Annotated in this window: 401 protein-coding genes, 5 tRNA genes, 1 pseudogene and 1 riboswitch; of the genes and pseudogenes, 204 read left to right on the top strand and 203 right to left on the bottom strand. The window is 65.6% G+C overall.

The genetic code is table 11. The features are described 5' to 3' along the window. Positions 1-154: 154 nt before the first annotated feature. From ACI1V7_RS02035 to ACI1V7_RS02015, 5 genes are all read right to left on the bottom strand, one after another. Positions 155-1,306, bottom strand: coding sequence for a serine hydrolase domain-containing protein (locus ACI1V7_RS02035; RefSeq protein ID WP_404530113.1), 1,152 nt, complete (start codon positions 1,304-1,306; stop codon positions 155-157). Beyond that, the gene (locus tag ACI1V7_RS02030) at positions 1,303-1,779 is read right to left on the bottom strand and encodes a CYTH domain-containing protein (protein WP_404530112.1); all 477 of its coding nucleotides are present in this window, start codon (positions 1,777-1,779) and stop codon (positions 1,303-1,305) included. Before ACI1V7_RS02030 ends, ACI1V7_RS02035 begins: the two co-directional genes overlap by 4 nt. An 11-nt stretch (positions 1,780-1,790) precedes the next feature. Continuing rightward, positions 1,791-2,915: a M14 family metallopeptidase gene (locus tag ACI1V7_RS02025; protein ID WP_404530111.1), complete on the bottom strand. Its 1,125-nt coding sequence runs from the start codon at positions 2,913-2,915 to the stop codon at positions 1,791-1,793. 95 nt (positions 2,916-3,010) lie between these two features. Further along, positions 3,011-3,412 carry a hypothetical protein gene (locus tag ACI1V7_RS02020; protein ID WP_404530110.1) on the bottom strand — a complete coding sequence of 134 codons (402 nt, stop codon included), beginning with the start codon at positions 3,410-3,412 and terminating at the stop codon, positions 3,011-3,013. 151 nt (positions 3,413-3,563) lie between these two features. Next, a complete protein-coding gene (locus ACI1V7_RS02015) occupies positions 3,564-3,806 on the bottom strand; it encodes a KGG domain-containing protein (RefSeq protein ID WP_404530109.1) in 243 nt (80 codons plus the stop codon). Between the two features lie 351 nt (positions 3,807-4,157). Here ACI1V7_RS02015 and ACI1V7_RS02010 point away from each other — a divergent pair, with 351 nt between their 5' ends. The 8 genes from ACI1V7_RS02010 to ACI1V7_RS01975 all read left to right on the top strand — a co-directional run bounded on the left by ACI1V7_RS02010 (position 4,158) and on the right by ACI1V7_RS01975 (position 12,803). Then, complete coding sequence (locus tag ACI1V7_RS02010) at positions 4,158-5,141, top strand: hypothetical protein (protein ID WP_404530108.1); 984 nt, start codon at positions 4,158-4,160, stop codon at positions 5,139-5,141. 235 nt (positions 5,142-5,376) lie between these two features. Beyond that, positions 5,377-6,381, top strand: a complete 1,005-nt coding sequence (locus ACI1V7_RS02005; RefSeq protein WP_404530107.1) for a glycosyltransferase family 4 protein — start codon at positions 5,377-5,379, stop codon at positions 6,379-6,381. Positions 6,382-6,388: 7 nt separating this feature from the next. Beyond that, positions 6,389-7,783 (top strand): glycosyltransferase, encoded by a 1,395-nt coding sequence (locus ACI1V7_RS02000; RefSeq protein WP_404530106.1) that lies wholly within the window; start codon positions 6,389-6,391, stop codon positions 7,781-7,783. Beyond that, positions 7,780-8,607: an SDR family oxidoreductase gene (locus tag ACI1V7_RS01995; protein WP_404530105.1), complete on the top strand. Its 828-nt coding sequence runs from the start codon at positions 7,780-7,782 to the stop codon at positions 8,605-8,607. Before ACI1V7_RS02000 ends, ACI1V7_RS01995 begins: the two co-directional genes overlap by 4 nt. An 85-nt stretch (positions 8,608-8,692) precedes the next feature. Further along, a complete protein-coding gene (locus ACI1V7_RS01990; RefSeq protein ID WP_404530104.1) occupies positions 8,693-9,256 on the top strand; it encodes a D-glycero-alpha-D-manno-heptose-1,7-bisphosphate 7-phosphatase in 564 nt (187 codons plus the stop codon). Then, positions 9,253-10,407 (top strand): glycosyltransferase family 9 protein, encoded by a 1,155-nt coding sequence (locus ACI1V7_RS01985; RefSeq protein WP_404530103.1) that lies wholly within the window; start codon positions 9,253-9,255, stop codon positions 10,405-10,407. Before ACI1V7_RS01990 ends, ACI1V7_RS01985 begins: the two co-directional genes overlap by 4 nt. Before the next feature lie 183 nt (positions 10,408-10,590). Continuing rightward, positions 10,591-11,643 (top strand): bifunctional UDP-4-keto-pentose/UDP-xylose synthase, encoded by a 1,053-nt coding sequence (locus ACI1V7_RS01980; protein ID WP_404530102.1) that lies wholly within the window; start codon positions 10,591-10,593, stop codon positions 11,641-11,643. Positions 11,644-11,972: 329 nt separating this feature from the next. Next, positions 11,973-12,803, top strand: coding sequence for an alpha/beta fold hydrolase (locus ACI1V7_RS01975; RefSeq protein ID WP_404531526.1), 831 nt, complete (start codon positions 11,973-11,975; stop codon positions 12,801-12,803). 55 nt (positions 12,804-12,858) lie between these two features. Here ACI1V7_RS01975 and ACI1V7_RS01970 read toward each other — a convergent pair whose 3' ends face one another. Beyond that, a complete protein-coding gene (locus ACI1V7_RS01970; protein ID WP_404530101.1) occupies positions 12,859-13,218 on the bottom strand; it encodes a hypothetical protein in 360 nt (119 codons plus the stop codon). A gap of 233 nt (positions 13,219-13,451) precedes the next feature. Here ACI1V7_RS01970 and ACI1V7_RS01965 point away from each other — a divergent pair, with 233 nt between their 5' ends. Both ACI1V7_RS01965 and ACI1V7_RS01960 read left to right on the top strand, forming a co-directional pair. After that, positions 13,452-14,165: a VOC family protein gene (locus ACI1V7_RS01965; protein ID WP_404530100.1), complete on the top strand. Its 714-nt coding sequence runs from the start codon at positions 13,452-13,454 to the stop codon at positions 14,163-14,165. Positions 14,166-14,242: 77 nt separating this feature from the next. Then, a complete protein-coding gene (locus ACI1V7_RS01960) occupies positions 14,243-14,782 on the top strand; it encodes a hypothetical protein (RefSeq protein ID WP_404530099.1) in 540 nt (179 codons plus the stop codon). 64 nt (positions 14,783-14,846) lie between these two features. On the opposite strand, the gene ACI1V7_RS01955 is transcribed toward ACI1V7_RS01960, so the two are convergent. Together ACI1V7_RS01955 and ACI1V7_RS01950 are read right to left on the bottom strand one after the other, a co-directional pair. Beyond that, positions 14,847-14,923 (bottom strand) — tRNA-Pro (locus ACI1V7_RS01955). A 70-nt stretch (positions 14,924-14,993) separates the two neighbouring features. Then, on the bottom strand, positions 14,994-16,889 hold the full coding sequence (locus ACI1V7_RS01950) for an MFS transporter (protein ID WP_404530098.1): 1,896 nt from the start codon (positions 16,887-16,889) through the stop codon (positions 14,994-14,996). A gap of 287 nt (positions 16,890-17,176) precedes the next feature. Between ACI1V7_RS01950 and ACI1V7_RS01945 the strand changes: the two genes are divergently transcribed. After that, positions 17,177-17,374, top strand: a complete 198-nt coding sequence (locus ACI1V7_RS01945) for a hypothetical protein (protein ID WP_404530097.1) — start codon at positions 17,177-17,179, stop codon at positions 17,372-17,374. Between the two features lie 51 nt (positions 17,375-17,425). Here ACI1V7_RS01945 and ACI1V7_RS01940 read toward each other — a convergent pair whose 3' ends face one another. Continuing rightward, positions 17,426-18,745 (bottom strand): homoserine dehydrogenase, encoded by a 1,320-nt coding sequence (locus ACI1V7_RS01940; RefSeq protein ID WP_404530096.1) that lies wholly within the window; start codon positions 18,743-18,745, stop codon positions 17,426-17,428. 17 nt (positions 18,746-18,762) lie between these two features. Next, positions 18,763-19,989: a pyridoxal phosphate-dependent aminotransferase gene (locus tag ACI1V7_RS01935; protein ID WP_290412102.1), complete on the bottom strand. Its 1,227-nt coding sequence runs from the start codon at positions 19,987-19,989 to the stop codon at positions 18,763-18,765. A gap of 208 nt (positions 19,990-20,197) precedes the next feature. Between ACI1V7_RS01935 and ACI1V7_RS01930 the strand changes: the two genes are divergently transcribed. The 10 genes from ACI1V7_RS01930 (at position 20,198) to ACI1V7_RS01885 (ending at position 29,889) form a co-directional block, all read left to right on the top strand. Beyond that, positions 20,198-20,587, top strand: coding sequence for an Mth938-like domain-containing protein (locus ACI1V7_RS01930; protein ID WP_404530095.1), 390 nt, complete (start codon positions 20,198-20,200; stop codon positions 20,585-20,587). Continuing rightward, positions 20,584-22,251, top strand: coding sequence for a glycosyltransferase family 39 protein (locus tag ACI1V7_RS01925; RefSeq protein WP_404530094.1), 1,668 nt, complete (start codon positions 20,584-20,586; stop codon positions 22,249-22,251). Before ACI1V7_RS01930 ends, ACI1V7_RS01925 begins: the two co-directional genes overlap by 4 nt. Before the next feature lie 10 nt (positions 22,252-22,261). Next, the gene (locus ACI1V7_RS01920; protein ID WP_404530093.1) at positions 22,262-22,636 is read left to right on the top strand and encodes a DMT family transporter; all 375 of its coding nucleotides are present in this window, start codon (positions 22,262-22,264) and stop codon (positions 22,634-22,636) included. Between the two features lie 66 nt (positions 22,637-22,702). Further along, positions 22,703-23,857, top strand: coding sequence for a DegT/DnrJ/EryC1/StrS family aminotransferase (locus ACI1V7_RS01915; protein WP_404530092.1), 1,155 nt, complete (start codon positions 22,703-22,705; stop codon positions 23,855-23,857). An 11-nt stretch (positions 23,858-23,868) separates the two neighbouring features. After that, positions 23,869-24,852: a glycosyltransferase gene (locus tag ACI1V7_RS01910; RefSeq protein ID WP_404531525.1), complete on the top strand. Its 984-nt coding sequence runs from the start codon at positions 23,869-23,871 to the stop codon at positions 24,850-24,852. A 123-nt stretch (positions 24,853-24,975) separates the two neighbouring features. Beyond that, positions 24,976-25,893 (top strand): formyltransferase, encoded by a 918-nt coding sequence (locus ACI1V7_RS01905; RefSeq protein ID WP_404530091.1) that lies wholly within the window; start codon positions 24,976-24,978, stop codon positions 25,891-25,893. Between the two features lie 3 nt (positions 25,894-25,896). After that, positions 25,897-26,835: a polysaccharide deacetylase family protein gene (locus tag ACI1V7_RS01900; RefSeq protein ID WP_404530090.1), complete on the top strand. Its 939-nt coding sequence runs from the start codon at positions 25,897-25,899 to the stop codon at positions 26,833-26,835. Between the two features lie 29 nt (positions 26,836-26,864). Continuing rightward, positions 26,865-27,383: a peroxiredoxin gene (locus tag ACI1V7_RS01895; protein ID WP_404530089.1), complete on the top strand. Its 519-nt coding sequence runs from the start codon at positions 26,865-26,867 to the stop codon at positions 27,381-27,383. A 248-nt stretch (positions 27,384-27,631) separates the two neighbouring features. Further along, complete coding sequence (locus ACI1V7_RS01890; protein WP_404530088.1) at positions 27,632-29,452, top strand: PhoH family protein; 1,821 nt, start codon at positions 27,632-27,634, stop codon at positions 29,450-29,452. Between the two features lie 197 nt (positions 29,453-29,649). Continuing rightward, on the top strand, positions 29,650-29,889 hold the full coding sequence (locus ACI1V7_RS01885; protein WP_404530087.1) for a hypothetical protein: 240 nt from the start codon (positions 29,650-29,652) through the stop codon (positions 29,887-29,889). Between the two features lie 73 nt (positions 29,890-29,962). On the opposite strand, the gene ACI1V7_RS01880 is transcribed toward ACI1V7_RS01885, so the two are convergent. The 7 genes from ACI1V7_RS01880 to rpsF form a co-directional block, all read right to left on the bottom strand. Beyond that, on the bottom strand, positions 29,963-30,973 hold the full coding sequence (locus ACI1V7_RS01880; RefSeq protein WP_404530086.1) for an inorganic phosphate transporter: 1,011 nt from the start codon (positions 30,971-30,973) through the stop codon (positions 29,963-29,965). 21 nt (positions 30,974-30,994) lie between these two features. Next, complete coding sequence (locus ACI1V7_RS01875) at positions 30,995-31,621, bottom strand: DUF47 domain-containing protein (protein WP_290412090.1); 627 nt, start codon at positions 31,619-31,621, stop codon at positions 30,995-30,997. Positions 31,622-31,747: 126 nt separating this feature from the next. After that, complete coding sequence (locus ACI1V7_RS01870; RefSeq protein WP_404530085.1) at positions 31,748-33,133, bottom strand: replicative DNA helicase; 1,386 nt, start codon at positions 33,131-33,133, stop codon at positions 31,748-31,750. 127 nt (positions 33,134-33,260) lie between these two features. Beyond that, positions 33,261-33,713: a 50S ribosomal protein L9 gene (rplI, locus tag ACI1V7_RS01865; RefSeq protein ID WP_404530084.1), complete on the bottom strand. Its 453-nt coding sequence runs from the start codon at positions 33,711-33,713 to the stop codon at positions 33,261-33,263. Positions 33,714-33,749: 36 nt separating this feature from the next. Further along, positions 33,750-34,040: a 30S ribosomal protein S18 gene (gene rpsR, locus ACI1V7_RS01860; protein WP_036249492.1), complete on the bottom strand. Its 291-nt coding sequence runs from the start codon at positions 34,038-34,040 to the stop codon at positions 33,750-33,752. 34 nt (positions 34,041-34,074) lie between these two features. Continuing rightward, on the bottom strand, positions 34,075-34,365 hold the full coding sequence (gene priB, locus ACI1V7_RS01855; protein ID WP_290412087.1) for a primosomal replication protein N: 291 nt from the start codon (positions 34,363-34,365) through the stop codon (positions 34,075-34,077). Positions 34,366-34,389: 24 nt separating this feature from the next. Beyond that, complete coding sequence (rpsF, locus tag ACI1V7_RS01850; protein ID WP_036232978.1) at positions 34,390-34,773, bottom strand: 30S ribosomal protein S6; 384 nt, start codon at positions 34,771-34,773, stop codon at positions 34,390-34,392. Between the two features lie 304 nt (positions 34,774-35,077). Between rpsF and lexA the strand changes: the two genes are divergently transcribed. Then, on the top strand, positions 35,078-35,743 hold the full coding sequence (gene lexA / locus ACI1V7_RS01845; RefSeq protein ID WP_404530083.1) for a transcriptional repressor LexA: 666 nt from the start codon (positions 35,078-35,080) through the stop codon (positions 35,741-35,743). Between the two features lie 163 nt (positions 35,744-35,906). On the opposite strand, the gene ACI1V7_RS01840 is transcribed toward lexA, so the two are convergent. From ACI1V7_RS01840 to ACI1V7_RS01740, 21 genes are all read right to left on the bottom strand, one after another. After that, positions 35,907-36,626, bottom strand: coding sequence for a tetratricopeptide repeat protein (locus ACI1V7_RS01840; RefSeq protein WP_404530082.1), 720 nt, complete (start codon positions 36,624-36,626; stop codon positions 35,907-35,909). Positions 36,627-36,764: 138 nt separating this feature from the next. Continuing rightward, a complete protein-coding gene (locus ACI1V7_RS01835) occupies positions 36,765-38,003 on the bottom strand; it encodes a cystathionine gamma-synthase family protein (RefSeq protein WP_404530081.1) in 1,239 nt (412 codons plus the stop codon). A 47-nt stretch (positions 38,004-38,050) separates the two neighbouring features. Then, on the bottom strand, positions 38,051-39,574 hold the full coding sequence (gene purF / locus ACI1V7_RS01830) for an amidophosphoribosyltransferase (RefSeq protein ID WP_404530080.1): 1,524 nt from the start codon (positions 39,572-39,574) through the stop codon (positions 38,051-38,053). Between the two features lie 53 nt (positions 39,575-39,627). Continuing rightward, positions 39,628-40,116 carry a CvpA family protein gene (locus ACI1V7_RS01825; RefSeq protein ID WP_290412082.1) on the bottom strand — a complete coding sequence of 163 codons (489 nt, stop codon included), beginning with the start codon at positions 40,114-40,116 and terminating at the stop codon, positions 39,628-39,630. Positions 40,117-40,152: 36 nt separating this feature from the next. Then, entirely contained in the window at positions 40,153-41,172 is a 1,020-nt protein-coding gene (locus ACI1V7_RS01820) for an SPOR domain-containing protein (RefSeq protein ID WP_404530079.1), read from the bottom strand. A gap of 11 nt (positions 41,173-41,183) precedes the next feature. After that, positions 41,184-42,482 carry a bifunctional tetrahydrofolate synthase/dihydrofolate synthase gene (gene folC, locus ACI1V7_RS01815; protein ID WP_404530078.1) on the bottom strand — a complete coding sequence of 433 codons (1,299 nt, stop codon included), beginning with the start codon at positions 42,480-42,482 and terminating at the stop codon, positions 41,184-41,186. A gap of 99 nt (positions 42,483-42,581) precedes the next feature. Beyond that, positions 42,582-43,454: an acetyl-CoA carboxylase, carboxyltransferase subunit beta gene (gene accD, locus ACI1V7_RS01810; protein ID WP_290412079.1), complete on the bottom strand. Its 873-nt coding sequence runs from the start codon at positions 43,452-43,454 to the stop codon at positions 42,582-42,584. 137 nt (positions 43,455-43,591) lie between these two features. Further along, positions 43,592-43,993 (bottom strand): ASCH domain-containing protein, encoded by a 402-nt coding sequence (locus ACI1V7_RS01805; RefSeq protein ID WP_404530077.1) that lies wholly within the window; start codon positions 43,991-43,993, stop codon positions 43,592-43,594. Positions 43,994-44,359: 366 nt separating this feature from the next. Then, a complete protein-coding gene (locus ACI1V7_RS01800; RefSeq protein WP_404530076.1) occupies positions 44,360-44,638 on the bottom strand; it encodes a hypothetical protein in 279 nt (92 codons plus the stop codon). Between the two features lie 100 nt (positions 44,639-44,738). Beyond that, complete coding sequence (gene trpA / locus ACI1V7_RS01795; protein WP_404530075.1) at positions 44,739-45,539, bottom strand: tryptophan synthase subunit alpha; 801 nt, start codon at positions 45,537-45,539, stop codon at positions 44,739-44,741. 40 nt (positions 45,540-45,579) lie between these two features. Next, positions 45,580-46,836 (bottom strand): tryptophan synthase subunit beta, encoded by a 1,257-nt coding sequence (trpB, locus tag ACI1V7_RS01790; protein ID WP_404530074.1) that lies wholly within the window; start codon positions 46,834-46,836, stop codon positions 45,580-45,582. Beyond that, positions 46,808-47,512, bottom strand: coding sequence for a phosphoribosylanthranilate isomerase (locus tag ACI1V7_RS01785; RefSeq protein WP_404530073.1), 705 nt, complete (start codon positions 47,510-47,512; stop codon positions 46,808-46,810). Before ACI1V7_RS01785 ends, trpB begins: the two co-directional genes overlap by 29 nt. 125 nt (positions 47,513-47,637) lie before the next feature. Continuing rightward, positions 47,638-48,438: a tRNA pseudouridine(38-40) synthase TruA gene (gene truA / locus ACI1V7_RS01780; RefSeq protein WP_404530072.1), complete on the bottom strand. Its 801-nt coding sequence runs from the start codon at positions 48,436-48,438 to the stop codon at positions 47,638-47,640. Positions 48,439-48,448: 10 nt separating this feature from the next. Next, positions 48,449-51,439, bottom strand: a complete 2,991-nt coding sequence (locus ACI1V7_RS01775; RefSeq protein ID WP_404530071.1) for a FimV/HubP family polar landmark protein — start codon at positions 51,437-51,439, stop codon at positions 48,449-48,451. 279 nt (positions 51,440-51,718) lie between these two features. Further along, positions 51,719-52,840 carry an aspartate-semialdehyde dehydrogenase gene (gene asd, locus ACI1V7_RS01770; protein WP_404530070.1) on the bottom strand — a complete coding sequence of 374 codons (1,122 nt, stop codon included), beginning with the start codon at positions 52,838-52,840 and terminating at the stop codon, positions 51,719-51,721. An 81-nt stretch (positions 52,841-52,921) separates the two neighbouring features. Further along, on the bottom strand, positions 52,922-53,995 hold the full coding sequence (leuB, locus tag ACI1V7_RS01765; RefSeq protein ID WP_404530069.1) for a 3-isopropylmalate dehydrogenase: 1,074 nt from the start codon (positions 53,993-53,995) through the stop codon (positions 52,922-52,924). Positions 53,996-54,007: 12 nt separating this feature from the next. Further along, positions 54,008-54,655, bottom strand: coding sequence for a 3-isopropylmalate dehydratase small subunit (gene leuD / locus ACI1V7_RS01760; protein WP_404530068.1), 648 nt, complete (start codon positions 54,653-54,655; stop codon positions 54,008-54,010). 102 nt (positions 54,656-54,757) lie between these two features. Further along, complete coding sequence (locus tag ACI1V7_RS01755; protein WP_290412069.1) at positions 54,758-54,880, bottom strand: lipoprotein; 123 nt, start codon at positions 54,878-54,880, stop codon at positions 54,758-54,760. Positions 54,881-54,906: 26 nt separating this feature from the next. Next, positions 54,907-56,307 (bottom strand): 3-isopropylmalate dehydratase large subunit, encoded by a 1,401-nt coding sequence (leuC, locus tag ACI1V7_RS01750; protein WP_404530067.1) that lies wholly within the window; start codon positions 56,305-56,307, stop codon positions 54,907-54,909. A gap of 239 nt (positions 56,308-56,546) precedes the next feature. After that, positions 56,547-58,433, bottom strand: coding sequence for a chemotaxis protein CheA (locus ACI1V7_RS01745; RefSeq protein WP_404530066.1), 1,887 nt, complete (start codon positions 58,431-58,433; stop codon positions 56,547-56,549). Beyond that, positions 58,433-59,305, bottom strand: coding sequence for a protein phosphatase CheZ (locus ACI1V7_RS01740; RefSeq protein WP_404530065.1), 873 nt, complete (start codon positions 59,303-59,305; stop codon positions 58,433-58,435). The genes ACI1V7_RS01745 and ACI1V7_RS01740 overlap by 1 nt, the downstream gene beginning before the upstream one ends. A 423-nt stretch (positions 59,306-59,728) precedes the next feature. Between ACI1V7_RS01740 and ACI1V7_RS01735 the strand changes: the two genes are divergently transcribed. From ACI1V7_RS01735 to ACI1V7_RS01725, 3 genes are all read left to right on the top strand, one after another. Then, complete coding sequence (locus ACI1V7_RS01735; RefSeq protein WP_404530064.1) at positions 59,729-60,193, top strand: universal stress protein; 465 nt, start codon at positions 59,729-59,731, stop codon at positions 60,191-60,193. A 104-nt stretch (positions 60,194-60,297) separates the two neighbouring features. Then, the gene (locus ACI1V7_RS01730) at positions 60,298-60,942 is read left to right on the top strand and encodes a response regulator (protein ID WP_404530063.1); all 645 of its coding nucleotides are present in this window, start codon (positions 60,298-60,300) and stop codon (positions 60,940-60,942) included. A 401-nt stretch (positions 60,943-61,343) separates the two neighbouring features. Continuing rightward, positions 61,344-62,135, top strand: a complete 792-nt coding sequence (locus ACI1V7_RS01725) for a Crp/Fnr family transcriptional regulator (protein WP_404531524.1) — start codon at positions 61,344-61,346, stop codon at positions 62,133-62,135. A gap of 207 nt (positions 62,136-62,342) precedes the next feature. Here ACI1V7_RS01725 and ACI1V7_RS01720 read toward each other — a convergent pair whose 3' ends face one another. The 6 genes from ACI1V7_RS01720 to ACI1V7_RS01695 form a co-directional block, all read right to left on the bottom strand. Further along, a complete protein-coding gene (locus ACI1V7_RS01720) occupies positions 62,343-63,491 on the bottom strand; it encodes a glycine zipper 2TM domain-containing protein (protein ID WP_404530062.1) in 1,149 nt (382 codons plus the stop codon). Between the two features lie 82 nt (positions 63,492-63,573). Further along, the gene (gene pdeM, locus ACI1V7_RS01715; RefSeq protein ID WP_404530061.1) at positions 63,574-64,242 is read right to left on the bottom strand and encodes a ligase-associated DNA damage response endonuclease PdeM; all 669 of its coding nucleotides are present in this window, start codon (positions 64,240-64,242) and stop codon (positions 63,574-63,576) included. Positions 64,243-64,244: 2 nt separating this feature from the next. After that, positions 64,245-66,737 (bottom strand): ligase-associated DNA damage response DEXH box helicase, encoded by a 2,493-nt coding sequence (locus ACI1V7_RS01710; RefSeq protein WP_404530060.1) that lies wholly within the window; start codon positions 66,735-66,737, stop codon positions 64,245-64,247. Continuing rightward, on the bottom strand, positions 66,734-68,389 hold the full coding sequence (locus ACI1V7_RS01705) for an ATP-dependent DNA ligase (protein WP_404530059.1): 1,656 nt from the start codon (positions 68,387-68,389) through the stop codon (positions 66,734-66,736). The genes ACI1V7_RS01710 and ACI1V7_RS01705 overlap by 4 nt, the downstream gene beginning before the upstream one ends. Then, positions 68,382-69,452 (bottom strand): ligase-associated DNA damage response exonuclease, encoded by a 1,071-nt coding sequence (locus ACI1V7_RS01700; RefSeq protein WP_404530058.1) that lies wholly within the window; start codon positions 69,450-69,452, stop codon positions 68,382-68,384. Before ACI1V7_RS01700 ends, ACI1V7_RS01705 begins: the two co-directional genes overlap by 8 nt. Next, positions 69,449-71,197 (bottom strand): RecQ family ATP-dependent DNA helicase, encoded by a 1,749-nt coding sequence (locus tag ACI1V7_RS01695; RefSeq protein WP_404530057.1) that lies wholly within the window; start codon positions 71,195-71,197, stop codon positions 69,449-69,451. The genes ACI1V7_RS01700 and ACI1V7_RS01695 overlap by 4 nt, the downstream gene beginning before the upstream one ends. A 506-nt stretch (positions 71,198-71,703) precedes the next feature. Between ACI1V7_RS01695 and ACI1V7_RS01690 the strand changes: the two genes are divergently transcribed. Beyond that, positions 71,704-72,165 carry a response regulator gene (locus ACI1V7_RS01690; protein WP_404530056.1) on the top strand — a complete coding sequence of 154 codons (462 nt, stop codon included), beginning with the start codon at positions 71,704-71,706 and terminating at the stop codon, positions 72,163-72,165. Positions 72,166-72,260: 95 nt separating this feature from the next. On the opposite strand, the gene ahpF is transcribed toward ACI1V7_RS01690, so the two are convergent. The 12 genes from ahpF to ACI1V7_RS01630 form a co-directional block, all read right to left on the bottom strand. Then, on the bottom strand, positions 72,261-73,838 hold the full coding sequence (ahpF, locus tag ACI1V7_RS01685; protein ID WP_404531523.1) for an alkyl hydroperoxide reductase subunit F: 1,578 nt from the start codon (positions 73,836-73,838) through the stop codon (positions 72,261-72,263). Positions 73,839-74,090: 252 nt separating this feature from the next. Beyond that, complete coding sequence (ahpC, locus tag ACI1V7_RS01680; protein ID WP_290412057.1) at positions 74,091-74,654, bottom strand: alkyl hydroperoxide reductase subunit C; 564 nt, start codon at positions 74,652-74,654, stop codon at positions 74,091-74,093. A 250-nt stretch (positions 74,655-74,904) separates the two neighbouring features. Continuing rightward, positions 74,905-76,119, bottom strand: a complete 1,215-nt coding sequence (locus tag ACI1V7_RS01675; RefSeq protein WP_404530055.1) for a hybrid sensor histidine kinase/response regulator — start codon at positions 76,117-76,119, stop codon at positions 74,905-74,907. After that, the gene (locus ACI1V7_RS01670; RefSeq protein WP_404531522.1) at positions 76,116-76,754 is read right to left on the bottom strand and encodes a chemotaxis protein CheB; all 639 of its coding nucleotides are present in this window, start codon (positions 76,752-76,754) and stop codon (positions 76,116-76,118) included. Before ACI1V7_RS01670 ends, ACI1V7_RS01675 begins: the two co-directional genes overlap by 4 nt. Then, positions 76,754-77,545 carry a CheR family methyltransferase gene (locus ACI1V7_RS01665; protein WP_404531521.1) on the bottom strand — a complete coding sequence of 264 codons (792 nt, stop codon included), beginning with the start codon at positions 77,543-77,545 and terminating at the stop codon, positions 76,754-76,756. The genes ACI1V7_RS01670 and ACI1V7_RS01665 overlap by 1 nt, the downstream gene beginning before the upstream one ends. Before the next feature lie 40 nt (positions 77,546-77,585). Further along, positions 77,586-81,047 (bottom strand): response regulator, encoded by a 3,462-nt coding sequence (locus tag ACI1V7_RS01660; RefSeq protein ID WP_404530054.1) that lies wholly within the window; start codon positions 81,045-81,047, stop codon positions 77,586-77,588. Positions 81,048-81,160: 113 nt separating this feature from the next. After that, complete coding sequence (locus ACI1V7_RS01655) at positions 81,161-83,758, bottom strand: excinuclease ABC subunit UvrA (protein WP_404530053.1); 2,598 nt, start codon at positions 83,756-83,758, stop codon at positions 81,161-81,163. A gap of 86 nt (positions 83,759-83,844) precedes the next feature. After that, entirely contained in the window at positions 83,845-84,930 is a 1,086-nt protein-coding gene (locus tag ACI1V7_RS01650) for an SDR family oxidoreductase (protein ID WP_404530052.1), read from the bottom strand. Positions 84,931-85,027: 97 nt separating this feature from the next. After that, the gene (locus ACI1V7_RS01645) at positions 85,028-86,290 is read right to left on the bottom strand and encodes a glycosyltransferase (RefSeq protein WP_404530051.1); all 1,263 of its coding nucleotides are present in this window, start codon (positions 86,288-86,290) and stop codon (positions 85,028-85,030) included. A gap of 29 nt (positions 86,291-86,319) precedes the next feature. Further along, positions 86,320-87,033 (bottom strand): hypothetical protein, encoded by a 714-nt coding sequence (locus ACI1V7_RS01640; protein ID WP_404530050.1) that lies wholly within the window; start codon positions 87,031-87,033, stop codon positions 86,320-86,322. A gap of 102 nt (positions 87,034-87,135) precedes the next feature. Next, positions 87,136-87,615, bottom strand: coding sequence for a cyanophycin metabolism-associated DUF1854 family protein (locus ACI1V7_RS01635; protein ID WP_404531520.1), 480 nt, complete (start codon positions 87,613-87,615; stop codon positions 87,136-87,138). Next, the gene (locus tag ACI1V7_RS01630; RefSeq protein ID WP_404530049.1) at positions 87,615-89,897 is read right to left on the bottom strand and encodes a cyanophycin metabolism-associated ABC transporter; all 2,283 of its coding nucleotides are present in this window, start codon (positions 89,895-89,897) and stop codon (positions 87,615-87,617) included. The genes ACI1V7_RS01635 and ACI1V7_RS01630 overlap by 1 nt, the downstream gene beginning before the upstream one ends. A gap of 331 nt (positions 89,898-90,228) precedes the next feature. Here ACI1V7_RS01630 and ACI1V7_RS01625 point away from each other — a divergent pair, with 331 nt between their 5' ends. After that, complete coding sequence (locus tag ACI1V7_RS01625; RefSeq protein ID WP_404530048.1) at positions 90,229-92,406, top strand: cyanophycin synthetase; 2,178 nt, start codon at positions 90,229-90,231, stop codon at positions 92,404-92,406. Positions 92,407-92,451: 45 nt separating this feature from the next. Continuing rightward, complete coding sequence (gene cphA / locus ACI1V7_RS01620; protein ID WP_404530047.1) at positions 92,452-95,022, top strand: cyanophycin synthetase; 2,571 nt, start codon at positions 92,452-92,454, stop codon at positions 95,020-95,022. 139 nt (positions 95,023-95,161) lie between these two features. On the opposite strand, the gene ACI1V7_RS01615 is transcribed toward cphA, so the two are convergent. Next, on the bottom strand, positions 95,162-95,887 hold the full coding sequence (locus ACI1V7_RS01615) for a PEP-CTERM sorting domain-containing protein (RefSeq protein WP_404530046.1): 726 nt from the start codon (positions 95,885-95,887) through the stop codon (positions 95,162-95,164). 201 nt (positions 95,888-96,088) lie between these two features. Here ACI1V7_RS01615 and ACI1V7_RS01610 point away from each other — a divergent pair, with 201 nt between their 5' ends. From ACI1V7_RS01610 to ACI1V7_RS01595, 4 genes are all read left to right on the top strand, one after another. Then, positions 96,089-96,502: a hypothetical protein gene (locus ACI1V7_RS01610; protein WP_404530045.1), complete on the top strand. Its 414-nt coding sequence runs from the start codon at positions 96,089-96,091 to the stop codon at positions 96,500-96,502. A gap of 73 nt (positions 96,503-96,575) precedes the next feature. Then, positions 96,576-96,779 carry a hypothetical protein gene (locus tag ACI1V7_RS01605; protein ID WP_404530044.1) on the top strand — a complete coding sequence of 68 codons (204 nt, stop codon included), beginning with the start codon at positions 96,576-96,578 and terminating at the stop codon, positions 96,777-96,779. Positions 96,780-96,900: 121 nt separating this feature from the next. Continuing rightward, positions 96,901-99,594 (top strand): DNA mismatch repair protein MutS, encoded by a 2,694-nt coding sequence (mutS, locus tag ACI1V7_RS01600; RefSeq protein WP_404530043.1) that lies wholly within the window; start codon positions 96,901-96,903, stop codon positions 99,592-99,594. After that, on the top strand, positions 99,594-100,607 hold the full coding sequence (locus ACI1V7_RS01595) for a hypothetical protein (protein ID WP_404530042.1): 1,014 nt from the start codon (positions 99,594-99,596) through the stop codon (positions 100,605-100,607). Before mutS ends, ACI1V7_RS01595 begins: the two co-directional genes overlap by 1 nt. A 54-nt stretch (positions 100,608-100,661) precedes the next feature. Here ACI1V7_RS01595 and ACI1V7_RS01590 read toward each other — a convergent pair whose 3' ends face one another. Next, a complete protein-coding gene (locus ACI1V7_RS01590) occupies positions 100,662-101,207 on the bottom strand; it encodes an FKBP-type peptidyl-prolyl cis-trans isomerase (protein WP_404530041.1) in 546 nt (181 codons plus the stop codon). An 80-nt stretch (positions 101,208-101,287) separates the two neighbouring features. Here ACI1V7_RS01590 and ACI1V7_RS01585 point away from each other — a divergent pair, with 80 nt between their 5' ends. The 3 genes from ACI1V7_RS01585 to ACI1V7_RS01575 all read left to right on the top strand — a co-directional run bounded on the left by ACI1V7_RS01585 (position 101,288) and on the right by ACI1V7_RS01575 (position 103,462). Next, positions 101,288-102,409 carry a ribosomal protein uL16 3-hydroxylase gene (locus tag ACI1V7_RS01585; RefSeq protein ID WP_404530040.1) on the top strand — a complete coding sequence of 374 codons (1,122 nt, stop codon included), beginning with the start codon at positions 101,288-101,290 and terminating at the stop codon, positions 102,407-102,409. A 16-nt stretch (positions 102,410-102,425) separates the two neighbouring features. Further along, on the top strand, positions 102,426-102,905 hold the full coding sequence (locus ACI1V7_RS01580) for a DUF7931 domain-containing protein (protein ID WP_404530039.1): 480 nt from the start codon (positions 102,426-102,428) through the stop codon (positions 102,903-102,905). A gap of 275 nt (positions 102,906-103,180) precedes the next feature. After that, positions 103,181-103,462 carry a hypothetical protein gene (locus tag ACI1V7_RS01575; RefSeq protein ID WP_404530038.1) on the top strand — a complete coding sequence of 94 codons (282 nt, stop codon included), beginning with the start codon at positions 103,181-103,183 and terminating at the stop codon, positions 103,460-103,462. Positions 103,463-103,656: 194 nt separating this feature from the next. On the opposite strand, the gene bamC is transcribed toward ACI1V7_RS01575, so the two are convergent. From bamC to ACI1V7_RS01535, 8 genes are all read right to left on the bottom strand, one after another. Continuing rightward, a complete protein-coding gene (gene bamC / locus ACI1V7_RS01570; RefSeq protein ID WP_404530037.1) occupies positions 103,657-104,757 on the bottom strand; it encodes an NlpB/DapX family lipoprotein in 1,101 nt (366 codons plus the stop codon). 62 nt (positions 104,758-104,819) lie between these two features. Beyond that, positions 104,820-105,713, bottom strand: coding sequence for a 4-hydroxy-tetrahydrodipicolinate synthase (dapA, locus tag ACI1V7_RS01565; RefSeq protein WP_404530036.1), 894 nt, complete (start codon positions 105,711-105,713; stop codon positions 104,820-104,822). Positions 105,714-105,776: 63 nt separating this feature from the next. Next, entirely contained in the window at positions 105,777-106,346 is a 570-nt protein-coding gene (locus ACI1V7_RS01560; RefSeq protein WP_404530035.1) for a class I SAM-dependent methyltransferase, read from the bottom strand. 28 nt (positions 106,347-106,374) lie between these two features. Further along, on the bottom strand, positions 106,375-107,034 hold the full coding sequence (locus ACI1V7_RS01555; protein ID WP_404530034.1) for a site-2 protease family protein: 660 nt from the start codon (positions 107,032-107,034) through the stop codon (positions 106,375-106,377). A 214-nt stretch (positions 107,035-107,248) separates the two neighbouring features. After that, on the bottom strand, positions 107,249-107,872 hold the full coding sequence (locus tag ACI1V7_RS01550) for an L-threonylcarbamoyladenylate synthase (RefSeq protein ID WP_404530033.1): 624 nt from the start codon (positions 107,870-107,872) through the stop codon (positions 107,249-107,251). A gap of 15 nt (positions 107,873-107,887) precedes the next feature. Beyond that, positions 107,888-108,787, bottom strand: coding sequence for a protease HtpX (gene htpX, locus ACI1V7_RS01545; protein WP_404530032.1), 900 nt, complete (start codon positions 108,785-108,787; stop codon positions 107,888-107,890). Positions 108,788-108,945: 158 nt separating this feature from the next. After that, positions 108,946-109,779, bottom strand: a complete 834-nt coding sequence (locus ACI1V7_RS01540) for a 3',5'-nucleoside bisphosphate phosphatase (protein ID WP_404530031.1) — start codon at positions 109,777-109,779, stop codon at positions 108,946-108,948. 129 nt (positions 109,780-109,908) lie between these two features. Continuing rightward, the gene (locus ACI1V7_RS01535) at positions 109,909-110,790 is read right to left on the bottom strand and encodes an alpha/beta fold hydrolase (protein WP_404530030.1); all 882 of its coding nucleotides are present in this window, start codon (positions 110,788-110,790) and stop codon (positions 109,909-109,911) included. 167 nt (positions 110,791-110,957) lie between these two features. Here ACI1V7_RS01535 and ACI1V7_RS01530 point away from each other — a divergent pair, with 167 nt between their 5' ends. The 4 genes from ACI1V7_RS01530 (at position 110,958) to ACI1V7_RS01515 (ending at position 114,179) form a co-directional block, all read left to right on the top strand. After that, positions 110,958-111,482, top strand: coding sequence for a gamma carbonic anhydrase family protein (locus ACI1V7_RS01530; RefSeq protein ID WP_404530029.1), 525 nt, complete (start codon positions 110,958-110,960; stop codon positions 111,480-111,482). Positions 111,483-111,486: 4 nt separating this feature from the next. Beyond that, positions 111,487-112,443 carry an Hsp33 family molecular chaperone HslO gene (gene hslO / locus ACI1V7_RS01525; protein ID WP_404530028.1) on the top strand — a complete coding sequence of 319 codons (957 nt, stop codon included), beginning with the start codon at positions 111,487-111,489 and terminating at the stop codon, positions 112,441-112,443. 244 nt (positions 112,444-112,687) lie between these two features. Beyond that, entirely contained in the window at positions 112,688-113,173 is a 486-nt protein-coding gene (locus ACI1V7_RS01520; RefSeq protein ID WP_404530027.1) for a Dps family protein, read from the top strand. A gap of 235 nt (positions 113,174-113,408) precedes the next feature. Continuing rightward, positions 113,409-114,179 (top strand): DUF3108 domain-containing protein, encoded by a 771-nt coding sequence (locus ACI1V7_RS01515; RefSeq protein WP_404530026.1) that lies wholly within the window; start codon positions 113,409-113,411, stop codon positions 114,177-114,179. A gap of 8 nt (positions 114,180-114,187) precedes the next feature. Here ACI1V7_RS01515 and ACI1V7_RS01510 read toward each other — a convergent pair whose 3' ends face one another. After that, positions 114,188-115,855 carry a response regulator gene (locus ACI1V7_RS01510; RefSeq protein ID WP_404530025.1) on the bottom strand — a complete coding sequence of 556 codons (1,668 nt, stop codon included), beginning with the start codon at positions 115,853-115,855 and terminating at the stop codon, positions 114,188-114,190. Further along, on the bottom strand, positions 115,845-117,314 hold the full coding sequence (locus ACI1V7_RS01505; RefSeq protein ID WP_404530024.1) for an ATPase domain-containing protein: 1,470 nt from the start codon (positions 117,312-117,314) through the stop codon (positions 115,845-115,847). The genes ACI1V7_RS01510 and ACI1V7_RS01505 overlap by 11 nt, the downstream gene beginning before the upstream one ends. Positions 117,315-117,637: 323 nt before the next feature. On the opposite strand from ACI1V7_RS01505, the gene ACI1V7_RS01500 reads away from it, so the two are divergent. Beyond that, positions 117,638-118,066 carry a PAAR domain-containing protein gene (locus ACI1V7_RS01500; RefSeq protein WP_404530023.1) on the top strand — a complete coding sequence of 143 codons (429 nt, stop codon included), beginning with the start codon at positions 117,638-117,640 and terminating at the stop codon, positions 118,064-118,066. 48 nt (positions 118,067-118,114) lie between these two features. On the opposite strand, the gene ACI1V7_RS01495 is transcribed toward ACI1V7_RS01500, so the two are convergent. The 5 genes from ACI1V7_RS01495 to pyrG all read right to left on the bottom strand — a co-directional run bounded on the left by ACI1V7_RS01495 (position 118,115) and on the right by pyrG (position 122,825). Next, positions 118,115-118,396, bottom strand: a complete 282-nt coding sequence (locus tag ACI1V7_RS01495) for a hypothetical protein (protein WP_404530022.1) — start codon at positions 118,394-118,396, stop codon at positions 118,115-118,117. Positions 118,397-118,412: 16 nt separating this feature from the next. Further along, positions 118,413-118,772 carry a cell division protein FtsB gene (gene ftsB / locus ACI1V7_RS01490; RefSeq protein ID WP_404530021.1) on the bottom strand — a complete coding sequence of 120 codons (360 nt, stop codon included), beginning with the start codon at positions 118,770-118,772 and terminating at the stop codon, positions 118,413-118,415. Positions 118,773-118,849: 77 nt separating this feature from the next. After that, on the bottom strand, positions 118,850-120,136 hold the full coding sequence (gene eno, locus ACI1V7_RS01485; protein WP_404530020.1) for a phosphopyruvate hydratase: 1,287 nt from the start codon (positions 120,134-120,136) through the stop codon (positions 118,850-118,852). 161 nt (positions 120,137-120,297) lie between these two features. Continuing rightward, on the bottom strand, positions 120,298-121,149 hold the full coding sequence (gene kdsA, locus ACI1V7_RS01480; protein WP_290412019.1) for a 3-deoxy-8-phosphooctulonate synthase: 852 nt from the start codon (positions 121,147-121,149) through the stop codon (positions 120,298-120,300). Beyond that, on the bottom strand, positions 121,146-122,825 hold the full coding sequence (gene pyrG, locus ACI1V7_RS01475; protein ID WP_404530019.1) for a CTP synthase: 1,680 nt from the start codon (positions 122,823-122,825) through the stop codon (positions 121,146-121,148). The genes kdsA and pyrG overlap by 4 nt, the downstream gene beginning before the upstream one ends. A gap of 315 nt (positions 122,826-123,140) precedes the next feature. Here pyrG and ACI1V7_RS01470 point away from each other — a divergent pair, with 315 nt between their 5' ends. From ACI1V7_RS01470 to ACI1V7_RS01450, 5 genes are all read left to right on the top strand, one after another. Beyond that, positions 123,141-124,859 carry a methyl-accepting chemotaxis protein gene (locus ACI1V7_RS01470; protein ID WP_404530018.1) on the top strand — a complete coding sequence of 573 codons (1,719 nt, stop codon included), beginning with the start codon at positions 123,141-123,143 and terminating at the stop codon, positions 124,857-124,859. Between the two features lie 171 nt (positions 124,860-125,030). After that, positions 125,031-126,617, top strand: coding sequence for a methyl-accepting chemotaxis protein (locus tag ACI1V7_RS01465; RefSeq protein ID WP_404530017.1), 1,587 nt, complete (start codon positions 125,031-125,033; stop codon positions 126,615-126,617). Between the two features lie 268 nt (positions 126,618-126,885). Continuing rightward, positions 126,886-128,628 carry a methyl-accepting chemotaxis protein gene (locus ACI1V7_RS01460; protein ID WP_404530016.1) on the top strand — a complete coding sequence of 581 codons (1,743 nt, stop codon included), beginning with the start codon at positions 126,886-126,888 and terminating at the stop codon, positions 128,626-128,628. Positions 128,629-128,855: 227 nt separating this feature from the next. After that, a complete protein-coding gene (locus ACI1V7_RS01455) occupies positions 128,856-130,436 on the top strand; it encodes a methyl-accepting chemotaxis protein (protein WP_404530015.1) in 1,581 nt (526 codons plus the stop codon). 168 nt (positions 130,437-130,604) lie between these two features. Beyond that, positions 130,605-131,009: a PRC-barrel domain-containing protein gene (locus ACI1V7_RS01450; protein ID WP_404530014.1), complete on the top strand. Its 405-nt coding sequence runs from the start codon at positions 130,605-130,607 to the stop codon at positions 131,007-131,009. An 18-nt stretch (positions 131,010-131,027) separates the two neighbouring features. Here the strand turns inward: ACI1V7_RS01450 and ACI1V7_RS01445 are convergent, their stop codons facing one another. Both ACI1V7_RS01445 and ACI1V7_RS01440 read right to left on the bottom strand, forming a co-directional pair. Further along, complete coding sequence (locus tag ACI1V7_RS01445; RefSeq protein WP_404530013.1) at positions 131,028-132,353, bottom strand: amidohydrolase; 1,326 nt, start codon at positions 132,351-132,353, stop codon at positions 131,028-131,030. Positions 132,354-132,755: 402 nt separating this feature from the next. Continuing rightward, positions 132,756-135,932, bottom strand: coding sequence for an error-prone DNA polymerase (locus tag ACI1V7_RS01440; protein WP_404530012.1), 3,177 nt, complete (start codon positions 135,930-135,932; stop codon positions 132,756-132,758). Between the two features lie 94 nt (positions 135,933-136,026). Between ACI1V7_RS01440 and ACI1V7_RS01435 the strand changes: the two genes are divergently transcribed. From ACI1V7_RS01435 to ACI1V7_RS01395, 9 genes are all read left to right on the top strand, one after another. Beyond that, positions 136,027-136,818 (top strand): PhzF family phenazine biosynthesis protein, encoded by a 792-nt coding sequence (locus ACI1V7_RS01435; protein ID WP_404530011.1) that lies wholly within the window; start codon positions 136,027-136,029, stop codon positions 136,816-136,818. Between the two features lie 14 nt (positions 136,819-136,832). Further along, complete coding sequence (locus tag ACI1V7_RS01430) at positions 136,833-137,087, top strand: antitoxin Xre/MbcA/ParS toxin-binding domain-containing protein (RefSeq protein WP_404530010.1); 255 nt, start codon at positions 136,833-136,835, stop codon at positions 137,085-137,087. A gap of 186 nt (positions 137,088-137,273) precedes the next feature. After that, positions 137,274-138,605, top strand: coding sequence for a flagellar filament capping protein FliD (gene fliD / locus ACI1V7_RS01425; protein WP_404530009.1), 1,332 nt, complete (start codon positions 137,274-137,276; stop codon positions 138,603-138,605). 370 nt (positions 138,606-138,975) lie between these two features. Next, positions 138,976-139,575, top strand: coding sequence for a DJ-1/PfpI family protein (locus ACI1V7_RS01420; protein ID WP_404530008.1), 600 nt, complete (start codon positions 138,976-138,978; stop codon positions 139,573-139,575). A 135-nt stretch (positions 139,576-139,710) separates the two neighbouring features. Next, positions 139,711-140,787 carry an AI-2E family transporter gene (locus ACI1V7_RS01415; RefSeq protein ID WP_404530007.1) on the top strand — a complete coding sequence of 359 codons (1,077 nt, stop codon included), beginning with the start codon at positions 139,711-139,713 and terminating at the stop codon, positions 140,785-140,787. A gap of 148 nt (positions 140,788-140,935) precedes the next feature. Then, positions 140,936-143,335 carry a TonB-dependent receptor plug domain-containing protein gene (locus ACI1V7_RS01410; protein ID WP_404530006.1) on the top strand — a complete coding sequence of 800 codons (2,400 nt, stop codon included), beginning with the start codon at positions 140,936-140,938 and terminating at the stop codon, positions 143,333-143,335. 376 nt (positions 143,336-143,711) lie between these two features. Further along, the gene (locus ACI1V7_RS01405; protein ID WP_404530005.1) at positions 143,712-144,665 is read left to right on the top strand and encodes a glycosyltransferase family 2 protein; all 954 of its coding nucleotides are present in this window, start codon (positions 143,712-143,714) and stop codon (positions 144,663-144,665) included. Next, on the top strand, positions 144,658-145,086 hold the full coding sequence (locus ACI1V7_RS01400; RefSeq protein WP_404530004.1) for a GtrA family protein: 429 nt from the start codon (positions 144,658-144,660) through the stop codon (positions 145,084-145,086). The genes ACI1V7_RS01405 and ACI1V7_RS01400 overlap by 8 nt, the downstream gene beginning before the upstream one ends. Beyond that, positions 145,058-146,623 carry a glycosyltransferase family 39 protein gene (locus tag ACI1V7_RS01395; RefSeq protein WP_404530003.1) on the top strand — a complete coding sequence of 522 codons (1,566 nt, stop codon included), beginning with the start codon at positions 145,058-145,060 and terminating at the stop codon, positions 146,621-146,623. Before ACI1V7_RS01400 ends, ACI1V7_RS01395 begins: the two co-directional genes overlap by 29 nt. 106 nt (positions 146,624-146,729) lie before the next feature. Here ACI1V7_RS01395 and ACI1V7_RS01390 read toward each other — a convergent pair whose 3' ends face one another. The 4 genes from ACI1V7_RS01390 to ACI1V7_RS01375 form a co-directional block, all read right to left on the bottom strand. Beyond that, positions 146,730-148,049 carry an ATP-binding protein gene (locus tag ACI1V7_RS01390; protein WP_404531519.1) on the bottom strand — a complete coding sequence of 440 codons (1,320 nt, stop codon included), beginning with the start codon at positions 148,047-148,049 and terminating at the stop codon, positions 146,730-146,732. 13 nt (positions 148,050-148,062) lie between these two features. Continuing rightward, entirely contained in the window at positions 148,063-148,725 is a 663-nt protein-coding gene (locus ACI1V7_RS01385; protein WP_404530002.1) for a response regulator, read from the bottom strand. Between the two features lie 49 nt (positions 148,726-148,774). Beyond that, on the bottom strand, positions 148,775-150,307 hold the full coding sequence (locus ACI1V7_RS01380; protein WP_404530001.1) for a Do family serine endopeptidase: 1,533 nt from the start codon (positions 150,305-150,307) through the stop codon (positions 148,775-148,777). 253 nt (positions 150,308-150,560) lie between these two features. Beyond that, positions 150,561-151,034 carry an Hsp20 family protein gene (locus tag ACI1V7_RS01375; protein ID WP_404530000.1) on the bottom strand — a complete coding sequence of 158 codons (474 nt, stop codon included), beginning with the start codon at positions 151,032-151,034 and terminating at the stop codon, positions 150,561-150,563. Between the two features lie 237 nt (positions 151,035-151,271). On the opposite strand from ACI1V7_RS01375, the gene ACI1V7_RS01370 reads away from it, so the two are divergent. Beyond that, positions 151,272-153,191: a M61 family metallopeptidase gene (locus tag ACI1V7_RS01370; protein ID WP_404529999.1), complete on the top strand. Its 1,920-nt coding sequence runs from the start codon at positions 151,272-151,274 to the stop codon at positions 153,189-153,191. 123 nt (positions 153,192-153,314) lie between these two features. Here the strand turns inward: ACI1V7_RS01370 and ACI1V7_RS01365 are convergent, their stop codons facing one another. After that, positions 153,315-153,983 carry a CatA-like O-acetyltransferase gene (locus tag ACI1V7_RS01365; protein WP_404529998.1) on the bottom strand — a complete coding sequence of 223 codons (669 nt, stop codon included), beginning with the start codon at positions 153,981-153,983 and terminating at the stop codon, positions 153,315-153,317. A 104-nt stretch (positions 153,984-154,087) separates the two neighbouring features. On the opposite strand from ACI1V7_RS01365, the gene ACI1V7_RS01360 reads away from it, so the two are divergent. Continuing rightward, positions 154,088-154,576 (top strand): GNAT family N-acetyltransferase, encoded by a 489-nt coding sequence (locus ACI1V7_RS01360; protein ID WP_404529997.1) that lies wholly within the window; start codon positions 154,088-154,090, stop codon positions 154,574-154,576. On the opposite strand, the gene ACI1V7_RS01355 is transcribed toward ACI1V7_RS01360, so the two are convergent. From ACI1V7_RS01355 to imuA, 3 genes are all read right to left on the bottom strand, one after another. Beyond that, positions 154,564-155,322 carry an alpha/beta hydrolase family protein gene (locus tag ACI1V7_RS01355; RefSeq protein WP_404529996.1) on the bottom strand — a complete coding sequence of 253 codons (759 nt, stop codon included), beginning with the start codon at positions 155,320-155,322 and terminating at the stop codon, positions 154,564-154,566. The two genes, ACI1V7_RS01360 and ACI1V7_RS01355, sit on opposite strands and share 13 nt — an antisense overlap. Positions 155,323-155,621: 299 nt before the next feature. Then, positions 155,622-157,097 (bottom strand): Y-family DNA polymerase, encoded by a 1,476-nt coding sequence (locus tag ACI1V7_RS01350; protein ID WP_404529995.1) that lies wholly within the window; start codon positions 157,095-157,097, stop codon positions 155,622-155,624. Then, positions 157,027-157,758, bottom strand: coding sequence for a translesion DNA synthesis-associated protein ImuA (gene imuA / locus ACI1V7_RS01345; protein ID WP_404529994.1), 732 nt, complete (start codon positions 157,756-157,758; stop codon positions 157,027-157,029). Before imuA ends, ACI1V7_RS01350 begins: the two co-directional genes overlap by 71 nt. 182 nt (positions 157,759-157,940) lie before the next feature. On the opposite strand from imuA, the gene ACI1V7_RS01340 reads away from it, so the two are divergent. Then, on the top strand, positions 157,941-158,900 hold the full coding sequence (locus ACI1V7_RS01340; RefSeq protein ID WP_404529993.1) for a bifunctional helix-turn-helix transcriptional regulator/GNAT family N-acetyltransferase: 960 nt from the start codon (positions 157,941-157,943) through the stop codon (positions 158,898-158,900). On the opposite strand, the gene ACI1V7_RS01335 is transcribed toward ACI1V7_RS01340, so the two are convergent. Beyond that, positions 158,876-159,784 (bottom strand): LysR family transcriptional regulator, encoded by a 909-nt coding sequence (locus tag ACI1V7_RS01335; RefSeq protein ID WP_404529992.1) that lies wholly within the window; start codon positions 159,782-159,784, stop codon positions 158,876-158,878. The genes ACI1V7_RS01340 and ACI1V7_RS01335 overlap by 25 nt on opposite strands. An 85-nt stretch (positions 159,785-159,869) precedes the next feature. On the opposite strand from ACI1V7_RS01335, the gene ACI1V7_RS01330 reads away from it, so the two are divergent. The 7 genes from ACI1V7_RS01330 (at position 159,870) to yghU (ending at position 168,865) form a co-directional block, all read left to right on the top strand. Further along, complete coding sequence (locus ACI1V7_RS01330) at positions 159,870-160,649, top strand: NAD(P)H-dependent oxidoreductase (protein WP_404529991.1); 780 nt, start codon at positions 159,870-159,872, stop codon at positions 160,647-160,649. 94 nt (positions 160,650-160,743) lie between these two features. After that, entirely contained in the window at positions 160,744-161,997 is a 1,254-nt protein-coding gene (locus ACI1V7_RS01325) for a putative Na+/H+ antiporter (protein WP_404529990.1), read from the top strand. A 24-nt stretch (positions 161,998-162,021) separates the two neighbouring features. Further along, entirely contained in the window at positions 162,022-162,456 is a 435-nt protein-coding gene (hepT, locus tag ACI1V7_RS01320) for a type VII toxin-antitoxin system HepT family RNase toxin (protein WP_404529989.1), read from the top strand. A gap of 213 nt (positions 162,457-162,669) precedes the next feature. Beyond that, entirely contained in the window at positions 162,670-163,251 is a 582-nt protein-coding gene (locus ACI1V7_RS01315; RefSeq protein WP_404529988.1) for a DUF2760 domain-containing protein, read from the top strand. Further along, entirely contained in the window at positions 163,248-165,104 is a 1,857-nt protein-coding gene (locus ACI1V7_RS01310) for an Hsp70 family protein (protein ID WP_404529987.1), read from the top strand. Before ACI1V7_RS01315 ends, ACI1V7_RS01310 begins: the two co-directional genes overlap by 4 nt. Next, the gene (locus ACI1V7_RS01305) at positions 165,101-167,911 is read left to right on the top strand and encodes an Hsp70 family protein (protein ID WP_404529986.1); all 2,811 of its coding nucleotides are present in this window, start codon (positions 165,101-165,103) and stop codon (positions 167,909-167,911) included. The genes ACI1V7_RS01310 and ACI1V7_RS01305 overlap by 4 nt, the downstream gene beginning before the upstream one ends. A gap of 99 nt (positions 167,912-168,010) precedes the next feature. Continuing rightward, positions 168,011-168,865 carry a glutathione-dependent disulfide-bond oxidoreductase gene (gene yghU, locus ACI1V7_RS01300; RefSeq protein ID WP_404529985.1) on the top strand — a complete coding sequence of 285 codons (855 nt, stop codon included), beginning with the start codon at positions 168,011-168,013 and terminating at the stop codon, positions 168,863-168,865. A 47-nt stretch (positions 168,866-168,912) separates the two neighbouring features. On the opposite strand, the gene ACI1V7_RS01295 is transcribed toward yghU, so the two are convergent. Continuing rightward, the gene (locus ACI1V7_RS01295) at positions 168,913-169,284 is read right to left on the bottom strand and encodes a lysozyme inhibitor LprI family protein (protein ID WP_404529984.1); all 372 of its coding nucleotides are present in this window, start codon (positions 169,282-169,284) and stop codon (positions 168,913-168,915) included. 249 nt (positions 169,285-169,533) lie between these two features. Between ACI1V7_RS01295 and ACI1V7_RS01290 the strand changes: the two genes are divergently transcribed. Both ACI1V7_RS01290 and ACI1V7_RS01285 read left to right on the top strand, forming a co-directional pair. Further along, positions 169,534-170,550 carry an SDR family oxidoreductase gene (locus ACI1V7_RS01290; RefSeq protein ID WP_404529983.1) on the top strand — a complete coding sequence of 339 codons (1,017 nt, stop codon included), beginning with the start codon at positions 169,534-169,536 and terminating at the stop codon, positions 170,548-170,550. Between the two features lie 322 nt (positions 170,551-170,872). Next, positions 170,873-171,505 carry a PRC-barrel domain-containing protein gene (locus tag ACI1V7_RS01285; protein WP_404529982.1) on the top strand — a complete coding sequence of 211 codons (633 nt, stop codon included), beginning with the start codon at positions 170,873-170,875 and terminating at the stop codon, positions 171,503-171,505. A 13-nt stretch (positions 171,506-171,518) separates the two neighbouring features. Here the strand turns inward: ACI1V7_RS01285 and ACI1V7_RS01280 are convergent, their stop codons facing one another. Together ACI1V7_RS01280 and ACI1V7_RS01275 are read right to left on the bottom strand one after the other, a co-directional pair. After that, positions 171,519-172,187: a hypothetical protein gene (locus ACI1V7_RS01280; RefSeq protein ID WP_404529981.1), complete on the bottom strand. Its 669-nt coding sequence runs from the start codon at positions 172,185-172,187 to the stop codon at positions 171,519-171,521. A 105-nt stretch (positions 172,188-172,292) separates the two neighbouring features. Further along, entirely contained in the window at positions 172,293-172,730 is a 438-nt protein-coding gene (locus ACI1V7_RS01275) for an FKBP-type peptidyl-prolyl cis-trans isomerase (protein WP_404529980.1), read from the bottom strand. Between the two features lie 171 nt (positions 172,731-172,901). On the opposite strand from ACI1V7_RS01275, the gene ACI1V7_RS01270 reads away from it, so the two are divergent. Together ACI1V7_RS01270 and ACI1V7_RS01265 are read left to right on the top strand one after the other, a co-directional pair. Continuing rightward, positions 172,902-173,318 (top strand): secondary thiamine-phosphate synthase enzyme YjbQ, encoded by a 417-nt coding sequence (locus tag ACI1V7_RS01270; protein WP_404529979.1) that lies wholly within the window; start codon positions 172,902-172,904, stop codon positions 173,316-173,318. Positions 173,319-173,323: 5 nt separating this feature from the next. Continuing rightward, positions 173,324-174,130: a PA3715 family protein gene (locus ACI1V7_RS01265; RefSeq protein ID WP_404529978.1), complete on the top strand. Its 807-nt coding sequence runs from the start codon at positions 173,324-173,326 to the stop codon at positions 174,128-174,130. Positions 174,131-174,158: 28 nt separating this feature from the next. On the opposite strand, the gene hrpA is transcribed toward ACI1V7_RS01265, so the two are convergent. Further along, positions 174,159-178,385 carry an ATP-dependent RNA helicase HrpA gene (hrpA, locus tag ACI1V7_RS01260; RefSeq protein WP_404529977.1) on the bottom strand — a complete coding sequence of 1,409 codons (4,227 nt, stop codon included), beginning with the start codon at positions 178,383-178,385 and terminating at the stop codon, positions 174,159-174,161. A 55-nt stretch (positions 178,386-178,440) separates the two neighbouring features. On the opposite strand from hrpA, the gene argA reads away from it, so the two are divergent. The 3 genes from argA (at position 178,441) to ACI1V7_RS01245 (ending at position 186,336) form a co-directional block, all read left to right on the top strand. Then, a complete protein-coding gene (argA, locus tag ACI1V7_RS01255) occupies positions 178,441-179,754 on the top strand; it encodes an amino-acid N-acetyltransferase (protein WP_404529976.1) in 1,314 nt (437 codons plus the stop codon). Positions 179,755-179,926: 172 nt separating this feature from the next. After that, the gene (locus ACI1V7_RS01250; protein ID WP_290411970.1) at positions 179,927-180,199 is read left to right on the top strand and encodes an oxidative damage protection protein; all 273 of its coding nucleotides are present in this window, start codon (positions 179,927-179,929) and stop codon (positions 180,197-180,199) included. 212 nt (positions 180,200-180,411) lie between these two features. Beyond that, positions 180,412-186,336, top strand: a complete 5,925-nt coding sequence (locus ACI1V7_RS01245) for an Ig-like domain-containing protein (RefSeq protein WP_404529975.1) — start codon at positions 180,412-180,414, stop codon at positions 186,334-186,336. A 6-nt stretch (positions 186,337-186,342) separates the two neighbouring features. Here ACI1V7_RS01245 and ACI1V7_RS01240 read toward each other — a convergent pair whose 3' ends face one another. Further along, positions 186,343-186,666, bottom strand: coding sequence for a hypothetical protein (locus ACI1V7_RS01240; RefSeq protein ID WP_404529974.1), 324 nt, complete (start codon positions 186,664-186,666; stop codon positions 186,343-186,345). Between the two features lie 11 nt (positions 186,667-186,677). After that, a complete protein-coding gene (gene rpiA / locus ACI1V7_RS01235) occupies positions 186,678-187,355 on the bottom strand; it encodes a ribose-5-phosphate isomerase RpiA (protein WP_404529973.1) in 678 nt (225 codons plus the stop codon). A gap of 129 nt (positions 187,356-187,484) precedes the next feature. Between rpiA and ACI1V7_RS01230 the strand changes: the two genes are divergently transcribed. Together ACI1V7_RS01230 and ACI1V7_RS01225 are read left to right on the top strand one after the other, a co-directional pair. Continuing rightward, entirely contained in the window at positions 187,485-189,053 is a 1,569-nt protein-coding gene (locus ACI1V7_RS01230) for a dienelactone hydrolase family protein (protein WP_404529972.1), read from the top strand. A 167-nt stretch (positions 189,054-189,220) separates the two neighbouring features. Next, positions 189,221-190,219, top strand: a complete 999-nt coding sequence (locus ACI1V7_RS01225) for an aldo/keto reductase (RefSeq protein WP_404529971.1) — start codon at positions 189,221-189,223, stop codon at positions 190,217-190,219. A 22-nt stretch (positions 190,220-190,241) separates the two neighbouring features. On the opposite strand, the gene ACI1V7_RS01220 is transcribed toward ACI1V7_RS01225, so the two are convergent. Continuing rightward, positions 190,242-191,036, bottom strand: a complete 795-nt coding sequence (locus ACI1V7_RS01220) for an SDR family NAD(P)-dependent oxidoreductase (RefSeq protein ID WP_404529970.1) — start codon at positions 191,034-191,036, stop codon at positions 190,242-190,244. A gap of 99 nt (positions 191,037-191,135) precedes the next feature. On the opposite strand from ACI1V7_RS01220, the gene ACI1V7_RS01215 reads away from it, so the two are divergent. Together ACI1V7_RS01215 and ACI1V7_RS01210 are read left to right on the top strand one after the other, a co-directional pair. Then, on the top strand, positions 191,136-192,041 hold the full coding sequence (locus ACI1V7_RS01215; RefSeq protein ID WP_404531518.1) for a LysR family transcriptional regulator: 906 nt from the start codon (positions 191,136-191,138) through the stop codon (positions 192,039-192,041). A gap of 89 nt (positions 192,042-192,130) precedes the next feature. Further along, positions 192,131-193,228 carry a glycoside hydrolase family 43 protein gene (locus ACI1V7_RS01210; RefSeq protein WP_404529969.1) on the top strand — a complete coding sequence of 366 codons (1,098 nt, stop codon included), beginning with the start codon at positions 192,131-192,133 and terminating at the stop codon, positions 193,226-193,228. Between the two features lie 16 nt (positions 193,229-193,244). On the opposite strand, the gene ACI1V7_RS01205 is transcribed toward ACI1V7_RS01210, so the two are convergent. The 8 genes from ACI1V7_RS01205 to edd all read right to left on the bottom strand — a co-directional run bounded on the left by ACI1V7_RS01205 (position 193,245) and on the right by edd (position 204,983). Beyond that, positions 193,245-193,904: a response regulator transcription factor gene (locus ACI1V7_RS01205; protein ID WP_404529968.1), complete on the bottom strand. Its 660-nt coding sequence runs from the start codon at positions 193,902-193,904 to the stop codon at positions 193,245-193,247. Positions 193,905-194,008: 104 nt separating this feature from the next. After that, a complete protein-coding gene (locus ACI1V7_RS01200; RefSeq protein ID WP_404529967.1) occupies positions 194,009-195,274 on the bottom strand; it encodes an MFS transporter in 1,266 nt (421 codons plus the stop codon). Beyond that, entirely contained in the window at positions 195,271-198,093 is a 2,823-nt protein-coding gene (locus ACI1V7_RS01195; protein WP_404529966.1) for an ATP-binding protein, read from the bottom strand. Before ACI1V7_RS01195 ends, ACI1V7_RS01200 begins: the two co-directional genes overlap by 4 nt. A 172-nt stretch (positions 198,094-198,265) precedes the next feature. Beyond that, the gene (locus tag ACI1V7_RS01190; protein ID WP_404529965.1) at positions 198,266-199,312 is read right to left on the bottom strand and encodes an SDR family oxidoreductase; all 1,047 of its coding nucleotides are present in this window, start codon (positions 199,310-199,312) and stop codon (positions 198,266-198,268) included. 103 nt (positions 199,313-199,415) lie between these two features. Beyond that, positions 199,416-201,482, bottom strand: coding sequence for a TonB-dependent receptor (locus ACI1V7_RS01185; protein ID WP_404529964.1), 2,067 nt, complete (start codon positions 201,480-201,482; stop codon positions 199,416-199,418). An 83-nt stretch (positions 201,483-201,565) separates the two neighbouring features. After that, a riboswitch (cobalamin riboswitch) is annotated at positions 201,566-201,792 on the bottom strand. Positions 201,793-201,856: 64 nt separating this feature from the next. Beyond that, positions 201,857-202,405 (bottom strand): Rhs element Vgr protein, encoded by a 549-nt coding sequence (locus ACI1V7_RS01180; protein WP_404529963.1) that lies wholly within the window; start codon positions 202,403-202,405, stop codon positions 201,857-201,859. Between the two features lie 15 nt (positions 202,406-202,420). Continuing rightward, positions 202,421-203,059 (bottom strand): bifunctional 4-hydroxy-2-oxoglutarate aldolase/2-dehydro-3-deoxy-phosphogluconate aldolase, encoded by a 639-nt coding sequence (gene eda / locus ACI1V7_RS01175; protein WP_404529962.1) that lies wholly within the window; start codon positions 203,057-203,059, stop codon positions 202,421-202,423. A gap of 7 nt (positions 203,060-203,066) precedes the next feature. Next, positions 203,067-204,983, bottom strand: coding sequence for a phosphogluconate dehydratase (gene edd, locus ACI1V7_RS01170; RefSeq protein WP_404529961.1), 1,917 nt, complete (start codon positions 204,981-204,983; stop codon positions 203,067-203,069). Positions 204,984-205,209: 226 nt separating this feature from the next. Between edd and pgi the strand changes: the two genes are divergently transcribed. The 4 genes from pgi to ACI1V7_RS01150 all read left to right on the top strand — a co-directional run bounded on the left by pgi (position 205,210) and on the right by ACI1V7_RS01150 (position 210,413). Further along, on the top strand, positions 205,210-206,856 hold the full coding sequence (gene pgi, locus ACI1V7_RS01165; RefSeq protein WP_404529960.1) for a glucose-6-phosphate isomerase: 1,647 nt from the start codon (positions 205,210-205,212) through the stop codon (positions 206,854-206,856). Between the two features lie 34 nt (positions 206,857-206,890). Then, positions 206,891-207,787 carry an SMP-30/gluconolactonase/LRE family protein gene (locus ACI1V7_RS01160; protein ID WP_404529959.1) on the top strand — a complete coding sequence of 299 codons (897 nt, stop codon included), beginning with the start codon at positions 206,891-206,893 and terminating at the stop codon, positions 207,785-207,787. Between the two features lie 190 nt (positions 207,788-207,977). Continuing rightward, positions 207,978-209,447 carry a glucose-6-phosphate dehydrogenase gene (zwf, locus tag ACI1V7_RS01155; protein WP_404529958.1) on the top strand — a complete coding sequence of 490 codons (1,470 nt, stop codon included), beginning with the start codon at positions 207,978-207,980 and terminating at the stop codon, positions 209,445-209,447. A gap of 111 nt (positions 209,448-209,558) precedes the next feature. Beyond that, positions 209,559-210,413 (top strand): SIS domain-containing protein, encoded by an 855-nt coding sequence (locus ACI1V7_RS01150; RefSeq protein WP_314543431.1) that lies wholly within the window; start codon positions 209,559-209,561, stop codon positions 210,411-210,413. A gap of 109 nt (positions 210,414-210,522) precedes the next feature. Here the strand turns inward: ACI1V7_RS01150 and ACI1V7_RS01145 are convergent, their stop codons facing one another. Beyond that, entirely contained in the window at positions 210,523-211,692 is a 1,170-nt protein-coding gene (locus ACI1V7_RS01145; protein ID WP_404529957.1) for an epoxide hydrolase family protein, read from the bottom strand. Positions 211,693-211,763: 71 nt separating this feature from the next. Further along, positions 211,764-212,129, bottom strand: coding sequence for a GFA family protein (locus tag ACI1V7_RS01140; protein ID WP_404529956.1), 366 nt, complete (start codon positions 212,127-212,129; stop codon positions 211,764-211,766). 124 nt (positions 212,130-212,253) lie between these two features. Between ACI1V7_RS01140 and ACI1V7_RS01135 the strand changes: the two genes are divergently transcribed. Next, a complete protein-coding gene (locus ACI1V7_RS01135) occupies positions 212,254-212,751 on the top strand; it encodes a GAF domain-containing protein (protein ID WP_404529955.1) in 498 nt (165 codons plus the stop codon). Between the two features lie 157 nt (positions 212,752-212,908). Continuing rightward, positions 212,909-213,838: a transaldolase gene (tal, locus tag ACI1V7_RS01130; protein WP_404529954.1), complete on the top strand. Its 930-nt coding sequence runs from the start codon at positions 212,909-212,911 to the stop codon at positions 213,836-213,838. A gap of 129 nt (positions 213,839-213,967) precedes the next feature. Here the strand turns inward: tal and ACI1V7_RS01125 are convergent, their stop codons facing one another. Both ACI1V7_RS01125 and ACI1V7_RS01120 read right to left on the bottom strand, forming a co-directional pair. After that, a complete protein-coding gene (locus ACI1V7_RS01125) occupies positions 213,968-214,252 on the bottom strand; it encodes a TetR family transcriptional regulator C-terminal domain-containing protein (RefSeq protein ID WP_404529953.1) in 285 nt (94 codons plus the stop codon). Positions 214,253-214,264: 12 nt separating this feature from the next. Beyond that, positions 214,265-214,618 carry a TetR family transcriptional regulator gene (locus tag ACI1V7_RS01120; RefSeq protein ID WP_404529952.1) on the bottom strand — a complete coding sequence of 118 codons (354 nt, stop codon included), beginning with the start codon at positions 214,616-214,618 and terminating at the stop codon, positions 214,265-214,267. A gap of 156 nt (positions 214,619-214,774) precedes the next feature. Between ACI1V7_RS01120 and ACI1V7_RS01115 the strand changes: the two genes are divergently transcribed. From ACI1V7_RS01115 to ACI1V7_RS01100, 4 genes are all read left to right on the top strand, one after another. Next, the gene (locus ACI1V7_RS01115) at positions 214,775-216,091 is read left to right on the top strand and encodes an efflux RND transporter periplasmic adaptor subunit (protein WP_404529951.1); all 1,317 of its coding nucleotides are present in this window, start codon (positions 214,775-214,777) and stop codon (positions 216,089-216,091) included. 23 nt (positions 216,092-216,114) lie between these two features. Then, positions 216,115-219,270: an efflux RND transporter permease subunit gene (locus ACI1V7_RS01110; RefSeq protein WP_404529950.1), complete on the top strand. Its 3,156-nt coding sequence runs from the start codon at positions 216,115-216,117 to the stop codon at positions 219,268-219,270. 8 nt (positions 219,271-219,278) lie between these two features. Further along, positions 219,279-220,703 (top strand): efflux transporter outer membrane subunit, encoded by a 1,425-nt coding sequence (locus ACI1V7_RS01105; RefSeq protein ID WP_404529949.1) that lies wholly within the window; start codon positions 219,279-219,281, stop codon positions 220,701-220,703. A gap of 175 nt (positions 220,704-220,878) precedes the next feature. Next, the gene (locus tag ACI1V7_RS01100) at positions 220,879-221,874 is read left to right on the top strand and encodes a zinc-binding metallopeptidase family protein (RefSeq protein ID WP_404529948.1); all 996 of its coding nucleotides are present in this window, start codon (positions 220,879-220,881) and stop codon (positions 221,872-221,874) included. Between the two features lie 18 nt (positions 221,875-221,892). Here the strand turns inward: ACI1V7_RS01100 and ACI1V7_RS01095 are convergent, their stop codons facing one another. After that, positions 221,893-222,672 carry a DUF1349 domain-containing protein gene (locus tag ACI1V7_RS01095; protein ID WP_404529947.1) on the bottom strand — a complete coding sequence of 260 codons (780 nt, stop codon included), beginning with the start codon at positions 222,670-222,672 and terminating at the stop codon, positions 221,893-221,895. Positions 222,673-222,778: 106 nt separating this feature from the next. Here ACI1V7_RS01095 and ACI1V7_RS01090 point away from each other — a divergent pair, with 106 nt between their 5' ends. Then, positions 222,779-223,057: a hypothetical protein gene (locus ACI1V7_RS01090; RefSeq protein ID WP_404529946.1), complete on the top strand. Its 279-nt coding sequence runs from the start codon at positions 222,779-222,781 to the stop codon at positions 223,055-223,057. On the opposite strand, the gene ACI1V7_RS01085 is transcribed toward ACI1V7_RS01090, so the two are convergent. Both ACI1V7_RS01085 and ACI1V7_RS01080 read right to left on the bottom strand, forming a co-directional pair. After that, positions 223,038-223,490, bottom strand: a complete 453-nt coding sequence (locus ACI1V7_RS01085) for a VOC family protein (protein ID WP_404529945.1) — start codon at positions 223,488-223,490, stop codon at positions 223,038-223,040. The two genes, ACI1V7_RS01090 and ACI1V7_RS01085, sit on opposite strands and share 20 nt — an antisense overlap. A 256-nt stretch (positions 223,491-223,746) precedes the next feature. Further along, the gene (locus ACI1V7_RS01080) at positions 223,747-224,415 is read right to left on the bottom strand and encodes a glutathione S-transferase family protein (protein ID WP_404529944.1); all 669 of its coding nucleotides are present in this window, start codon (positions 224,413-224,415) and stop codon (positions 223,747-223,749) included. Between the two features lie 309 nt (positions 224,416-224,724). Between ACI1V7_RS01080 and ACI1V7_RS01075 the strand changes: the two genes are divergently transcribed. Both ACI1V7_RS01075 and ACI1V7_RS01070 read left to right on the top strand, forming a co-directional pair. Further along, positions 224,725-225,645 (top strand): LysR family transcriptional regulator, encoded by a 921-nt coding sequence (locus ACI1V7_RS01075; RefSeq protein WP_404529943.1) that lies wholly within the window; start codon positions 224,725-224,727, stop codon positions 225,643-225,645. 69 nt (positions 225,646-225,714) lie between these two features. Further along, positions 225,715-226,146, top strand: coding sequence for a GNAT family N-acetyltransferase (locus tag ACI1V7_RS01070; RefSeq protein ID WP_404529942.1), 432 nt, complete (start codon positions 225,715-225,717; stop codon positions 226,144-226,146). Positions 226,147-226,661: 515 nt separating this feature from the next. Here ACI1V7_RS01070 and hemW read toward each other — a convergent pair. Together hemW and rdgB are read right to left on the bottom strand one after the other, a co-directional pair. Continuing rightward, on the bottom strand, positions 226,662-227,900 hold the full coding sequence (gene hemW / locus ACI1V7_RS01065) for a radical SAM family heme chaperone HemW (RefSeq protein ID WP_404529941.1): 1,239 nt from the start codon (positions 227,898-227,900) through the stop codon (positions 226,662-226,664). Further along, positions 227,897-228,481, bottom strand: coding sequence for an RdgB/HAM1 family non-canonical purine NTP pyrophosphatase (gene rdgB / locus ACI1V7_RS01060; RefSeq protein ID WP_404529940.1), 585 nt, complete (start codon positions 228,479-228,481; stop codon positions 227,897-227,899). Before rdgB ends, hemW begins: the two co-directional genes overlap by 4 nt. A 292-nt stretch (positions 228,482-228,773) precedes the next feature. Between rdgB and ACI1V7_RS01055 the strand changes: the two genes are divergently transcribed. Then, complete coding sequence (locus ACI1V7_RS01055; protein ID WP_404529939.1) at positions 228,774-229,031, top strand: hypothetical protein; 258 nt, start codon at positions 228,774-228,776, stop codon at positions 229,029-229,031. A gap of 224 nt (positions 229,032-229,255) precedes the next feature. Continuing rightward, positions 229,256-229,882, top strand: coding sequence for a hypothetical protein (locus tag ACI1V7_RS01050; protein ID WP_404529938.1), 627 nt, complete (start codon positions 229,256-229,258; stop codon positions 229,880-229,882). A gap of 110 nt (positions 229,883-229,992) precedes the next feature. On the opposite strand, the gene ACI1V7_RS01045 is transcribed toward ACI1V7_RS01050, so the two are convergent. Next, a complete protein-coding gene (locus ACI1V7_RS01045; protein WP_404529937.1) occupies positions 229,993-231,000 on the bottom strand; it encodes an NADP-dependent oxidoreductase in 1,008 nt (335 codons plus the stop codon). A 185-nt stretch (positions 231,001-231,185) separates the two neighbouring features. Between ACI1V7_RS01045 and ACI1V7_RS01040 the strand changes: the two genes are divergently transcribed. Next, positions 231,186-231,773, top strand: a complete 588-nt coding sequence (locus tag ACI1V7_RS01040; RefSeq protein ID WP_404529936.1) for a TetR/AcrR family transcriptional regulator — start codon at positions 231,186-231,188, stop codon at positions 231,771-231,773. Between the two features lie 240 nt (positions 231,774-232,013). Here the strand turns inward: ACI1V7_RS01040 and ACI1V7_RS01035 are convergent, their stop codons facing one another. Further along, positions 232,014-232,439, bottom strand: a complete 426-nt coding sequence (locus tag ACI1V7_RS01035) for a PACE efflux transporter (protein ID WP_404529935.1) — start codon at positions 232,437-232,439, stop codon at positions 232,014-232,016. A gap of 126 nt (positions 232,440-232,565) precedes the next feature. On the opposite strand from ACI1V7_RS01035, the gene ACI1V7_RS01030 reads away from it, so the two are divergent. Next, positions 232,566-233,489, top strand: a complete 924-nt coding sequence (locus ACI1V7_RS01030) for a LysR family transcriptional regulator (RefSeq protein ID WP_404529934.1) — start codon at positions 232,566-232,568, stop codon at positions 233,487-233,489. Then, complete coding sequence (locus ACI1V7_RS01025) at positions 233,486-233,779, top strand: barstar family protein (RefSeq protein WP_404529933.1); 294 nt, start codon at positions 233,486-233,488, stop codon at positions 233,777-233,779. Before ACI1V7_RS01030 ends, ACI1V7_RS01025 begins: the two co-directional genes overlap by 4 nt. Before the next feature lie 3 nt (positions 233,780-233,782). Here ACI1V7_RS01025 and ACI1V7_RS01020 read toward each other — a convergent pair whose 3' ends face one another. The 3 genes from ACI1V7_RS01020 to ACI1V7_RS01010 are packed head-to-tail and all read right to left on the bottom strand — an operon-like array spanning position 233,783 to position 237,126. After that, on the bottom strand, positions 233,783-235,156 hold the full coding sequence (locus ACI1V7_RS01020; RefSeq protein WP_404529932.1) for a sensor histidine kinase: 1,374 nt from the start codon (positions 235,154-235,156) through the stop codon (positions 233,783-233,785). Beyond that, positions 235,156-235,866 carry a response regulator transcription factor gene (locus tag ACI1V7_RS01015; RefSeq protein WP_404529931.1) on the bottom strand — a complete coding sequence of 237 codons (711 nt, stop codon included), beginning with the start codon at positions 235,864-235,866 and terminating at the stop codon, positions 235,156-235,158. Before ACI1V7_RS01015 ends, ACI1V7_RS01020 begins: the two co-directional genes overlap by 1 nt. Positions 235,867-235,917: 51 nt before the next feature. Further along, positions 235,918-237,126, bottom strand: a complete 1,209-nt coding sequence (locus ACI1V7_RS01010; protein ID WP_404529930.1) for an aminotransferase class I/II-fold pyridoxal phosphate-dependent enzyme — start codon at positions 237,124-237,126, stop codon at positions 235,918-235,920. A 532-nt stretch (positions 237,127-237,658) separates the two neighbouring features. Here ACI1V7_RS01010 and ACI1V7_RS01005 point away from each other — a divergent pair. Both ACI1V7_RS01005 and ACI1V7_RS01000 read left to right on the top strand, forming a co-directional pair. After that, the gene (locus ACI1V7_RS01005; protein ID WP_404529929.1) at positions 237,659-239,365 is read left to right on the top strand and encodes an ABC transporter permease; all 1,707 of its coding nucleotides are present in this window, start codon (positions 237,659-237,661) and stop codon (positions 239,363-239,365) included. Between the two features lie 28 nt (positions 239,366-239,393). Then, entirely contained in the window at positions 239,394-240,683 is a 1,290-nt protein-coding gene (locus ACI1V7_RS01000; RefSeq protein ID WP_404529928.1) for an ABC transporter ATP-binding protein, read from the top strand. Between the two features lie 111 nt (positions 240,684-240,794). Here ACI1V7_RS01000 and rph read toward each other — a convergent pair whose 3' ends face one another. The 3 genes from rph to ACI1V7_RS00985 are packed head-to-tail and all read right to left on the bottom strand — an operon-like array spanning position 240,795 to position 243,533. Continuing rightward, a complete protein-coding gene (gene rph / locus ACI1V7_RS00995; RefSeq protein ID WP_404529927.1) occupies positions 240,795-241,529 on the bottom strand; it encodes a ribonuclease PH in 735 nt (244 codons plus the stop codon). Between the two features lie 32 nt (positions 241,530-241,561). After that, positions 241,562-242,494 carry a PP2C family protein-serine/threonine phosphatase gene (locus ACI1V7_RS00990; RefSeq protein ID WP_404529926.1) on the bottom strand — a complete coding sequence of 311 codons (933 nt, stop codon included), beginning with the start codon at positions 242,492-242,494 and terminating at the stop codon, positions 241,562-241,564. Positions 242,495-242,510: 16 nt separating this feature from the next. Further along, positions 242,511-243,533, bottom strand: a complete 1,023-nt coding sequence (locus tag ACI1V7_RS00985) for a serine/threonine protein kinase (protein WP_404529925.1) — start codon at positions 243,531-243,533, stop codon at positions 242,511-242,513. 177 nt (positions 243,534-243,710) lie between these two features. On the opposite strand from ACI1V7_RS00985, the gene ACI1V7_RS00980 reads away from it, so the two are divergent. From ACI1V7_RS00980 to ACI1V7_RS00965, 4 genes are all read left to right on the top strand, one after another. Continuing rightward, on the top strand, positions 243,711-244,598 hold the full coding sequence (locus ACI1V7_RS00980) for a YicC/YloC family endoribonuclease (protein WP_404529924.1): 888 nt from the start codon (positions 243,711-243,713) through the stop codon (positions 244,596-244,598). A 123-nt stretch (positions 244,599-244,721) separates the two neighbouring features. Then, a complete protein-coding gene (gene gmk, locus ACI1V7_RS00975) occupies positions 244,722-245,369 on the top strand; it encodes a guanylate kinase (RefSeq protein ID WP_404529923.1) in 648 nt (215 codons plus the stop codon). 65 nt (positions 245,370-245,434) lie between these two features. Continuing rightward, complete coding sequence (gene rpoZ / locus ACI1V7_RS00970) at positions 245,435-245,638, top strand: DNA-directed RNA polymerase subunit omega (protein ID WP_005665923.1); 204 nt, start codon at positions 245,435-245,437, stop codon at positions 245,636-245,638. A gap of 239 nt (positions 245,639-245,877) precedes the next feature. Continuing rightward, complete coding sequence (locus tag ACI1V7_RS00965; RefSeq protein ID WP_404529922.1) at positions 245,878-248,124, top strand: RelA/SpoT family protein; 2,247 nt, start codon at positions 245,878-245,880, stop codon at positions 248,122-248,124. 71 nt (positions 248,125-248,195) lie between these two features. On the opposite strand, the gene ACI1V7_RS00960 is transcribed toward ACI1V7_RS00965, so the two are convergent. Together ACI1V7_RS00960 and greB are read right to left on the bottom strand one after the other, a co-directional pair. After that, on the bottom strand, positions 248,196-248,789 hold the full coding sequence (locus tag ACI1V7_RS00960; protein ID WP_404529921.1) for a biliverdin-producing heme oxygenase: 594 nt from the start codon (positions 248,787-248,789) through the stop codon (positions 248,196-248,198). Beyond that, positions 248,789-249,358, bottom strand: coding sequence for a transcription elongation factor GreB (gene greB / locus ACI1V7_RS00955; RefSeq protein WP_404529920.1), 570 nt, complete (start codon positions 249,356-249,358; stop codon positions 248,789-248,791). The genes ACI1V7_RS00960 and greB overlap by 1 nt, the downstream gene beginning before the upstream one ends. 85 nt (positions 249,359-249,443) lie before the next feature. Between greB and ACI1V7_RS00950 the strand changes: the two genes are divergently transcribed. From ACI1V7_RS00950 to ACI1V7_RS00890, 13 genes are all read left to right on the top strand, one after another. Continuing rightward, positions 249,444-250,064, top strand: coding sequence for a hypothetical protein (locus ACI1V7_RS00950; protein ID WP_404529919.1), 621 nt, complete (start codon positions 249,444-249,446; stop codon positions 250,062-250,064). Positions 250,065-250,091: 27 nt separating this feature from the next. Continuing rightward, positions 250,092-251,582: a sensor histidine kinase gene (locus ACI1V7_RS00945; protein ID WP_404529918.1), complete on the top strand. Its 1,491-nt coding sequence runs from the start codon at positions 250,092-250,094 to the stop codon at positions 251,580-251,582. Further along, positions 251,579-252,226 carry a response regulator gene (locus ACI1V7_RS00940; protein ID WP_404529917.1) on the top strand — a complete coding sequence of 216 codons (648 nt, stop codon included), beginning with the start codon at positions 251,579-251,581 and terminating at the stop codon, positions 252,224-252,226. The genes ACI1V7_RS00945 and ACI1V7_RS00940 overlap by 4 nt, the downstream gene beginning before the upstream one ends. 125 nt (positions 252,227-252,351) lie before the next feature. Further along, on the top strand, positions 252,352-253,959 hold the full coding sequence (locus tag ACI1V7_RS00935; RefSeq protein ID WP_404529916.1) for a GGDEF domain-containing protein: 1,608 nt from the start codon (positions 252,352-252,354) through the stop codon (positions 253,957-253,959). 88 nt (positions 253,960-254,047) lie between these two features. Continuing rightward, entirely contained in the window at positions 254,048-255,283 is a 1,236-nt protein-coding gene (gene fliB / locus ACI1V7_RS00930) for a flagellin lysine-N-methylase (protein ID WP_404529915.1), read from the top strand. Between the two features lie 247 nt (positions 255,284-255,530). Beyond that, on the top strand, positions 255,531-256,997 hold the full coding sequence (locus tag ACI1V7_RS00925; RefSeq protein ID WP_404529914.1) for a flagellin N-terminal helical domain-containing protein: 1,467 nt from the start codon (positions 255,531-255,533) through the stop codon (positions 256,995-256,997). Between the two features lie 88 nt (positions 256,998-257,085). Further along, positions 257,086-257,436, top strand: coding sequence for a flagellar protein FlaG (locus ACI1V7_RS00920; protein ID WP_404529913.1), 351 nt, complete (start codon positions 257,086-257,088; stop codon positions 257,434-257,436). A 173-nt stretch (positions 257,437-257,609) separates the two neighbouring features. Beyond that, entirely contained in the window at positions 257,610-260,255 is a 2,646-nt protein-coding gene (gene fliD / locus ACI1V7_RS00915) for a flagellar filament capping protein FliD (RefSeq protein WP_404529912.1), read from the top strand. A 23-nt stretch (positions 260,256-260,278) separates the two neighbouring features. Beyond that, a complete protein-coding gene (gene fliS, locus ACI1V7_RS00910) occupies positions 260,279-260,731 on the top strand; it encodes a flagellar export chaperone FliS (RefSeq protein WP_404529911.1) in 453 nt (150 codons plus the stop codon). A 12-nt stretch (positions 260,732-260,743) separates the two neighbouring features. Continuing rightward, on the top strand, positions 260,744-261,073 hold the full coding sequence (locus ACI1V7_RS00905; RefSeq protein WP_404529910.1) for a flagellar protein FliT: 330 nt from the start codon (positions 260,744-260,746) through the stop codon (positions 261,071-261,073). A gap of 17 nt (positions 261,074-261,090) precedes the next feature. Continuing rightward, a complete protein-coding gene (fliK, locus tag ACI1V7_RS00900) occupies positions 261,091-262,254 on the top strand; it encodes a flagellar hook-length control protein FliK (protein WP_404529909.1) in 1,164 nt (387 codons plus the stop codon). After that, positions 262,241-262,609 carry an EscU/YscU/HrcU family type III secretion system export apparatus switch protein gene (locus tag ACI1V7_RS00895; protein ID WP_404529908.1) on the top strand — a complete coding sequence of 123 codons (369 nt, stop codon included), beginning with the start codon at positions 262,241-262,243 and terminating at the stop codon, positions 262,607-262,609. Before fliK ends, ACI1V7_RS00895 begins: the two co-directional genes overlap by 14 nt. Further along, complete coding sequence (locus tag ACI1V7_RS00890) at positions 262,593-263,351, top strand: flagellar brake protein (protein WP_404529907.1); 759 nt, start codon at positions 262,593-262,595, stop codon at positions 263,349-263,351. The genes ACI1V7_RS00895 and ACI1V7_RS00890 overlap by 17 nt, the downstream gene beginning before the upstream one ends. Positions 263,352-263,447: 96 nt before the next feature. On the opposite strand, the gene ACI1V7_RS00885 is transcribed toward ACI1V7_RS00890, so the two are convergent. The 4 genes from ACI1V7_RS00885 to fliE all read right to left on the bottom strand — a co-directional run bounded on the left by ACI1V7_RS00885 (position 263,448) and on the right by fliE (position 267,560). Beyond that, positions 263,448-264,095, bottom strand: a complete 648-nt coding sequence (locus ACI1V7_RS00885; protein ID WP_404529906.1) for a PqiC family protein — start codon at positions 264,093-264,095, stop codon at positions 263,448-263,450. Next, positions 264,092-265,720, bottom strand: a complete 1,629-nt coding sequence (locus ACI1V7_RS00880; protein WP_404529905.1) for a PqiB family protein — start codon at positions 265,718-265,720, stop codon at positions 264,092-264,094. Before ACI1V7_RS00880 ends, ACI1V7_RS00885 begins: the two co-directional genes overlap by 4 nt. Further along, complete coding sequence (locus tag ACI1V7_RS00875) at positions 265,713-266,984, bottom strand: paraquat-inducible protein A (RefSeq protein WP_404529904.1); 1,272 nt, start codon at positions 266,982-266,984, stop codon at positions 265,713-265,715. Before ACI1V7_RS00875 ends, ACI1V7_RS00880 begins: the two co-directional genes overlap by 8 nt. Positions 266,985-267,146: 162 nt before the next feature. Next, entirely contained in the window at positions 267,147-267,560 is a 414-nt protein-coding gene (gene fliE / locus ACI1V7_RS00870) for a flagellar hook-basal body complex protein FliE (protein WP_404529903.1), read from the bottom strand. Positions 267,561-267,757: 197 nt separating this feature from the next. On the opposite strand from fliE, the gene fliF reads away from it, so the two are divergent. From fliF to fliR, 13 genes are all read left to right on the top strand, one after another. Beyond that, a complete protein-coding gene (gene fliF / locus ACI1V7_RS00865) occupies positions 267,758-269,446 on the top strand; it encodes a flagellar basal-body MS-ring/collar protein FliF (protein ID WP_404529902.1) in 1,689 nt (562 codons plus the stop codon). Further along, complete coding sequence (fliG, locus tag ACI1V7_RS00860) at positions 269,443-270,444, top strand: flagellar motor switch protein FliG (RefSeq protein WP_404529901.1); 1,002 nt, start codon at positions 269,443-269,445, stop codon at positions 270,442-270,444. The genes fliF and fliG overlap by 4 nt, the downstream gene beginning before the upstream one ends. Continuing rightward, a complete protein-coding gene (fliH, locus tag ACI1V7_RS00855) occupies positions 270,444-271,172 on the top strand; it encodes a flagellar assembly protein FliH (RefSeq protein ID WP_404529900.1) in 729 nt (242 codons plus the stop codon). Before fliG ends, fliH begins: the two co-directional genes overlap by 1 nt. Positions 271,173-271,330: 158 nt before the next feature. Further along, positions 271,331-272,647 (top strand): flagellar protein export ATPase FliI, encoded by a 1,317-nt coding sequence (gene fliI / locus ACI1V7_RS00850; RefSeq protein ID WP_404531517.1) that lies wholly within the window; start codon positions 271,331-271,333, stop codon positions 272,645-272,647. A 37-nt stretch (positions 272,648-272,684) separates the two neighbouring features. Next, a complete protein-coding gene (gene fliJ, locus ACI1V7_RS00845; protein WP_404529899.1) occupies positions 272,685-273,128 on the top strand; it encodes a flagellar export protein FliJ in 444 nt (147 codons plus the stop codon). Positions 273,129-273,195: 67 nt separating this feature from the next. After that, positions 273,196-274,575 carry a flagellar hook-length control protein FliK gene (locus ACI1V7_RS00840; protein WP_404529898.1) on the top strand — a complete coding sequence of 460 codons (1,380 nt, stop codon included), beginning with the start codon at positions 273,196-273,198 and terminating at the stop codon, positions 274,573-274,575. Positions 274,576-274,777: 202 nt separating this feature from the next. Continuing rightward, positions 274,778-275,323 (top strand): flagellar basal body-associated protein FliL, encoded by a 546-nt coding sequence (gene fliL, locus ACI1V7_RS00835; RefSeq protein WP_404529897.1) that lies wholly within the window; start codon positions 274,778-274,780, stop codon positions 275,321-275,323. A gap of 23 nt (positions 275,324-275,346) precedes the next feature. Next, positions 275,347-276,381, top strand: a complete 1,035-nt coding sequence (gene fliM, locus ACI1V7_RS00830; protein ID WP_290411895.1) for a flagellar motor switch protein FliM — start codon at positions 275,347-275,349, stop codon at positions 276,379-276,381. Between the two features lie 2 nt (positions 276,382-276,383). Then, a complete protein-coding gene (gene fliN / locus ACI1V7_RS00825) occupies positions 276,384-276,812 on the top strand; it encodes a flagellar motor switch protein FliN (protein ID WP_290411894.1) in 429 nt (142 codons plus the stop codon). After that, a complete protein-coding gene (gene fliO, locus ACI1V7_RS00820) occupies positions 276,809-277,600 on the top strand; it encodes a flagellar biosynthetic protein FliO (protein WP_404529896.1) in 792 nt (263 codons plus the stop codon). Before fliN ends, fliO begins: the two co-directional genes overlap by 4 nt. A gap of 20 nt (positions 277,601-277,620) precedes the next feature. Then, a complete protein-coding gene (gene fliP / locus ACI1V7_RS00815; protein WP_404529895.1) occupies positions 277,621-278,373 on the top strand; it encodes a flagellar type III secretion system pore protein FliP in 753 nt (250 codons plus the stop codon). A gap of 9 nt (positions 278,374-278,382) precedes the next feature. Next, entirely contained in the window at positions 278,383-278,652 is a 270-nt protein-coding gene (gene fliQ / locus ACI1V7_RS00810) for a flagellar biosynthesis protein FliQ (RefSeq protein ID WP_404529894.1), read from the top strand. Positions 278,653-278,659: 7 nt separating this feature from the next. Beyond that, positions 278,660-279,487 (top strand): flagellar biosynthetic protein FliR, encoded by an 828-nt coding sequence (gene fliR / locus ACI1V7_RS00805; RefSeq protein ID WP_404529893.1) that lies wholly within the window; start codon positions 278,660-278,662, stop codon positions 279,485-279,487. A 50-nt stretch (positions 279,488-279,537) separates the two neighbouring features. Here fliR and flgL read toward each other — a convergent pair whose 3' ends face one another. The 11 genes from flgL to flgB all read right to left on the bottom strand — a co-directional run bounded on the left by flgL (position 279,538) and on the right by flgB (position 290,603). Next, entirely contained in the window at positions 279,538-280,767 is a 1,230-nt protein-coding gene (gene flgL / locus ACI1V7_RS00800; RefSeq protein WP_404529892.1) for a flagellar hook-associated protein FlgL, read from the bottom strand. 29 nt (positions 280,768-280,796) lie between these two features. Then, positions 280,797-282,755, bottom strand: a complete 1,959-nt coding sequence (gene flgK / locus ACI1V7_RS00795) for a flagellar hook-associated protein FlgK (RefSeq protein ID WP_404529891.1) — start codon at positions 282,753-282,755, stop codon at positions 280,797-280,799. A 98-nt stretch (positions 282,756-282,853) separates the two neighbouring features. After that, positions 282,854-283,825, bottom strand: coding sequence for a flagellar assembly peptidoglycan hydrolase FlgJ (gene flgJ, locus ACI1V7_RS00790; RefSeq protein WP_404529890.1), 972 nt, complete (start codon positions 283,823-283,825; stop codon positions 282,854-282,856). A 25-nt stretch (positions 283,826-283,850) separates the two neighbouring features. Beyond that, positions 283,851-284,963 (bottom strand): flagellar basal body P-ring protein FlgI, encoded by a 1,113-nt coding sequence (locus ACI1V7_RS00785; RefSeq protein ID WP_404529889.1) that lies wholly within the window; start codon positions 284,961-284,963, stop codon positions 283,851-283,853. A gap of 13 nt (positions 284,964-284,976) precedes the next feature. Then, positions 284,977-285,681, bottom strand: a complete 705-nt coding sequence (locus ACI1V7_RS00780) for a flagellar basal body L-ring protein FlgH (RefSeq protein ID WP_404529888.1) — start codon at positions 285,679-285,681, stop codon at positions 284,977-284,979. After that, positions 285,681-286,463: a flagellar basal-body rod protein FlgG gene (gene flgG / locus ACI1V7_RS00775; RefSeq protein ID WP_290411886.1), complete on the bottom strand. Its 783-nt coding sequence runs from the start codon at positions 286,461-286,463 to the stop codon at positions 285,681-285,683. The genes ACI1V7_RS00780 and flgG overlap by 1 nt, the downstream gene beginning before the upstream one ends. Positions 286,464-286,527: 64 nt before the next feature. Next, the gene (flgF, locus tag ACI1V7_RS00770) at positions 286,528-287,268 is read right to left on the bottom strand and encodes a flagellar basal-body rod protein FlgF (protein WP_404529887.1); all 741 of its coding nucleotides are present in this window, start codon (positions 287,266-287,268) and stop codon (positions 286,528-286,530) included. A 159-nt stretch (positions 287,269-287,427) separates the two neighbouring features. Beyond that, complete coding sequence (locus ACI1V7_RS00765; RefSeq protein WP_404529886.1) at positions 287,428-288,954, bottom strand: flagellar hook protein FlgE; 1,527 nt, start codon at positions 288,952-288,954, stop codon at positions 287,428-287,430. Between the two features lie 59 nt (positions 288,955-289,013). Continuing rightward, positions 289,014-289,730 carry a flagellar hook assembly protein FlgD gene (locus ACI1V7_RS00760; RefSeq protein ID WP_404529885.1) on the bottom strand — a complete coding sequence of 239 codons (717 nt, stop codon included), beginning with the start codon at positions 289,728-289,730 and terminating at the stop codon, positions 289,014-289,016. A 34-nt stretch (positions 289,731-289,764) separates the two neighbouring features. Then, positions 289,765-290,175, bottom strand: coding sequence for a flagellar basal body rod protein FlgC (gene flgC / locus ACI1V7_RS00755; protein WP_290411882.1), 411 nt, complete (start codon positions 290,173-290,175; stop codon positions 289,765-289,767). Between the two features lie 2 nt (positions 290,176-290,177). Continuing rightward, the gene (flgB, locus tag ACI1V7_RS00750) at positions 290,178-290,603 is read right to left on the bottom strand and encodes a flagellar basal body rod protein FlgB (RefSeq protein WP_404529884.1); all 426 of its coding nucleotides are present in this window, start codon (positions 290,601-290,603) and stop codon (positions 290,178-290,180) included. 157 nt (positions 290,604-290,760) lie between these two features. Here flgB and flgA point away from each other — a divergent pair, with 157 nt between their 5' ends. From flgA to ACI1V7_RS00735, 3 genes are all read left to right on the top strand, one after another. Beyond that, positions 290,761-291,480 carry a flagellar basal body P-ring formation chaperone FlgA gene (gene flgA, locus ACI1V7_RS00745; protein ID WP_404529883.1) on the top strand — a complete coding sequence of 240 codons (720 nt, stop codon included), beginning with the start codon at positions 290,761-290,763 and terminating at the stop codon, positions 291,478-291,480. A 125-nt stretch (positions 291,481-291,605) separates the two neighbouring features. Further along, a complete protein-coding gene (gene flgM, locus ACI1V7_RS00740) occupies positions 291,606-291,917 on the top strand; it encodes a flagellar biosynthesis anti-sigma factor FlgM (protein ID WP_404529882.1) in 312 nt (103 codons plus the stop codon). Positions 291,918-291,924: 7 nt separating this feature from the next. Continuing rightward, entirely contained in the window at positions 291,925-292,395 is a 471-nt protein-coding gene (locus ACI1V7_RS00735; RefSeq protein ID WP_404529881.1) for a flagella synthesis protein FlgN, read from the top strand. Between the two features lie 97 nt (positions 292,396-292,492). On the opposite strand, the gene ACI1V7_RS00730 is transcribed toward ACI1V7_RS00735, so the two are convergent. Continuing rightward, positions 292,493-294,988, bottom strand: a complete 2,496-nt coding sequence (locus ACI1V7_RS00730; RefSeq protein WP_404529880.1) for a putative bifunctional diguanylate cyclase/phosphodiesterase — start codon at positions 294,986-294,988, stop codon at positions 292,493-292,495. An 8-nt stretch (positions 294,989-294,996) separates the two neighbouring features. Beyond that, positions 294,997-297,177, bottom strand: a complete 2,181-nt coding sequence (locus tag ACI1V7_RS00725; protein WP_404529879.1) for a putative bifunctional diguanylate cyclase/phosphodiesterase — start codon at positions 297,175-297,177, stop codon at positions 294,997-294,999. Between the two features lie 290 nt (positions 297,178-297,467). Here ACI1V7_RS00725 and ACI1V7_RS00720 point away from each other — a divergent pair, with 290 nt between their 5' ends. After that, entirely contained in the window at positions 297,468-298,532 is a 1,065-nt protein-coding gene (locus ACI1V7_RS00720; protein ID WP_404529878.1) for a M35 family metalloendopeptidase, read from the top strand. Positions 298,533-298,646: 114 nt separating this feature from the next. Here the strand turns inward: ACI1V7_RS00720 and ACI1V7_RS00715 are convergent, their stop codons facing one another. The 8 genes from ACI1V7_RS00715 to flhB all read right to left on the bottom strand — a co-directional run bounded on the left by ACI1V7_RS00715 (position 298,647) and on the right by flhB (position 307,570). Beyond that, on the bottom strand, positions 298,647-299,138 hold the full coding sequence (locus ACI1V7_RS00715; protein ID WP_404529877.1) for a hypothetical protein: 492 nt from the start codon (positions 299,136-299,138) through the stop codon (positions 298,647-298,649). A gap of 110 nt (positions 299,139-299,248) precedes the next feature. Then, complete coding sequence (gene motD, locus ACI1V7_RS00710) at positions 299,249-299,989, bottom strand: flagellar motor protein MotD (protein WP_404529876.1); 741 nt, start codon at positions 299,987-299,989, stop codon at positions 299,249-299,251. 10 nt (positions 299,990-299,999) lie between these two features. Next, a complete protein-coding gene (locus tag ACI1V7_RS00705) occupies positions 300,000-300,743 on the bottom strand; it encodes a flagellar motor protein (protein WP_404529875.1) in 744 nt (247 codons plus the stop codon). Continuing rightward, entirely contained in the window at positions 300,734-301,456 is a 723-nt protein-coding gene (locus tag ACI1V7_RS00700; protein WP_404529874.1) for an RNA polymerase sigma factor FliA, read from the bottom strand. The genes ACI1V7_RS00705 and ACI1V7_RS00700 overlap by 10 nt, the downstream gene beginning before the upstream one ends. A 31-nt stretch (positions 301,457-301,487) precedes the next feature. Further along, the gene (locus ACI1V7_RS00695; RefSeq protein WP_404531516.1) at positions 301,488-302,294 is read right to left on the bottom strand and encodes a MinD/ParA family ATP-binding protein; all 807 of its coding nucleotides are present in this window, start codon (positions 302,292-302,294) and stop codon (positions 301,488-301,490) included. Continuing rightward, positions 302,287-303,735, bottom strand: a complete 1,449-nt coding sequence (gene flhF, locus ACI1V7_RS00690) for a flagellar biosynthesis GTPase FlhF (protein WP_404529873.1) — start codon at positions 303,733-303,735, stop codon at positions 302,287-302,289. The genes ACI1V7_RS00695 and flhF overlap by 8 nt, the downstream gene beginning before the upstream one ends. A 344-nt stretch (positions 303,736-304,079) precedes the next feature. Continuing rightward, positions 304,080-306,218, bottom strand: coding sequence for a flagellar biosynthesis protein FlhA (flhA, locus tag ACI1V7_RS00685; RefSeq protein WP_404529872.1), 2,139 nt, complete (start codon positions 306,216-306,218; stop codon positions 304,080-304,082). Positions 306,219-306,391: 173 nt separating this feature from the next. Beyond that, complete coding sequence (gene flhB, locus ACI1V7_RS00680; protein ID WP_404529871.1) at positions 306,392-307,570, bottom strand: flagellar biosynthesis protein FlhB; 1,179 nt, start codon at positions 307,568-307,570, stop codon at positions 306,392-306,394. Between the two features lie 245 nt (positions 307,571-307,815). Between flhB and ACI1V7_RS00675 the strand changes: the two genes are divergently transcribed. Then, on the top strand, positions 307,816-308,238 hold the full coding sequence (locus ACI1V7_RS00675) for a hypothetical protein (protein ID WP_404529870.1): 423 nt from the start codon (positions 307,816-307,818) through the stop codon (positions 308,236-308,238). A gap of 8 nt (positions 308,239-308,246) precedes the next feature. On the opposite strand, the gene ACI1V7_RS00670 is transcribed toward ACI1V7_RS00675, so the two are convergent. From ACI1V7_RS00670 to rfbB, 5 genes are all read right to left on the bottom strand, one after another. Then, entirely contained in the window at positions 308,247-309,884 is a 1,638-nt protein-coding gene (locus tag ACI1V7_RS00670) for a methyl-accepting chemotaxis protein (protein WP_404529869.1), read from the bottom strand. Between the two features lie 365 nt (positions 309,885-310,249). Then, the gene (gene rfbC / locus ACI1V7_RS00665; RefSeq protein WP_404529868.1) at positions 310,250-310,804 is read right to left on the bottom strand and encodes a dTDP-4-dehydrorhamnose 3,5-epimerase; all 555 of its coding nucleotides are present in this window, start codon (positions 310,802-310,804) and stop codon (positions 310,250-310,252) included. 11 nt (positions 310,805-310,815) lie between these two features. Then, the gene (rfbA, locus tag ACI1V7_RS00660; RefSeq protein ID WP_404529867.1) at positions 310,816-311,694 is read right to left on the bottom strand and encodes a glucose-1-phosphate thymidylyltransferase RfbA; all 879 of its coding nucleotides are present in this window, start codon (positions 311,692-311,694) and stop codon (positions 310,816-310,818) included. A gap of 17 nt (positions 311,695-311,711) precedes the next feature. After that, positions 311,712-312,599: a dTDP-4-dehydrorhamnose reductase gene (gene rfbD, locus ACI1V7_RS00655; protein WP_404529866.1), complete on the bottom strand. Its 888-nt coding sequence runs from the start codon at positions 312,597-312,599 to the stop codon at positions 311,712-311,714. Further along, a complete protein-coding gene (gene rfbB / locus ACI1V7_RS00650) occupies positions 312,600-313,658 on the bottom strand; it encodes a dTDP-glucose 4,6-dehydratase (RefSeq protein WP_404529865.1) in 1,059 nt (352 codons plus the stop codon). Positions 313,659-313,796: 138 nt separating this feature from the next. On the opposite strand from rfbB, the gene ACI1V7_RS00645 reads away from it, so the two are divergent. Further along, positions 313,797-314,963, top strand: coding sequence for a hypothetical protein (locus ACI1V7_RS00645; RefSeq protein WP_404529864.1), 1,167 nt, complete (start codon positions 313,797-313,799; stop codon positions 314,961-314,963). A 15-nt stretch (positions 314,964-314,978) separates the two neighbouring features. On the opposite strand, the gene ACI1V7_RS00640 is transcribed toward ACI1V7_RS00645, so the two are convergent. The 3 genes from ACI1V7_RS00640 to ACI1V7_RS00630 form a co-directional block, all read right to left on the bottom strand. Then, positions 314,979-315,965 carry a fumarylacetoacetate hydrolase family protein gene (locus ACI1V7_RS00640; RefSeq protein ID WP_404529863.1) on the bottom strand — a complete coding sequence of 329 codons (987 nt, stop codon included), beginning with the start codon at positions 315,963-315,965 and terminating at the stop codon, positions 314,979-314,981. A gap of 49 nt (positions 315,966-316,014) precedes the next feature. Beyond that, the gene (locus ACI1V7_RS00635; RefSeq protein ID WP_404529862.1) at positions 316,015-317,157 is read right to left on the bottom strand and encodes a phospholipase A; all 1,143 of its coding nucleotides are present in this window, start codon (positions 317,155-317,157) and stop codon (positions 316,015-316,017) included. 425 nt (positions 317,158-317,582) lie between these two features. Further along, complete coding sequence (locus tag ACI1V7_RS00630) at positions 317,583-318,299, bottom strand: pseudouridine synthase (RefSeq protein WP_404529861.1); 717 nt, start codon at positions 318,297-318,299, stop codon at positions 317,583-317,585. Between the two features lie 242 nt (positions 318,300-318,541). On the opposite strand from ACI1V7_RS00630, the gene ACI1V7_RS00625 reads away from it, so the two are divergent. Further along, positions 318,542-318,859 (top strand): hypothetical protein, encoded by a 318-nt coding sequence (locus ACI1V7_RS00625; protein WP_404529860.1) that lies wholly within the window; start codon positions 318,542-318,544, stop codon positions 318,857-318,859. Between the two features lie 229 nt (positions 318,860-319,088). Here the strand turns inward: ACI1V7_RS00625 and ACI1V7_RS00620 are convergent, their stop codons facing one another. From ACI1V7_RS00620 to ACI1V7_RS00605, 4 genes are read right to left on the bottom strand one after another with little or no spacing between them, the layout of a single operon-like run. Then, the gene (locus tag ACI1V7_RS00620; RefSeq protein WP_404529859.1) at positions 319,089-320,093 is read right to left on the bottom strand and encodes a S49 family peptidase; all 1,005 of its coding nucleotides are present in this window, start codon (positions 320,091-320,093) and stop codon (positions 319,089-319,091) included. 16 nt (positions 320,094-320,109) lie between these two features. After that, positions 320,110-320,499 (bottom strand): Rieske (2Fe-2S) protein, encoded by a 390-nt coding sequence (locus tag ACI1V7_RS00615; RefSeq protein ID WP_404529858.1) that lies wholly within the window; start codon positions 320,497-320,499, stop codon positions 320,110-320,112. Continuing rightward, complete coding sequence (locus ACI1V7_RS00610; RefSeq protein ID WP_404531515.1) at positions 320,496-321,155, bottom strand: HAD-IIIA family hydrolase; 660 nt, start codon at positions 321,153-321,155, stop codon at positions 320,496-320,498. Before ACI1V7_RS00610 ends, ACI1V7_RS00615 begins: the two co-directional genes overlap by 4 nt. 48 nt (positions 321,156-321,203) lie before the next feature. Next, entirely contained in the window at positions 321,204-322,244 is a 1,041-nt protein-coding gene (locus tag ACI1V7_RS00605) for an RluA family pseudouridine synthase (protein ID WP_404529857.1), read from the bottom strand. Positions 322,245-323,153: 909 nt separating this feature from the next. On the opposite strand from ACI1V7_RS00605, the gene ACI1V7_RS00600 reads away from it, so the two are divergent. Continuing rightward, on the top strand, positions 323,154-326,339 hold the full coding sequence (locus tag ACI1V7_RS00600; RefSeq protein ID WP_404529856.1) for an Rne/Rng family ribonuclease: 3,186 nt from the start codon (positions 323,154-323,156) through the stop codon (positions 326,337-326,339). 75 nt (positions 326,340-326,414) lie between these two features. Here ACI1V7_RS00600 and ACI1V7_RS00595 read toward each other — a convergent pair whose 3' ends face one another. Both ACI1V7_RS00595 and ACI1V7_RS00590 read right to left on the bottom strand, forming a co-directional pair. Beyond that, on the bottom strand, positions 326,415-327,314 hold the full coding sequence (locus tag ACI1V7_RS00595; protein ID WP_404529855.1) for an NAD(P)/FAD-dependent oxidoreductase: 900 nt from the start codon (positions 327,312-327,314) through the stop codon (positions 326,415-326,417). 100 nt (positions 327,315-327,414) lie between these two features. Then, the gene (locus ACI1V7_RS00590; RefSeq protein WP_404529854.1) at positions 327,415-327,867 is read right to left on the bottom strand and encodes an Rrf2 family transcriptional regulator; all 453 of its coding nucleotides are present in this window, start codon (positions 327,865-327,867) and stop codon (positions 327,415-327,417) included. 117 nt (positions 327,868-327,984) lie between these two features. Between ACI1V7_RS00590 and ACI1V7_RS00585 the strand changes: the two genes are divergently transcribed. The 4 genes from ACI1V7_RS00585 (at position 327,985) to ACI1V7_RS00570 (ending at position 332,792) form a co-directional block, all read left to right on the top strand. After that, positions 327,985-329,013 carry a patatin-like phospholipase family protein gene (locus ACI1V7_RS00585; RefSeq protein ID WP_404529853.1) on the top strand — a complete coding sequence of 343 codons (1,029 nt, stop codon included), beginning with the start codon at positions 327,985-327,987 and terminating at the stop codon, positions 329,011-329,013. Between the two features lie 113 nt (positions 329,014-329,126). After that, on the top strand, positions 329,127-330,242 hold the full coding sequence (gene moaA / locus ACI1V7_RS00580; RefSeq protein WP_404529852.1) for a GTP 3',8-cyclase MoaA: 1,116 nt from the start codon (positions 329,127-329,129) through the stop codon (positions 330,240-330,242). A gap of 104 nt (positions 330,243-330,346) precedes the next feature. Then, positions 330,347-332,215: a molybdopterin molybdotransferase MoeA gene (gene moeA, locus ACI1V7_RS00575; protein WP_404529851.1), complete on the top strand. Its 1,869-nt coding sequence runs from the start codon at positions 330,347-330,349 to the stop codon at positions 332,213-332,215. 46 nt (positions 332,216-332,261) lie between these two features. Next, positions 332,262-332,792, top strand: a complete 531-nt coding sequence (locus ACI1V7_RS00570) for an REP-associated tyrosine transposase (protein WP_404529850.1) — start codon at positions 332,262-332,264, stop codon at positions 332,790-332,792. Between the two features lie 96 nt (positions 332,793-332,888). Here the strand turns inward: ACI1V7_RS00570 and ACI1V7_RS00565 are convergent, their stop codons facing one another. The 4 genes from ACI1V7_RS00565 to ACI1V7_RS00550 form a co-directional block, all read right to left on the bottom strand. Further along, positions 332,889-334,223 (bottom strand): DNA recombination protein RmuC, encoded by a 1,335-nt coding sequence (locus tag ACI1V7_RS00565; protein ID WP_404529849.1) that lies wholly within the window; start codon positions 334,221-334,223, stop codon positions 332,889-332,891. A gap of 60 nt (positions 334,224-334,283) precedes the next feature. Beyond that, positions 334,284-334,655, bottom strand: coding sequence for a group II truncated hemoglobin (locus ACI1V7_RS00560; RefSeq protein ID WP_404529848.1), 372 nt, complete (start codon positions 334,653-334,655; stop codon positions 334,284-334,286). Between the two features lie 195 nt (positions 334,656-334,850). Next, positions 334,851-337,382: an ABC transporter permease gene (locus tag ACI1V7_RS00555; RefSeq protein ID WP_404529847.1), complete on the bottom strand. Its 2,532-nt coding sequence runs from the start codon at positions 337,380-337,382 to the stop codon at positions 334,851-334,853. 25 nt (positions 337,383-337,407) lie between these two features. Beyond that, positions 337,408-338,382 (bottom strand): adenosine deaminase, encoded by a 975-nt coding sequence (locus ACI1V7_RS00550; protein ID WP_404531514.1) that lies wholly within the window; start codon positions 338,380-338,382, stop codon positions 337,408-337,410. On the opposite strand from ACI1V7_RS00550, the gene ACI1V7_RS00545 reads away from it, so the two are divergent. From ACI1V7_RS00545 to coaBC, 13 genes are all read left to right on the top strand, one after another. Beyond that, positions 338,311-338,463, top strand: coding sequence for a hypothetical protein (locus ACI1V7_RS00545; RefSeq protein WP_404531574.1), 153 nt, complete (start codon positions 338,311-338,313; stop codon positions 338,461-338,463). The two genes, ACI1V7_RS00550 and ACI1V7_RS00545, sit on opposite strands and share 72 nt — an antisense overlap. A gap of 571 nt (positions 338,464-339,034) precedes the next feature. Beyond that, the gene (locus ACI1V7_RS00540; protein WP_290411841.1) at positions 339,035-340,957 is read left to right on the top strand and encodes a PrkA family serine protein kinase; all 1,923 of its coding nucleotides are present in this window, start codon (positions 339,035-339,037) and stop codon (positions 340,955-340,957) included. Positions 340,958-341,097: 140 nt separating this feature from the next. Beyond that, a complete protein-coding gene (locus ACI1V7_RS00535) occupies positions 341,098-342,369 on the top strand; it encodes a YeaH/YhbH family protein (protein WP_404529846.1) in 1,272 nt (423 codons plus the stop codon). Positions 342,370-342,403: 34 nt separating this feature from the next. After that, the gene (locus ACI1V7_RS00530) at positions 342,404-343,930 is read left to right on the top strand and encodes a SpoVR family protein (protein ID WP_404529845.1); all 1,527 of its coding nucleotides are present in this window, start codon (positions 342,404-342,406) and stop codon (positions 343,928-343,930) included. A gap of 558 nt (positions 343,931-344,488) precedes the next feature. Further along, positions 344,489-345,151: an energy transducer TonB gene (locus ACI1V7_RS00525; protein ID WP_404529844.1), complete on the top strand. Its 663-nt coding sequence runs from the start codon at positions 344,489-344,491 to the stop codon at positions 345,149-345,151. 84 nt (positions 345,152-345,235) lie between these two features. After that, a complete protein-coding gene (locus ACI1V7_RS00520; protein ID WP_404529843.1) occupies positions 345,236-346,171 on the top strand; it encodes a MotA/TolQ/ExbB proton channel family protein in 936 nt (311 codons plus the stop codon). A 3-nt stretch (positions 346,172-346,174) separates the two neighbouring features. Then, positions 346,175-346,603, top strand: coding sequence for an ExbD/TolR family protein (locus ACI1V7_RS00515; protein WP_404529842.1), 429 nt, complete (start codon positions 346,175-346,177; stop codon positions 346,601-346,603). A gap of 83 nt (positions 346,604-346,686) precedes the next feature. Beyond that, on the top strand, positions 346,687-347,118 hold the full coding sequence (locus tag ACI1V7_RS00510; protein WP_290411835.1) for an ExbD/TolR family protein: 432 nt from the start codon (positions 346,687-346,689) through the stop codon (positions 347,116-347,118). Between the two features lie 69 nt (positions 347,119-347,187). Continuing rightward, complete coding sequence (locus ACI1V7_RS00505; RefSeq protein ID WP_404529841.1) at positions 347,188-348,420, top strand: tetratricopeptide repeat protein; 1,233 nt, start codon at positions 347,188-347,190, stop codon at positions 348,418-348,420. A gap of 191 nt (positions 348,421-348,611) precedes the next feature. Then, on the top strand, positions 348,612-349,583 hold the full coding sequence (locus ACI1V7_RS00500; RefSeq protein WP_404529840.1) for a bifunctional riboflavin kinase/FAD synthetase: 972 nt from the start codon (positions 348,612-348,614) through the stop codon (positions 349,581-349,583). Positions 349,584-349,664: 81 nt separating this feature from the next. Then, positions 349,665-352,553, top strand: coding sequence for an isoleucine--tRNA ligase (gene ileS, locus ACI1V7_RS00495; RefSeq protein WP_404529839.1), 2,889 nt, complete (start codon positions 349,665-349,667; stop codon positions 352,551-352,553). Between the two features lie 66 nt (positions 352,554-352,619). After that, the gene (lspA, locus tag ACI1V7_RS00490; RefSeq protein WP_404529838.1) at positions 352,620-353,135 is read left to right on the top strand and encodes a signal peptidase II; all 516 of its coding nucleotides are present in this window, start codon (positions 352,620-352,622) and stop codon (positions 353,133-353,135) included. 56 nt (positions 353,136-353,191) lie between these two features. Then, on the top strand, positions 353,192-354,412 hold the full coding sequence (coaBC, locus tag ACI1V7_RS00485) for a bifunctional phosphopantothenoylcysteine decarboxylase/phosphopantothenate--cysteine ligase CoaBC (RefSeq protein WP_404531513.1): 1,221 nt from the start codon (positions 353,192-353,194) through the stop codon (positions 354,410-354,412). 43 nt (positions 354,413-354,455) lie between these two features. Here the strand turns inward: coaBC and ACI1V7_RS00480 are convergent, their stop codons facing one another. Beyond that, positions 354,456-355,637 (bottom strand): glycosyltransferase family 2 protein, encoded by a 1,182-nt coding sequence (locus ACI1V7_RS00480; protein ID WP_404529837.1) that lies wholly within the window; start codon positions 355,635-355,637, stop codon positions 354,456-354,458. A gap of 3 nt (positions 355,638-355,640) precedes the next feature. Continuing rightward, positions 355,641-356,870, bottom strand: coding sequence for a glycosyltransferase (locus ACI1V7_RS00475; RefSeq protein WP_425593024.1), 1,230 nt, complete (start codon positions 356,868-356,870; stop codon positions 355,641-355,643). A 382-nt stretch (positions 356,871-357,252) separates the two neighbouring features. Between ACI1V7_RS00475 and ACI1V7_RS00470 the strand changes: the two genes are divergently transcribed. After that, positions 357,253-358,809: a hypothetical protein gene (locus ACI1V7_RS00470; RefSeq protein WP_404529835.1), complete on the top strand. Its 1,557-nt coding sequence runs from the start codon at positions 357,253-357,255 to the stop codon at positions 358,807-358,809. Positions 358,810-359,026: 217 nt separating this feature from the next. Here the strand turns inward: ACI1V7_RS00470 and ACI1V7_RS00465 are convergent, their stop codons facing one another. Then, positions 359,027-360,211, bottom strand: coding sequence for a WecB/TagA/CpsF family glycosyltransferase (locus tag ACI1V7_RS00465; RefSeq protein ID WP_404529834.1), 1,185 nt, complete (start codon positions 360,209-360,211; stop codon positions 359,027-359,029). A gap of 516 nt (positions 360,212-360,727) precedes the next feature. Here ACI1V7_RS00465 and ACI1V7_RS00460 point away from each other — a divergent pair. The 11 genes from ACI1V7_RS00460 to ACI1V7_RS00410 all read left to right on the top strand — a co-directional run bounded on the left by ACI1V7_RS00460 (position 360,728) and on the right by ACI1V7_RS00410 (position 376,372). Beyond that, entirely contained in the window at positions 360,728-362,134 is a 1,407-nt protein-coding gene (locus ACI1V7_RS00460) for an undecaprenyl-phosphate glucose phosphotransferase (protein WP_404529833.1), read from the top strand. A gap of 117 nt (positions 362,135-362,251) precedes the next feature. After that, positions 362,252-365,092, top strand: coding sequence for a N,N-dimethylformamidase beta subunit family domain-containing protein (locus tag ACI1V7_RS00455; protein ID WP_404529832.1), 2,841 nt, complete (start codon positions 362,252-362,254; stop codon positions 365,090-365,092). Positions 365,093-365,239: 147 nt separating this feature from the next. Continuing rightward, positions 365,240-366,370, top strand: a complete 1,131-nt coding sequence (locus ACI1V7_RS00450) for a polysaccharide biosynthesis/export family protein (RefSeq protein ID WP_404529831.1) — start codon at positions 365,240-365,242, stop codon at positions 366,368-366,370. Positions 366,371-366,434: 64 nt separating this feature from the next. Further along, positions 366,435-367,859 carry a chain length determinant protein EpsF gene (gene epsF / locus ACI1V7_RS00445; RefSeq protein WP_404529830.1) on the top strand — a complete coding sequence of 475 codons (1,425 nt, stop codon included), beginning with the start codon at positions 366,435-366,437 and terminating at the stop codon, positions 367,857-367,859. A 7-nt stretch (positions 367,860-367,866) separates the two neighbouring features. Continuing rightward, a complete protein-coding gene (locus ACI1V7_RS00440) occupies positions 367,867-368,766 on the top strand; it encodes a chain length determinant protein tyrosine kinase EpsG (RefSeq protein WP_404529829.1) in 900 nt (299 codons plus the stop codon). Positions 368,767-368,807: 41 nt separating this feature from the next. Next, the gene (locus ACI1V7_RS00435; protein ID WP_404529828.1) at positions 368,808-369,785 is read left to right on the top strand and encodes a glycosyltransferase family 2 protein; all 978 of its coding nucleotides are present in this window, start codon (positions 368,808-368,810) and stop codon (positions 369,783-369,785) included. 24 nt (positions 369,786-369,809) lie between these two features. Then, a complete protein-coding gene (locus ACI1V7_RS00430; RefSeq protein ID WP_404529827.1) occupies positions 369,810-371,279 on the top strand; it encodes a lipopolysaccharide biosynthesis protein in 1,470 nt (489 codons plus the stop codon). A 45-nt stretch (positions 371,280-371,324) separates the two neighbouring features. Beyond that, positions 371,325-372,296 carry a glycosyltransferase family 2 protein gene (locus ACI1V7_RS00425; protein ID WP_404529826.1) on the top strand — a complete coding sequence of 324 codons (972 nt, stop codon included), beginning with the start codon at positions 371,325-371,327 and terminating at the stop codon, positions 372,294-372,296. A gap of 43 nt (positions 372,297-372,339) precedes the next feature. Next, positions 372,340-373,422 (top strand): glycosyltransferase family 2 protein, encoded by a 1,083-nt coding sequence (locus ACI1V7_RS00420; protein WP_404529825.1) that lies wholly within the window; start codon positions 372,340-372,342, stop codon positions 373,420-373,422. 15 nt (positions 373,423-373,437) lie between these two features. Further along, on the top strand, positions 373,438-374,874 hold the full coding sequence (locus tag ACI1V7_RS00415) for an O-antigen ligase family protein (RefSeq protein WP_404529824.1): 1,437 nt from the start codon (positions 373,438-373,440) through the stop codon (positions 374,872-374,874). 55 nt (positions 374,875-374,929) lie between these two features. After that, positions 374,930-376,372, top strand: a complete 1,443-nt coding sequence (locus ACI1V7_RS00410) for an Atrophin-1 multi-domain protein (RefSeq protein WP_404529823.1) — start codon at positions 374,930-374,932, stop codon at positions 376,370-376,372. Between the two features lie 106 nt (positions 376,373-376,478). Here ACI1V7_RS00410 and ACI1V7_RS00405 read toward each other — a convergent pair whose 3' ends face one another. Continuing rightward, positions 376,479-378,134 carry a hypothetical protein gene (locus tag ACI1V7_RS00405; RefSeq protein WP_404529822.1) on the bottom strand — a complete coding sequence of 552 codons (1,656 nt, stop codon included), beginning with the start codon at positions 378,132-378,134 and terminating at the stop codon, positions 376,479-376,481. Positions 378,135-378,502: 368 nt separating this feature from the next. On the opposite strand from ACI1V7_RS00405, the gene dut reads away from it, so the two are divergent. The 4 genes from dut (at position 378,503) to ACI1V7_RS00385 (ending at position 382,037) form a co-directional block, all read left to right on the top strand. Further along, positions 378,503-378,964: a dUTP diphosphatase gene (dut, locus tag ACI1V7_RS00400; RefSeq protein WP_404529821.1), complete on the top strand. Its 462-nt coding sequence runs from the start codon at positions 378,503-378,505 to the stop codon at positions 378,962-378,964. Between the two features lie 19 nt (positions 378,965-378,983). Then, the gene (locus tag ACI1V7_RS00395; protein ID WP_404529820.1) at positions 378,984-380,066 is read left to right on the top strand and encodes a M48 family metalloprotease; all 1,083 of its coding nucleotides are present in this window, start codon (positions 378,984-378,986) and stop codon (positions 380,064-380,066) included. 175 nt (positions 380,067-380,241) lie between these two features. Next, positions 380,242-381,150, top strand: a complete 909-nt coding sequence (locus tag ACI1V7_RS00390; RefSeq protein WP_404529819.1) for a DMT family transporter — start codon at positions 380,242-380,244, stop codon at positions 381,148-381,150. Then, entirely contained in the window at positions 381,141-382,037 is an 897-nt protein-coding gene (locus ACI1V7_RS00385) for a DNA-3-methyladenine glycosylase family protein (protein ID WP_404529818.1), read from the top strand. Before ACI1V7_RS00390 ends, ACI1V7_RS00385 begins: the two co-directional genes overlap by 10 nt. 95 nt (positions 382,038-382,132) lie before the next feature. On the opposite strand, the gene ACI1V7_RS00380 is transcribed toward ACI1V7_RS00385, so the two are convergent. Then, positions 382,133-382,555, bottom strand: a complete 423-nt coding sequence (locus tag ACI1V7_RS00380; protein WP_404529817.1) for a T6SS immunity protein Tdi1 domain-containing protein — start codon at positions 382,553-382,555, stop codon at positions 382,133-382,135. Positions 382,556-382,721: 166 nt separating this feature from the next. Beyond that, positions 382,722-382,798 (bottom strand) — tRNA-Met (locus ACI1V7_RS00375). A gap of 184 nt (positions 382,799-382,982) precedes the next feature. Between ACI1V7_RS00375 and ACI1V7_RS00370 the strand changes: the two genes are divergently transcribed. The 5 genes from ACI1V7_RS00370 (at position 382,983) to ACI1V7_RS00350 (ending at position 387,408) form a co-directional block, all read left to right on the top strand. Continuing rightward, on the top strand, positions 382,983-383,570 hold the full coding sequence (locus tag ACI1V7_RS00370) for an NUDIX hydrolase (protein WP_404529816.1): 588 nt from the start codon (positions 382,983-382,985) through the stop codon (positions 383,568-383,570). Positions 383,571-383,592: 22 nt separating this feature from the next. Continuing rightward, positions 383,593-384,315: a leucyl/phenylalanyl-tRNA--protein transferase gene (gene aat, locus ACI1V7_RS00365; RefSeq protein ID WP_404529815.1), complete on the top strand. Its 723-nt coding sequence runs from the start codon at positions 383,593-383,595 to the stop codon at positions 384,313-384,315. Positions 384,316-384,373: 58 nt separating this feature from the next. Beyond that, positions 384,374-385,102, top strand: coding sequence for an arginyltransferase (locus ACI1V7_RS00360; protein WP_404529814.1), 729 nt, complete (start codon positions 384,374-384,376; stop codon positions 385,100-385,102). A 103-nt stretch (positions 385,103-385,205) separates the two neighbouring features. Next, a complete protein-coding gene (locus ACI1V7_RS00355) occupies positions 385,206-386,243 on the top strand; it encodes a quinone-dependent dihydroorotate dehydrogenase (protein WP_404529813.1) in 1,038 nt (345 codons plus the stop codon). A gap of 118 nt (positions 386,244-386,361) precedes the next feature. Further along, on the top strand, positions 386,362-387,408 hold the full coding sequence (locus ACI1V7_RS00350) for an aldo/keto reductase (protein ID WP_404529812.1): 1,047 nt from the start codon (positions 386,362-386,364) through the stop codon (positions 387,406-387,408). 93 nt (positions 387,409-387,501) lie between these two features. Here the strand turns inward: ACI1V7_RS00350 and ACI1V7_RS00345 are convergent, their stop codons facing one another. The 7 genes from ACI1V7_RS00345 to ACI1V7_RS00315 all read right to left on the bottom strand — a co-directional run bounded on the left by ACI1V7_RS00345 (position 387,502) and on the right by ACI1V7_RS00315 (position 393,397). Continuing rightward, the gene (locus ACI1V7_RS00345; protein ID WP_404529811.1) at positions 387,502-388,434 is read right to left on the bottom strand and encodes a CysB family HTH-type transcriptional regulator; all 933 of its coding nucleotides are present in this window, start codon (positions 388,432-388,434) and stop codon (positions 387,502-387,504) included. Beyond that, positions 388,431-389,504 carry a sulfate/molybdate ABC transporter ATP-binding protein gene (locus ACI1V7_RS00340; protein WP_404529810.1) on the bottom strand — a complete coding sequence of 358 codons (1,074 nt, stop codon included), beginning with the start codon at positions 389,502-389,504 and terminating at the stop codon, positions 388,431-388,433. The genes ACI1V7_RS00345 and ACI1V7_RS00340 overlap by 4 nt, the downstream gene beginning before the upstream one ends. Before the next feature lie 2 nt (positions 389,505-389,506). Then, positions 389,507-390,406, bottom strand: coding sequence for a sulfate ABC transporter permease subunit CysW (cysW, locus tag ACI1V7_RS00335; protein ID WP_404529809.1), 900 nt, complete (start codon positions 390,404-390,406; stop codon positions 389,507-389,509). After that, positions 390,407-391,252, bottom strand: a complete 846-nt coding sequence (gene cysT / locus ACI1V7_RS00330) for a sulfate ABC transporter permease subunit CysT (protein ID WP_404529808.1) — start codon at positions 391,250-391,252, stop codon at positions 390,407-390,409. It lies immediately after the preceding gene. 184 nt (positions 391,253-391,436) lie between these two features. Next, positions 391,437-392,210 (bottom strand): sulfite exporter TauE/SafE family protein, encoded by a 774-nt coding sequence (locus ACI1V7_RS00325; RefSeq protein ID WP_404529807.1) that lies wholly within the window; start codon positions 392,208-392,210, stop codon positions 391,437-391,439. A 140-nt stretch (positions 392,211-392,350) separates the two neighbouring features. Next, positions 392,351-392,989, bottom strand: coding sequence for a peroxiredoxin (locus tag ACI1V7_RS00320; RefSeq protein WP_404529806.1), 639 nt, complete (start codon positions 392,987-392,989; stop codon positions 392,351-392,353). 21 nt (positions 392,990-393,010) lie between these two features. Further along, positions 393,011-393,397 carry a diacylglycerol kinase gene (locus ACI1V7_RS00315; RefSeq protein ID WP_404529805.1) on the bottom strand — a complete coding sequence of 129 codons (387 nt, stop codon included), beginning with the start codon at positions 393,395-393,397 and terminating at the stop codon, positions 393,011-393,013. A 139-nt stretch (positions 393,398-393,536) separates the two neighbouring features. Between ACI1V7_RS00315 and ACI1V7_RS00310 the strand changes: the two genes are divergently transcribed. Further along, the gene (locus ACI1V7_RS00310) at positions 393,537-394,322 is read left to right on the top strand and encodes an IclR family transcriptional regulator (RefSeq protein ID WP_404529804.1); all 786 of its coding nucleotides are present in this window, start codon (positions 393,537-393,539) and stop codon (positions 394,320-394,322) included. Between the two features lie 83 nt (positions 394,323-394,405). Here the strand turns inward: ACI1V7_RS00310 and pbpG are convergent, their stop codons facing one another. After that, positions 394,406-395,503: a D-alanyl-D-alanine endopeptidase gene (pbpG, locus tag ACI1V7_RS00305; RefSeq protein ID WP_404529803.1), complete on the bottom strand. Its 1,098-nt coding sequence runs from the start codon at positions 395,501-395,503 to the stop codon at positions 394,406-394,408. Between the two features lie 511 nt (positions 395,504-396,014). Between pbpG and ACI1V7_RS00300 the strand changes: the two genes are divergently transcribed. Further along, complete coding sequence (locus ACI1V7_RS00300; RefSeq protein WP_404529802.1) at positions 396,015-397,715, top strand: GMC oxidoreductase; 1,701 nt, start codon at positions 396,015-396,017, stop codon at positions 397,713-397,715. Positions 397,716-397,748: 33 nt separating this feature from the next. On the opposite strand, the gene ACI1V7_RS00295 is transcribed toward ACI1V7_RS00300, so the two are convergent. The 3 genes from ACI1V7_RS00295 to ACI1V7_RS00285 are packed head-to-tail and all read right to left on the bottom strand — an operon-like array spanning position 397,749 to position 399,724. Next, positions 397,749-398,456: a nitroreductase gene (locus ACI1V7_RS00295; protein WP_404529801.1), complete on the bottom strand. Its 708-nt coding sequence runs from the start codon at positions 398,454-398,456 to the stop codon at positions 397,749-397,751. 44 nt (positions 398,457-398,500) lie between these two features. Then, a complete protein-coding gene (locus tag ACI1V7_RS00290) occupies positions 398,501-399,439 on the bottom strand; it encodes a DMT family transporter (RefSeq protein ID WP_404529800.1) in 939 nt (312 codons plus the stop codon). Between the two features lie 48 nt (positions 399,440-399,487). Then, complete coding sequence (locus ACI1V7_RS00285) at positions 399,488-399,724, bottom strand: hypothetical protein (protein ID WP_404529799.1); 237 nt, start codon at positions 399,722-399,724, stop codon at positions 399,488-399,490. A gap of 62 nt (positions 399,725-399,786) precedes the next feature. Here ACI1V7_RS00285 and ACI1V7_RS00280 point away from each other — a divergent pair, with 62 nt between their 5' ends. Further along, positions 399,787-400,353, top strand: a complete 567-nt coding sequence (locus ACI1V7_RS00280) for a phasin family protein (protein WP_404529798.1) — start codon at positions 399,787-399,789, stop codon at positions 400,351-400,353. Between the two features lie 111 nt (positions 400,354-400,464). Here ACI1V7_RS00280 and ACI1V7_RS00275 read toward each other — a convergent pair whose 3' ends face one another. The 7 genes from ACI1V7_RS00275 to ACI1V7_RS00245 all read right to left on the bottom strand — a co-directional run bounded on the left by ACI1V7_RS00275 (position 400,465) and on the right by ACI1V7_RS00245 (position 406,992). Further along, positions 400,465-401,187: an ABC transporter ATP-binding protein gene (locus ACI1V7_RS00275; RefSeq protein ID WP_404529797.1), complete on the bottom strand. Its 723-nt coding sequence runs from the start codon at positions 401,185-401,187 to the stop codon at positions 400,465-400,467. Next, the gene (locus ACI1V7_RS00270) at positions 401,187-401,954 is read right to left on the bottom strand and encodes an ABC transporter ATP-binding protein (RefSeq protein WP_404529796.1); all 768 of its coding nucleotides are present in this window, start codon (positions 401,952-401,954) and stop codon (positions 401,187-401,189) included. Before ACI1V7_RS00270 ends, ACI1V7_RS00275 begins: the two co-directional genes overlap by 1 nt. After that, a complete protein-coding gene (locus ACI1V7_RS00265; protein ID WP_404529795.1) occupies positions 401,951-403,171 on the bottom strand; it encodes an ABC transporter permease subunit in 1,221 nt (406 codons plus the stop codon). Before ACI1V7_RS00265 ends, ACI1V7_RS00270 begins: the two co-directional genes overlap by 4 nt. A gap of 12 nt (positions 403,172-403,183) precedes the next feature. Next, positions 403,184-404,113: a branched-chain amino acid ABC transporter permease gene (locus ACI1V7_RS00260; RefSeq protein WP_404529794.1), complete on the bottom strand. Its 930-nt coding sequence runs from the start codon at positions 404,111-404,113 to the stop codon at positions 403,184-403,186. 380 nt (positions 404,114-404,493) lie between these two features. Further along, positions 404,494-405,438 (bottom strand): 4-hydroxy-3-methylbut-2-enyl diphosphate reductase, encoded by a 945-nt coding sequence (gene ispH, locus ACI1V7_RS00255; protein ID WP_290414862.1) that lies wholly within the window; start codon positions 405,436-405,438, stop codon positions 404,494-404,496. A 7-nt stretch (positions 405,439-405,445) separates the two neighbouring features. Then, positions 405,446-405,904 carry an FKBP-type peptidyl-prolyl cis-trans isomerase gene (locus ACI1V7_RS00250; protein ID WP_404529793.1) on the bottom strand — a complete coding sequence of 153 codons (459 nt, stop codon included), beginning with the start codon at positions 405,902-405,904 and terminating at the stop codon, positions 405,446-405,448. A 131-nt stretch (positions 405,905-406,035) separates the two neighbouring features. Next, the gene (locus ACI1V7_RS00245) at positions 406,036-406,992 is read right to left on the bottom strand and encodes an AraC family transcriptional regulator (RefSeq protein WP_404529792.1); all 957 of its coding nucleotides are present in this window, start codon (positions 406,990-406,992) and stop codon (positions 406,036-406,038) included. 99 nt (positions 406,993-407,091) lie between these two features. Between ACI1V7_RS00245 and ACI1V7_RS00240 the strand changes: the two genes are divergently transcribed. The 4 genes from ACI1V7_RS00240 to radC all read left to right on the top strand — a co-directional run bounded on the left by ACI1V7_RS00240 (position 407,092) and on the right by radC (position 411,042). Then, positions 407,092-407,838, top strand: coding sequence for an SDR family oxidoreductase (locus ACI1V7_RS00240; protein ID WP_404529791.1), 747 nt, complete (start codon positions 407,092-407,094; stop codon positions 407,836-407,838). Between the two features lie 27 nt (positions 407,839-407,865). Then, entirely contained in the window at positions 407,866-408,627 is a 762-nt protein-coding gene (locus tag ACI1V7_RS00235) for a helix-turn-helix domain-containing protein (protein WP_404529790.1), read from the top strand. A 180-nt stretch (positions 408,628-408,807) separates the two neighbouring features. After that, positions 408,808-410,301, top strand: a complete 1,494-nt coding sequence (locus ACI1V7_RS00230; RefSeq protein ID WP_404529789.1) for an FAD-dependent oxidoreductase — start codon at positions 408,808-408,810, stop codon at positions 410,299-410,301. Between the two features lie 66 nt (positions 410,302-410,367). After that, positions 410,368-411,042, top strand: a complete 675-nt coding sequence (gene radC / locus ACI1V7_RS00225; RefSeq protein ID WP_404529788.1) for a RadC family protein — start codon at positions 410,368-410,370, stop codon at positions 411,040-411,042. Here the strand turns inward: radC and ACI1V7_RS00220 are convergent. Then, positions 411,037-412,743 (bottom strand): ATP-binding protein, encoded by a 1,707-nt coding sequence (locus tag ACI1V7_RS00220; RefSeq protein WP_404529787.1) that lies wholly within the window; start codon positions 412,741-412,743, stop codon positions 411,037-411,039. The genes radC and ACI1V7_RS00220 overlap by 6 nt on opposite strands. Then, the gene (locus ACI1V7_RS00215; protein ID WP_404529786.1) at positions 412,730-414,259 is read right to left on the bottom strand and encodes an ATPase domain-containing protein; all 1,530 of its coding nucleotides are present in this window, start codon (positions 414,257-414,259) and stop codon (positions 412,730-412,732) included. Before ACI1V7_RS00215 ends, ACI1V7_RS00220 begins: the two co-directional genes overlap by 14 nt. 336 nt (positions 414,260-414,595) lie before the next feature. On the opposite strand from ACI1V7_RS00215, the gene rpmB reads away from it, so the two are divergent. Together rpmB and rpmG are read left to right on the top strand one after the other, a co-directional pair. Then, positions 414,596-414,832: a 50S ribosomal protein L28 gene (gene rpmB / locus ACI1V7_RS00210; RefSeq protein ID WP_025511730.1), complete on the top strand. Its 237-nt coding sequence runs from the start codon at positions 414,596-414,598 to the stop codon at positions 414,830-414,832. Between the two features lie 13 nt (positions 414,833-414,845). Continuing rightward, on the top strand, positions 414,846-415,013 hold the full coding sequence (rpmG, locus tag ACI1V7_RS00205; RefSeq protein WP_078034102.1) for a 50S ribosomal protein L33: 168 nt from the start codon (positions 414,846-414,848) through the stop codon (positions 415,011-415,013). 198 nt (positions 415,014-415,211) lie between these two features. Here the strand turns inward: rpmG and ACI1V7_RS00200 are convergent, their stop codons facing one another. From ACI1V7_RS00200 to ACI1V7_RS00180, 5 genes are all read right to left on the bottom strand, one after another. After that, positions 415,212-416,423, bottom strand: coding sequence for a DesA family fatty acid desaturase (locus ACI1V7_RS00200; protein WP_404529785.1), 1,212 nt, complete (start codon positions 416,421-416,423; stop codon positions 415,212-415,214). Between the two features lie 133 nt (positions 416,424-416,556). Next, positions 416,557-417,906 carry a mechanosensitive ion channel family protein gene (locus tag ACI1V7_RS00195; protein ID WP_404529784.1) on the bottom strand — a complete coding sequence of 450 codons (1,350 nt, stop codon included), beginning with the start codon at positions 417,904-417,906 and terminating at the stop codon, positions 416,557-416,559. A 9-nt stretch (positions 417,907-417,915) separates the two neighbouring features. Further along, positions 417,916-419,211 (bottom strand): RsmB/NOP family class I SAM-dependent RNA methyltransferase, encoded by a 1,296-nt coding sequence (locus ACI1V7_RS00190; protein ID WP_404529783.1) that lies wholly within the window; start codon positions 419,209-419,211, stop codon positions 417,916-417,918. A 16-nt stretch (positions 419,212-419,227) separates the two neighbouring features. Next, positions 419,228-419,845, bottom strand: a complete 618-nt coding sequence (gene purN, locus ACI1V7_RS00185; protein ID WP_404529782.1) for a phosphoribosylglycinamide formyltransferase — start codon at positions 419,843-419,845, stop codon at positions 419,228-419,230. Between the two features lie 164 nt (positions 419,846-420,009). Continuing rightward, the gene (locus ACI1V7_RS00180; RefSeq protein WP_404529781.1) at positions 420,010-420,459 is read right to left on the bottom strand and encodes a barstar family protein; all 450 of its coding nucleotides are present in this window, start codon (positions 420,457-420,459) and stop codon (positions 420,010-420,012) included. Positions 420,460-420,845: 386 nt separating this feature from the next. Between ACI1V7_RS00180 and ACI1V7_RS00175 the strand changes: the two genes are divergently transcribed. The 4 genes from ACI1V7_RS00175 (at position 420,846) to ACI1V7_RS00160 (ending at position 424,219) form a co-directional block, all read left to right on the top strand. Next, a complete protein-coding gene (locus tag ACI1V7_RS00175; protein WP_404529780.1) occupies positions 420,846-421,367 on the top strand; it encodes a glycine zipper 2TM domain-containing protein in 522 nt (173 codons plus the stop codon). Between the two features lie 119 nt (positions 421,368-421,486). Then, the gene (locus tag ACI1V7_RS00170) at positions 421,487-422,275 is read left to right on the top strand and encodes a spermine/spermidine synthase domain-containing protein (protein ID WP_404529779.1); all 789 of its coding nucleotides are present in this window, start codon (positions 421,487-421,489) and stop codon (positions 422,273-422,275) included. Between the two features lie 11 nt (positions 422,276-422,286). Then, entirely contained in the window at positions 422,287-424,077 is a 1,791-nt protein-coding gene (gene tfpB, locus ACI1V7_RS00165) for a type IV pilus assembly ATPase TfpB (protein WP_404529778.1), read from the top strand. Positions 424,078-424,143: 66 nt separating this feature from the next. Then, positions 424,144-424,219: transfer RNA gene (locus tag ACI1V7_RS00160), tRNA-Lys, on the top strand. A 192-nt stretch (positions 424,220-424,411) separates the two neighbouring features. Here the strand turns inward: ACI1V7_RS00160 and ACI1V7_RS00155 are convergent. After that, positions 424,412-425,038: a BglII/BstYI family type II restriction endonuclease gene (locus tag ACI1V7_RS00155; protein WP_404529777.1), complete on the bottom strand. Its 627-nt coding sequence runs from the start codon at positions 425,036-425,038 to the stop codon at positions 424,412-424,414. Positions 425,039-425,132: 94 nt separating this feature from the next. Between ACI1V7_RS00155 and ACI1V7_RS00150 the strand changes: the two genes are divergently transcribed. The 3 genes from ACI1V7_RS00150 to ACI1V7_RS00140 all read left to right on the top strand — a co-directional run bounded on the left by ACI1V7_RS00150 (position 425,133) and on the right by ACI1V7_RS00140 (position 429,329). Further along, positions 425,133-426,413 carry a DNA adenine methylase gene (locus tag ACI1V7_RS00150; protein WP_404529776.1) on the top strand — a complete coding sequence of 427 codons (1,281 nt, stop codon included), beginning with the start codon at positions 425,133-425,135 and terminating at the stop codon, positions 426,411-426,413. 344 nt (positions 426,414-426,757) lie between these two features. Continuing rightward, positions 426,758-428,530, top strand: a complete 1,773-nt coding sequence (locus ACI1V7_RS00145) for an anti-phage dCTP deaminase (protein WP_404529775.1) — start codon at positions 426,758-426,760, stop codon at positions 428,528-428,530. A 295-nt stretch (positions 428,531-428,825) separates the two neighbouring features. Then, positions 428,826-429,329, top strand: coding sequence for a DUF6998 domain-containing protein (locus ACI1V7_RS00140; protein WP_404529774.1), 504 nt, complete (start codon positions 428,826-428,828; stop codon positions 429,327-429,329). Positions 429,330-429,612: 283 nt separating this feature from the next. Here ACI1V7_RS00140 and ACI1V7_RS00135 read toward each other — a convergent pair whose 3' ends face one another. After that, positions 429,613-430,413, bottom strand: coding sequence for a hypothetical protein (locus ACI1V7_RS00135; RefSeq protein WP_404529773.1), 801 nt, complete (start codon positions 430,411-430,413; stop codon positions 429,613-429,615). Positions 430,414-431,078: 665 nt separating this feature from the next. Between ACI1V7_RS00135 and ACI1V7_RS00130 the strand changes: the two genes are divergently transcribed. Next, positions 431,079-432,266, top strand: coding sequence for a site-specific integrase (locus ACI1V7_RS00130; RefSeq protein WP_404529772.1), 1,188 nt, complete (start codon positions 431,079-431,081; stop codon positions 432,264-432,266). A gap of 56 nt (positions 432,267-432,322) precedes the next feature. On the opposite strand, the gene ACI1V7_RS00125 is transcribed toward ACI1V7_RS00130, so the two are convergent. The 3 genes from ACI1V7_RS00125 to ACI1V7_RS00115 all read right to left on the bottom strand — a co-directional run bounded on the left by ACI1V7_RS00125 (position 432,323) and on the right by ACI1V7_RS00115 (position 435,740). Continuing rightward, positions 432,323-434,023 (bottom strand): DUF927 domain-containing protein, encoded by a 1,701-nt coding sequence (locus tag ACI1V7_RS00125; RefSeq protein WP_404529771.1) that lies wholly within the window; start codon positions 434,021-434,023, stop codon positions 432,323-432,325. Between the two features lie 9 nt (positions 434,024-434,032). Then, entirely contained in the window at positions 434,033-434,221 is a 189-nt protein-coding gene (locus ACI1V7_RS00120) for a helix-turn-helix domain-containing protein (RefSeq protein ID WP_404529770.1), read from the bottom strand. Between the two features lie 337 nt (positions 434,222-434,558). Further along, complete coding sequence (locus tag ACI1V7_RS00115) at positions 434,559-435,740, bottom strand: tyrosine-type recombinase/integrase (protein WP_404529769.1); 1,182 nt, start codon at positions 435,738-435,740, stop codon at positions 434,559-434,561. Between the two features lie 583 nt (positions 435,741-436,323). Here ACI1V7_RS00115 and ACI1V7_RS00110 point away from each other — a divergent pair. From ACI1V7_RS00110 to ACI1V7_RS00095, 4 genes are all read left to right on the top strand, one after another. After that, positions 436,324-436,491: a hypothetical protein gene (locus tag ACI1V7_RS00110; protein ID WP_404529768.1), complete on the top strand. Its 168-nt coding sequence runs from the start codon at positions 436,324-436,326 to the stop codon at positions 436,489-436,491. A gap of 120 nt (positions 436,492-436,611) precedes the next feature. Beyond that, a complete protein-coding gene (locus ACI1V7_RS00105) occupies positions 436,612-437,172 on the top strand; it encodes a hypothetical protein (protein WP_404529767.1) in 561 nt (186 codons plus the stop codon). 28 nt (positions 437,173-437,200) lie between these two features. Beyond that, on the top strand, positions 437,201-437,755 hold the full coding sequence (locus ACI1V7_RS00100; RefSeq protein ID WP_404529766.1) for a hypothetical protein: 555 nt from the start codon (positions 437,201-437,203) through the stop codon (positions 437,753-437,755). A gap of 21 nt (positions 437,756-437,776) precedes the next feature. Next, entirely contained in the window at positions 437,777-438,514 is a 738-nt protein-coding gene (locus tag ACI1V7_RS00095) for a hypothetical protein (protein WP_404529765.1), read from the top strand. A gap of 46 nt (positions 438,515-438,560) precedes the next feature. Here ACI1V7_RS00095 and ACI1V7_RS00090 read toward each other — a convergent pair whose 3' ends face one another. Beyond that, positions 438,561-438,926: a helix-turn-helix domain-containing protein gene (locus ACI1V7_RS00090; protein ID WP_404529764.1), complete on the bottom strand. Its 366-nt coding sequence runs from the start codon at positions 438,924-438,926 to the stop codon at positions 438,561-438,563. Between the two features lie 128 nt (positions 438,927-439,054). On the opposite strand from ACI1V7_RS00090, the gene ACI1V7_RS00085 reads away from it, so the two are divergent. Further along, on the top strand, positions 439,055-439,885 hold the full coding sequence (locus ACI1V7_RS00085; RefSeq protein ID WP_404529763.1) for a surface-adhesin E family protein: 831 nt from the start codon (positions 439,055-439,057) through the stop codon (positions 439,883-439,885). Between the two features lie 164 nt (positions 439,886-440,049). Here ACI1V7_RS00085 and ACI1V7_RS00080 read toward each other — a convergent pair whose 3' ends face one another. Next, a complete protein-coding gene (locus tag ACI1V7_RS00080) occupies positions 440,050-443,451 on the bottom strand; it encodes a PAS domain-containing protein (RefSeq protein ID WP_404529762.1) in 3,402 nt (1,133 codons plus the stop codon). 245 nt (positions 443,452-443,696) lie between these two features. Between ACI1V7_RS00080 and ACI1V7_RS00075 the strand changes: the two genes are divergently transcribed. The 7 genes from ACI1V7_RS00075 (at position 443,697) to ACI1V7_RS00045 (ending at position 453,652) form a co-directional block, all read left to right on the top strand. After that, positions 443,697-443,772, top strand: a tRNA-Lys gene (locus tag ACI1V7_RS00075). Positions 443,773-444,115: 343 nt separating this feature from the next. Further along, on the top strand, positions 444,116-447,079 hold the full coding sequence (locus tag ACI1V7_RS00070; RefSeq protein WP_404529761.1) for a type VI secretion system Vgr family protein: 2,964 nt from the start codon (positions 444,116-444,118) through the stop codon (positions 447,077-447,079). Between the two features lie 9 nt (positions 447,080-447,088). After that, a complete protein-coding gene (locus ACI1V7_RS00065; RefSeq protein ID WP_404529760.1) occupies positions 447,089-452,050 on the top strand; it encodes an RHS repeat-associated core domain-containing protein in 4,962 nt (1,653 codons plus the stop codon). A gap of 3 nt (positions 452,051-452,053) precedes the next feature. Further along, complete coding sequence (locus tag ACI1V7_RS00060) at positions 452,054-452,305, top strand: Imm74 family immunity protein (RefSeq protein WP_404529759.1); 252 nt, start codon at positions 452,054-452,056, stop codon at positions 452,303-452,305. Positions 452,306-452,330: 25 nt separating this feature from the next. After that, on the top strand, positions 452,331-452,795 hold the full coding sequence (locus tag ACI1V7_RS00055; RefSeq protein WP_404529758.1) for a hypothetical protein: 465 nt from the start codon (positions 452,331-452,333) through the stop codon (positions 452,793-452,795). 136 nt (positions 452,796-452,931) lie between these two features. After that, positions 452,932-453,177: an Imm74 family immunity protein gene (locus tag ACI1V7_RS00050; RefSeq protein ID WP_404529757.1), complete on the top strand. Its 246-nt coding sequence runs from the start codon at positions 452,932-452,934 to the stop codon at positions 453,175-453,177. A 196-nt stretch (positions 453,178-453,373) separates the two neighbouring features. Further along, entirely contained in the window at positions 453,374-453,652 is a 279-nt protein-coding gene (locus ACI1V7_RS00045; protein ID WP_404529756.1) for a PAAR domain-containing protein, read from the top strand. A gap of 708 nt (positions 453,653-454,360) precedes the next feature. Here ACI1V7_RS00045 and ACI1V7_RS00040 read toward each other — a convergent pair. Then, positions 454,361-454,630 (bottom strand): hypothetical protein, encoded by a 270-nt coding sequence (locus tag ACI1V7_RS00040; RefSeq protein WP_404529755.1) that lies wholly within the window; start codon positions 454,628-454,630, stop codon positions 454,361-454,363. Then, positions 454,630-455,727, bottom strand: a complete 1,098-nt coding sequence (locus tag ACI1V7_RS00035; RefSeq protein ID WP_404529754.1) for an ABC transporter substrate-binding protein — start codon at positions 455,725-455,727, stop codon at positions 454,630-454,632. Before ACI1V7_RS00035 ends, ACI1V7_RS00040 begins: the two co-directional genes overlap by 1 nt. A gap of 254 nt (positions 455,728-455,981) precedes the next feature. Here ACI1V7_RS00035 and ACI1V7_RS00030 point away from each other — a divergent pair, with 254 nt between their 5' ends. Both ACI1V7_RS00030 and ACI1V7_RS00025 read left to right on the top strand, forming a co-directional pair. Next, entirely contained in the window at positions 455,982-456,761 is a 780-nt protein-coding gene (locus ACI1V7_RS00030) for a 2OG-Fe(II) oxygenase (protein ID WP_404529753.1), read from the top strand. A gap of 11 nt (positions 456,762-456,772) precedes the next feature. After that, the gene (locus tag ACI1V7_RS00025; protein ID WP_404529752.1) at positions 456,773-457,192 is read left to right on the top strand and encodes a VOC family protein; all 420 of its coding nucleotides are present in this window, start codon (positions 456,773-456,775) and stop codon (positions 457,190-457,192) included. 48 nt (positions 457,193-457,240) lie between these two features. Here the strand turns inward: ACI1V7_RS00025 and ACI1V7_RS00020 are convergent, their stop codons facing one another. Next, positions 457,241-458,206, bottom strand: a complete 966-nt coding sequence (locus ACI1V7_RS00020) for a diguanylate cyclase domain-containing protein (RefSeq protein WP_404529751.1) — start codon at positions 458,204-458,206, stop codon at positions 457,241-457,243. 160 nt (positions 458,207-458,366) lie between these two features. Here ACI1V7_RS00020 and ACI1V7_RS00015 point away from each other — a divergent pair. After that, positions 458,367-458,442: transfer RNA gene (locus tag ACI1V7_RS00015), tRNA-Lys, on the top strand. A gap of 393 nt (positions 458,443-458,835) precedes the next feature. On the opposite strand, the gene ACI1V7_RS00010 is transcribed toward ACI1V7_RS00015, so the two are convergent. Beyond that, a complete protein-coding gene (locus tag ACI1V7_RS00010) occupies positions 458,836-459,975 on the bottom strand; it encodes a glutathione-independent formaldehyde dehydrogenase (RefSeq protein ID WP_404529750.1) in 1,140 nt (379 codons plus the stop codon). A gap of 59 nt (positions 459,976-460,034) precedes the next feature. Here ACI1V7_RS00010 and ACI1V7_RS00005 point away from each other — a divergent pair. Then, a pseudogene (locus ACI1V7_RS00005) lies at positions 460,035-460,232 on the top strand (transposase); the annotation flags it as partial. Positions 460,233-460,358 lie beyond the last annotated feature (126 nt).

The raw sequence follows: 460,358 nt of genomic DNA, 5'->3' as shown, positions 1-460,358 counted from the left end.
GTATTCGCGATGAGGGTCATCGGACCGGCGATGTCCGCGCCTGCTACGATGAACAGGCAGACGCGCGCCAGCTTAATTGGATTGCAAGCAGCATGGTAATGCAAGCGCAGGGAGAAACAACCTATACCCAAGGATGGGTAGCGCGAATGGCGACTTAACGGATCGCTTCGATCACGCGGCGCGAGAATTCCGCCGTATTGCCCGCATGCCAGCGCCACACGACGACCAGGTCGTGCTCGGGAGAAATGACGATGTCGTTGCTGCCCGCGCCCAGCGCGGCATAGGCCGTCGGTGGCAGGCCCGGCAGGTTCTTGCCCTTGGTGTTAAGCCAGAACAGGTAGCCATAGTCCGGGCCGTGTTCGCTCGGCACGAGCGCCTGCCTGACATAGCCCGGCGGCAGGATCTGCCTGCCGGCCCAGTTGCCGCCGCGCAGCCACAGGTAGCCGAAGCGCGCCATGTCCCAGGAATCGATCCACATGCCGCCGCCCCAGCGCGTGCCGCCGCTGACCGAGGGCACGAGCTTGCCGTCCAGTTCGACATAGCTATTGGTGTACGGCACCCACTTCCACGTGCTGGATGCGCCGATCGGATCCATCACTTCTTGCTGGAACACGTCCGGCACCGCCTTGCCGAATACGCGCAGCAGCGAGAGTGCCAGGCGGTTGATGCGCACGTCGTTGTATTCGTAGTGCTTGCCCGGCGCCTCGAGCGCGCGCGGCTTGCGCTCGCCGGCGCCGAACGCTTCCTTGCCGACGAAGTCGGCGTTCTTGCCCCACAGGCTGCCTTCCCACTCCGTTTCCTGCTGCAGGTGCTGTTTCCACGTCACCTGCGCATTGCGGGCAGAGGCATAGCCGCCGTCCTGCACGGTCTTGCCGACCGGCGCATCGAGGTCGGCGATCCGGCCGTCGCGCACGGCGATGCCCGCCACCGTCGAGAGCATGCTTTTCGCCACCGAATAGGTCGGGTCGACGGCATGCGTGTCGCCGAACTCGGCCACGACATGGCCCTTGTAGATGACGACGCCGTTGGTGGCCGCGCGCCGCGTCGGCAGGGACCCGAGCGGCTGGCCGAAGGTCTGCTGCTGGTCGGAGAAATCGCGCGCACGCGTCGTCTCGTGCGCCTGGGCGAAGGCGACCGCCGCCGCCAGCTTGTCCGGATCCATGCCCAGCTCGGCCGGGGTCTTGCGTGCCCACTGCCCGGCCGGCGGGAAATACGAGGCGGCCTGGGCCGCGGCGGATGCCGGCACGGTGCCGGCGACGAGGATGGCGGCCACGAGGGCCAGGACGCCGCGGCGGCTGGGGATCATGCGTTATCTTTCCACTCGGAATAAGGATGGCGGATGAGGCTCGAATTGTAATAGCGCTTGTCGCCCGTGACCTCCTGGCCGATCCAGTCGGGCTTGTCGAACGCCTCGTCTTCCGCGCCCAGCTCGATCTCGGCCACGACCAGGCCCGCGTTCAGGCCCAGGAACTCGTCGACTTCCCAGACGTGGCCGGCATGGTCGATGCGGTGGCGCACCTTCTCGACCAGCGGCTGCTCGCACAGCCCGTCCAGCAGTTCCGCCGCGTCGGGCACCGGGATGGCGTACTCCCACTCGCCGCGGCTGGCGCCGGTGCTTTTCCCCTTGACGGTGATCACGGCGCGCTCGCCTTCGATGCGCACGCGCACCGTGCGCACGGCGTCGGCGACCAGGTAGCCCTGGCGCATCAGCGTGGGCGTACCCAGGCCGCGCCAGCCGTCGCCCGCGAGCAGGAACTTGCGTTCGATCTCGATGCCCATGGCCGGCCCGCTCAGTCGTCCAGCGACAGCAGGATCGGCTGCAGCATCGCCGCGCCCAGGGCCGCGGAGCGCGCGCCGTTCCAGCCGACGTGGGCGTCCGGCAGGTTGGCGTTGTCCTTGAACGGCATTTCCAGCGTCAGCGACAGGCACTTGAAGGTGTGGCCGATGTACTTCGAGGCCAGCGTCAGCAGTTCCTCGTTGTACTTGCTGGCGGCATAGCCATAGGTCTTCTGGAAGTCCGGGCTGGACGCCATGTAGCGGTCGATGAAGGCGTTCTGGGCCGCCAGGCGCTCCGGCGTGAAGTCGGCCAGCATCTCGGAACCGGCCACGAAGTTGTACGGCAGCGCTTCGTCGCCGTGGATGTCGAAGAACATGTCGACGCCGGTCGCGTGGATCTGTTCCTTCACGCACAGCACTTCCGGGCTGCGCTCGGCCGACGGCGTCATCCATTCGCGGTTCAGGTTGGCGCCGGCGGCATTGGTGCGCAGGTTGCCGCGCACGGAGCCGTCCGGATTCATGTTCGGCACCACGTAGAACACGCAGCGCTGCAGCAGCTTCCTGGCCACCGGGTTGGCGTCGTCCAGCAGCGCGTCCAGCATGCCCTCGACGAACCACTCGGCCATCGTCTCGCCCGGGTGCTGGCGCGCGATCACCCAGATCTTCTTCTCGGCCTGCGGATTGCCGACGACGACCAGGTTCATGTCGCGGCCGTCGACCGTGGTGCCGATGTCGTGCACGCGCGCGATCGGGTTCTCGGCCACCTCGCCCAGCAGGCGCAGGTGGCGTTCCCAGGTGTAGGGCTCGAAGTAGGCGTAGTAGATGCTGTCCAGCGCCGGCGTGTGCTCGACGGTCATGACCTGGCCGTCGAAGCTGGTGGGCACGCGGAACCAGTTCTCGGTGTCATAGCTGGCCACGACCTGGTAGCCCTCGAAGCCCTTCGGATAGGTGGCTTGCCCGGCGTTCAGGAAACGCATGGTGCACGCCTGGCCGCGCGCGCCCTGCAGGCGGAAGTGGAACCACTGGTGGATGTCGGCGTGCGAGTCGCTGCGCAGCTTCAGGTCGATCTGGCGCGGGTCGGCGGCCTGGACGACGTCGATCGATCCGGAATCGAAAAGCTGGCTGATCTTGATGGGCATGGCTGTTCCTCTGAGAACCGTTCAAAAAAGGGATGATAGCCGATGCCCGGCATGACGAAAGCAGACGGCACCGGCGCAGGATGGCCGGAGGCGGCTTATGCGTCCAGGTCGATCAGCTCTTCGCTGTAGGCCAGCATGATCTGGCGCATCAGTTCGACGTTGCTGCGGTCGAGGACCACCGTCAGATCCGGTTTGCGGTCGAGGTTGAAGGTCATGCTGATCTTGCCCGGCAAGACCTTGCACTGCACGAAGGCGGCGCGCGGGATGTTCGGATTCTGCCAGTCCCATTCGCTGATCTGCGGTCCCGGCGGCGGCGGCTGCAGCGTCGGATCCTGGTTCACGGGCAGGTTCTTGATGAGGAAGAACACGATCGACGCCGGTACGAAAACGCCCACGTCGCTGGCGCCCTCCGTGGCGAAACGGACCAGCAGCAGGTTGCCGACCTTGTCGCAGGACATGGACATGGTCTTGACTTGACGAATGACCGCAGATTTCACGACGAATTCCTATGAATAATGGTTGAAAAGCCCGGCGATTCTACCGCAAGCCATCCTGGAATTGTGTGAAAGAGAAACAAAACGGGGAGCCTGAAGCTCCCCGCTGTTCGGCAGGCTGGACGGCGCCGCCACCGTCCATCCGCGCGACGATTTACTGCTTGTTGCCGCGCGACGAGTTGCGCGACGACGAGCTGTTTGCCGACTGGCGATTGCCGTGGCTCATGCTGCCTGCACGGCGTGCTTCTTCCGAGGTGAACTCGTGTGCGGTGCCTTTCTCATGCGCTGCCTTGCCGCCTTGGCTGGCGATCTGACGCTGGCGCTCCGGATCCATCGATGCGAAACCGCGATTCTTGGTTCCGCCGCTTTGTTTATTGCCCTGGTTGTTTGATGCCATGATGCTATCTCTCCTCTTCGCGGTAAAAACCGCCGCGTCCTGCGGCAGGCCTGCCGATGTCATCGATTGTCACCGTTGAGCGCTCGGTCGGAACATCTTAGGCATGCCAGATGGCTGAGACTATAGGAGCATTTCAGATGACTTTGTAGGACAACGTGAGACAGAAAATGCACTATCGAAATACTACTTTCAGTCGGCTTTCTGACCGCTTTCCGACCATTAACTACTCGTCAGTATTCCTCCTACATATACCCGGTGCATCTTCCTATACTGAACTTGTCGGGCGGCGCGCATCATGCTCTTCATGTAGCGGGCCCGGCCCGCACTGGTCCCGCTCGAAAGGAGACGATCATGGACGCAAATCAACGCAGCAGCATCAACAACCAGACGAATAACGGCGCCAACGAAAAATGGACGCCGGGTTCCGAAGGCAACACGGCCGACAAGGGCCAGCCGCTCGACCACACCTATCCGCAGGGCCTGGGCGTGCAGCAGCAAGGCAACCAGCAGCGCGACATCATGGGCACGCAGCAGAGCGGCGCCGGCCCGGGCGCGGCGCCAGGCGGCATGGGAGGCCGTGCCAACGACAACGACGCCGGCATCCCCGGCGGCTCGATGGAAACCCAGATCAACGGCGGCTCGGGCCCCGTGCAGGGCATCACGGACAGCCACCAGCGCCAGATGGAACAGAAGTCCGGCGCCTATGGCCTATTGCAGCAGCCGCTCAGCGCCGGCGACCCGAACCAGGGCTACGACCTGAAGCAGGAACGCGACATGGGCCGCGACGCCGTGCGCGGCCGGATGGGATCGCAGGATCCGGCCCAGCCCGACCTGCATGCCGGCAATATGCAAGGGTCGACGCAGGGCGGCGGCATGCCGGGCTCGCGCAGCAGCTTCCCGTCGGAGCAGACGGGTTCGATGGGCAACCGCCAGTCGGAAGACCGGCCGCGCCGCTTCGTCAGCGACGGCGGCGGCATGCCGGGGCCGGCCAGCCGTCCGGGCAATGGCGACGTCGGCGGCCAGGAGGCCCAGCGCGGCAATACCCAGCTCGACGTGACGGGCTCGCGCTCGATGGCCAACCAGCAGTCGGACATCCACGGCGTGCACGAATCGAACGACGTGGCCGGCGGCCTGCCGCGCTCGCCGGGCAATGCCGGCGCCAGCAGCGTGGACCGTCCGGGATCGCAGACGGGACCGGACGGCGCCGAAAGCGGCCCGCCGGCGCACGAGTCGAACGACGCCGCCGGGGGCTACCCGCGCAGCCCGGGCTACGCGAACAAGCTGCACGGCGACCAGAACATGGACGACGACACCGGCTTCAAGCGCAAGCCCTGAGCTGATCCGCGCTTGACGTTCCCCGACGTGCCGCCCGCCTCGCAAAGGCCGGCGGCACGTCCGTATTGGGCTTCCCCGCACTATCCTTGACACAGGTTCAGGCACCCGTCCGGCGCCGGAACCCCCTCGCCCTCTTCCCTGTCGAACCAGTCACATCATCGCTGATCCACGCGACGGTGCGGCCCGCCATTGCGGCGGCATCCATCGATGTCATCGACCGAGCGGGGAGCCGCGAATGCGCCGACTGAACGTCCTCACCTGGCACACGCACGGCAGCTACCTGTACTACCTGTCCCACGCGCCGCACGATTTTTACGTGCTGTACAAGCCCGGCCGCCCGCCCGGCTACGGCGGGCGCTGCGGGCCGTTCCCGTTCGGCCCCAACGTGCACGACCTGCCGGCCGAGCAGACGCGCGAACGCCGCTTCGACTGCATCCTGTTCCAGGAAGACCATCATTGGCTGCGCGACCAGTACGAATTGCTGACGCCGGCCCAGCGCGCACTGCCGCGCATCTATCTGGAGCACGATCCGCCAGGCATTGCACCGCCGGGCATCGGCCCCGGTGCCGGCGCAGGGTCCGCCGCCACCGCCTGGCCGACCGACCTGCCGCACCTCGTCGACGATCCCGAGGTGCTGCTGGTCCATGTCACGCCGTTCAACCGCCTGATGTGGAACAGCGGACGCACCCCTAGCCGCGTCATCGAACACGGCGTCGCCGTGCGTCCCGCCGTGCGCTGGCACGGCGAGCTGGCGCGCGGCCTCACGGTCACCAACCACCTGGCGCGGCGCGGCCGGCGCATGGGCGCCGACCTGTTCCTGCGCCTGCGCGACGGCGGTGACGCGCTGCCGCTCGACCTGGTCGGCATGGGCGCCGCCGAACTCGGCGGCCTGGGCGAGATCGACCATCCCGCCCTGCCGCCGTTCATGGCCGCCTACCGTTTCCTGTTCGCGCCGGTGCGCTATTCGAGCCTGAGCCTGGCCGTCCTCGAGGCGATGGCGATCGGCATGCCGGTGGTGGCGCTGGCCACGGCCGAGATGGCGACCGTCGTCGAGCACGGCGTGTCAGGCTTCGCCGTCACCGACGAGGACGCGCTGGCCGAGCCCATGCGCGCGCTGCTGCGCGACGCCGGACTCGCGCAGCAGCTGGGCGAAGCGGGCCGGCGCCGCACCCGCGAACGCTTCTCGATCGCGCGCTTCTGCGCCGACTGGGACGCCGCGCTGCAGCTGGTGACGGGCTAGGACGGCCATGAAGCTCATCGATCCCGCGCTGGCCGTTCCCGCCCCGCTGCCGCGCCGCGTCGCCCTGATCAGTGACCACGCGTCGCCGCTCGCGGCGCCGGGCAGCATCGACTGCGGCGGCCAGAACGTCTACGTGGCCCAGCTGGCGCGCGAACTGGCGCTGGCCGGCTGCGCGGTCGACGTGTTCACCCGGCGCGACGCTCCGCGCCAGAAACAGGTGGTGGCCTGGCACGACGACGTACGCATCGTGCACGTGCCGGCCGGCCCCGCGCGCCACGTGCCCAAGGAAAGCCTGCTGTCCTGCATGCCGGCCTTCGCGCGCTTCGTCGTGCGCTTCGCGCGCCAGCAGCGCCAACCCTACGACATCGTGCACGCGAATTTCTTCATGTCCGGCATCGTCGCGCGCCAGCTGAAGGAAGCGCTCGGCATTCCCTTCGTCATCACCTTCCACGCCCTGGGCCAGGTGCGCCGCCTGGCCCAGGGCGCCGCCGACGCCTTTCCGCTGGAGCGCGCCGGCATCGAGGCCGGGCTGATGCGCAGCGCCGACCGCATCATTGCCGAGTGCCAGCAGGACCGGCTCGACATGGAGACCTTGTATGGCACCGATCCCGGACGCATCGCCATCGTCCCCTGCGGCTTCGACCCGGAGGAACTGTGGCCGACCGACGCCGCCCAGGCCCGCGCCCTGCTCGGCCTGGAACCGGACCGCTTTACCGTGCTGCAGCTGGGCCGCATCGTGCCGCGCAAGGGCGTGGACACGGTGATCGAGGCGACCGCCCTGCTGCGCCGGCGCCACGGCATCGATGCCCGCCTGCTGGTGGTCGGCGGCGATGCGCCCGGCGCCGCTGCTACTGCCACCACTGCTACTGCCGCCACCGCTGCCGCCACCGCGGGCGGCGCGGCGGACGAACTCGCGCGGGGTCCGGTGCGCGACGGGCCGGAGCTGGCGCGCCTGCGCGCGCTGGCGGCGGCGCTCGACATCGCCGGCCACGTGCACTTTGCCGGCCAGCGTGCGCGCAGCCAGCTGCGCCACTGGTACGGCGCCGCCGACGCCTTCGCCACCACGCCCTGGTACGAGCCGTTCGGCATCACGCCGGTCGAGGCGATGGCGTGCGCGCGGCCCGTGATCGGCGCGGAGGTCGGCGGCATCAAGAGCACCGTCGTCGACGGCAGCACGGGTTTTCTCGTGCCGCCGCGCGACCCGCAGGCGCTGGCCGAACGCCTGCTGCGCCTGCAGCGCGACCCGCGGCTGGCGCGCGCGATGGGCGCGGTGGGCTTGCGTCGCGCCTGGCGCAACTACACATGGCGCACCGTGGCCCGGCAGCTCATGGCCGTGTACGCGGCCGTGCTGGCCGACACGCGCGCCCCGATCGACAGTCCCCGACAACAGGAGCAGGCATGACCGACAACCCCACCGGTGCGGCGCCTTCGGCCGGCGCGCCCGCCACCGCATCCGGCAGCGCATCTGCCGCCTCGTTCGCCCCGGCACCTGCCGCCCCCTTGCAGGGACGCGTCGCCCTCGTCACCGGGGCGGCCAGCGGCCTGGGCGCCGCGCTGGCCGACGTGCTGGCCGCGGCCGGGGCGGACATCGTGGCCGCCGACATTCGCGCCGATGCGCTGCAGGCCGCCCTGCCCGCGCTGCGCCGGCGCGGCGTGCGCGCCGCCGGCCTGGCCCTCGACGTGGGCGACCCCGGCGCCGCGCGCGCGGGCATCCGCCACGTGCTGGACACAATGGGCCGGCTCGACATCCTCGTCAACAATGCCGGCACCGACGTCACGCTGCCGCTGGCCGAACTGTCCGAGCAGGACTGGCTGCGCGTCATCGGCACCAACCTGAACGGTCCCTTCCTGCTGGCCAAGCATGCGGCCGCCCACATGCGTGGCAACGGCGGCGGCAACGGCGGCGACATCGTCAACGTCGCCTCGACCGCCGCCAAGCGCGCCTGGCCCAATGCCTGCGCCTACCACGCCAGCAAATGGGGCCTGCTCGGCCTGTCGCACGCGCTCCACGCGGAACTGCGCCCGCACGGCATCCGCGTGACGGCGGTGGTGGCGGGCGGCATGCGCACGCCCTTCCTGCTCGACCGTTTTCCCGGCCTCGACCCGGCGCACCTGCAGGAACCCGCCGACGTGGCGCGCGCCATCCTGCACGCGCTGCTGCTGCCGCGCGACACGGTCGTCGCGGAACTGACCGTGCTGCCGATGCAGGAGACGTCCTGGCCCTGACAGACGCCGGTGCCGCACGCATGCGGCTGAACCGACATGCCCGGACCCATACGCCCGAACCATACGCCCGAACCGATACGCCCGCATGAAAGCCATCTTCCTCGACAAGGACGGGACGCTCGTCGACGACCTGCCCTACAACGTCCAGCCGCAGCGCATCACCCTGTGCCGCGGCGCCGGCCCGGCGCTGCGCCTGCTGGCCCGGCTCGACTACCGCCTGTTCGTCGTCACCAACCAGGCCGGCATCGCGTTCGGCCGGCTGCGCGAGGCGGACATGGACATCGTCCACGACCGCCTGCAGCACCTGCTGTTCCACGAACGGCTGGCGCTGGACGGTTTCTACTACTGTCCGCACCATCCGGACGGCGGCGTGGCGTCCTATGCCGCCGACTGCCATTGCCGCAAGCCGATGCCCGGCATGCTGCTCAAGGCCGCGCACGAACACGGCATCGACCTGCAATCCTCGTGGATGATCGGCGACATCCTGCACGACGTCGAGGCGGGCAACCGCGCCGGCTGCCGCACGGTCCTGATCGACAACGGCAACGAAACGGAATGGCGGCTCGGTCCGCGCCGCGTGCCGACGCGCATGGCGCCCGACCTGTACACGGCCGCCATGCTGATCGCCAGCCAGGGAGCGGCGCCGTGAGCGCCTGGCGGGACGCGCGCCGCATCCTGTGCGTGCGCCTGGACTCGCTGGGCGACGTGCTGATGTGCACCCCGGCCATGCGCGCGCTGCGTGCCGCCGTGCCGGGACGCACGCTGACGCTGCTGACCGCGCCGGCCGGCGCCGCAGCCGCGCCCTTCATCCCCGAGGTCGACGATGTCATCGCCCACCGCGCGGCGTGGATGAAGGCCGATCCGCACGCGGCTGCCGATGCGCCTTCCCACGCCCCCGGCCACGACGATGGCCTGGCGCTGGTCGACCTGCTCGCCGCGCGCGCATTCGACGGCGCCGTGATCTTCACCACCTATACGCAGAGCGCGCTGCCGGCGGCGTTGCTGTGCCAGCTGGCCGGCATTCCCCTGCGCCTGGCCCACTGCCGCGAAAATCCCTACGCCCTGTTGTCCGATTGGGCGCCCGATCCGGAGCCGTCCGGCATGGTGCGCCACGAGGTGCAGCGCCAGCTTGCCCTGGTGCGGCGCGTCGGCTGTCCGCCGGCCGGCATGGCGCTGTCCCCGCGGCTGTCCTTCGTGCCGCGCGCGCGCGACGTGGCGGCGGCGCGCGCGCTGCTGCGCGCGGACGGCGTCGATCCGGACGCGCCGTGGCTGCTGCTGCATCCGGGCGCAAGCGCCGCCTCGCGCCGCTATCCGCCGGCGCAATGGGCCGCGGTCCTGCGCCTGCTGACGGAGCGGCCCGGCTTGCCGCTGGTACTGACCGGCAGCGCGGCCGAAGCGCCGCTGGTCGAGGACATCCGCCGCGCCGCCGGCGTGCCGGCCGTCTCCCTGGCCGGAAGGCTGGGGCTCGGAGAGCTGGGCGCCGCGCTGGCGCTGGCGGCCGTCGCCGTCGCCAACAACACGGGACCGGCCCATATCGCCGCTGCCGTGGGCACGCCGCTGGTCGCCCTGTATGCGCTGACCAATCCCCAGCACACGCCGTGGGCCGTGCCGAACCGCGTGCTGTTCCATGACGTACCGTGTCGTTTCTGCTATAAGAGCACCTGCCGGGCCGGCCATCATTCCTGCCTGGCCGGGGTCGTCCCGGAACGCGTGGCCGATGCCGTCGCCATGCTGCTGCAGAGGGCAGCAAGCAAGCCCAGCCTTGGCGGAAGCGGGATCGCGCTGAAAACGACGGCGTGAACCTTACGGAAATGTAATGTGCCGGACCGGTTTCCGACGGGAATTTTGATTCACAATGGCGGCGTCTTTATCACACATTGTTGCAAGGCAAACGCGCAGGGTTGCCGCTTTTCTTCCAGCCCGGCAGGCATGCCGGCGCCTCTTGCGCCCGGCCGTGCGTTTTCCGTTCCACGAAAGTTCGCTATGAAAAAAGTCCTCATCCTCGGCGTCAACGGCTTCATTGGCCACCACCTGTCCAAGCGCATCCTCGAGACGACCGATTGGGAAGTCTATGGCATGGACATGAACACGGATCGCATCGCCGACCTGCTCGCCAACGAACAGTACAAGCGGCGCATGCACTTCTTCGAAGGCGACATCACGATCAACAAGGAATGGGTCGAGTACCACGTCAAGAAGTGCGACGTGATCCTGCCGCTGGTCGCCATCGCGACGCCGTCGACCTACGTGAAGGAACCGCTGCGCGTGTTCGAGCTCGACTTCGAGGCGAACCTGCCCATCGTGCGCGCCGCCGCCAAGTACGGCAAGCACCTGGTATTCCCGTCGACGTCCGAGGTGTACGGCATGTCCCGCGACAGCGAATTCGATCCGGAGAACTCGGAACTGGTGTACGGCCCGATCAACAAGCCGCGCTGGATCTATGCCTGCTCCAAGCAGCTGATGGACCGCGTGATCTGGGGCTACGGCATGGAAGGCCTCAACTTCACGCTGTTCCGCCCCTTCAACTGGATCGGCGCGGGGCTCGATTCGATCCACACGCCCAAGGAAGGCTCGTCGCGGGTGCTGACGCAGTTCTTCGGCCACATCGTGCGCGGCGAATCGATCCAGCTGGTCGACGGCGGCCACCAGAAGCGCGCCTTCACCTATATCGACGACGGCATCGACGCCCTCATCAAGATCATCGAGAACAAGGACGGCAAGGCCAGCGGCCAGATCTACAACATCGGCAACCCGGCCAACAACCACTCGATCCGCGAGCTGGCCGGCATGATGCTGGACCTCGCGGCCCAGTACCCGGAATACGCCGAGGGCGCGAAGCAGGTGCGGGTCACGGAGACCAGTTCCGGCGCCTACTACGGAGCCGGCTACCAGGACGTGCAGAACCGCGTGCCGAAGATCGACAACACGCGCTCCGACCTGGACTGGGCGCCGCGCACGACGATGGCCGACGCGTTGCGCCACATCTTCGACGCCTACCGCGGCCAGGTGGGCGCGGCCCGCGCACTCGTCGACTGACCTGCCGTACGGCCGGCCCGGCCTTCCGGCCAGGCCGGCACTCCCTTCGGCGGCCATCCTACCTATACCTTTGGATGACTAGACCGGAATCGAACCTCAACCGACAATGGGCCGTTGCTGCACAGGCCCCGCCCCAGGCGGTTGAAAATACGATACGGGAGTAAAAACAAATGACAGCCCAAGACAAGGATAAGTTCGACCTGAAACGACGCAACGTCATCGTCGGCGCAGGCAGCGCGGCAGCACTGCCGCTGGCCTGGATGAGCACCACTTCGTCCGCCCACGCCGCGGGTGCGGCACAATCCACGCAAGCCAAGGGGGTACCGCAAATGAACTCGAGTTTCGTCACCACCAAAGACGGCGTCCAGATCTACTACAAGGATTGGGGCAGCGGCACGCCGATCGTGTTCTCGCACGGTTGGCCGCTCAGCTCGGACGACTGGGATGCGCAGATGATGTACTTCGTCCAGAAGGGCTTCCGCGTCATCGCCCACGACCGCCGCGGCCACGGCCGCTCGACCCAGGTCGGCACCGGCCATGACATGGACCACTACGCCGACGACCTGGCGGCCGTCGTGCAGCACCTGGACCTGAAGGGCGCGATCCACGTTGGCCACTCGACCGGCGGCGGCGAAGTCGTGCGCTACCTGGCACGCCACGGCCAGTCGCGCGCTGCGAAGGCCGTGCTGATCGCCGCGGTGCCGCCGCTGATGGTCAAGTCGCCGTCCAACCCGGGCGGCCTGCCGAAAGAAGTGTTCGATGGCCTGCAGCAGCAGACCGCCACCAACCGCGCCCAGTTCTTCCGCGACCTGCCGAGCGGCCCGTTCTACGGCTTCAACCGTCCGGGCGCCAAGCCGCAGGAAGGCATCATCCAGAACTGGTGGCGCCAGGGCATGATGGGCAGCGCCAAGGCCCACTACGACGGCATCGTCGCGTTCTCGCAGACCGACTTCACCGAAGACCTGAAGAAGATCACCCTGCCCGTGCTGGTCCAGCACGGCGACGACGACCAGATCGTCCCCTACGCCGATTCGGGCCCGCTGTCCGCCAAGCTGCTGAAGAACGGCACGCTGAAGACGTACAAGGGCTACCCGCACGGCATGCCGACGACCCACGCGGACGTCATCAACGCCGACATCCTGGCCTTCATCAAGGGCTGATCGGCCTTGATGCGAGCGTACCTGCATGGGGTGCAGGTACGCTTTTTTCGTATCGTCAGGCGACGGTATCGACCCACTGCCCCATCTTCTTCGCCCCTCCTTCCTGCTTCGACTGCGCCTGCTGCATCTGCTGCTGGATCAGCTCCGTCAGCTTCGCCTGGATCGCCTGCTGCTCTTCCGGCGACTTGGCCGCGAGGTCTTCTTCCGTCAAGCCCAGTTTCTTCAACAGGTCGGCGCGCATGCGCTGGGCCGGGGTCATCTTCACGTAGTCATCCAGTTCCTGGTAGACGTCCGTGGCTTTCGCGCCGCCCGCCTTGCCGAGGGCGTCGGCGAACCCCGTGGCGGAACTGCCCGGCTTGCCGGCTCCGCTTGCGAACGGGATGTTGCGGGATGCTCCGATGAGTGTGATCGTCATATTGGCGTCGATGCGAACGGTGTTGGAATGATGATCTGAATTCTATGGCGATCTTGTCCATTTGATTTGCCGAACAGGCAGCAGAATACCTGCCATCTCCGGGCTTCCATCGTGGATGGCGTGCCGGTATCGAGACCGCGAACTATCGCCACCGCCCATTGTCCATATCGATGAGGGTTCGACGGTGCCGTCCTCCCATCGCGCATCCGTTCATGCCAGGAAAGGAGAAGCATATGCCTGAAGCCGCCGGTAGTGACGCACTGGGTCCCCGACTGCAAGGCGTGCAGCACGTGGGCCTGACCGTGCAGAACATGGAGCGCGCCTTCGAGTTCTATACGCAAGTGCTGGGCGGCACCGAAGTGTTCCGCCACGGCGATTTCCAGGGCGACGCCGTGCACAATACGCTGCTGGCGGACCAGGAAATCCGCGCCAACGAACTGGGCGTCCATCCACACACGATCGGGGTACCCGACCTGCGCGGTGGCGCCCAGCGCATGGACGTACGCTTCGTCCAGTTCGACAACGTCGTGATCGAACTGCTGCAATACCGCGAAGCCGACCAGGCCATGGGCGGTCCCAGGTCGTTCGCCGAACCCGTCGAACACATGAGTCCGGCCTTCCCGCGCATGATGCACTTCTGCTTCCATGTGCGCGACGACGTCGATTTCAACCAGTTCATCGCCGACCTCGAAGCGGAAGCGCAGCGCCGCGGCATGACCCAGGTGCGCGCCAACCGCACCGTCCGCGTGACGACCGAGGAGGCGCGCCGGGAAGCGCCGCAGCACACGAACACCAACAAGGTGACCGAGGCGCCGTCCGACGGTTGGGAACTCATCTACTGCAAGGGTCCGGAGGGGGAACAGCTCGAATTCGTGAAGGCGCTGGGACCCGTGAAGCAGCGCTTTGCCGACGCGCGGAAGCGGCGCCAGCAGGGGGCGGCGTTATGACATTTCCAACAGGAAGCGTAGACTAGGCTGTCGGTATCGAAAACCTGCCGCCGTGACGTGGCCGGCCGAGGAGCCTCATGTCGTCAGAAAAGATTCCACTGCTTCCCTTCCAGCTCGTGCTGATTGCAGCCGTGATCGCACTCCCCTTCGCCGGGAGTGCGATCATCGTTCACCTGTCCTCGCATACCGGAGCCGCGTCCGGCTCGGACACCATCCTGGTCCACGTGCTGGCGATCCTGTCGCTGCTCGTACCAGCCTTCCTGCTGGTCGCCATCGTTTCGCGGCGTACCGTGACGTTCACGCCGGATGGCTTGACGATCCGGCACAGCTTCTACACGGTCCGGTTGACCGCCGGCGCACAGCGGATTGCCGGGATCAGGATCGTGGAGTCGCCAGATCTGCTTCGCATTCAGGCGAAAAGCAACGGCATCGCGGCATTCGGCCTGTATTCCGGATGGTTCATCGCCGCGTCGACACCCTGCTTTTGCGCCATTTCCCGTTCCCCCATCTGTGTGCTGCAGATCGAAGGGCATCCGAAGTGCGCCACGATTGCATTCTCCTGCACGCCGGCGATGGTGGAACGCATCGGGGAGTGGCGGGTTGCGCTGAGCGCATGAGGCATGAGCATGGCCGCAAACGAAAAAGGCCAGCTCGAAAGCTGGCCTAACTCGTTGAATTCATTGGTCGGGGCGAGAGGATTCGAACCTCCGACCACCTGCACCCCATGCAGGTACGCTACCGGGCTGCGCTACGCCCCGACTCGGGCCACAATTATATCAAAGCCGCGCGCAAAGGTTAAGCTTTTGGCACAGGCAAGATTGATGCGGCTTATTTCCAGTCCCCGCGCAGCGCCAGCACCTGTTCGTACAGCCCTTCCGGCGTCACCTCCTGCGGCGGTACGGGCACGCCCACGGCCAGCGCCAGCCGCGAACGCCAGCCACGCGAGAACGTGCGCTCGAACACGTTGGCCGGGTCGCGCGAGAACACGCTGCCCCACAGGCCGCGCAAGGCCATCGGGATCACGGGCACCTTGCTGCGTTCGACGATCTTGCTGATACCTCCCCGGAACTCGTTCATGTCGCCCGTGCGGGTCAGCTTTCCTTCCGGGAAGATGCAGACCAGGTCGCCTTCGTGCAGGGCCTGGGCGATGTCGACGAAGGCTTTTTCCATCAGCCACGGGTCTTCCTTGGCCGGCGCGATCGGGATCGCTTTCGCCGTGCGGAAGATGAAGCCCAGCAGCGGCGTCTTGAAGATGCGGTGGTCCATCACGAAGCGGATCGGGCGCGGGCTGGCGGCCATGATGACGATGGCATCGACGTAGCTGACGTGGTTGCAGACCAGCACGGCGGCGCCCTCGCGCGGGATCCGTGCCGCGTCCACGGTGGAAACGCGGTGGATCGTGTGGATCAGCAGCCAGGCCAGGAAGCGCATCAGGAATTCCGGCACCAGCGAGAAGATGTAGACGGCGACGATGGCGTTCAGCAAGGCCGTGGTCAGGAACATTTCCGGGATCGTGAAGCCCTGCTTCACCAGCAAGATCGCCACGCCGGCGGCCGCCACCATGAACAGTGCGTTCAGGATGTTCATGCCGGCGATGGTGCGCGACACGTGCTTTGGGTCGCAGCGGGTCTGGATCAGCGCGAACAGGGGCACGATGAAGAAGCCGCCGAACATGCCGAGCAGCAGCAGGTCGACGAGGATGCGCCAGGCGCCGTGCTGGGCGACCAGACCGAGCGCGTCGACGGCCGCCGTGTTCACATAGCCCAGGCTGGCGAAATACAGGTCGATGCCGAATACCGACAGGCCGATCGCGCCGAACGGCACGAGACCGATCTCGACCTTGCCGCCCGACAGTTTGTCGCACAGCAGCGAGCCGGTGCCGATGCCCAGCGAGAAAATCGTCAGCAGCAGCACGAACACGCTGTGGTCGCCATGCAGGTAATCCTTGGCGTACAGGGGAAATTGCGCCAGCAGCAGCGCGCCGTAGAACCAGAACCAGGAATTGCCCAGCATGGACAGGAACACGGTGCGGTTCTTGCGCGAGAACGCGATGTTGCGTACGGATTCGGCGACGAAGTTGGCGCTGATCTTCAAGTCCGGTACAGGCGCCGGCGATGCGGGAATGCGCCAGCTCGACGCCAGGCCGAGCGCGGCCACGCCCAGCGTGCCGAAGGCGACGAGTTCGGCGCCCAGGTGGCCGTGGCTGGCGAGCAGCGCGCCCACCACTTCGCCCAGCAGGATGCCGACGAAGGTGCCCATCTCGATCACGCCGTTGCCGCCGACCAGCTCGTCGTTGCGCAGGTGCTGCGGCAGGTAGGCGTACTTGACGGGGCCGAACAGCGTCGAATGGATGCCCATGCCCGCCACCGCCGCGATCAGCAGCCACAGCGTGTGCGTCAGCCAGCCGATCGCGGCGATCGCCATGATGCCGACTTCGAGTAGCTTGACGAAGCGCGCCAGCCTGCCCTTCTCCACCTTGTCGGCGACCTGGCCGGCGGTGGCGGAGAGCAGCACATAGGGCAGGATGAACAGGCCCGGCACCAGGTTGTTCAGCAGCGCCGGAGACAGGTCGGTCCAGGACGCCGCATCGAAGGTCAGCACCGTCAGCAGCGCCGTCTTGAACAGGTTGTCGTTGAAGGCGCCCAGGAACTGGGTCCAGAAGAAGGGGCCGAAGCGGCGCTGGGCAAGCAGGGCGAACTGGCTGGTATGGGGCGTGGAGCTCATGGATGTCGCGGATCGTGAACGAGATGCGTAATCTACAGGACAAGCTTCGCCTTGGAAATCCAGCATTGCTTACTGTCAAACCAGGTAGTACAGATTGATACCCGAAGTAACGCAGACCGCCACACTATCCTTTCGGTAGCGCTGCCTGCCACCTTCCGAGATTAGGATCCATCAGTATATTGTGCCGAGACAAGTATTCTTTGCGGCAAACCGCCGATGGCTTGAAGCAGCTCAAACATGCCGACCGACACGCTTTTTGTGCACTGCAGCGCAGGTAGAATGCGCGCATGAATCCTACCGACCACTTCCTCTCGCAGGTCAGCGCCCGCGATGCGCTGTACGACCAGATCGAGCGTGAACTGCGCGCGCTCACCATTGCCCGGCTCGACGGCACGGACGGCGCGCCGCGTCAGGTCGTGGACGAGTTCGCCGACGACTACCCGCTGTGCTTCCGCATGCCGCCGCCGCGCCGTCACCAGGCATGAAAAAAGCCGGCCGTCCTCGCGGACGCCGGCTGGCGACGGCATCAGGCCGGATCAGCCCAGGCTTTCCAGGCGGATGCGCACTACCTTGCCCACCGTAGTCGGCAATTGCTCGATCTTCGCGATGGCCGCGTCGACGTTCTTCTCGCGCGTCTGGTGCGTGATGATGACGATGTCGGTGCGGGTCTTCTCGCCCGGCTCCTTCTGCAGCACGGCGTCGATCGAGATGCCGGCGTCGGCCAGGATGCGCGTGAGGTCCGCCATCACGCCCAGCTGGTCCTGCACCGTCACGCGCAGGTAGTAGCTCGTCTTGATCTCGGCCATCGGGCGGATCGGCACGTCAGCCAGTTCCGTCGGCTGGAAGGCCAGGTGCGGCACGCGCGAGTACGGGTCGACGGTCGCCAGGCGGGTCACGTCGATCAGGTCGGCGATCACGGCCGATGCGGTCGGCTCCGCGCCGGCGCCCCTGCCGTAGTACATCGACGTGCCGACGGCGTCGGCATGGACCAGCACGGCATTCATCGGCCCTTCGACGTTGGCGATCAGGCGCGCGGTCGGGATCAGCGTGGGATGCACGCGCAGCTCGATGCCCTCGGCGTCGTCGACGACGGTGCGGCGCGTGATGCCCAGCAGCTTGATGCGGTAGCCCAGCTCCTCGGCGTAGCGGATGTCGACGGCCTGCAGCTTGCTGATGCCCTCCACGTAGGCGCTGTCGAACTGCATCGGGATGCCGAAGGCGATCGCGGCCATGATGGTCAGCTTGTGCGCGGCGTCGACGCCTTCGATGTCGAAGGTCGGGTCCGCTTCGGCATAGCCGAGTTCCTGCGCCTGCTTGAGCACGGTGGCGAAGTCCAGGCCCTTGTCGCGCATCTCGGACAGGATGAAGTTGGTGGTGCCGTTGATGATGCCGGCGACCGACTCGATGCGGTTGGCCGACAGGCCTTCGCGCAGCGCCTTGATGATCGGCACGCCGCCGGCGACGGCCGCTTCGAACGCGACCATCACGCCCTTCTCGTGGGCGGCGGCGAAGATCTCGTTGCCGTGCAGCGCCAGCAGCGCCTTGTTGGCGGTGACGACGTGCTTGCCGTTGGCGATGGCCTGCAGCACCAGCTCGCGCGCCGGTTCGTAGCCGCCGATCAGTTCGACGACGATGTCGATGGCGGGATCGTTCACCACGTCGAACGGGTCGCTGACGATGGCGCAGGTGTCGCCGACGATGGCGCGGGCGCGCTCCGGTTTGCGGGCAGCGACCTTGGCCACCTCGATGCCGCGGCCGGCGCGGCGGCGGATTTCTTCCTGGTTGCGTTGGAGGACCTGGAAGGTACCGGCACCGACGGTGCCGATGCCGAGCAGGCCGACTTGGATAGGTTTCATGGACAAGTTTTCGTGTTTCAGCGCGCGTGGCGGCGCCGGTAACCGTCGAGGAAGCGCGCGATGCGGCCGCACGCGTCGGTCAGGTCGTCGGAATTGGGGAGGAACACCAGACGGAAATGGTCGGGCGATTTCCAGTTGAAGCCGGTGCCTTGCACCAGCAGGACTTTTTCCTCGGACAGCAGCTCGCAGATAAATTGCTGGTCGTCCGCGATCGGATAGATCTTCGGGTCGAGGCGCGGGAACATGTACAGCGCCGCTTTTGGCTTGACGCAGCTTACGCCCGGAATATCGGTCAGGAGTTTGTGGGCCAGGTCGCGCTGGCGCGCCAGGCGGCCGCCCGGCGCCACCAGGTCGGCGATGCTCTGGTAGCCGCCCAGCGCGGTCTGGATCGCGAACTGGCCCGGCGCGTTGGCGCACAGGCGCATCGAGGCCAGCATGTTGAGGCCTTCGATATAGTCCTTGGCGTGGCGCTTCTCGCCGGACACCACCATCCAGCCGGCGCGGTAGCCGCACGAGCGGTAGTTCTTCGACAGGCCGTTGAGCGTGACGAACAGCACGTCGTCGGCCAGCGAGGCCATCGAGACGTGCTCGGCGCCGTCGTACAGGGTCTTGTCGTAGATCTCGTCGGCGTAGACGATCAGCTGGTGCTGGCGCGCCAGCTCGATGATCTCCAGCAGCACCTCGCGCGAGTACAGCGCGCCGGTCGGGTTGTTCGGGTTGATGACGACGATCGCGCGCGTGTTCGGCGTGATCTTCCGGCGCATGTCGTCGATGTCCGGCATCCAGCCGGCCTCTTCGTCGCAGATATAGTGCACCGGGTTGCCGCCGGCCAGGCTCACGGCCGCCGTCCACAGCGGATAGTCGGGTGCCGGGACCAGCACTTCGTCGCCGCCGTTCAGCAAGCCCTGCATGGCCATCACGATCAGCTCGGAGGCGCCGTTGCCCAGGTAGATGTCGTCGATGCCGACGCCTTCGATGTTCTTGCCCTGGGTGTAGTGCATGACGGCCTTGCGCGGCGCGAACATGCCCTTCGAGTCCGTGTAGCCGGCCGCGCCGGACATGTTGCGGATCATGTCCTGCACGATCTCGTCGGGCGGATCGAATCCGAACACGGCCAGGTTGCCGATGTTCAGCTTGATGATCTTGTGGCCGTCGTCCTCCATCTGGCGCGCGATCTGCAGGGCCGGGCCGCGGATCTCGTAACAGACGTCATCCAGCTTATTGGACTTCAAAATCGGTCGCACACTATCACCTTGTTCAATCAGGCCGCGGTTCGCTGCCGGCACGCGTCGCATTTGTTGCAATGCGAAAAAGAAATTCCATTCTGCCGAAAGCCGCCATATTAAGCAACCCAACATAACTTTAATGTAATCCAGCAAATTAAATTCGCAGGTTAAAATGCACGTCCGCACCTGCGAATCTGCTTCCATCTGCTTCCGCTACCGGTTCCCTATGAAGCTCCATACCAGCAGCACCGAAAAATACCAGACCGTCACTGGCTACGACCAGTCCGGCGTCGAGATCAACGCCAAGCGCTACGACTACAGCGTGCTGGTCATGCCCGAAGTGGCGCCGCGCGCCTGGAACGTGGCCCACTTCGACGAGCTGACGCCCGCCCATTTCGAGATGATCGCCGCCGACAAGCCGGACGTCGTCATCCTCGGCACCGGCGAGCGCCAGCGCTTCGTGCATCCGAAGCTGGTGGCCAGCCTGGCGAGCCAGCGCATCGGCGTCGAGTCGATGGACAGCCACGCCGCCTGCCGCACCTACAACATCCTGATGGGCGAAGGCCGCAAGGCCACCCTGGCACTGATCATCGAGGGCGCGAAGGCCCCCGAATGAACGAACTGCACCGGAACGCGGCGCTGCGCTGGACGCTGCTGCTCGTCCTGGCCGTCGCGCTCCTTTCCGTGCTGGGCGTGCGCACGCTGGTGCCGGCCGACGAGGGACGATATGCCGAGATGGCGCGCGAGATGTTCGCCAGCGGCGACTGGATCACCACGCGCCTGAACGGCATCAAGTACTTCGAGAAGCCGCCGCTCCAGACCTGGATGAACGCCCTCACCTTTGCGATGTTCGGACTGGGCGAATGGCAGGCACGCCTGTGGACGGGCCTGTGCGGCCTGGCCGGCATCGTGCTGGCCGGCGTCGCCGGCACGCGCGTGTTCGGCGAGCGCACCGGTTTCTACGCCGCCCTGGTGCTGGGCTCCTCCGTGTTCTGGGTCGTCGGCAGCCAGTCCAACTCGCTCGACATGAGCCTGTCCGCGACGATGACGCTGTCGCTGTGCGGGCTCCTCATTGCCCAGCGCGACGGCGCCGGCGCGCGCGAGCGGCGCAACTGGATGCTGGCCTGCTGGGCCGGCATGGCGCTGGCCGTGCTGTCCAAGGGCCTGGTCGGCATCGTGCTGCCGGGCGCCGTGCTGGTACTGTATTCCCTCGTCGCCCGCGACCTGCGCATCTGGACCCGCCTGCACTTGGGCCAGGGCCTGCTGCTGTTCTTCCTGATCACGGCGCCGTGGTTCGTGCTGGTCGGCCTGAAGAACCCCGAGCAGCCCTACTTCTTCTTCGTCCACGAACACTTCGCCAGGTTCCTGCTGAAGGGCCACAACCGCGAGGAACCGTGGTGGTACTTCCTGCCGCTGCTGGCCGCGGGCAGCATGCCCTGGCTTGGCGTGCTGGCGCAAAGCCTCGCCGGCGGCGCCCGCCGCGACGGGCCGGCGCAGGCCTTCCGCCCGCGCCTGCTGCTGCTGGTCTGGGCCGTGTTCATTTTCCTGTTCTTCAGCGTCTCGAATTCCAAGCTGCCCGCCTACATCCTGCCCGTGTTCCCGGCCGTGGCGCTGCTGGTCGCGCAGCGCCTGGACGAAGGACCGCGGCGCGGCCGCATGCTGGCCGCCGGCTCGACGGCGCTGCTGGGCGCGGCCTTCGTGGCGCTGGTGCCCTTCATGGAACGCCTGGCGCGCCGGCCGGGCGAGGCCGCGCTGTACGAAGCGTTCCAGCCCTGGGTGCTGGCGGCCGGCATCGTGCTGCTGGTCGGCGGCCTGCTGGCGCTGCTGTATGCGCGCCAGATGCTGAGCGACCTGTCGGTGCTGGTGCTCGCGCTGGCATCGTTCGCCGCGACCCAGGCGATCATGGCCGGCTTCGAGCCGGTCGGCCGCGCGCGCGCCGGCCTCGAGCTGCTGCCCGCGCTGCAGGCCGCCGGCGCCACGGATCCGGCCGTGCCCGTGTATTCGGTGGGGCTGTACGAACAGTCGCTGACCTTCTACCTGAACCGCACCGTGACCCTGGTCGCCTTCGAGGACGAATTCGCCTTCGGCCTGCAGCAGGAGCCGCAGCGCTGGATCCCGTCGATGGCGGCCTTCGTCGCGCGCTGGCGTGACGACGCGGCCGCGGGCCGGCGCAACGTCGCCATCATCCGCCCGGAATTCGTGGCGGACCTGCGGCGCCAGGGCGTGCCGCTCCGCGTGGTCGCCGGCGACGCCCGGCGCAGCGTGATCGTGAACTACTGAGCTTTTTTCCATGAACCTGACCACCTTTGCCTTCATCCTGTCCGGCGTGCTGCTCAATGCCTGCGCCCAGCTGTTCCTCAAGGCCGGCACCAACGCCATGGGCGGCGCGATCCACCTGACCGCGCAGAACGCGCTGCCGACCTTCCTGAAGGTCGTGACCCAGCTGCCGATCCTGGCCGGCCTGGCCTGCTACGGCGTGTCCCTGGTCGTCTGGATCATCGGACTGTCGCGCACCGACGTCACCATCGCCTACCCGATGCTGTCGCTCGGCTACGTGGTCTCCGCGCTGGGCGCCTGGATGTTCCTGGGCGAGGTGGTCCCGCCCCAGCGCCTGCTGGCGATCGGCCTGATCATGCTGGGCGTGATCCTGCTCGCGCGCACCTGAACGGCGCACTGCTTCCATTTCCGCCCACGTACTTTACCCAGTTTTCAACCCGTTCCACGAGCCTCCATGAGCACCGAGCTGCCCTTCCTCCCCTTCTCGCGGCCCACGATCGACGAAGACACCATCGCCGCCGTCGGCGACGTGCTGCGTTCCGGATGGATCACCACCGGACCGAAAAACGCCGCCTTCGAGGCGCAGCTGTCCGAGTACTTCGGCGGCCGCCCCGTGCGCACCTTCAATTCCGGCACCTGCACGATGGAGATCGCACTGCGCATCGCCGGCGTGGGGCCGGGCGACGAAGTGATCACCACGCCCGTCTCGTGGCCGGCCACGGCCAACGTCATCATCGAGACGGGCGCGACCCCCGTATTCGCCGACATCGACCCCGTCACCCGCAATATCGACCTCGACCGCCTGGAAGCGGCGATCACCCCGCGCACGCGCGCGCTGATCCCCGTCTACCTGTCCGGCCTGCCCGTGGACATGGACCGCCTGTACGCCATCGCCGCAAAGCACAAGCTGCGCGTGGTCGAGGATGCGGCCCAGGCCCTGGGCTCGACGTGGAACGGCAAGCGCATCGGTTCCTTCGGCGACTTCGCCTCGTTCAGCTTCCAGGCCAACAAGAACATCACGACGGGCGAAGGCGGCTGCCTGGTGCTGAACAATCTCGAAGAAGCGCGCCTGGCCGAGAAATACCGCCTGCAGGGCGTGACGCGCAGCGGCGTGGACGGCATCGACGTCGATGTCCTGGGCGGCAAATACAATATGAGCGACATCATGGCCGCCATCGGCCTGGGCCAGATGAAGCATCTGGACACGGTGACGGCCCACCGCGCCGCCCTGGCGCGCCACTACTTCGACTGCTTCGGCGTGGACTTCGAGGAGCGCTACGGCGCCCAGCTGCCCGTGCAGGCCTTCGGCAGCTCGAACTGGCACCTGTTCCAGATCATCCTGCCGGACGACGGCCCCGGCACGCGCGCCGCCTTCATGACGCGCATGCAGCAGGAGTTCAACATCGGCACCGGCTACCACTACGCGCCGATCCACCTGTTCACGCTGTACCGCCAGCGCGGCTTCAAGGAAGGGCAATTCCCCGTCGCCGAGCGCATCGGCCGGCTGACCGTCACGCTGCCGATGTTCGCCGCGATGACCGTCGCCGACGTCGAGCGCGTCGTCGCGGCCGTGAAGCAGGTGCTGCAGCCGAAGGGGCAGCAGCAATGAGCGTCGTGGCCATCAAACCGGAAATCTCCGTCGTCATCCCCGTCTACAACGAAGAGGCGGGCCTGGCGAACCTGTTCGCGCGCCTGTACCCGGCGCTGGACGCGCTGGGCGCGCCCTACGAGATCGTGTTCGTCAACGACGGCAGCCGCGACAACTCCGTATCGATCCTGGCCGAGCAGTACCGGCAGCGTCCGGACGTGACGCGCGTCGTGCTCTTCAACGGCAACTACGGCCAGCATATGGCGATCCTGGCCGGCTTCGAGCAGACCCGCGGGCAGATCGTGATCACGCTCGACGCCGACCTGCAGAATCCGCCGGAAGAGATCCGCAAGCTGGTCGCCAAGATGCGCGAAGGCTACGACTACGTGGGCTCGATCCGCCGCAAGCGCCAGGATTCCGCATGGCGCACGGTGGCATCGAAAGCCATGAACCGCGTGCGCGAACGCATCACCAACATCCACATCACGGACCAGGGCAATATGCTGCGCGCCTACGGGCGCAACGTGATCGACCTGGTCAACCAGTGCGGCGAGGTGAACACCTTCGTGCCGGCGCTCGCGTACAAGTTCGCGCGCAAGCCGACCGAGATCGTCGTCGAGCACGAGGAACGCGCGGCCGGCGAATCGAAGTATTCGCTGTACAGCCTGATCCGCCTGAACTTCGACCTGATGACGGGCTTCTCGCTGGTGCCGCTGCAGTTCTTCTCGCTGCTGGGCATGGCGATGTCGCTGCTGTCGGCCATCCTCGTCGTCGTGCTGCTGCTGCGCCGCCTGTTCGTGGGTTCCGAAGCGGACGGCGTGTTCACGCTGTTCGCGATCGCCTTCTTCTTCATGGGCGTCATCCTGTTCGGCATCGGCCTCGTGGGCGAATACGTGGGCCGCATCTACCAGCAGGTGCGGGCACGGCCGCGCTACGTGGTGGCGACGATCCTGCAGGGCGTGCCGGACGATAAAGTCGACGACGACGCTGTAGAGAAGCGCGAAGTGGCGCGCTGAATCATACGCACGTCGTCCCTGCGCAGGCAGGGACCCAATTTCGCCTGATCGATCGGCACGCAGAAATTGGATCCCCGCCTTCGCGGGGGCGACGGTGGTCTCTCAATTACTGTATTGGAAATCATGAACCAACCCCGCAAACGCGCCGTCGTCTTTGCCTACCATAACGTGGGCGTGCGCTGCCTGAAGGTGCTGCTGGCCGGCGGCGTCGACGTCGCCCTCGTCGTCACGCACGAGGACAGCGCCACGGAAAACATCTGGTTCGAATCCGTCCAGTCGCTGTGCGAGACGGAGGGCATCCCCTTCATCACGCCGGCCGACCCCAAGTCACCGGCACTGCTGCAGGCCGTGCAGGCGGCGCGTCCGGACCTGATGTTCAGCTTCTACTACCGCCACATGCTGCCCCAGGCGATCCTCGACGTGGCGCCGGCCTACAATATGCACGGTTCGCTGCTGCCGGCCTACCGCGGCCGCGCGCCCGTGAACTGGGCCGTGCTGCACGGCGAGCGCGAGGCGGGCGCCTCGCTGCACGAGATGACGGCCAAGCCGGATGCCGGCAGCATCGTCGCCCAGCAGGCGGTGCCGATCCTGCCCGACGACACGGCGTTCGAGGTGTTCGGCAAGGTCACGGTGGCGGCCGAGCTGGCCCTGTACCGCGTGCTGCCGGCCCTGCTGGACGGCAGCGCGCCGCGCACGCCCAACGACCTGACGCGGGGCGGCTACTTCGGCGGCCGCAAGCCGGATGACGGCCGCATCGACTGGAGCAAACCCGCGCAGGACGTCTACAACCTGCACCGCGCCGTCGCGCCGCCCTACCCCGGCGCCTTCACCGACGTCGGCCCGCGCCGCTACACGATCGAACGGGCACGGCTCGGCGGCCCCGCGCCGGATGGCCTGCCGCCGGGACTGGCCGTCGTGGGCGATGCCATCGTCGGCGTCTGCGGCGACGGACGCACCATCGCCATCCACGCCCTGCTGGCCGACGGCCTGCGCATCGGCCCCAACGAACTGCGGCAGCAACTCGCCGGCGCGAAAGGCTGAACCGTGGCACCGCTGCTCGTCCTCAAGATTGACGTCGACACCTACCGCGGCACGCGCGAGGGCGTGCCGAACCTGGCGCGCATGCTCGCGCGCCACGGCGCCGGCGCGACCTTCCTGTTCTCGCTGGGCCCGGACCACACGGGCCGGGCGATGAAGCGGGCGCTGCGGCCCGGCTTCTTCAGCAAGGTCTCGCGCACCTCCGTGGTCGAGCACTACGGCGTGAAGACGCTGATGTACGGCGTGCTGCTGCCCGGCCCGGACATCGGCGCCAGGGCCGCTGCCGAGATGCGCGCCGTGCGCGATGCCGGCTTCGAATGCGGCATCCACACCTGGGACCACGTGCTGTGGCAGGACGCCGTGCGCACGCGTGACGCCGCGTGGACGCTGCGCATGCTGGAACGCAGCGAGCGGCGCTACCGCGAGGTGTTCGGGCAGGCGCCGCATACGCACGGCGCGGCCGGCTGGCAGATGAACGAGGCCGCGTTCGCGCGCCACGACGACGCCGGCTACCGCTATGCCTCGGACGGCCGCGCCCTGCTGAACGACGACGGCTCCCTGCGCGATCCGCAGGCCGGTCCCTACCGCCTGACGGGCCTGTCCTGCATCCAGATGCCGACCACGCTGCCGACGCTGGACGAACTACTGGGCCGCGAGATCGGCGGCAAGGTGCTGGACGAGGACAATATCGCCGACCACCTGCTGGCGCTGACGGCACAGCGGCGCGACCACGTATATACCTTGCACGCGGAACTTGAAGGACAGAAACTTGCCCCCATATTCGACCGGCTATTGTCAGGTTGGAAAGCCCAGGGCTACCGGCTTGTCGCGATGGCCGACTATCATGAGAAGATCAAGGATGTCCCGCTGCCGCAGTATCCGCTGCAGTGGGGCCAGGTGCCCGGCCGGTCAGGCGAACTGATCGTGCTCGACACGCATCGCTAAAATAAAACCGGTTCCTTCAGGAGAGACCCGTGGCCGACAGCCCAAACGCAGCACCTGCGGCAGACACCGCCGCAGCACCCGTCCCGCCAGCGCTCAATGCCAAGCTGGACAACTTCAGCGCCGCCATGACGGGCGACCAGACCTTCGAACTCGCGGGCCGTCCCGCCAGGTACACGGTGCTGTACTTCTACCCGAAGGACAACACGCCGGGCTGCACGACGGAGGCGATGGCCTTCCGCGACCACCACGAGGAATTCGCCAAGTTAGGTGCGGCCGTGTTCGGCATCAGCCGCGATTCGCTCCGTTCGCACGAGAACTTCAAGGCCAAACTGGGCCTGCCGTTCGACCTGATCTCGGACCCCGAAGAGCTGGTGTGCAACCAGTTCGCCGTCATGAAGATGAAAAACATGTATGGCAAGAAAGTGCGCGGGGTAGAGCGCAGTACGTTTGTCATTGACGCTGACGGCAAAGTGGTGAAAGAATGGCGTGGCGTGAAAGTCAATGATCACGTAAAAGAAGTGCTGGATTTCCTGCAGAGCCAGCCCTGAGGGCCGAATCACTTGGCGCGTGCTTCTCCCCGTAATGGATGGCTCCGGTCAGCTAACCTGTTACCGAGCATACGCCTATTTTGAGTCATAGTTGCACCTCCCTCGCGTCACATCAATCTGGGTGCCGGCCCATTCCCTCCCATGGCCGGCCGGCGCCTCGCAGCTCATCCCATAGTTGCATCTGTTCGCCCGGCGGCGCGTGTGCGCCGCGCGGTGCTTTTTCCGACCTTTTCTAGATTGAGAACCTGATGCCACTGCCAAAAATACCAACCAAGCCGGCAACCATCCTGCTGACCAAGGATTATCCCCAGCCCGTCGCCGGCAAGTCGCCCGTGCGCGCCGCCGCGAAGGCGGAAAACGACCCGGTCGAGGACTTGATCAGCGGTGCCGCCGTGCCTGCCGCCAAGACCAACCGCGCGCGCAAGTCGAAGGCGGCGCTGCTGGCCGAGGCGCCCGCGCGCGAGGATACGCCCGTCGCAGCCCCCATTGCAGCGCCCGCCCGCGCCGAAGCGCCGGCCAAGCCCGGCAAGTCCGACAAGGCTGCCAAGAACGGCCTGCAGGCCAAGCTGCGCGAGACCGACAACAATGCGCCCCACCCCGCCAAGCACAAGCCCGTCGAGGTCAACGTCAAGTCGCCGGCCAGCCGCAAGGCCGACACCTCCGGCGTGACCAAGATGTTCGTGCTCGACACCAACGTGCTGATGCATGATCCGACCTCGCTGTTCCGCTTCGAGGAACACGACGTCTACCTGCCGATGATGACGCTGGAAGAGCTCGACAACCACAAGAAGGGCATGTCGGAAGTCGCGCGCAACGCGCGCCAGGTCTCGCGCACGCTGGACGCGCTGATCGCCAATACGGAAGACGACGCGATCGAGACGGGCATTCCGCTGGCCAAGCTGGGCAACAAGGATGCGAAGGGCCGCCTGTACTTCCAGACCCGCCTGAACGCGGCCACCCTGCCCGAAGGCCTGCCCTCGGGCAAGGCCGACAACCAGATCCTGGGCGTCGTGCGCGCGCTGGAAATGGACCAGGAAGGCCGCGCCATCGTGCTGGTGTCGAAAGACATCAATATGCGCATCAAGGCCCGCGCCATGGGCCTGGCGGCCGAGGATTACTTCAACGACCACGTGCTCGAGGATACCGACCTGCTGTATTCGGGCATCGTGCAATTGCCGGACGATTTCTGGACCCGCCACGGCAAGGGCATGGAATCGTGGCAGGAGATCAAGGGCGGCTATTCGTCGACCTGGTACCGCGTGACGGGCCCGTTCATCCCCTCGCTGATGGTGAACCAGTTCGTCTACCTCGAAGGCAAGGGTGGTGAGGCGCCGTTCTACGGCCAGGTGCGCCAGATCAACGGCAAGACGGCCGTGCTGCAGACGCTGCGCGACTACTCCAGCAATAAGAACAATGTCTGGGGCATCACGGCGCGCAACCGCGAGCAGAACTTCGCGCTGAACCTCCTGATGAATCCGGAGATCGACTTCGTCAGTCTGCTGGGCCAGGCCGGTACGGGCAAGACCCTGCTGGCGCTGGCAGCGGGCCTGGCGCAGGTGCTCGAGACCAAGCAGTACAACGAGATCATCGTCACCCGCGTGACGGTGCCGGTCGGCGAGGACATCGGCTTCCTGCCCGGTACCGAGGAAGAAAAGATGTCGCCCTGGATGGGCGCCTTCGACGACAACCTCGAGGTGCTGATGAAGTCGGACGGCGACGCCGGCGACTGGGGCCGCGCCGCGACCCAGGACCTGATCCGCTCGCGCATCAAGATCAAGTCGCTGAACTTCATGCGTGGCCGCACCTTCGTCAACAAGTTCCTGATCATCGACGAAGCGCAGAACCTGACGCCCAAGCAGATGAAGACCCTCGTCACCCGCGCCGGTCCCGGCACCAAGATCCTGTGCCTGGGCAATATCGCGCAGATCGACACGCCGTACCTGACGGAAGGCTCGAGCGGCCTGACCTATGTAGTCGATCGCTTCAAGGGCTGGAGCCACGGCGGCCACGTGACGCTGGCGCGCGGCGAACGTTCGCGCCTGGCCGACCACGCGAGCGACGTGCTGTAAATACAGGCAAGACTGTTTGCCGCGAAAGCCTGCGCCCCGCAAGGGTCGCAGGCTTTTTTGTGCCTGTCGAAAGGCCAGGCTGTTGCCTGGGCGGCGAAAATCTATGCCCCTGAGACAATTGGTGACAAAAGACGGGTGTTATATGCCTTATATTTGTTTTTGATTTTTATTAAATCCACCTCCTGGGAGAAGTAGCAATGAAAGGTATTACCCTGGCCGCCATCGCCGGCGCCCTCCTGCTGTCCGCCTGCGCGAGCCAGCCGACCGACAATGCCGCCGGCCAGCAGACCGCTTCTGCCGACCACGGCGAACGCACGCTGGGCAGCCTGTTCCCGCAAAAGAACAAGAACCGCCCCAGCAATTCCATCGAGGCCGACAAGCAGGACATGGAAAACGCGCGCATCATGAACGCGGGAACCAACAACTCGTACAAGTAAGCGCAAACGAGCGTACCGGCGCAAGCCGAAAAAAAGGCCGGGAATACCCGGCCTTTTGTTTTGCTTCGCGCGCTTACAGGATGTGCGTCCCGACCCACCAGGCGATCGCCGACATGAAGGCGGACGCCGGGATGGTGAAGATCCAGGCCCACACGATGTTGCCGGCCACGCCCCAGCGCACGGCCGAGGCCTTCTGGGCCGAGCCCACGCCGACGATGGCGCCGGTGATGGTGTGGGTGGTGGAGACCGGCACGCCGATCGCACTCGCCAGGAACAGCGTGATCGCGCCGCCCGATTCCGCGCAGAAGCCGCCGACCGGTTTCAGCTTGGTGATCTTCTGGCCCATGGTCTTGACGATGCGCCAGCCGCCGAACAGCGTGCCCATCGAGATCGCCGTGTAGCACGAGATCACGACCCACAGCGGCGGCGCCGCATCGCCGGCCTGCGACACGCCGGCCACGATCAGCAGCATCCAGATGATGCCGATGGTCTTCTGCGCGTCGTTGCCGCCGTGGCCCAGGCTGTAGGCCGCGGCCGAGACCAGCTGCAGGCGACGGAACCAGGTATCGACCTTGCGCGGCGGCGTGCGGACGAAGATCCAGGACACGGCCAGCATGACGATCGAGCCGAGCACGAAGCCGAGCAAGGGCGACAGGATGATCCACATGACGGTCTTCATCAGGCCGCCGCCGACCAGCGCGCCGGTGCCGCCCTTGGCCACGGCCGCACCGACCAGGCCGCCGATCAGCGCGTGCGAGGACGAGGACGGGATCCCGTAGTACCAGGTGATGATGTTCCAGATGATGGCCCCGACCAGGGCGCCGAACACCACGTAGTGGTCGACGATGGCCGGATCGACGGTGCCCTTGCCCACCGTCGCGGCCACGTGCAGGCCGACGGTGAAGATGGCGACGAAGTTGAACACGGCCGACATGGCGACCGCGGTCTGGGGTTTCAGCACTCCCGTCGAGACCACCGTCGCGATTGCGTTGGCGGCATCGTGGAAGCCGTTCATGAAGTCGAAGACCAGCGCTAAAAGGACGAGCAGGCCCAGCACATAGATGCTGATGTGAAGAGAATCCATCGTTATTATTGTTCTTGTGACTTAAGCGTTTTCGACGATGATGCCTTCGATGATGTTGGCAACGTCTTCGCAGCGGTCGGTGACGGTCTCGAGGATCTCGTAGATGGCCTTCATCTTGATCAGGTTGCGCACGTCCGGTTCGTCGCGGAACAGCTTGGACATGGCGGCGCGCATCACGTGGTCGGCGTCCGATTCCAGGCGGTCGATCTCTTCGCAGATGGCGACCATCTTCTGGGCGTTGTCCATGTTGTGCAGCATGCCGACGGCCTGCTGGACCTTTTCGCAGCAGGCCAGGCACAGCTCGGCCAGGCGCTTCGCTTCCGGGGTCACGGCCTGCAGGTCGTACAGCGAGATCGTCTGCGCGGCGTCTTCCATCATGTCGAGGATGTCGTCCATGCGCGTGATCAGCTTGTGGATGTCGTCGCGGTCCAGCGGGGTGATGAAGGTCTTGTGCAGCAGGTCGACGGTGGCGTACGTGATCTTGTCCGCCTGTTTTTCGATGCTCTCCACGGCGTGGGTGCGGTTTTCCAGGTCATCGAAGTTGGTCATCAGGCCAACCATTTCGTGTGCACCCTTCACGCACAGCGCGGCGTGCTGGTTGAACAAATCAAAAAACTTGCCCTCCGTGGGCATGAGGCGTCCAAACATTGTAGTTCTCCGTTGTAGATCTCTTGGGACTTCTTGGGTAAGCCGCGGAAGGGTCAGAGCCCGGTGTTGGGTTCGAAAGGGCTCTGACCCCGGTGTTCAGCCTGCGCCGCGGCGTGTTATATCGGCTTAATCACCTTGGTAAATACCGAGGTTGCCGCTGTAGTTGCCGAACTTGGTATACATGCCCATCCAGGTCAGGCGAATGGCACCAATCGGGCCGTTACGCTGCTTGCCGATGATGATCTCGGCGGTACCTTTGTCGGGTGAGTCCGGGTTGTAAACTTCGTCACGATACAGGAAGATGATGACGTCCGCATCCTGCTCGATAGCGCCCGATTCGCGCAAGTCGGACATCACGGGGCGTTTGTTCGGGCGTTGTTCCAGCGAGCGGTTCAGCTGGGACAGCGCGATCACGGGGCAGCCGAGTTCCTTGGCCAGGCCCTTCAGGCTTCGCGAGATCTCCGAGATCTCGGACGCGCGGTTGTCGCCCGGCTTGGAACCCTGCATCAGCTGCAGGTAGTCGACGATGATGAGGCCGAGCTTGCCGCACTGGCGCGCCAGGCGGCGCGCGCGGGCGCGCATCTCGATCGGGTTCAGCGCCGGCGTCTCGTCGATGAAGATCTGGGCGTCGTTCATCTTCTGGATCGCATGCGTCAGGCGCGGCCAGTCCTCGTCGGTCAGCTTGCCGGTACGCAGGCGGTGCTGGTCGAGCTGGCCGATCGAGCCCAGCATACGCATGGCCAGCTGCACGCCGCCCATCTCCATCGAGAAGATCGCGACCGGCAGGCCGGCATCGACGGCGACGTTCTCGCCGATGTTCACCGAGAACGCCGTCTTGCCCATCGACGGACGGCCGGCGACGATCACGAGGTCGCCCGGCTGCAGGCCCGAGGTCATCTTGTCGAGGTCGATGAAGCCGGTCGGCACGCCCGTGATCTCGCCCTGGTTGTCGCGGCTGTACAGTTCGTCGATGCGCTCGACCACCTGGGTCAGCAGCGGCTGCACGGGCAGCCAGCCCTGGGCGCCGCGGGCGCCCTGCTCGGCGATGGCGAAGATGCGCGATTCCGCTTCGTCGAGGATCTGCTTGACCTCGGCGCCCTGCGGGTTGAAGGCCTTGCCCGACACTTCGTCGGCGACGGTAATCAGCTGGCGCAGCACGCCGCGATCGCGGACGATCTCGGCATAGCGGCGGATATTGGCGGCGGACGGCGTGTTCTGCGCCATCGCGTTGAGGTACTGGAGCCCGCCCACTTCCTCGGCCTTGCCGAGCTGGACGAGCGATTCGTAGACCGTAATGACGTCGGCGGGTTTGCCGGCATTGATCAGGCGAACCATCTGTTCGAAGATGATCCGGTGGTCATAGCGGTAGAAATCTTCCGCATGCATGAAGTCGGCAATGCGGTCCCACGCCGCATTGTCGCGCAGCAGGCCGCCGATGACGGACTGTTCTGCTTCGATGGAATGCGGGGGAATGCGGAGCGACTCGATCTGCGGGTCTGCTGGGGAGTTCATGGCGGGCATTATACCCGTTCCCTATCGGCCGCTGAAATGATTGGTGAGTTTTAGAAGGTTTTTACGTGTTGTAAAAAAGAAAAAGCCGGGCGAACCCGGCTTTTTCGTTCATTCTCTAAAGAATGATTTAGGCAGCTTCGCCCACGACCGAGATCGTGACATCGACGACGACGTCGGTGTGCAGCGCGACGGCAACCGGGTGCTCGCCGGTAGTCTTCAGCGGACCGGTCGGCAGGCGCACTTGCGCCTTTTCGACGGCGAAACCTTGCTTGCTCAGCGCTTCGGCGATGTCGAAGTTGGTCACGGAACCGAACAGGCGGCCATCGACGCCGGCTTTCTGGGCGATGGTGATGGTCATGCCGTTCAGCTTGTCGCCCTGGCCTTGAGCGGCTGCCAGCTTCTCGGCAGCTGCCTTTTCCAGTTCGGCGCGCTTGACTTCGAATTCGGCGACGGCGGCTTGGGTAGCGCGGCGGGCCATTTTTTGCGGGATCAGGAAGTTACGTGCGTAACCGTCCTTGACCTTGACGACGTCGCCCAGATTGCCGACGTTGACGACTTTTTCCAGCAGGATGACTTGCATATTATTCTCCAGGTTCTCTAGCTACACGGACCGCAATTAAGCGTTGTGCAGGTCGGTGTACGGCAGCAGGGCCAGGTAACGGGCACGCTTGATGGCGGTGTCCACTTGACGCTGGTAGTGCGCCTTGGTGCCGGTCAGGCGAGCCGGCATGATCTTGCCGTTTTCCTGGACGAAGTCCTTCAGGGTGTCGACGTCCTTGTAATCAACCTGTTCCACGCCAGCGGCGGTGAAGCGGCAGAATTTCTTGCGCTTGAACAGCGGGTTCTGCTGTTTGCGCTTCAGTTTTTCTTTAGCTTTGTTTTTGTCGAACTTTTTACCGAATGCCATTTTTGGCTCCTGTATCTAAAAACGTGCCGATGAATTAGGCGGCACTGAAATCAATGATGTGAAACACCAGCGTCTTGCTGTGACGGCTTTTCCTGGCCAGGAATCCCGTGAAGCGGTACATCGCGCCCAGTTCGGCATTGGCGAATCGTCCGGAGATCTCGCCCGCGGCCAGCGCGGGAATCTCGAACTCGACTTGCCGGGCAATCCGCGCTTCGGTCTGGGTCGAACCGTGTTGCAACAGTCCGCCGACGATGGGAATGCCTGCCGGGGTATAGCGCAGGATGTCGCGTTCCAGGATGCTTGCGACCAGCGACAGCTCGTTCACTGCAGGGTGGTGCTCCCGCGCGACTTAGGCGGCGGCGGCCGGAGCGGCGGCCTGCTCGGCGCGGTGGCTCTTGGCTGCGTCTTCGCGCTGGACCGACTTCATCATCGGCGACGGTGCGGTTTCGGCCTTCTTCATCTTCACGGTCAGGTGACGCAGCACGGCATCATTGAACTTGAATGCGGTTTCCAGCTCGACCAGGGTCTCGTTGTCGCACTCGATGTTCATGCAGATGTAGTGTGCCTTCGGCAGCTTCTGGATCTGGTAAGCCATTTGACGACGGCCCCAATCTTCGACGCGGTGGATGTTGCCGCCGCGCGAGGTGACCGTGGTCTTGTAGCGTTCGATCATCGCCGGGACCTGTTCGCTCTGGTCCGGGTGGACGATAAACACGATTTCATAATGACGCATGAAACACTCCTTAAGGACGTTTAAACAAATGCCCACCTCGGCGTCAAGACGAGTGTGGGAAGGGGAAAGCCCAACATTATAACCGTAAAAACGTCAAGACCTCAATCGCTTTGTCGCCGCTGCCGCCCCGCCCGCCCCTCGCGCCCGGCGGCGCCTGCGCAAAAAAAGCGCGTTTCCCTCTTGCGCCAGACGCAATACTGTACAAAAATACAGTCTGATCTCATACCGGCAATGGGTTGCGCCCGCTTGTGCTTGTCAGCGTCGCGGTGCCACATTGCGTTTCTCGTAATAACCAGACAAAACCATGCTTAAGCTCACCGCACGGCAAGAACAGATCCTCAACCTGATCAAGGAAGCGATCGACAATACCGGTTTCCCGCCGACCCGCGCCGAAATCGCCCAGGAGCTTGGCTTCCGCTCGGCCAACGCGGCCGAAGAACACCTGCAAGCACTGGCGCGCAAGGGCGCCATCGAAATCTCGCCCGGCACCTCGCGCGGCATCCGCCTGGTCGGCGCCGCCGCGCCGGCCGCAGCGGCCAAGGTCGACGTGCCCCCGATGGCGGTGCCCTTCCTGCCGTCCTCGCTGATGTCGCTGCCCCTGGTCGGCCGCGTGGCCGCCGGTTCGCCGATCCTGGCCCAGGAACACGTCGAGGCGACCTACTCCGTCGACCCGGCGATGTTCTCCGCCAAGCCGGACTTCCTGCTGAAGGTCAAGGGCTGGTCGATGCGCGATGCCGGCATCTGCGACGGCGACTACCTGGCCGTCAAGAAGGTCGACAGCGCCAAGAACGGCCAGATCGTGGTCGCCCGCATCGGCGAGGAAGTCACCGTCAAGCGCTACCGCAAGACGGGCAGCACCATCGAACTGCTGCCGGAAAACCCGGACTTCTCCGTCATCACCGTCGATCCGCAGAACGACGAGTTCGCGCTGGAAGGCCTGGCCGTCGGCCTGATGCGTTCCTGGCACTGACCGCCTGCCGCCGGTTGCCGACGGCAGGAATACGTCGCCCCGGCGCAGGCCGGGGCCCAGGTTTGACGCGTTTCGACAGCGTAAAGAAATTGGGCCCCTGCCTGCGCCGGGGCGACGGTTTTTCTGCTCACAACTTGCGTCAGACAGGCAGACAGCCAGCGGGTCAGTTCTTGGCCTCCGGCGGCGGCGCGTTCTTGACCATCTCGTTGTGCTCGGCCACATAGGCCTCGGTGGCCGTGCGCCACGCCGTGAAATCGGCCACGACCATCTTGCCGCTGACCTGCGTATCCTCGGACACGCGCTCGCCCACTTCCTTCAGGTGCGTCGTGGCGCTGTCCATCTCGTCCTTGGTCAGCAGCTTGGCGATGTCGTCCGGGATGCGCTTGGTCAGCGGCAGCTCGCCGTTCAGGTAGGTGACGAAGCGGTTGTGGCAATCCTGCCAGGCCTTCATGCGCGCGCTGTAGCGGTCGATTTCCTCGTTCACCTTGGACATGGCCGGGAAGCGCGGCGCCGGGCAACGGTAGTCGCCCGTACGCAAATCCGAGCCATCGTATTTGGCGATCCAGTAGTCGATGTCGGCGCGGCGCGCCTTGCGCTGCTTGATCAGCTCCAGCGACGCGGCAGCCACGGCATTGCCGCGCGACGCCGCCTTGGCGAACCATTCGGTCGCCTTGTCCATGTCGACGGTCCCCGCTTCGCCATAGAAATACATCTCGCCCAGGTGCTGCTGGGCCGTCACGTTGCCGGCATTGGCCAGCTTCGTGTACTTCTGCAACGCTTCGGGATAGGCTTTCTTGGCGAACAGGGCGTCGGCATCGGCCAGTTCATCGGCGAGGGCGGCGCTGCTGCACAGGAGTGCGGCACAGAACAGGAAGGTCTTCATCTCGTGGGCTGGGAGGTGAGTGCGTCAAAGAAATAGCGGTGCCGAGATCATAACCCCGGCGCCGCCCTTCCTCAACCGCCGGGGCCGCCCTGCCCCGCATCTTTACGCCGCTTTACCACACGGCGCGCGTGCCGGCGCTCAGGCGTCCAGCGCCTCGCCGAAATCGGCCAGCAGGTCGGCCGTGTCCTCGATGCCCACCGACACGCGGATCAGCGATTCGGCGATGCCCATGCTGGCGCGGCGCTCGGCGCCCATCTCGAAGAAGATCGTGTGCGCGACGGGAATGACCAGAGTGCGGGTGTCGCCCAGGTTACTGGCCGGGATGGCGATTTTCAAACGGTTCAGGTAGTCGAAGCAATCGATGCCATCCTTGAGCTCGAAGGAGAACAGCGAGCCGTACGCGCGGAACAGCGTGCTCGCCAGGGCGTGCTGCGGATGCGAGGGCAGGCCCGGGTAGTGCACGGCCGCCACGCGCGGATCCGCTTCCAGCATCCGCGCCAGCGCCAGCGCATTGGCGCAGGTGCGCTCCATGCGCAGGGCCAGCGTCTCGGCGCCGACGGCGATGTGGTGGGCCGCTTCCGGCGCCAGCGATGCGCCGAAATCGCGCAGCGACTTGGCGCGCAGCTGGGCCATGCCCTGGGCCGCAGCCGGCTGCTTGCGGAAGTTGTCGGCGATGTTCGGATACGCGCTCCAGTCGAACAGGCCCGTGTCGGTGAGCGCGCCGCCCAGCGCCATGCCGTGGCCGCCGATCGACTTGGTCAGCGAATTGACGACAAGGCCGGCCCCTACCGCCTTCGGGCGGAACAGGTAGGGCGTGGTCATCGTGTTGTCGACCACGTACAGGATGCCGCGCGCGCGGCACAGTTCGCCGATGCGGGCCAGGTCGGCGATCTGGGTGCGCGGGTTGGCGATCGTCTCGACGAACACGAGGCGGGTGTTCGGCTTCAGGGCCGCTTCCACGTTGGCGACGTCGGTCGCGTCAACGAAGGACACCTCGGTCCCCTGCCCCGCCACCGTGTTCCACAGGCTGTTGGTATTCCCGAACAGGAAGGACGAGGACACGACGTGGTCGCCGTCGCGCAGCAGCGCCTGCGCCAGCGCGCCGATCGCGGCCATGCCGGTGGCAAAGCACAGCGTGGCGACGCCGTCTTCCATCTTGCTGATCTTGTCTTCCAGGGCCGACACGGTCGGGTTGCCCTGGCGGCCGTAGCGGAAGCCCGGCTCCTTGCCCTGGAACACGGAAGCGAGCTGGCGCGCGTCCGTGTAGCCGAAGGCAACCGAGGTGTGGATGGGCTTGTGCAGCGAATTCTGCTCGATCGGCTTGCGGCGGTCGTTGTGCAGGATGGTGGTCGTGAAACCGGTTTGTTTGGTGCTCATGTTCTGGATGCTACAAAATGAAAAGGGCGCCAGCGGCGCCCAGGAACTTATTCGGCGGCGACGGCTGGATTCAGGTTCAGCTGCGTGCGCACGATATCGTCCGACGATTTACCCGAGGACTGGTGGCGGTGGTTCTCCAGCCTGTCCAGGTAGGCCGGCGTGATGTCGCCCGTGATGTAGACGCCGTCGAAGCACGAAGCCTCGACGCTGGTCAGCGCCGGGTTGACGTCCATGATGGACTTCTTCAGCGCGTCCAGGTCCTGGTACACCAGGCGGTCCGCGGTGATCTCGCGGCAGACTTCCTCGACGGTGCGGCCGTGGGCGATCAGCTCGTCGCGGGTCGGCATGTCGATGCCGTACACGTTCGGGTACAGCACCGGCGGCGCGGCCGAGGCAAAGAACACTTTATTGGCGCCCGATTCGCGCGCCATCTGCACGATCTCGCGGCTGGTGGTGCCGCGCACGATGGAGTCGTCGACGAGCAGCACATTCTTGCCCTTGAACTCGGACGGGATCGCGTTGAGCTTCTGGCGCACCGACTTCTTGCGCATCGCCTGGCCCGGCATGATGAAGGTGCGGCCGACGTAGCGGTTCTTGATGAAGCCTTCGCGGTATTCGACGCCGAGCTTCAAGGCCAGCTGGATCGCGGCCGGGCGCGAGGAATCCGGGATCGGCATGACGACGTCGATCTCTTCGACGGGGATTTCCTTGCGAATCTTGTCGGCCAGGTATTCGCCCATCTTGAGGCGGGTCGCGTACACGGAGGCGCCGTCGATCACGGAGTCCGGACGGGCCAGGTACACGTACTCGAACGCGCAGGGGTTCAGCGACGGATTCTCGGCGCACTGGCGGGTGTGCAGGCGGCTCTCGCTGTCGACCCAGATCGCCTCGCCCGGCGCGATGTCGCGCACGAAGCGGAAGCCCAGGCCTTCCAGCGCGACGGATTCGCTGGCGACCAGGTATTCGGGGCCGTTCGGGGTCTCGTTGATGCCCAGGCACAGCGGGCGGATGCCGAACGGGTCGCGGAAGGCCAGCAGGCCGTGGCCGGCGATCTGGGCGATCACGGCATAGGCGCCGCGTACGCGGCGATGCACGTTGGCGACGGCCTTGAACACGGCTTCCGCATCCAGCGAATAGCCGTCGGCGGCGGTCTGGATCTCGTGGGCCAGCACGTTCAGCAGCACTTCGGAGTCGGAACCCGTGTTGACGTGGCGGCGGTCGATACGGAACAGCTCGTCCTTCAGCTGTTCCTGGTTGGTCAGGTTGCCGTTGTGGGCCAGCGTGATGCCGAACGGGGCATTCACGTAGAACGGCTGCGCTTCCTCTTCGCTCGAGGAGCCGGCGGTCGGGTAGCGGCAATGGCCGATACCGGAATTGCCCATCAGCGAACGCATGTTACGGGTGCGGAACACGTCGCGCACCAGGCCGTTGGCCTTGTACATCGAGAACATGCTGCTGTGATTGGTTGCAATGCCCGCCGCATCCTGACCGCGATGCTGCAACAGCAACAAAGCATCATATAACAGCTGGTTGACGGGGGCTTGCGAGACGACGCCGACGATGCCACACATGGTGTGCTCCTAAACTAGACAAAGGAATTGCTAAAGCGATACAGCGGGAACAGCTAATACTGCACGTGCTGCGCGAAGGCAGCAGGCAAGAAAGGCTTGACCGTGCGCGCCCCCGTTTCCGCCATGGGAGAGAGCAGCGCGTTTTTCCAGAAATCCTGCTGGGGAATCGATGTCATCCCACACAATATGACGCCGGCCAACACGATTACAATGCCCCGGCCCAGTCCGAACAGGCCACCCAGGCCACGGTCCGCGAGCGACAGGCCGGAAGCCTCGATCAGCGCGCCGATGGCCAGCGACAGCAGGCCCATCAATACGCGCACGCCGAGGAACAGTGCAATGAAGGCAACGATCAGGCGCAATGCCTCGCCCGGAACTACCGATGGTAGCATGGGCGCCAGCTTCGCGCCGAATGCATTGGCGACGACGAAGGCCGCGATCCAGCCCACCAGCGACAGGATTTCCTTGACCAGGCCGCGCATCGTGCTGATGACGACCGACGAGACGAGGATGAACAGGACGATGTAGTCGAAGATCGTCACGGGGCTCTGCGTTCGGCTTCGCTGCGTTATCCGGCATCAGACCGGGGTGATGGCGCCGGACATGCCGATGCGGCCCAGCTTGGCGCGGACTTTTTCCGCCTCGTCGCGGCTGAACGGGCCCACGCGCACGCGGATCAGCTCACCCGACGACGTGGTCGTCTTCTGGGTGTACGAGCTGATGCCCGCTTCGCGCAGCTTGCCCTGCACCTCGGCGGCCTTGTCGGCGCTGGCCGTGGCGATCACCTGCACGACGACCTTCTGGCCGGCGGCGTCCGCCCTGTCCTTGTCGGCAGCCTTGTCGGCGGCCTTGCCTTCCAGGATCGCCATGGCGCGGGCGCCATCGACTTCCGGCTTGGCCGCGGGCTTGACGGTTTTTTCCTCGGCGGCCTTCTGCTTCGCCAGTTTCTCGGCGCGCTCGTGCTCGGCCTTTGCGACGCGCTCGGCGCGCTCGGCACGCTCGCGGTCCGCACGGTCGCGCTCGGCGCGTTCGTGGGCGATGCGCTCCTTCTCCGCGCGCTCGCGTTCGAGGCGTTCGCGCTCGGCCGCGCGGGTGTCCACTTTCGGTTCGGGCTTGGCCTCGACCTTCGGCACCGCAGGCTGGGCGGGTTCGGACTCCGGCGCGGCGGCGACGGCCGCGGGCTTGCCAGCGGGCTTGGCGGTTTCGGCCGGGACGATCTCCTCGCCCTGGTCGACGCTGTCCTCGGCTGCAATGCCCTTGTCGGCGCTGGGTACCGGCAGCGGCGCCGCCTTGTCCTTGGACGGGATCTGGATCGCGATGTCGCCGGCCAGTGGCTTGGGCTCGGAATCGAGCAGCATCGGCAGGCCTACCGCGGCGGCCAGCGCCAGCGCGATGGCGCCCACGAGGCGGCGGCGGGCGCGCTTCTTCTCGGGCAGCAGGGGGTCGTTGCCGGGACGGCGGGTGGCGCCGCCGCCCGCGTTGCTGGCGCGCTTGGCGCGGGCACGCGCGCCGGCAGCGGCATCGTCGTCCTTGCTGTAGAAGCGGCCGCTGTCTTCTGCAAGGCGGTCCTGCTTGGCTTTACGGGAGAACAAGCCCATGCGATCTCAGGTCAATGAAGAGAATTTTTACGGGCCGCCATCACGCCGGCCACGGTGTAGAACGAACCAAAGACCACTATTCTATCATCCTGTCCGGCCCGGCTAGTTGCATCTGCGAACGCCGCTGCAGGATCGGCGAATGTCGTCACCGAGAATTCGTCCGGCTTGGCGCCGTCCGGCTTCTTCGCCGCCAGCAGCGCGGCCAGTTCGCCGACGTCGGCCGAGCGCGGCGACGGCAGCGCCGCCACGCACCAGTGGTCGATGTACGGCGCCATGTGCGACACCACGGCCTCGATGTCCTTGTCCTGCATGATGCCGAACACCGCATAGGTGAAGCGGTGGTAGCCCATATTGGCCAGGTTCTGGGCCAGCGTGGCGGCGGCGTGCGGGTTGTGGGCCACGTCCAGCACGGTAGTCGGGCGGCCCGCCAGCACCTGGAAGCGGCCCGGCAGCTCCACGAGCGCCAGGCCCGTGCGCACTTCCTGGGCGCCGACCGGCAGTTGCAGGCGCAGCGCCTCCAGCGCCGCCAGCGCGGCCGAGGCATTGAGCAGCTGGTTGGCGCCGCGCAGCGCCGGGTAGGCGAGCGAGTTGCGGCGCTGGCTGCGGCCGCCATACGCCCATTGCTGCTTGTCGCCCTGGTAGTTGAAGTCGCGGCCGATCAGCCACAGGTCGGCGCCGATCTGTTCCGCATGGTCGATCAGCGATTGCGGCGGCTGCGGGTCGCTGCAGATCGCCGGCTTGCCCGGACGGAAGATGCCGGCCTTCTCGAAGCCGATCTGCTCGCGCGTGTCGCCCAGGTAGTCCTTGTGGTCGATGTCGATGCTCGTGACGATGGAGACGTCGGCATCGATCACGTTCACGGCGTCCAGGCGCCCGCCCAGGCCCACTTCCAGGATCGCGACGTCGATCTCGGACGTCGACAGCAGGCGCATGATGGCCAGCGTCGTGAACTCGAAATACGTCAGGTCGATGTCGCCGCGCTGCGCCTCCACCTCGTTGAACGCGGCGATCAGCGCCGCGTCGGACGCCATCTCGCCGTTCAGGCGGGCGCGCTCGTTGAAGTCGAGGAAGTGCGGCTTGATGTACAGGCCGACGCGGTAGCCGCCGTGCAGCAGCATCGATTCCAGCATCGCGCAGGTGGAACCCTTGCCGTTGGTGCCGGCGACCATGATGACGGGGCAGGAAAACGCCAGCTGCATGCGTTCCTTGACGGCGCGCACGCGGTCCAGGCCCATGTCGATATGGGTTTCGGCGTGGCGCGACTCGAGCAGCGCCAGCCAGTCGGGCAAGGTGGTGGGGAGAGTTTGCATGGGGATATCCGGATGGTGCCTGTGTGGCTGAACGCGTGGCTGAACAAGCGCGAACGGCCGGCACCTCTCGCAAGGCGCCGGCCGCGTCGGGACGAACGATCAGGCGATGACGTCGGCCGGCTGGCTCTGCAGCAGGGCCAGCAGGCGGGCGATTTCCTCGCGCATCTTGCGGCGGTCGACGATCATGTCGATGGCGCCCTTCTGCACCAGGAACTCGGCGCGCTGGAAGCCTTCCGGCAGCTTTTCGCGCACGGTGTTCTCGATGACGCGCGGGCCGGCGAAGCCGATCAGGGCTTTCGGCTCGGCCATCACGACGTCGCCCATGAAGGCGAACGAGGCGGACACGCCGCCCATCGTCGGATCGGTCAGCACGCTGATGAAGGGCAGCTTTTTCTCCGACAGCTTGGTCAGCATCGCCGTGGTCTTGGCCATCTGCATCAGCGACAGCAGGCCTTCCTGCATGCGCGCGCCGCCGGTGGCGGTGATGCAGATGAACGGCACCTTCTGCTCCAGGGCGACCTGGGCGCCGCGGGCGAAGCGCTCGCCGACGACGGAACCCATCGAACCGCCCATGAATTCGAACTCGAAGCAGGCGACGACGACCGGCAGGCTCATGATCGAACCGCCCTGCACGATCAGCGCATCGGTTTCGCCGGTGGCATCCATGGCCGACTTCAGGCGGTCAGGATATTTCTTGCTGTCTTTGAACTTCAGCGTGTCGACCGGCAGCGCATCCTGACCGATCTCGTAGCGGCCACCTTCGTCCAGCAGCGCATCGAGGCGGTCGCGGGCGCGGATGCGCATGTGGTGGCTGCATTTCGGGCAGACGTGGAGGTTCGACTCGAGGTCCGTGCGGTACAGGACCGACTCGCACGACGGGCACTTGACCCACAGGCCCTCGGGCATCGTCTGTTTTTTGGCGGCATCGGAGCGCTGAATCCGTGGGGGCAGCAGTTTTTCCAACCAACTCATGTGTTCTCCTTTGCGGCAAATCTGAATTTGGCGGTAGTGTAGCCGGTCGGAATGCTCTTGTCGAATGCTTGCTCTAATGTCCAGCCGGATTCAATTGCCTGTTCGGCAAGCTTGCAAAGCCGCTCAGCAGGCGGGTTTTACATGGGTTCGACAGGCGCGACCTCGATGAGTTCGAAGTGCAGCGCGACGAATTCGACGTCGTCATGCAGCGTGTATTGCGGCATGCAGGCGACGTGGCACTCCTGGAACGCGCGGGCGCCGTCGAAGCCTTCGCCGCGCCAGACGGCCTCGGGAATGGCGCCGAAGCGGATGACCTCGACCTTCGTCGCGCGGATCGTGCCGCGCCGCCGGCCGCGCGGGTCGAGGATGTCGATCAGGTCGCCGGCCGCGTAGCCGCCGTCGCCCAGCGCGCCGTAGCCGCGATAGTAGTCCTCGACGAGGTCGGCGGTGACGGTCTTGCGGCCGGCCAGGACGGCGCGCACGAGGCTGTCGTCGTCGGCATCAGCGGACCAGAAGGTCAGGCGCTTGCGGGTGCTCATTCTTCGAAGTGCTTCAGGTATTGCGCAAGCGGTTCCAGGCCCATCGCCGCGCGCCGCTCGTCGACGTGCTCGCCAGCATCGTGAATCGCACTACCGACATGGTCGTATCGTTCCAATAGCCCAAGGTAACGACAATCTACCGCAGGTTATCAAGGACGCAAACAAAAGCGGGGCGCGTGGCCTAATGCCGTTCAGTTAAGCGTATTACCAGCTAAAAAACCGTCGTCCCTGCGAAGGCAGGGACCCAAGTTCTGCTTGCATCTCGACTGCTTGAGCAAAACTGGGTCCCTGCCTTCGCAGGGACGACGTTGCTGACTGAACGGCATTAGGACGCGTGGCCCCGTTTCTTACGCACGATCGCTCCGCTCACTGCGTCGCCAGCCGCGACTCCGCGGTGGTGAACTCGATGCCGCCGACACGGGCAGCGACCAGGTTGTAGAGCCACCCGCCCGACAAGGTGGCCACGAAGCCCATGGCGATCAGCAGCAGCGGGGCCAGCAGGACGGCCAGTGTCCAGAGCGGCTGACCCGCGAGCAGGAAGGAGAGCGCACCCAGTACCACCATGGGCAGCGAGAGTACGAAATACATGCCGGCGATGACTTTGGCCGACTGCAGCAACGATATCTGGACGATCTGTTTTTTCATGATGGATGCTGGGATAGGTTGATCGGAACAACCCGTCCACGCTATCCCGGCGTTTCCATCAGGAAAATCGGAACGATCAAACCCTGTGCGCCATCAGCCATCAGCGCGCGTCCAGCGCCTCCCGGATATCCGCCACGAACGCGCGCACCGCCGCCGGTCCCTGCTCCTTGGGCGTGTTTTCCAGTTCCTGAATGATGCGGCTGCCGATGACGACGGCGTCGGCGACTTGCGCCACCGATTTGGCCGTCGCCGCATCGCGGATACCGAAGCCCACGCCGATCGGCAGCTTGACGTGTTCGCGGATGGCGGCCACGCGGCGCGCGACGTCGGCCGTGTCGATGCCGCCGGCGCCCGTCACGCCCTTGAGCGAGACATAGTAGGAGAAGCCGCTGCCATGGCGCGCCACCTGCTGGATGCGCTGCGTCGTCGAGGTCGGCGCCAGCAGGAAGATCAGGTCGAGGTCGTTCTCCTTCATCTCGGCCGCGAATTCCTCGCACTCTTCCGGCGGGTAGTCGACGACGATGGCGCCGTCGGCCCCCGCCTCTTTCGCCTGGCGGATGAATTCCGACGGGCCCATGCGCTCGATCGGGTTGGCATAGCCCATCAGGACGATCGGCGTGTGCTGGTTCTTTTCGCGGAAGGCGCGGACGTAGCCGAGGACGTCCTTCATGCCGATGCCGAAGGCCAGCGCGCGTTCGCAGGCGCGCTGGATGACGGGGCCTTCCGCCATCGGGTCGGAGAACGGGATGCCGAGTTCGAGGACGTCGGCGCCGCCCTCGACGAGGGCGTGCATCAGCGGAACGGTGAGTTCCGGGCCGGGGTCGCCGGCCGTGATGAAGGTGACGAGGCCGGTCTTGCCCTGTTCCTTCAGGGCGTCGAAAGTCTGTGCGATGCGGGACATGCTGTTTCCTTTTCTTAGATTGTGGGTGACGGCGCGCGGATCAACCGAAGTCGAGTCCGGCCCGTTGCGCCACGGTGTGCATGTCCTTGTCGCCGCGGCCCGACAAATTGACCAGGACGATCTGGTCGGCGGGCAGCGTCGGCGCCAGCTTGGCCGCGTAGGCGATCGCGTGCGAGGATTCCAGCGCCGGAATGATGCCTTCGATGCGGCAGCAGTCGTGGAAGGCGGCCAGCGCCTCGTCGTCCGTGATCGACACGTACTCGGCGCGCTTGCTGTCCTTCAGCCAGGCGTGCTCCGGGCCCACGCCCGGATAGTCCAGGCCCGCCGAGACGGAATGCGTCTCGATGATCTGGCCGTTGTCGTCCTGCAGCAGATAGGTGCGGTTGCCGTGCAGGACACCGGGGAAGCCGGCCGTCAGCGAGGCCGCGTGCTTGCCGGAATCCAGGCCCTCGCCTGCCGCCTCGACGCCCACGAGCTTCACGCCCGGCTCATCGATGTAGGGGTAGAAGATGCCCATCGCGTTGGAACCGCCGCCGATGCAGGCGACCACGTAGTCCGGCTGGCGGCCCGTCATGGCGGGCATCTGCACGCGGCATTCCTCGCCGATGACGGACTGGAAGTCGCGCACCATCATCGGGTACGGGTGCGGGCCCGCCACGGTGCCGATGATGTAGAAGGTGTTCTCGATGTTCGTGACCCAGTCGCGCATCGCCTCGTTGAGGGCGTCCTTGAGCGTCTTCGAGCCCGATTCGACGGGGACGACGGTCGCGCCCAGCAGCTTCATGCGGTAGACGTTCTGGGCCTGGCGCTTGACGTCCTCGGCGCCCATGTAGATCACGCATTCGAGGCCGAAGCGCGCGCAGATGGTCGCGGTGGCCACGCCGTGCTGGCCGGCGCCCGTCTCGGCGATGATGCGCGGCTTGCCCATGCGGCGGGCCAGCAGCGCCTGGCCGATCACGTTGTTAATCTTGTGCGCGCCCGTGTGGTTCAGGTCTTCGCGCTTGAAGTAGATCTGCGCGCCCAGGTCGCCCGAGGCGCCCTGCTGCGACCAGCGCTTGGCGTGGTAAACGGGAGACGGACGGCCGACGAAGTGGGCCAGTTCGTAGCGGAATTCTTCCAGGAATTCCGGATCCTGGCTGTAGCGCGCATACGCGTCGTTCAGCTCGGCCAGCGCGTGGCTGAGCGTCTCGGCGACGAAGCTGCCGCCGTAGGGACCGAAGTGGCCGGACGGGTCCGGCAATTGGTAGTCGGAAGTCTTGAACAGCGCTTCAGCGCCGGTGTTCGATGGGGTGTTCATGGTGTGCTCGGCTTTCAAACGTGACGTCGGCGGCCCGCACCGCATCGACGAAGGCGTCGATCAGGCGGGCATCCTTGATCCCCTTGCTCGCCTCGACACCGCTACTGATGTCGACCGCGAAGGGGCGTACCAGCGCTACCGCGCCAGTCACGTTGTGTACGCTCAAGCCACCACTCAAAACGACCCGAGGCGCGAGCTCTTTTGGAATAAGAGACCAATCGAAAACCTTTCCTGCGCCGCCGTAGGCATCGACCCAGGTATCGAGCAACAGGCCCGAGCACCAGGAAGAAGCGGCGCGGTATTGAGCTTCCGATTCTATCAAATCGGCGGCCGTCGTGTCAGGCTTTACCCGATAGGCCCGTACGAACGGCCGCTGCACGGCCGCGGCGATGGCGGCGCACTCCTGCGGCGTCTCGTCGCCGTGGAACTGCAGCAGCGCGACAGGACCGGCCGCGACGACGGCCCGGACCTCGTCCACGGACGCGTTGACGAACAGCGCCGTCGCGCTGACGAAGGGCGGCAGGTGGCGGGACAATTCGGAAAAGCGCTGCGGCGAAACGTAGCGCGGGCTCTTCGGGTAGAACACGAAGCCGAGCGCATCGGCGCCGGCGGCCACGGCGGCCTGGAGGTCCTGTTCGCGGGTGATGCCGCAGATCTTGATACGGGTACGGTGCATGGGATATCCACTTGTCGTCCCTGCGAAGGCAGGGACCCAATTGTGCATGCGTTATCGATATGCCGACAACATTGGGTCCCTGCCTCCGCAGGGACGACGTTCATGAGCTGACGAAAAAAGGAAGCTTACAGCCAGGGCAGCGGCGGCGCCGGTTCCTGCGGCAGCCCCCACTTCGCATCATAGTCGATCGCCGCGAGGTACAGCCCGTCCGGCATGAAGGTCGGTGCCGCGGCGTCGCGCGAACGGGCGGCCAGCACCTCGGCCATCCAGCCCGGCTCGTTGCGTCCGGTGCCGACGTAGATCAGCGAGCCGACGATGTTGCGCACCATGTGGTGGAGAAAGGCGCTGGCGCGCACGGTGAACACGATGATGTCGCCCATCCGCTCGATCTTGACCTGCTGCATGTCCTTGATGGGCGAATTGGCCTGGCAGCCGGAGGCGCGGAAGCTCGTGAAATCGTGCGTGCCGATCAGGTGCGCCGCCGCTTCGCGCATGCGCTCGACGTCCAGCGGGCGGAACACCCAGCCGGCGCGGCCCGCCAGCAGCGCCGACGGATTCGCATGGTTGTACAGCACGTAGTGGTAGGTGCGCGAGCGCGCCGAGAAGCGCGCGTGGAACTGCTCGCGCTCCGGCGCGGGCGCCAGCGCATGGGCCCAGCGCACGACGATCGAATCGGGCAGGAAGGCATTGGTGCCGCGCACCCAGGACTGCGGCGCGCGCTCGAGTTCCGTGTCGAAGTGGATCACCTGCTCGATCGCATGCACGCCCGCATCGGTGCGGCCGGCGCAGGTCGTGTGCAGGGGCACGCAGGCGAATCGCTCGAGGGCGATCTCGAGCTGGTCCTGGACCGTGTCGCGCGAGGGTTGTTTCTGGTAGCCGTTCCAGGCGGTGCCCACATACTGGACACCCATTGCAATACGTGTCAAATCCGATGCCTCATCCCAGCGAAGCGCGCAGGGTGTTGGCGCGGTTCACCTGTTCGTCGCTGCCGCCGCGGATGACTTCCTCGAGCAGCTCGCGCGCGCCTTCCTTGTCGCCGATTTCCTGGTAGGCGATGGCCAGGTCCAGCTTGGTTTCCATTTCCATGTGCATGGCCGACAGCGCACCGTCGCCACCCTCGCCGCCCGACAGGCTGTGCACTTCCGGCAGCGGCAGCGTGCCGTCGGCCGGCAGGTCGAGGTCGAGCGTGGACAGGTCGACGCTCGGCGCGATCTTGTCGCTTTCCGCGTAGAAGGCGGTGGCCGGCGCCGGGGTGGCGGTCGGCAGCGATTCCGGATGCTCGCCCGGCAGGTGCGACAGGTCGAACAGCGGGTCGTCCAGCGCCGGCGACGGGTTCGAGGCCAGCGTCGGAGCCGGCGCCTCGGCGCGGTCGAATGCCAGCGGAGTGTCCAGCGACGTGTCTGCCGCAGTGTCCACCTCAGTATCCACATGCGGTGCGGCCTGGGCCTTGGCCGGCATCTCTTCCAGGCCGAAGTTCATCGTGTCGAGGTCGAACAGCGGATCGTCCTGCTCCTTGGCGGCGGCCTGCTCGGGAGCGGGCGGGCGCGCCTCGCCAGGCAGCTCCGGCAGGTCGAATTCGCGGGCCAGGTCGGCCATGTCGATGTCGCTGCGCGCGGCCGGCGTGGCGGTCGGCGGCTCGGCGGCCTGCCCTTCGCCGCGCGGCGCGTCGAAGTCCATGTCGAAGGCGAAGTCCAGCGGATCGTCGGCCGGGTGCTTCTCGGCCTCACGCTCGGCCGCGGTGTCGGCCGCGCTTTCGGCCGATCCGGCAGCCTGCGCGGGCGCGGCCGGCGCGAAGTCGCTCATGTCGAAGTCGAGGTCGTTCGGGTCGATCTTGTGTTCCGGTGCGGGCGGCGTCGCCGGCTCGAAGGACATACCGCCCAGGTCGAAGTCGAGCGCATTGTCGTCGACGGCCTGCTGGCTGGCGTGCTCGCTGGCGGGCGCATTGGTCACCGGTTCCGGCGCCGGCTGGGCGGTCGCCATGGCGTCGGCGAAATGCTCGTCGAAGCTCATCGGCGCGCGCGCGGGCGGCTCGTCCGCGGCCGGGGTGCCGTAGGCGTCGTCCAGCGCCTTGGCGAGCAGCGCCTGCTGGCCCAGTTCCTCGCCGCTCGCGCCTGCAGCGACACCGGCGCCCGCGGCGGCGGCGCCGTTCGCGTACAGCGGGTTGAGCGGATCGATGGACAGGCCCAGCGCGGCGGCCTGCGCCCAATCGTCGCCGTGGCCACGGGTCATGCCGTACAGTTCGCTGGCCTGGGCCTCGAAGGCGCGCGTGTCCTTGCGCGCGGCATAGATCTCGAGCAGCTTCAGGCGCACCGGCATGCGTTCCGGATGGGTGCGCAGCGCTTCCTTGAGGATTTCCTCGGCCTGGGCGTCACGGCCGTAGGCGATGTAGACGTCGGCTTCCGCCACCGGGTCGACCTCGTTGGTGTCGAGCTGGCTGGCGGACGGCGCGAAGCTGGAATTGAACACGCTGTTGTTGGTGTCCACGCTCTGGCCGCCGCTCTCGGCGAACAGCGAGTGCGACGGCTCCGGCGGCATGCCCAGGACCGACGTGTCGCTGACCGCCTTGGCCTTGTCGTCCTTCTTCTTGCGGCGCTGGGCGACCAACAGGCCGGCCAGCAGCAGCGCGGCCGCGCCGCCGCCCACCAGCGACAGGTTGTCCATGATGAAGTCGAACACGCCCGGCTCCGCCGGCGCCGCCGGCTTGGCGGCGGGCTTGATCGGCGCGAGCTTCTTCGGCGCCGCGGCGGGCTCGGTCTTGGCCAGCACGGCATCCGGCGACTGAGCGGGTTTGGCGGCATTCTGCTCCGCCTCCGCGCCCGGTTTGCTCTTCACGGTCGCCAGCTTTTCCAGGTCGCCCACGTTGCGCTCGAGCTCCTGGACGCGCTTCTGCGCATCGGCAAGTGCCTTTTCCTTGGCGATGCGGTCTTCGGTACCGCCGGTGCTGCCGGCCGCGTCCTTGCCGGCCGGGGCGTCGGTGCCGGCCTTCGACAGGCGCAGCTTGTCCTGCGATTCGTTGACGGCGGTCGGACGCTCCTCGACCTTGGCCGTGACGCGGCCGCCCGCGCTCTGGCTCGCCGGCGGCGCCTTGACGGCTTCCGACGCCCCGACCTGGCCGGCCAGCTTGTTGCGGTAGGCGTTGAAGTCGGCCGCGTGGGCGACGACCACGCCGCGCGCCTCGGACGGGCTGGTCGCGCGCACCGCGTCGGCCTCGGGCACGGCGAGGATGCGGCCCGACTTCAGGCGGTTCATGTTGTTGCCGATGAAGGCGTCCGGGTTGGCGCGGTACAGCGCCACCAGCATCATGTCCAGCGACACGTCGGCCGGCTTCAGCTCGCCGGCGATGCCGCCCAGCGTGTCGCCGCGCTTGACGCGGTACTCGGCCGCCTGGCCGTTGTCGCGTGCCGGCGCGGGCGCGCTGCCGCGCGCGGGGCGGGATGGCCGTTCGGTGGCCGGGGCCGCTGCCGCTGCCGGGGCCGGCGCCGTTTCCGCAAGCGGGCGCGCCGTCTCGTTCGCCGCCACCTGGGCCGGCTGCGTCGCGCGCAGTTCGGCCGGGTCGAGCAGGAAGGTGTACTCGCGCACCAGGCGGCCGTTATTCCAGGTCAGTTCCAGCAGCATGTCGACGAAGGGCTCGTTCAGCGGCTGGGTCGAGCTGACGCGGATGAACTGGCGCCCGCCGCGCTGCTCGACGGCGAAGCGCAGCGACAGCAGGGCCGGATTGAGTTCGATATTGGCGCTGCGGAAAGCCTCGGGCGACGCCAGCTTCGCCACCAGGCCCGATGCCTCCTCCGGCGACACCGACGTCAGTTCGATCTCGGCACGCAGCGGCTGGCCCAGGGCGGACAGCACGGTGAGCTTGCCCAGGCCGGCCGCATGGGCTGCCGACGTCAGGACGAGCGCACTGGCAACCGCCGCGGTGAGCTTCTTCAACGCGGACGACTTCATCGGGAGGCGGTGAGTGACAGGCATAGATTCGGGACAGAGTGGGTTGACGGGGGCCGAGGCAGCCCGGGGGTCTCGGCAACATATCATCATGCACTGTGGCATGCAAGTTCTACAGGGGGAAACACCGGGGATTGCTCAGTTCCGCAGACGGTCTGTTCGGCGAAATGATGTTTTTTTGGGTCATTCGATGTCGCTTCCATATCAACCGATGCCGAAAATGAAAAAGGCGGCCAGCGGCCGCCCTTCCGGAACGCGAGCGGACGCTTACTTGTCCAGCACGATGCGCAGCATGCGGCGCAGCGGCTCGGCGGCGCCCCACAGCAGCTGGTCGCCGACCGTGAAGGCCGAAATATACTCCGGACCCATCGACATCTTGCGCACGCGACCCACCGGGATCGTCAGCGTGCCCGTGACGGCAGCCGGCGTCAGGTCGCGCACCGACGCTTCACGCGTGTTCGGCACGAACTTCACCCACTGGTTGTCGTTGGCGATGATGTCGTTGATCTCGTCCAGCGGCACGTCCTTCTTGAGCTTGATGGTCAGCGCCTGCGAGTGGCAGCGCATCGCGCCGATGCGCACGCACAGGCCGTCGACCGGGATCACCGCGCCCGAACCGTGGCGGCCGAGGATCTTGTTGGTCTCGGCGCCGCCCTTCCACTCTTCCTTCGACTGGCCGTTGCCCAGGTCCTTGTCGATCCAGGGGATCAGGTTGCCGGCCAGCGGCACGCCGAACTGCTTGGTTTCTTCCGCAGACAGGCCGTGCTGGGTCGCCAGCACGCCGCGGTCGATGTCGAGGATGGCCGATGCCGGGTCGTCCAGCAGCGGCTTGACGGCCGCGTTGATCGTGCCGAACTGGGTCAGCAGTTCGCGCATGTGCTGGGCGCCGCCGCCCGATGCGGCCTGGTAGGTCATCGAAGTCATCCAGTCGACCAGGTCGTGCTTGAACAGGCCGCCCAGGCCCATCAGCATGCACGACACGGTGCAGTTGCCGCCGATGTAGTTCTTCACGCCGCCCGTGAGCGCGTTCTTGATCACGTCGCTGTTGACCGGGTCGAGCACGATGACGGCGTCGTCGTTCATGCGCAGCGTCGACGCGGCATCGATCCAGTAGCCGTTCCAGCCGGCGGCGCGCAGCTTCGGATAGACCTCGGTCGTGTAGTCGCCGCCCTGGCAGGAGATGATGATCTCGCACTTGGACAGTTCGGCGATGTCGGTGGCGCTTTTCAGCGTGGTCTCGTTCTTCGCCATCTTCGGCGCGGCGCCGCCCGGATTCGACGTCGTGAAGAACACCGGCTCGATATGGGCGAAATCGCCCTCGTCCTGCATGCGCTGCATCAGGACCGAACCTACCATGCCGCGCCAACCAACCAGACCTACTAGTTTCATTATCTTCCCTCGGATTTTATTGAATGTATTCGTCGTGCGATGGTGGGCACGCAGTGCCCGCCATGACCGACTATCAACGCATCATTTTGCCAATGCGTTGACCACCGCATCGCCCATCTCTTCGGTGCCGACGCGGGTCGTGCCTTCCTCGAAGATGTCCGGCGTGCGCAGGCCCTGCGCCAGCACGGCCTTGACGGCGTTCTCGATGCGGTCCGCCTGCTCGGTCTTGCCGAGCGAGAAGCGCAGCATCATCGCGGCCGACAGGATGGTCGCCAGCGGATTGGCGACGCCCTTGCCCGCGATGTCCGGCGCCGAACCGTGCGACGGCTCGTACAGGCCCTTGTTGTTCGCGTCGAGCGAGGCCGATGGCAGCATGCCGATCGAACCCGTCAGCATCGCCGCCGCATCGGACAGGATGTCGCCGAACATATTCCCCGTCACGATCACGTCGAACTTCTTCGGCGCGCGCACCAGCTGCATGGCGGCATTGTCGACGTACATGTGTTCGAGCGCGACGTCCTGGTATTCCTTGTGCACGTCGGTGACGATGTCGCGCCAGAACTGGAACGTCTCCAGCACGTTGGCCTTGTCGACGCTGGTCACGCGCTTGTCGCGTTTGCGCGCCGCCTGAAACGCCACGTGGGCGATGCGGCGGATCTCGCCTTCGGCGTAGCGCATCGTGTCGAAGCCTTCGCGCTGGCCCGCGAACGGGCCGTCCGGGCATTCGCGCACGCCGCGCGGCTTGCCGAAATAGATGTCGCCCGTCAGTTCGCGGATGATCAGGATGTCCAGGCCGGATACCACCTCCGGCTTGAGCGTCGAGGCGCCGGCCAGTTCCGGATACAGGATCGCGGGACGCAGGTTGGCGAACAGGCCCAGTTCCTTGCGCAGGCCCAGGATCGCCTGTTCCGGACGCAGTGCCCGTTCGAGCTTGTCGTACTGGTAGTCGCCGACGGCGCCGAACAGCACGGCGTCGGCCGCTTTCGCCAGCGCCAGCGTGGCCGGCGGCAGCGGGTGGCCGTGGGCGGCATAGCCGGCGCCACCGACGTCCGCGCTCTCCAGTTCGAAGCGTTCGTCGAGGGCGTTCAGGACCTTGACGGCTTGCGCCGTGATTTCCGGGCCGATGCCGTCGCCCGGCAGGATCGCAATCTTCATGCTCTTGCTCTTTTAAATGGTGTTGGCGAGCCAGGGCTGGCTGCGCAGGTGGCGTTCCTCGAAGGCGCGGATCTCGTCCGCGTGGCGCAGCGTCAGGCCGATGTCGTCCAGGCCGTTGAGCAGGCAGTACTTGCGGAACGCGTCGATCTGGAATTCGAACACCAGGCTGCCGCTCGCGGTGCCGATGGTCTGGCGCTCCAGGTCCACCACCAGCTTGTAGCCCGCAAATGCTTTTACTTCATTGAATAGCTGGTCGACCTGGCTTTCCGACAGGACGATGGGCAGCAGGCCACCCTTGAAGCAGTTGTTGAAGAAGATGTCGGCGAAGCTCGGCGCGACGATGGCGCGAAAGCCGTACTGCTGCAGCGCCCAGGGCGCGTGCTCGCGCGAGGAGCCGCAGCCGAAGTTCTTGCGCGCCAGCAGGATCGAGGCGCCCTGGTAGCGCGGCTGGTTCAGCACGAAGTCCGGATTGAGGGGACGCTTGCTGTTGTCCATGCCCGGTTCGCCATGGTCCAGGTAGCGCCACTCGTCGAACAGGTTGGGGCCGAAGCCGGTACGGCGGATCGACTTGAGGAACTGCTTCGGGATGATGGCGTCGGTATCGACGTTGGCGCGATCCAGCGGCGCCACCAGGCCTTCGTGTACGGTGAATTTGTCCATGATCTCTTATTTGGCGCATGCTGCAAACATCGGGGTCAGATCCCGGTGTTGCTTCTCAAGGGGCTCTGACCCCGAAGTTCGCGGCAGTGGCCAACCCTTTATTTATTTTCCACCTGCGCCAGTAATGACCTGGCCGACCTTCTGCACGTCGCGGCCCATGCCGGAAATGGTGTTGCAGCCGCTGACCACGAAGGCGATGAGTGCGAGGGTGATGACTTTCTTCATGCTGTTTTTACCTAGTTTTCTTTTGATCAGAGACCGCGCACGTCGACGAAGTGGCCGGCGATGCCCGCCGCGGCGGCCATGGCCGGCGACACCAGGTGCGTGCGGCCGCCTTGCCCCTGGCGTCCCTCGAAGTTGCGGTTCGAGGTCGAGGCGCAGCGCTCGCCCGGTTCCAGGCGGTCGGCGTTCATCGCCAGGCACATCGAGCAGCCCGGCTCGCGCCATTCGAAGCCGGCGGCCTTGAAGATCTTGTCCAGGCCTTCGCGCTCGGCCTGTTCCTTGACGAGGCCGGAGCCCGGCACCACCATCGCCAGCTTCACGTTCGAGGCGCGCTGGCGGCCGCGCACGACGGCGGCGGCGGCGCGCAAGTCCTCGATGCGCGAATTGGTGCAGGAACCGATGAACACCTTGTCGATGCGGATGTCTTCCATCGCCGTGTTCGGCTTGAGGTCCATGTAGACGAGCGCCTTTTCCATCGCGTCGCGCTTGACCGGGTCCTTTTCGTGGTCGGGATCGGGCACGCGGCCGTCGATCGTCGTCACCTGCTCGGGCGAGGTGCCCCAGGTGACCTGCGGGCGGATCTCGGCCGCGTCGAGCAGCACGACCATGTCGAACTTCGCGCCCGGGTCCGAGTGCAGCGTGCGCCAGTAGGCCACGGCGTTGTCCCAGTGTGGACCGGCGGGCGCGAACGGGCGGCCCTTGACGTAGTCGATCGTCGTGTCGTCGACGGCGACCATGCCGGCACGCGCGCCCGCCTCGATCGCCATGTTACAGACGGTCATGCGGCCTTCCATCGACAGCGAACGGATCGCCGGGCCGGCGAACTCGATCGCGTAGCCGGTGCCGCCGGCGGTGCCGATCTTGCCGATCACGGCCAGCACGATGTCCTTGGCGGTGACGCCGGCCGGCAGCTGGCCGTCGACCTGCACCAGCATCGACTTCGATTTCTTGGCCAGCAGCGTCTGCGTGGCCAGCACGTGTTCGACTTCCGAGGTGCCGATGCCGTGCGCCAGGCAGCCGAAGGCGCCGTGGGTCGACGTGTGCGAATCGCCGCACACGACCGTCATGCCCGGCAGCGTGGCGCCCTGCTCCGGGCCGATCACGTGGACGATGCCCTGGCGCTTGTCGTTCATGTCGAAGTACGTGAGGCCGAACGCCTTGGTGTTGGCATCCAGCGTCTCGACCTGCAGGCGCGAGGTCGGGTCGGCGATGCCGTGCGAGCGGTCGGTGGTCGGGACGTTGTGGTCTGCTACGGCAAGGTTGGCGGACGTGCGCCATAGCGGGCGGCCCGCCACGCGCAGGCCTTCGAAGGCCTGCGGGCTGGTCACTTCATGGACCAGGTGACGGTCGATATACAGCACGGTGGTGCCATCTGCATCGGCACGCACGACATGCGAATCCCAGAGTTTGTCGTAGAGCGTTTTTAACATGGTAAGTCCATTGGAACGACCGCCATATGCGGGCTTGGTCTTTGATTATGCCATAGTTGTGCAATGCGGCAGAAGGCCGCCGCCAGCACGATTATTCCAATCGACACACGAGACGTCAAATATTGTTCGGCACTCAACGGGCTACACTACAAGAAAAAAGCCCGCGCAGGATATGCGCGGGCTTTTCATGGTTTTGTTGCAGCAAGGCGGCAGGGGCTTCCTGCCGCGTTTTGGTGCACTTACGCGGCGAGACGCACCGCGTTGCGGCAGCCGTCCATGAGGAAGGACAGGCCGACCACGAGCACCAGCGAACCCTCGGCCGAGCGGGCCGTGCCGGTGATGCCGTCGACGTGCAGCGCCGTCATCGGCTTGATCACCAGGTCGGCGGTGCCGTCGACCGCTTCCACCGCGATGATGTAGGGTTGCGGCGCATTGATGACGATGCCGACGCGCTCGGTGCACTCCTCGTAGCCGAGCGACAGCGCCAGCGAACGCACCGGCAGCGGACGACCCTGGTCCTTCAGCACCGGGGCGCCGCCGACCTGCATGAAGTTCTCCGGCAGCTCGACCACGCGCTCGACCACCGCCATCGGCAGGGCCAGCTGGGCGCCCGAGGTGGACACCAGCATGGTCGGCACGATCGACAGTTCGATCGGCAGGCGGATCGAGAATTTCGTGCCGGAGCCGAGCCTGGAGTCGATGCGGATCGCGCCGCGGTTCTTCTCGACGGCGGTCTTGACCACGTCCATGCCCACGCCGCGGCCGGAGACCGACGAGGCCACTTCCTTGGTCGAGAAGCCCGGCAGGAACACCAGTTGGTACGCTTCGTCGTCGGACGTCGCCTGGTGCTCGGAGATCAGGCCTTTTTCCATCGCCTTCTGGCGCAGCTTGGACGGGTCCATGCCGCGGCCGTCGTCCTGCAGCACGATCATGACGCTGTTGGCTTCCTGCCATGCCTTCAACATGATGAAGGCCTTGGCCGGCTTGCCGCTGGCGACGCGGTCCTGCGGCGATTCAACGCCGTGATCCAGCGCGTTACGCAGCATGTGCACGAGCGGGTCGTACAGGCTGTCGACGACGACGCGGTCGACTTCGGTCTCGGCGCCTTCGATGGTCAGCTCGACGTCCTTGCCCAGGTCCTTGGCCAGTTCGCGCACGAGGCGCGGGAACTTCTGGAACAGACGGCCGACCGGCTGCATGCGGGTCGCCAGCGTGGCGCGCTGCAGTTCGGCCGAGTAGCGCGAGGCGCGTTCCAGCGTTTCCGTCAGGGTCGCCATCAGCGTGGCGGCCTGGCCTTCGAACTTGAACTGCGACAGGCGTTCCAGCAGCACGGCGGCCTGGTTGGCGGCCTGCACGGATTCGCCGGCCACTTCCAGCAGCGCGTCCAGCTTGACGGCGTCGATACGGATGCTCTCGTCCTTGGCCGGGGCGCTCTGCGCGGGCTTGCTGTCGGCGCGGCGCTCGGTGCCGTCCCAGCCCGACTTGGCCGGCGCGTGCTCGGCGGCCGGGGCGGCGGCAGCGGCCGGCGCGGCGGCCTGCTCGACCGGCGCGGCAGTGGCAACGGCAGCGACGGCAGGTGCGGCGGCCGGCGTGTGCGTGCCCGGCGGGACCACGGCCATGTACATGCCTTCCCAGTCGATACCGTCGGCCGATGCGAGCGCGGCGGCCGGCGCGGCAGCCACCGGGGCGGCAACGGCGGGCGCGGGCGCAGCGGCGGCGGGTGCGGCTGCGGGCGCGGCATCCTTGCCGGCGATCGCATCCTTGAGCATGCGCTCCAGCTCTTCCGGCATCGATGCCAGCTGGTCCGGCGTGGCGCCGTTATTCAGGTCGTTCAACTGGTCGGCGACGAAACCGGATGCGACCAGCGATGCCTCGATCGCCGACGGCGTGACCGGGGCCGCGCCGGTGCGCAGCGCGTCGAACAGGTTTTCCGTCAGGTGGCAGGCTGCCACCAGCGCCGGCAAGCCCATGAAGCCCGCGCCGCCCTTGATGGTGTGGAAGGAGCGGAACACGGCATTGAGCGTTTCCTTGTTGTCCGGATCGCGTTCGAGGCGCAGCAGATGCTCTTCCACATTGGTGGAGAGATCCAGGGCCTCGACAACGAAATCCTTGAGCATTTCATCCATTAGAACCCCAGATCGGCGAGAAGGTCATCGACACTGTCCTGGTCCAGCGCCACGGTCGGCACCGACGGACCCGACATCAATTGCACGGGCTGCTCCTGCTCCTGTGCAGCCTGTTTCTGCGCCAGCTTTTCCTTGACGTCGGCCGGGGCGCTGTCGCGCAGCAGCTGGGCGAGTTCGTTCTCGACGGTCTTGGTGATGATCACGACCTTCTTGATCAGCTGGCCGGTGATGTCCTGGAAGTCCTGGGCCATCATGATCTCCAGCAGGCGCGCCTTTTCCGCTTCGGTCGCTTCCGACACCAGCTGGGCGAACTGCCTGGAGTCGCCGGCCAGCGACTTGAACTGCTCGATCGAGAGCTTGCCCGCGAACAGGTCGCCCCAGCGGGTTTCCATGTCCTTGGCCTGCTTGGACAGCAGGTCCTGGGCCGGCATGCCGTCGTCCAGCGTGTTCAGCACCTTGTTGGCGGCTTGTTCGGTCAGCGAAGCAACGTATTCCAGGCGGTCCTGGGCGTCCACGATCTGCGAAGACGCCTCGGTCAGCGCCTTGTCGTAGCCCAGTTCGCGCAGCGAGTCGTGCATGACGCGCACGATGCCGCCGAGGCGCTCGTACATGCCCTGGTTCTGCTTGTCGTCGACATCGGCGGCCGGCGCGGCCGCGACTGCGGCCACGGCGGGGGCGGCGGCGACCACGGCCGGGGCCGAGGAGGTTGCTACCTGGTCGAACAAGGCTTCGAGGTCGTCACTGTCGCCGCTCTCCCCGCCGGCGGCGGGTTCGGGCGCCGGCGCGGCGGCCGGGGCGGGAGCGGGAGCGGAAGCTCGTTGCGCGGACACTTCCTCGAATAATGCGTCGAAATCGTCGGCGGCGTCGGTCATAGTCCCTACTTCTCCATAATGTAAATGTCGCGATGATCTGTAGGAACCATGATCGCCGGCGCGACGTTCCTGGCGCGGCGGCTTCCGGGAGGGCTCCCATATAAAGTGTTGCTGCCGTCAATACGCTGACGGTACGAGTTTTCGAAGAGTGTAGCAGTGTGGTTGCCGTAGGTAAATCTTCTGGACTGCCGCTGGGCCTGATAACGCAGTAAACCTGCCTCTGAAACGATTATTTACAACGTTTTCTGAATATTTTCGCAAAGCAAGTGTTGTATTTTTTTATCGCGGGGGCAATTGCGGCTTTTTATGGTTTCCCGCGAATAAGCGAACACAACGCTGAGAAAGATCAAGGGTTTGCGTCCGGTGCAAGGTGGCGCCGCGGACTACAATGACATCGTAACGTGTTGTGGGGGAGGACTCACCATGTACCGGAAGATTCTGATCACCACGGACGGCTCCGCCGTGTCCCAGCACACCGCCTGCGCCGGCGTGAAGTTCGCCCAGCAGATGGGCGCGGAGGTGCTGGCGCTGTTCGTGGCGCCGGAATACCAGTATCCCGTGTACGTCGAGATCATTCCGCCGTCCTACCCCAGCGAAGAAGAATATATAGAGCGGATGCGCCACACCGGCGAGGAATACATGGGCTCGATCATGCGTGCGGCCGAGCGGGCCGGACTGCGGCACGGCTGCATGACGGCGTTTTCCGATGCCGCCGCGCTCAAGATCGTTGACGTCGCGCAGCAGCAACAATGCGACCTGATCTTCATGGGCTCGCACGGCCGTAGCGGCTGGGGTCAACTACTGCTGGGCAGTGTAACCAACAAGGTATTGTCACAGACAACCATTCCCGTCCTGGTACACCGTCTGATCCGGGAGCCGGCCGACTAAACAAGCACGGCATCACACATCTTCAACAAAAAGTGCAACAAAAATGTTGCTGATGTGATAGCTTTTATGCTGCGTTTTCAAGATTCCATGCTGGGGAAACCACTATGATTCGCATAGTCATCGCTGACGATCACACGATCATGCGCGAGGGCCTCAAGCGCATCCTCGACGGTGCGCTCGACATCGAGATCGTCGGCGAAGCCATCAATGGCTTCGAGGTGTTGACGCTCGTCCGCCAGGGCGGCTTCGACCTGTTGCTGCTCGACTTGTCCATGCCGGGACGCAGCGGCGTCGACCTGATCCGGCAAGTGCGCAGCGAATCGCCCAAGCTGGCCGTCCTGATCCTGACCATGCACGAGGAAGAACAGTATGCCGTGCGCGCCATCCGCGCCGGCGCCCAGGGGTATCTCACCAAGGAAAGCGCCGGCACCCAGCTGGTCGGCGCCATCCGCAAGGTCGCGTCCGGCCGTCCCTATATCAGTACCGAAGTCGCCGAACAACTGGCGCTGAACATCATGGCGCCCAACGAACAGCTGCTGCACAAACAGCTCTCGGACCGCGAATTCGAGGTGTTCTCGCTGCTGGTGGGCGGCAAGTCGATCACGGAGATCGCCAACAACCTGCACCTGTCCGTCAAGACGGTCAGCACCCACAAGACGCGCATCATGCAGAAGATGGGCATGACCTCGCTGTCCGAGATGGTCCAATACGCCGTCGCCCACCGCCTGCTGGCCCCCATGAAGGCTTGAGCCGGCGTCCACTAAACACGATTCGACATTCTTGCCACACGGCGCGTGCCCTGCCCCTCCGCTGGGCAGTGGGCGGCAATGGAACTATTCCTACCACCGCCGCAGCGACGCGCCACTCTGGGACCTGCTCACGCAACGACACGCCTGGTAAGAAAAATCCTACAAACTGACGCTCTCTCCTACCTACACATTCAGCCGTTGCTGATATGAATGCCGGACTCGTGTTGGCATACTGGTTTCAGCGTTCCGACTTGCTCGCGGTCTATATCCGTGTCCAGACATCCACGCTGGACCGGGCAGGCCGCAAGAAACCTTGATTCCTAAACCTGGAGATGAGTATGCAGTCCCAGCTAACTTCAGAACAACGCAACGCCGCGCCATCGACCCTGCACTCGTCGCAAATGGAAGCCGGACGCCAGCGCCAGGGTCGCCTGTGGTCCAACCTGAAAGAGGTCTGCGACCTGCTGCACATCCCGGCCGCCGTCTCGATGAACACCGAGGAACTGCTGTTCCAGCACGTGCAATTCAAGACGGGGCAGCGCGTCCATACCATCGGCCAGGCTTTCGACACCCTGTACATCGTCAACTCCGGCTTTCTCAAGACCGTGCTGATCGATGAATTCGGCAACGAGCAGGTGCTGAGCTTTCCCATGAAGGGCGACATGCTCGGCGTCGACGGCATCCACACTCGCCATTACGCCTCGGAAGCGGTGGCCCTGTCGGACTGCGACCTGATCCTGGTCCCGTTCAAGAAGCTGACCGCCCTCGGTCGCGTCCACGCGGAACTCGAGAACCTGATGTACGGCGTCATGAGCCGCGAGCTGGTGCGCGAACAGGCAATGATCGGCATGCTCGGCGCGCTGTCGGCCGAGGCCCGCGTGGCCCGCTTCCTGATCTCGCTGGCCGAACGCTTCGCCGCCATGGGATATTCGAGCAAGCTGTTCAACCTGCGCATGACGCGCCATGAAATCGGCAGCTACCTCGGCCTGACGCTGGAAACCGTCAGCCGCACGCTGTCCGCATTCAATGAGATCGGCCTGATCACGGTCGACCAGCGCACTATCGGCATCAAGGATCCCGAAGCACTGAAGACGCTGCGCCGCCTGCCGCCGTCGCGCTCGCGCGCCAAGCAGAACGCGAAGCACAAGGCAGACGCCGATTCCGGCGACGGCCAGGTGCTGGCGACGGCCTGAACGCCGCCGCCGTCGAGTCCGGGCCGGGAGGACCCGCAGACTCGGTTGCGCTTCAAGCTTGCCGTTCGGCCTTGGACTTTCCATAGCCCCCTTTTAACTGAGCAAATCCTTGCTCGGCTCACCCGACGCCCTGCCACGCCGCTCCCGCCCCCTTGGTCTTCGTCTACCGCTTCCATCCATCGGCTCCGTCCCCGGGGTGCGTCCCGATCAATCGCGCGTCACCACGCCATCGCTGACCTTGACGCGGTCGCCCACGCGGAAACCCGGATCGTTATCGTAGGGAATCGTCTGCGTCGCGCCATTCTCGTAGCGCACGATGACGTCGAAACGCTGGCCGCTGCGCGCATTGCGTTCGATGCTGCGCCCGGCGAGCGCGCCACCGACGGCGCCAGCCGCCGTGGCTGCCGTGCGTCCCGTGCCGCTGCCCACCTGGTTGCCGATCAGGCCGCCGACCACGGCGCCGCCCACGGTGCCCAGCGCACCGCTGCTGGCGGTGTCGACGACATTGACCGCCTCCACCGTGCCGCAGTTGGTGCAGTAGCGCGCCACCGGCTGCTGGCGCCCGTCTCGTTCATCGCGCCCGTCGTAGCCGGTGCGCACGGGTGACGTCGACATCGCCAGGTCGCGCGGTCCGGGTCCGCCGGCCAGCAGCGGCCGGCCCAGCATGGCCGTCGTGTAGCGGCCGTTAGCGCGAATGGTGGCCGTCACGGCCGCGTCCGGCATGATGCGGTCGTCGCGGCGGATCGTGTACAGGCCGCTGTATTCGCCCGGGCGCACTTCCGGCAAGTAGAAGATGCCGCGCGTGCCAGCGATTTGCACGTCGACCTTGGCGCCGGGCGTGCCGCGCACCGTGAACTTCAGTTCGTTGCCGGGGCCGAGGTTGTCGTTCGCTTCCACGTCGAAGGTGCGCACGTGGGGCACCTGCGCCAGCTCGCCGCCGCGGTCCTGCCGCACGCCGGGACCGCGCACGATGGATTCGGCCAGCACCTGGGTCGCGGTCAGGTTGTTCACGCGCAGGTTCGCGGTGACGGCGCTGTCCGGCCGGATGCGGTCGTGCACGCCGATCGTGTACGTGCCCTGGTAGGTGCCGGGACGGGTCTCGTTCATGTGCAGGTTGCGGGTCGCGCCGTCGATGCGCAGCGTGGCGGCGCCGCCCGGGCTGCCGTACAGCTCGAAGTTCAGTTCGGTGCCGGGATCGAGGCGGCGCACTTCGTCGACGTTGAAACCTTCGATGCGCGGGCCGAGGGTGCTGGCGCGCGGATGCTCCTGCGCTTGTACCTGGGCGGGAACGCTCACTGCGAGCAGCGGCAGCGCGGCCACGACGGCCGCGGCGAGGGTCTGGCGGGCGTTTGCCATGATGTCCTCCGGAAAATCGGATTGTCGATATGGCCAGCTTACGCCGCTGTATTGCAGGGCTCGGTGCGCTCCCTAACGTACGCTAACGACCCGGATGCACCGGATGGACGGCATCGCCCGACGTGACGTAGATCCGTTCGCCCTGTTCCGGCCGCACCGCATGCCCGCCCGTGAACGCGCCGAACGAGGGCAGGATCATGCGCCGCCGGCCGACGACGAAGCACGGCAGGCGCAGCGCGTCGAACCGCGTGGCCAGCACGTAGGCGGGATGCACGTGGCCCGCGAGCACGTAGCCGGGCGCGCCCTCTTCCAGCTCGGGATGGTGGCAGAACGAGAACGGTCCCAGCGTGTACGGTTCGTCGACGAGGTCGATGGCCAGGCTCGCCGCCGGGTCGCCCGCGTGCTTGTCGTGGTTGCCGCGCACGAGGGTCAGCACGAGCTCGCGCCGGCGCAGGCGCCAGGCCAGCATCGCCGCCTGCGTGGCGGCCGCGTGCGCCGCGCGCGCGTGCAGGAAGTCGCCGAGGAACAGCACGTGCGTGGCGCCCGTCGCGGTGACGAGCGCGTCGAGCGCATCGAGGTTCTCGTTGGTCGTGCCGTGCGGGACGGGGATGCCGAAGGAGCGGAAGGCGGCCGCCTTGCCGAAGTGGATGTCGGCGATGGCCAGCAGTTCCAGGCGCGGCCAGTACACGGCCTTCTGCGGCAGCAGCCAGAGGCGCTCGCCGGCAACTTCGAGCGGAAAGGCGCCTGCCATCGTCACGCCGCGGCCGCCTTTTCCAGTTCGCGCAACATGCGCGCCACGCGGTCGTTGAGCTTCTCGGTGCTGACCTTTTCGCGGAAGCGCGCGACCATCAGCGGAAAGCCGAACGGCGTCGCGCGCTTGACCTCGCGAAACGCGATGCGGCGCCCGTGCAGCTCGACCAGCGTATCGCGCAGGCGCGTCAGCTCCAGTTCCTGCTCCAGCACTTCGCGCTCGGCCTGCGTCAGCAGCAGGTTGCCGCTGTCGTGCTTGCGGAAGACCTCGAAGAACAGCGACGACGAGGCCTGCACCTGGCGCATCGACTTGTGCTGGCCCGGATAGCCCTGGAATACCAGGCCGGCGATCCTCGCCACTTCGCGGAAGCGCTGCTGCGACAGCTGGGTCGCGTTCAGGCTGTCGAGCACATCCTCGAGCAGATGGCCCGTGTCGAACAGGGCGACGTCTGCGCCCGTCGCGGCGGCGAACGCCGCTTCCCAGTCGACCGGTTCCGGCGCCAGCAGTTCGAAGCCGTAGTCGTTGACGGCCACCGAGAAGGTGCTGGGCATCACCCGCCCCACGCGGTAGGCCAGCAGCGAGGCCAGGCCCGTGTGCACGGACCGTCCCGCGAACGGATACGCGAACAGGTGCCAGCCTTCGCGGCTCTTCATGCTCTCGACCACCAGCACCTCGCTGCTGGGCAGCGCCGACCAGCGTTCCTGGATCTCGAACAGCGGCACCAGCGCGCGCATCTCGGGCCCGTCGTAGATGCCCTGGCTGGCCAGCTTCAGTTCCTCGCGCGCGGCGTGCGCCAGCTCGGCGCTCAGGGGCACCTTGGCGCCGCTCCAGCGGCTGACGGCGCCGCGGCTCGATTCCGAGCGCTTCACGAAGGCCGTCATCTCGTGCACGCGCACCAGTTCCAGGATCCGGCCCGAAAAGAGAAAACGGTCGCCCGGCTTCATCCTGCCGATGAAGGATTCCTCGACGGTGCCGATGCGTCCGCCGCTCACGTACTGCACCTTCATCTGCGCGTCGGAGACAATGGTGCCGATGCTCATGCGGTGGCGCCGGCCGATCGTCGCGTCGGGCACGCGGTGCACGCCGCCCTCGTCGGGCAGCACGCGGCGGTACTCGGGATACGTTGTCAGGCTCTGGCCGCCACGCGCGACGAAGTCCAGCGCCCACTGCCATTCCTCGCGCGTGAGCTCGCGGTAGGACCAGCTGCTGCGCACCTCCTCGTACAATTCCTCGTCGCGGAACCCGCCGCCCAGCGCGATCGTCACCAGGTGCTGCACGAGGACGTCGAACGGCTTGTTGGGGGGCTGGCGCGCCTCGATGCGGTGCGTGGCGACGGCGCGCTTGACGGCCGCCGCTTCCAGCAGTTCCAGGCTGTGGGTCGGCACCAGCGTCACGCGCGACACCCGTCCCGGCGCGTGGCCGCTGCGTCCGGCGCGCTGCAGGATGCGCGCGATGCCCTTGGCGCTGCCGATCTGCAGCACGCGCTCGACGGGCAGGAAGTCCACGCCCAGGTCCAGGCTCGCCGTGCACACGACGGCCTTCAGTTCGCCCCGCTTGAGGCCGTTCTCGACCCATTCGCGCACCTCGCGGTCGAGCGAACCGTGGTGCAGCGCCACCACGCCGGCCCAGTCGGGGCGCGCCTCGATCAGGTTCTGGTACCACAGCTCCGCCTGCGGACGGGTGTTGGTGAAGACGAGCGTCGAACCGTGCTGGTCGATCTCGTCGACGACGGGCTGCATCATGGCCAGGCCCAGGTGGCCGGCCCAGGGAAAGCGCGAGGGGTTGTGCGGCACCAGCGTATCGATGACGATCTGCTTCTTGAGGTCGCCCTCGACCAGCACGCCCCGGTCGGCGGCGCCGGCGCCGAGCAGCACGTCGCGCGCCTCGTCGAGGTTGCCCATCGTCGCCGACAGGCCCCACACGACGAGGCCGGGGTTCCAGCGCCGCAGCCGCGCCAGCGCCAGCTGCACCTGCACGCCGCGCTTGCTGCCCAGGAGTTCGTGCCACTCGTCGATGATGACCATGTCCAGGTGCTTGAACTGGTCGCGCGCTCCCGCGTGCGAGAGCAGCAGCGACAGGCTTTCCGGCGTCGTGACGAGGGCGCCCGGCAGCGATTTCGACTGGCGCGCGCGCTCGGCCGACCCCGTGTCGCCCGTGCGCGCACCGATGCTCCAGCTGCCGAAGATGTCGGGATGCGCGGCGCCCAGTTCCGCCGCGGACACCTCGAGCGAGCGCTGGGTATCGGCGGCCAGCGCCCGCATGGGGGTGAGCCACAGCACGCGCAGGCCGCTGGACTGGCGCCGCGTCCGGTTCGCCCCGCGCAGCAGCGCCGCGAACCACACGGCATAGGTCTTGCCCGCGCCCGTGTTCGCATGCAGCAGCCCGGACTGGCCACCCTGCGCGGCCTTCCACACGGCGCGCTGGAACGGAAACACTTTCCAGCCACGCCCCGCGAACCAGGCATCGACGGCGCTTTCCGCCTGCGACTTCGTCATTCAGTCACCTCGCCAACCACCTCGCCCTGCCCCGCTTCGAGCAAGCCCTTGAGCGTGTCCAGCGTGTCCGCTTCCTCGACCGGCTTGTCGTCCCTGCGGCGCAGGATGCGCGGGAAGCGCACGGCGATGCCGGCCTTGTGACGCGTGGACAGCGCGATGCCTTCGAAGCCGATCTCGAACACCATCGTGGGCTTCACCGAGCGCACGGGGCCGAATTTCTCGACCGTCGTCTTGCGGATCGCATTATCGACCTGGCGGATCTCGGCGTCGGTCAGTCCCGAATAGGCTTTCGCGAACGGGACCAGCTTGCGCTCCTCGCCCTCCCCGTCCCACACGGCGAACGTGTAGTCCGTGTACAGCGAGGCGCGCCGCCCGCTGCCGGCCTGCGCGTAGATCAGCACGGCGTCGACGGCGTACGGGTCGATCTTCCACTTCCACCAGGTGCCGACATCCTTGGTGCGGCCCACGCCGTACTGGGCGTCGCGCGCCTTGAGCATCATGCCTTCCACGCCGCGCGCGCGCGATTCGGCACGCAGCTTGCCCAGGTCGTCCCAGCTGTCGGCGGACACCAGCGGCGAGACGCGCAATTGCGGCTGGGCCGCGCCCGTGACCAGCGTCTCCAGCAGCGCGCGCCGTTCGTGCTGGGGCAAGGCGCGCAGGTCGACACCGTCCAGTTCCAGCAAGTCGTAGGCCAGCAGGACGGCGGGCAGCTCGGCCAGCAGCTTGGCGGACAGGGTCTTGCGGCCGATGCGTTTCTGCAGGTCGGCGAACGGCGCCGGCGCATCCCCGTCGGTCCACACGAGCACTTCGCCGTCGACGACGGTGCCTTCCGGCAGCGACAGCGCCGCCAGCTCCGGGAAGCGCTCGGTGATCAGGTCCTCGCCGCGCGACCACAGGAAGTTCTGGCCGCCGCGCCGCACCAGCTGGGCGCGGATGCCGTCGTACTTCCACTCGACCTGCCAGTTGCCCATGTCGCCCAGCGTGGACGGCTCGGCATTGAGCTGGTGCGCCAGGAAGAAGGGATACGGCTGGCCGCCGCGCTGCTTGTGCTCGTCATCGGACTGGGCGGCGATCAGCTGCAGGAAGCCGGCCGCCGTCGGCTTGACGCGGCCGTCCGTCCAGCCCATCAGGCGCTGGGCGATCAGCTTGGCGTCGACGGCGGCGATCGCCGCCAGCGCGCGCGTGACGAGCAGTTTCGACACGCCGACGCGGAATCCCCCGCCGATCAGCTTGACGAACAGGAAGCGCTCGCGCCAGGTCAGCTCGTCCCAGTAATCGAACAACGCGGCCCGGATCGTGCCCGGGTCGGCGCCGCGCAGGGGGCCGATGCGCTCCTCCATCCACACGGCCAGGCCGACGTCGCTGTGGCGCTTGGGCGCGGGCAGGATGTGGGCGATGGTCTCGGCCATGTCGCCGACGGCGGCGTAGCTTTCCTCGAACAGCCATTCGTCCAGGCCCGCGTACTCGATCGCATACTGGCGCAGCAGCTTGCTGGGCACGGCCTGGCGTGGCTTGCCGCCGGCGAGGAAGTACACGGCCCAGGCGGCGTTCTCGGGAGCGGCGTGGCTGAAGTAGTTCTGCAGCGCCTCGAGCTTGCGGTTGGTGGCGGTGGTTTCGTCGAGTTCGGCGTACAGGCGGGCGAATTCACGCATCGGGCGCTCCTTCCCGAGGTGGCTCCCCTTCGGCCTGCGGTTCCGCCGGCGCGTTCGCATCCGCGGCGACGGCTTCGTCGTCCTCGTCGCCGTACTCCGTATCGAAGGCCTTCGCATCGAGGCCGATCTGGCACAGCCAGCGCACCATCACGGGAATCGAGCCATGCGTGACGACGACCTGCTGGGCGCCGGTGGCGGCGATCGCTTCCAGCAGGCCGGGCCAGTCGGCATGGTCGGACAGCACGAAGCCGCGGTCGACGCCGCGGCGCCGGCGCGCGCCGCGCAGCAGCATCCAGCCGCTGGCGAAGGCGTCGCTGTAGTCGCCGAAGCGGCGCGTCCACGTCGAGCCCGAAGCCGACGGCGGCGCCAGCACCAGCGCCCGTTTCAAATCGGCCTTGTCGGTCTCGCTGACCAGCTGCGTGTGCGGCAGCACGACGCCGCCTTCGCGGTACACGCGGTTCAGGGGCTCCACGGCGCCGTGGCAGACGATGGGACCGATGGACGGATCCAGTCCCGACAGCAGGCGCTGGGCCTTGCCGAACGCGTAGGCATACAGCACGCTGGTGCGGCCTTCGTCGGCATTGCGGCGCCACCAGCGGTTGATCTCGTCGAACACGTCCTGCTGCGGATCCCAGCGGTAGATCGGCAGGCCGAAGGTCGACTCCGTGATGAAGCTGTGGCAGCGCACGGGTTCGAACGGCGCGCAGGTGGCGTCCGGCTCGACCTTGTAGTCGCCCGACGCGACCCAGATTTCTCCCTCGTGCTCCATGCGCACCTGGGCCGACCCCAGCACGTGGCCGGCCGGATGCAGCGAGATCGCCACGCCGTTGTGCACGATGCGCTCGCCGTACGCCAGGCCGTCGACGTTGATGTCGGCGCCCAGGCGCGACTTCAGGATGTTCACGCTCTGCTGCGAGGCCAGGTAGTGCCGGTGGCCCCAGCGCGCATGGTCGCCGTGCGCATGGGTGATGACGGCGCGGTCGACCGGTTTCCACGGATCGATGTAGAAGTCACCGGGGACGCAGTACAGTCCCTCCTTGCGGACGACGACCATGTCGCTCATGCGGCTCCTTCCACGACGGCCTTGCGCTTCCTGGCCGGCTTGACGAAACTCGCGAGGAAGGAGCGCTGCTCGCCGTCCGGGAAGGCGATCGTCACCTGCTCGCCGGCGCAGGACACCACCGTGCCGGCGCCATACTTGGCCACCTTCACGGCGGCGCCGGCCTCGAACGCGGGCGGAGACGCGTCGTGCGCGGGATCCGGCTCGCGGTCGAATTCGTCGTCGCGGATGACAATGTCCTCCGTCAGCACGGCCGCCGGCGGGTTCTGGCAGTTGTCGCAGCGGCAGCACTTCTCGAAGCCGTCGACTTCGTCGCCGAAATAGTCGAGCAGCAGCTTCCAGCGGCAGAAGCCGCTCACGGCGTACGACACCATCTGTTCCAGCGCTTCCTTGTCGCGCTCCTGCTTGCGGCGGTAGATCTCGGCCATGGCCGCGAACAGCTTGTCCTCGGGCGGATGGCTGGTGGGCAGCCAGCACAGCTTGCGGTTCTGGCGCAGCAGGCGCGCATCCTTGAGCAGCTTCAGGCACACCTTCAGGTTCGCGCCGGCCACGTCCCCGGCCGCTTCCTCCACGCGGGCGGGGGTCGCATCGCCTTCCTCGGCGACGCCGCAGACGGCCGCGTAGACGCTGCGGATTTCCTCGGCCGTGGGATAGTGCTTGACGAGGAAGAACTGCTGCACGCGCTTGTCGTCCTGCAGGAACAGCAGCGTGCAGTCGGCATCCTGGCCGTCGCGGCCGGCGCGGCCCGATTCCTGGTAATAGGCTTCGAGGTTGGCCGGGATCTGCAGGTGGATCACGAAGCGCGTGTCCGGCTTGTCGATGCCCATGCCGAAGGCATTGGTCGCCACCATCACGCGCCGTTCGTCATGCATGAACAGTTCCTGGTTGGCCTTGCGTTCGGCGGACGGCAGCTTGCCGTGGTACAGCGCGGCCGATTCGCCCGCCTCGACCAGCATGGCGTGGAATTCCTCGGCCGCCTTGACGGTGGCGGCATAGACGATGCCCACCCCGGCCGTTTCGCGCACGAGGCGCAGCGCCTGCTGCAGCTTTTCCTCGGGGTTCGTCACCTGCACCACGCCGTAGCGCAGGTTCGGACGGTACACGCCCGTGTTGATGACGTTCATGCGCGCCCGGTTGAGTTGCCGTCCGATGTCATCAATGACGTCCTCGGTCGCCGTGGCCGTCAGCGCCAGCACGGGCGGACGGCCGATCGCCTCGATGGCGCCGGCCATCTCCAGGTAGGCCGGGCGGAAGTCGTGGCCCCATTGCGAGATGCAGTGGGCTTCGTCGACGGCCACCAGCGCCACCTTGACGCCCTTGAGCGTGGCGACGAATTCCGGCTGGGACAGGCGCTCTGGCGTGCAGAACACGATCTCGCAGCGCTCCTCGGCGATGGCGGCCAGGCTGGCGCGCTCCTCCTCCGCGGACAGGCTGCTGTTGACCTGCACGGCGCGCACGCCCATCTCCTCGAGCTTCCCGAGCTGGTCCTGCATCAGCGAGATCAAGGGGGAGACGACAATGGTCATGCCGCCCAGGACGCGGGCGGGAATCTGGTAGCACAGCGATTTACCGCTGCCGGTGGGCATGATGGCCAGCGTGTCCTTGCCGTCAAGGACGCTATCGATCACGCGTTGCTGGCCGTCGCGCAGGTGTTCGATGCCGAACACGGTATGCAGCAGGCGACGGATGGTGTTGCGGCGCACCGCAAGCACGCCTTTATGGAGGAGTTTGGGGTCGTGGGTCGTCATGATGGCTCCCACTGTAAGCCTGAGTACTCGAGCACGCTATAGGACGCAGCCTACGCCCGCCGTAGGAAGCCAACCATGAGCTCTGACTATTGATCAGACAGCTCGACGAGGCCTACTCCTACAAGGTCACGGAATTCCAGCCGATAGTTTCCCGGCAGCATAGAAACTATGATGATTCCAACATCAACGCAAACGGCGAACCCACGGAGGCCACCATGACCCGCATCTTTCCCACAGCCTGGACGGCCTTGCACGTCGGCGTGACCAGCGCCGCCACCTGGCTGCTGTGCAATACGGATGCACTGGGCGGCGTGCCTTCGCTGTTCTTCCATTGACGGAACCCGAGTTTACACCTTGCGGCATATCGCCGCTCGGTAGCGCAACCAACCGTGCGCACCCGCTCTCCCGTCATTGGCCGCTTGCTTCCCCAACCCACTAATTCGTTACAATTTCAATGTTGAATAACAATCAATGGGAGCACATACACTCAGCAGGAGGACTCCATCATGAAGTACGCCCTGCTCAATGATGAAGACGTGGCATCGCGCCGCCACAGCGCCGCACTGCTCAAGTCGCTCGGCTACACGGTCGCGGAGACCGACAGTCCGGCGGCCGCGCTGAACGCTACCCGCGCGCTGCGTTTCGACCTCATTCTCACGACCCAGACGCATGGCGACGGCGACCGTCGCAGCCTGCCCGGCGAATTGAACCGCCTGGCGCCATGGGCGCCGACGATCCTGATGGTGCCGCTTGACTCGCCGTTGCCGCCGCAGTACCGGCAGTTCAGCGGCACCGTCAACATGCCCGTCACCGTGCCTGCGCTGCGCCATGCCATCGAATTCGGCCTGGACGGCACGGGTGCCCATCCCGTGCTGCTGCGCACGGGGCGCGAGCGCCGCTGCGGCAGCCAGCGCCGCAACGAGCCGCGCGGCGCACGCCCTTCCACGCACGGCGAACGCCGTCCATAAAAAAAAGCAGCGTCCCTTGCGGAGACGCTGCTTTTCCCAACCTTCGATCACACAGGTCCGGCACGCGCCGCGCGCCGGACCTCTCCTGCCATCGTTTAAGCCGCTTCCACGGCCACCGGCATGCGGATCAGGTAGTCGAAGGCCGACAGTGCCGCCTTGGAACCCTCGCCGGCCGCGATCACGATCTGCTTGAACGGCGTGGTGGTCGCGTCGCCCGCGGCGAACACGCCCGGCACGTTGGTGCGGCCATGGGCATCGACGACGATCTCGCCGAAGCGCGACAGCTCCACGGTCCCTTTCAGGAACTCGGTGTTCGGCACCAGGCCGATCTGCACGAACACGCCGGCCAGGGGCACGTGGTGTTCCTCGCCCGACAGGCGGTCCTTGTACGCGATGCCGTTCACCTTGCTGCCGTCGCCGGTGATCTCGGTGGTCTGCGCGTTCACGTGGATGGTCACGTTGGACAGGCTTTCCGCCTTCCTGACCAGCACCGCGTCGGCCTTCAGCTGGCTCGAGAATTCTAGCAGCGTCACGTGCTCGACGATACCGGCGAGGTCGATCGCCGCCTCGACGCCCGAGTTGCCGCCGCCGATCACGGCGACACGCTTGCCTTTATAGAGCGGGCCGTCGCAGTGCGGGCAGTAGTTCACGCCGGCGTTCTTGTATTCCTGCTCGCCCGGCACGTTGACGTTCCTCCAGCGCGCGCCCGTCGACAGGATCACGGTGCTCGACTTGAGCGAGCCGCCGTTGGCGAAGCGCACCTCGACCAGCTCGCCGGGAGCCGACGGCGGGATGATCTGCGCCGCTTCCTGCTGGGTCATCACGTCGACGCCGTAGTGGCGCACCTGGGCTTCCAGCGCGGCCGAGAATTTCGGGCCGTCCGTTTCCAGGACCGAGATGTAGTTCTCGATCGACATGGTGTCGTTCACCTGGCCGCCCATGCGCTGGGTGGCGACGCCGGTGCGGATACCCTTGCGGGCCGCGTACACGGCCGCTGCCGAGCCGGCCGGGCCACCGCCGACGATCAGCACGTCGTACGGATCCTTGGCATCCAGCTTGGCGGCGTCGCGGGCGCCGGCGCCGGTATCGAGCTTGGCGACGATCTCTTCGATCATCATGCGGCCCGAGCCGAACAGTTCGTTGTTCAGGAAGACCATCGGCACGGCCATTACCTGGCGCTGCTCGACTTCCTTCTGGTAGGCGCCGCCTTCGATGACGGTCGTCTTGACCTTCGGGTTCAGGATGGCCATCAGCGACAGCGCCTGCACCACGTCCGGGCAGTTATGGCAGGTCAGCGACATGTACATCTCGAAGTTGTACTCGCCGTCCAGCGCCTTGATGGCATCGATGACGTCCTGCTCGACCTTCGGCGGGTGGCCGCCCGTCCACAGCAGCGCCAGCACCAGCGAGGTGAACTCGTGGCCCAGCGGCAGGCCGGCGAAGCGCAGGTTCATGTCGGTGCCGGCGCGTTTCAGCGAGAACGACGGCTTGCGCGCATCGTTGCCGTCCGTGCGCAGGGTGATCTTGTCGGCGCGCAGGCTCTGGATGGTCTGCAGCAGTTCGAGCGTCTGCTTCGAAGTTTCGCTGTCGTCCAGCGACGCGACCAGTTCGAAAGGCTGCTGCACACGCTGCAGGTAGGCGCCCAGTTGGGTCTTCAGGTCGTTGTCAAGCACGCTCATGGTCATATCCTCGGTCGTATCGTTAAAAATTTCGGGCGTAGCGGGGCCCCGACGCACCCCAGGTGCATCAATCAAATTAGTAAATCTGGCGCGGCAAAATCGACTAGTTTGATCGCCAGCGTCGTGGCGGGATCATGCGGCGCGAATCAAGAGATGGTGGCTCGAGCCGGCCCTGCAAGGGGCGGGCCCGAACCGGGATTGCATTTTTACTGCGGCGGGCCGATCCGGCCCGCGTGGCGATCCGTATTAGATCTTGCCGACCAGGTCCAGCGACGGCTTCAGGGTTTCGGCGCCTTCGCTCCACTTGGCCGGGCACACTTCGCCCGGGTGGGCTGCGACGTACTGGGCAGCCTTGACCTTGCGCATCAGTTCCGATGCATCGCGGCCGATGCCGTTGTCGTGCACTTCCATCAGCTTGATCTGGCCTTCCGGATTGATGACGAAGGTACCGCGCAGGGCCATGCCTTCTTCTTCGATCATGACTTCGAAGTTACGGGCCAGGATACCGGTCGGGTCGCCGATCAGCGGGTAGTTGACCTTCTTGATCGCTTCCGAGGTGTCGTGCCATGCCTTGTGGGCGAAGTGGCTGTCCGTCGACACGCCGTACACTTTCACGCCCATCTTCGCGAATTCCGGCTGGAAAGCAGCCAGGTCTTCCAGTTCGGTCGGGCAGACAAAGGTGAAGTCGGCCGGGTAGAACATCAGGACCGACCAGGTGCCTTTGAAGTCTGCTTCGGTCAGGTCGACGAACTTGCCGTCATGGTAGGCGGTTGCTTTGAACGGCTTGATCGTGCTGTTGATGATGGACATGTTCTCGTTCCTCTTCAGGGGGGTGGTTAAAAAAACGCTAGGTGCACACTATAACCCGCGCACCGTTGCTTGTGAAATTAATTGATCAGATTTTAGCAATTGATTTTAACTATCGGCCAAGCATAGCGTGGCGCTATGACGGGGAAATGACAAGCCAATCGACGTCGTCCCTGCGCAGGCAGGGACCCAATTCCTTGGTGCAGTGGCTCGGCAAGAACTTGGGCCCCTGCCTGCGCAGGGGCGACGACCGTCAGGCCGACGCGACTACCGTGGCGATGACCTCGGTGCACGGCAGCGTCAGGCTGAACGTCGCCCCCTCCCCCGGCACGCTGGCGACGGTCAGCGAACCGCCGTGCGAGGTGGCGAGCTGGCGCGAGATGTACAGGCCCAGGCCCAGGCCCTTCGGTTCGCCGCTGCGGGCGCCCCGCTCGTAGGGTTCGAAGATACGTTCGAGGAAGTCCGGCGCGATACCCTTGCCGTGGTCGCGCACGTCGATGCGGGCATTGCAGCCCTCCTCGTGCACGCTGATCTCGACCTCGCCACCGCCGCCGTAGCGCAGCGCATTGGTGATCAGGTTGACCACCACCTGCTCGATGCGGAATTCGTCCCACCAGCCTTCCACCGGCGCATGCGGTAGCACGACCAGGGTGCAGCCGGCGTCGGCCGCCTGCAGCGACAGGTCGCTGACGACGCGTTCCAGCAGCGCCGTCAGCTCGACCTTGCCGGGGCGGATCGACAGCGTGCCGCTCTTCATGCGCGAGACGTCGAGCATGTCGTCGATGAGGCGGATCATGGCCTTGATCTGGCGCTCGTCGCGCTTGATCATGCCGCCCACCTGCTCGGCATTGAACGCGGGCAGGTTGCCGCGCTTGAGCTGCAGGCTGCGCATCTGGGTTTCCAGGAACAACGTGTTCAGCGGCGTACGCAGCTCGTGCGCCACGAGCGACATGAATTCGTCGCGCATGCGCAGCGAGCGCTGCAGCTCGGCCTGGGTATCGTTCAGTTCGCGCACGAGGATTTCCTGCCCGCGCCGGGCCTCTTCCAGCGCCTCCATCTGGCGCCGCATCTCGCGCCGCTGCTGGTCCAGCGTGACGAACACATTGACCTTGCTGCGCACGGCGTCCGGGTCGAGCGGCTTGTACAGGAAGTCGACGGCGCCCGTCTCGTAGCCCTTGAACGCATAATTCAACTCGCGTCCGGCGGCGGAGACGAACACGATCGGGATGTTGCGGGTGCGCGAGGTGGCGCGCATCAGCTCGGCCAGCTCGAAGCCGTCCATGCCCGGCATCTGCACGTCCAGGATCGCCAGCGCGAATTCGTGCTCGAGCAGCAGCGACAGCGCTTCCTCGCCGGAGCTGGCCTGGAACACGATGCGCTGCTCGTCGCGGATCAGGGCATCGAGGGCGCGCAGGTTTTCGGGCAGGTCGTCGACGATCAGGAGTTTGCTGGGATCGTGTGCGCTCATGGTCTATTCTCCAACATGGGCAACAAGGCCTGGATGGCGGCCAGCGGCAGGACCAGGTGCGGCTTGCAGCGGCGGATCGCTTCCAGCGGCATGACGGGCACCTGGGCATCGCCCGGCTCCTGCACGACGGTCAGGCCGCCGCAGGCGCGGATGTGCGCCATGCCGCCCGCGCCGTCGTGGTTGGCGCCCGTCAGCAGGATGCCGGCCAGGCCGGCGCCGTAGGCTTCGGCGGCCGATTCCATCAGCACGTCGATGGCCGGCCGCGCGAAGTGCACGGGCGGCTCGCAGCTGAGCGAGAAGGTCCGGTCGCGCTCCACCGACAGGTGGTAGCCGGGACCGGCGAAATACACGGTGCCGGGGGCGATCTCGTCCTTGTCCACCGCTTCGCGCACGGGCACTGGCAGGCGTTCGTCGAACAGCTCGGCCAGGCGGCTCTCGCGGTCGCCCGGCAGGTGCAGGATGCAGAACACGGGCAGCGTGTAGCCGGCCGGGATGGCGGGCAGCAGCGAGATCAGAGCGTCGACGCCGCCGGCCGAGCCGCCGATCACGACGGCATCGACGCGGCGTCCGTGGAGGGCTGCTTGCAGGGGGGCGGGGTCGACGGGTGGCAGCGGGGTCTGGGCTGCGGGGCGCATCATGCACCTACCTTGCGGAACAATCGTTCGCGCCGCGCCAGCGGCTCGAAGCGCTGGGCATACGTGGAAAAGTCGATGCTTTCCTTGCTGCCCAGCCCCAGGAAGCCCCGGTGGCACAGCGATTCGTGGAACAGCCCCAGAACGCGGTTCTGCAGGCGCCGGTTAAAGTAGATCATCACGTTGCGGCAGCTGATGAAATGGGTCTCGGCAAAGACGCTGTCCGTGGCCAGGCTGTGGTCGGCGAAAGTCACGTTCTCCACCAGCGCCCGGTCGAACAGCGCGCCGCCATAGGCCGCCGTGTAGTAGTCGGAAAAGGCGCGCGTACCGCCCGCCTTCTGGTAATTCTCCGTGTAGCTGCGCATCTTGTCCAGCGGCATTACCCCACGGCGCGCCGCATCCAGCGATTCCGGGTTGATGTCCGTCGCATACACCAGCGTGCGCTCCAGCAAGCCCTCTTCCTTCAGCAGGATCGCCAGCGAATACACTTCCTCGCCCGTGCTGCAGCCCGCCACCCAGATCTTCAGCGAAGGATAGGTCTTGAGGAAAGGCACGACCTGCTGGCGGATCGCCAGGAAATATTCCGGGTCGCGGAACATTTCCGTCACAGGGATGGTCAGGAACTGCAGCAACTGCGCGAACGCGCCCGCGTCGTGCATGACGCGGGCCTGCAGCTCGGAGATCGTGTCGCACTCCATCGCGCGCAGCGCGGCCAGCACGCGGCGCTTCTGCGACGCCCCCGTATAGTCGCGGAAATCGTAGTTGTACTTCAGGTAGACGGCTTCGACGAGCATCCGCAATTCGATGTCGGTGTCGCTCGGTTGGTACTTCACTTCAAATGCGCTCCAGTGTGGGCATCCATACCCGCAGCAGCGAGTACAGTCGGGCCAGGTCGATCGGCTTGGCCAGGTAGTCGTTGGCGCCGGCGGCCAGGCATTGCTCCTGGTCGTCCTTCATCGCCTTGGCGGTGATCGCGATGATGGGCAGGCGCGTGAAGCGCTTGTCCTGGCGGATCCGGCGCGTGGCCTCGAGTCCGTCCATGCCAGGCATCATCACGTCCATCAGCACGAGGTCGATGGCTTCGTTCTCGTCCAGCTTGGCTATTGCTTCGTATCCATTTCGGCCGACCTCGACCCGGGCGCCGCGCTGCTCGAGCGCGCTGGTCAGCGCGAACACGTTGCGCACGTCGTCGTCGACCAGCAGGATGGTGCGGCCCTCGAACACGCGGTCCCTACCGCGCACGCTCTTGAGCATGGTCTGGCGTTCCGAGGAAAGCTTCGATTCCACCTTGTGCAGGAACAGCGTGACTTCGTCCAGCAGGCGCTCCGGCGAGCGTGCCCCCTTGATGATAATCGAACGCGAATACTTCAGCAGTTCCGCTTCTTCGTCGCGCGTCAGGTTGCGGCCCGTGTACACGATCACGGGCGGGAACGAGCACAGCTCTTCCATCGACATGCGCTGCAGCAGCTCGTTGCCCTGCATGTCGGGCAGCTTCAGGTCGATGATCATGCAGTCGAAGATCTCGCTGCGCAGCAGCTCCAGCGCTTCCGCGCCCGTGCCGACCGCGGCGATCTCGACGTCGGCGTCGGACACCAGCTGCACCACGCTGTCGCGCTGGCGCTCGTCGTCCTCGACCAGCAGCACGCGCTTGATCTTCTGCGAGGACTTGTCCTTGAGCTTGCGGAACACGTCCTCCAGCTGCTCGCGCGTGGACGGCTTGAGCGCATAGCCGATCGCGCCCAGGTGCAGCGCCTCGCCGCCGTTGTCCTGGCTCGACACGACGTGCACGGGGATGTGGCGGGTGGCCGGGTCGTCCTTCAGCTGCTGCAGCACCGACAGGCCGGAGCCGTCCGGCAGGCGGATGTCGAGCAGGATCGCGTCCGGGCTCTCGCTGGCGGCCAGTTCCAGGCCCTGGTGCGCCGTCATCGCCACGAGGCAACGGAATTCCATGTCGTGCGCCAGGCCGTACAGGATGCGCGCGAATTCCGGGTCGTCCTCGATGACGAGCACGCTGCGCCGGCCGGCGGCCGGCTGGGCACGGTCGTCGGCGAAGCTGTGCGTCGGCATCTCCTCGGCCGGCGCGGGAGCCGGGGCCGGGGCCGGCTGGCGCACCGGCGGCGCCGCATGCACGAGCTGCGGGGCCGGCGGGGTGGCCGCCACGGCGCCGTTGCGCGGCAGGCTCAGGGTGAAAGTGCTGCCCTGGCCCGGGGTGCTGGCCACGGACAGGGTGCCGCCCAGCAGCGACGTCAGGTCGCGCGAGATCGACAGGCCCAGGCCCGTGCCGCCGAAGCGGCGGCTGATGGTGCCGTCGGCCTGGTGGAAGGCGTCGAAGATCTTGTCCTGCTGGTCCGGGGCGATGCCGATGCCGGAATCGCGCACGGAAAACTGGATCCAGCCGTCCGCGGTGGCGCTGACGGACAGGCCCACGCTGCCCTTGTCGGTGAACTTGATGGCGTTCGACAGCAGGTTCTTGAGGATTTGCTCCAGGCGCTGGCGGTCGCTGTGGATGGCGATCGGCACGTTGGCCTCGACGTCCAGGTCGAACACCAGCTCCTTCTGGCGCGCCAGCGGCTCGAACACGCGCGTGATGCCCTCGACCATGCGCCGCAGCGGCAGCTCTTCCGGCACCAGGTCCATCTTGCCGGCTTCGACCTTGGAGATGTCGAGGATGTCGTTGATCAGGTTCAGCAGGTCGTTGCCGGCCGAATAAATGGTCTGGGCGAAGCGCACCTGCTCTTCGTTGAGGTTGCCGCCGGCATTGTCGGCCAGCAGCTTGGCGAGGATTAGCGAGCTATTCAGCGGCGTCCTCAGTTCGTGCGACATGTTCGCCAGGAACTCGGACTTGTAGCGGCTGGCGCGTTCCAGCTCCAGCGCGCGGTCGCGCAACTGGTCCTGGGCCAGTACCAGCGCGGCATTCTTGGTGTCCAGGTGGGCGGCCTGCTCGGCCAGCTGCTCGTTGGTCTGCTCCAGCTCGGCCTGCTGGTTCTCCAGCGCGCTCTGCGATTCCTCCAGGGCGCGCGACTGTTCCTCGAGCTCCTCGTTGGCGGTGCGCAGTTCTTCCTGCTGCACCTGGAGTTCCTCGTTCAGCGATTGCGCCTCTTCCAGCGCCACCTGCAGGCGCTGGCGGTACAGCACGGAGGCCACGCCGGCGCCCACGCCCTGGGCAATCGCTTCCATGAATTCAATGTCGCGCTCGCGCACGCCGTGCAGGAAGCCGATCTCGATGATGCCCTTGATCTTGCCGAAATTCGAGACGGGCGCGATCAGGAGTTCGCGCGGCGCCGTCTCGCCCAGCGCCGACACGACCTTCACATAGCCTTCCGGCAGGTCGCGCACGGTCATCGTGCGGCCCTGGTTGGCGGCCTGCGAGGCCAGCGACTCGGCCGGCTGGATCACCTGCGCGTGCTGCGCGTCCGGCGCGAAGCCGTAGGTGCCGATGCGGGTCAGCACGCCTTCGTCGCTGCGCACGTACATGGCGGCGACGGCGCCGTTCAGGTAGCGCGTCACATAATCGAGCACGGCCTGGGCCAGCGGCTCCAGCTCGTTAATGCCCATCGTCCTGGCGGCCAGCTCCGTCTGGCCGGCGCGCAGCCAGTCCTGGTGGCGCAGCTTGGCGTTGTACTGGGCCTCGTGCTCGAGCGTCTCGTTGTACGTCGTGGACAGGTGCATCAGTTCGCGCCGGCCGAACATGGCCAGCGCGCCCGCGACGATCAGGCTGAACAGCAGGAAGGCGGCGACCGACCAGGCGATCACGGCGCGCGACGATTGGTTGCGTTCTTGCAACAGACCCTGTTCTTCGAGGATGAAGCTGTTGAACTGGCGCCGCACCTCGTCCGTCAGCGACTTGCCGCGGCCGCTCTTGATCTGGTCGACGAAATCCTCGTTCTTGCTGCGGCGGGCGATCACGTTCTCGGCAAACACCTGCCACTGGGCCTGGGCCGTGCGGATGCGCTGCACCCGTTCCGTCTGTACCGGATTGTCGCGCACGAGCCCGAGCAGGTCGGTCAGGCCGACCTCCAGCTGCGACCGGGCGGAGCGGTAGGGCTGCAGGAATTCATCGTCGCCGGACAGCAGGAAGCCGCGCATGCCCGTTTCCATGTCGGCCGACAGCTTGCTGACCTCGTTGGCGCGGCCGATCACGTGCTCCGAGTGCTCGACCCAGCTCAGGACGTTGATCAGATAGGCGATGATGCCGACGAAAACGAGGGCGCTCAGGACGCCCATTCCCAGCGGCATGGCGACGTTACGGGACAGAATTCGACGGAATTGGGTGCTATCGATACTCGTGCCGGTCATGCTTTCTCGAAACTCATGTGAAAAAAATGTCCAAAGTGTAACGCATACGCCAAATCGGGCGCGTTCTTTTGAACAGATTTTTTTGACGGGTATTTACACCCATTCCCGGGCCCTCAGCGTTCCAGGGCGGCTTTCAGATAAGGCGCCGTGCGGCTGCCCCGTGCGCGCGCCACCTGTGCCGGCGGTCCCTCGGCCACCACCTTGCCGCCCGCCTCGCCGGCGCCCGGACCGATGTCGATCACCCAGTCGCAGGCGGCCACCACGCGCATCGTGTGCTCGACCATGATGACGGTATTGCCGGCATCGACGAGGCGCTGCAGCTGCGCCAGCAGGCGGTCCGCGTCGAGCGGATGCAGGCCCGTGGTCGGCTCGTCCAGGATGTACAGGGCGCCACCGCGGGTGGCGCGCTGCAGCTCGGTCGCGAGCTTGATGCGCTGCGCTTCGCCGCCGGACAGCTCGGTGGCGCTCTGCCCCAGGCGCAGGTAGCCCAGGCCCACTTCGCGCAAGACCTGCAGCGGGCGCGCCACGCTGTCCTCGGCGGCAAAGAAGGCGTGCGCCTCGTCCACCGTCATCGCCAGCACCTCGGCGATGTTGCGGCCGTTCCACGCGATCGCCAGCGTGTCCGGGTTGTAGCGCGCGCCCTCGCAGGTCGGGCACGGCGCATACACGCTGGGCAGGAACAGCAGTTCGACCATCACGAAGCCCTCGCCCGCGCAGTGCGGGCAGCGGCCCTTGGCGACATTGAACGAGAAGCGCCCGGCATCGTATTTCTTCTTGCGCGCCTGCGGCGTGGCGGCGAACAGCTTGCGCACCTGGTCGAACAGGCCCGTGTAGGTGGCCAGGTTCGAGCGCGGCGTCCTGCCGATCGGCTTCTGGTCCACGCGCACGAGACGCTTGATGCCGTCCATGCCGGCGATGCGGCCCAGCGTGCGCACCTGCTCCTCGGCCTCCAAGAGGGGCGCCTCCTCGCCTTCCGGCTCCTCCTCGGGCGCGGCCTGGCCCAGCGCCTCCGTCACCAGGTCGACCAGCACCTGGCTCACCAGCGTCGACTTGCCGGAGCCGGAGACCCCGGTCACGGCCGTCATGACGCCCAGCGGGAACGCGACGTCGAGCGCGTCGAGGTTGTTGCGGGTGACGCCTTCCAGGCGCAGCTGGCCGGTCGGCGCACGGGATTCACGCGCCTGGCTGGGCGCCGCGTCGGGCAGGTCGGCGAACAGGTAGCGCCGCGTGTGCGAGCCCTCGACCCTGCGCAGGCCGTCGGGCGGGCCGCTGTAGAGCACCTGGCCGCCGCCCTCGCCCGCCTGCGGGCCGACGTCGACGATCCAGTCGGCCTGGCGGATCACGTCGAGCGCGTGCTCGACGACGAACAGCGAATTGCCGCCCGCCTTGAGGCTGGCCAGCGCATCGAGCAGCGCCTCGGTATCGGCCGGGTGCAGGCCGGCCGACGGTTCGTCCAGCACGTAGACGACGCCGAACAGGTTGGAACGCACCTGCGTCGCCAGTCGCAGGCGCTGCAGCTCGCCGGGCGAGAGCGTCGGCGTGCTGCGCTCCAGCGCCAGGTAGCCGAGGCCCAGCGCCAGCAGCACTTCCAGGCGCGCACACAGGTCGGCGGCGATGCGCTGGGTGACGATGACCTGCTCCGGATGCGCGTCCTTGTCCTTGCCGGCCTTGCCAGTCTTTCCCTTTTCGTTACCCGCCACGTAGGGCTTCATCAGTTCCGCCAGCCGTTCCAGCGGCATGCGCGACAGTTCCGTGATGTCCATGCCGGCGAAGGTCACGGACAGCGCCTCGCGGCGCAGGCGCTTGCCATGGCACAGCGGGCATTCGGTGCTGACCATGTAGCGCGCCACGCGTTTCTTCATGGCGGCGCTCTCGGTATTGGCGAAGGTCTGCAGCACGTAGCGGCGCGCGCCCGTGAAGGTGCCCTGGTAGCTGGGCGTCTCCTTGCGCTTGAGCGCGCGCTTCGTCTCGGCCGGGGTCAGGCCCGCGTACACAGGCACCGTGGGGGTGTCGTCCGTGTACAGGATCCAGTCGCGGTCCTTCTTCGGCAGGTCGCGCCAGGGCGTGTCGACGTCGTAGCCGAGCGTGACGAGGATGTCGCGCAGGTTCTGGCCGTGCCAGGCCGGCGGCCAGGCCGCGACGGCCCGTTCGCGGATCGTGAGGCTGTCGTCCGGCACCATCGAGCCTTCCGTCGCTTCGTAGACGCGGCCCAGGCCCGAGCACTGGGGACAGGCCCCTTCGGCCGTGTTGGGAGAGAACGATTCCGCGTACAGCAGTTCCTGGCCGGGCGGGTAGTCGCCGGCGCGCGAGTACAGCATGCGCAGGGAGTTCGACAGCGTGCTGACGCTGCCCACCGACGACCTCGCCGTCGGCGTGCCGCGCTGCTGCTGCAGGGCGACGGCGGGCGGCAGGCCGTCGATGTCGTCGACTTCCGGCACCGGCATCTGGTGGAACAGCCGGCGCGCGTACGGCGACACGGATTCCAGGTAGCGCCGCTGGGCTTCCGCGTACAGCGTGCCGAACGCGAGCGAGGACTTGCCGGAGCCGGACACGCCGGTGAACACGACGAGCGCGTCGCGCGGGATGTCGAGGTCGACGTTCTTGAGGTTGTGCTCGCGCGCGCCGCGCACGCGCACGTGGCCCGGCAAGCCGGCGCCCGATGTGGACGCCTGATGGGATTCGTGGCGCGGTTCCTGGTGTTTCGTGCGCATGCGCGTTCTCCGGCTTCATTGCATGAGGCCGCATTGGACCACATGCGGGCGGGGCCGTCCGTGCGGCCGTCCACAGTAGCGCGCTATCAGGGAATCAGGCGCTCCGCACGCAAGGCAGTAAACAGGTCGAAGAAGGAATCCTCGGTCGATTGCCACGCCGCAAATCCGAGGCGGCGGCTATTGGCCATGTCCGTCATCACTTCGATGGGACGGCCCAGGTCCAGGTCCGTGTGCCAGGGCGAGACGAGGCGGTCCAGGTCCGGCTCGCGCAGGCCGTGCTTTTGGGCGATGTGGCGCCAGGTCTCGCGATCGCCCGCCATGATCTTTTCCAGCGGCTGGATCTCGCCGGAATAGCCGGCCGCCTGCACGCCGAACCATGCGGCCAGCCGCCGCCACAACCAGCTCCAGCGGAAATAATCGCCGTTGGTGATGTTGAAGGCCTCGTCCTTCGCCGCATCGGTATCGGCGGCCCAGCGCAACTGCTTCGCCAGCATGCGCGCATCGGTCACGTCCGACAGGCCGTTCCATTGCGCTTCCGATCCCGGGAACTGGAACGGACGCCCCGTCTCCTTGCAAATGGCGGCGTACACGGCCAGCGTGGTGCCCAGGTTCATCGCATTACCGACGGCCAGGCCGATGACCGTATGGGGCCGGTGGATGCTCCAGGTGAAGCGGTCGCGTTGGGCAGCGGCGTACACCTCGTCTTCCTGCGCATAGTAAAAATTGTCGAGCGGCAGGCGCGGCTGGGATTCGCGCAGCGGCGTATCGGGCAAGGTGCCGGAACTGGCATAGGCCTCGAACGGGCCGAGGTAGTGCTTCAATCCCGTGACCAGCGCCACGTGGCGCAGCGACTTGCGCGGGGCCAGCGCACCCAGCAGGTTGCGCACCATGCCCGCATTCACGCGGATGTTCTCGGCCTCGCTGTCCTGGCGCATCCAGGTGGTAATGAACACGTGGGTGGGGCCGTCCGTACCGCCGCCGAACGCGGTCTCGAAGGCCTGCGTCAACACGGCCGGGTCCAGCAGGTCGGCCGGGACGGGAATCAGGCCCGGCAGGTCGGTGGGCGGGCGGCGGGCCAGGCCGTACACGGTCCAGCCATGGGCCAGCAGTTCGCGGGCCGTGTAACGGCCGCCGATGCCGCTGGCGCCGACCACCAGTGCGCTTCGTTGCATAGGAATCCTCTTTGGGTTGTCATGGGGTGTATTCGCTTCCATTGTCGCGGGACGGGCGATGCCGGGGCGCGCCATTGCCGCACCCCATTGCCGCGCACTACGTCGCCGCCAGCGCTTCCAGCCGCACGGCCATGTCCGCCACGGCATCGCCGCCGGTGAAACGCGCGCGCACGGCATGGGCCCGTTCGGCCGCGTTCGGATCGAGCAGGCGCGCCAGCGCGATGGCCAGCTTTGCGCCATCCACGCGCGCGGCCGGCAAGCTCTCCCCGGCGCCGAGCGCCGCGACCCGCATCGCGTTGTCGAACTGGTCGTGCGCCAGCGGCACCACGAGTTGCGGCGTGCCGGCGCGCAGCGCCTCGGCCGTCGTGCCGATGCCGCCGTGGTGCGCGAGCAAGGCCAGGTGCGGCAGCAGGCGCCGCAGCGGCACGTAGTCCTGCCACAGGATCGACGGCGGCAGGTCGCCCGGCAGCTGGGCGCGGTGCGGCGTGAGGAAGATCGCGCGCCGGCCGAGCCGCTCGACGGCCGCCCGCGCCGCCCGGAAGTAGGCGGCGGACTGGGTGTTGCCGGTGCCATGGGTGAAGGCGAGCGGTGCCGGACCGGCCTGGAGAAAAGCCTGCAGCTCCGGCGCCAGCGCCGCATCGGGATTCGGGTCGTACAGCGGAAAATCGCCGCGCGCGAGCGGCTGCGGCCAGTCAGGCTGCGTGGGCGCGAACCAGGCCGGGAACAGCGTCAGCGACAAGTCGGGCACGGGAAACACGGCATCGGCCAGCGTCGCCGCCGGCGCCAGCCCGTGGCTGCGCCGCGCCGCATTCACGTCGGCCAGCGCGACGGGATCGATGAAGGTGCGCATCGCCCAGCGCCACAGCGCGCGCCGTGCGCCCAGCGGCACCCAGGACGGCACGCGCCACGGACCGACCAGCAGCGGGTCGTGCACGGTGGGCAGGTTCTGCGGCGCCAGGTAGGCGGCGGCGATCTTCAGGCCCGGCCTGAGCGCGCGGCACAGGTCCGCCTCGGGCAGCGCCAGCGGGTGCGCGAGCAGCACGCAGCGCTCGTCGGCCGGCAGCGCCCGCACGAAGGGGACGATGCGCGCCATCGCCGGCCGCGTCGCGCGCCAGACGACGCCGAAGCCGCGGGTCGGATGCCACAGGTCGGGGTCGTGCAGCACGGCTTCGTCGGCGGGCAGGCCGGTGAACGGCAGGCCCGTGGGCGCCACGTAGGGCGCGTGCTGCTCGGGCGCGAGGAAGGAGACGCGGTGGCCGCGCCCGCGCAGCGCCAGGGCCAGCGCGAGGAAGGGAAACAGGTCGCCGGCCGAACCGATGGTGACGACGACGAAGTGGGTGGGCGGCGGCAGGGTTGGCAACGGAAGTCCCGGTACGAAAGGCGGTGACCTTACTGTACGCGATAACCTGACGACGGGTCGGACGAACCGGCCGCGTCGCCCAGCCGTGCGCCCCCATTCAACTTGCTGAATTTCTCGATTGCCAACGCGAGAGCCGCGTCGCAGGAGATAAGGTCATCCGACACCTTTTCCGCATGCATCGCGATCCGGGTCTTGTCGTTCAGGTCGTGGGCAAACCCGGAAATCGCGACGGGCGGCTTGTGCGCCGCGCGGCGCTCGAACATCGACGAATTCACACCGTATAACGTGGTATCCCGCGTCACCACGTCGAATGCATAGGTGAACAGCAAGCTGCCCTTGGCAGCATCGATGGACACCGCATCGCTCATCCAGAAGCCGTGGACTTGCCGGTTTTCGGTGTAGGAACGCCCGAGGATCACCACCGATTCGAGGTCTTGCGAGTAATGCTCTACCGTATAGCGGAAGTCTTTATTGTGCCCTTTGAAATACCCGACCCAGGTACCGTGGAGGTAGTACGGTCCCAGCACCAGCGCCCTGACGCGCTCGTTCCGCTCCATCAGCCATCGGATGGCGACCGTCAGTAGTCGATAGACACCCGCCGACAGCAGCAGGCCGACCGCGGCGGAGACGAGCGCATTGTCGCTCCATCCGGGCTCGATCCTGGACACCGCGCTGATAGCAGCATACATCAAGGAGACAGTCGTACTCGCGATCAGGGCATTGAGTTTTGTCGAGGGGCTCATCTTCGCTGTTATTTTTTGGCAACAACGAAGTGTACCTACACGGGCCCGCCATGTCGATATGACATTCGCGCCGGGACTGGATATGCCGGGACGCGGCCTGCCCTAGAGAAACCGGTCGAGGATCCGCCGGCTGTTCTTGTCCACGCCGAACATGTCGCGGATCAGGAAGTGGATGCCGTGGCTGTCCGCGATCAGCAGCGAGAATGCGCCCAGCCGGCGGATGTCTTCCTCGCCCTTGAGCACGAATTCGGTGTCGCCGCGGTCCGTCTGCACGTGCCAGGTACAGGGCGTGGCGAAGCTCGACACGCTCTTGATCGACAGGATCTCGGGCATGAACTCGCGGCCCTCGAGTTCTTCGAACACGAGGGCGCGCAGGTCGGCCGGGAGGGTTTCCAGGTCGTCGATCCAGGCGACTTCCTTGCCCCCGTCGCGCACCAGCGAAATGCCGCGCGTGGGGGCCTGGACGGGGAAGGAGCGCACCGGCATCACGCCGACGAATTCCTCGCCGTCGGCGTTGGTGAGCACCAGCTTGCCGAATGCGTCGCGGCGCAGCTGGAACGGAGCGTAGTTCGTCGTCTTCATCATTCGTCTTCCTTCCCGTCCGGGTCCTGGTCCACGTTGCGCGCCTGCGCCTCGTACAGGCGGTAATAGGCGCCCTGCTGCGCCATCAGTTCGTCGTGGCTGCCCTCTTCCACCACCAGGCCGCGGTCGAGCACGACCAGGCGGTCGGCACGCTGCAGCGTCGACAGGCGGTGCGCGATGGCGATCGTCGTGCGGCCCTGCACGAGGTTGTCCAGGGCCTTCTGGATTTCCTTCTCCGTCTCCGAGTCGACCGAGGACGTCGCCTCGTCCAGGATCAGGATCGGCGGGTCGATCAGCAGCGCGCGTGCGATCGAGATGCGCTGGCGCTCGCCGCCGGACAGGCCCTGGCCGCGCTCGCCCACCATCGAATCGTAGCCCTGCGGCAGGCGCAGGATGAATTCGTGGGCATGCGCGGCGCGCGCCGCCGCGATGATGTCCTCGCGCGTCGCATCCGGCTTGCCGTAGGCGATGTTCTCGGCGATCGTGCCGAAGAACAGGAACGGCTCCTGCAGCACGAGGCCGATGTGGCGGCGGTAGTCGGCCACGGCGAAGCTGCGGATGTCCGTGCCGTCCAGCAGGATCGCGCCCTCGGCCACGTCGTAGAAGCGGCAGATCAGGTTGACCAGCGTGCTCTTGCCCGAACCGGAATGGCCCACCAGGCCGACCATCTCGCCGGCCTTGATGTCCAGCGAGATGCCGCGGTTGACGGCGCGGTTGCCGTAGCGGAAACCGACTTCGCGCAGCGTGATGTTGCCGGCCACCTTGTCCACCTTGACGGGGTTGACGGGGTCCGGGACGCTCGACACGTGGTCGAGGATGTCGAAGATGCGCTTGGCGGCCGACGCCGATTTCTGCGTCACCGACACGATGCGGCTCATCGAATCGAGGCGCACGTAGAAGCGGCCGCTGTAGGCGATGAAGGACGCGAGCGTGCCGACGGTGATCTCGCCCTTGCTGATCTGCCAGATGCCGAAGCACCAGATCACGAGCAGGCCCAGCTCCGTCAGGAACGAGACGGTGGGCGAGAACAGCGACCAGACCTTGTTCAGCTTGTCGTTGACGGCGAGGTTGTGCTTGTTCGCTTCGCGGAACCTCGCGGCTTCGCGCTTTTCCTGGGCGAACGCCTTCACCACGCGGATGCCGGGAATGGTGTCGGCCAGCACGTTGGTCACTTCGCCCCAGACGCGGTCGATCTTCTCGAAGCCGGTGCGCAGCTTGTCGCGCACGATGTGGATCAGCCAGGCGATGATGGGCAGCGGCACCAGCGTCACCAGCGCCAGCTTGGCGTTGATGGAGAACAGGATCACGCCCGTCATGATGATCATGAGGACGTCCGACAGGAAGTCCAGCAGGTGCAGCGACAGGAACACGCAGATGCGGTCCGAGCCGCTGCCGATGCGACTCATCAGGTCGCCCGTGCGCTTGCCGCCGAAGAATTCCAGCGACAGGCGCAGCAGGTGCTCGTAGGTTTCCGAGCGCATGTCCGCGCCCATCCGCTCCGACACCAGCGCCAGGATATAGGTGCGCCCCCAGCCCAGCGCCCAGGCCAGGATGGCCGAGCCGAACAGGCCGCCCATGTACATGTAGACGAGCGAGGTGTCGATTTCCTTGCCGTTCTGATACGGGATCAGCACGTTGTCCATCAGCGGCATCGTCAGGTAGGGCGGAATCAGGTGCGCGCCCGTGCTGGCCAGCAGCAGCAGGAAGCCCAGCAGCAGCTGGCCCTGGTAGGGCTTGGCGAAGCGCCACAGGCGCAGCAGCGTCCAGGTCGACGGCGGGGTGTGCAGCACCTTGGTGCAGATGGCGCAGTCTTCCTGGTCCGGATCGAGCGGCGCCTTGCAGCTGGGGCAGGTATGCTGTTCAGGCGGCTGTACGGCGATGCCGGTGCGGTGGCTTTCCAGCTGGTCGCGGAACTGGTCGACGACGCGGATCGCCTGCAGGTTCTGGCCCAGCGTGAAGCGCCAGTCGGCCAGCAGGCCCTGTTCGTCGACGAGTTCGAGGTGGCCGACGCCGGCATGGTCGTAATGACGCAGCGCCAGGCCGTCGCGGTAGGCCCAGTCGCGCCAGGCCGTGTCGCCGGGCGCGCGGGCCAGCAGGCGACGGTCCGTCACCACGATCAGGCCCTTGGTGAAACGTAATTTCGTATCGAGGTCAACCTCGACGCTAGTTAGAACGTTTTCCCCTGGCGCAAGCTTCTTCTCGACGTCCGCCTGCCAGTGCTCAGGCAGGAAACTGGCGGCGATCGCCAGCGGCGCAGAGGGAACGAGTTGTTGAGTTGTCATGTGATGCCGCCCCGTAGGGCAAGATTTCCATCTGAATGATATTGGGAGTCGGGCTGCGGAAGGCAGATCTTGTACGTTGGAACGCGGCGGCAGGCATTACGGTTGACAGCCGCATGTGCTGGAGCGCCGTCGTAATTACGGTATTCTATCGGACAGGTGAGGCTGGCAATAAACGGTACGGCACGATAAGCTTCGTTTCAGCAAGTATACAACATGTGCATTGTGGAAATTTACATAGATGCCCAGGAATCGGGAGATTTGTGCCACGATGCGCGAACATAGGCAAATGCCGCTGTGGTGAGAGTTGGTCGCCGCGCGGCCAGATATATTCATGACGAATAAGAAAGACATCGACATTCTTCGCGTGACCCACCTGGGTGGACCGAACATCTGGACCTACCGTCCTGTCATCGAAGCCTGGCTCGATCTCGGCGAACTCGAGGAATGTCCTTCCAACGCCCTGCCCGGCCTGTACGAACGCCTCACCGCCTGGCTGCCCGGCCTGATCGAGCACCGCTGCGGCGTCGGCGAGCGCGGCGGCTTCCTCGAGCGCCTGCGCGACGGCACCTGGTCCGGCCACATCCTCGAGCACGTCGTGCTGGAGCTGCAGAACCTGGCCGGCATGAAGACGGGCTTCGGCAAGACCCGCTCGACGGCCGACCGCGGCATCTACAAGATGGCGTTCCGCACGCGCGACGAGATCGTCGGCCGCGCCGCGCTGAAGGCAGGCCACGCCCTGCTGATGGCCGCCATCAACGATACCCCGTTCGACCTGAAGGCCACCGTGTTCGAACTGACCGAACTGGTCGACCGCTACTGCCTGGGCCCCTCGACCGCGAACATCGTCGATGCCGCGACCGACCGCCGCATCCCCTCGCTGCGCCTGACCGACGGCAACCTGGTCCAGCTGGGCCACGGCGCCGCCCAGCGCCGCATCTGGACCGCAGAGACCGACCGCACCAGCGCCATCGCGGAAAGCATCGCCAGCGACAAGGACCTGACCAAGACCCTGCTGGCCTCCTGCGGCGTGCCGGTGCCGGAAGGCAGCGTGGTGCGCAGCGCGGAAGCCGCATGGGAAGAAGCCCAGGACATCGGCCTGCCCGTCGTCATCAAGCCCGTCGACGCCAACCACGGCCGCGGCGTGTCGCTGAACCTCATGACGGAGGCCGACGTCCACGCGGCCTACAAGATCGCATCCGACGAGGGCGACTCCTATTCCGTGCTGGTCGAGCGCTTCGTCACCGGCAACGAGCACCGCCTGCTGGTCGTCGGCCAGAAGGTCGTGGCGGCCGCGCGCGGCGAATCGGTGTGGGTGACGGGCGACGGCGTCTCGACCGTCATCCAGCTGTGCGACAGCCAGATCAACACCGACCCGCGCCGCGGCGAAGCCGAGGAATTCCCGCTCAGCCCCGTGCTGCCGGCCCAGAGCGAGGAAAACCAGCTCCAGCTCAAGCGCCAGGGCCTGACCCCGACCTCCGTGCCGCCGGCCGGCCAGAAGGTGCTGATCCAGGTGAACGGCAACGTCGCCGACGACGTCACCGACCTCGTGCACCCGGACGTGGCCTACATGGCCGCCCTGGCCGCGCGCGTCGTGGGCCTGGACATCGCCGGCATCGACCTGGTGGCCGAGGACATCTCGCGCCCGCTCGACGAACAGCGCGGCGCCATCATCGAAGTCAATGCCAGCCCGGGCCTGCTGGCCCACATCAAGCCGGCGTCTGGCGAGCCGCGCAACGTCGGCAAGCACATCGTCGAGCACCTGTTCGCGGAAGGCGAAACGGGCCGCATCCCGCTGGTGGGCGTGACCGGTACCACGGACGCCGCGCTGGCCGCGCGCCTGGTCGGCACCGTGCTGCACCACGCCGGCAAGCACGTGGGCGTGGCCAACCGCGAAGGCCTGTTCCTGGACGGCCGCCAGGTCGACGCGCGCGACGGCACCCGCTTCGAGGCGGGCCAGCGCGTGCTGATCAACCGCACCGTGCAGGCGGGCGTGTTCGAATCGAACGCGCGCTCGATCCTGACCGAGGGCCTGCCCTACGACCGCTGCCTGGTCGGCATCGTCACCGACATGGGCGACGTGGCGGACGTGCAGGACCTGTACATCCGCGACGAGGACGCCCTGTACGGCGTGGTGCGCAGCCAGGTCGACGTCGTGCTGTCCGACGGCGCCGCGGTCCTGAATGCCGGCGACGAGCGCACGGCCGAACTGGCCGAACTCTCGGACGGCGCCGTGCTGTTCTACGCGCTGGACGAAGCCAACTCGGTGCTGGCCGCGCACCGCGCGGAAGGCGGCCGCGTCGCCTTCGTGCGCGACGGCCACATCGTGCTGGCCGAGGGAGAACGCGAAACCCGCCTGCTGGGCCTGGACAAGCTCAAGAGCGCCGTGGCTGCCCAGCCGGGCGCCGTGCTGGCCGCCGCCGCCGCCGGCTGGGCGCTGGACGTGCCCGCCGACCTGATCTGCTCGGGCCTGCGCACCTTCGACCCGGCGGCAAAAAAGGCAAAGCACTAAGCAAGCACCGAGCACCGACAGATACGAACAAAGGATCATAGGTTTATGGAAGTATCACGCGTACGGGCCCTGCGCGGCCCCAATCTCTGGAGCCACCACACGTCGGTGGAAGCGATCGTTTCCTGCACGCCCGAGGAAGAGTCGATCAGCGCCCTGGCCGGCTTCGAGACGCGCCTGCGCGCCCTGTTCCCGGAAATCTGGCCGCTGCAGCCGACCGGCCACGACGACACCATCCCCCTGGCCCAGGTGCTGGAAGTGGCGGCCCTGGCGCTGCAGGCGCAGGCCGGCTGCCCCGTCACCTTCAGCCGCTCCACGGCCACCGTGGAGCCGGGCATCTACCAGGTCGTCGTCGAATACTCCGAGGAAGACGTGGGCCGCCTGGCCCTGAAGCTGGCCGAGCAGCTGTGCATCGCGGCGCGCGAGGACCAGCCGTTCGACCTCGAGGCGGCGCTGACGCAACTGCGCGACCTCGACGAGGACGTGCGCCTGGGCCCCTCCACGGGCTCCATCGTGCAGGCCGCCGTCGCGCGCGGCATCCCGTTCCGCCGCCTGACCGAAGGCAGCATGGTGCAATTTGGCTGGGGCAGCCGCCAGCGCCGCATCCAGGCCGCCGAGATCGACGCCACCGGCGCCATCGCCGAATCGATCGCCCAGGACAAGGAACTGACCAAGAAGCTGCTGCACGCGGCCGGCGTGCCGGTGCCGCTGGGCCGCTCCGTGTCCGATCCGGACGACGCCTGGGCCGCCGCGCTCGAAGTCGGCCTGCCCGTCGTGATCAAGCCGAAGGACGGCAACCAGGGCAAGGGCGTGACCGTCAACGTCACCACGCGCGAACAGCTGGACGCTGGCTTTGCCGCCGCTTCCGAGTTCCGCGAAGACATCATGGTCGAAAAATACCTGCCGGGCCACGACTACCGCCTGCTCGTCATCGGCAACAAGCTGATCGCCGCCGCGCGCCGCGATCCGCCGCACGTGGTCGGCGACGGCAAGCACACGGTGCGCCAGCTGGTCGAGGAGGTCAACAAGGACCCGCGCCGCGGCAGCGGCCACGGCACGGCGTTGACCAAGATCCGCTTCGACGACATCGCCCTCGCCGCCCTGACGAAGCAGGGCCTGGACGCGGAATCGGTGCCCGCGAAGGGCCAGCGCGTCACGCTGCGCAACAACGCCAACCTGTCCACGGGCGGCTCGGCCACCGACGTGACGGATGACGTCCACCCGGACGTGGCGGCGCGCTGCATCGCCGCCGCCCACATGGTCGGCCTGGACATCTGCGGCGTCGACCTGGTGTGCGACAGCGTCCTGAAACCGATCGAGGAACAGCATGGCGGCATCGTCGAGGTGAACGCCGCGCCGGGCCTGCGCATGCACATCTCGCCATCGTTCGGCAAGGGCCGCGCCGTCGGCGAAGCGATCATGGACACGCTGTACGGTCCGGGCGACGACGGCCGCATCCCGGTCGTCGCCGTGACGGGCACCAACGGCAAGACCACGACCGTGCGCCTGATCGCGCACCTGCTGGCCAGCTCCGGCCTGCGCACCGGCATGACGAATACGGATGGCGTCTACATCCAGGGCCGCCGCATCGACAGCGGCGACTGCAGCGGTCCGCGCAGCGCCCGCAACGTGCTGATGCACCCGGACGTCGACGCCGCCGTGTTCGAGACGGCGCGCGGCGGCATGCTGCGCGAAGGCCTCGCCTTCGACCGCTGCCAGGTCGCCGTGGTGACGAACATCGGCGCCGGCGACCACCTGGGCCTGAACTACATCACGACGCTGGAAGACCTGGCGGTCCTGAAGCGCGTGATCGTGCAGAACGTGGCGCCGGGCGGCATGGCCGTGCTGAACGCGGCCGACCCGATCGTGGCCGCGATGGCCGAAAACACCCGCGGTGACGTCACCTACTTCGCCAAGGACTGCTCGCTGCCGCTGATGCAGAAGCACCGCGCCGCCGGCCGCCGCATCGTCTACGTCGACAACGGCTACCTGGTGGCCGTGCAGGGCACGTTCGAGGAGCGCGTGGCGCTGACGGAAGTGCCCATCACCCGCGGCGGCGTGGTCGGCTTCCAGGTCGAGAACACGCTGGCCGCCGTGGCCGCAGCCTGGGCCACGGGCATTTCGTGGGATGCGATCCGCCTGGGCCTGAAGACCTTCGTGGGCGAGAGCGACAACGCGCCGGGCCGCTTCAACGTGTTCGACTACAAGGGCGCCACCGTGATCGCCGACTACGGCCACAACCCGGACGCGATCCAGGCCCTCGTGAACGCCGTCGAATCGATGCCGGCCAAGCGCCGCTCGGTGGTGATCTCCGGCGCCGGCGACCGCCGCGACGAGGACATCCGCGACCAGACCCGCATCCTGGGCCGCGCCTTCGACGACGTGCTGCTGTACGAAGACCAGTGCCAGCGCGGCCGCACCGAAGGCGAAGTCGTCGCGCTGCTGCGCCAGGGCCTGGCCGATGCCACCCGCACGACCCACATCGACGAGATCAAGGGCGAGTTCGTCGCCATCGACAAGGCGCTGGCGCGACTGCAGCCGGGCGATTTGTCCCTGATCCTGATCGACCAGGTCGACGAGGCGCTGGCGCACATCGCCAAGCGCGTGGCCGAAGCGTAAGCACAGAGGTTACCAGCCCCTCAAAACCGTCGTCCCTGCGCAGGCAGGGACCCAAGTTCTGCTTGCGTTATCGAGACGCTTGCAAGATTGGGTCTCTGCCTGCGCAGGGACGACGTTTGTTGATGGGCTGCTGGCGCGATCAGCGACGGCGTCGCGCCACCCCCACTCCCGCCAGCCCCAACCCCAGCAAGGCCAGCGACCCCGGTTCCGGCACCGGATTCGGCTCCGTGCCCGGATCGGTCGGGTCGGTCGGATCCGTCGGATCGTCCGGATCGTCCGGGTCGGGACCCGGCCCCGGACCATTGCCCGGTCCATTGATCTCCAGTACCGAGCTGAAATACTCGAGCGGATCGCCGAAGCCCGTGTCGCCGATGGTCAGGATCCAGTCGCCGAACATGTCGATGCCGTCGAAGGCGCTGAGCAGGTCGACGGGCTTGAACGACCCTTGTGTCCCATTGCCGTCGTTGACCGCCCGGTCGCCGACCGTCATCGTGGCCTCGTCGTCGAACATCACGGAGATGACGCCGGTACCGTTACCCGTGTTGTTGTAGGTGCCCGGCCGCACCAGGTCGATGATGATGCCCGTCGGCGAAGTCAGGGTGAAAAAGATCTCGTCGTCGAACGAGCCCGTATTGCTGACGCACTGCGTGCCGCCCTGGACGCCCGGGTCGTCGCACTTGGCGAAGGTGACGGTGAAGTTGACGTCGCTGACGGTGCCGTGCTGACCGATGGACAGGATGCGCGTCGCCGTGTCGCCATCGACGAAGGCATAGCCGGCATCGGTCCCGAGGACCGCCGCCTGAGCATTGAAGCCGAGGCCCGCTATCAATGCTGCGACGGCAGTCCTGATACGTGTCATAGTCATTCCCTGCTCCTTGTATTATTTGCAATAACCTTGATTGCAAACATCGTGCCAGTGAAGAAAAATCAAAACAAATCAAAGGAGTAGGGAAACTTTCCGCATCGAACTGTAAATTACGTCGACATGGCGGACGGCCGGTCGCTACGTTAGGCAGCGAACGTGGCTGCCCCGCGTTCTGACATAGTATGGAGAATCGCGCCACCCATGCAGAGCCGCGGCGCCGCCAGCATCCCATCCGACAACGGTGCGACCATGACCCTCGACCAGCACACGCAGCCCCCTTCCGACGATCCGGCCTCGGAGATGCCGTTCCGGCGCCTGCTGTACCGGTTCCTCTTCTTCGACTGGCTGTTCCGCGACGTCAGCGCCGCCCGCGATCGCATCGAGCGCCACGCTGCCCGCCAGCACAACCGCAAGATGAGCCGCTACCTGCCCGTCTACCTGCGCCGCTGGTCCTTCCTGACCGCCTTCGATTTCGCGCTGGGCGTGCTGTTCGAGAAAGTGCTGCAGGCGGGCCTGCTGTCGGCGTGGTTCTTTACCTGGTCGTGCGTGACGCTGACGGGGATGGTGGTGATTACCGTCGCCTGGCTCATCCTCAACCATGCCCGACTGTCATGATGCGCTTGAGATTTTTTAATTAATCGAACAAACAAATGCAGGAAGATTTCCTCTTAAACCATGGAGGAAACGCATGACATTCTTGTATATACCGGATCACGGCGTGCCCCAGCGGGCCCTGGGCGAACGGCGCGTCGACCGCGAGACGGCCGCGACGATCGACGCCGTGCTGCGCACGCCCGGCCCCAAGGCGGCGGCACATGCGCTGGCGCGCCACAATATCGACATGATGATGGCGGTGCGGCTGGTGGCCTCGCCGCAACGGCGGCGGGAATAGCCGCACCGCACCGCGTTCGTGTGGCGCTGATCGATACGGCCGGGCTGCCCGCCGGCCATCGATCGCGGTAAAATGGCGGCCCTGGCAAGACCTTTCTTCCTTGCCTACTCGAATCGACCACATGAACGTCCCACGCGAAATCAGTGCCGACGCGGCGAAACGCCTCGCGACCGAAAAGCACACGCCCATGATGCAGCAATACCTGCGCATCAAGGCCGACTATCCCACCATGCTCGTCTTCTACCGCATGGGCGACTTCTACGAGCTGTTCTACGAAGACGCGGAAAAGGCCTCGCGCATCCTGGGCATCACGCTGACGGCACGCGGCGCCTCGGGCGGCAATCCGATCAAGATGGCGGGCGTGCCGTTCCACTCGCTGGATCCCTACCTGGCCAAGCTCGTCAAGCTGGGCGAGTCGTGCGCGATCTGCGAGCAGATCGGCGATCCGGCCCTGTCGAAAGGTCCCGTGGAGCGCAAGGTCGTGCGCGTCGTCACGCCGGGCACGCTGACGGATTCGGACCTGCTGCCGGAAAAGGCCGAGCGTCCGCTGCTGGCCGTGTGCACCGTCGCCAACCGCAAGGTCGTCACGACGGGCCTGGCCTGGCTGTCGCTGGCCAGCGGTGCGCTGCGCCTGATGGAATTCGCGGGCGATGCGCGCGTGGCCGCCACCCGCCTCGTGCAGGAACTCGAACGCATCGCGCCGGCCGAGGTGCTGCGCGCCGATGCCGATGCGGACATGTTCGAAGCCAGCCCCGTCGGCCATACGGCGCGCGTGCCCGAGTGGCATTTCGACGTCGTCCACGGCCACAAATCGCTGCTGGACCAGCTGGGCGTCGCAACCCTGTCCGGCTTCGGCGCGGACGGCATGGGCGCCGCGTTCGGCGCGGCCGGCGCGCTGCTGCGCTATGCCCAGTCGACGCAGGGACGCGGCCTGCAGCACGTGAAGAGCCTGTCGGTGGAATCGGAGAGCGAATTCATCGGCCTGGACGCCGCCACGCGCCGCAACCTGGAGCTGACGGAAACGATCCGCGGCCACGAATCGCCCACGCTGTTCTCGCTGCTGGACGGCTGCCGCACGGCGATGGGATCGCGCCTGCTGCGCCACTGGATCCACCACGCCAGGCGCGACCAGTCCGTGGCGCGCTCGCGCCACGAGGCGATCGGCGCACTGGCCCTGCACGAGGCGGCGCACGACCTGGCCGCCACGCTGACCCACGTGCCGGACGTCGAGCGCATCACGACGCGCATTGCGTTGCAGACGGCGCGCCCGCGCGACCTGGCCAGCCTGCGCGAGGGCCTGAAGCAGTTGCCGGCCCTGCGCGAACAAGTGGCGCGCTGCTTCATCCCGGGCGACTCCTGCCTGCTGCGCGACATCCACGACGCGCTCGCCATTCCCGAGGACTGCCTGGACCTGCTGGTGCGCGCCGTCGCCGAGGAACCGGCGGCCATGGTGCGCGACGGCGGCGTGTTCGCGCGCGGCTTCGATGCGGAGCTGGACGAACTGCGCGCGCTGTCGGAGAACGCGGGCCAGTTCCTCGTCGACCTGGAGACGCGCGAGCGCGCCCGTACCGGCATCGCCAACCTGCGCGTCGAGTACAACCGGGTGCACGGCTTCTACATCGAGGTCACCAACGGCCAGGCGGACAAGGTGCCGGAAGACTACCGCCGCCGCCAGACGCTGAAGAACTGCGAGCGCTACATCACGCCGGAACTGAAGGCCTTCGAGGACAAGGCCCTGTCCGCGCAGGACCGGGCCCTCGCGCGCGAAAAACTGCTGTACGACCTGCTGCTGAGCGACCTGGCGCCGCACATCGGCTGCCTGCAGCGCATCGCCGCGGGCATCGCCCAGATCGATGCGCTGACCGCGCTGACGGGCCACGCCGTGCGCAACAACTGGTGCGCGCCGCAGCTGGTGCAGGATCCTTGCCTCACCATCGTCGAGGGCCGCCACCCGGTGGTCGAACAGCAGATCGAGCGCTTCATCGCCAACGACTGCCGGTTGTCGAACGACCGCCGCCTGCTGCTCATCACGGGCCCCAACATGGGCGGTAAATCGACCTTCATGCGCCAGGTCGCCCTGATCACGCTGCTGGCCTACATCGGCAGCTACGTGCCCGCGGCCAGCGCGACGATCGGCCCGATCGACCGCATCTTCACCCGCATCGGCGCGTCCGACGACCTGGCCAACGGCCGCTCGACCTTCATGGTCGAGATGACGGAGTCGGCCACCATCCTGAACGGCGCCACCGAGCAGTCGCTGGTGCTGATGGACGAAGTGGGCCGCGGCACCTCCACGTTCGACGGCCTGGCGCTGGCCTGGGCGATCGCGCGCCACCTGATCGACGCGAGCCGCAGCTTCACCTTGTTCGCGACCCACTACTTCGAACTGACCCAGCTGCCGGAAGCGCATCCGAGCGCCGTCAACGTGCACCTGTCGGCCGTCGAGCACAAGGACAGCATCGTGTTCCTGCACGCCGTGCAGGACGGCCCGGCCTCGCAGAGCTACGGCCTGCAGGTCGCGCAGCTGGCCGGGGTGCCGCCGGCCGTGATCCGGGCCGCGCGCAAGCACCTGGCGCGGCTGGAATCGCAGGCGCTCGACGCGACGCCGCAGCTGGACCTGTTCGCGCCGGCGCAAACGGACGATGCGGCCGACGATGCCCTGGAGGCTGCCGATGCCGATGCCGCTCCGGCGCCGCTGACGGCCAGCGTGCCCTCCCCCGCGCTCGCGCTGCTGGACGACATCGATCCGGACGCCTTGACCCCGCGCGAGGCGCTCGAGCGCCTGTACGAGCTCAAGCGCCTGGCCGCCGGCTGATGCGCCAGCGCCGCCCATTCGTCCGACTGGCCGCCCTGCTGGGCGTGGCCCTGCTCGCCGCCGGCGCGTTCGCCGCCGGCGACGGCAAGCAGGACGACCATGGAGCGGCGCACCGCTTCGCCGTCATCGGCCACGGTGCGGCGGACGGCGGCGACAAGCGCCTGAAGCAGGCGCTCGACGACAACGACGGCAAGGACGTGGCCTTCCTCGTCGTCACCGGCATCAAAGGCACGGCCGAACCGTGCAGCGACAAGCTGTACCAGCAGCGGCGCGAGCTGGTCGAGGCGGCACGGCGCCCCGTCGTCGTGCTGCCGGCCGGCAGCGACTGGACCGAATGCCGCAACAGCGCCGGCCGCACCAACGCCATCGAACGCCTGAACCGCATCCGCGAGCTGTACTACGGCGAACCGTCGGCGCTGGGCGCGCACAAGCTGTCGCTGACGCGCCTGTCGACGAGCCCGCGCTTTCGCAGCTATGCGGAAAACGCCCACTGGTCGGTGGGCAAGGTGCTGTATGCCACCGTCAATATGCCGGCCGATAACAACCACTACCTGACGGCGGCCGGCCGCAACAGCGAATACGAGGACCGCCTCGTCGCCAACCGGTTCTGGCTGAACCGCCTGTTCACGATCGCCAGGCGCGACCAGCTGGAAGCGCTGGTGCTGTTTTCGGAAGGCGACCTGAAGGCCTTTTCCCAGCCGACGGGCTTGCGCGCCCTGCTACGCAGCGCCATGCCGGAAAACGATGGTTTCGCCGAGACGCGGCGGCAAGTGCTGACGCTGGCGCAGAAATTCCGCGGCAAGGTGCTGCTGGTCGACAGCGGACGGCTGGCCAAGGGCGTGAAGCCGGCGATCGAATGGCAGGGGAATGTGGGACACCTGTCGGTGGGCGCGCAGGCGGTCGAGGTAGCGGTCGATCCGGCGAACCGGGCGCTGTTCAAGGTCGACAAGGGGATGGATGGGAAGAAGGAAGACCATCCGAAGGCGGAGAGCCTGAAAACAGGCAAGAAGTAACCCCGTCGTCCCTGCCTGCGCAGGGACGACGGTGCTCGTGTTCCGTACTACGTATTACTGCAGCGGCTGGCTACGGAAATGATCGCCCGGCTCGCTGTCCTCGATCTCGTCATGCGCGTGGCCATGGTGGCCGTGGGCGCCATGCACGTGGCCGTGGGCCACTTCTTCCGCGGTTGCTTCGCGCACGTCGATCACCGACAGTTCGAAGCGCAGCGCCATGCCGGCCAGCGGGTGATTGCCGTCGAGGACGACCTTGTCGTCGGCGATCTCGGTCACGGTGAAGATGACGGGCTCGTCGTCGCCGCCCTCGGCCATGCCTTCGAACTGCATGCCGACTTCGATCGGTTCCGGCAGGCGCTTGCGGTCCTCGACCTTCACCAGGTTCGGGTCGTAGTCGCCGAACGCATCGTCCGGCTCGATCTGGATGGTCGACGTGTAGCCCACATCCTTGCCATCCAGCTCTTCTTCGATCTTCGGCAGCGTATTCTCGTAACCACCGTGCAGGTAGACCATCGGCTGGGCGCCGTCTTCGATCAGGTTGTTCTGGGCGTCGGACAACTTGTAGTTCACCGACACAACCGTGTTCTTGGCAATCTTCATTGCGCTTCCTTTCGTGGGTAAGGGTCCGATTATACCCCCATCACCGTTTTTCCCCGCCCCGCCCATGGGTATAATGACGCATGCAAAAACTTCAGCTCCTCGGGAATATCACGCCCGCCCAGTTCCTGCGGGATTACTGGCACAAGAAACCGCTCCTGATCCGCCAGGCGATCCCCAACTTCAAGCCGCTGCTCAAGTTCGAGAAACTCGCCGAACTGGCCCGGCAGAACCACGTCGAGTCGCGCCTCGTCACGCTGGCCGACGGCCAATGGGACATGCAGCACGGTCCGCTGACCGAACTGCCGCCGCGTACCCAGCGCGAATGGACGATGCTGGTGCAAGGCATCAACCTGCACGAGCCGAAGGCGGACGCGCTGCTGCGCCAGTTCCGCTTCGCGCCGGATGCGCGCCTGGACGACCTGATGGTCAGCTTCGCCACCGACGGCGGCGGCGTCGGCCCGCACTTCGATTCCTACGACGTGTTCCTGCTGCAGGCGCAGGGCAAACGCCGCTGGCGCATCGGCGCGCAGCAGGACCTGACGCTGGTCGAAGGCCTGCCCCTGAAGATCCTGGCGAACTTCGAACCGGAAGAAGAATTCGTGCTCGAGCCGGGCGACATGCTGTACCTGCCGCCGCACTACGCCCACGACGGCGTGGCCGAGGGCGAGTGCATGACCTACTCGATCGGCTTCCGCTCGCCCTCGTTCCAGGAACTGGGCGAAGCCTTCCTGCAATTCATGGCCGACTCGATCGACCTGCCGGGCCGCTATGCCGACCCGCACCTGACGCCGGCCAAGAACCCGGCCGAGATCCCGCGCGACATGCTCGCCACCGTCACCGAAGAGCTCAACAAGGTGCGCTGGGACGAGGAAGACGTCACCATCTTCCTGGGCGAACACCTGTCCGAGCCGAAGCACAATGTGTTCTTCACCCCGGTGGCCAAGCCGCTGCCGGTGGGCCGTTTCATGGAACAGGCGGCCAAGCGCGGCCTGCAACTGTCGCCCAAGACGCTGATGCTGTACCGCGGCAAGCACGTGTTCATCAACGGCGAATCGTTCGCCGTGGGCCGGGCCGACAAGGCCGTGCTGGACGTGCTGGCCAACGAGCGCGGCCTGGACGGCGCCCTGCTCGACCAGGCGTCGGACGACGTGCTGGAAGCCTTGTACACCTGGTACTCGGACGGCTGGCTCGAGCTGGGCTAACAGGGACAGGGCGAAGATGGCCGCGCCGGCGCTCCAGCGTTTCGATACCCGCGCCGCGTTCCAGGACCAGCTGCGCGCGGCATTCGCGCGCTCGCGCGCCACGCTCGACCTGTTCGATCCGGACTGTTCGCTGTTCCTGCTCGGCGCGCCGGACGTCGACGCGGAATTGCGCCGTTTCCTGCGCGGCGGCGGCCAGTTGCGCGTTGCCGTGCACTCGACGGCCTGGCTGGAACGGCACGCACCCCGCTTCCCCCGGCTGCTGCACGATTTTTCCCACGCCGTCGCTTGCCGGACGACGCCGCGCCACCTGCGCCAGCTGACCGATTCCTTCTGTCTCGCCGGCGATATGCACGTCGTGCGCCGCTTTCACAGTGCGCACCTGCGGGGCCAAGCAGCCTTTGACGCGCCGCAAGAAACAGAAGTTCCACGCACACGTTTCACGGCCATCTGGAGCGAATCGCAACCCGGTTTGCAGGCGTCCGTGACGGGTCTCTGAGCACTGCCTTTTTGCAATTTTTCCTATGAAAAACAGCATCTAAGCAGCGGTCACATCTTGTAACAATATGAAGCTTGGGTGTTCGGGCAATAGTTACAGCTTGACACGAGTTTTCTATTGCGATTCAGTAAATTTGGCTATAATATCGGGCTAGGAAGGTTCCCGTTGTCTGTAGGCACTTTTATCAAAGTATGAATAGCCACGAGAATTCCTGACGAGCGATAATTACCGGTAATTATTCATCGCACCACCTTTTGAATATTAAGGAAAAAACCATGAAAAAATCTCTGCTGATCGTTTCCCTGCTGGCTGTTGCCCTGGCTGCTTGCTCGAAGAAAGAAGAAGCTGCTCCGGCCGCTCCGGCTGCTGAAACCGCTGCTCCGGCTGCTCCGGCTGCTGACACCACCGCTGCTCCGGTCGCTCCGGCTGCTGACGCAACCGCACCGGCATCGCCGGCTGCTGCTGACGCTGCTGCTTCGGCCGCTTCGGCTGCTGCTTCGGCTGCTTCGGCTGCTGCTGACGCTGCTTCGGCTGCTGCTGCTCCGGCAACCAAGTAATTCGACCCCGGTCGATGAAAGAACCGGCCTTCGGGCCGGTTTTTTTTCGCCCCTGCGTTTGGCACGGCGGGGCACGTGCTGCCACCCTACGCGATGGCCGCGCTATCGTAGGGTGGGCATCACATGCCCACCGCGTTCCGCCAATAAAAAACCGGCCTCGAAGGCCGGTTTTTTTCTTTCGGACAGTACCGAGCTTATTTCAGCTCGTCCGCCAGCAGCTTCAGGATCTTGGCGCCGGTCGCCGAGGTTTCCGGCTTGCCGTCGTTGGTCTGGACGGTCACGTCGCTGGTGCTGGCACCCTGCACGGTCGACACGAGGACGCGGTACTTCTGCGCTTCCTTGTTCTTGTCTTCGTTGCCGAACAGTTTGCTGAAGAAGCCTTCCTTCTTGACCGCGTCCGGATCGACGTAGCGCACGAAATAAATGCCCTGCACGCGGTCGCGGTCTTCCACGGTGAAGCCGACGCGGTCCAGCGCCAGGCCGACACGGCGCCAGGCGCGATCGAAGCCCTCGTCCACGACGACCTTGTTGCCGTCCAGCTTGGCGTGCTGGGCTTCCAGCGGCGCGTTGGCGACGAAGGCGCTGGCTTCCTTGACCTTGGTGCCGGTCAGCTGGGCCATCAGGCGGCTCAGGAATTCGGCTTCCAGTTCCGGATCGTTCGGGCGCGCGGTCCAGGTGGTCGATTCGTTCTGCGTGCCGACCAGTTTTTCCTCGGCGCCGCGGTGGCTGATGTAGACCTCGGTCGAGCCGTCCGCGCGGCGCTCCAGGCGCGTGCGGAACTTGTCGCGTTCGCCCGTCGAGTAGGCCGAGTCGAACACCTTGCCGATCGTGCGGCGGATGAAGTCCTGAGGAATCTTCGCGCGGTTCTCGGCCCAGTTCGTTTCCATGATGCCGGTCTGCTGCGACTCGGTTTCCACGGTGAAGCCGGAGTTGGCCCAGAATTCCTGCAGCTGCGGCCACAGTTGTTCCGGCGTCTGCTTGACGACGAGCCAGCGCTGGTTGCCCTGGCGCTCGATGCGCACGGCCTCGGTCGACACCTGGCCGACCTGCTCGCTGGCCGCCGGCAGGCCCGGCGCCTGGGCGCTGTGCTGCTGCTGGTAGCCGGAGGCGGTGGCGACGCCGCGGCCATCCGGCACGGCATAGCGGTTATCCTTCTGGAGCTGGGTCAGGTCGGGCGGGATGTCCAGCGGGGCGGCCTTCTTCGCGGCCTTGTAATCCACTTTGTCCGATTCGAACACGGTCGTGCACGCTGCCAGGCTGAGTGCCATGGCGGTCAGCGCCACGGTGCGGGTCATAGTCTTGCGATTGGTCATATGTTAAAGCGGGTAAGGCAGATCCAGGGTCCGGAGACCGTTCATCAAAGGACGCCGGCTTCGCGCAGTGCGGCGCGGACCGTGTCGTGGTATTGCGCCGACAGCGGCGCCAGCGGCAGGCGCAGGCCGGCAGGCATCTTGCCCATCTCGGCCAGGGCCCATTTCACCGGCACCGGGTTCGGCTCGATGAACAGCTTGCCGTGCAGCGACAGCACGCGGTTGTTGATTTCCGTGGCGCGGCCGATCTGGCCCGCCATCGCGGCCTCGCACAGCTCGTGCATGGCGCGCGGGGCCACGTTGGCCGTCACCGAGATATTGCCGGCGCCGCCGCAGAACATCAGCGCGATCGCGGTCGCGTCGTCGCCCGAGTACACGCCGAACGGCTTGTTGCCGGCGAAGGAACGGTCGACTTCGCGCAGCAGCTCGATGCCGCGGCCGATGTTGCCGGTCGCATCCTTGATGCCGACGATATTGTCGATCGGCGCCAGGCGCAGCACCGTCTCGTTGCTCATGTCGGCCACGGTACGGCCCGGCACGTTGTACAGGATCACCGGCAGGTCGACCGCTTCCGCGATCGCCTTGAAGTGGCGGTACATGCCTTCCTGGGTCGGCCGGTTGTAGTACGGGACCACCTGCAGGGTGGCGTCCGCGCCCACGTCCTTGGCATGGCGGGTCAGCGCGATCGCTTCTGCGGTGGAATTGCCGCCGGTACCGGCGATCACCGGGATGCGGCCGGCGACGTGATCGACCGCCAGCTTGACCAGTTCGCAGTGCTCCTCCGGGCTGACGGTGGCCGACTCGCCCGTGGTGCCGACGATGACGATGCCGTCCGTGCCTTCCGCGACGTGCCAGTCGATCAGCTTGCGCAGGGTGTCCCTGTCCAGACTGCCGTCCTCGAACATCGGAGTGACGAGTGCTACTATGCTGCCCTTAATCATATCTCTGGACCGTGCCATTAATAAATAAAAATTGGATTGTAGCGGATAGCCCGCGGTTATGGTTCATTCCACGCCAGATAAATGGTCGAGCCGGGCCGCCGCCGGGTCGAAGCCCTGGCCGACGGCGCACAAGCGCTGCAGGCGCGCCGGGCGCGGCCCTTGCACCACCCCATCCTCGAACGCGACGACGCGCAGGCCGCCCCGTCCGGCCAGGCCGAGCAACTCGCCCGGCATGAGCAGGAAGTCAGGATTCGACGGCTTGCCGAAGGTTTCGTTCCCACGCGCGAAGGTTTCGTAGATCAGCACGCCGTCCGGCGCCAGCGAGGCCGCCAGCGCCCCGAACAGCGGACGGTGCAGGTAATTCGTGACGACGATGCCGGCCAGGCTGCGCGGCGCGAAGGGCCACGGGTTGCCGGGCGCCTCGACGTCGTACTCGATGGGTTCGATGTTCTCGCCCGCCGCGGCGGCCAGGGCCTCGCGGTCGCGGTCGAGCGCGATCACGACGTGGCCCAGCGACGCCAGCAGGCGCGCGTGGCGGCCGTTGCCGCAGGCCAGGTCGAGCACTTCGCCCTGCCTGATCAGCGGGGCCCAGCGCCGTACCCAGGGCGATGCGTCTTCGAAACGATGGTCCATGGCCGTCTCCCGATGCGCGCGCTGCCGCTCAGCTGCCGCCCACGAGGGCCAGCAGCGGCATGGCCAGCAGCCGCAGCCCGATGCCGGCCACCGTCTCGACGAAGAACAGCCAGTAGGTGACGACCTTCAGCAGGATCAGCGCCAGCAGGATCAGGAAGCCGTACGGCTCCAGGCGCGCGTACTGGTAGGCGGCCTTGTGCGGCAGCAGGCTGAACACGATGCGGCCGCCGTCCATGGACGGGATCGGCAGCAGGTTGAACGCCATCAGCCACAGATTGGTCTTGATGCCGGCGCTGGCCACGAGGCTGGGAAAATCTTCCTGGACGTCGAACACGTGCAGGCAGATCGCCAGCAGCATCCACAGGAAGGCCATCAGGAAGTTGGCGCCCGGACCGGACAGGGCCACGAGGGCCATGTCGCGCTTCGGGTGCTTCATCTGGCCGTAGTTCAGCGGCAGCGGCTTGGCGTAGCCGAACACGAAGCTCGTCATCAGATACATGACGGCGGGAATGACGACGGTACCGATGGGATCGATGTGGGCCAGCGGATTCAGGGTAGTCCGGCCGGCGGCGTGGGCGGTATTGTCTCCGAGGCGGCGGGCGACGAATGCCTGGGCGGCATCGTGCATCGTGATCGCAAAGAGGACGGGAAGTGCGTAGACCGCTAGGTTGCGTATGAGTTCATCCATTCTGCGATTCTAACAGAGGGTGTGGTCGGGACAGCCAGAAGTGGTAAGTAAAAGCAACTAAAGAGCCACGTCGTTCCCGCGCAGGCGGGAACCCATGCCGAGCAACCGGATTCGCTATATCAAGGATGCCACTATCGTCCGGCAGGTCGACTTCGGCATATCCGCATGGATTCCCGCCTTCGCGGGAATGACGGTTTACTTTAGATATCGTGAGTTACAGTCCGAACACGGCCGGCCCCCCCCGCCCTTCGCGCAGCAGCGCCGGCTCGGGTCCCGTCAGGTCGACGATGGTGGTGGGCTCCAGCGTGCCGGCGCCGCCGTCGATCACCAGCTCGATCTGCTTGCCGAGGCGCTCCTGCACTTCCTCGGGGTCGGACAGCATGTGGTCGTCGCCGGGCAGCTGCAGCGTGGTGCCGATCAGCGGCTCTCCCACCTCGTCCAGCAGCGCCAGCAGGATCGTGTTTTCCGGCACGCGGATGCCGATCGTCTTGCGCTGCGGGTGGGACAGGCGGCGCGGCAGTTCGCGCGTCGCCTCCAGGATGATCGTGAACGGTCCCGGCGTGACGGCCTTCAGCTGGCGGTACTGCTGGTTGTCGACGCGCGCGTACAGGGCGATCTCGGACAGGTCGCGCACCAGCAGCGTCAGGTGGTGCTTCTCGTCGACGCCGCGGATGCGGCGCAGCCGCTCGACGGCCGCCTTGTCGTCGAGGCGGCACACGAGGGCATAGGCGGAGTCGGTGGGGGCGGCGACGATGCCGCCCGACTGGATGATCTGGGCCGCCTGGCGCAGCAGGCGCGGCTGGGGATTGTCGGGGTGGATCTCGAAATATTGGCTCATCGTATCGGTTGGCGCTCAACGCGCATAGTTGGTCTGGCGCAGCGCCTGCAGCGCCGCGATGCGTTCTTCCATCGGCGGGTGGGTGGCGAACAGCGCGCCCCAGCCGCCACCGCCGCCGGCAATGCCGGAAGCGGCCATCGATTGCGGCAGGCCGCCCGTGTGCAAGCCGCTCAGGCGCGCCAGCGCATGCTGCATCGGCACCGGGCTGCCCAGCAGGCGCGCCGAACCGGCGTCGGCACGGAACTCGCGCTGGCGCGAGAACCAGGCGACGATGACCGAGGCCAGCAGGCCGAACACGAGCTCGCAGACGAACACGGTGATCATGTAGCCGATGCCGGGACCGCGGTCGTCCTCGCCCTTGCGGAACAGCATATTGTCGACGAAGAAGCCGACCACGCGCGCCAGGAACACGACGAAGGTGTTCACCACGCCCTGGATCAGCGTGAGCGTGACCATGTCGCCGTTGGCGACGTGGGCGACCTCGTGGCCCAGCACGGCCTCGACCTCGTCGCGGTTCATGTTGGCGAGCAGGCCCGTGGACACGGCCACGAGGGCGGAATGCTTGAAGGCGCCCGTCGCGAAGGCATTCGGTTCACCCTCGTACACGGCCACTTCCGGCATGCCGATGCCGGCCCGCTCGGCCAGCGCGCGCACGGTATTCACCAGCCACAACTCGCTCGCATTGGCCGGCTGGTCGATGACGCGCGCGCCCGTCGACCACTTGGCCATGGGTTTGCTCATCAACAGGGAAATGATCGAGCCCGTAAAGCCGACGACCAGCGAGAACACCAGCAAGGCGGGCACGTTGATGCCGGCGCCGCTCACGGGACGCGCGACGCCCAGCAGGTTCAGCACGACCGACAGGACGAGCACCACCGCGAGGTTAGTGGCGAGGAACAGGACGATGCGTTTCATGGCGGCGACGCTCCGGACGAATACTGCTTATCAGACCGTCAAGATAAGGCCATGATGGACGAAATTCAAGCGATGATCGGCTTTGCGATTGGCTTTGTTAAGGTCGTTCCAAGCGCCAGAGCGTCGCCCCTGCGAAGGCAGGGGCCCAAGTTCGCTCGTTAAAACCAGTCGTGCCAGACGGGTTTCAGGTCCGCCGGCAGCGGCGGCAGCTTGTCGAATTCGACGCGCGCCTCGCCCGGCGCGTGGAAGTCGGTGCCGCGCGAGGCCAGGAAGCCGTAGCGGCGCGCCTTTTCGGCATAGATCGCGTACTGGTCCGGCGTGTGGCTGCCCGTGACGACCTCGATGGCGTTGCCGCCCAGCTGGCGGAATTCGTCGAACAGCGCGCCTTCCGCCGTTTCGTCGAAGCGGTAGCGGCCCGGGTGGGCGATCACGGGGATGCCGCCGGCGGCGCGGATCCAGCCCATCGCGTCGGCCAGCGTGGCCCAGCGGTGCGGCACGTAGCCGGGCCGGCCCTCGGTGAGGAATTTGCGGAATACTTCGGACGTCGTGTTGCAGGCGCCGATCTCGCACAGGTAGCGCGCGAAATGGGTGCGCGACAGCAGGTCCGGGTTGCCCACGTACTTGACGGCGCCCTCGTAGGCATTCGGAATGCCGGCGCGCTCGAGCTGGGCGGCGATCTCGCGGCCGCGCGCATCGCGGCCCGCGCGGGTGGCGGCCAGGCCGCGGTTGAGGATGGCGTTGTCCTCGTCGACCTGCAGGCCGACCAGGTGCACGGTCTCGTTCGCCCACGTGATCGAGATCTCGACGCCGGCCACGAAACGCATGCCCAGTTCCAGCGCCCGCGCGCGCGCGGCCTTGATGCCGCCGACCTCGTCGTGGTCGGTCAGCGCCCAGGCATCAACGCCACCCTTGCGGGCGTAGGCGGCCACGGCGGCAGGCGCGAGCACGCCGTCGGAAACGTTGGAATGGCAGTGAAGGTCGACTTTGAGCATGGATCACATTGTACGCGGAACGCAAAAACCGCGGACGGATTGCCAAGCATGCAATGGCTTCGTTGGACACCGGGGTCGTTCAACACCGGGGTCAGAGCCCCTTCGAAAAGCAACACCGGGCTCTGACCCCTAAGTGGTGGCGATGAAGTCCTCGATCATGCGCGCCAGCCGCTCGGGCTGGTCGTGGTGCAGCATGTGCCCGGCGTCCGGCATCATGTGCGGCGTCACGTTGCGCAGCATGCCCAGGCGCCGGTCGATCTCCGCGCGCGCCCCCTCCTTCGGCCCCATCCAGCGCCACATGTCCGTGTGCTCGGCCTCGACCCACAGCACGGGCGCCTCGATGCGGCGCCAGCACGCGAGCACTTCCTCGGCCTGGTACAGCAGCGGATTCGTGATCTTGTGCGCCGGGTCGCCCAGGATTTCCCACAGCCCCTCCCCGTTCCGGGCCGCCCAGTGTCCGGCCAGGAAGGCGGCGCGCGCGTTCGACAGGCGCGGATTGGTCTTCTGCAGGCGCACCGCCACCTCGCCCAGGTCGGCATAGCCGCGCATGGCCGGCGGCGTGCGCAGTTCGTCCAGCCACTTGGCATAGCGTCCCGGGGCCTGCTCCGGCCTGGTCGCCGGCAGGCCGAACCCTTCCAGGTTGATCAGGCGGGCGATGCGCGCGGGCCGCACGCCGGCGTACAGGCTGACGATATTGCCGCCCATGCTGTGGCCAAGCAGATTGACGGGCGCCTGGGGCGCGTAATGGTCGAGGATGGCTTCGAGGTCGGCGAGGTAGTCCGGATACCAGTAGGTGTCGCTGCCGGAACGTTCGGACAGGCCGAAGCCGCGCCAGTCCGGGGCGATCACGTGCCAGTTGCCCGCCAGCGCATCCACGACGAACTGGAACGAGGCCGACATGTCCATCCAGCCGTGCGCCATGAACAGCATCGGTGCGCCCTCGTCGCCCCAGTGGCGCACGTGCAGGCGCAGGCCGCGGACGGGAAGGAATTCGGAACGGGACGGTGTCATGGCGCTTTCTCGGCTCGCTAAAATAGTACGGTCGTTCGGATCGATTCGGATTATAAGCGCAAAGCTTGAATTCCCGGAGCACGGCCCCATCTTCGCCGTCTGCCGATGGATGCGGACGCGAGGGCGTAAAATAGCGGCATTCCAACCTTTCTTCCGCGAGCACATCCATGGCGATTTACCAGCTGGGCGAACATGCACCCGAGATCGATGCATCGGCCTACGTTGCCGAATCGGCCAACCTGATCGGCAAGGTGACGCTCGACGCGAATGCCTCGGTGTGGTTCGGCGCCACGCTGCGCGGCGACAACGAACGCATCACGATCGGCGAGAACAGCAACGTGCAGGAAGGCACCGTGATGCATACGGACATGGGCTTTCCACTGGTGCTCGGCAAGAACGTCACCATCGGCCACCAGGCGATGCTGCACGGCTGCACCATTGGCGACGGCACGCTGGTGGGCATCCAGGCCGTGGTGCTGAACGGGGCGAAGATCGGCAAGGGTTGCCTGATCGGCGCCGGCGCCCTCGTCACGGAAGGCAAGGAATTCCCGGACCATTCGCTGATCCTGGGCAGCCCGGCGAAGGTCGCGCGCACCCTGACGGCAGAAGACCTGGGCAAACTGGAAAGCATTGCGGCCGGCTATGTCGAGCGCGGCCACCGCTACAAGGCGGAACTCAAGAAAATCGGATAAAAGAATGACGACTGATACCAGCAAGGACACCCTGCAAAAATTCATCTTCGACAACGCCGCCGTGCGCGGCGAGCTGGTCGAGATTTCCAACGCCTGGCGCGAGATCCAGTCGCGCCACGACTACCCGAAAGCGGTGCGCTCCCTGCTGGGCGAGATGGTCGCCGCGGCCGCGCTGCTGTCGGCCAACCTGAAGTTCAACGGTTCGATCGTCATGCAGATCCATGGCGACGGTCCGGTGAAACTGCTGGTGGTCGACTGCGACGCCGACCTGCACCTGCGCGCCACCGCCAAGCTGCGCGACGGCGCCGTCGTCGCGGACGATGCCAAGGTCGAGGAGTTGCTCAATGCGGGCGGCCAGGGCCGCTTCGTGATCACGCTCGACCCGCAGGACAAGGTGCCGGGCCAGCAGCCCTACCAGGGCGTGGTGCCGCTCGTGGGCGACGATATCGCCACCATCATCGAGAACTACATGCTGCGCTCGGAACAGATGGACACCAAGCTGTGGCTGGCGGCGGACGACCAGGTCGCGCGCGGCCTGCTGCTGCAGAAGCTGCCGCGCAACAGCAATATCGAAGGCCAGGTCGCGCAAGCGAGCGAGGAAGAAGATGCCGAGACCTGGAACCGCGCCGTGATGCTGGGCCAGACGCTGAAGCAGGAAGAACTGCTGTCGACCGACGTGGAAACCCTGCTCAAGCGCCTGTTCTGGGAAGAGACGATCCGCGTGTTCGACCCGCTGCATCCGGAATTCCACTGCACCTGCTCGCGCGAGAAGGTCGGCAACATGCTCAAGATGCTGGGCCGCGAAGAAGTCGAATCCGCCTTGCACGACCTGGGCGAACTGGGCATCAACTGCGACTTCTGCGGCAAGCACTACGGCTTCGACGCCGTCGACTGCGCGCAGCTGTTCGCCAGCGAGACGACGGCCGACGCGGTGGCGCCGGCGTCGGGCGTCAAGCACTAGAGGGGTCAGAGCCCGGTGTTGCTGTTCAAGGGGCTCTGACCCCGGTGTTCAGCCGCTCCGTTTGAGACACCAGAAGGTGGGCATGCATATGCCCACCTTTTTTATCGCCTCAAAGCCGCGCCATCGAAAAACCCTATCTTATGCATTGGTAATATAAACAGCATCGCTTTGCCAACAATGTTAAGCTGTTATGTATCGATGCAGCGTTTCTGCTGTGGATTAACAAAGCAATGGAGAACATAAGATGAACATCAATATCGGCATTACCACCGAAGATCGCGCGAAGATCGCCGACGCACTGTCGCACGTGCTGGCGGACAGCTACATGCTGTACCTGAAGACGCACAACTTCCACTGGAACGTGACGGGCCCGATGTTCCAGACCCTGCACACCACCTTCCAGGACCAGTACACCGAACTGTGGAACGCGCTGGACGACATCGCCGAGCGCATCCGCGCGCTGGGCCACTTCGCACCGGGCACCTATGCCCGCTTCGTCGAACTGTCGTCGATCAAGGAAGAAGCCGGCGTGCCGAACGCCCAGGAAATGATCCGCCAGTTGGTCGACGGCCAGGAAGCCCTGATCCGCACCGTGCGCAGCGCCTTCAGCATCGCCGATGCCGCCAACGACCAGCCGAGCGCCGGCATGCTGAGCGACCGCATGGAAATCCACGAGAAGAACGCGTGGATGCTGCGTTCCTTCCTGGAGAACGGCGGCCAAGCGGCGTAATCCGCACGGCATAACACTGTCGTCCCTGCGCAGGCAGGGACCCAAGTTGTGTTCGCGTCATTGGAACGCATGCAATTGGGTCCCTGCCTGCGCAGGGACGACGTCGTTTACGGCAATGCCGGGAACGACGTCGTTGACGGCCGCATGTCCTCACGCATGCATATCCATTTTTTCTTGCCACACTGATCATCCCGGCCCGATACTCGACGGCATCGTCACCGTCCGGAGCCGAGCCATGCCATCCCTGCCCTGCCGCTTGACCCTTGCCGCCTGTGCCGCGGCACTGACGCTGTCCGCCAACGCCGCCGTGCAGGACGTCGACGTCGGCACGCCGTTGCCGCGCATCGCGCTGCTCAAGCCCGGCACCCACCACTACCTGCGCTTCCTGCGCGTCCCCGCCAGCGGCGCCAGCCAGCCGATCGACATCTGGACCCGCGAAGTGCGCCTCGAGCGGCGCGGCGGCAAGGAGCAGCTGCACATCGTCCAGCGCTGGGACGGCGTGCTGCCGGCGCCGTCCGTGCGCACCTTCGATTCCTGGTTCGAGGCGGGCACCTTCCGCCCGCTCAGCCACGAGCGCATCCTGGACAAGGACGGCAAGCGCACGGTCGAAGGTTTCCTGTTCGCCCCCGACAGGATCACCGGCATGCCGGACCTGGCGGACAACACGCAAAAGGACTTGTCGGTGCCGTCGAGCGAGCCGACCTACAACTTCGAGACCGACATCGAGCTGCTGCAGGCGCTGCCGCTGGCGGAAGGCTACGATGCGCGCATCAATTTCTACCACCCGGGCGGCAAGGCCGCGCCGCAGCGCTACCGTTTCCGCGTGACGGGGTCGGCGGCGATTGCCGGTCCCGCCGGCCCCGTCGACTGCTGGGTCGTCAAGACGGACTACAACCAGCCGGGCAGCGAATCCACGTTCTGGTTCGCCAAGGGCAGCCAGCTGATGGTGCGCCAGGAAAGCCCGATGCCGGACGGGCGGGTGATGGTCAAGACGCTGATCGACTGAGCGGCCGATCAGCCGGGCGAGCGCTCGCGCCGCGCGTCGCTGCCGTCCGCCGCGGCGCGCAGGGCGGCGGCCAGCGCGTCGAGCGCGAACGGCTTGCGGATGAATTGCGCGCCCAGCGACTGCAGCCGTTCCGGCTCCACCATGTAGCCGCTGACGAGCACCACCGGCAACTCCGGGCGGTGCTGGGCGATCCAGCGCGCCAGGCCGATGCCGTCCATGGATCCGGGCATCATCACGTCCGACAGCACCACGTCGAAGGCGGCCAGGTCGGCGGTCAGCGCGGCGTCGGCGCTGGACGCGACCGACACGCGGGCGCCCAGCCCTTGCAGCAGCGCCGCGGTCGTCTCCGCCACTTCGGCATCGTCTTCCACGCACAGGATGCGCACGCCGTCCAGCGATGCGATCCCTTCCCGTTCCGGCACGGCCTCCGCTTCCGTCGGCGCGCTGCTGCGGGGCAGCAGCATGCCGACCGTGGTGCCGACCGGTTCGCGCCGGATGTAGGCGAAGCCCTGGCTCTGGATGGCGAAGCCGTACACCTGGGACAGGCCCAGGCCCGTGCCCTTGCCGACCGGCTTGGTCGTGAAGAACGGTTCGAACGCCTGGCGCGCCACCTCCTCGGACATGCCTTCGCCGTCGTCCGTGAGGCTGACGCCGACGAAATCCCCCGCGAGATGGGCCGCCTCCGGCAGGGCCGGATCGGGCAGCGTCCAGTTGCGCACGGCCAGCGTCAGCGTGCCGCCGCGCGGCATGGCGTCGCGCGCATTGCCCGCGATATTCAGCAGCGCCGCATCGAGTTGCGCCGGGTCGGCCAGCACCGGCCAGGTGTCGCGCGCCACGCGGCTGCGCAGGCTGCGTTCGGCGCCGAGCGTGCGCAGCAGCAGTTCCGCGGTGGCGCGCAAGTGCGCCCGCAGGTCCAGCACGATCGTGGCCAGCGGCTGGCGCCGCGCATAGGCGAGCAATTGCTGCGTCAGCGCGGCGCCGTGCTCGCTGGCGCGACGGATGCTGTCCAGCGCCCGGCCGACGCGCGCCTGCGCATCCTTGTCCAGCAGCATGCGCACGAGGGTTTCCCCGCCCGAGATGACCTGCAGGATGTTGTTGAAGTCGTGCGCGACGCCGCCGGTCAGGCGCCCCAGCGATTCGAGGCGGCGCGCCTCGGCCAGCGCCTGTTCGACGCGGCGGCGTTCCTGCACTTCGCGCTCCAGCGAGGCCGTGCGTTCGGCCACGGCGTCCTCGAGCCGGCCGGCGTGGCTGTGCAGCTCCTCGAGCCGGTCGCGCAGCGCGAACTGCAGCCGGCGCGTGCGCAGCGCCGAGCGGATCGCCATCAACAGCGCCTGGCGCGTCGTCGGGCGCGCCAGCAGGGTCACGTTGCCGATGCCGGCCAGACGCGCGAAGCGGTCCGTGTCGACGGCGCCGGTGCCGGCGAGGACCAGCAGCGGCACGTCGGACCAGGACGACTGGCGGCGCAGCGCGGCTTCGAGTCCTTCGGGTGAACAGTGCGAGAGCCCTTCCTCGGTGACGACCGCGGCCAGCGCGTGGTCGCCCAGCGCCGCGTACAGGTCGGCGGCCGCGGCGCAGTCCTGCCAGGCCACGCCTTCGCCGTCGAGCAGCGCGCGCAACAAGGCCGCATCGCCCGCGGCGGGGGCGAAGACGGCGACGGGGGCGGTGTCACGCTTCAAGCGGCGAAGCACCGGCCTCACGGTCGGCGACGTCGATACGCGCGCCGATGCGCACGCCTTCCTCGGTCAATTCCAGGGCGTGGATCGCGGTTGCATGCTTGCCCTGGCGCTTCTTCAACACGCAGATCGCCTTGTGCACGTCGTTGTCGCGCTCGTAGTAGCGCAGCGAAATGATATTGTCGGTGATGATGCTCAGGGCATCCGGCTCCTTCGACGTGTCCAGCCGCGCCGAATGGGCGCCGACGATGATCGCCATCACCTTCATGTTGCTGAGATAGGAGAACAGCTCGTGCATCTGCGGCAGCAGCGATTTTTCCTCGCGGATGATATCGAGGTAGGAATTAATGCTGTCGATGATGATCAGGCGCGCATTGCGGTCCTCGACCAGGCGGCGCACGCTCCAGATGAATTCCCCCGGCGAGATGCGCGACGGGTTCACGCGGCGCAGGTGGAAGTGGCGCGGATGCTCGCCGTCCTCCTTGCTGCCGTCGTTCTCGACCTCGCCCTCGCCCATGTGCGCCACCACGCGCGAACGCAGCGTCGTTTCCGACTCGTCGAAATTGAAGTAGCCGACGTCGTGGCCGGCGCGCACCGTGGCCAGCGCATACTGCAGCGCCAGCGTGGTCTTGCCGACGCCGGACGGGCCCAGGATCATGGTCGAGCTGCCGGCCGTGAGCGGGCCGCCGAACATCGCGTCGAAATCGTCGATGCCGCTATTGATCTCCAGCGGCGGGCAATCGCGCTGGTGTTCCTGCGCGATCAGGCTGGGAAACACCAGCACCGCGCCAGTGAGGATCGCGTAGTCGTGCCAGCCGCTCTGGAAATCGCCGCCGCGCAGCTTGACCACGCGCAGGCGCCGGCGCGCGGCGCCGAAGCTGCGCTCCATCTGTTCCAGCGCGATCACCCCGTGCGCGGCGCTCTGCAGGTCGAAGTCGGGCGGATCGCTCGTCACGTCGTCGAGCAGCAGCACGCTCGCCCCCATCTGCGTCAGGCGCTGGCGCAAGGCGATGATCTGGCGCCGGTAGTGCGCGCTGTCGCGTGCCAGCAGGCGGATCTCGACCATTGAATCGATGACGACGCGGGCCGCGCCGGACTGCTCGACCCGCTGGGCCAGGCGGTCCACGAGTTCCGACAGTTCGCTTTCCGTCGGCAGCAGGATCGACTGCGGCGCCGGCGCGTCCGGGGACAGCGGCAGCATCTCGACGAGCTCGATCCCGTCCAGCGACCAGCCGTGGTTATGGGCCGTGGCGTGCAGCTCTTCGGCGGTTTCCGACAGCGTCAGGTACAGGCAGCTGTCTCCGGCCTTGACGCCTTCGATCAGGTAGCGCAATCCGAGCGTGGTCTTGCCCGTGCCCGGGCGGCCTTCGATCAGGTGGATGCGGTTGCGCAGCAGGCCGCCGCGCAGCACGGCGTCGAGTTCGGGAATGCCTGTCGCAAGGCGGGTGAGTTCTGGGGCCATCTGGATCCGATCATGGTAGAAATGGCAACGTTTTCCAGAATTCTATCGGAACATACCGGCAGAGTTTGGTTCGCTTCCGCACGTTGAGATGATGTCCGACAGGCGACTGTACAGACGTCGGTCAGTCATTTCTTAGAATGCCGTCGGAATTTCCTGCTATTCGCACAATGCCCCCTAGCAAGTTGACTTGAATCAATTGGGTAAGATCAAGCACACGGTCCAATAACGGCCAGTGTACGGATGCGTGCACGTGGCACCGGGACAATGTGGCTTTCATGCAAGCACGCATTGTCCGGCTTGTTCCAATCTTTTGGAGGTCAGGAATGAACCAGACAGACACCATCGATTGCAGCGACACACCGGATGTACTCGACACAAGGCCCGCGGATGTCCCGCCGCCCTCGCGCCGCATCGTGGCGCGCTACCCCATCGCCACCATCGGCTCGCGCACGGGGCGCGGCGGCCAGGTGGTGCTCGCCGGTGACGACCACCAGGCCGACGACTTTCGCGTCGCCTGCGTGGGCGACCGGGTGCGCTATCCGGACGGCAGCGAGAGCGTGATCGTCTCGGGCGCGGGTCACGCGTCGACCTTCGCCGACCGTCCCATCGCGCTGGTCGGCAGCCACGTGGCGAACGGCGACCGTATCGTCGCGCGCGCGCAAAGCATCGGCGAGATCGTCGTCGTCGAAGGCGAAACCGTTCCGGGGCTGCTCGATCCCGGCTACTTCCCGCAGCAGGACGCCTGCCGCTGAACCGGACGGTGGTACATGCCGCCAATGTTGGCGGCATGCCAAAGATGTTCACGCCTGCGGCGTGGACGGCGGCATGTGCAGGTCGATCACCTTCATGATCGCGAGGGTGGTATCGAGGCTCATTTCGCCGGCGGCGAGGGCCGCGGCGAGCTGGGCGCGCGGCACGCCGGCGGCGGCCGCCAGGTGCGGCAGGCCGTCGGCGCGCGACACGTTCGCCAGCGCGTCGGCCAGCAGGTCGGCGTCGCCCGACTCGAAGGCGGCGGCCAGGTAGGCGGCGATCGCGTCGAGCGTGCCGAGGCTGGACGGGTCGGAAGGCGGCAGGTCGCTCATGGCATCAATCGCGTCATCAATCGTCGAGCGGCCGTTGCGGCTGCTTCTTGTCCTTCTGCGGCGGTGGAGGCGGCGGCTCGGTCATCATGACGGCCGGCTTCTCGTCCTTGCGCAGCACCTGCACGAAGATCTCGTTGGACTTGATCATGCCCAGTTCGTAGCGCGCCCGTTCCTCGACGGCGCCCAGGCCGTCGCGCAGGTCGCGCACTTCCGAGTCCAGCTTGGCGTTGCGCGCGATGAGCTGTTCGGTCTTGGCATGGCTGGCGTCGAGCTGCGACTCCAGGTCGGCCACGGCCAGCCAGCCGCCCTTCCCCAGCCAAAGCGGGTACTGGATCAGCAGCAGGAGGACGGCAAGGGCAAGAGTGATGATGCGCATGGAAATTCGTGGGCGGATGCGCAAAGCGGCCCGTACGGCAATCGCCGATCGGGCCGCCCCGTCATCCGGTCAAGCGATTACTTCAGGTTGTAGAACGCGTCGCGGCCCGGGTAGCTGGCGATGTCGCCCAGGTCTTCCTCGATGCGCAGCAACTGGTTGTACTTGGCCATGCGGTCCGAACGCGACAGCGAGCCGGTCTTGATCTGCAGGGCATTCATGCCGACGGCGATGTCGGCGATGGTCGAGTCCTCGGTCTCGCCCGAACGGTGCGAGATCACGGCCGTGTAGCCGGCGCGCTTGGCCATCTCGATGGCGGCGAAGGTCTCGGTCAGGGTGCCGATCTGGTTGATCTTGATGAGGATCGAGTTGGCGATGTCCTTCTGGATGCCTTCCTTCAGGATCTTCGTGTTGGTGACGAACAGGTCGTCGCCCACCAGCTGCACCTTGCGGCCCAGCGCCTGGGTCAGCGTGGCCCAGCCTTCCCAGTCGCCTTCGGCCATCGCGTCCTCGATCGAGATGATCGGGTACTTGTCGCACCAGGTCGCCAGCATATTGGTGAAGTCCTGGGCCGACAGCTTCAGGCCGCCTTCGCCTTCCAGCACGTACTGGCCGTCCTTGTAGAACTCGCTGGCGGCGCAGTCCAGGCCGATGGCGATGTCCTGGCCGGCCACGTAGCCGGCCTGCTCGATCGCCTGCATGATCAGCTTGATGGCTTCTTCATGGTTCGCGACCGACGGGGCGAAGCCGCCTTCGTCGCCGACGGCGGTGTTCAGGCCCTTGCTGTGCAGGATCTTCTTGAGGGTATGGAACACCTCGGCGCCGTAGCGGATGGCTTCCTTGAACGACGGGGCGCCGACCGGGATGATCATGAATTCCTGGATGTCCAGGTTGTTGTCGGCGTGCGCGCCGCCGTTGATGACGTTCATCATCGGCACCGGCATCTGCATCGCGCCCGAACCGCCGAAGTAGCGGTACAGGGGCAGGCCGGCTTCTTCGGCGGCGGCCTTGGCGACGGCCATGGAGACGGCCAGCATCGCGTTCGCGCCCAGGCGGCTCTTGTTCTCGGTGCCGTCCAGGTCGATCAGGGTGCGGTCCAGGAATGCCTGTTCGTTGGCGTCCAGGCCCATGATGGCTTCGCTGATTTCGGTGTTGATGTTTTCGCAGGCCTGCAGGACGCCCTTGCCGAAGTAACGCTTCGGATCGCCGTCGCGCAGCTCGATGGCTTCGCGCGAGCCGGTCGACGCGCCCGACGGCACGGCGGCGCGGCCCATCACGCCCGATTCCAGCAGCACATCGCATTCGACGGTCGGATTGCCGCGCGAGTCGATGATTTCGCGGCCGATGATATCAACGATAGCACTCATGGTTCTTTAGTCTCCAGAAAGTAAGAAATCGACGGTATCGAAGCCTGGGCTTCGATACCGTCGCCCCTGCGCAGGCAGGGGCCCAATTTTGCTCGCACCATCGAAACATGTGCAGAAATTGGGCCCCCGCCTGCGCGGGGGCGACGGTTTACGTGTAGTACTTATTCGAAGTTGGACTCGATGAATCCCGCTTTTTTAACGATACGGTCGATATCGACCAGCGTCGTGAGCAGTTCCTTCATGCGTCCCAGCGGCACCGCGTTCGGGCCGTCCGACAGCGCACAGGCCGGGTTCGGGTGGGTTTCCATGAACAGGCCCGACACGCCCGCGGCGACCGCGGCGCGCGCCAGCACCGGCACGTGCTCGCGCTGGCCGCCCGACGAGGTGCCCTGGCCGCCCGGCAGCTGCACCGAGTGGGTCGCGTCGAACACGACCGGGCAGTTCGATTCGCGCATGATGGCGAGCGAACGCATGTCCGACACCAGGTTGTTGTAGCCGAACGAAGCGCCACGCTCGCAGGCCATGAACTGGTCCGGCAGGCCTGCTTCCGCCGCGGCGGCGCGGGCCTTCTCGATCACGTTCTTCATGTCGCCCGGGGCCAGGAACTGGCCCTTCTTGATGTTGACCGGCTTGCCCGAACGCGCGCAGGCGTTGATGAAGTCGGTCTGGCGGCACAGGAAGGCCGGGGTCTGCAGCACGTCGACCATGCTGGCCACGTGCGGGATCATTTCTTCGTCATGCACGTCGGTGAGGACCGGCACGCCGATCTCCTTGCGCACGTCGGCCAGGATCTCCAGGCCTTTTTCCATGCCCGGGCCGCGGAACGACTTGCCCGAAGAACGGTTGGCCTTGTCGAACGACGATTTATAGATGAACGGAATGCCCAGCGCCGAGGTAATTTCCTTCAGCTGGCCGGCCACGTCCATGGCCATCTGGCGCGATTCGATCACGCAGGTGCCGGCGATCAGGAAGATCGGCTGGTCGAGACCGACCTCGAAGTCGCACAGTTTCATGCTGCATCTCCTTGCACGGCCGGCGTATTGGCGGCCTGGTTGTTGGCATTGCCTGCCTGGTGCGCCAGCGCGGCGCGGATGAACGAGCTGAACAGCGGGTGGCCGTGGCGCGGGGTCGACTTGAATTCCGGGTGGAACTGGACGCCGACATACCACGGGTGCGCCTGGCGCGGCAGTTCCATGATCTCGCACAGGTCTTCGTTCGGGGTGCGCGCGGCGACCACGAGGCCTGCAGCTTCGACCTTCGGCAGGTAGTAATTGTTCGCTTCGTAGCGGTGACGGTGGCGCTCGGTCACGACGTTGCCGTAGATCTCGGCGGCCAGCGTGCCCGGGTTCACGGCGCAGGTCTGGGCGCCCAGGCGCATGGTGCCGCCCAGGTCGGAATTGGTGTCGCGCTTCTCGACCTTGCCGTCGTGGTTCTGCCATTCGGTGATCAGGGCGACGACCGGCTGGTCGGTCTCCGGATCGAACTCGGTGGAGTTGGCGTTCGGCAGGCCGGCCATGTGGCGCGCGTATTCGATCAGCGCCACCTGCATGCCCAGGCAGATGCCCAGGTAGGGAATCTTGTTTTCGCGGGCATGGCGGGCGGCCATGATCTTGCCTTCCACGCCGCGCTTGCCGAAGCCGCCCGGCACCAGGATGGCGTCGTACTTGGACAGGTTGGCGCAGCCCGTCGATTCGATCTCTTCCGAATCGATGTACTCGATGTTGACGCGGCTTTCCGTGTGGATGCCGGCGTGGCGCAGCGCCTCGGTCAGCGACTTGTACGATTCGATCAGGTCGACGTACTTGCCGACCATGCCGATGGTCACTTCATGCTTCGGATTCTCGAGGGTGTGGATCAGCTTGGTCCACATCGACAGGTCGGCCGGCGGGGCCTGGATGTCGAGGGCTTCCAGGATGATGTCGTCCAGGCCCTGGTCGCACAGCACCTGCGGCACCTTGTAGATGGTGTCCACGTCCCACACGGAGATGACGGCCTGCTCTTCGACGTTGGCGAACAGCGAGATCTTGGCGCGTTCGTCGTCCGGAATGCGGCGGTCGGCGCGGCACAGCAGCGCGTTCGGCGAAATGCCGATCTCGCGCAGTTTCTGCACCGAGTGCTGGGTCGGCTTGGTCTTCAGCTCGCCGGCCGACGAGATGTACGGCACCAGGGTCAGGTGCACGAAGGCCGCGCCCTTGCGGCCCGAACGCAGCGACAGCTGGCGCGCGGCTTCCAGGAACGGCAGCGATTCGATGTCGCCGACGGTGCCGCCGATCTCGACCAGCGCCACGTCCACGCCTTCGGCGCCGCGGCGGATATAGTCCTGGATCTCGTTGGTGATGTGCGGAATGACCTGCACGGTCTTGCCGAGGTACTCGCCACGACGCTCCTTGCGGATCACCGATTCATAGATCTGGCCCGTGGTGAAGTTGTTCACCTTCTTCATGCGGGTGCTGATGAAGCGCTCGTAGTGGCCCAGGTCCAGGTCGGTCTCGGCGCCGTCGTCGGTGACGAACACTTCGCCGTGCTGGGTCGGGCTCATGGTGCCCGGGTCCACGTTGATGTACGGGTCGAGCTTGAGCATGGTGACTTTGAGGCCGCGCGATTCGAGGATCGCGGCGAGGGAGGCGGCCGCGATTCCCTTGCCCAGGGAAGACACGACGCCGCCAGTGACGAATACGAATTTGGTCATTGTGCTGATGGTGCCGAACGGCACGCGCGGGAAATTGAAATTATACCTTAAACCTGCAAATACTTCTTTATTGCAATTATGAAATAGGCGCTTCCGTGTCGCCATCGGCAAGGTGGTACAGACGGACACGGCACAGGCGCGATGTAGGTCGGTGGCAAAAATACAAGGATCAGCCATCACCCAGGCGTATCTACACCCAAGTGTTGGAAAAGTGCACAAAAATGTCTTCAATGACCCCAAAGGAGTAATGACAGGACCACAAAAACCACTAAACTTGAGATATTTCCGCCAGGAATTTCTTTCATAAGGGAAACGATGGGTATCTTCAGCAGCTTCAATATCGGCAAGCGCCTGGCGCTCGGTTTCGCACTGACGCTGGCGATGGCCGTCGCGATCGCCGGCTTCGCCATGTCGCGCCTGCAGCAGTCATCCGACCACACCAGTTCCGTCCTGGCCGAACCGCTGGCCAAGGAACGCTTGATCACCGAGTGGTATATGCAGATCTTCGGCGCCGTGCGCCGCACCGCCGCCATCGCCAAGAGCAGCGACCCGTCGCTAAACGCCTATTTCAAGGAAGATTCCGCCGCGACCAGCAAGCGCTCGGCCGACCTGGTCAAGCAGATCGAACCGCTGATCGCGGCCGGCGAGGAAAAAGCGCTGTGGGACCGCATCGCGGAACTGCGCAAATCGTATTCGAGCGCGCGCGACGCCGTCACCAAGGCCAAGGCCGACGGGGACGTCGACCAGGCCAACAAGATCCTCGACGAGAAATTCACGCCGACCGCCAAGGCCTACCAGGAAGCCGTACAGCAACTGGTCGCCATGCAGCAGGCCCGCATCGCCGCCGACGCCGAGGTGCTGAAGGCCGACGTCGGCTTCAGCCGCACCCTCATCATGGCCCTGACGGCCTGCGCCGTCGCGCTGGGCGCCATCAGCGCACTCCTGCTCACGCGCGGCATCGTGAAACCGATCCGCGAAGCCGTCAGCCTCGCCGAAACGGTCGCGTCCGGCGACCTGACCCGCCACATCGACGCCGGCAAGGCGCACGACGAGACGGGCGCCCTGCTGCGCGCGCTGGCCCACATGAACGACAGCCTCGTGCGCATCGTCACCGAAGTGCGCGGCGGTACCGATGCCATCCATGGCGCCGCCGGGGAGATCGCCAGCGGCAACCTCGACCTGTCGAGCCGCACCGAGCAGCAGGCCGCCGCCATCGAAGAGACAGCGGCGTCCATGGCGCACCTGACCGATACCGTGCGCCAGAACGCGGACAATGCGCGCCAGGCCAACCAGCTGGCGATCAGCGCGTCCGAAGTGGCGGTCCAGGGCGGCGCGGTGGTCGGCGAGGTCGTCACCACGATGAACGCCATCAACGAATCGTCGAAGAAGATCGTCGACATCATTTCCGTCATCGACGGCATCGCCTTCCAGACCAATATCCTGGCGCTGAACGCGGCCGTCGAGGCGGCCCGCGCTGGCGAACAGGGCCGCGGCTTCGCCGTGGTCGCCGGTGAGGTGCGCACGCTGGCCCAGCGTTCGGCGGCCGCCGCCAAGGAGATCAAGGAATTGATCGGCAACTCCGTCGCCAAGGTCGACGCCGGCTCGAAACTGGTGGACCAGGCCGGCAGCACGATGGAGCAGGTGGTCGCCTCGATCCAGCGCGTGACGGACATCATGGCCGAGATCTCGTCGGCCAGCCAGGAACAGACGGACGGCATCCAGCAGGTGAACGGCGCCATCGGCCAGATGGACGAAAGCACCCAGCAGAACGCCGCCCTCGTCGAGGAAGCGGCCGCTGCCGCCGGTTCGCTGCAGGACCAGGCGTCGCGCCTGGCGCAAGCCGTGGGCGTGTTCAAGGTCGATGCCGCCGCCGCGGCCGCCCACGCTGCCCCGGCAGCCGCCGCACGGGCCACGCGTCCCGCACTGCCCGGGGCGCGTCCGGCAGCCCCCAGGGCAGCGACCGCCAGGAAGGCTGCCGCCCCCGCGGCACGCGCGACCGTGGGCGCCGGCAATGATGAATGGGAAACGTTCTAAAGCATGGAAGGCGCCGCGGAGAGACGGCGCCGCCATTTTTAGTTAGCGAACAAGAATTTAAGCGAATTTTCTGTTGTGGAGTAGCATCAAAACCTTCAGTTAAAAAAGATTGTTGCCCGAAAGCACCGTAAAATCGAGTCTCGTAATGACGTCGCTCAAAGGATCAATCTTATGGCTGTGCTTTCAAACCTGAATATCGGCAAACGCCTCGGCGCCGGTTTTGCCCTCGTGCTGGCGATGACGCTGGCGATCGCCGTCGCCGGCATCTGGCACCTGCGCGCGATGGCCGCGGACACGCGCGCGATGATGGACAAGCCGATGGCCAAGCAGCAGATGATCGCCGAATGGCGCACCCAGACCTTCGGCGCCGTGCGCCGCACGATCGCCATCGTCAAGAGCTCGGATCCGAGCCTGGGCCCCTTCTTCAAGGAAGACGCGGACAAGACCGTCAGCCGCACGACGGAACTGATCGAGAAGATCGAACCGCTGCTGTCGACGGCGGAGGAAAAGGCGCAGTTCAAGAAAATCGTCGATGCGCGCAAGGTCTACACGGATGCCAAGAACGGCGCGGTGAAGGCCAAGACGGGCGGCAATGCGGACGAAGCGGCGCGCATGCTCGACAAGGAATTCCTGCCGGCCGCCAAGGCCTACGAGAATGCGGTCGGCGAGCTCGTCGAACTGCAGCGCGAGCAGATCGCCGCCAGCGCCGTCGCCATCGAAAACACCATCACGAAGAGCGCCACCACGATCGGCGTGCTGTCCGCGATCGCCCTCCTCATCGGCGTCGCCTGTGCCTGGTTCCTCACGCGCGGCATCGTGCGTCCGATCCGCGAGGCCGTCGAACTGGCCGAAGCCGTCGCCTCCGGCGACCTGACCCGCCGCATCGCGGCGAACGACGACCGTGACGAAACCGGTGCCCTGCTGCGCGCCCTGCGCCACATGAACGACAGCCTCGTGCGCATCGTCACGGAAGTGCGCGGCGGCACGGGCGCCATCCACGGCGCCGCCGGCGAAATCGCCAGCGGCAACCTCGACCTGTCGAGCCGTACCGAGCAGCAGGCGGCCGCCATCGAGGAGACGGCGGCATCGATGTCGCACCTGACGGACACCGTGCGCCAGAATGCGGACAATGCGCGCCAGGCCAACCAGCTCGCGATCAGCGCGTCGGAAGTGGCCGTGCAAGGCGGTTCCGTCGTCGGCGAAGTCGTCACCACGATGAACGCCATCAACGAGTCGTCGAAGAAGATCGTCGACATCATCACCGTCATCGACGGCATCGCGTTCCAGACCAATATCCTGGCGCTGAACGCGGCCGTCGAGGCAGCCCGCGCCGGCGAACAGGGCCGCGGCTTCGCCGTCGTGGCGGGCGAAGTGCGTACGCTGGCCCAGCGCTCGGCAGCGGCCGCCAAGGAGATCAAGGAATTGATCGGCAACTCCGTCGCTAAGGTCGACGCCGGTTCGAAACTGGTGGACCAGGCCGGCTCCACGATGGAGCAGGTGGTCGCCTCGATCCAGCGCGTGACGGACATCATGGCCGAGATCTCGTCGGCCAGCCAGGAACAGACGGACGGCATCCAGCAGGTGAACGGCGCCATCGGCCAGATGGACGAAAGCACCCAGCAGAATGCCGCCCTCGTCGAGGAAGCGGCCGCTGCCGCCGGTTCGCTGCAGGACCAGGCGTCGCGCCTGGCCGAGGCCGTCGGCGTGTTCAAGGTCGAGACCGCCGCGGCAACGCGTTCCGCCCTCGTCGTCGCCTGACGTCACGCTTCAACGAGGCGCCCGGCCACGCCGGACGCCTTTCCGCTGCCCCTCCCCCGGCTACCTCAGTGGCCACCTCGTTGGCCACCTCGTTGGCCGCCTCGCCGGCCACTTTTTCCGCCACCACTCTCATCCGGCCAACCATAAGATGATTTTCATCATATTGTGTTGCGTCAAAGCACCAAAACATACAATTGGTGAGTTTTGGTTGCCGGAAACCATCATAGAATGACCCTTCATATTTACATGTAGACAGGGGACGCATTTTATGGCTTGGTTTGCAAATCTCAGTATCGGAAAACGGCTGGCGGCGGGCTTCGCGCTCGTGCTGGCATTGACGCTCGCGATCGCCGTTGCCGGCATCTGGCACTTGCGCGCGATGGCTGCGGACACGCGCGCGATGATGGACGTGCCGATGGCCAAGCAGCAGATGATCGCCGAATGGCGCACCCAGACTTTCGGCGCCGTGCGCCGCACGATCGCCGTCGTCAAGAGTTCGGATCCCAGCCTGGCCGGCTTCTTCAAGCAGGACGCCGAAATGACGGCCAACCGCGCTACCGAGCTGATGCAGAAGATCGAGCCCCTGCTGTCGAATGACAAGGAAAAGGCCCAGTTCTACAAGATCAACGACCTGCGCAAGGTCTACGCGGCCGCCAAGGAAGCCGCCGTGAAGGCCAAGGCGAGCGGCAACGGCGACGAAGCCACGCGCATCCTCGACAAGGAATTCCTGCCGGCCGCCAAGGCCTACGAAGGCGCCGTCGGCGTGCTCGTCGACATGCAGCGCGACCAGATCGCCGCCAGCGCCGTCGCCATCGAAGCGACCATCACCAAGAGCGCCAGCACCATCGCCATGCTCAGCGCCGGCGCCCTCCTCATCGGCATCGTCTGCGCCTGGTTCCTCACGCGCGGCATCGTGCGTCCGATCCGCGAAGCCGTCGAACTGGCCGAAGCCGTCGCGTCCGGCGACCTGACCCGCCGCATCGCGGCGAACGACGACCGCGACGAGACCGGCGCCCTGCTGCGCGCGCTGGCGCACATGAACGACAGCCTCGTGCGCATCGTCACCGACGTGCGCGGCGGCACGGGCGCCATCCACGGCGCCGCCGGCGAAATCGCCAGCGGCAACCTCGATCTGTCGAGCCGTACCGAACAGCAGGCGGCCGCCATCGAGGAGACGGCCGCATCGATGGCCCACCTGACCGACACCGTGCGCCAGAATGCGGACAATGCGCGCCAGGCCAACCAGCTGGCGATCAGCGCGTCCGAAGTGGCCGTGCAAGGCGGTTCCGTCGTCGGCGAAGTCGTCACCACGATGAACGCCATCAACGAATCGTCGAAGAAGATCGTCGACATCATCACCGTCATCGACGGCATCGCGTTCCAGACCAATATCCTGGCGCTGAACGCGGCCGTCGAGGCGGCCCGTGCCGGCGAGCAGGGCCGCGGCTTCGCCGTGGTCGCCGGCGAGGTACGCACGCTGGCCCAGCGTTCGGCGGCGGCCGCCAAGGAGATCAAGGAATTGATCGGCAACTCCGTCGCCAAGGTCGATGCGGGCTCGAAACTGGTGGACCAGGCCGGCAGCACGATGGAGCAGGTGGTCGCCTCGATCCAGCGCGTGACGGACATCATGGCCGAGATCTCGTCGGCCAGCCAGGAACAGACGGACGGCATCCAGCAGGTGAACGGCGCCATCGGCCAGATGGACGAAAGCACGCAGCAGAACGCTGCCCTCGTCGAGGAAGCGGCTGCCGCCGCGGGCTCCCTGCAGGACCAGGCATCGCGCCTGGCCGAGGCCGTGGGCGTGTTCAAGGTCGAGGCCGGCCTGGCTGCCGCGCCGGCAAGGAGCGGCGCGGTCGTACCGGCCGCGGGCCGTACCGCCCCTGCCCGCGCGCAGCTGCGTGCCGCGCCCGCCCGCAAGGCAGCATCCACCGGCGCTGCGGCGCCCAGGTCGGCAAGCAAGGTGGAACGCAAGGAGCCCGTCGCTGCCGCCGACGAGTGGGAAACGTTCTGATCCGCTTGAGGGCCGGGCACCCAACTGCCCGGCCCGCACGATGGCCGCATCCCCCGCCCATCCCTCCCGCATCCCCGGCACATCCCTCCCGCATCCCTCGTTTAACGACAAATGACGTTGTCTTTAAACACCATTAATCACAAAAATTCCCTCCTGTAATGTTTTCTGTCGGGAAACATCCTTACAATGCGGGGCAAACAACTTTCATTCGTAGAAAGGGATGCACTGTGAGAAATCTTAGTATCGGCAAGCGGCTCGGCGTCGGTTTCACGTTGATCCTCGCCGTCACCGTGGCGATTGCCTCGTTCGGCATGTGGCGTATGCACCAGGTGGCGGAATCGACCCGCGCCATGGCCCTGCCCCTCAAGAAGGAACGCCTGATTACCGACTGGAACACCCAGATCTTCGGCGCGATCCGCCGCACCGCCGCCATCGTCAAGAGCAGCGATCCATCCCTGAGCGCCTACTTCAAGGACGACGCCAGCGCCACCACCGGCAAGTCGGCCGACCTGCTGAAACAGATCGAACCGCTGCTGACCGATGCCGACGAACAGGCGCTGCTCAAGCAGATCGCCGAACAGCGCACGCTGTACCGCACCTACACGAACGCCGCGATGAAGGCCAAGGCCGACGGCGACCAGGCGCAGGCCGTCAAGATCCTCGACGAATCGTTCACGCCGACGGCGAAGCGCTTCCAGGCCCTGCTCGACCAATTGATCGACCTGCAGCACAGCAAGATGGATGCGCACAACGAAGCGATCCTGAGCAGCCAGACGACGACCATCGAGCTGATCGCCATGCTGACGGCTTGCGCGGTCGCCATCGGCGCCTTCTCGTCCTGGCAGCTGACGCGCGGCATCGTCGACCCGATCCGCGCCGCCGTCGGCGTGGCCGAGGACGTTGCCAGCGGCAACCTCACCTGCCGCATCGACCCGCAAGGCAAGGACGAGACGGCCGCGCTTCTGCGCGCGCTGCGCCACATGAACGACAGCCTGGTGGGCATCGTCAGCCAGGTGCGCGGCGGCACCGACACCATCGCCACCGCATCGAACCAGATCGGCGCCGGCAACCTCGACCTGTCCAGCCGCACCGAGGAACAGGCCAGCGCGCTGGAGCAGACGGCGGCATCGATGGAAGAACTGACCACCACCGTGCGCCAGAACGCGGACAACGCGCGCCAGGCCAACCAGCTGGCCATCGCCGCCTCGCAGGTCGCGACCCAGGGCGGCGCCGTGGTCGGCGAAGTCGTCACCACGATGAACGCCATCAACGAATCGTCGAAGAAGATCGTCGACATCATCACCGTCATCGACGGCATCGCCTTCCAGACCAATATCCTCGCGCTGAACGCGGCCGTGGAAGCGGCCCGCGCCGGCGAACAGGGCCGCGGTTTCGCCGTCGTGGCCGGCGAGGTGCGCACGCTGGCCCAGCGCTCGGCGGCGGCCGCCAAGGAGATCAAGGAATTGATCGGCAACTCCGTCGCCAAGGTCGATACGGGCTCGAAGCTGGTGGACCAGGCCGGCAGCACGATGGAACAGGTCGTGACCTCCATCCAGCGCGTGACGGACATCATGGCCGAGATCTCGTCGGCCAGCCAGGAACAGACGACGGGCATCGAACAGGTCAACCAGGCGATCGCCCAGATGGACCAGACCACCCAGCAGAACGCGGCCCTCGTCGAGGAAGCGGCGGCGGCGGCGGCATCGCTGCAGGAGCAGGCGTCCCGGCTGGCGCAGGCGGTGGATGTGTTCAAGCTGAATGGGCAGGGGGCGGTACGCCCGTCGCGGCTGGCGCTTCAAGCTGCCTGAAACAACGTCGCCCCTGCGCAGGCAGGGGCCTGATTGCCCACGCGTTCACGCAACATTGGGTCCCTGCCTGCGCAGGGACGACGCGCCGGCTCCCCTGCTCTGTGTGCGCCCGAACCGAACTTTTCCTTGCTCGGGTTATCCTTCCCATCCCAACACAGGAGGCAGAAAATGTCCTACGAGGAACGCGACGACTATGGCATGTACAGGAACAAGCACGGCAAGGGACCGGGCCCGGAATTGATGGGCGCGAATACCCTGATCGGCGACCATGTCCACAACCTGCAGAACGAACACCTGGGCGTCATCAAGGAATTCATGGTCGACATGCACACCGGCAGCATCGCCTATGCCGTGATGTCGGCCAGCCGCTTCCTGGGCATCGGCGAAAAACTGTTCGCCGTGCCCTGGCAGGCGCTTACGCTCGACACGAAAAACAAGCGCTTCACGATGGACGTGTCCAAGGACCGCATCGATGCGGCGCCCGGCTTCGACACCGACCACTGGCCGAACATGGCCGACCAGGGCTGGATGGACGCCGTGCACGCCCACTACGGAACGACGCGCGCCGCGTGAGCGCGCGCCGCCGCCACATCAGCGCTTCGGCGCCATCAGGTCGAGCAGGATCGCCGTTTCGGCCTTGATCGTATTGGTCAGCGTCGGCTTCAGGTCCGGCGCCCACTGCGGCGAGTGCGTCCCCGGCAGCGGCTGGCCGGCCTTCTTCGCCGCGTCCAGGCGCGCGGCATCGACGGCGCCGACGTGGATCAGGAGAGCCTTCACGCCCGGCTGCTGGCCGTACATCGCGAAGTCTTCCGACGTCATCTTGGCCGGCATCTCCTTCACGAACTCGGGACCGACGGCCGCCGTCACGGCCTTGACGGCGCGCGCCATCAGCTCCGGATCGTTGTAGACCGAATCCGTCCCCGGCTTGACGTCGACCAGCGGCTCCTTCGGCGCGCCGGCGGCGATCGCTTCCCCCTTCGCTTCGCGCGCGATGCTGGCCAGCACGCGCTGGCGCACCTCCGGACGGAAGGTGCGCACCGTCAGCGCCAGCTTGACCTGGTCCGGCACGATGTTCGCCTGGGTACCGCCCTGGATGCTGCCGACGGTGATGACGACCGGATCGAGCGGATTGTTCTCGCGCGATACCAGGGTCTGCAGCGCCAGCACGAGGCGCGCGGCCATCACGACCGGATCGCGCGTCTCGTGCGGCACGGCGCCGTGGCCGCCCTGGCCGAACATGGTGATGGTGACGGTGTCCGCCGAGGCGCGGAACGGGCCGGCATGCCACATGATCGTGCCCGAGGCCATGCTGGCGTCGTCATGCATCGATAGCGCGTAGTCCGGCTTCGGGAAGCGCGTGAACAGGCCGTCCTTGAGCATGGCGGCGGCGCCGGTCAGCGGCTCCTCCGACGGCTGGCCCACGAGCATCAACGTGCCGCTCCAGGCCTTGCGGTTTTCCGCCATCAGTTTCGCCGTGCCGTACCAGGCCGACATGTGCAGGTCGTGGCCGCAGGCATGCGCCACCGGCACGGTATCGCCGGCCGCATTCTTCGTCGTCACCTTGCTGGCGAACGGCAGGCCGGTCTTTTCCAGCACCGGCAGCGCGTCCATCTCGGTGCGCAGCATCACGGTCGGGCCGGGACCGTTGCGCAGGAGCGCGACCACGCCAGTGCCGCCGACGCCGGTCGTCACCTCGAAGCCGAGCGCCCTGGCGCGTTCGGCCAGCTTGGCGGCCGTCTGCTTCTCGTTGAAACCCAGTTCCGGATTGGCATGCAGGTCTTGGTAGAAGGTTTCCAGTTTCGGGTAGTCGGCGTTCAGCTGGGCGGCAAACGGGGCCGGCAGCGAGGCGGCGTGGGCGGCGGCGCCGGCCATGGCGGTGGCAATGAGGGTGTGGCGGAGGATCTGGGAAGGCTTCATGGAACTCGCTTCTTTGAACGTACTTCGGAGGTGGGGAAGAGGACATCGCTTGCGGGCACGAATCGCTGGGTGCCTCGCTTTCAGCCTAACAGGGGCGTTCGAGTTTAACAATCCTTACAGCGCGCCACGGCATCGCCGTCGAGACCGGCATCCCGACGCTGGACGCGGCCATCGCGGCGGCGCGCACGGCGAAGGCGCTGCCGGCAAGCGGACGACGACCGGTGAGCGGACCGGAGATGGGTCGTCGACGGCGTGGTGCGCCCGGACGGGCCGCCGCCTGCGCCCGTTTGCTCCATCCCCAGCAGGGGCCATACGGCGAACGCTGGAGTGGTCCGTCCGACCGCACGATTCGGGGCCAGCTTCGGGCGCGCGATCGCCTAGCCGCACGGCAGTCCGGAACGCCTAGCAAAAATCCCTGCTGCGCGTATCCAGGCTGCCCAGCAGGTGCGACATGTCCACCAGGCGCTTGGCGACCAGGTGCCTGACCTCCCCTTCCCGCTGCCAGATCCCGTACACGCCCAGCAACGACGCGTTCAGCACCTCGCGCCGCTGCTGCTCGACCAGGCTGGCCCACACGATCACGTTGATGTTGCCCGTCTCGTCCTCGATGGTCAGGAACAGCACGCCCTTGGCCGTGCCGGGACGCTGGCGCACGGTGACGATGCCGCAGGCGCGGGCCAGCTGGCCGTTCTGGAAATCCATCAGCACCTCGGCCGGCAGGAAGCGCTTGGCCAATAGCTGCTTGCGCAGCAGCGCCAGCGGATGGCGGCCCAGCGTCAGGCCCTGGGCGCGGTAGTCGCCGACGATTTCCGCGCCTTCCGACGGCGCGGCCAACGCCGGCGTGTCTTCGATGGGCACCGTGGGGCGCAGCAGGTCGCGGTCGGGCACGGCGCCCACCGCTTCCCACAGCGCCTGGCGGCGGTGGCCGGCCAGGCCGACAAGCGCGTTGCCGCCGGCCAGTACCTGCAGGTCGTGGCGGTCGAGCGAGGCGCGCCGCGCCAGGTCGGCGACGCTGGCGAACGGCCGGATCGTGCGCGCCAGCTCGATGCGTTCTCCCGCTTCCTGCTTCAGGCCGCGCAGCATGTGCAGGCCCAGGCGCACCGGCGGCTGTGCGCGCGCCGTATCGTGCAGGTCCTCCAGTGCCGACTCCCAGCCGCTGACCGTCACGTCGACGGGACGCACCTCGATGCCGTGGCGGACCGCGTCCTGCACCAGTTGCGACGGACTGTAGAAACCCATCGGCTGGCTGTTGAGGAGCGCGCACAGGAAGGCGGCCGGTTCGTGGCACTTCATCCACGAGCTGGCGTAGGCCAGCAGCGCGAAGCTGGCCGCGTGCGATTCGGGGAAGCCGTATTCGCCGAAGCCCTGGATCTGGCTGAAGATCTGCTCGGCGAACGCCATGTCGTAACCCTTCTTCATCATGCCGCCGACGATGCGCTCGTAGTAGCGCTCGAGCCCGCCCTTGCGCTTCCAGGCCGCCATGGCGCGGCGCAGCTGGTCGGCCTCGCCCGGGGAGAAACCGGCGGCCAGGATCGCCACCTGCATCACCTGTTCCTGGAAGATCGGCACGCCCAGCGTGCGCTCCAGCGCGATCTTCATGTCCGGGCTCGGATAGACGACGGGTTCCTTCTGCTCGCGCCGCTTCAGGTAGGGATGCACCATGCCGCCCTGGATCGGTCCGGGACGCACGATCGCCACCTCGATCACCAGGTCGTAGAACTGGCGCGGCTTCATGCGCGGCAGCATGCTCATCTGCGCGCGCGATTCGATCTGGAAGACGCCGACCGTATCGGCCCTGCAGATCATGTCGTAGGTGGCCTTGTCGTCGTGCGGAATGTCCTGCATCTCGAACACGGTGCCGCGCCGCAGGCTCACCAGTTCCAGGCCGCGGCGCAGCATCGACAGCATGCCCAGCGCCAGCACGTCGACCTTCATCAGGCCCAGTTCCTCGAGGTCGTCCTTGTCCCACTGGATCACGCTGCGCTCGGCCATCGTCGCGTTCTCGATGGGAACGAGGCGCGAGAGCTGGCCGCGCGCCATCACGAAGCCGCCCGGATGCTGCGACAAATGGCGCGGGAAGCCGAGCAGGCGCTGGGCCAGCGACGCCCATTGCTGCGACAGCGGCGCTTCCGGATCGAGGCCGCTCTCGGCCAGGCGGTTCAGCAGGTCGGCCTTGCTGTCGAACCAGTGGTGCTGCTTGCAGACCTTGTCGACGATGGCCAGGTCCACGCCCAGCGCCCGGCCGCTGTCGCGCAGCGCGCTCTTGGGCCGGTAGCTGATGACCACCGCCGCCAATGCCGCGCGCGTGCGCCCGTACTTGCGGTAGATGTACTGGATGACCTCCTCGCGCCGCTGGTGCTCGAAGTCGACGTCGATGTCGGGCGGTTCATTCCTCTCTTTCGAGATAAACCGTTCAAACAATAAATTGGCACGTGCCGGATCGACTTCCGTGATGCCCAGGCAGTAGCACACCGCCGAGTTGGCGGCCGAGCCGCGGCCCTGGCACAGGATGTGCTGCGAGCGCGCGTAGCGCACGATGTCGTAGACGGTGAGGAAGTAGTGCTCGTAGCGCATCTCGGCGATCAGTGCCAGCTCGTGCTCGATCTGGGCCTGCACCTTCGCCGGGATGCCTTCGCGGAAGCGCCGGTGCGCGCCGGCCCAGGTCTCGCGGCGCAGGTAGCTGGCGGCCGTGTGGCCGGCCGGGACCACTTCGTCCGGATATTCGTAGCGCAGCTCGTCCAGCGAGAACGTGCACTTGCGCACGATGCGGATCGTTTCCAGCAGCGCCGCGCGCGGATAGATGTTGGCCAGGCGCACGCGCGAGCGCAGGTGCTGTTCGGCGTTCTGCGCCAGCTGGTAGCCGCATTCGGTGACGGGCTTGCCGATGCGTACGGCGCTGAGCGTGTCCTGCAAGGGCTTCCTGGAGCGCACGTGCATCACGACGTGGCCCACGGCGACGATCGGCAGGCCGTGCTGCCAGCCGACTTCCTCGACGGCCATGCGGTGCGGCTCGTCGAAGGCGCGGTGCAGCAGGTTCAGGCCGATCCAGGCCCGTCCGGGAAACGTCTGCGCGAGCCACGCCGCCTGCACGTGCAGGCGGTCGACGTCGGCCGGTTCGTGGCCGGGATACGCGGGCAGCAGGATCGCCAGGCAGTCCGGCATGCCGGCCAGGTGGGACAGGTGGTCCGGTGGCGCATCGAGGTCCGCGGGGCGCAGCAGGTAGCTGCCCTTCTCGCTGCGCGTGCGTCCCAGCGTGACCAGTTCGCACAGGTTGCCGTAGCCGTTGCGGTTCTGGGCCAGCAGGATCATCGACAAGGCGGGCGAGCCGTCCGGCTGCACGAGGTGGAAGTGCGCGCCGACGATGAACGGCAGGCCGGCGCGCTTGGCTTCCGCATGGGCGCGCACGACGCCGGCCAACGAGCACTCGTCGGTCAGCGCCAGCGCCGCATACCCCAGTTCCACCGCGCGTGCCACCAGCTCTTCCGCATGCGACGCCCCTTGCAGGAAGGAGAAGTTCGACAGGCAGAACAGCTCGGCATAGGCAGGCAATCCCTGCGCGGAAGGTGGATCGTTAGGCATCGATGGACGGTTTGCGGCAAGTTAAAATGAACCCGGTCAAAAATACTACTGTATAAAAACACAGTATAACTTACGGACCCGACAATTGAGAAACATGCACATCCATGCGTTGATTTGCTTCGGTGCGCGACCGGGCGAAGGCAACCCGGCGCTGGTCGTCGAAGGGGGCGATCCCTCGCCAGAAGTACGCCAGCGCCTGGCGCACGAGCGCGACACGACCTGCGTCTTCATCGACGAAGACGGGGATGGTGGCCCGGTGCGCGTCGATTACTGGTACCCGCACATGCGCAGTCCCTTGTGCCTGCATGCGACGCTGGCCGTGGCGGCCGTGCTGTTCCGCCGCACGCCCGATGCAAGCGCCATCACGGTCGAAACGGCCATGCAGGGCCAGCGCCTGGTGCTGTTGCGCGAGGGAGACGATTACTTCGTGCGCCTGGCCGCCCAGCCGGCGCCGCAGGTGGACGTCACGCCCGAGCAGGCGGCGGCGCTGCTGGGTGCCGCGCCCGCGGCGTCACTGCTTGCCGCGCCGCCGCGCGTGGCCTCGGTCGGCAGTCCCAAGCTGCTGGCCGAGGTGCGCGATGCCGCCACGTTGTACGCATTGCAGCCCGACCTGGCCTGGATCGCGGCCTGGAGCAAGCAGCACGGCATCAACGGCATCTATGCCTGGTGCCGCTGCAAGGATGACGTCTACGAGGGCCGCAACTTCAACCACCTGGACCCGGCGCTGGAAGATGCCGCGACGGGCGTGGGGGCAGGCGCCCTGGCGGCCGCACTGGGCCGCAGCCTGGTGCTGTACCAGGGCCGGGCCGTCGGCCGTGACTGCCTGATCCGCACCCGCATCGACGGTCCGGCGCTGCTGGTCGGCGGCGCCGCGGCATTCATGTGAGTTACACTGCGCGGATGGAACAAGACAAACCCCTCTCCACCGACGCCTTCGCCGCGCTGCAGGCGCGCTTCCAGGACCAGTCGCGCAAGGCGCAGGCCTATTACACCGTCATGCACGCCGTGCGCCCCATCGCCGGCAGCGACGATGCGGCCGACGCCTGGATGAACGCGCCGCTGGCCGCCTTCGACGGCGCCACGCCCGCGCAACTGGTCGCGCAAGGGCGCCAAGACGCCGTGCTGGCGCATGTCGCAACCCTGCCATCCCCTTAAAGACAACTCGAAAACCTACTGCGCGTTGCACTGGCGGTCTCCGATGCTCGCTGTACTCGCGTACAGCTGGGCTTCTCGACCACCATTGCTGCCGCTCGCGACGGTTTTCGAGATGCCTTGAATTAAACGGACATTCGGGTGCTATTCATTACATAAATTGACAAGATCGAGGCGCATAATGGCAATATGACGACCTCCATCTCATCCTCGACCCTGGGCCTCGGCGGCACGAACGGCCTGTCCGACCTGTACACCTCGGCGACCAAGTCGCTGCTGGCGCAGAATCCCGGCATCAAGCACATCGATGCGCAACTGACGCGCGACGGCGCGCGCCTGTCCGGCCTCGGCAAGCTGGCGCTGGCGCTGGACGACTTCCGCACCAGCGCCGGCAAGCTGTCGTCCGACAAGCTCGACATGGCGGCCACGTCCAGCGGCAAGGCCGTCGGCGCCCAGCTGACGTCCAAGGATGCGGCCGCCGGCAGCCATGCGGTGGAGGTCAAGCAGCTCGCCCAGGGCCAGCAGCTGGCCACCAAGGCGCTGCCCGACAAGGGCGCGGCGCTCGGCACCGGTTCCGCCACCGTGATCAAGGTCCAGACGGGCACGGGCAGCAATGCCACGACGACGACGGTCCGCATCGACGGCAGCAACAACACGCTCGACGGCATCGCCCAGGCCATGCGCGACGCCGGCCTCGATGCCAAGGTGGTCCAGGACGGCAAGGGCTATTCGCTGAGCCTGACCGGCAAGACCGGCGCGGCGAATGACATGCGCATCAGCGTGGCGGGCGACCCCGTCATGACGGGCTTGCTGTCCTACGGCCCGGACGTGAACAGCGCGATGACGCAGAAGGTCGCGGCCCAGGACGCGCAGTTCACCGTCGACGGCAAGGCGTTCACGTCCAGCACCAACAAGTCGGACACGGCGATCGCCGGCGTCTCGCTGGGCTTCACGGCGACGGGCAAGAGCGAGGTCGCCGTCAAGCGCGAACCGTCCGCCATCGCCGCCAACATCAAGGATTTCGTCGGCGCGCTCAATACGATGAACACCAAGGTCGCCGGCCTGAAGACGGGCGATGCGGACGGCGACGCCGCCATCATCCAGGTCCAGAACCAGCTGGGCGGGATCCTCGACGCGGCCGACCCGAAGGCGCTGGCCGACATGGGCATCACGCGCAAGGGCAACGGCCTGGTGCTGGACGAGGCCAAGCTGAACGCGGCCATCGCCGCCGACCCGGACAAGGTCACGCAGCTGTTCGGCAAGTCCGGCACGGGCCTGGCCGACCAGTTCGCGACCCGCATCACGCAGCAGATGAGCAAGGGCGGTACCCTCGCCAGCCAGGCTGCCACGGTGCAGGCCGAGGTCGACAAGCTCAACACCCAAAAGCAGCAGGTCGCCGACACCATCAACCGCCAGGCCAGCCTGCTGGTGCAGCAGTACGCGTCGGCCGGTACCGGCGGCAGCTCGCTGTTCGGCGCGGGGTTGACGAAGCCGATGTCGCTGTTCGACTTCATGGCATGATCGGACGGCAGCGCCAATAACCGTCGTCCCTGCGCATAACCGTCGTCCCTGCGCAGGCAGGGACCCAATTTTGTTCGCACATCGGCTGCGCATGCGAAACTGGGTCCCTGCCTGCGCAGGGACGACGTGCTTATTGCGCCACCATTTCGCGCTCATCCGCCGGAACTAAATCCCTCCCTGACGACTCTGCTGCATGTCCACGGGAGATACCATGACGGATTCAGACAGACTCGCCGGCAAACGTATCGCCGTGCTCGCCGCCGACGGCTTCGAGCAGGCCGAACTGGAAGCCGGCCTCGCGGCGCTCAGGCACGCCGGCGCCTAGGCCACCCTCCTCGCCCTGCGCCGCGGCCGCATCCGCGGCATGCAGGTGCACCAGTCCGCGGAACTCCTCAAGGTCGACGCGGCCGTCGACACGGCGCGCGCCGCCGACTACGACGGCCTGCTGCTCCCGGGCGGCTACATCGGTCCAGACCTGCTGCGCCAGTCGGCGCCGGCGCGCGACTTCGTGTGCGACTTCCACGCCCTCGGCAAGCCGATCGCCGCGATGTCCCATGCGCCGCTGGTGCTGGTGTCCTGCGGCCTGGCGCGCGGCCGCACGCTGACGGCCTGGCCCGGCATCCGCGACGACCTCGTCAATGCCGGCGCCGCCTGGCTGGACCGGGACGCGGTGCGCGACGGCCTGCTGCTCACCAGCCGCGGCCCGCAGGACGCCGACGCCTTCATCCGCGAGATGCTCGCGCTGTTCGCGGGGGATGCGCCGTCGGCGGCCGCGGCGCCGTCCGGTTCCGATCCGCCGCGCCGGGCGCCGCTGGAGGCGCCCGAGCAGCCGCTGCGCTGGCTGTCCGCCCCCTCGATCGGCACCATGCTGAGCCTGGCCCTGCTGGGCGTGGGCGTGGTGGCGGCGAACCACAGCCGGCGCAAGAAAGAGGACGCGCCGCCCGCGGCGTCCGCCGCCGACGACGGCTAGCGCCCGGCCCATGCCTCGCCCGGAGCAGGAGGCGGCGCGCACGCGCCATCTCCCAGCGTGCGCCAGCGTCCGGATCGTCTATCATGGGTCAGCGTATTATCTGATTCACATGATTGTCCGGATCCCACCCTCCCCATGACCGAATACACGCTCCAGCAAAAAGTCTTCCTGCTCCTCCTCGCCATCATCACCATCGCTTTCGGCTGGATCCTCCTGCCCTATTCCGGCGCCGTGTTCTGGGGCGTCGTGCTGGCCATCCTGTTCGCGCCGATGTACCGCAAATTCGTCGTGCTCACGAAGAACGAGAAAACGGGGGTGGAACGCAAGAACGGTTCCGCGCTGCTCACGCTGCTCGTGATCGTGGTGCTGGTGCTGATCCCCGTGGCCCTGATCAGCGTCTCGCTGGTCCAGCAGGCCGTTGCCGTGTACGCGAAGGTCAGTGCCGGCCACATCGACTTCGGCGCCTACTTCCGCCAGGTCATCGGCGTGCTGCCGGACTGGATGATCGGCCTGCTGGAACGCTTCCAGCTGACCAGCCTCGCGACCATCCAGCAGAAGCTGTCCGCCGTCGCGGCCCAGGCCAGCCAGGTCGTCGGCAAGTACGCGCTGAACTTCGGCAGCATGACGCTCGACTTCCTCGTCAGCCTGACCATCATGCTGTACCTGCTGTTCTTCCTGCTGCGCGACGGCGACAACCTGGCGCGCCGCGTGCGCCAGGCCGTGCCGCTGGGCCGCATGTACAAGCAGCGCCTGTTCGACAACTTCACCACCGTGATCCGCGCCACCGTCAAGGGCAACGTGCTGGTGGCCGCCGCGCAGGGCGCGCTGGGCGGCATCGCGTTCTGGTTCCTCGACGTCCAGGGCCCGCTGCTGTGGGGCGTGGTGATGGCCTTCCTGTCGCTGCTGCCGGCCGTCGGCGCCGCCATCGTGTGGGGCCCCGTCGCCATCTACTTCATGGTCTCCGGCTCGCTGTGGGAAGGCATCGGCCTGATCGTCTACGGCGGCGTCGTCATCGGCCTGGTCGACAACGTGCTGCGCCCCCTGCTCGTCGGCAAGGACACCAAGATGCCCGACTACATCGTGCTGCTGTCCACGCTGGGCGGCATGGCGCTGTTCGGCCTGGACGGCTTCGTCATCGGTCCCGTGGTCGCGGCGCTGTTCATCGCCGCCTGGGACCTGTTCGCCTCGGCGCCAGAATTTCACACGGACTGAGCATCCATGCACCACGGATGAGCTGGGTTTGCTCATCCGTGGTGCGATTCTCGCGCGCATAACCAAACCTGTTGTACTTATGAGACGAAGTAATTGGTGCTCTGGGACTAATTGATTAGGATTCATTTTTTCCCAGGGGAGCACTTACTTGAAACTGACACCGATTCGCCAGGCGATCCTGCTTGGCCTGACCGGCGCCGCGGCGTTCGCTCTCGCGCCAAGCGCCACCGCCCAGACCCAGGCCGTCACGCCGGCCAGCGCCGCCCAGGATGGCGGCATGCAGAGCGTGAACATCGTCGGCTCGCGCCGCGTGGGCAACAACTCGGCCACCGACACCGTCGTCCCGGTCGACTACATCCCGATGACCAAGGTCACCGAACAAGGCGGCCAGTTCGACCTGGCGCAGACGCTGACCAATATCTCGCCGTCGTTCAACTCGACCCGCCAGAGCGGCGCCGACGGCGCCGACCTGGTCGACTCCGCCGCCCTGCGCGGCCTCGGCTCGGACCAGACGCTGGTGCTGATCAACGGCAAGCGCCGCCACACGACGGCGCTGGTGAACCTGTTCGGCGCGCGCAACCGCGGCAACACGGGCACCGACATGAATGCGATCCCGCTGATGGCGATCAGCAACGTGCAGGTGCTGCGCGACGGCGCGGCGGCGCAGTACGGTTCCGATGCGATCGCCGGCGTGATGGACATCCAGCTCAAGAAGACGCTCGGCTGCGAATCCGTGCTCGGCGCCGGCCAGTACACGGAAGGCGACGGCACCAACTGGCTCGCCTCGGCGTATTGCGGCGTGGCCGTCGGCGGCGGCGTGCTGGGCATCACCGGCGAATACCTGGACCGCGGCCGCTCGAACCGTGCCGAGGAAGGCAACCCGCGCATCATCGGCGACTCCAAGGTCAAGAACAAGACGGTCTACCTGAACGGCGAATTCCCCCTCGGCCCGGGCAAGCTGTACCTGACCGCCGGCGCCCAGGACCGCGATGCCTCCTCGGCCGCCTTCGCCCGCGGCGGCGTCGGCTCCGACGACATCCCGTCGCGCAACTCGGAGGCGATGTACCCGAACGGCTTCGTGCCCTTCATCGACGCCGACGTCGACGACCGCTACGGCACCATCGGCTACCGCACCCGCCTGGGCGAATGGGCCAGCGACTTCTCGCAGACCTACGGCTACAACCGCATGCGCTACACGACGGCGCATACGCTGAATGCCTCGATCGCCAACCTGGACCTGATCAACGGCGGCCGCGGCATCAGCCCCTCGCAGTTCAATGCCGGCGGCTTCGCCTTCCGCCAGCTGACCACCAACGCCGACTTCAGCCGCTTCTACGACGGCGTGCTGGGCGGCCTGAACGCGGCCTTCGGCTTCGAGTACCGCGCCGAGAACTACAAGATCTTCGCCGGCGAACCGGGCTCCTACATCGACGCCGACGGCGTCGGCTTCGGCGGCAATGCCGGCAGCCAGGGCTTCCCGGGCTTCCAGCCGGGCGACGCCACCGACCGCAACCGCCACAGCAGCGCCGCCTACCTCGACTTCGAGGCCGACGTGGCGCCGCGCACCAAGCTGCAGGCCGCCGTGCGCTACGAGCATTATTCCGACTTCGGCTCGACCACCACCGGCAAGCTGGCCGGCTCGTACAAGCCGACCGATGACATCCTGCTGCGCGCCTCGGCCAGCACGGGCTTCCGCGCGCCGTCGCTGCAGCAGGTGTTCTTCTCCTCGACCTTCACCGACTTCGTCAGCGGCGTGCCGCTGGACGTGGTGCTGGCGCCGAACGGCGGCACCGTCGCCAACGCGGCCGGCATTCCGAAGCTGAAGGAAGAAAAGTCGAAGAGCTTCACGCTGGGCGCGACCTGGACCCCGACGTCGTCGGTCTCCGTCACGGCCGACCTGTACCAGATCGCGATCGACGACCGCATCGTGCTGTCGGGCCGCTTCGATGCCGACAACTACCCGGCGCTGGGCGCGATCCTGCAGAACCTGGGCGTGGGCCAGGCCCAGTTCTTCGTCAACTCGGTCGACACCCGCACCCGCGGCCTGGACCTGACGGCATCGCACCGCATGCAGCTGGGCGCCGGCAAGCTGAACACCTTCCTCGCCGCCAACTTCAGCAAGACCGAAGTGACGGGCGTGCATGCGCCGTCCGCGCTGGCCGGCTACGAAGACGTGCTGCTGTCCGAGCGCGAGCGCCTGTTCATCGAGGAAGGCGGCCCGCGCCGCAAGGTCACGCTGGACTTCGACTACATCCTGGGCCAGCTGGAAACGGACTTCCGCATCGTGAACTACGGTCCGCAGACCCTGGGCACGTTCTCGGGCCCGCCGGTGCCGAACCAGCACTACAAGTCGAAGACCTCGGCCGACCTGGCCTTTACCTGGGCCTTCAGCGACAAGACCAAGCTGACGGTGGGCGGCACGAATATCTTCAACGTGCATCCGACCGAACAGGATCCGAACGAAACCGATAACGGCTTCAAGTACGAAAGCGTGCAGTTCGGCCTGAATGGCGCGGCGTATTTTGCGCGCTTGTCGCACAAATTCTAAACCAGCCGCTGTATTCAAACACGTCGTCCCCGCGCAGGCGGGGATCCAATTTCTCGAGCGCTGTCGCTGCGCTCGCAAAATTGGGTCCCTGCCTTCGCAGGGACGACGTTTTTATTGCTGGGTTATCCTCGAAAACTTTATTGTTGAGCTGAACATTCCATATCTTGCAGGCATCGTCACCCTATTGCACTGCAACGTGAAATCACGATATTGCAGGATGTGCTATTTTTGGATTCGCTGATGCATAAAGGCCAAGGCCGATGTGGAGGAATCCGAAATGAGCTTGTCCAAAGAAACGCTGCTTGCCGAACCGCCTGTAGAGCGTTCCTTTTCTATCGGGGAAATGACGGAACACGCCATGCAGGCGAAGCGGGTCATGGATACCATGCCATTGCTGTCGCTGGTCGTCCCCTTCTATAACGAGGAAGAAATGATCGCGCATTTCTTTGCGCGGGTCATTCCCGAACTCGAAGCCATTCCGAATATCCGTTTCGAGATCCTGTGCGTCAACGACGGCAGCCGCGACCGCACGCTGGAATGCCTGGTCTCGTTTTCCCAGGGCGATGCGCGCGTGCGCGTGATCGACCTGACCCGTAATTTCGGCAAGGAAGCGGCGCTCACGGCCGCCATTTTCGAGGCGCGCGGCGACCTGATCGTGCCGTTCGACGCCGATTTGCAGGATCCGCCGGAAGTGATCGGCAAACTCGTCGACAAGTGGCGCGAAGGATATGAAGTGGTGCTGGCCAAGCGTGCCGACCGCGAATCCGATTCCGCCCTCAAGAAATGGACGGCCCTGCTGTTCTACCGCATCCACAACGAAGTGTCGGACGTGCCGATTCCGGAAAACGTGGGCGACTTCCGCCTGTTCACCCGCAGCGTCTGCGATGCATTGAAGACGCTGCCGGAATCCTGCCGCTTCATGAAAGGCCTGTTCGCCTGGGTCGGTTATAAAACGGCCGTGGTCGAATACAAGCGCGAAGCGCGCGCGGCCGGCACCACCAAATTCTCCGGCTGGAAGCTGTGGAATTTCGCACTCGAGGGCATTACCAGTTTCAGCACGCTGCCGCTGCGCATCTGGACCTACCTGGGCGTCTCCGTCGCCATTTTCGCCATGACCCGTGCGATCTGGCTCGTCGTGCGCACCATGATCTACGGCGTCGACGTACCCGGCTATGCGTCGCTGGCCACCGCGATCCTGCTGCTGGGCGGCATCCAGCTGATCGGCATCGGCGTGCTGGGCGAATACGTCGGCCGCATCTATCTCGAATCGAAGGGCCGCCCCGTGTACCTGGTGCGCAAGCGCTACGAAAGGACGGCGGCGCATGCGTGACGGCGCGGCGCTCAAGCGCTTCCTGCTCAGTCGTTTCCTGCTATACGCCGTCGTCGGCGCGGCGGGCACGGCCGCCCACTATGCCTTCCTGCTGACGGCCGTGTCGATGGGCGCGATGGCGCCGGTACCGGCCTCGGTGCTGGGTGCCGTCGTCGGCGCCGTCGTGAACTTCGTGCTGAACGCGGCCGTGACGTTCCGGAGTCAGGGCAGCCACTTCGACTGGGGCACGGCCGCGCGCTTCTTCGCCACCGCGGGCCTGGCCGCCCTCGCCAACGGCGCCCTGATGGCCGTGCTGGTCGACGGCCTGCGCCTGGACTACCGCCTGGCCCAGCTGATGGTGACGGCCATCCTGATGTGCGCGACCTATGTGATCAACTCCATGTGGACTTTCCGTGTCAGCAAAGCTCGCCAATCCCACTGATGCAACGGCCGCCGGCCTCGGCGCCCACCGCAGCGTCGACCGTCCCGCCCCCTTGACCGCCGCGCGCTTCTGGACGCTGTGCGCGCTCGTGACCCTGTTCGCGCTGGCGCTGCGCCTGCCCACGCTGGCCAGCCGCTCGCTGTGGCTGGACGAGACCTACAGCGCCTGGTTTGCCGCCGTGCCCCTGCACGAACTCTGGACCAGCGTGCCGCTGTACGAGACCCATCCGCCGTTCTACTACACGCTGCTCAAGGGCTGGACCGCGCTGTTCGGCACGGGCGAGGTGGCGATGCGCAGCATGTCCGTCCTCGCCAGCGTGCTGACGGTGTTCCTGCTGCCCGCCTGCGCGCGCCTGGCGCGGCTGGGTGCGCGCGCCGAACGCGTGGCCCTGCTCGCGGCCCTGTTCCTGGCCACGAACGCCTACAGCATCAATTTCGCCCAGCAGGCGCGTCCCTACGGCATCCAGGCGCTGAGCGGCTCGCTGGCCGTGTTCTTCTCGGCGATGCTCGTCCTCGAGTTCGTCCGGCCCTCGGGCCGCCTGCGCACCTGGACGATCGGCCTGGCACTGTCCACGGGCGTGACGATGTGGCTGCACAACACGGGCGTGTTCGCCGCCCTCGGCATCTGGACGGGCATGGTCGTCGCCCTGCTGCTGTGCACGTCCGGGCCGCGCCGCACGCAGGTGCTGGCCGTGGGCCTGGCCGGCATCGGCGCGCTGCTCGTGTGGTCGCCGTTCGTGCCGATGCTGATGAAGCAGAGCGCGGCCATGGCCAAGCTGAGCTACTGGATCCAGTTCAAGCCGTCCAACACGATCGCCGCGTGGAGCGTGATCAGCGGCGCGCCGATCATGCATTATCCCGTCGCGCTGCTCGTGCTGGCCGGCTTTGCCTGGCTGTGGAAGCACGCGCGCGCCCACTTCTGGCACCTGGGCTGCGTGCTGGCGCTGCCGATCCTGGCCCTGGCCGCCTACAGCTTCCTGCTCAAGCCCGTGTTCCTGTCGCGCCTGTTCGAGTGGCTGGCCCCGCTGGGCATGGTATTGCTGGCGCTCGGCATCCACGCCTTGCGCCCGCGCTGGCGCCTGCCGGCCATCGCCGTCATCCTCGCGCTGTCCGCCTATTCGGTCGTCAACTTCTACCGTTCGCAGACGGAGAACTGGCGCGAGACGCTGGCCCAGCTGCGGCAGGAGAGCCGTCCCGGCGACCTGGTGCTCGCCTTCCCGAACGAGATCCAGATGCCCGTGGCCTACTACATGAAGCCGGGCACGGGGCCGGCCGTGACCTACCTGCCCGGCCCCTTCCCCGCGCTGGGACTGGAACGCACCTACACGGGCAACTCGGGCGCGCCGAACATCGCGCCGGAAGACGCCGCCCGCGTGCGTGCGCTCGCAGAAGGCCACCGGCGCGTCTGGCTGGTCGAGCGCCTGGCGAACCTGTACGACCCGGACGATATCGTCATGAAGGAACTGGGCAGCCGCTACCGGCTCGTCAAGAAGATCGACGGCATCGGCGCGGTGATCCGGCTGTACGAATTGCCGTAAGCGCCGTGACGGTGTGCATGCAATGGTGGGCATGTGATGCCCACCCTACGTTCAATGTCGACGGTAATGCCGGACATGGGTAGGGTGGACATCACATGCCCACCATTCACACCGGGAACGTGACTGTCACTTCGAGGCCGCCCAAACGCGCGGATTCGCCGAGCGCCAAGGCCGCCCCGTGCTGCTGCGCGATCGACTTGATGATGGCCAGGCCCAGTCCGCTGCCGGCCGCGTCGCTGCCCGGCACGCGGTAGAAGCGGTCGAACACGCGCTCGCGTTCTTCGGGCGGAATGCCAGGCCCGCTGTCCTCCACCGTCAGGCGCACGGCGCCCTTGTCGGCCACGACGGACACGTCGACCGTGCCGCCGTTGGGCGTGTACTTGATGGCGTTGTCGACCAGGTTCCTCGCCAGGATCATCAAGGCGTCCGGCTGGCCCTGGATGTCGGCACTGTCGGCGCGCTGCAGGCCCAGGTCGATGCTGCGCGCCTGCGCCAGGCCCGCCAGGTCGGCCACGGCGCGCTTGGCCACGCCGGCCAGGTCGACGGCCTGGTGCGGCGTCGCGCTCGCCTCCTGGCGCGCCAGCACCAGCAGCTGCTCGACCAGGCGCGTGGCGCGCTCGATGCCGGCGCCCAGGCGGCCGATGGCGACGCGGCGCGCCTCCGGATTGTCGTTGGCGCGCTCCAGGCTCTGCACCTGCAGCTTCAGGGCGGCGAGCGGCGTGCGCAGCTCGTGGGCGGCGTCGCCGACGAAGTGCTGCTGGGCGTCGAACGCCGTGCGCACGCGGCCGAACAGCAGGTTCAATTCGTGCACCAGCGGGCGCACCTCGTCCGGCAGGCCGGCCTCGGAAACGGGCGACAGATCATCGGCCTGGCGCGATGCGACCTGCTTGCGCACGCGCGCCACCGGTTCCAGCGAACCGCTGACGACCCACCACACGACCAGCATCAGGATCGGCATCATGACGGCGATCGGCCCCAGCGTGCGCAGGGCCAGGTTGCTGGCCATGCTGCGCCGCACAGCCAGGTCCTGGGCCACCTGCACGGTCTGGCTATTGGCCTGGATCGAGAAGATGCGGTAGGTCGTGCCGTTGGCCCGCACATTGGAAAATCCCAGCACGGCGCGTTGCGGCAGGCGCGCGTGCGAGACGCTCTTGAACACCTGCACGCCGTCCGGCGACCACACCTGCACGACGAGGTCGTCGTTGCCGGCGACGGGCGTCTCGACGTTGGCGGTTTCCTCGGTGCTGGTGAGCGGGATGCGCGAGCGCAGCGACAGCGCCATCTGCTGCATGTGGTAGTCGAAGATCTGGTCGGCATCCTGCAGCGCGGTGCGGTAGGCGATGAAGGCCTGGGCGACGGCGGCGATGGTGATCGCCGCCAGCAGGAACCACAGCAGGCGCCCGCGCAGCGAGTGCGTCACTTTCATCCTCATACCCGCTTCATGCTTTCGGAACCATATAGCCCACGCCGCGCACGTTCTGGATGAGGTCGCTGCCGAGCTTCTTGCGCAGGCCGTGGATATAGACTTCCACGGCATTGCTGCTGACCTCGTCGCGCCAGCTGTACAGCTTTTCCTCGAGCTGGGCGCGCGACAGCACGGCGCCCGGACGCGCCACCAGCGCTTCCAGCACGGCCCATTCGCGCGCCGACAGCACGATCGGCTGGCCGTCGACCAGCACCTCGCGCGTGGCGGGATTGACGGAGATGTTCTTGTATTCGAAGATGGGTTCGGCCCTGCCCGCGGCACGGCGCAGCAGCGCGCGGATGCGCGCCAGCAGCTCGTCGAGGTCGTAGGGTTTCAGGACGTAGTCGTCGGCACCGGCATCGAGGCCGGCGATGCGCTGGGCGACGGCGTCGCGCGCCGTGGCGACCAGCACCGGGGTGCGGTCCTTGCGCGAGCGCATCGAGCGCAGGACTTCGAGGCCGTCCTTGCGCGGCAGGCCCAGGTCGAGCACCACCAGGTCGTAGTTCTGGTTCTGCATCAGGGCCGTGTCGGCCATCTCGCCGTCCTTGACCCAGTCGACGGCGTAGTGCTCGGCCCTGAGCAGGTCGAGCACTACTTCGCCGATCATCGTATCGTCTTCCACCAGCAGCAGCCGCATCAAATCCCCCGATTCTCAGAAACCATGCGGATGAAAGACATACGCTGCCTTAACCGATCCGCACGGGAATGAAGATTTTGTCATCCCCGCGCTGGATCAGCAAGGCCACGGACTTGGTGGACTTGCTCACCACGTCGCGTACCTGCGCCACCGAGTTCACCGCCCTGCCGTTCACGGACAGCAGCACGTCGCCCGGCTGCACGCCGGCGGCTTCGGCCGCGCCGCCCGCATCCTCGATCACGAGGCCGGCCGTGATGCCGGACTGGCGGCGTTCGAGCGGTTCCAGCGGACGCAGGGCCAGGCCCAGCTTGGCGCCGCCGGTGGTGCTGGCCAGGTTGTCGCCGTCCGCCACGTCGGGCTTGTCGTTGGCATTGGCCAGCGTGGCGTTCAGCTGCACGATCTTGCCTTCGCGCCAGACTTCGAGCGCGACCTTCTCGCCCGGCTTGGCGATCGAGACGATGCCCGTCAGGTCGCCGCCGGCCACGATCGGCTGGCCGTTGAGCTTGCGGATGATGTCGCCCGACTTCAGGCCGGCCTTGTCGGCCGCGCTGCCGCGCTCGACGGTCGCGACCAGCGCGCCGTCCGGCGAATCGAGCTTGAACGAATCCGCGAAGCTCTGGTTGACGTCCTGCACGGACACGCCCAGCTTGGCGTGCTGCACCTTGCCGGTGGCGACGATCTGGTCCTTGATGCGCACCGCGACGTCGATCGGGATCGCGAACGACAGGCCCTGGTAGCCGCCCGTCTGGCTGTAGATCTGCGAGTTGATGCCGACCACCTCGCCGCGCGTGTTGAACAGCGGACCGCCCGAGTTGCCGGGGTTGACGGCCACGTCGGTCTGGATGAACGGCACCGAGTCGTTCGGCAGCGTGCGTCCCTTGGCGCTGACCACGCCGGCCGTCACGGTCGATTCCAGGCCGTAGGGCGAGCCGATCGCCAGCACCCATTCGCCCACCTGCAGGTTGCGCGTGTTACCCAGCGGGACCACGGGCAGGTTCTTGGCATCGATCTTCAGCACGGCGACGTCGGTCTTCGTATCCGAGCCCAGGACTTTCGCGCGGTATTCGCGGCGGTCCTTCAGCTTGACCGTGACTTCCGATGCATCGCGCACCACGTGCGCGTTGGTGAGGATGACGCCGTCCGGGCTCACGATGAAGCCCGATCCGGCGCCGTAGACGACTTCCCCGCGACCGCCGCCGCGCGGTTGCTGCGGCTGCTGGAAGCGGCGGAAGAATTCGAAGAACGGATCGTCCTCGTCGAACTGCGGCATCTGGCGCTGCGACACCTTGGTGGTGCCGACCACGCGGATGTTCACGACGGCCGCGCCGTTGTGCGAGACGATCTGGGTAAAGTCGGGCAGCGCCGCGGCGGGCGAGTTGCCCGCGACCGGTGCCGGCGCGGCCGGTACCGGCGCGGGAGCGGCGGCGGTGGCGGCGGGCGCGCGGGCGGCTGCCTCGGCGGCGGCGACTGCGTTATTGTGATTGACTGCGACCGCGCCGACCGCTCCGCCAATGACGCCGGCCGCGCACAGCGCCAGCGTGAGACGTTTTGCGGTGATGGCAGTGGCACCTTGGTTTTGCATGGACGACTCCTGGATTGGAAAAAGTGGTTCGATGAAGCTGTTTTGGTAGGAAGTAGTGTGGCCCAGCAGTCTTAGATCATCCTTAAGTTTTTTCGGCCCGAAATTAGGCCAGGCTTAAGGTAGCGTGGGTCATCGATGCCGGGCGCACCAATGACGTGCCCGCTATGCGTTTCCGCTGCCGCAAATAAAAAAGGCGCCGCAGCGCCTCTTGTGTTGGTGGGCACGTGGTGCCCACCCTACGATTACCTACCGATTACGCGGCTTGCTGCTGGCCCGGTTGCTCCAGCACTTGCACGTTGTCGGTATTGCCGTTGGCGTCCGCGATCGCAATCTTGCGCGGCTTGAACGCTTCGGGCACTTCACGCACCAGTTCGATGGTCAGCATGCCGTTGTCGAAGCCGGCGCTGACGACCTTCACGTGGTTGGCCAGCTGGAAGCGCTGTTCGAAATCACGCGAGGCGATACCGCGGTGCAGGAAGGTACGTTGCTGCTCGTCCTTGTTCTTGCGGCCCGTGACGTGCAGGGTGTCGCGCTCGGCAACGATATCGATCTCGTTGCGGGTGAAGCCGGCGAGTGCCATCACGATGCGGTATTTGTCTTCCGAGACCAGCTCGATGTTGTACGGCGGGTAGCTCGGGGCCGATTCGGCGCGCTGCTCGAGCATGTTGACCAGGCGGTCGAAGCCGATGGCGGAACGGTACAGGGGGGTCAGATCGAAAGTACGCATGGTAAGTATCCTTTAAAAATTCAAGCGATAAGTTTCCGGACCTCATCGTGAGCATCCGTTGAGTCCAATCTAATGTCCCGCCAGGGCGTTTTCAAGACATACGAAATATGGTTTTTATGCCCCGTGAATGAATTTTATTTGCATCGCTGCACCTTGGAAATTCCTTTGATTTTCGTCCAATAACCCCGTGCTACACTGGCCCGTTTCACCGTTTCCCTCGTCCCCACAGGTATCGCCATGACCGACCGTACTCCACAGCGCCTCAAGACGCTGGCCACGCGTTCCGCCTCCACCGTTGCCCTCGCCATCGCACTGGCCTTCCCGGCCCATGCCGACGTCCCGGCCCCCGTCGACCAGCCCTACCCCGGCACCATCGTGCTGAACGTCGATGCGACCAACCTGTCGCAGCAGATCTTCCGCATGCACATGACGATTCCCGTCAAGCCGGGCCCGCTGACGCTGCTGTATCCGCAATGGCTGCCGGCCAACCACGGTCCGAACGGCCCGATCACCCAGCTGGCCGGCCTGAAGTTCACGGCCAACGGCAAGCCGGTCGAGTGGACGCGCGACCCGGTGCAGGTGTTCGCCTTCCACGTCACCGTGCCGGAAGGCGCGACCACGCTGGAAGCGGAGTACCAGTACCTGTCGCCGCTGGACACGAGCCAGGGCCGCATCACGATGACCGACGACATCCTCGGCGTGCAATGGCCGTCGGTGACGCTGTACCCGGCCGGCTACGTGGCGCGCCGCATCACCGTGCAGCCGAACCTGAAGCTGCCCGCCGGCTGGAAGTACGCCAGCGCGCTCGAGACCCAGGACCGCCAGGGCGACGACGTGCACTTCAAGCCGCACGACCTGGAAACGCTGATCGATTCGCCCCTGTTCGCGGGACGCTATGCAAAAACGTTCGACCTCGACCCGGGCGGCAAGGTGCCGGTGCGCCTGAACGTCTTCGCCGACACCCCGGAAAGCCTGGACGCCAAGCCGGAGCAGATCGCCGCCCACCGCGCGCTGGTCCAGCAAGCGTATAAACTGTTTGGCTCGTACCACTACAACCACTACGATTTCCTGTTCGCGCTGTCGGACGAATTCGGCGGCATCGGCCGCGAGCACCACCAGTCGAGCGAGAACGGCGTCAAGCCGGGCTACTTCACCGACTGGGCCAAGAGCGAAGCGGGCCGCGACCTGCTGCCGCACGAGTACACCCACTCGTGGGACGGCAAGTTCCGCCGCCCGGCCGGCCAGAACGTCCCCAACTTCAACACGCCGCTGCAGAACGAGCTGCTGTGGGTCTACGAAGGCCAGACCCAGTACTGGGGCAATGTGCTGGCCGCCCGTTCGGGCCTGGTCTCGGCCGCCGGCGCGCGCGATGCGCTGGCCGCCACCGCCGCGCGCTACGACAACGTCGCCGGCCGCGCCTGGCGCGCCGTGCAGGACACGGTCAACGACCCGATCCTGAACGCGCGCCGCCCGCTCGGCTGGGCCAACTGGCAGTGCAGCGAGGACTATTATTCGGAAGGCCAGCTGATCTGGCTGGACGTCGACACCCGCATCCGCGAACTGTCCGGCGACAAGCGCTCGCTGAACGACTTCGCGCGCGCCTTCTACGGCATCAAGGACGGCAGCTTCCTGCCCGAGTTCTACACCTTCGAGGACGTGGTCGCGGCCCTGAACAAGGTCCAGCCCTACGACTGGGCAACGTTCCTGCGTTCCAAGCTGGACGGCCACGGTCCGGGCGCCCCGCTCGACGGCCTGGCGCGCGCCGGCTGGAAGCTGGTCTACACCGACACCCCGACGGACCTGATCAAGGGCGCCGACGACCGCAACAAGGTGACGGACCTGAGCTACTCGCTGGGCTTCACCGTGACGGCCGACGGCGGCATCCGCAGCGTGATCTGGGACGGCGTCGGTTTCCGCGCCGGCCTGGCCGCCAACTCGACCATCGTCGCCGTCAACAACCGCGGCTACAAGGCGGACCTGCTGAAGAAGGCGATCAGGGAAGCCAAGGACGGCAAGCCGATCGAGCTGCTGGTCAAGAAGGGCAACGTGCTGCGCACCGTGTCGCTCGACTACCGCGGCGGCCTGCGCTATCCGCGCCTGGAACGCATCCCGGGCACCAAGGATCGCCTGGACGGCATCTACTCGGCGTTGAAGTAAGCCTGTCGCCGACTGGCGGCACCGAACGTCGCCCCTGCGCAGGCAGGGGCCCGATGTCCTCTGCCGCACGCGACATCAGGCCCCTGCCTGCGCAGGGGCGACGGTCTTTCTGTCGGAAGAAACTCAGTCGGATGGCCCCTGGCCCGGCTGCCCCTGCATGATGGCCTCCAGCTCCGCCGCGATCTGCTGCGCCAGCAGGTGGATGTGGTAGCCGTCGACGAAGCCGTGGTGCGCCTGCACCGAGAACGGCAATTGCAGCTGGCCGTTCGCCGCATCGCGGAACCGTCCCCATGCCAGCGACGGGATGTCGGGCACGGCCAGTGTCGTCGTCGGATGCTGGATCGACGTGAAGTCCAGCCACGGGATGCAGGTGACGAATACCTGCTCCTTCGCTTCGCGCGGCAGCATGGTGCGGTATTTCAGGTTCAGCTCCGTCATGGCCGACGCCTTGGCGCCGGCCGCGCGGCCGCGCGCGACGAATTCGCGCACGTCGTCGCTCCAGTCGAACTGGGCGAAATTCAGGTCGCCGTGCTGGTTCATGACGGTGAAGGACGGCACCAGGCGTTCGATCTCGATCACCTCCCCGTCCAGGATGCGGTAGCGGAAATTCTCGATCTTCAGTACGGCGCGCAGCACGGCGCACAGCATCACGTGGAAGACCGCCAGCCCCTGCTCCTTGCACCAGGGCCGGAAGTCCGGCAGCGCCATCGTGAAGCAGATATTGACCGCCGGGCTGTCCATGCGGTCGAACAGGTCGAAGCGGTCGCGCCGCCGTTCAAAGTGCTGCATCATGCTCCTCCTTCAATGGGGCGGCATTGTCGCATATTGCCGCTTGTTGTCGGCGCTTGGCCGGCATGAGAGGATGGTTTCCTGTCCATGGAAGGAGAAATTCGTCGATGCTGATCCGTCCCACCGAAGCCGCCGACTGGCAAGCCCTGAAAGCCATCCGCCTGGCCGCCCTGCGCGACGCCCCCACCGCATTCGGCGTGCGCCACCAGCAGGCGGCGGCCAACGACGACGCGCATTGGCAGGATCGCGCGGCCGGCCGGGCGTCGTCGCGCTTCTGGCTGGCCATCGAGGGAGATGAAGCGGTGGGACTGGCGGGCGGCGTGGTCGATGCCCTGGGCCGCTACAACCTGATCGCCATGTGGGTGGCGCCGGGCCATCGCGGATCGGATGCGGCGCGGCGCCTGGTCGACGCGGTCAAGGCGCATGCGGTCGCGGGCGGCCACGCGCGCGTGGTGCTGGACGTGGCGCCGGACAACGTGCGCGCCGTCCGGTTCTACGAGCGTCAGGGCTTTGCGTTCCTGGATGAATGGGAGCCGCTGGAAAGCCACCCGCATATCCAGGTGCAGCGCATGGCGTGGCAGGCCTATGCCAGGTAGCGCGCGCTCCAGGCCGCGATGATGCCGGCCACGTAGGCGCCATCCTCGCGGCCCGTGATCAGGTGGTCGATGCCGTCCAGCGAAATGAAGCTCTTCGGGTGCTGCGCCAGTTCGAAGATGCGGCTCGCATTGTCCATGCTGACCGTATCGTCCTGGGGCGCGTGCATCACGAGCAGCGCGCGTCCGAGGTTGGCGATGTGCTCGTGGATCTTGTGCTGGGCCGCATCCTCGACGAAGTGGCGGCGGATGTTGAAGTTGCGGCCGGCCAGGCGCACGCGCGCCTCGCCCAGCTTGGTGATCGTGTCGAGGTGCTCGGACAGCAGGTTGTCGACGACGTAGTGCGGATCGCTGGGCGCGGCGATCGTGACGACGGCCTGCGCTTCGGGCACGCGGTGGGCGGCGGCCAGCACGGCGGCGCCGCCCAGGCTGTGGCCGATCAGGAGTTTCGGCGCGGCGAACTTCGCGCGCAGGAAGTCGGCCGCCGTGACCAGGTCCTGGACGTTGGACGAGAAATTGGTATCGGCGAAATCGCCCGCGCTGGCGCCCAGCCCGGCGAAGTCGAAGCGCAGCACGGCCACGCCGTGGGCGGCCAGGCCTTGGGCGACGCGGGTCGCGGCCAGCACGTCCTTGCTGCAGGTGAAGCAGTGGGCGAAGATGCCGTAGGCGCGCGGGGTGCCGTCCGGCGCGTCCAGCTTGGCGGAGATTTTCCCGTGCGGGCCGGGGAAGTCGATGCGTTCGGTGAGCATGGGTCCTCTGGTACGATTGCTTGGCGATGATGCCGCTATGCTAACGCGTTTGGCGGACTTTGGCCGCCGGCCGTCCGAAAGGGTCATGCAGAGCCGGAGGAAAGGAATGTCGATGACGATGTTGCAGCATGCCGCAGCCCCTGCCCCATTGCCCCCGCCCTGCTGTGGGACTGGCTCGCCGGCCGTTCGCTGGCGCGCGGCCGGGCTGGCTTGCGGGCGCGGCGGCGCGACGAGCTTGGGCCCCTGCCTTCGCGGGGTCGACGGTCTCGCTGCCAGCGAAAGAAATCAGCCAGACACCCCTAGCCGAACAGCCCGTGCAGGAACCAGCGCGGCTCCCCGTCGTCGCTGCCCAGGCGCTCGCGGTACACCCAGTACAGCGTGTGGTCCTGCCCTTCGGCGATGAAGTAGTCGCGCGTCTGCGGGCCGTTCCACCAGCCCGCCTCGATGCGTTCCGGCGTCGATGCCATCTTCAGGGGCGAGCCGTAGAACGGCCGGTGGTCGCGCATCAGCAGGGCGATCGGCTTGGCCAGCAGCCAGGTCGGACGCGGCAGGCTCATCACGTCGGGCGGCATGCGCGCGTTGCGTGCCGCTTCCCTCACCTTCTGCTGCACCGGCACCCAGGCGTTCGCTGCCTCGGGCCGGTAGTCGGCGTTCGGCAGCGGCTGCAGCACATTGTCCGGGCCCAGGCGCGCCACCAGCAGTTCCAGCATGCGCATGCGGTCTTCCTCGGTGCCGCCCGGCTCGGGGAAGAGCGACGCGTTCGGCGGCGCCATCGGCTGCACCTGCTGCGCCTCCAGCCCGAGGCCGATCACGGGCGCGTCCAGCACCAGCTTGGCCAGCCGCTCCCGCAGCAGGCGGATCAAGTGCTCGTCGCGCCAGGCCGGTTCGGCCAGCGCCACCTCCACGCAGGTGGGCGGACGCGCCACCCGCCCGCGCTCGTGCTCCAGCTTCAGGGTGATGCGTTCCACCGCAAGCTGGCGCGCGCACAGCCAGCCCGTCAGTTGCAGCAGCAGGCGCTTGCTGCCCTCCAGCAGCAATTCGGCATCGTCGATACGGTCGAATAATTCCAGGCGCGCGTCGAACGTCTCGGGCGGCGCGATCCATTCGTGCAGCTCGGGAGAGAGGCCATAGGCGGCATCGACGAGGTCGAGCAGTTCGCGCCCGCAGCGGCGTTGCAGGCCGGGGCGCGGCAGCCTGCGCAATTCTCCCAGCGTGGCGCAGCCGATGCCCTCGAACCAGGAGGCATAGGGCCGCGCGGGCGGGGCCAGCAGCAGGGCCTGGCGGTCGAGGCGGCGCAGCAGCGACGCCATCTTGAGCACGCGTCCCGCCCTCGCCCGTGCCAGCAGCCAGGCGCCGCGCGCCGTGGGGGCGCAGGCCAGCGAGGCGGAAAAACCCAGTGCCTTCACGTTGGCAGACACGCGCCGGCACAGCGCGCGCACGCCGCCGAACAGGCGCAGGCTGGCGCCGACGTCCATCAACAGGGTCGACTCCTCGCTTTCCGCCACCTGCGGCGTGTACTGCAACAGCGCCATGGCCACCGCGTTGCGCGCTTCCGCTTCCAGCAACGGGGCGCGTTCGTGCAGCCGGGCATCGGGCAGCAGCATCAGCACGCCGCCGCGGCGCATGCCGGTGCGGATGCCGCCCGCCTGGGCAAGGGTCGACGCCACCAGCACGCGCTCCTGTTCGAGCACGACGCTGCCGGCGTCAGTGGACCAGCTCGGAGCGAAGACCTCGAGCGGCAACCGGGGCAGGTGCAGACCGATCCAGAGACGCATGGCGTTGTTGCAGGTAAGTGGTGAGGGGCAAGGGCAAGCCCAGGGGCAGGAACAGCGGCGCATCGCGCTGCGGTCCGCGGCGTTTGACGAAGTCGATCTCGATGCCGCCCGCCTGCGGCCGCAAGGCCAGGCGCAGCGGCGCCGGCGACGCGTCGTGGCCGGCAGTCAGCGGACGCATCATGAAGAACAGGGTCTCTCCGGCTTGCGCGGCCAGGTGCAGCCGGCGCAGGTTCTCGCCGCGCAGGTGCTGGCTCTGCCAGAACAGCAGCGCCCCGCAACTGCCGCTGCGCAGCACCTGTTCGGCCGCCCACAGGGTATCGGCCGTGCGGCTGGTGCGCAGCCAGATCAGTTGCGAGGGCGGCACCCCCAGCGCCGCCAGCGCCAGCGCCTGCGGCGGATGCGGCGGCTGCAGCAGCACGATGCGGCGCGCGGCGACTTGCTCCAGCGCCGGACGCAGCAGCCGCATTTCGCCGATGCCGGGCTGCTGCAGCATCAGGTCGATGAGCGTTCCCGTCGGCCAGCCGCCGCCGGGCAACTGGGACGACAACAAGGGGTGGCCGGTATCGATGCAGTGCGTACTGGCACGCGCGAGCTGCGAGGCGAGCCAGAGCGACGGATGCAAGGATTCCGGCGCCGCAGATGTTGAGTCTGAGCAATTCATGTTTGATGCAGAGAAATACTGTATAAACATACAGTACTAGTCTCATCAGGTTTTGGCAAGGTTTATCTTTTGGTATGCCGCAAAACGGGATGCAAAGTAGCCGGCCGGCTGTCGCTTGACAGCGCGCACACTTAATTCATATAGTGTTATATACCGTGTTATGTAATTAGCGAGGACAAGCCATGACCGATCTGTTGAGAGAGCTGGGCCCCACTTTCCTGGGCAGCAGGCTGAAGCGCCTGGGCGAACGCATGCAGGCGGGCGCCGCCAAGGTCGCCGCCGATGCCGGCCTGCCGGTGCAGCCGGCCCACATGCCCCTGCTGACGGCGCTGGAAGCGCAGCCGCTGACCGTCGGCCAGCTGGCGCAGGCCATCGGCGTCAGCCAGCCCGGCATCACGCGCGGCGTCGGCCAGTTGATCGAGCTGGGCCTGGTCCAGTCGCAACAGGGCGAGGACCAGCGCCAGCGCACGATCTCGCTGACGCCGCAAGGCAGCGCCGTGCTGGCGCGCGCCCGTCTGTATGTCTTTCCCCAGGTGGGCGATGCAGTGCGCACCCTGCTGGGGGAGCGCGGCGACGCTTTCATGGCGCAGCTCGCCGCCATCGAAGCGGCCCTCGACGCGACCCCCATCGACGTGCTGGCCGCCCGCACGGACAACGCCACGCTCACGATCCGCGAATACAGCGACGATCTGGCCGTCCATTTTCACGACATCAATGCCGAGTGGATCAACGCCATGTTCCGCCTCGAAGCCACCGACCGCGAGGTGCTGGAGAATCCACGCGCAAAGATCATCGACGCCGGCGGCGTCATCCTGTTCGTCGAAGCCCGGGGGCTGGGCATCGTCGGCACCTGCGCGCTGCAGAAGACCGGTCCCACCAGCTTCGAGCTGACCAAGATGGGCGTGCGCGCATCGGCGCGCGGTTTGAAGGCCGGCGAGTTCCTGCTGGAAGCCGTCATCGCGCGCGCCATGTCCCTGCAGGCCGACCCGCTCTACCTGCTCAGCAACGCCAAGTGCGCCGCCGCCGTGCACCTGTACGAGAAGCTGGGCTTCCAGCACGATGCCGGCATCATGGCCCGCTACGGTGCGCGCTACGAGCGGTGCAATGTCGCGATGCGCTATCGCCGCGCCGTCTCCGCGTAGGCGGCCAGCCGCTCCCGCACCCAGCGCTGCGCCACGTCGCCATGGTCGCGGTCGTGCCAGGCCATGCGGATCGCGAAGCCGGCCACCTCGAGCGGCGGCGCCAGCACGCGCAGGTTGGCGCCGCGCGCATCCGCCAGCCGGCCCGGCACCAGGGCGACCAGGTCCGAGCGCGCGACCAGCTCCAGCACGGACTGGAAGGTCGATGCCGACAGCACCACGCGGCGCCGCAGGCCCATGGCGTCGAGCACGTCGTCGACGGGCGTCGTGAAACCGCCGCCGCGCGGCGAGACCATCACGTGATCGAGTTCGCAGAAGCGCCGCACGTCGAGCTTGCGGCGCAGCGCCGGGTGGCCGCGGCGCGCGATCAAGGCATAGCGCTCCTCGAACAGGGGGCGCGAACGCAGCGTGTCGGCGATGTACTCGGGCGTGAGCAGGGCCAGGTCGACCTCGCCCCGCTCCATCTGTCCCGCCAGGCGCGTATCGTTGGCGGGCAGCAGCGCGATCCGCACGCCCGGCGCTTCCGCGCGCAGCACCAGCGCGAAGTCGAGCAGCAGCGCCGCCTGCACGTAGTCGGAGGCAGCGATGCGCACCGTGAACGCGTCGCGGGCCGGATCGAAGACGCGCGCGGACGCGACCACCTCGCGCAGGCGCGCCAGCGCGGCGCCCAGCGGCGCCTGCAGCTGGAGGGCCACCGGCGTGGGCGTCATGCCGCGGTGGGTGGGAATGAACAAGCGGTCGCCGAACATCGTGCGCAGGCGCGCCAGCTGGGCGCTCAGGGCCGGCTGACTCAGGCCCAGGCGCGCGGCGGCGCGGCTCACGCTGCGCTCGGCCAGCAGCGCCTCCAGGGTCGCCAGCAGGTTGAAGTCGATGCGGTTGATATCCATTTTTTGGATACTACCCCAAAAGCCGGCGGCCATTCCCGGGCTTGCCGGCCGGTCCGACAATCATGGTTCCACGCAAGGAGATGCCATGAATACCAAGACCGTCCTGATCGTCCACGCCCATCCCGATCCGGCCTCCCTCACCGCGCAACTGGCCGGTGCGGCGCGCACGGCCCTGCGCAGCCAGGGCCACGAAGTGCTGCAGTCCGACCTGTACGCGCTGGGATGGAAAGCCGTCTACGACGCCCACGACTTCCCGGACCGCCTCGACCCGGCGCGCCTGTCCTTCGTCGAGGAATCGGGCCACGCCTTCCGCACCGGCACGCAGCCGGACGACATCCGCGCCGAGCAGGCCAAGCTGCTCGCCGCCGACGCCGTCGTGTTCCAGTTCCCGCTGTGGTGGTTCGGCATGCCCGCCATCATGAAGGGCTGGATCGAGCGCGTGTTCGCCTTCGGCCTGGCCTACGGCTACCAGGGCGCCGGCAATCGCTACCGCTACGGCGAGGGCGGCCTGGCCGGCAAGCGCGCCATGCTGTCGGTGACCGTGGGAGGTCCGGCCAGCGACTATGCGGCGCGCGGCATCAACGGCCAGCTCGACGAGCTGCTGTTCCCGATCACCCACGGCACCCTGTTCTTTCCCGGCATGGAGGTGCTGCCCACGCATGCCGTGTACGACACCGGCCGCATCGACGCCGCCGGCGTGGAGCGGGCCAAGGCCGGCCTGGCGGCGCGCATGCGCGGGCTGTTCGACGATGCGCCCATCCCCTATCGCACCCAGAACGGCGGCGACTATCCGGACCGCCACCTGCTGGCCGACGACGTCGCGCCCGGCGTGACAGGCGTGCGCGCGCACCTGCGCACCGCATGAGGACCGCCCTGCACGAAGAAAAATGAAATAATGGTGCCTGTTCGCTTTACAGGCACCTCACGATGACGCTGCACGCCCCGCACGGAAGCGCCCGATGACCACGACCATGCAGACCATCGGCCTGGTCCTGTTCGCGCTGGCCCTGCTCCACACCTTTTCCACCCATTTCTTCGAAGTGCTGGCGCACCGCAGCCCGCGCCACGCCGGCCTGTTCCACCTGCTGGGCGAGGTGGAGGTGGTGTTCGGCTTCTGGGCCTTCGTGCTGGTGGCGTTCATGGCCGTCGTCGATGGCGGGGCCGCTGCCGTCGACTACGTCGAATCGCGCCACTACACGGAACCGCTGTTCGTGTTCGTCGTGATGGTCATCGCGGCCTCGCGGCCCGTGCTGGAGACGGCGCGCGCGCTGGTGCGCCTGCTGGCGCGCCTGGCGCCGGCGCGCGCCGAGGTCGCGCAGACCTGGCTCGGACTCGCGCTGCTGCCGCTGGCCGGCTCGCTGATCACGGAACCGGCCGCGATGACGCTGGCGGCGCTGATGCTGGCGCCGTCCGTGTTCCGGCCCGGCATGCCGGAGAAATGGAAGTACGGCGCGCTGGGCGTGCTGTTCGTGAACGTCTCGATCGGCGGCACCCTCACCGCCTATGCCGCGCCGCCCGTGCTGATGGTGGCCGGACCATGGGGCTGGGACAGCATGTACATGCTCACCCACATCGGCTGGCGCGCGCTGGTCGCGGTGCTGGTCAACGCCACCGTGATCACGCTGCTGCTGCGCCCCCACCTGCGTCCCCTCGACGTGTCCGTGGAAGGCGAGTCGGCGGTGCCGGTGCCGCCGCTGGTCGCCTGCATCCACCTGGGCTTCCTGGCCGCCGTGGTCCTGCTGGCGCACCATCCGGTGCTGTTCCTCGGCCTGTTCCTGCTGTTCCTCGGCTTCACCCAGGCTTACCAGCGCTACCAGGATCCGCTGGTGCTGAAGGAAGCGCTGCTGGTCGCCTTCTTCCTGGCCGGCCTCGTGGTCCTGGGCGGCATGCAGCAATGGTGGCTGCAGCCCGTGGTCTCCAGCCTCGATGCGACCGCGCTGTTCTTCGGCGCGCTGGGCCTGACGGCCATCACGGACAACGCCGCCCTGACCTACCTGGGGTCCCTGATCACGGGCCTGTCCGAGCACGAGAAATACATGCTGGTGGCCGGCGCGGTCGGCGGCGGCGGCCTGACGGTGATCGCCAATGCGCCCAATCCGGCCGGCGCCGCGCTGCTACGGCGCGGCTTCGCCGACGAGTCGATCGGCGCCATCGGCCTGCTGCTGGGCGCCCTCGGACCCACCTGTGCGGCGGCTTTGTTGTTCCTGCTGTAACGTAGCGCCCGAAAGGGGACCACCATGGACGACGAACTGCTGATCCACAAGACGGGCACCATCGAGCGCTGCTGCAAGCGCGCCCGCGACGAATACGAAAAGGACCCGACCACCTTCGTGGGCGACATCACGCGCCAGGACGCGGCCACGCTGAACGTGATCCGCGCCTGGGAAGCGGCGGTCGAGATGGGCGACTACGTGCTGGCCAACAGCGACCTCGGCCCGGCCATGGACGAGCGCGAAGTGATCACCCTGCTGGCCGAACACGGCTGGATCGAGCCGGCGCTGGCCGAGGACCTCAAGCGCACCGGCGAATTCTGCCGCGCCGAATGGGACCTGCAGGATGCGCCGCTGCCGGCCCTCGTGACCATCATCAAGCGCGGCCTGGACGACGTCGAGGCGTATGCGCGGGCGCTGCTGGCGGGGGTGGAAAAGGCCGAAGGAGCCGATCCGGCCTGAGAAACCACCCCGTCGTCCCTGCGCAGGCAGGGACCCAATGTCGCTCGCAGTGCCGTAACGCATACAAAATTAGGTCCCTGCCGGCGCAGGGACGACGCGGAGGGTGTTCATCCGCTCCCTGTCTAACTGGTATCATTCGCGCTTTCAAGGACCGCAGCCCACCGGGCTGCTGCCTGCAAGAAAGCAGGCATCCACCACGGATACCACAAGAACATGAGCCACCCGACCAACCTGCCCGGCTTCTGGAGCCGGCTGTCCATCGCCTTCGGCGCCTTCTTCAAGACCCTGGGCGACGCCGAGTTCGCCGCGCGCGTGCGCGACGATCAAGTCGGCCCCATCGCCGCACCCGTTGCCCCCACCCCCGCACCGGCGCCGACACCGGCCCCCGCGCCCGCCGCCGCCCCGCTGCGCGTGAATACCCCGGAATCCGCCCTGCAGCTGCTGGGCCTCCTGCAGCGCGAGGCGCGCCTGATCGACTTCGCCAACGAAGACATCGCCGCCTATGCGGACGCCGACATCGGCGCCGCCGCGCGCGTCGTGCACGAGGGTTGCGCGCGCGTGCTGCGCGAGCACTTCACCATCGAGCCGGTCCGCGCCGAGAACGAAGGCGCGCGCGTCACGCTGCAGGAAGGCTTCGATGCCGCCAGCGTGCGCCTGACCGGCAACGTGGTCGGCAAGCCGCCGTTCAGCGGCACCCTGAACCATCGTGGCTGGCGCGCGTCCGACGTGCGCCTGCCGCAGCTGGCCGACAAGTACGACGCCAGCATCGTCGCCCCCGCGGAGGTGGAACTGTGAGCACCAACGAGAACACCGCACGCTATGCCATCGGCATCGACCTGGGCACCACCCACAGCGCCCTGTCCTACGTCGACCTGCAGGCCAGCGACGGCGAAAAGGCCGAACAGCGCGTGCTGCCGGTCCCGCAGCTGAGCGCCCCCGGCACCGTCGAGGCGCTGCCGCTGCTGCCTTCCTTCATGTACCTGCCGCACCCGGACGAGCTGCCGCCCGGCGAGCTGGCCCTGCCCTGGACCCATGGCGCGGCCGCGCCCGTCGTCGGCGAAATGGCGAGGAGCCGCGGCGCCGGCACGCCGATCCGCCTGGTGTCCTCGGCCAAGAGCTGGCTGAGCCACCCGAGCGTGGACCGCCGCGCCGCCATCCTGCCGACCGATGCGCCGGAAGAAGTCGAACGCGTCTCGCCGCTGACGGCGTCCACCCGCTACCTCGAGCACCTGAAGGCCGCGTGGAATACCGCGCATCCGGAGGCGCCGTTCGAGCAGCAGGCCGTCACCGTCACGATCCCCGCGTCGTTCGACCCGGCCGCGCGCGAACTGACGGCGGAGGCGGCGCGCAATGCCGGCTACGGCAGCCCCACGCTGCTGGAAGAACCGCAGGCCGCGCTGTACAGCTGGATCCAGGGCAGCGAAGGACGCTGGAGGAAGCAAGTGAAGGCCGGCGACATCGTGCTGGTCGTGGACGTGGGCGGCGGCACCAGCGACTTCTCGCTGATCGCCATCCTCGAACGCGACGGCCACCTGGAACCGCACCGCGTGGCCGTCGGCGACCACATCCTGCTGGGCGGCGACAACATGGACCTGGCGCTGGCGCACCTGGTCGCGCGCAAGCTGCAGGCGAACGGCACCCAGCTCGACGCCTGGCAGATGCGCGCCCTCACCTATGCCTGCCGCGGCGCCAAGGAACACCTGCTGGCCGACGCCAACGCGGCAGCCTGGCCGATCGTCGTGCCGAGCCGCGGCTCGAAGCTGATCGGCGGCTCGATCCGCACGGAGCTCACGCGCGACGAAGTCACCTCCTTCATCACCGACGGCTTCTTCCCGCGCGTGGAGGCGTCCGCCCGTCCGGCCGTGCGCACCCGCGCCGGCCTGACCCAGGTCGGCCTGCCGTATGCCCAGGACGCCGCCGTCACGCGCCACCTGGCCGCCTTCCTGGCGCGCCAGGCCGGCGCCACCGCGGAGCTGGAAGGCTTCAGCGGCAACGTGAATCCGGAGCATACCTTCCTGCACCCGAGCGCCGTGCTGTTCAACGGCGGCGTGTTCAAGTCGGAGATCCTGTCGCAGCGCGTGATGGACACCATCAACGACTGGCTGTACATGGAAGGCGCGGAACCGGCGCGCATGCTCGACGGCGCCGACCTCGATCTGGCCGTGGCACGCGGCGCTGCCTACTACGGCTATGCGCGCCGCGGCGGCGGCGTGCGCATCCGCGGCGGCACGGCCCGCTCCTACTACGTGGGCATGGAATCGTCGATGCCCGCCATCCCCGGCTTCGAACCGCCGCTGGAAGCGCTGTGCGTGGCGCCGTTCGGCATGGAGGAAGGCAGCGAGCTGGAACTGCCGGGCCAGGAATTCGGCCTGGTCGTCGGCGAGCCGGTGCACTTCCGCTTCTTCGGTTCCACCATCCGCCGCCAGGACCGGATCGGCGACGTGCTGCCGTCCTGGACCCCGGACGAGCTGCAGGAACTGAACGAGATCCAGGCCACGCTGCCGGCCGAGGGCCGCACGCCGGGCGACGTCGTGCAGGTCAAACTGCACGCGCTGGCGACGGAAGCGGGCACGCTGGAACTGGTGGCCGTCGCCCGTGACGGCCAGCGCTGGAAAGTCGAGTTCGACGTCCGCAGCGAAGGCCAGTGAGCAAATCCGCGAAAGCCGGTCCGACCCGGGTCGGGATCGACCTGGGCACCACCAACACGGTGCTGGCCCACGCGCTGCCCGACGGCACGATCGAGACCTTCGCCATCGCGCAGCTGGTGGCGCCCGGCGAAGTGGCGGCGGCGCCCCTGCTGCCGTCCGTGCGCTACCACGTGCTGGACGGCGAGCTGGCGCCGGGCGAGCTGCAGCTGCCGTGGCGCTCGGACGAGCAGGCCGCGGTCGGGCGGCTGGCGCGCCTGCTCGGGGCCCAGTCGCCGGGCCGCCTGGTGACATCCGCCAAGAGCTGGCTGTCGCACCACGGCGTCGACCGCACGGCGCCGATCCTGCCCTGGGGCGCGCCCGACGACGTCCCGAAGATTTCCCCGCTGGCCGCGAGCGCCAGCTACCTGGCGCACCTGCGCGCCGCCTGGAACCACCACTATCCCGACCGTCCGCTGGAAGACCAGCAGATCGTCCTCACCATTCCCGCCTCCTTCGACGAAGGCGCGCGCGCCCTCACCGTCGAGGCCGCCCACCTGGCCGGCCTGCCGCGGCTGCGGCTGCTGGAAGAGCCGCAGGCCGCCCTGTACGACTGGCTGCAGCGCCACCGCGCCACGCTGGCCCAGGACCTGCAGGATGCGCGCCTGGTGCTGGTGGCCGACGTCGGCGGCGGCACCACCGACTTCAGCCTCGTGAAGGTCGCGCTGGCCGACGGCATGCCGCAGTTGACACGCATCGGCGTGGGCAACCACCTGATCCTCGGTGGCGACAACATGGACCTGGCGCTGGCCCACCTGGCCGAGCCGCGTTTGTCCGTCGACGGCCAACGCCTGTCCGCCAGCCGCCTGGCCCAGCTGACGGAGCGCTGCCGCGCCGCCAAGGAACAGCTGCTGGCCCCGGATGCGCCCGAACAGGTGAACGTGACGCTGCTGGGCGGCGGCGCGCGCCTGGTCGGCGCCAGCCGCTCGGCTACGCTGACCCGCGAAGAAGTCGAGCGCATCGTCGTCGACGGCTTCTTCCCCCTGAACCCCGGCCAGGAAGGGCCGCAGCGCTCCCGCGCCGGCATCGTCGAATTCGGCCTGCCGTATGCGAGCGATCCGGCCGTCACGCGCCACCTGGCCGGCTTTTTGCGCCAGCATGCGGCGGCCGCGCGCGAGGCCCTTGGCATCGATGAGGACAATGCCGACGACGGCACGCTGCCGGTACCGGACACACTGCTGTTGAACGGCGGCGTGTTCAATGCCGGCGTGCTGGCGCAGCGCCTTGCCGACGTGCTGTCCGGCTGGCGCGGCGCGCCCGTGCGCGTGCTGCACAACCGCGATCCGGACGTGGCCGTGGCACGCGGCGCCGTCGCCTATTCGCTGGCGCAGGCGGGCGCCGCGCCGGCCATCGAGAGCGGCTCGGCGCGCAACTACTACCTGCTGCTGGACGACGGCCGCGCCGTCTGCCTGCTGCCGCGCGGCGCGCGCGCCGGCGCGGAAATCCTGCTGGCCGGGCGCACCTTCGCGCTGCGCCTGGGACGTCCCGTGCGCTTCCACCTCGCCTCCAGCGTCGCCGATCCGGGCGGACAGGCGCCGCGCGCGGGCGACATCGTCGACCTTGATCCGCAGGACATTGTGCGCCTGCCGCCGCTGGCCACCGTGCTGCGCGCCGGCGGTACCAGGGCGGAGATCCCCGTGCAGCTGGCCGCCAGCCTGTCCGAGCTCGGCACGCTGGACATCCAGTGCGTGGCGCAGGACGGCAGCCATCAACGCTGGCAGCTCGCGTTCCAGCTGCGCGGCCAGGAAGGCGACGGCGCCGACGACGATGCCCGGGAAAGCGCCGCGCTGCCGCCGCAGCTCGGCGACGCGATCAAGCGCATCGACCGCATCTTCGGCGCGCGCAAGGAGCAGGTGGAGGCGCGCGAAGTGCGCCAGCTGCGCGGCAGCCTGGAACACCTGCTGGGCGGGCGCGAACGCTGGGACACGCCGCTGCTGCGCCGCCTGTTCGACGCGCTGATGGAGCGCGCCAAGGGCCGGCGCCGCTCGGCCGAGCACGAACGCGTGTGGCTGAACCTGGCCGGCTGGTGCCTGCGCCCGGGCTTCGGCGACCCGCTCGACGGCTGGCGCATCGAGCAATTGTGGCCCCTGTTCGAGACGGGTGCGCAGTACGCCAGGGACAGCCAGGTGCGCGCCGAATGGTGGACGCTGTGGCGGCGCGTGGCCGGCGGCCTGTCGACGGAGATGCAATTGCGCCTGCTCGACGATTTCGCCTTCAACCTGCAGGCCGAACCCGAGGACCGCGCGCGCCGGCCGGCCACGCTGGTCGACGGCAGCGAGGACGACATGCTGCGCCTGGGCGCGTCGCTGGAACGCATCCCCGCGGCCTACAAGGCGGAGATCGGCGACTGGATGATCGGGCGGATCATGGCCATCCCGCCCGCCGCCAAGCCGGACCCGAAGGCGGCGGCCACCTATGCGCGCTACTTGTGGGCGCTGGCCCGGGTGGGCACGCGCCGCTCGCTGCACGGCAGCGCGCACGAGGTGGCGCCGGCGGACAGCGCCGCGCGCTGGCTGGGCGAGCTGCTGACGCTGGACTGGCGGCGCATCGAGCCGGCAGGCTTCGCCGCCGCCCACATCGCGCGCAGGACGGGCGACCGCTCGCGCGACATCGACGACGCGCTGCGCGAGGAAGTGCTGCGCCGCCTGGCCGCCGCGGGCGCGCCGCCGTCGTGGAGCGAGATGGTGCGCGAGGTGGTGGAACTCGACCAGGCCGCGACGACGCGCATGTTCGGCGATGCCTTGCCGCCCGGATTGAAACTGATCTCCTGATCTGTTCCCGATCCGTGAAACGCGATCCGCGCCTGCATGATGATGGCTTTTCCGGCATCATGGACGTTTCGATACCATTGCATAGAAGGAGTCATCGGAATGTCCAACAGTAACAACCCGTTCGCCCCCTACGTTCCGCCGCGCGTCTGGTCGCCCGCGACCCAGTCCGGCGGTGCGTTCGCCAGCATCAACCGCCCGATCGCGGGCCAGACCCACGAGCTGGAACTCCCGGTCGGCAAGCATCCGCTGCAACTGTATTCGCTGGGCACGCCGAACGGGCAGAAGGTCACGATCATGCTCGAGGAACTGCTCGCGGCCGGCCACGCGGGCGCCGAATACGACGCCTGGCTCATCAAGATCAACGAAGGCGCGCAGTTCGGCAGCGGCTTCGTCGACATCAACCCGAACTCGAAGATCCCGGCCATGGTCGACCGCAGCGGCGACACGCCCGTGCGCGTGTTCGAATCGGGTTCGATCCTCGTCTACCTGGCCGAGAAGTTCGGCGCCTTCCTGCCCAAGGACCTCGTGGCGCGCACCGAAACCTTCAACTGGCTGATGTGGCAGATGGGTTCCGCGCCGTTCGTCGGCGGCGGCTTCGGCCACTTCTACGCCTACGCGCCGGAAAAGCTGGAATACCCGATCAACCGCTATGCGATGGAGACCAAGCGCCAGCTCGACGTGCTGGACCGCCTGCTGGCCGAGCGCCGCTTCGTCGCCGGCGACGAGTACACCATCGCCGACATGGCGATCTGGCCGTGGTACGGCGCCCTCGTGCTGGGCGAGCTGTACGATGCCGGCGAATTCCTGTCCGTGCACCAGTACCAGCAGGTGCGCCGCTGGGCCGACGAAGTGCTGGCCCGCCCGGCCGTGCAGCGCGGCCGCCGCGTCAACCGCGTGCGCGGCAAGCCGGAGGAGCAGGTGCTGGAGCGCCACGACGCGTCGGACCTGGACTGATCCGCATCGCCGGTTGCAGGCCTCCTACCGGCCTGCAACCGTGGCCCTTACAGCTTGCTGTTCTGGCAGCCCGCGCTCGTGCACTCGCGCACGCGGTCCTGCAGGAACTGGGCGCGGCGGATCGTCGTCGACGTCGCGCATTCCAGGTTCACGTAGAAGGCATCGCCCTCGCGCTTCGAGCAGCTGTCGTTGCGTTCCTCGATCCAGCGCAGCTGCCCCGCCTTCAGGCGCTTCTTGCCGTCCGCATCGAGCTTGCCGGCCAGCTTGCCGTAGTTGGCATTGAGTTCGTTGTCCGCTTCCTGGTAGACCTTGTTCAGGCAATACAGGCCGTCGAAATCCTTCTTGGGCTTGTCGCAGGTCGAATTGGCTTGCGCGACACCGGCCGCACACATCAGGAATGCCAGGACGAATCGCTTCATGGTTTCTCCTTCGGTTTCGTTAGTCATGCGTACATTTGACGAAGCGCATGATGGATCAGGGCCGACATAGTAGTCCAGCAACAGCCACCACAAACTCACCAAGTATTGCGCGGCGATGCCTGCCGCGCCTTCGCGCAGTACGCCGGCTTGCGCGGGGAAGTCTTTCCAGCCGTCTAGCGAACGCGCCTCCGCACCGATAGGGTCTAGTATTTTGTTCAATTACCAACCTATCTCCAGGAGCACACCCCGATGGATTCGCAGAACGACAAGCCCGATCCCGACAACGTCCAGCCTTCGCGCCGCCGCTTCGTCGGCACCGTCGCCGCCGGCCTGGCCGCGCCGGCGCTGGCGCAATCGCAGGGCGGCGGGCAGGCGCCGGCATCGACCGGGCGTCCGCTGACCCCGCCGAACTATCCGAAGCCGCCGTTCCAGCGCCAGAAGCAGGAATGGCCGGGCCTGGCCAGCAAGATGATTCCCCCGCCCGACCACGGCGAAACCAGCTACAAGGGCAGCGGCAAGCTGACGGGACGGCGCGCCCTGATCACGGGCGGCGACTCCGGCATGGGCCGCGCCGCCGCCATCGCCTATGCGCGCGAAGGGGCCGACGTGGCGATCAACTACCTGCCGCACGAGGAGCCGGATGCCCGCGACGTCGCCGACCTGATCCGCAAGGCCGGCCGCAAGGCGGTACTGATCCCCGGCGACATCCGCGACGAAGCCTTCTGCAAGCGCCTGGTGGCCGACGCCGTCAAGCAGCTGGGCGGGCTCGACATCCTCGTCAGCAATGCCGCGCGCCAGCAATCGATCGAATCGATCCTGGACCTGAGCACGGCCGAGATGGACCAGCACTTCAAGACCAATCTGTACGCCATGTTCTGGATCGTCAAGGCGGCCGTGCCGCACATGCAGCCGGGCAGCGCGATCATCGTCACCGCCTCGGTGCAGGCCTATGAGCCTTCGCCGAACCTGCTGGCCTATGCCTCGACCAAGGCGGCCCAGGTCGCCTTCACGAAGGCGCTGGCCAAGCAGCTGGGCGACAAGGGGATCCGCGTGAATGCGGTGGCGCCGGGCCCCGTGTGGACGCCGCTGCAGGTGACGGGCGGCCAGAGCCAGGAAGGACTGGAGAAATTCGGTGCGGACTCGCTGATGAAGCGCCCCGGCCAGCCGGGCGAGCTGGCGGGCGCCTACGTGGTCCTGGCTGCGGCGGAATCGAGCTTTACCACCGGCCAGGTGTATGGGGTGACCGGCGGCGCCGGCTGGCCCTGAGCACGGGGTGGCGCTGCGCCGGTTCAGCGGCGCAGCAGTTCCCGCAGCGCGGACACGACCATCGAGGCCAATGAACGGGTCCGGATGGGGCTGCCGAGGGAACCGGCATAGTTGCAACGCTGGGTAATGGGCATGTTCGTCCTCCAATTTTTATTGGCAGAATAGCCACGTTACCTGAAAGATTCTGTGCGGCATTTCGCATAAGTAGCGACGATTGCACAGTTGATCCATCTCAAATGGATGGCTCCCGCGCTATTTACCCTTGGCGGGTCGCCGTACCAGGCGGCCCATCCATTCAAACGGCACACGACAGGAGACATCCATGAGCTATGCGGATCGCGACAAATACGGCATGTACAAACAGGGCGGCAGCGCCGGCCCCGGCCCGATGCTGATGGGGGCCGATACCCTGCTCGGCGAGGACGTGGTCAATGCCAGCGACGAAGACCTGGGCGACATCAAGGAAATCATGCTGGACATGCAGACCGGCCAGGTCGCCTACGCCGTGCTGGCGTTCGGCGGCTTCCTCGGCATGGGAGAAAAGCTGTTCGCCGTGCCCTGGCAGGCGCTGCACCTGGACACCGCCAACAAGCGCTTCGTGCTGAATGTCGCCAAGGACCGCCTGCAGCAGGCCCCCGGCTTCGACAAGGACGCGTGGCCCGACATGTCCGACACGCAGTGGGCCAGCCAGGTCCACACCTTCTACGGCACCGACCCGAACCGCAACGCCGGCCCCAGCATGGGACCGGGCTCGAACGTGGGAATGGGCGGGATGGTCGGTGGCGCGGGCGTCGGGGCCGGCACCGGGTCGATGGGCGCGGGCCATGCGGGCGGTACGGCCACGGGCGCCGGCGCGGACCTGGGCAGCGGCGCCGGTTCCAGCACCGACCCGCGTGCCGGCAACCTGGGCGACGATACGGACATCAGCCGCCTGCGCGGCAGCAATATCGGCTGAAGCGGGCGCTTGCTTACGTGGCCGGGGTGGCCGGGGTGGCCGGGGTGGCCGGGGTGGCTGGTACGGCCGGCGCCTCCGGCTTCGCGCCCACCGATGTCGGCAGCGCAGCAGCCAGCGCGAACAATTGCCGGCGCGCGTCGCCCTGCACGGCGGCATCGATCCACAGCTGGTAATCGCGCTGCCCGTCCTGCCAGCTGAGGACCGACATGGCTCGGCCCGCGCTACCGTGCAGCACGTCCAGCCGCGCGGGCAGGTCCTTGACGAGTTCCGGCGCATCCTTCGCATGAGTGCGCTCCTGCGCGCTCTTCGGAACGCGCGGGTCGCCCGTGCCGCCAACCGGCACGTCGTGTTCGACCAGCGTCACCGTATGGCCGTCCGGCAGGCGGAAGCTGCGGTACAGGCGCGCATGGGCGCCCTGGACATCCTCGGCCATGCCGCCCAGGCTCGTCCACGCCGCCAGCGGCGTGCCGGACAGGTCGACCGGCTCGAAGTCGAGGCTGGCCAGCGCCAGCGGCAAGGGTTTCAGCCGGGAGGCGATGTCGAAGCGGGCCAGTTCGTCGTGTTGCACCGTCGCCGGCGCCAGCCTGCGCGGGACGTCGATGGCCGAGCCGGCACTCGACAACAGGGTATAGCCTGCCGCGATGGCTGCAATGGCAATCAGGATCAGGCGTTTGGCGTGCATGCAACTCTCCGGTGTAGATATTACTATTGTACAACTATTACGATGCCGGCCACGTCACGAAAAAAACGGAGCCCGCAGGCTCCGTTCGGCATACGGCCCTGGCGCTTACTTGACGGCGGTCAGTTCGACATCGAAGACCAGGCCGGCGTTCGGCGGAATCGAACCCGAACCGGATGCGCCATAGCCCAGGCTCGACGGGATCTGCACGGTGCGCTTGCCGCCCACCTTCATGCCCTGCACGCCCTGGTCGAAGCCCTTGATGACGTTGCCGGCACCCACGACGAAGGGGAACGTGCCGCTGTCGAACTTGTTGCCCTTGTGGTCGGCGGCCGTGGCGCTGTACAGCCAGCCGGTGTAGGTCACGGTCGCGGTCTTGCCCGTAGCGGCCTCGGCACCGGTGCCGACGACGGTGTCGGTGATGGTCAGCGCGGCCGGGTTGGCGACAACGACGCCGCCCGACGAATCGCCGTCACCGCCGCCTCCGCAGGCGCTCAGGCTCAGGATGGCGGCGAATGCGGCGACGAGGGGAAACTTCAATTTCATGATCATCCTAGGGAAAGTGTTTAGTAATTTTGATGAAGCGACCAACATTAACCCAGAGCCTTGTGCATATCTGTTCGGCATTTGTATTTCTTTGTAATCACACCGCCATAAGACAGTGACAAAACCGGGAGCGAACGCGCTAACATGGGAGACCCGATACCAGGAGTCCCCATGGCACACCAGACCACCCTCGCGTTTTCCATCTTCGGCCGCAGCAGCCGCGACATCACGGATGCGGTGGCGAAGGCGGTCGCCGCGTCCGGCGTGCAGTGCGGCCTCGCCCACGTCTTCGTCCAGCACACGAGCTGCTCGCTGCTGATCACGGAAAACGCCGACCCCGACGTACGCCACGACCTCGACACCATCCTGCGCCGCCTGGCGCCCGACGGCGACCCGGCCTACCGCCACCACACCGAGGGCCCGGACGACATGGCGGCCCACGCACGCACCATGCTGACCTCGACCGCCGTCACGGTGCCCGTCGGCGGCGGCAAGCTGCTGCTCGGCACCTGGCAGGGCATCTTCCTGTGGGAGCATCGCACGGGCGAGCAACATCGCTCGGTCGTGGTAACGGTGATGGGAGATTGAAGGCGGTGGCATCGTTGCGCTGCGCGGCCGCTGCGGCGCTGGCGGCGCTGGCGGCCCTGTGCCTGGCCGGCACGGTCCATGCGCAGGATGCCTGCCCGGCCGCCGTGTACCAGGCGCTGGGACCGCAATTGGACGCGAAACGCTTCGCGCCCGCCGAACGGGGCGGCACCGTGGTCGCCGCCACCTGCAAGCCGTCCCCGCAGGACGACAACACGCTGCTGGCCGCCCTCGCCTATGGCAGTGACGACGTCAAGACGCTGTTCGTCGGCGTGCTCGACAAGAAAACCCTGCGTATCCTGCGCAGCTACCGCACGGACATCGGCGAAGATTCCGCGACCGAGATCGGCGCGAGCAGCCTGCGTCTCGATACGGCACGCTACCAGCTGGACGAGAAGACCCGCGCCATCGGCCTGCGCTTTAACAGCGCAGCCCATGGACCGAGCTGCGCCGACTTCAGCGCCCAGGATGATCTGACGCTGTTCGTGCCGGACGGCGTGCATCTCCGTCCCGTGCTGACGCTGCCCATGAGCCAGGCGCGGGCGCTCGCGGGCTGCATGGGCCATGGCGGCGACGATACGGTCGTTGCTGAATTCGCCGAACTGACGATGGCGCTGGAAAAAACGGCCACGCATGGCTATGCCGACCTTTCCGTACAGGCCGCGATCGTCAAGGAAAAGATGAGCGACATCGGCGCCGGCAAGAAGCGCAAGGAACGCTGGACCCTGCACTACGACGGCAAGCGCTACCAGCTTGGCAAGGGGGCGCCGTGGTGGGTCAAGGACAGCATTTTGACGCTGCCCCCGTCGGATTGAGTCCGACCGTCATACGCACCCGCCACGCTCAACGCAGCATCGACTCCCACACCTTCTGCAAGCGCTTGCTCGACACCGGCATCGGCGTGCGCAGCTCCTGCGCGAACAGCGACACGCGCAGCTCTTCCAGCATCCAGCGGAACTCGATCATGCGCGGATCGAGGTTCTTCAGCGGCTGGTTCTTGACCGTGCGCTGGAACTGCGAGGCGGCGGTCTGCCACTCGGCCATCAGCTGGGCATCGCGCGACGGATTGCCGCGAAGCTTTTCGAGACGGATGTTCATCGCCTTCAGATAGCGCGGGAAGTGCGCCAGCTGGCTGTACTCCGTCTCGGCCACGAAACGCTTGTGCACGAGGCCCTGCAGCTGCGCCTGCATGTCGCTGGCTACGGCCGGCGGCAAGCCCTGCAGGCGCTTGGGCAGGCCGTGGAACTCGGCCAGGATCTGGCCCACCAGCCGCGCGATCTCGTTGATGAGCAAGCCGAGGCGGCCCTTGCCCTCGTCCTTGCGCTTGTTGAACGAGGCCGCGTCGTGCGGCAGCGGATCCTGCAGGCAGGCGATGTCGATGGCCTTGCTGACGATCTGCTCGCGCAATTCGTCGGGCGAGCCGACCGACATGAACTGCATGCCCATCTGCTGCAGGCCCGGCACGTTCTTCTCCGCGAACTTCAGCTGTTCCTTGAACTGCAGCGCGAACAGGCGGCGCAGGCCGATGCGGTGGGTGCGCGCGGCCACATTGGGGTCGTCGAACACTTCCAGGTCGCAGTGGTTGCCCTTGTCGACCAGCGCCGGGAAGCCGATCAGCGTCAGCTTGCCCTGCGTGATCTCCAGCAGCTCCGGCAGCTCGCCGAAGGTCCAGCCCGTGATATTGGTGTGCTGACTGACGGCCGGCGCCTTCTGCTCCGGCGCGGACGCACCGCCCTTGCCCGCGGCAGCACTACCAGCGGCAGCCACGGGCGCGCCGGCCTTGGCGGGCTTGCCCGCACCGCCGAACGCCGCCTGCATGCGTTCACCCGACGCCGGCGCGCTTTCCGCCATGCGCTGGAAGCTCTGGCGTGCCTGGCCACCCAGTTCCGCCTGCAGCGTGGCCAGGTTGCGTCCCATCTCGAGCTGGCGGCCATGCTCGTCGACGACCTTGAAGTTCATCGACAGGTGGGCCGGCAGCGTCTCCAGCTTGAAGTCGGTCGTGAGCACGCGCGCGCTCGTGTGGGCATGGATGTCCGCGATCAGCGCGTCGACCAGGTCGCCGCGGCCGAAGCGCACGGGGTCCTGGTTGCGGTCGAAGAAGTTCGCCGCGTACTCCGGCAGCGGCACGCAGTGGCGGCGCAGCTTCTGCGGCAGCGATTTCAGGAGCAACTGCACCTTTTCCTTCAGCATGCCCGGCACCAGCCAGCCCGGACGCTCTTGCGGGATCTGGTTCAGCGCGAACAGCGGCACCGTCAAGGTCACGCCGTCGCGCGGGCTGCCCGGCTCGAAGTGGTACGTCAAGCCCATCTCGATGCCGGTGACGTTCATCGTCTTCGGGAACAGCTCGGTCGTGACGCCGGCCGCCTCGTGGCGCATCAGCTCCTCGCGCACGAGGTAGAGCAGCTTGGGGTTGTCGCGCGACGCGTCCTTGTACCACTTCTCGAAGCCGGCGCCGTTCACGACGTCGGCCGGCACCTGCTGGTCGTAGAAGGCGGCGATCAGCTGGTCGTCGACCAGCACGTCCAGGCGGCGCGACTTGTGTTCGAGGTTCTCGATCTCGCGCACCAGCTTGTGGTTGTGGGCGAAGAACGGCGCGCGCGTGTCGTAGTCGCCCGCCACCAGCGCGTCGCGGATGAAGATCTCGCGCGCTTCCGCCGGATTGTGCAGCGCGTAGTTGATGCGGCGCTGGCTGTAGACGACGATGCCGTACAGCGTGGCGCGCTCCGACGCCGTCACTTGCGCCGTGCGCTTTTCCCAGCGCGGCTCGCCCCACGATTTTTTCAACAGGTGGCCGCCGATCTTCTCGACCCACTCGGGCTGGATCTGGGCGACGCAGCGCGCGTACAGGCGCGTCGTCTCGACCAGCTCGGCCGCCATGACCCACTTGCCCGCCTTCTTGCCGAGCGAGGAGCCGGGCCAGATGTGGAACTTGATGCCGCGCGCGCCCAGGTAGGCACCGCCGGCGCCCTCTTCTTCCATCTTGTAGCCGATGTTGCCGAGGAGGCCCGTCAGCAGCGCCAGGTGTACCTGGTCGTAGGTCGCCGGCAGCTCGTTCAGGCGCCAGCCCTGCTCGCGCACGATGGTCAGCAACTGCGAATGCACGTCGCGCCACTCGCGCAGGCGCACCTGCGACAGGAAGTTCTCGCGGCAGTTTTCCTGCAGCTGGCGGTTGGTCTTCTTGTTCTCGATGGCCTGCTCGAACCAGCGCCAGATCTTGACGAAGCTGAGGAACTCGCTCTTCTCGTCGGCGAACTTCTTGTGCTTCTCGTCGGCCTGCTGCTGGTACTCCATGGGCCGGTCGCGCGGGTCCTGCACCGACAGCGCGGACGCGATGATCAGCATCTCGGTCAGGCAGGTGTTGTCGACGGCGGCCAGGATCATGCGGCCCACGCGCGGGTCGAGCGGCAGCTTGGCCAGCTTGCGGCCCATGGCGGTCAGCTGGTTGGCGTCGTCGACGGCGCCCAGCTCCTGCAGCAGCTGGTAACCGTCGGCGATGGCGCGGCCCTGCGGCGACTCGACGAACGGGAAGGTCTCCACGTCCGTCAGGTGCAGGGACTTCATGCGCAGGATGACGGCCGCCAGCGACGAGCGCAGGATCTCCGGCTCGGTGAACTTGGGACGCTGCAGGAAGTCCTCTTCCTCGTACAGGCGGATGCAGACGCCGTCGGCCACGCGGCCGCAGCGGCCGGCGCGCTGGTTGGCGGCCGACTGCGCAATCGGCTCCACCTGCAGCTGCTCGACCTTGTTGCGGTAGCTGTAGCGTTTGACGCGCGCCAGTCCCGAGTCGACCACGTAGCGGATGCCGGGCACCGTCAGCGAGGTCTCGGCCACGTTCGTCGCCAGCACGATGCGGCGCGCGTTCGTCGTGCGGAACACGCGGTCCTGCTCCTCGACGGACAGGCGGGCGAACAGCGGCAGGATCTCGACGTGCGGCGGATGGTGCTTCCTCAGCGCCTCGGCGCAGTCGCGGATCTCGCGCTCGCCGGGCAGGAACACGAGCACGTCGCCCTGGCCCAGGCGGCACAATTCGTCGACGCCGTCGACGACGGCATCCATCAGGTCGCGCTTGTCGCGCGCGGCCTGCGCCTTGGAGACGGACTTGCCGTCAGCGGCCGGCGCGAACTCCTGGTCGCGTTCGACGGGGCGGTAGCGCACCTCGACCTTGTACAGGCGGCCGGACACCTCGATCACGGGCACCGGTTTTTCCGGCGTGCCGAAATGGCGCGCGAAGCGCTCGGCGTCGATCGTCGCCGAAGTGATGATCACCTTCAGGTCGGGACGGCGCGGCAGGATCTGCTTCAGGTAGCCGAGCAGGAAGTCGATGTTCAGGCTGCGCTCGTGCGCCTCGTCGATGATGATCGTGTCGTAGGCCTTGAGCAGCGGGTCGGTCTGGGTCTCGGCCAGCAGGATGCCGTCGGTCATGAGCTTGACCCAGGCGCCGGACGTCAGCGTGTCGTTGAAGCGCACCTTGAAGCCCACGTGCTCGCCCAGCGGCGTGCCCAGTTCGTGGGCGATGCGCTTGGCGGTCGACGATGCCGCGATGCGGCGCGGCTGCGTGTGGCCGATCAGGCCCTTCTCGCCGCGGCCCAGCTCCAGGCAGATCTTCGGCAGCTGGGTGGTCTTGCCCGAGCCGGTCTCGCCGGACACGATGATCACCTGGTGCTCGGTGAGCGCCTTGGCGATTTCCGCGCGCCGGCCCGAGACTGGAAGGTCTTCCGGGAACGTGATCGGCGGGAGCGGATTGCGCCGCGCCTCGGCGCGCGGCGCGGCCTTGCGCTCGCCATCCTTCGGGGCGCCGCCGTTGCCGTTGCCGCCGCCGCCGCGGCGTGCGTCATCCTGGGCGCCGCGCGCCGGGCGTTCTTCGCGCGGACCGCGTCCCGCGCCGCCCTTGCCCTGGCGGGCGTCCTCGCGCGCGGGCTGCGCTGGCGTGGTGCGCACCTGGGCCTGCGCCAGCGCATCGGCCAGCGCGCCGCCGCGGCCGGGGGCGGCGGCGCGGCGCTGGTTCGGATGGCGATCGGGGGAAGCGGCGCGCGCTGCATTCGGCGCAGGCTTGTTACTCTGTTCAGACATTGATTTTTACGAGGTATTTGGTGCGCAAATCGCGCAGCGAATTATAATGCGGCAAATGGAAAACCCTACCCAATTCGTCCAGTGGCTGCGCTCCGTCGCGCCGTACATTCACGCATTCGGCGGCAAGACCTTCGTCGTGGCCTTCCCCGGCGAACTGGCCGCGGCCGGCGCCCTGCCGGTGCTGGCCCAGGACCTGTCCCTGCTGGTCGGCCTGGGCATCCGCATCGTGCTCGTGCACGGTTCGCGCCCCCAGGTCGCCGAACAGCTCGCGCTGCGCAACGTCGAAGGACGCTTCCATAACGGCGTGCGCATCACCGACATCGCCGCGATGGAATGCGCGAAGGAAGCGGCGGGCGAACTGCGCCTGGACATCGAGGCGGCGTTCAGCCAGGGCCTGCCCAACACGCCGATGTCGAACGCCCACATCAGCGTCGTCTCCGGCAACTTCGTCACGGCGCGCCCGCTGGGCGTGATCGACGGCGTCGACCACGAACTGACGGGCGTCACCCGCAAGGTCGCGGCCGACAAGATCCAGACCATCCTGGACACCGAGGACAACGTCGTCCTGCTGTCCCCGCTGGGCTTCTCGCCCACCGGCGAACTGTTCAACCTGACCATGGAAGACGTGGCCATGTCCGCCGCGATCGCCCTGCACGCCGAAAAACTCATCTTCATCACGGAAACCTCGCTGATGAAGGATGCCGGCGGCGCCGAGATCCGCGAACTGTCCTCGCACCTGGCCGAAGCCGTGCTGCAGGCCGGCTTCCTGCCGTCGGACGCCTCGTTCTACCTGCAGCACGCCATCAAGGCCTGCAACAGCGGCGTCGACCGTACCCACATCATCCCCTACCAGCTGGACGGCTCGGCCCTGCTCGAACTGTTCACCCACGACGGCGTGGGCACGATGATCACGCACGAGAACCTGGAGAGCCTGCGCAAGGCCACAATTGAGGACGTCGGCGGAATTATCAAGCTCATCGAACCGCTGGAAGCCGACGGCACCCTGGTCAAGCGCCCGCGCGAGCTGATCGAACGCGAGATCGAGCAATTCTCCGTGATCGACCACGACGGCATCATCTTCGGCTGCGCCGCCCTGTATCCGTTCCCGGAAGACAAGATGGCGGAAATGGCATGCCTGACCGTCAGCCCCGACGCCCAGGCCCAGGGCGACGGCGAGCGCATCCTCAAGCACATGGAAAACCGCGCGCGCGCCGCCGGCATGACCAAGCTGTTCGTGCTGACCACGCGCACCTCGCACTGGTTCAAGAAGCGCGGCTTCGTGCCGGCCACCGTCGAGGACCTGCCGAAGGACCGCGCGCACATGTACAACTGGCAACGGCGCTCGCAGGTGCTGATCAAGCAGCTGTAACCCACGAACCTTGAACAGCGTCGTCCCTGCGCAGGCAGGGACCCAATGTAGCGGTACGCAAACGCCGAACCTGGGCCCCGGCCTGCGCCGGGGCGACGGATTTGCTGCCGGTGGAATTGTCGTACTCCTCGTATAATCACGGTTTCAAAAATATCCAACCAGGAGCAAGAACATGGCCCGCACCGTCCACTGCATCAAACTGAACAAGGAAGCCGAAGGCCTGGCCTTCCCGCCGTACCCGGGCGAACTGGGCAAGCGCATCTATGAAAGCGTGTCGAAGGAAGCCTGGGACGGCTGGCTCAAGCACCAGACCATGCTGATCAACGAAAACCGCCTGAACATGGCCGACGCCCGTGCGCGCAAGTACCTGGCCACGCAGATGGAGCGCCACTTCTTTGGCGAAGGGGCCGACCAGGCTGCCGGTTACGTGCCGCCGAGCGCCTGATCTGCCTTGCCCCCTCGGGCGGCCCGTCCGGCGCCGCCCTTATCTTTCTTCTCTGTCTCCCCTCCGCTTCATACATTGTGGTTTGAGTACATCACCACGGGCATTGTTTATTGCTCACAAACAATTACTCACCTATAGTCGCGAAACACGCTCTGCCGGGCAGTGTCTACAGCGCCAACCCGGCAACCATTCAATGCCATGCCGGGACCGCGATGACTACCATTACCTTTGTCGAACACTCTTCCGAAGACGCAGATGGCACCTTCCTGTCGTTCAGCAGGAGCGTCGGCGGTGCCAACTTCACTTTTTCGGACGGCTCGCCCGCCTACGCGGGAATCTATTTCGATATTCAACAGGACGACATCAGCGGCCTGACCGGCATCTATGCCCTTTCCGGGCGCGCGCAATCCAGCGGTGTGGACTTTACCATCAAGGTCCAGGCCGGCTACACGTTCGATCTGACTGGTTTCCAGGGCGCCAGCGACGTCGGCACAGTGACCGTCTTCTACAACGGCATGACCCTGTCGCAGACCTATAACGTCACCTCTGGTATCCCCTTCTCGTTTGCTGGCTTGACCACCTTCAACGACGTTACGTCCGTCACCTTCACAGCCGACGACTACGCCCTGTTCCAGAACCTGGAAATCACCGACGTCAAGCCGATCGCCCCCACCGTCACCGACGCCAGGATTTCCATCAGCGGCGCCAGCGGCACCGGCGGCGCCTACAAGATCGGCGACACCGTCACCGCCACCTGGAACAACACGGTCGGCGGCGACAACAACAGCGGCATCACCGGCGTGACGGTCGACTTCAGCCAGTTCGGCGGCGCCGCCGCCGTCGCCGCGACCAATTCTGGCGGCACCTGGACTGCCACCTACACCATCGTCTCCGGCGCGATCGACGCCACCAACCGCAACGTGTCAGTGACCGCGACGAACGCCGGCGGCCCCAACACGACGACCGACAGCACCAATGCCACCGTCGACAACATCGCGCCGACGGTCACCGATGCCCGCATCGCCATCAGCGGCGCCAGCGGCACCGGCGGCACCTACAAGATCGGCGACACCGTCACCGCCACCTGGAACAACACGGCCGGCGGCGACAACAACAGCGACACCATCGCGGGCGTCGCCGTCAACTTCAGTCAATTCGGCGGCGGCTCGGCCGTGGCCGCAACCAATTCGGGCGGTACCTGGAGCGCCACCTACACGATCGTGGCGGGCTCCCTGGACGGCATCGACAACCGCAACGTGGCCTTCACCGTCACCGACAATGCCGGCAATGCCCGCACCACCGCCGATACCAGCAACGCCCGCATCGACAACGTCAAGCCTGGCACCATCGGCGGCCTGGCGCTGTCGGCCGACACCGGCAGCAGCGCCGTCGACTTCATCACCAAGACGGCCGCGCAGACCATCAGCGCCACGCTGGCGGCGCCGCTGGCAAGCGGCGACACCGTCTACGGCTCGCTGGACAATGGCGCCAGCTGGAGCGATCTCACCTCGCGCGTGTCCGGCACCACGCTGACCTGGAGCGGCGCGACGCTCTCCGGCAGCAACACCCTGCGGCTGCAGATCGTCGATGCCGCCGGCAATGCCGGCATTCCGGCAGTCCAGGCCTACGTGCTCGACACGACGGCGCCGGCGGCGCCGGGCAGGCCGTCCATGACGGGCGCCAGCGACACCGGCTTCTCGAACGCCGACGCCGTCACGAGGAATACCACCCCCACCTTCACCGGCACGGCCGAAAGCGGCAGCACCGTGACGCTGTACGACACCAACGGTACGACCATCCTCGGCAGCGCCACCGCGACGGGCGGCACTTGGTCGATCGCGTCCTCGATCCTGGCCGAAGGCAGCCATACGCTGACCGCCCTCGCCACCGATACCGCCGGCAACCGCTCCGCCGCGTCGGCCGGCCTGGCGGTCACGATCGATACGGCCGCACCCACCGGCTTCGCCCTGAGCGCCACGACCGTCGCCTCGGCAAACGCCACCAGCGGCGCCGCGATCGGGACGCTGTCGGCCGCCGACAGCCAGGCCGTCGCCTATACGCTGGTTGCCGGCAACGGCACGAACGACGCCGACAATGGCAGATTCACCATCAGCGGCGGCACGCTCGCCGTCGGTGGGGCCGGGCTCTCCGCCGGCACCTACCACCTCTACCTGGCGGCCACCGATGCCGCCGGCAACGTGGCGAACCAGGCCTTCGTGCTCACCGTCGCGGATGCGCCCACGGTATCCAGCATCGTGCGCAGCGGCGGCGCGTCGTCCGGCGTCGCCGCCGCCACCGGGTCGGTCGGCTATACGGTCACGTTCAACGAGGCGGTCAGCGGCGTGGACGCCGGCGATTTCACCCTGACGACGACGGGCACGGCCAACGGCCACGTCGCGTCCGTCAGCGGCAGCGGCACGACCTACACCGTCACCGTCGACAGCCTTGGCGGCGACGGCACGCTGCGCCTGGACCTGAACGGCAGCGGCACCGGCATCGCCAACGGCAATCAGGTCGCCATCGCGGGCGGCTATACGGCCGGCGCCTCCTACACCCTCGACCACACGCCGCCAGCGGCGCCGAGCATGCCGGACATGGCGGCCGCCAGCGACACCGGTGCCTCGAACGTCGACAACATCACCCGCAACGCCACGCCGACCTTTACCGGCACGGCCGAAAGCGGCAGCACCGTGACGCTGTACGACACCGACGGCACGACCGTCCTCGGCAGCACCACCGCGATCGGCGGCACCTGGTCGATCATGTCCTCGGTCCTGGCCGGCGGCGGCCACACGGTGACGGCCAAGGCCGTCGACGCGGCCGGCAATGTTTCCACCGCCTCGGGCGGCCTGGCCATCGCCATCGACACCGGCGCGCCGACGGTCACCGCGGTTGCCGCGCCGCCGCCAGGCAGCTACGGCGCCGGCCAGTCCCTCGACGTCGTCGTCCACGCCAGCGAAGCGGTCATGGTCAATACCGCTGGCGGCACGCCCCACCTGGCGCTCACACTCGGCACGGCGACCGTCTACGCCAGCTACGTGTCCGGCTCGGGCACAACCGCGCTGACGTTCAGCTACGTCGTCCAGGCCGGCGACAACGACGCCGACGGCATCACGATCGGCGCGCTGTCGGCCAATGGCGGCACGCTGGCCGACGCCGCCGGCAACGCCCTGGCGACGACCCTGAACGGCGTGGGGTCGGCGGCGGCTGTGCTGGTCGATACGCAAGCGCCGGTCGTCGTCTCGGTCTCGGTGCCGGCCAACGGCACCTACTACAGCGGTGAGGCGCTCGAGTTCTCCGTGAATTTCTCGGAAGCCGTCACCGTCGACGGCGGCGGCGGCACGCCGCGCATCGCGCTGATCCTCGACGGCAGCGCCACCGTGTACGCCGACTACGTGTCCGGCAGTGGCGCCAGCACGCTCGTGTTCCGTCACCTGGTGGCGCCCGGCGAAGTGGATGCCAACGGCATCATGGTGGGCGGGCTGTCGCTCCATGGAGGCACGCTGCGCGATGCCGCCGGCAACAACGCCGTTCCGTCCCTCAATAGCGTGGGCAGCACGGCATCGGTCCTCGTGGACGGTACCGGCCCGCAGGCCGGCAACGTCACCTCGGCCGCGGCGAACGGCAGCTACAAAGCCGGCAGCACGATCGCGATCGCGATCGACTTCGGCGCCGCGGTCGACGTCGACACCAGCGGCGGCACGCCCACGCTGGCCCTGAACAGCGGCGGCAACGCCGTTTACAGCGGCGGCTCCGGCACGTCCACGCTGACGTTCGCCTATACGGTCGCCAGCGGCGAGAACAGCGCCGACCTCGATGTCGCATCGAGCGCCGCGCTGGCCCTGAACGGCGCCACCATCAAGGGTAGCGCCGGCGGTCACGCCGATGCGGCCCTGGCCCTGGCCACTCCCGGCGCCGCGGGCTCGCTGGGCACCGCCAAGGCCATCGTCATCGACACCACGCCGCCGTCGACCACGCTGTCCGGCGTGACGCTGTCCGCCGACACGGGAGCGTCGGCCACCGACTTCACCACCAATGTCGCGGCGCAGACCGTGGGCGTCACGCTGTCCGCCGCGCTGCAGGCCGGCGAGCGCCTGTATAGCTCGGTCGACGGGGGCCAGTGGATCGACATCACGGGCATGGCGAGCGGCACCACCGTGACGTGGACAGGCGTCACCCTGGGCACGGCGACACCCGGCCTGCGTTTCAAGGTGAGCGATGCCGCCGGCAACGACGGCGCCGTGCTGTCGCGCTCCTATGTTCTGGACACGGCGGCGCCGCACCTCCAGTCCGCCACCGTCGCCGGCGCCACGCTGGTGCTGCACTACGACGAGGCACTGGACGCGGCCCACGTGCCGGCGGCGGGCGCCTTCGCCGTCGCCGCCGGCGGCAATCCCGTCGGCGTGAGCGGCGTCGCCATCGACGGCGCCGCCAGGACGGTCACACTGACGCTGGCATCGGCCATCGCCGGCGGCCAGGCCGTGACGATCTCCCATACCGCCGCCATCCGCGACGTGGCCGGCAACGCGGCGGCGTCCTTGTCCGGTGCCGCCGTGAGCAACCTGGCGCCCGCACCCGTGCCGCCCGGCGCCGGCACCGCCACGGCCACCATCGACGGCGTCGCCGTGCAGACCTCGGCCCGGGTCGATGCCGACGGCACGACGATCCTGACCACCACGATCCCCGTCGTACAGGCGACGCGCCAGGAACAGGTGGGCAACAATACCGTCGCCGACATCCCGCTGGTCAAGACCGCCGGCGGCACCGTCCTGCTTGCGGCGCAGGTGCCCACCGGCGCCGGCCTGCAGGCGAGCGGCGCGCAGGCGCCGGCCACCGAACGCGCCTTCGCCAAGCTGCTCGCGGAAATCCAGGCGCACAGCGACGAAGCACCGTCCGGCCAGGGGGCCCTCGCCGCTGCCGGCGCCGGCTTCCTGCAGGATCTCGGCACGGCCACGCCGCTGCTGGTCCACACCATCGTCCCGGTGACCGCCGGGGCGCTGCCCGCGCAGCCGCTGACGCTGGTCGGCCAGGGCCAGGGCCAGGATGCCGGCGCGGCGCGCACGGCGCTCGTCATCGACGGCAGCGCGCTGCCCGCCGGTTTCGCAGTCGCGCTGGAAAACGTGGAGTTCGCTGCCGTCGCCGGCGCGCTCACGGTCACGGCCGGCGCCGGTTCACGCGTCGTGGCCGGCGACGGCGCCGACCAGCTCATCGCGACCGGCAGCGGCACCTACACCGTCGACGGCGGCGGCGGCACGGACACGCTGCGCCTCGCAGGCGGCACCATCCACGACTACGCGCTCAGAATCGTCGACGGCAAGACGGTGTTCACGCACCTGGGCGGCGCCGGCGGCAGCGTCGCCGCGGCCAACGTGGAATTGCTGCAGTTCGCCGCCGGCGGCGCGGACATGACGGCGGCCGGCACCATCGGCCGCCTGTACCAGACGGTCCTGGGGCGCCAGGCCGACCAGGCCGGCCTCGATTACTGGAACGACCACCATGTCGCCGCCGACCAGGCGCTGGCATCGGTGGCCGGCTCCCTGCTCGGCTCTGCCGAAGGAAGAGCCCTGGCCGGCCTGGACAACGCCCGGTTCGTCGACCTGATCTACCGGAATGCGCTGGACCGCGCGCCGACCGACGCCGAACGCGCCGGCGCACTGGCGCAGCTGGAGACGCATGCCGTGGGACGCGCCGACCTGGCGCTGCAGCTGGCCGACTCGGACGCCATGCTGGCCCGCGCCGGCGCGCAGCAAGCGGCGCTGGACTTCAACCACAGCGACGTCGCCACGCTGGTGCGCGTGTACAGCTCCCTGTTCGAACGCGCTCCTGACGAAGCCGGCATTAACTACTGGCTGGACGTGCGCGCCACCGGGCTGTCGATAAGCGCCATCGCGGACCGGTTCGTGGCCGCGTCGGAAACGGGATCGCTGCATGGGAAACTCGACGACGGCGCGTTCGTGGACATGCTGTACCGGACGGCGCTGGGGCGCATGGAGAGCGCGGCCGAGAAGTCGTACTGGACGGACCAGCTGGCCGCGGGCACGCTCGACCGCGGCCAGGTGCTGCTGGCGTTCGCCGACTCGGCCGAAAAGATCGGCCTCGTCGGCGTCATCGGCACGTCGATCGAGACGCTGCCGTGATCCTGCCTACATCTGCCGGCACTGGCGCAGCTCGCAGCGCGCCATGAACACCTTGCCGCCGTCGCACACCATGCGGTACACCTCGACGGGCCCCGGCTCGGTGACGAGGCCGGCGCCCTGCCCGCCCGTGCACGCCTGCTGGCGCGCCATCTTCTCGACCGTGGCCGAGGACACGCCGGTGCGGAACGGGATCTTCTGGATGGCGTCGCCTTCCGGCCGGGCCGCGGCCACGGGCACTGGAGCCGGCGCGACCGGTTCCGGGAACACGCTGCGGTAGGCGGCGCAACCGCCGAGCGTCAGCACGAGGAAGGCGGCGAGTAGGCGTGTCATGGCGGTTCCGCTCAGAAGGTCATCGTCCTGACGCCGTCGCCGGTGCCCAGCAGGCAGACGTTGGCGCCGCGTTGGGCGAACAGGCCGACGGCGATCACGCCGACGATCTGGTTGATGTCCGTTTCCAGGGCCACCGGGTCGGTGATCGACAGGCCGGCCACGTCCAGGATGTAGCCGCCGTTGTCGGTGACGAAGGCGTCCGTGCCGCCCGCCTTGGTGCGCAGGCGCGGCTGGCCGCCCAGCCGGGTCAGCTTGCGGCTGACGGCATTCGCCGCCATCGGGATCACTTCGACCGGCAGCGGAAACTTCCCGAGCGTCTGGACCAGCTTGGAGCCGTCGGCGATGCAGACGAACTTGCCGGACACGGAGGCCACGATCTTCTCGCGCGTCAGCGCGGCGCCGCCGCCCTTGATCATGGCGCCCGAGGCGTCGATCTCGTCGGCGCCGTCGACGTAGACGGAAATCGCTTCGACGTCGTTCAGGTCGAGCACCTCGATGCCGTGGCCGCGCAGGCGCGCCGCGGTCGCTTCCGACGACGCCACCGCGCCCTTGATGCGGTCCTTGATCTTGCCGAGTTCGTCGATGAAGAAATTGGCGGTCGAGCCGGTGCCGACGCCGATGATCTCGCCGTCGACCACGTAGTCGATGGCGGCGCGGGCCACTGCCTGCTTGAGTTCGTCCTGGGTCATGATGGTGCTTGGTGGGAGTAAAGAATCCGCCATTCTAGCGGATATGACGTGTATTTCCGCCGAATCCTTGCACAGGTTTTTGCCGGTTCGGCATTATAATGTTGCAACCAAAGAAACACAGCGACCGCCATGTCCCGATTCCTGCCTGCCATCCTGCTCGCCTCCCTGCTGACGCTCGCGCAGGGCATCGCCACCGCCGCCGACTTCGCGTCCGCCCTGCCCTCCGGCCCCTACCGCGTGGGCCTGCACGTGAAGCAGCAGTACGACCGGGCGCGGGTCTACCAGCATGCGCGCAATCCGGTCACGGCCCAGGCCAACGGCGGCGACCGTTCGCGGCCGGTCCAGACGCTCGTCTGGTATCCGGCGATCGGCCATGGCGCCCCGCTGTCCTACCGTGACTACGCGGCCACCGTGGCCACCGAGGAGGAATTCAGCCGCACGGCGGACCAGGTGCGGCTGGCCACCGACCTGCTGGTGGCGCAGCGCGCCGCGGGCGTGCCCCAGGTGCCGGCCGACATGGCTCAGCGGATGCGCGCACTGCGCGACGCGCCCGAGCGGCCCGGCAAGTTCCCCGTCGTGATCTATGCGCCCAGCCACAGCGCGTATGCGATGGAAAACGCCGACCTGTGCGAATACCTGGCCAGCCACGGCTACATCGTGCTCGCCAGCGCCTCGCTGGGCGCCCGTTCGCATGCGATGACGGCCGACCTAGAAGGCGCCGAGGCCCAGGCCGGCGACATTGGCTTCCTCGTCGGCTATGCGCACACGCTGGCGCAGGCCGACACGACGCGCATCGGCGTGGTCGGCTACAGCTGGGGAGGCCTGGCGAACGTGCTGGCCGCCGCGCGCGACGACCGCATCCGCGCCCTCGTCAGCCTGGACGGCTCGCTGCGCGCCGCCTTCGAATACGTGAACGGCGGCCCGCGCGCGGCGCGCTACGTGACGCCCGAGCGCCTGGCCGTGCCGCTGCTGTACGTGACGCGCCTGCAGGGCGGCGGACAGGACAAAGGAGAGATCGACAGCGGCATCGGCGCCGACCTGCTGGCGCGCATGCGCTACGCCGACATCTACCTGGCTACCACGGAAGCGGCGAGCCACATGGACTTCTCGTCGTGGTCGCTGCGCATGGCGCCCGACAGCGCCTTCCGCGGCCGCACCCGTGCCCAGGCGGAAGCCGCCTACGGCGCGATGGCGCGCACCGTGCAGCGCTTCCTCGACGCGCGCCTGAAGAACGACGCGGCCGCCCTGCGCCTGCTCGACGCCGACCTGGCGCCGAACGCCACCCCGCCCGGCCTGGTGTCGTTCGCCGTGCGCCGCGCAGCCACCCCGGCGCCCACCATGGACACCTTCCTCGACCAGCTCGGCCGCCAGGGTTTCGAACGCATCGGCGCCATCTACGACCAGCTGCATGCGCAGAACCCGGAGCTGTCGCTCGATCCGCTGCAGGTCCACGACTGGGGCATGAAGCTGCTGCGCGAACGGCGCCCGCGCGAAGCCGCGCAAGTGTTCGCGCTGGGCGTGCGCCTGTATCCGGAGCGCTTCGAATTCCTGTACGACGGCCTGGGACAAGCCCAGGAAGCGGCGGGCGAGCGTGCCGGCGCCATTGCCAGCTACCGCCAGGCGCTGGCGCTGGAGCCCGCGCACCTGCACGCGCGCGAGCGCCTTGGCGCGCTGGAAGCGGCGCCGGCCATGCAATAGTCCACGCGGGAACACGTTGCGCAGGAACACATCGCGCAACACATCGCGCAACACATCGATTCCCATCGTCAACCGTGCGCCCGCGCACCGCTCAGCGGTGTAGCGTGAAAGACCGGGCCAGGCTTGCGCACTGGCCCTTTGCACCAACGGACGAGAAAGGAGCGACTGTGAACCAGCGTTATCGACCGATCACGCGCCTCGGCATGGGCGGCACCGGCCTGGGCGACATGTACCATGCGACGAGCGAGGACGCGGCCCAGGCGGCCGTGGACGCCTCCTGGGATGCGGGCATCCGCTACTTCGACACCGCGCCGCACTACGGCGCCGGCCTGTCCGAGCACCGCTTCGGCCAGGCGCTGCGGCGGCGCCCGCGCGACGCCTACACGCTGTCGACCAAGGTCGGCCGCCTGCTCAAGCCGCACCCGGCCGGCGACATCGAAAGCCCCTTCGTCGGCACGCTGCCGTTCAAGCGCGTGTTCGACTACACGGCCGACGGCGTGCGCCGCTCGATCGAGGACAGCCTGCAGCGCCTGGCGCTGGGCCACATCGACATCGTCTACGTGCATGACCTCTCGCCCGACTATTTCGGCAACGAGTTCGACCGCAACTTCGCCATCGCGGCCGGGCGCGGCGGCGCGTTCGAAGGCCTGGTCAAGCTGCGCGAGGAAGGCGTCATCAAGGGCTGGGGCCTGGGCGTGAACACGGTCGAGCCCTGCCTGCGCGCATTGCAGCAATCCGACCCCGACATCTTCCTGCTGGCCGGCCGCTACACGCTGATGGAAACGACGCCGCTGGACGCATTGTTCCCCCTGTGCGCGCAGCGCGGCGCCGGCGTCGTGCTGGGCGGCCCGTTCAATTCCGGCTTCCTGGCCGGCGGCGACCACTACGACTACGCGCCGGCCACGCCGGACAAGATCGCGCGGCGCGAACGCCTGCAGCAGGTAGCAGCCCGCCACGGCATCGACCTCGCCGCCGCCGCCCTGCAGTTCGGCCTCGCGCACCCCGTGGTGGCCGCTACCATTCCCGGCGCCAGCAGCCCGGAACACGCGAAGCGCAACGCGGCCCTGATGGAAGTGGCGATCCCCGCGCAGTTCTGGCAGGAGCTGCGCGCTGAAGGGCTGGTGCCGGAGGCGGCGCCGCTGCCGGACGGGAAGCCGGTCCTCTAGTCCGCCGGACGCGCGTGCGGGCTCACAGGATCGAGCGGTAGCTGCCGCCCTCCACGCGCACGGCCGCGCCATTGGTCGCGGCGCCGAGCGGACTGGCCAGCAGCGCCACCATGGCGGCCACCTCGTCCGCGTCGATCATGCGTGCAATCAGCGAGCTCGGACGGTAGGTCGCGAAGAAATGGGCTTCGATCTCCGCGTCGCTCATGCCGGGCCGCGGGGCGGTCTGGCGCAGGTACTCGACAATGTCGTCGGAGCGCGTGGCGGCCGGCAGGACGCTGTTGACCGTCACGCCGGTGCCGCGCGTCAGCTCCGCCAGGCCGCGCGCCACCGCCAGCTGCGCCGACTTGCTCACACCGTAGTGGATCATGTCAGGCGGCGTGAAGGCACCCACTTCGCTGGACACGAAGACCACGCGTCCCCAATCCTTGTCCAGCAGGCGCGGGAAGTAATGGCGCGCCAGGCGCACGCCCGACATGACGTTGACGTCGAACATGCGCATCCAATCTGCATCGCTGATCTCGGCGAACGGCTTGCCCTCGTAGTAACCGAGGTTGTTGACGAGGATGTCCACGTCGGGCACCGCGTCCGTCACCGCCGCGGCGCCGGCCGCATCGCTCAGGTCGGCCACGACCGGCGTCACGCGCGTCCCTGGCACCGCTGCCACGATCGATGCCACGGCACGATCGAGCCTGGCACGGTCGCGCCCCGTGACGACGACGGCGGCGCCCTCCCGGGCGAGGGTACGCGCGATGGCCAGGCCGATGCCGGCGGTCGCACCCGTGACCAGTGCCGTCTTATCCTTCAGTTGCAAATCCATGATGTAGGCAGCTGTTGTTGAACGAGCCCAGACTTTATTGTTTCTGCGCGTGCAGATAAACTGGTCATCAGGGAAATCATTTGTTCCAGGGAGGACCAAATAAGCCGCCAATTCGACTATCTGGACGACCTGGAAGCGTTCATCGCGGTCGCCGAACACGGTTCCTTCACGACCGGTGCCGTGAGCCTCTCGACGACCCCGTCCGTGCTGAGCCGTGCGGTGACGCGCCTGGAGCAACGGCTCGGCGCCCAGCTCATGCGCCGCACGACCCGGAGCGTCACGTTAACGGAGTCCGGCCGGCACTACCTGGAGCAGGCGCGCGCGGCATTCAACCTGCTGGGCGAGGCGGAACGCGAACTCCAGGGGCAGGCGGGGCCACTGCGCGGACGGGTGCGCATGAGCGTGCCCACCACGTACGGCCACTACCGGCTTCCCACCCTGCTGGCACGTTTCGCGCACCGCTATCCGGACGTGAAGGTGGAACTGAACATCACGAACCGCAACGTCGACCTGGCCGCCGAAGGCGTGGACCTGGCGATCCGCCTCGGTGACTTTTCTCCCGGCGGCCTGGTGGCGCGCAAGCTGGCCGACGAGGCGCTATGCCTCGTCGCGGCGCCGGCCTACCTGGAAAGGGCTGGCGTCCCGCAAGCGCTGGCCGACCTCGAGCGACATCGCTGCATCCCCTTCGTCCTGCCGCGTACGGGCCGGGTGGCGCCCTGGCTGTTTCGCGACGGCGGCCGGGACATCGAATGGCAACCGGCGCCCGGCATCGAGGTATCGGACGACGTGCTGGGCGTCGTGTCGCTGGCGGTTGCCGGCATGGGCATCGCGCAGAGCTATGACTTCATCGTCCACGAGCGCATCGCCCAGGGCGAGCTGGTGGAAGTACTGCCTGCGCTGCGCGGCCGCACCCGTCCCTTCTCCGTCATCTATGCGCCGCATCGCCTCCAATCCGCCGCGACGCGTGCGATGATCGACGTGCTCGTGGCCGCGAGACAGTCCTAGCGCAGCGTTGCTGGGATGTTGTTCGCCTTACCCATGCGGCCTACAATGGACGAGCATTGCCCCTTCCCCGCCATGGAGCGCCACACAAGATGAAGACAACCCCGGGTTTAGTAAAACGCAGCCTGTTTCTCGCGCATGGCGCGCTATTCGCCGCTGTCGCCGCCGCGTGCGCCGTCGGCCTGCCTGCGCACGCATCCAATCCGATCGTGCAGGGCTGGTACGCCGATCCCGAGATCCGCATCTTCGACAAGCAGTACTGGATCTATCCGACCTACTCGGACGATTTCGGCGCGCCGGACCGCTCCAGGTCCTTCACGCCCGAGCAGCAGCGCATGCGCGCCCAGTCGAAGCTGATCTGGGCGCCCTACCTGAAGCAGACCTTCCTGAACGCGTTTTCCTCGCCCGACCTGGTGCACTGGACGAAGCACCCGCACGTGCTCGACGTGGAGAACGTGGCCTGGGCGGCCTACGCCGTGTGGGCGCCGTCGGCCATCGAGCACAAGGGTAAGTACTACCTGTTCTTCGGCGCCAACGACATCAAGAGCAACGAGCAGGTCGGCGGCATCGGCGTCGCCGTCAGCGACCGGCCCGACGGCCCGTTCAAGGATGCCCTCGGCAAGCCGCTCATCGGCGAGATCCGCAACGGCGCCCAGCCGATCGACCAGATGGTGTTCAAGGACGACGACGGCCAGATCTACATGTATTACGGCGGCTGGCAGCACGCGAACGTCGTCAAGCTGGCGCCGGACCTGCTGAGCGTCGTCCCCTTCCCCGACGGCCAGACCTACAAGGAGATCACGCCCGACCCGGCCTATGTGGAAGGCTCGTTCATGGCCAAGCGCAAGGGCGTGTACTACCTCATGTGGTCGGAGGGCGGATGGACGGGGCCGGACTACAGCGTGGCCTACGCGATGAGCACGTCGCCCTACGGTCCGTTCAAGCGCATCGGCAAGATCCTGCAGCAGGACGGCAAGATCGCCCGCGGCGCGGGCCACCATTCCGTCGTCAACATCCCCGGCACCGACGACTGGTACATCGCCTACCACCGCCGCCCGCTGAACGACAAGGATGGCCACCACCGCGAAATGGCCATCGAGCGCCTGTTCTTCAACGAGGACGGGACGATCCGTCCGGTCGTGATGACCAACGAAGGCGTGGCGCCACGCCCGCTCGTGCCCGGCCGCTGAGCGCGGCGCGCCGGGGTCAGGCCGCGGCCCGGCTCCGGGCCGCCGCCGCGCCACCGGCGAAACCGGCCGCATCGAGCAGCCCGCGCGACAGCGCGATGCTTGCCGCCTGCGTGCGCGTGCTGGCGTCGAGCTTCATCATGATCGCGCGGACGTGCCATTTGACGGTGCCTACGGCGATGCCGAGGTCGCGGGCGATCGACTTGTTGCAGGCGCCCTGCACGAGCAGCTGCAGCACCTCCACCTCGCGCCGGGTGAGCATGTCGTCCGACGGCCCCGTCGCCATCTCCCACGTCAGCGTCTGGCACAGGTAATTTCCCCCGCGCGCCAGGGTGCGCACGGCGTCCGCCAGTTCGTGCAGCGGCGCCGTGCTGAGCACGAATCCGTGCACGCCCTGGCGCAATGCCGCTCGCACGGCGTCGATCGGCGCCGTGCGCGTGACGGCGAGCACGCGGCGCCCGGCCGCGCCACGGGGCAGTCCCGCTTCCGCCAGCGCAAAGGCGCGCTCGCCGTCGACGACGGCAACGTCGACTGTGGCGTCGACGGCAACGCCCGGCGCCCCCTCCACGACGCGGATGCCAGGTTCCCGTTCGAGCGCCGCGCGCACGCCGGCCTGCAGTAGCGGTTCCTGGATGTCGGTGGACACGACGATCGCCTGTCCTGGTTCTTGCTGTCTCATTCCACTTCCTTTACTGATATGGCAAACACTAGCCTAGTGAGCAGTGTCGCCGGAAGGGCGTGGCAGGTCGAGTTAGCAGTTGTTGGGCCTTGTGAGGCGCGCGCTCACACCGTTGGCGCGGGGCGGGTTTCCGGCATGCGCAGGATGGCGGCGAGGGAAACCAGGCTGGCGGCGACCACGCACCAGGCGGGCGCCAGCGGATCGCCGGTCGCGCCGATCAGCCACGTCACGAGGAACTGGGTGGCGCCGCCGAACAGCGAGACGCCCGCCGAATACACGAACGCCAGCCCAGCGGCGCGCTGCGCGGACGGGAACAGTTCGCAGATCGCCGTCAACACGCCGCCGCCATTGAGGGCGGTCAGGAAGGCCAGCGCGGCCGCGACGGCCAATAGCGTGGCCGGATCGCGCCGCGCCGCCAGCAGCATGAACGCCGGCACGACGGCCAGTGCCATGGCCAGGCGCGGCCAGAACATCGCGGGCCAGCGTCCGAAGCGGTCCGCGAGCCAGCCGCCGGCGACGCCGCCCGCGACGGTCGCGAGGCCGACGGCCAGCGCCGCGTGCAGCCCACTGGCCGCCGGGAGGTGCAAGACCGTCGTGCCGTAGGTGGCCATGTAGCTGGCGACGTAGGTGGCGACCGTGCCGCCCGCGATGGCGCCGATGCCCATGATCACGTGGCCCACACGCCACCGGACGGGCGCCGGCACGGGAGCCGACGACGACGGGAGCGTCTCCGGCATGCCGATGCGCAGGTACACGGCCACGGGCACGAGCAGCAAGCCGCACGCGAACGGCACGCGCCAGCCCCAGGCATCCATGGCGGCGTCATCCAGCATCGCGAACAGCGCGAGGCCGATCGCCGCGGCCAGCATGCCGGCCAGGCCCTGGCTGACGAACTGCAGCGCGACGTAGGACGCGCGCCGTCCGGGCGGCGCGATCTCGAGCAGGAAGGCCGTCGACGGTCCGATGTCCCCGCCCAGCGCAAAGCCCTGCAACAGGCGCAGCGCGGTAAAGATAATGGGTGCCGCCACGCCGATGGCGGCGTAGTCCGGGGTGAATGCCAGGCCGAGCGTCGCGCACGTCATCAGGATGGCCGTCAGGTAGAGGGCCGGACGGCGGCCGGCGCGGTCCGCGAAGCGGCCGATGACGACGCTGCCGACGGGCCGCGCGACGAAGCCGACGCCGAACACGGCGACGGACAGCAGCAGGCTGGCGCCCGCTTCCCGGCTGGGGAAGAAGGCACGCCCGATCTGTGCGGCAAAGAAGGCATAGGCGACGAAATCGAAGAATTCCAGTACGTTGCAGGCCACGGCGGCGCCGATGGCACGCCTGCGCCGCATGGCCGCGGCGCGCGGCGGGTCGTCGCGGCTCATGCCAGCAGTGCCCGCGCGCGTGCGAGGTCCGGCGATTCGTCCAGTCCCGCCTCCAGGCAGCCTTGCAACAGGACCCGCGCCTCGTCCGCGCGGCCGTCGTCGCGGAGGTGCCCGGCCAGCGCGACGGCGGCACGCAACCTGCACCACGCGGCGCCCTGTTCGCCGGCGAGCGCCATCGCCTTGCGGTAGCCCTGCTCGGCCTCGTCGCGGCGTCCCACGGCCGCCAGGCAGCGGCCGCGCACGACCAGCAGCTCCGGCTCGCGCAGGAAATCGCCGCCGCCACGGATCATCGCTTCCGCTTCCTCGCAGGCCGCGAGGCCGGCCGCATGCAGGCCCATGTCGCACAATCCGCCGGCCATCGCGATCAGCGCCTCGCTGCTGACCATCTCGTAGCCCACCGCATGCAGGGCATCGACGGCGATGCGGATCCGCTCGACGCCTTCGGCCAGCGCGCCCTGCAGCAGCATGACCTGGCCGCCGATCACGTTGGCCGTGTAGCGGTAAGGCTCCAGCGAGTGCGCCTTTCCGACCCGGTCCAGCTCGTCGGCGACCGCCGTCATGCGCGCCGTGTCGCCGGCATACGCGTACACGGAGCCGGCCCAGATCAGGGCAATGCTGTAGGTAACGGCGTGGCCGTGGCGTTTCGCGAGCGCGATCGTTTCGGCCGCGACGGCAAAGGCGCGCGCATGGCGTCCCGTCAGCCAGGCGCCGCGCGCCATGCCGCACAACGCGCGGATGTGGTACTCGAACGCGAGGCCGGAACCCAGCTCGGCGGCGCGCGGCGCGGTATAGGCCAGGCAACGCTGCCACTGCTGCAGCGCCTCGTCGATCCTGCCTACGAGGTGCAGGCACACGCCCATCAGCGACGCCACCACGGCGCGCGCTTCCGGATCGTCCAGCTCCTGCAGCAGCGACTGGGCCTGGCGCGCCGTGTCGAGCGCGTCGATATAGCGGCCCTCGCGGTGAAGCAGGACGAGGTACTGGCACAGCAGGTGCAGCATGCTGCGCGAGTCGCCCAGCTGCTCGGCGATGGCGAGCGCACGGCGGTAGGCTTGCGCGGCATTGCCGCGCGCGCCGATGCCGGAGAAGGTCAGCGACTGGCCCAGCGTCCCCTGCAGCGTCAGCTCGAACGACGAGCCGGCGAATTCGGCGGGCAGTACGGCCAGCGCGGCCTGGGCCCAGCGCGAGCATTCCGCCACGTGCGAGGAACGCAGCAGCAGCGGGCACAGGGCCGCCGCCATACGCATCGCCTGGGCCGCCTGGCCCGCATCGCGCAGGTACCAGTCGAGCGCCAGGCGCAGGTTCGGCAACTCGAGCGCGAATGCCTCGGGGTCGGCATCGGCCGCCTGCGCATGGTCCACGGCCCAGTCGCGGAAATGGTCGGCCAGGCGCTGCGCCACGGCCTCCTCCTCGGCGCCGGCGCGCAGCTTGTCGCGGCTATAGGTCTTGGTCGTGTCCAGCATGCCGTAGCGCAGCGCGGCGCCGCCGGCATCGACGGTCACGAGCGACTTCGCCACCAGGTTGGCGACCAGTTCGAGGGCCACGAGCCGGTCGTAGCCCTCGCAGCAGATGCCGAGGGCCGCGTCGAGCGAGAACGTGCCGGCGAAGACCGACAGCCTGCTCAGCAGCCGCTTCTCGTCGTCCGACAGCAGGTTGAAGCTCCAGTCGAGCGTCGCGCCCAGCGTCTGGTGGCGCGGCACGGCGGTGCGCCGTCCCTGCCAGATCAGGGTCACGGACGGATCGACGTGCAGCGCGATTTCCTTCAGGCCGAGGGCTTCGATGCGGCCGGCGGCCAGTTCGATCGCGAGCGCGATGCCGGACAGTTCGCGGCACAGCCGCGAGACCAGGGGCGCATCGGCGTCGGTGAGCGCGAAGCCGGCACCGCTGGCGGCGGCGCGCTCGACGAACAGCTGGACCGCCGGATAGGTCATCGCCGCCATGGCGCTCAATCCCTCCCCTTCGGGTGGAAAATTCAGCGGCTGCAGACGGTAGACGAATTCGCCCGTCGCGCGCAGCGGCTCGCGGCTCGTCGCCAGCACGTGTACATGGGGGCAATGCCGGACCAGCGCCTCGGCGATGGCCGCGACCTCGTCGATCACGTGCTCGCAGCAGTCCAGCACGATGAGGCAGGTGCGTTCGGCGAGCCGGTCCATCAAGGCCTGCGCGTTGTCCAGCGATTGCTGCATGCCGACGGCTTCCGCCACCGTCGCGTGGACGAGGCCCGGCTTGCCGATCGACGAGAAGTCGGCGAAGTGCACGTCGCCGCCGATGTGCCGGTACGCGGCCCGCGCGGCCGCGATCGCCGTGGTCGTCTTGCCGATGCCGCCCGCGCCGACGATCGTCGCCAGGCGGTATTGCAGCAGCGCCGCGACCAGCGCGTCGACTTCCTTGTCGCGTCCGAACACGGCCGTCGACAGCGCCGGCAGGCGCCGGGCCGCGTCCGCCGGCATGGCGGCGGCGCCCGGCGTGGCGGCCGGCGCCGCCAGGCGTTCGACCCGGGCCACGAAGGTATAGCCCTTGTTGGCCGTATTCACGATGTAGCGCTCGGCGCCGCCATCGCCGAGCGCCTTGCGGATGGCGACGATGTGGAAACGCAGGCTGCCCTCGTCCACGACCATGTTCGGCCATACGCGCGCCAGCAGCTCGCGCTTGCCGACCGTCTCGCCCGCCGATTCGACCAGCGCGATCAGGATGTCGAGTGCCCGCCCGCCCAGCCTCACCGGCACGCCGTCGCGCTCGAGCAGGCGCTCGGAAGGCACCAGCACGAACGGGCCGAACGCCGCGCGCCATTCGCTACTGATTTTTTGCTCGCTATGCATCTTGTTCGTACGCCGATCCCGCAATATCGATACGCGATCACGCACGACCGCACTTGTCTACCACCCATTGGACAGGGTCACGACCCTCCCACTGGACAGGGCAGACAGTATAGTGCAATGTCGACATGGTTGCACTGCCCGATGGCCCCGCCAGCGGCCATGCGCGTCGCGCTCAGGGCAGCTGCCCGGCAGCGCGCAAGCGCTCGATCGCGCCCACGATGGTGGCCTCGGTCTCGACCGCCTCGGTGAAGCCGGCACGGCGGATCTTGCCCATGTCCGAGACCATGTCGAACTCGGTGTTGAAGACGAAGTCGCCGAACCACCAGCCGACCAGCTTCTCGTAGGGTGGCGTGCGCAGGCCCTGACGCTGCGCCACGCGCGCCCAGGCGTCGGCCAGCAAGGGCATCTGCTTCGCCAGCGCGAACGGCTGCGGCGGGCCGACCTCCATGTCGAAGGCACCGGCCACGCGGCGCCAGACGCGCTCCCAGCGGAACGGTTCGTTGACGAGGTTGAACGCCTCGCCGGCCGCCGCCGGATCGAGCGCGGCCCACACGCTGGCGCGCGCCATCCAGGCCGCATCCGTCGTCTGGGCGAGCACGCCCGAGTAGACCTTGTCCGTACCCGGGAAGCGCAGCGGCACGCCCGCTTCCTTGCTGAGCGCAGCGAACACGCCCATCACCATCACGATGTTCATCGGGTTGCCGACGATGTCGCCGACCACCACGTCCGGGCGCAGGATCGACCAGGCGAAGTCGCCGGCCGCGCCGCGCTCGCGCAGCAGGTCTTCCTGGGCATAGTAGAAGTTCGGCGTGACGTGGCGCGGATCGTCCTCGTAGAACGGTGCGTGGGCGTGGCCCAGGTGCACGCCGTACACCTTCGCACCCTGGTAGTGCACGACGCGCTGCAGCGGCGCGCCGACCGCCTTCAGGCCGTCGAGCAGGTTGCGCAGCATGCCGCCGTTGATGCGTTCCTCGTCCAGCAGGTCGCTGCCGCCCTTGAGCGCGGCGTAGAACACGTGGGTGGTGTCGCGCGCCGCCTCGAGCGCGCGGGCGGTGGCGGCGGCATCGGTGAGGTCGGCCTTGATGCTCTCGACGCCATCCACGAGGGTGCGCGGCAGCGCGCGCACCGTCCAGTCGGGACGTCCCTTCAGTTCCTGCACGACGGCGTTGCCGATGATGCCGCTGGCGCCGACCACGAGCGCCTTGTAGGGGGTATGCATGCCTGTCCTCTCGAAGCAATGGGAAATGCCATGAGCATAACGGCTCTCCGCGATCGGTGCAGGACGGTGCCGGGTCACAAGCTCCGGCGCCGCCCCGGCTGCTTCAGAAGCTGGCGCGCAGCGTCAGGCGCACGGTGCGCGGCTCCACCGGGTGCGTGTGGATGCCGTCCACGCCTTGCGCCGGCTCGCCCGGCAGGCGCGACGTGTAGTAGTAGTCGACGTCGCTGGCCTGGCGGTCGAACAGGTTGAACACGTCGGCCGTCAGTTGCCAGCGGCGGTCGACGCGGTAGCCCACGCGCAGGTAGGCGATCGCCGTCGTGGCCGAGCGCACGCTGTCGTCCTCGACCAGGGGACGCGGTCCGAAGTAGCGCATCTGGAAGGCGCCAGACCACGGCCCGACGTCGTTGACGGTGGCGCCGAACGACGCCACCTTCTCGACCGAGCCGGGGACGCGGTCGCCGGCCGGATCGAACTGGGTGTAGCGGGCGCGCGACCAGGCCAGGTCGAGGTCCAGGAGCAGCCAGCGGTTGGCCACGACATGGTTGTTCCACTCGATGCCGGAACGCTTGCTGGCGCGGCTGGGCGCCGTGTCGCCCGCATCGCCCGAGAACACGAGCTCGGACGCCGAGCGCAGCGTCCACAGCGCCGCCGAGCTTTGCAGGCCCGGCACGATCTCGCTGCGCGCGCCGATCTCGGCGCCGCGCGTCTTGACCAGCGGCGTCACCGGATCGACCGGCACCCGTTCGCGCGGCGACAGGCGCGCCGTCGTGCCGCGCGCGTCGTTGCTGTGGAAGCCCTCGCCGTAGTTGGCGAAGAATTCTGTCCTGTCCCATGGTCCGAACACGAGCGACAGCTTGGGCGAGGCGACGTGGTCGTCAGCGCGGCCCGCGTTGTCCGCGATCGAGCTGGCGACGTCGAAACGGTAGCGGTCGTAGCGCAGGCCGGCGATGGAGCGTAGCCATGGCGTCCATTGCACGGTGTTCTGGAACCAGGCAGCGCCGCTCGATTCCGACACGCGCGATTCGGCGATCGTGTCCAGCAGGCGCTGCCCGCTCGTCGCATACAGGCCGAGCGGCGCGATGCGGTCGAAGCGGCCCTGCACGCCCAATGCATTGTTCATGGGCCGGCCCGCGAGCTGGCCGAACCACGTGTGGGCAACGTCGAAGCCCGCCGTCTTGCGCCGTTCCGTCTGCAGGAACTGGTCGCCGTTCACGGGGTCGTCGAGGAAGTAGGTGAAGTCGTTGTACAGCGCCAGGTCGGAGCGCAGCGCATAGGCATGCGCCTCGGTCAGCGTGTCCTGCGTGCGGCGGCGCCATTCCGTGGACAGGCTGTAGCGCGCCGTGCGGCCGCCGTCGCTCGGGTCGACGGCGCCGAAGGCATCGATGGCGCCGTCCTGCACGGCGCGCAGCGGCACCTGGCTCGTCGCATGCCAGCCGCCCTTGTAGCCCATCGCCGTGACGCTGAAGCGGTCGATGCCGATGGTGGTGCTGTAGCGCAGCAGGGCCGACGATTTGTGGAAGGCTTCCGGCGCCTGCCACGGGCCGTCGTTGTGCGCCAGCTCCAGCGCATACAGCAGGTTGCCGCCCGCCGCGGCCGCCGAGTCGGCGACGACGGCGCGACGGAAGTCGTGCGCGCCCACGGTCAACGCCGCGATGCCGGCATCGAGCTTGTCGACGAGCCCCAGGTGCGCGGCGCCCGCCGAGGCGAAGTCGCCTTCGTCGGCGTAGTACGGGCCCTTGCGGTAATGGACGCGGCCGACGAGTTCCGGGATCAGGAAGTTCAGGTCCGTGTAGCCCTGGCCGTGCGCATGCGTGCGCATATTGACGGGCATGCCGTCGACGAAGGTGGCGAAGTCGGTGCCGTGGTCCAGGTTGAAGCCGCGCAGGAAGTACTGGTTCGCCTTGCCGTCGCCGCTATGCTGGGTGACGATGACGCCGGGGACGAACTCGAGGATCTCGCCCGGACGCAGGGCCGGACGGTTGGCGATCAGCGACGCCGTGACGGTGCCTTCGCTGGCGGCGTCGGACGTGCCGACGCCATTGTCGTAGTGGCCCAGCACGTGGACGGCGCTGGTGAATCCAGTGGGTCCGGTCGATTCCGCAGTCTGGCTGCCGGCCTGGGTTTGCGCATGCGCGATGGCGCACGACGCCCCCGCGATCGCGAGGATCATTGTGTTTTTCATGATGGATGAATGAAGCGCAATCCCGCCCACCTCCCCGTGGGCACGATTGAAAAGCGCGCGCGTCTGCCGACGCACGCACCACCCGTCTGGCCGGTATCCGGGCTGGCAAGGCGGACCGGCTCACCTTCCCATGCGAACGCACAGTGGTCATCGAGCCGGCCTGTCGTCGCGAGACGACGCTTGCTTACCGTTGCGGGGGCAGCACACCCTGGCCTGGCGGCGGCGCCGGCAAGCCATGTGTTTCCCGTTTAACTGCGCGCATGAAAAGCGCGCGGGCACCAAACGGGGCGATTATAAGGGTGCAGTTGCGATGCCGACAATCATCCGACGCCGGGGTCCTCCCGGACCGTCCGGGCCCGGACTCAGGCAGGAATGCGGATGAGTTTGCGCGACATCCCGCGCGGCAGGTTCTCGCGGTCCGACGGATCGGCCAGGAAGCGCGAAAGGACTTGCTCGTACAGCGGCAACTGGCTCGCGTGGCGGCGCTGGCGCATCACGCGCGGGCGGTGCATGTGCTTCAGGGCGAAGTAATCGGCCAGCAGGTCGCCCTGGGCTTCCATATTGTAGTCCGACAGCTGCGCGCCCGGCCGCAGCTCGTAGCCGTACGACAGGCCGATGCGGATGGCGCCGCGCAGCTTGACGGGATAGCCCAGCTGGTGCTGCCACACGTGCACCATCTCGTGCATGAACCAGTGGATGGTGGGTGGGTCGCCCGCCGTGTAGTCGGGCAGGAAGCAGGAGTGGTGGAAATAGATGCTGCCGTTGGGCGTCATCGCGCAGTTGCGCGGCTGGACCAGCGGCAGGTAGCGGCGGTTATGGACGCGCACGCGTCCATAGTCGATGGCGTCGCCGAACAGCAGCGACGCCATCCCGATCTCGTTCGCGGTCATCGGCCGCGCGAGGCGCCGCATGGGCTGTCGACTTCCTCAGGCAGCGCGCAGGCTGGCGGCCGACCTGGCCAGGTCGGTGATCAGGTCCCAGTCGCCGGTCTTCATCGCGTCCGCCGGGGTCAGCCAGGAGCCGCCCACGCAGGCCACGTTCTTCAGCGCCAGGAACTGCGGCGCCGTCTCCTGCGAGATGCCGCCGGTCGGGCAGAAGGTCACGTCCGGCAGCGGGCCGGCGATCGCCTTGAGCATGCCCACGCCACCCGCCGGCACGGCCGGGAACAGCTTCAGTTGCTTGAAGCCGGCTTCGCGCGCCACCATCACCTCGGACGGGGTCATGCAGCCCGGCAGCAGCGGCAGGCCGCTCTTTTTCGCGGCGTCGATCAGCGCCGGCGTCAGACCCGGCGAGACGCCGAACACGGCGCCCGCATCGCGCGCCGCGGCGAATTCTTCCGGCTGGGTCAGGGTGCCGACGCCGACGATCGCGCCTTCGACCTGGGCCATCGCGCGGATCGCGTCCAGGCCGTGCTTCGTGCGCAGCGTCACTTCGAGCACGCGGATGCCGCCGGCGACGAGCGCCTTGGCCAGGGGGACGGCGTGGTCCGGATCGTCGATCGCGATCACGGGGATCACGACGGCCGAACGCATGATGTCGAGCAGGTTGTTGTTAGCGGTGGTCATTGGCGTCTCACTTGTTTTTACGGATCAGGAAATCTTCGTCGGATCCCGGCATGATGTCGCCGCTGTCGACGCCTTCATGCAGGGGCACGGTCGTGTCCTTCGGGGACGGCAAAGGGAAGGTCGCCGCGCCCTCCTCTGCCGCGCTGGTCGCGTTGCGGAAGATGGCGAACAGTTCGCGGCCCATGCCGATGTGGCTGGCCGTCAGGTCGGCCGTGGCCTGCTTGCGCGCGGCCCAGACGTCGGCCGGCACCAGCGCTTCCAGCACGCCCTGGGTCGCGTCGACGCGGATGATGTCGCCGTCGCGCACCAGGCCCAGCGGACCGCCGGCCAGGATTTCCGGCGACACGTGGATCGCCGCCGGCACCTTTCCCGACGCGCCCGACATGCGGCCGTCGGTGACCAGCGCCACGTGGTAGCCGGCGTCCTGCAGGTTCGCCAGCGCCGGGGTCAGCGCGTGCAGTTCCGGCATGCCGTTGGCGCGCGGGCCCTGGAAGCGGAGTACGGCGACGAAGTCGCGATTCAGCTTGCCGGCCTTGTAGGCATGCATGAAGTCTTCCTGCGAATCAAAGGTCAGCGCCGGCGCCTCGACGATGTGGTGCTCTTCCTTGACGGCCGAGACCTTCATCACGGCGCGGCCCAGGTTGCCCTTCACGAGGATCAGGCCGCCGTCCGCGCGGAACGGGTTCGAGGCCGGGCGCACGACGGCTTCGTCGCCGCTTTGCGCCGGCAGGTCCTTCCAGACCACCTTGTCGCCGTCCAGGAACGGTTCCTTGCAATGGGCGCGCAGGCCGCGGCCGAGGATGGTGTTGACGTCCTCGTGGGCCAGGCCGGCGTCCAGCAGTTCGCGGATCACGAAGCCCGGGCCGCCGGCGGCCTGGAAGTGGTTCACGTCGGCGTCGCCGTTCGGATAGATGCGGGTCAGCAGCGGCACGACCTTCGACAGCTCGTCGAAGTCGGTCCAGTCGATCACGATACCGGCGGCACGCGCGATGGCGATCAGGTGCAGCGTGTGGTTGGTCGAACCGCCCGTCGCGTGCAGCGCAGCGATGGCGTTGACGATGCTCTTCTCGTCGACGATGTGGCCGATCGGCATGTACTCGCCGCCCTGCTGGGAAATGGCGACGGCGCGCTGGGCGGCGGCGCGGGTCAGCGCATCGCGCAGCGGCGTGCCCGGGGTGATGAAGGCGGCGCCCGGCAGGTGCAGGCCCATCATCTCCATCAGCATCTGGTTGCTGTTGGCGGTGCCGTAGAAGGTGCAGGTGCCGGCGCCGTGGTAGGAACCCGACTCGCCTTCCAGCAGCTCTTCGCGCGTGGCCTCGCCTTTCGCGTAGCGCTGGCGGATCGCGGCCTTTTCCTTGTTCGAGATACCCGTCGTCATCGGGCCGCCCGGCACGAAGATGCCCGGCACGTGGCCGAAGTGCAGCGCGCCGATGAGCAGGCCCGGCACGATCTTGTCGCAGATGCCCAGGTACAGGCTGGCGTCGAACATATTGTGCGACAGCGCGATGGCCGTGGCCATGGCGATGGCGTCGCGCGAGAACAGCGACAGTTCCATGCCCGGCTGGCCCTGGGTCACGCCGTCGCACATGGCCGGCGTGCCGCCCGCGAACTGGGCCACGGCGCCGACTTCGCGCACGGCTTCCTTGATCACCTTCGGGAAGTACTCGAACGGCTGGTGCGCCGACAGCATGTCGTTGTACGAGGAAACGATCGCCACCGACGGCTGCTTCTGCTCGCGCAGCTTCAGCTTGTCGTTGGCCGGGAAGGCGGCGAACCCGTGCGCCAGGTTCGTGCACGACAGCGCGCCGCGCTGCACGCCCTTGATGCGCGCGGCTTCCACATGCGCCAGGTAAGCCTGGCGCGAATGCCGGCTGCGTTCGATGATCCGATTGGTCACCTGTTCTACTACGGGATGTACCGCCATGATCGTTCCTCGTGAATTAATTTCTGAAATTTTACTACAAAATGAAAATGGCCGCATGCGGCCGTCAATTATTGCTCCAGCTGATGAGCTATCGTAAACGCTGGTTTCCGCCTTGCCTTCAGCAGCCGGCCGCCCCGGAGATCACGCGCTTTTATGTAGTGAATTTACGCTTGCTTCCTGTATGATTCGATAATCTGCACACAATGACATCATACCGTCCAACATCATGTCCCAACCATCCCTGACCGCCAGCGCCGCCTACCAGGCCCTCCAGACCCACGCCATCGATGCCGAAGACTGGCTCATGCGCGATTTGTTCGCCCAGGATCCGCAGCGCTTCGAACGCCTTTCCGTCGAAGCCGCCGGGCTGTTCCTAGACTATTCAAAAAACCGCCTGGACGGGCGCACGCTTGAACTGCTCGCCAGCCTGGCGCGCGAGCGCGGCGTCGAGCAGCTGCGCGATGCGATGTTCGCCGGCGAAAAGATCAACATCACGGAAAACCGCGCCGTCCTGCACACCGCCCTGCGCGCCCCGCGCGACAAGCAGATCACGGTCGACGGCCAGGACGTGACGGGCGACGTGCACGCCGTGCTGGACCATGTGAAGACCTTCACCGACGCCGTGCGCAGCGGCGAATGGAAGGGCCACACGGGCAAGGAAATCACGGACATCGTCAATATCGGCATCGGCGGCTCGGACCTGGGCCCGAAGATGGTGTTCCTGGCGCTGCGCCAGTTCGCCCATCCGCGCCTGACGATGCACTTCGTGTCGAACGTCGACGGCCATGACATGGATGCGGCCCTGTCGCGCGTGGATCCGGAGACGACGCTGTTCATCATCGCCTCGAAGACCTTCACGACGGCCGAGACCATGATGAACGCGAACACGGCGCGCGCCTGGTTCCTGCAGAGCGCCCCCGAAGAAGCGCTGGCGAAGCACTTCGTGGCCGTATCGACCAACGTCGAGGCCATCAAGACCTTCGGCATCGACCCGGCCAACATGTTCCCGTTCTGGGACTGGGTCGGCGGCCGTTACTCCGTCTGGTCGGCCATCGGCCTGCCCGTCGCGCTGTGCGTGGGCTTCGGCTATTTCTCCGACTTCCTGGCCGGCGCCCACGCGATGGACGAGCATTTCCGCACCGCCCCCGTCGAGCAGAACATGCCGATGATCCTGGGCCTGGTCGGTTTCTGGAACCGCGAGTTCCTGGCCTGCCCGTCCGTATCGATCGCGCCCTACCACCAGGACCTGAACCGCTTCCCGGCCTACCTGCAGCAGCTCGACATGGAAAGCAACGGCAAGCGCGTCACCCGCGACGGCGACCCCATCGTCGACTACGCGACCGGTCCGGTGATCTGGGGCGACGTGGGCACCAACGGCCAGCACGCCTACTTCCAGCTGCTGCACCAGGGCACCGACGTCACGCCGATCGACTTCATCGCCGCCCTGCGCCCGGCCCACGAGTTCCACAACCACCACGCCGCCCTGCTGGCGAACTGCTTCGCCCAGTCGGAAGCCTTCATGAAGGGCAAGACCACGGACGAGGTGCGCAAGGACTTGCAGGACCAGGGCCTGGCCCTGGCCGAGATCGAGCGCCTGGCGCCGCACAAGACCTTCCCCGGCAACCGCCCGAGCAACACCATCCTGCTCGACTACCTGACCCCGGCGACGCTGGGCGCCCTGATCGCGCTGTACGAGCACAAGGTGTTCGTGCAGGGCGCGCTGTGGGACGTGAACAGCTACGACCAGTGGGGCGTGGAGCTGGGCAAGGTGCTGGCCAAGAAGATCGAGGCGGAACTCAACGGCGACGCCCAGCCGGCGCTGCACGACGGCTCGACCAACGGCCTGATCGCGCGCGCCAAGGCCGCGGTATAAACGCTACGCTGTGGGCAAAGGAGGCGATGCAAGCATGAAGAGCGAAAAATTCACGGTCGTCCACGACGAACGCATGCAGGTGGGCGAGTCGCCCGTCTGGCACCCGGTGGAATCGGCGCTGTACTGGGTCGACATCAACGGCTTCACGGTGCACCGCCTGCACCCGGCCAGCGGCAAGCACTCGGCGTGGAAGATGGCCACGGAGCCGTCGGCGCTGGCCGTCGACCAGGACAACAACCTGGTCGTCGCCACCCGCGCCGGCTTCGTCCACCTGAACACGGTGACGGGCGAGGTCGAGGACCTGGCGCCGGCGCCGTACGACACGACGATCATGCGCTTCAACGACGGCCGCGTCGATCCGGCCGGGCGCTTCTGGGTCGGCACCATGTACGAACCGCGCGACCAGCAGAAGGCCGAGATGTACGTGTTCGAGGGCGGCAAGCTGCGCCAGGCCTGGGCCGGCGGCATGACCAACTCGAACGGCCTGGCCTGGAGCCCGGACGGCAAGACCATGTACCACGCCGACACGACGAGCCACCGCGTCGACTGCTACGACTACGACGTGGCCAGCGGCGCCGCCTCGAACCAGCGCAACCTGGTCGCCTTCGCGGACGACAAGAAGGCGCCGGACTACGGCGGCCGCCCGGACGGCGCCGCGATGGACAGCGAGGGCAACTACTGGGTCGCCATGTACGAGGGCGGACGCATCGTCAAGCTGTCGCCGACCAGCGAACTGCTGGCCGAGATCCAGCTGCCACTGCGCTGCCCGACGGCCGTCTGCTTCGGCGGCCCGGACCTGCGCACGCTGTACGTCACCAGCGCCAGCCACGGCCGTTCGAATGCGGAGCTGGAGCAGTATCCGCATACGGGCAAGGTGCTGGCGTTCGCGGTCGAGGTGCCGGGGCTGGAACAGCCGGAATACCGCGCGTAACACCTATCGCCGTCGTAGGGTGGGCACCACGTGCCCACCATGTTCGCGTATCGCATGCGCCGGCGGTGGGCACGAGATGCCCACCTTACACATTGGCCCCTTCCCCGCCCGGTTCGTAGTAAATTTTCTTGCGAAATCAAGGATCGCGTAGTAAATTTACATTACTCATCACCCTTCCGCGTTAGACACCATGGCTCTTTCCGATTTCGACCTCGTTTTCTTTGGCGGCAGCGGCGACCTCGCCATGCGCAAGTTGCTCCCTGCGATGTATGCCCGTGACGTCGCCAGCGACCTGCCAGCCAGCGCGCGCATCATCTGCGTGGGCCTGGAACCCATGTCGCAGGAAGCCTTCCTGCAGATGGTCGAGACGAACGCCCGGCCGAACGTGAAGGAAACGGTGGACGAGAAGGCGTGGCAGAAATTCCTGGCCCGCATCACCTATGTTGCCGTCAACGCCAGCGACGTGACGACCTACGACGCCCTGGTGGAGGCCCTGCGCAAGGACGAGTCGCTGACCCGCGTCTACTATCTGGCGACGCCGCCCTCGCTGTTCGCCCGCATCTGCGACAACCTGGCGGCGGTGGGCCTGGCCACGCCGAATTCGCGCGTGGTGCTGGAAAAGCCGCTGGGCCGCGACCTGGCGTCGGCCAAGCAGATCAACGCCGACGTCGGCAAGGTGTTCGCCGAATCGCAGATCTACCGCATCGACCACTACCTGGGCAAGGAAACGGTGCAGAACCTGCTGGCGCTGCGCTTCGGGAACATCCTGTTCGAGCCGCTGTGGCGCCGCGAATGGATCTCGGACGTGCAGATCACCATCGCCGAGAAGATCGGGGTGGGCAACCGCCTGGGCTACTACGACAATTCCGGCGCCCTGCGCGACATGCTGCAGAACCACCTGCTGCAACTGCTGTGCATCGTGGCGATGGAGCCGCCGACCTCGATCGCCCCGGACGCCGTGCGCGACGCCAAGCTGCAGGTGCTGCGCTCGCTGAAGCGCTTCACCCCGACCACGCTGTCGCAGAACATCATCCGCGGCCAGTACCGCGCCGGCTACGTCGACGGCCAGCCGGTGCCGGGCTACCGCGACGAACCGGGCGCGCCCAAGCATTCCAAGACCGAAACCTTCGTCGCCATGAAGGCGGAAATCGATACCTGGCGCTGGGCCGGCGTGCCGTTCTACCTGCGCACCGGCAAGCGCATGGCCGACCGCCTGGCGGAAATCGTCGTGCGCTTCAAGATCATCCCGCACTCGATCTTCAACCAGCCGACGTCGAGCTTCCAGCCGAACAGCCTCGTGATCCGCCTGCAGCCGGACGAAGGCCTGTCGATGAACCTGATGGCCAAGACGCCGGGCGACTCCATGCGCCTGAAGCAGGCCGAGCTCGAACTCGATTTCCGCGAGCAGTTCAAGACCCCGCGCATGGAAGCCTACGAGCGCCTGCTGCTCGACGTGCTGCGCGGCCAGCTGACGCTGTTCATGCGCGGCGACGAACTGGAAGCCGCCTGGGAATGGGTCGAACCGATCCTCGCGCACTGGGAACAGGACGACACGACGCCGGCACCGTACACCTCCGGCACCTGGGGCCCGGCCTCCTCGTCCGCGCTGATCGGCCGCGACGGCCTGCAGTGGCGCGAAGAAGCGCTGCCGGAGGACTGATATGAGAGCGCAAGGAATCCGGCCAAGCATGGCCGGACCGTTCAGCAGGCGCGTTGCCATGCAACGCGAAACCCCTGCTTCACCGCTGCCGGAAGACTAAAAGGACCTGCTTTGCTGCTCGATTCGATCCGCACCCAGCTCGACTCGCTGTCGAAGTCCGAACGCAAGGTGGCGCTCGCGGTGCTCGCCGCGCCCGGCGCCACGGTCAGCCAGAACATCACGGCGCTGGCGCGCAGCGCGCAGGTGTCCGAGCCGACCGTCGTGCGCTTCTGCCGCACGCTCGGCTACGACGGCTGGCACGAGTTCAAGCTGAAACTGGCGCAAGGCCTGGCCCTCGCCCTGCCCGGCGCCAACGAGCAGCCGTCGCAGGACGACCTCGCGTCCGACCTCGTGAACAAGATCTGCAGCCGCTCGATCAACACCCTGCTCGACCTGCGCAACAACCTCAAGCCGGAGCTGATCCAGAAGGCCCTCGACATCCTGTCGCGCGCCAACAAGATCGAGTTCTACGGCCAGGGCACGTCCGGCTTCGTCGCCGCCGACGCGCAGCACAAGTTCTTCCGCTCGGGCGTGCCGACCGTCGCCTACACGGACCCCGCCATCCACTCGATCGCCGCCGCCCTGCTGCGCGAAGGCGACGCGCTGGTCGTCATCTCCCAGCGCGGCAACAACCCCTCGCTGGTACGCTCGGCGAAACTGGCGCGCCGCGGCGGCGCCGAAGTGATCGTGCTGGCGCCGTCCGGCACCCAACTGGCCGACATGGCGAGCCTGCTGATCCCCATCGACCTCGTGTTCGCGACGGACCCGTACACGCCGATCTCGGCGCGCCTGGCCTACCTGGTCGTCATCGACGTGCTGGCGGTGGGCCTGGCGCTGCAACGCGGTCCCGAATTCCGCAAGAAGATGCAGAACGCGCAGAAGGCGCTGCAGGAATTCGACATGCAGTTCGACTCCTTTATCGGCTGACGATCATGCCGTCGCCCCGGCGCAGGCCGGGGCCCAAGGCTTGCGGAGTACGCATGCATGGGAAATTGGGCCCCGGCCTGCGCCGGGGCGACGGTCTTGCCGGAACGCTTCAGCCAGCACGCAACGGCCGGAAGAACGCCCTGATCTCCTCGGCCAGCAATTCCGGCTGCTCCAGCGCCGCGAAGTGGCCGCCGGCCGGCATCGTCGTCCAGCGCCGCACGTCGAAAGCGCGCTCGACGAAGCTGCGCGGCGGGATCGGGATCTCGGCGGGAAAGTGCGCGATGCCCAGCGGCGGGCGCACCTTTTCCTGCAGCGCCAGCGGCTTCGCGCGCCCTTCGACGTACATGCGGAACGACGAACCGATCGTCTGCGTGAACCAGTACAGGCTGATGTTGGCCAGCAGCGTGTCCAGGCCGATCGTCGCGTCGAAGTGCTCGGACCAGGCGTGGAACTTCTCGCCGATCCAGGCGGCGAGGCCGGCGGGCGAATCGTTCAGGCCCACGGCCGGCGTCGCCGGCTTGGTGCCCTGGATGTGGGCATAGCCGCCCTCCTTGTCGACCCAGGCGGCGATCCGCTTGTGGAACTCCTGCTCCTCCGCCGTCAACGGCGCCTCGCCTTCCCCCATGGGCGGCTTCAGCGAACCGGGCACGTAGTTCAGGTGCATGCCGACGACGCGCTCCGGAAAGCGCTGGCCGAGCCAGATGCTGACGGCCGCGCCGAGGTCGCCGCCCTGGGCCCCGAAGCGCGTGTAGCCCAGCTGCGCCATCAGCTCAGCCCACAGCGCCGCCGTCGCCCAGGCGCCCGTGCCCTTGCCCCGCGGCGCCGGAGAGAAGCCGTAGCCCGGCAGCGAGGGAACGACGACGTGGAAGCTGTCGGCCGGGTCGCCGCCATGGGCGCCGGGATCGGCGAGCAGCGGGATGACGCGCTCCATCTCGAGGAAGGAACCGGGCCAGCCGTGGGTCAGCACGAGCGGCAGCGGGGACGGCCCGGTCCCGGGCTGGTGCACGAAGTGGATGGTCTGCTCGCCGATGCGCGCCAGGAATTGCGGCAGCGCATTCAGGCGTTCCTCGTGGACGCGCCAGTCGAATTCGGCAGCCCAGTATTCGAGCAGGTCGCGCAGGAAGCCGGGCTCGATGCCTTCGCTCCAGCCCGCGTCGTCGATGCCGGACGCCAGGCGCACGCGCAGCAGGCGTTCGTCGAGGTCGACCAGGTCCTTGTCGGGGATGGCGATGCGGAAGGGGGCAATGCGAAATGGATCAATGCGGGATTCGATATTCATCGGTTCACCTCGCGCTCAAGCTGGGCAGGTCATTGTAGACCGCGTTCCCGCCCGTCCGCGCACGGCTGGGACTACGCGGTCGGCAGCCAGCGCGGCCTGGTATCCATATAAATTTCCCGCTCGACAGGCCCGTCATAGTCCGGGTCGAGCGTGCCCAGCGTGACGGAGATGACGTCCGGCTCGGCCTCGCTGCGCCAGTACAGCGTGGAGCCGCAGGTGCGGCAGAAGGCGCGCCGCCCGTGTTCCGACGATGCGTATTCCGTCACCAGGTCGGCGCCGCGCTCGAGCGCGAATCCGGCACTGGGCACGTTGGCGTACGATCCCGCGGCCGCGCCGTGCTGCTTGCGGCACATGGTGCAATAACAATGGCTGGCATCGTTGACGGGCGCATCGACCCGGTATGCCACGCCGCCGCACAAGCAACTGCCTTGCAACATGATGCCCCCCGTTCGTCGTCGGTGAAGGATGGGACCATTCTAGATGCCGCCGGGCCGCGGCCGCGCACGCCTCGCCGCGCTGCCGTAAAATATCCGTTTCGACATTTACCGCTTTCCGTCCGCCATGCACATCAATCCCGAACGCAGCACCCGCCCCGACTACGACCTGCTGGTACGCCAGGTCGTCAGCGTCCTCGAAGGCGAGCGCGACCTCACCGCGAACGCATCGCAGTTCTCGGCCCTGGTCTACGACACCATCGCCGACCTGAACTGGGCCGGCTTCTACCTCACCGTGCCGAGCAAGAAGGGCGAAGGCCAGGACCTGCTGGTCGGCCCGTTCCAGGGCAAGCCCGCCTGCGCCCGCATCCCGTTCGGCCGCGGCGTATGCGGCACCACGGCCGTGGAGCGCAAGACCATCGTCGTGCCGGACGTGCACGCCTTCCCGGGCCACATCGCCTGCGATTCGGCGTCGGCCTCGGAAATCGTGATCCCGCTGATCAAGGACGACAAGCTGATCGGCGTGTTCGACATCGACAGCCCGACCCCGGACCGCTTCTCGGACGAAGACAAGGCCGGCCTGGAAGCGATGGTGCAGGCGTTCCTGGACGGGACCGATTGCTGAATACTTGACGCGCAAGGTGGGCACGTAATGCCCACCTACGTCAGGGAAATGTAGGGTGGGCATCACATGCCCACCGTTGCCGGACCGCCAAAAGCGGCTGTGGCCGCGCAAGCGAGTACAATACCGCGCTAATTTCCACCCATCCCTTCCCAGCACCATGAATCAACTCGAACAGCTCAAGCAATTCACCACCGTGGTGGCCGATACCGGCGACTTCCAGTCGATCAAGGCCTACGCGCCGCAGGATGCGACCACCAACCCGTCGCTGATCCTGAAGGCCGTCCAGAAGCCGGAATACCGTCCGCTGCTGGAAAAAGCCGTCGCCGATTCGCCGGACGGCTCGATCGAGGAAGTCGTCGACCGCCTGCTGATCGCGTTCGGCGTCGAGATCCTGAAGTACGTGCCGGGCCGCGTCTCCACCGAGATCGATGCCGCCCTGTCGTTCGACACCGAAGCAACCGTCGCCAAGGGCCGCGAACTGATCGCCCTGTACGAAGCCGCCGGCATCCAGCGCGAACGCGTGCTGATCAAGATCGCTTCGACCTGGGAAGGCATCCGCGCCGCCGAGATCCTGGAGAAGGAAGGCATCCGCTGCAACCTGACCCTGCTGTTCTCGCTGTGCCAGGCGATCGCCTGCGCCGAAGCGAACGTGCAGCTGATCTCGCCGTTCGTCGGCCGCATCTACGACTGGTACAAGAAGTCGACCGGTACCGAGTACACGGGCTCGGACGATCCGGGCGTGCAGTCGGTCAAGCGCATCTACCAGTACTACCGCAAATTCGGCTACAAGACGGAAGTCATGGGCGCGAGCTTCCGCAACACCTCGCAGATCCTGGAACTGGCCGGCTGCGACCTGCTGACCATCTCGCCGGACCTGCTGCAGAAGCTGGCCGATGCCGACGGCACCGTCGAGCGCAAGCTGACGGCCGACGCCGCCGCCGACATCGAGAAGATCGCGATGGACGAAAAGACCTTCCGCTTCATGCTGAACGAAGACGCCATGGCCACCGAAAAGCTGGCCGAGGGCATCCGTGCCTTCTGCGCGGATTCGGCCAAGCTGAAGAAGATGATCGAAGAAATGCGCTGATCTCGTAATACCGGGCAATCAACGGCGTCGTCCCCGCGCAGGCGGGGATCCAGGTTCTGCATGCGGTTCGCACCGCGCGCAGAGATTGGGTCCCCGCCTGCGCGGGGACGACTGTTTCAGGGCACCGGTTTATTTCAGCGCCGCGCGGCTGGCCAGCTTGGGACAACCCTTGCGCAAGCCGTCGAGATAGGGATCGAGCATGCACTCGCCCTGCTTGATCAGGTCGAAGCTGTGCGGATCGAACATCCAGGTGCGGATCAGGCCGTCGACCATGATCCACATCGACTGCGCCACCGTGCGCGCATCGCCCGTGCCGTCGATCTGGCCCTTTTCCACGGCGCGCGCGACGCGGCGCTCGGCGCGGCTCATCCAATCGTTGATATTGTGCTGGCGCCGTTGGCGCACGGCATCCATCTCGTCGACGAATTACACTTTCAGCGTGGCGATCTCGAACACGCGGCGCGCCTGCGGGTCGTTTACCGTGCGGCGCAGCACGGCCATCACATAGCTGCGCAAGTCGTCCAGCGGATCGGCGGACTCGGATTCGTCCAGCAGCTGCAGCTCGGCCTCGAGCGGCAGGCGCACCCGGTCCATCATGGCATTGAACAGTGCGCTTTTGTCGTCGAAATGCCAATAAATGGCGCCACGCGTCACGCCCGCTTCGCTTGCGATATGCTGTAACGTGGTACGCGAAACACCCTGTTCCACGAACAATTTTTCAGCGGCATCCAGGATGCTGTCACGGGTGGCAGCCGCCTCTTCTTTCGTTCTGCGGGCCATCAGCCACGTTCTCCAGATGTAATAGTGAGAAGCATTTAAACATACACTCGTGATAGTATAGCCGGGTTTTCATGAAGCTATCGATAAAACCGTATGCCGTACCAGAGAAGTACTGCAGGACGGTTTTATCCTTTTTCTAACAAAAAGGAAGCATTAATGCGCTCTGCCCCATCCTCTTCCCTCACCCGGATCGCCGCCGCCACCCTGGTTGCGGTGGCCATGCTGTCCGCCTGCGGCTCCAAGGACGACGCCAAGGCCGGTGCCGGCGCCGGCGCCAAGATGCCGCCGCCGCAGGTCGGCGTGATCACCACCAAGTTCCAGCCGGTGGCGCTGGAAACAGAACTGCCGGCACGCGTCCAGGCGATCCGTACGGCCGAGGTGCGTGCGCGCGTCAACGGGGTCGTGCTGAAGCGCCTGTTCACCGAGGGTAGCATCGTCAAGCAGGGCCAGTCCCTATTCCAGATCGATCCGGCACCCTACCAGGCCCAGGTGAACGCGGCCAAGGCGGCAGTGGGCAGCGCCGAAGCGACCCTGGTCTCGACGTCCGCCGTCGTCGAGCGCTACAAGCCGCTGGTCGAGGCCAATGCCGTCAGCAAGCAGGAGTACACGAACGCCGTCGCCGCCGCCAAGCAGGCCGAGGCGGAAGTCAACTCGGCCAAGGCCCAGCTGAAGATCGCCCAGATCAACTACGACTACGCCAACGTCTACGCCCCGATCACGGGCCGCATCGGCCGCGCGCTGGTTACCGAAGGCGCCCTCGTCTCGGCCACCGAGGCGACCCAGATGGCGCTGATCCAGCAGACCGATTCCGTGTACCTGAACATCACCCAGTCCGCGCTGGAACTGCAGAACCTGCGCAAGAAGGCCGGCGGCAAGGGCGCCGACGCGGCGCTGCCGGTCACCGTCGTGCTGGAAGACGGCACCACGCTGAACCGCAAGGGCACGCTGCTGTTCTCCGACGTGACCGTCGACGAGAGCAGCGGCCAGGTGACCCTGCGCGGCCAGGTCGCCAACCCGGACAATGCCCTGCTGCCGGGCCAGTACGTGCGCGTGCGCCTGTCCCAGGCCGAGCTGCCGTCGGGCATCCTGGTGCCGCAACAAGCCGTCACCCGCGGCGGCCAGAACGGCGATACCGTGATGGTCGTGGGCGCCGACAACAAGCCGGTCAGCCGCACCGTCAAGATCGCCTCCCAGCAAGGCGAGAACTGGGTCGTCGTCGACGGCCTGAAGGAAGGCGAGAAGGTGATGGTCGACGGCTTCCAGAAACTGCAGATGATGCCGCCAGGCACGCCGGTTCAGCCGGTCGCCTGGACCCCGGCCGCCGCCCCGCAAGCCCCGGCAGCCGCCGGTGCGCCGGCGGCCCAGCCGAACGCGGCCGGTGCCCAGGCCACGGCCGCCGCCGGCGGTGCACGCACCCCGGCCACCGGTACCCCGACGGCCGGCGCCCAGACCCCGGCCAACGGCAACCGGTAAGTTGAAAGGAACAGGACTTTCCAATGGCACGTTTTTTTATTGACCGCCCAATCTTTGCCTGGGTGATCGCGCTGTTCATCATGGTGCTTGGTGGCGTCGCCATCAACCAGCTGCCGATCGCGCAATACCCGACCGTGGCGCCGCCGTCGATCGTCGTCAGCGTCACCTATCCGGGTGCGTCGGCGCAGACGTTGGAAGACTCCGTCATCTCGATCATCGAACGCGAGATGAACGGCGCCCAGGGCATGATCTACATGGAATCGACCAGCCAGGCCAACGGCACCGGCTCGATCACCATCTCCTTCGAGACCGGCACGGATCCGGACCTGGCCCAGGTCGACGTCCAGAACCGCCTGTCGCGCGCGACCCCGCGCCTGCCGCCTGCCGTGACCCAGCAGGGTGTGCGCGTGGACAAGGCACGCTCGAACTTCCTGCTGTTCACGATCCTGTCCTCGGACGATCCGAAGACCGATTCGATCGCGCTGGGCGACTACGCGTCGCGCAACGTGCTGCCCGAGATCCAGCGGATCAAGGGCGTGGGCCAGGCCCAGCTGTTCGGTACCGAGCGCGCCATGCGCATCTGGATCGACCCGGCCAAGCTGGTCGGCTTCAACATGTCGCCGGCCGACGTGACCACGGCGATCAGCCAGCAGAATGCCCAGGTGGCTTCCGGCACCATCGGCGACCTGCCGCTGGCCAAGGGCCAGCAGATCAGCGCGACCGTCGTCGTGACGGGCCAGCTGTCGAGCATCGAGCAGTTCGGCAACATCGTGCTGCGCGCCAACCCGGACGGTTCCACCGTGCGCCTGAAGGACGTCGCCCGCATCGAGATCGGCGGCCAGGCCTATACCACCACCGCCCGCCTGAACGGCAAGCCGTCGGCCGGTATCGGCGTGCAGCTGTCGCCCTCGGGTAATGCGCTGGAAACGGCGAACCTGATCAAGGCGCGCATGAAGGAATTGCAGAAGTACTTCCCGCAAGGCATGAAGTACTCGATTCCCTACGACTCGACCACCTTCATCCAGATCTCCATCGAGCAAGTGGTGCACACCCTGTTCGAGGCGATCGTGCTGGTGTTCATCGTGATGTTCATCTTCCTGCAGAACCTGCGCTACACGATCATCCCGACGATCGTGGTGCCGGTGGCGCTGCTGGGCTCCTTCGCCTGCCTGCTGGCGATGGGCTTCTCGATCAACGTGCTGACCATGTTCGGCATGGTGCTCGTGATCGGTATCGTGGTCGACGACGCCATCGTCGTGGTGGAGAACGTCGAGCGCATCATGTCCGAGAAGGGCCTGCCGCCGCTGGAAGCGACCCGCAAGGCGATGGGCCAGATCTCGGGCGCGATCATCGGCGTGACCGTCGTGCTGATGGCCGTGTTCGTGCCGCTCGCCTTCTTCGCCGGCGCCGTCGGCAACATCTACCGCCAGTTCTCGGCCGTGATGGTGACCTCGATCGGCTTCTCGGCGTTCCTGGCGCTGTCGCTGACCCCGGCGCTGTGCGCGACGCTGCTCAAGCCCGTCGAGGCCGGCCACCACAACGAGAAGAAGGGTTTCTTCGGCTGGTTCAACCGCAAGTTCACCGCCGGCGCCAAGCGCTACGAGGGCTTCGTCGCCAAACTGCTCAAGCGCGCCGGCCGCTGGATGGTCGTGTTCGCCGTGCTGGTCGTCGTGGTCGGCTGGATGTTCACGCGCCTGCCGAACTCCTTCCTGCCGAACGAGGACCAGGGCTACGTGATCGCCAACATCCAGCTACCGCCGGGCGCCACCGCCGAGCGCACGGGCACCGTGCTGCGCGCGATGGAAGACTACGTCATGAAGCAGCCGGAAGTGGCCAATATGGTCGCCGTGACGGGCTTCTCGTTCTCGGGCCAGGGCCAGAACATGGGCCTCGCCTTCATCCCGCTGAAACCGTGGGACGAGCGCAAGGGCGACGGCCACACGGCGCAGGACTTCGCCGGCCGCGTCACCATGCACATGGGCGCGCTGCGCGACTCGTTCATCTTCGTGGTGAGCCCGCCGCCGATCCCGGAACTCGGCACCGGCACCGGCTTCTCGTTCCGCCTGCAGGACCGTGGCGGCAATGGCCACGCGGCGCTGGTGGCCGCGCGTAACCAGCTGCTGGGCATGGCCATGCAGAGCAAGGTGCTGACCGGCATGCGTCCGGAAGGCCTGGAAGACGCGCCGCAGCTCAAGCTGAACATCGACCGCGACAAGGCGCAGGCCCAGGGCGTGACCTTCGCCGCCATCAATACCGCGCTGTCGACCTCGCTGGGCTCGTCCTACGTGAACGACTTCCCGAACGCCGGCCGCCTGCAGCGCGTGATCGTGCAGGCCGATGCGCCCCAGCGCATGCAGCCGGACGACCTGCTGCGCATCAATGCCCTGAATACGCAGGGCAAGCCGGTGCCGCTGTCCTCGTTCGCCAGCACGGAATGGGTGACCGGCCCGATGCAGACCGTCCGCTACAACGGCTACCCGTCGATGAAGCTGACCGGCGAACCGGCACCGGGCTATTCGACCGGCCAGGCCCTGGACGAGATGCAAAGCCTGGCAGCCAAGCTGCCGGCCGGCTTCGCCTACGAGTGGACGGGCCAGTCGCGCGAGGAGATCCTGTCGGGCTCCACCGTGTTCATCCTGATCGGCTTCGCCCTGCTGGCCGTGTTCCTGGCCCTGGCCGCGCTGTATGAAAGCTGGTCGATCCCGGTCGCGGTGCTGCTGGTCGTGCCGCTGGGCGTGCTTGGCTCGCTGCTGGCAGCCTCCATGCGCGGCCTGTCCAACGACGTGTACTTCAAGGTCGGCCTGATCACCATCATCGGCCTGGCGGCGAAGAACGCGATCCTGATCGTGGAATTCGCCAAGGACCTGCAGGCCGAGGGCAAGTCGCCGTTCGATGCGGCGCTGGAAGCGGCGCACCTGCGCTTCCGCCCGATCATCATGACCTCGCTGGCGTTCATCCTGGGCGTGCTGCCGCTGGCGATCTCGCGCGGCGCCGGCGCGGCGTCCCAGCATGCCATCGGTACGGGCGTCATGGGCGGCATGATCACCGCGACCGTGCTGGGCGTGATCTTCGTTCCCGTGTTCTTCGTCGTGATCCGCACCCTGTTCAAGGGCAGTAAACGCCAGCAGGCGCTGCACAAGCACCAGGAAGAAGATAAACTTGCTGAATCGAAAGTCTGATCCGGAACATGAAACCAATCGCACTCCTCCCCCTGACCCTGGCCCTGACGCTGGCCGGCTGCATCAACCTGGCGCCCAAGTATGAGCGCCCGGCCGCCCCGGTCGCCGCCGGCTTCCCCACCGTGGAAGGCACGGTCAACAGCGGCAACCCCGTTGCCGCCGAGGCCCCGGCCGCCATGGCCTGGCAGCGCTTCTTCACCGACGCGCGCCTGCAGCGCCTGATCGACATCGCCCTGGCCAACAACCGCGACCTGCGCGTGTCGGTCCTGAACATCGAGCAGGCGCGTGCCCAGTACCGCATCCAGCGTGCCGACCAGCTGCCGACGATCGATGCGGCCGTCACCGGCAACCGCGCCACCACGGGCCGCGACCAGCCGATCACCAGCTCCTACCGCGCCGGCCTGGCGGTATCGGCGTTCGAACTGGACTTCTTCGGCCGCGTGCGCAACCTGACCGAATCGGCGCTGGCCCAGTACCTGGCCACCGAGGAAGCGCGCAAGACCACCCAGATCAGCCTGGTCTCGCAAGTGGCCACGACCTACCTGGCCTACCTGGCCGACGAGGAACTGCTGGGCCTGACCCAGCAGACCCTCAAGACCCGCGAGGAATCGCTGCGCCTGACGCAACTGCGCTTCGACAACGGCGTGTCGTCCAAGCTGGACCTGCAGCAGGCCGTGTCGCTGGTCGAACAGGCGCGCACGACGCTGGCGCAAGCCCAGCGCCAGCGCGCCCAGGACCTGAACCTGCTGACCCTGCTGATCGGCGCGCCGATCCCGAACGACCTGCCGCAAGGCGCCACGCTGGCGACGACCAACCTGCCGGACCTGCCGGCCGGCATGCCGTCCGACCTGCTGGCCAGCCGTCCGGACATCCGTTCGGCCGAACAGCAGCTGATCGCCGCCAACGCCAACATCGGCGCGGCGCGCGCGAACTACTTCCCGAACATCACGCTGACCGGCACGGCCGGCAGCGCGAGCACGGAACTGTCGGGCCTGTTCAAGAGCGGCACCTTCGGCTGGACCTTCGCGCCGCAGGCGATCGTGCCGATCTTCGACTACGGCCGCGTGCGCGCCGGCGTCGACAGCGCGCGTGCCGGCCGCGACATCGCCGTGGCCCAGTACGAGCGTTCGATCCAGACCGCGTTCCGCGAAGTGGCGGACGCGCTGGCCGGCCAGGCGACCTACAGCGAACAGCTGCGCGCCCAGCAGGCCGTGGCGACGGCCGAGTCGGACCGCTTCCAGCTGTCCGACCTGCGCTACCGCAACGGCACGGCCAGCTACCTGGACCTGCTGGACGCCCAGCGCTCGCTGTTCACGGCCCAGCAGCAGGCCATCGAGGCCAACCTGGCGCGCCTGCAGAACCAGGTGGTGCTGTACCGCGTGCTCGGCGGCGGCTGGAGCGAGCCGGTCAACCAGGCGACGGCGGCGCGCTGATGGCACTGCGCTAAAGCACTTTCCGCGCACCATTGCACGGACCCGCCCGGGGCCGGCTTCGCGATTTCGGTATCATGGAATCGCGGACCGGCCCCGGTCTTTTGCGCATCCCAGGAACTTGAACGAGCGGGCCCGGTCGATCCGGTGCGGTCGCCTTTTGCGCCGCCCGCCACCCATGCGCAGCTTTTTCCGATCACACTGGAAAGCCCTCGTCGCCATCGTCCTGCTGGTCCTGCTGGCGCTCGTCACCGTGAATCCGGGCGCCGCCACGCTGGAACCGCCGCTGGCCGTGCGCCTGCGCGCGCACGTGATGGCGCTGCAATCTTCCGCCGCCTTCGACAAGCCCGATGCGCGCCGCGCCGATGCCGCCGCCTATATCGGCAGCGTGCTGCGCATGGCCGGCTACCGGGTCAGGCAACTGTCCCCGCCGGACGGCGGCGGCCACGACCTCGAGGCCACCCTTGGCACCGCCGCCGACGTCCCCGCGCACGGCCAGCCGGAACACACCTTCGTCATCGGCGCCCGCCTCGATCCGCTCCGGCTGGACGCGGAACCGGACGGCACCAGCGGAAGCTTTCCCCTCTCCACGCGCGACGATGCCGGTGGCGCCGCCGCCGTGCTGGAACTGGCGCGCCTGCTGAAGGACGTGCGTCCCAGCCCGGGCACGGAAATCCGCTTCGTGTTCTTCCTCGATCCCCGCCCCGTCCAGGTGCCGGCACGGCCCGCAGGCCAGCGCCATGGCCGCCTCGCCGGGCCACGTGGGCAATCGCCGCTGCGGCCGCGGGTGCAGCCACAGGTGCAACCGCTTCCGGGCAGCGGCAGCTTCATTGCCTACGTCGGCACGCCGGGATCGGCCCGACGCGTGCAGGATGCGCTGGCGGCCTTCCAGGCCGGCACCGAGCCGGACGGCCACGGCCTGGCCGCGCCGGCCTACATGCAGGGCGTGACGCTGTCCGCCGGCGCCTACGGCCAGATGGGCGCCGGAATGCCTACGCTGACGGTCACGGACACGGCGTTCGACCAGTTCCCGTTCCGGCAGATCCAGGACGACGACGAGGAAGGATTCGACAGTGAAGAACGGCGCGACCCGCGCGACTACGATGGCATCGGGCGGGTGGTGGCGGGGATGGCGAGGACGTTGATTGCCTTGGCAGCGGGACAGCGAGGTTGATCCAGCACTCAGCTCAGCTCAGGTCAGGTCATGCAGGCCCTTCTTCAACGCTCGCGTCACCACGAATTCGCTGAACGCGACGTCGAGTCCCTTGCCTTTCGGTGTACAGCACATCGGACCGACGGCGTAGTGGGCCGCCTCCGGAAACGGCGCCAGCCGGAGCATCGGCCAATTCTTCCTGTCGACGGAATATTGGGCCCGTACGACGCCGTCACTGACGGTAATGCGGATCCAGAATCCATCCTTGCAGACAGGTGCAGGCATCACGCTCCAGTCCGACTTCCCATTCGTCAGCACGGTGCTGAACATGGGCTGTCCGTCCGAAAATTCAGCCCCTACCTTGATCCACGTTGTCTCGTCGATGCGGACCATTAACCCCGCCTGATCGTACAACTCCCTGAAATCGGCATGGATCCGGACCTGCGCTGTGAAGCCTCCGTTGACCTCTTTCGCGAAAAAGTGCCCGTTATCGTGGATAAAACCGTAGCTGGTGATCCGCCAGAAGTCCGTATCGTGGGCTGTTCTCACATGGAGCGTGTCGTCGACAATACGCGATACCGGGGGAGGATTCATCCAGCTGCAGCCGGTGAAGCTGGTGCCGGACGTGTCGAGGTGCTGTGGCGTCGATGATGGCATTGTTTTCTGGAGCGGGGGCGCGGAGAACGCCGTAATGGAAGGATATACAACATTGTACGACGATGCATGGCACGCTTTCTCCAAGCCGGATTGCCTGCCCGGGAGCGCATGCGGCTCGATCCGGGCGACACGAAGCTCAGCTTTTTTCGGCGTGCTTGCCACGCATACGTCGAACGGCCGAGATTGGCCAGGGGCAGACGGTCACCAAGCGCTCTGTAAAGCACGGGCAGGCGCTCAACAAATACAAATCGGTCCAGCTAAGGACAAAATGTCGTTCATCGCGCTGTTCTTCTTCGTTGCAGGTGTTTTCCTGCTGATCTTCGGTTTCAAGAAAAATAACCGTGCGCTACTCACGTTTGCAGCTCGCTTCTGGCTCGCTTCGGGCGTCTGCAGCGATTTCGCCTACGGTTTCTTGATGGAGGGACAGCATTGGTCAATCGACGCTTCACGTCACTGCTCGCTAGGTCCGCTTAGGGTAGTTGCTGCCTTAAAATCAACGGCCGAGTCCGGCGATTTTAGGACGGCAATCACTCAGGATGCTGCATGAGTTCAATAGTGTGGCCGTCAGGTCCCCGGGTGTAGACCATGATTGTTCCGCTAGGAGCGGTTTGCGGTTCGCCGGTTGCCGTCCATCCATAAGGGCGCATGCGATTTAGCATTGCGCGCAGATCGGTCACGGCAAACGTCAAGTGAGCCGAGCCGACATCACAGGGGCGTTGCTTCAGCACTAAGCGCTCTTCTGGTGAATCGTACTCAATCAGCTCAATTCTGTATCCATCGGGGCCCTCTAAGAGAGCATTTCTTAAATAAGCTCCCGGCACACCGACCACTTGTTCCATCGCGTGCCCACCGCCAAGCTCTTTGCGGTACACGAGCTGGAAGCCGAGAACTTCAGTCCAGAAATCAAGTACGTCATCGATAGACGCGACTGTCAGCCCAGTGTGCTCGGTGCGTAATACGGTAGAGGTTCGGTCTTTCATGAGTGCGTCCTGTTATTACAGTCGAGGCTGCAAATTTATGCGAAAGCTTAAATCCGGACTTGACTGCCGCCGTCACTTTAACAGATGGCAGATTTGGCTCGGTTCCCAGCTGTCGTGACAGTCCGCGACTTTCCCTCAACAGCAACCTGCCACGCTTTCCGACCGGCCGGGTTCGGCCAATGCGGACGCCACACTACATATCGTCAGAGTTCTCCTGAATTAGAAAGCGGCGCTAATGGCCGCTCTGGTCCGGTAGTTAAAGCTTGACGCCGAAGGCTTCAAGAGCACCGTCGATGCGGGCGTCGACTTCACGTTTCGTGGCGGCCCAACTAGGTACGTTCTCTAGCAAGCGCTGCTGCCATGCGACGAGGTGAGGAAACTCATTCAGTGGAATTTTCGTGCGTTCGTTCTGCGAGAACGGACCAGCGATATCGAAATCGGCCAGCGTGAGCCGGTCGGCAACGATGTAGTCGTGCTTTGCGAGATGAGCATCGAGTACTGCGGCCGCCGAGCGAATCTTGTTGGCAGCTAGCCTAACAATGGTCTCGTCAACGGGCTGATTCATGAGGCGCTTCCCGAGTACCTCATCGAATGTGAGCGTCGCATAGATGCGCCACTGCTCCCCAGACCAGAACATCCACTGCAAGATCTCGAACCGTTCGCGGGTTGTACGCCCTGCTAGATCGCTTCCCGCTTTGTCAGCCAAATAGAGATTGATCGCGGCTGATTCGTAGAGAACGAAGTCGCCATCTACCATGACAGGCGAGAGGCCGTGCGGGTTAAGCTCCAGGAATTCAGGCGTGTGACTGTCGCCATTGAAGAGGTCAATGTTCACTCGCTCAAGGTCGATACCCATTGCGGCAGCGGCGGCGCTGACACGCCGCAGGCTACCCGAGCCGGGGTCGCCGTAGATTTTGATGGACATTCAGGTAATCCTTTAATCAGCTTGATGTTGAGGTTAAATTGAAAACTCACGAGGGAGATCTCACGCAACTGGTCAAGCAATCGCACCAGCTCCGACTGGTACGGGCGCTGCATGTTGCCCAAGTTGAGTTTGCGTCGGCATAAGAAACGGAAGATGTGCGTTATCGAGTTCTCACGCATGGCGGCGAGTGTGGCCTGAAGTGCCATCTCATTTTCCGTTTCACGCTGAAGATGCCGTGAGAACAATGATAGGTGTTCGACAAAATGTATAGAATCTCCTATTTTCAAAGAACATTTATTCGAATTCCAAATGAGTGATCGCTGGCAGGAGATGAACGTATTCGTGCGCGTGGCGGAGACCGGTAGTCTGTCGAGGGCTGCGCGCGCGTTGAATCTCTCCCAGCCTTCAGTGACGCGCATCGTCGGCACGCTGGAACGGCGCTTGGGTACGAAATTGCTGTTGCGGACGACACGCAGCATTTCGCTGACCGATGCCGGCGCGCTCTATCTTGGGCGAGCAAAGCATTTGTTGGCCGAGATGGAAGAAGCCGATCAGGCAACGCGCGGCGTCGATTCCCTGCATGGCGTCGTGAGGATCGCGATGCCGTTGATGTATGGAACACGCGCGGTGATACCGGCGCTAACGCCATTCTTGAAAAAATACCCGGAGCTGAAAGTCGAACTGTTTATGAGCGATGTCCGCCAAAACCTCGTCACCGATGGAGTGGACCTCGCCATTAGGATCAACGTCGGACCTTTGGACGACTCGTCATTCGGGGTGCGCAAACTTGCACTTGTAGAGCGCATTGTCATAGCGGCGCCGGCTTACCTGTCTGCGCACGGCGTGCCGGCTACGCCTGCCGACCTGGCTCGGCACGACTGCATCGTTCAGCATGGGTCGTTCGGTAGCGAGAGTTGGCGTTTCACGCATGGCCAGACAGTTACGTCGGTGGATGTACATCCAAGACTTTGGATCAACTCTGCCCCGGGCGTCCTGGCGGCAGCGGTAGCCGGTCTGGGTATAGCGCTTGGAACCCGGGTCATGGCGCAGGACGAGCTACGTGCTGGGCAGGTTGTCGAGATACTCGATCAATACCACCTGGAGCCGGCACAGGTTTATGCTGTTTTTCCATCGGGCCGGAAGCCATCGGCCAAAGTGCGGGTGATCGTTGACCATCTCGCGGCGTCGCTGGATGCTCCGGCCATTTCGCTTGAGGAGCGGATGACATAAGCTGTCACATTATCCTTAACGAACGGCCGAGTTCAACCAGAATTGGTCGCCCCAAGACAGGTACTTGCAATGAAAATCTGCCTTTACACGATCGACCACTATGACGATGTCATCGCACTGATGCAAAGAACTCCGGGTGTGTCGATCCGCGATGCTGATTCTCGAGCAGCCACAGAACGCTACCTGGCGCGAAATCCTGGCATGAGTTTCTTGTGTATCGACGGCGCGCAAGTCATAGGCTGTGCGATGTGCGGGCACGATGGACGCCGGGGCTATCTGCAGCATGTCATCGTCGATGCTTCATACCGTGGGCGTGGTATCGCTCATGAGCTGGTCGAACACTGCTTGACGGAGCTAGGTAAGATAGGCATCGAAAAAACCCACATTGACGTCTTTGTTGACAACGATCTCGCTAACCGCTACTGGACGCGGCGTGGATGGCAGCAAAGGAGCGACATCTACCGTTATTCACTAAATCGTTCAGGTAAGAAGAATGCCTGAAGTAACGGCAAAGAAAATTGTCGATCTTCGCAATTCGTTGGCGTTGGCCGAAACCGGGGTCAGGATGGAAGATGCCATCGCCCTATGGCAGGAGTTCGTAGCGAGAGGTCACATACCACGTTCATGGACGGTTCGTGATCGCCTTGTAGCTTGCGGAGCAAACGGATTGATTGATCCTTCGAGAAAGGCACCCGGTTTGCGGCATCTGGTTTTGTTTGCTTGGAACAGGGTGACGCACCGCAGGTCCATCTCGTTGATGAGACTTGAACGACGGCGCCAACGGCCGCTCTGGGTCAAAAGCGGTCGTTGCTGAAGCCCATAAGTCGCCTACATCGTGGCGAACCGTTTTTTGCAAGCACCGCTGCAAAACCGTCCACCGCGATGGCTGACAGAGTCGAGTGACCGGGACGGCAATGCGGGGCGCATGCATGGTGGACATGTGGCCCTACCCTAGCGATCACGCATTACGGTCCGGCGGGTCGGCGCGGCAGTGCGGGCATCACATGCCCTACACGTTACTCGGCCAGGAACATCTCCTGCACGTCGTTGAGGAAGCGCTGCCCCATCTCGGTCGGCCGGATCACCTTGAAGTCGCGGTACAGCAGGCCCTTCCCCTCCGCTTCGTCCAGTGCCTTTTCGATCGCCGTGATCGACAGGCCGGTGCGCTCGCCGAACAGGTTCGGATCGAAGCCGCCCGTGAGGCGCAAGGCGTTGAGCATGAACTCGAAGCCCATGTCGGCGCGCGCGATCTCGTGCTCCTCGGCCACCGCATTGCCCTTCTTCGCCGCCTCGATGAACGACGCCGGCTGCTTGTAGCGGGCCTGGCGCAGCACGCGGTGCGGGAACGACAGCTTGGAGTGGGCACCCGCGCCGATGCCGAGGTAGTCGCCGAATTCCCAGTAATTCACGTTATGGCGCGCGCGGTGGCCCGGCTTCGCATAGGCCGAGACCTCGTAGTGCTCGTAGCCGGCGGCGGCCATCTTCTCGAAGATCATGTCCTGGATGTCGGCGCTCTCGTCGTCGCTGGGCAGCTGCGGCGGATACTTGGCGAACACCGTGTTCGGTTCCATCGTCAGGTGGTACAGCGACAGGTGCGGCGGCGCGAACGACAGTGCCTTGTCGATGTCCTGGCGCGATTCCAGCAGCGTCTGGCCGGGCAGCGCGTACATCAGGTCGAGGTTGAAGTTGTCGAAGTGCGTGTGCGCGATCTCGACGGCGCGCATGGCCTCCGCATCGTCGTGGATGCGGCCCAGCGCCTGCAGGTGCTTGCCGTTGAAGCTCTGGATGCCGATCGACAGGCGATTGATGCCGCTGGCGCGGAAGGCGCGGAATTTCTCGGCCTCGAAGGTGCCGGGATTGGCCTCCATCGTGATCTCGACCGCCAGGTCGAGCGGGAGCAGCGTGCGCACGTCCGACATCAGGCGGTCCAGCGCGGCGGCCGACATCAGGCTGGGCGTGCCGCCGCCGATGAAGATCGTCTGGATCTTGCGGCCCCAGATCAGCGGCAGCGACATCTCCAGGTCGGCGCGCAGCGCGTCCAGGTAGTCCTGCTCGGGAATCGGGCCGTTCGACTCGTGCGAATTGAAGTCGCAGTACGGGCACTTGCGCACGCACCACGGCCAGTGGATGTACAGCGACAGCGGCGGCAGCGCCTTCAGGCTCAGCGAACCGGGTTGCAGGTATTGCAGCGCCGCCGCCGCCGGCGAGCGCGGTTCCACGCCCGGGAGGTCGGCGACCGGTTTGATCGGGATCATTTCAGTTTTTCTACCAATGCACGCAGGGCCTGGCCGCGGTGCGACAGCCCGTTCTTTTCGGCCGGCTCCAGCTCGGCCACGGTCTTGCCCAGGGACGGGATCAGGAAATAGGAATCGTAGCCGAAGCCATTGGCGCCGCGCGGCGTGTCGACGATCTGGCCGCGCCACATGCCGTCGGCGATGACCGGCTGCGGGTCGTCCGCATGACGCACGTACACGAGCACGCAGTAGTAGTACGCCGATTTGTCCGCGTGCGCGGCCAGGTCCTTGACGAGTTTTTCGTTGTTGCGGGCATCCGACTTCGGCTCGCCGGCAAAGCGCGCCGAGTACACGCCGGGCGCGCCGCCGAGGGCGTTGACGCACACGCCGGAATCGTCGGCCAGGGCCGGCAGCCCCGTCAGGCGCGCCGCGTGGCGGGCCTTCTGCAGCGCGTTCTCGACGAAGGTGCCGAACGGTTCTTCCGCTTCCGGGACGTTGAACTCGCCCTGCGGATGCAGGTCGAAGCCGATCGGGGCCAGCAGCTGGGCGAATTCCTTGAGCTTGCCCGCGTTGTTCGAGGCAAGGATGAGGCGTTGGGTCATGGTCGGTATCTGTTCGCGAAACGGGTTCGCGGTATCTGTCAGTGGAGGCGCAGCGGGCGCCGAAAGGCGTCATTCTACCTGCGTGGCTGCCCGGGTGCTGGCCTTGCCTGCTTTTCCAATGCTCGATCGCGATGTTGGTTAGTTGCAAATCAAGTAGATTGCGCTGTTCGATTGAACAGCGTTCAAACCCTGAAGGCGCCCATGCCTGCGGCACGCGTGTTGGTTTTATCTTGAGGCAATATCTGTCTTAAACTGAAGGTTAACATTGCAAGCAATGACGACGGACACGACGATGAACTCCTCCTCAACGACAGCTTTCTGGTCCTGGTGCGCCGCAGCCCCTGTTACTGCGCTCGGCATCATGACTTGGCTAACGAATGTGGGTGGCAATGCGGGTTATCTCTTGCCCCTCATCGCCCTCTGCGCCATCGCTGCATTGTTCATTGCCGCGCTGTTGACTGGATTATTGACAAAGACCACGATCACCTCTCTGTCAGGTCTGCTAGTCGGTCTAGTCCTCACAATATGCGGCATTTCCGCCATGTTGTGATCCAGTGTATTTGCCACTCATGATCTGCTTTGGACAGGTAGCCGTCGATGTTGTCCACGACCGTAGCGACGTCAGGACATCCTGGCCCGTTACAGTGTGTGAACTTTGGCGCGCATCACCCGGCTAGAATGGATCGATGAGCCACGCCGCCAGCCTGTCCAGCCCCCCTCCTCCAGCAGCGGCCCGCCACGCGCCGTTCCCTGCTTGGCCTGGGCATCAGCCTGTTGTTCCACGTGCTCGCCGTCGCCTGGCTGTGGCATGCCGGCCTGTCCCCGCGCATCGACGCTGACACCGGCCCGGCGAGGCAGATGGAAGTGCGGCTGGTGCCGCTCGCTCCGGCAGCGCCGCATCCGGTCCCGGCGCCAGAGGCAGACGCGCCGCGTTCCCGTCCCGCACCGGCGCCTGCGCTGGCCGAGCCACCGCAGGCACGGCGCCAGCCGCGTGCGCCCGCGCCCTCCCCCGCGCCGGCAGCGACAAGCGGCGCTCTCCCGGACCATGTTGCCGATCACGCTGCCGACCACGTCGCCGACGGCGGGGCCGCCAGCGCGGACGCCGCTCCCGGCGCCGCCACTGTTCCCGGCGCTGCGGCCCCGGCCGTCGATCTGGCCGCCGCGCGCGCGACCGCACGCCTGGTCGCGCGCGAACGCGGCAACGGCCTGCTGGCAACGGAGAGCCGCAAGCCGGTCGTGGACCCGAATGCCGACCGCCGCGTCGTCAGCCCGCTCGAACGCGCGCGCCGCGTCGATTGCCAGACGGCGCGTGCCGAGAGCACCAACCTGCTGGCCAATGTCGTCCTGCTGGCCGTGGACCTGGCGAAGAACGCTGTCGACGACAGTGGCTGCAAGTGGTAGGTGCGGGCCGCTCGCCTGTCAAGCGTCGGATCCACCATCGACGGCCGGCACGGACCCGGTGACGCAGGCCCGTTTCCCAGCGCGTTCGATCATGTTCGCTGCGGGGATGCTCAAGCCTTGACGATCAGTTTCTTGCCACTGTGCGTGCCGTTGAACAGCGTCAGCAAGGTGGCGGGAAGCTTGTCGAATCCGTCGATGAATTCCTCTCGATACTTGATCTTGCCGTTCGTGACGAGCGGCGTCATCTCGGCTAGGAACGCGGGGAATGTATCCATGACATAGGGCGTGGCGAAGGCCTTGATGTCGACGAAGCGGTAGTGGATCAGCGTGATCAGACGCGGCAGGTAGTTCGTTCCCTGCGGCAGCTCGGCGTCGCTGCAGTCGGAGATCGTGCCGCAGACGACCATCTTCGCGTGCGGGTTGAAGTGTTCCATCAATACGGGGAAGATCGGGCCGCCGACGTTCTCGAAGAAGGCGTCGATGCCGTCCGGCAGCACGTGCACCACCTGCTCCTTGAAATCGACCGCCTTGTAGTCGATGGCGGCGTCGATGCCCAGTTCGTTCTCGAGGAAGGCGATCTTGTCCGGGCCACCCGCCACGCCGACGACGCGATGGCCGCGCAACTTCATCAGCTGTGCCGCCGTCGAGCCCACCGCCCCGGCCGCTCCCGTGACGACGAAGGTGCCGCCCGGCTTGAACGTGTGGACCTTCGTGGTGCCGTACCACGCCGTGAACCCCGTCAGGCCCAGTGGACCGAGCGCCGTCGACAGCGGCGCCGCGGCGGGATCGAGCTTGCGCAGGTCCGTCCCGTCCGAGACGGCATGGGTCTGCCAGCCCGACCAGGACTGCACGTGGTCACCGACCGCGAACGCCGCGTTGTTGCTCGCCTCGACGATCCCGACCGTCGGCCCGCCCATTGGATCGCCGATCCCGATGGTCGGCCACTCCGAGGAGCCGTTGCCCATGAGATTGCGCTGATAGGGGTCGATCGAAAACAGGATGTTGCGGAACAGGACCTCGCCCTCCTTCAACGCAGGCGTCGCCGTTTCCACGACCTTGAAATCGCTTAACCTGGCCATGCCCTCCGGGCGCGCCGCCAGCACGATTTGCCGGTTCATGATTTTTTCCATGTGTATCTGTCCTCTCCAGACAACCGAACGCCTTGCGCCAACGCCGGCACAATTCAATAACGATCGATATCGTAACGAACGTTAATTTATCGATGTAAGCCTGTCAAGCCGTTGACGCGGCCTGTCGATAAATTTAATATCGGTCGTTACTGAATGAGAGCGAAGGCTGGAAAATGGGACGTCACCGCGAGTTCGACGTCGACGAGGCGCTCGACGCCGTCGTCGACGTGTTCTGGAGCAAAGGCTACGAAGGTGCCTCGTACACCGACCTGACGCGGGCCGCCGGTGTCGAGCGCCCCGGCCTATATGCAGCGTTTGGCAACAAGGAAGCCATGTTCCGGCTGGCGCTCGATCGTTACTACCAGCGTTACCTGAGCTACTTTCCCGAGGCGCTCGAACAGCCCACGTCGCGCCGCGTCGTGGACCGCATCCTGCGTGGCGCCGCCGAACTGCACACGCGCTATCCGGAGCGGCGCGGCTGCCTCGGGGTGCTTGGCGCCGTGGTCGGCTCGGACGATACCGTCCCCGTCCAGCAGACCCTGATCGCAGCGCGCGCGGCCGGCGAGTCGGCGCTGGTGGCGCGACTCGAACGGGCCAGGCAGGAAGGAGACTTGCCGGACGACGCGCACTGTGCCGCGCTGGCGGCCTTCGTCATGACGATGCTGTCCGGGATGGCCGTCGAGGCCAGGAACGGGGCCGACCGCGCGACCCTCGACGCGGTGGCGGAACAGGCGCTGTCGACGTGGCCGGGCCGCGGCTGACGAGCCTGGCACAGGCCCGTCACGTCCTGTGCTCACACCTCTCCGCCAATGCCGCGACAAACACCGTGAACGCGGTCGTCGGATGGCGCCGGTTCGGGTAGGACAGGAAGTAAGCTGGAAATGGCATGCACCAGGTTTCCAGTACATGTTAGAGCCTACCATCGGCCAGCGCAGCAGCGCGCGGCCAGCTGACGCGCACGGTCACTGGCGCGGTACGTCGGCACACGCCGACGACCAGCGTCAGGCCGTCCGCGGCGCCGCAACGGGAAACACCCGGTCGTAGGCGATGTTGAACAGGAACCCGTACACCAGGTAGAAGGTGACGATCGCGATATCCATCAGCAGCGCCGCCCACAGGCCGATGCCCAGGTACCAGGCGATCATCGGCACCAGCATCGTTACCAATCCCGCCTCGAACAGGAAGGTGTGGGCGACCCGGATCGGCATCGTCTTGTGCACGCTGCCGCGCAGGCGCACCATGGCGCGGTCGAAGCCGACGTTGAACACGAAGTTCCACAGCGTGGCGATGGTTGCCGAGGCGATGCCGATCACGCCCATATGGGCCAGCGGCTCGCCGAACAGCACGGCCGAGCCGGGAATGAAGATGGCGAGGGCAACGGCCTCGAACAGGAGCGCGTGGCGTACGCGGTCGCGGAATGGTCGCATGGGTGTCCTTGTAGGGTGCGGCGATCACGGTACACATGGCCGGATGCCTGATCAGTCATCGGCACGCATGATCGCATAGCCAAAAATGTATTCATACAGGCAAATTTGAGGCATGATGCTTCAAATATGAAACACCTCAATTGGGATGATCTGCGCCTCCTGTCGTTCATCGCGCAGGAAGGGACGCTGCGCGGCGCCGCCCGGAAGGCCGGCCTGAGCGCAGCCACGCTGTCGCGCCGGCTCGACGACCTCGAGGAAGCGGTCGGGCAGAAACTTGTCGAGCGTTTCCAGGGCGGCTGCATCCCGACGGCGTTCGGGACCGACGTGTTCGCCCTGGCCGAGCAGATGGGCGAGATCGCGCTGGAAGTCGAGCGCACGCGCGACCGCCGGGACGCGCATGCCGTTTCCGGCCTCGTGCGCATCAATACCGACGAGTGGCTGTCCTATTTCCTCACCACCCGCTTCGCGCGCTTCCACGACCGCCATCCGAACGTCGACGTGGAAATCGTCACCTCGCATCGCCCCTACAACCTGGCGCGGCGCGAAGCCGACATCGCGATTCGGCCGTATCGTCCCGAACAGCTCGACCTCGTCGCGCGCCGTATCGGCACCTTGTCGTTCGGCCTGTACGGCAACCGGGAAATCACGGCGCGCCATGCGGGCGCCATCGCGCAGGGGGAATGGGCGAACGTGCCGTTCGTGGGCTTCGACGAGCCGCGCGCGGAGTTCCAGTCCGACCGCTGGCTGCGTGCCCTGCCCGGCGCGCCGGCGCCATGGATGCGCTGCAGCTACGGGCTCGGCATCCTGGATGGCGTCGCCCATGGCGCCGGCCTGGGCGTGCTGGCGACCTTCCTGGCGGACGACCACCCGCACCTCATCGCCGCCGTCCCCCGGATTCCCGAACTGGACCAGGAGATCTGGCTGTCAATGCACGGCGGCCTGCGCAAGAGCGCGCGCATCCGGGCCGTGGTCGATTTCATGGAAGAGGTGTTCGGCGAGTACGAGAGCCGTCCGGCACCGCAGGAAGACGCACAGGCGCGCACACCATGACGTCCACGCGCAAACCGCTGGTCACCATCGACCTCTCCGGCATCCGCAGCGTGCGCGATCTGCACGCCCTGCTGGCGGACGCCCTGCACTTCCCCGACTGGTACGGCCCCAACTGGGACGCCTTCTGGGACGTGATCATCGGCCTGGTGGCGATGCCGGAAACGCTGCGCCTCGTCGGCTGGACGCGCTTCGAGCGGGGGTTCCCGCACGACGCGTGGATCATGAAGAAGTGCCTGGCAGACCTGGCGGCCGAGTATCCGGCCAATGCGTCGCGGGTCGAGTATTGCTAGGCGCTAGGCCCCCGGGAACACGATGCTCGCTTCCAGCCCCGGCCCCGCATTGCGCAGCCTGAAGGCGGCGGCATGCAGTTGGGCGATGGCCGTGACGATCGACAGTCCCAGGCCGTTGCCCGGCAGGTGGCGGCTCTGGTCGACGCGGTAGAAACGCTCCGTCACCTTCTGCAGGTCCGCTTCCGGCACGCCGGGGCCGTAGTCGCGCACGCTGACGACGACGCCCGTTTCTGCCTGGCGCACGTCGATGTCGACGTACTGGCCGGCGCGCGCGTACTTGATCGCGTTGTCGATCAGGCTGGCGAGCGCGTTGGCCAGCAGGTGGCGGTCGCCCGGCACGTGCACGGCCGCGCTGCCCACGTAGCGCAAGGTCACGCCCTGCTCTTCCGCGGCGGCCTCGTACAGTTCCACCATGTCGCGCGCGATTTCCCCCAGGTCCAGCGACTCGAAGGAACGGGTGCGCATGCCCGCCTCGGCGGCGGCAATCTGCAGCAGCTTGTCGAACAGGGAGATCAGGCCGTCGATGTCCTCGATGGCCAGGCGCGCGTCGCCGACGAGGGCCTGCGGGTCGGCGCTGGCCTGCAGCGCGCGGTCGAGGCGGTTGCGCACGCGGCCCAGCGGCGTGCGCAGGTCGTGGGCGATCGAGTTCGAGACGTGGCGCACGCCTTCCATCAGCGATTCGATCCGGTCCAGCATGCGGTTGATGTCCGTGCCCAGGCGCGCGAATTCGTCGTCGCCCTGCACGGCGATGCGGCTGGACATGTCGCCGCCGGCGATGCGCGCGGCGGTACGGCGGATGCGGCCCAGGCGCGCTTCCAGACTGCGCCGGAACACCAGCGCGCCGATGAAGGCCAGTAGCACGGACACGGCGGCGCTGGCGGCCAGCGCCCGTTCGATCACGCTGCGGATCGCATCCAGTTCGCGCAGGTCGCGCCCCACCAGCAGGCGGCTGCCGTCGTTCAGCGGCAGCGCCACCAGGCGCACCGATACGGGCGCGCCGTCGCGCTCGATGGTGGCGAAAGCCAGTTCGCCGGACGCCGGCAAGGGCTTCTTCCAGCGCGGGATGTTGCCCGCCATGACGCGGCCGCGGTCGTCCACCAGGCCGACGATCTCCACGTCGCTATCGATGCTGTCGTTGAGCTGGAGGTCGATCTCGTGGCGCAGCGCCTGCGAACCCTGGCTGTGCCAGGCCTGCGCCATGCGCGTGGCGATCGCCGTGATCTGGTTGTCGATGGCGCGCTCGAACACGCCCACGGTGCCAAGGTAGAACACGAGCGAGACGGCGGCGACGGTGGCCGCCAGCAGCAGGCCGTAGCCGACCGCGAGGCGCGCGGCGATGGAGCCGCGCAGGCTCAGGCGCGCATCAGCGCGTCCCATCAGCGCTCCGCATTGGCATGGCCCAGGACGGGGGTGCTGCTCAGGACATAGCCGGCGCCGCGCACGGTGTGGATCAGCGGCGTGTCGAAGTCCTTGTCGACCTTGCCGCGCAGGCGGCTGATCTGGACGTCGATGACGTTGGTCTGCGGGTCGAAGTGGTATTCCCACACGGACTCCAGCAGCATCGCGCGGGTGACGATCTGTCCCTCGTGGCGCATCAGGTATTCGAGCAGGCGGAATTCGCGCGGCTGCAGGTTGATGACGGTGCCCTGGCGCGACACGCGCTGGGTGCGCAGGTCGAGCTGCAGGTCGGCCACCTGCAGCTGGCTGACGTCGCGCGACCAGGCCGAGCGCCGCGCCAGGTTTTCCACGCGCGCGAGCAGCTCGGACATGACGAAGGGCTTGGACAGGTAGTCGTCGCTGCCGGCGCGCAGGCCATGCACCCGTTCGTCGACGCTGTTCAGCGCGGACAGGATCAGCACGGGCGTGGTGTCGCCGCGCGCGCGCATCTGCTCGAGGATGTCGACGCCGTCGACCTGGCCGGGCAGCATGCGGTCCAGCACGATGACGTCCCAGGGCGCCTCCTGGATGCGGCGGTTGCCGTCGACGCCGTCGAGGGCGACCGTGACGGCGTAGCCGGCGGCGGCCAGGCCGGTGCAGAGGTAGTCGCGGGTTTCGGTGTCGTCTTCGATGACCAGGCAGGTTGGCATAACGGATAGGGAGATACGGTGAAATCAGGGAGGCGGCTGACGTCCGCCCGACTATAACATGGTGCCCAGGCGCGCCATCGTGTCGACCACGTGGTCGATCTGGGCGCGCGTGTGGGCGGCGTTGAGCATGAAACGCAGGCGCGCCTGGCCCACCGGCACGGCCGGGAACTGGATCGCGTCGACGTGGATGCCTTCCGCGCGCAGGGCGCGGGCGAATTGCTGGCAGCGTTCGGCCGCGCCGATCAGCACGGGCACGATCGGCGTCTCGGTCGCGGTCAAGGTGTAGCCGAGGGGCCGCATGCGCTCGACGAAGTAGCGCTGGTTGTCCCACAGGCGCAGGCGCCGCTCCGGTTCTTCCTGCAGCAGATCGAGCGCCGTCAGCAGCGCATTGGCCTGGTCCGGCGGCGGCGGGCAGGTGAAGCCGTAGGCGGAACTCGTCAGGCGCAGCACGTCGGCCATCTCGCGCTCTAGCGCGACGAAGCCGCCGATGGCGCCGAGCGCCTTGGATAGCGTCCCCATCTGCATGATGGTCTCGCTGTAGCAGCCGAAGTGTTCCGAGGTGCCGCCGCCGTTGTCGCCCAGGATGCCGGTGGCGTGGGCGTCGTCGATGTACAGGATGGCGCCGTACTTCTCGGCCAGCTGCGTCAGCTCGGGCAGCGGCGCGATCGTGCCTTCCATGCTGAACACGCCGTCGCTGACGATGATCGGACTGACGCCGCCTGCGCTTTTCAGCAGCGACTCCAGGTGGTCCATGTCGGCATGGCGGTAGGTGTGCTTGTCCGCGCCCGACATCAGGATGCCTTCGCGGATGCTGATGTGGTTGTACTCGTCCGTGAAATAGGCGTACTTGCGCCGTTTGCTGGGACGAAAGCCGTGCAGGCGCGCCAGCAGGCCCGCCTTCACCAGCGTCGACAGCACGCCGATGTTGGTCATGTAGCCGGTGACGAACAGCACCGCGTCGCTCTTGTGCTTGAGCGCGCCGAGGCGCCGCTCCAGCTCGCGGTACACGGGTAGGTCGCCGCCCAGCAGGCGCGATTCGCAATTGCCGACGCCGTAACGCTCCAGCCCCGCCTTGGCCGCCGCCACCAGGCGCGGGTGGTTGGCCAGCGCGAGGTAGTTGTTGGTGCTGAAGGACACGGCCGCCTCGCCCCCGACGTGGAACACGGGATCCGGCAAGGTGTCGTGCACCGCGGACGCGTGGTGGATGGCGTGGCTGTGCAGCCAGTCGGCGATTTCGCTGATGTCGTGCATGGCAGTCATGGCTGGGGTTCCGGCTGAGGTGGAAGCGACGATGTCGATCCAGTATAGGTGAGGGTCCACCTCCCGGTTATTACAGTTCGGTAATATCCAGTGCCTGCGCGACGCCGCCGCCACAGGGATTGCATCATTACCAAACCGTAACCCACTGCAAGGTCCATGCGGACTATGATGGCTTCATTCCGAATGCGCCGGCACGGTCAGTGTCGGCGCCACCGGCACATCGCCGGCCGGAACATACCCTTTTTCGTTTTTTATGGAGTCCCTTTCATGGGCACTTGTTCGAGTGGCAGTTGTAGCCGGCGTCGTGCCGGCCGCGCCCCGGCAAGATAACGCAGGTTCTCTCCCTGCCGTCGTCTCGCCCCAGCGCGAGTGACGGCATTTGCGTCCCCTTTCTCCCCGGGGGACGCTTTTCTACACGTCGACCCGGCACACGCCGCCCTTTACGGAGGGCGGCCCGCGGTCGCGCCCCGTACCGGGCGCACGACCGATCGAATCACGCACTGAAAGGGTTCCCGCACTGCCGGAGAACCCGATGTCACGCATCCGTCTTGCCGCCCTGCCGGCAACCATGCCCAACCGCTGGGACTGGGCCCTGCTGCCGCTCGTGCTGGCGCTGCTGGCGATCCTCGCCTGGGGCGCCATGCAGATGGACCGGCCGTTCGTGCTGGGCCAGCCCGTACCGATCGTCCTCGATCCGTCGCTGCTGCCCTGGTACCTGATGCGCACGATCCTGCGCATGTTCGCGGCGCTGGCCTGCGCGCTGGTGTTCACCTGCGCCTTCGCCGTCGCCGCCACGCGCTGGCGCGCCGCCGAGAAGGTCCTGGTGCCGCTGCTGGACGTGCTGCAGTCGGTGCCCATCCTGGGCTTCCAGGCGATCGCCATCGCCCCGTTCATCGCGCTGTTCCCCGGCCGCCTGCTCGGCGTCGAATGCGCCGCCATCTTCGCGATCTTCACCTCGCAGGCCTGGAACATGGCGTTCAGCCTGTACCAGTCGATGAAGACGATCCCGCCCGAGCTGGCCGAGGCGGCGCGCGTGTTCCGCCTGTCGGCCTGGCAGCGCTTCTGGCGCCTGGAGCTGCCGTACGCGCTGCCGGCGCTGCTGTGGAACATGATGATGTCGATGTCGGGCGGCTGGTTCTTCCTCGTCGCCGCCGAGGCGATTTCCGTGGCCGGCCAGGACATCAAGCTGCCCGGCATCGGCGCCTGGATCGCCGTCGCCATCGAGCATCGCGACGGCGCCGCCATCGCCTGGGCCATCGGCGCCATGTTCGCCGGCATCGTGCTGTACGACCAGCTGTTCTTCCGCCCGCTGCTGGCCTGGGCCGACAAGTTCCGCTTCGAGGAGTCGGTCGAAGGCGAGGCCGTGCGCCGGTCCTGGCTGCTGGACTGGGGACGCCGCAGCAAATGGATGCGCGCCGTCAGCGATGCCGCATGGGCGCGGCTGGCGCGCACGCTCGGCTGGTTCCCCGGTACCGATGCCGTGAAGCCGGCCCGTCCGGCACCGGCCTGGCACGCACGCGCCGTGGATGCGGCGCTCGTCGTGCTGGCGCTGCTGGGCGCCTGGCGCTTCCTCGTGTTCATCCATGCGCAGGTGGGCTGGGGCGAGGCGCTGCGCGTCGTCGGCCTGGGCTGCATCACGCTGGCGCGCGTGCTGCTGCTGATCGCGCTGGCGTCGCTGTTCTGGGTGCCGGTGTCCGTGTGGATCGGCCTGCGCCCGCGCTGGGCCCAGAAGGTGCAGGCCGTGGCCCAGTTCCTGGCCGCCTTCCCCGTCAACCTGATGTTCCCACTGGTCGTGTACGTGCTGGTGCACCTGCACCTGACCCCGAACGTGTGGCTGAGCCCCCTCATGGTGTTCGGCACCCAGTGGTACATCCTGTTCAACGTGGTCGCGGGCGCCTCCGTGCTGCCGGGCGAGTTGCGCCTGGCGGCGGCCAACCTGGGCTTGTCCGGCTGGCTCAAGTGGAAGCGGGTCTACCTGCCCGCCGTGTTCCCCAGCTTCGTCACGGGCGCCATCACGGCCAGCGGCGGCTCCTGGAACGCCAGCATCGTGGCCGAATACGTGAGCTGGGGCAACACCACGCTGGTGGCCGATGGCCTGGGCAGCTACATCAAGCAGATGACGGATGCCGGCGACTTCCACCGCATCGCCCTCGGCATCGGGGTCATGTGCGTATTCGTGATGCTGCTGAACCGCTTTTTCTGGCGCCGGCTGTACGAGCTTGCCGAACGCCGCCGCTGAATCCGAGGACAACCGCGAGGAGAACCACATGAACGACAAACTCATCGAACTGACCGGGGTCGCCAAGACCTTCCGCAGCGCCGACGGCGCCCCCCGCACCGTCCTCGACGGCGTCGACTTCGCGCTGCACGACGGCGAGATCGTCGCGCTGCTGGGCAAGTCCGGCTCCGGCAAGTCGACGCTGCTGCGCATCGTCGCCGGCCTGGCCCGCCCCGATGCCGGCAGCGCCGCCTACCGCAGCCGCCCCATCGGCGGACCTTTGGCGGGCGTGGCGATGGTGTTCCAGTCCTTTGCCCTGTTCCCCTGGCTGACGGTGCAGCAGAACGTCGAGCTGGGCCTGGAGGCGCAGGGCGTGGCGCCGGCCGAACGGCGCGCCCGCGCCGACGCCATGCTGGAACTGATCGGCCTGGCCGGCTTCGGCGGCGCGCTGCCCCGCGAACTGTCGGGCGGCATGCGCCAGCGCGTCGGCATCGCGCGCGCCCTCGTCACCAATCCGGACGTGCTGCTGATGGACGAAGCCTTCTCGGCGCTCGACGTGCTCACCGGCGAGACGCTGCGCAACGACATCCTCGGCCTGTGGGACGGCGCGAGCATCCCCACGCGCGGCATCCTGGTGGTGTCGCACAATATCGAGGAAGCCGTGATGATGGCGGACCGCATCGTGATCCTGTCCAGCGATCCGGGCCGCGTGCGCAGCGAACTGCGCATCGACCTGCCGCGCCCGCGCGACGCCGATTCGCCGGCCGTGCGCGCGCTGATCGACGAGGTCTACGGCCTGATGACGATGCGCGCGCCGGCACCCGCGCCGGCGGGCCGTCCGTCCGCCGCCGGCGCCGACTGGCGCCTGCCGGCGGCCGACGTGGCGCGCATCGAGAGCGTGCTGGAACTGCTGGCCGCCAGCCCGTACGACGGCCGCGCCGACCTGCCGCAGCTGTCGGAAGACGCGGCGCTGCCGGACGAGGAACTATTCCCGGCCTACGAGGCGCTGGCCTTGCTGGGCCTGGCCCAGCTCGAAGGCGGCGACATCGCGCTGACGGCGCTGGGACGCCACTACGTCCACGCCGGCCAGGCGCTGCGCCAGTCGCTGTTCGGGCGCCAGCTGCTGACCGAGGTTCCGCTGACGGCGCGCATCTGCCGCCAGCTGCGCGAGGAGCCGGAACGCGTGCTGGCCGAGGAAAGCGTGCTGGCGCTGCTGGAAGAGACGCTGGAGGCCGAGCAGGCCAGGCGGATGCTGGAAGTGGCCGTGGAATGGGGGCGCTACGGGGAGTTGTACGAGTACGATTACCACACGGGGCGCTTGAAGCTGCCTGCAGCGTGAGCCCGTCGCCCCCGCGCAGGCGGGGGCCCAAGTCCAGGCAGCCGGTACGCGTGAAAAATTGGGTCCCCGCCTGCGCGGGGACGACGAGTTACCATGCGCTCCCGCGGCGTCTCAGGCCGCGAGGCCGAGCGCCCGCTTCTGCAGCGCCACCAGCTCGCGGATGCCCCCTTCCGCCAGGTCCAGCAGGCGATTCATGCCGGCGCGGTCGAACGCCTCGCCCTCGGCCGTGCCCTGCACCTCGACGAAGTGGCCCGCTTCCGTCATGACGACGTTCATGTCCGTGTCGCAGCTGGAGTCCTCGACGTAGTCCAGGTCCAGCAGCGGCACGCCGCCCACCACGCCGACCGAGATCGCGGCGACGAAGTGCTTGACGGGGACGGCCGGCAGCAGGCCCGCCGCCACCAGGCGCGAGAACGCGTCGTAGGCGGCGACCATCGCGCCCGTGATGGATGCCGTGCGGGTACCGCCGTCGGCCTGGATCACGTCGCAATCGAGGTGCAGCGTGCGTTCGCCGAAGGCCTGCAGGTCGAAGGCGGCGCGCAGCGAGCGGCCGATCAGGCGCTGGATTTCCTGGGTGCGGCCGGACTGCTTGCCGCGCGCCGCCTCGCGGTCCATGCGCGTGTGGGTCGAGCGCGGCAGCATGCCGTATTCCGCCGTCATCCAGCCTTGCCCCTTGCCCTTCAGGAAGCCCGGCACCTTCTCTTCGATGCTGGCGGTGCAGATCACCTTGGTGTCGCCGCACTCGATCAGCACCGATCCTTCGGCGTGCTTGGTGTAGGCGCGGGTGATGCGGATGGTGCGCAGCTGGTCGACGGTGCGGCCGCTGGGGCGGGTGGTGACGCTCATGGGAATCCTTTGTCTTCGTGAATATGAATCGTTTATTTGAGCAGCTGCGAGGACTTCTCGATGGCGTCGCGGATCTCGGCGATCGCCTTTTCGATGTCGTCCTCGTCGAACGGGTCGGCTTCGCCCCCGCTGCCATCGCCGCGGCCGGCCATGCGGGTGGTGACCTCGCCTTCCTGCAGCAGCTGGGTCGAGACGACGCCGGCAGCGTCCGCGCCGCCCTGGGCGTGCTCACCCTGCCACTGAATCGCCAGCGCCGTCGTGTTGTCGGCGCGGCTGCCGGCGATCGACGTCGCCATGGCGACCATGTCCGGCACGGCCTGCACGACGCCGCGGCTGGACAACTGGTGCGCGATCTCCGTGTCGGGCAGCACCGACCACAGGCCGTCGGAACACAGCAGCAGGATGTCGCCCGGCTGCAGGCTGGCCTGGCGCGACAACTCCACGCGCGGCGCGGCGTTGGCGCCAAGGCAGCTGTACAGCTTGTTGCGGTCCGGGTGGGTATTGCGCTCGGACGGATCGGCCAGCCCCCTGGCGATCAGGTGCTCCAGGTGCGAGTGGTCGCGCGTCCTGGCCAGCACCTGGCCGCGCCGCATCCAGTACAGGCGGGAATCGCCGCAATGCGCCCACACGGCGCAGTTGTGCTGCACCAGGCAGGCGACGATGGTCGTGCGCGGATTGTCCGGCATGGCGCGCTCGCGCGCATAGCGCACGATATCCTGGTGCGCCTGCAGCAGCGCGTCCTCGAGGAAGCGTTCCGGCTTGCGCACATAGGGCGTGGCCTGGGCGCGGAACAGCGCCGACAGGCTTTGCAGGGCGATGGCGGCGGCGACCTCGCCGCGCGCGTGGCCGCCCATGCCGTCGGCCAGCACCAGCAGCAGCGCCTCGCGCGTGTACACATAGCCCATGCGGTCCTGGTTGACCGCGCGCCCCCCGATATGGCTTTGCTGGTAGACCGAAAATTGCATCTCGCCTTCTCCTGTCTCAGGCGCGGCCGCGGCCGAAGCCGATGCGGTCGACGAGGCCGCGCCAGCCGGATGCCGGCGCCGGCTCCTTCTGCGCCTGCTCCTGCTCCCGCTCCCGCTCCTGCTGCGGTGCGCCTTGCTCGTCGCCGCCGCGCGCCTGCGCCAGGCCGGCCTGCAGCGTCTTCTGCACGGCGAACACGCTTTGCGGACGCGCCAGCGGATCGAGCGCCAGGCAAGACCTCACCAGCGCCACCAGGTCCGGCGAATAGCCGCCCAGTTGCGCGCACAGCGCGTCCATGCGGTCGCCGCCGCGGCGCTGGTCGGCCGGTTGCGGCGGCGTGCCGGCCATGCAGGCATACAGCGCGGCGCCGATGCTGTAGATATCGGTCCAGGGCCCCAGCGCCGCGCCCTTGCTGGTCAGCTCGGGCGCCGCGAAGCCGGGCGTGTACATGGGCGTGAGCGTCGGCGAGTCCGTATGGATGGTCTGGCGCGCCGCGCCGAAGTCGAGCAGCATGGGCGAGCCGTCCGTACGCAGGTAGATGTTGGCCGGTTTCAGGTCCAGGTGCAGCAGCTTGTTGGCATGCACCTCGCGCAGGCCGGCGCAGACGCCCATGAAGATGCGGCGGATGAAGGCCTCGCCCGCGCGGCTGCCGCGCGCGCCCAGCCGCGCCGTGTATTCCTGCAGCGAGTGGCCCGATTCGTAGGCCATGACCATGTACACGGTGTCGTTGGCGCGAAAGAAGTTCAGCACCCGCACGACGTTCGGATGGACGATGCGCGCCAACGCCCTGCCCTCTTCGAAGAAGCATTTCAGGCCGATGCGGAACACCGGCAGGTTGGGCTTGGCGACGGCCGGCACCAGCTCGCCGGGCTCGCGCAAGGCCAGGGCGCTGGGGAGATATTCTTTGATCGCAACTGCATTGCCATCGCAATCATATGCAAGATAAACAATACTGAACCCGCCGGACGCAATTTTCTTTACAATGCGATATCCACCGATTTCCAGCCCGTCGGGCAGGGGTGCGTTATTTTGTGCCGCCATGAGGGAAAAGTATTCCTTGCTAAACACGGCGATTGTGTGGATAAATCACCGCTTTGTAAAGAATAAAGGGAGATCGGCAAACCCTTGTCGGCGCGGGGCCAACAGCGGACGGCGGCGCGGCGCACGGTGGTGAGCGAGATTCCATGAAACCCGGGGATTCCATTGAGCATTTCTAGCATGACAGGTTATGCGGTAGCCACCAGCGAAGGGGCTGCCGGGACACTGACGATCGAGATCAAGAGCGTCAATTCACGCTTCCTCGACTTGCAGTTCCGTATCAACGACGAGTTGCGTGCGCTGGAACCGGACCTGCGCTCCGCGATCATGGCCGCCATCACGCGCGGCAAAGTCGAAGTCCGCCTGTCGTTCGGCCGCAAGGCCACGGCCGGGTCGCAAGTCCTGAACCACGAATTGCTGGCCGACCTGGCCCGCCTGCAGGGCGAGGTCACGCGTCACTTCGTGTCGGCGCCGCCGATGACCGTGGCCGAGCTGCTGCGCTGGCCCGGCGTCATCGAGGAGGCGCAGGTCGGCCAGGAGTCGCTCCAGGCCGACGTCGCCGCGCTCGCCGCGAAAACGATCGCGGCCTTCGTCGACAGCCGCCGCCGCGAAGGCGCCGCGCTGGAAGCCATGCTGGTCTCGCGCATCGAGGCGATGGAAGCCATCGTCAAGCGCATCACGCCGCTGATCCCGCAAGTCATCTCGCAGTTCCAGCAGAAGGCCGTCGAGCGCATGCAGGACGCGCTGGGCCTGGCCGGCCACGGCAACCCGACCGTGCTGACGCGCCAGGAAGTGTTCGAGCGCATCCGCCAGGAAGTGACCCTGTACGGCATCCGCATCGACGTCTCGGAAGAACTGTCGCGCCTGACCGCGCACCTGAACGAGACCCGCCACATCCTCAAGAAGGGCGGCCAGGTCGGCAAGCGCCTGGACTTCATGATGCAGGAACTGAACCGCGAAGCGAACACGCTGGGCGCCAAGGCCTCGGTGAAGGAACTGGCGGATGCGTCGATGGAGCTCAAGCTGCTCATCGAGCAGATGCGCGAGCAGGTCCAGAACCTCGAATAAGGAAGCGCGGCCGCCAACGCCGTATTGAACGCGTGGATGGCGCTGCCGTCCACGCGTTCAATTGCATTCTGCAATACCGGAATGCGACAATACACGAATCAAACGTAATAAAAGGAACCCACCATGCTCACCAACGCCTTCTCCGGCAGCCTGTTCGTCGTCGCCGCCCCTTCCGGCGCCGGCAAATCGACCCTGGTCAATGCGCTGCTGGCGCAGGAACCGGGCATCAAGCTGTCGATTTCGACCACGACGCGTCCGCCGCGCCCGGGCGAACAGGATGGCCGCGAATACCATTTCACGAGCGCCGAGGACTTCGTCAACCGCGCCGAGCGCGGCGAGTTCCTGGAGTGGGCCGAGGTGCACGGCAATTACTACGGCACGAGCCGCCTGAGCGTGGAACAGGAAATGAAGACGGGTACCGACATCCTGCTGGAAATCGACTGGCAGGGCGCGCGCCAGGTGAAGAAGCAGTTCCCGGACGCGGCCGGCATCTTCATCCTGCCGCCGTCGATCGCGGCCCTGGAAGAGCGCCTGAACAAGCGCGGCACCGACGAGCCGCACATCATCACGCGCCGCCTGCTGGCGGCGGGCGGCGAGATCGCTCACGCTCCCGAGTTCGAATATGCTATCATCAACGAAGAGTTCAACGTCGCCCTTTCCGAGCTGCAAGCAATTGTCAAAGCGACACGCCTGCGCTTCGCCCAGCAAGCGGCCCGCAATTGCGAGCTGTTCGCCCAGCTGGGAATCCACGCACTGCAACCAAATACCTGAAATCCGGGTCGGAACCGCCGTCCCGCCAGCATCGTTTTCTGATTAGTCCGCTAGGAGCACACACCATGGCCCGTATCACCATCGAAGATTGCCTGAAGAACGTCCCGAACCGTTTCCAGCTGACCCTGGCCGCCACCTACCGCGCGCGCCAGCTGCTGCAGGGCCACACCCCGAAGGTCGAAGCGAAGGACAAGCCGACCGTCGTCGCCCTGCGTGAGATCGCCGCAGGTAAAGTCGGTCTGGAAATGCTCAAGAAAGTCCCGATGTAATAGACCAGGGATGACTCTGGTTTAAGCGATCGTCAAGATCACCCGTCGTCCCCGCGCAGGCGGGGACCCAATGCTGCAAGCACCTCTGCAACGCATGCAACTTGGGTCCCCGCCTGCGCGGGGACGACGTCGTTAAGGCCCCTGGCAGCACCCGTGCCGAGCGACTTCCGGTACCCGGATTCGACCGGCGCGTTATTCTGATATCCTGCTTCCATATACAGCGGCTGATTAAATTGCGTATGAATTTGTCTTCACCGGACTCCGTCCACTCAGGCAGCACTTCCCAAGGGAACCGGCCCGGCCGTTCCGCCAAGCCGCAGGAAGCCGAAACGGCGAGCGCCCCGGGGGTTGCGTCGATCACCCACCTGGCCAACAAGCTGGCCGAATACCTCACGCCCGTCGAACTCAAGCGGGTCAAGGAAGCCTACCGCTTCTCCGACGAGATGCACCTCGGCCAGGTGCGCAAGTCGGGCGAGCCCTATATCTCGCACCCGATCGCCGTCGCCGAGATCTGCGCCGACTGGAAGCTGGACGCCCAGGCCATCATGGCCGCGCTGCTGCACGACGTGATCGAGGACCAGGACGTCAAGAAGGAAGAGCTGATCGAGCGCTTCGGCCCGCAGGTGGCGAACCTGGTCGACGGCCTGTCCAAGCTGGAAAAGATCGAGTTCCAGAGCGTCGTCGAGGCGCAGGCGGAAAACTTCCGCAAGATGCTGCTGGCGATGGCGTCCGACGTGCGCGTCATCCTCATCAAGCTGGCCGACCGTCTGCACAATATGCGCACGCTGGGCGTCATGGTCCCGGCCAAGAAGCGCCGCATCGCCGGCGAGACGATGGAAGTCTACGTGCCCATCGCCCACCGCCTCGGCCTGAACGACATCTACCGCGAGCTGCAGGACCTGTCCTTCTCGCACCTGTACCCGCTGCGCTACCAGACGCTGTCGAAGGCGATCAAGGCGGCGCGCGGCAACCGCCGCGAAGTGGTCAAGAAGATCCTCGACGCGGTCAAGAACCAGCTGGCCACGGCCGGCATCCAGGCCGAAGTCTACGGCCGCGAAAAGACGCTGTTCGGCATCTACAAGAAGATGCGCAACAAGCACCTGTCGTTCTCGCAGGTGCTGGACGTGTACGGCTTCCGCGTGGTGGTCGACTCGATCCCGAACTGTTACGTGGCACTGGGCACCCTGCACGCCCTGTACAAGCCCATGCCGGGCAAGTTCAAGGACTACATCGCGATCCGCAAGATCAACGGCTACCAGTCGCTGCACACCACCCTGATCGGCCCCTACGGCACCCCCGTCGAATTCCAGATCCGCACCCAGGACATGCACCGCACGGCGGAATCCGGCGTGGCCGCGCACTGGCTGTACAAGACGGGCGACCAGAACATGTCCGACCTGCAGCAGCGTACCCACGCCTGGCTGCAATCGCTGCTCGACATCCAGCAGCAGACGGGCGACTCGGCCGAGTTCCTCGAACACGTCAAGGTCGACCTGTTCCCGGACTCCGTCTACGTGTTCACGCCGAAGTCGAAGATCATCGCCCTGCCGCGCGGCGCCACCCCGCTGGACTTCGCCTACAGCATCCACACGGGCATCGGCGACCACACGGTGGGCGTCAAGATCAACCACGAACCGGCCTCGCTGCGCACCGAGCTGCACAACGGCGACATCGTCGAGATCGAGACGGATCCGCAATCGCGCCCGAGCCCGACCTGGCTGAGTTTTGTGCGCACCGGCAAGGCGCGTTCGGCGATCCGCCACCACCTGCGCACGGTCAACCTGAACGAATCCGTCGAACTGGGCCAGGAATTGCTGGCCCAGGCGCTGGCCCAGCTGGGCGTCACGGCCGAGCTGACGCCGGCGACCATCGAACGCCTGCTGGCCGAATCCTCGGCCAAGTCGATGGAAGAGCTGTACGCCGACCTCGGCATCGGCAAGCGCATGCCGGCGCTGGTGGCGCGCCACATCTTCGGCCTGATGGACGGCGACATCGACGCCCTGCCCGCGCAACCGAGCAGCGGCGGCGGCGAGCTCGACCCCGTCACGATCTACGGCAGCGAAGGCGTGGCCGTGCAGCTGGCACCGTGCTGCCTGCCGATTCCGGGCGACCAGATCATCGGCCAGCTGCGCCGCGACCAGGGCCTGGTCGTCCACACGTCCGACTGCTCGCAGGCCCAGCGCCTGCGCCTGAAGGAACCGGACCGCTGGATCGCCGTGCGCTGGGGAGAAGAGCTGAACCGCCGCTTCGACTGCCGCATCCGCCTGCTCATCAACAACGAGAAGGGCATCCTGGCCCGCGTGGCCGCCGAGATCGGCGAGTCCGACGCCAACATCACCTATGTCGGCATGGACGAGGACGACGAAGCCATGATGACGCAGCTGCGCTTCACCATCCAGGTGAAGGACCGCGTGCACCTGGCCCACCTGATCCGCAACCTGCGCCGCGTGGCGGGCGTGAACCGCGTGGAGCGCGAACGCACGTGATTGGTGTCGTGGTGGTGGGAGGGGTCGGAGTCCGGTGTTGATGGTTGGACTCTGACCCCGGTGCTCCGCCGCTACGGCATACTCGACCGCAAGGCCAGCAAACGGTCGAACGCCGCGCACGCGCCCGCGCATGCGTCGGCGATTTCCTCCGGCGAGCGGACGTGGGCTCCCAGCGCCTGCATGAACGCGCGCCAGCGCGGTCCCGGACCGGCCTCGTCTCCCTTCAGGTAACGCAGCGGATGCGGCGCCAGGCGCGCGTGCAGGCGGCCGTACAGCACGGCGCCGCCCAACTGCGATCCTTCCACCACATAGGCGACGCCCCAGCGCCATGCGGGACTCGCATCCTCCGGCCAAGCCGCGGCGTGCGCCGGCACGGCGGATGCCGGCATGCCCGGCTCATCCAGATCAGCTTGCAGCAGCGCCAGCCGCGCGTCGCTGGCGAAGCGGGCGTCGGCCTGGGGACCGTCGTCGAACCGGCGCAGCCAGTCCTGCAAAGGCAGCAGCCAGGCGCGCAGCAGCGTCAGGTGGGCCGCATAATCGGCCAGCGACGCATCGTCCTTGCCGATCGGCAGGCCGCTGTCGAGTTCCTCGTGGCGCGTGTGAGTGGCGGCGCGCAGCGCGGCCAGCGGGTCGGGGCCGCGTGCGAGATCGGTGGAGCCGTCCATCAATCCGCCACCGGTTCGGGATACTCGACGGCGAGGATCTCCAGCTCGTCGGCGCCCAGCGGCGTGTTCAGCGTGACGACGTCTCCTTCGCGCGCCTTGGTCAGCGCACGCGCCACGGGCGACACCCAGCTGATGCGGCCGCGCAGCGGATCGAGCTCGTCGATGCCGACGATGGTCACCGTATGCTCTTCCCCGGCCTTGTTGACGTAGGTAACGGTGGCGCCGAAGAACACCTGGTCATTGCCGTAGTGAACCGACGGATCGACGACGAAGGCCGAATCGAGGCGCTTGGTGAGGAAGCGGATGCGCCGGTCGATCTCGCGCAGGCGGCGCTTGCCGTAGATGTAGTCGCCGTTTTCCGAGCGGTCGCCGTTGGACGCGGCCCAGTGCACGATGCGCACGACCTCGGGACGGTCGACGTCGATCAGCTGCAGCAGCTCGTCCTTGATGGCCTTGTGGCCGGCCGGCGTGATGTAGTTCTTGGAGCCGGCGGGGATCGCCTGGGCGAGCGCCAGCGCTTCGGCGTCATCGTCGTCGTTGTCCGACTCTTTTACGAATGCTTTGTTCATGTTGCCATTCTAGCGCCAGATGGGCGGCCGGGATGCGAGCACGCTAGGCCGGGTTCGCGTTTCATATTTACCGTATCATTCAGGCATGACTCGCCCCGCCACACGAAGCCTTGTCGCACCGTTGGTCTACCTGGCAGCCCTCGTGCTGCTGCTCGAGGAATGGTGCTGGAACGCCGGCCTGCGCTTATGCCGCCTAGTTGCCCGCTGCTTTGCGCGCGTTTTCGCGCGCTGGCCGCTGCTGGCCGCGCTGGAACGGCGTGTGCGCGAGCTGCCGCCGTACGCGGCCCTGTGCGCCTTCCTGCTGCCCGGGCTGCTGCTGTTTCCCGTCAAGCTGCTGGCCCTGTGGGCGATCGCCAAGGGCCATGCGGCGTCCGGCGTCGCCTGCTTCGTCGCCGCCAAGCTGGGCGGCGCGGCCGTCGTGGCCAGGCTGTATGCGCTGACGCTGCCGACGCTGCTGGCGGTGGGCTGGTTCGCGCGCTGCCATGGCTCCTTCATGCGCATCAAGAACCGCTGCATCGCCTACCTGCGCGCCAGCAACGCCTATGTCAGGACGACGCGCGCCTTGCGCACCGCCAGGCTGAACTGGCGCCGCTGGCGCCGCCGTTCGCGCGCGCGCCCCGGAACCACGTTCGGCAGCCGCGACGGCAGCCACGTGGCCCGCGTGCTGCGCCGTTTCATCGTCCAGTGGCGCGCGCGGCGCCGCTGATCCTTCCCTCCCGACCAAGAGCCCGTCATGAGCCTCAACCTCCCCGTTTCCGGTACCGCCCAGTCGCCCGTCCTCGCCCCCGAGCTGCAATCCGGCATCACCGACGTCTACCTGTTCGATGCCGCCAACCTGCTGCTGGTCGACGCCAGCGCCGGCGCGCAGGCCAGCCTGGGCTACGACGCCGAGACGCTGCGCACGATGACCCCGTTCGACCTGGCGCCGGAACTGGAGCGCGGCAAGCTGGAAGACCTGCTGGAAGGACTGAGCCAGGATGCCGGGGCCCACGACAGCCTGCGCACCCAGTTCCAGCGCGCCGACGGCGGCACCTACCCGGCCAAGCTGCACTTCCTGCGCGTGGTGCGCGACGGCCGCCGCCTGCTGCTGGCGATCGACGACGACCTGGCGCTGGTGTACACCGTCGCCACCGCGCTGGAACAGTACCAGGCCCATTTCGACGCCGTGGTCGACCACACGCCGGGCCTCGTCTACCAGTTCGTGCAGTATGACGACGGCCGCGTCGCCTTCCCCTACCTGAGCGAGGGCTGCGGCGCGCTGCTGGGCATGTCGGCGGCGGAACTGCAGGAAGCGCCGCAGCGCTTCCTGGAACTGATCCTGCCGGACGACCGCAACGACTACCTGGACGAACTGGCCGCCTCGCAATCCGAACTGACCACGCTGAACTGGGAAGGCCGCATCTGGATCGACGCCTGGAAGGACGTCAAGTGGATCAACCTGCGCGCCACCCCGCTACCGCTGGAAGACGGCACGCAATGGGACGGCTTCATGACCAACATCACCGCCAGCCGCCTCGAGCAGGAAGAGATCCGCGCCTCGCGCGCGCGCCTGGCCGAGCTGAACGAGCACATCGAGCAGGTGAAGGAACAGGAACGCGCCCGCATCGCGCGCGAGATCCACGACGACCTGGGCGGCAACCTCACCGCGATCAAGATGGCGCTGGCGATGCTGGTCGAACGCCTGCCCGACGACCCGGCCCTGCGCGACAAGGCGCGCTATCTGGACGACCTGGTCGACCGCAGCATCGAGGCCGTGCACCGCATCTCGCTCGACCTGCGCCCGGCCATGCTGGACCTGGGCATCGTGGCCGCGCTCGACTGGCAGGCCAAGGAATTCGAGAAGCGCATGGGCATTCCCTGCATCTTCTGCAGCAACACCAGGGAAGTCGGGCTCGACGCGGACCACGCGGCCGCCCTGTTCCGCATCTTCCAGGAAGCGCTGACGAACATCGCCAAGCACGCCGAGGCGACCCGGGTCACCGTGGACCTCGACCGCCAGGGCCGCGACTTGCTCCTCACCATCTGCGATAATGGCCGCGGCATCGCGCCTTCCGACCGCCTCAAGCCGCAGTCCTTCGGCCTGCGCGGCATGAGCGAACGGGCCCGGGCCCTGGGCGGCACCCTGACCTTGTCGCCGGGCCCCGGCGGCGGCACGATGGTGGCCGTGAAGATCCGGCTGGACGCCCCGCAGGCGGCCGGCCAACCCTCGACAACGACAGCATGAGCGACAAGACCAGCATCCGCGTTTTTATTGCCGACGACCACGCCATCGTGCGCGAAGGCCTGAAACAGATCCTCGCCGAACAGCGCGACATCGCCGTCACCGGCGAGGCGGAGACGGGGCTGGATGCGGTCAAGCTGTTCCGCAAGTCGCGCTGCAACGTGCTGCTGCTGGACATCTCCCTGCCCGACCGCAACGGCATCGAGGTGCTCAAGCAGATCAAGAAGGAGAAGCCGGAGCTGGCCGTGCTCATGCTGTCGATGCACCGCGAGGACCAGTATGCGATCCGCGCGCTGAAGGCCGGCGCCGCCGGCTACCTGACCAAGCAGAGCGCGCCGCGCGAGTTGGTCACGGCGATCCGCCAGGTGGCTTCCGGCCAGCGCTATGTGAGCCCCGTGCTGGCCCAGGTGCTGGCGGCCCAGGTCGGCGACGACCACGAGGCGGCCCCGCACGAAGGCCTGTCCGACCGCGAATACCAGACGCTGACCATGATCGCCTCCGGCAAGACGGTCAGCGAGATCGCCGGCGAATTGTCGCTGTCGGTCAAGACCGTCAGCGAATACCGCTCGCGACTCTTATCCAAAATGAAACTTAAAACGAGTGCGGAATTGACGCATTACGCCATCCGTAACCAGCTGGTCGATTGATCTTTTGATCACACGTAAGTTGTAAGGACAAGACTACGATGTAATTCCGTGGTTTTTCCATGAATCAAGTCTTACAACTTCCAGTACCATGGGCGACATAATTATTCGAAGTCGCATCGTCCATCATGTCCAGCACCACGAACCCGCCTGGCGGCCAGAACCCGGCAGACATTGCCCGCGAAGCCTTCAAGCGCCTGGCCCTGCGCCGCATCGCGCCCACGCCCGAAGCCTACAGCGACATCTATCACGAGATCCTGGGCGTGGCGCCCGCGCCCGCTTCCGCCCCTGTTCCCGCCCCTGCTCCCGCGCCCGAGCCGGCTCAGGCGCCAGACCATGGCGCCGAGAACGTACTGTCCGGCTTTGCCACGCGCCTCGTGGAGACGCCCGGCGAGCTGGCCGACTTCGGCACGCGCCTGCACCGGGCCGCCAAGCAGCGCGACTGGGACGGCTACGCGCGCACGCTGGCGCAGCTGGCGGAAAAACACCTGCGCCGCCACACGCACCCCGTGATGGCGCTGGGCGTCGAGGACGCCGAAGCCAAGTTGCTGCGCGACGCCCTCGGCCGCACCCTCACGTTTGCCGTCGCCGCCCTGCTGCCGCCCAAGTCGCCGCTGGCGAACGAAGCGGAAGCGCTGGGCGCCGCGCTCAAGACGGCGCACGGCGATGACGCGCTGCAGGACATCGCGCGGCGCCTGAAGGAACTGTGCTACCAGATCGAACTCAAGAGCGGCGACCTGGGCGAGCAGCAGGAATTGCTGCTGCGCCTGTTCAAACTGTTGCTGGAAAACGTCAGCGGACTGCTGGACGACGACAGCTGGATGCGCGGCCAGATCGCCGCCGTCCAGGACCTGATCTCCGGCCCGCTCGACGGGCGCGCGCTGGAAGACGCCACGCGCAGCCTGAAGGACGTGATCTACAAGCAGAGCCAGCTCAAGCACGGCATCGCCGACGTCCGCTCGACCGTCAAGAACATGATGATGACGTTCATCGACCGCCTCGGCTCGGTGGCGGCGTCGACGGGCGACTTCCAGGAAAAGATCGGCGGCTTCTCGGAACGCATCCGCGGCGCCTCGAACATCGACGAATTGAACGAGGTGCTGGAAGAAGTGCTGCGCGAGACCCGCCATGTGCAGGCCGAGGCGCTGGATTCGCGCGAACAGATGCTCGCCGCGCACCAGGAAGTGCAGGAAGCCGAAGCGCGCATCCGCGACCTGGAAGCCAAGCTGCAGCACATGAGCGAGCTGGTGCGCGAAGACCAGCTGACGGGCAGCCTGAACCGCCGCGGCCTGGACGACGTGTTCGAACGCGAGACGGCCAGGGCCGACCGCCGCGGCACGCCGCTGTGCGTCGCCCTGCTCGACCTGGACAATTTCAAGAAGCTCAACGACACCTACGGCCACATCGCCGGCGACGGCGCCCTGCGCCATCTGGTCAAGGTGGTCAAGGACACGCTGCGCTCGATGGACGTGATCGCCCGCTTCGGCGGCGAGGAATTCCTGATCCTGCTGCCCGAAACGACGGTCGAAGCCGCCACGGCCGCGATGGTGCGGGTGCAGCGCGAGCTGACCCGCCACTTCTTCCTGCACGATAACGAGAAGATGCTCATTACCTTCTCCTGTGGGGTCGCGTTGCGGCACCAGAACGAGGAACAGGCGTCGCTGATGGCCAGGGCGGATCGGGCGATGTATCTGGCGAAGCAGAGCGGCAAGAATCGGGTGGTGGTGGCAGATTGACTATCGCGCGGATGGGCACGGCGAATTGCGTGCTCTCGCTTCTTATTTTGCGTAAACGTATAAACGTCAGCTCAACCGACTTTCAATCATGGCCATTCTTCATCGTACCCGTAACCTGACGGCTCTCGTGCCGCGCTACACCGAACGCTTCCGTTGCATCGGTCCTGCCTGCGAAGACACCTGTTGTGCAGGTTGGTACATCCGGATTGATAAGAAAACTTATAAAGCGTACCGCCAAAGTGATGACGCCGGAATGGGTGACCTGCTGGCGCAAAGCGTCCAGCGTGAAATGCAGTCGTCCGACGCGAATTCATATGCGCACTTGATCATGCGAGGAGAAGCACAGGAATGCAACCTGATGCAGGATGGTCTGTGCTCGGTACATCGGACACTCGGCGAAAGTTATCTTCCCGATACCTGCTTCAGCTATCCACGCAAAACGCGTATGTTCGCTGGGCAAGTCGAGCAAGGCCTGACATTATCCTGCCCAGAAGCAGCACGCCAAGCACTGCTTGCCGAAGACGCTTTCGAATTCGTCGAAGTGCCACTAGCAATACGCGATGGCACCCTCGACCAGATCAAGATGCGCCAGGGATTTCCGGTCGAGTTCATGAACGATATCCGCATCTTTTGCTTGAATGTCATGCAATCGCGCGCATTGCCTATTTGGCAGCGTCTTGCAATCTTGGGAGCGTTTTGCGAAAACCTTTCCAATGCGGCCCGTCAGGAACGACAGGCAACGGCGCCTGATCTCATCGAAAAATTCACGCACGCGGTCGAAGATGGCAGCCTATCCGTTGCGCTCGAAGCAGTCCAACCTCAGCATGCGATACAGGCAACCGTGTTTGCCGCGCTATGGGCCGAGCGCGGTTTTACCGGCCTGCGCGTTCAGGAGCAGCAGGTCGTTGACAGCATTGCTGCCAACCTCGGTGCGAACGTCAACGGGCAGACCAGTGCGCAGTCATTGGTTTCGTCCTATGTGCGCGGCCTGGAGCGTCTTGACCAGGTTCTTGCGGGAGCGCCTTACCTGCTCGAGAACTATCTGGTCAATGAATTGTTCGTACGCTTATTCCCATTCAGCACATCCGACATTTATATCGACTACGTGGCATTGGTCGCTCGCTTTGGCCTCCTGCGGTTCATGCTGGCCGCACAATGTAATACCAGTGGGGCGTTGCCGTCAGTAGATGCACTAGTTGCTACCGTCCAGGTGTATTGCCGGCGCTTCCAACATGACTCGGCATACAACAGCCGCATCATGCAGTCTTTATACGACAGTGGTTGGACTGACCTGGAAAAAATGTATAGCTTCTTGCGAAGCTGACCACCTTTTTTTCGAGGAAAAAGCGCGTTTGCCCCTCAAGTTTCTGCAGGGCCTGTCGTTTGGCGCTGTCTTCATATGAAGGCAGCGAAAAAAAACGAAAAAAGACGAAAAAAATCCTAAACTTTTTCCGTAAGGCACCGTTACCCAAAACAACAGCGGTTTGAATGTCACTGAACAGCGTGACAGACCAAAGTGAACCAGTGGCACGTCGCCACACCCCGCAAGACCTAAGTCGAGAGAGACTAACATGGCATCCGTAATCAATACCAACGTCGCATCCCTGAACGCCCAACGTAATCTGTCGTCGTCGCAAGCTTCGCTGAACACCTCGATCCAGCGCCTGTCCTCGGGCCTGCGTATCAACAGCGCCAAGGACGACGCAGCAGGTCTGGCAATCTCGGACCGCATGAATTCGCAGATCAAGGGCATGAATCAGGCGACCCGCAATGCGAACGATGGCGTGTCGATGGCACAAACCGCAGAAGGCGCACTGGCAAGCTCGGGCGACATCCTTCAACGTGTTCGCGAACTGGCAGTGCAATCGTCGAACGCATCGAACTCGGCCAGCGACCGCAAGGCACTGCAGACCGAAGTTACCCAGCTGACCTCGGAACTGAACCGCATCGCCGGTACCACCGAGTTCAACGGTACCAAGCTGCTGGATGGCACGATGGGCACCGCCAACTTCCAGGTCGGCGCCAATGCAGGCCAGCTGATCTCGATGACCGGCTCGAACTTCACCACGACGACCTACGGCAATAACAACCTGACCAAGGACGCACTCGGCGTTAGCAAGGATGGCAAAGTCGCTACCGGCGATCTGACCATCAACGGCTACCAAGGCTCGAAGACCATTACGTTCGACGCCGACATCAGCGCCAAGACTGCGGCTTCGCAAATCAACAACGTCACTGGTGATACCGGCGTGACCGCGACTGCGAAGACCGACATCTCGCTGAAAGCGACCGCAGGCAAGTCGTTCACTTTCGACCTGACTTCGGACAACACCACTGCAGCAAGCGTTTCGTTCACCGTCGGTTCGGCCGGCACCGCAGACGACTACTCGTCGGCGATCAGCGCTGTCAATGCCCAGACCGCGAAGACTGGCGTGACCGCTGCCTACGATGCCAACACGAAGAGCTTGAAGCTGACGAACGCTTCCGGTAACGACATCAAGCTGGAAAACAAATCGGCCGATGCAACCGCTACCGCTACCATGGACTCGTACAAGAAAGACGGTACGACCCTGAGCGCTTCGGCACAGGTACTGGACAACACCACCAACACCACCGGCGTTGGCAAAGGCAACATTACGCTGGATTCGGAACAAGGTTTCTCGACGAAAGACGGTACCACGGCCAGCGGTTGGGGCCTGGGTGGCAAGAATTCGGAACTGAAATCGGTCGCCAACATCGACGTCAGCACCTTCGATGGCGCGCAGGCAGCAATCAAGATTGCAGACGCAGCGCTGTCGAACGTCAACGGCCAGCGCGCTCAACTCGGCGCACTGCAATCGCGCTTCTCGTCGGCAATCTCGAACCTGGCAACTTCGACCGAGAACCTGTCGGCATCGAAGAGCCGCATCACTGACACCGACTTCGCTTCGGAAACCGCGAACATGACCCGCGGCCAGATCCTGCAGCAAGCTGGTACCTCGATGCTGGCCCAGGCAAACTCGCTGCCGAACGGCGTCCTGTCGCTGCTGCGTGGCTAATCGCTGAATCCAGCCACACTTTAGTGCAGTAATCGGTTCCTCGGCTGAAGAAATTCAGCCGAGGAATTTTTGCTAAGGGAACTCAACAATGAATATCCAACCCGTTGGTTCGCCCGTTACGACGAAGATCGAAGAGCGCCCGTCTCAGGCTGTCGACCAGCAAGGCGCTGTGTCTTCCGTAGCAAGCAAAACCAAGAGCGAGGGTCCTGAACCATCGCGCGAGGACGTGTCCGATGCCGTCAAGAAGCTCAACGAATCCATGCTCGGCTCCGCGCAGAGCCTGCAATTCTCGATCGACGAAGACACGAAGGACATCGTCGTCAAGGTGATCGACCAGGATACCAAGGAAGTTGTGCGCCAGATGCCGTCGAAGGAAGCGCTGGAAATCGCCAAGTCGCTCGACAAGATGCGTGGCCTGTTGATCAACCAGACTGCCTGATTGCCGGCAACACCGCATTGGAAAGCCGCTGCTGCCCTTGAGGCGCCAGCGGCTTTTTCTTTTCCGGCACCAGCTCAACCGTTCGATTTTGAATTGGATGGGATTTCCTGCTCTCAAGTACGAATTGCCGCTGCCGTTAATGACTTACATTATCGCTTTCACAGGAGAAAGAAGTGGGACTCAGTTCATCCGGTATTGGCTCAGGCCTCCCCGTCGATAGCCTCGTCAGCCAGCTGATGGCGGCCGAGTCCGCGCCGCTCAACAATTACGATACGAAGACGGCTGGGTACCAAGCCAAGTTGTCCGCCTATGGCAAGGTCAGCGCAGCTGTCGGCACCTTCCAGGCAGCGCTTACTTCGTTGAACTCCACGTCGACATTCAGCGCACTTTCGGCTGCCGCCAGTAACAAGGATGTGCTGACGGCTTCCACCAGCACCGGCGCGGTTGCGGGCAAGTACAAGATCAATGTTACGCAGCTTGCACAGGCACAGAGCCTTGTCACCGGTGGTAAAGCGAGTACCAGTGCCATGATCGGGGCAGGGGCTAAGACTACGCTGACGTTCCAGTTCGGCAGCGTCACGGGCGGAACCTTCGGCACGGCTGGCACCGCACTCGCACTCGGCATTGCTTCTTCCGGCATTCCCAGCGGCTCCCTGACGATCAACGGCACCGCCATCTCCACGTCTGGCACGACACGCAGCGCTCGTGATCTGGCTGCCGTCATCAACAATGAAAGTGATACCACGGGCGTCGTCGCCAAAGTCGGCACCACGACCACGGCCGGTGACCTTTTCAAGGCCTTCGGCGACGTGGCCGTCGCCAGTGGCGGCAGCTACAAGCTGTCGGTTGGCGGCGTCGAATTGGGCTCAGCGCAGGACGGAGAAACCGTTAGCGCCGCGAGCATCGACAGCTCTCTGGCCAGCAGCGCGACCAAGAATGCACTTGCAGCAGCCAATATCACGGTGACTGGCTCGGCTGCAAATGGCGATCTTCAGTTCATCGCTGCAGACGGATCGAACATCAACGTCGCTGAAACCGTCACGGGTGATGTCACCGGTGGTATTGGACAGGCCAGTGGCAACGCCAATAAGGGTTCCTCGACCACGGCCACCGCCGGCGTTACGCTTAGTTCGGCGGATGGAAGCCAGATTGTTATTGGTGGAAATAACCCTTCTGCTGCTGGATTCAAAGCCGGCAGCAGCGGCAGCTATATCGGTGCAGGCTTCAGCCAGGATGGCTCGCAGAACATGGGCACGGTTACGCTGGACGCTAAGGATCAGTCGCTGCAGGGAATCCGCGATGCCATCAATAAGGCAAATATCGGTGTGACCGCGACCATTGTCTCGGACGGTGGCGACAATCCCTACCATCTCGTCGTCACCTCGAATGCCACCGGCGCCAAGTCGTCGATGAAGATCAGTGTTGACGGTGTTGACGGCCAACCTGCCGACCCCGCAGTCGCTGCGCTGATGGGCTACGATCCCGCTGGCACGCAAGGCTTGACGCAGACCAGTGGTGCCCAGGATACGAAGCTGACCATGAACGGCATCGAAGTCACCAGCAAAGGCACGACAGTGAGCGACGCCATCCAAGGCGTGAGTCTGGACATTTCGTCACTCGGCAGCAGCACTCTGACGATTGCCAAGGATACGACTAGCGTATCCGACTCCATCAACGCTTTCGTCAAGGCTTACAATACCTTGAACTCGACGATCGCTGGCCTGACTAGCTACAACGCAGATACCAAGACCAGTGGCGCACTACAGGGCGACTCCTCTGTACGTTCGATCCAAACGCAGCTGCGACGCCAGCTCAGCACTACCGTCGAAGGTCTTGGTGGCAAGTTGACCAACCTCAGCCAGGTAGGTATTTCCTTCCAAAAGGACGGTAGCCTCGCCGTGGACTCGACCAAGTTAAATAATGCGATCACGAACAATTTCAGCGACATCGGAGGATTATTCGCTGCGATGGGTTCTGCCAGCGATGGCGGAATAACGTTCGACAAGTCGTCCTCGGCAACGAAACCCGGCGAATATGCCGTCAACATCACCAAGATGGCGACACAGGGATCACTGACGAGTACCAATACCTTGTCCGGCTCGACCAAGATTGCATCGAACACTACTTGGACTGTCACGCTGAACCAGACGGATCCCGCGACCGATAGCAAAGTCCAGAATATTTCTATCCCTGCAGGCACCTACGACAACACACAACTGGCAGCCATTCTGCGCGCGTCGATCAACGGCAATACGACATTCTCCGGCGCTGGTGATACTGTCGAGACGTCAGTGGACGCATCGGGTAAATTGAAATTATCGTCCAGTAAGTTCGGGGAAATGTCGAACATCTCCATCTCGGGCCTTACTGGCACCACGGTCAGCGAAATTTTCGGCAGTGCAACTGCAGTCAAAGGCAGCGATGTCGAAGGTACGATCGGCGGTGTAGCCGCGACCGGCAACGGCCAGACATTGACGGCTGCTGGCGGATCAGCAGCAGACGGGATTCAGCTGACCATTAAGAGTGGCACGGTCGGCGATCGCGGGAGCGTCACATTTTCGCAAGGCTACGCCTACCAGCTGACCAACCTGGCCGCCACCTTCACCGGCAAGGGCAGTCTCCTGCAGGGCAAGACCGACGGCATCAACGCCAGCATCAAATCGGTGGCCGACCAACGCGACAAGTTCAGCGACCGCCTGACCGCGATCGAAGCCCGCTACCGCGCCCAGTTCACCGCACTCGACACCATGCTGCAGTCGATGCAAAGCACGCAAAGTTATTTGACCCAGCAACTCGCGGCCATCGCCGCCAACAGCTAACACTGAATCACGGAGAAACCAAGATGTTTGGAACCATGAAACGCGGCGTCAACGCCTACGCCAACGTGGGCCTCGAGACCGGTATCGCCTCGGCCTCGCCGCACGCACTGATCATCATGCTGTACGACGGCGCCCTGGTCGCGCTGCTCAGCGCCAAGACGAATATCGCCGCCAACAACATCGCCGCCAAGGGCCAGGCGATCTCGAAGGCGATCACGATCATCGACAACGGCTTGCGCGCCTCGCTCGACCGCGACGCCGGCGGCGAGATCGCGGCCAACCTGGACGCCCTGTACGACTACATGAGCCGCCGCCTGCTGCACGCGAACATCAAGAACGACGTCGCCATCCTCGACGAGATCCACGGCCTGCTGGCGGACCTGCGCGGCGCCTGGGTGCAGATCGGCGAGAAGGTGAATCAACCGGTCGTCGCGCCGTCGCCGATGCCGAAAGCAGCCACGCTCGTGAGCGCTTGATTGGGACACGCCATGATGATGAACGGACAGGAAGTGGTCTCGGTGTATGAAGCGATGGTCGGCATCACGGACCAGATGCTGGCGGCGGCCAGCAGCAACGACTGGGACCGCCTGGTCCAGCTCGAGCACCAGTGCGCCGCCTGCGTGCGCCAGCTGAAGGACAATGGCGACGGCCAGCCGCTCGCCGGCCAGGAACGCGTGCGCAAGGTCGATGCGATCCGCAAGATGATGGCCGTCGACCGCAAGATCCGCGACCTGACGCAGCCGTGGATGGCCAACCTGTCCGCCCTGATGAACAACAACCAGACCGAACGCCGCCTGGCGCGCGCCTACGGCCTGTAAGCCCTTCTTCCTGAACCATGCTGTCGCGCGACCAGTTGTCCATTCCGCAGGTCGCCCGTACCGCACCGGTCGCGGCGACGCAGGGCGTCGCCGATCCGCGCCAGCAGGACTTCCAGCGCGCGCTCTCGGTCATGCTCGGCCAGTCGATGCAGGCCGAGGTGCTGTCGAAACTCCCCGACGGCAGCTTCATGGTGCGCGTGGCCGACATGGCGGCGCGCATGCCGCTGCCGAACGGCGCGCAGCCGGGCACCCAGGTGCCGCTGACGCTCGTCGCCATCCACCCCCGTCCCACCTTCCAGGTCCAGACCCAGCAAGGCACGCCCGCGTTCGTGGAAGCCGCCGCGGCCGACGCGCAGGGCGCCGCGGCGCATGCGCCGCTGACCTACCTGGAGGGCAAGGCGGCCGCCGCAATGACGCGCACGGCCGCCCTGCTCGCGAGCGCGCAGACGCTGGCCAGGGTGCCGGGTGGCGCGGCCGACGGCGCGAATGCCTCGATCAGCACGGCAGGCAAGGCGCTCGGCGACGTCATCGCCGCCGCGCAGAAGGCCGAGACCCAGGCGACGGCGGCGCTGGGCCGCACGCCCCTGCTGCCGGCCGCCAGCGCGGACGCCGGCCGGATCGCCGCGGCGCTGCAGGACGGCCTGGGCAAGAGCGGCCTGTTCTACGAATCGCACGTGGCCGACTGGGCGCAGGGCGCACGCACGCTGGGCGACCTGGCGGCCGAGCCGCAGGCGCGCGGCACGCCGGCCCCCACCGATCCGGCCACGGCCCAGTTCATCAACCTGCAATTGAACGCGCACGAACAGGGGCGCGTCGCCTGGCAGGGCCAGTTGTGGCCGGGCCAGGACCTGCATTGGGAAGTCGAGCGCGATGAACGCGATGCCCGCGATGGCGGCGGCAGCCGGGACGGCGGCGAAGCGGCGCCCACCTGGCAGAGCAGCCTGCGCCTGCGCTTCGGCGCGCTGGGCGAGATCGCGGCGCGCGTCGTGCTGTCGGGCGACCAGCTGCACATCCAGCTCGACGCCGCCAGCCGGGAAGCGGGCGACGCGATGCAGGCCGCGCGCGAACGCCTGAGCGACGCCCTGGCGGCGGCCGGCACGCCGCTGTCGACGCTGGCCATCAAGGCCGCGCCATCCCTACCATCCGCGCCGCCCGGGGAAGCCGCCGATGAGCAGCCCTGAACAGGAAGCACGGAAAAAACAGACGGCCGTCGCCCTCGCCTACGGGTCGGGCGACCCGGCGCCGAAGGTCGTGGCCAAGGGCCGCGGCCTGGTGGCCGAGCAGATCATCGGGCGCGCCAAGGAGGCCGGTGTGTTCGTGCACGAATCGAAGGAACTCGTGTCCCTGCTGATGCAGGTCGACCTGGACAAGCAGATTCCGCCAGGCCTTTACCGCGCCATTGCCGAACTACTGGCATGGTTATATTATATTGAGTCCGCGCAAGCTACCGGCCAGGCCGCTCCCCCGCCTCCGGATACGGCGCACCTCCTGCCCCCACAAGAAAAACCGGTTGGAACCGATGCAAGCAATCACTGATGCCGAACTGGCAGCCTGGCACGACTACGAAGTCGAGTCCCGCAGGGAGATCGTCGCGCTGCTGCGCCAGATCGCCGAAAAGAACCAGCTGGTACGCCTGCTGGTCAAGGGAGAGAACGACGTCTGCGTGACGTCGCTATTGAACGTCGATCCCGACACCGACACCGTCGTCATCGACCGTTCCGTCAACCTGGAACAAAACCAGCGCATCGTCGCGGCGGACCAGGTGCGCTGCGAAACCTCGCTCGACAAGATCCGCATCCTGTTCGCGCTGGAAAACCTGAGCGAGATCGCCTACCAGGGCGGCAGCGCGCTGCGCGCCGACATCCCGAAGAGCCTGATCCGCCTGCAGCGGCGCGAGTACTATCGCATGCCCACCCCCGTCTCGACGCCCGTGATGGCGACGATCCCGCTGCCCGCCGACCTCGGCGGCGGCACCGCCAGCTTCCCGCTGGGCGACATCAGCGTGGGCGGCATCGCCATCCTCGACAACCAGCACCGCCTCGGCACCACGGTCGGCGCCACCTTGGCCGGTTGCCGCATCGACCTGCCCGAGATCGGCCCCGTCACCTGCTCGCTGCAGATCCGCAACTCGCTGGACATGACGCTGCTGAACAACAAGACGACGCGGCGCCTGGGCTGCCAGTTCGTCGACATTTCGCGCGGCAACCTGGCCGGCGTGCAGCGCTATATCACGAAGCTGGAACGCGAGCGCAACGCCAGGCTGGCCGGCCTAGCCTGACACGCGTCGCCCCTGCGAAGGCAGGGGCCCAATTTTCGTGCGCAGCGGCGACGCGTACAAAATTAGGCCCCTGCCTGCGCAGGGGCGACGTTCGGCTTACCGACTGCAAATCGGCGCCAGCGTCTTCACCGCCGCATCCGTGCGGCTGCCCCGCTGCGCCTGCTCCCTGATGGCCGCCGCAATCGCCGCCCCCAACTTGTCCAGCGCCGCCCGGTGCCCCGCCACCAATGCCTCGTAGCCCGGCCCCACCGCTTCCTTGAACACGCTGCGGCACGTCAGCACCGCATCGGTCGTGCCCTGCCGCACGCTCCAGGTCGCGTCGATCAATGCATACGATCCCGGCGCGGACTCGAAGCGCTGGACGTTGGTGCTGATCCGGTACGTCGTCGCCCCGGCCGGCACCGGCGTGCGGTAGACGTCGATGGCGCCCAGCTCGGCGCTGACCTTCAGCGACAGCGCGCGGCCGATCTCGTCGGACAACGGCGCCGCCCAGCGGTGCTGTTCCAGCAGGTCGACGCGGCCCGGCCCTTCGCTCACGACGAGCTGGCTGCGCCGCACCTGGGCCGGCACGACGACGCCCATCACTTCGATGTAGACGGGGTTGGCGGCCGGCGCAGGCGTGGCAACGGAAGCGCCGCCTCCGCCGAGCGTATAGAAATGGTCTGGCGGGGTGCTGGCGCAAGCCGCCAGCACGGCGGCCGCACCGGCGAGGCCCAGACGGCGCAGGATGGTCACAACAGTCATTTCTTCTCCTTCGCTTTGCCGCGGATCAGCGACTCCGGATGGCGTTCCAGATAGTCCGCCAGGTTGTTCAGGGACTCCATGGTGCGCGACACGTCCTGCAGCGCCTGGCGCAGGTCGGATTGCAGCGGCGAATCCTGTTCCAGCAGGTGCTGTGCGCTGGCGAAGGTCTTGCGGGCCTCGCCCAGCGTCTGCTGCATCTCCGGCAAGACCTTGCCGTCGAGGTTCTTGAGCAGCGCATTGGCCTGCACCAGCGTCGCGTTCAGGTTCTTGCCGATGTCGTCGAACGGAATCTTGTCGAGCTTGCCCGCGATGCTGGAAAGCTGGCTCTGCAGTTCATCGAGCTGGCCCGGCACCGTCGGCAGCACGATGTCCTCGCCGCGCTCGGACAGCGCCGCCTTCGGCGCCTTCGGGAAGAAGTCGAGCGCGATGTACAGCTGGCTCGTGAGCAGGTTGCCCGTGCGCAGCTGGCCGCGCAGGCCGCGTCCCACCATGCGGGCAAGGATGTCGAGGCGGCCGCGCTCGCCGTAGTTCTCGACGAACGCACTGCCCAGGCGGTCCGGGTACATGTCCACCGTCACCGGCATGCGGAAGTCCTTGCGCGCGCGGTCGAATTCCACGCCCACGCTGCGCACCTCGCCCAGCACGATGCCGCGGAAGTCGAGCGGCGCGCCCGGCGCCAGGCCGCGCACCGACTGGTTGAAATACAGGACCGCCGTCACGGCCGGGCCATCGGGCGGACGCAGCGCCGCGGCGCGGTCGGCGCTCAGCACGAACCGGGTGCCGGCCGGCGCCGGGGTCGCCGGTTTCCTGCCGTTTTCCGATTCGAACGAGATGCCGCCCGTGGCCAGCGCCGCTAGCGACTGCGTGTTGAGCTTGAAGCCGCTGGCGTCCAGGCGCACGTCGACGCCGCTCGCATGCCACCAGCGCGCATTGGTGCCCACGAAGCCGACATAGGGTTCCTCGATGAAGACGGACAGGTCGACGCCGTCGCCGTCGCGGTCCAGTTCCGCCGTCGCCACCTGGCCCACGCGGATGCGCCGGTAGTACACGGGCGAGCCGGCCGACAGCGAGCCGAGGTTGGCGCCGTGCAGGCGGTATTCGCGCCCCTTCAGGCCGGGCGGCACGGGCGGCGGATTCTCGAGGCCCGTGAAGTCGGACTTCGTCACGCCGGACTTGCCCGGCGCCGCGCCGATGTAGGGACCGGACAGCAGCGTGCCCAGGCCCGATATGCCGCTCGCGCCGATCTGCGGCTTCACGACCCAGAAGCGGGTGTCCTCGGCGGCGAAGCGCTTCGCTTCCTTGGCCATCTCGATGGTGGCGACGACGCGCGCGCCGTCCGGGCCGAGCTTGACCGACGTCACCTGGCCGATGTCCACGTCCTTGAACTTGACCTTGGTCTTGCCCGCCTCCAGTCCCTCCCCCGTATTGAAGCTGACCGTGATCTTCGGGCCCTTGTTGGTCATCCAGTTGGCGACCTGCACGGCGCCGACGATGGCGGCCAGCACGGGGATCAGCCAGACCAGCGACGGCAGCCAGCGGCTGGGCCGGTCGACTTCCGGCGATGGCGGTTTCGCCGCCGGCGCCGGTGGGGGGGAAGCGGCGTTCCCGCCTTCCTCGTCATGCATGGTGTTCTCCGTTCGGTTCGATGGGATCCCAGATCAGGCGCGGGTCGAACTGCGCCGAGGCGATCATGGTGAGGATGACGACGCAGCCGAAGGCCAGCGCACCCGGTCCCGGGGTAATGGTCGCCAGCTGCTGGAAGCGCACCAGCGCGACCGTGAGCGTGACGACGAAGATGTCGAGCATGGACCAGCGGCCGATGAATTCGACCACGCGGTACAGGCGGGTGCGGCCGTGCGGCGCCCAGGTGGAGCGCCACTGCGCGGTGGCGGCCAGCAGGGCCAGCGCCAGCAGCTTCATGACGGGCACGGCGATGCTGGCGACGAAGATGATGATGGCCAGGCCTGGCGAGCCCGTGTTCCAGAACAGCGCCACGCCGCTCATGATGGTGTCGCCCTCGGCGCCGCTGCCCAGTGTCTCCGTCACCATGACGGGCAGGATGTTGGCGGGAATATACAGCAGCGCGGCCGCGGCCAGCAGCGCCCAGGTCCGGACGATGCTGTTGGGGATGCGCCGGTGCAGGCGCGCGCTGCAGCGGGCGCAGCGTTGCCCGTGTTCCGGGCCCGCTGCCGTGGCATTGACGAGGCCGCAGGCATGGCAGGCGACGAGCGCGCCGCCGGGCGGCCGGGCCACCGGTCGGTAGGGGTCCTTGCGCAGGTAGCGGTCGCCCAGCGCCCACAGCGAGCGCGGCTCGAAGCGCATGACGAGGGCGGCCAGGACGGTCAGCGCGCCGAAGGCGAACAGGCCCGGATGGGGCACGACGCGCGCCAGGCTCGTCATCTTGATGGCGGTGATCAGGATGCCGAGCATGAACACTTCCGTCATCGCCCAGTGGCGCGCCGCCTGCACGGTGCGCAGGCAGGCGTCGAAGCCGCGCACGCGGCGTCCGCGCCACAGCCCCCCCGCCACGTACAGCAGGGCGCCGAACTCGAGGGCGGGAAACACGAAGGCGAAGAAGAACACCATCACGGCGATGACCTGCATGTGCTCGCGCCACAGCACGCCGATGGCTTCGAGCAGCGTCACGCTGGTGGACAGGCCGGACAGTTCCAGCGACACGATGGGAAAGCACTGGGCGATCAGGTAGACGAGCATGGCGCCCAGCGTCACGGCCACGATCGACGAAGGACGCACGGCCGGCCCCGTCGCGTACCAGCGGTACAGCTCGCGGCGGCACTGCGTGCAGCGGGCCCGTTCGTGCGCCCGCAGGGCATGCCACCCGTGCAGGCGGCCGCAGTCGTGGCAGGCGATCGACTCCCCTTCCCTCATGCAGTGACTGCCAGGGCAAGGGGAGACGGGTGATTCGAGGATATGAATGGCAAGGCAACTCCGGCGCAATGAGTGAAACTGGTCTTGTTATTATGACCAGTTTCCCGGATGCTAATGCGCACGATTACGAGCCGCAATGGCCGAAAGTCCAAGGCCGGACAATCACACCTGCATGTTCATGATGCTCTGGTAAGCCGACACCAGCTTGTTGCGTACCTGCACGGTGGCCTGGAAACTGATGCTGGCCTTCTGCATCGCGATCATCGTGTCCGACAGGCTGACCGAATCGTCGCCCGAGGCGAAGCGCTTGCCCATGTCCTCGGCGCCGAGCTGGGCCTTGCTGACGTTGTCGAGCTGGGCCTTCAGGGCGTCCGAAAAACTGACCTTGCTGGACGACTCGGCCGCGCCCGGCTTGCCGATGCCGCCGATGCCGCCGATATTGCCCACGCCGCCCGTGGCGCCCGCCGCGCCGGCGCCGCCGGCCGCGGAGGCGCCCGCGGACGGCTTGGTGGCCGCCGCCTTCAGCTGCGCCATCATCGCTTCGATGCGGCTGCTGTCGATGCCGCCAATATTCATAGAGTGCCTCCCAAAAGCTTGCAGCGTGCGTGGCAGGAATGTCCACGCACCGGTTTCAGGCTTCCAGAATAGCAGCCGGCGGTAAAATGTTGCCCGGGAGAAGTGCGGTAAACATGGCCTTATTCGGCCCTTTGAATGTTGCCGCACGGTTCCATAATGGCGTCCATACCAAACACACCCTCCTTCCGACCTTGAACATGGCAACCGTAGCGGATCCTACTCTCGACAGCGACATCGATGCCGGCGCACAAGCGCCGAAGCCGAAGTACTGGGAAACCCCGATGGGCAAGAAGGTCGTCGCCGGTGGCGCGGCCGCCCTGGTGCTGGCCGTCGTCGCCGCGATCTGGCTGTGGAGCTCGGCGCCGGAATACCGCGTCCTGTTCTCCAACTACACGGACCGCGACGGCGGCGCGATCACCGCGTCGCTCGACCAGATGGGGGTCAAGTACAAGTTCTCCGATGGCGGCACCGCGATCCTGGTGCCGGCCGACCAGGTGGCGAGCCTGCGCCTGAAGCTGGCCTCGCAAGGCCTGCCGCGCGCCGGCAACGTCGGCTTCGAGCTGCTGGAAAACCAGAAGCTGGGCACCTCGCAGTTCGTCGAGCAGGTCAATTACCAGCGTTCGCTGGAGGGCGAGCTGGCCAATTCGATCCAGGCGCTGTCGGCCGTCAGCTCGGCACGCGTGCACCTGGCGCTGCCCAAGCCGTCCGTGTTCGTGCGCGACCAGCAGAAGCCGACCGCGTCGGTGCTGCTGAACCTGCAGCCGGGCCGCGCGCTGGACCAGTCGCAAGTGAACGCCATCGTGCACATGGTCGCCTCGTCGATCCCGGAACTGACGGCCGCCAACGTCACCGTCGTCGACCAGAACGGCGCCCTGCTGTCGGACACCGCCAACAAGGCCGGCAAGCAGCTCGATCCGAACCAGTTGAAGTACGTCGAGGCCCTGCAGCAGAACATCGTCAAGCAGGTCGAGTCGATCATCGCCCCGCTGGTGGGCCAGAACAACGTGCGCGCCGAAGCGACCGCCGAAGTGGACTTCGCCCAGGTCGATACCGCCGCCGAGATGTACAAGCCGAATTCGCCGCCGGAGCCGCAGGCGATCCGCAGCCAGCAGACGTCGGAATCGACGGGTCCGGGCAGCGCCAATCCGTCCGGCGTGCCGGGCGCGCTGTCGAACCAGCCGCCGGGCGTGGCCACGGCGCCGATCGAAGGCGGCGCGCCGGCCCAGCCGGCCGCCAGCACGGCGCCGACGCACAAGGATTCGACCACCAACTACGAAGTCGACAAGACCCTGCGCTTCGAGCAGAAGCCGATGGGCGGCATCAAGCGCCTGACCGTGGGCGTGGTGGTGAACTACCGCCGCATCGTCGACCCGGCCACCGGCAAGGTGTCGATCAAGGCCCTGACGGCCGCCGAAGTGGCCCAGATCAACGAACTGGTCAAGCAGGCGATGGGCTACAGCCAGCAGCGCGGCGACACGCTGAACGTCACCAACGCCCCGTTCGACGGCGTCGACAAGCCGGCCGAGCTGGGACCGGACTGGTGGAAGGACCCGGCCAACCTGCCGCTGGCCAAGGACATCGCGAAATACCTGTTCATCGCCCTGGTGCTGGCCTTCCTGTACTACCGGATCCTGCGCCCGATCCTGAAGCCGGTGATGAAGACCTTCGACAAGGCGGTCGAGATGCCGGAAGAGCCGGAGCCGGAAGAACCCGAGCCGGAACCGGAACCCGATCCGGAAGAGGAAGCCGAGCTGGCACGCCAGGCGGAAGAAGAGAAGCAAGTGATCCTCTACAAGAACAATCTGGACATGGCGAAGAGCCTCGCACAAAACGACCCGCGCATCGTCGCGAACGTGATCAAGGAATGGTTGGGAGCTGAACAATGAGCGACAAGGACAAGGACACCACCAAGGCAGCCATCCTGATGCTGGCGCTGGGCGAGTCGGAAGCGGCCGAGGTCATGAAGTACCTGGGCCCGCGCGAAGTGCTGAAGCTGGGCGCCGCGATGGCGCAGATGAAGGCCGTGCAGCACGAGGAAGTGACCACCGTGCTGGCCGAGTTCCGCGAACGCGTGGACCTGCAGTCGACCGTCGGCCTCGATTCGGACGAATACATCCGCCAGGTGCTGACCAAGGCGCTGGGCGACGACAAGGCGGCCGTGCTGCTGAACCGTATCCTGGGCGGCAAGGACGCGTCCGGCATCGAGAGCCTGAAGTGGATGGACTCGCAGTCGGTGGCCGAACTGATCCGCAACGAGCACCCGCAGATCATCGCCACCATCCTCGTGCACCTGGAACGCGACCAGGCCTGCGAGATCCTGTCGCACTTCACCGACCGCCTGCGCAACGACGTGGTGCTGCGTATCGCCACGCTGGACGGCGTGCAGCCGGCCGCGCTGCGCGAGCTGAACGACGTGCTGACCAAGCTGCTGTCGGGTAACGAGCACATCAAGAAGTCCTCGCTGGGCGGCGTGCGTACCGCGGCCGAGATCCTGAATTTCATGAGCGGCGACCAGGAAAGCTCGGTGATGGAAAACATCAAGAACTACGACAACGACATGGCGCAAAAGATCATGGACGAGATGTTCGTGTTCGACAACATCATCGACATCGACGACCGCGGCATCCAGCTGCTGCTGCGCGAGGTGCAGTCGGAGATGCTGATCATCGCCCTGAAAGGCGCCTCGCAGGACTTGCGCGAGAAGATTTTCAAGAACATGTCGCAGCGTGCGGCGGAGATGATGCGCGAGGATCTCGAATCGAAAGGCCCCGTGCGCCTGTCCGAAGTAGAATCGCAGCAGAAGCAGATCCTGCAAATCGTGCGCCGCCTCGCCGACGAAGGCCAGATCGTTCTTGGCGGCAAAGGTGAAGACTCGTTCATTTAATGGCTATCTCGAAAGAATCGCAATCCGCCTACCAGCGTTGGGAGATGACGTCGTTCGGCGACGAACGTCCCAGCGCCGTGGCCCAGCGCCGCGCCGCCGAAGCGGCGGCGGCCGCCGCCGCCGCGCCCCCTCCTCCGCCGCCGGAACCGGCTGCGCCGGCCATTCCCCTGCCCACCATCGAGGAAATCGAGGCGATCCACGAGGCGGCGCGCCAGGAAGGCTTCGAGCAGGGCCACGCCGAGGGCTTGCAGTCCGGCCATGACGCCGGCTACCAGGACGGCCTGGCCCAGGGCCGCGCGGAAGCGGCCGAGGAAGCGGCGCGCCTGAAGGAACTGGCGGCCAGCTTCGGCGACGCCGTCACCTACGCCGACGAGGCGATCTCGCACGACGTGCTGGAACTGGCGCTGAACCTGGCCAGGAACATGGTGCGCATCGCGCTCGACGTGAAGCCGGACCTGATCATCCCCATCGTGCGCGAGGCGATCGACTACCTGCCCACGCTGCAGCACCCCGCCATCCTGTTCCTGAATCCGGAAGACGTCCCCATCGTCAAGAACGGCATGGCGCACGAGCTCGAGACGGGCGGCTGGCGCATCGTCGAGGACGAGCACATCGCGCGCGGCGGCTGCCGCGTCGAGACGGCCAGCAACCAGATCGACGCCCAGGTCGCGCAGCGCTGGCAACGCCTGGCGCATGCGCTGGGCAAAGACACGGAGTGGCTGGAGTGAGCGCGGTGCCCGCCGACGCAGTTGGCCACCTCGCTGGCCACGTCGCTGGCGAAGACCCCGGCCCGGCCGCCGACCCGGCCCGCCACACGGGCCGCCACACGGGCCGCTGGAAGGCCTACCTGAAGGATTGCGGCAACGTGCTCGACATCGTCGAGCCGATGCAGGTCTCGGGCCGCGTCACGCGCGTGGCCGGCCTGGTGATGGAATGCGTGGGCATCAAGCTGGCCGTCGGCGCCGCCTGCGAGATTCCCGTGGCGTCGGGCGCAAGGATCGAGGCCGAAGTGGTCGGCTTCGAGGGCGAGCGCCTGTTCCTGATGCCGCAGAGCGACGTCGAAGGCGTCGTGCCCGGCTCGCGCGTGTTTCCGGTGGAGCCGGCGATCCCGAAGCCCGGCAGCGTGGCGCACCCGCGCCGCCGCCCGGCCGACCGCGCGCGCCACCTGCCCGTCGGCTGGGGCCTGCTGGGCCGCGTCGTCGACGCCGCCGGCCGCCCGCTCGACAGCAAGGGACCGATCGAGACCACCGAGATGGGCCCGCTCAACGCGCGCCCCATCAACCCGCTCGACCGCGTGCCGATCTCGGAGACGCTGGACGTGGGCGTGCGCGCCATCAACGCCATGCTGACCGTGGGCCGCGGCCAGCGCCTGGGCCTGTTCGCCGGCACCGGCGTCGGCAAGTCGGTGCTGCTGGGGATGATCGCGCGCTACACGACGGCCGACGTGATCGTCGTCGGCCTGATCGGCGAGCGCGGCCGCGAGGTCAAGGAATTCATCGAGCAGATCCTGGGTCCGGAAGGCCTGGCGCGCTCGGCCGTCGTGGCCGCGCCGGCCGACTCCCCGCCGCTGATGCGCCTGCAGGGCGCCGCGTATGCCACCGCCATCGCCGAGCATTTCCGCGACCAGGGCAAAAGCGTCATGCTGATCATGGATTCGCTGACCCGCTACGCAATGGCGCAGCGCGAGATCGCGCTGGCGATCGGCGAGCCGCCGGCGACGAAAGGCTATCCGCCGTCCGTGTTCGCCAAGCTGCCCGTGCTGGTGGAACGGGCCGGCAACGGCCACGAGGGGGGCGGCTCGATCACGGCGTTCTATACGGTACTGTCCGAGGGCGACGACCAGCAGGATCCCATCGCCGACGCGGCGCGCGGCATCCTGGACGGCCACATCGTGCTCAACCGCCGCCTGGCCGAGGCCGGCCACTATCCCGCCATCGACATCGAGCAGTCGATCTCGCGCGCCATGCACAACATCACGTCGCGCGAGCACCAGATGGCGGCGCGCCAGCTCAAGCAGCTGTACTCGCGCTACGAGCGCTCGCGCGACCTGATCACGGTGGGCGCCTACGCCGCCGGCTCCGACCCGGTGCTGGACAAGGCGATCAAGCTGCACGACCGCATCGAGGGCTTCCTGTGCCAGGAAATCCACGACAACACGACCATGCTGCAGAGCTTGGGGGAATTGACCTCGCTATTCGACTGATTGAAAAGTTGCAGCTGGGCATATACTGGGCCTCATTATGTCCACCATGTCCGCTCTCGAAACACTCATCGACCTGGCCCAGCGCGAATCCGACGCCTGCGCCAAGCGCCTGGCCGCCGCCATGAAGGCGGTCGAGGACGCGGAGCAGAAGCTGCAAATGCTGCACGGCTACCGCGACGATTATGCGAACCGGCTGGACGCGGCCATGGTGGCCGGCATCACCCCGTTCGCGCGCCAGAATTTCGTCGCCTTCCTGGACAAGCTGGACGCGGCCGTGAATGGCCAGGCCGAGGTGATCCAGCATGCGCAGCGCAAGGCCGAGAAGGAAAAGAAGGCCTGGCAGGAAAGCGAGCGGAAACGCCTGTCCTACCGCACGCTGACCGAGCGCGCGGCGGCCCAGGCGCTCGCGCTGGACAACAAGCGCGACCAGAAAATGATGGACGACTACGCGGCGCGTTCGGCACGCCGCAACAGCAATTAGTACCGATCAACTTAGTACAGATCAACTTAGTACCGATCAACGAGCGATACCACCGCGGCGACACACCATGCAGACGAATCTCCCCATCCAGCTCAATACCACCGGCAGCGCCAGCCAGCGCAACGCCGTCCATGGCGGCGCCAACGCCAGCGACGGCGCCCAGTTCGGCGCCATGCTGTCGAACGAGATGGAGCGCAATGCGCCGGCCCCCGCTCCGGCGCCGGCCCCGGCCCCGGCCCCGGCCAAACCCCAGCAGGCGAGCAAGCCGCAGGAAGCCGCCAAGCCGGCCCAGCCGGACGATGCCAAGCAAGCCGACAGCCAGGCCAGCGCCGCCGATGCGACCACCCAGTCCCAGCAGGCCGACGAGGCCGGCAAGGCGGACGCCGCCGACCAGGCTGCGGCCCAGGACGAGGACGCGGCCGACGGCAGCGCAGCGCCGGCCGATGCGGCCAGCGCCATGCTTGCCCTGATGGCCAGCCTGCAGAAGCCGGCCGACGAGGCGGCGACCGGCAAGGGCGCCGCGGCGGATGCCGCGGGCCAGGCCTGGGATGCCCTGAACGGCGCGCGCGGCAAGCGCAGCGACGCCGGCCAGCTGGCCGCTCTGCAGGCGGCCCTCAAGTCGACGGCCAAGGAAACGGGCGCCGACGGCGGCAAGGCCTTCGCCGCCACCGGTACGCCGAAGAACCCGGCGCTGGCGGCGGCCGGCGCCGGCCTCGGTGCCGATGCCAAGACCGGCGCGGATGCGGGCGCCCCGGGCGCTGCAATCACCAGCGCCGCCGGCAAGGATGGCGCGATCGACCTGCGCGCGCTGCAGGGCGCCGCCAAGGCCGAAGGCCAGCCCCAGCCGGAAGTGGAATTCACGCTGCAGCAGGCGCGCGACGCCGCCCTGCTCGCGGCCCAGAAGGAAGCGGCCCCGGCCGCCGCGGCACTGGCCCCGGCCCAGCCGGCATCGCTGGCCGCCGTGCAGGCCGCGGCCGCGGCCAGCGAACAGCTGACGGCGCGCGTGGGCACCACGGCCTGGGAAAACCAGATCGGGCAGAAGGTCGTCTACATGGTCGGCAGCGAAGAGCAGACCGCCTCGCTGACGCTGAACCCGCCGGACCTGGGCCCGATGCAGGTCGTGCTGTCGGTCAGCAACGACCAGACCAACGTGACCTTCTCGTCGAACGAGCTGGAAGTACGCCAGGCCCTGCAGGACGCCCTGCCGCGCCTGCGCGAGATGATGGACCAGAGCGGCATCACGCTGGGCAACGCCACCGTCAACGCCGGCATGCCGGACGGCAGCCAGGCGCGCGACCAGTCGGCGCGCAATGACGGCGGCTTCGGCCGTGGCAATCGCGGCGGCAACGGCAATGGCCGCGACGACGGCGCCATCGTCGGCGAAGCCACGGTCCGTCCGGCCCGCGTCGCCAGCGGCGGCCGCGGCGCGGTCGATACCTTTGCGTGAAGCCGTAGCGGCTCCGATGCAGCCGTAGGGTGGGCACCATGTGCCCACCGAAGCGCACGATAACCCCCAGTCCTCGCGTTATCGATCAGAAAATAACGAGATGACCCTCGTTCCCCCCTCTTTTCAACCGTTGCCGCTGCTCACTTTTTCTCGATAATGCCATAATCACGGCACCATCCAGAACAGCGGGAATAGAGATAACTTGAAAGCGAATCCAAAAGTGAAAGCCGATCCGAAGGCGGAAGCAGCAGCCCCGGCAGCAGCCGGTGGCGGCAAGGGCAAATTGATGATGATCGTCGGCGCGGCGGTGCTGGTGCTGGGCCTGGGTGGCGGTGGCGCGGCCTGGTACTTCATGCACGGCAGCGGCGACGCCGAGGCGCATGAAGAAGAGCCCAAGAAGGAAACCAAGAAGAAGAAAAAGAAGGAAGAAGCGCCGGCGGAATACATCGCCGTCGAGCCCTTCACCGTCAACCTGCAGCCGGAGAACGGCGACCAGTACCTGCAGGTCGCGTTCACGCTGCAGGTCGAGGGCGGCGAACAGGCCGAGCTGGTCAAGAACAATATGGCGAAGGTGCGCAGCCGCGTGCTGCTGCTGTTGTCGGGCAAGAAGGCGTCCGAGATCAGCACGGTCGAAGGCAAGCAGCAGCTCGCCGGCGAGATCCTGGCGGCGGTCAAGGAACCCTTCGACGCGCACGGCGACGAACAGGAAGTTTCCGACGTCTTGTTTACCTCGTTTATCATCCAGTAAACAGCCTCACCCGGACAAGCAGCATGGCCGATAATTTTCTCTCTCAGGAAGAAGTCGATGCCCTCCTCAAGGGGGTCAACGGCGACCAGGACGACATTGCGACGCCTGAAGACGCCTCGGGAGTCCGCACCTACAACCTGGCAACGCAGGAGCGGATCGTCCGCGGCCGCATGCCGACGCTCGAGATCATCAACGAGCGTTTCGCCAGGTACCTGCGCGTCGGCCTGTTCAACTTCCTGCGCCGCAGCGCCGAAGTGTCGGTGGGCTCGGTGCGGGTCTCGAAGTACAGCGAATTCATCCGCAACCTGGTGGTCCCGACCAACCTGAACCTGATCCACATGAAGCCGCTGCGCGGTACCGCGCTGATGGTGTTCGATCCGGGCCTGGTGTTCCTGCTGGTCGACAACCTGTTCGGCGGCGACGGCCGCTTCCACACCCGCGTGGAAGGCCGTGACTTCACCCAGACCGAGCAGCGCATCATCATGCGCATCCTGGACATCGTGTTCGAGGCCTATGCGAAGTCGTGGGAACCGGTGTACCCGATCGAGTTCGAGTACATCCGCTCGGAGATGAACACGCAGTTCGCCAACATCGCCACCCCGAATGAAGTCGTGGTATCGTCCACGTTCACCATCGAGCTGGGTTCCGTCTCCGGCCAGATCCACTTCTGCATGCCGTATTCGATGATCGAACCGATCCGCGATACGCTCACGTCGAGCCTGCAGGGCGAGGCCCTGGAAGTCGACAAGCGCTGGATCCGCCTGCTGACGCAGCAGATCCAGGTGGCCGAAGTGGAACTCGTCGCCGTGCTCGGCCACGGCAAGGCGAACTTCGACGAAATACTGAACATGAAGATCGGCGACGTCATCCCGATCTCGGTGCCGGAACACATCCAGGGCACCGTCGACGGCGTACCGGTCATGGACTGCAGCTACGGCGTCTTCAACGGACAATACGCGCTGAAGGTCGAGAAGCTGCTGGCCAACAGCGACACGTTCAACAAGGACGGGCCGGGCGCAGGAAGCGCCAATCCCTTCCAGAGCAACCCAGGAGAGTAATCATGTCTGATACCCAAGACGACCAGGAAAACCTCGACGACGACATGTGGGGCGCCGCCATCGCGGAACAGGCGGCGGCCGAAGCGGCCGCGCTGGCCAACCAGCAGCAGGCCGCCACGGCCGCCGTGTTCAAGGATTTCTCGAACAAGGGACCGCGTCCGGATACCCCGAACGACATCGACTTCATCCTCGACATCCCGGTCCAGCTGACCGTGGAACTGGGGCGCACCAAGATCGCCATCAAGAACCTGCTGCAACTGGCCCAGGGTTCCGTGGTCGAGCTGGACGGCCTGGCGGGCGAACCGATGGACGTGCTCGTCAACGGCTGCCTGATCGCCCAGGGCGAGGTGGTCGTGGTGAACGACAAGTTCGGTATCCGCCTCACCGACATCATCACGCCGTCGGAGCGCATCCGCAAACTCAACAAATGAGGCGCCGGCTGACCCTCCTGGCCGTGGGCATCGCCTTCCCGCTGGCCGCTGCGGCGGTCCAGCAGGGAGGCTCGACACCGCCCGCCGGACCAGCAACGCAAGCGCGCAACGACGATGCCGGCACCAAGCCGGCATCTGTCGTTCCGGCGCCCGCTAACAACACGGCTCCTGTCGCCCCGCTGCAACAGCCGGCGGCCACCACGCCGCGCGCCGCCGCGCCCGATGCCCCGTCCGGCATGACGGCCGGCACCACGGTCGGCGAGTCCGGCACGGGCAGCACCGCGGGGTCGGCTCCGGACGCCAACGGCGACGCCGCCGCGGGCCCGGGCACGAACGCCGACGCCACCCTGCCCACCACCCCGGCCCAGCCTGCCGCGACGGCGCCGGTGGCACCCGCCACGGCCCCCGTCGCGATGCCGTCCGGCTCGGCCACGGGCAGCCTGCTGCAGACATTGTTCGCGCTGGTCGCCGTGCTGGCCCTGCTCGCGGGCCTGGCCTGGTTCCTGAAACGCTACGGTCCCAAGGTGGGCGGCGGCACGGCCAACCTGCGCATCGTCGGCTCGCTGAACCTGGGCGGCCGCGAGCGCCTGCTGGTGGTCGAGGTGGGCGACCAGTGGATCGTGGTGGGCGCCTCGCCCGGCCGCGTGAACGCGCTGGCGACCATGCCACGCCAGGAAAGTGCCGGCGTGCACCCGGGCGCCGCCGAAGGCGCTACACTGGCTCCGCATGCGCCGGCCGCGGGCAATTTCGCGGACTGGCTGAAACAGACGCTCGATAAACGGAAGTAACAAGCGGAAGCAATACGCACGTGATACGCACCAAACAACGAATCCTGCTGGCGGCCGGCATCGCCCTGCCGCTGCTGCTGCCGGTCGCGGCACTGGCCGCGCCGAGCGTCCCCGCCTTCACCACCAGCGCCGGCCCCGGCGGCACCACGTATTCGCTGCCGGTGCAGACGCTGCTGTTCATGACGGCGCTGACCTTCATCCCGGCCGCCCTGCTGATGATGACGAGCTTCACCCGCATCGTCATCGTGCTGTCCCTGCTGCGCCAGGCGCTCGGCACCCAGACGGCGCCGCCGAACCAGGTGATGATCGGCCTGTCGCTGTTCCTGACGCTGTTCGTGATGGGCCCCACGTTCGACCGCATCTATACCGAGGCCTACGTCCCCCTGCAGGAAAACCGCATCCAGTTCGGCGAGGCGATGGACAAGGCCGCCGTGCCGCTGAAGGGCTTCATGCTCAAGCAGACGCGCCAGTCCGACCTCGCCCTGTTCGTCAAGATCTCGCGCACCCCCGCGCTGCAGGGACCGGAAGACGTGCCGCTGCGCGTGCTGATCCCGGCCTTCATCACGAGCGAACTGAAGACGGCGTTCCAAATCGGCTTCGCCATCTTCATCCCCTTCCTCATCATCGACATGGTGGTGGCGTCGGTGCTGATGTCGATGGGCATGATGATGATGTCGCCGGCCGTGATCTCGCTGCCGTTCAAGCTGATGCTGTTCGTGCTCGTCGACGGCTGGCAACTGCTGCTGGGCTCGCTGTCCCAGAGCTTCTACTAGGGAGGCCGGATGACCCCGGAAAGCGTGATCCAGATGGGCCGCACGGCCATGGAAATCTGCCTGATGGTCTCGGCCCCGCTGCTGCTGGTGGCCCTGATCATCGGCCTGATCGTCAGCATCTTCCAGGCCGCCACCCAGATCAACGAACAGACCCTGTCCTTCATCCCCAAGCTGGTCGGCATCTTCGTCGCCCTGGTCGTGGCCGGGCCGTGGATGATCGGCGTGATGACGGACTACATGCGCACGATCTTCACGGGCATCCCGGGAATGATCGGCTGACGTCGGTGTGATCTCCTTCACCTCGACCGAGCTGTACGCCTGGATCGGCACGATCATCTGGCCGCTGACGCGCATCCTCGCGCTGGTGGCCGCCTCTCCCGTATTCGGCAATACCGGCGTGCCGCAGACCGTCAAGCTGACGCTGGGTGCGCTACTGGCCAGCATCGTCGCCCCCAACCTGCCGCCCGTGCCGAACGTGGACCCGATGTCCTGGGCCGGCACGCTGATCCTGATCCAGGAAATCCTGATCGGCACGGCGATGGGCTTTGCCATGCGCCTCGTGTTCGCCGCCATCGAATTCTCCGGCGAGGTCGCCAGCCAGACCATGGGCCTGTCCTTTGCCAGCTTCTTCGACCCGAACACGTCGGCGCGCACCTCGGCCATCAGCCAGTTCCTGGCGCTGGTCGCCACGCTGGCCTTCCTGGCCACGAATGCCCACCTGGTCATGATCGAGGCGCTGGTCGAGAGCTTCTACACGCTGCCCATCTCGGCCACGCCGATGTCGCTGGCGGCGCCGCTGGAGATGGCGCGCTGGGGCGGCCGCATCTTCTCGGCCGGCATGCAGATCGCCATGCCGGTCGTCGCCACCCTGCTCGTCACCAACATCGCCCTCGCGATCCTGACCCGCGCGGCGCCGCAGCTGAATTTGTTCGGCATCGGCTTCCCGATCACGCTGGGCGCGGGCTTCCTGGTGATCAGCATTACCCTGCCCTACCTGAACACGCCGCTGCAGAACCTGTTCAACCAGGGGATCGAGGCGGGGAGAAGGATTCCGCGGACGGCGGGAGAGAAAACGCCGGCGGCGCCTGTGCCGCCTGCGCCGCGCGCACGCTGAAATACGTCGTCCCTGCGAAGGCAGGGACGACGGTTTTCAAGCTGCGGGTGTCAGGAGATGTAGTTGAACAGCGACAGCCCCGACATCGTCTTGAACGACACCTGCGCCGCCTGCAGCGTGGTCTGCTGCTGCGAGAACAGCGAGATCGCCTTCACCATGTCCAGGCCCGTCAGGTCTTCCAGCGTGCTCTGGTACTGGATGTTGAGGTCGTCGCCCGTGCTGTCGAGGTAGTCGAGCTCCTTCTCGCGCGCGCCCACCGAGGCTTGCACGGTCAGCACGTTGTCCAGCGCGTTCTTCATGTTCGAACCCGCTTCCGCCAGGCGGTTCGCCAGCTCGGCCTTGCCGGTCGAGCCGTCGGCCGGCATGCGCAACGTCTGGATCAGGTCGGTGATCGTGGTGAACACCGACTGGTTCTCGCTCGGCTTGACGGAGAAGGTGTCGCCGTCCGCCGGCTCGCCCTTGATGTCGAGCGACATGCCGTCGAAGGTGATGCTGGCACCGGCCGTGTAGGGCTGGTCTTCCAGCACGTTCACGGTCGGGTTCTTGCTCGTGTCGACGACGGTATAGGTCGTGACGGCCGGGGTGCCCGTCTTGGTGAAATTGATCGCGTAATTGTCGCCGGTCAGCTTGCTGCTGTCGACGACCGAGCCCGGCGAGACGATGCCGGAACCCGTATTGGCATCGCCCTGCAGCGCCTGGAACTTGCCGTTGCCCGTCTTGATGGTCTCGAAGATCGCGCTGCCGCTCTCGCTGATCGGCATCTTGCGGGTCGAGCCCACCTGCAGGCTGCGCTGGCCCTGGTCGCCCTGGTAGGTGGCGCCCGTCGTGGTCTGGGTGAACGGCTGCGTGGTCGACTTGTAGCCGGAGAACAGGTAGCCGCCCGTGCCGTCGGCCGTGTTGGCCAGGCCCAGCATGTCCTTCAGGCGCCCTTCCAGCTCCGTGGCCAGCGCTTCGCGGTCGCTCTGCGTGTAGCCGCCGTTGCCGGCCGTGACGATCAGCGACTGGATGTCCGTCATCTGGGCCGACACGTCCTGCAGCGTCTTGTCCACTAGCGACAGCGAGGCGCGCGCGGCGCTGCGGTTGGTGCCGAACTGGGTATTCATCGACTGCGATTGCGTGACCTCGAGGGCGCGCGCGGAGGCGATCGGATCGTCCGCCGCCGTCAGGACGCGCTTGTTGGTCGACAGCTGCATCTGGGTCTTGGCGATCTGGCTCTGCAGCGTATTGATCTGGCTGGTGCCGGTGGCGTAGATGGAAGCGGTACTGAGGCGCAGGGTCATGGTGCGGTTTCCTTGTGGTCAGGCGGCGATCAATGGCCGATCGACAGCAGCGTGTCGAAGATGGTGTCGGCGATCTGCATCACCTTGCCCGAGGCCTGGTAGGCCTGCTGGTACTTGAGCAGGTTGGCCGCTTCCTCGTCCAGGTTGACGCCGGAAACGTTGTTGGCGGCGGTCTGGGCCGCTTGCAGCTGGGCATTCGCGGCCTCGGCGTTGACCTGTACCTCGCGCGCCTTGTTGCCGATCGTGCTGACCATATTGGCGTAGGCGGACTGGTAGGTGGCCTTGCCGTTGTCCAGGATGTTCTTCGACTGCAGGTCGCCCATCAGGCTGGCGTTGCGGGTGTCGCCCGAGCCCGTGTTGTGGGCGATCTTGAAGGTGTCGCCGTTGGCCGGCTTGCCCGTCATGCCGACCGTCATGCCGCCGAAGGTGTAGCTGGCGCCGTCGTTGAACGGCACGTTGGCGCCGGCCGCATAGCTCGTCGTCTTGCCGTTGAGGGTCATGGTGACGGTCTGGCCGGCCGGGAAACCCGTCAGGTTGCCGCTGGTGCCGTCGTAGGTCAGCGTCACCGGCGTGGCGTCCGTCAGCGGCGCGGCCAGGTAGTTCTTGTCGACCGAGCCTTCGCTGATCTTGCCGGTGCCCTTGTTGGTCAGCGGGATGCTGGTGGCGATCGGGGCCGCGGCCGCGATCTGCGACTGGTCGGTCAGCGCCAGCTTCATGTTCGAGGCGCCGTTGATGGTCGGGCGCACGAGGAAGTTGTCGCCGGCGGCCGCGTTGCCCGTGATCGCGAAGTCGACGCCGTCGATGGTCTGCGGCGTGCCGTTCTGCGGATACGGGTTGATCACCGTCTTCTTGTTGTCCGACTGGCGGATCACGTTGTAGTTGGCGCCGTCGAACTCGACCTTGTAGTCGCTCGTCGTGAGCTGGGTCGCGTCGCGGACGCTGGCCTTGATCTCGGTGGTCGACGTGATGTTGTTGTTGACGTTCTTGGTGACCTCGGCCGCCGGCACGGTGAACATGTCGGCGCCCGGGTTGCCGTTGGCATCCAGGCCCAGGTGCTGCTGGTCGTTGATCGTGGTGGCCATCGCGATGGCGATGCGGCCCAGCGAATTCTGCGCCAGGTCGAGCGACTTGGTGCGGAATTCCAGCACGGAGCCGAGGGCGCCGCCGGTCAGCGTGCTCTCCGGGAGCGGCGTGGTCTTGGTGCCGTTGACGTAGCCGACGGTGATGCGGGTCTGGTCGGTCGGCGACTGCATCGCCGCCAGCTGGTAGGCCGTGGTGCCGACGACCAGCGGCTGGCCGTTGCCGATCGAGACGGTCAGGCTGTTGTTGTCGCCCGGGACGACGGTGGCCTTGACCTGCTTGTTCAAGTCCATGATCAGCTGGTCGCGCTGGTCCAGCAAGTCGTTCGGGACGTCCAGGTCGCTGCCCGCGGACAGCTTGCCGATCTGGTCGTTCAGCTTGGCGATCTGGTTGGCGTAGACGTTGATCGTCTCGACGCTGGCCGTCAGCTGGGTGTTGACGCCCTCGCGGATCTCGCCCAGGCGCTTGTCCATGGACTGGAAGCGCGCCGTCAGCGTCTCGGCCGAGGTCAGCAGCGAGCCGCGCGACGGCACGCCGGCGCGGTCGCCCGTCAGGTTCTGCACCGAGGCGAAGAAATCCTGCAGCGCCGGCGACAGGCCCGAGGTGCTGTCGGCCAGCAGGTTGTCGATCTGGTTGATCTGGGCTTCGTACGCTTCCAGGCCGCTCGTCTGGGCCTGGGCCGTGCGTACCTGGGCGTTCAGGAACTCGTCCGAATAGCGCTTGACCTGGGAGATCTGCGTGCCGGTGCCGATGAAGCCGCCGCTCGTCTGCATCGCCGTCGTCGTCGCCTGCACCACCGCCTGGCGGCTATAGCCGGCCACGTTGGCGTTGGTGATGTTGTGGCCCGTGGTCGAGAGGGCTGCCTGGGCCGCGAACAGGCCGGATTTGCCGATGCTGAGGAGGGACATAGTATTTACCTGTGTGTTGTGTCATTGACGGCAAATTTCGCCGGAACTTTATTGTTTTTTTCAGCGTCCACGCAATGTTGCCGTATTTGCCATCACGTTCAAGCGAGCGAATGCTTGATGATGCGCGACAGCTTGGCCGCGTACTGCGGGTCGGTCGCATAGCCGGCGCGCTGCAGGCCATGGGCGAAGGTGGAGGCGTCGCCGCCGTGCTGCAGCACCTTCTCGTAGCGCGGGTTGTTGCCGATCATGCGGGCGTAGTCCTTGAACGCGTCCGCATGGCTGTCGTAGGCGCGGAACTTCTCGACTTTGCGGTGCGGATGGCCGTTGACGTATTCGGTGGTCACGGCGGTGGCGACCTTGCCCTTCCAGTCGCCGCCGGCCTTGATGCCGAACAGGTTGTTGCTCGAGGTGCCGTCGGCATTGCGGATCATGCGCTTGCCCCAGCCCGTTTCCAGCGCGGCCTGGCCCAGCATGAACTTGGCCGGCACGCCGGTCGCCTGTTCCGCTTCCTCGGCGGCGTCGGCCAGCTTTTCCTGGAAGGCGCGCACGTGGGCCGGCTTGTTCTCGTTGTTGGTGCCGCGCGCGCTGCCCGTGATGCCGGACGCCGCCGACGTCGCGGGCTGGTCGGTCGACATCGTGTCGGACGCGCGCATCATGCGCGACGCATCCTGCAGCGCCTGGCTGGTGCCGGTGGCGCCCGACGTCGCGTCCGCGCCGATCGCCAGCGCCTGCGCATTCATCTGCGCCATCGCCGCCTTGCCCTGCTCCTGGGCGCCCAGCTGGCGCACCAGCACGTCGGCCAGGCCGATGCCGCGCTTGGCCAGCTTCTGGCTCATCTGCTGGTCCAGCATGGTGGTGAAGGTGCGGGTTTCCTGGCTGTCCATCGGACCGTCCTTGGGCGTGGCGTCGCGCATGCTCTTCATCATCATGTTGATGAACATGGATTCGAACTGGGTCGCCGCGCCTTTCAGGGCGTCGGACGAGCCGCTCTTGGCGCCGCGCTTGATGTCGCCGAGGGCGTTGGTGTCGAGCGCGAACTTGCCGGACAGGTCGGGAGTGGAGCCGAGCATGGTAATCCTTCTTTGCTGGGGTCGGTTAGATGATCTCGAGTTCCGCGCGCAGCGAACCGGCGGCTTTCAGTGCCTGCAGGATCGCCAGCAGGTCTTGCGGGGTGGCGCCGATGGCGTTCATCGCCTTCACCACCTCGGCCAGCGAAGCGCCGTTGTTCAAGGCGATCACCTTGCCCGCATCCTTCTTGATCGACACGGACGGGTTCTGGGTGACGACGGTGGCGCCGCGCGAGCCGGCCGGCGGCTGGCTCACCTGCGTGTCGTTGCCGATGCTGACCGACAGGTTGCCGTGCGAGATCGCGCACTGCTCCAGCGTCACGCTGCGGTTCATCACGACCGAACCGGTGCGCGCGTTCAGGATGATCTTGGCGGCCGCCTCGGACGGACGCACGTCCATGTTTTCCAGCGTGCCCAGGAAGGCCACGCGCTGGTCGCTCGACGAGGGCACGCGCACGCGGATCACGCGGCCGTCCAGTGCCGTGGCGATGCCGGGGCCGAACTTGTCGTTGATGACCTCGACAACGCGGCTGGCGGTGGAGAAATCGGTCGTGTTCAGTTCCAGCTTGACCTGGTTGTCGGCGCCCAGGTTCGACGCGACGGCGCGCTCGACGGTGGCGCCGGCCGAGATGCGGCCCACGGCCAGCTGGTTCACCTGGACCGACGCGCCGCCCGCCTGGGCGCCCGCGCCGCCGACCAGCACGTTGCCCTGGGCCATGGCGTACACCTGGCCGTCCGCGCCTTGCAACGGGGTCATCAGCAGCGTGCCGCCGCGCAGGCTCTTCGCGTTACCCATCGAGGACACGGTCACGTCGATGGTCTGGCCCGGCTGGGCGAACGCGGGCAGCGAGGTCGTGACCATGACGGCCGCGACGTTCTTGAGCTGCAGCTGGGTGCCGGCCGGCAGGCTGATGCCCTTCTGCTGCAGCATCGCCATGATCGACTGCACGGTGAACGGGGTCTGCGTGGTCTGGTCGCCAGTGCCGTCCAGGCCCACGACGATGCCGTAGCCGGACAGCTGGTTCTGGCGCACGCCGCCGATGCTGGCGAGGTCCTTGATGCGTTCGGCGTGGGCCGGCATGGCGACGACCGGGCCCAGCAGGGCGGCACAGAGAGCGATCAGTTTCAGGTTCAGGCGCATGACGGTCAAGGAATCAGAACGGGAGAAGCGATTGGAAGAAACGCGACATCATCGATGTCACTTCAGCACGGTCGAGCTGGCTGTTGGTGCGGTACTCGACGCGGGCGTCGGCGACGAGCGTCGAGGACACGATGTTGCCGGCCTGGATGGTGTCCGGATTGACCATGCCCGAGAAGCGGATGAACTCGACGCCCTTGTTCATGGCGATCTGCTTTTCGCCGACCACGATCAGGTTACCGTTCGGCAGCACCTCGGACACCGTCACGCCGATCGTGCCCGTGAAGGCGTTCGAGGCGGTCTGGGTGTCGCCGTCGGCATACTTGGTGCCCGAGCTGGTGCCGATATTGGCGCCCAGCTTGCCCTGCAGCGGGCCCGGGATGCCCATGTCGACGCTGCCCGACTTGTTGCCGCTGCTGGCGCCGCTCTTGTTGGCCGACGTCTTCTCGACGATGCTCACGGTCAGGATGTCGCCGATATGGCGCGCGCGGCGGTCTTCGAACATCGGACGGTAGGTGTTGACGTTGAAGATCGCGCCTTCCGTCGGCGTGCCGGTGTCGGCCAGCATCGGGCGGACGGAAGTCGGCTGTTTGACGATCGACGTCGGGGTCGAAGCGCAGCCGACGGTGGCGAGAGCCACCGTCGCCCCTGCGAAGGCGACGCGCAGCGTCGTCCCCGCGAAGGCGGGGATCCAATTTTTAATCTTAAAAAAATTGTTCATTAGAGTTGAGCCAGTTTCTGCAGCATCTGGTCGGACGTGGTGATCGCCTTCGAGTTGATCTCGTAGGCGCGCTGCGTCTCGATCATGTTGACCATTTCCTCGACCACGTTGACGTTCGAGGTTTCGACGTAACCCTGCATCAGCACGCCGGAGCCGTTGGTGCCCGGCACGTTGGCGTTCGGGGTGCCCGAGGCGCCCGTCTCGGCGTACAGGTTCTCGCCCAGCGATTCGAGGCCAGCCGGGTTGATGAAGGTGTGCAGCTGGATCGCGCCGATCTGGGTGGCGGCGGCCTGGCCCGGGGTGGTCACGGACACGGTGCCGTCGCGGCCGACGGTCAGCGACAGGGCATTCGGCGGGACGGTGATCGGCGGCTGCAGCACGTAGCCGCTGGACGTGACCAGCTGGCCGTTGGAATCGGTCTGGAACGAGCCGTCACGGGTGTAGGCCTGGGTACCGTCGGGCATCGCCACCTGGAAGTAGCCGGCGCCGTTGACCATCACGTCCTTCGAGTTGCCGGTCTGTTGCGGGTTGCCCTGGGTATGGATGCGCTCGGTAGCGACGGTGCGCACACCGGTACCGATCTGCAGGCCGGACGGCAGCTGCGTCTGTTGCGAGGATTGCGCGCCGGGCTGGCGCACGTTCTGGTACAGCAGGTCCTCGAACACGGCACGCGACTTCTTGAAGCCGTTGGTGCTGACGTTGGCGAGGTTGTTCGAGATGACGTCGAGGTTGGTCTGCTGCGCCTCGAGGCCGGTTTTTGCGATGTGAAGCGAACGGATCATGGTGTCCTCCAAACGGCAACGAGAACACCCCGTCGCCCACCATGAAATTATGTCCCAGGGGCAATCAAGTCAAAGAGAGGATCTGAGCGGCTTTCGCCGCGTTATTCTCCGCGTTCTTCAACAGGCTCATCTGTGTCTCGAAGGAACGGCCCAGCGAGATCATGTCGACCATCGCTTCCACGGCCGAGACGTTGCTGCCTTCCAGCGCCCCGCCCGTCACCGTCACGGAGGCGTCGGCCTGGGCGGCGCTGCCGTCCTTCAGGCGGAACAGGCCGTCGTCGCCGCGCACCAGGTCGGCCTGGTTCGGATTGACGAGCTTGATACGGCCCAGCACGGTCGAGGCGGCCGGGCGGTCGGTGGTCGACAGCGTGGCGATGGTGCCGTCCGTGCCCACCGAGATGGTGACGTCGGGCGGGATCGTGATGGGACCGCCCTCGCCGGCCACGGTCTGGCCGCTGCTCGTCTGCAGCAGGCCGTTGGGGCTGACCTGGAACGCGCCGTTGCGGGTATAGGCTTCGGAACCGTCCGGGTTCTGCACGGCGATCCAGCCGCTGCCCTTGACGGCGACGTCGAGGTCGCGGCCCGTCACCTGGATGGCGCCGGCGGAAAAATCGGCGCCGACCGTGTTGTCGACGACGAAGGCGCGCGTCGGCATGCCTTCGCTCTGGACCGGCACGGCACGGAAGGTATCCAGCTGGGCGCGGAAGCCCGTGGTGCTGACGTTCGCCAGGTTGTTCGACGTCGTCGCCTGCTTTTCCAGGATGTGCTTGGCGCCGCTGGCTGCCGTGTAAATCAACCGATCCATGTTGTATCCTCTTTACCACGTCGCCCCCGCGCAGGCGGGGGCCCAATGTCGTTGAACGGCGCCGCAACGCTGGATGTGCGACTCCCGCTGAGCGGCTTGGGTCCCTGCCTTCGCAGGGACGACGTTGTTATACGTTATGTAGGTGCGTCAGGTACCTGATTAACGCAGGTTCACCAGCGTCTGCAGCACCGAGTCCTGGGTCTTGATGGTCTGCGCGTTCGCCTGGTAGACGCGCTGCGCCGTGATCATGTTGACCAGTTCCGCCGTCAGGTCGACGTTCGACGCTTCCGTCGCGGCCGACTGCAGCACGCCGAAGCTGCCCGAATCCGGCGTGCCCACCTGCGGCGTGCCCGATTCCGACGATTCCGCCCAGGCGTTGTTGCCCAGCGGCTCGAGGCCGTTCGGGTTCGTGAAGTTGGCGAGCACGACCTGGCCCAGGGCCTTGGTCTGGCCATTGCTGTACTGGCCCAGGATGGTGCCGTCATCGGCCGTCGAGAAGCGCTGCAGGCGGCCGGCCGTGTAGCCGTCCTGGACCGTCTTCTTCTCGCTGGTGTCGCTGCCGTACTGCGTGGAGCCGGCGAAGTTCAGCGTGAACGTCATCGTGTCCTTCGCGCCGGTCGGCGGGTTGATCGGCAGGTTGATGGTCAGCGGCAGGGTCTGCGGCGCCATCAGGGCGGCCGACAGGGCGCCGTTCGAATCGAACTTCAGCGTGCCGACCGGCTTGCCCGGCACCGCCACGGCGGCGGAAATCTGGGCGTCGATCTGTTCCGGCGTGATGCCCGGCGTGGTGCCGGCGCTGGCGGCGGCGGCCGTGATGGCGGCCTTCACCTGGTCGCTGGCCTTGGCGGTGTCGGCGGCGGCGAGGACGGCCTTGCCGGCGGCATCGGCATATTCCTTGGCGGCGGCATCGATATTGGCCTGGACGAGCGGCGACGCCTTGGTGGCCGCGAGCCACTTGTCGCGCGCGGTGACGCTGGCTGCATCTGCCTGGCTGGCCGAGGCCGCCTTGGCGGACGTGATCTCGACGCCGTCGCTGCCCGCGTACACGTCCCAGGTACCGGCATCGGTCTTGACGTAGTACATCGACATCGTGTGCGCATTGCCCAGCGTATCGTAGACCTGCACGGGGATCTGCTTGTTGTAGGTTTCCGGATCGTCGGCATTGAACGGCACCTTGGTCGGCGGCTTGGTGCGCGAATCCAGGTTCATCGACGTCTCGACCTTGGTGGTGGTCACCGGCTTCAGGTCGGCCGTGTTGATCTGCAGCGGCTGCGGGGTGCCGGCCAGGATCTGGTTGTTGGCGCCCACGCCATAGCCGGTCAGCTTGGCGCCCTGGGCATTGACGATATAGCCGTTCTTGTCGAGCGAGAACTGGCCGTTGCGGCTGTACTGCACGAGGCCGTCGGTTTCCATGCGGAAGAAGCCGGAACCGTTGATGGCGATGTCGAGCGGGTTGTTCGACGTTTCGATATTGCCTTGGGTGAATTGCTGGGCGATGTCGGCGACCGAGACGCCGATGCCGGCGGTCTTGCCGCCCGCGCCGTTCAGCGAACGGGCGTAGACGTCGGCGAACTGGGTCGTCGAGCCCTTGAAGCCGACGGTGCTCGCGTTGGCGATGTTGTTACCGATGACGTCCAGCGATTTCGCCGCGCCGTTCAAGCCGCTCAGGCCTTGTTGGAAAGACATGTGATGCTCCTGTGTTCGAGATTCGGATGCTGCGGTTTAAAGGTTCTGTAGCGGCGTGCTTACAGGACTTGCTTGATGTCGGCCAGCGTGAGCGTGCCCGACACGGGCAGGTTCAGCTTGACGCCATCGGTGGAATTGGTGGTGACGCTCAGTACGCTGTCGAAGGACAGGGTCTTGGCGTCCTTCGGCTTCAGCGCCTCGCCGCCGCGCGTGGCGGTGACGGAAATGTTGTAGGTGCCGTCGGCCACGGTGACGGGCTTGCCGTCGCTGCCCAGCTTGCTCGGGTCGGGCACGCCGTCCCAGGCCAGCGGCACGATGCCGGCCTTGGTCGCGCCCAGGTCCATGGTCTGCACCACGTTGCCGGCCTTGTCCGTGATCGTCACCTGCACGGCGTCGGCATCGCTGCCCAGCTCGACGCCCAGGATGCCCTTGCTGCCGGACAGGGTCACCTTGCTGCCCTCGACCAGCACGCCGTGGCCGATCAGGTTCGTGGCCTGCAGCGACTCCGAGCTCTGGTAGCTCGACTTGAGCGATTCCAGCGTCGTGTTCAGCTTGTTCACGCCCGTCACGGTCTGCAGCTGGGCCAGCTGGCTCGTCACCTGGGCGTTGTCCAGCGGGTTCAGCGGGTCCTGGTTCTTCAGCTGGGTGACCAGCAGGGTCATGAACTTGTCGGTATCGGCCTGCACGCTGTCGGTCGCGGTGGCCGGCTTGGCGTTCATGGTCGACATCAGGTCGTTGATGTTCGAGGTGGTGTTGTTGGTTACGGTCGTCGCCATGGGAGCGTCTCGGGTTCTGGGCTAAAGGGAAAGGTTACTGGCCGATGGTCAGCGTCTTGAGCAGCATGGTCTTGGCCGCGTTCATCGTCTCGACGTTGTTCTGGTAGGAACGCGAGGCCGACAGCATGTTCACCATCTCGTCGACCACGTTGACGTTGGGCATGCTGACATAGCCCTTGTCGTCGGCGAGCGGGTTCTTGGGGTCGTACACCTGCTTCAGCGGCGACGGGTCCTCGACCACTTCGCGCACCTTGACGGCGGTGGCGCTGCCATTGGCGCCGCTCATCGGCACGGCCTCGAACACGACCTGCTTGGCGCGGTAGGCTTCGCCGGTGGCGCTGGTGGCGCTGTCGGCATTGGCCAGGTTGCTGGCCGTGGTATTCAGGCGCATCGACTGGGCCGTCATGGCCGAGCCGGCGACGCCGAAGACATTAAACAGGGACATGGTTACTGGCCTCCGGACTGGATCGCGGTCATCAGCTCGCGGATCTGGTGGTTGATCATCGAAATGCCCGCTTCGTAGCGCAGCGCGTTGTCGGCGAACTGGGTGCGTTCGGTATCCATCTCGACCGTGTTGCCGTCGACGGCGCCCTGGGTGATCGTGCGGTACAGCACCGGGGTGCCATCGGCCAGCGCCTTGCCGTCGGCCGCGCCGTTCGGATAATGCGTCTTGGCCGTGGTGGCCAGCGGGCCGCCGGCCTGGCCGCCCTTGGCGACGGCATTCTGCAGGGCGCTGGCGAAATCGATGTCGCGCGCCTTGTAGTTGGGCGTATCCGCGTTGGCGATGTTCGACGCCAGCACTTCCTGGCGCTGCGCGCGCAGGCTCAGCGCCGTTTCGTTGAAACGCAGGTAGTCGTCGAGTTTGCCGATCATGGTGCTCTCCGGTGGATGGACAGCATGGATCATACGGCCCCCGAGACTCTTCCCATCGGGCAATAAGGGGCCCCAAAACCAGTCTATTCGATGTTTCAGTAGGGCATCAAGAACTCTAAGATGGCAACCGTCGTAAAACCACACACCATCGCCATCCATGAAACGCACGTTGTTCACCATTGCGCTGCTGGCCGCCTCCATAGCAGGCGTTCCCGCCTTCGCGCAGAGCGCGCAACCCGCCGGCGCGGGGGCACGCCAGAACCTGAATGCGCTCAAGCCCGTGATCGAGCAATTCCTCAAGACGCAGGCTGCCGGCCTGCCGGGCACCGTGACGGTCAAGGTCGGCGCGATCGACCCGCGCACCGCCGTCGCGGCCTGTCCGGCGCCGGAAGCCTTCCTGCAGCCGGGCGCCCGGCCCTGGGGCAAGACCACGGTGGGCGTGCGCTGCACGGCGCCGTCGAACTGGACGCTGTTCGTCCAGGCCCAGGTGAGCGTGCAGGCCGAGTACGTGGCCGCCGCCCTCCCCCTGGCCCAGGGCCAGGCGATCGAGGAAGGCCAGTTGGTGTTGGTAAAAGGCGACATCGCGGCGATGCCCAACGGCATCATCACGGACATGGCACAGGCCGTCGGACGCACGCCGACCGTGTCGCTGGCGGCCGGCACGCCGCTGCGCCTGGACACGCTCAAGAGCAAGCCCGTCGTGCAGGCCAACCAGGCCGTGCGCCTGGTGTTGAACGGTAACGGGTTCTCCGTCTCGGCCGACGGTAAGGCGATCGGCACGGCCGGCGACGGCCAGGTGGTGCAGGTGCGCACCCCGTCGGGATCGATCGTCAGCGGCACGGCGCGCAGCGGCGGCATGGTCGAGGTGGCGTTCTGACCGGATAGGCCACGGCATCGACCGGTGGTTACAGATAGTTGCAGGAGATGCTAAAGTTTTCGGCGGAGACGCCGATAACACAGGCAGATCCCGGGCTTTCTGCTCGACCTGAGAAGGATGATGCTGTGAAAATCAACGATACATTAAAAGGCAACGCTGGTATTCCGGCCCCCACCACGCCGGCAACCACCAATGCAAAAGCGAACGATGCGGCCGCCGCGAGCAGGACCACGCCCGCGGCGACTGACACGGTAAGGCTGTCTTCGCAAGGCCAGGCACTGGCCGGCACGGGCAGCGCGAACCAGGTGTTCGACACCAAGAAAGTCGAACGCATCAAGGCGGCCATCGCGGATGGCCAGTTCCAGGTAAATTCGGAGAAAGTGGCGGACGGCCTGCTGGAAACGGTACGCGACCTGCTGCATTCCCGCCAACGATAAATCATTTATGGCCATAGCATCCCCTGGCGCAACCCTGCGCGACGAACAGCAACTGATCGGTTCCATGGTGGAACTGATGAAGACGGAGCAGCAGCTCCTTGTCAGTGCGGATGCCGATGGCCTCTCGACCCTCACGCCGGAAAAGCTGAAGCTGGCGCAACAGGCGGCCGAACTGTCGCGCCTGCGCCACCGCGCCCTCGGCGCGGCGGGCTTCATCGCCGGCGAAGCGGGCATGGAACCCTGGCTGGCCGTCGCCGGCAATGCCGACGCACGCGGCGACTGGGACCGCCTGCTGGACCTGACGCGCGAAGCCAAGGAGCTCAACCGCGTGAACGGCATGCTGCTCAACAAGCAGCTGGCCCATACCCAGGGCGTGCTGAGCGCCCTGCGCGGCCCCGCCAACGGCAATGCGAGCGTCTACGGCAAGAGCGGCCAGACCGTGGCGGCCGGGCCCTCGAAGCGCTTCGTGGTCGGTTGATGCGATGGTGGGCATATGATGCCCACCCTACGTCGTCGCGGAGGGGTCAACGTTCCGTGCCGATCGTTGGACGCCGTCCCCGGCGTTCCGCGGACGCTCATTTCACCGTCATCCCATTCGCGGCGGATTCCTTCTCCAGCATCTCCTCGAGCTGCTCCGGCCACACGGGCGGGCTGAAATAATAGCCCTGGATCTCGTCGCAGCCGTGCGCCTTCAGGAAGTCCAGCTGCGCGCGGGTTTCCACGCCTTCCGCCACCGCTTCCAGGTTCAGCCCGTGCGCCAGCGCGATGATGGCGCAGGTGATGGCGGCGTCGTTCGGATCGTCGATGACGTCCTTGACGAACGAGCGGTCGATCTTGAGCACGTCGAGCGGGAAGCGCTTCAGGTAGCTCAGCGAGGAATAGCCGGTACCGAAGTCGTCGATCGACAGGGCGATGCCCAGCGCCTTCAGCGAACGCAGCACGCTGGCCGCCTCGCCGGTGTCGCGCATGACCGTGCTTTCCGTGATTTCCAGTTCCAGCGCGCACGGCGGCAGGCCGCTGTGCTCGAGCGCGGCGCGCACGCGCTGCGCCAGGCCGGCCTGCTGGAACTGGCGCGCCGACAGGTTCACCGACACCCGCAGCGGCGGCAGGCCGCGGCGGCGCCAGCCGGCCGCGCGCACGCAGGCCTCGCGCAGCACCCACAGATCGAGTTCCTCGATCATCCCCGTCTCTTCGGCGATCGGGATGAAGCGTCCCGGCGGCACCAGGCCCAGCACCGGATGGCGCCAGCGCACCAGCGCCTCGACGCCCACGATCGCGCCATCCCGCTCGCCGCCGCCCACGCGGACGCGCGGCTGGAATTGCAGCACCAGCTGGCCCCACTCGAGCGCGTGGCGCAGCAGCGCCTCCATGTCCACGCGCTCGCGGATCGCCTCGGCCATCTCGGCCGTGTGGAAGCGGTACGCATGCCCTTCGGCGCGCGCGCTGCCCATCGCCACCTGGGCCATCTGCAGCAGTTCCTCGGCGTCGCAGGGGTGCGGCGGCAGCAGCGCCACGCCGACGCTCGCCGCAAGGAACACGCGCTGGCCCTGCAGCACGTACGGTTCGCGCATGCATTCCAGCAGGCTGCCGGCCAGCGCCTCCGCGGCCGCGGCGCCCGAGTTCTTCTGCACGACGATGAATTCGTTGCCGCCCTGGCGCGCCAGCAGGTCGCCCGGCTGCAGCAGCAGCGTCAGGCGCTCGGCGCATTCGCGCAGCACGTCGTCGCCGCCGGACCAGCCGTAGCCGCTGTTGATCTTGCGGAATTCGTCCAGGTCGAGCACCAGCACGGCCAGCGTGCGGCCCAGGCGGCGCGCGCCGTCGATGGACTCGTCCAGCGCTTCCAGGATGCGCGCGCGGTTCGGCAATCCCGTCAGCGCGTCGCAGGTCAGCTGTTCGAGCACGGCGCGTTCCAGGCGGCGCCGTTCGGAGACGTCGCGCACCACCGCCATCTGCTGCCCGGTCGGCAGCGCCGCGCGCCGCACCTCGGCCGGGAAGGCGCCCGCGTGCAGGCGCCGGCAGCTGGTCTCGTCCAGGCCCGCGCCGGGCGGCACGAGCATTTCCAGCGGCAGGCCGGCCGCCGCCTCGCGCGCGACGCCGAACATCTGCTCGGCGCGCGCGTTCATCATGGCGATGCGGCCGTCGGCGCCGGCCAGCACGATCGCGTCCGGCGCCGCTTCCATCAGTCCGCGGAACTTGTTCTCGCTCTCGACCAGCGAACGCTCGGAGCGCTGCAAACGCAGGTAGGGAGAGAGCACGGCGGCGACGTAGATGGCGCGGTACAGGAACAGGTAGGCAATCACCTTGTAGACGTGGCCGACCACGTTGAACACGTCGCCCGGCGTGCCGTACATGAAGAAGGTGGCACTCGACAGCCCCAGCATCGCGGCGGCCGCGGCCAGATAGCGGTCGGTGCGCAGGCCCGTGTCGAGGGCGCGCACCAGCAGCAGGCAGGCCGCCAGCGCATTCGCGGCGATCAGCGCCAGCTCGCAGCCGGTCTTGAACGCCGCCAGGCCGCGCCCCGGACCCCAGGCAGCCGGCAGCGGGAACGGATCGCCCAGTGCCTGCCAGGACGCCAGCGACACCAGGCCCAGCGCCGCCACGAGCGCCGCGCGATGCAGCGCGCGTCCCACCGTGCGCTCGCGCGGCGCCAGCGCGGCACCCAGCAGTGCCAGGGCACTCAAGGTGCGCGCGGCCAGCCAGAACGCCATGTTCGTCGCCGCGTTCCCCGGTCCGCCGAAGCCCGGCATCCCCTCCGCCGCCATCAGGTGCCCCAGGTCGAACAGGCCCACCGCCAGCGCGGCCGGCGCCAGCAGCGCCACGCGCACGGGAGTGCGCCGGCCGATGCCGTGCCACCCGGTGCTGAACACCAGCAGGGCCACCACCACCGAGAACACCTCGACCGCCGTGTGCAGCGACTGGTACCAGCGCGGCTGCCACGGCAGCACGGCCGCGCCGCCGAGCGCCAGCCAGGCCGTGAACGCGGCCAGCGCGGCGACCAGCAGCGCCAGGCGGCGGCCCGTGGACATGCGGCGCAGCCAGGGGCGCGGGGACGACTTCGTGTCCGCCTTCATGCTGCTCCTCATGCTGCCCTTCCCCCCTCGGCCAGCCGGACGCGCAGCAGCCGTTCCAGCGCGGCGGCGTCGAGCGGGTGCGCGAACCAGTAGCCCTGCATCAGGCGGCAGCCGTGGGCGTCGAGGAAGGCTTGCTGGACACCGTCCTCGACGCCTTCGGCGATCACCTCCAGCTTCAATGAGCGGGCCAGCGCGATCACGGCCCTGGCGATGGCCGCGTCCTCGCCGTCGCCGATGTCGGCGACGATCGAGCGGTCGATCTTGAGCGCGTGGATCGGGAAGCGCTTCAGGATCGACAGGCTCGCGGGACCGGTGCCGAAGTCGTCGATCGCCAGCCGCACGCCCAGCGCGGCCAGGCGCGCCATGGCGGCGGCCGCGACGTCGGAATTTTCCATCAGCACGCTCTCGGCGATTTCCAGCGTGAGCATGGCCGGATCGACGCCCTCCTGCGCCAGCAGGCGCGCCACCAGGGCCGCCACGTCCTGCTGGCGGAACTGGCGCGCCGACAGGTTCACGCTCATGCGTAGCAGCAGTCCGCTGCGCGCGAACAGCGCCTGCTGGCGCAGCGCCTGCGTCAGCGCCCACTCGCCGATCGGCACGATCAGGCCCGTTTCCTCGGCCAGCGGGATGAAGTCGGACGGCAGCACCAGCGCGCCCTCCTGCGGCTGCCAGCGCAGCAGCGCCTCGACGCCGACGATCTCGCCCAGCACGGCATCGACCTGGGGCTGGTAGTGCAGCACGAATTCCTCGCGCTGCAGCGCGTGCTGCAGGCCCGTCTCCAGGCGCAGGTGCTCCTCGGCGCGCGCCAGCATGTCGGCCGCGTAGAAATGGAAGCCGTTGCCGCCGCCGGCCTTGGCGTGGTACATGGCGCTGTCGGCGGCGCGCAGCAGCGCGTGGCTGTCCTGGCCGTCGCGCGGGTACATGGCGATGCCGATGCTCCCGCTCGGGAATACTTCCTGGCCAGCCAGCATCATCGGCTGGAACAGGCCGCCCTGCACCTTGCGCGCGACGGTGGCGGCATCGTCGGGGCCTTCCAGGTCGGCCAGCACGACGACGAATTCGTCGCCGCCCTGGCGCGCCACCGTGTCGCTCTCGCGCAGCGCCGCCGACAGGCGCCGCCCGATCTCGACGATCAGCCGGTCGCCGGCCTCGTGCCCGAGGCTGTCGTTGATGTGCTTGAAGCGGTCCAGGTCGACGAACATCACGCCGACCTGGCGTCCGCTGCGCTGGGCCTGGACGATCGCCTGCGCCAGCCGGTCCTGCAGCAGCAGGCGGTTCGGCAATCCGGTCAGCGCGTCGTGGTTGGCCATGCGCATCAGCGCTTCCTCGGCCTCCTTGCGGCGCGAGATGTCCTCGACGGCGAGGATCACGCGCAGCTGGCCGCTGGACGCCTCGCGCATGGTCGAGGCGCTGACGGCGACCCACACCAGCGTGCCGTCCTTGCGCCGGTAGCGCGTCTCGCGCTGGTAGTCGCGCAGCTGGCCCGAGACCAGGCGCGCGACCAGGGCGCGGTCTTCGGGCAGGTCGTCCGGACAGGTGATCTGGTGGAAGAAGCGCTGCAGCAGCTCGATTTCGGTGAAGCCGACGATCTGCGACAGCTTGCGGTTCACGCGCAGGAAGTGTCCTTCGCGCGACAGCAGCGCGATGCCGACGGCGGCCTGGCTGAAGGTGAGGCGGAAGAATTCCTCGCTCTCCTGCAGGCGCAGGCGCGTCTGGCGCCGGTACGTGACGTCCTGGCCGATCAGCAGCAGCAGCCAGCCGCCGGCGCGGCGCGTGCGGCGGATATTGAATTCGAACCAGCGCACGCGTTCGGCACCCACGGAGACGGCGGCCACGATGCCGTCCTGCGACGCCCCCGACGAGAATGCGGCGGCGGCGCGTTCGGCCAGTTCGGGACTCGGGATCAGCGTCGTGAGCGGCGGGCGAGCGGCCAGCACGTCGTCGGACACCGCCAGCATGTCGCTCATCGCCTTGTTCATCGACAGCACGCAGCCTTCGGCGTCGACCACCATCAGGCCGGCCGGCATGGCTTCGATCACCTGCTCCAGGAAGTGGCGCGCCAGGTGGTCGTCGCCCGGCTCGAGGATGCTCGGGCGCGCGGCGGGCGCCGGCCGGCCGGGACCGGCGGCGCGGGCCGCGCCATGGCGCTCGCCCGCGGCACCGGGCAAGCCCTTGTATTTGTTCGTCAAGATCGTCTGTCCGTTCCAGCTGCCCGTGGGGTGCATCCGTCGCAGCCGGCGACGTGCTTGTACAAGGGGGAGGTTAATTCTGCTGCGAAATTTTCATGTTTTTACAGCATCATTTAATTCTATCAATGCGTTGCCTGTTGATCGAGAAGTTCCTGCAACCCGTAATCAAAGTGTTGTGGACATGCCGCAGGAACAAGCCATGGGCGTGCCGTTTCATTGTGATTATGCAATGTGGGCAGCGGCGGCCAACGGTACAACGAAGCTTTCGACACGCGCGAGCGGAGGAAGCCATGAGCAAGGAACGCAAGAGGATCGGCCGGGCAGTCGCGGCGGCACTGGCGCTGGGCATGAACGCGGCCTGGGCGGCATCGGGGGTGACGGTGAGCGTGACGCCGGAGCGCCCGAGCCTGGCCAAGACCGAGGACGTGATGGTGACCGTCACGGTGACCAACACGACGAGCGAGACGCAATACCTGCTGGCCTGGCAGACACCGTTTGCCCTCGGTGCATCGGGCGTGCCCACGGCGCCGCTGTTCGAGGTCACGCGCGACGGCCTGGCCGTCCCCTACGTCGGACGCCAGGTCAAGCGCGCGGCGCCGACGGCGGCCGACTACATCGCGCTGGCGCCCGGCAGTTCGCGCAGCGCCAGCGTCAACCTGGGCGCCTCGTACGACCTGAGCGCGAGCGGCGCCTACAGCGTGCGCTGGCGTGCCGGCGCGCCGCTGTACAGCCGGCCCGGCGTGCCGCGCGCCAAGGCCACGGCCGAGGCGGCGGTGGGCGCCACGATGCGCGTCGAGGGGCGCCCCACTGCCCGCCAGGCGGCACTGCAGGCGCCGGCGGCCGGCGCCGGCCTCAGCTACCGCAGCTGCTCGGCCGCCCAGCAGGGCCAGATCGCCCTGGCCAGCGAGGCGGCGCTGGCCATGTCCAGCGACGCGGACAGCTACTTGCACAGGAAGACGCGCGGCCCCCGCTACACCCGCTGGTTCGGCGCCTTCGACGCCACTCGCTGGACCACCGTGATGGGCCACTTCGTCGCCATCAAGGATGCCTTCGCCACCAAGCCGGTGACGGTCGACTGCAGCTGCGACGAGCCCTATTACGCCTACGTCTACCCGAACCAGCCCTACGAGATCTATGTATGCCAGGCCTTCTGGGCCGCGCCGCTGACGGGCACCGATTCGAAGGGCGGCACGCTGGTGCACGAGATGAGCCACTTCACCGTCGTTGCCAGCACCGACGACTGGGCCTACGGGCAATCGGCGGCGGCGGCGCTGGCCGTCAGCAATCCGGCACGCGCGATCGAGAACGCGGACTCGCACGAGTACTTTGGCGAGAACACGCCGGCGCTTGAATAGCGCCGGCGCGGGGCCTGCCATGCTAGTGGCTGAACACCGGGTCGGAGTCCACCCGCAAAACCGGACTCCGACCCCTGGTGCCGTAGGGTGGGCATTACATGCCCACCGTTGGCGTCAAGGTGCAGTGTGCGTGAACGTCACCGGCTCGGTGGACGATTCCGTATAGGCCTCGAGCTGCTTGACGTCGCCCAGCACCAGGCCCCACCAGCGGATCTTGTACTCGTGCCGACCCGGCGCGAAGGCGTAGTAGCGGGTGATGTCGATCGTGTGCGCATGCGCCGAATGCGGCGCCAGTTCGACGTAGTCCGCCGCCGTGAACGGCAGGCGCTTGACCATCGGACCCTGGTAGGCGACCTCGCTGCCGTCCGCTCCGCTCAGTTCGAACAGGCGGCCCGTGAGGCGTTCGTCGGCCGCCACCGCGCGCGGCAGCCAGACGCGGCGCTCGCCGCGGTTCTCGAAGCGGACGGTGACGAGCACCTTGTCGTGCTGCGCATCGACGCTCAGGCTCGCATGCAGGTTCATCGGTTCCTCTTTCCTTGGCTTGTCGGCACAGCCCGCGGCCAGCATGGCGCCCAGGGCCGCGCACAATATCGTTCGTCGTTGCATGTCACTCCATTCATGGAATCGATTATGCGCAGGAACGGCCGGGCGCAGCGCCCGCCTCGTCGCGCGTGGGATCATGGCCATCATTTTATCCGACGGGGCGGACGGGTGATTTACTCGACGGGAGCGCTGCCCGAGAGGATGGTGACGGCCACGCGCCGGTTGCGCGCGCGTCCCGCGTCGTCCGTGTTGGGCGCGATCGGCATATTGGATGCGCGGCCCACGGCGGCCAGGCGGCGCGCGGCCACGCCGTTCTCGGCGAACAGGCGCACCACGGTGCTGGCGCGCGCCGCCGACAGTTCCCAATTGGACGGAAAGAGAGAGCTAGCAATAGGCGTGTCGTCGGTATGGCCTTCGACCTCGATGGCGTGCGGGTCGTCCTTCAGCAGTGCGCCGACGGCGGCCAGCGTCTCGCGCGCATTGGCGGACAGGCCCGCCTGCCCTTCCTGGAACAGCACGCTCGCATTGATCTCGATGGTGACGCCGCGCGCCGTCTGCATCACGCGCACCTTGCCGCTGCGCACCAGCGGCGCCATCACGCTGTCGAGCTTGCGGGCCAGCAGGTCCAGGCGCTCGCGGTCGCGCTTGGCCGCTTCCGCGCGCTTGCGCGCGAGGATGTGCGACAGCGGCAGCGCTTCCAGCTCGACCTGGGTATTCGACTTGACGGAAGCGCCGCGCCCGCCGAAGGCATCGCCCAGCGCTTCCGACAGCACCGTGTACTTGCCGATGTTGACGACGGAGATCGCGTACATCACGACGAAGAAGGCGAACAGCAGCGTGATGAAGTCGGCGTAGGAAATCAGCCAGCGCTCGTGGTTCTCTTCATCCTGCTGGTAGGGCTTGCGGCGCGCCATGGCGGTCTCCTCAGTGCTCCGACAGCAGGCAGCCGATGCGTTCCTCGATGACGCGGGTGTAGTCGCCCGTGGCGAGGTCGTGGAACACGTCGGCCAGGATCTCGTACTGGGCCACGCGTTCGGTGACGATGCCCTTGATCTTGTTGCCGGCCGGGTAGAAGAACAGGTTGGCCAGGCCCACGCCGTACACGGTGGAAACGAAGGCCACGGCGATGCCGGCGCCCAGGCGCGAGGGATCGGTGAGGTTTTCCATCACGTGGATCAGGCCCAGCACGGCGCCGATGATACCGACCGTCGGCGCGTAGCCGGCGGCCGATTCCCAGATCCGCGCAGCTTGGCGCTCGCGGAATTCGTAGGTATTGATCTCGGTGTGCATCAGGCTGCGCACCTTGTCCGGCGCGATGCCGTCGACGACGAGGCGCAGGCCCTTCTGGATGAACGGATCGGCCTTCGCCATGTACTGTTCCAGCGACAGCAGGCCGTCGCGGCGCGCCGACAGGCTCCACAGATTGATCTCGCGCGCCAGCTGCTGGCGGCGGTCCGGCGGCGGGAAGAACACCCAGCGCAGCATCTTCACGCCGCGCCAGAAGGCCTTGCGCTTGGTCTGCAGCAGCACGGCGCCGAAGGTGCCGACGACGACGATGAGGAAAGCGGCCGGCTGCACCAGCGAGGCGAACTTGCCGCCGTCGAGCGTGAAGCCGACGACGATGCCCGCCAGCGCGAGCGCCAGGCCGAGCAGGCTCGTCAGGTCCAAGCGCGCTCCTTCAGGTAGCTGCGCAGGCGCGCCACGGCCTGCGTGTGCAGTTGCGACACGCGCGACTCGGACACGCCCATGACGGCGCCGATTTCCTTCAGGTTCAGCTCTTCCTCATAGTACAGGCCCATCAGCATCTTCTCGCGCGGCGGCAGCGCATCGATGGCATCGATGACGGCCTGGCGGAAGTCCGTGTCGAGCAGGCTCTTGAGGGGATCGTCGTCATCCACCGCATAGCGGTCGAGGAAGCTGTCACTGCCCTCGGCGTCGTCGTGGAAATCCTCGTAGTAGACCAGCTGGTGGCCGCCGGAATCGCCCAGCATGTCCTGGTAGTCGGCCAGCGACAGCTTGAGCGACTGCGCCACTTCCGATTCGCTCGGCGGGCGGCCCAGCGACTGCTGCAGCGAGGCCATCGCCTGCTCGACCTTGCGCATATTGGAGCGGGTCGAGCGCGGCATCCAGTCGCTGCTGCGCAGCTCGTCCAGCATGGCGCCACGGATGCGCAGCACTGCATAGGTCTCGAACTGGGCGCCCTGGTTTTCCTCGTAGCGGTTGATGGCGTCGAGCAGGCCCATCATGCCGGCCTGGATCAGGTCGTCGACTTCGACGGACGGCGGGAGCTTGGCCTTCATGTGATGGGCGAGACGCTTCACCAACGGCATGTGCTCCGTCAGCAAAGAGTTCTTGTCCGCTGTCCCTTTAACCGTGTACATGGTTCCTGTATCCGTTCGTTCATCGCGCCGCTCACGCGGCCCGTCCCTGCTGCATGCCCGCGCCCGCGAAGCGGCCGGCCAGGCGGCGGAACGCCACCGAGGCCCCCGCCAGCGGGAACGCATCGACCACGGCGCGGCCGAGGCGCGCGGCGCGCTGCAGGTATTCGTCGGCGGGGACCGAGCCCATGGAGCTCAGCGTTACCGCCAGGTAACGAGTTGCTGCAGATGACATATTATCGTATACGACCTTGGCCTCGGCTTCGCTTGCGCCCGTGATCAGAATGCCGAACGGACGGCGGCCCAGGTGCTGCGCCAGGCGCTTGACCAGCGCATAGGCATTCGTGATCGACGTCGCGCCGGTCGACACCTGCACGACGATCTCGGAGTTGGTCATCGCGGCGACCGGAAAATGGCCATGTTCAAGGAATTCGCCGTCCACGATGACGATGCTGCCGGCCGACTGCTTGACCAGCACGTCGAAGGCCGTCGACAGCCGGCGCGCCTCGTCCTGCGAGCGCACGCCGTGGCCCATCTCGACCACCGAGAAGCCCTGCGGCACCTGGTGGATCACCTGGTTCAGCGCGCACTCCTGGCGCGCCACGCCCAGCAGGTCGCCGCGACCGTCCACGCCCAGGCGCCGTGCGACGCCGTAGTCGTATTCGCAGGCATCGACGATCACCACGTCATGGCCGGACTGGACCAGCGAGGCGGCCAGGTTCACGAGCATGGCGCCCTTGTCGTCGGCCGGCGTGGCCGACAGGAAGGTCACGATGCGCGGCTTGGGGCCGGACAGCATCCGGCGCAGGCCTTCGGCCTGGTCGAAGTCGAAACTAGCCAACATGCACCTCGCGCAGCGAACGGTCGTTGTTCAGGTTGCCCACGCCGGCCATCAGCGTCGGCAGCTCGGCTTCCTGGATCTGGGCGGCGGCGTCGCGCTTGTTGCGGAAGGCGCGGTCCACCAGCATCGCGCGGTCGGCCAGGTGCAGGTCTTCCGGCACGCGCTGGCCGTTCGACACGTAGTGCAGGTTCAGCTTCTGCCGGATCATCACGTCCAGCACGCCGCCGATCGACGCGGCTTCGTCGAGCTTGGTCATGATGCAGCCGGCCAGGCCGCTGCCCTGGTAGGAACGCACCACTTCGTTCAGCGTCTCGCTGGTGGCCGTCGCGTTCAGGCACAGCAGGCGCTGCACGTTGGCGCCGCTATTGGTCAGCATGGCGACCTGCTCGGTGACCATCTGGTCGCGCTGCGACATGCCGATGGTGTCGATCAGCACGGTGTGCTTGTTGCGCAGTTCTTTCAGGGCGATGCGCAGGTCGGCCTCGTCCTTCACCGAGTGCACCATCACGCCCAGGATCTTGCCGTAGATGCGCAGCTGCTCGTGGCCGCCGATACGGTAGGCGTCGGTGGTGATCAGGGCCAGCTTGTCCGGGCCGTGGCGCATCACGCAGCGCGCGGCCAGCTTGGCGGTGGTGGTGGTCTTGCCGACGCCGGTCGGGCCGACCAGGGCGAACACGCCGCCGCGGTCCAGGATCGCGTCTTCGTTGGCCATCGTGGTCAGGTTACGTGCCAGCACGGTCTTGACCCAGCGCATCGCCTCGGCCGCATCCTTGCCGGCCGGGAGCTTGTCGATCAGGTAGCGCGCCAGGCTGGCCGAGAAACCAGCCGCCAGCATCTCGCGCAGCACGGTCGCCTTTTGCGGCTCGCGCTGCTGGGTCGTGCCCCAGGACAGTTCGGCCAGCTGGCTTTCCATCATGCCGCGCATGGCGCGCAGTTCGCTCATCATGCCGTTCATCTCGGCGGCGGCCGATTCCTTGGCCTGGGCGATCGCGGCCGACATCATCGCCGTCATCGCGCTCATGTCGATGGCCGGGGCTTCGGCCTGCGGGGCGCGGCGCTCGGCATAGGTCTCGGGTGCGGCCGGCGCAGGGATCGGAGCAACCACGGGAGCCGCGGCCGGCAGTTCTTCCTGGGCGCTGTACAGGCGATCCAGCAGCTGGCGCGCCTGCGGCATGGCCTGCTGGGCTGCCGGGCGGGCCGGACGGGACGGGGCGGCAGGAGCATCGTCCTGGCGCAGGTTCAGCTGCGGGCGCGGCGCGGCCATCTCGGAGTCCGGCGCCGGCGATGCCAGCGACGCGACGTCGTCGTTGTCCAGGGCCAGGATCTCGACGACGCCATCGACCGGACGGTTGGACAGGATGACCGCGTCCGGTCCCAGGGCATCGCGCACCTTGCGCAAGGCCTCACGGGACGTAGGGGCAGTAAATTTCTTCACGTTCATCGTTGCTCTCCGCTGTTACTTCGCTTCGTCGATTAGTCGGCTATTTCAAGAGCGCAGTGCGCTCATCACGAATAGGATTATTGACGATGCCAGGAGGAAACGATCGGGGGAATAAGAAGGGGAAAAAGGCCTATTTCAGTGCGGGCCGTTTTGGGAGAATAGGATGATGCGGGTCATGCTTGGTGGGCACGTGGTGCCCACCCTACGTCGCATGGCCGTTCATATTGCGTAGGGTGGGCATTACATGCCGACCTGGCAGCGCATATGCTGGTGGCGAGCACACCGGGGTCAGAGTCCAACCAGCAACACCGGACTCTGACCCCTGCCCTGACCGCTGCCCTGCCTTAGGCGCCGACCAGGCTCGTGACGCGGATCGTCTTCGACTCCGGGATCTCGGAGTGCGACAGCACCTTCAGTTGCGGCAGCGCGCGGCGCAGGAAGCGCGACAGCAGCGTGCGCAGCGGTCCCGGCACCAGCAGCACCGGAGTCAGGCCCATGGCTTCCTGCTGCTGCGAGGCGTTGGCGGCCTGCTGGACGATGGTGTCGGCCAGGCCCGGCTCGATGCCGGTGCCGTCGCCGCCGGCGTTCAGGGCCTGCACCAGCAGGCGCTCGAGGCGGTTGTCCAGGGTCATCACCGACAGCTCGTTGGTGCCCGGGAACAGCTGCTGGACGATGGCGCGGCCCAGCGCGATGCGCACCAGCGTGGTCAGGTCGTTGGCGTCCTGGGTGCTGCCGCCGTGTTCCGACAGGGTTTCGATGATGGTGCGCATGTCGCGGATGTGCACGCCTTCGTTCAGCAGGTTCTGCAGCACTTTCTGCAGCGTCGACAGCGACACGACCTTCGGCACCAGGTCCTCGACCAGCTTCGGCGCTTCCTTGCCCAGGTGGTCCAGCAGTGCCTGCACTTCCATGCGGCCCAGCAGTTCCGCCGCGTGGGTGGTGATCAGGTGGTTCAGGTGAGTGGCGATCACGGTGCCGGCATCGACCACGGTATAGCCCATGCTCTGCGCCTCGTCCTTCAGGCCGGCGTCGATCCAGATCGCCGGCAGGCCGAAGGCCGGATCGGTGGTCACCAGGCCCGGCAGCGTGCCGCTGGCCATGCCCGGGTTGATCGCCAGGAACTGGCCGTTCATCGCTTCGCCACTGCCCACTTCCACGCCCTTCAGGGTGATGCGGTAGGCCGAGGGCTTCAGTTCCAGGTTGTCGCGGATGTGCACGGGCGGGGCCAGGAAGCCCACTTCCTGGGCAAACTTCTTGCGGATGCCCTTGATGCGCTTGAGCAGTTCGCCGTTCTGGCCCTTGTCGACCAGGGGGATCAGGCGGTAGCCCACTTCCAGGCCCAGCGTGTCGACCGGCATGACGTCCTGCCAGCTCGCCTCTTCCTGCTCGGCCGGCGCCGTCGCGGCCGCCGCGCCGCCGGCCGCGCCTTGGGCACCGGCCGCACCGCCCGCCGCACCGCCGGCGGCACGGGCCGCTTCCTGGGACGGGCCGTTCTTCTGGCGCTTCTCCAGCAGGTAACCGATACCGATCAGGGCGCTGCCCAGCAGCAGGAAGACGAGGTTCGGCATGCCCGGGATCAGGCCCATGCCGCCGATGATGCCGCCCGTGATGTACATGACGATCGGCTTCGAGAACAGCTGGCCGATGACCTGGTCGCCCACGTCCTTGTCGCTGGCGACGCGCGAGACGACCATACCGGCCGCGATCGAGATGATCAGCGAGGGAATCTGCGCGACCAGGCCGTCACCGATGGCCAGCAGCGTGTAGTTCTTGACGGCGTCGCCGAAGGCCATGTCGTGCTGGACCATGCCGACGATCAGGCCGCCGATGACGTTGATGACCGTCACGAGGATACCGGCGACGGCGTCGCCGTGCACGTATTTCGAGGCACCGTCCATCGAACCGTAGAATTCCGCTTCCTGGGCGGTTTCGGCGCGGCGCTTCTTGGCTTCGTCCTCGCCGATCAGGCCGGCGTTCAGGTCGGCGTCGATCGCCATCTGCTTGCCCGGCATCGCGTCCAGGGCGAAGCGTGCGCCCACCTCGGCGATACGGCCCGCGCCCTTGGTGACGACGGTGAAGTTGATGATGGTCAGGATGATGAACACGACCAGGCCGACCGTGTAGTTGCCGCCGATCAGGAAGTGACCGAACGCCTCGATCACTTTACCGGCCGCGGCGCCGCCCGTGTGGCCCTCGGTCAGCACGACGCGGGTCGAGGCCACGTTCAGCGCCAGGCGCAGCATGGTGGTGACCAGCAGCACGGCCGGGAAGGCCATGAAGTCGAGCGGCTTGACCGTGTACAGCGCCGTCAGCAGCACGATGACGGACATCGCGATATTAAAACTGAAGAACAGGTCGAGCGCGAATGCCGGCAGCGGCAGGATCATCATCGACAACAGCAGGATGATGAGGATCGGGGCCGCCAGCGCATTGCCGCGCGCGGTGATCGCTCCCATCCATCCTGGCAGTTTGAATCCGTTCATGCGTGCTCCGTCGTCGGTGTGCGTTGTAGGTGTCGGCAAGCGGCAATAGCTTACCCAGGCACAACATTATTGCTGATGCCCAGAGGAAACCATTCGGGGAAGAGACGGGAAAAAGCGCCCTATTTCGTGCGCGGGCGCGAAAATGGCCGGCGCCAGGCGCCGGCCATCGGGAATCAATGCAGATTGCCCGGCGGGGTACCCGCCTTCTGCGATGCCGGATTGAACGGGTCCATTTCCGGCGGCACGGGCAGCCTGGTCGGGCGGTCCGGGTAGTGCTCGGTGGTGCCCTTGCTGTAGGCACGCAGCTGATAGACGTAGGCCAGCACCTCGGCGACGGCGGAGTACAGCGCCTCGGGAATCTCGTCGTCGATGTCCGTGTGCTTGTACAACGCACGCGCCAGCGCCGGCGCTTCCAGCAGCGCGACCTTGTTCTCCTTGGCAATTTCTCGGATCTTGGCCGCCACGGCGTCGGTACCCTTGGCCACCACGCGCGGGGCGCCGCGGCCGTTTTCGGCATACTTCAGCGCCACCGCGAAGTGGGTCGGGTTGGTCACGACCACGTCGGCGGTCGGCACGTTCGACATCATGCGCTTGCGCGACATCTCGCGCTGCAGCTGGCGGATCTTGCCCTTGATCTGGGGATTACCGTCCGATTCCTTCGATTCCTGGATGACTTCCTGGCGCGTCATCTTCATCTTGTCGGCGTAGTGCCACAGCTGGTACGGGGCGTCCAGCAAGGCGATCGCACCGAGCGCGCCCACCATGACGAGGAAGGCCTTGGCCAGCAGCCCGCCCAGGTGCGGGGCGGCCGTGCCGACGGGTTCGACGGCCAGGCCGATCAGCGCGTCCTTCTGGCCCATGATGACGACCCAGGCGACGGTGCCGACCAGCAGCGTCTTGGCGACCGCCTTCAGCAGCTCGACCAGCGCGTTCTTGGAAATCATGTTGCCGATGCCGCTGATCGGGTTCAATTTCCCGAATTTCGGCACAAAGGCCTTGGACGAGAAATTCCAGCCGCCGATGACGAGGGGCGACGCCACCATCACCAGCATGACGGCGGCGGCCAGCGGCAGGCAGGCCAGCAGCACGCCGACGACGTCGCTGCCGATGCGCTCGAACAGCAGCGCCGGGTTGTGGATCTGCTCGCGGTCCAGCGCCAGGCCGCGGTGCAGCGTGGTCGTCAGCTTCTCGACGAGGCCGCCGCCCAGCATCCACAGGCCGGCACCGGCCGTCATCAGGACGACGAACGTGGCGACTTCGCGCGAACGGGGAATGTCGCCGTTCTCGCGTGCCTGCTTGAGCCGTCTCTCTGATGCTGGTTCGGTCTTGTCCTGGCCGCCTGCTTCCGCCATGTCTGCTCCCCCGTTGAATTCAGGTGGGCATTATTCCAGATGTTGCCCTCGGGCCATTCGAAAAGCAGCGCGGGAAAGAGCGCGCATTTTTGCGCCGTCCGCTTGTCCAAGCTCACGTATTGCCCGCTGAAGAACCCAGACGCCATCGCATTCCATTCAATGGAAATTTATATTGCCATCCAATGGAAGTTAACGATACCTTAAGCGAGAAGTCATATTGAACAACATCGTCATGGAGATGGCTTATGAACAATGCATCATTGCGGGGCACACACGCGTGGGGGCAATGTATCGCGGCGTGCTTTCTGTGCGCGGCGGTCCAGGTCGCGCACGCGGAAGAGGCAAAGTTGGACGGCGATGTGCCGGCCGTGCAGGTAGGGCTCGACGACATCAGGGGCCAGTACGCCTTTCCGGGAGGACGCCTGCTGACGATGACGGGCAGCGCGTACAGGATCCGGGCGCGGCTCGATGGCCATGAGGAGGTGATCGTGGCGCGCACGGGCCCGGCAACGTTCCGGGCCGAGGACGACAGCTTCACGCTGCACTTCCGGCCGCACGGGAACGGCAACGTCGTCGCCGTCGATCTCGAGGAAGCGCCAGGACCGGCAATGGCACATGGCGCGGTGTCCAGCACGATGCAGGGCGCGGTGCATGGCACCGCGCCCTAGCCTGGCAGTCAGTTGCCGGCCAGGCGTGCCTCCGGATACGCGCCGGGCACGCGCGCCCGCCCGCCAGGTGCGGACAAGGCAGCGTGCGTGCCGTCCGCCCTGTCGATCTTGAAGTGGCCGACCAGCTTGGCCAGGCTGGAGGCCTGCTCCTTCAGTTCCTGCGCCGCCGCCGAGGTTTCTTCGACGAGCGCCGTGTCCTGCTGGGTCATGCCATCCATTTCGCCGATCGCGTTGCTCACTTCGCCGATGCCCTGGCTCTGTTCGGCGCTCGCGATGCTGATCTCTTCCATGATTTCGGTCACGCGTTGCACGCTTTCCACGAGGGTCTGCATCGTCGATCCGGCGCGGTCGACCAGTTCCGAACCCATGTCGACCTTGCCCACGGAATCCTCGATCAGGGTCTTGATTTCCTTGGCGGCGCCGGCGGAACGCTGCGCCAGGTTGCGCACCTCGGTCGCCACGACGGCGAAGCCACGGCCCTGCTCTCCCGCGCGCGCCGCCTCCACGGCCGCGTTCAGCGCGAGGATATTGGTCTGGAAGGCAATGCCGTCGATGACCGAGATGATGTCCACGATCTTCTTGGACGAATCGTTGATGGCCGCCATCGTATGCGTCACCTGGCGCATCACCGCCCCGCCCTCCTGCGACACCGTGGATGCCGACTGCGCCAGCGTGTTGGCCTGCTTGGCATTGCCGGCGTTCTGCTGCACCGTCGTCGTCAGCTCTTCCATCGCCGACGCGATGCGTTCCAGCGAGGATGCCTGGGTGGCGGAGCGCGAGGACAAATCGCTGCTGCCGTGCGCGATATCGGACGAGGCATGGGTGATCGCATCGACGCCGTGGCGCACCTGGCCGACGATCGACGCCAGGCTGTCGCGCATCGTCTTCACGGAAAACAGCAGGCTCGCACGGTCGTCCGCGCGCACGTCGACGGCCGTGGCGAGGTCGCCCTGCGCGATGCGGTTGGCGACGGCAGCCGTGTATGCCGGCTCGCCGCCCAGCTGGCGCAGCAGCAGGCGCGTGATGGTGGTGGCGACCAGGACGCTCAGCACGACGGCGGCGACGGCGAGCGCGATCGACCAGCGGTACGCGATCTCCTCGGCATGCTGCGACGACGCTTCCGCCTGCGTCACCTCGTGCTCCGCTTCCTTCACGAGCACGGCGATGTCGGCCACGATCTGGTGGCGCAGCGGGCTGCACTCCTCGACGAGGAATTTCCCGAAGCCCTCCATGTCCTTCGCGTCGCGGTACTTGCGCGGCCGCTCGAGCGCGCTGGCCATGGCCAGCAGCCCGCTGCGGACTTTCTCGAACTGGGGATTGCCGGCGAACGCGGGCGTCATCTTGTCGAGCGAGGCCAGGTAGAGCGCCTTCTGCTGGTCGACGAGATCCAGTTCGTTGCGCGCCTTTCCTTCGTCGGTGAAGATATAGGCGTTACGTGCGGCCAGCCCCGTCTGCGCCAGCGCTTCGCGCGCCGCGTACAGGGGTTTCAGGTGCAATTCGTTGGCCGTGTGCTGGCGTTCGAACGCGTTGCGAATGGATGACAGGCCGACGATGGACACGGTGACCATCACCAGCATCAAGACCGTCAGGATGCCGAATCCCAGCGTCAGCTGGGTACCGATCCTCATATGTTTAAACAAGTTCATTCACTACCTCCGGCACGATGGGATTACCTGACAAACGCATGGATGTCGGCTCCCGGACGGGAACCGGTGGGCGATCGCAAAGGTTGAGCGAGACCGGGCTGTAGCGGCCAGGCGCCACCGTCATGGATCATCGGTGGTGGCGGCATGGCGGCCATCGGTGTCTTGGATGGCCGACAGCGACGACGGTCGGACGAGATGGCGCCGACGAGGTGTCGTGTGGAGCGAACTGCTTTGTCAGTACATGCGGCCAGTGTAGGCAACTCTGCCGTTTCGCGGCGAAGTAAAATCGAAAAAACCCGCAATCGTTGCCGCACAACAACGAAAATAATGGCAGGAATATGCCTTTGCCAACGGTTGCGGCGCGCTCAGTCGAACGAGGCGGCCTGCCCCAGCGGCAGGCCGGCCGCATCCTTGGCAGCCATCGTCGGCACGCCGGCGACGGGCCAGGCGATGCCCACGGCCGGATCGTTCCACAGCAGGCAGCGCTCGTGCTCGGGATACCAGTAGTCGGTGGTCTTGTACAGGCATTCGGCGGCCTCGTCGCCCAGCACGACGAAGCCGTGGGCAAAGCCGGGCGGCACCCAGATCTGGCGCCGGTTGTCCGCGCTGAGGACGGCGCCGACCCAGCGCCCGAACGTGGGCGAGGCGCGGCGCAGGTCGACGACGGCGTCGAACACGCTGCCGCGCACGACCCGCACCAGCTTGCCCTGGGCATGGTCGACCTGGTAATGCATGCCGCGCAGCACGCCGGGACCCGAACGGCTGTGGTTGTCCTGCACGAACGTCACGTCCAGGCCGGTCGCCGCGCGGAAATCGCGCGCGTTGAAGCTTTCGAAAAAGAAGCCGCGATCGTCCTCGAACACTCGGGGTTCGAGCATCAGGACGTCGGGGATCGCGGTGCGGGTAGCGGTGTACGGCATGGCGGGGGCATTCACTTCAACAGGCTGAGCAGGTAGGCACCATAGCCGTTTTTCGCCAGCGGCGCCGCCAGCTTCTCGACGTCCGCCGCGCTGATCCAGCCCTGGCGGTAGGCGATCTCTTCCGGGCAGGACACCTGCAGGCCCTGGCGCTTCTGCAGGGTGGCGATGAAGCTGGCCGCTTCCAGCAGGCTGTCGTGCGTGCCCGTGTCCAGCCAGGCGAAGCCGCGCCCCATGATTTCCACGTCGAGCCGGCCCGCCTCGAGGTAGCGCCGGTTGACGTCCGTGATCTCCAGTTCGCCGCGCGCCGAGGGCTTGATGTCGGCGGCGATGTCGCACACGTCGTTGTCATAGAAATACAGTCCCGTCACGGCATAGTTCGACTTGGGCACGCGCGGCTTTTCCTCGATGCTGATGGCGCGGTGGTCGCCGTCGAACTCGACCACGCCGTAGCGCTCCGGATCCTGCACGTGGTAGGCGAACACGGTCGCGCTGTCCGTGCGCGCGCTGGCGCGCAGCAATTGCCCGGCCAGGTTGTGGCCATAGAAGATGTTATCGCCCAGCACCAGCGCACTCGGGTCGCGCCCGATGAAATCGCGTCCGATCAGGAAGGCTTGCGCCAGCCCGTCCGGCGATGGCTGCACGGCGTACTGGATGTTCATCGCCCAGCGGCTCCCATCGCCCAGCAGTTCGGCGAAGCGCGGCGTGTCTTCCGGCGTGCTGATCACGAGCACGTCGCGGATGCCGCTCAGCATGAGGGTGCTGAGCGGGTAGTACACCATCGGCTTGTCGTAGACGGGCATCAATTGCTTGCTGACGGCCTGGGTCACCGGATACAGCCGGGTGCCGGACCCTCCCGCGAGGATGATGCCTTTTCGTGTGGTGTCGGACATGATGGTCTTTCGAACGTTCAAAGAAGATGGGCCAGCACCCGGTCCACGCCGTCCTGCCAGGGCGGCAGCACGAGGCCGAAGGTCTGGCGCAGCCGGGTGGTGTCGAGGCGGGAGTTGGCCGGGCGCCGCGCCGGCGTCGGGTAGTCCGCCGTGCTGATGGGCAGCACGCGGTCCGGCGTCGCGGCCAGCGCGTGGCCGGCGGCCAGCGCCGCGGCCAGCACGTGGCGGGCATAGCCGTGCCAGCTGGTGACGCCGGACGACGCCACATGATACGTCCCGTAAGGGAAATGTTCGGCGCCTTCGCGCGCGTACCGGCGCAGCAGCTGGGCCGTCACGTCGGCCAGCAGCGCCGCCGGCGTCGGCGCGCCGTACTGGTCGGCGACCACGCGCACGCTGTCGCGCTCGCGCGCCAGGCGCAGCATCGTCCTGGCGAAATTGGCGCCGTGGGCGCCGAGCACCCAGCCCGTGCGCAGGATCAGGTGGCGCGGCGCCGCGGCGGCCAGCGCCCGTTCCCCGGCCAGCTTGCCGGCCCCGTAGGCATTCAGGGGCGCGGGAACGTCGTCTTCCGTGTAGGCGCCCTCCTTGGCGCCGTCGAACACGTAGTCGGTCGAGTAATGCACGGCGAGCGCGCCCAGCCGTGCAGCCTCTTCGCCCAACACACCGGGTGCCACGGCGTTCACGGCCCAGGCCAGGTCGCGCTCGCTCTCGGCGCGGTCGACGGCCGTGTAGGCGGCGGCATTGACGACGACGTCCGGCCGCACGCGGCGCACCAGCGCGCGCAGTGCGTCCGCGTCGGCCAGGTCGGCCTCGGCGCGGCCCGTGGCCGTCACCGCGCCCAGCGGCGCCAGCGCGCGGCGCAGTTCGGCGCCCAGCTGGCCGTCCTTGCCGGTGAGCAGGATGTTCATCTAGGCCCCGTACTGGCGCAGCGTCCAGTCGCGGTAGGCGCCGCTCGTCACGCCCTGCACCCAGTCCTGGTGGTCGAGATACCAGCGCACGGTCTTCTCGATGCCCGTCTCGAAGGTTTCCGCAGGCTTCCAGCCGAGCTCGCGCTCCAGCTTGCCCGCGTCGATCGCGTAGCGGCGGTCGTGGCCGGGACGGTCGGTGACGAAGGCAATCTGCTCCCGGTAAGAGCGGCCGTCGGCGCGCGGCCGCAACGCGTCCAGGATCGCGCACAGGGTGTGGACGACGTCCAGGTTCGCCTTCTCGTTCCAGCCGCCCACGTTGTAGACCTCGCCGACGCGGCCCGCCTCGAGCACGCGCCGGATCGCCGCGCAATGGTCCTTCACGTACAGCCAGTCGCGCACCTGCCGTCCGTCGCCATAGATGGGCAGCGGCTTGCCGGCCAGCGCATTGTGGATGCACAGGGGGATCAGTTTTTCCGGGAAGTGATAGGGACCGTAGTTATTCGAGCAATTGGTCGTCAGCACCGGCAAGCCATAGGTATGGCAATAGGCGCGCACCAGGTGGTCGCTGGCCGCCTTGCTGGCCGAGTACGGGCTGTTGGGCGCGTAGCGGTCCGTTTCGCGGAAGGCGGGATCGTCCGCCTCCAGGGAACCGTAGACCTCGTCGGTGGACACGTGCAGGAAGCGGAAGGCGGCCTTGTCCTCGCCCTCGAGCATGCCCCAGTACTCGCGCACGGCTTCCAGCAGCTGGAAGGTGCCGACGATATTCGTCTGGATGAAGTCGCCGGGCCCGTGGATGCTGCGGTCGACATGGCTCTCGGCCGCGAAATTCAGTACCGCGCGCGGGCGGTGGGTGCGCAGCAGCGTGCGCACCAGCTCGAAGTCGCCGATGTCGCCGCGCACGAATTCGTGGCGCGCGTCGCCTTCCAGCGCCGCCAGGTTGGCGAGGTTGCCCGCATAGGTCAGCTTGTCCAGGTTCACCACCGGCTCGTCGGTGCCCGCGCACCAGTCGAGCACGAAATTACTGCCGATAAAGCCGGCACCACCCGTGACCACAATCATCGTCTACTCCTTCATGGCCGGCGCGTGCCGCCGGACCCGCCACTATACAGATTCGCGCGAAAGTTGCGCATTTTCAACTTCTTGCAACCATCGCCCTGCAAGAATATCGCCTTCGTCCCCTCCATGGGAAGCCAGGGAATGCGCATTAGCCTCTTCGTACGATGCCTGCTGGCGGCTGCGCTGGTGGTTAACACGGCGGCGCACGCCCGGCAGGAAATGGCGGCCGGTAGCCTGGCCGAGGCCCAGGCCCGCGCGCGCGAAGCCGAGGCGCGCGCGGCGATCGCCGAGGCCGAACGGGCCGAGCTGCTGGCCCGCCTGCCGCCGTCGACGTCGAAGGCGCTGGCCGGCACCAGCAATGTGGGCGATATGGGCGCGGCTGGCCTCGTCCGCGCCTTCGACCTGGCGCAGCAGCTGGCGGCCGAGGTCTGCGCCGTGCTGCCGGCCGAGCGTCCCGCGGTGCTGTACGATCCCGCCGCCACCCAGGGCATGCTGGCCGCGCGCCTCCTCGACGACGCCATCGCCCGCCTGGATGCCAACCTCGTCCGGCAGAACGAGGAATTGCAGGCCTTCATCGATGCCCGCCTGCCGCGGGCCACGCAGGCGGGCGCCGCCGTGTTCACCGTACTGACCGTCGTCCCCGCCACGCTGAAGGCGGCGGCCGACGTGGCGGGCCTGTTCAAGACCAATGTGGCGGCCGCAGGCCTGGCCTACGGCGACGGCGCCCGCGCCCTGTTCGCGACCATGCTGCAACGCACGTGCCCGGCACGCATCGGCGGCCTGGGCAGCGGCTATCTCGGCGAACTGGACCGGGCACGCTACGACGCCCTGCTGACGCGCGTGCGGCGGCTGGGGAGCACGCGCGGCGAATTCGCCGGCCGCGTCGCCATCGTGCAGCAGCTCGCGGACGGCGCCAAGGGCGACGAGAAGAAGACGCTGGCGGCCGTAGGCGCCGCCGCCGGCGCGGTCCTGAAAAGCGTCGACGCCTTCATCGAGTCGCTGCGGGCCGGCGAAGCGGGCGACCGGAGCCCGCTGTACAACGCGGCGCGCTACCTGGGCTATGCGGCGCGGACGGACGCCATGCTGGTGCTGGACGTCGACCTGCGCCTGGAGGGATTGAGCATCGTGAAGGACGGCCTCTTCACGGGCCAGCGCGTGCGCCTGTCCGGCGTCGCCTTCCTGTGGTACCGGCTGCACGCGCCGGACGGCACGGTGCTGCGCGCCGACGCCCTGCGCCGCATCGGCCGGCCGGTCGAAGTGGACCTGCGCGGCAATGCCGTCGGCGACGATTTCTGGAACGGGCGCTGACCCGCTCCGTTCTCGTCACCGTTCCAGTTTCCTGACCGTCTGCTCGATCGCGCCGAAGATCGACTTGCCCTTCTCGTCCAGCATCTCGATGCGGATCGTGTCGCCGAACCGCATATAGGCCGTCACGGGCTCCCCGGTCTCGATCGTCTCCAGGCTGCGCTGCTCGGCGATGCACGAGTAACCGCGCGACGCATCGCGGTTCGACACGGTGCCCGAGCCGACGATCGAACCGGCCCGCACGTTGCGGGTCTTGCACAGGTGGGCGACCAGCTGCGCGAAATTGAAGACCATGTCGGTGCCCGCATCCGGCTGGCCGACCAGGCGGCCGTTCCAGGTCGAGCGCAGCGGCAGGTGTACCTTGCCGTCGCGCCAGGCCTCGCCCAGTTCGTCCGGCGTCACGGCCACCGGCGAGAAGGCCGTCGCCGGCTTCGATTGCAGGAAGCCGAAGCCTTTCGCCAGTTCCGGCGGGATCAGGTTGCGCAGCGAGACGTCGTTGGCCAGCATGACGAGGCGCACCTGGCGCAGCGCCTCGTCGGGCGTGGCGCCCATTGCGACGTCGCCCGTGACGACCGCCACTTCCGATTCGAAGTCGATGCCCCACTCCTCGTGCGCAAGCACGATGTCGTCCATGGGGCCGAGCAGGTCGTCGCTGCCGCCCTGAACCATCAGCGGCTCTTCCCAGAAGGACGCCGGCATGTCGGCGCCGCGCGCGCGGCGCACCAGTTCCACGTGGTTGACGTAGGCGGAGCCGTCGGCCCACTGGAAGGCGCGCGGCAGCGGCGCCATGCAGCGCGCCGGGTCGAAGTCGAACGGACGGCGCGCGCGGCCGGCGTTCAATTCAGCGTACAGCGCCTCGAGCTGCGGGGCGATGAAGGCCCAGTCGTCGAGCGCGGCCTGCAGCGTGGGCGCGATGCCGTCCGCGATGTGGGCGGTCTTGAGGTCGCGCGCCACGACGGCCAGCTGGCCGTCGCGCGCACCGTCGTTGAGGGTGGCTAGCTTCATGGCGGAAATCGGACAATCGATCCGCCATTGTACCCGGCCGCCCGGGAGGTCAGAACGTTCCCAGGATGCCGATGCCGGCCGAGTTCTGGTAGTAGTCGTAGTCGATCATGCTCTGGCCGTAGCCGGAGAAGTACTGGACGTAGCCCTTGAAGTGGCCGGCCAGCGGGAACGCCCAGCTCAGCTGCACGGCGCCCTTCTCGGTCGAGAAGTTACGGCGGATCAGGGCGGAATAATCGTGGCCGTTGTTGCGGTAGGTGACGTTCAGGTCGCCGCGCCCCATGTAGTCGATGATGTTCGGGTTGTTGTCGTCGTCGGCGGCTTCGTTGATGCGCTTCCAGACGCGGCCGCTCACGGTCCAGCCGCCCCGCTCCAGGCCGAGCTGCGCATACACGCGGTTCCAGCTGCGCGACAACGTCGACGCCTGTCCGTTCGATTGGTGCACGATACCCAGGTTAAGGAAGCGCGCCCGCATGCCGAGTACATTGAAGTCGAGCGGCGTCACGGCCATGAGCTCGGGCTGGTAATTGGTCTCGCGGAAGGGGCTCGACGCCTTGCGGTTGCCGGCCTGCCAGAAGCTGTTCTGCGTGTAGCCGAACCAGATATCGACCGGCTTGCCGAAGGTGCTTTCGACCAGCTTGGTCTTGAAGCTCAGCTGGAACACGAGTTCGGAATGCGACAAATCGGTGGCCAGGTCGGAAATGTCGCGGAACGGCCGGTACGGTTCGTTGTTCGGATGCGCCGTGCGCGTCACCATGAGGTAATTGACGTTGTGCGGGCGGAAATTGAAGATGCCGCGCTTGTCGCCCTGGTCCAGTTCCCAGTGGTCGGACAGGCTGAAGCCGCGCAGGCGGTCCGGGGACAAATCGAGAGCGGCCTCGACTTCCGGATCGGTACGCGCGGCGGCCGAACCCGGCTGCGGCGTGGTCGATGCCTGCGTGGCGCTGCCGGCCGTGGCGGCGACGGCGCTGGGCGTGACGCCGGCCACGCCGGCCGGCGCGGCCTGGACGGCCGGCACGTTGGCGCTCGGGCCGCCCTGGCCTACGCCGGCGGCGCGGTCGTAGCAGGCCAGGCGCTGGACCGCGTCCGCGATGCCGGTACAGGCGGCCAGCGGCGCCGCGCCCTGTTGGGCAAAAGCGGGGTTCAGGACGAGAAGGGGGAGAAGCGCAAGGAGTCGGGTGTGGGTCGCGGACATGGTTTCTTAGAAGTTGATCTAGGTCTTGTGCAACTTTGACAAGAGCTGGACGAGAGTGTCGCGGAAAATCGTGGCGCATGTCGCACGCCAATGGAGTGGCTGCGGCGCCGTGGCACGGCGGGAGGGAAGACGGCACGGCGGCCGCAAGACGCGGTCATGCATTGTGCTTATGCAGTGCGCTCATGCAGTGCGCTCGTTCAGTGCGCTCATGCAGTGCGCTCGTTCAGTGCGCTCATGCAGTGTGGTCTGAAGCAGGGTCTTGAAGTGCGGCCTGGAGCTAGCCTGAAGTTACGCCCTTGAAGCGCGGTCTCGTGACACCGTGCTCCGGTGCCGTCCTGCAGCGCCGTCCTGGGCCATCGCGAGGCGCGGCCGCATGGCGCGGCCGCTGGATGAGAAACGGAGGAGGAAACCGGCGGGTGGCGACGTCAGCCCGGGACCAGCAGGTCCAGCTGGGCCGGCTCCAGGAAGCACCACTCGCCTTCCTTCAGGCCCAGCGCTTCCAGCGTCAGGCCGCCGACCTGGGAACGGTGCAGCGCCGCACAATGGTTGCCGGCCGCCGCCAGCATGCGCTTGACCTGGTGGTACTTGCCCTGTTCCAGCACGATCTCGAGCTGGTGCTCGCCGCGCTGCACGCAATGCAGGGCCGCCAATGGCGCCGGCTCATCGTGCAATTGCACGCCCGCCAGCAGCTCGTCGACCAGCGCCTGGGTTACGGGCTCCTGCGTCGTCGCCTGGTAGACCTTGGGAATGTGGCGCTTGGGCGAGGACTGGGCGTGGATGAAGGGGCCGTCGTCCGACATCAGCAGCAGCCCCGTCGTGTCGTGGTCGAGCCGGCCGACAGGCTGGACTTCGCGCCAAGTAAATTGTTCCGGCAACAGGGTCAGGACGCCCGGGTGGTGGCTCGGCTTGCGCGAGCACTCGAAGTTTGCCGGTTTGTACAAGGCGATATACACGTGTTCGCGGTAGACCCATTCTTCGTCGAAGACGGTCAGGACCAGGCCATCGGTCTCCACCAGGGTCTTGTAGCTCGTCTGGACTTCGCCGTCGATGGCGACGTCGCCGTCTTCGATCAAGGCACGGCAGTACTTGCGCGTGCCAAAGCCCTGTGATTGCAGCACGCGGTCAAGGGAAAGTTTGCTCATAGGCGCCACTGTAACAGATGGCTGCAGCCCGGCAAAATTCCAACACCGTATTTACGAGATGCGCGAAACTCGGCGTTTCAATTCGGAGCAAGAACTCGTTTGACACACCTCAAGGGACACGAAAAAGCCATTGCTACACTGAATCCCGCGTTAGGAATCGACCTACATCTACTGAGTGTAGGACTACCAACCGAGACTCTGTAGGACTGACGCCGACGATTATCAACCGAAACGAGGCCAACGTGCAGATCGAAAAAAAACAATACCGCAACATCCCCCTTGCGCCGGCGGCCACAAGCCGCAACGCGCAAGTGGCGTGGGAACATGCCGCGCTCTTCCCCACCCGCCTGGCGCTGGCGCGCTGGACCCGCGGCGGCGACATTCCCCATGTATTCGCCGCCGAAAACAAGCCCTTGCGCGCTGCCTGGTTCGACCATGCGCAGCGCGCGCTCCAATCGTGGTTCGAGGATGGCGGCTTTCACCAGGCACTGCCGGAACTGCGGCGCTGTCCCCTGCACGAGGGCGACGATCCGACCTTCGTCTGTCCCTTGCCACGCTGAACGCCGTCCACAAATGAAAACGACGGCTTGCGCCGTCGTTTCCGTCCCACGGGGGGATACCAGCTCGAGGAATGGCGTTCTCTCTAAACCGCACGCATGCGGGTCTGTCACCGTTCGACATGGCATGAACCGGATTCCTGCCGACTTCGAACCGATCACACACCAACTATAGTCGACGGCACGCGAGTTTCAAGGCAAATATCGAAACCGCTCAATATTCCACCAGCACTCAACGCAAGGCAGGTACTGCGCCCTTGTAGATGGAGTGCACGGCGCCGGCGCCGACCGAGGCACCGAATTTCTTGAGCACGCGTTCCGGCAAGCCTTCGTGCGCCGTGTAGTCGATGATGTCCTCGGCCTTGACCACGTCGCGGGCGACCGTGTCGACGGTGCCGAAACCATCCGCCAGGCCCATCTCCACGGCCCGCGCGCCCGTCCAGTACAGGCCCGAGAAGATCTCCGGCGTTTCCTTCAGGCGCTTGCCGCGGCCGGCACGCACGACGGCGATGAATTGCTGGTGGATTTCGCTCAGCATCGACAAGGCGTGCTGCTTCTGCTTGTCCGTCTGGGGGCTGAACGGATCGAGGAAGCCCTTGTTCTCGCCGGCCGTCAGCAGGCGGCGCTCGACGCCGAGCTTGTCCATCAGGCCCGTGAAGCCGAAGCCATCCATCAAGACGCCGACCGAGCCGACGATGCTCGCCTTGTTGACGAAGATTTTGTCGGCCGCCGCCGCGATGTAGTAACCGCCCGAGGCGCAGATCTCGTCCACGACCACGTACAGGGGCTTGTTCGGGTACAGCTTCTTCATGCGCAACATCTCGTCCACGATCATGCCGGCCTGGACCGGGCTGCCGCCCGGGCTGTCGATGCGCAGGATGACGGCCGCCGAGCCGGGGTCGGCAAAAGCCTTGTCCAGCGACGGGATCACGCTGTCGGCGGAGCCGCTGCCTTCCGTGTCGATGGCGCCGTCGATCTCGATCAGGGCCGTATGGCGGCCCATCGCGTCGGCGTCCGTGCCACTGAAGTTGAAGTCGAAATATGCCCAGATCGCGAAGAATGCGAGCACGAGGAACGAGATTTTGAAGAAGATGCTCCAGCGCCGGGCGGCCCGCTGCTCGCGCACGGTGGCGAACACGAGGCGCTCGAGGGTCTCCCGTTCCCAGTTGTCGAAGGTGGCCGGTGCCGCAGCGCGGAGCTGCTCGCCCTGAGGGTCGTGCCTGGTGTCGTCGCTCATAAATCCCTGGTGATGTTTAGCCTGTTTGCCCATCCTGGGCGGCCGGCGCCTCGATATGCTGGTCCGGCTGCCAGTACACGCGCGCGCCCTCCTCGTGGACGGCGATCGGGCGCAGCTTGCCGCCCCGGCATGGGCCACCGGCGCAGGCGCCCGTCTCCGGCGCATAGATCGCCCCGTGCGTCGAACACATCAGGTGCGTCTTGCCGGATTCGAAGAACTCGCCCTTGAACCAGTCCAGCTCGACCGGGACATGGGCGCAGCGGTTCAGGTAGGCATAGACCTTTCCCTCGTAACGCACCGCGAACCCGGTCGCATCTGCACCGAACGCGCGGACCGCGAAGCGCACGCCCTTGCCGCCGTCCTCGAGGTCGGCCGCTTCGCATACATAGATGCCGGTGCCGCTCATGCGTTCTCGACCAGCCACTGGTGGAGTTCGGGCACGCTCTTTGCGGTAAAGATCGGCTCACATGCCTGCAGTTGCTGCAAGGGATGGGCACCGTACTCGACCGCGATGCCGGACGCGCCCGCATTGTTGGCCATCAGCAAGTCATGCGTCGTGTCGCCGATCATAACGGTGCGGCGCATGTCCTGGCCCAGCTCTCTTGTCAATTCTTGCAACATTGCCGGGTGTGGCTTGGAAAATGTCTCGTCGGCACAACGGGTGGCGTCGAACATCGACAGGAGCCCGGCCGCGTTCAGCGCACGGTTCAGGCCGACGCGGCTCTTGCCCGTCGCCACGGCCAGGAAATAGCCCTGCTGCGACAAATCCTCGAGCATGGCGTGCACGCCCTTGAACAACACCAGTTCGTGGTCCTTCGTCAGGAAATGGTAGCGATAGCGCTCTATCATGCGCGGATACAGCGCCGGATCGAGGTTGGGCACGACCGCCTGCATGGCTTCGGACATGCCCAGCCCGATCACGTGGGACGCGGCTGCATCGCTGGGAACCGCCAGGCCCAGGTCGCGGGCGGCGGACTGGATACATTTGACGATCGTGGCGGTACTGTCCATCAACGTACCGTCCCAATCGAAGACGATCAGGTCGAATAACTTTCTTGCCATGTCTCCCGGCACACGCCGGCTCCTCGTTCCCGCCTGTGCGGCGATGCATTATTGAATAGGTTGTCCCAAGCTTACCAAGAATCGCTCGCATTCCGGCGGCAGCGGTGCCTGCAAGGTCAGCGGCTGGCCCGATTCCGGGTGGGCGAACGTGATCTGCCAGGCGTGCAGGAACATGCGGCGCAGCGCCCCACGCTCGTCGTTTGCCTTCTGAAGCTGCTTGTTGAGCGCGAAATCGCCGTATTTCTCGTCACCCGCGATGGGGAAGCCGGAGGACGCCAGGTGCACGCGGATCTGGTGCGTGCGGCCCGTCTTGAGCTCGGCCTCGAGCAGGGCGAATTCCTTCCACTTGCGTTTCAGGTTGAAGATCGTGTGCGCCTCCTGGCCGCCTTCCGGGACGACGACGACGCGCTTCTCGCCTTCCGCCGTGTTGTACTTGTGCAGGCGCAGGCGCACGTGCTGGCGCGCATTCTTCCAGTCGCCGGCCACCAGGGCGAAATAGCGCTTGTCCGTCGTGCCGTCGCGCATCTGGTCGTGCAGGTTCGTCAGGGCCGAGCGCTTTTTCGCGATCAGCAGCAGGCCGGACGTCTCGCGGTCCAGGCGGTGCACCAGTTCCAGGAACTTGGCGTCCGGGCGGGCGGCGCGCAATTGCTCGATGACGCCGTAGGACACGCCGGAGCCGCCGTGCACGGCCACGCCGGCCGGCTTGTCGATGACGAGCAGGTGGCTGTCCTCGTGCACGACGTGGAATTCCGTGCCCGGCACGGGGGCCGGGCCGGCCGGGCGCTCGGCCATGCGGATCGGCGGGATGCGCACGAGGTCGCCCTCGACCAGGCGGTACAGTTGATCGATGCGGCCTTTGTTCACGCGCACTTCGCCGGAACGCAGGATGCGGTAAATATGGCTTTTGGGGACGCCTTTACAAACACGCAACAGGTAGTTATCGATACGCTGTCCGGCGTCTTCTTCGGCGATTGTGACAAACTGGGCGGCTGCTGCGGGGCGGTGATCCGTCTGCGATGAAGGGGGAACGACATCGTTTTGCAAGGCCGTTCGCTTTGTCTTGCCAGAAATTCTCTCTAAGTCCTTCATTTTGAATATATAATCGACAGGCGGCGGTCAAACCTCTGCAGGTGTAAGAATTAAAACGATATTTTACACAGGGGCGTCTCCATCGGCCTCGCCAAAATGCAAATTCGATGGAAAAAAGCGGAATCGCAAGAAGCCTTCGCGAGCGGCGGCCGGATCGGCCTGAAAGCGCTGTCATGCTGGTAGCAGGACAGGCTTCACCAGCCCGTAAGGCAAAGCGCAGCTAGGTTTTGCGCGGTTCCAGAACGTGTATGCACATTTCTGTGCCGGCCAGGGTTGCACCGCTGTTGCAATCGGGTTGCGCACAGGACTGCAGGATTGGATTGTTTGGATTTATCAGGATAAGTACCGGCAAGCCGGCGTAATGGCACCTCAGGTGTCCGACAAGCTGGCTTGCCGGGTGATGGCGTCGATAACGCTTGTCGTTTTCGCCCGACCGATGCAGGAGTCTCTGAAGCCGTTGCGAGCGGCACGTGGTGGGATACATGAGTTCGGGGAATGCGGCTGCCATGCAGCGAGCACGGCGCACGAGTGCGCGCTCCGCAACAAGCGTCTCCGCCACCATGCAGGAAGCAGGTTGCAGAGATTTCGCAGACGGCATGCGACGGTATGTGGAACCAAGGCTGACAATCGCCTGGCCGCTGCCGCCTCATCCTTCTGCTGCAGGTCAGGCTCTTTGCCGCACCTTCCCCACGGTCTGCGTGCCGCCCCGATCGGGCCACGGGATCTTGCCGGGACGTTCATGCGCGCGACAATCAGGTTCGATGCCATCGGCGCCCTTGTGGCCGGCCCAGCCGTGCCATGCCCCGGGCATACCCCCGCCAACACTCCTTCCCCGCGTACATCCCTGTACCTGCGCCGTCCTGCAAAGGATGGCAATGACACGGCCCACGGGTCGCGGAGTTAATAAAAATGAAACGTATGTTGTTTAACGCTACGCAGCAAGAAGAGCTGCGCGTAGCGATTGTCGACGGCCAGAAACTGATCGACATCGATATCGAAACCGCTGGCCGCGAGCAGCGCAAATCGAATATCTACAAAGGCGTCATCACCCGCATCGAACCCTCCCTCGAAGCCTGCTTCGTCAGCTACGGCGAAGACCGCCACGGCTTCCTCCCCTTCAAGGAAGTTGCCCGCTCTTATTTCCGCGACGGCGTCGACGTGCGCAACTGCACCATCAAGGAAGCCCTGCGCGAAGGCCAGGAAATCATGGTCCAGGTCGAGAAGGAAGAACGCGGCAACAAGGGCGCCGCCCTGACCTCGTTCATCTCGCTGGCCGGCCGCTACCTGGTCCTGATGCCGAACAACCCGCGCGGCGGCGGCGTATCGCGCCGCGTCGAAGGCGAGGAACGCCAGGAGCTGCGCGAGACGATGGACAAGCTGGACCTGCCGCAAGGCATGTCGGTCATCGCCCGCACCGCCGGCATCGGCCGCAACGTCGAAGAGCTGCAGTGGGACCTGAACTACCTGATGCAGCTGTGGCGCGCGATCGAAGGCGCCGGCAAGTCGGCCCCGGGTCCGTTCCTGATCTACCAGGAATCCTCGCTCGTCATCCGCGCGATCCGCGACTACTACCAGCCCGATATCGGCGAGATCCTGATCGATACGGACGAGATCTACGACCAGGCGCACCAGTTCATGAGCCACGTGATGCCCGACATGGTGCACCGCGTGAAGCGCTACAGCGACGACGTGCCCCTGTTCTCGCGCTTCCAGATCGAACACCAGATCGAGACCGCCTACTCGCGCACCGTGCCGCTGCCGTCGGGCGGCGCCATCGTCATCGACCACACGGAAGCCCTGGTCTCCATCGACGTCAACTCGGCCCGCGCCACGCGCGGCTCGGACATCGAGACCACCGCCTTCAACACCAACTGCGAAGCCGCTGACGAAGTGGCGCGCCAGCTGCGCCTGCGCGACCTGGGCGGCCTGATCGTCATCGACTTCATCGACATGGAAGTCGCCAAGAACCAGCGCGAAGTCGAACAGCGCCTGAAGGATGCCCTGCACCACGACCGTGCGCGCGTCCAGATGGGCAAGATCTCGCGCTTCGGCCTGATGGAACTGTCGCGCCAGCGCCTGCGTCCGTCGCTGTCGGAAGGCTCGCACGTGACCTGCCCGCGCTGCTCGGGCACCGGCCACATCCGCGATACGGAATCGTCCGCCCTGCAGGTGCTGCGCATCATCCAGGAAGAGGCGATGAAGGAAAACTCGGCCACCATCCACGTCCAGGTGCCCGTCGACGTCGCCGCCTTCCTGCTGAACGAAAAGCGCGGCGAGATCCTCAAGATCGAGAACCGCCACCGCATCACCGTGATCCTGGTGCCGAACAAGCACCTGGAGACCCCGCACTACAAGCTCGAGCGCATCAAGCACGACGACCCGCGCCTGGAAGACGCCGGCGCCAGCTACACGCTGGCCGAGACGGCCGAGACCGACATGGCGTTCTCCAAGCGCCAGAAGGAAGAAGCCAAGCCGCGCCAGGAAGCCGTCGTCAAGACCATCACCCCGGCCCAGCCGGCGCCGATGGTCGACCGCAGCGAAGCGGCCAAGCCGCAGGCCGCCGCACCGGCAGCCGCGCCGGCCCCGGCCCCGCTGCCGCCGGCCGAGGAAGGCTTCTTCGCCAAGCTGCGCAACTTCTTCTTCGGCCGCCCGTCCGTCGCCCCGGCGCCGGCACCGGCCGCGGCACCTGCCGCGCCGGCCGCACCGGCACCCGCCGCCGAGCGCGGCGAGCGCAACGGCCGTGGCCAGCGTCCGCGCAATGGCCGTAACGCCGCCGGCAACGGCAATGCAGGCGGCAAACAGCGTGCCGAACGCGAGGACCGCGACCAGCTCGCCAAGGGCGTGACGACGGAGGAAGGCGCCAAGCCGGCCGACCTCGAGACCAAGCCGGCCCGCCCGCCGCGCGAGAAGCGTCCGCCGCGCGAAGCCCGCGAGCCGCGTGAACAAGCCGTCGAGGGCGCCGCACCGGCTGCCCGCGCCGAGCGTGGCGAACGCGCCGAGCGTGGCGAGCGCCCGGAACGCGCCGAACGTCCGGAACGCGCGCCGCGCCAGCCGCGCGAGCGTGCCGAACGCGGCGAGCGCACCGAACGCGCCCAGGCCGTGGAAGCCAAGGCCGAGGAACTGGACATCGTCCAGGCCACCTCCGCGACGACGATCACCGTGGCCGCCACGGGCCCGAACGGTGAGCAGGAAATCATCCGCGAGCAAGTCGTGAAGTCGGTGACGGCGATCGGCGTGCCGGGCGAGGAGCTGGACGACGCCCAGGGCGACGAGCCGCGCCGCCGCCGCCGTCGTGGTGGCCGCAACCGCAACCGCCGCGACCGCGACCAGGTCGAGGGCATGGAGCAGGATGGCATCGAAGGCGAAGCGACCCCGGTGTTCACCCCGGTCGCCGACGAAGAAGCCGCCAAGGTGCAGGCCGAAGCCAGGGCCGCCCGCGCCAAAGCGGAAGGCAAGCCGGCCAAGGCTGCTGCCGACAAGGGTCCGTGGCCGTTCCCGACCAGCGAATCGGTGAAGGCTGCCGCCGTCAAGGCCGCCGCCCAGCAAGCCGCTGCCGAACAGGCAGCCGCCGAGCAGGCCGCGGCCGCCAGGGCCAAGGCCGCGCAGGCTGCTGCCCCCGCTTCGGCTATGGCGCCGACGCCGGCCCCGGCCGCCGCCAAGGGTCCGTGGCCGTTCCCGACCTCGCAATCGGTGGCCGCCGCCGTGGCGCATGCCAGCGCCGCCCAGGCACCGGTCGAGACGACGCCGGTACCGGCTCCGGCTCCTGCCGTCGCCGCCGCGCCGGTTGCCGAGGCCACCCCGGTCGCCGCGCCGGCGCCCGTCGCCAAGCCGGTCGAGCCCGCAGCATCGGCACCGGCACCGGCTCCGGTACCCGCATCCGTTCCGGCACCGGCTCCCGCTGCCGCACCGGCCGACATGAGCGACGTGCTGGCCGCCGCCGGCCTGCAACTGGCGTCGACCGACCCGGAAAAGCTGCGCGCCGCCCAGGAAGCCGCCGCCGCCCAGGCGGAAGCGCCGGCCCGTCCGCGCCGCACCCGCAAGCCGGCCCCGCCGCCGGTGGACGAACCGCTGATCCAGGTGGATACGCGCCAGTAATCCTGCGTTGACGAGGCAGTGATGCAAAAAGGGGAAGCCGCGGCTTCCCCTTTTTCATGGTCCGTCGCGCCAGGCTCAGGCGATACCTTCGAACACCAGCGAGCGGTGCGCCCCGATGCCGGCCAGCGCCCCATCGGCGATCGCCAGCGACAGGCTCGCCATCATGCGCGCCGCATCGCCGCAGGCGAACACACCCGGCACCGTGGTCATCTTGACGTCGTCGGTCTGGATGAAGGGGCCCATCGGACCGTCGGCCGTGGCGCAGCCGAGCCGGGCCACCAGCGGATCCTGGTCGATGCGGGGGGCCACGAACAGGCCGTCGAGCGCGACCGTGCGGCCGTCGCCCAACCGTACCGATGCCTTGTCGCCGAACACTTCCGCCACTGGCGCGTCTTCCACCGTAACATTGCGCGCCGCCAGTTGCTCCAGTTGCTGAGCAGTCGGCGCCAGCATGCCGTTCGTGAACAGTACCGTGCTGGATGCCCATTCCGGGACCAGGAAGGCGTGGTGCAGCGACAATTCCCCCGCCGCCAGCACGCCCAGCCGCCCGAGCCCGAATTCATAGCCGTGGCAATACGGGCAGGCGGCGACGGTATCGCCCCAGCGCTCGGCCAGGCCCGGGACGTCGGGCAAGCGATCGCTCACACCGGTCGCCAGGATCAGGCGCCGCCCGCGGAACACGGCGCCGCCCTGGGTGCGCACGATGAAGGCGTCGGCGTCGGCGTCGCGCGCGGCCTCGGCGATCCGGCCTTCGCGCCACGACAGGTCCGGGTAGGCGCTCAGCTGCGCCCTGGCTTCGGCGTGGATCGCGTCCGGACTGCGGCCGTCCTGCCCCAACAGGCCGTGCGAGACACGGGCGAAGCGATTGCGCCGGCGGCCGGCATCGATCACGAGGACCTTGCGGCGCGCCCGCACCAGCTGCAGGGCGGCGGCCATGCCGGCATAGCTGCCGCCGGCGACGATGACGTCATACATGGGTTTCTCCTTTCAAAAAGACGAACGCTGCCCGCCGGCAGGCACGCATGCACTGGCCAGAAAACGCGTCGTCGGAATGCCGGCGCCAGGCGCCGGCGTGTCAGTGGGGATTAGCCGGGCATAGCGGCCGCTCCTGCAGTCGGCGATGGAAGTCGGCGCTCAGCTGCGCCAGCGTGACCTCGCCCAGGCGTGCCAGCAGCAGCGCCTCGGCGGCCCGGAACGCGTCGTCCATGGCGGCGTTCACGGCTTCCTCGACCAGGCAGCCGGGCGCCTCGGTGCGGTTGCCCAGCGCGAGGATCGTGGGCGCGCCCAGCGCCTCGTAGACGTCGCGCAGCGTCACCCGCGCCAGGTCGCACGACAATTGCCAGCCGCCGCCATGGCCTTTTTCCGATTGCACGAAGCCCTGCTCGCGCAGGCCGGCCAGGATGCGGCGGATGACGACGGGATTGGTCTGCATCATGGCGGCCAGCGTGTCCGACGTCATCGGACCCGGGCTCTCGGCCATGTGCAGGAGGACGTGCAGGACGCCAGAAAGTTTGCTGTCTCGTTTCATGTAACTTATATTATTACATGAGTCGACGCGGCGCAAGCTGACAGGCGGCAATGCGGCGACCAGCGGAGTACCGCCTTGGCATACTGGGCCTTTTACCCACCAAGAATGGATGCGACGATGAATGGAAAGAAGAAGATCAGCCTCGGCCTGCAGGGCGGCGGCTCCTACGGCGCATTCGCCTGGGGCGTGCTCGACCGTCTGCTGGAAGATGGCCGCCTCGACATCGAGGCGATCGGCGCTTCCAGCGCCGGCGCCATCAATGCCGTCGTGCTGGCCGACGGGTACGCGCTTGGCGGCGGCCTGGACGGCGCGCGACGCAGCCTCGACAAGTTCTGGACCACGCTGGGCCGCGCCGCCCTGATGAGCCCGATGCGCCCCACGCCGCTGGACGCGTTCAAGGGCCGCGGCAGCATCGAGAGCTCGCCCGGCTACCTGATGCTGCAGCTGGCCAGCGCCACGCTGTCCCCGGGCGTGCTCAATCCCCTCAACATCAATCCGCTGGAGACGCTGCTGGCGAGCCTGGTCGATTTCGAGCGTGTGCGCGCGAGCGAACTGGCCCTGTTCATCTCCGCCACGAACCTGCGTACGGGCCGCGGGCGCAATTTCCGCCGCGAGGAACTGACGGTGCGCCACGTCATGGCCTCGGCCTGCCTGCCGCAGGTATTCGCCCCCGTGACGATCGACGGAGAGGCGTACTGGGACGGCAGCTTCGTCGGCAATCCGCCGCTCTCTCCACTGGTCGACGAAGTGACGGCACGCGACCTGCTGCTGATCATGAACAATCCGATCGCGCGCAGCGACCTGCCGCTCAGCATGGCCGACGTGCACAACCGCGCCAACGAGATCGCCTTCAACATCGCCCTCGTGCGCGAGGTCAGCGCGATCCAGCACATGGCCGCGGCGGTGGACGAGGAAACGGGCGCGCGCGTGCACATGGGCGGCGTGCGCCTGCACGCGATCAGCGCCATGGCGGTGCTGCGCGACCTGAGCATCTCCAGCAAGTTCAACGTGGACATGGGGTTCATCCTGCAGCTGAAGGCACAGGGACGGACCGCGGCCGAGCGCTGGCTGCGCGAGGACTTCGACGGCGTCGGCATCGCTTCGACCTTCGACCCGACCCACGTCTATGTGCCGGAAACCTTGTAAGCCCGCCAAGGCGGCGCCGCCGCTGGCGTGTTTGCGCGACAGAATCATCGCTGCGCGGCCGCGGGAAGGGGCCGATCCCAGCGCCGGCGGCGCCCTTCTGCTATCGTAGCGGAATGTCCGAGAAAATCATCATGATGGCCGATGCCCGCTCCCCGGCAATGGCCATCCCACCCACCCTTGAAGCGCCGAACGGCCTGCTCGCCGACGCGCTCGGACGGCCGCTGCACGACCTGCGCATCTCCGTCACCGACCGTTGCAACTTCCGCTGCGTGTATTGCATGCCGAAGGAAGTGTTCGACAAGAATTACGCCTACCTGCCCCACTCCTCGCTGCTGAGCTTCGAGGAAATCACGCGGGTGGCCGCGCTGTTCGTCGCCCACGGCGTGGAAAAGATCCGCCTGACGGGCGGCGAACCCCTGTTGCGCAAGGACCTGGAGCGCCTCGTGGCCCAGCTGCGCGCGCTGGACACGCCGTCCGGCCGTCCGCTCGACCTGACGCTCACGACCAACGGCTCGCTGCTGGCGCGCAAGGCGCGCACGCTCAAGGACGCGGGCCTGGACCGCGTCACCGTCTCGCTCGACGCGATCGACGACACCGTGTTCCGGCGCATGAACGACGTCGATTTTTCCGTGGCCGACGTCCTGGAGGGTATCGACGCCGCCCATGCCGCCGGCCTGGGACCGATCAAGGTCAACATGGTGGTCAAGGGCGGCATGAACGACGACCAGATCCTGCCGATGGCGCGCCACTTCAAGGGCTCGCCCTACATCCTGCGCTTCATCGAGTACATGGACGTGGGCGCCTCGAACGGCTGGAACATGGACGAAGTGGTGCCGTCCGGCGAGGTGGTGCGGCGCATCTCGGCCGAGATGCCGCTCGAAGCCATCGACCCCAACTATGCCGGCGAGACGGCCGCGCGCTGGCGCTACGTCGATGGCGGCGGCGAGGTCGGCATGATCTCCAGCGTCACCCAGGCGTTCTGCCAGGACTGCTCGCGCATCCGCCTGTCGACCGAGGGCAAGCTGTACACCTGCCTGTTCGCCACCCGCGGCCACGACCTGCGCGCCCTGCTGCGCGAGGGACGCGACGACGCCGAACTGTCGTCCGCCATCGCCCACATGTGGCGCGCGCGCGCCGACCGCTATTCGGAGACCCGCACCATCAATACCGAGGGGCTCGTCGCGGGCCGCGAAGCGCGCAAGATCGAGATGTCCTATATTGGCGGATGAATGCGCGGCCGATGATGCGCGGCGGCCGATGTGCAGCGGATCGATGTGCAGCGCATCGATGTGCAGCGGATAATAGGCGCCTGATAACCAGCAGCGGATAAAGAATGAACAAAGAATCGATCGGCGGCCTGGTCCTTGCGGGCGGCCGCGGCACGCGCATGGGCAACGTCGACAAGGGCCTGCAGGCCTTCGGCGGCTCGACCATGGCTGCGCACGTGCTGGCGCGCCTGGCGCCGCAGGTGGCGCGCACCGCCATCAATGCCAACCGCAACCTCGATGCCTACGCGGCGCTGGGCGTGCCCGTGTGGCCGGACGACACGCCGGGCTTCGCCGGTCCGCTGGCGGGGCTGCAGGCGGGCCTGCGCCGCTGCGGCACCGACTACCTGCTCACCGCCCCGTGCGACTCGCCGTTCCTGCCGTCCGACCTGGCCGCGCGCCTGGCCGCCGGCCTGGAGGCGCAAGGCGCCGACCTCGCCGTCGCCGTCACGCACGAGGACGGGCAGCGCCAGGTGCATCCCGTGTTCGCGCTGATGAAGACGTCGCTGGAACCCGTGCTGAGCGCCTACCTGGACGGCGGCGGACGGCGCATGGACGGCTGGTACCCGCAGGTCAGGGTGGCCGAAGTCGTGTTCGAGGATGCCGCGGCCTTCCGCAACATCAATACCCGCGACGAACTGGACCGGCTCGATCCCGCCCATCCGCCGACCCTGGCGGAAGTGGCGAGCTGCCTGTCGTCCTACGACCCCGATGCCCTGCCCGTGCGCGATGCCCAGCGCATCATCCGCGACTTCGTCACGCCCCTGCGCGCAGTGGAACACGTGGCCCTGCGCGCCGCGCTGGGGCGTGTGCTGGCCGAGGATGTCATCTCGCCGATCGACGTGCCGGCCCACGACAACTCGGCCATGGACGGCTATGCGCTGCGCGGCGCCGACCTGCTGGCGGATGCGCCCACGCGGCTGCGCGTGGTCGGCACCACCTATGCCGGCCGCGCCTTCGACGGCGTCCCCCAGGCGGGCGAATGCGTGCGCATCATGACGGGCGGCATGATGCCGCAGGGCTGCGACAGCGTCGTGCCGCAGGAATTCGCGACGGCCGAGGGCGACCGGATCGTGCTGGCGCCGGGCACGATCCGCGCCGGCGACAACCGCCGCCTGGCCGGCGAAGACCTCCGGCGCGGCAGTGCCGCGCTGGCGCGCGGACGCATCGTGCGCCCGGCCGACCTGGGCCTGCTGGCCTCCCTCGGGGTGGCCGAGGTGCCCGTGCGGCGGCGCCTGCGCGTCGCCTTCTTCTCCACCGGCGACGAACTGCGCTCGATCGGCCAGCCGTTGGGCGAGGGCTGCGTCTACGACAGCAACCGCTACACCATCCACGGCATGCTGCAGCGCCTGGGCTGCGACCTGATCGACATGGGCGTCGTGCGCGACGACCCGCAGGCGCTGGAACAGGCCCTGCGCGACGCCTGCGAGAGTGCCGACGCCATCATCACCTCGGGCGGCGTCTCGGTCGGCGCGGCCGACTACACGCGCGACATCATGGCGCGCCTGGGCGACGTCACGTTCTGGAAGATCGGCATGCGTCCTGGCCGCCCGCTGGCCTTCGGCCGCATCGGATCGCACGGCCGCAGCGCCTTCCTGTTCGGCCTGCCGGGCAACCCGGTCGCCGTGATGGTCTCGTTCTACTTCTTCGCCCGCGACGCGCTGCTGCGCATGATGGGCGCGGATGCCCCACTGGTCCCCGTTAAGGCGCGGGTGGCGGCCCCCATCCGCAAGAAGCCGGGCCGCACCGAATACCAGCGCGGCATCCTGGCCCAGGGCCCCGACGGCCTGCCCGAGGTCCGCATCACGGGCGCGCAGGGATCGGGCATCCTGCGGTCGATGTCGGAGGCGAACTGCATGGTGGTGCTGCATGACGAGCAAGGCAACGTGCAGGCCGGCGATCTCGTGGATGTCATTCTGTTCGACGGTCTGATCTGATCTACCGCCATCGCCGGTGTCCGGCGCGGGATACCGTCGGGGCACCATGCCCCGCTATCTGCGTTCCCGCACCGGCTCCGTGTTCTTCTTCACGCTCGTTACCTTCAACCGGCGGCCGATCCTGTGCACGGCTCCGATCCGCCATGCGCTGCGCTGCGCCATTCTGAATCTGCGCGCCACCCGCCCATTCGCGATCGATGGCTGGGTGCTGATGCCGGATCACCTGCACTGCATCTGGACACTGCCCGAGGGCGACCATGATTATTCGACCCGCTGGGCGTTGCTGAAGCGTTCCGTGTCCCATTTCGCGACCGACATCGCTCCGATGCAGCGTACTCCGTCCGCCTGCAAGCATCGCGAAGCGGCGATCTGGCAACGGCGCTTCTGGGAACACCAGCTCCGCGACGAGGCCGACGTCGAACGGCACCTCGATTACATCCATTACAACCCGGTACGTCACGGCTACGTGAAACGGGCCATCGATTGGCCGTATTCGACGATCCATCGGTACGTGAAGAATGGCGTGTATCCGGCCGATTGGGGCGGCGGCAATCCGGATTGGGGGAATTTTGAATAAGACAAGCGGCAGGCGTACGTTGATGGTGGGCACGTGGTGCCCACCCTACCGTTGCCTGGGCTGTAGGGTGGGCACCACGTGCCCACCACCGGGCGATCATTCGTCGGCGTCGGCGCCCTGGCCACCCAGCATCAACTGCGCCGCCTCGCTCGGCAAGGCTTCCACCGACTTCAGCTTGCGCGCCATCTGGCGGCTGCGCACCTCGGCGCTTTCGATGTTCTTGGCGGCCCGCTCCAGCGTCAGCTTGGTCTGGGCCAGCACGTCGCCGAACTTGCCGAACTCCGTCTTCACGGCGCCCAGCACCTGCCACACTTCCGACGAGCGCTTTTCCAGCGCCAGCGTGCGGAAGCCCATCTGCAGGCTGTTGAGCAGCGCCGCCAGCGTGGACGGGCCGGCGATCGTCACGCGCAGGGTGCGCTGCAGGTCGTCGGCCAGGCCGGGACGGCGCATGACCTCCGCGTACAGGCCCTCGGTCGGCAGGAACAGGATGGCGAAATCGGTCGTGGCCGGCGGCGCCAGGTATTTGTCGCAGATCGTCTTGGCCTCGCCGCGCACGGCCCGTTCCAGTTCGGCGCCGGCGCGCGCCACGCCGTCGGCATCGCCCCCCTCGGCCGCTTCCAGCAGGCGCTCGTACTGCTCCTTCGGGAACTTGGCGTCGATCGGCAGCCACAGGGGCGGCCCGCCGTCGACGACGCCCGGCAGCTTGATGGCGAATTCGACGCGCGCGTTCGAGCCGCGCACGGTCTCGACGTTCTTGGCGTACTGGTCGACCGTGAGCACCTGCTCGAGCAGCATCTCCAGCTGCACCTCGCCCCAGGTGCCGCGCGTCTTCACGTTCACCAGCACGCGCTTCAGGTCGCCCACGCCCACGGCCAGCTGCTGCATCTCGCCCAGGCCCTGGTGCACCTTCTCGAGGCGGTCGGAGACCTGGCGGAACGATTCGGTCAAGCGCGTCTCCAGCGTGGCGTGCAGCTTCTCGTCGACGGTCTGGCGCATCTCCTCGAGGCGCTTGGCATTGTCGTTCTGCAGGTCGCGGATCTTGTGCTCGAGCGTGGCGCGCACTTCCAGCATGCGCTGGGCGTTCGACTCGGTGAGGTTGGCCAGCGCACCGTTCAATGTATCGGAAAAGCGCTTCAGCGCGCGCGCCTGTTCCTCGCGTCCGCCCTGGGACGCAAGCTGGATCTGCTGGCGCATGTTCTCCAGCTGCTGGGCGATGGCGGCCTGGTTCTGGGCCAGGTGGGCGGCCAGCTCCTGGCGCGTGGACTGGGCGCTGGACTGCAGCTCCATGCGCAGCTCGCGCTCCAGGCGTTCGAAGGCGTGACGTTCGTCGCCGTGCCCGGCGCCCGCGCGCGCACGCGCGAGCAGCACGAACTGCAGCGCGAGCACGGCCAGCAGCGCGATGGCCAGCACGATGAATTCAAGCGTTGGCATGCTGTTACTCAGTAGGGACGTTCAGTGGAGACGCTCAGTGCGGACGTTCAGAGGGGACGCTCAGTGCGGCCGATTCCGCATCCAGTCCGCCGTCTGGAAGAAGGCGTTCATCAGCCGCAGGCGCAGCTCGTAGTCATAGCCCATGTCTTCCAGCGCCATCGCCATGCAGCGCAGCCACTGGTCGCGCTCGGAGGTGCCGATCGCGAACGGCAGGTGGCGCGCGCGCAGCATCGGGTGGCCGTAGCGTTCGATGAACAGGTTCGGGCCGCCCATCCAGCCGGACAGGAACATGAACAGCTTGTCGCGCGAGCCATCGTTCGGGACCGGGTGCATGGCGTGGATGCCGGCGAAGTCGCCTTCCAGCTGCATCAGGTCGTAGAAGCGGTCGACCAGTTCGCGCAGGCGCGTTTCGCCGCCGATGAGTTCATACATCGTGCGGGAGTCCTGTTGCGCGTCTTGTTGCGCTTCCTGCACGTCGGTATCTTGGGTAGCTTGGGATTCGGACATTTGTCCATGATAGCGCAGCAGCGCATGTCGCGCGAGCGCTGGCGGCGGGCTCCGTTCAACACCGGGGTCAGAGCCCTTGGAAAAGCAACACCGGGCTCTGACCCCTACTCTGACCGCTCCCTACGCTTCGCGCAGCGTCTGCAACGGCGGCTGGCGCAGCACGTTGCGCAGGCCCAGCCAGCCGCCCGCCAGCGCGCACGCGGCGCCCGCCACGAGACCCGCGATCCAGACCTGCGGCTCGACGTGCCAGGGGAACTTGAACTGGTATTCGGCCAGCGCCCAGCCCAGCGCCGCCGCGCCAGATGCCGCCAGCAGGCCGGACAAAGCGCCCACCAGCGCGAACTCGATGCGCTGGGCCCGCGCCAGCTGGCCACGGGTGGCGCCCAGCGCGCGCAGCAGGCCCGCTTCGCGCGTGCGCTCGGCCTGGGATCCCATCAAGGCCGCGTACAGCACCAGCACGCCCGAGGCGAGCGTGAACAGGAACAGGAATTCGACAGCGACGACGACCTGGTCGAGCACGTCCTGCAGCTGGCGGATGATGCCGCTGACGTCGATCACGGTCAGGTTCGGGAAGGCGCGCGTCAGGCTGTTGGCCAGGCCGATGCCGCGCGCCGGCAGGTGGAACGCCGTCATGTAGGTCGTGGGCGCATCGCGCATCGCCGCCGGGTTGATGATGACGAAGAAATTGGCGCGCATCGATCCCCATTCCAGCTTGCGCAGGCTCGTGATCTTCGCCTCGACCACCTGGCCGCCCATGTCGAAGCGCATGGTGTCGCCCAGTTTCAGGCGCAGCGTGTTCGCCAGGCCCTGCTCGACGGAGGCCTCGGCCACGCCGGGCGCGTCGCGGTACCAGGTCCCGCCCGAGATCTCGTTACCGGCCGGCAGAGCGGCCGTGCTGGACAGGTTGAATTCGCGCTCGGCCAGGCCGCGCGCGCGGTCTTCCGTATAGGTGTCCTTGGTGACGGCCTGGCCGTTCACGGCCACCAGGCGCCCGCGGATCATCGGGTACAGCACGGGATCGGCCACGCCGGCGGCGCGGATCTGCTTCGCCACGCCCTCGCGCTGGTCCGGCTGGATGTTGATGATGAAGCGGTTCGGCGCATCGGCCGGCGTGGCCAGGCGCCAGGCCGCCATCAGGTCGCCGCGCACGACGGTCAGCACCAGCAGGGCCATCAGGCCCAGCGACAGCGACACGATCTGCACGACGGTGGCGCCGGGACGGCGCTGCAGCGAGGTGATGGCGAAGCGCCAGGACTGGTGCTTGAACAGGGTGCGCAGGCGCTTCAGGCCCAGCAGCGCGAGCCAGCCGACCAGGGCGAACACGGCGAAACCGCCGAGGAAGCCGCCGGCCGTCAGCAGCGCCAGCTGCACGTCGCCGGCCTGCCACAGCAGCAGGCCCACGAAGACGGCGGTGCCGAGGCCGTAGGTGGCCAGCGCGGCGGGGCGCGGCGCCGCCTGCTCGCGCCGGATCACGCGGTTGTGCGGCACGTTACGCAGCTGCAGGACGGGCGCCAGCGCGAAACCCACCAGCAGCAGCATGCCGGTGGCGATGCCCTGCAGGGCCGGCAGCGGCGACACGGGCGGCAGTTCGGCCGGGATCAGGTTCTTCACCGCTTCCAGCAGCACGAAGTGGGCGCCGAAGCCGACCAGCACGCCCAGCACGCTGCCGGCCAGGCCCACGATGGCGAATTCGACGAGGAACAGGATGCCGACCTCGTTCTGCGTCATGCCCAGGCAGCGCAGCATGGCGACGGCATCGAGGTGGCGCTGCATGAAGCGGCGCGCCGCCATCGCCACGGCCACCGCCGCCAGCATCGCCGACAACAGGCTCACGAGCGAGAGAAAGCGCTCGGCGCGGTCGATCGTGTTGCGCATCTCGGGGCGGCCGTTTTCCAGCGTTTCGATGCGCACGCCCTTGACGTTGTCGGCGGCGATGCGCGCGCGCAGCCACGCTTCGTAGCCCTGCACGGCGCGCGGGTCATTGGCCGAGGGTCCCGCCACCTGCATGCGGTAGGTCACGCGCGCATAGCTGTCGACGAGGCCCGTCGCCTTCAGGTCGGCCAGGTTCAGCATCACGCGCGGCGCGAAGTTGGAGAACGAGGCGCCGCGGTCCGGCTCCGTCGCGATGAGGCGCGCGATCCTGAACGTCTTGTCGCCCAGCTGGACGTTGCTGCCGACCTTCACCTTCAGCGGCGGCAGCAGGTTGACGTCGACCCACACGGTGCCGGGCGCCGGCACGCCGCCGGCGGCGTCGCCCAGCGCTTCGCTGGCATCCTCGGGGCTCGTCGTCGTGCGCAGCTGGCCGCGCAGCGGGTAGCCGTCCGACACCGCCTTCACGGACGCCAGCAGGGCCTGAGAATCGTCGCCCTGCCCGGCCTGCGCCATGCTGGGGAAGGTGACGGTGTCGGCCAGCACCAGGCCGCGCCGTGCCGCTTCCTGGCGCCAGGGCGCGGGCAGCGGCTGGTCGGCATTGACCAGCAGGTCGGCGCCCAGCAGCTGGCGCGCGTCGCGCGTCAATCCGCTGCGCATGCGGTCGACGAAGAAGCCGACGGCGGACAATGCCGCCACGGCCACCACCAGCGCCACCAGCAGGAAGCGCAATTCGCCGGCACGCCAGTCGCGCGCCGTCATGCGCAGGGATTGGATGAGCATCGCGGTCGGTCTCGCAGGTAGTTGGTTACGCCGCGTCGGCGAAGAAGGCGTCGACTTCGGCCAGGAAGGCGCGCTTCTGCTCGGGCTCGAGGAAGGCGGCTTCGAAGCTGTTGCGCGCAAGCTGGCGCGCATGGTCGATATCGAGCGGCAGCGCGTCGAAGGCGGCCAGGTAGTTGTCGTTGACGTAGCCGCCGAAGTAGGCCGGATCGTCCGAGTTGACGGTGACGGCCAGGCCGGCGTCGAGCAGGCGGCGCAGGTTGTGGCTGCCCATCACGTCGAACACGCGCAGCTTGATGTTCGACAGCGGGCACACGGTCAGGGCCATGCGCTCGCGCGCCAGGCGCTCGACCAGCGTGGGCGAATCCAGGCTGCGCACGCCGTGGTCGATGCGCTCGACGTTCAGCACGTCCAGCGCGCTCTCGATATAGGCCGGCGGCCCCTCTTCCCCCGCGTGCGCGACCAGGTGCAGCCCGAGGTGGCGGGCACGCTCGAACACGCGCGCGAATTTTTCCGGCGGGTGGCCGACCTCGGACGAATCGAGGCCCACGCCGATGAACTTGTCGCGGTAGGGCAGCGACTCTTCCAGCGTGGCGATGGCCTCCTCTTCGGACAGGTGGCGCAGGAAGCACATGATCAGCGTGGCGCTGACGGGGCTGTCCTGGCAGGCGCGCCAGATGCCGTCGATGACGGTCTTGAACGGGATGCCGCGCGCCGTGTGGGTCTGCGGGTCGAAGAAGATCTCCGTATGGCGCACATTGTCGGCCGCCGCGCGGCGCAGGTAGGCCGCAGTCATGTCGTAGAAATCCTGCTCGGTCAACAGGACGCTTGCGCCGGCATAATAAATGTCGAGGAACGATTGCAGATCGGTGAAAGCGTACGCTTCGCGCAACGCTTCTACCGAGGGATACGGTAGAGCGACGCGATTTCTTTGCGCAAGCTCAAAAATCAGTTCTGGCTCGAGAGAGCCTTCGATATGGATGTGCAATTCTGCCTTGGGCATCGCCTGCAACGTCTGGCGCAGCTGTTCGTTCAGCATGGTTTCTCCACGATGGGCCGTTTGATCTTCAAGGCAGCAGTGTAGCGCATGCGTGGGCGCGGCCGATCCCGCCCTGCCATTCCCGCTTCTGCCCTGCCGCGACGCGGCACGGATACGCGTGCGCCACTGCCCGGCAACTTCGTGCACTATCTATTTGACTTTTGATAAATATGAATGTCTCCACGGGGCCAGAAGCCACGCCTGGAGTGCTACGCCGGGCCCTGCCGATCGGAAGGGTCGAGGGCGCAAGAACGCACCGTCGAAATCGTTATTTTCTTATTCGTTTCAAAGACTTGGCAGTTTGCTGCACACGTGCGCTCCGCTGTTTTGACTTCGAGAACTAATAGGCACATAATAAATTTCATATGCGTAATTAGACGCTCTCAGCGGGCGCTATCGAACCGGTCCATACCGGATGAGAACAAGAACATCGCCCTTCGTTTTGTGTCAGACCAAGATGGGGATTCCCCTGCACTCTGACCTCCAGACTCAAACGGCGACCCCGACAAGAACAGCGGAGCCTTCGCGGGCACATCCGCCAATACAGGGGCTTGGACGGCCAACCTCCGCGGCCGTCGGACAGTGATCAGTTGTTAGCTCATTAGAGGACATTCACATGACCATATTTGATAATTACGCAGCCCGCTACGAGCGTACCCGGGAAGAGGAATACTCGCTGTCGGAGTTTCTTCAGCTCTGCAAGAAAGATCCCCTGACTTACGCCAGCGCTCCAGAGCGCATGCTGGCCGCCATCGGCGAACCCACCCTGGTCGACACCCGCCTCGACCCGCGCCTGTCGCGCATCTTCGCCAACAAGGTCATCAAGACGTATCCCGCCTTCCGCGAGTTCTACGGCATGGAGGAAGCGATCGAGCAGGTCGTTTCCTATTTCCGTCACGCCGCGCAGGGCCTGGAAGAACGCAAGCAGATCCTGTACCTGCTGGGCCCGGTGGGCGGCGGCAAGTCGTCGATCGCCGAAAAGCTCAAGTCCCTGATGGAACAGGTGCCGTTCTACGCCATCAAGGGCTCGCCGGTGAACGAATCGCCGCTGGGCCTGTTCAGCGAGGACGAGGATGGCGCCATCCTCGAGGAAGACTACGGCATCCCGCGCCGCTACCTGCGCGCGATCCCGAGCCCGTGGGCCGTCAAGCGCCTGCACGAGTTCGGCGGCGACATCAACAAGTTCCGCGTGGTCAAGCGCTACCCGTCGATCCTGCGCCAGATCGCCATCGCCAAGACCGAGCCGGGCGACGAGAACAACCAGGACATCTCCTCGCTGGTGGGCAAGGTCGACATCCGCAAGCTCGAGGATTACTCGCAGGACGATCCGGACGCCTACAGCTATTCCGGCGGCCTGTGCCTGGCCAACCAGGGCCTGATGGAATTCGTCGAGATGTTCAAGGCGCCCATCAAGGTGCTGCACCCGCTGCTGACGGCCACGCAGGAAGGCAACTACAAGGGCACCGAGGGCTTCGGCGCGATCCCCTTCGAAGGCATCGTGCTGGCGCACTCGAACGAATCCGAGTGGAAGACTTTCCGCAACAACCGCAACAACGAGGCATTCCTCGACCGTATCTATATCGTCAAGGTGCCGTATTGCCTGCGCGTGTCGGACGAGGTCAAGATCTACGACAAGCTGCTGCGCAACTCCTCGCTCGACAAGGCGCCCTGCGCCCCGGGCACGCTGCGCATGATGTCGCAGTTCGCCATCCTGTCGCGCCTGAAGGATCCGGAAAACTCCAGCATCTATTCGAAGATGCTCGTCTACGACGGCGAAAACCTGAAGGACACCGATCCCAAGGCCAAGTCGCTGCACGAGTATGTCGACTATGCCGGCGTGGACGAAGGCATGAACGGGCTGTCGACCCGCTTCGCGTTCAAGATCCTGTCGAAGGTCTTCAACTTCGACAACACCGAAGTGGCGGCCAACCCCGTGCACCTGCTGTACGTGCTCGAACAGCAGATCGAGCGCGAGCAGTTCCCGGCCGAGACCGAGCAGCGCTACCTCTCCTATATCAAGGAGCACCTGGCGCAGCGCTACGTCGACTTCATCGGCAAGGAAATCCAGACGGCCTACCTGGAAAGCTATTCGGAATACGGCCAGAACATCTTCGACCGCTACGTGACCTTTGCCGACTTCTGGATCCAGGACCAGGAATTCCGCGATCCGGACACGGGCGAAAGCTTCGACCGCGAATCGCTGAACGCCGAGCTGGAGAAGATCGAGAAGCCGGCCGGCATTTCGAATCCGAAGGATTTCCGCAACGAGATCGTCAACTTCGCACTGCGGGCCCGCGCCACCAACGGCGGCAAGAACCCGGCCTGGACCAGCTATGAAAAGTTCCGCACCGTGATCGAGAAAAAAATGTTCTCGAATACGGAGGAGCTGTTGCCGGTCATTTCCTTCAATGCGAAGGCGAGCACCGAGGACGCCACCAAGCACGCCGATTTCGTCGCGCGCATGGTCGAGAAGGGGTACACCCCGAAACAAGTGCGTCTCTTGTGCGAGTGGTATCTGCGCGTACGCAAATCGTCGTAAGAACGTGGGAGGCTGACCACATCGTGCGCGTTCCAGCCTCCCACAATCCGTGACGCCAAACACGTTACGGCGCGGCGGGGTAAGATAGCCAGGACCGGGAAGGAATCCGGCCCGCCGCGAATTTCAGCAGGAGGCCTGTTTTGACTTACCTCATCGACCGTCGCTTGCAGGGCAAGAACAAGTCTGCGGTCAACCGCGAACGCTTCTTGCGACGCTACAAGGCGCAAATCAAGGATGCGGTGGGTCGCGCGATCAAGGGTCGCTCGATCACCGATATCGAAAATGGCGAAAAGGTTTCGATTCCCGTCAAGGACGTGAACGAACCGCACTTCGGACACGCCCATGGCGGTGTCTGGGAAACCGTCAACCCCGGCAATACCGAATACCAGAAAGGCGACCAGTTCAGCCGTCCGCGCGGTGGAGGCGGCGGCGCCGGCCGCGGCAAGGCGGGCAATAGCGATCAGACCACCGAAGACGATTTCATCTTCGAGCTCAGCCGCGAAGAATTCATGAACTACTTCTTCGAGGACCTCGAGCTGCCCAACCTCGTCAAGACGCAGCTGACCCAGGTCGTCGAATACAAGAACCAGCGCGCCGGCTACAACATCTCCGGCACGCCGTCGAACATCCACGTACTGCGCTCGCTGCGCGGCGCGCTGGGGCGGCGCATCGCCGTCGGCGGCACGTCGCGCAAGCACCTCTCCGCCCTCGAACACGAATTGCGCGACCTGCGCGAGGAAGGCGTGCCCGACGACGACCCGCGCGTCGTCGAACTCAAGCACAAGATCCACCACCTGCACACGCGGCTGCTGGCGATCCCCTTCATCGACCCGATCGACCTGCGCTACAGCAACCGGATCAAGATCCCGAAACCGTCGACGGCGGCCGTGATGTTCTGCATCATGGACGTGTCGGGCTCGATGGACGAAAGCCGCAAGGACACGGCCAAGCGCTTCTTCATCCTGCTGTACCTGTTCCTCAAGCGCATGTACGAGAAGATCGACGTCGTCTTCATCCGCCACCACACGGCGGCGGCCGAGGTCGACGAGAACGAGTTCTTCCACTCGCGCGAATCGGGCGGAACCGTGGTGTCCTCGGCCCTGCACCTGCTGGGCAAGGTCATCGCCGAACGCTACAGCAACGGCGACTGGAACAGCTACGTGGCGCAAGCCTCGGACGGCGACAACTGGGACAACGATTCGATGCTGTGCAAGCAACTGCTGACCAGCACGATCATGCCCAAGGTGCAGTACTACACCTATGTCGAAATCACCGACGGTCCGCCCCAGAACCTGTGGGAGCAGTACACGGAGGTAGCGTCCACGCACCAGAACTTCGCAATGCAGAAGATCGTGACGCCGGCCGACATCTATCCGGTGTTCCGCGAGCTGTTCAAGAAGCAGCCCAAATAGACACGCAGCACAAGCAACCACGCGAGGCCCGCTCATGCCACGAGATCCCAAGAACCCGCGCGCCCTGCCCGACCAGTCCGAATGGACCTTCGACCTGATCGAACAGGCGCACGACGAAATCGGCCGGGTCGCCAAGAAATTCGGCCTGGACACCTATCCGAACCAGCTCGAGATCATCACCGCCGAACAGATGATGGATGCCTATGCATCGGTCGGCATGCCGGTCTCGTACAGCCATTGGTCGTTCGGCAAGCATTTCCTGTCGACGGAAAAAAGCTACCGCCGCGGCCAGATGGGGCTGGCGTACGAGATCGTCATCAATTCGAACCCCTGCATCGCCTACCTGATGGAGGAAAACAGCCTGACGATGCAGGCGCTAGTGATCGCCCACGCCGCCTATGGCCACAACTCCTTCTTCAAGGGCAATTACCTGTTCCGCACCTGGACCGACGCCGACGCCATCGTCGACTACATGGTCTTTGCCAAGAACTATATTGCCGAATGCGAGCAGCGGCACGGCATCGATGCCGTCGAGGACGTGCTCGATTCCTGCCACGCGCTGCAGAACTACGGCGTCGACCGCTACAAGCGGCCGGCCAAGCTGTCCGTGGTGCAGGAGGCGGCGCGCCAGAAGGAACGCGAAGAGTACATCCAGACCCAGGTCAACGAGCTGTGGCGCACCCTGCCGCGGCGCGAGGAACAGGTGCGCGACCAGGCGCCCGTGCGCTTCCCGCCCGAGCCCGAGGAAAACCTGCTGTACTTTATAGAGAAGTACGCGCCGCTGCTGGAACCCTGGCAGCGCGAACTGGTGCGGATCACGCGCAAGATCTCCCAGTATTTCTATCCGCAGCGCCAGACCCAGGTCATGAACGAGGGCTGGGCCACGTTCTGGCACTACACGATTCTGCAGGAACTATATAAAGAGGGCATCGTCGGCGACGGCTTCATGCTCGAGTTCCTGCAAAGCCATACGAACGTCGTGTACCAGCCGGCCGCCACCAGCCCTTATTACAATGGCATCAACCCGTACGCACTGGGCTTCGCCATGATGACCGACATCAAGCGCATCTGCGAGGACCCGACCGACGAGGACCGCGCCTGGTTCCCGGACATCGCCGGCAGCGACTGGCTCAAGACGCTCGATTTTGCGATGCGCAACTTCAAGGACGAGAGTTTCATCGCCCAGTACCTGTCGCCCAAGCTGATCCGCGACTTCCACTTCTTCGCCGTGCTGGACGACGACCGCAGCGACAAGCTGACGATCTCGGCCATCCACGACGAAGCGGGCTACCGCTACGTCCGCCAGCAACTGGCCGAGCAATACAATCTTGGCAACCGCGAGCCCAATATCCAGGTCTGGCAAGTCAATACGCGCGACGACCGGGCGCTGACGCTGCGCCATACGCAGTTCCAGCGCCGGCCGCTGAACCAGCAGGCGCACGAAGTGCTCAAGCATGTGGCCCGGCTGTGGGGCTTCGACGTGCGCCTGGAAACGGTCGACCCGTCTGGCCGTGTCGTCAGCAGCCTCGAGTGCCGGCGCGAAAAGCGCGCACGCTATTGATCTTTTCGGCCTGCGCCGTTCGGCGCAGGCACTTTCCCCTCTTCCTCCAGTCCAACGACTGACCAGCTCGATGTAGTCGAACTACCAGCTTCGCTTCGAGCAGTCATTGCACCCACCGATCCCCGCACAAGAACGCTTGATGGCAGCATTTCTTGTATAGGCATGTTCAATAGTACGCACACAGCAATGAAACTTGGATATAGTTAGCATAAAGGCACGTTGCCAAACAAACGTTATTTGCCAGAAGATAAAACCGGCAGCGAAAATATGGCAAATTTGCGGCTTCCCCTTATGTTCCACACATCACGAAAGGAAGAGACTCGACACCTTCAAGCACAGCGTTTCGACGGCCCGAGGCCGCCCATCCCCACAACGCCCGGATGACCCGCTTTACTTGTTTTTACAGGCAGTTAGGGGCTCATTGGAGGTATAAAAATGTATGTGCAAAAAAGAATTCGTAGGTATAATTCTTCGATGTCCCGGATGCGGCCCTTAGGTTTCTGTCGTATTTAGTGGGTTTAGTAGCAACAAAAAGAGATGGTATTGGAGAAATATGGCATGAATTTTTCGCATGATAAGAAACCCGGGAAGAATTTAACAGGCATAGCCATCGTCATCGTGTTGCACGTTCTGGTAGCGTGGGCCATCGTCAATGGCCTGGGCACCCGGATCGTCACCAAGATGACCGAAGCTGTGGAGACCAAGCTGATCGAAGAAGTGAAGCCGCCGCCGCCGCCGGAAACGCCGCCCCCGCCCCCGCCGCCGGAAATGAAGGCCCCGCCGCCTCCGTTCATCCCGCCGGTCGAGGTGCAAGTGCAGCAACCGCCGCCGCCGCAAAACACGATCGCCGCTGCAACCAATACGCCGCCGCCGCAACGCGACCTGGCACCGCCGGCACCTCCGGCACCGCCAGCTCCCGCAGCCAAGGCGCCACCGGGACCGAGCCGTACCGATGCCGTGGCCGACTTCAATACCTGCTCGCGCCCGGAATATCCGAAGTCGTCGCTGCGTAACGAAGAAACGGGTACCACTACCCTTCAGTTCCTGATCGCTGTCGATGGCGCCGTGAAGGAATCGAAGCTGCAGAAGTCGAGTGGCTTCCGTGATTTGGACCGAGCCGCCCAATCGGCTCTGAGCAAATGCCGATTCAAGCCGGCCACCGAGAATGGTCAGCCGAAAGAGGCGTGGACAGCGGTGCAGTACGTCTGGACGCTGGAATAAACCGAGACGGAACCTCGTCTCACTCTGTGATTTTCGTTGCTAATTAGTTCAGCGAACTGTCTATTTTATAATTTTGGAGGAAGCATGTTTAAGAATACCCGTTTGTCCGCTATGCTGGCGGCAGTCCTGTTCTCGGTAACGGCAGCATCGGCGCTGGTCTCGGCTCCGGCCTTCGCCCAAGACCAGGCTGCTGCTCCGGCGGCAAGCGCACCGGCCGACGCCGCTGCACCGGCTCCGGCCGCAGACGCTGCAGCCGCTCCGGCCGCTGACGGCGCCGCTCCTGCAGCCCCGGCCGCTGCCGGCACGAAAGAAGAAGTCGCGAACCCGTATGGCTTCAGCGCCATGTGGCACGAAGGCGACTTCGTCAACAAGGGCACCATCATCATCCTGTCGCTGATGTCGATGGGTTCGTGGTACATCATCATCACCAAGCTGCTGGACCAGTCGAAAGTCATGCGCCAGTCGAAGGAAGCCACCCAGAAGTTCTGGAAAGCGCCGTCGATCGCTGCCGGCTCGGCACAACTGAAGGACGGCTCGCCGTTCCGCTTCATCGCCGAAACCGGCACCAAGGCAACCCAGCACCACGACGGCGCCCTGCTCGAGCAGATCGACCTGTCGACCTGGGTGACCATGCAGATCCAGCGTTCGGTTGAGAAAGTTCAATCGCGCCTGCAGGATGGCCTGTCGTTCCTGGCAACCGTCGGTTCGACCTCGCCGTTCATCGGTCTGTTCGGTACCGTCTGGGGCATCTACAACGCACTGACCGCCATCGGTATGTCGGGTAACGCCTCGATCGACAAGGTCGCAGGTCCGGTGGGTGAAGCGCTGATCATGACCGCCTTCGGTCTGTTCGTCGCAGTTCCGGCAGTTCTGGGTTACAACTGGCTGGTTCGCCGCAACAAGGCAGCAATGGAAGACATCCGTTCGTTCAGCGCCGACGTGCACTCGGTCCTGATCTCGGGCGCCATGTCGACCTCGGAAGCTGCTCGCGCTGCTGCGGGCGCCAAGAAAGTGGGCTAAATCATGGCAATGAGTGTCGGCTCCGATTCCGGAGATGATGATGCCGTGATGTCAGAGATCAACACGACGCCGCTCGTCGACATCATGTTGGTTCTTCTGATCATCTTCCTGATCACCAGCCCGGTCGTCCTGAAGTTGAAGACGGTGAATCTGCCGGCCGAAACGAACCAGGTCACCAAGACCAAGCCGGAAGACATCAACATCACGGTGACTTCCGAAGGCGAGATGTACTGGAACCAGACCCACATCGCGAACACGGATGAACTGTTCAAGTTCTTCGCGGAGCAGTCGGTCAAGGTGCCACAACCGGCAGTCAAAGTTCGTGGCGACCAGACTACCCGCTACGAAGCGATCGGCCGGGTGATCTATACGGCACAGCGTGCTGGGGTGCAGAAGGTCGGTTTCGTGATCGAACCGCCGGACAAGGGCTGATCGCCCTTCCGGGCTCATCCCTTCGGTAGCGCCGGGTTCGCCCGGCGCTACCGCGCTCCCCCAACATTTGAAAAGGAAACACCATGGGTATGAACGTAGGTTCAGGCTCCGCCAAGGGAGCCGATCCGGAACCGATGATGGAAATGAACATGACGCCGCTGATCGACGTCCTGCTCGTTCTCATCATTATGATGATCATCACGATTCCGAAGCAAAACCACTCGGTCAATCTGAACATGCCGGTTGGCACCCCGCCGCCGCAGACGGAGAAGCCGCAAGTGGTGACGATCGACGTGGACTTCGACGGCACCATCCTCTGGGATGGCGAAACGATCCCGGATCGTCCGACCCTGGAAGCCAAGATGAACAGCATCGCCGCGATGCCCAACCAGCCGGAAGTGCACCTGCGCCCCAACAAGCTGGTCGAGTACAAGGTGGTGGCTGGCGTCATGGCGACGGCACAGCGCCTGGGCGTTACCAAGATCGGTATGGTCGGTAACGAACAGTTCCAGTAATACGCTTTGGCTATAATGAACACGGCAGGGTTTCCCTGCCGTGTCTATTTTTAAGAGAGATATTCGCTAATGTCCAAGTTCCGCCTCGCACACCTCGGCCTCGCACTGGCCGCACTCGGATTCACCGCTGCCGCCCCTGTCGTGGGCCTGGCCCCGGCATACGCGGCTGAAACCCTCCGCGCCGAAGTCGGCAAACCGCTGCAGCAAGCCCAGCAACAGATGAAAGCGGGCAAGAACAAGGAAGCCCTGGCAACGCTGCGCCAGCTGGACAGCGTGGGCAACAAGTCCGCCAACGAACAGTACCTGATCGAGCGCACCCGTGCCGGTGCCGCCTCGGCCGCAGGTGACTACGATGCCGCCGCCAAGTCCTTCGAATTCCTGATCGGTTCGGGCAAGCTGTCGGCTGCAGAAAAAGCCCAGTTCTCGGAAGGCCTGATCGGCATCTACATGCGTGCCGGCGACCTGAACAAGGCCAATGCCGCCATCGAACGCCAGCTGAAGGAAAAGAACGATCCCAAGCTGCGTGCCTACCTGATGCAGAACTACTACAAGCAGGGCAACGTCGCCGCGCTCGAGAACGAACTGCGCAACGCCGAGAAGAGCGGCCGCCTGTCGGAAGACGAGCTCGGCATGCTGGCAAACATCCAGCTCAAGAAGGGCGACAAGGTCGGCTACGTGAACACCATCGAGAAGCTGGCCGCCAACTATCCGAAGGCCCAGTACTGGACCGACTTGCTGAACCGCGTGCAAGGCAAGCCGGGCTTCGCCAGTGGCCGCCTGTCGGTGGACGTCTATCGCCTGAAACTCGCCAACAACCTGCTCAAGAAGCCGAGCGAGTACATGGAAATGGCCCAGCTGGTGCTCCAGGCCAAGGCTCCGGCCGAAGCCGTCAAGATCATCGACAAGGGCTACAAGGCCGGCGCCCTGGGTACCGGTCCCGACGCCGAACGCCACAAGCGCCTGAAGGACCTGGCCGACAAGACGCTGAGCGAACAGACCAAGAACGCCGCCGCTACCGAAGCCGAGCTGACCAAGCTGGGCGACAACGATGCGCTCGTCGGCCTCGGCTACGCCCTGGTGCAAGCCGGCCAGACCGACAAGGGCCTGAAGCTGATGGAAACGGCGTCGAAGGCAGCGAACCTGAAGTATCCGGAAGATGCCAAGCTGCGCCTGGGCGAGGCCTATGCCGCCGCCGGCAAGAAGCAGCAAGCCATCAGCACGCTCAAGACCGTGGGCGGCAAGGATGGCGCGGCCGACCTGGCCCGCTACTTCATCATGGCGATCAACAAGCCGGCAGCGTAATTCAAACAGCCACCGCTTGACGCCGTCGTCCCTGCGCAGGCAGGGACCCAATTTTAGAGCAGCAATGACGCTCACTGAAATTGGGTCCCCGCCTCCGCAGGGACGACGTTTTTGGGCTTTGCCAGGCATGTGGATATGCAATACCCCACTTGCCGTATAATCTGGTATTTCGCCAGAAGCACGAACATCGAATGAAGGTATTCCGCGGACTTCCCAACGACCGGGCGCGCGCGCCATGCGCACTCACGATCGGCAACTTCGACGGTGTCCATCGCGGACACCAGGCGCTGTTGGCCAACGTGACGGCGGCCGCACGCCGGCTTGGGCTGGAATCCGCCGTGATGACGTTCGAACCGCATCCACGCGAGTATTTCGCCCGCCGCAGCGGCGACCTGTCCAAGGCGCCGGCGCGCATCGCCAACCTGCGCGACAAGCTCGAATCGCTGGACAACGCGGGCGTCGACCGCGTCATCGTCGAACACTTCAACGAACATTTCGCGGCCATGTCGCCGCAGGACTTCACGGAGCGGGTGCTGGTCGAAGGCCTGCACGTGAAATGGCTGATGGTGGGCGAGGATTTCTGCTACGGCGCCCGGCGCGCCGGCAACGTCGCCCTGCTGGCCGAAGCGGGCAAGCGCCACGGCTTCGAAGTGCATAGCCTGCCCACCGTGCTGCACGACGCGACCCGCATCTCGTCCTCGGCCGTGCGCGCCGCCCTGGCCGCCGCCGACTTCGACGCGACCCGCGCCCTGCTCGGCCACCCGTATGCCATGTCCGGCCACGTGATCCACGGGGCCAAGCTGGGCCGCACGCTCGGATTTCCCACGCTGAACCTGCGCGTGGCGCACCGCCCTGCCCTGGCCGGCATCTTCGTCGTGCAGGTGCACGGCCTGGCCGACCGGCCGCTGCCGGCCGTCGCCAGCCTGGGCGTGCGCCCGACCGTCGAGGACGCTGGACGCATGCTGCTCGAAGTGCACATCTTCGACTGGAACCAATCCTGCTACGGCAAGCTGGTCCGCGTCGAATTCCTGGCCAAGCTGCGCGACGAGGAAAAATACGTCGACCTGCCCACCCTCACGGCCGCGATCGAGCAGGATGCACGCCAGGCGCGCGCCTGGTTCGCACGGCGCGACGGCGCAACCACCGCCACCGACCGAATTTGAACGTGGCCACCCCGGCCGCCCTCCCGTGCGCGGCCGCACATCCCGTCAAGAACAACAGCAGCCCACCTTAGAAGAACCATTATGTCCGATACGAAACCAGGCAAGCAGGGCAAGCAAGGCGCCCAGAAACCCGACAGCAAATACCCGGTCAACATGACCGACACCCCGTTCCCGATGCGCGGCGACCTCGCCAAGCGCGAACCGGGCTGGGTCAAGCAATGGCAGGACAAGAAGATCTACGAGCGCGTGCGCAAGGCCGCCGCCGGCCGTCCGAAATTCATCCTGCACGACGGTCCGCCGTACGCCAACGGCGACATCCACCTGGGCCACGCCGTCAACAAGATCTTGAAGGACATGGTCGTCAAGTCGCGCACCATGGCCGGCTTCGACGCGCCCTATGTGCCGGGCTGGGATTGCCACGGCATGCCGATCGAGATCCAGATCGAAAAGCAGTTCGGCAAAAATCTTCCCACTGCCGAAGTCCTTCAGAAAGCGCGCGCCTACGCGCTCGAGCAGATCGACCGCCAGCGCGCCGGCTTCATCCGCCTGGGCGTGCTGGGCGAATGGGACAATCCCTACATGACCATGGCCTACGGTAACGAGGCCGACGAGCTGCGCGCCCTCGGCACGCTGCTGGAAAAGGGTTACGTGTACCGCGGCCTGAAGCCCGTGAACTGGTGCTTCGACTGCGGCTCGGCGCTGGCCGAGGCGGAAGTCGAATACCAGGACAAGCGCGATCCGGCGATCGACGTCGGCTTCCCGTTCGCGGAACCGGACAAACTGGCGCAGGCGTTCGGCCTGGCGCAGCTGCCGGAAGGCGACGGCTTCATCGTGATCTGGACCACGACCCCGTGGACGATCCCGTCGAACCAGGCGCTGAACGTGCATCCGGAAGTGACCTACGCGCTGGTCAAGACGGAGAAGGACGGCAAGCCGCTGCTGCTGATCGTCGCCAAGGACCTCGCCGAGAGCGTGCTGCAGCGCTACAAGCTGGAAGGCAGCGTCGTCGCCGAGACCGTGGGCGCGAAGCTGGAAGGCATCCGCTTCAAGCATCCGCTGCACCGGGCCGACGCCTTCTACGACCGTACCTCGCCCGTGTACACGGCCGACTACGTGACGACCGACAGCGGCACCGGCGTCGTCCACTCGGCCCCCGCCTACGGCCTGGAAGACTTCCAGTCGTGCAAGTCGCACGGCATGAAGGACGAGGACATCCTGAAGCCCGTGATGGGCGACGGCCGCTTCGCCTCGACGCTGACCCTGTTCGGCGGCATGACGATCTGGGAAGCGAGCAAGCCGATCTGCGCCGCGCTGACGGACGCGGGCGCCCTGTTCGAGCTGAAGATGTTCGACCACAGCTATATGCACTGCTGGCGCCACAAGACCCCGATCGTCTACCGCGCCACCAGCCAGTGGTTCGCCGGCATGGACGTCACCCCGAAGGATGGCGGCGCCACGCTGCGCGAGACGGCGCTGGCCGGCATCGAGCAGACGCAGTTCTTCCCGGACTGGGGCCAGGCGCGCCTGCACGGCATGATCGCCAACCGTCCGGACTGGACCCTGTCGCGCCAGCGCCAGTGGGGCGTGCCGATGGCCTTCTTCATCCACAAGGAAACGGGCGAGCTGCACCCGCGCACCCCGGAACTGCTGGAGCAGGTGGCCAAGCTGATCGAGGCGAACGGCATCGACGCCTGGCACAAGCTGGACGCGCGCGAACTCCTGGGCGACGACGCCGACATCTATGAAAAGAACCGCGACACGCTGGACGTGTGGTTCGATTCCGGCACCACCCACCAGACCGTGCTGCGCGGCTCGCACAAGGAGCAGCTGGCGTTCCCGGCCGACCTGTACCTGGAAGGCTCGGACCAGCACCGCGGCTGGTTCCACTCGTCGCTGCTGACCTCGTCGATGCTCAACGGCCGCCCGCCGTACAAGGCGCTGCTGACGCACGGCTTCACCGTCGACGAGAACGGCAAGAAGATGTCGAAGTCGCTGGGCAACACGCTGGCGCCGCAGAAAATCTCCGACACGCTGGGCGCCGACATCCTGCGCCTGTGGGTGGCGTCGACCGACTACACGGGCGAGCTGTCGATCGGCGAGGAAATCCTGAAACGCGTGACGGAATCGTACCGCCGCATCCGCAACACGCTGCGCTTCCTGCTGGCGAACACCTCGGACTTCGATCCGGCGGTCAACGCCGTGCCGGTCGACCAGCTGCTCGAGATCGACCGCTACGCGCTGGCCGAGACGGCGCGGCTGCAGGCCGACGTGGCCGCCCACTTCGAGCGCTACGAGTTCCACCCGGTGGTGGCGCGCCTGCAGAACTTCTGTTCGGAAGACCTGGGCGGCTTCTACCTCGACATCCTGAAGGACCGTCTGTACACGACGGGCGTCGACTCCGTCGCGCGCCGCTCGGCCCAGACCGCGCTGTGGCACATCGCGCACAGCCTGCTGCGCGTGATGGCGCCGATCCTGTCCTTCACCGCCGAGGAAGCCTGGGCCGTGTTCGCCGGCGAGAAGGCGTTCGCCGACAGCGACGAGACCATCTTCACGCAGACGCTGTGGGCGTTCCCGGAGATCGCCGACGCCGCCGCGCTGCTGGAGAAGTACACGCTGCTGCGCGCCGTGCGCGCCGACGTCACCAAGCAGCTCGAGGAAGTGCGCGCCTCCGGTGCGATCGGTTCCTCGCTGCAGGCCGAGCTGGCACTGAAGGCCGCAGGCGCCAAGTACGCCGCGCTGGCGAGCCTGGACGACGACCTGAAGTTCGTGTTCATCACCTCGGCCGCCAGCGTCGAGCAGGTGGCGGATGCGGAACAGGAAGCCGTGGCCGTGACGCCGTCGGAAGCCGCGAAGTGCGAGCGCTGCTGGCACTACCGCCGCGACGTCGGGCATGACCCCGCGCATCCGGGCCTGTGCGGCCGTTGCACGAGCAACCTGTTCGGCAGCGGGGAACCGCGCCGCTTCGCGTAAGCGATACCCGGGCCGGCCCGCGCGGATGCATTCCGGCGGGCCGTTTCTTCCTTCAACCTCATCGCCATGGCCACCAAAAAGAAACCGACGTTCTCCGCCGTCTCATCGCGCGCCAGCCTGACGCCGTGGATCGGCATCGCCTTCATCGTGATCCTGCTGGACCAGATCAGCAAGCTCACCATCGTCCGCACCTTCGTGCTGGGCGAGGAAAAGACCATCACGGGCTTCTTCAACCTCGTGCTCGCCTATAACCGCGGCGCCGCCTTCAGCTTCCTGTCGAACCAGGGCGGCTGGCAGCGCTACTTCTTTACCGCCATCGCCATCGCCGCGGTCGTCTTCATCCTCTACCTGCTGCGCAAGCACGCGGGGCAGCGCATGTTCTGCTGGGCCCTGGCCCTGATCATGGGCGGCGCCCTCGGCAACCTGATCGACCGCCTGGCCTACGGCCACGTGATCGACTTCCTGGATTTCCACCTGTCCGGCGTCGGCCATTTCCCGGCCTTCAATATCGCCGACAGCGCCATCACCATCGGCGCGATTCTTTTCATCGTCGATGAACTGCGGCGGGTAAATAAAAACTGAGTAAACACTGAGCAAGCACTGAACACTCGAATCGAGGGAGGAGGGAAACCATGACCATGGACCTGAAGGGCAAGAAGATCGTCCTGGGCCTGTCCGGCGGCGTCGCCTGCTACAAGGCGGCGGAACTGTGCCGCGCCCTCGTCAAGGAAGGCGCCGGCGTGCAGGTCGTGATGACCGAGGCGGCCACCCACTTCATCGGCACGGTGACCATGCAGGCACTGTCCGGCCGCAACGTCTACACGGACCAGTGGGACGGGCGCATTCCCAACAACATGGCCCACATCGACCTGACCCGCGATGCCGACGCCATCCTGGTCGCCCCCTGCTCCGCCGACTTCCTGTTCAAGCTGGCCCACGGCGCCACCGACGACCTGCTGTCCACGCTGTGCCTGGCCCGGCCGAACCACGTGCCGCTGCTGGTGGCACCGGCGATGAACGTCGAGATGTGGGACAAGCCGGCCACCCAACGCAACGTGGCGCAGTTGCGCGAGGACGGCATCTGGATCCTCGGCCCCGCCGCCGGCTCGCAAGCCTGCGGCGAGACGGGCATGGGACGCATGCTCGAACCGCACGAGGTGATGGAAGAGCTGATCGCCTCGTTCCAGCCCAAGCTGCTGGCCGGCAAGCGCGTACTGATCACGGCCGGCCCGACCTACGAGGCCATCGATCCGGTGCGCGGCATCACCAACCGCTCGTCGGGCAAGATGGGCTATGCGGTGGCGCGCGCCGCGCGCGAAGCGGGCGCCGAGGTCACGCTCGTGTCCGGCCCGACCGCCCTCGACACGCCCCACGGCGTGCGCCGCATCGACGTCACCAGCGCGCAGCAGATGCTGGACGCCGTGATGGCCGCCGTGCCGGGCCAGCACGTGTTCATCGGCGTGGCCGCCGTGGCCGACTGGCGCGTCGAGAATGCGAGCGAACACAAGATCAAGAAGGATGGCAGCGGCCATGCGCCGCAACTGTCGTTCGCACAGAATCCGGACATCCTGGCCACCGTCGCCGCCACCACCTCGCTGAACGGCTGGCCGTACTGCGTCGGCTTTGCCGCGGAGTCGGACAACCTGATCGAATACGGCGCCGTCAAGCGCGAGAAGAAAGGCATTCCCCTCCTCGTCGGCAATATCGGCCCGCAGACGTTCGGCCAGGACGAGAATGCCATCGTGCTGTTCGACGAAAGCGGCCATACGGTGCTGCCGCAGGCGCCCAAGCTGGAACTGGCGCGCCAGCTCGTTTCCGAGATTGCCAAGCGCCTGGAGCAACGCTCGCTGCTGGCCTGACCGGCCGCGTGCCGGTCTTCCTGCGGTCTGCCTGGGCGTCGTCCTAGTGACGCGCCGACTTGATCCAGTGCACTTGTCGCTGCAGGAGGAACCGCAGGTAGACCGGTATTTTCCACAGTAGATAGCCAATCCCGAGGCACAAATCCCACAAGCTGAGCTGCTGGCGTCCGAATTTCCACCAGCTGAGCAGGAGCGTGCCCCCCATCAGGCACAGCAGCACGGTCGCGATGGCGAACGGCAGCGCGGCGCCGTGCCAGAAATACGAGAATGCCGCGACAGCCCAGACCGCCCCGAGCGCCAGCAGGAACAGCGCCAGCGGCGGCACCATCAGGTCGAGCGCCAATGCTGCCAGCGCGAGATTGCGCATGCGGATGCCGCGCCATAGCACGGCAGGAGCGGTCTTCAATAGCACCGCAAGATGGCCGTGCTCCCAACGGTAGCGTTGCGACTTGAGTCCTTCCTTCGAACGGGGAAAGAAACTCGTTACCAGCGCATCGGGGCAGAACTTGGGCGCGGCGCCCCGTTCCGCCAGCTCGATGCCGAGCACGATATCTTCGACGAGATTGCCGTTGGCCAGCCCCGCGGTGCTGATCATTCCCCATGGAAAAGCCATGCCGCTTCCCATGAGTTGACAGGGAAGCCCGAGCCGATGGCATCCCAGCGGGCGCACGCGGTTGCGCACCGCCCAGGCAAAGCCGGCGATACGTCCCATGATCCCGGCACCGAAGGGAGGCAGCATCATGTACAGTGCCTGTGCGGGGCAGCCCGTCGCGCTGGCCTGCCGCGCCAGGATATTGATGGCCCCCTCGCCGACATGGCAATCCGCGTCGACGACGATGACCACCTGCGGCGGCGAGGCACTCAAAAAACGTATGCCATGATCGAGCGCATACCCCTTCGCCCGCTTTTCCGTGTCGTGCCGCACGCAGACCAGCGCGCCGCAGGCGATGGCAACATCCGCCGTGGCATCCGTGCAGTTGTCGGCGACGACCAGCAAGCGGTCGCCGTCCTCGAGCTGGGACTGGATCGACATGAGCGTGTCCTTGATGCCCTCCGCTTCGTCATGGGCGGGTACCAGCACGGCAATCGAGGGCCGCGCCGTGCGGCTGCGCTTCATTCTCGTTGCCTTGACGACGGCCGCCGTCGCCTGGACAAACAAGAGTCCCGTCATCGCCGCCATCGGCAGGAGTACCACGAGGAGCACGGTTTCCAGGATGAGGTCCATGGTTCACCCTCCGATCGCGTGCTTGCGCTCGCCCACGACCTGGCCAAAATGCCCCACCAGTTTCCTCGTTTCGCTGGCGATGTCGTGGCGCTCGAGGACGACCTGCTGCGCAGAGTTTCCCATCCTTTCGATCTCGGCAGGCGACGCGCTCAGGCAGCGCTCCATTGCCGCCGCCAGCGCTTCCGTGCAGCCGGACGGCACCAGCCACCCATTGACCCCTGCGGACACCAGCTCGGGAATGCCGGCGACATACGTCGACAGCACGGGACGGCGCAGTGCCATGGCCTCCATGATCGCCACCGGCAAGCCTTCGGCCAGGCTCGGCAACACCAACGCCGTCGCCTTCAGCAACTCGTCGCGAATCCCGGTACTGCTGAGCCATCCCGTAATCGTGACGTGGTCGCCGAGTTCGCGCGCCGCGATCTCGCGTTCCAGCTCTGCCCGCAACTCGCCGTCGCCGGCCATCACCAAGTGGAAGGCCACGCCGCGACGAACGAGCATCTCGGCAGCGCGAATCAACAATAGCTGTCCCTTCTGTTCGCACAGGCGTCCGACGCAGACGAGGCGCCGTTCGGCCGGCCTTAGCGGCGGCACGTGGGCATGGAAACCGGGCTCCAATCCGCAATGCACGACCTTGACCTTGTTCCAGTCCCCGGGGTCGATCCACCGATACAGCTGACCGCGACCGAAGGAACTGACCGCCACCACGAAGGCGCTGCGCCTCACCTTCGTCACCAGCCCGATCGATCCGGCCTTGTCGAACTCCTCGGGACCGTGTGCGGTAAAACTGTAGGTCCGCCCGCTAAGGCAGCATGCAAGCATCGCGACTTCCGCCGAATTCGTTCCGAAATGGGCATGCATATGATGCACGTTTCGCCGCTTCAGGACGTCCGCGACGGCGCAGGCTTCCACCAGGTAGAAGCAATGCACGGCGAAGGCCCTGCTGGAGTGGCGGGCCATCTTCACCACCAGCGCCAAGGCCTGCAGCATGCGCCAGGGGCTGGAGAGGAAGGCCATGCACCAGCCCGCACACAAGCGCAACAGGCCCAGCTTCTGGATATAGAAGGTCCTCTCCGATTCCCGCCGGTCCGCATCGTCGACGATCGTCCCGGCCCAGCCCAGCAAGGCGATACGTACTACGTCCACACCGGAACGTTCAAGCTCCAGGATTTCCCTCCGAATAAAGCTGTGACTTACAGCAGGATATTGGTTGACCAGATAGGCAATCCGCATCGGCTCCACGTCCTTGTTCATCATGGTTTTCGGAAATGAAAAAGAGTTTATTGCAACATATACTGCTCAGCGGCTTTTAAAAGATAAAGAGTGCCAAAGCTCATCTCTTATCTCGGCTCAAGCAAAATTTGATAAGTTGCTACGATATATTTCTTATTGTTATTTTTAGTTCCCCGACATATCGAAAAATGCTTATTTATTTCCACAGATATGCGCCATATTTTTTAGAATATTTCCCATGAACGTTTGATATTCCCATAGTCATTATTTATGCATATCGAATGGAAATAGTTAATTCCAATCAAATGACTGTGAACTTTTTCCTTAAAGCAGCACTCTTAAGTACTCCTTTTCACGAAGCAGTTTCCTTAAGGAGTCTTCAGTGCTCAATATCAATCCGGGTTCTTCTCATGCCAGGCTCGCGGCCGTTACCTGCTCTGCCGCGCTTGCTACCCTTCTCACGGCCTGCGGCGGCGGCAGCGGCGATGCAGCCAATCCCGCCCAAGCAGCGACGACGCAGACACAACTGGCTGCCACGGTCACATCATCGGCAACCGCCTCCTGGACGCAATGCGCTGTCGAAGACGGCCAGTGCAACCTCTCCGGCAGCAACCAGGTACGATATGGCCTGGACACGAAGTGGGTCACCAAAACGCTCACGGGTCCGGTCGCCTGCAATAACGCCACCTTCGGCGACCCTTATCCGGGCGTCGACAAGGTCTGCCAATACATACCGGCAAGTGCTACGCCGACACCGGCACCGACGACCACCTGGACGCGTTGCGCTACAGAAGGCGGTACCTGCACGGTGCCCGGCACCCGGAACGTGCGCTACGGCCTGAACGGCAGGTACGCGACCAAGACCGTGACCGGCTCCGTCGCCTGCACGAACGGTGCATTCGGTGACCCCTACCCGGGCGTCGACAAGGTATGCGACTACGCATCCACCAGCACTTCGCCAACGCCAACGCCAACGCCAACCCCGACGCCCACTCCGACTCCGACTCCGGCGCCGGGTGCGCTGCCGACGGATTCGATCTTCGCGTCGAACAGCTTCTGGTACAAACCCATCCCGTCTTCCGTCACGCTGCATGCGAATTCGGCCAACTATGTCAAGGAATTCCTGCGCCAGAAAGCCGCCTACTACGGCACGGTCACCATCAATACCTACTCGTATGCGAGCCCCCTGTACGTGGCGCCCGCAGGTACCCCGACCAAGACCGTGAAGGTCTGGGATTGCCAGGGCAAGGGCTATCTCGACGCCAATCTGGCATCGCAATGGACTGCCGTACCCATCCCCGCCAATGCGCAGGCATCGACCGGCACCGATGGTGAGATGACGATCTATCAGCCGTCGTCGAACACCATGTGGGAATTCTGGCAAGCCAAGAATTCTGGTGGACAATGGCAAGCCTGCTGGGGCGGTCGACTGCAGAACACTGCGTCCAGCGCCGGCATCTGGCCCTACCCGTACGGCACCACTGCGACCGGCCTGCCCTTCGTCGGCGGCCAGGTGACTGCCGAAGAACTGAAACGCGGCGAAATCCGACACGTGATCGGCATTGCTCTGGTCGATCTCGAACAGTCGGGCATCTTCTCGTGGCCGGCCAACCGCTCCGACGGATACAACCCGAACAATGCGGCAAACCGTATTCCGGAAGGTACCCGTTTCCGCCTGGACCCGACCGTGAACGTCGATGCACTCAATATGTCTCCTGCGGCCAAGACGATTGCGAAAGCGGCACAGAAATACGGCTTCGTCGTATGGGATAAAGCTGGCGCCATTTCGATCCGCGCCCAGAATGCAGTCTCGTACACCGCGCAAGGTCAAGGCGACCCGTACCCGAGCCTGTACGGCAACCGCGCCGAGTATGCAGTGCTTGATGGCTTCCCCTGGGATCGCCTGCAGTTCCTGCCGAAAGACTATGGCAGGCAGTAAGCGTCGTATCGTCCGAAGGCAAGCCTGACCTGCCTTCCACACACACCCTTGCAAGCTGCTGGCTCGCAAGGGTGTGCCATGTTCGCTCCCGCTGTTCCGGCACCATTGCTGCCGCTGGCCACGGCTTACAGTGCCTTTCTTCGAGCGTCAGTTCTTCGGCCGTAGTCCTGTGACTTGCATCTTCGGGCACACCCATCGTGACTTGCATCGTCGCTAGTCAGCCCAGCAAGTAATCTACGCAGTTCGCCCTGAATACTTTTTTCATGTGTGACGAAAGCCCTTCGAATCTCAATGTATGCCCTGTCTTGATTTGGTGACCGTATAACAGCAGGCACAGTCCGAGAAATGCGGAGTCGACGTAACTGACATCCTGGAAACGCAGCACGACATCGCATGGCACCGCGACCGCTGCGGATATCGCCTGTCTGACAGGAGCAAGATTGCGCTGGTTTCTCGGTCCGGTGAGGTCGATGTGACATATGCCATCGCCCTTGCGCACGGAGACGCACGCATTGCGGAACAAACGGCTTTGCGGCCGCGCCAATCGGTACCAACAGCAGGGTATCGCGCGCGACACGAGTAGTTTCGCCAGCGTCATGCCGTCGCCAAAGTACCGGCGCCAGAGAGACGGTTCTTCCTTTATCCTCCACGCCCATTCGAATCCCGCTTCCTGCACCCAGCGGGGTGCGCGTCTTATCGTCCCGGCAGCAAAGTTCACCACGGCGCCGAGATTACTGATGACGGGTGCCTTGATCCTGTGCTGGTTATGCTGCAGCCAGGCCTGCCCTTTCTTCGCGGCGAGTGCAACGATCAGGAAATCCGGCGCGCAGCGGTTGATCTCTTCGATCATTTCCGACCGGCTCATTTCTTCAACCGACCCGAAGCCCGGATAGGACGACCCTACACAGTTGACGCCGCCGTTGCGGGCGTTGACCACCGCCGCAGCCAGGCCGCTTGCGCCGTGTCCCCCACCGAAGAAGTACACGGACATGCGCGTCGTCGTTTCCGCGACGAGCCGCTCAAACAAGGTTGATCCGGCAACTCTTTTGATATCGCTTACGCCAATCAATTTTCCCAACCAGACAAGCGGCACGCCGTCCGTCAAGGACAGATCGCTGCACAGGACGGAATTGCGAAAATGACTGTCGCGATGACTGGCAACGAGATAATTCAGGTTCGGTGTCGATAAAAAGCAACGGGTACGTCGTGCCGATGCCTCCCTCACTTCGAATAATGCCCGCTCTATTGGAATCGCGTCGATTGGAAGTCCAAAAACACAATGCACATCGCGATAAAAATCCGTCCTGGGAAGAGACAGCGGTTCAACGCCTTTCTTTTCGATCAGCGCTTCCTTCCCTTCGTCCCGCATGTCCACCGCCAACTCGACCTCAGCCACTGTCATTCCTTTCCTTCAAAACGAAAGCGCTTTGAGCACCATCGCTTTGCAGATCAAAAAATAGGATCAGTAATTGGTGTATGCACTTACGCCAACAGCGCACAATTCATTCCGCAAAGAAAACTGAATACGCGTTGAATAATGATAGGGAACGGCTGAGTAGTGACTTATGTGGCAGATCAAGCGAGGAAAGGAACCGAATTTCAGGTTTGATTCAATACAAATCGATAGACAACAGGAGATTCTCAAGCAGTAAAAACTGTGCGTAAGATTGCAGACACTGGGTGCGATGCAGAATCCAAAAATAAAATTTCTCGGCACCAATTTCCAATTTTAAACATTTCCTAAAAAACTTTCTCCAATAATATATTCAACACTCAATTTCATCGACAAGACATCAGGAAATTTTTGGAGGCGATTCATTCACCATGAGCAGAGTTCGATAGATGGTTCGGCATCCTTTGACATTCGTCTGCAAGACGTGCCCGCAGATGCAGCAAAACGCTTAACAGGGAAAATCACATGTCCGACTCGATGGATAGGAGCCCAGCCACGCTGGAGCTTGCATTACGCGTGGGAGATATCGTTCTGTTGTGGCTGTCCGGTCATCTGGCTTATTACGTACGCTTTCGCGAGGAAATCACGCAAACACTGTCTCCCTATGCCATCGCCCTGTATCTCGGATGTCTGCTCGCCTATCTGATCCTCCCGAACATGGAGGTTTACACTGCCTGGCGCGGACGCCGGCCGGCAGCGATCTTCGCGCGCCTGGGACTGGCTTGGGGATTGATCCTTTCCATCGGCGTGCTGGCCAGCTTTGCATTCCACATCGCCCCGCAGTTGTCGCGGCTGTGGCTGGCGTACTGGTATGTATCGGGACTCGGATTGCTCGCCGTGTCGCGGTTTGTCGCATTCAACATCATTCGGATGCTGAAAAACCGGGGGTTGTATTGCAAACCGGTCGTCATCGTCGGGTACGGGCCGACCGGGCGAGAATTGCATCGCCGTGCCCTGGAGAACGACTGGTATGGCTACGACGTGCAGGCGGTGTATCTTGACCCGACCCAGGCCGGCTCGCCGATCAACCACGCCCGGCTGCAAGTACTCCCCAGCCTCGAATCGATCGGGGATTATGTGGTCGCCAACCATATCGCAGAGGTGTGGCTGACCCTGCCACTTACCGATTCCGCACATCTGCTGAAACTGCGCAATCTGCTCCGCAACACCCTGGTGGACGTGCGTCTCGTGCCCGATGTCGACAACGTCGAAATTCTCAGCAGCGATATCGTGAGATTCTTCGGTTTTCCCACAATCGATCTGAACCGTCCGCAGATTGCCGGCTCTCACGCGCTGCTCAAGGATTTGTTCGATCGGATTTTTTCCGCCATTGCCCTGGCCTGCCTTGCGCCCCTGTTATTGGCAATTGCATTGGCTGTGAAATGGACGTCGCCCGGCCCGGTGCTTTTTCGCCAACGCCGACTCGGCCTCAACGGAAGAATATTTTATCTGTACAAATTCCGAAGCATGCGCCACGAAACCGTGGAAAACGTCAGACAAGCGACATCGGACGATCCACGCATTACCCCCGTGGGCAGGTTTTTACGGCGTACCAGTCTCGATGAATTGCCGCAGTTTTTCAATGTGCTGCTCGGCGACATGTCCATCGTCGGCCCTCGCCCGCATGCCCTCCAGCATAACGAGATCTATATGCGCAAACTGGAGCTGTACATGCTGCGCCACCGCGTAAAACCGGGCATTACGGGATGGGCGCAGATCAATGGCTATCGCGGAGAAACCGACACCGACGACAAAATGGCCATGCGCGTCCAGTACGATATTCATTACATAAAAAACTGGTCATTCTGGCTCGACGTGAAAATCATTCTGCTGACCGGCATCAAGGGCTGGTCAGGCGCGAATGCTTACTGAGCTCACCCGATCCCGCGGTTCCATATGGATTTCCCGGAGGGACATTGACTTCAGGAGCCCATAAAGGCCGTATTCGCTTGAACGGCGCAACGCAATATATCTGTTCCACAGGAGAATATGATGTACAAGAGAACGCTTTTCAGGCTCGCCGCCGTTTTCTCGACGTGGATAGTCGCAGTCAATATCACCTCGGCCGCAGCATTGCTACAGGCTGCAGGGGCATATCCCGCTGCGGCAGCCACGAGCAATCCCATTACCATCGAAAACGCCAAACCCGGCACATCATCCTGGAAACTCAATAATCCGGCGCTCCAGCACCAGATCGAGGGGTATGTCTCGGCGACCAGCTTCAATCGCGGAGATACCGTTTCCATCTATGTGAATACCGCCGCTACCACATTCAATCTCGACGTTTTCAGGATGGGATATTACGGCGGCGCAGGCGCGCGGCAGGTATATTCGGCCGCGAATCTGAAAGGCGGTACGCAGAAACTGCCGTGTCTGAATCCAGATGGCGTCATCGAATGCGACTGGGTCGTCAGCCATGCTTTCACGGTGCCGGCGGCCACCGATCCCACGCAGGGCAATTATTGGACGAGCGGCGTCTATCTGGCCAGGATCACGACCAACGATTCTGCCAAGAATGACAGTTACATGATCTTCGTCGTACGCGACGATGCCCGCAGCGCATCCTTCGTGGCCCAGTTACCGGTTACCACGTACCAGGCTTATAACTACTGGGGCGGGAAATCCTTGTACACCGGTTGTGTCAACCATACCGCCAGCTGGGCCTGTCCGAACGGACAGCCGAACGCGACGGCCGTTTCCTTCAGCCGTCCGTATACGCCGAGTTCGAACCCGGCCGCGGCCTATGGCGCCGGCGCGGGCGAATTTCTGACCAATGTGCAGACCGTGCAGGAGGGATATCCGATCAGTAGCGCAGCCTTCGACTACAACATGGTGCGCTGGCTCGAGAGACAAGGGCTGGACATCAAGTACATCACCAACCTCGATCTGCACCGCGACCAGAATGTCCTGCACGACGCGGCAGCCTTCGTGTCGTTCGGGCACGATGAATACTACTCGAGCTCGATGTGGAACAATCTCGTGGCCGCCCGGGATTCCGGCATCAACCTGGCATTTTTCTCGTCGAACCAGATCTATTGGCGCGTGCGATTCGCGTCCGGTACCCGTGGCCAGCCGAACGGAATCATGCTGTGCTACAAATATGTGCAGGACCCGATCCCGTCCGGAGATTTGCGTACCGGCCTGTTCCGCGATCTCGGCAAGCCCGAGGCCGCACTGATCGGCGGCCAGTACGTCGCGGCCCCGGTGACGGGGGACATTACCGTCACCAATGCCAGCCATTGGCTGTTCTCCGGAAGCGGCGCTTCGAATGGCACTGTCCTGCGCGGGCTGCTGGGATACGAAGTCAATGCGATCGCGCCGACCGTCTCGCCCGCCAATGTGGAGTCGCTCGCCCATACGACCGGAGACGGCTTCGAAAGCGACATCAGCTATTACGTGGCGCCCAGTTCCGCCCAAGTCTTCGCTACCGGGTCGATGGCCTGGGCCTGGGGACTGGACGACTATGTCGCCAACGGATTGCGGCAGAATTATTCCAGCCCAATTGCGCAGAAAGTCACGGCAAACGTGTTCGATGCGCTCTCGGAAGCGAATCTGGACAGCTTCGTCAATGCGGCCAGCCGGCTTTTCCTGGCCACACCGGAGGGGAACCTCAATCCGGCCCAGGTCGTCCAGAACACGGCACCGACCGGTTTATCCAAGACCAATAAATGGCGCGTCCTCCCCAGCACATCCGGCAAGGTCCGATTGGTGTCGCGCTCGACGGCGCTCTGTCTCGACGCCTATGGGACGGTCGCGGGGGCTGTCGTAGGCGTGTGGAATTGCAATGGCGAACCCAACCAGGAGTGGGTACCGAAGGAAATGGGAAACGGCTATGTGTCGCTGCAGGACCAGCGCTCCGGCTTGTGTCTCGAAGCCCCCTCATCGACTGCGGCCGGTACGGGCCTGTCCCTCGCCCCGTGCGCACAGCGCAGCAACCAGCTCTGGTTCCGAACTGCTACGGAAGGCAGCTTGCCCCCTCTCCCGACGCCACCGACGTCGGACATCAAGCCGAACGTACCCATCACGCTGTCCGACGAAAACAATATCAACATTCTCAGCCTGAGCAATCTGCAAGCAGCGCCGCTCAGCCAGCTCCCGACGGCTGAGCATCCGGAATACAGCCAGTGGCGGCCCACGGCGTCGGCGGAAGCCAGTTATTTCAAGGTCATTTCCCTGGCCAATGGCTTATGTCTCGATGCCTATGGTTTGGCGAGCGGGGCCACAGTCGGTACCTGGGAATGCAATGGCGAACAACAACAAAATTGGCGCTTTGTTCCGCTTGGCAACTCCCTCTATACGCTGGCCGACCAGCGCTCCGGGTTATGCGTCACGCGGGACGGCGCCAATCGCATACAACTGACGGGCTGTCAGGCATTGGCAAGCCAGCGCTGGTTGAAGGCGGAACCTGCCGTCGCGACGCCGACCATGCTGACGTTCACCAACGCAGCGAGCCAGTATTTTCTCGCCGTGCCGGCCAATACGTCGACATCGTCCCTTGTTGCACAGGCGCCCGCTTCGTCCAGCTTTGGCAACCTCTGGCAAGCCACATCGCTGGAAGATGGCTATCTTCGACTGACATCCACTGTCAATGGCCTATGCCTTGATGCTTACGGGACTGCCGACGGCGCAAGTGTGGGAACGTGGGAATGTCATCCGGACGACCAGCAGCGATGGAAATTCATTGAAAGCAATACCGGCCTGAATGCCTTGTCCGATAAACGGTCTGGAAAATGCGTCGGCAACGGTGGCTCATCCGCGGACGGTGCATCGCTGATCCTGGAATCCTGTAACAACACGCTCGGCCAACTATGGCAGAAACAGGTGCAGTAAGGCCGAGTGCACGGACGAGTCCGCTTCTAGATTCGCATATGCAGGAAGCTTGATATTTGCCGTACCTGATTCATCCCACTTCTGTATTACTCGAGTTTCATCCTGTCGATACGGATCGTGCCGTTGACTATCCGACGTTGATCAACCATGAAGATGAAGATATTCCAGGGCTCACTGCTTCAATTGCTTCGCATCATTTCCCTGATGTTACTGTTATCCGCATGTGCGGGTGGTACACGCAGGCACGATGCAAACGATTCCACAAATGCCGCTCTCGCGAAAGCAGAGTTGACTTTCATTACGCCCGACATCGTGCAACGCCAAACGCTCGCCAACAATCAGCGGTCGAACACCGAAGTCGTGCAATTGTTCACCAAGCACGCCGGATCGTACAAACTCGGCAATGGCGACATCCTGTCGATCGTGGTGTGGGGGCATTCCGAACTGACTACCGGCTCCGTGGGAAGCGACGACAACCGCGCCGCTTCCACCGCCAACACCGACTTCAGCGGGCCTGCTGGATTCGTTATCGACGACCGCGGCATGATCACTTATCCCTTTGTCGGGGAAATCAAGCTCGAGGGACTGACCGTCGAGCAGGCCCGTGCCGCGCTCGCGGAAAAACTGACCAGGTACATCAGGAAGCCGAATATCGTCCTGCGCGTCAGATCCTTCAGGAGCAAACGCATCTATGTCGACGGCGAACTCAAGACCCCGGGCCTGCTGACCATCGACGATATTCCCATGTCGCTGGTCGAAGCGATCAACCGTTCCGGCGGATTGTTGCCCACCGCAGACCAAAGCCAGATCAAGTTGACGCGACAGGGCACCACCTACGTGATCGACCTTCCCGAGCTGATGAAAAAAGGGCTGAATCCGACGCAGCTCATGCTGGCGAACGGCGACGTGCTGCGCGTGCCTTCTCGGGACGAAAGCCTGGTGTTCGTCTCCGGAGAAGTCAATTCGCCGCGCGCGATCCCCATGCATGACGGGCGCCTGTCCCTGAGCGAAGCACTCGGCGCCTCGGGCGGCATCAATCCGATCAGCGGCGATCCCGGTCAAGTGTATGTCATCAGGAAGGCGGAACCGAACGCCCAGGTATATCTGCTCAATGCGCGCGATCCGAGCGCCTTCGCGATGGCCGAGCAGTTCATGCTCGCTCCCAAGGATGTCATTTTCGTGGCGGCCACCCCGCTGACCAACTGGCACCGGACGATCAGCAACTTGCTGCCGGGCGCCCTTTCATCCGCCGTCGGGGCAGTAGGAACAAAGCCTTGAGCCCCGTCGCCCCGCAACGGACCATATCGCTTGCTTTCCCACGGCTCGAAACCATGAGGATACGATGAACTTGCTACGGTTGTGGCTCATCCTGAAAGCGCGTGCCCGCACCATCGTGCTCGCCATGATGCTGACCCTCGTCGGCGCGGCCGTCATCGCCGTCGTCGCGCCCAAGACTTACAAGGCGACAACCAGTCTCATCCTTAACTACAAGGGGTCCGACCCCGTGACGGGCAGCGGTACGCCCGCCCAGGCCTCGTCCGGCTATTTCTCGACCTACGTCGCCACCCAGATCGACATCATCAAGAGCCCGGCCCTGGGGCAACGGGTCGTGCGGCGCCTTGGCCTGACGAGCGACCCCGCCTATCGGGCCAGGTATGCGAGCGAAGTGAAGACGGCGCAGGGCACGGAGGGCCTCGCTCTGTGGATCGCGGAAAAACTGTTGGCAAAAATCGACGTCAAGCCCTCGCACGACAGCAGCGTGCTGACCATCATGTTCAGCGCGCCGGACGCCAAATTTGCCGCTGCCGCCGCGAACGCGTTCGCCGACGAGTACAGGAAGATGGTCATCGAACTGGACGCCAAGCCAGCGATGCTGGCGTCCGATTACCTGTACCAGCAATTGAGCGATGCCCGCCGGGCCATGGAAGCGTCATTGGCCGAGATGGCGAATTTCCAGCAAGAGACGGGAATCATCAGTTCGGACAGCATGGCGGACGTGGAGACTGCGCGCTTGAGCGAGCTCTCCTCGCAGCTGGTCGCCGTCCAGTCCAGCTTAATGGAGGCGAACTCGAAGAGCATGCAAGTCATGCACGGCGAAGCCACCGAAGCACCGGACATCGCCAACAATGCCCTGATCCAGAGCCTGAAAAGCGACTTGAGCAAAGCAAGGATGAAATGGAGCTCCGTCACCGAGATCGTCACGCCGGAGCATCCGAATGCCGTCGCGGCGAAAGCCGAAGTGGACTCGATCGAAAAAGAGCTGACCCGCCAGACATCCCTGCTGGGCGCGGCGCTCCAGGCAAATACGTCGATCCTGCTGAAACGGGAAGCGGAATTGACGGACGCGTTCACCCAGCAAAAAAACAAGGTGCTCGACCTGAACCGGAAACGCACGACCTTGACGCTGCTGGGGAAAGAAGTGGACAACCGCAAGCGTGTCTATGACGCCTTGTCGCAGCGCCTGGCGCAAACGAGCATCCAGGGACAATCGCATCAATCCGACGTCGCGATCCTGACCGCCGCATCGGTCCCTGCTCTTCCGAGCAATCCACGCAAGCTCGTCATCGCCGCGCTTGCCGGACTGGCCGGATTGCTGCTCGGCGTGTGTGCCGCGTTCTTGCAGGAATTCCTGGACCGGAGAATTCGTTCCATCGACGACCTGGCATCGATAACGCACACGCCAATCATGGTCGAGCTTGGGCCAGTCAACTCGTCGACGCTGCTGGAAGCGGAGTCGCTGGCGCTTTTACCGAATGGTCATTCCTGAGAGGCTGATGATGGAAAGTCTCGACAACGTGCCTGTCAACCGCGAGGAACATTATGTCCCTCCGGAAGTACGAATGTATTCCGCCATTGGCGCCTATTTCAAGGAACAAGGATTACTCAACAAGGAGCAGGTCGAAAAGGTACTCCGCTCTCAGCAACAAACCGGCCTGCGTTTCGGCGAAGAGGCGGTGCGGCTGGGTTTGCTGACCCAGGGGCAGATCGACCTGATATTGCGCCGCCAGTTCGACGTGAGCACCCTCGCCCTCGGCGAGAGTGCGATCAGCACCGAGGTCGTCGCAGCATACAATCCCGATTGTCCGAGCATCAGCCCGCTGCGCTCGCTGCGGACGATCCTGATGTCCCGGCACACGAAGCGAGGCAGCAGGGGCCATACGCTGGCGATCACGAGCATGCATCCGAAGGACGGACGAAGCCTCGTGGCGGCGAACCTCGCCGTGCTGTTCTCGCAGATCGGCATGCGTTCGATCATTGTCGACGCCGACCTGCGCAATCCTCGGCAGCACCAGCTTTTCGGCATCGCCGCCAAGCATGGATTGTCCATTGCACTGGCACGCCATTCGCTGCAAAGCATGGTCGAGAAGGTCAACGGCCTGGGACCGCTGTCCCTGCTGCCTGCAGGCGCATTGCCACCCAGTCCAGAGCAACTGCTGAACCGACCCGTGTTTGCTCTGCTGCTCGGCGAGTTGCAGAAGGAATTCGACATGGTGATCCTCGATACCCCTGCCGGGATGCATCATATCGAGGCATTACTTGTCGCCGAACAAGCGAGTCATACGCTCGTGCTTGCCCGCAAGGACATGACCCGGTGCGAGGATCTGTCCCGCTTCATGTCCAGCCTCGATGCCGTAAAAGCGAATGTGGTGGGAACGATTCTCCGCATCGGCTAACGCCTGCAGGCCTCCCAAGAACTCAAGACAAGGATGCATGAATGAGTTTCAAACACCATCCATCGATCTCCGTCGTCGTTCCCGCCTTTAATGTGGAGCGATATCTCGAAGAAGCCATGGATTCCCTGCTGGCGCAAACGGAAAAATTCCATGAAATCATCGTCGTGAACGACGGCAGCACCGACGGGACCGCAGAGCGCCTGGCCAGGTATGCCCATGTCGACTCGGTGCATATCGTGCACACGGCCAATCAAGGGCTCGGCCCCGCCCGCAACGAAGGCCTCAGCCATGCGACCGGCGACTTCGTCTATTTCCTGGACTCCGACGACTTCATCCTGCCCCATTTCGTCACGACGATCGACACGATCATCCGGAAGAATCCCAGCGTCGATCTCATCTTCTGTTCGGGCGAGATCTTCTTCGATCCGGAGTATCCCAGCGAAGGCCGCGCCGGTGTCAGGCGCGACGAATTCCGGCGCCGGGTGAGCGGCCTGTATCCCACCGGCCTGGATGCCGTCGCGGCCTTGCTGGCGACCAGGCTGTTCTCGCCCAGCGCCTGCCTGTATGTGTCGCGCCGTTCCTTGTGGAATACCGAACTCAGGTTCAAGCCGATCGTCCATGAGGACGACGAAGTCATCACACGCTTGTGCGCGCGGGCGCGGGTCACCTGCATCAGCAGGAGCGCACTCTATATGCGCAGGATCCGGGCGGGCTCCATCATGCACACGAAGACCAGCCGGCGCAACGCGGCGGGCTACTTCTGCGCGCTGACATCCACCTGGCAAGTCTATGCGGACACCCTGCATGCCAGGCACCGATCCGTCCTGCTGCAGCAATTCCATGCGCAAGCCTGGCAATACCTGCATGCATGCAGGCGTGCCGGGATCGTGCCGCGATTCCACGAACTCCTGTTCCTGTTGCGCCGCCTTCGCCACATCCCCAGGGCAGACCTGTTACGGACGTTGCTGCCGCTCACGTTCAGGCAATGGATCCGCCAGGGAAAGCGGCTGCTTGCCTGATGGGCAATCGCAAGCACGTACGTCATGGACGTCGCCGCAGGGAACCGCACAGGAAGGAAGTACCTCGTGAGTCTCGTCTCCAGCATCAGGTGGGCAGCGGTCTCCCAAGCCGTCAGGATCGCTTCCCAGCTCGTCAGCGTCACGGTACTGTCGCGCATCATGCCGCAACAGGCGTACGGCATATTGGCCATGGCGATGACGATCACCAACCTGGCCTTCCTGTTTCGCGACCTGGGCATGTCGGCCATCATCATCCAGCGCCAGGAATTGACGCAGGAACTGAAATCGGCCGTCCATTCCGTCAACGTCTTCACCGGCTTCGCGACGATGGCCGTCCTGCTGGCGCTCAGCGTTCCGGCCGCGCGCGCATTCCGCGTCGATGAACTGGCCCTGGTCATCGCCGCCCTGTCCCTCATTTTTCCGATCTCCGGATTCGGCCTGCTGGCCCAGGCGCTGATCGAGCGCGATGCGGGATTTCGCCGCCTTGCCCGGATCGAGGTCGCGAGCATGACGAGCGGGCTCGTCACCAGCATATCGCTGGCCCTCAACGGCGCCGGCGTCTGGAGCCTCGTCGGCCAGATGCTGGTGTCGACGCTCGTGACCAATGTCCAGCTCCGGCTCGCGGTCGAGGACAGGACCCGGCTGTCGACCGCGTGGCGGGAGATCCTTCCGGTGCTCCGGCTCGGCCGCAACGTGTCGCTGTTTCGCGTCCTGCTCTATATCGAGCAGAACGCGGACGGCATGATCATCGGCCGCGCCCTCGGCGCGATTCCGCTGGCGATCTATGCGATGTCGTCGAAGATCACCTTGTTCCCCCTGCAAAACATCACGGGCCCCTTGACGCGCGCGCTGTTCCCCGCGTTCAGCCGCAACCAGAACAGCCGCGCTGCCATGGCGGCGACCTACCTGCGATCGGTCGCGGCGATCTGCATCGTCGCGGCGCCGCTCATGGCGGGGGTAGGCATGCTGCGCGCGGATCTCGCCCTGCTGCTGTTCGGCCCGAGGTGGGATGGCATTCCGGCGGTATTGCAATGGCTTGCTCCCGTCGGTTTCCTGCAGGCCGTCACGGCGACCACGGGTGTCGTCTTCCTCTCGCTCGACCGCACGGGGCTGTTGCTCAAGCTCGGCATCGTCGGCTGCGTGCTGCAGCTGACGGCCTACCTCGTCGGCGTGCGCTGGGGCGTACACGGGGTCGCGGCGAGTTTCTTCGTGGCGAACCTGATCAATATCGTGCCGTGCATGGCCTGCGTCATGCGCTGCCTCGAGATCGGCCCGAAACGCATCCTCGACACGGTGGCGCGGCCCTTGATCGCCTGCCTCGTCATGGTGCTCGTCCTGGCATTGATGGACCGGCTGCCGCAGCTGTCGGCGCTGCCGCTGATGCTGGCCTTTCCCATCAAGGCGGCATGCGCGGCGCTGAGCTATTTTCTTGTGCTGGGCATGGTGCTGAAGCAGGATTTGTCGGGCATCGTCGCCCTCGTACGGCCGTCGTAACGACGCGGCCCATCGGCATGGAATCGTCAACAACTGAGGTGATCGATGAATACGGATGTCAGCGTCATTATCCCGGTGTTCAACGGCGAGGCGTTCATCGGCAGAGCGATCGACAGCGTGCTGCGCCAGACGCATCCGGCAACGGAAATCATTGTCGTCAACGATGGATCGACGGACGGGACGGCGCAAGCGCTGGCCCGTTTCGGCGACAGGATCCGCGCGATCCACACCCCGAACCGCGGCGTATCCAGCGCCCGGAACGCAGGATTCGCGGCCTCGACGTGCAGCCTGGTCGCCTTCCTGGACGCGGACGACGAGTGGCACGACGACAAGCTGGCGCGCCAGGTCGATGCGCTGGCGCGCCACCCGCGCTCGGCCCTGTGCTGCTGCGATTACGTCGTGCAGGACGGCGCCGCGCCGCACGCCCAACATCAGCCGCAAGCGCAAGCACATTTTTCGCGCGTCGCGACACGCACGGGCACGCTGCCGGACGACTGGATGCGCGATCCGCTCGCCGCCCTGGTGCAGGGAAATTTCGTCGGCACGACATCGACGGTCCTCGTCAAGCGTGCCCTGTTGAACACGGTCGGGCTGTTCCACTCCCGTTACAAGCAGGCGGAAGACTACGACCTGTGGATACGGTGCGCCCTCGTGACCGAATTCACCGTCATGAGCGAGGTATTGCTGAAGAAAATAGGCCATGACGGCAACCTGACCAACGACCAGATCGAAACCTTCCTCTACCACGAAACGGTGCTCGATGCCCATGTCGCCGGCCGGACCTTCGCCGCCCATCCGGCGCTGCGCTCCGCGGCCCGGCTGGCCCTTGCGCAAACGCGCTACCAGCTGGCCAACCTCTTGTTCGAGGCACGCCGGTATGCCGAGAGCGGCAGCTACTACCTGAAGGCGCTGCGCACGCAGGCATCGCCGAGGAACGTGGGCTTGTTCCTGCATTACACATCGCGAAAACTGGTACGCACGCTGTCGTTCGGCACCCTCCGTGCGAAAGCGGCGTGAACGCCCGACCTGCGACCCATTCGACCAGCCAACAGGAGCGACCATGGCGACCTTCGACGTTCTGATGCCGGTAAAAAATGGCTTGCCTTACCTGCACGAAGCCATCGACAGCATCCGTCGTCAAACCTTCACGGATTGGCGCATGTTCCTCGTCGACCATGGGTCCACGGACGGCAGCCTCGACGTCGCATATCGCGCGGCCGAGGCCGACAAGCGCCTCGTCGTGATCGAGTGCCCGGCAACACACGGTTTTTCGCGGCTGTTGAACGAGGGCCTCGCACGCTGCGACGCCAGGTATGTGCTGCGCCAGGACGCCGACGACGTGTCGCTGCCCCATCGCATGCAGGTACTGGCGGCGGCCTTCGAAGCCGATCCCGGCGTTGTGCTGCTGGGGTCGCAAGGACAGGTGATCGACGGCGCAGGGCGCGTCACGGGCCGCTTCGGCATGCCGCCGGCCCCGGAGCGCATCGCCGCCCTGTCCTTCTTCCGCATTCCTGTCCTGCACCCGGCTGCCGCCATGCGGCTCGACCAGGTCGTCCGCCTGGGCGCCGCCTACGGTCGCGATTTCGTCGGGGCCGTGCCCGATGGAGAGCGGCTCGAGGTGTCCGGCCTGGCGGAGGATTATTTCCTGTTCGGCCAGCTGGCACTGGTCGCCCGCTGCCGCAACGTCAAGGAAGACCTGCTGCACTTCAGGTGGCACGACAACAACATCAGCAGCAGGAAGCACGCCGAGCAGACACGGATCGCCATCGCGATCTCGCGCTATCTCGCCAGGACGTTCGCGCTCCTCAAGGACGTTCCCGCCTTCGATCCCGCGCCGATGTGCAACCATGGGTACAGGCTCGTGGACATCCGCGGCCGCGATCGTTTCGACCGCGAATTCGAGACGCTGCGCGACAGCCTGGCGCGGGGACTGGGCCGCTCCCCGGCACTGGACGCCGAACTGGACTTCCGCCGCTGTTTCGTGCGCCGCCACGCCGCCGCCATGGTGGGGCGCTACCTCCGCCACGCGGCACGCCGCGGCACCGACCGCTCGGAATGGTACACGGTCAAGTCCTGGCTGATGCACCGGTCGGGCGTCGCCGGTCGGACGTCCGGAACGCCGGCGCTGGTGGCGATCGACTAGCGCATGGACGACGCCATGACCTTCCGCACACTCGCCGGACAGCCTGCCGGCGCCGTCCATGGCCGCGCCGTGACGGCGGCGATCGCCCTGTCCGCGCTCGCCATGGGGGCCGGGATTCCCGCCTACCTGGCGGTCGTGGGCGACGGCGCCGCGGCGGTGTGCGCGCTGCCCGTGACCGTGGCGCTCGCCGCCCTGTTCTTCGCCCGCAAGAAGACCTTCTTCTTCCTCGTGCTCGCCGCCAGGTCGGCGTGCGACCTCGTCTTCGAATCCGTGCGGGCCTCGGTCGCGGGGGGAGGACCGGGCATCGGCGGCATCGTCAATGCCAGCATCATCGGGATCGCGCTCTTCATGATATCGAAGGACGAGGTGGTGCGCAGGAAGCCCTTCCTGATGGCGTGGGCATGGTTCTTCTGCACGACGGCCTACGGCTTCCTGCTCGCGCCGTCCAAGGGAGAGAGCCTGCGCCTCATCCTTGCCTGGGTATCGAACTTCGCGGTGTTCTACTGCGCGGCGACGTTCGTCACGTCCATGAAGGACTTCAGGACAGTGCTGCGGGTGATCGTCGCCTCGTCCCTGATCCCGGTCGCCTACGGCATGGTCCAGGTTGCCCAGGCCGGGCTCGGGGCGCTGTCGAGCAGCCGCATACAGGGGACCTTCACCCACCCGAACATCTTCGCCTTCTACCTGGCCTTCGTGATCTGTATCGTGTTCTACCAGCTGAAGTCGCCGCTCCAGGGCGGCGGCATGGTCAGGAAAACGGCCCTCGTCGCCTGGATGGCCGTGTTGTCCGGCATGCTGGTGTGTACCCAGACCCGCAGCGCCTGGCTCGTCTGCATGGCGATGTTCCTGTGCTTCGGCGTGTTGTTCGAGCGCCGCTATCTGCTCTACCTGCTGGTCAGCTGTTGCCTCGTGCTCCTGGTGGAACCGATCCGCGACCGCATCATCGACCTGAGTGCGCCCGAAGTGGTGACGAGCCAGACCAAGCTGGATTCCTTCCGCTGGCGGGTCGAATTGTGGACGGCGGCGCTCGAATGGATGGACCCGAAGCGCGCCCTGTTCGGCTACGGCATCGGCGCCTTTTCCGAGAACGCGCCCGTGTTCTTCGCGCGCGGCGACGGCATCCACTGGGATGCGCACAATGTGTACGTGCAGTGGTTGTTCGACGTGGGCCTGCTCGGCCTGGCCGCCTATGTCTGGATCCATGCCCGGCTGCTCTACCTGCTGCGGAACCTGGCGCAGGTCGACCGCATGCTGCGCTTCATCGTCATGGTGACCGTGGTCAGCTACCTGACGGTGTCCTTCTCCGACAACATGATTTTCTATCTCGCATTCAACTGGTACTACTGGCTATTCCTGGGCGCCGTGTCGTCGCTGCCGGGCGTGCCGGTCGACGCGCCACGGCCGGAGCAACCAGGACAGGAGTCCGCCAGCGCCTTCGTCGTCTGCCGGTAGCGGATGCGATGCGATGCGATCGACAGGCCGGCCTGCCGGCAAACAGGAGGTGAGCGTGACCAGGAATCGCCAAGGAAGGAATGCCGCATGGGGCGTGCTCCTTGCCCTCGTGTCGGTGACGCTGCTCACCCACGCCGAGCGCAAGCCGTCCGCGCGCAAGGACGGCAAGGAAGGCCAGGCACGCCAATGGGGCAGCTTCGATAAGCCCTTCGCGGCCGACTCGCCCTGGAACAGCCGCCCGGTCGACCCGGTGTTCGGCGACGCGACGATCCCGGCGGCAAAGTATGCCCCGGCGATCGAGTCGGGCAAATGGTCGACGGGCGTGTTCCAGGCCCCGTCCGGCAAGGGGGCGCCGGTCACCATTCATGGTCCGCCGGACAAACCCGGTTTATGGCGCGTCGACGACCGCAGCTTCGAGGACATCGTGCTGCCCCGCTGGCCGGAAGACGTCAAGCCGGCATCCGGCAGCGATGGCCACGCCGAAGTCGTCGACGCGGCGGCGGGCATCGTCCACTCGTTCTGGAAGCTCAGGTTCGAGCAGGGCAAATGGATGGCGGACCAGTATGCCTGGACCAGCCTGGGCGGCTCGGGCTGGGGAGATCCCGCGCACGCGATGCAGGGGGCCCGGGCCGCGGGGGTATCGGCCATCGGCGGCCTGATCCGCACGAAGGAGGTGAACGACGCCCAGCCGCTGTACCGCCATGCCTTGAGCATGTCGCTGCCCACCACGGCACTGGCGCCGGCGCCCGCTTACATCCAGCCGGCGACGTCGGCCGACAGGGACGCCAAGGCCGTCAACACGGGCCGGATTCCCGAAGGCGCCTTGCTGATGCTGCCCGCCTCCTTCGATACCGCGGCCATCGACGATGCGCGGATCAGGAAGATCGCGGAGACCCTCAAGGTGTATGGCGCCTATGTCGTCGACCGCAACGATGCGACGGGCTTCGTCATCTACAGCGAAATCGATAGCGGACTCGAGCTGCATAAACACATGTGGAATAGCCAGGACGTGGCCGACCTGGAAAAGATACGCGTCGCCTTGCGCCAGGTGACCGGGGCCAGGCAATGGGTCGATGGCGACGGCAAGGTGCGCCAGCAGGATCCGCGCCCCAACCTGCTTTCCATGCGCGGGCCCTGGACGACGACGGCAGGCCGTGCCAGGACGTCCTTCGACTCGTGGTCGCAAAGCCTGGTGCTCGAAGGGGCCAGCGACGGTGCCGTCGTGACGAAAACCTTCGCCGATGAGGTGACCGAAGTCAGCTGGGCCAAGCCGGCGCCGGGCGAGCGCTACAAGGTCGCCTGCCGCGCCACGGGCGGCGCGACGTGCCGGCTGCAGGCGCGCCAGGCCGGCGCCGGCGACAACGTCGTCGACAGCGGCGAACTGGCCGACAAGGAGACCGCGCAATTCACCTGGCCGGCCGGCAAGGCAACGGTCGTGCTGACCACGCGCGCGCGCAGCCCCGGCGCAACCATACGCATGCTGCTGACCCGCCAATAAGCGGTAGTGTGGCCGGCAGCGTACCCGGCAGTGTCGGTGGCCGCGCACGGTCCGCCCCTTCCGGCACGTCTCCATCAGCAGCGCCGGTCCCCCGGCGCTCCCCTCTTCAACGGGGCGTAAGCAGGAAGGCGCGCTGCTGCCCGCTGCCGTTGATGCCCTGGCCGATGATCTGGCCGGCGTTGTTGACGGCCTTGATGTTCTGCAGCTGCCAGCCCGCGTCCCTGACGCCGGCGACGGTATTCAGGTCCACCAGGCTGCCCGTGCTGGCCTGCCAGAAGAAGACGGTGCTGCCGCCGTCGGCCTGCATGGTGCCGACGATGTCGCCATCGTCGTTGATGCCGGCAAGCGAAGTCACGTCGCCGGCGATCACCGAGGCGATATCGGCTACTACGCCCTGGCGATAGCGGAACGGCCGGCCGTAGCCGCTGAAGCCGACCAGCTCTGCCGCGGTATTGAAATCGACGGGCGCCATGTAGTACGGGAAGGCGGGGCCGTCGGGAATGGAAGAGATCCTCACGGTGGACGCGTCGCGCAGGTTGTAGAGCAGGGTCGATTCACGCGAATTGCCGGAAAATGCCATGATCACGCCGCCGTTATTGATTTTCAGCCCCTTGGAAATCTTCGCTTGCAGGTCGATGGGCGCGCCCGTCTTCCTGGCAATGTAATTGCAGCTCGCGACGGGGCTCATGCAGTCGCCTTGGCTCGTGCCGCGGTAATAGATCAGGATGTCGCCCGCATCGTTGATGTCCTGGACCTGCTTGACCGCGGTAAACGGCAAGACGATTTCGCTCAGGCTGCTGCCGTCGGACGAGAACATGCGCGCGCTCGCGATGTCGCCGCCGGTCGAGCTGCTGCCCACGATCTGGCCCAGGTTATTGATCGCTACGGCGGCGCTGCTATCGTTCCCCGCCAGCACGCCGAGGTTGCTCATGCGGCCGTCGCGGTAGACGAAGGCGCGCTGCGCGCCGCCGGCCAGGCGGCTCCAGCCGACGACGCTGCCCGCATCGTTGAGGGCGGCAACGCTGGTTTCATCGCCGCCGAGCGTGCCGAGGTCGACGATCGTCCAGTCGCCGGCAGGCTGGGTCAGCGTCGCGGAGTAACTGCAGGACTTGTCCACGCCGGGAAGCGGATCGCCGAACACGGCATTGCCGCACTGGACCGGTCCCGTCGCCGTCCGGTAGGCGAAGCTGCCGTCGGCGCCGTAGCGCACGCGGCGCAGGCCGGAAAACGCGCACTGCTGGTCCTCGGCGGCGCAAGCGATCCATGGATCCGCGGGCATGCCGTCGTACGCGACGCTGCAGGCCTTGTCGGCCCCGGGCAGCGGATCGTCGAACACGGCATTGCTGCAGCGGACCGCTCCCGTCACGTTGCGGTAGACGAAGCGGCCGTCCGCGCCGTAGCGAACGAGACGCGTGCCCGTCACCGTGCACGTCGCCTCTTCGGCCGCGCACGGGGTCCAGGCAGTGGGCAGCGGCGTCTCCAGCGCCAGGCTGCAGAACTTGTCGACGCCCGGGGCGGGGTCGCCGAACGTGGCGTTGCCGCACTGCGCGGGCCCCGTCACCGTCTTGACCGTATAGCTGCCGTTCGCCCCGTAGCGCACCTCGCGCGTGCCCGCGAAGTCGCAGGACTGGTCTTCCAGCGCGCACTGGCGCCACGCGATGCCGGACGTTTCCGCCTGCGCGAGCAGCTTGGCGGATGTGTGCGCCTGCCCGGCGTCGTTCGATCCATTGCCGCATGCAACCAACACCAGGCACCACGCCATGGACACTGCCCCGGACACGCCCCATCGCCCCCATTTCCTCATGATTTCCTCTCTGCGAATAGCTGCTCGATGAAAAGGATTCCAGCACGAGGCATTGTCATTTGGCCGGTGGCGCGAAACCCTGATCCATTGCAAGTGCTCCACCCGTCGAGATCAATATGATCGAAGTATTTGAATGGCAGAAATGGCTACGGTGCAATTCGTACGTCCGATCGACGATCGCCAGATCGGCATGCGAGGCGGGTTCATCTGGCCTGGAGACGGTCGGACGTCCATAATGCTGAGCGCCATCATCGGCTGGGTTCATCTATCATGTAGGCTCAGCAAGCCCGCGGCCTTTGCCGCGCGTTCCATTTTTGTGAGAATTTATGTACCGTCGTATCGAAGCACGCATCGTCAATCCCCTGCTCGGCTCTGAAATCCCGGCGCCCCGTTATGAAACGAACGGATCGGCCGCCATGGACCTGCGCGCATGCATTTCCTCCCCGCTATCCATTCCCGCCGGCGGGCGCGCGCTGGTCCAGACCGGGCTGGCGCTGAACATGATGGATCCGGGCCTGGTCGCGGTGGTCGCGTCGCGCTCGGGCCTGTCGCTCAAGCATGGCGTGCGCGTGGCGCAGGGCATCGGCGTGATCGACTCCGACTACCACGGTGAAATCGGCGTCATCCTGGCGAATGACGGCAGCGAGGACTACGTCGTGCAGCCGGGCGACCGGATCGCGCAGCTGATGTTCCAGCCCGTCGTCCAGGTCGCGCTGCAATTCGTCGAGCACTTCGCCATCGCCACGGAACGCGGCGAGGGCGGCTTCGGCAGCACCGGCAAACAATAAGACAAACACAAGGAGCAGCATGACCCTCACCCGCCTTCTTCGCCCTGGAGCATCCCTCATCGCCGCAGCGCTGCTGCTGTCGGCCTGTGCCACGCAGGCGCCGCGCCAGTCGCCGGCCATCCCCGGCGGCGTCGAGCGCCCGGCCGAGGCGCCCGGCCTGACGCCGCAGATGGCCGCCGCCGCCGACACGCTGACGAAGATGGCGGACCTGCAGGACCGCCTGTACAAGGTCGCGGCGCCCCTGCTGATCCAGAACGCGGAACTGTGCAAGGGCCAGGCCCGCAACCTGCTCGGCTTCACCGCCAAGAACCGCTGGTCGTATCCGGGCGAGTACAACGAAGCGGCCCACGTGGCCTTCGGCATGGACGAACACCTGCAGGTGACGGGCGTGCTGGCCGGCAGCGGCGCAGCGCGCGCGGGCCTGCAGGTCGGCGACGTGCTGCTCGCGGCCGGCGGCAAGCCGCTCCCGGTCGGCAAGAATGCGCTGAGCGAAGCGGGCACCATCTTCGCCAGGATCATCGCCACCCAGGCCAGCCTGCCGATGAGCATCGAGCGCCGCCGCACCGAACGCGACATCGCGATCCCCGTGACGCGCGCCTGCGCCTTCGCCATCGAACTGGGCAACGCCGACAATATCAATGCCTACGCCGACGGCAACCGCGTGCTCGTCACGCGCGGCATGATCGGCTTTACCCGCAACGACGAAGAACTCGCCTTCGTGCTGGCGCGCACGATGGCGCACAACCTGCTGAACCATCCGGCCACGCAGCGCAACCAGGCCACGCTGGCCAGCGTCATCGACAACCTGCGCAGCATCACGCCCGATACCTCGCTGCTGATCGGCAGCGGCGGCATCAAGGCCATGCCGGCCGACGCCGACGCCGCGGCCGACCGACTGGCGACCTACCTGGCCGCGCGCGCCGGCTACGACCCCACCCGCGCTCCCGCCTTCTGGCGCCGCCTGGCCGACACCTATCCGCCCACGGTGCTGAACGGCTATAGCGCCAACCACCCGGCGCTGGCGCAGCGCCTGGCGGCGATCGACAAGGCCAACGGCGAGATCAAGGCCAAGCGGGCCGCGAAGAAGCCACTGGTGCCCTAAACGTCCGCTTACCCCGTCGCCCCTGCGCAGGCAGGGGCCCAAGTTGCGAGTAGCTCGCAGAAATCGGGCCCCTGCCTGCGCAGGGGCGACGGTATGTTGAAGAGACATCTGCAGCCAGCCCCGCCTCCTTGTATCATTGTCGATTCCGCGCCGGACCACGATAACGATAACGACAATGAATTCCGCCAACCTGCTGCGCCTGTTTTCCCTTGCCGCCATCTGGGGCGGTTCCTTCCTCTTCATGCGCATCGCCGCACCCGTGCTGGGGCCCGCGGTACTGATCGAGTTCCGGGTGCTGCTGGCGGCCCTGTTCCTGGCGCTGGTCGGCCTGGTGCTGAAGAAGCGCCTGCAATTGCGCGCGCACTGGAAGCATTACTTCATCCTCGGCTTCTTCAATTCGGCGCTGCCCTTCCTGCTGTTCGCCTTCGCCGCGCGCACGCTGTCGGCGTCCGTCCTGTCCGTGCTGAACGCCACCGCGCCCATGTGGAGCGCGCTGCTCGGCGCCGCCTGGACGCGCCAGGCCATCGCACCGCGCACCCTGCTGGGCCTCGTGCTGGGCACCGTGGGCGTGGCCCTGCTGGTCGGCTTCGACCACGTGGCCAGCCGCGACGGCGCCGGCATCGCGATCGGCGCGGCCCTGCTGGCGGCGCTGAGCTATGGCGTGGCCAGCCTGTATGCGCGCTCGGCGCCGAGCGTGGATGCCTTCGCCAACGCGCACGGCACCATGTGGACCTCGGCCCTGATGGTGCTGCCCGTGCTGCCGTTCTTCCCGGCCAGCGGCAGCCCCACGATCGGCATCGCCGCCGCCGTACTGGCGCTGGGCGTGCTGTGCAGCGGCATCGCCTACCTGCTGTACTTCCGCCTGATCGAGGAAGTCGGCACGACCTCGGCGCTCACGGTGACTTTCCTGAATCCGCTGTTCGGCATCCTGTGGGGCACGCTGTTCCTGGGCGAGATCATCGGCTGGTACACGGTCGCGGGTTCGGCCATCGTGCTGGTCGGCACCGCCCTGGTGACGGGTTTCAGCCCGCGCTGGGGCCGCGCGGCGCCGGCCGGCGCCGGCAGCGGAACGGCATGCAAGTGAGTACGCGCTTCGCCATCGCCCTGCCGGCCGGCTACGTTCCCGCCCACGCCCTCGCCTTCCACGGCCGCGACGCGAACGGGCCCGCCGAACGCGTCGAGGGAACGCACATCCGCAAGGCCGTCCTGCTGGATGGCGTGCCGACGCTGCTCGACCTGGCCATCCACGACGACCATGCCGACTGCGCCATCGATGCGGACGGCCCCGTCGCGGCGCGGGCCCGCGCGGCGCTCGTCAACATGCTGGGCCTGGCCATCGACCCGGCGCCGTTCGCGGCCATGGTCGCCGGCGACGCGCTGTTCGCCCCGCTCGTGGGGCGCCATCCGGGCCTGCGCGTGATCCAGGCGGCCACCGTGTTCGAGGCCCTGACCTGGGCCGTCATCGGCCAGCAGATCAATCTCGCCTTCGCGATCGCGCTGCGGCGCAGCTTCATCGAACTGGCCGGACGGCCCCATGCGAGCGGGATGTGGTGCTATCCGGAAGCGGCCGATGTCGCTCGCCTCGACGCCGACCAGCTGGGCATGCGCAAGTTCTCGCGCGCGAAAGCGGAAACGCTGCTGCGCCTGGCGCGCCTGGTGGCCGACGGCGACCTGGACCTCGAACGCCTGCTGGACGAACACGGCGCGGCCGGCGCCGCCGAGCGCCTGCTGGCCATCAAGGGCATCGGTCCCTGGACCGTCAATTACGCGCTGCTGCGCGGCTATGGGTATCCGGACTGCTCGCTGCATGGCGACGTGGCCGTGCGCAATGCGATCGGGCGCCTGCTGGGTGGCGCGGACGGACCACGCCCGGACCTGCGCGAAGCGGAAGCATTCCTGCTGGCGTATCGCCCGCAGCGCACGATGGCCGCCGCATATTGCTGGGCCAGCCTGGGCGCCCCGGTCGCCTGAACGGTACCGGTCCATGGCAGGGTGGGCACCACCGGGCGCCGACGTGACGCGAGCACTTGGTGGACACATGGTGCCCACCCTGCGATTGGCTCCAGTCACGCATCCCAGCGCGGCAATCCGTCGAACTGCTGCGCCCCCTCGCCCGAAAAACGGATCAGTTCGGACAAGGGCACGGTCGCCAGGTTGTCGCGCCCGTAGTGGCCGCCCAGCGCGCTGGGAATCCTGAGGCAGTACTTGCGTCCCGCCGCCAGCGGCCCCAGCGTGGATTCGGCCAGGCGCACGCGTTCCGGCATGTACCAGTCGTCCAGGAACTCCTGGTTGTACGACAGCGCATCGAGGGCGGCGCGGTCCTCGGCCACGGGTTCGCAACACAGCTGCTCGGGTGACAGGCGCCAGTACGTCCCGTCCTCGTCGCGCATGATCAGGTGGCCGAAGGCATTCTCACCCAATACCTCGACGGCATTCAGGCCGACCCAGCCCCACGCTTCATTGATTTCTTCCACGGTAATCATCGTCATGCTCCGCAAGAAAAGCCGGCAGCGCAGCCGGTACCCCTTCGACCGGCCTGGACGGCAGCGGTTGCGGCGATGCGGTGAGAGATTGCGACGCGTCGAGTCCGCCATGGATGGCGGCCTGAAAATGGAAAAGCCGTTGATCCTGAACAGGTATCAACGGCTTCGAATCTGGTTGCGGGGACAGGATTTGAACCTGTGACCTTCGGGTTATGAGCCCGACGAGCTGCCAGACTGCTCCACCCCGCGTCTGATGCTTTGCATTATACGCAGCTTCCCCTCTCTTGGCAATGGCAGTCTCTTTTTCCGAGAATCCGGAGCATGGAATTTTCAACTGCGGCCCGCCCGTGCGGGGCGTGTCGCGCGCCGATTGCGGTACGGCAGGGCGAGACGGTGGTAAAGTAAGGGCAACATTCAAACTGCGTTTTATTCCATGAAATTCTGCTCCGAGTGCGCCCATCCGGTCACGGTGGCCATCCCCGAAGGCGATAACCGGCCGCGCTACGTGTGCACCCACTGCGGCACCATCCATTACCAGAACCCGAAGCTCGTGATCGGCTCGATCCCAGTCTGGGAAGCGGACGGCGAACTGAAGGTCCTGCTGTGCAAGCGCGCGATCGAGCCGCGCCACGGCTACTGGACGCTGCCGGCCGGCTTCATGGAAAACGAGGAGACGACGGAAGAAGCGGCCGTGCGCGAGACGGAGGAGGAAGCGGGCGCCAACGTCGAACTGGGCCCGCTGTTCACGCTGCTGAACGTGGCCCACGTGCACCAGGTGCACCTGTTCTACCTGGCGCGCCTCGTCGACCTCGATTACGCGCCGGGCATCGAAAGCCTCGACGTGCAATTGTTTTCGGAAAAAGAGATCCCCTGGGACGACCTCGCCTTCCCGACCATCCGCACGACGCTCGACCATTTCTTCGCCGACCGCGCCCGCATCCGTGCGGGCAGCCAGGACGGCTACGGCTTCCACACGCAGGACATCACGCGCCCCATGCGCGCGCCCGTGCAGCCGGATTGACCCTCACCCATCGGACCGCACCATGATCCCCTGGCTCGAGGCAAACACCCCCTTCCCCGACGTCTCCGAGGCGTTGACCACGGACGCGCCCGGCCTGCTGGCGGCCGGCGCCGACCTGTCGCCGCAGCGCCTGCTGCAGGCCTACCGCAACGGCATCTTCCCCTGGTTCTCCGAAGGCCAGCCGATCCTGTGGTGGAGCACCGACCCGCGCATGGTGCTGTACACGGACCGCTTCAAGGTCAGCGACAGCCTGAAGAAGACGCTGAAGAAGGTCGAGCGCTCGCGCCTGGAGGGAGGACGATGGGACGTGCGCTTCGATTCCGCCTTCGAGGACGTGATGCGCGCCTGCGCCGCGCCGCGCAAGGACGGCCCCGGCACCTGGATCTCGGAAGACATCATCGCCGGCTACACGGGCCTGCACGCGATGGGCCACGCCCACTCGTCGGAGGTCTGGCTGGACGGCGAACTGGTCGGCGGGGCCTACGGCGTCTCGATCGGGCGCATGTTCTACGGCGAATCGATGTTCGCGCGCGTCTCCGACGCGTCCAAGGTGGCGCTGGCCTACCTGGTGGCCTTCCTGCGCAGCCATGGCGTACGCATGCTCGACTGCCAGCAGGAGACGGGCCACCTGGCCTCGCTGGGCGCGGTGCCGATCGCGCGCCGCGATTTCCTCGCCCACCTGCGCCAGGCCATCGCCGAACCGCAGATCGCACGGTGGGAAGTCGCGTCACCGTTGACCACCTAACGGTGCGCGCCCGCGTCTTTGGCTACAATGGCGTCAAACGTCGTCTCGAGAGCATTGCATGACGCACCTAAATGACCTGCCATTTTCCACGCTGCAGTTCTACACCACGGCACCCTATCCCTGCAGCTACCTCGACGCGCGCCAGGCGCGCTCGCAGGTCGCCACGCCGTCGCACCTGATCAACGCGGACGTCTATTCAGAACTGGTACGCAACGGCTTCCGCCGCAGCGGCATCTTTACGTACCGGCCCTATTGCGACGGCTGCCGCGCCTGCATCCCGGTACGGGTAACGGCCGAACAGTTCACGCCCAACCGCAGCCAGCGCCGCGCCTGGAAGCGCCACGGCGACCTCGCCGCCATGGTCGCCAACCTGTCGTTCTCGGACGAGCACTATGCGCTGTACCTGCGCTACCAGACCACGCGCCACGTGGGCGGCGGCATGGACCAGGACAGCCGCGACCAGTACGCCCAGTTCCTGCTGCAAAGCCGCGTCAATACGCGCCTGGTCGAATTCCGCGAGCCGGACGGGACGCTGCGCATGGTCTCGATCATCGACGTGCTGTCCGACGGCCTGTCGTCCGTCTACACCTTCTTCGACCCGGACGTCGAAGGCGCTTCCTACGGCACCTACAACGTCATGTGGCAGATCGGCCAGGCGCGCGAGCTGGGCCTGCCCTACGTCTACCTCGGCTACTGGATCGAGCAGAGCCCGAAGATGGCATACAAGATCAATTTCAAGCCGCTGGAAGCGCGCATCGACGGCGAATGGGGCGTACTCGACCAGTAAGGGCGTGGCCGCATGGTATGGCGAACGCCATATGATGCAATCGTGAAATATGCGGCGGAGCAGCAACGCAAGGTAAAATGTCGCGACTTCACGATGGAATACTATGTCCGACACACTCTTGTACGCCCTCGCCCGCCCGCTGCTGTTCGCACTCGATCCTGAAACGGCCCACAACGTCACCCTGCCCGGCCTCGTCAAGGCGCAACGCCTGGGCCTGACCGCCCTGGTCCGCAAGCCCAAGCCCGACCCGCGCACGGTCATGGGCATCACCTTCCCGAACCCCGTCGGCCTCGCCGCCGGCCTGGACAAGGACGGCAGGTATATCGACGGCCTGGCGGCGCTGGGCTTCGGCTCGATCGAGATCGGCACCGTGACGCCGCGCGCCCAGCCCGGCAACCCGCGCCCGCGCATGTTCCGCCTGCCGGCCGCCCGCGGCATCATCAACCGCATGGGCTTCAACAACGGCGGCGTCGACGCCTTCGTCGCCAACGTCCAGGCCTCGCGCTTCTACCAGGAGCGCCAGGGCGTGCTGGGCCTGAACATCGGCAAGAACGCCGACACGCCGATCGAGCGCGCCGCCGATGACTACCTGGAATGCCTGCGCAAGGTCTATCCCTACGCCAGCTACGTCACGGTGAACATTTCGTCGCCCAACACGAAGAACCTGCGCCAGCTGCAGGGCGCGTCCGAACTGGATTCCCTGCTCGCGCAGCTGAAGGGCGAGCAATCGCGCCTGGCCGACCAGCATGGCCGCTACGTGCCGCTGGCGCTGAAGATCGCCCCGGACGTCGACGGCGACCAGATCCGCAACATCGGCGCCGCGCTGATCCGCCACGGCATCGACGGCGTCATCGCCACCAACACCACGCTGAACCGCCGCGACGTCGAAGGCATGCGCCATGCCACCGAACAGGGTGGTCTGTCGGGCGCGCCCGTGTTCGACCTGTCGAACATCGTCATCCGCGCGCTGAAGAAGGAAGTGGGCGACGCCGTGCCCATCATCGGCGTGGGCGGCATCCTGCGGGGCCGCGACGCCCGGGCCAAGATCGAAGCGGGTGCGTCGCTCGTGCAGCTGTACAGCGGCCTCATTTATCGCGGGCCGGCGCTGGTGCGCGAGTGTGCGGATGCATTGCGCAAATAACATATCGCCTCGTCGCCCCTGCGCAGGCAGGGGCCTAATTTCGCTTGCGCAGCCGACACGCCAAATTGGGCCCCTGCCTGCGCAGGGGCGACGGTTTTTTTAGCGAATAAGGATCTTCATGAAGATGAACCGTCTCGGCAAGACCGACCTGCTCGTATCCCGCGTCTGCCTGGGCACCATGACCTTCGGCGAACAGAACACGGAAGCCGAGGCGCATGCCCAGCTCGACTACGCCCTGGAACGCGGCATCAACTTCGTCGACACGGCCGAGATGTACCCGGTGCCGCCCAGCGCCGGCACGCAAGGGGCGACGGAACGCTTCATCGGCAGCTGGCTGAACAAGACGGGCAAGCGCAACGAGATCGTGCTGGCCACCAAGGCCGCCGGTCCGAACGCGAACCAGACCTGGATCCGCGGCGGCCGCCACAACCTGGACCCGGCGAACATCCGCGCCGCACTCGACGCCAGCCTGCAGCGCCTGCAGACGGACCACGTCGATTTGTACCAGCTGCACTGGCCGAGCCGTAACGTGCCGATCTTCGGCGCCAACAGTTTCGAGCCGAAGAAGGAAAGGAACAGCGTCCCGATCGAGGACACGCTGGGCGCGCTGGACGACCTCGTCAAGGCCGGCAAGATCCGCCACGTGGGCGTGTCGAACGAGAGCCCGTGGGGCGTGTGCGAGTACGTCAAGCAGTCCGAGACGAAGGGCCTGCCCCGCATCGCCACCATCCAGAACCTGTACAACCTGACGGCGCGCGCCTTCGAGACGACGCTGCTGGACGAGGTGTGCTACCGCGAGGACGTGAGCCTGCTGGCCTACAGCCCCCTCGCCTTCGGCCAGCTCAGCGCCAAGTACGTCGACGACCCGCAGGCCGTCGGCCGCCTGACGATCTACCCGCCCACGTGGAGCCCGCGCTACCTGCGGCCGATGGTGGTGGAAGCGACGAGGGAGTATGCGGCACTGGCGCGCGCCAACGGCATGACGCCGGCACAGATGGCGCTCGCGTGGTGCTATTCGCGCTGGTTCGTGGCGTCGACGATCATCGGGGCGACCAATCTGGCGCAGCTGAAGGAAAACATCGATGCGGAGAGCATCGTGCTGTCCGACGACGTCGTGAAGGCGATCGATGGGATTCATGCACGGTACACGAATCCCGGCCAATAAACCCACCACCACGTCGCCCCTGCGCAGGCAGGGGCCCAAGTTGCGAGCAGCTCGCAGAAATCGGGCCCCTGCCGGCGCAGGGGCGACGTCGTTCTAGTCGACCGCTGCCGCCTGCAAGGCCTTCTCCACATCCGCCTTCGTGTACCCCTGCGCAAACCGCTCGATGAAATCGAAGGCATACGCGCGCAGATAGGCGCCGCGGCGCACCGCCAGCCGCGTCACGTTCGGCGCGAACAGGTGCGACGATTCGATCGCCCGCAGGCCCCGGTCGCGGCCATGGTCGAAGGCCATCGAGGCGACGATGCCCACACCCATCCCCAGCGACACGTACTGCTTGATCACGTCCGAATCCATGGCCGTCAGCACGATGTCCGGGCTCACGCCGGCCGCGGCGAAGGCGGCGTCGATGTGGCTGCGGCCCGTGAAGCCGACGTCGTAGGTGATGAGCGGATACTCGGCCAGGTCGGACAGTTTCAACGGCGTGTGCGCCAGCAGCGGATGGCCGTCCGGCACCACCACCACGTGGCTCCAGCGGTAGCACGGGAAGGACACGAGGTCCGGGAACGTCGACAGGCCCTCGGTCGCGATGCCGATGTCGGCGCGGCCGGACAGCACCCATTCGGCGATGTGTTCCGGGGCGCTCTGCTGCAGGGCGATGCGCACGCCCGGATACGCCGTACGGAAGGCCTGCACCACCTGCGGCAGCGCATAGCGCGCCTGCGTGTGGGTCACGGCCACGCGCAGCGTGCCGCTGTCCTGGCCCGCGTATTCCGTGCTGGCCTGTTGCAGATTCTCCGCTTCCACTAGCAGCCGTTCGATGATCTTCAGGATGCCCTTGCCCGGATCGGTGAGGCCCGTCAGGCGCTTGCCGTTGCGCTCGAAGATGACGACGCCCAGTTCGTCCTCCAGTTCGCGGATCTGGCGCGATACGCCGGGCTGCGACGTGAACAGCGCGTTCGCCACGTCGGTCAGGTTGAAGTTGCGGCGCGCGGCCTCGCGCACGGATCGCAGCTGCTGGAAATTCATGCCCCCTCCTCTTCGTCGACGAATACGTGCATGCGCTTGGGTCTCACCAGCAGCGTGTCGCCGTCCTTCAGCGACAGCTCGCGATAGCGCTCGTTCGGGATCACGGCCTCGATGATCTCGGCGGTGTCGGCGCGCTCGAGGTCGAGCTGGGCCAGCGGGCCGATCGCGTGGGCGCGGCGCAGCTTGACGGGCACGCCCTCGCCGCCGGCGACCCAGTGCTCGACGTCGAGGTCGTGCGGGCGCACGTAGGCGATGCCGGCGCCGTTCCTGACGCCGTCCTGCTGCGGCGTCCTGAACGTGGCGTCGCCGCTGGCCAGCACGCCGTCCTGCACGCGGCCGTGGAACAGGTTGACGTTGCCCAGGAAGCCGTACACGAACGGCGACGCGGGCTGGTTGTAGACCTGGTGCGGGGTGCCCAGCTGCTCGACGCGGCCCTTGTTCATCAGCACCACCTGGTCGGCCACCTCGAGCGCCTCTTCCTGGTCATGGGTCACGAAGATCGAGGTCACGTGCAGCTCGTCGTGCAGCTGGCGCAGCCAGCGCCGCAACTCCTTGCGCACCTTGGCGTCGAGCGCGCCGAACGGCTCGTCCAGCAGCAGCACTCGCGGCTCGACGGCCAGCGCGCGCGCCAGGGCGATGCGCTGGCGCTGGCCGCCCGAGAGCTGCGGCGGATAGCGGTCGGCGATCCAGTCGAGCTGCACCAGCTCCAGCAGCTTCCTGACCTTCTCGCGGATCTGCGCCTCGCTCGGGCGCTCGCGGCGCGGTTTCACGCGCAGGCCGAAGGCGACGTTCTCGAACACGGTCATGTGCTTGAACAGCGCGTAGTGCTGGAACACGAAGCCGACCTGGCGCTCGCGCACGTGGCGGTCCGAGGCGTCGTCGTTATCGAGCAGCACGCGGCCCGCGTCCGGGAATTCCAGGCCGGCGATGATGCGCAGCAGCGTGGTCTTGCCGCAGCCCGAAGGCCCCAACAGCGCGGTCAGCTCGCCGTCGGCGAACTGCAGCGAGACGTCGTCCAGGGCCGTGAACTGGCCGAACTGCTTGCGGATGTGTTGGACTTCGATCGTCATGCTCAATGCTCCGTGATGGTGTCTTTGGTCGACTGGTGCAGGCGCCACTCGATGAAGGTCTTGACCGCCAGCGTCACCAGCGCCAGCAGGGCCAGCAGCGACGCGATCGCGAAGGCGGCCGTGAAGTTGTATTCGTTGTAGAGGATCTCGACCTGCAGCGGCATCGTGTTGGTCTCGCCGCGGATGTGGCCGGACACGACCGACACGGCGCCGAATTCGCCCATCGCGCGGGCATTGCACAGGATCACGCCGTACAGCAGGCCCCACTTGATGTTGGGGAGCGTGACGCGGAAGAACGTCGACCAGCCGGACGCGCCCAGCACCAGCGCCGCCTCTTCCTCCTCGCTGCCCTGCGCCTGCATCAGCGGAATCAGTTCGCGCGCGACGAAGGGGAAGGTCACGAAGATCGTCGCCAGCACGATGCCGGGCACGGCGAACAGGATCTTGACGTCGTGGTCCATCAGCCACGGGCCGAACCAGCCCTGGGAGCCGAACAGCAGCACGTAGATCAGGCCCGCGATCACGGGCGAGACGGAGAACGGCAGGTCGATCAGCGTGATCAGGAGGCTCTTGCCGCGGAAGTCGAACTTGGCGATGGCCCAGGCGGCGGCGACGCCGAACACGAGGTTCAGCGGCACGGAAATGGCGGCCGCGATGAAGGTCAGCTTGATGGCCGCCAGCGCGTCCGGATCGAGCACGGCATCCTTGTAGGTGCTCCAGCCGTGCTTGAGCGCCTCGACGAACACGGAGACGAGCGGCACGAACAGGAACAGCGTGAGGAACAGCAGCGCGACGGCGATCAGGGCATAGCGTACCCAGCCTGGCTCCAGCGTATTGGTGGCGCGGCGCGGCGCCTGCGCGGCGGCGGCGTCCTTGACGGCGCGATCGAGAACGGCACTCATTTATTTTCCCGCACGCTTGCGCGTCCAGGCCTGCAACAGGTTGATGGCCAGCAGGAGGACGAAGGATGCGAGCAGCATCACCACGGCAATCGCGGTGGCGCCCGTATAGTCGTACTGCTCCAGCTTGGTGATGATGAACAGCGGCGTGATCTCGGAGACCATCGGCATGTTCCCGGCGATGAAGATGACGGACCCGTACTCGCCGGCGGCGCGCGCGAACGCGAGCGCGAAGCCGGTCAGCAGGGCCGGCACGATGCTCGGCAGGATCACGCGCACGAAGGTCTGCCACGGGCTCGCGCCCAGGCTGGCCGCTGCCTCCTCGAGCTCGCGCTCGGTGTCTTCCAGCACGGGCTGCACCGTGCGCACGACGAACGGCAGGCCGATGAAGGTCAGCGCGATGACGACGCCCAGCGGCGTGAACGCGACCTTGATGCCGACCTTTTCCAGGTACTGGCCGATCCAGCCGTTGGACGAGTACAGCGCCGTCAGCGTGATGCCGGCGACGGCCGTGGGCAGCGCGAACGGCAGGTCGACCAGCGCATCGACGAAGCGCTTGCCGGGAAAGGTGTAGCGCACCAGCACCCAGGCGACGATGCCGCCGAACACGACGTTGATGGCGGCGCCCAGCAGCGCGGCGCCGAAACTGAGGCGGTAGGACGCCATCACGCGCTCGGACGTGACGGCCGTCCAGAAGGCGTCCCAGCTCATCGTGAAGGTCTTGAGGAACAGCGCCGACAGCGGGATCAGCACCAGCAGCGCCAGGTAGAACAGCGTGAACCCGAGCGACAGGCCGAAGCCGGGGATGACCCGGTTCGCGCTGCTACGGGATTGCACAATAGTATTCATTAGTCCGCCTTTATTACAATTTCTTCTAATAGCGAGACATAATCGCATTGGGAACGCATATTGCAAACGAAGCAAAAATCATTTGCTTACAACCTGCATGTATTTGCAGAGCCAAAGAAAAAGGCGCCGCAGCGCCTTTGTTTCGCAGGGTGGGCACGCCGTGCCCACCGTCGCCTGCACACCGTCAGTGCAGGAGCTTGACCGCCACCCCGGCCAGCGTCACCGCCAGCAAGCCGCGCAGGAAGCGCTCCGGGACGGCCCTGGCGGCCCAGGAACCGATCGTGATGCCGGGCAGCGAGCCCACCAGCAGCGTCAGCAGCAGCATCCAGTCGATCGAGCCCAGCCACCAGTGCCCGACGGCCGCGATGGCCGTCAGCGGCACCGCATAGGCGATGTCGGTGCCGGCCACTTCGGCCGGTTGCAGGCTCGGGTACAGCATGACGAGCAGCGTGGCGCCGATCGCGCCGGCACCGATCGAGGACACCGTGACCAGCACGCCCAGCACGGCGCCCGCGGCGACGGTGGCGGCGGTCAGGCGCCGTCCCTGCAGCTGGCGCTGCGGATTGCGGTGGATCCAGGCCAGCATGCGGCCGCGCAGCAGGATGGCGACGACGGTCAGCAGCACGGAGACGGCGATCGAATAGCGGATGACCTGGCCGATGGCCGCGTCGAGCGGCCCGAAGCGGTGCAGCGCCAGCGTGGCCAGCAGCGCGGCCGGCAAGGCGCCCGCGCACAGGCGGCCGACGATATGCCATTGCACGGTGCCGCGCACGCGGTGGGTGATGGTGCCGGCGCTCTTGGTGATGGAGGCGAAGGCAAGGTCGGTGCCGACGGCGACCGACGGGTTGACGCCGAACAGCAGCGTCAACAGCGGCGTCATCAGCGAGCCGCCGCCGACGCCCGTCATGCCGACGAGGAGGCCGACGGCGAATCCGGACAGAATGTATGTAATGGACATGGGCTTACCCTCAGGACGGCCAAGGGTAAGGCACCTCATCCGCAGGGCAAAGGACAGCTTCCTTATTTGCTTATGCGGAGAATGTGAGCAGGGGAAAGAGATGGTGGGCATGTGATGCCCACCCTACGCCACAAGACCGATTACTTGTTCGGCTGCGGCGTCAAGCGCAGGTAGGGCTTGGGCGCGTTGAAGCCCTTCGGGTACTTCTGCTTGAGCTGCTCCGGATCCTGCACGGTCAGCGGGATGATGACGTCGTCGCCATCCTTCCAGTTGCCCGGCGTCGCGACGGTGTAGCCGTCGGTCAGCTGCAGGGCGTCGATGACGCGCAGCACTTCGTCGAAGTTGCGGCCCGTGCTCATCGGGTAGGTGATCATCAGGCGCACCTTCTTGGCCGGGTCGATCACGAACAGCGAGCGCACGGTGGCGGTGGCCGACTGGTTCGGGTGGATCATGTCGTACAGTTCGGAGACGCTCTTGTCGGCGTCGGCGATGATCGGGAAGCCGACCACGGTCTGCTGGGTCTCCTCGATGTCCTTGATCCATTCGCTGTGCTTGTCGGCCGGGTCGACGGACAGCGCGATCGCCTTGACGTTGCGCTTGTCGAATTCCGGTTTCAGCTTGGCCGTCAGGCCCAGTTCCGTGGTGCAGACCGGCGTGAAGTCGGCCGGGTGCGAGAACAGCACCACCCAGGAGTCGCCCGCCCAGTCGTAGAAGCGGAGCTTGCCGATGGTGGAATCCTGTTCGAAGTCCGGTGCGGTGTCGCCAAGGCGTAAGGTCATTGTCTTCTCCTTCTGTGGAGGTTAAAGGAAGCGGTTGTACAGCACGACGGCCCAGGTGGCGAGCGCGATCAGGATGGCCAGGGCGACGGCGGCGCTGCCCAGGTCCTTGGCCGCCTTCGACAGCGGATGGCGTTCCAGCGACACCCGGTCGACCACGGCCTCGATCGAGGCATTGATCAGTTCCACCAGCAGCACCAGGGCCAGCACGGCGATCAGCGCCAGCTTCTGGAAGGCGGAGATCTTCAGCAGCAGCGCCACGATCGCGGCCGGCACGGCGACCATCAATTCCTGGCGAAACGCATGTTCATGTTGCCAGGCTGCCTTGAAGCCATCGAAGGAATAACGCATGGCCGAAAAAATCCGCTTCAGGCCGCCTTTGCTCTTGAACTCGCTGCTCGGTGATTCCATGGTGCTCGCAATGCTGTACAGGACCGCCATTATGCCCACATAGCTTGACAGCTGCGCAACATGAATCTGGGTTGACGACCACTTTTTTTCACATTATGGTATAAACTGAAGAAATATACCGCACCGCACCAACCACATCATGAAACTGGAAACCCCCGAACCGGCCAAGACGTCGATCCAGGTCATCGAGCGCATGGTGGCCCTGCTCGACGTCCTGGCCAGCTATCCCGATCCGGTCAGCTTGAAGGAATTGTCGCGAGTATCCGGCCTGCATCCGTCGACGGCGCACCGGATCCTCAACGACATGGTGGTGACGCGCTTCGTCGACCGCGTCGAGCCAGGCACCTACCGGCTGGGCATGCGCCTGCTCGAACTGGGCAACGTGGTCAAGAGCCGGCTGTCAGTGCGCGAGGCGGCGCTCGACCTGATGCGCCTGCTGCACAACAAGACGCGCCAGACGGTCAACCTGTCGGTGCGCCAGGGCGACGAGATCGTGTACATCGACCGCGCCTTTTCCGAACGCTCCGGCATGCAGGTGGTGCGCGCCATCGGCGGACGCGGGCCGCTGCACCTGACCTCGACGGGCAAGCTGTTCCTGTCGATCGACGAACCGAAGACGATCCGCGCCTACGCCACCCGCACGGGGCTGGCCGGCCACAACAAGAATTCGATCACGGACCTGGCGCGCCTGGAGCGCGAGCTGTCGCTGGTGCGCGCGCGCGGCTATGCGCGCGACAACGAGGAACTGGAACTGGGCGTGCGCTGCATGGCGGCCGGCATCTACGACGATGGCGGCAAGCTGGTCGCGGGCCTGTCGATCTCGGCGCCGGCGGACCGCCTGCAGGAAGAATGGCTGGACGACCTGGTCAGCACCGCCACGCAGATCTCGGCGACGCTGGGGCACCGGACGACGCCGGCGGTGTAACGTCGGTAGGGGTCAGAGTCCGGTGTTGACGGTTGGACTCTGACCCCGGTGTTCCGCCCGCGCCTCCGCTCCCGCCCGCGTCCTTATTGAACGATCGACGGCGCCGTCGCCGCCGCCGACACGGTGACGGGCACGCCCGCCGCCGCCGCCGCCGGGATGGTCGCCGGCTTCAGCGCTTCCAGCCACTTGCGCATCCGTCCCGCGTCCGCCGTCCGCGACTGCTTGCCCTTCGAATCGAGGAACACCATGATCACGTTGCGGCCCTGGATCATGGCCTGCATCACGAGGCAGCGCCCCGCTTCATTGATGAAACCCGTCTTCTGCAAGCCGATATTCCAGTCCGGCAAGCCCACCAGGTAATTGGTGGTGTGGAAGTTCATGGCCCGGCCGCTGCCTTCGACGACATAGCTCGGGTCGGTCGAGTACTGGCGCAGCAGCGGCTCCTGGTGCGCCACCATCGCCAGCTTGGCCAGGTCGCGTGCGCTCGACACGTTCTGGCTCGACAGGCCGCTCGAATCCACGTAATGGGTATCGTTCATGCCCAGTTCCGCCGCCTTCGCGTTCATCGCCGCCACGAAGGCTGCGATGCCGCCCGGATAGTTACGCCCCAGCGCCGCGGCCGCCCGGTTCTCCGAGCTCATCAGGGCGATATGGAGCAGGTTGCCACGCGTCATGCGCGTCCCGACGGGCACGCGCGAGCTGCTGAATTTCAGCTTGTCGACGTCGGCCTCGGTGATGGTGATGACTTCGTCCAGGTTCTGGCCGGACTGCACGACGATCAGGCCCGTCATCAGCTTGGTGATCGAGGCGATCGGCAGCGCTACGGAGGAATTTTTTTCGAACAGCACTTCCGAGCTGTTCTGGTCGATGACGTAGGCGACGCTGGAGCGCAGGTCGAGCGGATCGCGGGTACGGTTCAGCCCGGCCATGTCGCCGGCGGTCAGGATGGCGGCGACGGGCGCGGCATAGGCGATCTTGCGCTTGCCGCGCACCATGGCGATGCGGCGCGCCATCTGCTTGCGATTATCCGCAGCAATGATCCGCGCCATCTCCGTACGCTTGGCCGGCTTCGCCTTCACCCGTTTGGTGGCCGTGGCCTTGGCCTTCGCCTTGGTCGCCGCGGCAGCGGGCTCGAGCATGAAACACAGGGAAATAAGGGTAGCCAATGCGAGCTTGAGCATCTTCGAAATCCTTGAACGCGACGGATGAGCACCGCGACGAGCGCATCACGGTGCGGTGCTGCGAAAGACGGGCATAACACGCAGAATGTAACACTTGCGCGACCGTTTTACTACCACGCAAAATTTACTGCGTTGTAGAAATAGCTTGAAGTTTCAACAGCTTGCAGGTCAACACCTTGTCGTCCAAGTATAACGTCAAGTACTCGGCCATGAGAAAAGTGTGGGTGGTAGAACCGCCGCGTTCATGCACCAAAGTTTATTTTCACCAATTTGCGCTGTTTCCAACCGCCTCTGCCCTTGCCGAAGCGTCACCGGCAACGTATCCGCTCACATCCTCGAACGTGCTCCGGATCCGGCATCAGCTTGTCAGGTTGGCGATGTAAATGCCCTTTATCAATCACCCTGCCATATTCCTCCTTTATGTTATCGAAAAGTCAAACACAAGAATGTTGAAGCGTTTCGCACCGAAGATAACGCTTCCTGCCTGCCCAGACACAATGAGGCGGCGATCATGCACAGGTACTTCAACAAGGCCGACATTCACACAGGCTTACGTATGATTATTTTTTCTACCGCATTTGTATCTGGCCAGCAGTTTGTCAGGACGAGCGTGTGCGTCGTCGGCGCCGGTGCGGCAGGAATCACGATTGCTTGCGAACTCGACGGTACTGGCATCGATGTCCTGCTGCTCGAAGCCGGCGGCTTCGGCCAGGACCCGCAGGTCCAGGACGATTACGCCGGCGAAGCCACGCTGCCCCATCCGGATACGGCCACCTTTCGCCGCACCGGATTCGGCGGCACGACGAAGATCTGGGGTGGCCGTTGCGTTCCACTCGACCCGATCGATTTCGCGCCCCGGCAGCATATTCCCGGAAGCGGCTGGCCGATCGCTTACGACGAGGTGGCGAAATATTATCCAAAAGCCATGATGTACTGTGACGCGGGCCTGGCGGATTTTTCTGTCGACGGGTCGCTCCGTGCGGCGTCGCCGACGATTGACGGACTGGAATCGGATGCGACGATGGTTGTCGATCGTGTCGAACGTTACAGCCTGCCGACGGATTTTGGAAAGCGTTATCGCGCACGTCTGGCGCGCTCCGCCAATGTCACGGTGCTGCTGTTCGCGCGCTGTATCCGGTTGGTGCGCGATGCCTGCAACGGGCGCATCGCGCAATTGATCCTGGTCGATCGCGCCGGCCGCAGGGTGTGCGTCAACGCCGACACGTTCGTCCTGGCCGGCGGCGGCCTCGAAGTGACACGCTTGTTGCTGGATTCCGACCTGTCCGGTCCGGGCCTCGGCAACCGGCACGACCAGCTGGGACGCTATTACGCTTGCCATGTCGAGAGCATCGGCGCCCGTCTCGTCCCCGGTCCCCGCAAGCCGCCCTTTGCATTCGAAAAGACGCTCGATGGCGTGTACGCCCGGCGCAAGCTGCAGTTCTCGGAGGCGGCGCAACACCGGCATCGTCTGCTGAACAGTGCGTTCCGGCTGCACTTTCCTCCCTATGCCGACGCCCGGCACGGCAGTGCCGTGATGTCGACGATCTACATTGCCAAGGCCGCGCTGGCCGCCGAGCATGCCAGGATCCTGCACCAAGGGGTGATGGATGGCGTCGTGTCGCCGCGGCGCGCTCATCTCAGGAATATCACATCCGGCTTGCCGCAGGTCGCGGGGTTCGGCATGCAATGGCTCTTCCTCAGAAAGTTCGCCCGGCGAAAGCTGCCTTATACGCTCGTGCCGAATGCCGACGGCAGCTATCCGCTCGAATTCAACTGCGAGCAGACGCCGCTCGCATCGAGCCGGATCTCCTTGCTGCGAGCGCGTGACCGGCACGGCATGCGCCGGCTCCACGTCGACTGGCGTTTCGGGCGCGAGGACGTCGAGGCAGCCCGCCGCGGCTTCATCGTGCTGCGCGATGCCCTGCAGCGGTCGTCCAGCTGCCGGCTCGAATTCGATGAATCGCGCCTCGATGCCCTGCTGGACAACGCGAAACCGCTCGGCGGCCACCATATGGGCACGGCCCGCATGGCCGCGAGCCCCAGGGAGGGTGTCGTGGACGGCAACTGCGCCCTGTTCGAGCTTCCCAATCTCTATATCGCCAGCGCGGCCGTCTTCCCCACCGTGGGACATGCCAACCCGACGCTGACGATCGTCGCGCTTGCGATCAGGCTGGCCGCGCACTTGCGCGCCTCGGCCGGACGTTCCCCTTGAGCGCGGGGACCGGACCTGCTGCCGGCATGTCGACTAGTCGAGAAAACGGACGAACGAGGTCAACGGTTCGCGTTCCGTCACCAGCGTGTTCTCGATCTTGTCCGGGTCCGCATGGCCCAGCGCCATGCCGCACACCACCATCTCGTTGGGTGGAAGCCCGAGCTCGCTGGCGATGATGCGGTGGAATTGCGTGAACGCGGCTTGCGGGCAGGTATCGAGTCCCCTGCCCCGCGCCGCGATCATGATGTTCTGCAGGAACATGCCGTAGTCGAGCCAGGAGCCCTGCTGCATCACGCGGTCGATCGTGAAGATCAGGCCGACGGGCGCATCGAAGAAGCGGTAGTTGCGGCCGTGCTGGGCCGCCATGCCGGCCTTGTCCTCGCGCTTCAAGCCCAGCAGCGCATACAGGTCCCAGCCGACCTTGCGGCGGCGCTCGATGAAGGGCGACACCCATTCGCGCGGATAGTAGTGGTATTCCTCCGTATGCTGGCGCGCGGTCTCGGGATCCGCGTAGGCGGCCAGGATCGCCGCGCTCAGGCGCTCCTTGGCCGCGCCCGTCAGCACGTGCACCCGCCAGGGCTGGGTGTTGGTGCCGGAAGGCGCCCGCGCCGCCACTTCCAGGATGGCTTCGATGTCGGCGCGCGCCACGGGCGTGGGCAGGAAGGCGCGGATCGAGCGGCGCGAGGTGATGGCGGCGTCGACGGCGCGCTGGGTATCGGTGTCGGTCGTGCTGGCGCTCATGCATTTCCTTTCATGATGCGGTTCCTTTCATGGTGCAGGTCCTTTCATTTCTTCACGACGCAGGCGACGCCCAGCACGGCGATGGCCATGCCGGCCAGGCCGAGCGGGCTCAAGCTTTCGCCGAAGACCAGCCACGCCATCACGGCCGTGGTCGGCGGGGTCAGGTACAGCAAGCTCGTCACCCGGGTCGCGTCGTTGCGGCGGATGAGGGTAAACAACAGGAAGATGGCGCCGATCGACAGCGCCAGGATCGACCACAGCAGCGCGCCGACGAATTGCGGCGTCCAGGCGACGTGCGCGAGGCTGGGCGTGAACCCTTCCAGCAGGACGGCCAGCGGCAGCAACGCCAGCGCGCTGGCCGAGAACTGGATCACGGTGCCGGTGCGCAGGTCGAAGCCGGGGCAAAAGCGTTTCTGGATCATCGTGCCGGACGTGATCGACAGCAGGGCCAGCACGCACAGGCCGATCGCCAGCGGCGACAGGCCGGACAGGCTGATCCTGGCGGCCACGACGAGCCCGACGCCGGCCAGGCCCAGCAGCAGGCCCAGCCACTGGCGCGGCGTCACCCGCTCGCCGATCAGGGGCGCGGCGAAGGCGGTCAGGATCGGCTGCATGCCGACGATCAGCGCCGACAGCCCGGCCGGCATGCCGATCTTGATCGCACTCCAGACGCCGCCCAGGTAGCCGGCTTGCAGCAGCAGCCCGGACAGCGCTACCCAGCCGACCGTCGCGCGCGGCCAGGGCGCGCGCATCAGCAGCGCCAGCGGCAGCAGGATCGCCACGGCGCCCAGGCAGCGGATGATCACGAAGCTCAGCGGCGGCGCGTACGGCAAGCCGTACTTGGCGGCGATGAAGCCGGTACTCCACAGGAACACGAAGAACAGCGGCACGGGCGCCAGCCAGCCGGGCGGCGCCGTGCCGGCATGCGCGACGGCTGGCGCACCCGATGGCGCGGCAGCGGCGGGACTGGAAGCGTCGGACATGGGCGCGGGCGGCTGCAGCCGCATCGAATGAATATGGGAAAGACAAGTCTAGCATGCTGTCTCGTTACGTGGACGGCGGGTCCGCACGCTCGACAGTGTTGTATCGGCGCCAACAAAAATCCCGAAAATGCTTGTTTTAATTGATATTGCGCAAAGAAACGCCGTCGTGTTGTGCGCCGCATCAAAACAGCTTGACGCATAATCGAAAAGCAGCAAAAATGATTCATGCTGCGGCGCACAATCCGCGCCCGGATGAACAACTGCTGCACCGGTCCAGAGCAACATGTCCGAAGTCCGAGGGCTTTCCTGCATCACGGCCCCTATAAAATCCATTACTGGAGAACTTTATGTTTGCATTCCCTGAACAGTTTTCGAACGCGACCAAAGCCAACCTCGAAGCCCAGTTTGCCATGCTGTCGACGCTGACGTCCAAGACGTTCGAAGGCGTGGAAAAGCTGGTCGACCTGAACATCGCTACCGCCAAGGCCGCAATCGAAGACTCGTCGGCGACCACCCGCCAGCTGCTGGGCGCCAAGGATCCCCAGGAGTTCTTCGCCCTGTCCGCATCGCAAGCCCAGCCGAACGCCGAGAAAGCCTTGTCCTACGGCCGCCAGCTGGCATCGATCGCCACCGACACCGGCGCCGAATTCTCGAAAGCCGCGGAAAGCCAGATCGCCGAAGTCAACCGCAAGGTGATTTCGCTGGTCGACGAAGTGACCAAGAACGCCCCGGCCGGTTCCGAAACCTATGTGTCGGCCTTCAAGACCGCCATCACCAACGCCAACGCCGGCTACGAGCAGTTCAGCAAGACCACCAAGCAGGCCGTCGAGGCGATGGAATCGAACCTGAACTCGGTGATGTCGCAGTACACCCAGGCCGCCAACCGCGCTGCCAACACCGCAGCCGCCGCCTGATCGCCGGACCCTGCCCCGGCAGGGAATGCAAAACGGCCCGGATCGCTCACGCGGTCCGGGCCGTTTGTTTTGTTGCCGTTAGGATTTTGAAACAGAGCTTGTTCGCCCAGCTCATTCCCCCAAATACGCAGCCTGCACGCGCGGGTCGTGCAGCAGGTCCTGGGCATTGCCGCTCATCGTGATCGCACCCGACTCCATCACATAGGCGCGATGCGCCGCCTGCAGCGCCAGCCGGGCGTTCTGCTCGACGAGCAGGATCGTGATGCCCTGGCCGGAGACGTCGCGGATCACCTCGAAGATCTTTTCCACCATGATCGGCGCCAGGCCCATCGACGGCTCGTCCAGCAGCAGCAGCGTCGGATGGCACATCAGCGCGCGCGCCATCGCCAGCATCTGCTGCTCGCCACCGGACAGCGTGCCCGCCAGCTGGCCGGAGCGCTCCTTCAGGCGCGGGAACACGGCATACCACTTCTCGATGTCGGCCTCGATGCCGGCCTTGTCGTCGCGCGTGTAGGCACCCATCAGCAGATTCTCGTGGATGGTCATGCGCGTGAACACGCCGCGGCCTTCCGGCACCATCGCCAGCTTCTGCTGCACCAGCTTGAAGGACTTGGCGCTGGCGAGCGGCTGGCCCTGGTAGGTGATGCTGCCTTCGACCTTGCTGGACGGCAGCGTGCCCGTGATGGCCTTCAGCGTCGTCGTCTTGCCGGCGCCGTTGGCGCCGATCAGCGTGACGAGTTCGCCGCGGTCGACGCGCAGGTCGATGCCCTTGACGGCCTTGATGCCGCCATAGGCCACCTTCAGGCCGGCCACGTTCAGGATGTTTTCGCTCATCAATGCGCTCCTCCGAGATAGGCGTCGATGACGGCCTGGTTCTTCTGGATCTCGGCCGGCAGCCCTTCCGCGATCAGCTTGCCGTACTCCAGCACCGAGATGCGGTCGCACAAGCCCATCATGAGTTTCACGTCGTGCTCGATCAGGAGGATCGTGATGCCGGCCTGCTGGATCTTCACCAGCAGCTCGCGCAGCAGCAGTTTTTCGGTCGCGTTCATGCCGGCCGCCGGCTCGTCCAGCGCCAGCAGGCGCGGATCGGTGGCCAGCGCGCGCGCGATCTCCAGGCGGCGCTGGTCGCCGTAGGACAGGAAGCGCGCCGTGCGGTTGGCGAACTGGCCGATGCCGACGAAGTCCAGCAATTCCTGGGCCCGTGCGCGGATCGCCGCTTCTTCCGCGCGCGCGGCCTGGTGGCGGAAGATGGCGCCGAACACGCCCTGGCGCGTGCGCACGTGGCGGCCGACCATGACGTTTTCCAGCGCCGTCATTTCGCCGAACAGGCGGATGTTCTGGAAGGTCCGCGCGATGCCCGCCTTGGCGACCGCATGCGGGGCCGACGGCGAATAGGCCTTGCCGTCCAGTTCGAAGGTGCCCGTGTCCGGCTGGTACAGGCCCGTGATCACGTTGAAGAACGTGGTCTTGCCGGCGCCATTGGGGCCGATGAGGCCATAGATCTGGCCTTTTTCGATGCGGATCCGGACGTCGGTCAGCGCCTGCAGGCCGCCGAAGCGCTTGTTGACGCCGGCAATGTTCAGAAGGACGTCGCTCATGCCCGCTTGCCCTCGTTGTCGTCTTCCTCGTCCATGGCCGTGGCGGCGGTCGGACGGTCTTCCTTGATCGGCGACGGCCACAGGCCGGCCGGACGGTACAGCATGATCAGGACCATGGCCAGGCCGTACAGCAGCTGGCGCAGCACCTCGGCCTCGATCACGACCTTGCCGAACAGCGTCTGCTGGGCCGGCTCGACGACGTGGCGCAGCACTTCCGGCAGCGCCGCCAGCAGCATGCCGCCCAGCACCACGCCCGGGATGTGGCCGATGCCGCCCAGCACCACCATCGCCAGCACGGAAATCGATTCCGTCAGCGAGAACGATTCCGGCGACACGAAGCCCTGGAAGGACGCGAACATGGCGCCGGCCACGCCGCCGAACGAGGCGCCCATCGAGAATGCCAGCAGTTTCACGTTGCGGGTATTGATGCCCATCGCCTTGGCGGCGATCTCGTCCTCGCGGATCGCGACCCAGGCGCGGCCCAGGCGCGAGTGCTGCAGGCGGCTGGTCATGAAGATCGTCGCGATGCACAGCAGCAGGAACAGGAAGTAATAGGCGTTCACGGACGGCATGCCGAACCCGCCGATGAACACGGTGGCGCGCGATCCCGGCTCGCCGGCCAGCGACAGGCCGAACACGCGGATCGGGTCGATCAGGTTGATGCCTTGCGGGCCGTTGGTGAAATTGATCGGATCGTTCAGGTTGTTCATGAAGATCCGAATGATCTCGCCGAAGCCCAGCGTCACGATGGCCAGGTAGTCGCCGCGCAGCTTCAGCGTCGGGGCGCCCAGCAGCGCGCCGAACAGTGCCGCGACGAGGCCCGCCAGCGGCACGATCGCCCACACGGACAGGTGGATGCCCTCGGTGCGCACGCTTTCGCCGAAGGTGGCGACGATCGCGTCCTGCAGTTCCGGGTGGTAGTTGATCAGGGACTCCAGCAGCGCCGCGAACTGCGGCGAGGCCAGCAAGCCCGTCAGGTAGGCGCCGACGGCGAAGAAGGCGATGTAGCCCAGGTCGAGCAGGCCGGCGAAGCCGACCACGATGTTCAGGCCCAGCGCCAGCATGATGTACAGCAGCGCGATGTCGACGATGCGCACCCAGGAATTGCCGAACTGGGCGGCGATGAAGGGGAAGACCAGCATCAGCGCCAGCACGACGGCCATGCTGGTGTAGGCCTGGCGCGGCTTGTGGACCGTGTCGAAGGTGAGGAGTGCCATGGCGTCCTCCTGTTACGCGCGGTCCGCCACGCGCTCGCCCATGATGCCCGACGGGCGCACGGTCAGCACGAGGATCAGCACGATGAAGGCGAAGATGTCCTGGTAGTGGCTGCCCAGGAAGCCGCCCGTCAGGTCGCCGATATAGCCGGCGCCCAGGCTTTCGATGATGCCCAGCACGATGCCACCGATCATGGCGCCATAGATATTGCCGATACCGCCCAGCACGGCAGCGCAGAACGCCTTCATGCCCGGCAGCGTGCCCATCGCGAACTGGATCGACGCGTAGTTGGCGCCCCACATGACGCCGGCGACGGCCGCCAGCGCGGCGCCGATGGCGAAGGTGGCGACGATCACGCGGTTCGAGTCCACGCCCATCAGGCCCGCCACGCGCGGGTTCTCGGCGACGGCGCGCATGGCGCGGCCCATCTTCGTCTTCTCGACCAGGAACACCAGCCCCAGCATGGCGGCGGCGGCCAGCACCAGCAGCAGCACCTGGGTCTGCGAGATGACGGCGCCGCCGACCATGACGGGGTCCGACGACAGCAGTTGCGGGAACGGCAGCGGGCTGCGGCCCCAGATCATCATCGCGAAGGTCTGCAGCAGGATCGACACGCCGATCGCCGTGATCAGGGGCGCCAGGCGCGGCGCATTGCGCAGGCGGCGGTAGGCGATCCGTTCGATCAGCACGTTGACGAGCATCGTGACGGGGATCGCGCCCACGATGGCGACGGCCAGCTGCACGCCGCCGGGCAGGCCGGGGAACACGCCATCGAGCACCTTGAGGATCGACAGGCCGACCATGGCGCCGATCATGAGGACGTCGCCATGGGCGAAGTTAATCAGGTTCAGCACGCCATACACCATCGTGTAGCCGAGCGCGATCAGCGCATACATGCTGCCCAGCACCAGTCCATTGAGGATCTGTTGGACAAAGGTTTCCATGCCGTCGTTTCTTCCTTTCGTAACAAAAACGGCACCCGGGATGCGAGTGCCGCTCTGTGGGCTGGTCCTGATGCCGCTGTTATGCAAGCAACATCATTCCAAACGCCATCATCATAACGATGTTTTTGGAAAACGAATATCGGAAAATGGGGGGGGCGGGGCGAATATTATTCTAATCAGGAAATTCGCTAAACAACGAGTGCACCGGAGTGTGGCAGGGCCGAAGCGCTCGCCCCATAGAAAGGCGAAGATGCACCACAACTACGTCGTCCCCGCGCAGGCGGGGACCCAATTTGCTCGCGCAGCCGCAACGCACGCTGAAATTGGGTCCCCGCCTGCGCGGGGAGTCGTTCTCGGCAATGCCGAGAACGACGAAAGCGTCAAGCCGCGGCCTTCCCGCCGTCCAGCCCCTTCGGCAGCGGGAAGGTGACGTTCTCTTCCACGCCCTCGAGCGCGCGCACATTGGCCGCGCCCAGTTCCTTCAGGCGGTCGATGACGGCCTGCACCAGCACTTCCGGTGCGGAGGCGCCGGCCGTCACGCCGATGCGGCGCTTGCCCGCGATCCAGGCCGGATCGATGGCGGTGGCGTTGTCGACCATGTAGGCCGGCGTGCCCATCTTGTCCGCCACTTCGCGCAGGCGGTTCGAGTTCGAGCTGTTGGGGCTGCCGACGACGATCACCACCTCGACCTGCGGCGCCATGAACTTGACGGCCTGCTGGCGGTTGGTGGTGGCGTAGCAGATATCGCCCTTCTTGGGCTCGATGATCTCGGGGAAGCGCTTCTTGAGCGCGGCGATGATCTCCGCCGTGTCGTCGACCGACAGCGTCGTCTGCGACACGTAGGCCAGCAGCGCCGGATTGGCGACCTGCAGGTTTTCCACGTCCTCGACCGTCTCGACCAGGTGCATGCCCTCTTCCGCCTGGCCCATCGTGCCCTCGACTTCGGGGTGGCCCGCGTGGCCGATCATGATGATCTCGGCGCCCTGCTTGCGCATCTTGCCCACTTCCACGTGGACCTTGGTCACCAGCGGGCAGGTGGCGTCGTACACCTTCAGGCCGCGCGATTCGGCTTCGTCGCGCACTGCCTTCGACACGCCGTGGGCCGAGAACACCAGGGTGTTGCCGGGCGGGACGTCGTCGAGGTCTTCGATGAAGATGGCGCCCTTGGCGCGCAGATCGTTCACGACATAGGCGTTGTGGACGATCTCGTGGCGCACGTAGATCGGCGCGCCGAACTGCTGCAGGGCGCGCTCGACGATCTCGATGGCGCGGTCGACGCCGGCGCAGAAGCCGCGCGGCTGGGCTAACAGGATCTCGTTTTCCATGTGGTCTTTAGAGTACGGAAATCAATTGCACTTCGAACCGCAGCGGCTGGCCGGCCAGCGGGTGGTTGAAGTCGAACAGGGCGGCATCCTCGCGCAGTTCGCGCAGCACGCCGGCAAAGCGGCCGCCGCCCGGCGCGGCGAAATCGACCAGGTCGCCGACCTGGTAATCGGCGTCCGGCACGGAATTCTCGTCCAGCGTCTTCTTCGACACCAGCTGGACCAGCTCGGGGTTGCGCGGGCCGAAGCCCTCTTCCGGGCCCAGCTCGAAGGTCTGGTGCGTGCCTTCCGGCATGCCCAGCAGGCGCTGCTCCAGGAACGGCGCCAGCTGGCCCTGGCCCAGCATCAGCGTGGCCGGCGTGCTGCCGAAGGTGGTGACGATGTCGGTGCCGTCGAGGGTGGCCAGGCGGTAGTGCAGGGTCAGGTAGGCCGATTCGGTGACGACGGGAACGTTGGAGGTGTCGGACATGGTGAAGGTAGGCGGTTTGGCGTGCAAACCGCTATTGTAAGCCAGAAGCAGCCTTTCCCGCCGCGTTCGGGGGCATTCCAGCCACACGCCCTTGCACGTTTTTTCGGCAGCCGTTCGGTAATGTACCTTCCTCAAGCCGCTTCCCGTTCCTGCCCGCCCCGTGCGAAACGCGCCGGCGACACGCCCACGTGGCGCAGGAAGGCGGCGCCGAAGGTGCTGGCCGAGCTGTAGCCGACCCGCTCCGCCACCCGGGCGACGGACAGGCCGTCCTCGCGCAGCAGGCGCTGGGCCAGCGCCATGCGCCACAGCAGCAGGTAATCCATGGGCGTCGCGCCGACCGTCCTGCTGAAGCGCTCGAAAAAGGCCGAGCGCGACATCGCCGCCGCCTGCGCCAGCTGCTCGACGGTCCAGGCACGCGCCGGATCGGCGTGCAGGCAGCGCAACGCGGCGGCCAGGCGCGGATCGGCCAGGCCGCGCGCCAGGCCCGGCGACGAGGCCCGGCACGTATCCTGGCAGGCGGACAGGCGCAGCGCCTCGATCAGCACCACCTCCAGCAGGCGCGCCAGCACCACCTCGCGCGCCGGCCTGCCGGCCCGCGACTCGTCGTTGATCAGTTGCACCAGCGTGGCCAGGCGCGGCTCGCCGCGCACCAGCAGCCAGCGCGGCATCAGGGACACCAGCAGCGCCGCATCGGGCGATTCGAAGGTGCAATGACCGATCAGCATGCGCGCGGCGAGGGGCCCGTCCGCGTCGCCCACGTGCACGCCGCCCGGCACCATCGTCACGGGCGAAGAGGTGGCGTCGCGGTCGGCCACCCGCGGATTGCCGACATTGGCCGTCGCGAAGCCGTGCGCGGCCGGGATCAGCACGAAGTCGCCCGAGCGCAGGGTGATCGTGTCCTGGCCGTCGATGGCGAGATCGCAACTGCCGTCCAGCACGGCGCAATAGAAGGGCTGGCCGGATTCCGTGCGTCGCACCAGCCAGGGGGCCGCACAAGAAACCACTTTGGTGGTGGCGGCACGGGGCTGCAGCAGGGAGACGACTTCGGCCAACGGGTCGGCGGCAGGGGGAACGAAGGGCTCGGTCATGGCGGACGCTCGCGACAGAATAGAGGACTTCCAAGTGTAGCAAGTCCAGGAGCGCAGCGCTATCGTGTCGGTTCCACATCACCAACACAAGGAAATGCCATGCACACCGTCATGATCACCGGCTGCTCGTCCGGCTTCGGCCTCGATACCGCCAAGCTGTTCCTCGAACGCGGCTGGCGCGTCGTCGCCACGATGCGCACGCCCGACCCGGACGCCCTGCCCCGTTCCGCGCACCTGCAGATCGTCGCGCTCGACGTCACGGATGCCGCCAGCATCCAGGCCGCCCTCGACGCGGCCGGCCCCATCGACGCACTGGTCAACAATGCCGGCATCGGCGTGCTGGCGGCGCTCGAAGGCACGCCGGTCGCCACGGCGCGCGAGGTGTTCGAGACGAACACCATCGGCACCATCGCGATGACGCAGGCCGTGCTGCCGCAGTTCCGCGCCCGCCGCGCCGGCACCATCGTCAACGTCACCTCGAGCGTCACGTTCAAGCCACTGCCGTTGCTGTCGGTCTATACGGGCAGCAAGGCGGCCGTGAACGCGTTCACGGAATCGCTGGCGCTGGAGCTGGAACCGTTCGGCATCCGTACCCGCCTCGTGCTGCCGGGCCGCGCGCCCACCACCCGCTTCGGCGAGAACGCCCGTTCTCGCATGGGTAGCGCCTTCCCCGAGCCGTATGCGGAGTTCGCCCAGGGCGTGTTCGCCGGTCTGCAGGACATGTCGACGCCGACGACGGCATCGCAGGACGTGGCCGAAGCCGTCTGGCGCGCCGTCACCGACCCGGCGGCGCCGATGCGCATCCCGGCGGGCGCGGATGCGGTGGCGCTGGCAAACGGGGCCTGAGCGAGCGCGGCATGCTATCGTTGCCGCATGTCCCACCGTGAATTCGCGCCGCCCGCGGCCTTGCGGGAATCCGTGCGCTGCTTCTGGCACGAGCGGCGCGACGGCCCGGCACGCGTCGACGTGCTGCCCGACGGCTATGCCGAGATCGTGTTCCTTGCGGGCGGTCCCTGCCGCATGGAGGATGGCCGCCTCCTGCCATCCCCCTTCGTCATGGCGCTGCTCGACGGCCCCGTTGCCTTGCGCACGGACGGCCCGCTCGACATCCTCGGCATCCGCTGCTTTCCCTGGACCGTGTACGAACTGCTCGGCCTGCCCGCCGGCCGGGGTCCCGTCGACCTGGGGCATCACCCGATCGCCGCCCTGCAGCCGCTCGTGGCCGCCAGCCTGCGCGCGGGCCGGGCAGACGATGCCGTCGACGCGCTCGCCCGGCACCTGCTGGCGCAACGGGTCGGCGTCGATCGCCTGCTGGCGCGCGCGGGCGGCGCCATGCGCGATGCCGGCGGCACGCTGCCCGTCGGCCGGGTCGCGGCGGCGGCCCATGCGACGGTGCGCACGCTGGAACGCAGGTTCAAGCGCGCCTCCGGGCGCACGGTGAAGGACGTGTCGAGCCTGGTGCGCTTCGAACAGGTGCGCAACCGCCTGTGGATCGATCCGGATGCCGACCTGGCCGGCCTGGCGCAGGAATACGGTTATGCGGACCAGCCGCACCTGAGCCGGGAATTCAAGCGCTACAGCGGGACGACACCGGCGGCGTTCGCGCAGCGGCGCCGCGCAGAAAACAAGTCCTGATCAACCAACCCGTCGCCCCTGCGAAGGCAGGGGCCCAATGTTGCCGGCGGTGCGGCGATGCTTGCAGAACTTGGGTCCCTGCCTTCGCAGGGACGACGACGTGAGGTTTGTCGCATTCGTGCAAGCCACGACCTGCAGCTGCCCGGTACCGTGCGGTTTTCATCACCGGAAACCCGCACCATGCCCCCTCACTACGACGTCATCGTCGCCGGCGCCGGCCCCGTCGGCCTGTTCCTGTCCTGCGAACTGGCGCTGGCCGGCTGCGCAGTCCTGGTCCTGGAACGCGAGCGCGATCCGGACACGCCATTGAAACGCCCGCCCTTCGGCCTGCGCGGCTTGAACGCGCCCACGATCGCGGCATTCGGGCGCCGCGGCCTGCTGGACGAGCTCGCCATGCCGCAGCCCCTCGCGCATGCCGCCGGTGTCCCCGGTGCGCGCCCCGGCGGGCACGTCGCCGGCATCCAGTTTTCCGTCGACGACGTCGACCCCGCGCAATGGCCGTGGCGCCTGCCGGATGCGGGCGCGCCCACGCGCATGGTCGACATGGCCGCGCTCGACACGGTGCTGGCGCGGCGCGCGCAGGCGCTCGGCGTGACCATCCGGCGCGGCGCCGCCGTGGAGGGCGTCCGCCAGGATGCGGATGGCGTCACCGTCGCGGCCGGCGGCGCGGACTTCGCGGCCTACTGGCTCGTCGGCTGCGACGGGGCACGCAGCGCGGTGCGCAAGGCCATTGGCGTCGGCTTCGCGGGCACCGAACCGGCGTTCACGGGCTATACGGTGCGCGTCGACGTCGCCGATCCGGACAAGCTGCGCCCGGGGCGCAACCTGACGGCGGCCGGCATGTACCTGCAGTCCCAGCCGGGCTACCTCGTCCTGCAGGACTTCGACGGCGGCGCCTTCCATGACAGCGGCGAACGCCCCACGCGCGCGCATGTCGAGGAGGTACTGCGCCGCATCGCGGGCGCCGACATCGCCATCGATGCGCTGCACCTCGCCACCACGTGGACCGACCGCGCGCGCCAGGCCGTCGCGTACCGCAGCGGCCGCGTGCTGCTGGCCGGCGACGCGGCCCACATCCACTCTCCGCTGGGCGGCCAGGGCCTGAACCTGGGCATCGGCGATGCGCTGAACCTGGGCTGGAAGCTGGCCGCCACCGTCCGGGGCAAGGCGCCGCCGGGCCTGCTGGACAGCTACCACGCCGAGCGGCACCCGGCCGGCGCGCGCGTGCTGGACTGGTCGCGCGCCCAGGTCGCCGCGATGGCGCCGGAACCGGGAGCGCGCGCGCTGCACGCCGTCCTGCGCGAGCTGCTGGCGACGCGCGATGGCGCCACGTATGCCGCGGGACGCGTCTGGGGCGTGCTGCAACGCTACGATCTGAACCAGGCGCACCCGCTGGCGGGCCGCGGCATGCCCGCCTTCGCCTTCGAAGACGGCAGCGCGATCGATGCCCTGATGCGCGCGGGACGCGGCTTCCTGCTCGATTTCTCTGGAACTAGTTCACGTGCAACATTGGCTAGCGAATACGGCATCGCGTATGCCGCGGCGGCCGCGCCGGAGCGCCTGGGCGCCAGCTGCCTGCTGGTCCGCCCCGACGGCATCGTCGCCTGGGCCAGCGACGCACCCGGCGATTGCGGCGGCCTGCGCGATGCCATGGCCCGCTGGTTCGCCGCTTGAACGCATATCAGTATCCCTGGACATGGCGCGCCGATAATGCACCCCGGGCATCCAACGGGAGAACGCATGGGCATCAACGACTGGATCGAGGGAGAACGGCCGCGCGAGCGCCTCGTGCGCGAGGGAGCGGCGGCATTGTCGAACGCGGAATTGCTGGCGCTGCTGCTACGCGTGGGCGTGCGCGGGAAAAGCGCCGTCGAGCTGGGGCGCGACATCCTGCAGCACTTCGGCTCGCTGCACGGCCTGTTCGGCGCCTCGCTCGACGATTGCACGGAGGTGCACGGCCTGGGCATGGCCAAGTATGCGCAGCTGCAGGCCGTGATGGAACTGGCCCGGCGCGCCATCGCCGAGCAATTGCAGGCCGGCGAGACGTTCGCGTCGCCCGAACTGGTGAAGCGCTACCTGCGCATGAAGCTGTCCGGCCGGCGCCATGAATCCTTCGTCGTGCTGTTCCTCGACGTGAAGAACCGCCTGATCGCGGACCGCGAACTGTTCCGGGGCACGCTGACGCATGCGAGCGTGTACCCGCGCGAAGTCGTCATCGAGGCGCTGGCGCACAATGCCGCCAGCGTCATCCTCGCGCACAATCACCCGTCCGGCGTGGCCGAACCGAGCGCCGCCGACCTGGGCCTGACGCGCCAGCTGGCGCAGGCGCTGGAACTGGTCGACATCCGCGTGCTCGACCACATCGTCGTGGCCGGGCCCCTGGTGCATTCGTTCGCCGAACACGGCCAGTTATGACGCCGCCCTGGCCAGCGCGCGGTCGACGCTGGCCGCCAGGTCGGCCAGCTGGAAGGGCTTGCGCAGCAACAGGTCGTCCCCGAGGATTTCCTCGATGGCGCGCATGTCGGCGTAGCCGGTGGCGATGATCATCGGCATGTGCGGGAACACCTCGCGCGCCTTCCGCATCAGTTCGGCACCCGTCATGCCGGGCATCAGGTAGTCGGTGATCATCAGCGCGGGACGCTCGCGTTCCAGCGCGACCAGGGCCGCGGCGCCGTCCGCCGCCTGGACCACCTGGTGGCCCAGTGCCTGCAGCGATTCCGCGACCGAGTTGCGCACCACGTCGTCGTCCTCGACCAGCAGGATGCGCACCCGCGCCTGCGGCTGCGGGGACAGGCCCGCGGACGCGCCCGCATCGTGTTCGTCCGCCGCAGCGCAGCGCAGCCAGATCTCGACCGTGGTGCCCTGCCCGGGCAGGCTGACGATGCGCGCGGCGCCGCCCGACTGCTGCGCCATGCCGTACACCTGGCTCAGGCCCAGGCCCGTGCCCTTGCCCACGGGCTTGGTCGTGAAGAAGGGTTCGAATACCTTGGCGGCCACGTCCGGCGGCATGCCCTCGCCGTCGTCGGACACGGCGATGCGCACGTAGTCGCCGTCCGGCAGCAGGCCTGCCGGCGGCGCGGCGCGCGCGGCGTGAAAGCGCAGGCTGCCGCCTTCCGGCATGGCGTCGCGGGCATTGATGGCCAGGTTCAGCAGCGCCATCTCCATCTGGTTCGCGTCGGCCAGCACGGCGCCGCAGGCGTGGTCGAGGTCGAAGCGCAGCGCGATCGCGGAGCCGACCGAGGTGGCCACCAGTTCGCGGATGCCTTCGAACAGCGCGTCAACGGGGACGGGGCGCAGGTCGAGGCTCTGGTTGCGCGAGAACGCGAGCAGCTGGCCCGTCAGCTTGGCGCCGCGCTGGCAGGCGTTGCGCGCCACGCCGGCGCGCTTCCTGGTCGCCTCGTCCGCGGACGTCAGCATGATCAGGTCCATATTGCCCTGCACGACATTGAGCAGGTTGTTGAAGTCGTGCGCGATGCCGCCCGTCAGGCGCCCGATCGCTTCCATCTTCTGCAGCTGCGACACGGTCTGCAGCACCCGCTCGCGTTCGATGATCTCGTTGGTGAGGCGGTCGTTAGCCTGGGCCAGCGCGCGGGTGCGCTCGTCGATGCGCAGCTCCAGCGTCTCGTTGAGCTGCACGAGCTGTTCGCGGCTGCCGCGCAGCTCGCGGGCGTCGCGTTCGCGCTCCACCACCATGTCGCGCGCGTGGTACTGGCGGCGCCGTCCGCGCAGGGCCGAGGCGGCCGCGCTGCGCAGCGTCTGCACGTTGAGCGGACGCTCGAGCAGCAGGATGTTGCCCAGTTCGGCGAGCCGGCCGCGCACGCCGATGCCGTCGCGGCTGACGGGCCGCGACACCAGCAGCACCAGGGGAAAGTCGGACCAGGGCGGCTGGCGCTCCAGGCTGGCGGCCAGCCGGTCGATGCCGGCGTCGTCGAGCGCTTCCTCGGCGACGATGGCGGCGCCGGCGCCTTCCTCGATGCCGGCCAGCACCGCGTCCAGCGATGCCATGACGGTGCAGCCGAACTGCTCGCGTTCCAGCACTTCAGCGATGACCTCGGCGTCGCGGCCACGCGGCGCGAGCACCAGCAGGCGCAGCTCGGGGGCGTCAGGACTGGCCATCGCTTCCCAGGTCGACCCGGTTGCCCATCATGGGCGTGTGGCCGGTGTAGGCGGGAACGCCGCTCAGCACGCCCTCGAAGCCTTCGAGGGCGGCGCCGATGCGCACGCCGTCCCTGCCCAGCAGCATCTCGTGGATCGTCAGCGCATGGGTCGTCGTGCGGCTCTTGATCACGGTGAGCGCGCGCCGCACCCGGGCCTGCGCCTCGAAGAAGCGCAGCAGCACCGTGGTGTCGCTCAGGTAGCTGAGGTCGACGTCGGTACGCACCTCGCCGACCAGGCCATGCTGGCCCAGCACCAGCATCGTCGTCACGCCGCGCAAATTCAGGTAGGACAGCAGTTCGTGCATCTGCAGCGTCAGGTACTGCTCTCCGGGCATCGCCTGCAGGTAGGCGTTCAGGCTGTCGATGGTGACGAACTTCACGCCGTGCAGTTCGACGGCGTCGCGCAGCATCTGGGTGAATTCACCCGGCGTGAGCTCGGCCGGGTCGATGTGCAGGACCGACAGCTGGCCGTTGTCGAGGTAGGGCTGCAGGTCCATGCCGAAGCTGGCGTTGCGGGCGAAGAAGGTGCCCATGCCTTCGTCGAACAGGTAGAACGCCGCCTTGTCGCCGCGCTCCAGCGCGGCAAGCATACAGCGCACGGTCAGCGTGGTCTTGCCGATGCCGGACGGCCCCACGATCAGCGTATTCGTGCCGGCCACCAGGCCGCCGCCGAGCAGCTCGTCGAAGCCCGGCGAGCCGCTCGAATGCATCTGCGCCGCGAACGCACGCGTGTGCTCGGCCGCCACCAGGCGCGGGAAGACGCGCAGGCCGCCCGTCTCCAGCACGTAGTCGTGGTAGCCGCCGCGGAACTGGATGCCGCGCATCTTGAGGACGTTCACGCGGCGCCGTTCCTTGCCGAATTCCTTGGCGATCTGCTCCAGGCTGATGACGCCGTGGGCGATGCTGTGCAGGTGCTGGTCCGACTGGGCGGTCTTGTCGTCGAGCATCAGCACGGTGCAGGCACGCGCCGTGAAAAATTGTTTCAGCGCGAGGATCTGGCGGCGGTAACGCAAGGGATTCTGGGCCAGCAGCCGCATTTCGGACAGGCTGTCGAAGACCACGCGCAGGGGCTTGAGGCGGTCGACCTCTTCCATCACGTTCTGCGTCGTCTCGCCCAGTTCCACCTCGGCCGGGTGGAAGATCGATTGCTGGGATTCCGGGTCGAGCGCCGTATCGCCGGCCAGCTCGTAGATGTCGATGCCGTCCATGGCCCAGCCATGGCTTTCCGCCACGGCTTCGAGCTCGTCCGTCGTTTCCGACAGCGTGATGTACAGCCCCCGTTCGCCGCGGGCGGCGCCGTCGAGCAGGAATTGCAGGCCGAGCGTGGTCTTGCCGGCGCCCGGCGAGCCTTCGATCAGGTAGACGCGCTGGGCCGTCAGTCCGCCGTTCAGGATGTCGTCGAGGCCGGCGATACCGGTGGAAATGCGGGAAGTGAGAATACGGCCGGGACGGCGTGTACTGGAAACCTGGGTCATTGATAGCGGCAAGTCATTGGTAAAAGAAATACCGAAACGCCACCGGCATGGGATGTTGGCGGGAGCAACGCTTCGATGTGCGGTCAGCAGAAGGTGCGATTGCTGGGTAGGCCACAGTTCATTATAGGCCGAGTTGACGCTGGACGGCGTGCGGGTGGCCGTGAATAACAGTGTGTAAACAGGAACTTACGAGAGAAATATTGCGAAAGAATACGATTGTTAAATCTTGTGAATTTTCTGAGAAACAATTTTTTTTCGCAAGTTGTTGATTACGCTGCTGTTTTCACGCTATACTCTCGTTTTTCCAATTGTGGAAGTTTACTCAAGGAGTGCGCTATGGCACGTGTTTGCCAAGTTACTGGCAAGGGCCCGATGGTTGGCAACAACGTCTCCCACGCCAACAACAAAACCAAGCGTCGTTTTCTGCCGAACCTGCAGAACCGTCGCATTTTCGTAGAATCGGAAAACCGCTGGGTCTCCCTGCGTATTTCGAATGCCGGCCTGCGCGTCATCGACAAGCTGGGCATTGACGCTGTGCTGGCCGACATGCGCGCCCGCGGCGAGAAAATCTAACTAGGGAGTCATCATGGCAAAAACTGGCCGCGACAAGATCAAACTGGAATCGACCGCAGGTACCGGTCACTTCTACACCACGACCAAGAACAAGCGCACCATGCCGGCGAAGATGGAAATCACCAAATTCGACCCGAAAGCACGCAAGCACGTTCTGTACAAAGAAACCAAGATCAAGTAATCCTGGTTTTGCGTCGAAAAAAGCCGCCACTGAGAAGTTGGCGGCTTTTTTATTGGGCGCGTACAAACCCGTCACCCCTGCGCAGGCAGGGGCCCAATTTCCCAGCGCGCGAAACTTGGGTCCCTGCCTGCGCAGGGACGACGGGCGAAAAAAAACGGCTCCGCATGGAGCCGTTTTTCATTCACAGATCACGATCGATCATGCATAGCTGCGCAGCCGCATGGAGAATTCCTGCAGCGACTTGATGCCCGACGCTTCGGCGCGCGCGCACCAGTCCTGCAACTGCTGCAGCAGCTGGTCGCGGGTCGAATGCGAACGTTCCCAGATCGCGCCCAGTTCCACGCGCATCTGGTGCATCGTTTCCAGCGCCTTGCTGTGTTGGAACAGCTCGACCAGCTGGGCCTGCTGCGCCGCCAGCAGCTTGCCCGGTTCGCGCTGCATCGACTTGCGGGCGCTCTTCAGGAAACGCGCTTCCAGCTCGGCCTTGTGCTTCAGGTGCTCCACTTCTTCGCGGAACGCTGCCTTGACCGACTTGGCGTATTTCGCCATCACGTCGTAGCGGTTGGCGATGACGGCCTGCAGCGTGTCGAAATCGGCTTCCGGCTTGTTCTTGGCCAGGCGCGGCTTCGGGATGGTCTTCTTGACCTTGGCCAGGCCCACGGCCTGCATCATGCGGATGTAGGCGTAGCCGATGTCGAACTCGTACCACTTGCTCGACAGCTTGGCCGAGGTGGCGAAGGTGTGGTGGTTGTTGTGCAGTTCCTCGCCGCCGATGATGATGCCCCACGGCATCAGGTTGGTCGCCGCGTCGTTGCAATCGTAGTTGCGGTAGCCCCAGAAGTGGCCCAGGCCATTGATGATGCCGGCCGCCGTGATCGGGATCCACAGCATCTGTACGGCCCAGATCGTGATGCCGGCCACGCCGAACAGCATGAAGCTCAAGGGCAGCAGCAGCGACACGCCCAGCCAGCTGTACGGGGTATAGAGCTTGTTCTCGATCCAGTCGTTCGGGCAGCCGTGGCCGTACTTGTCCAGGGTTTCCTTGTTCTTCGTCTCGGCACGGTAGAGTTCGGCGCCTTCGAGCAGCACCTTCTTGATGCCGTGCGTCACCGGGCTGTGCGGATCGTCGACGGTCTCGCACTTGGCGTGGTGCTTGCGGTGCACGGCGGCCCATTCCTTGGTCACCTGGCCCGTGGTCAGCCACAGCCAGAAGCGGAAGAAATGGCTGGCGATGGGGTGCAGTTCCAGCGCGCGGTGCGCCTGGTGGCGGTGCAGGTAGATGGTGACGCCGGCGATCGTGATGTGCGTGACAACCAGCGTGTACACGACCATCTGCCAGACCGAGAGGTCGAGCAGACCGCCGTCCAGGAAGGACAGCACGGCGTGCCAGGTATTGCTCAGAGAATTCATCGATGCTCCACTGAAGGAAAAGTAAGTCGTTCTTTCTGTGGAACGATCACAAGGGAAAAACGGTCATTCAAACTGCATGACGCAAATACGCATTTTACGCGGATCCGGTTCTGTGCGGCATAAGCACTCTCAATCAATGTGCTGGTGGCGATGAATCTTCCGGCGTTTTTGCGATCCGCGCCACAACCGTGGCGATATGGGAGTCGAGCAGCCGGGTATCGACCGACGGATAGCCGAGTTTGATCTCGCCACTGCTGACGAGCGCATAGATCTTCTTGTTGATTTCCGACACGACACCGCCCTGCCCGTTCTCCGGATCGGCGATCCAGAAGCCGAGGTCGAGTTCATAGCCGTCGGGGCCGAAGCGCGACAGCGAGCAACCCGGCGCCGGATCCTCCAGCACGCGCGGGGCGACGGCGGCCTGGGCGATCAGCAGCGGCATCACGACGTCGAGGTCGCTGCCATAGGCCACCGTGATCTTGGTGCCGGCACGCACGCGGCGGCTGCTCAGCGACTGGTTCTGCACGGTGCCGGAGATCAGCATCTCGTTCGGCACCACGGTCTCCACGCCATCCAGGCCCTGCAGCACCGTATAGCGCGTATTGATCTGCGTTACCTTGCCGGTGAAGTTGGTCACCGAGATCATGTCGCCGATGGACAGGCTGCGCTCCATCAGGATGATGAAACCGGATACGTAATTGCTGGCGATGCGCTGCATGCCGAGACCCAGGCCGACGCCCAGCGCGCCGCCGAACACGGACAGCACGGTGAGGTCGATGCCGACCCAGCGCAGGCTGGCCAGCACGGCGCCCACGATCAGGACGGCGCGGCCGACCCGCGCCAGCGCCACGCGCAGCGAGCTGTGCAGGGCCGTCATGCCCATCAGCCGTTCTTCCAGCGCCGTGCCGGCCCACAGCGCCAGCATCAGCATGACGGCGATCGTGACGATGCCTTGCAGCAGGTCGTCGATCGACACGAAATCGTTGCGCTTGGGGCCGTACTGCAGCCGGTAGCTGCCCAGGAAGTCGGCGATGTCCGGCCACAGCCCCGTGATGTACAGCACGACGGCCAGCCACACCAGCAGCACGAAGATCTTCTCGAACGTGACGAAGGCCTCGCCCAGCTGCCCGCGCCGCGCGAACACGCGCCGCAGCATGTAGAACGCGGCGCGGATCAGCGCCAGCGACCAGAAGATGGGGATCGCCACCTTCACGATATTCGTGTGGAAGCGATATTTGTTGAGTACAAATTGCGCCAGCGTGAGCAGCGCCACGACCAGCAGCGGCGCCATCACGCGGGCAAAGCTTTCCACGCCGGCATGCATGCCATCGGCCACGCCGCGGCGGCGTTGCCACCAGCCGCGCACCAGGCGCGTGACGACCAGCCCGACCAGGATGGCCGCGATGATCGACCCGATCTGCCAGGGCATGCCCGGGCGGCTCAGGTCGTCGAGGAGGTCACCGATCAGGTTGGTCAACGGCATGGACAGTGCTTACTCCTCGTCCGCCCCGGCCGCCTCGTCCGACGCCGGCTTCGCTGGCGCTGCCTTGCGCTCCAGCACGGCAGCAAAGAAGCCGTCGGTGCCGTGCTTGTGCGGCAGCATCTTGAGGGTATCGCCCATCTCCAGCGGGATGCGCTGCTCGGCCAGCACCTTGCTTACCGGCACCAGCTCGAAATCCGGGTGCGTGGCCAGGAAGCCCTGCACGATGGCGTCGTTCTCTTCGTCCAGCAGGCTGCAGGTCGCGTAGACGAGGCGGCCGCCGAATTTGACGAGGCGCGCCGCGCCGTCCAGGATCGACGCCTGCTTTTCCGTCATCTCGGCGATGGCGCCTTCCTGCTGGCGCCATTTCACGTCCGGGTTGCGGCGCAGCGTGCCCATGCCCGAGCACGGCGCATCGACCAGCACGCGGTCGATCTTGCCGGCCAGGCGCTTGACCTTGGCGTCGCGCTCGTGCGCGATCACGACCGGATGCACGTTCGACAGGCCGCTGCGGGCCATGCGCGGCTTCAGCTTGGCCAGGCGCTTTTCCGACACGTCGAAGGCGTACAGGCGGCCGGAATTGCGCATGATCGCGCCGATGGCCAGCGTCTTGCCGCCGGCGCCCGCGCAGAAGTCGACGACCATCTCGCCGCGGCGCGCGCCCAGCAGCTGGGCCAGCACCTGGCTGCCTTCGTCCTGGACTTCGATCGCGCCTTCCTTGAACAGCGGCAGGTTCTGCAGCTGCGGCTTCTTGCGCACGCGCAGGCCCAGCGGCGCGTACGGGGTCGGTTCGGCCACGATCGGCGCGGTCGCCAGTTCGGCGATCACTTTCTCGCGGTCGGCCTTGAGCGAATTGACGCGCAGGTCGAGCGGGGCCGGCGTGTTCAGCACGGCGGCCAGCTGCTGGGTTTCCTCTTCGCCGTACTGTGCGACGAATTTCTCGTACAGCCAGTCCGGCAGGTTGGCGCGCTGTTTCGGCGGCAGCAGGTTGCGGTCGATTTCCTGGATACGCGCCACGAAGGCGGTTTCCTCTTCCGTCAGGCCGCCGAGGGACTCGGCGCCGATCGCGTCGGCCATGCCCATCAGCACGAGGCGGCGCATGGTGGCGCCGCCGGCGAAGTCCGTATAGAAGGTTTTATTGCGCAGTACGGCATAGATGCACTCCGCGATGGCACCGCGCTCGCGGCCGCCGAGGCGGGGGTGGTCCTTGAAGTAGCGCGACAGGGTGACGTCGGCCGGGGCGGTAAAGCGCAGGATCTCGCGCAATACCTCTTCCGCATTGCCGAGAATCGCGGGTGGCAATCTCATGGTGTTCCTTGAATTTTTAAATACTGGTGGCCGCGGCGATGTGGACTGCGCCGTCGTCAATGCTCAGTTTGCCTTCGACGAACAAGCGTACCGCTTGCGGATAAATCATGTGTTCCTTTTCCAGCAGGCGCTGGGCCAGGCTCTCTTCGGTATCGCCGGGCAAGACCTCGATCTTCGCCTGCAGCACGGTCGGGCCATGGTCCAGCTCGGCCGTCACGAAGTGCACGGTCGCCCCGTGCTCCGTTACCTTCGCTTCCAGTGCCTGGCGGTGCGTGTGCAGTCCGGGGAACAGCGGCAGCAGCGAAGGATGGATATTCAGCATGCGGCCGGCGTAGTGCTCGACGAACGGCGCCGTCAGGATGCGCATGAAGCCGGCCAGCACGACCAGGTCGGGCGCGAAGCCGTCGATGGTCTCCCGCAGCGCCGCATCGAAGGCTTCGCGTGTAGCGAATTCCTTGTTGGGGACGACGGCGGTCGGGATGCCGCGCGCCTGGGCGAATGCGAGGCCCTGGGCGTCGGGCTTATTGCTGATCACGGCGGCGATGCGGGCCGGCCAGCGTTCGGCGTCGAGCGCACGGACGATGGCTTCCATGTTGCTGCCGCGGCCAGAAATAAGGATCACGATATTTTTCATAATCGCGTATTGTAACCCGGGGCTGGGTGTGGGCCCAAGGAAACGGAGGGGCTGCAAAGTTGGGACGTTGCAGGAATGGCAGACTTGATGACATCGCCAAGCTGTTCGACGTCATCCCTGCGAAGGCAGGGACGACGGTCTATAAGCTAACGGCTGGATCGGGCTTACTCGAACGGCCGCGCGCCCACCCATCCCACCGACTGGGGCGATTGCGGTTCCTCGAAGGAATAAAACACGCGGAACGGCACTTTTTTCTCGGCCCAGAATTCTGCCGCGTCGCGGAACACGTCGAGCAGCGTTTCGCGCGCTTCCTTGTCGAATTTTTGCGTATTCGGCAATTGGTCGAGCACGGCGAGGAAACCCGGTTGCGGACCGGCGTCGGCGATCACATTGGTCAGGCAATTACGCAGTGCATCGAAATTCTTGCTGCAGGGCTTGGGGAAGAAAAATTGCTCGCCGATGCGGGAGCAGACTTGCTGCTTGGTCACGGCATTGGTGCAGAGGGCATAGAGAAAATGATGGCCCAGGCGGAGCGCTTCTTTCTGCAACTCCGTAGGACGGTAGGCGCGGATCGACTGCACAAGATTCGGCGGTACTCTCATCAACAAACTCATCTTTTCCTCAAATACCCGGTCGCCAGCGCGTGGTCTTGTGGAAGCGTCGGGCTTGCTCGCTTTCTCCTGGTCTCGTTTCCACGCGCCAATAAAACCCTAAGTCTCCTAAGGGTAACGTTTTGTGGTATGGGAATCAACCCGAATATGGCCGAGCACGGCATATTTGTAAAAAATGCCGGATTTTCAGGGAAATGCATGGCGGTTTTCCGACGTTTTTACTGTCCGAAAGACCGTGGCGGCATCTGCATACCAGCTGTTACATTTTGTTGCCACGCGGATCGTTTCTTTCGGCTTTTCGGCGCTACCATAGAATCGTGGCGAAAAAAACGCCTTTTACCAACACCGCAAACGTCAACGCATACAGAATCCAGAATCGAGGTATGACCATGAAACTGCAAGCCAAATTGATTGTTTCCGCCTTGGGCATCTGCGCCCTGCCGCTGGCCCAGGCACAGGCTGGTGCCTTCGAGGACTTCGGCCAGGTCGTCCGCGTGCAGCCGCGCGTCGAGCAGATCCGCAGCCCGCGCCAGGAATGCCGCACCGACTACGTGCAGGTACCCGTGCAGCAGCAGCGCAGCCAGGCCGGTACCGTGATCGGCGGCATCGCCGGCGCCCTGCTGGGCAGCCAGGTCGGCAGCGGCAACGGTAAGGTGGCGGCAGCGGCAGCGGGCGCCATCGCCGGCGGCATGGTCGGCGACCACGTCGACAACGACGGCCGCCAGTACGGCAACGGCGTGCAGGAACAGGCTGTGCAGAAATGCCGCACCGTCGACGCCGTCGAGACCCGCACCAACGGCTACGACGTGACCTACGACTACCGCGGCCACACCTACACCACCGTGATGGACCGCGACCCGGGCAACCGCGTGCGCCTGCGCGTGTCGGTCGACCCGGTCCAGTACCAGTAAGCAGCTTTCCGCTTTTACGGGCGCGGTCCCCCTCCTCTTCGCCGCGCCCTCGGCTTTCCCGGTGCTTGCACCGGGGAAGCCGGTCCAACGATAATAGGACGTTCCCCTCAGGTCGCCCTATGCTCATCAAACGCAAATCCATCGAACTGGCCGAATCCTCGCGCCGCCCCGCCCGCAAGCCCAAGTTCGCCCCCGTCACCCTGTCCGAACAGGACGGCGTCCGCTATCTCCACTTCGGTACCGAATGGGTACAGGGTGCCATGCGCATCCGCAAGCCCGACTGGCCCGAGCTCGAATACGCCCAGCAGATGATGGCGTGGATGCTGTTCATCGAACAACCCCGGGCCATCGCGCAACTGGGCCTGGGCGCCGCCTCGCTGACCAAGGCGACCTACCGCCTGTTCCCCGAGGCGACCGTCACGGCCGTCGAGCTGAACCCGTCCGTCATCGCGATCTGCCGCTCGATGTTCAAGCTGCCGGACGACGACGAGCGCCTGCACGTGATCGAGACGGACGCGCTGGACTTCGTGCTGGACGCGGCCAACCACGATGCCTTCGACGTGCTGCAGTGCGACCTGTACGACGCCACCGCGCGCGGCCCCGTGCTCGACACGCCCGAATTTTATAAAGCGTGCAACGATTGCCTCGTCGATGGCGGCGTCATGACCGTCAACCTGTTCGGCGACCACCCGAGCTTCGCGAAGAACATCAAGGCGATGCGCTTCGCCTTTGCCCACGTGATCTGCCTGCCCGAGGTCCACGACGGCAACGTGGTCGCCCTGTGCTTCAAGACGGCGCCCGACCTCGACCCGGCCCGCCTGGCCGCGCGCGCCGCGCAGATCGTGGCCGACACAAAGCTGCCCGCCAAGTCCTGGGTCAAAGGCATCCAGGCCGCCGGCAAATCCTGAAGGCCGCCACCATGCAGACCGCCGCCAAGCCCCCCGTGCAAAAGCTCGACCTGCAGACCATCTTTTCCTGGCTGCTGGCCGACGGCATCGTCGAGAAATCGACGGTCAAGCCGCACTTCGCGCAAGCCCAGGGCATCCTCAAGAATGCGGTGGGCTCCATGCATCCCCTCACCGCCGTCGCCCAGTGCAAGATCGTCTCGGCCAGGGCGCCGCACCGGCTGCTGACGCTGGACGTGCTCAGCGAATGGTGCGCCGGGAAGGTGAAGCTGCCCTGGCTGCGCATCGACCCGCTCAGGATCGACTTCACCAAGGTCGCCGACGTGATGTCGGCCAGCTATGCGGCGCGCTTCAACATCCTGCCGGTGGAACTGAAACCGGACGCGCTGGTGGTGGCGACGGCCGACCCGTTCCGCACCGAGTGGCAGGACGAGATCGCGCGCATCTCGCGCCGCCGCATCGACCTGGTGATCGCCAATCCGCTCGACATCGCCCAGTACATCTCGCAGTTCTTCAGCCTGGCCAAGTCGATCCGCGACGCCAACAAGGCCAGCGGCCAGGACCTCGCGCTGCGCAACAACTTCGAGCAGCTGGTCGAACTGGGCAAGGCCAACCGCCAGGTCGATGCCAACGACCAGCACATCGTCAACATCGTCGACTGGCTGTGGGGCTATGCCTTCGAGCAGCGCGCTTCCGACATCCACCTGGAACCGAAGCGCGAGTCCGGCGTGATCCGCTTCCGCATCGACGGCGTGCTGCACCAGGTCTACCAGGTGCCGGCCGTCGTCATGCTGGCGATGACGGCACGCATCAAGCTGCTGGGCCGCATGGACGTCATCGAGAAACGGCGGCCGCAGGATGGCCGGATCAAGACCCGGACGCACGCAGGCCAGGAAGTCGAGCTGCGCCTGTCGACGATGCCCACCGCCTTCGGCGAAAAGCTCGTGATGCGCATCTTCGACCCGGAAGTGGTCGTGAAAACGCTCCCGGAGCTGGGCTTCCCGCCCGACGACGCCACGCGCTGGGACGCGCTCACGCGCCGCCCGCACGGCATCATCCTCGTCACGGGGCCCACCGGGTCGGGCAAGACGACCACGCTGTACACGACCCTGAAGGCGCTCGCGACCAGCGAAGTGAACGTCTGCACGGTGGAAGACCCGATCGAGATGGTCGAGGCGTCGTTCAACCAGATGCAGGTCCAGCCGGGCATCGACTTGTCGTTCGCCGACGGCGTGCGCGCGCTGATGCGCCAGGACCCGGACATCGTCATGATCGGCGAGATCCGCGACCTGGAGACGGCCGAGATGGCGATCCAGGCCGCGCTGACGGGCCACCTGGTGCTGTCCACGCTGCACACCAACGACGCGCCGTCGGCCGTGATGCGCCTGCTGGAGCTGGGCGTGCCCTACTACCTGCTGGAAGCGACCCTCATCGGTATCATGGCCCAGCGCCTGGTGCGCACGCTGTGCCCCCAGTGCAAGGCGCCGGACGGGGAACTCAACGACGACGTCTGGAACAATATCGGCGGCAGCTGGAACATGCCCAGGCCGCAGACCGTCTACCGCCCCATCGGCTGCCCGGAATGCCGCCAGACGGGTTTCCGCGGCCGCACCGGCCTGTACGAGCTGGCCGTTGTCACGGAAGGGTTTTCCCGGCTGATCCAGGAAGAGACGGACATCGGCGCGCTGCGCCGCCAGAGCGTGGCCGACGGCATGAAGCCGCTGCGCATCGCCGGCGCGCTGAAGGTGGCGGAAGGGGTGACGACGGCCGAGGAAGTGCTGAAAGTGACGGCGGCACTGGTGTAATCGCATTTATTTTTGTATCAGCCCTGGCGCAAACCGGCATCACCCGCTATAATGCGTGCCTTCTTCGGGTCGTTAGCTCAGTTGGTAGAGCAGCGGACTTTTAATCCGTTGGTCGCAGGTTCGAATCCCGCACGGCCTACCAAGTATTTCCAAGAAGCCCACGAATTTCGGTTCGTGGGCTTTTTGCTTTTCTGGTCCCTCTCTGGTCGCTTCGGAAAGCGTTCGCTTTCATCTGGGCCGTAGTGTCATCGAAGCTCACGTTCGAGCTAGGCAGACCGAAACCTAGAGGGTGACGACTCACGGTCCAACTTACGAAGCTAAACGCAGCTCCAGGTCAAGAGGGATAGTAAGGGTAGATCGGCGGTACTGGTACCGTATCGTCAACCAAGAGGCGATCGCTGATGCCGAACGCAAGCACTGGACATCCGCCTGAACCTGCACCGTCGATTCGCGGTCTCAGCTTGTTAAAGTGAGTTGTCGACGACCCGTAGGACTCCTTCTTGCCAAACTGCGCAAACGTGTCCTGCAGATGGGTACATCGCGTGATGATCACCCCAACACTCAAAGCTTTCAAATCAAACAACAAACGGAAGTTGTTCAGGTCTCGATCGAAAAATGGATCCTTGTTGTTCCATTCAATCTCGACACCAATTTTGTTTTTAAAGCAATCAATCGAATGCGTAGGCGTCAGTCGCTCAATGCCATCGACCTGTTGCCTGGTATCAAATTTACGCTCACACCACAGTCTTTCGTAGAACGCACCGTCCAGTTCCTCAGCAATAAGCGATTTGCGTCCGCCTGGCGCCACGATGTGACTTTTTCTTAAGCGAAAGTTTGTCAAAATTTCACAAATATCCGCGAGCTCCTCGGGGAAGTCTCCTTGGAGAATTGCCGTGGCATGGTTCCACTCGTGAATTTCGTAATGATCGTGAATAAATTGTGGCAAGCAGCTTAAAGCCATATGTCGGTCCTGACAAATTGTTGTCAGAACGTAATATCATAAATTGCCTAAAAGATCCAGCATCCTGTAAAATCGATAGGTTGAAGAGGTGAAAATGAATGACGAATTTGCAACACTAAAAAATATCAAAGATGCAACCTTCTCCGAAGAGCAAAGTACCAGCGATGACGTTAAAGGCCGGTACGAGCCTCGCAGGTATCCTCAAGTCATCAAATACATGGGGTCTAAGGCAGCTATCCTCGGTTTCATCGGGTCCGAGCTCGCTAAGGTGCATGCAGATGGCCGACCATTTGTTGACTTGTTTGCTGGTGCATGTGCAATCTCGGGCGGATTCGGGCATGTCAGCAAGGTTATCTCCAATGACATACAGGAATATTCAGCCGTTATTTCAAGTATTTATCTGAAGCGGGCTGAAAAAATCGGGAATTTTGACATTATCGCTCTAGCGTCAAAAATAGCAGGGGCAAACCTAGCGTTAATTCCAAAAGGAACTCAGTATACACCCAACACCACACTCGATGAATTCAATAAAGTTGAGCGCGCTAACCGTGATTTATTGAATCGAGATTTTAGTCATTCGCACCATTTATTTACAAGAGTCTACTCCGGGACATGGTGGAGTGCAGAGCAGTGTGTGTGGATTGATGCAATTCGTGAAGTCTTAGACGACCTTCTCGCAAAAGGAAAAATTGAAAAGTCTGATTTTGATTTCGGCCTTACGTGCCTGATGCATTCCATGGCATATACTAGCCAAGGCACTGGACACTTTGCGCAATACCGCGATGCAAAAAACATAAAGGGAATGGCCGATATTAACAAGTATCGGAACGCATCGCTTCCATCGATATTCAAACGGAAATTTGATTTGCTATTAGAATGGAATTTGCAAAATGTAATAGACCTCGAGCATGAGATGGTTTCAATGGACTATCGCGACTGCTTGGCAAGCATTCCGCCTTCAGTTGTGTATGCTGACCCCCCTTACGCGTTCGTTCACTACAGCCGCTTCTACCATGCAATGGAAACCATTGTAAAGTACGACTATCCTGAAATTCAGCACGTTGGAAATAAGATTGTCAAAGGTCGGTATAGGGTAGGTCGTCATCAATCGCCTTTTTGCATTAAAACAAAAGTTAAGCAGGCTTTTATCGATCTTTTCGATGGAGTTAAAAAATCAGACAGCGATCTTTTGCTTTCGTATTCCAACACCGGAATGATTAACATTGACGAGTTAATGCAGCTTGCGGAAGCTACTTTCGGCGAAACGTATGATGTCTGGTTCGATCATATGTCCCATACTCATATGACTATGGGAAGACGTGAGGATCGATCGCGAACCGTTCGTGAATCACTTATTATGGCAAGAAAAAAATAATCTAATAATTGTAATCGCAAGCCCATGAATTTATTGATTCATGGGCTTTTTTCTTCCCCCTCCGCTCCTCTACCAAGAAAGAAGCCTAGAGTATAATTAGCTCCTCTTTTTCCAGCTGCGACAGAGCTATCCCAATGCAGAAGCGTTACAACTGAGAAACGTCATCTGCACCTACCATGCGCAGCAAATGTAAAATTTCCATCGAATTTCACTGAATCTCAAGACACAAATAACAAAGGAACTTATTCTTTTTACCGTACATATTGCCAAGAGACCAATAATCTAGCAGAATTTCGTAGTAGTCGTTGAATTGAGCGCCTTGCAATGTCACTGAGAGAGGTTATATGAGCCGGAAATACACTGGAAGCTTCGACCAACTAAAAGCTGCATTGACATCAATCGGGAGTGATTGGGACGAGTCTCAAACTAATAAGAAGGTTTTACGCCGCGAGGGCGCCGTACTAAGTTGGTTCGTTTCGACAGGAAGCCTCCAGTTTCAAGGAAAGTTGGGCGCAAAAGAAAGACTCGAAGCAGACACTCTTAAGATTCTTTATCCGGACCAACCAGAAGGCGTTACGAATATTCCAACGGATGACGTAAAAGAAACTCCGACGGAAGTGATTTTATCCAGCGCTCAAAGCGTTTCACTAGAAACGCAATATTTGCTCCACGGCATTAATACTAGCGAAATTATTATCGGTATAGTTAGTGCGGTGGGCACAGAGTCGAAGTTAGTTACTGAGCCTTTAAAGGATCGCCTCAAAGGATTTGGGTATTCAACTGAAGAAATCCGGGTTTCGCAGATCCTTCCCGCGTACGGAGACGACGGAAGCGAGTACGACCGTATTAGACACTATATGAATGCCGGAGATAAACTACGCGAAAAATCAGGAAATAACGCGATACTTGCGGCAGGCGCAGCTAAGTTAATTGCAGAAAAAAGGACCAGCAAGGCAACCAGTATCAAAAAAGCGTATATAGTAAACTCTTTAAAACACCCAGATGAAGTAACTTTCTTGCGAAAGGTTTATGGTGACGGCTTCTACCTTTTCGGCATTCATGCTGATGTGAAACGACGACATCATTTCTTAACAGAGGACAAAGGGTGCACCTCGACCGACGCAGATTTACTAATAAAGATTGATGAAGACGAAAGCATCGATCACGGCCAAAAGACCCGAGACACTTTTCATTTGTCAGACTTCTTTCTGAATCTTGGAAGAAATAGCGACCAAGTTAAAAACACAATTCAACGCTTTCTAGAACTCATCTTCTCCCATCCTTATCAAAACCCAACGTTCGACGAATTTTCGATGTTTATGGCGTTCAATAGCTCAGTCAGATCGAGTGATTTGTCTCGCCAGGTTGGATCAGTAATATCAAAGGATCACCAGATAATTGCGACTGGAGCAAACGATGTTCCTCGCTCTGGCGGCGGGCTCTACTGGGCTGAGATTGATCCTGATACAGGCAAAGTCAAGGACCAAGATGATGGGAAAGACTATACGCGCGAAGAGGATTCAAATAAGCGAACACAAATTGAAATTATCGAAGAAATAGCGGCCTCAGCCCTACAAGAAGGGCTAGTTCCTGGCGATAAATCTGACAGGCTTAAAGAGGTTTTGAGGAACAGCAAGATTTCCGATCTCACAGAGTTTGGTCGAGTCGTTCATGCTGAAATGGAAGCATTATTGTCGTGCGGGCGCGCAGGCATCCCAACATCTGGCGCGATTTTATACTGTACGACATTTCCATGTCACAACTGCGCGAAACATATTATTGCCGCAGGTATCAACCGCGTAGTTTACGTTGAACCTTATCCAAAAAGCCGCGCTCTAGACTTCCATTCTGAGTCTATCCATCTAAAAACTCAACCTGAAGAAAAACCTGATCCAACTATGGTCACATTTGAACCATTCATCGGCGTAGGTCCTCGACGCTTCTTGGACCTTTTCTCTATGAATCTCGGATCGGGATCAAAATTGAAAAGAAAAAGCAAGCAGGGCAATACGATCGAATGGTCTAAAGACAATGCAGTCATCCGTACGCCGCTACTTCCGCATTCGTATCTGGATATTGAGAGGGCAGCGGTCGACTTATGGAATGCATCAGTTTAATGTAAGGATTAAGCGTTTTATTTGGTAAAACGAAGACTGTTAAGGTTGGTGCATTTCGGAATCTACTTTGTAGTAGATCATACGTCGAGCAAAGGGCATCCCCTATTGCTCGGCGTAACCGACAAGCCGACTCCGTCTGAATCCGGTGTGCAGGGTGTGCAGATGATCGTCGTGCGCACTAATATCGGAAATATGCCAGTGTGGCAAGGCCGCTGTCCGCCCGAAATCACAGTTCAGCCGATCACACGTCAGCATAGGTCAGATCAGCCAACCATTTAACAACGAGGAAAGACTTATGTCCGACACGGTCATTACGCTGAAGTTGCCAGAGGTCATCAGGGACCTCTGGGTAGCACAACAGGCCCTTGCGAAGCACTACGAAGCTACCGGCCTGAAATTCACGCTCGATGGCCGCCTAGTAGGCGATATCGCCGAAGCATTGGCTCTCGACCACTTCGATCTGAAACCTCCGAAGAAGCGTACCGGAGGCGTCGATGCCGTGACTCGTTCAGGGAAGACTGTTCAGGTAAAAGCGACCGGAAACCCGAAGTCCGGCCCAGCATTCACACCGGGCAAAGGATGCGCCGAATACCTTCTCTTCTTCGCGATAGATTTCGAGGCAAACACGGCATCAGTCATCTACAACGGTCCGGAAGCACCAGTTAGAGCCTTGCTGCCAGCCGAGGGATGGTCGGGCACGAAGGTTCTCCGCCTCCCCGAGATGGTCAGACTGGCGAAGAGCGTCGCACTCTCCGACAGGATCGCTCACATAGCGCGTCCGGTAGCAGCTGCGGCATAGTTCCACAAGACTCCGTGACGGGCGTCTCATCGCGCAAATGAGCACCACGACACGTTGCGCGCCGTCGAGCATGCCAACATCAAAATTTCTCTGACTAGGCAGGTCTAAATCGGGTCTGGCACATGACAAATGCCCCTCTTTGACAAGAGGACCGATCGCTCCGAATGGGGTCAAGTGATCTATTTAAACTTTCCCTCGTTTTTCCCCAGCTCTAACCCCTAAAATACGCTCATGCTTTCAGGTTGTCCGGCACGTTTTTTCAATGTCCGTGATGACCTAGCGACTAATTGTTTTCCTTAATAACAAGCAGCTGCATCGCTGTCGCACAAAGCTTTTCTGCCAACTTCTGAGTTTCGCTTACATAGTTTTCCCAGTAGCCGCGACTTGATGGGTCAGCACGAGTAAGTTGGCCCATATTCACAAACTCATAACCTCCTCGTCCGCCCGCGCTCTGCTGACCAAAGTGTCGAAAGAAGTCTATGACTTGCGAATAAAGCAATTGACGTAGCTTTTCTAAATTAACATCTTGAAACATGAAGCGGGGATTCTCATGCATCCCCATAATTTCGTATAACGGATTTGTTACTAAATCCCTTACAAAACTTCCGAACTGTTCATTCCTGATGAGTTCGATTGTTCTATAGGACATCACCTCGCTGTACTTTTCGAGGGTAGCCGTATCCTTTGAAGAATACCGGGACGCGGTATTCGAGTGTCCATGAGAGTGGGACAATTCGAGCTCTCGTGTCGCGCGGCTTTCGGCAGTAATCTTCCAAGCTCTAATTTCGTCAGCTTTATAGGCAGTTTTTTCCTTATCGATCAAACTTCCATGAGTCGGGCACATCCATATTCCGTTAGAGATGTCGCTTCGCTGCTCTGGGGTCAAATTCGCATCGTATCGAGGCCCTCCAGGTGCGGCTGCGGTAATATGCGCCGCAATGCCGTTTCTTATCCATTTGTCAGGAGATTCTTGTGCCGGTCCCGCAGTCGTGGCAGGGCAGTTTGGAAACGAACACTTCCAACCAACACGACCTGCGAGTGCCATCTTTACAGGTCCAGAAAAATCATCTCTACTTTCAGCCATTTAACTACCCGGTAAGTATGTTGACAGGTAATTCTAAAGCAACCGGAATCTGTCAGTGGCAAGAATTTGCTGCCCAACTTCGCTCTCCCACCGTTGCGCAACATCTCAGCCTTGGCTTCCCTACCAGCAACATCGCACGACTGCGCCGTCACGCCTGCCACTCGAACAGGCTCTGCGGTCATCCCATCGGTAAAACGAATGGCTGTCAAGCTGCACCGAGATAGGCGCTATCTCTAACGCAACCAACCCTGGGTCGCCGCTCCAATCGGCCTGGCCGCTCGAGCATTGCTCGATCCCTCAACAGGTGTGCTGGGTGTGCTGGGTGTGCAGGCTGGTTCGCCGTATTCCCATCAAACCGGTGTGCTGAGTGTGCTGGGTGTGCAGGCCACTTCACGTTCCCATCAATAGATGCGCCCATGTGCTGGGTGTGCAGAACGCTCCAGCCCTTCCCGTGCAAAAACCGTTACCGACTGCCACCACGACCGGAAATGGACCGGACGACTCGGCGACGTCCAGGCCGGGCTCGCTCACCAGCCGATGTAGCTTGCCGAACCTCAGTCATTGGACCGTGAACGCTTCGGCCACGGCCCGAGACACGGATTCGAACTTCCCGGAACACCGCCAGCGCTCCCATCAGCGTATCAACCCACCATCGAGAACCTTCCATGATGAACAGACAATTTCGCTTCAACAAAAAACTTATCGATGCCATCCCGCCGCACCCCGAGGACGCCAAGGCCAAGGAAAGCGAGTATTCCGACACCGAGGTCGCGGGGCTGCGCATCATCGTCAATCGGCGTGGCCGCAAGTATTTCCTCTTCCGTTACTCCTTCGATGGTGCCAAGCGCAGCATGAAGCTGGGCGACTATCCGCAGATGGACGTAGGGAACGCCAGACAGCGAGCACTGGACTGTCGCCGTCAAGTCGCCACCGGGACCGACCCGCAGGCAGCGGCAGCTATCTCGGCGGCCGCTCGGCTGACGCTACGAGAGTTCGTGACCAATGATTACCTGCCTCACGCCTACGCCACCAAGCGTAGCGCCAAGGACGACGACGGGCGAATGCGCAACCTGCTTCCCGAGTTCGGCGATCTTCCTCTGGCGGAAATCACGAGCCATTCCATCCAGCAGTTCCATGACCGGTTACGGGTGCAGAAATGTGCTGCCACGGCGAACCGCCACCTTGCGCTCCTCAAGCGATGCTTCAACTTGGCCATTATCTGGGGCAAGCTCGACGGGCGTAATCCAGCAAAGGGAATACGCATGCATCAGGAAAACAACCAGCGACAACGCTACCTATCGGGCACTGAACTCCGCTCGTTTCTAACCGCCCTGGACGAGGAACCGAACCGCCCGCTGGCCGACGCGCTGCGCTTTCTGCTCATGACCGGCGCTCGCCGTACTGAGGTGCTGAGCGCGCGCTGGGACGCGATCGACCTCGACAAGGGGCAGTGGTTCCTGCCGCACACAAAAAGCGGCAAGAGCCGGTTTGTCTTGCTGAACGACGGAGCGATCGAGCTGCTTCGTCAGCGCGGTCGGCCTGCTGGGCATGTTTATGTGTTCCCCGGCAAAAACGTGGGTGAAGCTATCTGCAATCCATACAAGGGCTTCAAGCGCGTGCTGAAACGCGCAGGCATCAGCGATCTACGGATTCACGATCTGCGGCATAGCTTTGCCAGCTTGGCGATCAACAACGGGGCAACCTTGTACGAGGTACAGCATTTGCTCGGCCATGCCGACAGTAAGACTTCGCAACGCTATGCCCACATGGCCTCCGATAACCTGCGCAAAGCGAGCGCGCAAGTTGCTGCAGTAATCGCCAAAGCCCAGCCACAAGCTGAACCCGTGTCGTAAACGAAAAATCGCTCAAGAAGTGTACTTGAGCGATTTTTTTTGGCGTAATTATGCGACTAGGTAACGAGTTGCTCCTCATCCGTCCAGACGCGCTTACTGACGAATGTGTAGCCATAGAAACGATTATTACAGTAGCGAGACATATGCCGCCCGTCCTGTTGCTGTTTCAGGATACCCAACCCTTTCAGCTCATCCAGCATTCGCCGTGCGTCCTCACCAAATTCACGGTTGTACACGTCGGTCGGAACGACTATGTAATCGTCATCCACAAACGCAACGGCCTCACAGTCCAGGTCCGGCTTACCTTCCATAATCTCATCGAGATGTTCGTCGAGGAAACGACGAAAGCGTACCAATGCGTCTGCACGTGCCCCCCACCATAACTCGGTCACCAGCTTAAAAGCAGCGTCGATTTTTCCGATCGCATCCTCTTCGAAAACCCTGGCCTTTACGGCAATGCGACCAACCGCTGCCGCGCCAGCAAGCCGCTGCACCACCCGGCGTTCGCCATCTCCACAGCCCTCCGGCAGCAGTTCGCGCTCGATATCCGAAGCCTGCTCCAGCAGATCGTTCACCACGTCAGGGTTATCGCAGCAATATTGAATGATGGCCTCGCCAGCCGTGCCGTACACCTCTCCACAGTTGCGCTTCAGGTGGCGGGCGACTGCATGGAACGAGTCGAACGAGCCGTAATGGGTAAGCACGCGCGATTCCGTAATTGGAATATCAATGGCCCGGTCCGCTTGGCCGCCGAGCATTTGCTTTCCGCTTTCTGTGATCCTGTCAGCAATCGAGACTTCTGCCGATGTAATGACGTTGGACTGCCAGCGCTCGCGAGGTGCTTGTTCTCCGTTCGATAACATGCGAATCTTGCCCTCGCCGGACGCGATCATGTAACACAAAGCATTGATGACCGATGCGGAAACCTCGGTCAGTTCATCGAACAGGATGGGCATAGGGCTGTACCTGCCGAGGTATTTTTCGCAACCGTTCACGGTGCCGTTAAATCGCGAAACATAGGCCGGATGATCGGCATGTGCGCCTTGGGCCGGGTCAACACCGTTTCCAAAGACGCTGGCAGCACATTGTTCTGCAAGCGTCTTACCGGTCCCCTTCTCGCCAAAAAAGTTAGCCAGGAACGAACTCACGTTCAGACGATCCAAGAACAGGCTTGCCATGCTGATACACACCATCGCAAGAATGATCGGATTAGCAACGATGTGAACGCCGATCTTTGCCTGCCAAGCACACAGTTCCCCACGTGCCCCCATTACAGAGACATCTGCACACTCCAGCCAGAATGCACTGACATCGATCCCGTTACTAGCGATCAGCTTGTTGCCAGTGAAGAATGCCTTATGTCCGGCAAGCCAACCAGGCTTTTTGACGAGTTCACGTGAATGACCAGATTTAGTGGCTTCGACTGAAGACGCGAGAAGGTACTTAGACGCATGAATCGCATGAAAGACGATAACGCCGCGTGCGCTGAGGACGGCATCGAGTTCCTTTGGGTTCCCGAGTAACTTGGCCTCGACTCGCACCCGACACGGCTGCATGTTGGGCACGCAAGGAATGATGGTAATAATGCGGCTTGATGTATCCGTAGCTGGATCGATCACGAACCCGTCCACGTACGCTACCCCCATCATAACGGGAACGTACTGGTCGTTTCCCTGATCGTACTGAACGGAACCATTTTGGCAAATATATTTGCCGACCATTCCGCTCGGCGCCTTCATGCTATGAAACTTATTCATGCTGTGTCCTTACGCATTCTTCTTCGATTCAATCCATTCGGCCACGTCATCGCTCGCGTACCGTACCGCCCTGCCCACCTTGACGAACGGGATCTGCGGCCCGAGCCCGGTGGAGCGCGCTTTCTCAAGGGTCTGCGGCGCGATGCGCAACATGTCCGCCACCTCCTTCGTCGTTAAATAACTGCTCAGTTGATCCATAAAATTTTCCTTTGTAATTGCGTTAAAAAAATCAGCCAGCCCATCATAGACGGATATCACTCCCGACAAAGTTCAGTAAAAACAGCCACTTAGGCGTAAATGGCCGACTATTGAGAAAGCCGCGGACAAGGGTTTTATCGGTGTTCCCCGCCGCGAATCGGGTTTGTCTAGGTAAGTCGTTCACGCGCCGGAAATCCGGTTGCGTACCTGAACTTCAGCCATGCAACCCGATTTCCTTGCTTCTTTTTGCCATTCGCAGCGCGTCCTCCCGCGCTACGCAGCGGCAAAAATATTTTTTTGATTTGTCGTTGATTTGCGACAGTTGACGCGCTGCCGATCACGCCAGCGCACCAACCAGATTGTTCGCATCGATCAATGCCTGATCCTGGAGGTGTGCATACCGTGCAGCGGTCACGTTCGGAGAGGAGTGACGCAAAGCCTTGGACACGGTGTACAAGGGAACGCCCGCGTTGACCGCCAGCGAGGCCCAGTTGCGGCGCAGGTCATGGATCGTGAAGCCGTCGATACCGGCGCTTGCGCAGATACGCTCGAACGCCTTGGCGGGCCTCGTCATGGGTTTTGCAGGATTCTTGCCGGGAAACAGGTATCCAGTTTTTCGCTTGCCGATTACTTCATGCAGCAGTTCCACCGCCGCCGAGCTGAGGCAGACATGTGCCGCCTTGCCCGACTTCGTCATGGGCAGATACCAAACACAGCTCTCCAGATCGATGTCTTCCACCTTAGCGCCGAGGGCTTCGCCAAGTCGTGCAGCCGTCAGGTAGAGCAGCATGAACAGCAATGCAGCGGCCCGGTTGGTCTCGCGCTCGCACGCCGCCTTGAACGCGACGCGCTCGTCCGGATTGAGCACGCGGGTACGAATGTTCGCCTCCGGAAGCGAACGAATATGCTTGGCGGGGCTCTTTACGAGGAGATCGTTCTCGACTGCGTGACGGAATATCGCCTTCAGCAGCGCGAGGTAGCGATTGACGGTCGCCGGGGACAGTTGCTCGCGATCGCGCAGCATATCGAGGAAGGCGACGATGTGCGACGACTTGATCGCGGCCAGTGGCATATGCCCGAATTCGCGGGACAGCCAGCGTTCAGTTTTTTGAACATCGTCCTTGATGCTGCGCTTGCGGGCTTTCTCGGCCGGAAAGTAGTGATCGGACCAGAGCCCGCCGAAGGTCAGGCCGATCCAACTGGGCGCGCGCGGGTCGATCCCTTGCGCTGCCTGGAGGCGTGCAGCGGCACATGCGAGTCGGGCCTGCTCGACCGAGAACTGCGCGCTGTAGTCCCCGAGGGCCAAGGAAAGGCGCTGCTTATGCAGGATCGGGCGCGCACGGAAGTTGATGCGTCCGCTGCGATACAGTACCGCAACCAGCCCGACGCATTTCGTGTCGTAGCAGTCGAGTTGATTCTTGTCGCTATTGGCAAGGAACCAAGTCGAGGCAGCGGTCAGGCTGGCCTTTGTGAAGCAAAACTTCGTTGAAAAATGGTAGGTGTTTGTCTCTGGGAGCATGTTGATAGTCCTTTACTAGGACTACCGGGGTCCACTATAGCCGTCCGCCCCCCATCCTGCATCCCAGACCGTCAAGCTCAGTCAAGGAACAACCGGACACAGCGTCAAACAACACGCCTTAACGACTTTCTTACCCATTGCGCGCTGTACGGCCCAACCGAACAGCGCTGGCGACTGGCCACGCTTTCCGATATTACGATCTGATTGGTGGATCAGGAACTTTCTTCCGGCACCCTGGAGCCAACGCAGCAGTAGCAGTGACCTTGATGCTAGGACCGACTACGCCAGAAGCCCATTACGCCCATCACAAACAATATCGGGAGGAAGGGCAATCTTTGCTGCAAGAGCACTTGAGTTAGCTCCCGCAGTTGGGCGGTTGATGAGCAGTCATGCAGCCTGCTATAGAGCCTAGAATCGCCTGCGGTAAAGACGTGCAAAGTGCACTGGAAGGCACGCCGATTGATTATCGAAACTGCGGCACACCCCAGCATATATTATTATTTTAGCAACATCATAAGGCCTCTTGTCTAGACAATGGACAAGAGGCTTTTCCATTTCAGAGTAACCCAAGGAGCTCTCACCAATGAAGAAAGTCAACGCTATCCCGAACTCGCAATGGCCGAGCAACAAGATCAACGCATCGACCCGGACAACTGTGCCGAACAATTTCCCGACCTTGCTGCCCGACATCAAGCAAGCATTCCTGCCGAGCAGTCTGGACCTGACGTTCACGCTGAGCTTCCGGCGCTAGATCTGCGGAACGGTTAGCGCAAGTACCGCAACGCTACGAGCATTACTTAAAGCCCCATACCGGTACACGGCGTGGGGCTTTTCTTATCCCAACCAGTCACAGGACCTGTAGACAAATCAAATGAACCAAACAGACACAACAAGCATAGGCGACGTGCCCGCCGAAACGACCGGAACGACCGGCGTCCAGCCCTGCTGGCTGCTCAAGTCCGCCAAGGCCATGAAGCTGGGCAAACATGCAGAGGGCGCAATCTACTATCAAATCTTGACCGACAGCCAGCGTCAGGCTCCATCGTTCAAGATCGTAAGTAACGAAGGCGGAGGCTACTTCAGCAAGGAAGTCGTAGCGTTCGACAGCATCGAATCCTGTCTCGCCGCGCATCCGCAGGATCAGCCCTTCCCCTCCAAGCTGTTGCAGTTGGCGTTCGCTGGCCGGTCCAGCAATAACGCGGGATTCCTCGCAGCCATCCTGCGCGCCGAAGGCTTGCTCGCCCTCGCCCCCGACACGGAAGGCCGTCACGTTATATCCGGCGACTGGGCTGCCTGGAAAGCGTCGGTGCTCGCCGAGCCGGGGCAACTGCTCGAATCGGAGCCAGTGGATAAGGAAGAGAAGGCCGAAGACAAGGAAGCCTCTACGCCGGCCGCTGACGAAAAAGACCCACCCCGGCGCGCGAAGAAATAGCAAACACAATCACTTAAGGACCGACCTCATGACCAGCAACTACTCAACAGCGTGGGAAGCGGGGCGGCTCGTGCGTTACCTGATGCGCGCGCCGAACGTCTACATCTTCGGCGGCCTTCTCAAGCACATCGCCTGCCCCACAGCACACCCCGACTTCACCGATATAGACCTCATCGCAACCGACAGCCGGGAACTGGATCGCATTCGGGACGCCTTCGACTACGTGTTCAGGGAGCTGCCCAGAATTGGGAACCGCCCGCGCTACTTCATCGGAAAGTCACAACGAACCGACAAGGTAATCCAACTCGTCCTAATGCGCTCCCACGTCCAGGCAATGCAGTTCGCAGTCGAGGGGCCGCAGTACGACATCGACCGCGCAGCGTTCGGCAACCGCCAGTTCTACTTCGATGCGGCCATCGGAAAAGAAGCCATCCGGCATGCCATCAGGACGAAGCGAGCAAGCCGCGTCACCGCACCCCGCGACCTAACGCACTACGCGCCGCATCGGCCGCAGATCGAACAGCGTCACAAGCTCAAGCTGATGCGCAAGGGCTTCACCGTCATCGACTGCCCAGCCCCATAACCAACCACTGAAAGGCCACTTATGACCGTCACGATCTACGTAACAAAGGAAGCGATGGCGACCGTCCTCAAAATCAAGGATCTCGACTACTACGACCGCTGCTGTTTGGCGGACAACGAAGCAACGGACCTCACCCGCAAGGAGGGCTACTATCTCAAGACCACCCACAAGCTCAATCTCGCCCCGTTGCCGGAAGGTGCCCCGCTCGTCGCCAGCCTGCGCACCAGCGACGCCGACTATTCGGAGCGAGTGAACATTCCCGCCAGCCTGCGCGGCTGCATCTTCGAGAAGGCCCCCAATCTTCCCCCGCGCTACAAGGAGATCATCGAATACTGGTCTGGCGAACCGCTGAACACGAATGCGGGCGGCGCTGTCTACTACCAGAACCCGATGAACGCCTACGTGGTCGATCTGTCCCTTCTCGATGCGGCGAACGCAGCGGGCAATTACGGCGGCAACGTGGCCGGGATGGATGCCCTGCTGTCGGAAGGGGTCGTCGTGCACATCGCAGGGTTAGGTAAGGCCCTCGGCAGCGCTCCAGACGACGCGTTTGTCGAGATCGGAATCCCGCTGGATGAGGCGATGCTCGCCCTGGACAACCCCGAGTTCCTGACGGGCCAGCCCTATGCGCAATCGACGGGCCAACGCTCCGAACGAATCTTTTTGAAAGTGTCGGACATCCGCCGCTCCCCCGATCCCGATCAGATTTTCGTGGACGCGCTGCGCTACGAAGAACTCGATTACGGCTTCTACTACTGACGCCGTAGCGGTGTGCGGGGTGTGCAGGGTGTGCGGGCCTGCGTCGCTACTTCTTCTTCCCGGCCCGCCAATGCTGGGCATACTGCACCGCGAAGCCGTAGACGAACTCCTTCTCCCTCAACGGCAGATCCTTCACCGCCTCGCCTAGCAATTCGCCGAATTTCTCCTTCTCGGTCGGGTCTGACAGCAGCGTCGTTAGCGAGACCTTCAAGACCTTAGCGATGTCTTCAAGACGATCGACCGACGGCAGCTGTGCGCCCGTCTCGATACGAGACACGGTGACACTCTCGATTCCCAAGGTCTCCGCCAAAGCGCTCTGCGTCATACCCAGCCGCGTTCTTGCCACCTTGATGTTTCGACCGATACGTGCTCCCAGCGCGCTTGCTTCTTCGGTCTTCGTCTTTCTCGGCATGTGGCGTCCTTAAAACGTCACATGATCTGCTCGTAGCAATCGCAAGAAAATGATGTAATATGCTATTAGGGTTGACGTAAAACAATAATTTTCTGCGTATCTCTCCCCAAAAATTCCATCTCCAAAACATGAAAAAGACTATCCTTCTCGCTCTCTTCTCCGCCGTCATGAACGTAACGACGGCAGCCGAGACGGTCGTAATCAACAACACCAAATACACGAAGTACTCCGACACGGAAATCGGCGACTACATTGCGAAGATGAACTCGGTACGGCCAGACATGACAGTGGATCAGGTAACGGCCCTCCTGGGCAAGCCGATCCGGGAGCAGGTCGTGTCGGAGTCGCCCCCGCAACGCATCGTCGTATTCAAGCTGTCTGTCGTGGTCAGCTTCCACTTCAACCACAGGAACCGCACTTGGCGCGTCACCGCGCCGCCGCTTTATGGCAGCCCGTTGTGCCAACGCGAAGACGGCCGTCCGCTCAAGAACTCACTCGGTACCGAGATCATCGATTACCCGAGCATCACCTGCATCCCGCAGAGATTTGCAGCCAGTTCTGGTTCGAAATCGAAAGCGCCGCCCGTAGCTTCACGGTTCAGCGCTGCCAAGTGGCAGCTGATCGATAAGGGAGCTGGTGGAAGGGAAGGTTCCGATGAAATGTACATCGACAACAGCAGCATCAAGACTATTGCCCCGCGCACTGTGGAAGTTACGCTCTTGCGTTCGTTTGACTCGCCACATAAGGACGAAGGACCGACGTTCCAGTCAGAAATCCGCCGGCTCGTTATTTCCTGCAACGACAGAATGTGGGGTTTTACGACAATGCAGCGGTTCGCCTACGAAATGGGACGCGGTAACGTTACAGGCGATTGGAAATCTGACGGAGAATTGCAGAAAATTGACATGGAAGGCTCGTGGCCTGACTTCGTTGCAAAGGTCGTCTGTAAGAATCTGTGATCGTTGATCCACGATGCTTGAGCAGTACCTTGCGAGGTGTGCAGGTCTGCAAGGCGCATCCCCGCTCACCTATTTCGAGCGGCGGCACCTATGATGTGAGAGGGCATTCTGGTCGCCCTCTGGTCGGGGCTACAGACAATACGGTCAAGCAGAATCCATCACCGTCAAGTTGTAGCGGAGCCCGACCAGAACGACAACATTCCGACATTGGCCTGGCGGAGCAAGGACATACCTCGTGCAAACGGATCGAATGGCGAACGAGCCCTCTCGCAATCGCGGCCGCTACTGGCACTTTTAATCCGTTGGTCGCTGGTTCGAGCCCAGCACGGCCTACCAGAGAATTCAGCGAGAACGCCAGCCTTCGGGCTGGCGTTTTTGTTTTGGGCTGCCACCTCCGCGTCGCCCCTGCGAAGGCAGGGGGCCAATTTTGCGCGCATGACCACGACGCGAGCAGCACTTGGGTCCCCGCCTTCGCGGGGACGACGGTTTGACGTCAATCGCGCACGCTCGCCAGGATCCGCTCCACATCCCCCCATCTGCACCGGCTTGGTCAGGTGATGGTCGAACCCCGCCGCGCTCGACTGGTTGCGGTCGCCCTCGGCGCCCCACCCCGTCAGCGCCACCAGCACCACGTGTTCCAGCCCCGGGATCTGGCGCATCGCGCGCGCCGTGTCGTGGCCGTTCATGCGCGGCATGCCGATGTCGAGGAAGACCAGCTGCGGCGCGAATGCACGTGCGCTCTCCAGCGCCTCGACGCCGTCGTGCGCCACGCGCGTCACGTGGCCGTTCAGTTCCAGCACCATCGCCAGCGTGACGGCGGCGTCGACGTTGTCGTCGACCACCAGCACGCGCACGCCTGCGGCCTGCGCCACCGTGGCCGGCTCGCCCGCCGTCGGCAGCGCGGCGCCATCCGGCGCCAGGCAGGCCAGCGGCAGCCGCACCGTGAACGTGCTGCCGGCGCCCGGCCCGGCGCTCTCCGCCTTCACGCTGCCGTCGTGCATCTCGACCAGGCGCCGCACCAGCGACAGGCCGATCCCGAGCCCGCCCTGCGCGCGGTCGATGCTGCGGCCGACCTGGCTGAACATGTCGAACACGCCTTCCAGCGCATCGGCCTGGATGCCGACGCCCGTGTCCGACACGGCGATCACGGCCTCGTCGCCATCGCGCCGCAGCGCCAGCACGATGTCGCCGCCGGCCGGCGTGTACTTGGCGGCGTTGTTGAGCAGGTTGGCGACGACTTGCGCGATGCGCGTGGCGTCCACGTCGGCCGGGAACGGTTCTCCGGCCACGTCGATGCGCAGCCGGTGCTGCCCTGCCTCGACGACCGGCAGGCTCGTCTCGACGGCACTGGACAGCACGTCGGACAGGTCCACGCGCGCCTTCTTGAGTTCCAGCTTGCCGCCGCTGATGCGGGCGATGTCCAGCAGGTCGTCGATCAGGTGCACCATGTGCGACACCTGGCGTTCCATCATCGCGCGCACCCGGGCATTCGCGGCCGCATTGTCGCCGCCCAGGCGCATCACGCCCAAGCCGCTGCGGATCGGCGCCAGCGGGTTGCGCAGCTCGTGCGCCAGCGTGGCCAGGAACTCCGTCTTGCGCCGGTCCGATTCCTTCAGGTCCGCGGCCAGCTGGCGCAGCGTGTCATCGGCCCGCTTGCGCGCCGTGATATCGGAAAACAGCAGCGCGACACGGCGGCTCGCCGGATCGCCCATGCGCGTGGCGTACACGTCGAACCAGCGCCCCATCGCCGCGGCCTCGCTCTCGAAGCGCTCGGACTTGCCGGTGCGGGCGACGCGGCCATAGGTGTCGATCCAGAAGCGGTCCAGGTCCGGCACCAGCTCGAGCGCCGTCCTGCCGGTGGCGCCGGCCAGGCCCGTATGCTCCTCGAACATCGCGTTCATCTCGACGAAGCGGTAGTCGACCGCCTCGCCCGCATCGTCGACGATCACGTCGATGATGCAGAAGCCCTGGTCCATCGACTCGAACAGCGTGCGGTAGCGCTCCTCGCTGGAACGCAGCTCCTCGGCGGCGCGCTTGCTCTCGGTGGTGTCGAGCACGATCGCGACGATGCCCTGGATTTCGCCGTCCGGCCCGCGCAGCGCATTCACGCTGCTGGTGGCCGGCATCAGGGAACCGTCCTTGCGCAGGTACTCCTTGTCGATCGCGGCCTGCACGCCGTCGACGAGCAGCTTGCCGACCGTGGCGAGCGTCGCCTGCACCGACGCGGGCGCGGTGACCTCGATGACGCTGCGGCCCACCAGCTCGTGCGGCACATAGCCCAGCATGTCGCCGTATTTCTGGTTCACGAAGGTGATGCGGCCCGTGGTATCCATCTCCACCACGCCGGTCGCGGCCTGGTCGACGATCTTCTGGAAGCGTTCGCGGCTCGCATGCAACTGCAGCTCCGCCAGCTTGCGGTGGGTCTGGTCGACGCCGTGCGCGAGCAGGCCCGTGACGCATCCTTCGCCGTCGCGCAGCGCCATGTAGACCAGGTCGAGGAAGCGCTCCTCGAGTGGCATGCCGGGCTCGCGCTGCAGCATGACGGGCATATCGAGGCCGACGAACGGTTCGCCCGTCGCGTAGACGCGGTCGAGCAGTTCGAAGAAGCCCTGCCCCGCCACCTCGGGCAATGCCTGGCGCACGGGCTGGCCGACCAGGTCGCGGTTGCCGACGAGCTGCAGGTAGTGATCGTTGACGAGCTCGAACACATGCTCCGGCCCGTTCATCACGCACATGAAGGCCGGGGCCTGGCGGAAGATGTCGTTGATGCGTTCGTTGGCCGCCCGCAGCTCGCGCACCAGGCGTTCGCGCTCCCCGTCCGCCTCGATGTCGGCCGAGATGTCCGTGTGCGTACCGACCCATTCGACGATGGCGCCGGCCGCATCGACGATCGGCACGGCCTTGGCGCGCATGTGCTGGTAGCGGCCGCCGGCATCGCGCAGGCGGTGCTCCACGTGGTAGATGGCGCGCGTCGCGAACGCGCTGGCGCGGGCCGCCAACGTGGCCGCGCGATCGTCCGGATGCACGGCGTCGAGCCAGCCGTCGCCGAGGTACGCGTCCGGCGCCTGGCCCGTGAACGCCTGCCACGCCGGCTGCGGCGCAGCGAAGCTGCCCGCCGCCGTGGTTACCCAGACGATGGCGCTGGTCGCCGTCACCAGCGAGCGGAACCGCGCCTCGCTGGCTTCCAGCTCGTGCTGCGCCTGGTGGGCGGCCGTGACGTCGCGCGACACAGCCAGCAGCATGCCGTATTCGCCGTCCAGGTCGGCGGGCGTGACGACCACGTCCCACCACTTCGGCGTTCCCTTGCGCGTCGGGCAGGCGGCACTGAACCTGCCGGTGCCGCCCCGCGCGGCGGCATCGATGGCCGCCTGTACGGCAGCGCGGCTGTCCTCGGGCCACAGCGACACCCAGGCCGCTCCCGCGACGCCGGCAAAATCATCGATGTCCAAGGCCCGCAGGCCATTGCGGTTCATGGCCAGCAGCCGGCCATCGGTACTGAGCAGCTTGACGCAATCGGGACTGGTTTCGAACAGCAAGCGCCCCAGGTCCGGATTGCCGAGGGACACTGGGAGTGGGCATTCATCCTGCATGGAGTGATCGATTTCTTTAAATATCTTTTCTTGGAGACCCAAGAACGTGAAATTCTTTGACGAAATCGTATCTATACCACATGACCGATGCTATTACGCCAATCATTCGTGCGCCAGGGGCGCTTGTCGCGTTTTCCATGACCGATCGCGCTTACCGACGCAACATTGCAACAAAACCCTTAGCAGATCGGCGCCGACCCGCTATAATGCACGCCTTCTTCGGGTCGTTAGCTCAGTTGGTAGAGCAGCGGACTTTTAATCCGTTGGTCGCTGGTTCGAGCCCAGCACGGCCTACCACGAATTTGCTGGTTCAATGAAGGCGTTGCGAGTGATCGTGACGCCTTTTTTTGTATTCGCACCAGCTCCCTCTTCCGCCTACTGGCCCGTACCCGTGACGCGCTGCAGACACTTGCTGCGCGATGCCACGCATCTGTGCCGTCGCCAGCCTGCTACATCTCCAAAACTCAATATCAGCACGGAAACTGCTGCGCAGCGCGACGTCGCACAAATTTGCGCTTTGTCACTGTCTAATTCCAAATTAGTTAATACAGTCAAGAGGTTTGTCGCAAGTTCAAGCAATTCAATGGCGATTCAAGCATCGCGAATTGAACAATGTCCAGCTCAACTGATGAGCAAAACGATGACTGACCTGCAAGCACTACTGGAAGCCCACCAAGGCACGCGCCTGTTGCGCTTGTCATTCCCGCGAAACGACGGTCCGTATGCCAAGCTGATGGTGAACCGGTTCGAAGGTACGGAATACGTATCGCGCGACTTCGAGTTCAAGGTAGAACTGCTAAGCGACGATGCTCGGATAGAACTTGAGGCGATGCAGGGAAAACTGCTGTGCGTATCGCTGGTACAAAGCGACGGTAGTCTGCGTCCATTCACCGGGTACGTCGCGTCCTTCAGGCTGGTCAAGACCGACGGCGGCGTGGTGTTCTATGAAGCCGTCTTGAAGCCATGGCTGGCGTACACACGCCTGCGTAGGAACAACCGCCTGTTCCACGCGCAAAGCCTGAGCGAACAGACGGAGACCATCTTCGCCGGCTACGGCAGCCTGCCCGTGTGGGAATGGAAAGTCGCCGGCGAACAGCCGCAGCGCACGATGGCCACGCAGTGGGACGAGACCGACCACAACTACCTGTGCCGACGCTGGGAAGCGGCGGGATACAGCTATTGGTACGAACATACCCACGATGGCCACGTGCTCAAGGTCTGCGACGATACACGCACGGCCGCACCGATCGACGAGACGTTACCCGGCATCCGTTTTCATGGTGCCGGTGGCGCGCAGGAAGAAGACGCGATCAACCACTGGAGCCCACTGCGTCGGTGGGCGTCCGGACAAGCAGTGGTGAGCGGCTTCGATTTCAAGAAACCGCGCCCGGTCCATGCCGATATCGTCACCATTAATGAGCAAGGCGATATTCCGCAGCTGGAGGTGCACCACTACGAGGGGCATTACGGCTTCAAGGACCAGTCGGGCGCCGACCAGCTTGCGCGCCTGCGCATGGAAGAAATCGAAGCCTACGGCAAGATAGTCGAAGCACGAGGTAACAATCGACGGCTCGCGGCGGGCAGATGGTTCAAGCTCCTCGACCATTTCAGCGAAAGCGAGGACAGCGAATTCCTGATCCTGGAAGTGCATCACGACGCCAGCAACAATTATCTCCAAGGCAGAAACTCGTTCTCCGAATACAACAACCGCATGGTCTGCCAGCGCAAGGCCCTGCCCTGGCGTCCGGGACGTGGCTTCAACAGCACGGACACTCAACTGCTCGCCATGCAAACCGCCACCGTGGTCGGCCCCGAAGGCCAAGGCAGCCTGAACGTAGACCAGTACGGACGCATACAGGTCAAGTTTCACTGGGATCGAGACGAAAGCGGTAGCTGCTGGGTACGGGTAAGCAGCAACTGGGCCGGCGGCGAAAAGGGGTTGACGAGCCATCCCCGGGTCGGATCGGAAGTAATCGTGCAATGGCTCGACGGCAATCCCGACCATCCGATCGTGACCGGGTCGGTGTACAACCAGAACTATATGCCGCCATGGAAGTTGCCCGAACAGCAGGCACTGATGGGGCTGAGAAGCCGAGAGCTGACAGCCGAGGGCGGCAACACACCCGGCGGACGTAGCAACCACGTGGTGCTTGATGACACCCAAGGGCAGATCCAGGCGCAGCTCAGGAGTGACCATCTCGCCAGCCAGCTCAGCCTCGGACATATCACCCGCATCGAAGACAATGCCGGACGCAAGGATGCCCGCGGCCAGGGCTTCGAGCTGCGCACCGACGGCCACGGCGCGGTGCGCACGCAACGGGGCCTGTTGCTCAGCACCGAAGGCCGGCCGAATGGCCGCGCCCATATTACCGACATGGCGGAGACGCTGGCGCGCTTGGCGCAGGGCCAGGAGTTGCACGACAGTCTGTCGCAGGCCGCGCAACAGGTGCAGGCACACCAACCGGGCGACCAGGACCAGGTCGCCGCCGCGCTGCAGGCGCAGGTCGATGCCATCAAGGGCCAGGGCGGCACGCCGGCGCAGGGCGAATTCCCCGAATTTCAGGCTCCCCACCTGCTTCTAGCCAGCCCGGCCGGGATCGAAACTACTACTCAGGGGTCCACCCATTTGATGAGCGTGGAGCACACCGCCCTGAGCAGCGGCGGCCATGCCAGCCTAAGTGCGGGCAAGAGCCTGCTTGTCAGCGTCAAGGAAGCGGTGCGCATGTTTGCCTACAAGGCCGGCATGAAGCTGGTGGCAGCCAGCGCCGACATCGACATCACTGCCCTGAAGGACAGCGTCAACATCCTGGCCAAGCTCAACATTACCCATACCGCAAACCGCATCACGATCACGGCAAAGGAAGAGGTGGTGATCAACGGCGGGACCAGCTTCAGCCGCTGGAACGCATCCGGGATCGTCCATGGTACCGACGGCAACTGGGTCCAACACGCGGCGCATCACAGCTTCGTCCCCGGCAAGAGCGAAGGCACACCAAGCTTGCCGCAGACCGTACAACTCCCACCGGGGCAGCTCGACCTGTATCACCAGTATGTGAACACGGAAGGCAGTACGAAGCAAGGCATCCGACAAGGCGACTACACCGTCGTCGACGCTGAAGGCGGCGTCCATCAAGGGACGCTTGACGGCAACGGCTTTGCCAGCGTGGCCGGCCTGCCGATGGGAATGGCCACGGTCAGCTACGGCAAGGACCCGCGCGACCCATGGGATGAAGCCAGCGACTTCGGCCAGGGAACGGAATGGCCGGCCGTGGCGCTGCCCGAGGCTGGCGCTGTTGCCGCGGCAACGTCTGAGCGGCCTGCCCCGGCGGCGAAGGCGATTGCGCAAGCCGCGGAGCAAGCGGCAAGCGCGGTGCAGTCGCTGTCAAAAGGCGGTGCGCATGCGTTATTGGCTCCGCTCGGACAGGCGGGCATGGTCAATCTTGCGGGCAAGCTCCCGGGCGGTGCGACGGCCCTGAACGCCTACGGGATGCTGACTGCCGGAAAACCTGCTGCCGCCGTCGCGTCCACCCTCGGTTTGCCTGGATCGCTGCCGCGCATCGGCGCTGAAGTACCGCCCTCGATCCCGAAAAAATCCGTCCTGTAAAAAGCCACCATGACCGAACCCAAGCAGGCCCCGTCCAAGCCCGCCGAGCGCACGCCCGAAGTCGCGGTTGCCCCGCTGAACACCATAGACCAGCAAGATGTCGGCGCCGGCGCAGCCGCCTTCGACAAATGGCTGCGCAAGATCAGCTACGACTACGTCACGCTGGAGCGGCTGAGCACCGTGGCCGGCAGCCTGCCGGTGATCGGCAACATCATGGCGCTGATCGACGCCATCATGGATATCGTGGAGGTCATCCAGAGGTACCTCGCCAGGAAGGACATCGGCTTCCTCCAGTGGGTAAGCCTTGGCATCAACCTGATCGGCGTGGTTCCGGTGCCCCCGGCGATGAGCGCTGCGCGCATGAGCCTGCGGCCGGCACTGCACCTGGCCCGGCAAAAGCTGGCGTTGGGCGTCAAGGATCTCGGCGGCGCACTGATCGAGGTGCTGATCGTGCACCTCAACGCCAGGCTGGCCGGCGAGATCGAAACGTTTGTCGACAGTGCGATGGGCAAGCTGGCCGGGATCCTGGACGATTGCGCCGATCTTGCCGACGGCATTGCCGACGATCTGATCAAGATCCTCAAGCGCTGCATCGGCACGGAACCGCTGTTCGAGGTGGCAACCCCGGCGGAAGTGGAAGACAAGCTGTACGACCCAAAGGTAAAAAGCAGCTGGCGCCGCATGCTTGGCGCCCTTGGCCGGCAATACAGGAAGACCGCGAACTACGTCGTCGCCGTAGCAGCCAGCCAGCTGCCACAGGGCGCGGTCGCTGGCGTGAAGGGGATCATCGGCCACCTGGCGGACTTCAAGCCGGCGTTTCGCGGCAAGCTCGCCGCCCTGGCCGACGAACAGGCGCAGATGAGCATCCGGTGGATACTGATGCGGCTGCGCGACGCGGTAATCAAGCACAAGAAGCGGTATCCGGCCATGGTCCCCTCGGCCAAGGGCGCCGACCACAAGAAGATGAATCCCGGCCACGAGCTGGGCGCCACCGGCCGGCAACACCCGGCCACGGGCGACGCCAACGCGTGCAAGCTGTGCCCCGCAAAAGGCAGCACCGCGCACTCGATCAGTTTCGCCACCGGCGCCGAAACCTTCACCCACACCGACTTCGTGCTGGATGCGCCGCTCCCTATCGAATGGAGCCGCACCTACCGCAGCCAGTTGAGCGCCTACGACCTCGGCAATCTCGGCGCGCGCTGGCTCACGCCGTACAGCACCCGCATCGACGTCGTCGGCCAAGGCAAGCCGGCCGCCCTGCTCTATCACGCTGCCGACGGACGCAGCCATCGCTATCCGTGGCTGGGGATCGGCCAGCGGCACTACGACCCGGTCGAGCAAATCATGCTCGCCCGCATGAGCGCTACCCTGCTCACGCTCGACTTCGGCAAGCCGCTGCCCGAAGGCGAATCCAGCCCCTGGCGCGAAACCTACGAGCTGGTCGACACCGTGCGCGCCAAGGCAGCCGACCTGGGCAAGGAGCATTTCCGGCTGATCGCGCTGCATGCCCGCGACGGTGCTGCTCTCGGCTTGCGCTACGATCACGTCGTCGCCAATGGTCCATACGCCGGCGAGGAGGTGCTCAGCGACATCATCAGCAAACGGGGCGAGACCATCGTCGCCCATGCCGGCACCCAGATCGACGCCGACAGCGGCCGCATCCTTGCGCTATGGGAAGTCAAGGACGGCAAGCTGGTGCGCCAGCTTGCCGCCTACGACTACGACGACCACGGCGACCTGATCCGCGCCCAGGACGAAAACGCCGCCGCCTGGCACTACGAGTACGACCGCCACCTCGTCACCCGCTACACCGACCGCACCGGACGTGGCATGAACCTCGCCTACGACACCAGCGTCGACACCGGGCTTCATGCCAAAGCGATCCGCGAGTGGGCCGACGACGGCAGCGACGACACCCGGCTCGAATGGGACAAGAACATCCGCCTGACCTACGTCACCGACGCGCTTGGCCACGAAACCCGCTACTACTACGACATCGCCGGCTACACCTACCGCATCGTGTACCCGGACGGGCTTGAGGAATGGATCTTCCGCGACGACGCCAAGAACGTCGTCCGTCACATCCACACCGATGGCAGTAGCGAGCATTACCGTTACGATGCGCATGGCAACCTGCTCACGCACACCCGCGCCGACGGCAGCCAGGTTCACTTCGAGTATGACGGGCAGCACCGCGTCACCGGCATCCGCGATGCCGAAGGAGGCACCTGGAAGCGCGACTACGATGCCCAGGGCCACCTGGTCGAGGAAGCCGACCCGCGCGACAACAAGACCCAGTACGCGTACGACAAGGCCGGCCGCCCGATCGAAATCACCGATGCCAAGGGCGGCGTCAAGAAACTCGCCTACACGCCGGACGGCCAGCTCGCCAGCTACACCGACTGTTCCGGGCACAGCAGCCAGTGGGAGTACGACGACCGCAAGCGCCTGATCAAAAGCATCGACGCCGCTGGCAACGTGACCCGCTACCGCTACACGCCACTGAGTGCCGAAACGCTGGCGCGAGCGCACAGCGAAGGCGCCGACGGCGGCAACCACCCCGGCCAACTGGAAGCCGTCATTTACCCCGACGGCAGCGAAAATCAACTGCGGCACGACGCCGAAGGCCGGCTGCTTGCGCACACCGACGCACTGCTGCGCACCACCTCCTACAGCTACACCGCGGCCGGACTGATCCGGAACCGCATCGACGCGCTAGGGCACAGCCTGCAGTACCAGTGGGATGTGCTCGGCCGCCTGTCCGCCCTCGAAAATGAAAATGGCAGCGTCTACCGGTTCCAGTACGACCCGGTCGGCCGCCTGCTGCGGGAACAGGGCTTCGATGGCAAGGCCACCGAATACTGCTACGACGAAGCGAGCGGCGTGCTGGCGGAAACCGTCGAAGCTGGTGTAACCACCCGGCTCGAGTTCGACCCCATGGGCCGGCTCGTGCAACGCCGCGCTGCGGCCTCCGGTGGACCGGAGCAAATCGAAACCTTCGCCTACAACGCCAACGGCCAGTTGGCCGAAGCGAAGAACGAACACGCCAGGCTGCAATGGTTCTACGACGCTGCCGGCAACCTGGCGCGCGAACACCAGCACTACCAGGGCCCGTTCCATCCCGACAAGCGTACCGCGGTCTGGCACCACCACTACGACGAACTCAACCAACGCACCGGCACCACCCGCCCCGACGGCCATCGCCTCGAATGGCTGACCTACGGTGCCGGCCACGTGCACGGCCTGCTGCTGGACGGGCAGGAACTCGTCTCCTTCGAGCGCGACGCACTGTACCGGGAAACTGGCCGCACCCAGGCCAACAGCCTGCTGCAAACGATGAAGTACGACCCGGCCGGCCGCCTGATCGAACAGCAGCTCGGCACCATCGCGCAAGCCAACCAGAAGGAACGGTATTCCTACCCCGGCCAGTACCGTCCCGATGTCCAGGTCGGCATCCGAGCTGCGATCCTACGGCGCTACCGCTACGACCCGTCCGGCCAGCTGAGCAGCCTCGAAGACAGCCGGCGCGGCCGCATCGAATACCGCTACGACCCGGTCGGACGGCTGCTGGCGGCGAATAGCGCATTGGGCCATGAAACCTTCGCTTTTGACCCGGCTGGCAACATCCAGGCAGCCGATATGGCGTCACAGGAGCCCATCAGCCGCCGTGTCGCGCTGCCGAAACTGCTGGACAACCTGCTCAAGGAATATGCCGGCGTCAGCTACCGCTACGACGAACGCGGCAACCTCGTGGAACGTACCCAGGACGGCATTCGGTCCGAGTATAAGTGGGATGCGTTCAACCGGATGACCCGCGCTACGACCTGGCATGGCGTCACCACCTTCGCCTACGATCCGCTGGGGCGGCGCATTGCCAAGCACAGCCAGACAATGGAAGGCACAACCCGGCCGGAGACGATCCAAACCATGTACGGCTGGGATGGCGACACGCTGGCGTTGGAAAGCAGCGTGCACCAGGGCTATACGGCGGGTGAACGGACGGTGCACTATGTGTACGAGCGTGACAGCTTCGTGCCGCTGGTGCAGGCTACCCGAAGCGGGGTGCTTCGACTGGCGCCCACCACCGATGTCAAGGCGCTGATGGCGGGCAATGACGGCAAATACGACATTGCGCTCGATCCGCTATGGAACGGTGAATACGAGCAAGAAGCCGAGCCGTTCGGTAAGGACGAGATCGCCTTCTATCAATGCGACCATCTGGGCACGCCGCAGGAGTTGACCGATCATGAAGGCAAGGTTGCGTGGTCGGCGCAGTACAAGGCGTGGGGGCAAGCGAAACAGGCAATCAGCGAGGCGGCGTACAAGGCGGACATTCGCAATCCGATCCGGTTCCAAGGGCAGTACTTTGATGAAGAGACGGGGCTACACTACAACAGGCACCGTTACTATAACGCCGATACGGCACGATACCTTACGCAGGATCCAATCCGATTTTTCGGTGGCCACAACTTCTACAAATACGGGCCAAATCCGACTATGTGGGTTGATCCATTGGGATTGTCGCCGACGTGGAACTGCAAGACTAGCCGATGGCATGAAAGTGAGAATGGACGCTTTATTAAGCGACCAACTCATCTCATGAAGACGGAGCCAAACACGGCTTTCTTCTGGTCAGGTAGAACTGAAGGTGTCGGCGGAATGGATACTGCCGCCAATATTGCCAAAACTCACGGTGGAACGACGCTTGAAATGCTCATTGATAAATACAAGATCCAGATGCCAGCTTGGGACGATAAGAATCCGGCTGTTGTAAGAGAATGGGGTGAAATGTCTCGCGCCTATGCCCAAGGCACTTGCGGACTCATACGAGGCGTGGTTGGACAGGATTTGCGACCGAACAACATCTGGGAAGGCTACGAGAAAGGCGCGCTCATGAAAAACCCCGCTGTTAACCAAATCGATATTGTTGACCCGAAATACGGAAACACGAAGACCATTTTCAAGAGGTGACATATGCATTTTGAAGTCGTTCACGTCTCACGGGGAGACATACGGTTGAAGAGTAGAGACAAACTTGTGCGTGTTCTAGGCGAGGCGCTCATTTCCTCAACCCCAACCGAACCTAGTTACGTTATCTATTTGAACTCATTGAATAACTGGGACATGCCACCGGACGTTGCCCTAACGGAAACTGAAAAGCAGGAGATCATTAGGGCAATTCGGAAATACTTTCAGGATCGCGACTCGGTTGTCGAGTTCGAATAATAATATGCATTGCGCGTAGGGATTAATGATGCATACTATTAAGTTAGATTTAAAGCACGGTTCGGCTTCTGTTGATTCGACACCAATAGCTCTTGACGAGAAAGGCGCCCCCACCAAATCGATCGCAAAACTATGTTCACCACCGCTTCAAACAGATGAGGGGCGAACACGCTATCACTTATTAAGAAAAGTCAGTGTTTGCGGACAATCAGCCGATGGTGTGATTGAAGTCGGAGAAGAAGGGGCTTTTTCCCTAACGATCTTATTTGATTTGATCGATTTTTTCACATCCAGCATTCTTGAATCAAAAGTAATAAAATCATGTGAGAAGTCTTCGAATTTGAAGTTTTCGAGTAATCATCCAAGTACTGCATTTTTGGAATCCTGCGAATGGATGAGTGCCGTATTTTTTTATGACGCGAAGCAAGGCGATCTAAGTTTAGAGATTAAATTCGAGCGCAGGTCAACTGAATCGAATTCGAACCACTAATTTGCAGAAGTATGACTTAGGATCTCTAACAACACCTCTAACATACCGCCAGCAGATGAGCGAGCAGGCCAGTTCAGATCGACACCATTGACCCGAAGACCGGGACCACAAAAACTATCTTTAGACGATGTGCGACATGGAATTGGCAGAAATTGTGCGCGGGTATCTTCGGGTGAAAGACGGCGCCAAGAGCGTTACCGTATGCGGTGAAGCGCTGTTGAGAGGCTACGGCTCTCCCGACTTCATGCCGTATCAGAACAGCATCGAAAAGTGGTATGCGCCAAATGACCAAGAATACGTGACTCCCGCCGAGAAGGAGCAGCTAATTCAGTTCCTAAAGGAGGAGTTCGCCAGAAGAAAAATGTTCTTGGAGATTGAATAGTGCGTCATATAAAGCTGCGCCCACGCCGTGAGCGTTAGCGGTCGAGCATCCGAGTAAGCGTAGCAGGCAGACAAAAAGCTGGCGGCCGGCCGTTGCCACAGCCGAGCTACCACCATGGCAAGGCCCCCAGGATCGGATGAGCCCGAGCCGGACGGCCTACCGATCTACTAGCTCACCGATTCCACTGGAGAGCCAAATGTCATTGAAGATCATTACAGTCGGAGACAAAACCGACCATGGCGGCACAGTGATTAGCGGTTCGCCCGACCACGACATCAGGGGAAAAGCAATCGCCCGGCTGGGTGACAAAGTTGCCTGCCCCCAGGCCTACCCCGGCGGGAAACCACACGGCGTCAACAAAATCGTTACCGCACACGACACACTGACAGTCAACGGGGTACCCGTAGCGGTCGAGGGATGCACGACGGAATGCGGGTGCAAGCTGATCGGCAGCGTGCCCGCGACGGTCGGCTAAAAGTGGCCGGGCATTTATACTCATCCGCGAAAACTTCAAACTCACAATCGCGGTAGCATAGGTAGGAATCACCGCGCCATCTTCCTTATGTTTGCAGACTGCACAGTCCACATCTACCGATCCTCGATCGACCAATCGGAGCCTTACAACGCCGATGTTTCTTGTTGTCTTGCGCACACGACAACCACAGCACGTTGCGTTCACCCAATTTCTACTGGCACAGGCACTTGAATAATTAAAAGTTTCGACGACCGAACTCGAAGAAATGAAAACAAATCCTAGCATTTTTTCTTTAGCCTTGCTCTGTGCGCCGATGAATACAGTAGCTGAAACGTTAAAATGCGCCTATCTGGACAAAGAAAATAATGTACATATAAAACACTTATCGGGTCTCGATGTTAAAATTACAAAACGGGAAATGCTGCGTCCTTGAAGTTCGCCCCAGACAATGAAACTGTAGCGTGGCTCGCGATGAACACCTGGGTTGCCGAAGGCCACACCGAGCCCCAGTCGGAAGAGTTGAAAATTTACAAAAATGGATTAATAAGATCCATAAAATGCCCACTATTCATAAGAGACCATTGGTCTTGGCAGAACGGGAGTCAGATTGCGATTGACTGCGGCGGTCGGCATTTTGCAGGATGGAAAATTCTTTATGATGTAACATCACTCAGGGCAATTGCGACTGTCGACGAGGCGCAAGTTCCGCTAGAAAAACGCTCTGATTGGTCGCTTGGCGACAATTAAGTGACCTTTTGCACTTCCAGAAGAGCCGGCAACGGCTTCGACATGACGAACATTGCCATGTTGATTTCCGAATTGGATATCATCCAATTCGCCAATATCGCGATAATACGCGCTCATCATTGAAGTGAGCCAATTCAAGACTATGGAAACCATTAATAGGATTTTGCTCTTCCAACGAAAACGCCAGCCTTCCGGCTGGCGTTTTTGTTTTCTACCCACGCAGGTTAGCATCAGTACATGATCTTCCCACCCTCAGTAATGATGCTCAGATCCACATAATCCGACCCGTTGTGATCCCCCGCCCCGAACGTGACCGTATACCCGCCCAGGTTATACGCCCCCATGGTCTCCAGCGCATGGACGAAATTCTTGCGTGTCGGTTCCCCCTTCACGTGGCGCAGGCCTTCCACGAAGACCTTGGCCGCCATGAAGCCTTCCAGGCTGGCATAGTCCGGCTCGCGGCCGGGCTTGGTGAGGTAGAGCTTGCGGTATTCCTTGACGACGCCCAGCTTGTCGTCCCAGGGCGACGGGATCACCTGCGAGATCATCACGCCACGCGACTCCTTGCCCAGCTCGCTGGCCAGCGCGCGGCTGCCGACGAAGGAGACGTTCCAGAAGAACGGCACGCTGGCCGCATCCTTGCGCATGGCGCGGATGAAGGCGGCGCTGGATTTGTAGGCCGAGATCATGATGACGGCACGGGGTGCGGCGGCCTTCATCTTGGCGACGGCGGCGGCGACGTCGGTGCTGTTGCGCTCCACCGAGGCCGTGGCGAATACCGCCAGCTTGCGCTTCTTGAGGGCCTGCGTCACCCCTTCCAGGCCGGCCTTGCCGTAGGCGTCGTTCTGGTACAGCACGGCGATCTGCTTGCTGGCGCCGATGGCTTCCAGGTGCTCGACGATCTTTTCCGTCTCCTGTGCATAGCCGTCGCGGATATTGAAGATGTTCCGGTCGAACGGCTCGCGGAAGGATTGCGCGCCCGTCATCGGGGCAAAGAACGGGATGCCCTTGGCGACCCAGGGCAGCGCGGCGTTCGAGGTCGGCGTGCCGACGTAGCCGAACAGGGCGAATACCTGTTCCTTGTCGACCAGCGCGCCGGTGTTGGCGCCGGCGCGGGCCGGATCGTAGCCGTCGTCGAGCGTGGTGAGGACGATCTGGCGCCCGTTCACGCCGCCGGCCGCGTTGACCGATTCAAAGTACGCCAGTGCGCCGTCGCGCATCGCCGTGCCCAGTGCCGATGCGGGGCCGGACAGCGCGGCGGACTGGCCCAGCACGATGGTCTTGTCGGTGACGCCGTTGTCGGCCAGGATGCCACCTGTCGCGAGCACGAGGCCGAGGGCGGCGCATGTTTTGGTGAAATATCTTAGCAAGGCGAGATACCCCTCATGAAAGTAGTTGCATACTAACTGAGTCTGATTTCTGACTGGAAATAACTTGTAGGGATGTTGTGCAAATGCGGCAGTGGATCGTGCCGCCGCGCCGATTTATCGCCATTTGCAGAAACTGTTCTCGTCGGAACAGGATTTTTCTCGTGCAGCCTGGCGCACATAATCGTTCCACTCTTTGCACAGGAAGAACGATCATGAAAATGTCTTCACCCGATCCCTATGGCGGCTACGTCATCGCCACGCAAACCGGCTCGCTGCCGATGGGCGGCACCGTCGCCGACACGCCCATCTACGCGCTGCGCCAGCTTCCCCCTGGCATGCTGGCCGCCGCCCCCGCGTCCACCCCGGCGCTGCGCCGCGACATCGATATCGGCGGGCAGCTCGCCTTCGTCATCGACAATGTCCTCAGCGAGACGGCCTGCCGTACCTTGATCGATATCGGCGAGCATTTCGGCTTCCGCGACGAAGCGCCCGGCATCAGCACGCCGCCGGGAATGCGCATGAACCAGGCGCTGCACTGGATGGCCGATCCCGAGCTGCTGGACCTGGTCTATCGGGCCATCGGTCCGTTGCTGCCGCAAACCCTGCACGGCCGGTCCTTGTGGCCGACGCTGAGCCAGCGCATCAACCTGTACAAATACCGCGATGGCGACGTCTTCAATCGCCATACCGATGGCGACTGGCCGGGATTCGGCTTCGCCAGCGACCGGATCGGCATCGAAGAATGGGTGGGCGGCCGCTCGCAACTGACGATGCTGCTGTACCTGAACGGTCCGGAAGACGGCGTGCAGGGCGGCGCCACCCGGCTCTACGGCGATGGCGGCGCCGTTGTCGATGTCACGCCCAAGGCAGGATCGGCCCTGTTCTTCCAGCATGGCTTCCGGCACGGCTCCGTCGTGCACGCCGGACTGCAGGTCCATGGCGACACGCCCAAGTACGTGGCGCGGATCAACGTTCTATACGACAGCCTTTGATCGGAATAGCGATGAAATATCTACACACGATGGTGCGCGTCACCGATCTCGACGCTTCCCTCGCCTTCTACCGCGACGCGCTGGGCCTGGAAGTCGTCAGGCGCTTCGACCAGCCCCAGGGCCGCTTCACGCTGGTCTACCTGGCCGCGCCGGGCGACCACCAGGCCCAGGTCGAGCTGACCTACAACTGGGATCCCGAGCCGTACACCGGCGGCAGGAATTTCGGCCACCTGGCGTACGAGGTCGACGACCTCTATGCCGCCTGCCGGCGCCTCCTGGACCATGGCGTGACCATCAACCGTCCGCCGCGCGATGGCTGGATGGCCTTCGTGCGCTCGCCCGACAATATTTCGATCGAACTGCTGCAGCGCGGTGGCGGACTGCCGCCGCAGGAACCCTGGGTGTCGATGCCCAATAGCGGCACCTGGTAAGCTTTTCCCGGTTCGTCGCGGGCCGCCTTGCGCAGGCCGCCCGCGCCGTCATGCGGCCGCTGTCCCCGCGACTTCGACGCGGTTGCGCCCGCCCTTCTTGGCCGCGTACAGCGCCTTGTCAGCCGCCTCGATCAGTGCCTCGGCCGTATTCAGGCCGTCGGGCTGGAATGCCGCCACGCCGATGCTGAGCGTGACCATCGGCCAGTGCGCCGCCGGCGCGTGCTTGAGCTGCAGCGCCGCCACGTGTTCGCGGATCGTGTTCGCGTGCGCCTCGGCCCGTTCCAGCGTGGTGTCGGGCAGGATGGCGGCGAATTCCTCGCCGCCGTAGCGCGCGGCGACGTCGGCCGGACGCTTGAGCATCGCGGCCAGTGCCTGGGCCACCTGCGTCAGGCAGGCGTCTCCCTGCTGGTGGCCGAAGAAATCGTTGTAGGCCTTGAAGGAATCGATGTCGACCAGCAGCAGCGCCAGTTCTCCCCGCGCGCGCTGGGCGCGGCGCAGTTCGCGGTCCAGGGCGACGTCGAAGTAGCGGCGGTTGGCGATACCCGTCAGGCCGTCCACGTAGGAACGGGCGCGCAGCGATTCGGCGTGGTCGAGCAGCCGCTTTTCGCGTTCGACGGTGCCGCTCACGTCGCGGATCTCGACCAGGCAGAAGCGCTCGCCATGTTCCTTGAACGACGTCACGCTGACGGCCTGGTCGATGCGCGGGCCGTCGAAGCTGCCCGCTTCGCGCAGCGGAAACGGGGTGCGGTTGTCCGTGGTCGGGACGGTGCAGGCGTGGTCCTCGGACAGCGCGCCCAGGATGGCCGCCTCGACGCGCGAGCCGCGCAGTTCCGGAAACACGTCGAACAGCGAATGGCCGCGCACGCGGGCCGCGGCGCGGCCGGAGCGCGGCACCATCCAGTTGTTCCACAGGACGATCCGGTGCCCGGCGTCGAGCACGACGATCCCGCTCTGGACGAGGTTGACGGCGCGCTCGGACAGCGCGGCAAAGGTTTCGGTTTCGGTGAGGAACACGGCGTCGCTGGATGTCTACGGATCAATTGATAATACCGTAAATCAATGCATGCAAGAACATGCAATGAAGACCATCATGGGCGGCCGGGCAACCAATTATTGCCAATTTTCACGCAAACACTTGGCCTGGCGCGATCCAGCCGCTATAATGGGCGCCTTCGGGTCGTTAGCTCAGTTGGTAGAGCAGCGGACTTTTAATCCGTTGGTCGCAGGTTCGAATCCCGCACGGCCTACCATGAATTACAAAGAAGCCCACGAATTTCGGTTCGTGGGCTTTTTGCGTTCTGGTCACCCTCTGGTCGCTTCGAAAAAGGTCCGCCCCCCTGCCGGGAGTTTTTCCGCGTTGAGTTCCTGCGCCGCCCTGCCTGTCGAGTACTGCCTGACGTTGATGACCGGACGGGACTTGACAGCTAGGTCAGCGAGGAAGCTGACGGTCTAGTAGCCTGGTCAGGCGTAATTTACGCAACAAAGCTAATCAAACTGGAAACTAACAAAGTTCTTCCGCGCAATCTTCTCTCTTTAATATCCTTAAATGAAATAAAATTGCGCGAGAGCCCGTTTATTATAGAACCTATCTACTTTGAATTTACAAATCGTCTTTTAACATTCGCCTATAAATAATATTTTCCTTATTTATTAGGTTTTAGCACGACTTTGGTCCACCCTTCCGCACGTTTATCAAAATTCCGATAGGCAGTCGGTGCATCATCTAGTCCAAGCTGATGTGAAATGATCTGCGAAGGCGTTGCTTTACCTTTATGGATCAATTTTGCCAAATAACGGTTGTAATGCTTGACGTTGGCTTGACCGGTGCCAATCTTCTGACCCTTGAACCAAAAATTGCCAAAATCGAAGGCAATTTTACCTTCCTTTCCTAACGCGTCTGGACTCTTTGGATCTTGTGGGAGGAACACACCAACTACGCCAATGCCGCCAGTAGGCTTGACCGTCTGTACCAAGTTATTCATTGTTAAATTTGGCACTTCCTTACCGTGCTTGTCGCAACATTGATAACCAACGCATTCGCAGCCGCAGTCGGCACCTTTGCCGTTAGTAAGGTTCAAGATTTTCTCGACGCCGGCGCCTTCGGTGTCGTCGATCGCCACCGCGCCCATCTTTTCGGCCAGAGCCAAACGATCCTTGTGCGTGTCCACGACGAAAACTTCGCTTGCGCCTTTAATGAACGCAGACATGGTCGCCATTAGGCCGACCGGGCCGGCGCCGTAGATCACGACCGATTCACCCGGCTTGAGGCCAGCCAATTCGGTAGCGTGGTAGCCGGTCGGAAAAATGTCCGACAACATCACGTAGTCATTTTCCTTTTCCTTAGCGTCTTCCGGCAGCACCAAGCAGTTGTAATCGCCGAATGGCACCCGTAGCAGTTCGGCCTGGCCGCCGCTGTACGGACCCATGCCGGCAAAACCGTAGGCAGCACCGGCCGTGCCAGGGTTTGCCGTCAGGCAAAAGCCTGACAAGCCCCGTTCGCAGTTTTGGCAAAAGCCGCAGCCGATGTTGAACGGCAGACAGACAACGTCGCCGACCTTAACGCGTTCGACAGCGTTGCCGATCTCGATGACTTCACCCATGTTTTCGTGGCCCAAAATACGGCCCGTTTCCATGTTGGTGCGGCCTTCGTACATGTGCAGGTCAGACCCGCAGATATTAGTTGTTGTGATACGGACCAAGACGTCAGTCGGCTTTTCAATCTTGGCGTCCGGCATGTCTTTAACTTGGACGTCGCACGGACCATTATAAACGAGTGCCTTCATGATTTTCCTTTCAGAACGAGGGTAAATTCATCGCAAATAGCGGCATTAGGGAAGAAAGGTATAACAAATTTCTTCACGAGTGCGCACTGTTGAAAGCGGCTTTGTTGCGTAAATCAGGCCTAACCAGCGTGCAGCGCGTAAGTATGGCAGTCTGGCCAAACTACAGCACCGTCAGCAGGCGGCAAAAGACGCTGCAGGTGGCAATCGGCACTATGCCGACCACGACGGGCTTGCACTTGCTGGTGGACAGCACTGGGGCTTTGTTGCACAAATCGGCCCATCAGCGGCCGAGGCGCAGCACGGGTAAACTGACGGCATGATTGCTCCCGTAAAGCTGAAGTACCGAACGACCAACTGGAAAGACTACAACGCGGCATTGAAAG

Source organism: Massilia paldalensis (assembly GCF_044901715.1).
Lineage (GTDB): Bacteria > Pseudomonadota > Gammaproteobacteria > Burkholderiales > Burkholderiaceae_D > Telluria > Telluria paldalensis.
The sequence above is the reverse complement of the archived record's forward strand: the minus strand, read 5'-3'. Positions and strand labels throughout refer to the sequence as shown.

Bases quoted from the DNA above. Each gene is read 5' to 3' on its own strand.
- ACI1V7_RS02035 (WP_404530113.1), bottom strand. From the start codon at position 1,306: ATGATCCCCAGCCGCCGCGGCGTCCTGGCCCTCGTGGCCGCCATCCTC.
- ACI1V7_RS02030 (WP_404530112.1), bottom strand. From the start codon at position 1,779: ATGGGCATCGAGATCGAACGCAAGTTCCTGCTCGCGGGCGACGGCTGG.
- ACI1V7_RS02025 (WP_404530111.1), bottom strand. From the start codon at position 2,915: ATGCCCATCAAGATCAGCCAGCTTTTCGATTCCGGATCGATCGACGTC.
- ACI1V7_RS02015 (WP_404530109.1), bottom strand. From the start codon at position 3,806: ATGGCATCAAACAACCAGGGCAATAAACAAAGCGGCGGAACCAAGAAT.
- ACI1V7_RS02010 (WP_404530108.1), top strand. From the start codon at position 4,158: ATGGACGCAAATCAACGCAGCAGCATCAACAACCAGACGAATAACGGC.
- ACI1V7_RS02005 (WP_404530107.1), top strand. From the start codon at position 5,377: ATGCGCCGACTGAACGTCCTCACCTGGCACACGCACGGCAGCTACCTG.
- ACI1V7_RS02000 (WP_404530106.1), top strand. From the start codon at position 6,389: ATGAAGCTCATCGATCCCGCGCTGGCCGTTCCCGCCCCGCTGCCGCGC.
- ACI1V7_RS01995 (WP_404530105.1), top strand. From the start codon at position 7,780: ATGACCGACAACCCCACCGGTGCGGCGCCTTCGGCCGGCGCGCCCGCC.
- ACI1V7_RS01990 (WP_404530104.1), top strand. From the start codon at position 8,693: ATGAAAGCCATCTTCCTCGACAAGGACGGGACGCTCGTCGACGACCTG.
- ACI1V7_RS01980 (WP_404530102.1), top strand. From the start codon at position 10,591: ATGAAAAAAGTCCTCATCCTCGGCGTCAACGGCTTCATTGGCCACCAC.
- ACI1V7_RS01975 (WP_404531526.1), top strand. From the start codon at position 11,973: ATGAACTCGAGTTTCGTCACCACCAAAGACGGCGTCCAGATCTACTAC.
- ACI1V7_RS01970 (WP_404530101.1), bottom strand. From the start codon at position 13,218: ATGACGATCACACTCATCGGAGCATCCCGCAACATCCCGTTCGCAAGC.
- ACI1V7_RS01965 (WP_404530100.1), top strand. From the start codon at position 13,452: ATGCCTGAAGCCGCCGGTAGTGACGCACTGGGTCCCCGACTGCAAGGC.
- ACI1V7_RS01960 (WP_404530099.1), top strand. From the start codon at position 14,243: ATGTCGTCAGAAAAGATTCCACTGCTTCCCTTCCAGCTCGTGCTGATT.
- ACI1V7_RS01950 (WP_404530098.1), bottom strand. From the start codon at position 16,889: ATGAGCTCCACGCCCCATACCAGCCAGTTCGCCCTGCTTGCCCAGCGC.
- ACI1V7_RS01945 (WP_404530097.1), top strand. From the start codon at position 17,177: ATGAATCCTACCGACCACTTCCTCTCGCAGGTCAGCGCCCGCGATGCG.
- ACI1V7_RS01940 (WP_404530096.1), bottom strand. From the start codon at position 18,745: ATGAAACCTATCCAAGTCGGCCTGCTCGGCATCGGCACCGTCGGTGCC.
- ACI1V7_RS01930 (WP_404530095.1), top strand. From the start codon at position 20,198: ATGAAGCTCCATACCAGCAGCACCGAAAAATACCAGACCGTCACTGGC.
- ACI1V7_RS01925 (WP_404530094.1), top strand. From the start codon at position 20,584: ATGAACGAACTGCACCGGAACGCGGCGCTGCGCTGGACGCTGCTGCTC.
- ACI1V7_RS01920 (WP_404530093.1), top strand. From the start codon at position 22,262: ATGAACCTGACCACCTTTGCCTTCATCCTGTCCGGCGTGCTGCTCAAT.
- ACI1V7_RS01915 (WP_404530092.1), top strand. From the start codon at position 22,703: ATGAGCACCGAGCTGCCCTTCCTCCCCTTCTCGCGGCCCACGATCGAC.
- ACI1V7_RS01905 (WP_404530091.1), top strand. From the start codon at position 24,976: ATGAACCAACCCCGCAAACGCGCCGTCGTCTTTGCCTACCATAACGTG.
- ACI1V7_RS01890 (WP_404530088.1), top strand. From the start codon at position 27,632: ATGCCACTGCCAAAAATACCAACCAAGCCGGCAACCATCCTGCTGACC.
- ACI1V7_RS01885 (WP_404530087.1), top strand. From the start codon at position 29,650: ATGAAAGGTATTACCCTGGCCGCCATCGCCGGCGCCCTCCTGCTGTCC.
- ACI1V7_RS01880 (WP_404530086.1), bottom strand. From the start codon at position 30,973: ATGGATTCTCTTCACATCAGCATCTATGTGCTGGGCCTGCTCGTCCTT.
- ACI1V7_RS01875 (WP_290412090.1), bottom strand. From the start codon at position 31,621: ATGTTTGGACGCCTCATGCCCACGGAGGGCAAGTTTTTTGATTTGTTC.
- ACI1V7_RS01870 (WP_404530085.1), bottom strand. From the start codon at position 33,133: ATGAACTCCCCAGCAGACCCGCAGATCGAGTCGCTCCGCATTCCCCCG.
- rplI (WP_404530084.1), bottom strand. From the start codon at position 33,713: ATGCAAGTCATCCTGCTGGAAAAAGTCGTCAACGTCGGCAATCTGGGC.
- rpsR (WP_036249492.1), bottom strand. From the start codon at position 34,040: ATGGCATTCGGTAAAAAGTTCGACAAAAACAAAGCTAAAGAAAAACTG.
- rpsF (WP_036232978.1), bottom strand. From the start codon at position 34,773: ATGCGTCATTATGAAATCGTGTTTATCGTCCACCCGGACCAGAGCGAA.
- lexA (WP_404530083.1), top strand. From the start codon at position 35,078: ATGCTTAAGCTCACCGCACGGCAAGAACAGATCCTCAACCTGATCAAG.
- ACI1V7_RS01840 (WP_404530082.1), bottom strand. From the start codon at position 36,626: ATGAAGACCTTCCTGTTCTGTGCCGCACTCCTGTGCAGCAGCGCCGCC.
- ACI1V7_RS01835 (WP_404530081.1), bottom strand. From the start codon at position 38,003: ATGAGCACCAAACAAACCGGTTTCACGACCACCATCCTGCACAACGAC.
- purF (WP_404530080.1), bottom strand. From the start codon at position 39,574: ATGTGTGGCATCGTCGGCGTCGTCTCGCAAGCCCCCGTCAACCAGCTG.
- ACI1V7_RS01820 (WP_404530079.1), bottom strand. From the start codon at position 41,172: ATGGGCTTGTTCTCCCGTAAAGCCAAGCAGGACCGCCTTGCAGAAGAC.
- folC (WP_404530078.1), bottom strand. From the start codon at position 42,482: ATGCAAACTCTCCCCACCACCTTGCCCGACTGGCTGGCGCTGCTCGAG.
- accD (WP_290412079.1), bottom strand. From the start codon at position 43,454: ATGAGTTGGTTGGAAAAACTGCTGCCCCCACGGATTCAGCGCTCCGAT.
- ACI1V7_RS01805 (WP_404530077.1), bottom strand. From the start codon at position 43,993: ATGAGCACCCGCAAGCGCCTGACCTTCTGGTCCGCTGATGCCGACGAC.
- ACI1V7_RS01800 (WP_404530076.1), bottom strand. From the start codon at position 44,638: ATGAAAAAACAGATCGTCCAGATATCGTTGCTGCAGTCGGCCAAAGTC.
- trpA (WP_404530075.1), bottom strand. From the start codon at position 45,539: ATGTCCCGCATCGCACAGACTTTCGACGCCCTGAAGGAACAGGGCAAG.
- trpB (WP_404530074.1), bottom strand. From the start codon at position 46,836: ATGAACACCCCATCGAACACCGGCGCTGAAGCGCTGTTCAAGACTTCC.
- ACI1V7_RS01785 (WP_404530073.1), bottom strand. From the start codon at position 47,512: ATGCACCGTACCCGTATCAAGATCTGCGGCATCACCCGCGAACAGGAC.
- asd (WP_404530070.1), bottom strand. From the start codon at position 52,840: ATGAAACTAGTAGGTCTGGTTGGTTGGCGCGGCATGGTAGGTTCGGTC.
- leuB (WP_404530069.1), bottom strand. From the start codon at position 53,995: ATGAAGATTGCGATCCTGCCGGGCGACGGCATCGGCCCGGAAATCACG.
- leuD (WP_404530068.1), bottom strand. From the start codon at position 54,655: ATGGACAAATTCACCGTACACGAAGGCCTGGTGGCGCCGCTGGATCGC.
- ACI1V7_RS01755 (WP_290412069.1), bottom strand. From the start codon at position 54,880: ATGAAGAAAGTCATCACCCTCGCACTCATCGCCTTCGTGGTCAGCGGC.
- leuC (WP_404530067.1), bottom strand. From the start codon at position 56,307: ATGTTAAAAACGCTCTACGACAAACTCTGGGATTCGCATGTCGTGCGT.
- ACI1V7_RS01745 (WP_404530066.1), bottom strand. From the start codon at position 58,433: ATGGATGAAATGCTCAAGGATTTCGTTGTCGAGGCCCTGGATCTCTCC.
- ACI1V7_RS01740 (WP_404530065.1), bottom strand. From the start codon at position 59,305: ATGACCGACGCCGCCGACGATTTCGACGCATTATTCGAGGAAGTGTCC.
- ACI1V7_RS01735 (WP_404530064.1), top strand. From the start codon at position 59,729: ATGTACCGGAAGATTCTGATCACCACGGACGGCTCCGCCGTGTCCCAG.
- ACI1V7_RS01730 (WP_404530063.1), top strand. From the start codon at position 60,298: ATGATTCGCATAGTCATCGCTGACGATCACACGATCATGCGCGAGGGC.
- ACI1V7_RS01725 (WP_404531524.1), top strand. From the start codon at position 61,344: ATGGAAGCCGGACGCCAGCGCCAGGGTCGCCTGTGGTCCAACCTGAAA.
- ACI1V7_RS01720 (WP_404530062.1), bottom strand. From the start codon at position 63,491: ATGGCAAACGCCCGCCAGACCCTCGCCGCGGCCGTCGTGGCCGCGCTG.
- pdeM (WP_404530061.1), bottom strand. From the start codon at position 64,242: ATGGCAGGCGCCTTTCCGCTCGAAGTTGCCGGCGAGCGCCTCTGGCTG.
- ACI1V7_RS01710 (WP_404530060.1), bottom strand. From the start codon at position 66,737: ATGACGAAGTCGCAGGCGGAAAGCGCCGTCGATGCCTGGTTCGCGGGG.
- ACI1V7_RS01705 (WP_404530059.1), bottom strand. From the start codon at position 68,389: ATGCGTGAATTCGCCCGCCTGTACGCCGAACTCGACGAAACCACCGCC.
- ACI1V7_RS01700 (WP_404530058.1), bottom strand. From the start codon at position 69,452: ATGAGCGACATGGTCGTCGTCCGCAAGGAGGGACTGTACTGCGTCCCC.
- ACI1V7_RS01695 (WP_404530057.1), bottom strand. From the start codon at position 71,197: ATGACGACCCACGACCCCAAACTCCTCCATAAAGGCGTGCTTGCGGTG.
- ACI1V7_RS01690 (WP_404530056.1), top strand. From the start codon at position 71,704: ATGAAGTACGCCCTGCTCAATGATGAAGACGTGGCATCGCGCCGCCAC.
- ahpC (WP_290412057.1), bottom strand. From the start codon at position 74,654: ATGTCCATCATCAACAGCACGATCAAGCCGTTCAAAGCAACCGCCTAC.
- ACI1V7_RS01675 (WP_404530055.1), bottom strand. From the start codon at position 76,119: ATGAGCGCACACGATCCCAGCAAACTCCTGATCGTCGACGACCTGCCC.
- ACI1V7_RS01670 (WP_404531522.1), bottom strand. From the start codon at position 76,754: ATGCGCCCCGCAGCCCAGACCCCGCTGCCACCCGTCGACCCCGCCCCC.
- ACI1V7_RS01665 (WP_404531521.1), bottom strand. From the start codon at position 77,545: ATGCTCGTCGAAGCCGTCTACCTGAAGTACAACTACGATTTCCGCGAC.
- ACI1V7_RS01660 (WP_404530054.1), bottom strand. From the start codon at position 81,047: ATGACCGGCACGAGTATCGATAGCACCCAATTCCGTCGAATTCTGTCC.
- ACI1V7_RS01655 (WP_404530053.1), bottom strand. From the start codon at position 83,758: ATGCGCACGAAACACCAGGAACCGCGCCACGAATCCCATCAGGCGTCC.
- ACI1V7_RS01650 (WP_404530052.1), bottom strand. From the start codon at position 84,930: ATGCAACGAAGCGCACTGGTGGTCGGCGCCAGCGGCATCGGCGGCCGT.
- ACI1V7_RS01640 (WP_404530050.1), bottom strand. From the start codon at position 87,033: ATGAGCCCCTCGACAAAACTCAATGCCCTGATCGCGAGTACGACTGTC.
- ACI1V7_RS01635 (WP_404531520.1), bottom strand. From the start codon at position 87,615: ATGAAGACGACGAACTACGCTCCGTTCCAGCTGCGCCGCGACGCATTC.
- ACI1V7_RS01630 (WP_404530049.1), bottom strand. From the start codon at position 89,897: ATGACAACTCAACAACTCGTTCCCTCTGCGCCGCTGGCGATCGCCGCC.
- ACI1V7_RS01625 (WP_404530048.1), top strand. From the start codon at position 90,229: ATGACGAATAAGAAAGACATCGACATTCTTCGCGTGACCCACCTGGGT.
- cphA (WP_404530047.1), top strand. From the start codon at position 92,452: ATGGAAGTATCACGCGTACGGGCCCTGCGCGGCCCCAATCTCTGGAGC.
- ACI1V7_RS01615 (WP_404530046.1), bottom strand. From the start codon at position 95,887: ATGACTATGACACGTATCAGGACTGCCGTCGCAGCATTGATAGCGGGC.
- ACI1V7_RS01610 (WP_404530045.1), top strand. From the start codon at position 96,089: ATGCAGAGCCGCGGCGCCGCCAGCATCCCATCCGACAACGGTGCGACC.
- ACI1V7_RS01605 (WP_404530044.1), top strand. From the start codon at position 96,576: ATGACATTCTTGTATATACCGGATCACGGCGTGCCCCAGCGGGCCCTG.
- mutS (WP_404530043.1), top strand. From the start codon at position 96,901: ATGAACGTCCCACGCGAAATCAGTGCCGACGCGGCGAAACGCCTCGCG.
- ACI1V7_RS01595 (WP_404530042.1), top strand. From the start codon at position 99,594: ATGCGCCAGCGCCGCCCATTCGTCCGACTGGCCGCCCTGCTGGGCGTG.
- ACI1V7_RS01590 (WP_404530041.1), bottom strand. From the start codon at position 101,207: ATGAAGATTGCCAAGAACACGGTTGTGTCGGTGAACTACAAGTTGTCC.
- ACI1V7_RS01585 (WP_404530040.1), top strand. From the start codon at position 101,288: ATGCAAAAACTTCAGCTCCTCGGGAATATCACGCCCGCCCAGTTCCTG.
- ACI1V7_RS01580 (WP_404530039.1), top strand. From the start codon at position 102,426: ATGGCCGCGCCGGCGCTCCAGCGTTTCGATACCCGCGCCGCGTTCCAG.
- ACI1V7_RS01575 (WP_404530038.1), top strand. From the start codon at position 103,181: ATGAAAAAATCTCTGCTGATCGTTTCCCTGCTGGCTGTTGCCCTGGCT.
- bamC (WP_404530037.1), bottom strand. From the start codon at position 104,757: ATGACCCGCACCGTGGCGCTGACCGCCATGGCACTCAGCCTGGCAGCG.
- dapA (WP_404530036.1), bottom strand. From the start codon at position 105,713: ATGATTAAGGGCAGCATAGTAGCACTCGTCACTCCGATGTTCGAGGAC.
- ACI1V7_RS01560 (WP_404530035.1), bottom strand. From the start codon at position 106,346: ATGGACCATCGTTTCGAAGACGCATCGCCCTGGGTACGGCGCTGGGCC.
- ACI1V7_RS01555 (WP_404530034.1), bottom strand. From the start codon at position 107,034: ATGGATGAACTCATACGCAACCTAGCGGTCTACGCACTTCCCGTCCTC.
- ACI1V7_RS01550 (WP_404530033.1), bottom strand. From the start codon at position 107,872: ATGAGCCAATATTTCGAGATCCACCCCGACAATCCCCAGCCGCGCCTG.
- htpX (WP_404530032.1), bottom strand. From the start codon at position 108,787: ATGAAACGCATCGTCCTGTTCCTCGCCACTAACCTCGCGGTGGTGCTC.
- ACI1V7_RS01540 (WP_404530031.1), bottom strand. From the start codon at position 109,779: ATGCTCAAAGTCGACCTTCACTGCCATTCCAACGTTTCCGACGGCGTG.
- ACI1V7_RS01535 (WP_404530030.1), bottom strand. From the start codon at position 110,790: ATGACACCGTCCCGTTCCGAATTCCTTCCCGTCCGCGGCCTGCGCCTG.
- ACI1V7_RS01530 (WP_404530029.1), top strand. From the start codon at position 110,958: ATGGCGATTTACCAGCTGGGCGAACATGCACCCGAGATCGATGCATCG.
- hslO (WP_404530028.1), top strand. From the start codon at position 111,487: ATGACGACTGATACCAGCAAGGACACCCTGCAAAAATTCATCTTCGAC.
- ACI1V7_RS01520 (WP_404530027.1), top strand. From the start codon at position 112,688: ATGAACATCAATATCGGCATTACCACCGAAGATCGCGCGAAGATCGCC.
- ACI1V7_RS01515 (WP_404530026.1), top strand. From the start codon at position 113,409: ATGCCATCCCTGCCCTGCCGCTTGACCCTTGCCGCCTGTGCCGCGGCA.
- ACI1V7_RS01505 (WP_404530024.1), bottom strand. From the start codon at position 117,314: ATGGCCCCAGAACTCACCCGCCTTGCGACAGGCATTCCCGAACTCGAC.
- ACI1V7_RS01500 (WP_404530023.1), top strand. From the start codon at position 117,638: ATGAACCAGACAGACACCATCGATTGCAGCGACACACCGGATGTACTC.
- ACI1V7_RS01495 (WP_404530022.1), bottom strand. From the start codon at position 118,396: ATGAGCGACCTGCCGCCTTCCGACCCGTCCAGCCTCGGCACGCTCGAC.
- ftsB (WP_404530021.1), bottom strand. From the start codon at position 118,772: ATGCGCATCATCACTCTTGCCCTTGCCGTCCTCCTGCTGCTGATCCAG.
- eno (WP_404530020.1), bottom strand. From the start codon at position 120,136: ATGAGTGCTATCGTTGATATCATCGGCCGCGAAATCATCGACTCGCGC.
- kdsA (WP_290412019.1), bottom strand. From the start codon at position 121,149: ATGAAACTGTGCGACTTCGAGGTCGGTCTCGACCAGCCGATCTTCCTG.
- pyrG (WP_404530019.1), bottom strand. From the start codon at position 122,825: ATGACCAAATTCGTATTCGTCACTGGCGGCGTCGTGTCTTCCCTGGGC.
- ACI1V7_RS01470 (WP_404530018.1), top strand. From the start codon at position 123,141: ATGGGTATCTTCAGCAGCTTCAATATCGGCAAGCGCCTGGCGCTCGGT.
- ACI1V7_RS01465 (WP_404530017.1), top strand. From the start codon at position 125,031: ATGGCTGTGCTTTCAAACCTGAATATCGGCAAACGCCTCGGCGCCGGT.
- ACI1V7_RS01460 (WP_404530016.1), top strand. From the start codon at position 126,886: ATGGCTTGGTTTGCAAATCTCAGTATCGGAAAACGGCTGGCGGCGGGC.
- ACI1V7_RS01450 (WP_404530014.1), top strand. From the start codon at position 130,605: ATGTCCTACGAGGAACGCGACGACTATGGCATGTACAGGAACAAGCAC.
- ACI1V7_RS01445 (WP_404530013.1), bottom strand. From the start codon at position 132,353: ATGAAGCCTTCCCAGATCCTCCGCCACACCCTCATTGCCACCGCCATG.
- ACI1V7_RS01440 (WP_404530012.1), bottom strand. From the start codon at position 135,932: ATGCCTAACGATCCACCTTCCGCGCAGGGATTGCCTGCCTATGCCGAG.
- ACI1V7_RS01435 (WP_404530011.1), top strand. From the start codon at position 136,027: ATGCACATCCATGCGTTGATTTGCTTCGGTGCGCGACCGGGCGAAGGC.
- ACI1V7_RS01430 (WP_404530010.1), top strand. From the start codon at position 136,833: ATGGAACAAGACAAACCCCTCTCCACCGACGCCTTCGCCGCGCTGCAG.
- fliD (WP_404530009.1), top strand. From the start codon at position 137,274: ATGACGACCTCCATCTCATCCTCGACCCTGGGCCTCGGCGGCACGAAC.
- ACI1V7_RS01415 (WP_404530007.1), top strand. From the start codon at position 139,711: ATGACCGAATACACGCTCCAGCAAAAAGTCTTCCTGCTCCTCCTCGCC.
- ACI1V7_RS01405 (WP_404530005.1), top strand. From the start codon at position 143,712: ATGGATACCATGCCATTGCTGTCGCTGGTCGTCCCCTTCTATAACGAG.
- ACI1V7_RS01400 (WP_404530004.1), top strand. From the start codon at position 144,658: ATGCGTGACGGCGCGGCGCTCAAGCGCTTCCTGCTCAGTCGTTTCCTG.
- ACI1V7_RS01390 (WP_404531519.1), bottom strand. From the start codon at position 148,049: ATGAAAGTGACGCACTCGCTGCGCGGGCGCCTGCTGTGGTTCCTGCTG.
- ACI1V7_RS01385 (WP_404530002.1), bottom strand. From the start codon at position 148,725: ATGCGGCTGCTGCTGGTGGAAGACGATACGATGATCGGCGAAGTAGTG.
- ACI1V7_RS01380 (WP_404530001.1), bottom strand. From the start codon at position 150,307: ATGCAAAACCAAGGTGCCACTGCCATCACCGCAAAACGTCTCACGCTG.
- ACI1V7_RS01375 (WP_404530000.1), bottom strand. From the start codon at position 151,034: ATGCGTACTTTCGATCTGACCCCCCTGTACCGTTCCGCCATCGGCTTC.
- ACI1V7_RS01370 (WP_404529999.1), top strand. From the start codon at position 151,272: ATGACCGACCGTACTCCACAGCGCCTCAAGACGCTGGCCACGCGTTCC.
- ACI1V7_RS01365 (WP_404529998.1), bottom strand. From the start codon at position 153,983: ATGATGCAGCACTTTGAACGGCGGCGCGACCGCTTCGACCTGTTCGAC.
- ACI1V7_RS01360 (WP_404529997.1), top strand. From the start codon at position 154,088: ATGCTGATCCGTCCCACCGAAGCCGCCGACTGGCAAGCCCTGAAAGCC.
- ACI1V7_RS01355 (WP_404529996.1), bottom strand. From the start codon at position 155,322: ATGCTCACCGAACGCATCGACTTCCCCGGCCCGCACGGGAAAATCTCC.
- ACI1V7_RS01350 (WP_404529995.1), bottom strand. From the start codon at position 157,097: ATGCGTCTCTGGATCGGTCTGCACCTGCCCCGGTTGCCGCTCGAGGTC.
- imuA (WP_404529994.1), bottom strand. From the start codon at position 157,758: ATGAATTGCTCAGACTCAACATCTGCGGCGCCGGAATCCTTGCATCCG.
- ACI1V7_RS01340 (WP_404529993.1), top strand. From the start codon at position 157,941: ATGACCGATCTGTTGAGAGAGCTGGGCCCCACTTTCCTGGGCAGCAGG.
- ACI1V7_RS01335 (WP_404529992.1), bottom strand. From the start codon at position 159,784: ATGGATATCAACCGCATCGACTTCAACCTGCTGGCGACCCTGGAGGCG.
- ACI1V7_RS01330 (WP_404529991.1), top strand. From the start codon at position 159,870: ATGAATACCAAGACCGTCCTGATCGTCCACGCCCATCCCGATCCGGCC.
- ACI1V7_RS01325 (WP_404529990.1), top strand. From the start codon at position 160,744: ATGACCACGACCATGCAGACCATCGGCCTGGTCCTGTTCGCGCTGGCC.
- hepT (WP_404529989.1), top strand. From the start codon at position 162,022: ATGGACGACGAACTGCTGATCCACAAGACGGGCACCATCGAGCGCTGC.
- ACI1V7_RS01315 (WP_404529988.1), top strand. From the start codon at position 162,670: ATGAGCCACCCGACCAACCTGCCCGGCTTCTGGAGCCGGCTGTCCATC.
- yghU (WP_404529985.1), top strand. From the start codon at position 168,011: ATGTCCAACAGTAACAACCCGTTCGCCCCCTACGTTCCGCCGCGCGTC.
- ACI1V7_RS01295 (WP_404529984.1), bottom strand. From the start codon at position 169,284: ATGAAGCGATTCGTCCTGGCATTCCTGATGTGTGCGGCCGGTGTCGCG.
- ACI1V7_RS01290 (WP_404529983.1), top strand. From the start codon at position 169,534: ATGGATTCGCAGAACGACAAGCCCGATCCCGACAACGTCCAGCCTTCG.
- ACI1V7_RS01285 (WP_404529982.1), top strand. From the start codon at position 170,873: ATGAGCTATGCGGATCGCGACAAATACGGCATGTACAAACAGGGCGGC.
- ACI1V7_RS01280 (WP_404529981.1), bottom strand. From the start codon at position 172,187: ATGCACGCCAAACGCCTGATCCTGATTGCCATTGCAGCCATCGCGGCA.
- ACI1V7_RS01275 (WP_404529980.1), bottom strand. From the start codon at position 172,730: ATGAAATTGAAGTTTCCCCTCGTCGCCGCATTCGCCGCCATCCTGAGC.
- ACI1V7_RS01270 (WP_404529979.1), top strand. From the start codon at position 172,902: ATGGCACACCAGACCACCCTCGCGTTTTCCATCTTCGGCCGCAGCAGC.
- hrpA (WP_404529977.1), bottom strand. From the start codon at position 178,385: ATGTCTGAACAGAGTAACAAGCCTGCGCCGAATGCAGCGCGCGCCGCT.
- argA (WP_404529976.1), top strand. From the start codon at position 178,441: ATGGAAAACCCTACCCAATTCGTCCAGTGGCTGCGCTCCGTCGCGCCG.
- ACI1V7_RS01250 (WP_290411970.1), top strand. From the start codon at position 179,927: ATGGCCCGCACCGTCCACTGCATCAAACTGAACAAGGAAGCCGAAGGC.
- ACI1V7_RS01245 (WP_404529975.1), top strand. From the start codon at position 180,412: ATGACTACCATTACCTTTGTCGAACACTCTTCCGAAGACGCAGATGGC.
- ACI1V7_RS01240 (WP_404529974.1), bottom strand. From the start codon at position 186,666: ATGACACGCCTACTCGCCGCCTTCCTCGTGCTGACGCTCGGCGGTTGC.
- rpiA (WP_404529973.1), bottom strand. From the start codon at position 187,355: ATGACCCAGGACGAACTCAAGCAGGCAGTGGCCCGCGCCGCCATCGAC.
- ACI1V7_RS01230 (WP_404529972.1), top strand. From the start codon at position 187,485: ATGTCCCGATTCCTGCCTGCCATCCTGCTCGCCTCCCTGCTGACGCTC.
- ACI1V7_RS01220 (WP_404529970.1), bottom strand. From the start codon at position 191,036: ATGGATTTGCAACTGAAGGATAAGACGGCACTGGTCACGGGTGCGACC.
- ACI1V7_RS01210 (WP_404529969.1), top strand. From the start codon at position 192,131: ATGAAGACAACCCCGGGTTTAGTAAAACGCAGCCTGTTTCTCGCGCAT.
- ACI1V7_RS01205 (WP_404529968.1), bottom strand. From the start codon at position 193,904: ATGAGACAGCAAGAACCAGGACAGGCGATCGTCGTGTCCACCGACATC.
- ACI1V7_RS01200 (WP_404529967.1), bottom strand. From the start codon at position 195,274: ATGAGCCGCGACGACCCGCCGCGCGCCGCGGCCATGCGGCGCAGGCGT.
- ACI1V7_RS01195 (WP_404529966.1), bottom strand. From the start codon at position 198,093: ATGCATAGCGAGCAAAAAATCAGTAGCGAATGGCGCGCGGCGTTCGGC.
- ACI1V7_RS01190 (WP_404529965.1), bottom strand. From the start codon at position 199,312: ATGCATACCCCCTACAAGGCGCTCGTGGTCGGCGCCAGCGGCATCATC.
- ACI1V7_RS01185 (WP_404529964.1), bottom strand. From the start codon at position 201,482: ATGATCCTCGCGATCGCGGGGGCGTCGTGCGCCATCGCGCATGCGCAA.
- ACI1V7_RS01180 (WP_404529963.1), bottom strand. From the start codon at position 202,405: ATGCGGCGCCTCGCGCGGCCGATGACCGCGAACGAGATCGGGATGGCG.
- eda (WP_404529962.1), bottom strand. From the start codon at position 203,059: ATGACCACCGCTAACAACAACCTGCTCGACATCATGCGTTCGGCCGTC.
- edd (WP_404529961.1), bottom strand. From the start codon at position 204,983: ATGGCGGTACATCCCGTAGTAGAACAGGTGACCAATCGGATCATCGAA.
- pgi (WP_404529960.1), top strand. From the start codon at position 205,210: ATGTCCCAACCATCCCTGACCGCCAGCGCCGCCTACCAGGCCCTCCAG.
- ACI1V7_RS01160 (WP_404529959.1), top strand. From the start codon at position 206,891: ATGAAGAGCGAAAAATTCACGGTCGTCCACGACGAACGCATGCAGGTG.
- zwf (WP_404529958.1), top strand. From the start codon at position 207,978: ATGGCTCTTTCCGATTTCGACCTCGTTTTCTTTGGCGGCAGCGGCGAC.
- ACI1V7_RS01145 (WP_404529957.1), bottom strand. From the start codon at position 211,692: ATGAATATCGAATCCCGCATTGATCCATTTCGCATTGCCCCCTTCCGC.
- ACI1V7_RS01140 (WP_404529956.1), bottom strand. From the start codon at position 212,129: ATGTTGCAAGGCAGTTGCTTGTGCGGCGGCGTGGCATACCGGGTCGAT.
- ACI1V7_RS01135 (WP_404529955.1), top strand. From the start codon at position 212,254: ATGCACATCAATCCCGAACGCAGCACCCGCCCCGACTACGACCTGCTG.
- tal (WP_404529954.1), top strand. From the start codon at position 212,909: ATGAATCAACTCGAACAGCTCAAGCAATTCACCACCGTGGTGGCCGAT.
- ACI1V7_RS01125 (WP_404529953.1), bottom strand. From the start codon at position 214,252: ATGGATGCCGTGCGCCAACGGCGCCAGCACAATATCAACGATTGGATG.
- ACI1V7_RS01120 (WP_404529952.1), bottom strand. From the start codon at position 214,618: ATGGCCCGCAGAACGAAAGAAGAGGCGGCTGCCACCCGTGACAGCATC.
- ACI1V7_RS01115 (WP_404529951.1), top strand. From the start codon at position 214,775: ATGCGCTCTGCCCCATCCTCTTCCCTCACCCGGATCGCCGCCGCCACC.
- ACI1V7_RS01110 (WP_404529950.1), top strand. From the start codon at position 216,115: ATGGCACGTTTTTTTATTGACCGCCCAATCTTTGCCTGGGTGATCGCG.
- ACI1V7_RS01105 (WP_404529949.1), top strand. From the start codon at position 219,279: ATGAAACCAATCGCACTCCTCCCCCTGACCCTGGCCCTGACGCTGGCC.
- ACI1V7_RS01100 (WP_404529948.1), top strand. From the start codon at position 220,879: ATGCGCAGCTTTTTCCGATCACACTGGAAAGCCCTCGTCGCCATCGTC.
- ACI1V7_RS01090 (WP_404529946.1), top strand. From the start codon at position 222,779: ATGTCGTTCATCGCGCTGTTCTTCTTCGTTGCAGGTGTTTTCCTGCTG.
- ACI1V7_RS01085 (WP_404529945.1), bottom strand. From the start codon at position 223,490: ATGAAAGACCGAACCTCTACCGTATTACGCACCGAGCACACTGGGCTG.
- ACI1V7_RS01080 (WP_404529944.1), bottom strand. From the start codon at position 224,415: ATGTCCATCAAAATCTACGGCGACCCCGGCTCGGGTAGCCTGCGGCGT.
- ACI1V7_RS01075 (WP_404529943.1), top strand. From the start codon at position 224,725: ATGAGTGATCGCTGGCAGGAGATGAACGTATTCGTGCGCGTGGCGGAG.
- ACI1V7_RS01070 (WP_404529942.1), top strand. From the start codon at position 225,715: ATGAAAATCTGCCTTTACACGATCGACCACTATGACGATGTCATCGCA.
- hemW (WP_404529941.1), bottom strand. From the start codon at position 227,900: ATGATCCCGATCAAACCGGTCGCCGACCTCCCGGGCGTGGAACCGCGC.
- rdgB (WP_404529940.1), bottom strand. From the start codon at position 228,481: ATGACCCAACGCCTCATCCTTGCCTCGAACAACGCGGGCAAGCTCAAG.
- ACI1V7_RS01055 (WP_404529939.1), top strand. From the start codon at position 228,774: ATGAACTCCTCCTCAACGACAGCTTTCTGGTCCTGGTGCGCCGCAGCC.
- ACI1V7_RS01045 (WP_404529937.1), bottom strand. From the start codon at position 231,000: ATGAACCGGCAAATCGTGCTGGCGGCGCGCCCGGAGGGCATGGCCAGG.
- ACI1V7_RS01040 (WP_404529936.1), top strand. From the start codon at position 231,186: ATGGGACGTCACCGCGAGTTCGACGTCGACGAGGCGCTCGACGCCGTC.
- ACI1V7_RS01035 (WP_404529935.1), bottom strand. From the start codon at position 232,439: ATGCGACCATTCCGCGACCGCGTACGCCACGCGCTCCTGTTCGAGGCC.
- ACI1V7_RS01030 (WP_404529934.1), top strand. From the start codon at position 232,566: ATGAAACACCTCAATTGGGATGATCTGCGCCTCCTGTCGTTCATCGCG.
- ACI1V7_RS01025 (WP_404529933.1), top strand. From the start codon at position 233,486: ATGACGTCCACGCGCAAACCGCTGGTCACCATCGACCTCTCCGGCATC.
- ACI1V7_RS01020 (WP_404529932.1), bottom strand. From the start codon at position 235,156: ATGGGACGCGCTGATGCGCGCCTGAGCCTGCGCGGCTCCATCGCCGCG.
- ACI1V7_RS01015 (WP_404529931.1), bottom strand. From the start codon at position 235,866: ATGCCAACCTGCCTGGTCATCGAAGACGACACCGAAACCCGCGACTAC.
- ACI1V7_RS01010 (WP_404529930.1), bottom strand. From the start codon at position 237,126: ATGACTGCCATGCACGACATCAGCGAAATCGCCGACTGGCTGCACAGC.
- ACI1V7_RS01005 (WP_404529929.1), top strand. From the start codon at position 237,659: ATGTCACGCATCCGTCTTGCCGCCCTGCCGGCAACCATGCCCAACCGC.
- ACI1V7_RS01000 (WP_404529928.1), top strand. From the start codon at position 239,394: ATGAACGACAAACTCATCGAACTGACCGGGGTCGCCAAGACCTTCCGC.
- rph (WP_404529927.1), bottom strand. From the start codon at position 241,529: ATGAGCGTCACCACCCGCCCCAGCGGCCGCACCGTCGACCAGCTGCGC.
- ACI1V7_RS00990 (WP_404529926.1), bottom strand. From the start codon at position 242,494: ATGCAATTTTCGGTCTACCAGCAAAGCCATATCGGGGGGCGCGCGGTC.
- ACI1V7_RS00985 (WP_404529925.1), bottom strand. From the start codon at position 243,533: ATGGCGGCACAAAATAACGCACCCCTGCCCGACGGGCTGGAAATCGGT.
- ACI1V7_RS00980 (WP_404529924.1), top strand. From the start codon at position 243,711: ATGACAGGTTATGCGGTAGCCACCAGCGAAGGGGCTGCCGGGACACTG.
- gmk (WP_404529923.1), top strand. From the start codon at position 244,722: ATGCTCACCAACGCCTTCTCCGGCAGCCTGTTCGTCGTCGCCGCCCCT.
- rpoZ (WP_005665923.1), top strand. From the start codon at position 245,435: ATGGCCCGTATCACCATCGAAGATTGCCTGAAGAACGTCCCGAACCGT.
- ACI1V7_RS00965 (WP_404529922.1), top strand. From the start codon at position 245,878: ATGAATTTGTCTTCACCGGACTCCGTCCACTCAGGCAGCACTTCCCAA.
- ACI1V7_RS00960 (WP_404529921.1), bottom strand. From the start codon at position 248,789: ATGGACGGCTCCACCGATCTCGCACGCGGCCCCGACCCGCTGGCCGCG.
- greB (WP_404529920.1), bottom strand. From the start codon at position 249,358: ATGAACAAAGCATTCGTAAAAGAGTCGGACAACGACGACGATGACGCC.
- ACI1V7_RS00950 (WP_404529919.1), top strand. From the start codon at position 249,444: ATGACTCGCCCCGCCACACGAAGCCTTGTCGCACCGTTGGTCTACCTG.
- ACI1V7_RS00945 (WP_404529918.1), top strand. From the start codon at position 250,092: ATGAGCCTCAACCTCCCCGTTTCCGGTACCGCCCAGTCGCCCGTCCTC.
- ACI1V7_RS00940 (WP_404529917.1), top strand. From the start codon at position 251,579: ATGAGCGACAAGACCAGCATCCGCGTTTTTATTGCCGACGACCACGCC.
- ACI1V7_RS00935 (WP_404529916.1), top strand. From the start codon at position 252,352: ATGTCCAGCACCACGAACCCGCCTGGCGGCCAGAACCCGGCAGACATT.
- fliB (WP_404529915.1), top strand. From the start codon at position 254,048: ATGGCCATTCTTCATCGTACCCGTAACCTGACGGCTCTCGTGCCGCGC.
- ACI1V7_RS00925 (WP_404529914.1), top strand. From the start codon at position 255,531: ATGGCATCCGTAATCAATACCAACGTCGCATCCCTGAACGCCCAACGT.
- ACI1V7_RS00920 (WP_404529913.1), top strand. From the start codon at position 257,086: ATGAATATCCAACCCGTTGGTTCGCCCGTTACGACGAAGATCGAAGAG.
- fliS (WP_404529911.1), top strand. From the start codon at position 260,279: ATGTTTGGAACCATGAAACGCGGCGTCAACGCCTACGCCAACGTGGGC.
- ACI1V7_RS00905 (WP_404529910.1), top strand. From the start codon at position 260,744: ATGATGATGAACGGACAGGAAGTGGTCTCGGTGTATGAAGCGATGGTC.
- fliK (WP_404529909.1), top strand. From the start codon at position 261,091: ATGCTGTCGCGCGACCAGTTGTCCATTCCGCAGGTCGCCCGTACCGCA.
- ACI1V7_RS00895 (WP_404529908.1), top strand. From the start codon at position 262,241: ATGAGCAGCCCTGAACAGGAAGCACGGAAAAAACAGACGGCCGTCGCC.
- ACI1V7_RS00890 (WP_404529907.1), top strand. From the start codon at position 262,593: ATGCAAGCAATCACTGATGCCGAACTGGCAGCCTGGCACGACTACGAA.
- ACI1V7_RS00885 (WP_404529906.1), bottom strand. From the start codon at position 264,095: ATGACTGTTGTGACCATCCTGCGCCGTCTGGGCCTCGCCGGTGCGGCC.
- ACI1V7_RS00880 (WP_404529905.1), bottom strand. From the start codon at position 265,720: ATGCATGACGAGGAAGGCGGGAACGCCGCTTCCCCCCCACCGGCGCCG.
- ACI1V7_RS00875 (WP_404529904.1), bottom strand. From the start codon at position 266,984: ATGAGGGAAGGGGAGTCGATCGCCTGCCACGACTGCGGCCGCCTGCAC.
- fliE (WP_404529903.1), bottom strand. From the start codon at position 267,560: ATGAATATTGGCGGCATCGACAGCAGCCGCATCGAAGCGATGATGGCG.
- fliF (WP_404529902.1), top strand. From the start codon at position 267,758: ATGGCAACCGTAGCGGATCCTACTCTCGACAGCGACATCGATGCCGGC.
- fliG (WP_404529901.1), top strand. From the start codon at position 269,443: ATGAGCGACAAGGACAAGGACACCACCAAGGCAGCCATCCTGATGCTG.
- fliH (WP_404529900.1), top strand. From the start codon at position 270,444: ATGGCTATCTCGAAAGAATCGCAATCCGCCTACCAGCGTTGGGAGATG.
- fliI (WP_404531517.1), top strand. From the start codon at position 271,331: ATGCAGGTCTCGGGCCGCGTCACGCGCGTGGCCGGCCTGGTGATGGAA.
- fliJ (WP_404529899.1), top strand. From the start codon at position 272,685: ATGTCCACCATGTCCGCTCTCGAAACACTCATCGACCTGGCCCAGCGC.
- ACI1V7_RS00840 (WP_404529898.1), top strand. From the start codon at position 273,196: ATGCAGACGAATCTCCCCATCCAGCTCAATACCACCGGCAGCGCCAGC.
- fliM (WP_290411895.1), top strand. From the start codon at position 275,347: ATGGCCGATAATTTTCTCTCTCAGGAAGAAGTCGATGCCCTCCTCAAG.
- fliN (WP_290411894.1), top strand. From the start codon at position 276,384: ATGTCTGATACCCAAGACGACCAGGAAAACCTCGACGACGACATGTGG.
- fliO (WP_404529896.1), top strand. From the start codon at position 276,809: ATGAGGCGCCGGCTGACCCTCCTGGCCGTGGGCATCGCCTTCCCGCTG.
- fliQ (WP_404529894.1), top strand. From the start codon at position 278,383: ATGACCCCGGAAAGCGTGATCCAGATGGGCCGCACGGCCATGGAAATC.
- flgL (WP_404529892.1), bottom strand. From the start codon at position 280,767: ATGACCCTGCGCCTCAGTACCGCTTCCATCTACGCCACCGGCACCAGC.
- flgK (WP_404529891.1), bottom strand. From the start codon at position 282,755: ATGTCCCTCCTCAGCATCGGCAAATCCGGCCTGTTCGCGGCCCAGGCA.
- flgJ (WP_404529890.1), bottom strand. From the start codon at position 283,825: ATGCTCGGCTCCACTCCCGACCTGTCCGGCAAGTTCGCGCTCGACACC.
- ACI1V7_RS00785 (WP_404529889.1), bottom strand. From the start codon at position 284,963: ATGCGCCTGAACCTGAAACTGATCGCTCTCTGTGCCGCCCTGCTGGGC.
- ACI1V7_RS00780 (WP_404529888.1), bottom strand. From the start codon at position 285,681: ATGAACAATTTTTTTAAGATTAAAAATTGGATCCCCGCCTTCGCGGGG.
- flgG (WP_290411886.1), bottom strand. From the start codon at position 286,463: ATGATCCGTTCGCTTCACATCGCAAAAACCGGCCTCGAGGCGCAGCAG.
- flgF (WP_404529887.1), bottom strand. From the start codon at position 287,268: ATGGATCGGTTGATTTACACGGCAGCCAGCGGCGCCAAGCACATCCTG.
- ACI1V7_RS00765 (WP_404529886.1), bottom strand. From the start codon at position 288,954: ATGTCTTTCCAACAAGGCCTGAGCGGCTTGAACGGCGCGGCGAAATCG.
- ACI1V7_RS00760 (WP_404529885.1), bottom strand. From the start codon at position 289,730: ATGGCGACGACCGTAACCAACAACACCACCTCGAACATCAACGACCTG.
- flgC (WP_290411882.1), bottom strand. From the start codon at position 290,175: ATGTCCCTGTTTAATGTCTTCGGCGTCGCCGGCTCGGCCATGACGGCC.
- flgB (WP_404529884.1), bottom strand. From the start codon at position 290,603: ATGATCGGCAAACTCGACGACTACCTGCGTTTCAACGAAACGGCGCTG.
- flgA (WP_404529883.1), top strand. From the start codon at position 290,761: ATGAAACGCACGTTGTTCACCATTGCGCTGCTGGCCGCCTCCATAGCA.
- ACI1V7_RS00735 (WP_404529881.1), top strand. From the start codon at position 291,925: ATGGCCATAGCATCCCCTGGCGCAACCCTGCGCGACGAACAGCAACTG.
- ACI1V7_RS00730 (WP_404529880.1), bottom strand. From the start codon at position 294,988: ATGAAGGCGGACACGAAGTCGTCCCCGCGCCCCTGGCTGCGCCGCATG.
- ACI1V7_RS00720 (WP_404529878.1), top strand. From the start codon at position 297,468: ATGAGCAAGGAACGCAAGAGGATCGGCCGGGCAGTCGCGGCGGCACTG.
- ACI1V7_RS00715 (WP_404529877.1), bottom strand. From the start codon at position 299,138: ATGCAACGACGAACGATATTGTGCGCGGCCCTGGGCGCCATGCTGGCC.
- motD (WP_404529876.1), bottom strand. From the start codon at position 299,989: ATGGCGCGCCGCAAGCCCTACCAGCAGGATGAAGAGAACCACGAGCGC.
- ACI1V7_RS00700 (WP_404529874.1), bottom strand. From the start codon at position 301,456: ATGTACACGGTTAAAGGGACAGCGGACAAGAACTCTTTGCTGACGGAG.
- flhF (WP_404529873.1), bottom strand. From the start codon at position 303,735: ATGAACGTGAAGAAATTTACTGCCCCTACGTCCCGTGAGGCCTTGCGC.
- flhA (WP_404529872.1), bottom strand. From the start codon at position 306,218: ATGAACGGATTCAAACTGCCAGGATGGATGGGAGCGATCACCGCGCGC.
- flhB (WP_404529871.1), bottom strand. From the start codon at position 307,570: ATGGCGGAAGCAGGCGGCCAGGACAAGACCGAACCAGCATCAGAGAGA.
- ACI1V7_RS00675 (WP_404529870.1), top strand. From the start codon at position 307,816: ATGAACAATGCATCATTGCGGGGCACACACGCGTGGGGGCAATGTATC.
- ACI1V7_RS00670 (WP_404529869.1), bottom strand. From the start codon at position 309,884: ATGAACTTGTTTAAACATATGAGGATCGGTACCCAGCTGACGCTGGGA.
- rfbC (WP_404529868.1), bottom strand. From the start codon at position 310,804: ATGCCGTACACCGCTACCCGCACCGCGATCCCCGACGTCCTGATGCTC.
- rfbA (WP_404529867.1), bottom strand. From the start codon at position 311,694: ATGTCCGACACCACACGAAAAGGCATCATCCTCGCGGGAGGGTCCGGC.
- rfbD (WP_404529866.1), bottom strand. From the start codon at position 312,599: ATGAACATCCTGCTCACCGGCAAGGACGGCCAGCTGGGCGCCGAACTG.
- rfbB (WP_404529865.1), bottom strand. From the start codon at position 313,658: ATGATTGTGGTCACGGGTGGTGCCGGCTTTATCGGCAGTAATTTCGTG.
- ACI1V7_RS00645 (WP_404529864.1), top strand. From the start codon at position 313,797: ATGCGCATTAGCCTCTTCGTACGATGCCTGCTGGCGGCTGCGCTGGTG.
- ACI1V7_RS00640 (WP_404529863.1), bottom strand. From the start codon at position 315,965: ATGAAGCTAGCCACCCTCAACGACGGTGCGCGCGACGGCCAGCTGGCC.
- ACI1V7_RS00635 (WP_404529862.1), bottom strand. From the start codon at position 317,157: ATGTCCGCGACCCACACCCGACTCCTTGCGCTTCTCCCCCTTCTCGTC.
- ACI1V7_RS00630 (WP_404529861.1), bottom strand. From the start codon at position 318,299: ATGAGCAAACTTTCCCTTGACCGCGTGCTGCAATCACAGGGCTTTGGC.
- ACI1V7_RS00620 (WP_404529859.1), bottom strand. From the start codon at position 320,093: ATGAGCGACGACACCAGGCACGACCCTCAGGGCGAGCAGCTCCGCGCT.
- ACI1V7_RS00615 (WP_404529858.1), bottom strand. From the start codon at position 320,499: ATGAGCGGCACCGGCATCTATGTATGCGAAGCGGCCGACCTCGAGGAC.
- ACI1V7_RS00610 (WP_404531515.1), bottom strand. From the start codon at position 321,155: ATGGCAAGAAAGTTATTCGACCTGATCGTCTTCGATTGGGACGGTACG.
- ACI1V7_RS00605 (WP_404529857.1), bottom strand. From the start codon at position 322,244: ATGAAGGACTTAGAGAGAATTTCTGGCAAGACAAAGCGAACGGCCTTG.
- ACI1V7_RS00600 (WP_404529856.1), top strand. From the start codon at position 323,154: ATGAAACGTATGTTGTTTAACGCTACGCAGCAAGAAGAGCTGCGCGTA.
- ACI1V7_RS00595 (WP_404529855.1), bottom strand. From the start codon at position 327,314: ATGTATGACGTCATCGTCGCCGGCGGCAGCTATGCCGGCATGGCCGCC.
- ACI1V7_RS00590 (WP_404529854.1), bottom strand. From the start codon at position 327,867: ATGAAACGAGACAGCAAACTTTCTGGCGTCCTGCACGTCCTCCTGCAC.
- ACI1V7_RS00585 (WP_404529853.1), top strand. From the start codon at position 327,985: ATGAATGGAAAGAAGAAGATCAGCCTCGGCCTGCAGGGCGGCGGCTCC.
- moaA (WP_404529852.1), top strand. From the start codon at position 329,127: ATGTCCGAGAAAATCATCATGATGGCCGATGCCCGCTCCCCGGCAATG.
- moeA (WP_404529851.1), top strand. From the start codon at position 330,347: ATGAACAAAGAATCGATCGGCGGCCTGGTCCTTGCGGGCGGCCGCGGC.
- ACI1V7_RS00570 (WP_404529850.1), top strand. From the start codon at position 332,262: ATGCCCCGCTATCTGCGTTCCCGCACCGGCTCCGTGTTCTTCTTCACG.
- ACI1V7_RS00565 (WP_404529849.1), bottom strand. From the start codon at position 334,223: ATGCCAACGCTTGAATTCATCGTGCTGGCCATCGCGCTGCTGGCCGTG.
- ACI1V7_RS00560 (WP_404529848.1), bottom strand. From the start codon at position 334,655: ATGTATGAACTCATCGGCGGCGAAACGCGCCTGCGCGAACTGGTCGAC.
- ACI1V7_RS00555 (WP_404529847.1), bottom strand. From the start codon at position 337,382: ATGCTCATCCAATCCCTGCGCATGACGGCGCGCGACTGGCGTGCCGGC.
- ACI1V7_RS00550 (WP_404531514.1), bottom strand. From the start codon at position 338,382: ATGCCCAAGGCAGAATTGCACATCCATATCGAAGGCTCTCTCGAGCCA.
- ACI1V7_RS00540 (WP_290411841.1), top strand. From the start codon at position 339,035: ATGACCATATTTGATAATTACGCAGCCCGCTACGAGCGTACCCGGGAA.
- ACI1V7_RS00530 (WP_404529845.1), top strand. From the start codon at position 342,404: ATGCCACGAGATCCCAAGAACCCGCGCGCCCTGCCCGACCAGTCCGAA.
- ACI1V7_RS00525 (WP_404529844.1), top strand. From the start codon at position 344,489: ATGAATTTTTCGCATGATAAGAAACCCGGGAAGAATTTAACAGGCATA.
- ACI1V7_RS00520 (WP_404529843.1), top strand. From the start codon at position 345,236: ATGTTTAAGAATACCCGTTTGTCCGCTATGCTGGCGGCAGTCCTGTTC.
- ACI1V7_RS00515 (WP_404529842.1), top strand. From the start codon at position 346,175: ATGGCAATGAGTGTCGGCTCCGATTCCGGAGATGATGATGCCGTGATG.
- ACI1V7_RS00510 (WP_290411835.1), top strand. From the start codon at position 346,687: ATGGGTATGAACGTAGGTTCAGGCTCCGCCAAGGGAGCCGATCCGGAA.
- ACI1V7_RS00505 (WP_404529841.1), top strand. From the start codon at position 347,188: ATGTCCAAGTTCCGCCTCGCACACCTCGGCCTCGCACTGGCCGCACTC.
- ACI1V7_RS00500 (WP_404529840.1), top strand. From the start codon at position 348,612: ATGAAGGTATTCCGCGGACTTCCCAACGACCGGGCGCGCGCGCCATGC.
- ileS (WP_404529839.1), top strand. From the start codon at position 349,665: ATGTCCGATACGAAACCAGGCAAGCAGGGCAAGCAAGGCGCCCAGAAA.
- lspA (WP_404529838.1), top strand. From the start codon at position 352,620: ATGGCCACCAAAAAGAAACCGACGTTCTCCGCCGTCTCATCGCGCGCC.
- coaBC (WP_404531513.1), top strand. From the start codon at position 353,192: ATGGACCTGAAGGGCAAGAAGATCGTCCTGGGCCTGTCCGGCGGCGTC.
- ACI1V7_RS00480 (WP_404529837.1), bottom strand. From the start codon at position 355,637: ATGGACCTCATCCTGGAAACCGTGCTCCTCGTGGTACTCCTGCCGATG.
- ACI1V7_RS00475 (WP_425593024.1), bottom strand. From the start codon at position 356,870: ATGCGGATTGCCTATCTGGTCAACCAATATCCTGCTGTAAGTCACAGC.
- ACI1V7_RS00465 (WP_404529834.1), bottom strand. From the start codon at position 360,211: ATGACAGTGGCTGAGGTCGAGTTGGCGGTGGACATGCGGGACGAAGGG.
- ACI1V7_RS00460 (WP_404529833.1), top strand. From the start codon at position 360,728: ATGTCCGACTCGATGGATAGGAGCCCAGCCACGCTGGAGCTTGCATTA.
- ACI1V7_RS00455 (WP_404529832.1), top strand. From the start codon at position 362,252: ATGATGTACAAGAGAACGCTTTTCAGGCTCGCCGCCGTTTTCTCGACG.
- ACI1V7_RS00450 (WP_404529831.1), top strand. From the start codon at position 365,240: ATGAAGATGAAGATATTCCAGGGCTCACTGCTTCAATTGCTTCGCATC.
- epsF (WP_404529830.1), top strand. From the start codon at position 366,435: ATGAACTTGCTACGGTTGTGGCTCATCCTGAAAGCGCGTGCCCGCACC.
- ACI1V7_RS00440 (WP_404529829.1), top strand. From the start codon at position 367,867: ATGATGGAAAGTCTCGACAACGTGCCTGTCAACCGCGAGGAACATTAT.
- ACI1V7_RS00435 (WP_404529828.1), top strand. From the start codon at position 368,808: ATGAGTTTCAAACACCATCCATCGATCTCCGTCGTCGTTCCCGCCTTT.
- ACI1V7_RS00430 (WP_404529827.1), top strand. From the start codon at position 369,810: ATGGACGTCGCCGCAGGGAACCGCACAGGAAGGAAGTACCTCGTGAGT.
- ACI1V7_RS00425 (WP_404529826.1), top strand. From the start codon at position 371,325: ATGAATACGGATGTCAGCGTCATTATCCCGGTGTTCAACGGCGAGGCG.
- ACI1V7_RS00420 (WP_404529825.1), top strand. From the start codon at position 372,340: ATGGCGACCTTCGACGTTCTGATGCCGGTAAAAAATGGCTTGCCTTAC.
- ACI1V7_RS00415 (WP_404529824.1), top strand. From the start codon at position 373,438: ATGACCTTCCGCACACTCGCCGGACAGCCTGCCGGCGCCGTCCATGGC.
- ACI1V7_RS00405 (WP_404529822.1), bottom strand. From the start codon at position 378,134: ATGGCGTGGTGCCTGGTGTTGGTTGCATGCGGCAATGGATCGAACGAC.
- dut (WP_404529821.1), top strand. From the start codon at position 378,503: ATGTACCGTCGTATCGAAGCACGCATCGTCAATCCCCTGCTCGGCTCT.
- ACI1V7_RS00395 (WP_404529820.1), top strand. From the start codon at position 378,984: ATGACCCTCACCCGCCTTCTTCGCCCTGGAGCATCCCTCATCGCCGCA.
- ACI1V7_RS00390 (WP_404529819.1), top strand. From the start codon at position 380,242: ATGAATTCCGCCAACCTGCTGCGCCTGTTTTCCCTTGCCGCCATCTGG.
- ACI1V7_RS00385 (WP_404529818.1), top strand. From the start codon at position 381,141: ATGCAAGTGAGTACGCGCTTCGCCATCGCCCTGCCGGCCGGCTACGTT.
- ACI1V7_RS00380 (WP_404529817.1), bottom strand. From the start codon at position 382,555: ATGACGATGATTACCGTGGAAGAAATCAATGAAGCGTGGGGCTGGGTC.
- ACI1V7_RS00370 (WP_404529816.1), top strand. From the start codon at position 382,983: ATGAAATTCTGCTCCGAGTGCGCCCATCCGGTCACGGTGGCCATCCCC.
- aat (WP_404529815.1), top strand. From the start codon at position 383,593: ATGATCCCCTGGCTCGAGGCAAACACCCCCTTCCCCGACGTCTCCGAG.
- ACI1V7_RS00360 (WP_404529814.1), top strand. From the start codon at position 384,374: ATGACGCACCTAAATGACCTGCCATTTTCCACGCTGCAGTTCTACACC.
- ACI1V7_RS00355 (WP_404529813.1), top strand. From the start codon at position 385,206: ATGTCCGACACACTCTTGTACGCCCTCGCCCGCCCGCTGCTGTTCGCA.
- ACI1V7_RS00350 (WP_404529812.1), top strand. From the start codon at position 386,362: ATGAAGATGAACCGTCTCGGCAAGACCGACCTGCTCGTATCCCGCGTC.
- ACI1V7_RS00345 (WP_404529811.1), bottom strand. From the start codon at position 388,434: ATGAATTTCCAGCAGCTGCGATCCGTGCGCGAGGCCGCGCGCCGCAAC.
- ACI1V7_RS00340 (WP_404529810.1), bottom strand. From the start codon at position 389,504: ATGACGATCGAAGTCCAACACATCCGCAAGCAGTTCGGCCAGTTCACG.
- cysW (WP_404529809.1), bottom strand. From the start codon at position 390,406: ATGAGTGCCGTTCTCGATCGCGCCGTCAAGGACGCCGCCGCCGCGCAG.
- cysT (WP_404529808.1), bottom strand. From the start codon at position 391,252: ATGAATACTATTGTGCAATCCCGTAGCAGCGCGAACCGGGTCATCCCC.
- ACI1V7_RS00325 (WP_404529807.1), bottom strand. From the start codon at position 392,210: ATGTCCATTACATACATTCTGTCCGGATTCGCCGTCGGCCTCCTCGTC.
- ACI1V7_RS00320 (WP_404529806.1), bottom strand. From the start codon at position 392,989: ATGACCTTACGCCTTGGCGACACCGCACCGGACTTCGAACAGGATTCC.
- ACI1V7_RS00315 (WP_404529805.1), bottom strand. From the start codon at position 393,397: ATGGAATCACCGAGCAGCGAGTTCAAGAGCAAAGGCGGCCTGAAGCGG.
- ACI1V7_RS00310 (WP_404529804.1), top strand. From the start codon at position 393,537: ATGAAACTGGAAACCCCCGAACCGGCCAAGACGTCGATCCAGGTCATC.
- pbpG (WP_404529803.1), bottom strand. From the start codon at position 395,503: ATGCTCAAGCTCGCATTGGCTACCCTTATTTCCCTGTGTTTCATGCTC.
- ACI1V7_RS00300 (WP_404529802.1), top strand. From the start codon at position 396,015: ATGCACAGGTACTTCAACAAGGCCGACATTCACACAGGCTTACGTATG.
- ACI1V7_RS00295 (WP_404529801.1), bottom strand. From the start codon at position 398,456: ATGAGCGCCAGCACGACCGACACCGATACCCAGCGCGCCGTCGACGCC.
- ACI1V7_RS00290 (WP_404529800.1), bottom strand. From the start codon at position 399,439: ATGTCCGACGCTTCCAGTCCCGCCGCTGCCGCGCCATCGGGTGCGCCA.
- ACI1V7_RS00285 (WP_404529799.1), bottom strand. From the start codon at position 399,724: ATGTTGCTCTGGACCGGTGCAGCAGTTGTTCATCCGGGCGCGGATTGT.
- ACI1V7_RS00280 (WP_404529798.1), top strand. From the start codon at position 399,787: ATGTTTGCATTCCCTGAACAGTTTTCGAACGCGACCAAAGCCAACCTC.
- ACI1V7_RS00275 (WP_404529797.1), bottom strand. From the start codon at position 401,187: ATGAGCGAAAACATCCTGAACGTGGCCGGCCTGAAGGTGGCCTATGGC.
- ACI1V7_RS00270 (WP_404529796.1), bottom strand. From the start codon at position 401,954: ATGAGCGACGTCCTTCTGAACATTGCCGGCGTCAACAAGCGCTTCGGC.
- ACI1V7_RS00265 (WP_404529795.1), bottom strand. From the start codon at position 403,171: ATGGCACTCCTCACCTTCGACACGGTCCACAAGCCGCGCCAGGCCTAC.
- ACI1V7_RS00260 (WP_404529794.1), bottom strand. From the start codon at position 404,113: ATGGAAACCTTTGTCCAACAGATCCTCAATGGACTGGTGCTGGGCAGC.
- ispH (WP_290414862.1), bottom strand. From the start codon at position 405,438: ATGGAAAACGAGATCCTGTTAGCCCAGCCGCGCGGCTTCTGCGCCGGC.
- ACI1V7_RS00250 (WP_404529793.1), bottom strand. From the start codon at position 405,904: ATGTCCGACACCTCCAACGTTCCCGTCGTCACCGAATCGGCCTACCTG.
- ACI1V7_RS00245 (WP_404529792.1), bottom strand. From the start codon at position 406,992: ATGACCGAGCCCTTCGTTCCCCCTGCCGCCGACCCGTTGGCCGAAGTC.
- ACI1V7_RS00240 (WP_404529791.1), top strand. From the start codon at position 407,092: ATGCACACCGTCATGATCACCGGCTGCTCGTCCGGCTTCGGCCTCGAT.
- ACI1V7_RS00235 (WP_404529790.1), top strand. From the start codon at position 407,866: ATGTCCCACCGTGAATTCGCGCCGCCCGCGGCCTTGCGGGAATCCGTG.
- ACI1V7_RS00230 (WP_404529789.1), top strand. From the start codon at position 408,808: ATGCCCCCTCACTACGACGTCATCGTCGCCGGCGCCGGCCCCGTCGGC.
- radC (WP_404529788.1), top strand. From the start codon at position 410,368: ATGGGCATCAACGACTGGATCGAGGGAGAACGGCCGCGCGAGCGCCTC.
- ACI1V7_RS00220 (WP_404529787.1), bottom strand. From the start codon at position 412,743: ATGGCCAGTCCTGACGCCCCCGAGCTGCGCCTGCTGGTGCTCGCGCCG.
- ACI1V7_RS00215 (WP_404529786.1), bottom strand. From the start codon at position 414,259: ATGACCCAGGTTTCCAGTACACGCCGTCCCGGCCGTATTCTCACTTCC.
- rpmB (WP_025511730.1), top strand. From the start codon at position 414,596: ATGGCACGTGTTTGCCAAGTTACTGGCAAGGGCCCGATGGTTGGCAAC.
- rpmG (WP_078034102.1), top strand. From the start codon at position 414,846: ATGGCAAAAACTGGCCGCGACAAGATCAAACTGGAATCGACCGCAGGT.
- ACI1V7_RS00200 (WP_404529785.1), bottom strand. From the start codon at position 416,423: ATGAATTCTCTGAGCAATACCTGGCACGCCGTGCTGTCCTTCCTGGAC.
- ACI1V7_RS00195 (WP_404529784.1), bottom strand. From the start codon at position 417,906: ATGCCGTTGACCAACCTGATCGGTGACCTCCTCGACGACCTGAGCCGC.
- ACI1V7_RS00190 (WP_404529783.1), bottom strand. From the start codon at position 419,211: ATGAGATTGCCACCCGCGATTCTCGGCAATGCGGAAGAGGTATTGCGC.
- purN (WP_404529782.1), bottom strand. From the start codon at position 419,845: ATGAAAAATATCGTGATCCTTATTTCTGGCCGCGGCAGCAACATGGAA.
- ACI1V7_RS00180 (WP_404529781.1), bottom strand. From the start codon at position 420,459: ATGAGTTTGTTGATGAGAGTACCGCCGAATCTTGTGCAGTCGATCCGC.
- ACI1V7_RS00175 (WP_404529780.1), top strand. From the start codon at position 420,846: ATGAAACTGCAAGCCAAATTGATTGTTTCCGCCTTGGGCATCTGCGCC.
- ACI1V7_RS00170 (WP_404529779.1), top strand. From the start codon at position 421,487: ATGCTCATCAAACGCAAATCCATCGAACTGGCCGAATCCTCGCGCCGC.
- tfpB (WP_404529778.1), top strand. From the start codon at position 422,287: ATGCAGACCGCCGCCAAGCCCCCCGTGCAAAAGCTCGACCTGCAGACC.
- ACI1V7_RS00155 (WP_404529777.1), bottom strand. From the start codon at position 425,038: ATGGCTTTAAGCTGCTTGCCACAATTTATTCACGATCATTACGAAATT.
- ACI1V7_RS00150 (WP_404529776.1), top strand. From the start codon at position 425,133: ATGAATGACGAATTTGCAACACTAAAAAATATCAAAGATGCAACCTTC.
- ACI1V7_RS00145 (WP_404529775.1), top strand. From the start codon at position 426,758: ATGAGCCGGAAATACACTGGAAGCTTCGACCAACTAAAAGCTGCATTG.
- ACI1V7_RS00140 (WP_404529774.1), top strand. From the start codon at position 428,826: ATGTCCGACACGGTCATTACGCTGAAGTTGCCAGAGGTCATCAGGGAC.
- ACI1V7_RS00135 (WP_404529773.1), bottom strand. From the start codon at position 430,413: ATGGCTGAAAGTAGAGATGATTTTTCTGGACCTGTAAAGATGGCACTC.
- ACI1V7_RS00130 (WP_404529772.1), top strand. From the start codon at position 431,079: ATGATGAACAGACAATTTCGCTTCAACAAAAAACTTATCGATGCCATC.
- ACI1V7_RS00125 (WP_404529771.1), bottom strand. From the start codon at position 434,023: ATGAATAAGTTTCATAGCATGAAGGCGCCGAGCGGAATGGTCGGCAAA.
- ACI1V7_RS00120 (WP_404529770.1), bottom strand. From the start codon at position 434,221: ATGGATCAACTGAGCAGTTATTTAACGACGAAGGAGGTGGCGGACATG.
- ACI1V7_RS00115 (WP_404529769.1), bottom strand. From the start codon at position 435,740: ATGCTCCCAGAGACAAACACCTACCATTTTTCAACGAAGTTTTGCTTC.
- ACI1V7_RS00110 (WP_404529768.1), top strand. From the start codon at position 436,324: ATGAAGAAAGTCAACGCTATCCCGAACTCGCAATGGCCGAGCAACAAG.
- ACI1V7_RS00105 (WP_404529767.1), top strand. From the start codon at position 436,612: ATGAACCAAACAGACACAACAAGCATAGGCGACGTGCCCGCCGAAACG.
- ACI1V7_RS00100 (WP_404529766.1), top strand. From the start codon at position 437,201: ATGACCAGCAACTACTCAACAGCGTGGGAAGCGGGGCGGCTCGTGCGT.
- ACI1V7_RS00095 (WP_404529765.1), top strand. From the start codon at position 437,777: ATGACCGTCACGATCTACGTAACAAAGGAAGCGATGGCGACCGTCCTC.
- ACI1V7_RS00090 (WP_404529764.1), bottom strand. From the start codon at position 438,926: ATGCCGAGAAAGACGAAGACCGAAGAAGCAAGCGCGCTGGGAGCACGT.
- ACI1V7_RS00085 (WP_404529763.1), top strand. From the start codon at position 439,055: ATGAAAAAGACTATCCTTCTCGCTCTCTTCTCCGCCGTCATGAACGTA.
- ACI1V7_RS00070 (WP_404529761.1), top strand. From the start codon at position 444,116: ATGACTGACCTGCAAGCACTACTGGAAGCCCACCAAGGCACGCGCCTG.
- ACI1V7_RS00065 (WP_404529760.1), top strand. From the start codon at position 447,089: ATGACCGAACCCAAGCAGGCCCCGTCCAAGCCCGCCGAGCGCACGCCC.
- ACI1V7_RS00060 (WP_404529759.1), top strand. From the start codon at position 452,054: ATGCATTTTGAAGTCGTTCACGTCTCACGGGGAGACATACGGTTGAAG.
- ACI1V7_RS00055 (WP_404529758.1), top strand. From the start codon at position 452,331: ATGATGCATACTATTAAGTTAGATTTAAAGCACGGTTCGGCTTCTGTT.
- ACI1V7_RS00050 (WP_404529757.1), top strand. From the start codon at position 452,932: ATGGAATTGGCAGAAATTGTGCGCGGGTATCTTCGGGTGAAAGACGGC.
- ACI1V7_RS00045 (WP_404529756.1), top strand. From the start codon at position 453,374: ATGTCATTGAAGATCATTACAGTCGGAGACAAAACCGACCATGGCGGC.
- ACI1V7_RS00040 (WP_404529755.1), bottom strand. From the start codon at position 454,630: ATGCTAACCTGCGTGGGTAGAAAACAAAAACGCCAGCCGGAAGGCTGG.
- ACI1V7_RS00030 (WP_404529753.1), top strand. From the start codon at position 455,982: ATGAAAATGTCTTCACCCGATCCCTATGGCGGCTACGTCATCGCCACG.
- ACI1V7_RS00025 (WP_404529752.1), top strand. From the start codon at position 456,773: ATGAAATATCTACACACGATGGTGCGCGTCACCGATCTCGACGCTTCC.
- ACI1V7_RS00010 (WP_404529750.1), bottom strand. From the start codon at position 459,975: ATGAAGGCACTCGTTTATAATGGTCCGTGCGACGTCCAAGTTAAAGAC.